Here is a 461,373-nt window from a genome sequence, read left to right as displayed (position 1 = left end):
CAGCGCTAGAACTTCTAGGAGGAAATGAAGAGAAAGCGAAACTGTTTAGCGATGGAGAATTCTGTACCATCTATCTCGCTCCAAAAGATTATCACCGGATCCATATGCCCTGCGAAGGTACTTTGACCGCAATGACGCACGTTCCAGGAAAGCTCTTTTCAGTTAACCCTTTGACCGCAGAAAATGTCCCCAACCTCTTTGCTCGAAATGAAAGGGTCGTCTGTTATTTTGACACGCCATTTGGAGAAATGGCATTAGTGGCAGTTGGTGCAACAATTGTGGGCAGTGTTGAAACCGTTTGGCATGGAACTGTTACCCCGCCTACCGTAAAGAAACCGAGTCATTGGGATTACCCGGAGAAGAAAGTTAGCTTACACAAAGGCAAAGAAATGGGGCGTTTTAAGTTAGGCTCTACAGTAATCTTGCTGCTTCAGAAAAACCAGTGGCAATGGAATGAAAAGCTCAAGCCTGCCTCTCCCATGGTATTGGGAGAAAAGATGTTGACTCGTCAAGAAAAAAGTTAAGTAAACAAACGGTCCTGAACATCAACAGCAAGGTGAAAAGCACCTATCAGGACCAACCACTCTTATCACTTTTACGCGATAGATCATTAAACATCTATGACACCTTATTGAATTCGATTGACCCGCCTTTGCCTTGGTGTATAATCGATCTTGCTTTCAAGTCGAGGCGACTCTTTGTCCAGTCTTCAGTGAAGTCAAATAATAAACATAATGTCTACTCTAATAGATCGTGATTATTGTTTTTCCTCCTGTGTTTTGTACAAAGATGCGAGCTTTCCGACTAGCTAGGCAATGATCGTTTTAAAGTTAGATACAGGATATTTTTATGTCTACAGTTACAGGAAAAGTTAAGTTTTTCAACGAAAAGAAGGGCTTTGGATTTATCGAGCAGGAGTCAGGACCAGACGTTTTTGTTCACTTTAGCGCTATTCAATCTGATGGTTTCAAAACTTTAGCCGAAGGGCAACAAGTTCAGTTTACTATCTCTCAAGGTCAAAAAGGGCCTCAAGCGGAAAACGTTACAGCCGTTTAATCGCTTAATCCTCTCCTGCATGAAACGCGTCCCCGGACGAGTTTCGTGCAAGAAAAAATTCTTTGACTATTTCTCTATTACTCGCTAGTAGAGCGCCCCCCTCTTGCCCTTGCAGTGATTATTTGCAAGCTATTATTCCATTTCTTTGAGCAATTTAATCTGCTTTCCTGTATAAAACTGAAGGCAGGATATTGTGAATATCATCTTCACGTTGCTTGATCATCATAAGCCTGTCGAAGCCAATTGCAACACCCGAGCACTCAGGCAACCCTCGTTTAAGTGCGGTAATCAATTCACTATCAACCGCTATTGGCGAGTTACCCTGTAGAGCTCTCTGACGGTTGTCTTCTTCGAAACGCTTCAACTGTTCTTCAGCATCAGTCAATTCCCAAAAACCGTTGGCCAATTCGAGTCCCCCGGCAAAGGCTTCAAATCGGCATGCGACGGAATTATCCGAACGAGTCTGGACCTTAGCTAAAGAAGCCTGCGAGGCAGGAAAATCATAAATAAAGGTGACTTTGTCCTTTTCAAAACCAGTCTCAACACATTCAGAGAACAAAAGTGAAAGATAATTATCTCTGAGCATATCTTCCGGTATGTCTCCGAGTCTGGAAGTAGCCAATACTTCTAACTCCCTGACCGTTGCCGTAAATGGATTTAAACCAAGGGCGGACTCAAAAGCCTGTTCATAGGTTAATTTGGTAAAACCATCAATACCCGTCACCAGCTGAATTACTTGCCGTACTTCTTCCATTAGCTGATGATGATCCCACCCCAACCGATACCACTCCAACATAGTAAACTCGGGAGAGTGATTTTTTCCGGACTCATCTGCCCGAAAAACTTTTCCCAGCTGGTAGATATCTCCACACCCTGTGCTCAAAAGCTTTTTCATTGCATATTCGGGGGACGTCTGCAAATAACCCTGTAGTCTGCCGTTGGCAGAAGTTGCCCTCATTGCAGACATATAAGGATCAGTTACCGAATATGGAGAGAGTAGTTCAGAATCAACTTCCATTACCTTTTCAGAAAAAAAATAATCGCGTACAGCCTTTAAAGCTTGCGCACGCTGCTGGAGAATATTCACTTTGATGTTGCACCTAAAAAGTTCAAAACTATCTTTTGGTATACGAATCGCGCCTGGTTTGCAAAAAAAAGGTCATGTCTGAACATAGTTCAACATGACCTCTTTTTTGCGGATCAGCAGGCTCTAAATCAAGCTGGAGCGAACCTGCAATTAGGCTCTTGATACATATTCGCTGGTACGTGTATCAACTTTGATCTTTTCTCCAATTTGGACAAATAAAGGAACACGAACAACAGCCCCGGACTCCAAAGTTGCGGGCTTGCCACCACTACCAGAAGTATCTCCCTTTAACCCGGGGTCGGTCTCAACAACTTCCTGAACAACAAAGTTTGGAGGCGTAATTGAAATTGGAGTACCATTGAAAAGAGTGACCATACAAGATTCCTGCTCTTTCAACCATTTAGCATTTTCACCAACAGCTTTGGCGTCAGCCGCAAACTGCTCGAATGATCCTGGATCCATAAAGTGCCAGAACTCTCCATCGGTATAGAGGTACTCCATATCGGTTTCCATAACGTCCGCTTGTTCAAAACTTTCGCCAGATTTAAACGTTTTTTCGACAATACGACCAGTAAGCAAAAAGTGTACTTTTGTTTTTGCGAAAGCTTGTCCTTTTCCTGGACGAACAAAGTTATTTTCGATGATAGCTACAGGCTCACCATCGAGCATAAATTTCATTCCAGGACGAAAATCATTCGTAGTATATGTCGCCATTGACTTCTCTCTTTGACTTATCTCTTTGACATTAATGTATGGCTTTCTTTCATCACCGGAACTATCGAGCACTTGCCGAATAATTACGGGTGATTCGACTCTCTGAATCGGGTTAAAATAGCCGGATGAAAAATACGTCGACAATAATACCCGTTTACCAGCCCGATTGTCAGGTAAATTCTTGGAAAAAACTGCTTAAAGAAGCGGTTTCCACTCCTGCCTCTTTACTTGAAGCTGTGGGCCTGGCTGAGCACCCTATTCGGTTACAACTAGCTGAGTTGTCCGAGTTTAAAACTCGAGTACCGCAACCGTATATAGACAAGATGACAAAGGGAAACCCTGACGATCCCCTGCTTCGACAGGTTTTGTCACATCAAAACGAAACAATCACTTTTTCCGGTTATAGTAAAAATCCGCTTAAAGAAGAGCACAATGCCATACCAGGTTTACTGCACAAATATAAAGGTAGAGTCCTACTCATTCTCGCGTCAGCCTGCGCGGTCAATTGTCGCTACTGTTTTCGCCGTCATTTCCCTTATCAGGATAGCCTGGCTAGCGGCGCACAACTCGAAAATGCGCTTTCCTATATTGCCAAATCACCATCAATCAGTGAAGTAATTTTAAGTGGCGGTGATCCTTTAATGGTCAGTGACAGCCGCCTATTTGAAGTTATTGCCAAACTGGAAGATATACCTCACCTCAAGAGGCTCCGTTTCCACACCCGCTTACCTGTAGTTATCCCTCAACGAATCACACAAGCTTTGGTGGATCGGCTAAATCACTCGCGCCTGAAAATAAGTCTGGTGCTACATATCAACCATGCGAATGAAATTGACTCTCTACTTTCCGAGTACCTTGCTTTATTTGCATCATCCAAAATCACTCTACTGAATCAAAGCGTACTACTAAAAGGCGTAAATGATAGCCTGGACTCACTACAGGAATTGAGCGAAAAGCTTTTTGAAAACAAAGTTTTACCCTATTATCTGCACCTACTTGACAAGGTTATCGGAGCAGCCCATTTCGAAGTCAACACTAATGTAGCTGTTAAATTGATAGAAGAGTTGCAAAAGCGGCTGCCCGGCTACCTGGTCCCAAAGTTAGCCAGAGAAGAACCTGGAAGAGCTTCCAAAACAGTCATTGCCTAGCAAGTTGTGCTGAATAACAATCTCAGATAGAGAAAGTTGGTTCGCTTGAAATTTCAAGAAAATCAGTAACTTTTAGGCGACCAGATGCTAAATAGGCTAATATTGAATATGACGAAATGTTAACTCGAGGGGTAAAACAGCAACTTTGTAAGACCCCTAGATAAGAATAATATCCATTTTGTCCGAGTGAACTAGCGGGCCTCAAGCCCGTCCAATATCGCAAAGACAAATAAAACGGATGATTTTTATGACGGTTTCATGTTAATTTGGATAATTAGATCGTGAGATGGTTTAGCATAAATAAAAGTTTTACACGGTTAGGGATCTCCAAATGAGGCAAGGACGAACAGGCTTAACCCTAAGAGAGTTTCAGGCCAATCAGCGAACTTTCGTTGAAATGACGCCAAGAAAGGTCTCTCACTGGTTACAAAATTTACCAGTAGCAAACTTGGGGGAAAGTTCGAAAAACATTTACCACCTTCTGGTTCAGACTAATCAGAGTTTGCTCGATCCTGATAAACGTCTACATATTCTTGAAAAGCTCTGTCCGGTAGCCGACCTGATTATCATTTCATTGGAAAAACAGTTTCTCAATAACCATATAGCCCTTAATGAAAAGCAAAAAAAGATAGCAGCACTGGTTCAAGCACTGCAGACAGAACTATGCATAGGGTTCCATTCAGTCATTGAGTCAATTGTAACCAGCGAAATCAAATGGAGTAACAAGAAACATCTCACCAGTGCACTTGCATTTGCCATTAAATACCATAGCTTCGTGATGTTGCGATGCTATCAATTATATGCCTCTGTCCCACGCCGAATTTGGCGAGAGCTATACATTCTTTATAAAATAGCTCGCGAAAACGAACTGGCAACTAACCATGTTGATATCGGAGATGAAGACTGTAGTTCCTGTTTTCAATTTTTTGCACGCATACTACTGTTGAGTATTGCCAATCCTTATCAACTGCGCCAGCCTGAAATTAAGATGCTTTGGGAAATGTTACCGGAGCTATCCGAGCATATATCTCTGAGTTCACACGCTTACAATAAACAGCACTTTGTCATTGCTGTAAACTCTGCCAGTCCGCCAGTACATAAATCGCTATTTTCGGACAGTATATCCAACAACCTGAAACTCACGGTAACACCGGTAGTCGAACATCTGAAGCTAAAGCTCAACACGCTTCAAGAAGACGGAGCGACTGGTGCTCGAAAAGTGATGTTGATCAAACACCTGATTCAGATTTGGAGTCACGGAACCCATAGAGCATTTGCCAGAACACCTTCAAATGAGCACCTCGAAATAAGTATTGGCCTGGGGGCAACCCACTATTTATTAACTCAGGATCCTAATATCGCGGCTCCCGGTGAGGCAGAAAATACACTAGAAGCCATGGAAGGAAGTTTGCGTGGAGCAACATTGCTTGAAGTTTCAGCACGTAGAAATGCTGACACCAAGTCAGATAGAGATTATTTAAGCTCCTCCGGAACTGTTAATGAAGATATATGGGCTAAGCTCTATCGTCCAGATCAAGCAGCCGAAGAGCTTAAACAGAAAAAACAGGAAGCAGAAACCCGCTCTCGAGAAAAAATAGTCAAAGACAGCTACCAGCTACAAACTGTCGACCTGATAAATATGAGCCCCGGCGGCTATTGTATTCAAATTGCAGCAGACCAACTTCCAAAACACGCACAAACCGGTGAAATATTAGGTTTTCTGGAACAGAATCATTGGAGCATCGGTGTTGTAAGGTGGGTGAGAAGGCAAGCAAAAGGTAGCCAGGTTCAGATGGGTGTCCAGTTGCTCGCTCCAGGCGCCAAGCCAGTCAGAGTTCAGCTGAAAACGACTAAAAAAGCAAATAATGAATTTCAACGAGCATTGCGCTTGCCGGCACTTACCGGAATAGGCCAGCCTGAAACACTGATTACTAATCCGTTAGCCTTCAACACTAAAAGTAAAGTGGCTATGAATGATACCGGTCAAATATTTGATATACGTCTAATTAAAGAACTGACCGCCACCAGCAGTTTTAAACAGTTTCAATACGAAGAAATTGGCGGCAGAAAGAAGTTAATTGAACCACGAAGGCGGCCCGATGAGCCCATTCACGACACACCTGATCTGGATGATGTCTGGGACTTAATTTAGCGTTACTGGATCTTTTAATCTGTATACTTTAAGTGTTTCAACCAATAAACAATAAATAATTGCCATTTATCTTAAAATGTTTGATCTTGTTCTCTTTCGGGAATCGCAGATGTCAGCTACAATTTAAGTTGTTAACCAATCAGTTATTGATACTAATTCGAAAATATTCAGCGTACCGGAATGAGCTCAAAAATAAAAACAATTCATCTTCTACTTGCAGAGCCTTCGTCTAACCACGCAGAGGCAATTATTAATGCACTGCGCAACCGCGGATATGCGGTCAGAGCAACTCAAGTACTCAATGCTGAAGAGCTAAACTCAGCTTTGGAAAAAGGAGTCTCCGATTTATTGTTATCAGACTCCGAATATAAGGACCTGCCACCGGCACAGGCAATTGAACAAATTGTCACCTATGGGCGTGATATTCCCTGTATCGTTATGCTACCCAAAAATGACGAAGAGCTTATTGTCAGTGCTATGAATTTTGGCGCCAAAGATGCAGTTTCTCGTGAAAATCTACAGCTGCTTTGCTTGAAAACAGAGCGCGAGCTACACAGTCTCGAAAGTCGTAGAAAGAAAAACCAGGCAGAACTAGCTCTCAAAGCAACGGAAAAAAGATGCACTTTGTTACTAGACAGTTCACAAGATGCAATCGCCTATGTTCATGATGGAATGCACGTCTATGCTAACAAGGCCTACATGGAGCTTTTTGGCTATGAAGATTACGACGAGCTAATGTGCGTTCCTGCGTTAGATATGATTGCCAAAGAAAGTCAGGATGAGTTTCGTCAATATCTAAAAGATATATCTTCGAGCAGCGAGCACCAGAGCTTTAGTTTTTCAGGAACAAAGTCTGACATGAGTCATTTTGAAGCAATCATGACATTATCTGCCGCCAACTACGATGATGAGGTCTGTACTCAACTTCTCATCCGTTCGGCAGCTGATAACGCCGAGCTAGAAGAAAAACTCAAAGAGTTGAGCGCTCTCGATAATCTGACTGATTTATATAATAAGAACTATTTCATGGAACAATTGCAGCACGCAGTTGAGAAGGCCGCAGAAAATGGTGAAACCTCGAATGTGGTCTACATTGAGTACGATCAACATGAACAATTACTAAGCGACTATGGTATTGCCGGGGTTGATCAGGTTACTAAAGACTGCGCAAGCTGGCTGTCTGAGCAGGTAGAAGAGGATTGTACTCTTGCTCGAATAGGCGATCATGCTTATGCCGTGCTGCTTCATGGTAACTCGAAACAGAAGGCTAAATCACTCGCAGCGAGCTTGTGTGAAAACATTCATTCTCATCTTTTCGATATAGAAGGTCACACCGTCAAGCTGACCTTTAGTATCGGAGTCAGTCCCGTTGGGGAAGATACGAATGATGCCAGCCAAATCATTTCTCAGGCCCATAGCGCGTCAAACCGGGTAGAAGATGGCAATGGCTATAAGATCTTCAACAAGGCTGTTCACGCGGCAGGCAACGAAGCTGATGCAGAAATGCTAAATAAAGTCCATGATGCTATCGAATCTGGTCGTATAAAATTAATGTTCCAGCCGATTGTCAAACTTCATGGCGACGAAAGGTGTATCTACCAGGTTTTACTCCAGCTGACCGACGAAGACGGAAATACACTAGACTCTTCAAAAGTATTTCCTGTTGCAAAAGCAGCAGGGCTTGCTGAAAAACTGGATTTATGGATTTTTACTCAATCACTGAAAAGCCTGAAAGCTCATAGCAATACAAAAACTCAGCTTATGGTGGCTTTGAGCGGCGCATCTCTCATTAACCCTAAACTGGTTACCATGATAGAGAAAGCTTTCAAAACCACTGGTCTTGATAAGAACCGAATAATTTTTCAAATTGAAGAAAGTGACGCTATCAACCATTTGAAAAGGGTTCTCGTATTGTGCGCAGAGCTAAAGGAAAAAGGCTTTGTTACCTGTCTGTCTGACTATGGTAACGATCCATCTCACCACACTTTGGTTGATCAACTAGACTCAGACTTTGTGAGAATCAGCGATGCCAAAGCACAGGAACTTCACAAAGATTCGGAAATCGCTGAAGAAGTACAGCATTTGCTGGACGAAATCCACACCAGAGATAAGCAAAGCATTATTCCTAAGGTTGAAGAAGCTGCAATGCTAGCCGCTTTGTGGCCGATGAACGTTCGTTACATCCAGGGTTACTACCTACAACGCCCCGGTCTGAAAATGGATTATGACTTCTCCGCCAGCGGCTTCTAATATTCTCAAGTGGACTCGAGTTTTATCGGGTCCACTTTTTTAATTTCTTTTTTTACAGCACAAATTTTAGGTTTACTGAGATAGCATTCTTCTTGTCAGATACCTAGCTCCAGCCAAATACGACAGGAAGCAGGCTAAAACTAGTATGCTCTATTCTGCCTTTTGCTTGCGCTTGAACGGTTGGTTTTGCATGATATGCGAGGTTAAAACCGGCTTCATTCATCATAAGCAAATCATTAGCTCCATCTCCAATGGCCATTACCTCACTGTTAGCCAGTTCCAGCTCTTCACACAATGAACTCAAAAACTCAGCTTTCGCTTTTGCATCAACAATTGACCCCAATACCTTTCCCGTAAGTTGGCCAGATTCAATCTCGAGAACATTGGCCTTAACTTTATATAAAGAAAGCTCCTTCTTAAGCTTTTCTACAAATGGGGTAAAGCCGCCGGAGACAATCGCAATATAACAATTATTTTTCGCAGCAGCTTCCACTAGTTGTGGAATCCCTGGAGACAAGGGCAATGATTGGGCAATATCGTCAATAGCAGCTTCATTTAAGCCTTGCAAACATGCAACTCTGGAAACAAGGCTTTCTGCAAAATCAAGCTTGCCTTGCATCGCGGCCTCGGTCACTTTTGCGACCTTTTCACCAACATTGTGGCGTGCAGCTAACTGATCGATCACTTCTATCTGAATAAAAGTCGAATCCATGTCAAACAGAATTAATTTTGGTGGTTTATCCACGCCCTGCGGCCAACAAATAAAATCAAACTCAGAATCTTTAGTCTTTTGACAAATATCATTCACATCTGAAGACTCGGAAAAGATTTCCCAGAAAAAGGTGTTATCTCTTTTAACTAACCGGAAAACTGGCGAGCTAACAAGAGATTTTTCCAACGAAGTAAATGCGGTTACTTGCCGGACTAACTCAAGCTCAGCAAATAAGGTAATTTTGACGCTATTTTGCGGAATCTCTGAAAGCAGGCTCCATTCATCAGAGTGGACTTGGTATAGCTGGTTAAATTGAACAAGTTGTTGCATGATTATTCGTTGCTCGGTTGATAGCATTTCAATAGACAATGCATTGTACCCAAAAGCGTCCCGTCTGTAACGGTCCTTTCGTTGTTCCTAAATGTCTTTTAGTGATATCTTCAAGCGCCTGCAGGTTAAACTGATATCTTGATATAAAAATCAGAATAGAATTAGCTAGAAAATTGGCTTTTTCTCTTATCAGTATCCGCATTGGTTGCTAGAATGAAGAAATGAAAGAAGAACAAAAAAGCTCAAAAAAGTTTCGTCCCCCAAAATTGCTTCGCGGGCTACTGACATCAATAGTCTCTTTTTGCATGATTGCGTTAGCGGCAAGCTGGACGATAACTAACTACCAAATAGAAAAACTGGTTGCAGCCAGAACAAGCGAATACGCCCATAGTATAACCAGAGTGGCAGCCGACTCTTCCGCCGAAGCATTGATGTCTGATGACAAGCTTTACCTTCAAATGCTAGTGGAAAATGTCGCTAAAGATCCTTATATAAGAAGTGCAACCGTATTTGCAGAAGACGGTCAGATAGTCGCTAACTATATATCTGAAGCGCCTCTTGAAAATTCCAGTCCGGAGCAGATCCTACAGCCTGATGGAAGTAGTAACAACGTAACCGTTAGCGAGCTAATGGAAGTTGATACAGTGGCCAACCAAGACAGTGGCTTACCTCAAGAAAACAACAATAGCGCTTCGAGTGAAAGTGAAAGCAAAACCATGCCCGCACAAACTCCCTCCTCTGAGGAAGGTCATGAATATCCTACATCCTCGACTAGTCAGCCAGCAAAGACATACCTGGAAATTCAAAAAGACATTCCTTTTGTAGAGAAAATAATTTACCAAAACGTTACTGCAGGCTGGTTTAAAATCACACTCAATAGAGTACTACTGGAAGAAAGTTTTCGACAATCTCTTAATCAGTCACAAAAAATAATTGCGATCATTTCCTCGCTGGCTTTGATTTCAATATTCTTTATCACCCGACGCTATAAAAAACGAATTACAAAACTGGTTGGCCATAATCATCGTTTAATTAAATTGAATGCTCAAACGCTCCCGGAAACGACAACCCAATGGCTTAATGCTATTGAAGAAATAGCAGAAACCCGGCTGCAGGAATTGAGAGAGTCACCACCTATACCGGCAAAAACACCTTCCTGGGCTCAAAGTAATCGGGTAGAAGGAGTTTTGTTTTGCTATTGCACTTTCTCAATGGCCGAACAGGATGATGAAAATACAGCAACCTGTCTGTCATTGGCTGAGCAATATCTAAAAGCATCGCTGCAAGCTTTCGGAGTGCAGTCTCAAGGGGATATTCTCTCTGGCTGTCTTATCCCATTTTTTGACTTTACTGACAAAGTTGAAGCCTTGGATGAGGCTGTCAGTCTTGTTCACTTGCTGAATGAGCTATTAGAGTCTCTGCCGCTTCCTATAAAGATGAAGACTTTTATTGGTTGTGGTTCAATACTCGTTTTAGAAAGTGAAAGAGGCGTCATTACAGGCATATCTCTGGCCAACAGACTTGGCGATAAAATCAATAAACTTTCTCCCAGGTTTAACTTTGGTCAGACTATCACTTTCGGGGTAGAACAGAGTCAAGTATTGCCGGTTGGAAAAATCATTTCGCTTGATGAAGCCGAACAGATTATTCATTCTCCTTGCTTTCTTATTCAAGATGTCAGGGAGTCGATCAAGCAAAGAGCACAAAGACAAATCAGCTATATTATTGAGTCACAAGATTAAACTGGTAATTTTAGTAATTATTGCTATGTTTTAATGAGAGATTCCCTGAACGATTAAATTGGTTAGTTGCGACTGCAAACCTGATCGCAAACCAAAAACAATAAGTAAAACGGACCCACTCGATAATATGGCAATCAATATCATTATCTGTGATGACTCCCGAATGGCGCGCAATCAACTCGCCAGGTGCCTTCCTGCTGATTGGGAAGTGGAAATCCACTTCGCGGAAGATGGCCAGCATTGCCTTGAAGTAATTGCTCAGGTTTCTCCTATTCTCGTATTTCTTGATCTGAATATGCCGATACTGGATGGCTACGAAACGCTTGAAGAAATTAATGCGAGAGATATTGAACTTGACGTCATTGTGGTATCAGGCGATATTCAACCTGATGCTCAGGCAAGGGTTACCGGACTAGGAGCCATCGACTTTGTTAAAAAGCCTATCAGCAAAGAAAAAATGGCGCAAACGCTTGAGAGACATGGTCTTTACACTCAGCATGAAGTAGTAGAAGAACCAGAGAATCAGGCCGAAAACAGCCTGCTTGAACTTAACAATAAAGATACTTTTCTAGATGCTTGTCAGGAAGTAGCCAATGTCGCAATGGGCCGAGCAGGCGACTCATTAGCAAGGTTGCTTGACGTCTTTGTTAAGCTTCCCGTTCCCAGAGTAAATCATATCGAATTAAGCGAACTTGCAATGGCCCTTCAGTTTAGTGAGCACCACGAAACTGTATCATCGATATGTCAGGGATTTATTGGCCCAGGAATATCAGGAGAGGCTTTGACTATTTTTAACGACTCTTCATTCGAAAATATCGCGAAGCTTATGAAATATGAAGGTCATATTGATGATCATGTTCAACTCGAATTACTGATGGATATATCCAATATTCTTGTTGGTGCCTGCTTACAAGGTTTTAGCGATCAATTGGATGTTAACTTAAGTCAGGGACACCCGGTAGTATTGGGTCAGCATGTGTCGATCCCGCAGATCATCCAGGGAAACAAGCGCTGGAAAAAAACCTTGAGTATTGAAATCAATTATAAAATAGAAAACTATGAAGGCGTTGACTGCGATCTTTTATTGTTATTTACCGATGATTGTCTGGAAGATCTAAAACAAAGAATTAGCTTCATCATGTAATGGGTACTTGTTTACAGCTATGACAACAGATATTGAAGAACTCACTGAATTTCACTGGATGATGGATATGTTGCAAAACATTGACGTCGGCCTTGTTGTTGTAAACCCGAAAATTGAGGTCAAACTCTGGAACTCTTTCATGGAGAATCATAGTGGATTGCTGGCGAGCAATACCAGAAATAAAGACCTTTTTTCATTGTTTCCAGAAATTCCGGTCGAGTGGTTTAAGCACAAAGCAGAATCAGTATTTCAGCTTCGAACACGCGCTTTCAGTATTTGGGAGCAAAGACCGTACGTGTTTAAGTTTAAAAACTACCGCCCAATTACTGGCGCAGCAGAATACATGTATCAAAACATATCACTGTTACCTTTGACATCTACAACAGGCGAGGTTTCTCATATTTGCATCATTGTTTACGATGTTACCGACATTGCAATGAGTCGTTTAAAACTGGAGGGAGCGAATAAACAACTCGAATATCTGAGTCGAACAGACAAGCTTACTTCGCTCAACAACCGCGGATATTGGCAGGAGTGCCAGGAGCGGGAGTTTTCTCGTTATAAACGACATGAAAACCCTACTTCTCTGGTAATTTTCGATATTGACCACTTTAAAAGTGTCAACGATACTTACGGACACCAGGCAGGTGACGAAGTAATCCGGACTTGCGCAAGAACACTGACTGCTTGCGCGCGTGAAATTGATATTTGTGGTAGGTATGGTGGTGAGGAGTTCGTGGTAATACTGCCCGATACGGATGCAAAAGGTGGTTATATATTTGCAGAACGATTACGCAAGCTAGTAGAAAAGCTGACAGTTAATCACGAAGACTTTTCCATTCAATTCACGATTAGTCTGGGAGTCTGCGAGCTCACTCCTAGTGTAGCTTCAGCTAAAAGCTGGCTCGAGCTCGCCGACCAGGCTTTATATCATTCCAAAGAAAATGGGCGCAATCGCAGTAGTGTTCAAAAGCCTGAATAACAACGATAGTCGGATTAAGATAACCAGCGAACTCTTATTCGACTATGCTCAACAAGTTAGTTTACAGATTAAAACTCCTTTCCTAAAGTATAGCGTACCGCATCTTCCAGATCTTCGAAGTCGTATTCGGATAAGCCGGTAAAATCCAGTACTTTCGGAGCCACTTTCTGCCACTCAAAATCAATATCAGACTGTGCCAGTTTCTCGGGAAGGTTCACCATATGCTCAGCCATTTTTAGCACGCATAGCAGAGTTTTTAAAGTCGGACTTTCGATCGACTGGTCATCCAGTACTCGATCAACCGAGTGATGATTCTTAACCGCCAGACAGATCACCTTGGGTAAATTCCAGACTCGCGAGATACGATAACCAGCAGCAGCGTGATGAACACCAAAGTTAGCGAACTCCTCACTCGCTATTCTTCCATCCTCTCGACTATAGGAAAACTCCATAACACTTTGATAGTTACTATAGCGAGCAGCCATCACCGGAATCCCACAGTTGTGAAACAGTCCCATGGTATAGGCTTCATCCGCCATCGCAAGATTCAACTGGCGACATATGGTCGATGCTACCGACGCGACTGATACTGAGCTCTGCCAGAAAAGATTCATGTCAATTCGGGTATCAATATGCGCCATAGACTTACGTAGTAGTAAAGTCTTTAGAATACCAATAACTCTTTCGACGCCCAGCATCACAACGGCCTGCGGAATAGAGCCTATACGCTGGGCCAAACCAAAAACAGGAGAATTAACGATTTTGATTACCGCGGCGCTCACACCCGGGTCAATAGAAATGACTTCGCCGATTTTTTCCAGATCAGCACCACAGCTTTTCACCTGCTCAATAATGCCCGGTTGCGGAGGAATATAAATCCCGCTCAGAACATCTCGGTCTTCAGAATTCGAAGTCAATGCTTTCCCCCAGGGCTGATTTGCGACGATTGCCGAAACAAGTCTAAAAGGACAAGAGTCCTGCCAGTAAAAGTACAGGACTCTGAATTAACTATAGAACAATTTCTCGCTTATGGGGGAAAACAGGTTGTTAAACAGTAGCTTATTCTTGCTCGACTTCCAGGTAGTCTACTTTCTGGAAACCGCGTGGTAGCTTATTGCCACGTCGCCCTCGTTCACCTCGATAGTGTTCAAGATCAGAAGGCTTCAGTCTCAAATAACGTTTACCACTGTAGACCAGCAGCGCCTGTTCGGGGGAGACTACAGCAATTGAAGCGACGAACTCTTCTCTGAGCTGCAACTTAGCCGCTGGAATACCAATAATTTTATTACCTTTTCCTTTGGACAGTTGTGGTAAGTCAGCAATAGGAAACACCAGCATTCGGCCCTCATTGGACACAGCAACACATAACTGGTTTTCGTAGTCATCTACCGCGCAAGGTGCTATGACTTTGGCACCGCTGGGCACCGTTAGCAAAGCCTTACCATTCTTATTTCGGGTAATCGTGTCTGTTAGCTTGGCGACGAACCCGTAACCGGCATCTGTTGCAAACAGGTAATTTTGCTCATCGGCTCCCATCAAAGTATCTACAAATGTCGCACCGGCGATAGGATTTAACCTTCCAGTCAACGGCTCACCCTGCCCTCTGGCTGAAGGTAAAGAGTGAGCAGGTACGGCATAGCTTCGCCCGGTGGAATCTATAAACACTGCCGACTGGTTGCTCTTACCTTTAGCCGAAGCCAGATATTTGTCGCCTGACTTATAGTTGAGACCGGCTGCATCAATATCATGGCCTTTAGCACACCTGACCCAGCCCATCTCTGAAAGAACAACGGTAATCGCTTCGCTTGGCATCAGGTCAGTCTCACTTAGCGCTTTTGCTTCAGTTCGTTCTACCAGAGGCGAGCGTCTATCATCACCAAACTCATCAGCAGCGGCTTTGATTTCTTTTTTCACCAGCGTTTTTAATCGAGTCTTGGAGCCCAGCACTTTCTCAAGCTCGGCTTTTTCCTTCGCCAGTTCGGCTTGCTCGCCTTTGATTTTCATCTCTTCCAGACGAGCCAGCTGACGTAATTTAGTCTCGAGGATATATTCAGCCTGAGCTTCGGTCAGGTCAAAACGTTTTATCAATGCTTTTTTGGGTTCATCTTCAGTACGGATGATATGAATCACTTCATCAATATTGAGAAATGCTATCAACAAGCCTTCAAGTAAATGTAAGCGCTTATTAACTTTTTCTAGCCGGAATTCGAGGCGTCTTCGAGTAGTATCGGTACGAAACACTAGCCATTCGTTCAAGAAAGTGAGCAAGCCTTTAACCTGAGGTTTGCCATCAATCCCGATAACATTCATATTGACTCGATAATTCTTCTCCAGGTCCGTTGTCGCAAATAAATGCTGCATCAAAGTATCAGTATCGACTCGATTTGATCGCGGAACTATGACAAAACGGGTTGGATTTTCATGATCAGACTCATCTCTGAGATCCGCCACCATCGGCAGCTTTTTCGCCTGCATCTGGGCGGCAATTTGTTCAAGCACCTTACTACCGGAAACCTGGTGGGGTAGCGCAGTAATGACAACTTCGCCATCTTCAATAATATATGCAGCACGCATTTTGACACCACCGCGACCACTTTTATAAATTTTTAAAATATCGTCTTTCGGCGTGATAATTTCTGCTTCGGTAGGAAAGTCCGGTCCGGGAACCAACTCATGAATCTCTTCCAGAGTCGCTTTAGGATTATCCAGCAGATGGATACAGGCATTAGCTACTTCTCGAATATTGTGCGGTGGGATATCGGTCGCCATACCGACAGCAATTCCGGTAGTCCCGTTTAAAAGCAGATTAGGTAACCTTGCCGGTAAAACTTTGGGCTCTTTTAAGGTGCCATCAAAGTTGGGCAACCAGTCAACGGTTCCCTGACCTAACTCAGAAAGTAATACCGCGGCATATTTCGATAATCGGGACTCTGTATAACGCATTGCCGCGAACGACTTTGGATCATCCGGAGCTCCCCAGTTCCCCTGACCATCCACCAGAGGGTAGCGATAGGAAAAAGGCTGAGCCATAAGTACCATTGCTTCATAGCAGGCACTGTCACCGTGTGGATGAAACTTACCTAGCACGTCACCAACAGTTCTCGCCGACTTTTTATATTTTGCAGTAGACTTCAGGCCCAGTTCGCTCATGGCATAAACGATACGACGCTGAACCGGCTTTAAGCCATCACCAATATGTGGCAAAGCACGGTCCATAATGACGTACATTGAATAATTCAAATAAGCTTTTTCGGTAAATTCAGAAAGCGTTTGCTGTTCTACACCGTCAAAATTTAATTCCATAGTAGTTAGTGATCTTGTTGTTTAATATTTTAAGAAAGCCATGAAGACGGCCCCGCTTTAACCAGAGCCAGTATCCTATTCAATTTCCGCAAGGTTACCATACTCTTCCAACCAGACTTTTCGGTCAGCGGAGCGCTTTTTCGCCAGTAACATATCCATTAACTCATTAGTCTTCTCATGCGAGTCGATAGTCAACTGAACCAGACGCCTGGTTTCTCTGGCCATTGTAGTCTCTCGCAGTTGTTTAGGATTCATTTCCCCCAGACCTTTAAAGCGCTGAACATTAATATTCCCCCGCTTCTTCTCGGCTTTGATACGATCCAGAATCCCCTGCTTTTCATCTTCATCCAGAGCATAATAAACATCTTTACCAATATCGATACGATAAAGTGGCGGCATTGCAACATAGACATGACCGGCCTCAACCAGATGAGTAAAATGTCTCACAAACAATGCACATAAGAGGGTCGCAATATGCAGTCCGTCGGAGTCGGCATCAGCCAGAATACAAATTTTGCCATAACGCAAATTCGATAAATCTTCTGCCCCAGGGTCTAGTCCAAGTGCTACCGATATATCATGGACCTCCGAAGAAGCAAGAATTTCACTTGAATCAACCTCCCAGGTATTCAGGATCTTTCCTCTGAGCGGCATGATCGCCTGAAACTCTTTATCTCTAGCCTGTTTGGCCGATCCTCCCGCAGAGTCCCCTTCCACCAAAAATAGCTCCGATGCCATCGGGTCCTGACCGACACAGTCCGACAACTTACCGGGAAGCGCAGGTCCACTGGTCACTTTTTTGCGCGCAACTTTTTTACGAGATCGCATTCGTTTATGCGCGTTGGCAATAGCTAGCTCAGCCAGCTTGTCACCATAAGTCGGATTTTTATTTAGCCACAAGGAAAACGCATCCTTGACTACTCCGGCAACAAAAGTCGCCGATTGACGCGACGATAGCCGCTCTTTGGTCTGCCCTGAAAACTGTGGGTCCTGCATTTTGATGGAAAGAACAAATGAGAGTCCACTCCATAGATCATCAGCTGTTAGCTTGACGCCTCGGGGCAAGGCATTGCGAAACTCACAGAATTCTTTCAGCGCATCAAGCAGGCCATTACGTAGCCCGTTAACATGAGTCCCTCCGAGAGGTGTCGGGATCAAGTTCACATAACTTTCATTTAATACTTCACCACCTTCCGGCAACCAGAAAAGAGCCCAGTCTACTGCTTCAGTATCACCTGCAAAGCTTCCGCAGAATGGTTCATCCGGAAGCTTCTCCAGATCAACCGCAGAATTTTTCAAGTAGTCTTTAAGGCCATCTTCATAGAACCACTCGCTTTTTTCATTGGTATTGTTGTCAATCAAAGTGACACTCAGACCGGGGCAAAGTACTGCCTTGGCTCTAAGTAGATGCTTTAACTTGGCAACAGAGTACTTGGCGGAATCAAAATATTGAGGGTCAGGCCAAAAAACGACTGTCGTTCCTGTATTTCGCTTGCCAACCTCACCAACGACCTCCAATGGAGACGCCAGTTCGCCATTAGCAAAGCTAATCTGATGTTTTTTACCATCTCGCTTTACATGAACTTCAACACGACTCGAGAGCGCATTAACAACAGAAATCCCGACACCATGTAAACCGCCTGAAAACTGGTAATTTTTATTGGAAAACTTACCACCGGCATGCAGTTTAGTGAGAATAAGCTCAACCCCGCTGATCCCTTCTTCAGGGTGAATATCGACAGGCATACCACGGCCATCATCCTGAACTTCAAGCGCACCATCTGTATGCAGGATTACCGTTAAGTTTTTACAATGCCCAGCCAGTGCTTCATCCACACTATTATCGATAACTTCCTGAGCAAGATGGTTAGGTCTGGCGGTATCGGTATACATGCCCGGCCTTTTCTTAACCGGGTCCAGACCACTGAGAACTTCTATTGAATCGGAATTATAGGTATTAGACATCGAATTCCTTCGTACTTCTGTTTTTATCTTATTTTCAATATTGTCGAATGACAGAATTCAGCGACTGGATATTGTTTTAATAGGCCTTTAGTAAATACAAGACTATCAATAACAACAATCCAAACTACAGCTCATGTTTTTATATCAGTAGAACCAGCACTTTAAAAATACAAGCGCGTTTTCAAGCTGAATTCAGCTAAATTATGGGCACTATAATCGCGTCAAACGCAGGATTTCGCAAGTAGAAAAAAGAAACCGGGTGAACTTTGCCACGGTTTAAACAGAATAAAGGATAAGAATTAACCAATATAGCCAGAATTAGGTGCCGACAGTATTTAGTAGCCCTTGATAGAATAGTCGACGGTAAATTCCATATTATCGATACGGTGTACAATTGACTCTATTCGTCCATCGGAAAACAGATTCAAATAACGGTATCCCGGAGCTTCCGTGCCGGCAGAAAAGTCCTCTGACCCTGGCTTGAACTGTACACAGCTTGACGGTGTCGCCAACCAATGAATACCATCTTTTACGCGATCAAACTCCTGGTGAATATGTCCCCATAGAACCCCTTTTACCTGAGGATATTGGGCAATGATCTGATTAAATTCATCCGCATTTTTTAAGCCGATTTGATCCAGCCAATGACTCCCGATATCGAGCGGCTGATGGTGAAGACAAACAAGTGCATGCTTATCCGGATAGCGCTTGAGAGCTCGTTCTAGAAAGTGCAATTGCTCATCATTCAGACTGCCATGCACTTTTCCTCTCACAGATGAATCGAGCAGGATAATCTGCCATTTTCCTATTAGTAACTGCTTTGCCTGCAAAACTCGATTATTGCTTAAATAGATATCCATTGTCTCCGGATTATCATGATTTCCGGGTAACCAAAAAGTCGGCAGGTCCATATCTTTAAAATAGTCAGCGAGATATTGATAGGACTCAGCAGAAGCATCCTGCGATAAATCGCCGGTAGCCAACAGCGCATCAGGACGCCATTCTTCGCGTTCAACTCGTTCACAAATAGCTTCAAAGCTGCTTCTGGTATTAAGGCCAAGCAGACATCCTTCTGGATCCGCAAAAATATGGCTATCAGTCACTTGTACCAATCTGACAACATCCAACCGTCCGGGTTGTATTTCGTATGGTATTTTCTCTACATTGGGTGTCATCTGCTTTTTTCTTCCTGAATACACTATTTCAAACAAGCTCTGAAGCATTCGCCAAGAAACTGATTGATCTGACGCTTCTCGTCAACGGGCTTTTTCTCAATATTGTTATGCTCATAAATTGCTTTCAAAGCACCAGGACCACTACCTTCCATTACTTCGAGCATTTTTACATCATGATATAATCGTACAATCAGCTTGATTTCTTTTATTGCAGCCTTCCCCGGAGACTCTATCTCCAGATTGATAGTTGTAGTGTACCTGGCGGCATCCGTTACATCAGCCGTTAACCTCACTGCTGGAGCATCACACTCCCAATTTGGTGATTTCTGAGTACCTTGTGACAATATATCCTGTTCAACACACTCCGGCCACAACCGACGAAATAGCCAGTAATTCAGCTCGCACTGAGACAGTAGCTCATCCAAATCAGGTTGATAAGGACGACTGCGCACCTTGCTCTTTAGGGTGGCGGTCGAAGTCATTGATTCTCCTACAACAAATACGATTATTTTAGCTCAAAATAACCTGATGGAACGGAATTAGACAAATATTCCCACATTTTGAGGTAATTTTCAGGAAGAAATGTGAACAAATGCAGCAAATTCCTACTCAAATAAGTCATTTTGAGACCAGTTTAGCTTTAGCCACTGCAATGAAATCAATGTCATTGCGTTAGTAAACTCGCCATTTTCCAGCATTTGGAAAGCCTTTTTCACCGGAATTTGATGCACTTTAATATCTTCATGTTCATGCTCGAGCCCGGCGTAATCGGATGCCTGGCGAGCGTCGACTTCAGCGAGAAAAAGCCAGATCCTCTCAGTAGAGCCGCCGGGACTTACCAAATACTCACAGATTTTTCGCATTCGCTTTATTTGACAGCCAGCTTCTTCTTCAGCTTCACGCTCAATGAGGTTTTTAGGAGATTCCCCTTTTTCAATCATCCCCGCAATAGGCTCAATAAGCCATGGAGATTTTTCGGTGGACATAGCTCCTGGTCGAAACTGCTCCACCATAACAAGTAGCTCTTGCTCTGGGTCCAACAGTAATGCGGCTGCAGCATTACCTCGCTCAAATATTTCCCTTTGAATGACTTCACTCCAACCGCCCTCAAATTTTTCGTATTTCAAGTGAAAACGTTCTAATTTGAAAAAGCCCTGGTAAAGAGTCTCTTTTTCTATTAATTCACTTTTTAAACCATTACCGGACATACGACGCCTCTTTCGATAAGTGACCAAGATCATTGGCAATATTAAACAGGGTAGGGCAAAATAACCAGCAATCTTAAGGTATACCCATTAACCTTATTTTAGTGCACAGGTAAAGCCTAAATATTTTAAATATCAGACCCAACATCCGATGAGCAGGGGTTAAACAAAAAATGAATATCGAAAAAGCCCGATTTAACATGATAGAGCAGCAAGTAAAACCGTGGAAAGTATTTGACGAAAAGCTACTGGGTGCCATGGCCACCATTCCCAGAGAAAAATTCGTTCCGGAAAGCTATCGTGGACTTGCATATGCTGATATTGCCATACCGCTAGGACATAATCAGACAATGTTAACGCCGAGAGAACTTGCCCGCATGATTCAGGCGATGGGACTGGAAGGCGATGAAAAAGTTCTAGAAATAGGATGTGGCAGCGGATACTCTGCCGCAGTGTTATCTCGATTATGCAAGAAGGTTTATTCTGTTGATATCATCGGCGACTTTGTTTCTTCCGCGCAACAGAAACTCAGACAACTTGCCTTTAACAATATTGATATTGAGGAAACAGATGCTTCTGACGGATGGCTGGCCAAAGCTCCTTACGATGCAGTACTGATCACCTCTGCGCTTCCCACACTTTCTGATTCATTCAAGCGATGTCTTAACAATAATGGTCGTGTAGTATCAATAATTGGTACCGAAGGACATTATGCAGCGAAGGTCTACACTCTTGTCGACGGCGAATGGCAAACTGAAACATTATTTCCAATGGATGCTGCTCCGATGATCAACGCGGAACAGCCAAATCAGTTTGTGTTTTAGATATTCAGGGTCCTACAAGCAAGTCGGAATATCAAAACGAGATATTCCGATGCTATTAATAGCCTTATATGCCAATTTCCCCTAAAAAAGGGCATTTGTTGAGTAAATAGTCCGCTCTCCACTGTTCTTATATTAAAAAATTTGTAAAATCCGTTTACAAATTCAGTAATTTACTAATAACTTTATGCTCATTCCAATGGCGAAGGTGAGTTACAATAGTAACACACCTGAAGTGGGTCAGATTGCTTTGTCTAGGCTAAAAGCTCCAAAAGTTGCTCTGGAAATATTTCAGCCAACTTAGACAGAAGTTGTAATAACGATGCAGAATCAGGGACTGAATTTAAGCAATGACCAAACTTGAAAATTTATAAACTAACGAATTGATGATTCACAAAGATAGGTAACCCAATGAAAAAACCGACCAAAATAGCCCTTAGCTTATTTGTAGTATTTGCTTCATCAAGTAGCTGGGCAGACAATCTGCTCGATGTTTACAATCTGGCAAAAGATAATGATCCTACCTATCTGGCAAGTGATGCTGGCAGAATGGCCACCAATGAACGCATTAACCAAAGTATGGCACAACTGTTACCTCAACTAAGTGCGACTTACAGTTATTCAAAAAGCGACAGAGAGTCTTCAGGAAATTCATCTGGTCTATACACTCCAGATGATCCAAGTGGAAGTCCTATCACTTTTAACGACCCCTCCGCCAGCGAAAGTGAAACAACCTCGGATGGTTACTCAATTAGTTTACGGCAAGAGATATACAATCACTCATCCTGGTTAAATTTACGACAGGCTGAAAAAAGAGCGCTGCAATCTAATGTTAACCATGAAGGTGCCAAGCATGATCTGATAATTCGCGTTGCAGAAGCCTATTTTAATGTTCTCGCGGCTATCGATAGTGTTGAATTTTCCAAAGCAGAAACTGAAGCAGTCTCTAAAGAACTTGCCCAAACTAAGCAACGATTTGAAGTGGGTCTAATCGCGATGACTGATGTTCATGAAGCGCAATCTCGCCACGACCGTGCTGTGGCCAACCAGATTAGCGCACAAAATGCATTAGATAATGCGCATGAAGCACTTCAACAAATCACAGGTCAATACCATTATGGTTTACTCGGACTAAAAGACACTATTCCGTTAAGAAATCCACAGCCAACGGATATAAAGTCCTGGGTAAAAGAAGCAGAAAATAACAATGTATCGATTAAAGCCTCACGAATTGGTCTGGACATCGCTAAAAAAAGCATCGATATATCATTTGCGGGGCACTACCCTACTCTTGACTTGTCTGCCCGATATTCTGACGACAGTAGCGAGATGGAATCTCCAAACCGGCGTATTACCAATAACCAGACCGGAGACACAGGCACTGTTTCAAATAGTCTTTCGACGGATGATGTTAAAAATACCTCTATTTCATTAGAGCTCAATATTCCGATTTATTCAGGTGGCCGTATCAACTCTCAGGTAAAGGAATCTCAAGCGCTTTATCAGCAAGCGGCTCACAATCTGGAAGCAGATCATCGCCGAGCAGTCAGCGAAACTCGTAGCTCCTATCTGGGTGTTGTCGCCGCAGTGAGTTCAGTGAATGCCCTAAAGCAAGCAGTTGTCTCTTCACAAAGCGCCCTGGAAGCAACTCAAGCAGGTTTCGAGGTAGGAACAAGAACAATAGTTGATGTGCTTTTACAAACGCAACAACTCTATTCTGCTAAACGAGATCATGCCAGAGCGCGCTATGACTATATATTAAACACGTTAAAACTAAAGCGTGCTGCTGGGTTATTGACAGAAGAAGACTTATCTCAAGTTAACGGCCTTCTTCGATAAAATGCTCCTTGATGAATGGTGTAACTAAAGTTACACCATTCAAATCTACAACAACTACAGACATCCTTCGTCAATTCCCCTATAATCTTCCCAAAATTTGTCTGACTGATTATTAGTAATTCAATGGCTGGAAAAAAGAAGAAAACGCCAGAAAATACCATCGCTCAAAATCGCAAAGCGAGACACGACTACTTTATCGAAGATACTTTTGAGGCTGGTTTAGAGCTTCAAGGGTGGGAAGTCAAAGCGATGCGCGAGAAAAAGGCGAATCTTACAGATGCTTATATCATTTTCCATAATGGAGAAGTTTATTTGCATGGTTGTCACGTAAGTCCGCTAATAACCACATCCACTCATATCAAAGCTGAGCCGACTCGCAACAGAAAACTACTCTTGCACGCGGCGGAAATTACCAAGCTGATAGAGGCGCAGGCAAAAGATGGCTATACCATAGTCCCGTTATCTCTTTACTGGGTGAGAAACAAGGTTAAGCTTAAGATTGGTACAGCTAAAGGTAAAAAGCTGCACGACAAACGCGCCACGGAAAAAGCCAAGGAATGGGATAGAGACAAGCAACGATTAATGAAAAATAACTTTAACTAATCGAGCACTTCAATGCCCATTCGTATAACGAAAACAGTTATCCTACTTCTCGGTATCTTGGCGGTTAGTTCCTGTGAGATGGCCCAGCGCTCATCGCAGAAAGCCAGTGTGACCGACTTAAGTATGCAGGCGACAACCAATCAGAATCAACAAATCAATCGAGCAATCGTTCTGCTGGAAAAAGGAAAGAATAAAGAAGCTGAAGCGCTAATCGATGAAGTTCTTATATTTAATCCCCATCATCCAGGCGCCAGCAAACTTAAGCAACAGCTCAAGCAAGATTTAAAGAATATCTTCGGAACAAATAAAACAACCAAATATCAGATTCAAGAGGGAGATAGTCTGGGACAAATTGCTCAGCACTGGCTCGGTGATTCAGTATATTTTGTTTCACTGGCTCGATTCAATAAAATATCAAATCCTTCAAAATTAAAAGTCGGAAGCTGGATTAAAATTCCTTTAGTCAAGCAGGGAAAATCTATTCTCAAACAGCGAAGTCGCTCGAGTGCCAACATCGGGCTCTTAAAGGATTACCGAAGCAAAAAGCAATTTGACCAAGGCCTTCAAAAAGCTAACTCGCTATTTGTTATTCCTGAAGATATGTCTCGCCTTTTAAGCGAACAAAAGTTGATACTGAAAGATTACGTTGCAAGTGTGGAATCGATTGACGAAATGGAAAATATGGCAGCAAAGGTTACAAAGATTGCAGAAACAAGCCGAAACAGGGCGCAACGTAACATTTACCAGCAGTTTATAAAGAACGTCAATATTCAGCTATTTACCAGGCAAGCGATTACCTACTTTGAGCGAAAATATTTTTTTCAATCTGCAGAAAAACTGGTTAGTGCAAAAAGGCTGGATAAGACGGTTGCGAGAGATACCAAAATATTCAGAATGCAATCACTTCTCATCAATAAGCTTCATGAAAAAGCTGTAATTCTTTATCGAAACCACGAGCTGGACGAAGCGCTTAATTATTGGGAGGTAATTCTTGAGCTAAACCCTGAACACGCTCTCGCCAAAAAATATCAGCAGCGCACTAACACGCTGCTCAAAAAACTCAATCAGTACTAGGTTTGGAGTTTAGCTTGGAATCGATTAAACGTAGTGCGCTTGTTCCTTTTTCTGCAGAGCAAATGTTTTCACTGGTAGACGACATAGAACGTTATCCGGAATTTGTTCCTCATTGCAAAGGGGCTACCATTATTTCTCGCTCTGAGAATAAAGTTTGTGCGCGACTCGACGTGGCCAAAAGTGGTATTGCCAAGTCTTTTGCGACCGAAAACATTTTGGTTCCATTCAGCCATATAGAAATGAAATTGCTTGACGGCCCTTTCCGTCATCTTTCCGGTCGATGGATCTTTACACCGTTGTCAGAAAATGCCTGCAAAATCGAACTTGATCTTCAATTTGAATTTTCAAATAAACTGGCGTCAATGGCGTTTTCCGGAATATTTAATCAACTAATTCAGTCTATGGTCGCTGCATTTACAACTCGCGCGGAGGAAGTATTTAATGTCTGATAACACAAATACGATAGCCGTAGAAATAATATACGCGCTTCCTGATGAACAAGAGCTAATCTCATTCAAGGTCAATGAAGGAGCGACTGTTATGGAAGCGATAGAGATGTCTGGAATACTGAACAAATATCCGGAAATAGACCTGAGTACCACTAAAGTAGGAATTTTTAGTAAAGTAACCAAATTAGATGAAGTACTTAGAGAGCAGGATAGAATTGAAATTTACCGCCCGTTAATTGCGGACCCCAAAGAAATGCGCCGTAAAAAAGCCCTCAAAAAGTAACAACCACATTGTTGCCAATGTCTTAAAACAGTTTGTCTAAAGCTGCCAGTTATTAGCTCCAGGTTTTCTCAAGTTTCGGCTCCTCTCCTCGATCATATTTTGTAAAACTTTCCGAATTGTAGCCTGAAGAGCGAGGTGTTATAGTTCAATACAACACCAATTCATCATAAATAGACAAGTTTCATGAGGTAGTTATGAAAGTTTTAACAAATGTAGCCCTTTCTGTTGTATTGGCAACATCTTTATCCGGCTGTGTAATTATTGACCGTCCCGGAGGTGAGCATGATGGTAACGACTGGCGACATGAGCAAAAGGAAAACCGTCAAATAATCAGTGAGTTACCACTCAACGCCTCACGTCAGGAGGTTCACAACAAGCTCGGAGCACCTGAATTTTCCGAGGCCTTCACTAAAGGCAATGATGAATACAGAGTTCTATATTACCGCACACAACATCGTCATTCAGACGGAGACACTACCAAGGATGAAACAACTCCGCTTGTATTTAAAAATGACAAATTGATTGGTTGGGGACAAGATACTCTTGCCAGAGCTAGATAAGTAAGAGAAACCAAAAAGAAAGCTGCGGCTGGCTTCAAGTCAGCTGCTTATCAACCAGACATAGAAATACAGCCATTAGTAAATTATAGCTTTTAGAGCTCCACGCTTTTTAAGTCTACCAGGCTATTTTCAAACTTTGACGCACTATTTGGAGCTCCAAGCCTCGATATTTGATAACGAGTTTCAAGGTCAAGCTTAGTATCATTTAGAAGCTCTGACGCATGCTCGATATTCTGCTCAATAGAGAACTCGGAAACATTCGAAGTAACGCTCCCGCCGACAGAAACACTAATGGCACCAGATACTTTAGAGCGCCTGTGTTGAATCCCCAGCTCTTCCACCGCAGCAGTGATTCTCTGGGCAACTCTTGCAGCACCATCTTCTGAAGTGTCAGTAAGCAGCACAATGAACTCACTCGCCCTATACCTGCCGACTAGATCTCCGGGTCTTTGTGATGATGAATGGATCGCATTGGCGACCTGCTGCATACAATCGTCGGCGGCTTGTTGTCCACAATAATCAACATAAGCACCGTAGTAGTCAATATCGATCAACAGCAAGCTAACAGTTAATTTTTGTCTCGCAGAAATTGCCCAATATGACTCTGCGTGTTCAAAAAAACTTGGCTCAGTATAAACATGGGTAAGCTCATCATATTGACTAGACTTTGCAGGTTGATTTTTTAACTCTTCAATTCTTTCCTGCATATCAATAAAGCGTTCCATCACTTTGATTTTCGCATGCAGCAATGACTTATGTACCGGCTTAACAAGATAGTCGTCAGCGCCAATACTTAAACCTTCGACACAATCTTCCACACTCTCTCGTCCAGTCATCATGATAATCGGTACCCAATGGTCTCCCAACAAATCACGAATAATTGGTACGGTTTCAAATCCAGACAGACCTGGCATTTCGACATCACAAATAATTAAGTCAGCACTGATTTGTTCAAGTATTTGAATAGCAGTTTCACCACTTTCGGCAACAATAACCTCATGGCCAAATCCTTCAATTAATTTGGTCAGTTGAAACTGTAATGTTTGACTATCTTCGATGAGTAGCACTTTCATCTATCAATCCCTTTCTAATAAGTCCTTTGAAATTAATAGAAAACCCTTTAAATTCATTAGCTTGCTTTATTTATCGTAACTTAATCAAGAAATTATCTGTGACTATAGGTTTTAAAATATCTCAAAACAAGTTACATATTCACACTCGATAATAATCACAATTTCCCTGTGTAACTGCTGCATAGAGAATATCAGCCATTAAAATCTACCGCATACAGAAGCCCGGCTCACCTGCTTGTAGCCCAGACTGTGAATAGATTCACTCTCTTTCAGATAGGAGGTATTTTTAACCGTCCGAGAGGCCGTTAACCCTGTCGGAGAAGAAATGACAAGCTAACACTAGTTTTGTCAAACAAAAAATTAAACTAGCAGGCTTTCTCTTTAAGCTTTGTTATTCTGTAGGTTGAGTTGCAGGTAAAGTAATAACGAATCTTGCGCCTCCCAACAAGCTATCATCAACTTCCACTTCGCCAAAATGCTTCTCTACTATTTTTTTAACGATAGCCAGTCCCAGGCCGACGCCTCCGGAATCTCTCGAGCGACTAGGATCTAGACGAGTAAAGGCTTCAAAGATTCTGTTTCGTTTTCCTGGGGGAACGCCAACGCCATCGTCATCAATTGCAATGCAAACTTTGCTCTCTTGGCTATAAAGAGAAACTCTCACTCGACTTTTGGCAAACCTAGCTGCATTTCTTAAAAGGTTCACCACGGCTCTTTCCAGCAGCCTGGGGTCAACCATGATTGAATTGTTCTCTAACTGACAATCTACTTCAAAAGATTCATGCGGATAAAGAGATTGAAGCCTTGCAGTTAAAGCTGTGATTAATGCAGACAGGTTGGTCGCTTCAAGGTTCAATGTCATTTTTCCATGAGACAGGCGAGAGTACCCTAAGATTTCCCGGATTAAAGACTCTAACTCATCGATAGAATCATGCATTTCTTTCAATAACTTTCGATTTTCCGGGGAAGCATCTTCCTCTTCAACCAGCTCGAGTGCAAAACTCATCCGGGCTATAGGACTTCGCAGCTCATGTGCCACTGCATGCATCAAGTCACGCTGGTCGTCTATAACTTGCATATTGGTTTCTTCAATCTCTTGTATGTACCTGTCTAGTGCTAAAATTTTTGCCGCAACCCTTCTCAAAAGGCCTTGCTCTCCCACAAACTCTGCAGAAACATGCTCTCTCTCTTGCACATTTTCTACTGCTACTTCAAGCTTTCTGACACTCTTTAATAAAGCTCTATAACTTATCGCTGCGATCACGAGGTTGCAAAGAATGGAGAGAAAAATAAATAGTGGCTGATAAGAAGTGGAGTCCATATAAAATGGATCCAGTGGACCTATTTCAACCACTTTTCCCTTGCTGATATTAAGGTATGAAATAGGGCCGACAGAGCTGTATATATCGATAATGTAGTCATCTTGTAAAAGCTCTTCCGCTAACTCGTTAGGAATAGTGAGTTCTGACTGGAGCATTATCTGCGACGGAATATTGTTTTGCATCGCGAATTCATTAATCACAGCTTCCTGATTATCTTCAGATTTAGATAGTTCAGCTCTTAACCCTAAAGTTAACTTTCGCAATTGATCGCGGCTGGATGTGACAAACTCGTTTTCTATAGACACCAGGTAGTAGTTGTCATAAAAAAAGAGCAATGCGTAGTTGCTGACTGCAAATAGAACGAATATTCTGAAAAAATAACTCATAATGTTATTCTGCTGGCAAATTACATACTTGCCAGAATATAGCCCTTACCTCTGATAGTTTTGATAAGCTCGGGATGCTTTGAGTCATCACCAAGTTTCTTCCTAAGTCTTGATATGCGAATATCAATATTTCGATCCATTCCGTCGTATTCCAGACGAAAGATTTTTAAGTGCAGAGTATCGCGATCGACAATTTCACCTTTTGATTCTGCCAGTAACCATAGTAAATCAAATTCTGCAGAAGTTAACTCAATTTCTTCATCTTTAAGAAAAACCTTTCGACTAGCGGCATCAATGGTCAGATCTCCAGTAACGACTCGATTATTAGTTTCATCAGCCAGGCTTTCGTTTTCTAGCAGAGAGTTACGCCTTAAATGTGCTCTTACATGGGCCAACAGAACACGTGGTTTTATTGGCTTGCCCAAATAACCATCAGCCCCCATTTCAAGTCCAGCGACCTCATCAATATCATCACTTAAAGCAGTCAGCATTATGATAACGCCAGCAAAAGACTCCCTCAACTTGCGACAAACACTCAAACCGTCAAGTCCCGGTAACATAATATCGAGAATAATCAGCTGAGGTTTAAGCTCTTCAACTCTTTGCAAAGCCTCAAGACCATCCGCAATATGAAAAACTTCCAGACCATTTTTAGCTAAAAAAGAGCAAATCATATCAGCCAGCTTAATATCGTCTTCAACCAGCAAAATTTTGTATTTGTCCAAAACACTTTCCTTATCTATACGCCAGCAGGCTATTCATCTTTATTACTCTAGTTATTTTTTTATTATTTTTCAAACAGTTAAAAAACTATCCCTGGGAACTTAGTACGCCGGCGGCAAATAAACTCTCAGTCATCAATTATCCTTCAAATGTAGACTGAAGTTCAGTTTATGATTTGTAGCAAAGTGTATCAATTGTAATAAGGTCACAATAGAGGAAAGCTCTACTCAAGAGAGTCGTCAAGAAAAAAGCCTCCCCTACTAACAATTAACAATTAACAATTAACAATTAACAGGGGCTACCAAATACCAGGAGACATTGGTAGAAAAAATACAAAACAATGGTAAATAGCTTGTGCTTCTAGCTCTTTCTTTTTTAGAAATTACGAGAACTAAAATATATATTTATTGCTGATATTTCAGTTACGATTTGTTGAGTTTTGTAACAGCTTAGAAACATTGAATATATAACAATGAAACAACCAGACAAACAACAGGCTAAAAACAATTGTACGGCAAGACAAAGTCGCTAGCGCTAAAACGCAAAAAAACTGATTAACTAATACCTCGCGATGGCAATATTCAATATAAACTATTTTATTAGCGCTAACGACAAGATTTTACTGCTTAACTGAAAATGAGAAAGAAGATTAACCATTGACTACTTGATGTTCGCCTTATGACTCTTATAACGAAGAATCTTCATCCGTTGAAGTTTCTTCCAATTCCTCAGAAACAACGGACTCGCTATTCTCAGGTGACTCAACTTTTACATCACCTTCGATAACGACTTGCTCACATTGCCATCCCCAGTCTTTTTGTTTTTCGATAAAATCTGCGGCTTTAGACTCGCAATAACCTGACTCTGCTTTAGCACTCCACAATACTTTTGTTTCACCTTTTTTTGTGTAATGAACTTCACAAGGAGTCTGTGTACCTTCAGGATAAACAATACTAATTTCACGGATGTTGTCGGCAGACTTGCACACTGTAGTCAGATTTTCAGCCGCCGATAAAGAAGAGCTTGCAATAATTGCAAGCCCCAAAATGTACTGTGACTTTTTCATTTTTCCCCCACAAATAATAGTTGGCCTGTTCAGTATGTCTTATACAACAAATAACATCAAATATTTGCGGGAAAGTTTCTCCGTATTTAATACGAGCATTCTTTGCCGAATTAATGATTAACAGCAACATTAATTGGGTTATTGCTCAGACGAACTTTATCGCCACTCTGGATGCTCTCTGCGCCTCGGACCACTACTCGTTTTGTCATGTCAATATCGCCATAAACACCAATCCATTCGGCGACACCATGGCCTATCTCAACCGGAATTTTCTGGGCAGTCAAATTGTCATCAACAGTAACAATATAGGCCTGTTTTTCTCTCAACAACAAGGCATCTCTTGGTACCAGTGTCGTAATTGAATTTTCTCCTTTTGGTAAAGAAACAGTTACACCCGCCCCACCCATAACAGGCAGACTGGTCGCATCGATGTTGATAGTAAAGGTTCTGGAACGCACATCACCAGTTGGCGACCAGTTTCTTATATTCGCATTGTGTAATTGTTCCCCGGCCTTAACCAGCACCCTGTCATTTTCCTTAATATAAGAAGCTAGTTCTATGGGAGCGGCTACACTAATATCAAGTTGCTTCGGGTTAACTAGCTCTACAAGAGGAGAGCCTAGAGAAACATACTCTCCGATCTGCGAAAATCTTCGATTAATTTGGCCTTCAAAAGGTGCACGAATAACTGTTTGTTCCTGATCCAGTGTCAGCCTTTTTAGTTGCAACTTAAGTGCATCCAGCTCCTGCCTGGCGATATTCAGATCTCTCTGGACTCTGTCTAACTCCATTGCGGAAGTATTATTCTTCTTCAATAATGAAAGCAATCGGGTGTGTTGCTTGTTTAAGTACTCAACCTGTGTTGATTGGCGTGAAATCTGTACCTTCTTTTCCTGTAGTAGTAAAATCAGTTCGCGACTATCGAGTTTAGCGACAGCATCGCCTTTCTTTACCGTATCGCCGACATCCAGAATCCAGCTAACCTTTCCACTTTGCTCGGAAGCGAGTTCTGCCGACAATCGATTGATAACATTTGCAGCCACCCAGATACTTGGTGCCACAGACTCTTGCTTAATTTGTTCCAGACTGACCAGTTTCGCATCACTTTTTTCATTCTCTGCAGCAAGCGCAGAACCAGTAACGGATAAAGTGACCACCATTCCGCATGACCTTAAAATCGAGTTTAAATATTTTCGACTTTGACTAAAAGCTTTCATTGACTTCTCCTTTTACGCGTTTTTACTAGCGCTAATTTCGCTGGTTAACGCTTTTGCAGACTGTTTTACATAACGGGAATTTTTCAATTCATTTGCATTAAAAGTATCGATTTGATCGGTTTTAAAATGCTTCCACTTAAATTGCAGAAGGCAAGGTAACAACACAATAGTAAACAGCGTACTCACCGCAAGGCCGCCGACTATTACGGCTGCCAGACCACGATAAATAACACTACCAGCACCGGGAATGAGTAATAAAGGTAGCATTCCAAAAAAGCTGGTGAGTGTGCTCATAAAAATAGGACGTAGTCGCAACTTCAGAGCAGATGTTACCGCCTCTGTGGTAGAAAGGCCTTCTCTTTCCGCGCTCCTGGTTTGATGCACCAGCAAAATGGCATTGTTGACAACAAGTCCCAGCAGAATCACAAAGCCAATCATGGTCAAAAGATCCAGAGGCTGGAAAACAAAAAGATTAAGAAGCCGTAGTGATAAAATTCCACCTACAGTAGCCAGAGGAATCGTTACCAGTACCAATAAACTATCTTTCATCGAGCGAAAAAGCGCGGCTAATAGCATAAACAAAATAGTTAGCGCAAACAGAAAGTTTTCAGCCATTACACCAATAGCCTTATTTAGCTGGCTGGCATTACCTCCATACTGAATGGCTCCATCAGCCGGCATTGCATTGCGCAATCGGGGTGTTACTTTTTCCTTTAGTGTTTCAATTGTTTCTTCCAGAGACCACCCCTGGGGCGGACTGATATTAAGGCGCACGGTCCTCTGGCCATTGACCCGGCTTAAACGCGATGGACCAACGGTTCGCTCAATTTCGACTAACTCTCCGAGCTGTGTTATTCCTCCGCTACCGGTTGCTACAGGCAGGCTGGCAAGACTTTCCGGGTCATCCCAGTTCTTGGCGCGTAGAATAATATCAAGTCGCTTATTGCCATCAAAGTGCTCACCAATATATAGTCCATCTCCAATCGCTCTCACCAGCGACCCCACTTCCCTGCGACTCCAGCCATTCTCCAGAATATTCTGATCCTTAGGAATCAACCTTAACTCGGGCTCGGCATTTTCTAATCTGGGATTGATATCAACGCTGGCACCGGGTATAGCTTCACTCACCCAACTTTCAGCATCTTCTGCAACTTTTGCAAGCGCATCGGTATCCGCCGATTGCAGCAAAATCTGGACTGAACGCGATCCGTTAAAGCCACCAAACAGATTTCCCTGGTAAGCGACGGCACTGGTATCCGGTAAATCGACTAGAATCTCTTTTCTTACAATTGCCAGTAGCTCATCGACTCTGGACTGATCTTTTGCTCTAACACCAAGGTTCCCCCCAAACGGACCAGTGAAAATATAGTAGTTCTTTAACGCAGGTTCTTTAACGCCATCCATATAGGGTTTTAAGCGCTCTACAATTGGCTTGACGATTTCTGTTTCAACTGTTTCGATACTTGCGCCCGGTGGAAACCTTAGATTGGCGTCAACCGCATCGCGTTTAACAGGGGGAAGATAATCCATTTTCGGAAATGCTAGCAAACTAATTACCACAGGTAAAATCATCAGACTCGCAGTAATAACTAGTCTTCTTTTATGCGAACGAGTTAGCCTGGTAACTTTTTGGGTAATGCTATTCCACAGAGCGGCATTAGGATCAATCACCTGCTTGTCTCGCAAATACATTTTGGCCAGCACCGGCAAAAGCAAAACGGCAACCAATAGACTGACAAATACAGCAATAGCGATAGTTAACGCCAGATCCCCGAACAATTGACCTTCAACATCTTTGATAAAATACACCGGTAAAAATATGGCCGCCGTAGTAGTTGTCGAAGCCAGTAGTGCAGGCCATACCTGACTAGCCCCCCGACTGGCACTTTGTTCTTCATCCAGTCCATTTTCTTTTTGCCTTAATATGTTTTCCAGAACAACAATTGCAGCATCCAGAACCATGCCTACTGCAAACGCCAGACCGGCGAGTGAAATAACATTGAGAGAACGCCCCAGAAGTTGCAAGGTAACAAAAGTGGTTAGTAACGAAATGGGAATCGCCGTCGCAATAATGAAAGTTGCGCGGGCACGACGAACAAAGTACCAGAGAATAGAAAGAGATAAGATAACACCTACAAATAGATTACTGGTGACCAGATTTATTGCCCGGTAAATAAACACTGAAGCATCAAAAGATTGAACCATAGTCAACTTTTTATCAGCGAGTAATTCCTGATTTATTTTTTCTACTTCAGCTTTCACCAAATTCAATGTTGCCAATGTATTGGCACCATTTGATTTATTAATTCGCATTGAAAAAGCAGGATTACCATTTTGAATAGCCATCGCATTAGCATCATTTCGAGCAATAGCAATGTCGGCAATATCACCTAGTTTGATATTTCGACCATTGCGACTCTCTAAAACCATTTCATTTAACTGCTCGGCTTCATATTGCCCTTTGAATCGTAAGGTATATTGGCGTCGCCCTACATCTACAAACCCTCCAGAGACATCTCTGGTACCACTAATGCTATTGATCAAGCGTGGAATTTGAATACCCAATTGCGCGGCACGCACTGGGTCAAAACGAATCTGTAGTTCTTCCCTGAAGTTTTGATTAAAGGTTTGTACGCTGGCCACCCCAGGTATCGATTCAATCCGGGGTACGACACTATTGTTTACAAAATCAACGTACTCTTCTACCGCTTTTTCATTACCGGGAAGCGCTTGCAAGAAAAAGAAAGTGAGAGCAGGAGCTCCACCACCAAAACCGCCAAGCATTATTTGTGGAGGAGTTGCATCTCGCGGAAGAGGCGGTAATCTTGTCATTCTGCTGATGACTTCAATCAGTGTTTGCTCCATATCGGTTTCGACATCAAATTCCAGGTTGATAAAAGCATTACCAGCATTGGCGAAAGCATTCATCTGAGTCATACCGGCCAAACCTCTTAGAACCTGTTCCTGAGGCTCTACAATTTCTGACTCAATTTCTTTTGGACTCGCAGCTCGCCACTGTGTTTGTATGGCAATTCTTGGGCGCTCAATATCAGGAAATAGCTGAACTGGTAGCTTAAAAATACTGAGTACACCCAGTAGAAGGATTAATGCCACAGCAACGGCGACTGAAGCGGGATTATTAAGCGCATGTGATATTAGTTTCATCGCAAACAGATTCAGTTAAAGTTTCATGCTTTAAGCCTAACAGGCTAAATTACATTGTTAACCAATTCGCGTTTAACTGAGTTTATTTTGAGTCGAAATGCAGCGCTGAAATACTTTGAAATATTTGATAGAAGGTGTACAGATTATCCGGTCTTTTACTCCGACAAAATCGCTAGTACACAATAGCTCAAAGAAAAAAATTATAGTCAAATTGTTTTATGACGATTAGATAATATGCTTAATCTTGTCTCGATAGCTGCGACTCATTTTTAGTCGAGCACCACCGCTGAGAATCAAATGATACTCCCCATTGATATGCGAACAAACTTTTTCTACTTTATTAAGGTTGACAATAGTGGAGCGGTGTATTCGTTGAAAACTACTCGGATTCAACTTATTTTCAAGGGCTTTCATAGTACTGCGCAGTACATGCACCTGTTCTTTTGCATGTATACACATATAGTCACCTGCAGCTTCTACCCAGTCGATATCAGAGGCGACAACAAGCGTCGTTTCCCCACCATCGTGAATAGCAATTTTTTCAGGATATTTGGGTGCTTCAAACTCGCCAGTCTCCAGCATTTGATCTATTTTCGCAGGAGTATGACCGGTAATATTGGTGATTAAGTCGATCAGTCGCTTTTTCTGATTATCAGAATCACTTTGTTTAAGGTGAGAGCGAACTCTTTCGATTGCTGTAGCCAAACGCTCATTTTCTATCGGCTTTAGAACATAATCAACAGCGTGAACTTCGAAAGCATCAATCGCATACTGGTCAAATGCGGTTACAAATACTACCAATGGCATATGATCCGCCTGCATTCGCTTAACCACCTCAAATCCATCGATCCCCGGCATTTGAATGTCGAGAAAAATCAGATCAGGACAAAGTGATTCGATGGACTCTAATGCTTCGCGACCGTTTTTACATTCAGCAATCAACTCAATATCAGGAAACTGCTCCAGACGAATATTCAACCCACGCCGGGCAAGAGATTCATCATCAACGATAATGGTTCGGATCTTTGACTTTGGTTCATTTGAGTTCATACCATTCCCCGGCTTTATCCTTGTACCTGAGTTCACGACAACACCTGAGCGGTGGCGTTACTTTCTTCAGCAACTTCATAAGGTATTCTAATATTAACCTGTAAACCGGAAGGCTCAAGATTTTGTAGTGTAAATGAATGTTTACTGTTATAGAGCTCTCGCAATCGCTCGCGAGTGTTCTTAACGCCTACTCCTCTTCCTTTTGGCAGCTCACCTTCGATAAGCTCGACACCGGGCCCGTTATCCTGCAGCTGCAGAAGAAGCTCACCGGCAAAAACTTTTGCCTCAATCTCAATCGTTCCACCTTTTTCAGACTTGGCGATAGCATACTTGATGGAATTTTCTACCAGAGGCTGTAAAATCAGACTGGGAATCAACGCTTTGGCCGCTTCCGGCTCCACATTAAACCGAGTTTCCAGACGCTCCTCAAATCTCACTTTTTCAATGTCCAGATAGAGTTGCAATGTAGTAATTTCCTGCTCAAGAGTGACTTTCTGCATTGGGTCATTATCCAATGAATATCGCAAAAAGTTGGAAAGCCGAGTAACCATTTGATTGGCTCTATCCCCTTCTTTTTCCAGAACCAGTGTCGAGATTGCATTTAACGTGTTAAAGAGAAAATGAGGGTTTAACTGATAGCGCAGCATTTTCAACTGGGCTTCGTGCGCCAGCGCGGTTGCTTTTAGCGCTCTGCGAGTCGCGTCCTGCATGCCTTCATAGAACTTGATGCCAAAGTAGAGACAACTCCAGGTGAGCATAATGTAAAACTTGTGAGATATACCACTGATATAGCCAAAATAGGATTTGGGACGATAGCCATGCTTATGCATATCCCAGAAAATAAGATTATCCGGAACCACCCACAAAGCGCTGAGTACATAGGATACCAGGATGACTGTGATGACTTTTCGCGTGGTGCTCGTATCCCAGATACGACGGTAGACAGGCCGAAAAGCAAAACTTAAGGTAAAACCAATCAAGGTGCCTATGATCAGAGTCCAATAGTAGTTGGCCGGCTTATCCCAATAAAAAAGCCCCACGTAGCCGATAACATAATAGCCAAGCCACCCCGAAAAATGGAGCAGATAAAACTGATAAGGCGCTTGTAAAAGACGGTTAAAAAACGACATAAGTATAAAATAATCAATTAGGAGTTATGGTTTAGCCTACCTGGTAACACAATAGAGCCATTTTTCACTTAGTATACGTGACAAGCAGCAAAGCCGAAACACGGGTTATCGCAAGAAGACTTCGGTTTAACGGATTCTTTGCAGGAATCAGTCTTTTAGTCGTACTGCAACCGACATACCATCGACGATCCAGTGCTGCTTTATTTCATTAAATACGACGCGTGATAGCAGGGAGTCTACTTTTCCATCCGAGTAAGTCACTATCATTCGACAAAAGTGGTTGTGTTGCTTAAGGAAGTCCTGAAAGGAGATAGATTTTATTTCTAACGACTGGTCCACTTTCCTTCGTTTGGACCAGGACTTTTTTATTACTTCATATTTCATAACGTTATTATATTGGAGTTTTCCGATCTTTGGCAAAAAATTTTAGACTAGCGATAAACAGCTACTCTTCAATTTTGCCAAAGCTGACAATAAACTCAGCGCCCGGCTCACGATTCTTAACCTGGATTTTAGCGTTCATCGCGGTAACCAATTCTCGAACCAAAGCAAGACCAATACCCGTTCCCTTGCACTCCCGGGTCATTTCACTACCCACGCGATAAAAAGGCTCAAATATTTTTTTCCTGTATCCTTTGGCAATTCCCGGCCCGAAGTCTCGCACGGAAAACTCGACATTTTTATCATTTTCTTTAACGGCAATAATAATGGTTTTACTGTCACTTTTCGCCGCATATTTAATGGCGTTATCGACCAGATTAATCATTACCTGAATAAAAGCGTCAGGCTCGACCAGCAATTTGATGGAGGTTGCCGAATCATCGACATTGAATTCAACGGTAAATTCGCTCTGCTCAACTTGTCGATCAATTTTCGAATGAATCAAACTGACTAACTCTGAAACTGTTACTGCTTTGACATCCAGATTAAGAGCATCGCGATTGACTTTGGATAGTTGAAGAATATTGGCAATCAAGCGTGATAATCTTTCCGATTCGTTGTATATATAGTCGTAATATTCCTGCTTCTTAGCTTCGTCCATCCAGCCCTGCTTTAAAATTTCACCGTACATTCGAATAGAGGTTAAAGGAGTTTTTAATTCGTGACTGACGGATGAAACAAAATCCTGCTGTTGTTGCGCAAGTTTTAGCTGTCGAATGGCTAAACGATAGAGTAAAAACGTACCAATCACCAGAACACTAATTAAACTAAATGCAACCATTGCAATAAAGCTTGCTCCTGCTCCGAGCGGCATATCTTTAATAGTGAATAGAAGTGAAACCTGATTGAAAGGTTCTTCCAGGTTTGCGAAAAAGAGCTGCTTTCCTTTTAGCGGGTTACGGCGGCTGGAAAAGTTTTCATAAACTTCCTGTTTGCCGATGTAATTCTTCATAATACTATCGGCATAACCAATATGAAGAGAGGACAATTTACTTAGTCCAGAGTTAGCCCACTGTTCAAATATAGCTCCCTTAAGAAAAGCCTCTGACTCAATTAGCGCCCCCTGAATGACTCTTTCTCCTTGCCTCCAAACCTGGCGATAGGCTACCAGGTGGCCGCTACGCAATAAGCTGAAGCGAAAAGCTTCTATCTCACTGCTAAACAGCCTGATCTGAGCTTGCTCTTCAGCACGCTCCATCTCTGCCGAGGCTGAAGTTTCAGTTGGCGCATAGTCAGCCAAAGTATCACCAATTGAACTCTGTAACGGTTGGGGAATATAGGTTTGCTCTACTCGTTTTTTCTGGCTTTGCTGTGTCTTCTCTTTTCTTTCTTCTTTTGCTTTTGCGACGACGGCTTTTTTTGCTTTGAGCTTGCTAAGCTGAATATTGGAAGTTAGGTCTTTCGATATTTTTGACTGTACTTCAGGCATTTGTAGCTGACTAAAAGCTTCCTGACTTTCATTAACCGATTTAGCACCCGAGTGATAATCAAAGTCAGAAGCAGAGTCAGAACTTGATTGAATATTTGATTCAGAACTCAACTGCGAACCAGAACTCGATTGACCTTCCCCTCTTTTAATTCGGCTTCCTGTTACCGTTAGTTTTTGCTGCTCAGTCATTTGCTCAATAGTCGAATCTGCGCCACTATCATAAGACTCGTTTAAATCAGTTTCTAGTTCATGGCGCTTTCGTTCTGTACCAGGAGATGGGCTCGCAGCAGTTGAAGCACTGCCATCATTCATACGTTGCCTGATATGAGCGTTAGTATTTTCTCCTCTGCTACTACTGTGCGTGCTCCTTTGACGATTAGGTTGCTTATATATAATTTCGTTTTCTTCCAGATTGGTCCTACTTGTCAGGGCAGCGTTCAGCGCGGGTTCTGTAACCAGTTGATTTTCCAGAAGCACACTTTTGATATGATGAGCCAGCTGTTTCCTGACTATTTGCTCGTCAGCTGTAAGTCTGAATTGAGAAACTTTTATTTCGTCATCAGGAAGCAAAGGTGTAGTAAAAGAACCATCAGCATTAACCTGAAAATAGCCGATAACCCCTGGGAGCTCTGATTCAACCGGATATTTGGAAAGTTCGGAGGGTAAAAAATACCCCCGCTTAGGATCACCGGACAATCTGAAAAAGCGATAGTCAGCGTCTGCTCGACTTTCTTCTTTTTCAATCGCAGCAGACAGGCGTTCATTGATTTGCTGAGTTAAGCTTGCTGCTTCCTGCTGATATTGAACCAAAGATTCCCAGCGTAATTGCTCAAAAGCTTTCCAGCTAAGAATAACCGACGGGATGGCGAGCGCTAAAAAAAATAGCAAAAAAAGCCATTTCAAGTTTCTTCGGCGGTTCACCAATAGTGGCATAAAACTTCTCTTCTCGTTCAACTACAATACAGAAAGCTCATCAACAGAAGCTAACGAACTTCACATACCAGCTTATATCCTGCACCTCTAATGGTCAGTAAAAAGCAGGCTTCTTTGGGATCAACTTCAATCTTTCGACGAATTTTGGCGATATGAATATCGACTGTTCGTGTTTCCAGCTCCAGTTCTTTGCTATATCCCCAGACTTTTTCCAGCAATTCTTCACGGGAGACGGGTCTTTGCCGGTTAACGAACAAATATTGAATAACTTCCGCTTCCCGTTTGGTCAGGGCGATATTTTCTTTTCCGGCAGTCACGCTCAGATTAGTTAAATCGACTTCTCTTTCTGCTGATAAGCGGATGTTTTGCACGGCCTCTTCGGTTTTGCCGGTTCTTCGTAATACGGCCTTGACCCTCAACACCAACTGAGCGACAGAAAAAGGCTTGGCGACGTAATCATCAGCGCCGAGAGAAAAGCCCTGAATGACATCTTCCTCTGCATTTTTCGCTGTGAGCATTATGATGGGCTGCGCTTTATCCTTTTCTCTGATTGCCTGGCAAATATCAAAGCCGTTCATTGAAGGCAACATCACATCAAGCAGAATTAAATCATATTGCCCTGCGAGCACCTTATCCAGCCCTTCCCGACCGTCAGCGCTCGAATCCACCTGATAACCATGATAGACAAATACATCGATCAATCCGCTTCGAATGGCTTCTTCGTCTTCCACGATTAAAATTTTATTTTGTTGGCTCATTTAGCATCCCAAATCAATTCCAGCCTGGGTAGCTCGCTACTCGCTACTCGCTACTCGCTACTCGCAATTTAAAACCTTTCTAGCCCCTCAACAAGAATAGGCCATTAAATTAATCATATCAGCATATTACACCAGCCACAGGTAAATTCTATGTAAACTTTTGTGCTTAAGAGTTTACCTATTGATGTCTTATTTCTTATCTGTGACTTTCTTAAACTGATAATTATCGAATCAGCAACGGGTTTTCTGGAGTCTCCGAATACCACTGATATCTGAAGCAGACTGGGACCCGGTTTCAACAATTACCAAGGAGAAAGAATATGGCACTGATTAAACGACTCACGCGATTAATTACCGCAGATATGCACTCGGTTCTCGATGCCGTTGAAGATCCAACGACACTCATCAAACAATCTATTCGCGAAATGGAAGAAGCAATAGCTAGTGAAAAGCAAAAACTGACCCACTTCAAAAGTTTGATCGAGCAAGCAAAAAAAAGTATCAAGGCGGCGGAAAAAACGATTAAACACTCAGAGGAAAGCTTGCAACTTTGTTTTGAAAAAAAGGACGAGCAGCTTGCCAAAAATATCCTCAAACAAAAGCTGATATCCGGAAAACAGCTGACAAGACTTAAAGAACGACAGGAAGCATTAGAAGAAGCCCACTCAAACAGCGAGCAAATGCTGGAAAATTTCGAGCAAAAACTTGAAGAAATTGAAACTGCCTACCATCAGCTGGTTGAAGCTCAGGCTCTTGATATTGCCAACAGCACCGAAGCAGAAATGGGTCAATCATTCGGAGTCACCCAGGATGAAGTGGAAGTCGCCTTTCTGCACGCGCAAAAGCAGTTTGGACAAGCAGGAGAAAAATCATGATCACCCAATCAATGCTATCAGCATCTTCTGCTGGTTCTCAGTCAATCAATCGCCTACTGCAACCGAAAAATTTTATTCGCTTTGTATTGCTCGGGCTGGGGCTTTCTATTGTTGCATTCGTTGCGTTTGAAGGGCTTAACCTGTTTTATATTCCGATAGAATCGCTAAAGGCGACAATCAGCCTGGTCACCATGTTTTATCTTGTTTCTGTCCTCAAAACCAGTCGCCTCAAAGTTGGAAAAGTTTCGCTGATTCTATTCCTGACGACTTCACAGCTGTTCTTGCTATTCTCAATCAGTTCATTGGATGTGATTATCGGCAGTAATTTAATCGCCATCTGGCTGGCGCGGACATTCTACATCCATCGCAATACCGTTGATGCGTTAGCCGATATCGCTTTTATCGCCCTTGGATTTGTCGCAGCCATGTGGGCGTTTACTGAATCACAAAGTTTGTTGCTCTCTTTCTGGAGTTTCTTTCTGGTTCAAGCTTTTCTGGTCTTCCTGCCTCAGGCAACAGCTGCGTTCAAAGTAAAGCAAGGAGCAAAGAACGGGATCTCAATGAAGGTCCCTGAGCGTGAGCCTCTAACGGCTGCAGGCGTAGAATTTAGCAACAGCCGCACGCAGTTTGAAAACGCCTATAACAAAGCTCAGAAATATCTGAAAGAAGCACAACATTTTTATAAAATTATCCCCGGAGAATTATCATGAAAACTTTTATCATTGCCACCTTGCTAGTGACTTCTACCCTATTGACTGTTCTTGCGGTTTCCGGTCAGGCAAAACTCTTACCTGAAAAAAACCAGCTGCCGTCGATCAAAATTGAAAAACCGAAAATGGTAAAACCCTTTAAACGCCCAGTGGTAGAGCTAGTTTTTGCGTTAGATACCACAGGTAGTATGAGTGGTCTGATTAACGCTTCAAAAGAAAAAATCTGGTCTATTGCTTCGACCATGGCGCAAGCGCAACCAGCACCTGAAATTCGTATTGGCCTCGTTGCTTATCGAGACAGAGGCGATGAGTATATTACCAAGGTGATTCCTCTATCGTCAGATCTGGATGCTGTTTATGCTGAACTTCTCGACTTCCGAGCTCAGGGTGGAGGAGATGGTCCTGAGTCAGTTAATGAAGCACTGTACAAAGCAGTTCATGCAATTCAGTGGAGCCAGGATCCTACAGCCTACAAAACAGTTTTTCTGGTAGGAGATGCCCCTGGTCACCACGACTATGCCGACGATATTCCTTATCATCAAAGCATAAAAGCAGCACAGCAAAAAGGTATTGTTATTAACACTATTCAGGCTGGTGGCGACAGACAAATGAAAAACGAATGGCAAAAAATCGCAGCACTGGGACAAGGAGACACATTTAAGGTCGATACTACGGGCGAAGCCTTTGCTGTTTCAACTCCTTTTGACGAACAAATTGCCGAGGCCTCACGACGCCTGGATGATACCAGACTTTATTACGGCAGTGCTGAAGAACAAGCAAAGGCAAAAATCAGAAAAAGACATTCCAAAAAGATTTATGCTGAAGCAGATGCATCGGTACAGGCGCGTAGAGCTAAATTCAATTTAAGTGATTCAGGAATGGCATCAGCCCCCGGAAAAGATTTGCTGCAAGCACTGGAAAACAACGAAATTGAACTCGATGAAATAGACGAGGACGAGTTGCCTGAAGCTATTCGAGTAACAGGAAACAGAATAATGCGGAAAGAAATGGTAGAAAAGAAACTCGCTGAACGCAAACAGGCTAAAGCAGAGCTGGAAGCCCTTTCAGAAAAGCGTCAGGCATATATTGCGGAGCAAAAGGCAAAGCAGGCCAAAGATGTGGTAAGTCTGGATGATAAGTTACTAAGTACTTTGAAGAAACAGGCTGAAAAGAAAGGACTGGAGTATGATGAGGAAAATGATTACTAAATAAGCTAGAAAGATTGAGACTTGGTCTTATAATTTCTTAGAACAAGTCTCATACTTTACACCTGTTCATAGGGCTCTATTTTCTCGCCTTCAAAGAATAACCGTCTTACTTTTTCACTTTGGAGAAGTTGATTTTCGCAATCAAAAACCACTTGTATATTGTAAATCAGGATGTTCGATTTAATTTGTAAAAATAGATTTTCCTAATTTCTATGAGCGGCTCAGTACAAAGTTACCATACTCAGGGTTGTCTGGATTAGCCCGAAATCCATTACCTATAAATGAACCAACATAAACCACTTTGCCAAATTCATCGATATCTATTTCCAAACCATGCTCCTCCTCCCAGTCACAACTACCACATGCCATTACGTAGCTCCTTGAGTGATGAGAAAAAATTTGCAGTTCACTTACTCTCACATACTTCCATATTTTATCTTGAGAATCGATAACTGGCTCGGTTTCACCACAACATAAAAGAGTTTCTTTGTAATATGAATATAGCATTGGTTCTAAATTACCAAAAAAACTGACATCCCATTCTTCGATAGAGGCGAGTAACTGCACCAGTTTTTCTGCAGATTCATCTTCATCAACTCTTAAATTGACTTCGATTTCGTAACCAAGAAATTCACTATACCAACTTTGTTTTTTTATTTTCATCGAATCTAATGCTTTCACCTGAAACACTTAGAACTGTCTGGGAGTATTATGATAATCAATTTATTTCAATAGATTACGACCTATTAGACCTATTATCAGACACCCTGATTTGACCTATTATCAGACACCCTGATTTAATCCATATCCTACATTAATTACCGGCCATTTCCCGACCTATTATCAGACACCCCGACTTAATCCATATCCTACATTAATTATCGGCCATTTCCTACAAGCGTCATTTACTGTGACTGATTGTCCTCATTAGTTTTTTAAGTAGACTAACATCAGGAAATCACTTCTCATGGATGAGAAAAAATATGCCTATACCTAGAAAGTATCTGGTCGACAAAGATTCAGCTGGATTTTATCACTGTATCTCCCGCTGTGTTCGGCGAGCATATTTATGTGGTGAAGATGCCGAAACGGGAAACAACTATGACCATCGAAAAGCTTGGCTGGAAAAACGGATGTTGGAGTTATCTAATATCTTTGCCGTTTCTCTCTACGCTTATGCCGTCATGGACAATCATTACCATCTGGTATTGAAGATTGACCCCAAGGCGTCTTTAGCATGGACGGACGAGCAAGTGGCTGAACGTTGGCTATTGGCTTATCCGGGGCGGCTGGATAAACCCGAGAACAACAAACTTCGAGAGTTGAAGAAGCAAGCCATCATTGCGGATAAAACTAAACTTACCAAATATCGAAAGCGACTCGGTAAGCTTTCCTGGTTTATGACAAGGCTGAACGAGCCTTTGGCCAAGCAGAGCAACTTGGAAGATTGTATCAAAGGTCGCTTCTGGGAATCCCGTTATCAATCCATTCCGTTACTCGATGAAACTTCGGTACTTGCCTGTATGGCTTATGTTGACCTTAATCCAATTCGAGCAGGGATAACTCAGGAACTTGAAGCCTCTCTCCATACTTCAATCAAAAAGCGAATTGATAAGCTAAGAACTTCCGTTATTCAAATGAATGAAGCGCTCACTCCTGTGAATCAATCAGCGGATGAATCGCTCTATTCGTTTAACCTGAATGATTATCTGGCTTTAGTGGAATGGACTGGTAGAGCAATTGTTCATCCCAATAAAGCAACAATTCCTCCACATGTAACTTCAACCTTTCATCGTTTAAATCTTCGACAAAGCAATTGGCTCGACCAAATTCAAAGGCTCAATCAGGGACAGCCGACGATGATGGGGTCTATTGAGAAGCTTAGAGAAAAAGCCAAGGCCATTAAGAAAAACTGGATTAAAGGAATGGGTCAGGCAAAGTTGCTCTATCAATCTTAGCTATTAAAAATAGTTTTCATTTATTATCAGTTAGTATCTATTTGGCAGGAATTTCGCTGTCTAATATCAACCAAACAAACAAATTAGGAACGTTCTTTATTTTCTCACCTTTATGGAATAGCGGCTTTACTTTTTATGTTCGAAAAGTTAATTTCAGGAATCAAAAATCACTTATATATTATAAACCAGGGTGTCTGATTTAATCTAGGAAGAAAAGCAGGTTGCCAAACTGGAATATAAACTTGCCCAGTCCAGCCAGAAACAAACCCCAAAAGCGCTTACTCTGAATAGCAGTGGTAAGCGGGAAAAAGTTTCGACATTGGATATCTTTTACTGCAAGGCTTCAGGAGATTACGTTGAGCTTTATTTAAAAGACAAACAAATGAAGCTCTTTAGCGGCAGTTTGAAAAAACTGGAAAGTGAACTACCGAGTACTTTTTTACGAGTTCATCGTTCCTATCTGGTTAATCTCGATCAAGTTCAATCATTAATCAGCGAAGCCGGTGGAGGTAATTTAATTATGAGTAATGATGAACAAGTACCGGTGAGTCGGCGGTTAATGCCGAGTGTTAGGTCGGCGGTTTCTTGAAAAGAAAATTAACAATAAATCAGAGGGGCTGATTTAATCTTTTCATCTTATTCATTTCTGATTTATTAGTGTAGTTAAACCGAGTCCCGTAAGTTCGGTACCTTTTACAGTTTGTTATTCAATAAAACTTTCTACTTTCCAACTATCTAAGTATTGCTCGTACTGTGACCTAAACTCTTGTAAAGTCTCGCCACTATATCGAACCTCATAACTAACAGATTTTGCCTGAGCATTTTTCCACTTTTGCTCAAAGTGCCAATCTCCTACATAATTGACTACATTTTCTTTAACGTAGAAACTAAAATCAGAACTAGAAATATCTAGAGATGCATATGAGTGGAAGCGATACCTACTTAATTTGTATTGACCAACGGGTAGCTTAAACAATTGCAACTTATTTCTATTTAAGTTTATGAGAGCGTCAGTAAGTACAATTTTTTCATTTGTACTTAAATTGACTACTTCCAACTGAGATGCTCTAAGGCCTGTAGGATCATTAACTCTTACTAATATTACTCCTTTATTGTCATATTTCTGCAACAGATTTCTATAACTAGAGTAATTTAAGCAAGAAGTAAGAAGTAAGAAGTAAGAAGTAAGAAGTAAGAAGTAAGAAGTAAGAAGTAAGAAAAAATATGGTTACGAATAAAAGTTTTTTCATATCCAGGTATTCACGCTATTGTATTTAATCATCAGACACCCCGACTTAATCTTCCGAGGCCTTTGTTTTCTAGCCGTTTTTCATTAACGCCAATTTAGAACCAAAGACAATAAATACAACACCCGTTACAGAATTCAACCAACGTTTAAACGAAGCGTTATTGGTGGCATTTTTAATACGTGACAGCATAAACACCATCAGGGAAAACCATACAAAATTAACGATAGAGTGAGCGGTAACCAACGCATAAGCATTTATTGCACTCTCATTAACTGATATGAAATGAGGGAAGGCCGCCAAATAAAACATGGATACTTTTGGATTGAGCACGTTTGTTAAAAATCCTTCCGCGAAAGCCGCTTTCATTGTAATGGGCTTAGTATTTCCAGGTGATTCCAGAGCACTGGAAACGTTACCTTTGACTGCGCTAATTAGTGCTTTTATTCCTATCCAGATTAAATAGGTTGCTCCCAACATTTTAAATATAAAGAACGCCTGAGCGGATTGAACGAGGAGTACTGAAATACCAAAGATGGACAATGTGCCATGCACATAAAACGCAGCGACAAAGCCCCAAATGTTAGCAAATCCCGCTTTTTGCCCGGACAAAGGGACAGTTTTAGTGATAAGAAAACCATTAGGACCGGGAGATATAACCAGTAAGGAGGCAACCGCAATAAAAGCCAAAATGTTGTTTATATCCATTTACTTCTCCTCTAGTAAATTCGGATTTATTTAAGGTCGGTCAAAGCCAAAATAAATTGAGCATATTTATTACTTCATTTTTCCATTACTTGTTAGGTGACTTTTTCGCCACATCATTAAGCTGATAATGCCACATATAACAAAAAGGCTCCAACTTAATATGAATGCGATTTTCATGCTCAAAACTCTTCAGACAATTAACGCTTATTTTTTGGTAAATCTCATTGATAACAATACTGACCTACTAGAAAATCGAAGTAGCTACTCAATAGTTCAATTTAAAGAAAGAACTACGACTAACTCTCAACTAAACTTTCTAACGCTTTAGAAGCTTTGGAAGGCACCACCTCAGTCACATCATAACTGGCAAGTTCTTCCCGATAAAAAGGATCCTGCGCCAAAATTTGATCTAGCTGCTCTCGAGAATCAGCGGTAACCAGAATAACCCCACCTGTCCGCGGCACCTTACGCCCGGACAATTGAAAATGTCCTAACCGGTACTGCTCATCTAAATATTCAATATGTTCAGCGATAAACTTATCCACTTGTTCAAGTGGCTTGATATAGGTTAACGATACGATAAACAAAGGATTTCCTTAATTTTATTTAGCGAAATTTGATTGGTTTTCAAGACGACTGTATTTGAACCGAATAGTCCTGAGCTTTTGTAAACCTAACTAAAAGTCAAAAACCGGTTCATTTTAATCGCTGTGTGCACTTTTGAATCACCGCCTTTATCAAAGAAAGTCAGCTCTCCACAAATCAGAACCTGAATCCCTTTTTTGAGTTTGCCTTCAGCCTCTTTTATCAAGCGCGGCTTGAAAATCGAAATATTAAAAAAGCAGGCTTTTCTTTCTTTACGATTCACTGCAACCGAAGTGCGCGCAAATTCAAAATCATTGCCTTTGATAATATGTTCCGGGTCATGGGTTAAGCGACCAATGACCTCTACATTCAATAAAGTTGATGAAGCAATTGGAATGGATTCGATCTGGTAAGCCCTAACCGATAACTCGGGCAATTTATGAGTGGAAAATTCCGGACTTCTGTCCACCAGCTCGCCTTTGACCTCAAACCAGCTGTCGGCCAAATCCATTCGGCTCACATCTTCCGCCAGCTCATCAAACAAAGTCACAACCAGGTAATGATGGTGCTCGGCTTTTCCCGGGACTTTAAACAAGGTTCGCAATGATGCGCGATTATCGGTGCTATAGCGCAGGCAGTCTTTTTCGACCATCTGAGCGAACAAGGTAACATCGGCACGGAAATAGGACATGAAGAACTCTATGAATGACTATAAAAAGAGATATCATATAATCTAACTCGGTTTTCGGCCCGAGTAAACCAATCCTTACCAGGATAGATAAGGTTTCACAAAATTTTTCCACTCTATTTAAATAAAAAAAGGAGCCTAAATAAAGGCTCCTGCAAAGATTGAGTAGACTAAATAAAATACTCAGTTTAGTTTTATTGTACTTCTCCACGGATTGTTAACCCTGAGTACGCATTATAAGCTCGTACGCTTACATACCAGGTTCCTTCCTGAGGGTTCGCCACATTACAGGTTTCTTCGTTACCCCATTTGTATGGACGACAATCGTAGCTACCTGTTGTTGGCTGAGAGCCAAAACGTACGTAAAGATCAGCATCACCACTACCACCAGTAATCACCGCATCCAGCGAAGTCGCTCCAGCAGCAACTTCTAGCGTGTAATGTTTCCACTCGCCTTTTGCTGCCGATACATTGGTGTCTTCAAAACTGTCTCCTGCAACTACATCACTATAGTTTGCTACCAAGGAAACACCAGAATAAGCACTGTAAGCACGGATCATTACATGATAGCGTCCAGCCTGCGGTGCGTTAAAAGTACAGTTTTCACTGTTACCATTTTTGTATGGGCGACAGTCGTAAGTACTGGTGGTTGGCTCAGCGCCATAGCGCACATAAAGATCGGCATCGCCACTTCCGCCACTAATATCAAATGTTAAGCCAGATGCATTGGCAGGCACATCAATCCAGAAATTAACCTCATCACCTTGAGAACCAGATAGTCCTGTAACAGGAACGCCTTTAGTTAACTCTCCTTGAGTCGCATCTGATACTTGAACAGTTTGCATCGTTGAGTCGGTATTACCATCATTATCAGTTACCGTCAAAGTAACATCATAGCTTCCCGCTGATGCGTAGGTATGAGTTGGATTGGTGGATGTCGAAGAAGAGCCATCACCAAAATTCCAGGAGCGGGCAGTAATGTTGCCGTCTGAGTCACTACTTTGATCGGTAAAACTGACAGTCAGTTCATTTGTACTATAGGAAAAACCAGCAGTAGGCTCACCCGTTGGAGGATTATTATCGCCGTCAGGAATTACGCCGCCAAAATAACTGGAAACCTGAGGCCAGATATTTTTAATTCGTACCCCCTGGTTAGTACAACCACCGAAGTGATGAAGTGCTATAACATTGTTAGAAGAAGCCGCCAAAACTGGTGAACCAGAGCTACCGCCGATAGTGTCACACATATAGCCAATATCAGTATTGGTTCCACGGCCGTTGGCAAGAACTTCATCGACTCGACAAACACCGCCGGTATTTTGATCGCTCTCGATAGAAAGCTCTTTTGGATTACCCGAACCATGCTGAGGAATGTAAATTCGCTCTTGATCAACTGCGTCTCTCACATCCAGACCAAAGTGACCGAAGCTTTGGATATTGGAAAAATTATTAACCGAGAAAAGCGTGTAATCGAGTGTATAGTCCGTGGCAAGTAAGGTTTCACCGGTAACAATTGTTGTCGGTTCATTGCTTCCGCCACCACAGGAAGTACGTTGGTAGTTAAACCAGACTTCGGTGTTGCTTAACTCAGATTGACTTTCTACACAGTGATTATTGGTAAACATGTGATTGTCGCTACCAACTCGCCACGCGGTACATAGACCCGATCCGTTAATTAATAAACGAGCAACCGGACGAGTCCGCTCAAACTCAGTTGGATGCGTGCTTGCCCAGCACTGTACATCACGTCTTTCATTAACACCGCAAGTGGAATGAGGATCAATATTGTCCCAGGTATTCGCTTGCATCATCAATTCGATTTCTTCTTCAGGGAAACCCTGCATGATGTGATCGATATCTATTCGGTACTGTTTATTGCCGCCTGGAGTAGTACCACTGGTGCCGGGAAAATACTCGATAATCGCGGTATCGCCGATAATGGATAATGCTGAAAAGCGATTAACCCCGTCATCGTTCGATTCTGCATTTTTTGTTCTCAATGCAGAATCACCGTTGCTATAGGTGTGAACCTGAGAACCATCAGCACTTCTTACTTCAACATAGCTTCCTTCAGGGATGTCAAATTTATTGAAATGGACTTTGATAAAGCTTGCACCATCTTTACGGATAACTTTTTTTCTCTTGTTGAGGAACTGTCCATTAAGCGAGCCTGAAGACTGGTTAGATAATGACGCAGACAAGCTGACTCGAGAAGCAACCGTAACTATCTGTGGCGTTAGCTGTTGCGAAGCGTCAAGCTTGGCTTTGTGTGAAATAGAAGAGACAAGCTGCGGTGTCATCTTTGCCAGTACATCTTCAGCTGATGACTGTGCGGGCTCCTGGGCATAAACCAATCCGCTCAGACCGAGAGCGAGTGTTGCCATTCCTCCGCACAACCATTTTTGTTGCCCATTTTTGTCGATTTTGTATCTAACTTTCGACCTTGTTATTGTTTTAATCATAAAGCCTCCTGGATTTATTGTTGGAATTATTTGAGCAATACTTTGATTGCTCAATCTCTCCATTGAAGTTAATGTGATTTTTCATTGTTATTTTTCGATGGAGATGATTTCACGCTAGCATAGGAGGTTTATTAGAAATTGGTAATATTCACATAGGCAATCGACAGCTGCCAATTCCAATTCTTGGACAATAAAATCAAGATGCTAAATATTTGAATAAAAAGAATATTTACTTAAGCTTTATAAAAACGATTGAAGCTTGAGATAATAACTTTTGGTAATTTATTGCGGACTGAAATAAAAATGTCACAATCAAACTAATGGTTTATTGCAGCGAACAAAAATTGTTCGATTGGTTGTACGCGAACAGATAATTTATCTGGATTATTCCAAAACATTGTTGCGCTTTTTAACAGGACGCCAGCTCTTTCGCCTGTTTGAAAAATTCAATGGCATCCTTTCGAGTTTGCTTTAAATCAACGATGGGCTGAGGGTATCGGCCTAACGCAGTTTTTTCAAAACTGTGGATAGTCCTGACATCATAGGGTGCTAGCTCAGGTAGCCACTGCTTGATAAACAAAGCTTGAGGGTCAAACTTTTTTTGCTGGCTTGCCGGATTGAAAACTCTAAAATAAGGGGCTGCATCGGTACCGACTGAAGCACACCACTGCCAGCCGCCGTTATTGCTGGCAAAATCATAGTCAAAAAGTTTTTCGGCAAAGTAAGCCTCACCCATTCGCCAGTCTACCCAAAGATTTTTTGTTAAAAATGAAGCAACTATCATGCGTAACCGATTGTGCATCCAACCCGTAGTATTAAGTTGACGCATAGCTGCATCGATAATCGGAATTCCTGTATTGCCGCTTTTCCATGCCTGAATTTGATGGACATCATTTTTCCATTGAAGCGCTTTGTCAACCGGGTTGAAGGCGCGCCCTTTGCTCACTCCGCTAAAGTGCCACATGACAGCTCGATAAAAATCTCGCCAAAGCAACTCATCTATCCATTTGCTCGCTGAATCACTAGATTCCTTTCCTGCCCGGTGATAGCACTGCAATGCAGAGATGGTTCCAAGCGCGAGTGCACAGGAAAGCTTCGAAGTCCCCTCGATAGACGGAAAATCTCTGTCTATCTGATATTGATTAATCTCATCCCGACAAAAATCTTCAAGCTTGCTGTTAACACTGGCTTCGCTAATATCAGGTAGAGGTAGCTTTTCCTCTGCAGCACTGCTCCCGATCACTTCTGTCAAACAGGTTGATACGTCTTCGATAAGAACACTGTTTGTTAGTTGTTCCGAGATACCATTTACAACCTTAAGGTTACCTGAAGGCATTGCTCTCGGACTGGGCAAGGGTTCACGCAAAAACTCACCAAGTTTGTTTTTAGCGCTGCGCGCAAAGGCTGAAAAAACTTTGTATCCCTTGCCTTCGCCATTTACCACTTCCCACGGGGCAACAATAGAATCAGCAACACTTCTGTGCACATTAAGATTGCTATCACGATTTTTCAGTCGCTCAACCAGCAGCTTGTCTCGCTGCCGTTCATTCCATGGATACTCGATATTAAAATAGAGGTGGCTGATTTTGAGCAAACTAACAATCGACTCCAGTTGCTTATTACTATTCTCAAAATTATCAGTACTCAGAAGAACCAGTGGAATATTGAGTCTGGTGAGCGATTCATTCAGATTAGCCAGAGCCTGCATCATTAATCTTTGCTGATTGTGACCAATACCGTGCTCTTCCCATTGTGAACGACAGATACAAAAACAGGCAATTACAGGTTCAGCATTTTTACTGGCATCCTCTATCGCACGAAATAAAGCAGGATTATCCTGGATTCTTAGATCGTTTCGAAACCATACCAGATGCATAAGGGTTATTCTCAGTTGCGCAGTTGTAATCGAATAGCAAAAACCTAGTGGGTATCGACTCGAATAGCCAGATCCTTAGGATAAGGCGCTAAAAATGACTGATTATCGATATACGGTTCCGGGAATTTCCTAAAATGATGTTTTAGTAACGTCAAAACCCCGAGAATGGGTTGTAATCCGTCTCGATAGTCATGGATACATTGAGTTAATTCCGCTTTATCTTCGGCGCTTAACTTATCTTTAAGATATCCCTGTAAATGCATAAGCACATTGGTATTATTTTTTCGGGTCGCCACCTTTTTCAGTCCCAACATAAGCAAGGTGATGTATTCCTCACTAATAGCATCAATATTCTGTTTGTTTACCGATGCCAATAAAGGTCCTACTTTACGATAAATTGGCTGATTATGTGCTAACAAAGTAAACTTGTGGCGCGCATGAAACTCGTGGAGTTTTCGAGTAGTCAGTCCTTGTCCATTTTTGCCACTTTCACTACCAATTTCACTATCGTCTCTCCCACTATCTTGCAATGATTTCCATTCATTATAGATAAAGACTCTTTTGATAAAGCTATCCCGAATGAGCGGATCATTTAAGCGTCCATCCTCTTCCAGAGGTAAATGTGGCAACAACGTCTGTAACCTGGCGGCAAAAATCCCCATTCCTTTTTTTTCTGCCTGGCCAGAGTCATTATACACTTTCACGCGCTCCATACCGCAGCTGGGTGAAGCCTTGCATAAAATATAGCCACTTAAACTTTCCAATGTTTTCTTGTGGCTTTCTGCGAATTGACGAAGCTCAGTAGTGAAATCTTCGTCACCACCATCAGATAATACGGCTCTGGGAGAATCCACATCGCCAACAAGGCGAATAGTTTTTCTAGGCGTAGGCAAGCCAATCCCCACTTCAGGACAAAGCGATACAAACTGAAAAAACTGACTCAAGGATTCCTTGCAAAAGCGGTTGTTTCGATGACCGCCGTCATACCGAACCGGGTTGCCCAGTAAACAACTGCTGATTCCAACTTTGATCATAGTGCGCTTATCGACCTTATTTGCAAACAATTTGTAGTTAAGTCTGGACTATTTTTCAGATGTTGCAAGCTCAATAGGTAGCCGCAATCAAGATGATTGATAAAGTTAAATATTCTGCTGCAACCAGGCTAGCACTTGCTCACGATTTCCGACAAACCTGGTTTGTTCCATAAACTGTCGATTATGTTTTTCATAAAGTGGATCATAGTAGTTTTCCAGCAAAACCCGAATCCACGCCTGATGTTTCAATCGGTCAACCGAATAGGGAGATGCCAACGCATCAGACATATACTTATACGCCAGAGAGAAGTTTGCCCCTCCCAGGCGTTTTTTAATTTGATCTAAAGAGTGAAACAAGCTTTCAGAAAATTTCAGAGTTCCGTTTTCCTCGCCATAATGGCTCTGATAACTGGCAAGCTGCTCTTCTACATATTCTCTGAAAATGCGTGCTATCCTGTTATCGAGCGAATCGACAAGACGAATACGAGGAGCATTTTTCATCTTGGCAAAAAAAGAATGAGGAATTGCTCTTCGTCCGATCATTCGACTTTCGGACTCCAGCACGAGTTGGCGCTGTTGTTTTTGCTTCCATTTTAATAGCTCTACTGCCAGTCTATTTTCGAAACTGATCTGACTGGGTTGATTGTCTATCTGTTTGCCAAAACTGGAACCTCGATGTCCTGCCAGCTGCTCAAGGTCAATACTGTTTTCTAATTGGCCAATAACTTCAGTCTTTCCGCTTCCTGTCATTCCGCTTAAGAGAATCATTGGTTTCACCGGAAAGCTCTCAAGTTGCTCGATTAAATATTGACGCATCCCCTTGTATCCGCCTTCGATATAGGGAACTGCCGCCCCGGCTTCTTTTAACCAGCCGTAGGTAACTCGTGAGCGTAATCCACCACGAAAACAATAGAATAAAACATCCGGATTCTTGTCGATAAACAGGAGCCAATCCTTTAATTTCTGTGCTCGATTTTCGCCGCTAACCAACTGGTGTCCAAGAGTAATAGCCGCTTGTTGACCATTTTGTTTATAACAGGTACCAACCTTTGCCCTTTCATCGTCGGACATCAAAGGCAGGCTGACACTGCGAGGAAATGCTCCTTTAACGAACTCGATTGGCGCTCTCAAATCAACCAGGGGACGATCTGAAAGAAAGATTTGAGCATAATCCTGGCGACTGATCATTGGCTGATTGCTATTTGCTACTATCATCAAAATGTAAACCGTACCACTAAACTAGCTCTATCCATTGCTCAGATTTATCTTTCATTTCTCCGATAAGATAAATTTCCTGGTTATTTTCTTTTGCTCTGTCAACAAGCGCCTGCTCTGCTTGAGCTGATACAGAAATTAACAGGCCGCCACTCGTTTGTGGATCACATAATAATTGAATCTGACTAGCGGTTAGTGACGGCAGGTGCTCTCCATAACTGTCATAATTTCTTCCGGTACCTCCGGGAACGCAATCTAGTGCCAGATAATGATCGACCCTATTAAGACGCGGGATACACTGGAACTCAATCGCAGCAGAAAGCTCTGCTCCTTGACACATTTCGAGTAAATGACCAGCCAGACCAAAACCGGTCACATCAGTCATTGCATTAACGCCAGAAATTCCAACAAGTTGTGCCCCAAAAGTATTCAACTGACACATGGCATTTACTGCGATATTTGAATCCTCAGGCAACAGCTTTTTCTTTTTCTGAGCGGTTGTCAAAACTCCGATACCCAGAGGTTTGGTTAGATAGAGCTTGTCTCCTTGCCTGGCAGTGTTGTTTTGCTTTAAGTCTGTGAGACTAACTCGCCCGGTAACAGCTAATCCAAAAATGGGTTCAGGGGCATCAATACTATGACCGCCAGCCAGCATGATTCCTGCATCCATACAAGCTTTGCGCCCTCCTTCAACAACCTGCTGCGCAACGTCAGGGGATAGCTTATCCAATGGCCACCCCAATATAGCAATCGCCATAATCGGTGTACCACCCATCGCGTAAATGTCACTGATAGCGTTTGTCGCAGCGATTCTTCCAAAAGTAAACGGGTCATCAACAATTGGCATAAAGAAGTCGGTAGTACTGATAACAGCAGTACTGTCATCTAGTTGATAAACGGCAGCGTCATCTCGGGTGGTATTTCCCACCAACAAGCGCTCATCCTCCATGACAGGAAGAGAAGATTGAAGAATTGTCGACAATACTTTTGGAGAAATCTTGCAGCCGCAACCGGCGCCGTGACTAAATTCGGTTAACTTTACGACTTGCTCATTCATATTTGAGAGGTTCCCTGTGGTAATTACGCCTATAGTAACGAGGTTAGGATAAAAGGAAAAGTCCCTAAACCTAAAATAGCAGAGAGATGATGATGGCTAACAGGAAGAACAGGCCGACCTTTTAATTGTCAGCCCGCGCTTTTTACCGTTATAAAAAGTTCAAGTTAAATCCGTTTGAAATCCTTGGCGCTAATTTCTTTGTTGTGCAAAAAATGAGGCACTATATCCGGTATCCGAGGAGTCAGACTCATCCAGTACTAAAAATTGTTCATTGGAGTTTTCGTCAAGCGTTAGAATTGAATAACTTAATATCAGATCAGTTGTATTATCTTTAGCAATAACATAAACATTGTACGAGTTATTCTTTAGATAGATATTTTTTTCACTCAAGCTCGATGCAGATAACTGATAATCTGCAGTTTCTATGTTTTCATTACTTTTAACAAAATACACTGAGACACTCGAAAAATCATCGATCAAGTTTACCACTTTGATTTGATGCTCGTAGATACTTTCACTGGTACTATTTTCGACCACTAAAGAGTTAAGTGTAACCTCATATTCGTCTACCACGCCGTCACCGTCCTCATCAACATCGCCATCACCATCATCATCCACTTCAGTTTCTAATGAATAAAGGAACACTGTTTTATCTGTATTAGGCTCCAGCGAGAGCAAGTGATTTTCTACCAACAAGGATTGACTGTCAGAATCAGATACTTTAACACTATAATCTCCAGAGCTTACTTCTAGCGGTAGACTGAAATTTTCAAAGGCAATGTTTTCAATTGTAAAAACATCTCCGACGCTCTGTAACGTCACATCTACCTGATCGCTATACTCGGGTATCTGTTCATGTTGAGTAACTGCATTGTAAACAGACAGACGACTGATAGAGTTTGTATCGGGATAATTCAAAGCATAATGGGAAAGCAAGTCGACTGTATAAGGCGACTCACCAATCCCATCATTTTCTCTAACTGCCAGAATAAATTGCCCAACATAGGCGAAATCGATTTCTTCAGACTGATATAAAATCTCAGAAGAACCTTCAGCTGTGATATAGAAAACATACTCATCTTGATCAATCTTTTGATTATCTGTTAAATCTTTATAATTAAGTTGCGCAACCATACCGGATTCATTAAAAGTTTCATCAGCTTTGGACATATAGATATCAATCGTTGATTGATTCGTGTTCAAATTAAGTAGTCGCAGATTGAATAACTCGTCATCCTCATCGTCATCGTCGCTAACAACGGGGATCGAATAGTGAATAAGGCTTGCTTCCTCTACATCTTCAGCAAAAACGATCAGTTCAATCGTATCATTCACAATTGTTGAGCTTGTCTGGGATAAGATTGTCATATCATCTAGCTCATCATCTTCCGGCCAGGCAACTTCAATGTCGTAACTTCCGGCATCCAACTCGATATGGCTGGAGACCTTGCCTTGATAAACCGCTCCAACTATTTCCTCGTCATCATCGTCATTATCATCGATAACAAGGTAGAGTCCAGGCGAATTTTGTGAAACATTATAAAGTTGAAGGTAGCCACTTGACGTTGAGTCACTATCGTCATTGCACCCGACCATCCCCAAAAGTAACGCAAGTGGAATAGTAATTTTGAGCCACGCACTCATCTCTGGATTAAATATTTTTAGCATAATATATTCCTATGGCAATTCTTTAAAAATCATTTTCATCAGAAAAAACCGTAGTTCTGATTAAAAATAAATTGACTCCCTGGCCAGGGCAATGTGTAGAGGAATAAATAGAAAATAGGTTCAACAGATATTCAATAAAATCAGTATTTTTTAAATTCTTTGCAAAGCTTTACTTAACTTTACAAAACTAATTCGCGGGTCAATTGTCACCAATTAATACAATAGAAGAGCATGCGTCATCCCAATCCATGGTATTGTATCTCCTCTAACTTTATTGCATTCGCGATATTTCACTTTCAAAGTTAAAAACTTAACTCATTGATTTTTTATCTCCAGACAAAATAAAACATTGAATTGGTATAAAAATGTAAATATGTCGCTTGAGACTATGTGCGCAAGCCGTAAACTTTGCGCCAGCCTGGATTAATTGAGTAATGGAGTAGTCGGTCATGCGGCGAACTAACCAAGTTTTATTACGATATTGTTTTTTGTTGTCTTTGCTTACAATAACAAGCTTTGCAACCAACGCAGAAAAAATCAGTGAAATCGAGCAAGAAGATAGTGAAGTCTGGATTAGTCTCGATAGTATTACCGCAAGTAAACTTTTGTCAGACCAGACAGAGCTACTTAAAGTTCAAGCCGCTAATGAACATAACTCTATTAGAAATCTAAATGAGTTATCCCAAAATATTTCCTTACTTAAGCTACCGGAATCGCAAATAACCAGTTTAAGTAAGTGGATGCATGACAATGAACAACGTTGTGGTGGTTTTTTCTATCATGAGAGCGAAGATGAGGCTAAAGCATTTATTGCAAACTCTTTGTTATCCTCGGCAAGTAATAAACGGCAATTTGCCTACTCTATTGATAACCAGTTCAGTGTTGATGCTTTGCTAACTAAAATTAGCGCAGACAATATGGCTTCCACGGTTTCTGATCTGAGCAATTTTTATAGTCGCTATTATGCCCGACAATCTGGATATGATTCAGCCATCTGGCTTCGCGATCACTGGCAAAGTCTCGCCTCCTCAAGGAACGATATTCAGGTCTCCCTGTTTGAACACAACAACTGGTTACAACCATCGGTTATAGCGACCATTGCAGGAACTAGCAAGCCAGATGAAATTATTGTCATTGGTGGTCACCTCGACTCAATTAATGGCTTTAATCCTTCAGCCAATGTAGCACCCGGCGCAGATGATAATGCCTCTGGTATTGCGGTGATAACAGAGACGTTAAGAGCCATTGTGGCGGCAGACTACCGACCTGCTCGCACGATACAAATAATCGGATACGCAGCAGAAGAGGTAGGTCTTCGAGGCTCGTCAGAAATAGCTAGTTCCTATAAAGAGCAGAACAAAAATGTTATCGGAGTGAGTCAGTTTGATATGACAGGCTATAACGGCAGCAACTCGACAAAAATTTTTTTTGTTAACGACTATACCGATAATGCACAAACCACCTTTATGACGCAATTACTTGAGCATTATTTTCCTGCCATCGAATTTAGTTTCACTCAATGCGGCTACGCTTGTTCCGATCACGCGTCATGGAACAGTCAGGGTTTTGCAGCATCATTCCCGTTTGAGGCGACTTTTAATCAGAGCAATGACTTGATACACACCAGTAACGATACTCACTTTGATAAAGAACATGCTACTAATTTTCTAAAACTTTCAATTGCCTATGTCGCTGAATTGGGAAAAGGTCAAATTGGCGAAAGTGAAGTCGCTTCGATTCAATTTGAAACCAATGCACTTGAGATCATCGAAGGTACTCAGGCAACGATAGAAGTTGAACGAATTGGAGATACTTCCGAGTCGGTCACTGTCAGCTATCATTCCCTTGATGGCAGTGCAATTGGAGGTCTCGATTATACCGCAATATCAGGAAGCCTTAGTTGGGAAGCCAATGATTCCAGTAACAAAGCAATTTCGTTACAGGTTGGTCAGGTCAATGAAGAGAAGCATTTTGTTGTCGAGCTTTCCAGTTCTTCTTCATCGACAAATACAGGAAGTTATCAACAATTAGTGGTAACTATCAAGCCACAACCAGAGTCAATTGATACTTTATCCCGCTCTAGTGGTGGCGGGCCGCTGACATTATGGTTATTCAGTACTTTGCTGGCATCAGGATTTATCAGAAGAAGTGATAACCGTTAATTGTAGAAATGACAAACAGGGAAAGCCTCCCTGTTTGTCTCAATTTCGAAGCGACGATACGGCTTCAAAAATTAGTTAAGTGCAAAGTTTAATTGGCTGGCACGTCTGCAGAACAACTATCAGTACCCGCTTCACAAACTCGAAAGGTCGAAGTCACATCACCCACTCGCCATTCAGACCAACTTCCAGAATTATTAACGGCTGTATATAAACTGCCATTTTCATAGATATCAACCTGACTTCCATTGGCCCCGCTCCATCCAAGGTTAACCTGAGTGAAAATCCAGACTTTACTGGTTGTCACATTCAGCTCAATGCTATTTATTGGTGAAGTAACAGTAATTTCCTGACTACTCGAATGGGAAGCACCATCATTGTCAGTCACAGTTAATACCACGGTGTAAGTTCCATCGGCCGCATATGTATGACTCGGATTTTGTTCATTCGACGAGCTGCCATCACCAAAATCCCAGCTCCAGCCAACAATAGTCCCATCGGGATCACTGCTTTGGTCAGAAAAGTCAACCTGAGTTGCATTAGCGGTAAAACTAAAACTTGAAGTTGGTGTCTGGTTATTGCCGTCATTAAGACTAACGGTCTGAGTAGCAGAGTCACTCGCTCCCTGATCGTCAGAAACAGTAAGAACTACGACATAGTTACCTGAGCTAGCATAAAGATGCGTCGGATTCTGTTCACTTGATGTATTCCCGTCACCAAAGTCCCAGCTCCAGCTGATCAGACTACCATCATTATCAGTACTGGCGTCAGTAAAGCTGACGTTTAGTCCGCTGGCAGTATAATTAAAGTTTGCTTCAGGCGCTTGATTCCCGCCATCAAGCGATTGAAGAGCAGCTGCCGCGTCTATGATGCCTGCGCCACAACCAGAGCAGCTGCCAGGAAAACTACGCGCAGTATCTTGCAAAGTTTGCGTCACTTGTGCAGGGGTAATATCCGGTTTGTAGCTGTATAAAAGAGCCGCCACTCCGGCAGTATGAGGAGAAGCCATACTGGTTCCCTGATAGAAGGCATAGCTGTCACTTTCAGGCGTTTTGGTTCCAGTATTTAAAGTTGATAACACTCCATTCGCCTGACTTCCGCTAGTTTCTCCTCCGGGCGCAGCCACTTCGACAACCGAACCATAATTGGAATAGCTCGAACGCTCGCCGCTTCGATTGGTAGAAGCGACAGTCACGACTTGATCGCAACTGGCAGGAGTAAACCCAGACGCATCGGCATTACTATTCCCTGCAGCAACAACCACACTGGTTCCCGCTGCAACAATTTGATCGACAACATCCTGCATCGCTGAATCACAGGCAGCCTGTCCACCAAGGCTTAAATTAATTACCTGTGCAGGGTTGGGGTTGTCAGGAATACCGGGCACAGAAATGCCCGCAGCCCAAAGCATTCCATCCTGAATATCAGACATGGTTCCACCGCATTTACCAAGTACTCTAACCGGCAGAATCTTCGCTTTGGTTGCAATCCCGGCAACACCCTCGCTATTGTTATTAACAGCGGCAATCGTTCCGGCAACATGAGTTCCGTGCCAACTGGAGTTCATCTGAAAAAAGAGAGCTCCGGGACACTCAAAAATGCCAAACCAGTCCCCTTCATCACTCGCGTCGTTATCTCGACCATCTCCATCTCGAGCGGTACCACTATCTGAAATAAAGTCATAGCCGGGAAGAATATTGTCAACCAAATCGACATGTGGCCGATACCCGGTATCAATCACCGCAACGACAGCACCATTACCTTCGTTGATATCCCAGGCGGCAGGCATATTGATACCACCGTTTTGTTCGTAGTAGTGCCACTGTTCGCTATAACGAGAATCGTTTGGCGTTGCCATGGCAAAAAGTCGTAAATTTGGCACTGCGTAGACAATATCGGCTCGACTAGCCATTAATTTTGCCAGACGATTTAGATTTGGAGCGTTAAGACTACCAGAATAAGTCACTAACTCTGCGCCAGATCCCAACGCCCGCAAATGTTTCAATTCAACATTAAGCGCCTGGCTGATATTTTCCAATCTCTGAGTTACCAGAGCCGTTGGTAATCGCTGCTCTCCACTCTCACTTTTGAATTTAACGATAAGCTCTTTTTCATAATAACTTTGAAATAAAGTTTGAGAGTCGCTCGCTCCAGCATGAGCCTGAATGGTTAACATCGCAACAAATAACACAAGTAAAGAACGCCACTTTTTTGCTGTTGGATATAACCTACAATTTATTATTTTCTGAATGCAATACATTCGGTTTCTCCTTTCGTAGGGTTTTGTTTTTGGTCCTGTTATAACTGGCACTAAACATCCGACCAGTTGTCCCAGTATGTAAAACAACAATGATTTTTGAAGAGAGAAAATGAGATATAAATGAAAGTATCTCGAAAACAGAAAAAACAAGCGCACTAGAATTTTTTTAAACTTGTTTAAGTTTTTAAATTGAGATTAAAAATTCAAATCGTTTTATTGTTCAATCACATTAAAATACTTTTAGCGACTATTGATTGTTTAAGCATACTGCTTCTTGAGTCAAGCAGAAGCGCCCCTCTAAAGAGGCGCTATAAGTGCTAATGATTACTCATCATCAAGAAACAGCAGATTTAGCAAACCTTCTTCGTGTGGAAAGTTAAGTTCATTTCCATCTGAATCAGGCTTGGTTGAATAAAATGCTGGAATGGTGGCATTATCAACTAACAGCTGTCTAACGTTTTGCATTGCTGAGAAATCCATTGCTTGTGGATATTTTTCAAGAACCAAAGCAGCAGCACCAGCGACAGCGGGAGCCGCCATAGATGTCCCACTCATTCTTGTTGTAGCATGAGTTCGGTTGAGAGAAAGGATTGATTCACCTGGGGCAGCAATTGTAATTACCCCGGACTCTCTATCACTCCAAGTATTTGAACCTACGCCATAGTTACTGAAATTAGTATAAACCGCTTCACCGGTTTCCGGGTCGTAGCTGGAATATGCGCTCACAGTTATGGTCGAGTCCAGACCTGCTGGCGAGTAGCCAGAGGCATCATCAGAGTCATTTCCTGCAGCTACTACGATAACCATCCCCTGATGAGCTGCATTACAATAAGACTCGGCAATGAAGTTATCACCAGCGTAACCATTTTCATCACAGACACCAGCGTCTTCATCCGTTGGTCCACCTAAACTCAGATTGGCAACAGAAGCGGTACCGCGACCTAACATGTCAAATACCGCCCAGTTAAGCCCCGCCAGGATTGTTGAACCGGGACAGCTACCCACATTAGAACAAACTTTTACAGCGTGCAAAGTCGCTTCAGGTGCCATACCAAGGGCATTTATGTCATTGTCGCTTGCCAGTATTGTTCCTGCTACATGAGTGCCGTGGCTATGATCATCCGAAAATGGCATAGGACATACTTTATTGTCTCCCGGCCAGTGACAGAATTCTGGCGCATAAGATAACCCCAGATTATCCTTAATATCATTTTGATTAACATCAACACCGGTATCCAGCACATATACATGCTGGCCATTCCCTCTATAACTTGAGATCATCGCTCCAGAATCAGCAGGTCCTTGAGGAACCACTTGTGGCCAGTCGATTAACTTACGCTTTCGCTTAGTTGTTTTTTGGGCCTTAGATTTTTTGCTCGCTTTTAGCTGTTCAGGCGCGTTTTTATTTAAACTCGCTCCATAAATGTTATATATCTTATCAGGATAAACGGCAGCCACATTAGGATCTTTCAAAAGAGAATCGATCTGATCCTGAGTCAAAGTCGCAGAAAAACCGGAGTATACATTGCTGTATACATGCTTAGGCTTGATCTGATTTTTCTGAATAAAAGATTTAACATTTGCTAGCCGTAGTTTGCCCTGCTTCTGGTGAAAAGCTTGTGGTGAAACATTAAGAGTATCCTTTTGGCTCGCGCTAATCGAAAAAGAGGCTGATGGATTCTTTAACTTTACAATCACATTTTGCTCATTGCTAGCTGACGCGATATGAGACATAGACGCGGCCGCCAAAACCAAACTGCTAACCAGCGTTTTCTTAAATATTTTTTTCATGATTATTTTCTCCTTATTATCGCGTCAATTAAAGCTGTCCAAGCTTTCGTAAAACCTTATGGTTAAAGCGAACACTTAAATCTTTTGGTAGTCCGACAACCATTCCATTTTCCAGATGAAGTTTGAGTTCAACTTTTTTTAGATCCTGGGTATTGTCCAGAATACTTTTAATGAGTTGAGCAGTCGCTGGTTGGTTAACGATTTTGAATTGATTGAAGCCACCGGTCTGAGTCGACACTTCAAACTGAAATCCGCCTGCGGGATACACAGCGCCATCAAGCTCGATATTCTTAATAGAGAAACTTAGATTATTCAGCTTGCCTTTATTAGATATCAAACTATTTAATAATTCGCCTGCACTCTTTACACTCGATTGCAAGTCCCAATCGACAGAGTCAACTTCCTGTTCCGGCGCATTGGCTACAAGAATAAGTCCTGGTTCAATCCAGTTTCCATCTTCATCAAGCGGATGAGTTTGGTCAAAATTTGCTAAGCCACCGTCAATATTTGCGTCTTGGTCGGTTGCTGTCCAATAGGGATAGTAAGTACCGCCAGCGAAACCTGTTGCACGATCAAACCCATCAGCATCAGGAAAAACATTTGGTCTATGAGGATAAGAACTACCGACCTTGTTACGATAGCTTTTAATCTCTACGTTAAACTGATAATTGCTTTTTTGCCAATTTCGGTTGTTATACTTGACCGAATAAACGTAGGTACCGTCGTACTCATCACCAAATCCAGAAATTACAGTACTCCAGGCTGGTACATAAGCTTCATTTTGAGTCTTATGTCCAGGGTGCCCTGGATAGTCAGAATAGCCGCATCCTGAGACTATTAAAATAGTCATCAGACTAGCAAATTTGATGACCTGTTTTCGCATAACTGTCATTTTATATCTCCTGTTATAAGATTAAAAAGTGCAAACATCTCGCTTGACTTATTTTGAATACGGCATATCCCATATGCCGCCAGAAGACGCTATCAGTTATTTTTACTACAAACCAACTATCAGCCTTCGACTTTCGAGATATTAGTGAAGTTGAAAATTTGCGATTCGAGATAGGTAAATATTAACAATGACAACCACAGAAAAAAGAGATACTAATGGATGGTTTAACCTTTACAAAAAAAAATCTATAATGAGCGATAATTTCATAAGCACCTGCTTTTTTTGTACCGCTTTACTATTTTTAGCTTCGCCATCAAACGCATACAGCGAAGAATTCATATGCCTTGACAAAAACAATGCTTTTGTGGACAAGCGTAACAAAAACTGCTTTCACAAAATACGCCTCATACAACGCCATAAAAAATTATTTAAACAGCAATTATCAGCTGACTCAGAATACATCGAATTTAAAAAAAACATCGACCTGACAAATTTAAAACACAATTTTCAACAACTAAAACTCACAAAAAAGGAAACCAAAAGAGCAATTCAAAATCTCACAAAAAATCTCAACATTGAATCTGTAAATAATTACTATAAATCACTAAAAAAAGATCAAAAATCCAGACTAAAAAAAATCAGATATGTTGCGCTGAACAATTCAGCAATATTTTTTTACACGTCCTCTGATAAAAAAAGAAAGTACAAACATGCGATAGATCACATCTATTCAGAAAACATAATCAGGGAATCAGCAAACAATTTTTCTGTGGTAGGCTTGCTCGACTCCGGGGTGTCAAACAAGCATGAGTCTTTTAAAAATATTGATGTATTGCAATACAACCCAGCAAATGATTCACATGACCTTATCGACAGCGGACTGGGACACGGTACCGGAATCATTTATCTAATAGACAAGTTGTATCAAGAGTCAAAAGCTTACAGACAATCCTATTACAACAAAAATAAAATCAAATATTTGTCCTGCAACGGACTTCCACAGGGAAGGTTCAACAAGCTAACGGTGATCCAATGCCTTGACTGGTTTTTCATGCAATCGAAAGTTGATGTTCTGGCTAACGCCTGGCTAGTTGACCAGCCGGGCTGCCATATCGAATGGCAATACCCTCTGGAACTACTCTGGCTTTCTGATATTGTTTCTGTTTTTGCTGCCGGAAACTATGGCATGGAGCCGGGGCAAAGCTATACCCCGGCGAATTTATTTTACAGCACAGACACGACACCACTAATTAGTGTCGGTGCAATCGACGATAAGAATCAGAAATTAGCAACAACTTCATCTGGCGAAAGCAGTTGTAAAACATCATCTCCTCACGTGTCTCTGGTTGCTCAAGGAAAAGACTGGTTAGTTGCTTCACCAATTGCTATCAACAGTTATCAGAAAGTTAGTGGAACCTCTTATGCAATAGCACCGGTAATAGTGTCTTTCCTGAAAGCAAAAATAGATTTTCCAGCTCTTAGTGTAAGCACTATCGTCCGCACTTTTCTGGATACAACATTAGATTTGGGAGAAACAGGGAAGGATTATGAATTTGGATATGGAAAGCTCAATATTGAAAGAGCTTATGAAACACTTTCTCAGCTAAATCAGTTATAGTTAAAATACTAATTTAAGAGCAGGTGGAAGGAAAAGCGATAACGCTGTATGGTATCATCTGTCGACTTCTAATCAGCCGCCTACTGCAGGATATTTATCCAATGACCGCTACTTTCCGTTACTTTGTCGAACGGGCTTTAATCGCACTGCTATTTATTTACACTGCAAGCCCATTACATTCAAAAGAAATAGCCCTGACCTTTGATGACTCGCCCAGATTCGCCACAGGCTATTTTAGTGGGTCAGAAAGAGCAAAAAAGCTGATAAGAACTCTCAAACAACACGAAGTTCAACAAGTAGCCTTTTTTTCGGTCAGCAAGCGCCTGGATGAGGAAGGTATTTCTCGCTTAAAAATGTATAGTGACGCCGGACATATCATCGCTAACCATACTCATACCCATTCTGACTTTAACCAACTAAGTCTCGAAGAATATTCGCAGGATTTCGAGCAAGCCGATTTACTTTTAAGACAATTCGATAACTATCGAAAGTGGTTTCGCTTCCCTTATTTGCGAGAAGGCGACACCTTAAAAAAGAGAGATGGTTTTCGACGACTATTGAAAGAGAATGGATTTCGAAATGCCTATATCACTCTCAACAACTATGACTGGTATATGGAAGGCCTGTTTCAAAAGGCCATTGTGCAGGGAGAAGAAATCAGTCTGGATAAAATGCGCGACTACTATATTGATGTGTTGATGCAAAGTATCGAACATTATGATCAACTGGCAGTAAAGCATCTCGGGCGTTCTCCTCGACATGTATTATTGCTGCATGAAATGGATATTTCTGCACTCTTTATTGGCAATCTAGTGGATGAGCTAAGAAGTAATGGTTGGAAGATCATTTCTCCGCAAGACGCTTATGAGGATCCTATTGCTCAATATCAAACAAGCAACATCTTCAAATTTAATCCCGGTCGAATAGGCGAAATAGCGAAAGATAAAGGACAAAAAAGGCAACTCTGGCATAGCAGTCTATCGGAAGAGTATCTGAAGGCAAAATTTGAAACTGAGGTTCTTTCAAAAGCAGATACACTTCCCTAAAAAGAGATTCTGCAGAAGAACACTACAAAGCTTAGTTAAACGACTAGCGTCCGCTGTTATAGAAATTCACCAACTCATATAATACCGCTTGCGGATTTTACGCGCTGCTGTAAGATGGTTGTTTAAGTAGTTATATCTCTAATTTTCGGAGCATCAATACCACTATCAATGAAATTTACTGCGTTAATTAAGCGTGATGTGAGCAAAGCAAGATAATCGTGATCAACGAGAAGGGTTATATAGCTAATCTAAAACAGCGACGATACCTATATCAGTGGTGCTTACATGAAATCGGAAAGCTGAGCGAAACTGACGCCAAAGAGCCGTCTGAGCAATTATATATCTGAAGCACAGTGAGAAGAAAATAGAGCTCTGGAGTTTCATGATGATGCATGGCACTGAGCAATGCTGAAGATTTTGGGTGCAAACTATTGGGTCGAGTATCTAGAAATTGAAGAATCAAAGCGCTGACTATGAATCAGAGTGTGTATTCTATAAGCGAAGCTGCACATAGCATCCTCACATAGCCATATGCGGCTAAATACTCAGATTGAATTACAATCTAGATTTTGAACCCGACATTAGATGACTAAAAAGATTTAGAAAAACCAGATTGTAAGAAGGTTACTGCTCTTGCTATGGTATCTGGTGTACTGGTAAATCTCCTACTACCTGACAAACTAGCACTTTGATTTAGCTTCTTTGTCGGATTGCTGAAACTTAGGTCCTTTTATTGAGTATTAGACGCAACTAATATGATGCACAAAATAAGATATATTCTTCTAGCAGTTACTACTGTTTTATTCTGTGTATCGGCTTGCGATGGAGACCCCTATCATGGCTTTGGTTGTATCGCCCCGGAGTCTCATCCTGCAGTTACTCGCGTCCGCTCGCTTACACCAAAGCAGCTAGAAACGGTATTCATTGAAGTGCAGAAACTAAACAAAATTCACTCTCAAGAGAACTATCAAATGCAGTTTTATAAAGCAGAAATCCCTGAGAGTTTAAGTTTCTTGAATGCGGAACTCATTCGTGTGTATCGTTCCAAAGGCCCATATATAATTCTCGCGAATTGCTTAGATGAAAGAATTGAACTCACGCTATCCGAAGCGGAAGAATCAGAACCTACCATAACACTGCACTGGGCAGAACCAACTAGTAAAGATCCTTACGCAAAAGGTAGTGAGGTTATTTGGCGCAATAATAGTCAGGAATAGCTATATAATTTTAACAATATAAAAATGCATTAACTGGGTTAGGAGTCTGATGCTTTATGCTCTTCTGTCGGCGTTAATCTGATACTGCCATTTACTCCTCTAAAAGATAAGTCTCGGTCCCCTTTAGTTGAAAGTCAGTGCAAGCGGAGATATAACAGAATGTGCGAACATGAAGCTTAACCTTTGTCAGGCTTAACTTCGCGATTTTGAAGAACTATTAGCAGCCCGCTCCATTCACACCAGTTTGACACTAAATTTCAATTATTTTGCCGTAATTCTCATACACAAGCTCAACCATAGGGTCAATAACTCTACGGTGTTATAACGACTGCTCAGGCTTATCAACTCAATTTATGGCTTAGTTCAAAAGACAAACTAACACCAGAGAATAATTAAAACACTCGATATCCAGGAGGCCACCAAAATGCAGATTAATAAAATGAAATTTGGCAAAATCAAGAAAGTATTACTCGGCGCAGGGCTGAGTTCGCTACTCGCAGCGTCTATGTCATCTCAAGCACACACACCAATGAATAAAGTTCCTAACTTTGACGAGTTTAGTGAGTGGGTTCATGACTGGGAAAAATTCGACACCTTATATGCCAATGAAGCTCTGGATGTTCTGGATATGCACCTCCACCCGGGTAGTTATGACAAGCTTGGTCCAAAAGGAAAGGAATTTGTTAAAAGCGTTTTCCCAATTGATCTGCCAGATTCTTTGAAGATCCCGCTTCTAAGATTTTTTTCTTCATTCCAGCTCAACCCTTACGGCGCCTTTATCGGAATCAAAAATGAGTGTCGCCGAGCCGCAGCAAATAACTGCATTCTATTTGCCACATACGCGCCTGAAACCTGGGGAATAGAGCCAAACGAAGACTTGCTAGGCTATCTTGACGATGATCGTAACACGTTTAATGACATGCCTTTTTTCTATGGACTGGCAAGTATCAATGTTGCAGACTGGGACCGGGATAAGGTATCGAATTTAAGCAATCTGGAAGCCGCTCTCTCCCACCCCAGAATTGTTGGTATCAAATTAGCTTTTGCGCATACTTTAACCCCTTTTGATGATCCGAGGTATTTTGATATTTATAAACTGGCTCAAAAATACAACAAGCCTGTGTATCACCATGTAGGAACAAGCCCTCTTCGCAAAGTCTCTGAATTTGAAGAAGACCAACTTCCGTTTGTAATGCGAACTTTCGATCCGATGTACCTCGAAGAAGCAGTTAAGCAGTTTCCACAAGTAAAATTTATTCTGGGACATGCGGGTAACGATGCCAATCATGAAGGCTATAGCAAGATAGAAGAGGTATTCTATCTTGCAGAGAAATATGAAAACGCCTATATCGAGATCTCTGCACTAGGCTCGGAAAGAAATGATCCGAATGGAGAAATTATGGATGGTGTTCTAAAGCGCGCCAAAAATTCGAATATTCTTAATAAAGTCATCTATGGCTCGGATGGTCCAGGAAGCCCTGGCAAAACGAAATCCTACAAAGAGCTAGTGTTGGAGAGCATGCAACGAGTTGATCTTAGCTTCGATGAAGCTCAACAGGTTATGGCAGGCAACGCTCGTAGAATATTTGGCATACCTGCACCGTCTCAAAACTAAATGTACTAACCACTTGTAATAACTTTCAATAAAGCAGTTTATTGTCCAGGGAAGGATGATTTAGCCTCGGTGAAGTCGAGAAGCTTGACCGAGGTATTTTTACTAAAAAAATTTCGATATGAATTAGCCATCCATCAAACTCTCTTCCTGATTTGATTCAGACGATCCATCCTGCTCATTATACCTCACATCGCCAAATCGAACTAAATGAACTTTAAGCTGCTTGTCATCTATAGCAGTAATATACCCGGTAGCATTCCACCAATCCTGCCTCGCCAGCTCTTTGTAGAGTTGAGCAAAACTTTCTTTAGATTGAAAGCGAAATACCATTTCGCAAGAAACGGAAAAGCAGTTTAATTTTTCAATCGATACGTCATTCTGTTGATAGGAATACTGGTAAATTTTGTCTTCATAATTGTAATCCGGAGAATCTGCTTCGCTCAGCTTCAAATGAGCTTCTCGCATTGACTGAAAGTCCTCATCGCTAACTTGAAACAAACTTTCATAAATATGATCTTTTTCTGTATCGAGTTTGATAATTGCCAACTCCTGTTCACCCAAGTTAGATACATCTTTCACGCCAACGTCTGCGTTTGTAAACACCTGTCCAGCGCTTTCAGTTCCCTCTGCACCATCTTTGTCAACAATAACGAGAGAAGTTCGCTTGAACTGTCGATTAGTTTTACCTGTTGATGAATCAAACTCAATTTTTAATGTTGAGCTTTCTTGATTAGCCCGGCCATTTAAATTTGGTGCTTCATTGTTTGACGCTAGAAAATAGCCAAATAAAATAAGCAAAATGGAGTAGCTGAATAAACCTAAAAGTTTAAGTTTCATAATAACCTCTATTTTTCTGTCCATGAAATGTAATAAGAGACTCACCATAGGCAAGCCTCTTTAATGAGCAAGTTATTTTCGCCATACACCAGCGTAATGGGTGTAGTTATATCCATCAATACCAGTAATCAACTTGGTCAAGTATCCGTAACCACTGTAGTAATTGAAGTAGCTTTGAAATCCCGATGCAGTTAGTCCATGCTTTGCTCCAACATAATTACTCTCAGGTTTACTCGCAAAGACAGCAGTATAATAAACCGTTCCATTGTGAACATAGGAGTTCAGGTATACAGGAAACTTGTTATTCGCTTTCATATCCGCAAACGTCGTGTTGTATTGTGAGGAAGTCATTTGCGAACGAATTGACCAGGAACCAATGTTTCGCTTTTGATAAAGCACGGTATATCGTCTTTCACCATTGACTGAAACCACAGATATACTGGTTGGACTCATTCCCAGATTTTTAGCCTGATTATAAGTGTTCATATGCTCGTTATAAGAAATATTATGTCGGGCTAAAAAACCTGTAGATTTCTTTTCGAAAATTGCCGAATAGCGAACACCATACGGAGTATTGTATGACTCGACATGTGTCGGCACATAACCGTCATCAACGGCTTTGTTAAATACGCTTTGATAACCAGAAGATGTTTTACGGCTATAGTGACGCCAGCCAATATTGACAGGCTTCCAGATCATGTTATATCGCGTTGTATTACCAACAGTAAATCCATCAAACCAGTCAATCTTAAATCCAGAATCAACCAGATGCTTAAACAAACCAGAATATCCATCCGAATTAAAACCATGTCTTACATATTGTGATCCTAGAGAGCGTGCAGGCCAAATAAGAGTCGCGGTACTATCAGTACCTGACCAACTGGTTTTTACCTCTTTGCCGGCAAAACTTACCCAGGAAGGGTGTTTCTTGCTGCTTTCATACTTGGCAGCGATACCACGACGAAATTTGATCGGGATACCTGTATTCCCGCCGACCTCTCCTTCGGCAACATGAACATGAAGATGTGGACCGGTTGAATTACCGCTATTGCCAACTTCACCAATCTTGTCGCCTTTGTTAACCGTTAATGTGTAAGAACGAGTCGGAGAGATCCCGGTGATATCTGGATAGTCACTACCAGGTATACTGCTCAGCCCCAACTCATCATAATTACTCTCGGTACGTGGACAAAACTTGTAAGGAATCGACCCTGGCACCATGTGAGCGTAGAGTGCATAGCTATTGTCAGCGTGTTTAATTAACAGGTGATTGCCAGCTTTGGGAATTGTACGGTTGGCGACATCTCGAAGCCGCGGGTGTATCCATAGTCTTTCTGGCGAGGAAATCTTGTTACCTTCATCATCCAGTATATACTCTCCCTGTTCGTCTTTAAGGTAGTCAGAACCATTTTTTACCCGAGGGTTTTCCGGTGCACTTCGCCAGCAACCCACTACAGTTCCGCTGCGCATAGCATAAATTGATTTTTCATAGATAACACGATTTTCATTTTTATCTTCATCAACATTTCCCTTAAGAGAAGTCCACTTTCCTGTACCAAAATTAAATCGCTTACCGGAAATATCAAAGCCATGTTTTTGTGAAGTAGAATCTGCATGTTTAAAGGTATAAAGTTTTTCATAATCAGAAAAATTCTGACCTTTAAACGGAAAATCATACAAATAATCAGCCTGGGCTGAGAATGCGGAAATAGCCAAAGCGGTTCCCGAAACCAGCTTTGCACAACACTTTAAAATCGAATAATTCATCATTAAGTTCCTTTTAGCTGCTCCCTTTCGGGATCAATCACCATGTTCATTCAGAGAACGCGACACAGTCTGAATCGCTTAACTCAACGCAGTTAAGCTACCGGAAGGAATCTTAATAAAATGAAAAATATGCATTTATCGAATTTTTGCCAAAAATTTATCAGTTTTTTATCAAAATGGTGACACTGTTTGCTAAGTACTTGAACTTTAATATGAAATCTTCGAATGCATTGGTTATAATGAAAGAAAACACTGTTGGATATGATGGATAATCTTCAATCAGTACTGCCATTTATCAGTTCATTTAGCAATAAACTTCTACAAACAGACGACTATTCTCTCATAGCCAACCTTCTGTGCGAGGTTATCTCTACTGCCGGACTGGATGATTGCGTTATATATCGAGCGGAATCAGCTAACAAGCAATTAACTCAGGTAGCAGCGATCGGTCAAAAACTTAATTCAAAGGGAAAAATCGACAATCCTATTCAGCTCAGATATGGTGAAGGAATTGTAGGGATGGTAGCACTCTTCAAAAAGAGTATTATCATTGACGATACTACTCTGACTCCCAACTATGTTATCGACGATGAACATCGTCTTTCTGAACTCACAGTACCTATTCTGTATAACAATGAGGTTATCGGAGTGATTGATTCGGAAAACGAACAAAAAGACTATTTTAACGACTTTCACCATGCACTTTTCGAAGTACTAGCAGCAACAGCAGCCCCTGTATTTCACCATGTCAGCGGAAACGCATCCCCGCTACCACAAAAGCCTCTGGAGAAAAGAAGTCCTTTTCCTGATGCGACTCTAAATGCAAGCAAAACAAACAATCAGCGAGATGCTTTCATTGCCAGCCTCAATGGACTGTCGGCCAAAGATTTTACAAAACTCATTACCGAGACATTAAAACACTACCACAAGCCAGTGGCTTTTAATCACCACCCAGTATTTGAAAATATTTTTAGTAACGCGGATGATAAATTTGCGCTCACCCTTTTTGACTGGCTCAAAAAGCAAATTAATGATGCTTGTGATGAGCTTTTTCTACCAACACCGAAAACTCAGAAACTTCACTTTATTATTGAGCATACTTATTTTAGTCCGCTTATTAATCATCAAGCGGTAGCGGATAAGCTTGGAATGTCCTACAGCACATTTACACGACATTTGGCAAAAGCAAAAAAAGAACTCAGTGACTATTTGTGGGTAAAGTTAACCCGGCCACAATACTCTCTGCGGGCTTCCTGAGGGGCAGCAGTGTCTAAAAATATCAATTAAAACTTATATTAACGAACATTAGAACCGATAAATCTGGTCGCCAGATGATATTTCACCTGACGACCAAGTACCCCATTAAAAAATCCAGAAGGATATAAAACAAACCATCTGGATAACTCCTATACAGAACAACTATTTAGAAAGGAAAAAGCGTTGACGCCTTATCATCAACATCCTGTTGCTCTTTATTATCACCATATTGATCCCATAATGTCATTCTGCAGCTACTGTTAACGGTCACCAGAGCATGTTCATGTTGTTTAAAGGTTTCCCCATCATTAAAGGTAACCGTTTCTACATAACGCATACTAACCTGATTATCACTAACCTGCGCAACGTGGTCAAAGTCAAGCTCGAAGTCGATAAACATAAATGCGCCTAGCCAAAAGAAATATCCCGGCTTATTAGTTTCTGTGTCGATGCGATTATGCAGTTTGGTAAAACCACTTGCGTAACCTGATGCTGCACACAGCGCATTTTCACTCTGTATGCAATTCATTATTCTCATTACTGAAGCCACAGGATCATCACAGGTACTGGCAGCGTTGTTGCTACTAGCTTGTGCTGCACCGATAACCAAGGATAGAGAAATTGCCGAAAGTATCTTTGATAATGGTTTCATCTTCGTCTCCTACCATAAAAAGTTGTTATTGATTTACGAGAAATTCCTGATTAAAGATATCTTCATTATTTTTGTTATACTCGCCGTCCCTGGCGAATGAGAGACTAACCACTCAGTGGGCTTCTCCTATCAGAGTCACACCAGAATAATTGCTGTAAGCTCTGATACTGATGTGCCAGATACCTGCTTGTGGGTTGCTGACAGTACAGTTTTCACTGTTACCATTTTTATAAGGGCGGCAGTCGTAACTTGAGGTTGTTGGCTGCGAACCATAGCGTAGATAAAGATCAGCGTCTCCGCTTCCTCCAGACATGGAAACATTAAGTTGAGACATACCCTTCGGGATTTCAAAAGTAAAATGTTTCCAGTTGCCCCGACTATCAGAAAGGTCACTCTCTTCAAAGCTAACGCCATCAACAGCTTCAAAATAGTCGGCCTCCAGAGATACTCCTGAAAAAGCGCTGTATGCTTTAAGCATCACATAATATCGTCCAGCCTGAGGGTTGCTGAAACGACAATTTTCAATATTCCCGCTTTTATAGGGACGGCAATCATATTCCTGAGACGTTGGCTTTTCCCCTAAGCTCACATAAAGATCGGCATCACCGGAACCACCACTAATATCAAAAGAAAGAGAATTGACGTCTTCAGGGACATCAAAGAAAAACTCTAGTTCATCGTCTCTTGGAGCAAATAAATTAGCAACCGGAACTCCCTTGCTTAATTCACCATCAATATCATTTGTTACCGAGACTACTTGCGTATTACTAGCACTATTGCCATCATTATCGGTAACTAATAAAGAGACAGAATAATCATTCGCAACAGAATAACTATGAACTGGATTTTTATCATTGCTTGTCTGACCGTCACCAAAGTCCCATAAATGACTTTCAATCGTTCCGTCGCTATCACTGCTAGTATCAGAGAAAGTAACTTCCAGTCCGGATGATTCAAAATTAAAGCTGGCAACAGGCTCGCCTGATGGTGTGCCATTGTCTCCGACCGGAATCTGGTTATCAAAGTGAGTAGCAACTTCAGGCCAGATTCGATTTATCAGAACCCCTTGATTTGGGCAACCACCAAAATGATGTAGCGCCAGAACATTATTACTACTTGCGGCGAGTACGGGCGATCCAGAACTTCCGCCAATAGTGTCACACATATAGCCCATATCAGTATTCGGCGCAGAACCATCCGCCAGAGTGACATCGACTCGACATAAACCGTCACTATTCTTATCACTCTCAATAGAAAGCTGTTTTGGCTGGCCACGTCCATGCTGAGGAATATAGATTCGCTCCTGTTCCACAGGATTTCTAACATCAAGGCCGTAATGGCCAAACTCTTGAATATCTTCAAACCTTTTTACAGTAAACAGGGTGTAATCCAGGTCACTACTGGTAGCAAGTAATTGATCTCCTGTGACAATAACCGTTCCCGAAGTCGATCCGCTTCCACATCCTGATTTTTGATAGTTAAACCATATCTCAGTTTTGGTCACACCGGACGCGGAAGATATACAGTGATTGTTAGTAAACATTCGATTACTTTCTCCAACTCGCCAGGCGCTACAAACCGCCGAACCATTTATCAGAATTTTTGCGACGGGGCGCGTTCTTTCAAACTCGGTCGGATTAGAGTCAGCCCAGCACTGCACGTCTCGTCTTTCATTAACACCGCAAGTAGACTGAGGCTCAATATCTAACATAGGAGAGCTATTGAGCGCTTCGTCAAACTCCAGTTCACTAAATCCTTGCATGATGGAATCGATTTCTACTCGGTAAGATCTGGATATTCCATCAGTAAAAATAACTTCTACAATGGCAGTGTCTCCAAAAATGGATAAGGCAGAAAAAGACCGCTCTCCATCATCACCTTCCATTAAAGTAAACAGTGAATTTTCTCCTTCGCCGTAGCGGTGAATCATTGTCCCTTGCGGATCTTTAACTTCAATCACCGCGCCAGATGGCAACTGTATATTGTTGAAATGAACTTTAATAAAACTGGCTTCTGGCTTGGAGATTACAATCTTGTGTGATTTAACCAGCTGAAAATCTTGCGTATTAGCACGTTTCATACTTATCTGATCAATAAGTAACGCTTCAACATTTACTTTTTTTGCTACTTGACTCGCCGACTGTTTTTGAGTTTTAAATAGACTGTTTGAGTTCAGTTGAACGGAGAGTTTTTCAATTTCTGAATTCTGTGGACTGGCAATCAGTTGAGAACTAGCGAAGACCAATGCTGTCAATGTTCCACTGACCTTTAATATAGATTTCATAATATTTCTCTTAATTTATTTTCAGCTTTATTAAAAATATTCCGATTAGTTCGAAAGATTTAAAATCTGAAACTTTATTATTAGTAGATGACAGGACAGAATCCTCTGTCCTGCCGTTCAGGCTAGTTCACTGTATGACTTGCGCTTAGGCTGACACCGGAAAAGCTGCTATAGGCTCTTACCATAACGTACCAGTCACCGGCAGTTGGTTCTGGAATGTTGACCGGCTCATAGTTGCCATTGCGATATGGACGGTAGTCGTACTCGCTTGTTGTTGGCTTTGCTCCATATCTTACATAGATATCTGCATCACCAGTGCCTCCTTCAATTAAAAATTGAAGCTCTACGGTAGCAGGCGGCACTCCTTTAAGGACATAATGAATCTCTTCGCCAGTTGAAGCTGACAAACCACTTATCGTTTCCCCATTGTGAATTTCATCGGGACCATCTGTTTCACTGACGGTTATAATCTGAGTCGTCTGGTTGCTTGCATTGTCATTATCGGTAACAGCCAAAGTAACATTGTAAGTACCAGCCTGTGCAAAAGTATGACTCGGGTTTGTATCTTGTGATTGACTGCCATCACCAAATGTCCACAATCTACCATCAATAGTTCCATCGACATCGGTACTAGCATCTGTAAAGTTAATTGTTAAGCCATTTGAGGTATAAGTGAACGCAGCATTGGGTGCCTGATTATCCTGGGTAGTAAATGAAACAGTCAGGGTAACACCAGAGAAACTACTGTAACCTCTTAGCATCAGGTACCAGACTCCGCCTTGTGGATTGGAAACCTCAACCGTTTCATTATTACCATTTTTATAAGGTCGATAATCATACTGACTGGTTGTTGGCGCGGCATTGTAGCGAACATAAAGGTCCGCATCACCTGAACCACTACTAATTGAAAAATTTAAATTACTAGCACCTTGAGGAACCTGAATTTTGTAGTGAAGCTCTTCACCTTGCGCGGCAGACAGATCGTTAATAACCTCCCCGTTATCCAGAAATCCATCGTCAATAGAAACACTAACCATCATAGAAGTTTCATCCGTTAAGCCATCATCGTCAGTGACTTTAAGAGTTACCTGATAATCTCCCGGTTGAGAGTAAAGATACACTGGATTCTGTGAGGAAGAAGTGGCGCCATCGCCAAAGCTCCATGCCCATGAAACTATTTCGCCATCGCTGTCGCTGCTAGAGTCGTTAAAGCTAGCCTCTAGTTGAGTTGAGGCATAGGTGAAGCTTGCAATCGGATTCTGAGGACCTGCGCTTACGGTAACATTTTTGCTAATTGTTCCGGTTTGTCCATTATTGTCTTCAACCAGAAGAGTGACAGTATAGGTTCCTGACTGTGCAAAGGTGTGAGAAGGATTTTGAACTGTCGACTCAGCTCCGTCACCGAACTGCCATTGATAGGAAACAATGCTTCCATCAGGGTCGTTGCTTTCATCAACAAAATTTACGCTAAGCTGTGAGACACCATAAGAAAAATCAGCAATAGGTGGATCGCCAATAATTTCTTTTATTAATACACCGTCATCCTCATCGAGAAGCTGGTTCAGACTATCTCCACCAGGATAATAAGAAGAAGATACGGTTCCACTGATCATATCTTTAATCCACGCAGTGGAGAATTCTTTGAGGTAGGCAACATTGTAATCTTTGGGAGTACCACACACCCAGGTAATTATTCCGCCGGTGCTACTGCCTTCAACATCTGTATGCTTGGAGTTATTAGTCAGCTTGATTCCTACAAAGGGTTCACTTAAATTCGTTAGAGGTTGTAATGCATTATTACTGGAGTTACATGAACTTGAATTTGCCAGTATAGACAGAACTTTACTTCCAGAATTGATTGCTGACTGAAGGTTAGCTTCCATTCCATCATCTTTATCTACCGGATCATACAACATCACCCCCTGTAGATTAGGAAAACTTCTTTCAACCAATCGACCACTCATATAACTTACAAACAGGCCACCTGCGGAATGACCGGCAAGCACCATTTTTTCAGGCAATGCTACTCCATTGGGTGGTGTAATGGAATTATCCACCAGATCATCAGCGAAATCTCTTGCCAGGCTAGCGTTCCCTCCAGTAACACTCGCGTTTACTGTTAATACTAGTAGTCCGTTATCCATCAGATGTGTCGCAAGATCATCGAGGTTGCTTTTATTACGCTGGAAACCGTGCTGTAACAACACCCACCCTTGCGCAGGGCCGTCAGGTAGATACCAGGTCGCTTGTCGACTTCCTCCTAAATCTATTGATTCATTAACTTTTTCTCCTGCTATTGAAAAATTTGCAGTAGAGAAAAGCAATAACATGGTGCTTAATAAGCGCGCCGCCTTTTTCATTTTTGCCTCCAAGATTGAATTTTTTTTGACTCTTAGTTCTTATTTTTTTCGATTTCATACAAGCGATAATCGAGACACTCGAATCTATCCAAAATCCAATTTTGAGGTTTGTTTTAAAGTTCCAAATTCTTGCTAAATATTCTCAGAGAGCAAATCAGCCGCCCCTTTTTATCTGATGACGCGATATTTTTTTAAATTATGAAACCCGTAGTAAAGAACTTAATAAATTAGGACATCAATAAATAAATCTGTTCATTAAATGCAAAAAGCGTTAAAAAAATCTGATTATTCTTAATTTTCCAGTAAAGCAATAACAATGATAGCTTTAGCTTTAAATTGGCTGAGAACACACTCCATCTCGTAAAAAGATAAAACGCATTTATAGATTTGACCTCTGACCACCTGGTAAAGCAGACTAGTTTTAGCAAGCCAGTACAACAATAAAAATGAGACTTGAGAAGTATAAAATGAATAACCCTAAAAGGTATCTTCACAACTTTTTAATTGGTCTTTTTCAGATCACCTTTGTGCTATCTATATATTCTCCCCTAAATATCAGGGCTAAAAGTTTTGATGATAATTATCCCGACAGGTTTAGCGAACCTCGTCAGTTAATTAAGAGTCTGGAAGAAGCAGCCACAAATGCCCGTCCTGTTTCGTTGGAAAGTCTTAAAACAGAAGTTCTACTCTTCAAGCTCTACCTAAAAACGGAACAACGCTCGAAAGCAGAAAAGCATTTAAACAAAGTCAAACAACGATACGCTGGCCTTCAAAGCGCGGAAACAGACATCGCTTTACTAAAATCACTTTTCATGCTGCATACGCAGAACATCGAAGATTTCGAAAATGCTATCGAACCACTTAAGATTCGAGCAACTTCAGAACAGGGAGAGGACTATCGAGCCTGGTACAACTATCTGATGGGAGCCTATCGCATTCAAAAGCATCAATTTGGCGAGTCACTTATACATCTGAATACAGCTCTGGAAAGTGCAGTCCAGGAGCATTCTAAAGAAATAGAAATGGGCACTAAAAACCAACTCGTTCTCCTCTTTTATTATACCCAGCAGTATGAAAGAGCCATCAAGATCAGTGACGAAATCCTGGCACTTGCCAACAATCTGGAAGATAATTTCGGACGAGTTGCTGCACTATCGAACAAAATGAACATCTACTATGCGATGGCAGTTAGTGAGTCTTTGGAGCTATCGATAGAGGAAGCAGGGAATAATAAGAAATATCAGGAACTAAAAAGCAAAGTCATTGAGCTGCAAAAAGAGATTAAAGAACGCGCAAGAGCTATTGGCGCTCTCAAACACCTATTAAGAGCTCTCATTATCGAACAAAATCTATCGATGAGCGAAAATGATTTTCCCACGGTTATCTCTACAGGGATGCAAATAATCCAGCTCGCAAAGAAAAGAAATCTTGCCTATGAAAGCGCTGTGGCTTCAAACAATATGGGTATTGCTTATCGCCACCTTGGAAATTATGTACAAAGTCTGGCCTCGATAAAGCAGGCTGAACAATATTATCGAGAGGTCAATAATCTTGAGTCCATTATATGGGCTTTGGAAGATTACGCAAAAACCTATGAGGCATCGGGAGATTTTGAAAATTCTCTGAAATATTATAAGAAATACCATCAGGCTGCGATCGATTTCGTCAACAAAGCAAAAGACCGTTCGCTTCAGGAAGTACAGGAAAAATATTCGGCAAATGAAAAAGCCCAAAAGATAATCCAGCTTACACAACAAAAAAAGCTTGTATCTAAACAATTGAAAATTGAAAAAATGAACCGCTGGTTATTAATCATCATTCTTTCAACAGTGGCGGCAATAGCCTTTTTACTATATTACAAACGTAAAAAGCTAAAAGCTCTCCTAAAAAATGAAGCCTTGCTCAACCAGCAGATAAAAGAAATCAGCAAAGCAAAGCAGCGCTTTTTCAATAATATTTCACATGAATTTAGAACAGCACTCACCCTTTCAATAGAACCGCTAAAACAGCTGATATCGAATACAACAACGCCGACTCAGGAGTTATCATCAGCCTACAACAATAACCTGCATATGCTGTCCCTACTCAACGAAGTGCTCGATATTGATAGAATCGAAGCAGGGGCAATGCCCTACCTTGCTTCTCGTCTGAGTCTCGACAAAGTTATCTTATCCTGCCTCGAGCGATTTGATTCTGCATTTAAAAGAAAATCTATTCAAGTTTCTAGCCAGAACTTGCAAAAGGTTAGTGACTTCTACTTTGACATCTCTCATATTGAGAAAATCATATCAAACTTGCTATCCAATGCAGAAAAATACTGTCCTGACGGTTCTGTAATAACGATAGAAAACTACGAGGAAGAGGGATATATTCATTTGATAGTAAAGGACAATGGCAACGGTATAGACCCGAACGAACTTCCCCATGTCTTAGAGCGATTTTATCAGGGCAAACAATCGAATGAAGCGGCTCGTCCGGGTACAGGAATAGGACTATCGCTTGTCAAAGATTTAATGGAGTTGCACTCAGGTAAGATTACCGTCACCAGTACTCTGGATGAAGGATTTACGGTAGACCTTGCATTTAGAAAAGGCTTTAAGCACTATCCTGAGTCAAGAGTTTGCCAAAAAGAAACTAAACGTTTAACCTCTGGTTTACTGCCCTTATCTACAGCGGATAATAACATAGAATATCCGACAATCGATTCCACTCTTTTAGTACCTTCTTCAATAGAAAAAAAATCAACCACATCCAGCACTCCACAGAATAAAAAGCTGATAATGATAGTTGATGATAATGCCAATCTCAGAACATTGGTTCGAAAATCTCTGCAACCTGAATATCAAATTGAGGAAGCTAGTAATGGTCAGGAGGCACTTAGAAAAGCAGAAAAGCTTCAGCCTGACCTTTTGATCATTGATGTAATGATGCCCCAAATGAACGGGTTCGAACTCACCCAGCAGTTAAGACAAAATAAAAAGCTCGCTCATTTGTCAATTCTTTTGCTCACAGCACTATCTAAAGTAGAACACCGTACTTATGGGCTAGACCTTGGTGCTGATGATTATATTACAAAGCCCTTTGATCTTAACGAGTTAAGTGCTCGAGTACGAAGTCACCTTGGGCAAAAGGAAAGGCTATCGAAAGCTCTTTATGAAAAGCACCGAATTAGCATCAAACACAAATCATCCAATGATACCCTGTTTGAAGGTAGAGATGCTAAACGCTTGCAAAGATTAGATAAGTTAATCGAAGAGAATTTGAGCCAATGGGATTTTGATTTGGAAACCATCTACTCTGCACTAAATATGACCAGAAGCTCTCTATATCGATTTACCCAGAAACACTATCAATGTACTCCGATCAATCTGGTCAAATCCAAAAGAATGGATGCAGCATTTCAAATGCTGCAAAAGCATAGTGGTAGTATTAGCGAAATTGCTTATGCCGTTGGTTATCAAAGCCTTTCCGCTTTCAGTCGGGCATTTAGTGAATACCATAAAGTAGCACCAACCAAAATCCGAAATAGTAATAATCCTCGACAGTCAGAAGATAAGGTTTCCTAGTCAAAAAAGCACCAGGAGTAAAATTCTATCTGCACTTCGATACTTCAGACTTCTGATTATCGGACATCAGATTTTTCTTCAACTATTCCTGATACAAAATGGTTACCGCGGTTCCCTCGGCAAGAATACTCCCCGATACTATCCGCCCATTACCAGCGCCAGGATCAGACTTTTCCATTGCCACTTTCCAGTTTCCGGAAGGAAGAGAATAGTTGTAATTATTGGCGCTATTGTAAATTACGAGAATATCTTTCCAGGAATCCCCAACAGCCCTGCCATTAATGCGGTTGACTACCACACCATATCTTGGTTGGCTGGATACCTGATAATCACTGATTTCCTGCCAACTACTCAAACGAAATGCAGGATGCGCTTTTCTTAGTGCAATAACATCTTTGTAATATTCCAGAATGTCAGAATTTCGAATCTTCCATTGCCAGTCAATCTGGTTAATCGCGTCAGAAGATTGATAACTATTATGGTCCTCCTTTTTGTCGCGCATCAATTCAACACCACCATGTAAAAATGGAATTCCCTGACTGGTTAAAATAATCCCATTAGCGAACATTTGAATTCGACGCAGGTAATCCGAATCACGAGGTATTCCATTATTATCAGCCCACTGTAGAATCTTATCTCGCAAACTTAAATTGTCATGTGCGGAAACGTAATTGATACTTTGTTCAGGATCCATGGCGAACATCGGATCCCAGGTGTCGATGCTGATACTGGCGTCATTACTTGCGCGAATGGCTCCGCGACTACCAACTTCAACTCGCCACAAGTCCGGGTTATTATTAAAGACAAAGCAGTCACCACTATTGCAACTACCACTGTCATTTTTCCCTTTTAATGCTTCACGATATTTCGGATTAAAAACGCCGACATGGGCTCCAGCAATACGGCCGATAGTACCCAGACGCACCCGTTCAAGTTCTCGAGGATCAGAGGCAAAACCATTCCAGGGTTCACCATAGATTAATAATTGACGATCAGGAAAAGTAACATTTAGATGATTCGCCCAGCGCTCGACTTCGTCATAATCAAAGATGCCGATAAGATCAAACCTGAAACCATCTATATTGTATTCTTTAACCCAGTATTCTAACGAATCCTGAATCATCCGTCCCACCATAGGAACGTTGGCATCAATCGAATTTCCAGTTCCAGAAAGATCTGTTGGCGTATAATACTGACTGCTAATAGGATTAAACACATCGTGAGAGTATGTATGGTTATACACAACATCCATAATGACCCTGATACCGGCTTTATGAAACTCATTTACCATTTGTTTAAATTCACGTATACGGTTTTCGTAGTCATAAGGAGTCAAAGAATAGCGCTCTTCCGGCACGTTAAAATTCCGCGGATCATAACCCCAACTGTAGCAGGTGTTGTCTGATAAATCGGAACAGGCATTGAAATCATAAGCGGGCATTATTTGTACATGAGTAATGCCCAACTCTTTAAGATGATCTATTCCCGTAGATTCACCATTTAATTGAGTTCCACTTTCAACCATCCCCAGAAATTTTCCTTTCTTATTACTGGTCACGCCTGAGTTTGCAGCAATTGTAAAATCTCTGACACTCATCTCATAAATGATTGCGTCTTCGCGATTAACGAGAGTCGGTATGGGCGCCCAATTTTCGAAGAGCGCTGTTTTTGACATATCCATAACAATATTATTGTTGGTATTCGGCTCTACCATTTTTCCGTAGGGATCACGAACTTCATTTCCATTGATAAGAAAATGATATTTTTTAAGGTGGTAATTTCCTTGTACAACAACCCGATAAACATCCGTATAACCATTAAAGTCGGAGACTTTATTCAAGTTATATATTTGACCATCCAGCCTTAATTGAACATTGGCTGAGTCGGGGGACCAGATAGAAAAGGTCGTACTGTCAACAGAATAAACTGCGCCCAGAGTTTCAGAGGCAGTGCAGTTTTGACAGCCATCGACAGACGTCAAGCTATAGGAAAAGTCACTATCATTTACCCGCAGTCGATAATTGCCAACAAGACTTGTATCAATATCTGAACCTGTTTTCTCTAAAATATTGTCATTATTATTGTCGCCATAATTAGTTGACCAATCACCATACACATCAAACTTAAATCGCTGATTCGACTGGCCGTCGAAATGAATGGTTACCTCCCATAGGTGGTCGGCCACCAGTTGCATTTCGCTAGTCCCCCATCCATTGGGCGTACCTCTAAAGAACAAAGATGGAAGGCTATGACTAAAACCTGTTTGTTCACAGCTTGCAACAACTTGAGTTGTGATATTTTTAGTCGAAGAATCGAAAGTAATTTCATAACTGGCATTACTATCAACCGCATAGTCTGCACTCGGATAGTTGTCGCTCCAATCTCCCCAATGGTCAATTTTAAAACGCGGACCACCGTTAGCATCTCCAGTGTTAAATAACTGACAAGTTTTGTAAGTAGAACCTGCGACCAACTCCAATTCGTTTGTTCCCCAACCATTAGGCGTGCCACGAAAAAACCAGTCCGCCGACGCATTAGATGATATTAAAAGTCCAAACCAAAGCAGGACTCCCGATGATATATATCGAGAAATCATTTTATCTAACTCCTGTATTAATTTTCTAAATATTGTTGCTGACAATATTCTGAATAAACAGGTGCTTCGATTGTCTTAAAATCGATAGCACCTTGTTAGTTCATCCTAATTGACTAGGATTGCTAAATTTTATTGAGCAATTAATTGATAGGTTCGTGTCGAGTCATTAACACGTAAAAGATATATTCCGGTAACATTGGTGTAAATATCTGCTCCGATTTGCTCGAGAATACCGTCACTATTGTTATCACCAAAGTTATAAGACCAATCACCATAAACGTCGACTTTATAGCGCTGGTTGGATTGACCATCAAAATTAACGACAACTTCCCAGGTATTATCTGCGACCAGAGTCATTTCGGTTGTGCCCCAGCCATTTGGCGTTCCTCTAAAATAGAGGCTGTCAAAGTTTTTATTAAAATCGGTTCCACAACCAATTTGGGTTAAGCTGTAAGCTTTTGTTTCATCATTAACGGTCACTTTGTACTGACCGGTTACACTGGTATAAATATCGCTTCCCGTCTGTTCCAGAATTCCGTCATTGTTATTGTCACCGAAGTTATAGGACCAGTCGCCGTTAACGTCAAACTTAAATCGCTGCTTCGACTGACCGTCAAAATTAATCGTAACCTCCCAGGTATTATCAGCGACCAATGACATTTGAGTCGTGCTCCAGCGGTTTGCTGTTCCACGGAAATACAATTGGTTAAAATTCTTTTGGTACTCGCTACAATCAGTGCAGCCGCCACAATCAGTACAATTATCATCGACCATCGCACCGCCATGAATCGCTGTGGCGGACATACCGGCAACATTAAAGTAAGCATAGCCACTTGCGTCGACCGAAATCACTTCTCCGCTACAAGCGTCATCACCAGCCAAAACATTGCAGTAGTTTCCTTCAGGCAAACCGGTAAAGAGTGACTGTGTCAAAGCACCCGCTTCATTGTTAATAACAACAAATCCTTTATCACCACGTCCGAATGCTATCTGATTGTTTCCGTTGTCCCACCAGTTATTTACGCTCCAGCTGTCAACCGTATAATTTCTAAACCCGACCATGTTAGCAATGTTGCTCCAGCGATGCTGACATACCCACTGGCTATTCGAACAGTTAGTTTCACCAACTGGCGGCCCAACATCGGTGTCGGTAAATTTATAGCCCGACATTACTTTAGGATATCCATATGGAAATGCGAGCATAAAAATATTCGCTAGATTATATTTTTCACCATCTTTATAGGAAAGTGTTCCGCCTCCGCCATGACCTCTTTCGCGGTCATGGTTATCAACAAAGATAAGCGCTTTGGCAGATGGTAGTAATCCCCAGGATTCTCCCAGAGTTTTCAGATTTTTAATTTGTCCGTTAAAATTTCCGGCAATGTCAGTCCCATATTTGAACTCGGTAACCTGACCAACATGGATATATTGATCGGGCTGAATTTCAGCAGCTTCACCGGCAGCCCCAATCACTTCAAGAAAACTCCAGGGATTACCCGCCTTATCTAGTATCGCCTGAATGTCCAACGGCGCCATATGTTTAGCTGCATCGACTCGAAAACCATCGACCCCGATACTTTTCAGATGATTGATATAGCCAGCTATTTGATCTTGCACGTAGGACGATCCCGTATTGAGATCGGGTAAACCGCTCAATTTTCCGTTCCATACATGGTTTGCATCACTGTAGGAACTGATATTGTAACGTGGCGAATGGTAGTCATTACTCGAATAAAGAGCCGGATGGTTTTCCAGCGACCATAGTGTTCCAGCCGTTCCGGTACCGCCGCTGTTCCAGGCAGCGGTGTGATTGATCACCAGGTCAGCATAAATTTTTACACCGACTGCATGACAACGTTGAATCATATCTTGAAGTTCAGCTTCACTTCCGCTTCGACTGTTTAACTGATAACTTACCGGCTGATAACGAGCCCACCAGGTAGAATGGTTGATATGCTCATTGGGTGGAGAAATTTGTACCGCATCAAAACCTTTCGGCCCCAAAAAAGTTTCACATTCGTTTGCGATATCAGTCCATCTCCATTCAAAAAGATGAACAAAGGCTGTTCCTGCCTGAGTTGATTTCGAAAGTAGCATTAACAAAAAACAAAATGCGGCTGAGTAAAATATTTTATAGTTTTTCATGACTCACCTATTTGAATCTATTGACAATTATCGATCGACAAATATTCATCGATATTTGAAAAGCACGACGGCGGGCTGCGCTCAATGGGCTTGTCAGAAATGCGTTCTGACAATCGTATCGGCTTTTAATTTTTATTATTTCACTGCAATCGAATGCATATTTATTTCTAAAAAATAACTCAGTAGAATTAAGAAGAATGCAGTTTTATAGCCATTGCTTTTAACATCTCTTTTGGTCGAGCAAAATTTATACTGCCGGAAGGCTGATAGATCAATGAGTGACAGGAATGAATACGTATGCATTCGCTAAGAAGGGAAATAAATCTCAAAAATCAGATAATTGTTCACGTACCTATAAGTGCATTGACTGATATTAGTAAAAAAATGACCATTATTACTCTCACCTAGGTTTTAAATTACCTGAAAGTAAATTAACTAATTAACCAAAAGAACAAGGACATTCTATTTTATCAAGCCATACCTCAACGACCAGACACAGCAGAAAGCCCCTTTTTTGCCTTCAAATAAAAAACTGACTGCTACATCAATCGTTAGTACTTAATGCGCTGATAATATGCCTGAACATACCCAGTTGCTTTCTAATCCTCAAACTAGAAACTCGCTATAATCATAGTTATTAATCTATAATCGCGAGTAGCAAAAACCTAAGTGAGATTTACCAAATCATTACTGCTATTTATGATTTAATGATGAAGGTTTCCTTAAAAATGGGTTTACCTTTCAAATCAAATAACTCAAGCGTTACTGAGTTCCCCCCTTCAAAATCATCAAACTTTCTAATAAGTTTCCACTCACCCTTGGGGGCTCCGTATAGAACTGTCGCGTTAGGATACTTCTTTGTTCCATCTTTCATGTTTTGGGTCCATCGAGCGGCTATCCCCACTTTATCTCGGTAAGAATTTATCCCAGGAATATCGACTTCAAAAATCATTCCATAGTAATAATTATCCTTTTCACTATGTTTAACTAAAGGACCATTACTGATAGTTTTATACTCATCTTTTACTCCATAGCCTACACCTTCAATAAACTCAAATGCACCGACTCTCTTTGAATCTATAGAAACATCCATTTCGTTTAACTCAAAAGCCATATTAAGAATTTTGTCAAACTTCTCCCTTTGCACTTCATTGAACTTAGTTTCAGACAAAATCCAGGGTGTTGCTGAACGCAATCCATTAATGGCTCTATTGAATTGTCTCTTGGATCGCCTTTCAAATCTGTCCAGGTTCATTGAAGCCAAACATCGTTTAATATTTCTCATCTTACCTGGAGCAGTACAGTCAAAACGAGCCAAACGAAAGTAATTTTCAGGAGTATCATCGAGGTTAAGGGCTTTCTCTAAATGTTCCTTCGCTTTTTCCCAGTTAACATCTAAATGCTCTCCTTCCATATACATTCTGCCCAACCTACTATGAGCCTTGGCATAATCGAGGTTTGCAGCCTTTCTATAATAGGTAATTGCTTTTGAAATATCTTTAGTTACTTGATCTCCGCTATGATAAAAGGCGCCGACATTGAACATTGCTCTTGGCTCTTCATACTCAGCCGCCTTTCGATAAAATTCGAGCGATTTATCTTTATCATTCTCAACATTGTCTTCAAACCAGAACTTGTCTGCAATTATCGCATAATCTGTTGCAATCGCTTTTCTTGCTGAAGCTGACAGGCTTTTCGGAGATGGTTCCGTTAGATTTAGCGTTCTCATCAAAAAATCATAAGTAATTGCTGCTTCGTGTCGATCTCCACTCCAAGAGTAGTGTCCATGCCCAGTATTTTCATAATACATAGTTTCAACCGGCTTTTTATTCTTTTTCAACATATACTCCAATCGATGAGTATGTTCGAATACCGCAGTCTGATCTTCGATACCAGCAATTAAAAGAATAGGGGCTTTCAATTTGCTTGCCAAATAAACAGGCGAAGTATCTTTTAAGTTTGGATCATACTTGCCGATAACGTTTTCAATTGGCTTTCTGTTCTTCTCTTGGGCAACATAATTATTATGATTAAAAGCCAATAGTAGATCATAGATCCCCATCGCTCCGACAACACAATCATATTTTTCCGGATGCTTAATTGCCAGCATAACAGAAGAATATCCACCATAACTAGCACCGACAGAACACATTTTATCAAATTTATACTTGCTTATGACCTGCTCGACAACCGTTGATATATCCCGTTCAATAAGTTTTCCAAATTCACCAACCCCTCTATTTTTAAATTTTTTACCAAATCCTCTCGAACCTCTAAAGTTGACTCGCAAAACAGAAAACCCTCGACTAACAAAGTACTGGACTTGAGAGTTATAACGATCGCTTTCCTTAATGCCAATAGGTCCGCCATGAGGCATAACCAACAAAGTTTTATGGTCTAACTCGTTATCTGCCAAAGTTAGAAACGCTTCTACCTCATCTTTATCAGACGTCATTACAGTGAAAGCTTTTGAAGAATATAGTTTCTCATTTTCCAACTGCGGATAAGCCAATAATAACGGTCTTAGTTGGGCCCGCTTAGCATCAAAAGTGAAGTAGTCACCGGGTAAAGTAGCACCCTGAACTTTTAGTACTGATTTTGAAAAGTCTTTACTATAGTCTACTAAGAAATATTCTTTTCCGGGAAAAAGTTGGGATAGTTGCTTTCCCATTTGTTTTCCTACAGGATTAAAGTACTCTCTCCTCATCAATCCGAGCTCTTCATAAACAACCGATAACAATTTTCCTTCTCGATTGTAGCTTGCCTCCTTCAAGTCATACTTTGGATGTTCGTAAATAACCTCTTCCAGTTTTTGCTTTTTAATATTGTATTTTTGAAGCGCTACTTTATCTGTTTCTTGATTGGTTAAAACAGTAACATATTCAGAACTTAAGATTGCCGCCAGACTAAACTCAATATCTTCGACATTTTTCTCCAATAGTAGCCGCCACTTACCGCCTGAAATAGGCAGTGATTTTATTGATAAAACTTTCGTTTCTTTATCATAAGTTTGAGTAATTATCCTTTGACTCCTTTGATCAAAAGAAAATCTTGAAATATTTTCTCCATTATGTAGTACTTCTGTAGCATCAGAAAAACTGTTATCTATGAATTCTTCAATGCTGACAACATAAATACGATAGTATTGACCACGGGTATTGCGTGCGAACAGTATCTTGTCAGGTTCATGCGAAAGTACATCAATCAGGTAGCCGCTAGCTTTTGAAGCCTTTAATTTGACTTTTTTCCCGCTAATTGTTGCAACCAGGTACATTCTCGTACTTTCGTATTGAGCTAGTAAAATCAACTGTTCATCATTCAACCAATGATAGGAAAGCAAACGAACATCAAGTCCAATATTCAACACCATTTCTATTAGATTACTTTCAGTATCAATAAAAAGTAATTCTCTCTTCTTATCGTCCTGTTTAATCGCAGATATAAGCCCTCCGTCAGGAGAAATTTTAAAGTCAAATGCTTCAGGATAAGTAAATAATTTCGAAGACTCTATCGGAGAAGAGAATGAATTCGTTGAAAAAGTAATTGTAAGGCATATGATAAACTTTAGAATTCTCATTATTTATCTCCTTTACCATTATCTATGTATGAATAAAAGGCATCCTCCCCCGGACCACCATAGATAAGCATTCTACTTCTCAGAATACTCGGAAATTTATCTTCCATAAATACTAAAGATTGTGAACTTCTGTTATCAAGTCTTAAATACGAAGTAGGATACCAGAATCCTCTAGTGACAATATTCAGGTGTCCAACATAGTTTATGGTGCCCGGTTTAACTACAAACCGAAAGTTGTCGTCGTTATCAAATTTGTAATACATATAATTACTAACATACAGACGATCGACGGAATATTCTCCCGCTTCTAACTGAGAAAGGATGTAACTTTCCCCCTCAGCCAAATCTGCAGAAGACAACTCTATCCGACGAGGTCCATCTAATAAGATTTTATAAAGATCTCTATTGGTATCAATACCAATAAGCACATAACCACTATCACCAGTAAGCTGAATATCTTTATCTTCAGATAACTTTTTTAATTTACTTGCACAGCTAGTTATTAAAACGATGGAAAAAATAAGAAAAATACGAACTAAAAAAACTTGCACTCTGTCACCTGACATCAAACCGATTTAAAAAATTGAGAACATGACTTAGGAAAGAAATTGATATCAATTCTATTTCGTTGATTTATAGTATTTTGAACTTTTCAATCTCTTTGGCCAAGCGCGCCCAATAGGAATTAAAAACTATAAATTAGAAAACTCAATACTCTATTCCCTACGAATATGAGGCTATCCTATATATTGAGATATACATTATCAATATATAATAATGAAGAAACATGTATTTCCTGGTTGTACCGTTCTAACGCCAAATTCGATGAGCCCACTTAGTTAACCCTGCGGCAACACTGCCATAATAGTCACCGTCCAGAATATCCACACCAGGAAGCACTTGATTGACCACTTTTCTAACCGTCGGTGATTTTGCGGAACCTCCGGTGATATAAATAACATCGGGCTTAGTCTGCGCCTGCTTAACCGCTTCGCTAATTAAGGACTGAATTTGCTGAGCGGGACGATTAATTGCCCTTTTAAAATCATCCTCTGAAATATTCAACTCCAGATCTGACTCAACATATTCCAGCTCAGTACGTACTTTCGGCTTGTCACTCAGCGCAATTTTTGTCAATTCGGCACTTCTTACCAGTCGATGATTGAGTTTATTCGCTTGAAGGTGAATTAATCGGTCCAGCAATTCGACGCGCTGCGCGTCTCGCCTCAAGGCTTTGAGCTCTCTGGCAAATGAGTCACTGGCAAACTTGGCCTGTTCACCCACATTGTTGATCGATACCGCACTCCAAAAAGGCGCAGCTGGCATTTCGATACCTTTGGTTTGCATACTCCCCAATCCAAAAAGAGGCATAAACTGATGATAGGCAGTGGCAATATCAAGATCGTTACCACCGGTCCGAGAACCAGTATGAGCGAGAAAGTCTTCTTCTCGAACGTCTTTTTTTACATAAGAGGGTCCCATTTTTACCATAGAGCAATCTGTGGTACCTCCACCGATATCTACCACGAGCACCAGCATGTCCTGGTTTAACCCTGTTTCAAAGTCAACACCTGCAGCCAGAGGCTCATACAGAAATTCAATCTCTTGATATCCACAGCGTTTCGCTGCCAAAGTCATGATATCGATTGCCTGCCGATTACTTTCGCTACTACTGACTCCCTGAAAGTTAACAGGTCGCCCTATCACGACCCTTGTAATCTTTTGTTGGGTATGAACTTCTGCATTTTGTTTGATATAAAGCAGCATCGCGGTAACCAGATCTTCAAAAAACGACAGCTGGCTTTGATTTAGGCCGGTTGAGCCGAGAAAAGATTTGGGAGACTTAATAAAAAGTCCCTCTTCGGGATATTCGATATATTCTTCAATGGCTCGCTGCCCGAAAAACTGTGCGACCTCGTCACTTTCCATATCAAATGAGCGGCGGAAAGCGGATGCTTTCAGTAATTGCTGCTTTCGCTGCCCAATATAATGGTCACGCGAATGCTCTGGCAGACTTTTCGCCAAATATTCACAAACAAAGCTACGATCCAGCGTATATAGTGTCGAGGGAAGAAAGGGCTCATGCGCTTGAATAGGGAGGAGTTTTGGAAGCTCTTCTTCAATTATCCCGATAGCCGAGCTAGAAGTACCATAATCCAGACCTGCGTACATAATCACCTCCAAATACTGCACAGAAAAAAGGGGGGCGGATTCTACGTGATCCTAAACTCGAATACTAGCGCCGAAGGCTTAGTTGGACTTCAACTAAACAAACAAACCTTTATTAAGTCGAAAAAGCAGCCTATCTATGTCGATAAAAATGGCTTCCTGTTTCCACAATAAAACGAACATTGGTTAATTAATAAACTATCTCAATTTGGTAATTGATCTCGAATTTAACCCCTCCTACTCTGGTAGGACCAGATAACAATAAAATAAAAGTGTACCCAGGAGCCCCCATGAAACTGAGACTAGTTACCGTCGCCTTTCTCTCTCTCCTATTGAACGCTTGTTACATCAAACAGGAAGTCGCTCGCCTGGCTGAAGCCGAGAATCTTTTCTTTACAGATGATGGAAGACTCTTCGTATCTTCTGGTGAAGGATTTTATGAACTTCTCAAAAACGCGGTTAATGAAGAATATCAATTAAAAGTCATTAGCGACTTTGAATGTGCATTTGCCGGCATCACCCAGCTTGCTGATACCTTATATACTGTTTGTAGTGAAATTAAGCTAGTTAACGCCAAGAAGCATTTGCTGGCTCTGGACTTAAATGCGCGTGACAGCAAACTTTTAAAAATAGCGGATATCAGTGAGCTCGACCTACCCAATGGCTTGACTGGTGATGGCGAGTCGACTCTCTATCTGGCCAACACAGCCTATCTTGGCAGTGGTTCAATTTCCAGGATCACGGTCAATCAGAAAGAAGTGAATTCAATCGAACATAACTGGGCCAACGGAAACCACAATGTATTTCATCCCAACGGTATTAAATTTGTAGAAAACAGTCTTTGGTTTAGCGACGGTGGTTCTATCAAAAATATGCTCATCGCTGAAGACGAAAATGCGACCTATGCCAACCAGTTTTTCAATCGCCTGACCATTTATGATGATATCACTCCATATTGTAATGGAGTTCTAGCTGCCGATTTTGTCGGAGGCCAGCTGGTATACATTTCCAGGGAGGGCGAAGTTAAATACAAGACAGGTTTTGCCAGCTATCAAGGTGCATCTTCATTATTAGTCGGGAAACCGCCTCTATTTAGCAGTTACCAAGTTGTCGCTACTGAACGCGGAATTTTGTTCGACAAACAAAGTCAGATCGGCAATCGGATTAGCACCGCTACTTTTAATTTTGACTTAGCTCAATGCCAATAAATAAAAACATTCAATCCTGCTTAAAATAATAACCTTAACAGAGGAACCTACTGATGCTTGAATCTTTTGGACGACTTCTCACTCGACTACTTTCTATGCTTGGCCTTTCTATACTCGTTGGATGGTCAGACGCGAGCTTGGCAGACACAATTGAAAACTTTAAAAATAGCTGGCAAGGACGAACGCTGGCCAAACAGCGTTTACTCGATATCTATTCCCCGATGGCGGACAACAATATTCCCGGCACTCACAACACTTATAACTCGGAGGCTTATACCAGCTGCAATTTCAGCGTTGGTTGTCGCTACCTTGACCCACAGCAAAAATATAGTATTTACGATCAACTTCGAATGGGCGCGCGATTCATCGAAATCGATGTTCATTGGACGGTAAAAATGGAAGGTATATTTTCCTATCCTAAACGACTGTTAATGTGCCATGGATTCTGTAGTATTAATGATAAATATCTGAAAGAAGGATTAGCAGAAATACGCAATTGGCTAAACAGTAGTGACAGTGACAATCAGGTAATCATTCTTTATTTTGAAGACCATATGGATGGTCATCATCAAGATGCCTACAACCAGGTAAACAGTTATTTTGGCGACTGGGTATACGCCAGTCAGGGATGCGGTAACATTTCCAGTCAACTAACCAAGGCAGATGTAATCGCCGCTGGAAAAAAAGTCGTGATTTGGGGAGACGGTGGGTGCAGTAGCAACTCCAGTTGGAAAAATATGGTTTTTACCGGATTAGGTGATATAGGCCGCATTTGGGAAGACAGAACTACCATCGGCGCCATCGGCGATATCTTTACCGGCGGCAGCGATGATTATATTGATGCACAGGATGTTACCAATTACTTTGCCCAGGGAGCGAACATCGTTAATCTGGACGATATGGTCACCGATGACGGCCGTCTGCAAGCAGGGATCTGGAGCTGGGATAACAACGAACCCAATAACTGGGGTGGTAACCAGGATTGTGCGTTGCAATGGGGTAACGGCCGTTGGGATGATCAAAACTGCGATAACATCTACGCCTTCGCTTGTGAAAACGCGAGCAACGGAGAATGGGCGGTTACACAGGATGTGGGAACCTGGCAACAAGGCGAATCCTACTGTCAGGCTCTCGGTAATAGCTATCACTTTAGCGTTCCAACCAATAGCTATCATAACCAGCAGCTAAAACAAGCAAAAGAGACTAAGGGCTTTTCTAATGTATGGTTAAACCACGATGATCGCAACAGTGAAGGTCAGTGGAATGTTCGCGGACAAAGTACACACTTTATAGAGCCACAATACGCAACAAGTTTATCTGCTAATAAAGGGCAACTAACGCTATTGACAGGTCAGGCAATTACTACTCACAACAGATATCTGGTAATGCAACATGACGGAAATCTGGTGCTTTATCGATTCAGCAATGGAAGAGTTGCGGAACCACTCTGGGCTACAGGTACCAACTGGGGTAGCCAGCACAGAGCGATATTTCAGGGCGATGGAAACCTGGTTGTATATGACCAGTACGGGAATGCATTGTGGGCTTCACATACCCATGGTTCAGGAAACCGTCTAATTCTTCAGGGGGACGGCAACCTGGTAATTTACAATGCTACCGGCGGAGCTGTTTGGGCTTCAAATACCCATCAATAGGAAACTCACTTCAAGGAAAGTAAAAAGGAAAGTCATTTGGCTTTCCTTTTATATTATCTAACTTGTCTGGATACCGCTAGCGAAAGCTGATCTTCAACGCCTTCAAAATTGAACCAGGTCACCGCAAAAAAACAAGTTTGTCTGACTCGCTGTCCATCAATAACCCAACCAAAGATTTGACTGTTATTATTTGTCGATTGTCCCAGTTTCTCTTCAAGTTGCCCGCTATTCATGACATATAGCCCAATATCCTGGTCATCATAATTAAATGCTCACCGATAAATATTAAAACTGCTCATCTCAATTCAAAAGTTACTTTTATGAAAATTTTCAGCAATTAGAAAAAATACAAATTAACAGCAATATGTGAGCGTATAAACTCATGGCGAGTTTAACTTCTTATCAATGGAGATATTATTGTCACCAATTTATGTAATAAAACTGTCAACAATCTCGCAGCTAAATTAAATTAAAAATATCTCGACAATTTTTCATTGCCTTTTTTTTCTTCTGCTATGTTCAATGAGTATCGGTTATTTGACTATCGATACTCATAATTCAATGAAATGGAAAGAGACATAAAGTCTTCTTTTAAAATTTATTAAATGCTTTAAGGAGAAAGAAAATGGCTACGCCTATTGAACTAAATAACACCGATGATAATGTTAGTATTACAGTCAATACTTGCGACAATCGAATCGAAATCGAATTAAGCCCGGATACAACTGATCGCTTTGGAAGTGGCACTGTTTTTATTGCTTCAGGTAACGGATTTCCTACTTCACCAAATGCAACGCTTCCACTCAATAACTACTTGAGAAGTTTGAAAAACCTCAACCCGAAAGCAAGCAGCGTAATTTTAACGGTCAATTGTAGCAACTATGCTGGTGGCGGTGAATTTTCCTATCAGATTTCTGGTTCAGGTGTATCTTTTGATCCGGTCAAACACAATCTGGCGACCTACTCCAGTCAGATGGATTCCTATAAAATAAATCTTTTCTAGAAGAAATAAAGAATTTCGGACGACTCTTATCCTTTAAGGGTCGTCAGTTCAGCTAAGCTGCTTTTTACGACAAAAAATCGCTTATCTCGGTTTGTATTTCATTTAAGAAATCTCAAACAAACCTTCACTAAGAATAGCCCCCTCAAACCACTTTATATGTAGGTCAATTTCGCAGCTAAGTTCATCAGCATCGGTAACCCTCAAAATTAAAGAGAGTTCACCTTCACTATTTGATGGTGGCGTTATATCTAAAGTAAGATGATGCGGATCAAATCGAATCCATCGGGGAAACGGAATATTTTCCGGGGTTAGCAGAAAATATCTGAAAGCATCACCAGGGTCGTTATCAACAAAAATATCTTCGCCAATGACGCCTCTCACAGTAATACCTGGAGGTATCGACAATTTCGGAATACCTCGGCTGGCAATAGGAGCACTACCTCTAACATCTCCAGCGGTCGATAAGCGATAATTTTTCATTAACATATAGGCGACAAAAAACATGATGACAGAGAGCAAAAGGTTTAGCCAGATAAAGTGAATGCTTCCCCATGCAAAATAGTTGATACTAATGGCTATTACAAGATATTGAAGCAAGTCTCCTAACCGCCAAAAAAAAGTATCAATTGTGGTTTTTCCCACGTACTTCTCTTCTCTTTCCAAAGGCAGGTACAGAATATTTTTCGCGGTATTCGCTATACTGTATGAACAACTATTCTCCATAATCATGGTCATTCGGGCGATAACAAAAACAGGAAATAGTGCAAGTAATCCATACCCCAAAATCATGACAATGGGAAGAACATAAAGGCTCCCTTTGAGCCCCAGCCAAACAAGCAACCTGGAAACGACAACAGCCTGTAAAACAAAACCGATAACACTCACCCAAGTATAGTAACTCGAGTAATAGGCAGAAATCAGCGAATCTTGCTCTAAAGATAAATCACTATTCGCCAGACGAATTGCCTCATCTTTCACATACGAAGCAAAGATAAACTCGCCAGTTGAGTTGATCCAGTTCATTAAAAGAACAAACAATGCCGTATACAACAAGTACCTTTTTTGAAAGACGAGCTTAAAACCTTCCCAGACAGGATAATTTTTTCGTTCATCCTCAATTTCAACAGAGTGATTACGGCTATGCTCTGGCAGTATGCGGCAGGCGTAGCGGGAAGTAAATGTTGCTAGTGCCAGGCAAGTGAGAGCAGTTAACATTACACTAAAAACGCCGGAAATAGAATAAACCATATCAGCAAGATACGAGCCGCTCCAGGCGCCTAGACTAGCTCCCACCATAATCGGGGGGAATAATCTTTGGCCAGACTTTTTATTCATAATATCGGCACAGAACGACCAAAAATGGGATACCACAAGTATCCCGTATATGCCCTGCCACACGTAAAAGATCATTGGACTTTCAATTCCAATAACCATTCCAACCATAAAAAGAACGATATTAACAAAGAAAAAGCCGTTAACTAACAGCGTAAGTAAGTCCTTGTCTTGTCTGTTTTTGTATTTACAATAAAACCACCCGTATACAGATACAATGAAAGTAATGATTAACGCTGTAATTGCATTCGCCAGACTTTTATCCAGAGCGGTACCATTACTTAAAATCAAAGTCTCGCGAATCACTTTGAGCAAATAGTGAGAAAAAAGAATAAGGTATGCATTTAGAATAAGTACGTAAGTTACTTTGCCTTCGCCGGGTCTTATTCTGGTAGCAATTGAAAGTATTCGCTCGCCAATAGAGAGTCTTTTGATATTTTTCACTGCGCTAATGCCTTTGACTCATGCTATTTCACTGAAACTTTGCGGCCTACTGCAAAATAGTTTCAAGCTAAGAGCTCTAAGATTGGTATTTTAATATCTATGTTAGCATTATTCGACACATCTTCAACGATCTTATTTCTATCATTTCATATTGTGTATTGAATAAGCGAGTTCCTCGAGAATTAATCCCAAAAAATGGATATCAATATATTTTATATAGTGGCATTCCCACTATCTCTTTTTCCGCAGGGCCAGTTTATTGGAAATTTAGTTGCTTGAATTTAAATAGTAGCAGGAATAGTCCAAATTAAAAAATAAACTGAATGCTCTCTTCCTATTGATTAAATCGTCGGCGCTATATGATAAAAATCCCCGAGACGGGGTAGGTTCAACTTGTCCCCCTGTTTTCTGTATGAGGTAGATTTTCCGCTATTGGTGCCCCTTTATACCGTGATTGGTCACAATCTATCGAGTATTTCGAAAAATCCTACTGATATTTGTTTTCTGGATAATCATATTCCGGTAAAGTCGGTGTTGAAGTCGTCCGGCGCGATGATAATGGTAAGCCAGCAGAAGCTTTAGTTCGCACTTCATTAAAAGAATTAATTGTGCAACTCGATGCAAACCAGTTGACTCAAGTGCATCGCTCTGTTTTGGTTAACTTAAAAGCAATTGTTTACGTAAAATTCGGCGACAATGAAACTGCACGATTTTATATTAGAAATAGAGGAGATGAACTAACTGTAAGGCGCTGTTATTTGCATTTATTTAGACAGACGTAAATATTCAAGAGTACAGTAGTTATCCACACAAAGGGATGATGTAAGCATCGATTGAAAATATGGTTTGGTCACTTCAAATGACTTGTTGAACATGTAAATCTTGTTCTTTTCAATATTCGTGTACATCTAATATTTAGCCGCAACAGGCATTCGTCTACCGACACCGAAACTCTTCTTCTGTATTCTGATAATCGGCGGAGCCTGTTTTCGTTTGAATTCAGCTCTGTTTACCATTTGATGAATTTTATTTAACTCTTCATTTGATGGACCAAATTCTTTAATCGTCAAATTACATTCGTTGACTTCAGATTCGCTTAACAGTCGACCTTCTATGTATAACTTTAAAACTGCATCCAATAACCGGTAGTCAGGCAGAAAATCGCTATCAAGCTGCTCTTCTGAAAGTTCTGCACTCGGAGCCTTATCAATAATGGCTTGAGGAATAACTTCTTTTCCAGCTTTCTGATTAAAGTATTTGGCCAACGCATAAACTTCCATCTTATAAAGGTCTCCTAGCGGATTTACTCCACCATTCATGTCTCCATAAAGCGTTGCGTAACCCACGCTCATTTCACTTTTATTTCCAGTTGAAACAACGAGTGCGCCAAATTGATTGCTATATTCCATCAACTTTCTGCCACGAATACGGGCCTGGATATTTTCCTTCGTCAATTTTGAAGGATGTTCTCCTGCCATTGCTTCAAACTGCTTCACGGCTAACTCGTACTCTTCTCCAATTGGTGCAGTCAATAGCCTGACACCCAAGTTTTCACAGAGAGCTATAGAATCATCGACACTTCCTTTTGAAGAAAATTTTGACGGCATAGTGATCGCGGTAACATTTGCACTACCAAGTGCTTCAGCACATATTGCCAGCGTAACCGCAGAATCAATTCCGCCAGAGCTTCCAATGACGACCTTATTAAATCCGCATTTCTGGATATAGTCTCTAATACCCAATATCGTTTGTCGGTATCTAATTTCATCATCACTGATTGGTTTGAATTGCGTTGGTTTTAACTCATTCAAATCGATAGTTTTTAGCTGCTCCTCAAAAGCAGGTAGGGCCGTAAGAACCTCACCAACTTCGTTTACTATTAAGCTAGCACCATCAAATACCAGTTCGTCATTTCCTCCAACCTGATTGACATAAACCAAAGGCGCATGAAGTCTTCGAGCTGTTGCGGCAATCACGCATAATCTGTCCTGCTGTTTTCCTAAATTACTTGGTGATGCGTTAATACTGATCAACACTTCAATATTCTCTTTTTCGAGCGCTTCAACCGGATCAAATGAATAGTTGAAAAAGCTGGTGCGAGCCCAGATATCTTCACAAATGGAAAAGCCAATTTTTTTACCCTTATACTCAAAAATGCCAGTTCCTTCTCCAGTATTAAAGTGCCGTGACTCATCAAATACATTGTAGGTGGGCAGTAGCTTTTTGTGGTATTCGAATATCTGTTCTCCATTGCTTAATACAGCCAATGCATTGAATAGCGGTTTACCCTCGTCCGAATGATTTTTCGCAATATAGCCAACAACTACTCCTGCAGCTTTTCCCTGAGTAAAAGTTTTCAACTTAGCTAGCGCTTCTAATTGTTTTTCTATAATGCCTTGCTGATAGACAAGATCTTGCGGATAGTAGCCGGTAAGCGCTAACTCAGAGCAAACCAATAACCCATCTTCATTTTCGACTAACCTGTAGGCATCAATAATCTTTTCGAGATTACCGTCAACATCTCCAACTGTAAAATTCAATTGGGCCATTGTGATTTTCACAACTTGCTCCTTCGATAGATGAGTTATTACTACTAAGTGTAGATTGTATTTTAACTTTGTTTTTTTCTCGGATAAAAGCAGCAGGCGGTTTTAGCTGGTTATTTTTGAACGGATAAGGAATTAGACTGTGAAACGAGAACTTAAACTAAAGCTAGAAAACGGATTAAAAATCAAGCCAAGAATATAATTGGCCTTAGTCAAAGTTTTATGATTTATGGAAGTGCGAATCTGAGTTTGACTCCCAGATTCGCTCAGAAAGCAAAAAATGCTCTTTTTTAATACTTACTATTTTTCTCTACCGCATAATTTTTTTCTTGCAGTGCTTATTGATAAGGGTACTCGTCTTACAAATAAAAGTACTAGCGCCCATAGCCAGTTCATTGCGCCACCACCGGAAGAAATACTTTCTTCCGATCGCGAAGCATCGAGTGGAAAAGCATCGTCGCTATCTGCTACACCATCACCGTCATCGTCAGTATCGGAATTATTTCCTATACCATCTCCGTCGGTATCAAGCGTTTCAGAATCGTCGAGTGGAAAAGCATCATCGCTATCTGCTACGCCATCACCGTCATCGTCAACATCGGAGTTATTTCCTGTACCATCTCCGTCGGTATCAAGCGTTTCAGAATCGTCGAGTGGAAAAGCATCATCGCTATCTGCTACACCATCACCGTCATCGTCAACATCGGAGTTATTTCCTATACCATCTCCGTCAGTATCAATCGTTTCAGAATCGTCAAGTGGAAAAGCATCATCGCTATCTGCTACACCATCATTATCATCATCGGTATCGGTGTTGTTACCTATACCGTCGCCATCGGTATCAAGCGTTTCTGAATCATCGAGAGGAAAAGCATCTTCAGGATCATTAATACCGTCCCCATCGAAGTCACCATCAGGGTTATACTCATAAGCACCGATATCAGCATATAATTCCTGAGGACGAATAGTGCCATTGAAATCCGTCTCGGGAGACTCACTATTGTCGCCAGCATTTACTGCGGAGCTTGAAGGGATCGGTCTAAGATCACCATTTTCCGGGTCAAAGAGTTCTGGATCGCCGATAAACATCGAACTACATGTTCCATCCTGAACCCAGTTAGTCACATTTTTACTTAGAGCACCGAAACAGTCATCGACAACTTCCACGTTGTTGTTGACGACTAAAACATTAGCCATATTGGTCGCTCCCCCCGCCTGGGTATAGATTTCATCACCAGAGGTAACCGCGCGATTTTCAAAAAAAGTCGAGTTTATTAACGTCGTTGTCGACATCTCTGAATTGCCAGTAAAAATTCCGCCACCAAATGCGGAGTTTGCACTATTTTTTTCAATAATGCTGTTGCGAACGGTTAGTAAGTTTTCGTTATAGATACCGCCGCCGTCATCGGCGCTATTATTGGTAATGCGTGATGCATCAATAATGAAAGTCACGCCGGCACCTTGAATATATACACCACCACCATTACCATCGGCGCCGCCGTCGACAATGCTTGTATCACTGAGTGAAATGGTGACCGGGTCTCCGACAGCAGCACCAACATAAATGGCTCCACCGTGAGCCAAAGTAGACTCCCCGGCACTGTATATCGCTTGATTGCCGGTAAAAGTTGTATCAGAGATTTGAATATTACCACTTCGGCCACTTCGGCCAATATACATGGCGCCACCATAATTGGTTGCCGAGTTATTATTAAACTGTGAACCGCTAACAGTCACGCCAGTTGAACGGTCAAGGGTAATAGCACCACCATGTGCTTCAGCAGCTGCGCCGGTTCCATACTCATTACTCGCAGCAGTCACGCTGTTATTTTCAAAAATACTATCTTCAATGACAACGCTACGAGAGGTACTCTGATAAATTGCGCCGCCATAATTTCGGGCTCTATTGTTGCGAAATGTCGAACCGCTGATGCTTAGCTCGGCACTGCCATACTCGCCGGAAAAACTAATCGCTCCACCACCGGAATAGCTAATATCCCCTTCTGCGAGGTTTCCGTCAAAAACACTATCGATAATTTCCAGTGACGAATCGAATGCATGGACACCACCGCCTCTCCGGTATGTTTTATTATCGCTAATTTCACTGTTTCTGATAGTTAGCGGTCCACCATATTCAGACCGGATCGCCGCACCATAAACATCGTACCCGTAAAAACCATGAATCTTTACATTATCGATTTCCAGACTGGAATCAGCTGCACTAACATTAATCGCTGAATGTGCGCGATTTACCACTTGCTGGCCATCAAGTTCAACGTTACTAAGTTTTAATGTGCCAGCTTCAGCAATATTGAAGAGCTCATAAGACGAGCTGGATTTCTGGATAATCACTCGCTCCGCTTGCGGGCCGGTGATCGTATAGTTGTTTCCGCCATATAGACCATAAGTATAATCGCCGTGAGAAATTATCTGTCCCGCTAAATTTTCAGCAAAAGTAATACTGATATCTTGCTCGCCGCAATCAGCGGTAGCCGCCATGGCTTCTTCAAAGGTAGTCAAATCACCTGTAGGATCGTCAATACTATTGACTACTAATGATGTTTCACAAGCGAAAGCCTGTTGCCCAATCGCCATGCTCACCGCGACAACCACGGGCTTTAATGTGCTAACCATGCTTTTATTCGTCTTCATTTTTACTCCTCTAAAACAAGCGGCGGATTATATCTCTATTTTGCAATATTGCTTAATATCTCGTAAAAATGTGCAGGGAATATGCAGAAAAGCGAAAAGTCTAATTTTTGAGCGTCTTAAGAAAATAAAGACCGGGTCGAGGTTTTATTCCTCAGAGGATATACTAGGCAAATAGTCAGAATTAAGAACCTAAATACACTATGTCAATCAAAGCCGAGAACCGCTCCCATTTCGGAGTACCGATATTTGAGTCCCTGATCCCCACCAGCCCGCGGGAACTGGAAGACATTAAAAACCAGCTATTGCGCTTAAGGGACAGTGATAAGGAAGGCATCTCTCGCTCCAATCAAAGGGGCTGGCATTCTGATGATAACCTCCATCAGTCTGACTCGCCGGTGTTACAGTGGCTGACTGAGCAGGTATTCCAGATTGGCTGTCAGATGATCCGTCACGCTGAACGCCTTCCGTCCGAAAGTCCTGTTTACCTCAGCTCTTTGTGGGCCAATATTAATGATTTCGGCGCCTGGAACGCACCACACGCCCACTTGCCATGCGAATGGAGCGGTTGTGTCTATATTGATGTCAACGAAACACCGCAAGAGAGGAATAACGGGATCGCGCCGGGAGACATTATGTTTTTTGACCCTATTCCGGTGGGCGCCCCTTACCGGCCAGCAGCGACGGTCAACTACACACCTAAAAATGGCACCATGTTTTTATTCCCCGGATATCTGTTGCACATGGTTGCGCCGCACTACGACGAAAAGCCCAGGATCAGCGTGGCCTTTAATTTTCGTTTGGGTGAGAATATTCAGCAAGTCGCGAGATGATAAGGAAAAATAGAGTCAGAAAAGGATAAAGACAATATATCTATTTGACTCAAGACAGCCTCCCGCACCAAAAAAGAAGCTGTCTCAATATTCGAAATAAAAATAGCCACACTAAATCCTAGTGAGCCTTAAGTCCACTATCTAATTTCTGCTTAAGCTCATTTAGGGTTGCCTGTGAGTTAGTAGGTCCATAAGATTCCACCTTAGACTCTAGCATTTTTTCGACAATGGAATATCTATTAGGCAAAAATAGTGTCTTCAAAGCTGAAGAAGTTCTAAAACATTGCGCACTGGAATCATGCTCACAACTGACAGTACGACGATCAACATGTGTAAAACGAAGAGATTTAGGCCAGATCAGGCCGAGCCCCATTTCAACATCATTACTGCGATCATGACATCCGCCGCAGCTCAATGCTTCAACCCTGGCGATTACATGTTTTGCACAAAAACCAATATTGCTACCGGATAAACACAACTCCTGATTATTAGAAGGGATAGCTGCCAAAGATGAATTATTGGTTTCAATAGCTGTTTGTAGCTGTTCCTTGAATAGTTCACTAGTACTATTCACATAGTCGCCAAACTCTCCTTCGCTATCTATGGCGCCAGCGTTAAATTTGTCAGGTATGGTTGCAAAGAAGGAATTTAAATTGTCACTTGCAAGGCTCCCGATTTGTGTAAGTAACTGTTCTCTGAATTCTTCGCCTTGCCAATATCCTGAGTTCTCATTGAAAAGAGCATCAAAAGGAGAATCTTTAACAGAGCGTGATTTAAAACAAGTTTGCATACTTTGCCCAATGCACTGGGTAACGTTAAACTCACGTAGTTGCCAATTGTTCTCTTCAAACCGAGTGTTTGTGCGAACTTGTCCTCTACCAGCAGAATAATGTTCTCGAGACACAACCGCAGGAAAACCATTCACTCCTTTAAAGAAAAATTGTGACAGGAGCCCTTTTCGTTCATGCACATCATCAATTTGACTCAAATCATTAAGAAACTCAGCAATGGGAATACATCCTGATATACCTTGAGATGAATTAACATTAGGTAACTGCGCTTCAAAAATAATGAAGGCTTGCTGAGTCTTGTCAACAGTATCCAAGCTGTAAATAATTCGATATTCTCCACAATGCGCCCCATTACTATCAGCCAGATCCAGGCGATTAAAAATACCTATAGGCTTGAAACCCAACATACCTTCTTCGGAGTCAATTTCAGCCATGCTTGGAATGCTCGCTTCTTGCCGTATACATTGAAATGGAAAGGTTTCAATCTTGTGGGTTTTAGAGCAATTATCTACAGCAAAGAACGACCATAAGTTTCTGTATAACGGATATTCAACATCATCATATGGAAGAACTAGTTTATTAAGAACTTTGCTCAATGCAAACTCGCTATCCAAAATAAGTTGATCTGTGATTGCCAGTGACTTTGTTATACTCAAGTCCAGTCTTTTAACATTGATGTTGACTGTTTTTTGATCAGACAGGCCACTGTTATCTGTCACTTTTAAGGTCACAGGAAAAATTCCTGTTTGGGAAAAACTATGAACAGGGTGTTGCGCATTGGAAATTTGACCATCTCCAAAAGACCATTGATATGTCTCAAGAGCTCCAATAGGATCAAATGAACCTGCACTAGAAAACTTCACTGGAGTATCAGTAAATACTGTATACCCTTCATTTGGCGACTCTATATTCGCGATCGGCTTTCCATTACCCAGGACGAGTATTTCAGCCTCTCGGCAAGCAGAAGATTCCTCATCGGTAACCACTGCTCTTACTTTATAAGTACCCATTTTCTTGTAAGCGTATGTTGGGTAGGGGAAATCATCTCCTGCACCACTTCCACCTTCTACATCGAAATTCCAGACAATACCAGGGTGCCCAAATCTGGCTACAATATCAGCGCTAAATTGAACATTGTTGTCAACAACCGCAAGCTCAGGTACATCGATAGTAAAGGAAAAGTTTAATCCTTTTCCATCACACACATCCAGATCATCAGCTTCAGAATTTGAACTAGCAAATAGTAGAAGCATTACAAAGGTAAAAGTTCTTACAAATCTGTTAAAAATCATATAGGGAATCTCCATAATACAAATCTATTGTGAGCGATTTTTCATAGTATTGAGCTGATATTGAAAATCTATAGCTAACAGTTAACATCACAAAAACATCACAGGATTTAACCAATGTTACTCATATTTTTATGCCAGTTTATTGAAGCTAATACCTGGTAAAGCTTGTATAAGGTTGTATTGGATCTGGTAGAGGAAAGTTACAGGCAGAATATTGAATACTGTATTAAAGCGCGAATCTATTGGTAGTACTTACTCGACGCTTTACAAAGCTGCCAACAAGTTCCCATGTAAACAATATCGTTGCCTCTGATTGTTTTCATTGAAAACTCTACAAGATTTGGTTCTCTGTCACCCCAAGCACTAGTTCTATTCTATAGTTAAGGGTTTATTGGAATTAAAGCCGTTTTTTCTAGGATTAAAACCGAACGATAATTCCGATTCAGTAAAATTCTTTCTTATTGAGATTACTAAAGCGACATTAAACACATAGGGCTAATTTACAGGTGAGTGCGATGATTTAGATAGCTAGGAAAGAAATTTGGTGGGCCAGCAGGGACTTGAACCCCGGACCAACGGATTATGAGTCCGCTGCTCTAACCAACTGAGCTACTGGCCCTCGGTATGAGGATTAGCCTTGTCACTAAATATCAGGCGATATCCCAAGGCGGACTGGGATTTTACGGAGTTTCCCCTTGCCAATCAATAGTTAATCCGCCTGTTGATGAAAAAACACGACATCTTTGTCGATGATCTCCAGTCGCCAGCCTAATTCTTGACCAATCCAGGCAAAAGTAGCCTCGGAATAGTAGCAAATGTGGGTTGGGTCATTTTTGTAATGCCAACCGGAAAATGCCTTTTGATCCGTTACTCGTTTGGTCATAATGGCAAGAATAGCTTCTGGCTTGAGCATAGCGTCTAGCTGTTTAAGAACCATCATTGGGCTGGCCAGGTGTTCTATAACCTCGGTCATAGTAATAAAGTCATACTGCTTCTGGAGTAACCCGGGCTCGCTGAAATAGTAAAGATCATAGTTATCCACTCTTAAATGCTCGCGCTCAGCCATAACACTGATTGCCGGACCCGGACCACAGCCGAAATCAAGTCCTCGTATTTTTGTCGAACCCACGCCTGCTTCCGAGCCGCAGTCGATTATTGAAATAGTCTCCGAACAACTCTCTTTTTCCTTCAGCTTGACTCGCTCAAACAGTGGAAACGTCACCCGAGACAGAAACCGCTGGTATCCCGGATCGTCGGGATTATTTTGATGTTTATCATATTCTGCTTTTTCATCAACCGCGCACAGATGATAACAGGCAGGTACAAAGACCAGCATGCAACGAGCACATTGATAGTAAGATCGCCGCTTATCCTGATGATATAGATCGCACTCTGCATTATTACCAGATTCGGAGGTTAACTTACTACACAGTGGACATTCGGGTGCAATTTGCTTCAACTTCGCTCTCAAATTGAAAAAACGGGGTGAAATAATAAGGTTTAATATAAAAAGTGCCAGATATCACTAACTTACAAATGTGACAAATGCCCCATTGCTGGTGCCAAATGGGCTTCTTTCACTCAAAAATAGATAATCTGAACTATAATTTTATCAATTACGACCTTTAAAATAACTACTATATTATGAGTCAGGCCAACGCTCAGATTGAAAAATGCTTGAACGAGTATAAGGCAAAGCCGTTGCTACCACTAGAGCTGGCATCCTTTAAAAGAATTCTGGATAAGCACGACACTTCGATTGAGTCCCTCAAGCCTTTATATACTCGCGATCCGGTGTTTTGCTGGACAGTACTTGAAGCTGCTTTCAAGCTAACCCGACAAAGACCAAGCCAGCCGTTTGCAGTCGATCATGCGCTCGCGACAATCGGTATTGGCGGGATTAATCGAGCATTGCAGCCCTATTATCGACTGGAAACACCTTTGCTGAGTGATGAAGTTAAACTATCACTCTCAAGTAGCCTTTTAGCCGCTGAACTGGCTAAACGGCTGGGAGACGAGTCTCTTGGTAAACCGCAAACTCAGTGGACAGCAATGTTCTACCAACTTCCAGAAACCATCCTCTGGTATATACAGCCTCGTGCAATGTGGCATATTTACTACCGACGATTAACGTTGCCCAAAAAGTTGTCTTTATTTGAAGAATCCAAGTTGGGATTTAATCTATATGACTGGAGAAAGGCCGTTGCTCAAGAGTTTCATATGAGCGAATACATTCAGGGACTTTACGAAAGAAAGCTGCCAGAAATCCCCAAAGAGCTACTACTATACTCTAAGAATGGCTATGGTGAAGAAACTCCTTCTCTAAAAGGCTGGGATAGAGACGAAGGTTGGCTGGTGGTTTTATGTAATCGCCTGGCACGAGCAATTTATACTCCCTGGCCGAAAAAGAGCTATCAGAATACTTTTAAACTGATTTCAAGACTCCTGATGATTGAGCACAAACCTCTGAAGTCGATTATTGATCAATCAGTTTTAGCAATCGCACGCACACTTAAATATTGTGACCTATTTAATCCGGGCGTTGCCCTGTTGATGATCCCGGACAAACCCATTTATCCCGACTGGCTCGTAGGCAATGAACACCTGAATAAAAATATCGAGCAAAGGAAACAACAAGTTAACAGTAATCAAATCAATAAAAAAACAAATGACTTAAACGAGGACTGTAAGAACCTGCTATCAAACGCACTGGAATTTAATAACTCCGCAGAGTTTATATCCAATGGAGTAAAACTGGCCATTACACGCCTTGGCTTTGATCGCGTCAGTTTTTTATCAGTGGACCAGAAGTCAAAAATAGTCGAAACTAAATTTTCATTGGCGAGTAAAGGAAATGAAAAAATCCGTCCAGATTTTAGCTTCAAGCAACCGACGCCATTAGCAAAATTTACTGAACAGCAAGCTTTCAAGCATTTGAATAAAAATGACAACGGCAAAATCTGGCCGAAACTACCTCAAGCAATCAGAAAACAGGAGGTGGAAAGCTTTGTACTATTTTCGGTCAAGCCTGGCAAACAAATTCGCGCCCTGATCTATCTTGACGCTAAGGACCCTGATGTATTCAGAGAAGATAACCTCAAACAAACAAAACAACTATTGATTGCCATTAATAAAGGACTCGCTTTGCGTAACCAGCAGAAAGTAAAAAGCCGCTAGCAAGTTAGCGGCTTTTTACTACTTATAAAAACGCAGTGAATTGCGTTTAAAACAATATCCTTTTAATCGATTAACCTAGAGCCGGACCTTGTTTCGGTTCTACACCAAACAGTCTTTTTACCCAGCAGATAAACCCATCGAGAATAACATACAGAGCAGGTATCAAGAATAATGTAATGACGGTCGCGAACATTACGCCAAAAGCCAGACTAATTGCCATTGGAATAATGATCTGTGCTTGCAAACTCGACTCAAACATTATTGGCAATAACCCAAAGAATGTAGTTAGCGAAGTCAGCATAATTGCTCTAAACCGTTGTACACCAGCAGTGGAAACAGCCTCTATAAGACTTAATCCCTCTCGCCTTGCCCGATTTACAAATTCCACCATTACCAGACTATCGTTGACCACAACACCTGCCATCGCGATTATCCCAAACCCTGACATCATGCTAAAACTTTTGCCAAAGATAAAATGTCCTCCAATTGCGCCAATCAGGCCAAAAGGAATAACCGACATTACCATCAAGGGTTGTAGGTAAGACTTAAGTGGAACCGCTAGAAGCACATAAATAAGCAGAAGCGCAACAAGCATTGAAGTCCCTAACTCAGACATCATATCGCCCATTTCTTTGCTTTGACCACTGAGCTCAGATTTAACGCCGGGGTACTTCTGCAAAATTTCTGGTAGCACTTCAAACCGGATCTCTCTGGTAACTTCCCCTGACTCAACTTTTTCAGGATCGATATCAGCCATAACACTTACAGCTCGTTTACGATCTTCTCGTTGAATACTCGAAACACCTTTACCCAGTTTAAATTCCGCGACTGAAGAAAATGGCACCCATTGTCCCTCAGCAGTACGAATTCGCATGGTTTCAAGGTTGGTGATCGAAGTTCGCTCACTTTTCGGGTACCTTACCATCACTTTGATTTCATCTTTGCCACGTTGAATACGCTGTGCTTCCTCGCCATAGAAAGCCTGACGAACCTGACGTCCCAGGTCAGCAAGCGTAATTCCCAAGGTTTCAGCACTGGGCTTTAATATAAGTTCTATTTCCTGATTGCCAGCGCTATTAGAAGAACGAATATCGTAAACACCTTCGTATTCAGCAAGCTTCTGCTGTAATTCCTCTGAAGCCTTTTCAAGATTTTCATAGTCAGTACCCACCAAACGGAAACTGACTGCAGAATCACCGCCAGCTCCCATATTGGACATAAAGCGTAGATCTTTTATTCCTGCAACCTCACCTACGGCGTCACGCCAGGCTTTTTCAAATGTAACAGAGTCAACTATTCGGGTCTCACCCTTGGTTAATTCCACCAGCATTCCGCCGCCATTATCTCCTTGCGTCCAGGATAGAATGTGCAAAGCAATGGGCTCACCATTATTCTTTTCTGTTAATTCAGTATCAACTTTATCAACCGCTGCTTCCATTCTCTTGATTAATGAATCCCGAGCACTAACCGGAGACCCCTCATTTAAAGTAAACCGAGCCTGAATCATGTCACCGGGTATTGTCGGGAACCATTCGGTTTTAACTGCTCCCGACGACAAGAATCCAATCGATACAATTAGAAACGCAAAGAAACTAACTAATACCAGACCCCGATATTCAATCGCTTTCTTAAGCAATGGTCCATATACATTCGTCGCAAATTTTTCCATACCTTCGCGTACGGCGTGCTGAACTTTTCCAAACTTGCTGACTTTTGTTTCATCATAAACTTCATATTTCATATGAGCTAAATGCGCTGGAAGAATCCATTTAGACTCAATTAATGAAAAGACCAGACACAAGATCACAACGGTTGCTATCGCTTCGAAAAAGGGCGCAAACATAAAGTCCAGGGTCAATAGCGGAGCAAATGCCGCAATAGTTGTCAGTACACCAAATGTTGCAGGAACAGCAACTTTCTTCGCGCCGATAACAACATTATCAACTGAGTGACCATTCTTTTTAATTTCTGAATAGACACTTTCTCCAATAATAATCGCATCATCAACGACTATTCCTAGCACCAGAATCAAACCAAAGAGACTGAGAAAGTTTATATTTGTCGCAATGGGACCAACTTTATCCATTAACAAGAAGGCACCAAAGAAACAAATTGGTATACCAACAAGAACCCAGATGGCGACTTTAAAACGTAAAAACAATGACAACAAAATAAAAACCAGCAAAGCGCCCATCCACATATTACTGAACATCATGTCCAGTCGCTGTTGCAAATAGGAAGCTCCGTCTCCCCAAAGTTCAATTTGCGCGCCTTCGGGTAATGTCTTATTTTTTTCCTTAATATAGCGATGAACAGCTTCAGAAATCTCCAAGTCATTCTGCTCACCAACCGATTGGACTTGAATCACTGTCGCTCGAGCCCCATTGAATCTTGCGTAACCATCAGTTTCAACAAACCCATCATTGATAGTGGCAATATCTCCAAGAAGTAAACGAGTTCCATCCGGATTGGTTCTCAAAACAAGGCTAGAAAACTCCACTTCATTGTATGCCTGGCCTATTGTTCTAAGGCGAATATCACCACCAACAGTTTTAATTTCACCGCCTGGCAAATCTATTGAGAACTGACGAATTTTATTCGCTATTTCACTCATGGTTAATCCATACTGACGAAGAGTAGCATCAGAAACTTCTATTGCTATTTCGTAAGGACGACTTCCCATTATTTGTGCGCTGTTGACTTCAGGCAACTTCATAATATCGTCACGTACATTTTGCGCAATCGACTGACGAGTTCTCTGATCCATTTCACCAAATACGCTTAACCAGACTACGCCTTGAGTAAATTCAACTTTCGAGATCACCGGTTTTTCTGTTTCACCAGGTAAAGTTGCAATAGAGTCAACTTTTATCTTAATTTCATTAAGTGCATCATCCAGATCAATGTCATTTTGTAACTCTACGGTCACAGAGCCGGAACCTTCTCTGGCGGTAGAGTTAACTCTCTTTACGCCCTTAACATCCTGTATTGCCTCTTCAATCTTGATAATCACTCCCTGCTCTACTTCTTGTGGAGCGGCACCAAGATAAGGTACGGTAATGCTTACCATGTTGGGCTGAATATCAGGTTGCATTCTCTTGGTCATCATTTTATAGGAAACCAATCCGCCTAAAATAATGAAAACCATCAGAAGATTTGCTGCAACAGGGTTCCGAGTAAACCAGGCAATGACACCTTTTTTGCCATCATATATTTCACTCATAAAATTATCTCGCTCACTCGATTAGTTTTTCTGTGCAATCGCTTTTTCAGAAGCAGTTTCATCTTCAGGCTTATTTAATTTCAGAGGTTCTTCACCTTCAATTCTTAAAGCCATACCTTGAACAGGGGATTCGATTGAAGTCGAAACGATCCGATCACCTTCTTCCAGACCCGCGTTAATATAGACATACTCAGCCTCAGCTCGAACAACATCTAACTCTCTGTAGTATAGTTTGTTAGAGCGATCGCTCACTAATACTCTTGTTAAATCTTTAAACAGGTCTCGCGGTAAGCGCACCAGATTTTCTTCATGTTTTCCTTCAATCTTAGCGGTCACAAACATACCGACTTTTAAAGGAGAGCTATGCCTATCTGCATACAACACACCATAAGGATCTGTCACTCGTGCAACGGCATAGTGAACCCGACTTTGTTCATTAACAACCCCTTCCATCCGAACCAGCTCACCCTGCCAGGATCGCTTTTCACCAGCATAGTTGCTCAATAAAGTTACCTTTGGATTTTTCACCTGCTGTGAGGCTGAGCTCCAGCCCGGTACATTAATGTAAGCTAAGTCCTGGTCGGTCAAGGGTAGCCTCACTTCCGCGTAATCGACAGAAAAAGTGATACCCAGTTGAGTTCCGGTGGCTACAAATTGCCCAACATCAGCCTTTTTCTCTTTCACCATCCCGTCGTACGGAGCTCGAATTATAGTTCGTGCTAATTTTTGTTCAGCTTTTTTAAGGTCAGCCTGTGCAGATTGCATATTAGCTTCAGCTTCAAGCATAAAAGGTTTTCTTAACGCCAGGATTGGAGCTTTTTCACGAGAACGCCCTGTTAAATCCCACTCTTTCTGAGCCTGTTCAGCTTTTGCCTTTTCCTGTAAATACTTGGCTTTTTCGCTGGCTAACCTTGCTTTTGCCTGTTCAATTCCCACCTGGTAGTCTGTTGGATCGATTTGTAACAGGACTTCACCTTTCCTGAAAAAGCCTCCTGCAACAAATTTTTCAGAGACAGACTGAATAACTCCGGAAACTTCCGATACCAAAGCCGTTTCAGTTCGCGGCTTCACCACGCCATGCGCAGTTATCTGAAAAGTTACCGGAGAGACCTGGGGTGAAACGACCTGAACTAATGGCGAAGTATTTTCAACAGGCTTTTTCGGCGGTGGCTTTTTTCCAGCCATCAAGGCCATAAAAATAACCACAGCAAGTAGCAATATAGCCAAGCCAATAAAAAAAGATTTGATACCACTCATAATGACTCCATTGAGAGTATGGAATTAAGTAAAATAAAATAGATTAAGCCAGTATTTCAGCAAAGTATTACAATTCTATTTGATTGCGGTATTTTGCCTAAAACCAGTCTTAATTGCTTGCCTTAAATTGTAAATAAGATTATTGAATGTAAAGAAATGTATAGAAATCTCCAAAACCGATAAAAAATCGCTCTTTTGCTAGGTTTCGAGTATTTTTCTATCGGTAATGAAATGTTTTTTTCCTTAAAATCAGTAAGCTAGATAGCTGTCAACTAAGTGCTTCTTTACAATAAACAACAATTGCATCAGCCAAATAATCAGCCAGTCCGCAAGCGAAGTCTTCAAAATACCGACTAAATCTCGGATCTTGCTGATACAGGTTGGCTAGTCCCAATAATCCTTGATTGTCGACATTCCAGTAAAAACGCTGATGCTCATGAAATTGCCGAATTAGTTCCTGTGTTCTTGCCGACTCTGGTGGTAGATGGATACATTCTGCAAGCTTCGCATAAATAGCCTTTCCCTCTTTTTGATGCTCGGCATAACCATCCTTGCCAAGAGACCTTATTCTAGTCTCACTTCGCTTAACACTTTTTGCGCCCCAGCGCTCAATGGCTTCTGCTCGAATACTTTCTGCTTCTTTCGCTTCAAACCCCTGATAGAGATCGGATACATTCATTTCATACTCCTTGGAGCGCCTGATACTGGCGATCGTATTGTCAATTGTTTCCAATAAACCTAGTGTTCGGTCTACTCGATTAGCTAACGCTTTGCGTTGAAACTCCAAAGACTGAAGCAGAGAAAATTCAGGTGCAGACAAGATCGTCTTGATTTCTTTAAGTGAAAACTCAAGCTCTCGATAAAACAATATTTGCTGAAGCCTGAGTATTTGTTCACCTTTATAAAAACGATAGCCACTACTACTGCGAAATGCAGGCTGTAAAAGACCTAATTTGTCATAATGGTGAAGAGTTTTGACTGTGACCCCGGCCATTTTAGCAAGCTGTTTTACACTGTATTCTTTCTCTAGAGTATTCATCGCACTTGCTAATTTAGAGGCTCCCCTTGGGTCAGGGTCAAGAGCTAATAATTTTGCGTCATTCGGTTAGTGCAAAACAGTTTCCGCAGTATGGGCAGGCGGCTTTTCCAGACTTGTCCAGCTCTAGATAAACCCGTGGGTGCTGGTTCCAATGAGCCAGTTCTTTTGGCGGACAACAAGCTGGTAGCTGGTCTCGGGCTATCTCGATTATCTTGTGGCTTTTACTGCTGGTTTGGGCTTTAACTTCGGTAGTCATGGATATAGTCCTATTGAGTCAGTATTTAGTCATTAAAATGTTCTAATTGGCGAGCATTGTGCTTGACTCTGATTCGAATCGTGCTCCGCGTCGGTAACAAGAATACTTACCTTAACCAGTTACAAGGTAGAGTTTACCCTACTTTAGTCCGCCAGAAAATTGCTTGACGGTGGATTTATTATCAGCGAAAGCACTAAAAGTGAGCGCGATATTTTTTTATGCACCATTTTTGATCATGACTTTGCACCAATAGTGTCTTGAAAGTTGATATTTTGGTGCATATAAACTGGCACGTTTATTGAAATCCCTTAATTCGTCACGGCGTAAAAAGCAGCGTTCAAATTAAAAATAAGAACTGACGCCTCATATCGATAAAGAACTAGTGGATCAAATATGGAAGCAATAAACCAAACCAGCTATTTGTTTAATACATTATTTTTACTTTTCTCAGGCGCGCTGGTTATGTGGATGGCAGCAGGTTTTGCCATGCTTGAAGCCGGCCTTGTACGTAGTAAAAATACTACCGAAATACTGTGTAAAAATATTCTGTTGTATGCAATTGCCTGTATAGCCTATCAAATTATTGGTTTTGACATAATGTATCAGGATGGTGAAATCGCTGGCTGGCTTCCAAGCTTTGGTATTGGAATCAACGAAACAGCGCCAGAAGCCACTCAATCGAGCAAAGTTGATTTCTTTTTCCAGGTAGTTTTTGTTGCGACAGCCATGTCAATAGTTTCGGGAGCTGTCGCGGAAAGAATGAAGCTAGCTGCTTTCTTGATTTTTTCCATTTTTATGACTGCATTTATCTATCCTGTCGAAGGTTTCTGGACATGGGGTCAAGGTTTTTTAGGCGCTTCGCCCGATGACGGTGGACTAGGATTTAGCGACTTTGCAGGCTCAGCTATTGTTCATATGGCTGGTGCCGCGGCAGCTCTTGCTGGTGTTATGTTATTAGGACCGAGAAAAGGACGCTATAGTGAAAAAGGTGCACGTCCTGTTCCTGGAGCAAACATGCCGCTAGTCGCCATTGGAACCTTTATTCTGTGGATGGGATGGCTTGGGTTTAATGGTGGTTCTCAGCTAAGTTTTACCGGAATAGCAGATGCCGACGCGGTCGCGAACGTTTTTGTCAATACTAATGCGGCAGCAGCGGCTGGTGCGATCATCGCCTACCTGTTAAGTTCATTTAAATATGGAAAAGCAGATCTGACTTTAATCGTCAATGGCGCCCTTGCTGGTCTGGTAACCATAACGGCAGCACCTGACTCTCCAACTTCTACGCAAGCAGCTATTTTCGGTGGTATTGGCTCTTGCATTGTATTCTTTTCGATACGCTTTTTTGACAAGATTCGTATTGATGATCCGGTTGGTGCAATTTCAGTCCACGGCGTAGGCGGGATCATCGGGGTTCTGCTCGTTCCGGTAACCAAGGAAGTTTCTATTGTTACTCAATTAACAGGATTACTGGTTATTGGCGGCTGGACATTCGCTGCCAGTTTTACTTTTTGGTTTTTATTGAAGAAAAGTATGGGAATAAGAATTAGTGAACAAGATGAATATCTCGGAGCAGATATATCAGAGTGTGGGCTGGAAGCATATCCTGAGTTTATCAGCGGTAGAACAAGCAATTCACTTTAATCTTTAATCTTTAATCTTTAATCTTTAATCTTTAATCTTTAATCTTTAATCTTTAATCTTTAAAGTATCATCATCTCACCGCTGAAAGCCTCAAGTACAGATCAGCTTGGGGGCATTCAGTGTGGCTGGTTGGCTGAAGATTAGATTTCGCAAGTATTGAAGCTTAATTATTCAAATAAGAATTTTGCAGCGCTGCGAAATCTTGTTGAACTAAATATTATCCTGGCTTTTGCCAAAAATTCCTTTCCAGATAGCCGCTATCTGTAGTGTCTTGTCCTCAAACTCTTCCCGCTCCACCAGTTTTTCCGACTTGGTAATAGCAAGTTCATTGAGATGATTTCGAAATTGACGGTAGGTTCTGATAAGCTGCAAAGCCTGATTTTTGTCGATAATTCCTTCATCTTTCGCCAACAACAAACAGTCGACAGTATTGTGCGGAACCGACAGTTGTCCACGATAACTTAGAGCAACATATTGCGCGATAAATTCGATATCGACCAATCCACCACGTGTCTGCTTGAGATCAATTTTGTCCTGTCTGGTAACTTCGAGCTCAGAGCGCATCTTGTCACGCATCTCGGTTACATCTTTTTTTAGAGTTACTGTATCTCGCTTTTTCTTTAACGTCTTATCTCTTACCTTTTCAAACAAGGGGGCCAGTTTCTCGTCTCCGGCAACAAAACGTGCACGAACTAAAGCCTGATGCTCCCAGGTCCAGGCAGATTCCATTTGGTAGTCTCGATAAGCATCGATATGACTAACCAGCAACCCGGAACTACCCGAAGGGCGCAACCGCATATCAACTTCATATAACAAACCAAGATTGGTTCGCGTCGAAAGCAGGTGAATTAATTTTTGCGCCAAACGCGTATAAAAACGGCTATTGTTAAGAGGTCGCTTTCCGATTGTATTTTCATCTACCGGCTGATTAAACAAAAAAACCAGATCCAGATCCGAACCAAAGCCCAGCTCCATTCCTCCAAGCTTACCGTAGCCGATTACTGCAAAGCCGTAATCGCCATCACTCAAACCCTCGGGCTTACCATGGCGCTGAGTCACCAGTTGCCAGCAAAGCCTGATCGCAGCATCTAACACAACTTGAGCTAGCTGGGTCAAGTATCGACTCACTTGAGAAATACTGAGCCTTTCCGCGAGCAAAGCGGCAGCCACTCTCAACTCGTTAGTTTGTTTGAAGACCCTGAGCACATCCAGCACTTCTTCTTCGTCAAGCGTATCTACCCGTAATAAACTCTGTCTTAGTTCTGATTCAAGATCAGCAGTCTGTAGAGGTTCGTACAGACTATTGGGATAGAGTAACTCGTCGAACAAAATTGGAAATGCCGAAAGTCGTTGAACTATCCACTCGCTCTTCCCCGCCAGATCAACCAGATGTTGTAAAATTGGAGGATTCTCGCTTAATAACTCAAGATAGGCAGTCCGCTTCAAAACTGACTGAATAATGGTCAATGTACGCTTTAACGTATCTTGAGGAAACTCACTGGCAAGACAAGTAGACAGAAGCGAAGGAAAAAATGTTTTAAGCCGGTCGGAACCTCGCGCGGACAAACTTTTTACTGAAGGCATCTGCAAAAAGGAATTAAGGTTTTTAATAAAAAGCTGTGATTGCTCAGTGTCCAATTGAGTAAACCCTTCCTCTTCAGCCTTTTTTACCAACTGCTCTGCATCGATATGCCCTTCGGCGAGAGATTGGAAAAACTCACTTTGCAGGTGCTCCTTTTGTCTTTCCTGGCCCAGAAGGTGTTCAAACTCCTGATGCACACTACTTTGCACCTTAAGTAATTTTGTTAAGAATTCAGACCAGCTTGCAAAGCCCATAACCTGGGCAATGTATTGCTGTTCTACAGACAATTGAGGCAACTGGTGCGTCTGCTTTTCATGTAGTTCCTGAATACAATGTTCGAGCCGTCTTAAAAAACGATAAGCTTGTGCCAGAAAATCAGCCGTTTCTTCTGGTAGCATCTTGGCTTCAACCAGAAAAGGCAAGACTTTCAATATCGAACGCTCTGTTAATCGCTTGTCGCGACCACCTTGAATCAGTTGAAGGGATTGGACAATAAACTCAACTTCTCTAATACCTCCTTCGCCCAGCTTTATATTATCTTTAAGTCCTTTTCTTCGACTCTCTCGCTGGATCATCGCCTTCATTTCACGAATTGAATCAATCACTCCATAATCGATGTAACGACGAAAACAAAACGGGTGAATTATACTCTCCAGCTTTTCTCGCTCTTTAAGGCTGCCAGTGATAACTTTTGCTCGTACCATGGCGTACCTTTCCCATTCTCGCCCTTGCTCCTGATAGTAGTCTTCTGCTTGCGCCAAAGTAATCACCAAAGCGCCTGAATCACCATAGGGGCGAAGCCTCATATCGACGCGAAAAACAAACCCCTCTTCATTGTTTTCGTCTAGCAGCCTGATCAATAACACAGCAAGCTTTTTAAAGTACTGACTGTTTTCGATACTGCGGGAGCCTTTTTGCGTTGTCCCTTCTTCGGTATAAAAAAAGATCAGGTCAATATCAGACGAAAAATTAAGCTCTCTACCGCCTAGCTTTCCCATAGCGAGCACTAGCAGATGCTGTTGATTTCCTTGACTATCAAAAGGAATACCGAATCTCGGTGCAAGTATCAATCTCGCTTTATCTGCGGCATTCTGAATCAATACTTCCGCCAGTAGGCTAATTCGCAAGCAGGAAGTATCGATAGCAAACTTCCCAGATAACTCCAGAAAGGCGAGCACCGCGCTATGGCACTTTCTGAAAATCCTCAAGGAGCACATAATCTCCTGTTCGGTTTCACTACCTTTTTTCTGTTCAAACTCTGTCAGTTCAATATTCAGTGCCTTTTCAAAATCGTCATCTTCAATAGACAAATGCCATAATAATAACTTGCAACAATATTCGGGAAATCGAGTAAAGACCTGACAGACAAATGTAGAAGCAGAACTAACCGAAACCCAGTTCTGGAATAAATCAGAGGGTAGGGACGTTTTAAAAAAGTCGTTGGCTAATTCTTGCGAATGATTAGGCTCAGAGATTTGTGTAAACATCTATGTCAGCTTTTTTGATTAATTCAAATGCTATAGTATATTAGAAGCATACTCTGGGATTAAGTTAAATAAAACAACAATTTGTGGATTGAGGATATGCGAATGCAAGTTTTTGAAATGGTCGCAATTATTACGGTAGTTGCAATTGTTGCAGGGGTCATCAAAGAATGGCTGAATAGGCAGAAAACGCCTGAAGTTGACTTTTCAGGCGTTGAGTCTCGACTGGACAAACTTGAACAACTTGAAGAGCGAGTAAAGGTGTTAGAGGCAATAGTTACTGATAAGGGCTATGATTTAAAATCGAAAATCGACAATTTGTAGACACCTCATGGTATTAACTATGCAATTCGATGATTAGCAGGCTGGTGATAGTTATACAAGGTCAACCTGGCAAGCGGCATAGAACAACTAAGTTAGTAAACCGTACAAACAACGTAGAGGAGCAATGATGGAACTCTGGATTACTCTCGGGCTAATGGTAGTTCTGATTTTTTTTCTGGTTGGCATCTATAACAAGCTGGTAGCTTACCGTAACGAGTACAAAAATGCGTTTGCACAAATTGATGTACAACTCACAAGGCGGTACGATCTGATTCCAAATCTTGTAGAAACCGCCAAAGGATACATGAAGCATGAAAGCGAAACTCTGGAGGCGGTAATCAAAGCCAGAAATGCGGCAGCTAGTGCAAGCCATAATGCCGCAACTCACCCAGGTGAAAAATCAAGCATGAAAGAGCTGGCAGCAGCGGAAACATTGTTGAGTGGTTCTCTTGGCAAATTTTTTGCGTTATCAGAAAGTTATCCCGATCTTAAAGCTAATGAGACAATGATAAACCTCATGGATGAGCTAACTAGCTCGGAAAATAAAATATCTTTTGCACGGCAGTCATTCAACGATAGTGTGATGAGATATAACACTTTACGAGAGCAATTTCCAAGTAACATGGTCGCCAACTTTTTCGCTTTCACCGCGGCAGAGCTTTTAGAGATCGAAGATCCTCAAGCCAGAAAACCGGTAAAAATTTCTTTTAGTTAGTAGGTATGACGGCTAATTCAAAAAGCAGAGTTAGCCGTTTATCTTCTTAAGACCAGCGCCTCTTTCGAGATAGAGCCTTTCAAACTCGTCAGCTGTCAGAGGCTTTGAAAACAGATAGCCCTGCCCCTGCTCACAGCCAAGCCTTTCTAACTCAAATAACTCATCTTGGCTTTCAATACCTTCAGCAATCGTTTTTAGCTTCATCTCTCTCGCCAGTGCAATAATTGTCTTGACGATTGCCAACTGACTCTCAGTACAGTGGATATTAGTGATAAAAGCCCTATCAATCTTTAGCTTTGATAGAGGAAGCTTTCTTAAATAGGATAATGACGAGTAACCGGTGCCAAAGTCATCAATAGCGATGGAAACCCCCAGCCCCCTTAATTCCTCCAATACTTCAATGCACAGATCGATATCCTCAACCATCACCTCTTCAGTTATTTCAACCTCAAGACACCCGGGTGCGAGCTGATATTTATCACACAGTTTTTTGATTTTCTCAAAATAACCATTCGACAATAACTGATTCGGCGAAACATTAACTGCAACCTGCAACTCTATATGATAGGTCTCCTGCCATTGCTTTATTTGACGAATAGCCGAGTCCATGATCCAGTCACCCATTGAAATTAACAAGCCACTTTCTTCGGCAACAGGAATGAAGTCTACAGGTGAAATAAGCCCCTTTTCAGGGTGGTTCCATCTGACTAACGCTTCGACACCTTCAAGTGCTTTTGACGTAATATTAACTTTTGGTTGAAAACACAAGAAAAGCTCTTCGTCGTAATTCGCTTGACGAAGATCGGTTTCCAACTGAAGCCATTTCTGTTCGCGAAAAGCAATTTCATGATTAAAGAGGTTAACACCAATGCTATTATTTTTCTGCGCATCATTGAGTGCAGCAGTTGAGTTCTTGAGTAACATGTTAGCACTGTAACCATGTTCCGGATAAGACACACAACCAAACTGTATATCAACAAAAAATTCTCCGAAGTTCGTTTTAATCGGATTTTTACTTGAACGTTTAATATTGATGTCTAGTTCATCAACCAGTTGTAAAAAGCCTTTCTCCATTTTTTGTCCTTCAACCAGGACTTCAAACTTGGCGCCGGTAAATCGATATATACGACATAACTTATAATTAAGTACCGCGGGAAAAAAGATATTTTGTATACGAATAACAATGGAGCGAATCAAGGCGTCGCTCACGGAGTGTCCGTGGGCAGTAGTAATCAGCTGCAGACGTTTTACACCAATAGAAAACAGGTAGAACGGATACTCTGAACCTTTTTCGATGAGCTCGGTAAGATCCATTTCCAGACGCTTAAGATTAGGAAGTCCGGTGAGAGGGTCGTGATAAGCAAAAAATTCAAGTTCTTTTCTGGCAAGCTCTCGTTCGGTAATGTTTTCCAAGTAAACAATAAACTGTTGCAACAAACTAGAGTGATGAATTGAGAGTTCCAGATAGTCCTTCTCGTCATTATAACTAATGACTGCGAAATCCTGTTCACCATCTTTCATATTGTTGATGGCCTGCTCTATCATTTTAAATAAATCACTGTTTTTCCTTCCTGCATAGTTGTTTTTCCATGCACTATTTTCAAAGACACAACGACCTTGATAGTCAATACAAATAACGGAATTGGGATTCTTCTCAATAAATAAAGCCAGTCGTTGTCTTTCTAGAAATTTTATTTTTTCTCGACGAATGTAGTAAGCGACAAATGCGCCAACCATTAAAAGTACAAAAGAAAATGCGCTAACCCAAATTGACATCTTATTTAGCTGATCATCGGTTTTTTGCTTGGCAATTTCTACCTGTTCTTTGATTTCATTGGCAAGAAGCTCCAGATCGGGTTTCAGTATTCGGTTAATTCTTGAGATCTCAGCCAGCTGAAGTCTTGCTTCATTCCAATCCCAGGTATCTGGAGGAAGCGCATCGTCCAATAACCTGGCATGCCGCTTGAGCTCCATGAAATCTTTTTCAAAATTAATAAGCGCGTTATGAGAAGGATAATGAGTTTCAAGCAACCGAATATTTTCATTTATCGACTGATTAATTGCAGCAAGTTTTCTATTGGTAGGAGTTCGATCATGTTCGTCAACACTGGTTGTTGCATAAAGTTCGTAAAGAACTCGCTCATACTCTACGACCTCATGTCTTAAGTTTGCAATGTAATTTAACGACGGTAGCTGTTGTAAAATAAGATCGTTGTTAACCTTACGAATCGAGTAGGAACTATCATAAACAGACCAGGAAACCCAACCCGAAGTCAGTATAATAAAAAAATAAATAGCGCCTATGTTTAGGCGGTTCTGCTTCCCGCCGTCATTACTCACCAAAACAGTCCTGGATAGTCAAGAATTTCAATAAGTATAGTTCAGGATATGCTAGAAGCGAGATTGTTTGTCTGACATTACAGGGTTGTGCATTTGCCAATGCGACAAAGCTTTAAACTTGTATTAAGGCCTATACAGGAAGAGTGTGACAGGATAAATCTAAGGGGGGAAGCAAATCCCGTCGCGAACCAAATCCCGTGGTAATAAATTCTTAATACGACCCTTTTTATTTAAGCCCATTCCCAGAGATTTATTGGCAAATTTCAAAATAGTTTCCCCGTCTTTTAAGCTCTGACAGTCCACGACAATATTCTGTCCCCGATAAAAATCAGACGCTTGCTCTGAATTTAAAGTAACCACCTGCTTTGATGCTTTATCGCCAAAACAGCAACAAAACTCATGAGATGCGCGTACTTTAATTCCCGATCTGGAAGGGTAAACCGTAGCCAGTTTCATCCCCGAACGGTTAACTTTTATGTAACGATCAAGCGACTCAATCATTGCTGGAAAGATCCAGACGTCTTTTTCTCGCTGCAATAGCTGATAACCTTCAGGCTCAATATTCACTCCAAAGTGACTCGAAAAATAGTCCAGAAGTCGCTTTTTTTCAGTCTTGCTAATAGGCTCAAAAGGGCCATTAAACTTGGCAACCGGCTGAGACTCGATAACTGCAGATTCAGGCTTTTCGAAACATGAAATAAAGAAGCCTTCACTATCAAATAGTTGAGGAAGAACCAGCAGGTATCCTTCCTCAGTTCTAGCCTGTTGTGCACCAGGAAACAAACTTCCCAACTCAATAACCTGAGCATTAGTTTCCGACACAAGATAGTTTGCCACTTGCTGGTTCTCTTCCGGGGACAGGGTACAAGTTGAGTAAACTAGCCGTCCTCCAGGTTTTAATGCTCGGTACGCGGATGCTATCAACTCTTTCTGCAGCACCGCCAGCTGCCTGACCCGTTCAATATCCCAGCTTTTCAGCGCGTCAAAATCTTTTCGAACAGTGCCTTCACCACCACAAGGTGCATCCAGTAAAAGGTAGTCAAATTGGCCCGGCATTAAGTCGCCAATAACTCGTCCATCTTGATGAGATAGACAAGTGTTGAGGATTCCGCAGCGTACCAGATTACTATGTAAGCCTTTTAGCCTGCTGGCTGACAATTCATTTGCCCAGATAATGCCCCTATTTTCCATCATAGACGCCATTTGCGTCGTTTTAGAGCCTGGTGCAGCGGCAATGTCGCCAACTAGTACGCTATCAGCGATGTCATCAGGAAGCAGAGCGACAGGAGGCAGCATTGAGCTGGCTTCCTGAATATAAAAAAGTCCTTGAATATGTTCAGGTAAATTCCCCAGACTTAAACTATGGTTCGCCTGAGACAGGTCAATCCAGAAGCCGTCCTCACACCAAGGAACAGGTGTGAGTATCCAACCATATTTGGATGCAATCGCCGAAAACTCATTCTGACTGGTTTTCAACCGGTTAAGGCGAATACTCTTTCTAAGAGGCTGTCCACACGAATGAATAAATGCGGCTTCATCTGCTTCAGACAGAAAAGTCGCTCTAGCATGAGCTAGATAATCAGCCGAAAGCTCTCCCCCGGATTTGAGAGGAATATTTTTATTTAAACTCATTTTTTTCTGGGTAATCTCGATAGCTGTATCTAATTCCAACCAGTATTTTTGCGTTTACCACCAAACTTGGAAAATAGCCATCCTAAGAACATCCCACCAAGCATTACCGCAGCGCCTGCGAAGAAAGTGTCTCGATCAAAGCCACTCTCATACAGTTGTGCTTTTTGACGCGATTGCTCAGCTTCTGTTTGAGCTTTTGCCAACTCTTGTTGCAAGTTACTATTAACCGATTTAAGCGGAGTCATTTGATTGATTTCGGCTTGTAACACTCGAACTTTTTCTTCATAACTACTTTTCAAGCGCACAATCTCTGCATTAGCTTCCTTTAACTTCTGATGAGCTGTCGGTTGAGAAGTCAGCAGCTTGGGATCGACCCAGGAATTGCGCCCCTGCTCATCTTTTACCTCTACAAAACCTGTTTCTGCGTCGCGCTGCACAACCTCCAGTTTCGCACCGGGCTCCAGACGATATCGAACCTTGTAGGCGTTTGATGGACCAGTTCTGGTCCAAATCAAAATTTTATCGTCGATATAAACAGTTTCAGCCAATACCACATTGGAAAACGTCGTCCAAAATATCAGGCTAAGAGATAAAAAATAAATTTTATTCGAAATGATTTTCATATAAAGAATCTACACCGGTTCATCCAATCTTTTTAAGGAGCGAAATCAAATGCTTTTTCGCCAGACTTTGTCACAATAGTAAGTAAACACTTACAAATATATTCTTTGTGCTTTTAAAAATATGCGGCCTATTGTACGGAATCTTTGGATAGCATCAAATTAAATTACCCAACAAAGAAGCTTTGGTTCACGTTTTTAAGTGCTAAGACCTTATTTTCAAGAGAAATTTCACTAAAAGTCTGACCGAAATCATTAGATCACCAAGCGCTTGATGACAAACGCGCTGTTGGATGGTTAAATATCCGCTGATATATGATTCAAGGGTTAGGCCTATGGCTAGCGAACTCGAGTTAAAACTCGCCGCAACACCAGAAAAACTAAAAAAAATCAAAGAGTTAGAATTTCCAGGCGCTCTATCTCAAACGCCATGGGAGCAGCGTCATCTTGTAAACACCTACTTTGATACGCAAAACTTTAAGCTGAAAGAAGTCGCAATTGGTATGCGCATTCGTGAAGTTGACGATAAATGGATTCAGACCGTTAAATCTTCAGGTAAAGCTATTGGCGGGCTTCACCAACGAAATGAAGATGAAATTGAGTTAACAGAAAACAAGCTCGATGTTGCGTTAATTTCCGATCCTTATCTACAAATTCTGGTTGAAGAGGCCTTTGAAGAAGATGGAGAGTTTTTACCCTGCTTCAATACCGACTTTGAGCGAACTTCCTGCATCCTCAACTTTTCAGATGGCACTAAAATAGAAGTTTCACTGGACGTTGGTGAAATCACGGCAGAAGAAAAGTCTCTCGAAATATGCGAGGTAGAGCTAGAACTACTGGAAGGAACTGCGGAGTATATTTTCGCAATTGGTCGATATCTGATTAAAGAGCTGGAGTTAACACTATATAACGCCAGCAAGGCTCGAAGAGGCTACAGTTTATGCGAGAGGCTGTCACCAGACTTCTACTCTTTACAGGTAATTGAACTGAGTAAAGGGGCTGAATCTGAAGTCGCTTTTGAGCGAATTTGCTTCGCTGGACTCAAGCATTGGCAATATTATGAGCTTTTTCTAAACGGTGACAATGCTCATACGGCGGTACTGGAAATGTATCGCGCTTTGATTTATCTACATCATATGTATATGGTTTTTGGTGGACTGATACCTCGAAAAGCAACTCACGACTTAAGAAATAACTGGGACTGGTTGGCAACAGCTATGCGCCCGATTGTTGATGCAGCTAAACATAAGCGCTATTTAAATCGCTATTTACAAAAAAAGGCCGACTGGGATCTTGTCGAGTCGCAACAGAAGAAAATCGATCAGGATGTGGTAGAAGCCATAGAAACCTTTAAGTCTTTATTAGCCACACAGCGTTATAACTTAATGATGCTCAATATGTCTGAATGGCTATATTTTCAAGAATGGCGAAACTTCATACCTGAAAAAGAACAAGAGGATCTAAGCGCTCCAATTATTGATTATGCCCGTAAACAACTTGAGCACATGCTAAAAGAGTTAAAGCGAGATCTAGGTCCAAAAGTTGAACTCGATGCAAAAGATTACTTTAAGCTGATTGCCAGAATACGACGCGCTCTTGATACCGGTTTGTTCTTTGGAGGGCTTTTCGACTCACAAAAAAGAAAGTCATATCGACAGTCCTGGATAGACATTCTTGACGGAATTCGCGAATTGCAAATGAATGAATATATATTTGAACTACAACTGGAAAATCATCAGCGAGAAGAAACAGAAGAATGGCTGAAAGAAATGAATGTACCAGTTCTTGAAGCTATTGAGCAAACTCGAAAAGCCGCTTTTAAAACAAGCCCATACTGGAATTAAGGCTTAACTACAAATATTAAATTTTAAATGCCACACAAACTAAGATTATTTTTTGCCGTTGACTTGGCCCCACAGGTTAAGTCAACACTCATAGACTTTCAGTCAAGTTTCAGTTTGCGTAATGCTAGAGCAGTTCCTCCGGAAAACTTTCATATAACCTTGAGTTTTCTAGGAGAAACTAGTGACAGAGATCTCGATCTGATTCTTTCATCATTAAGAGCTCCACATATTTCCCCTTTTGATATTTGCCTAAGTCATTCAATTTTTTGGCCGAAACCTAAAATTCTTGGTCTACAAGTTGAAGATCAAAACAAACGACTAGCTCAGTGCAAGCATGAGCTTGAAAGCCAACTCGCCGGCCTGGGTATTCGGCATTTCGATAAAAAGAAATATCATCCTCATGTTACCCTCTTTAGGAAAGTAGAAGTACCGCCAAAACAGATGTCTGAATTCAATACTGAGGTAAAAATAAGGGAAATCTGTTTGATGGAATCACGCAATCAGCGTCAGAATGTAGCCTACTATCCACTGGAAACCTGGTCATTAAAGCCTCCAGGCATAAAAGAGCAACTTTTAGGACGCTAGCTGTGGCCGCGTCGAAAAAATCGTATACTCAAGATACCTGCAACCAGCTGCGAGAGAAATGTATTGATTTTTCAATTCAACAATTTGTTCAACGTTCTTAAATTCTCTTTCTGTGCAATTTGTCTGCTGCTGTCCGCGTGCGCACAAAAACAGGCTTTCTGTCCGAAGCCGGAAAAGGCGGTCAAGAATTTCCATGCTCAAAAATCAATTGACCAACAGGCGCTGTTAACCGACCTGAAAAGATTATCCAGCAGAGAAATGGCCGGCAGAGCAACAGAAACAAGAGGCAACAAACTCGCAGCAAATTACATTGCGTCAAAATTTCAAGCACTTAATATTCAATCTTATACACCCGACTACCGTCACCCCTTTCTTTTCGGCTCTGCAAATAAAAGACAGGGGGTCAACCTGATCGGTTATATTCCAGGACAAAACACAGACAATCGGAAAACCATCGTAGTCACTGCACATTACGACCATCTTGGCACTCAGGGAAAACATATTTTTTATGGTGCGGACGATAATGCTTCAGGTGTTTCTGCGATGCTTGCTCTGGCACGTTACTGGCGGCAGTACCCTCCGCTAAACAATATTCTGTTTCTGGCAACTGATGCCGAAGAAGACGGACTCTATGGTTCAAAGCATTTTGTGAAAAATCCTCCCATAGCGTTGGAAGAAATAATGCTCAATATCAACCTGGATATGGTAGCGAGGGGCGGTGCAAAAAAGCGACTATATTTTGCTGGAACTCGCAAAAACAAGATGATTGGAGAGCTGCTAGCGCCGCACTTATCAACAGCCAGAGTGTGCGTTCGTGCAGGTCATGAAACTCGAAGCAGTTTGTTAATAGCGGGAAGACAAGGTCCTGACTGGAATAATGCCAGCGATCATGCGCCGTTCAGAAAAGAAGGAATTCCCTATATTTATTTTGGTGTTGATGTTCACGGAGATTATCACCAGACCAGCGATACTTTCGAAAACATCGATCCGGAATTTTTTGTCAACTCGGTTCAGACCATTGTCAATTTTTCTGTAGTACTCGATCAAAAACTTGAACAACTAAGCTCAATTGAAAATTAACTCGTTCTGCAGTAGCTGGCTAATCAAAAAAACGAGCCGAACTCGGTAAAAATTGATAGTGGGATTGAACAAATCCGCTATCAAATTTTCTCGATTGTAGCAGTTTCAGTTTATGATCCTTTTTAGTATCACCAAACAAACTGATTCCCTTGCCAATGAGTATGGGAATCTGAGTAATAATGATTTCATCCAGTAAGCCGGCATTGATAAATGACTGGATGGTAAAGCCTCCATCTACATAGACTTTGCGAACACCCAAGCTTTGCAGCTCTACGACAAGCTGCTCGACTTTACCATTAAAAAACTCAACTCTATCGTGCAAATGTGCCGGTGCCTGATTCATCTTTTTGCTTATAACAATCACTCGCTTTCCCTGATAGGGCCACTCGGGAAAAGAAGCGACTTTTTCAAAAGTACTACGCCCCATGACTAGACAATCAACCGTAGTCATGAAGTCATGATAGCCGTAGTCTTCTTTGCTATCCTTATCTGTCGAGTTATCCAGCCAGTCAAGCCCGCCGTTTGGGCGAGCGATGTATCCATCAAGGCTAGTGGCGATATAGGCTGAAAAAGTGATATTCATATTAAATCAGGCACTCATTACTTTTACTATTTTATATAAACCTACGCTTTTCGAATAAGGTTGAAGAACCAGTAGATTAGCATTCCAAAGCCAACAGCCCCGACGCTCATAGCCATTATGTCACTACCAGCCCACTCGGTTCCTATCCCTTCAGGTTTTCGACTTTGAATGAACGCTACCGCGGCAATTCCAACTCCCAGCAAACCTTCGCCACCAACAAAGCCGCTTCCAAGCAATACACCTCTTTCCCTCCTTTCTTCAAGTTGTTCTTTGTCTTTGGTTTTCTTTTCAAAGTAATGTCGAATCAGGCCGCCAATAAAGATAGGAGTCATTGTTGCCACAGGCAAATAAACCCCCACAGCAAAAGGTAAAGACGGTATTTTAACGAGCTCGCATAGTATTGCTATGCCGGCGCCGATAGCTACCAAAGCCCACGGCAGATTTTGGTCGAGCACACCGTCAATAACCAGTTTCATTAACGTCGCTTGGGGCGCGGGCAATTCCTTCGAGCCAAAACCAAAAGTTTCAGCGAGAAGCAATACCGCCAGACAAACAAAAGTTGCCGAAGTTAATACCCCGAGGAGCTCGGCCATTTGCTGCTTTTTAGGTGTCGCGCCCAGTAAAAAGCCGCTTTTTAAATCCTGAGAAGTATCACCTGAAATAGAGGCGGCTATTGCAACAACACAGCCAACGATCAAAGTCCCGGCTTTGCCCGCATTATCGTCCCATCCCATTAACAAAAAAATCGTCGCAGTGCCGAGAAGCGCAGCAATAGTCATACCACTGGTTGGATTGGAGGTAACCCCTACCAGACCGACGATTCTTGCAGCCACTGTAACAAAGAAAAAGGCAAAAAGAGCCACACAAAGCGCGGCGACTAAGCGGGTTTCAACTCCACCGATCGCTCCGAAAGCATTAGGCACGAAAGTTAAAACAATGATAATCGTTGCAACGCCAACAGAAACAACTTTCAAAGGAAGATCCTGACTGGTTCGCAAAATCGAACGTGCCCCTTCCCCCATGTGCTGAGCCCCAGCTTTAAAGCTCTCTACCATCACAGGAATACTTCGAATCAAGGTTATGATGCCCGCAGTTGCTACAGCACCGGCACCAATATAGCGAACATAGCGCGTCCAGATTTGGCCAGCCGACATATCTTTGATCAGGTTAACCGTTTCCGGGAACAGTGGAACAGTGCGCGCATCCCCCCAATAGGCGATAGCGGGAATAATGATCAATGCAGAAAGTAATCCGCCACCCACCATGATCGCTGCGACGCGCGGCCCCAAGATATAGCCGACCCCAAACAAAGCTGCAGACAAATCAATGCCGATGCTCGCCTTTTTTATAAAAGGAAGTTTTAGTGTAGCGTGATCCGGTATTACTTTAAGCCAGGAAGTCAGAGTTTTGAATAATGCAGCGACTCCCATACCAATAAAAATAAATTTTGCCTTGTTACCTCCGACCTCATTGGCAACGAGTACTTCTGCGCATGCAGTTCCCTCCGGATAAGGTAATTTACCATGCTCTTTTTCTATCAGATATTTTCTTAAGGGAATCATAAAAAGTATTCCCAGAAGCCCACCACTCATTGCCAGAATAGTCATCTGCAACAAATCCGGAGCCATTCCCCACATGAAAAGAGCAGGTAGTGTGAAAATAACGCCACTTGCTACTGAACTTGAAGCCGAACCTGTGGTTTGTGCAATATTTGTTTCCAGTATTGTGCTTTGTATCCCTCCTTTGGCGAGCAATCGAAAAACAGCAACCGCCATTACCGCAACGGGTATAGATGTACTGATTGTCAAACCAGCCCTTAGTCCAAGGTAAGCATTGGCTGCGCCAAAAATAATTCCAAATACAATCCCCAGCCCTACGGCTTTAAAAGTAAACTCAGCGACACTTTCACTGGCTGAAACATAGGGGGGATAACTATCACCGGACTCTATTTCTGTATAGGCTTTGGGATCCAGACCTTTGGACTGCGACAAGGTAATCTCCTTAAATATTGATATTATTTTAAATAATTGAAGGAAGCAGCGTACAACATAAGTGACCCACTTCGAATATCCTTATTAACCCACGGGTAAGATTAACTGTCAAATTTACCGATAGTCATGCTCACTGACTCTTCTTATTGCCCACTGTCAGGACCTTAAATCAGCAACTTTCGCTTGTTTTCCAACAGTGTTTAGCTGCCAGTTAGCAATTGCAAACTTAAGTATTTCTCCAGGCTTCCCTGTATCAAGGTCGTCGACAGTCTTTTGACCGAGGTGGTGTAAAGCCTTAACAAGTAGAACACTTGCTAGATGGGGCTCTATTGCCGGATAAAGCTTGCTTTTGCTAAATTTATAACCATCATTATCAATCACCAGTGGTAAATGAAAGTATCTTGGTGACTGTTTTTGAAAACAATGGTAAAGATAATTTTGACGAGGAGTCGAGTCGAGAATGTCTGCACCCCGCACTACATGATCAATCTGTTGCGCTATATCATCGACCACTACGGCTAACTGGTAGGCCCATAATCCATCCTTTCTTTTGATGACAAAATCCTGTTTATCTGCAGGACGAGCAAAGTGGCACTCTCCCAAAATTTGATCGGTAAATTGCTCGAAACCATCATCAAACTTTATCCTTACTGCAAAGTCTGTTTGCTCTGTTACAAGTCGTTCTCTGCAATAGCCGTCGTAAACACCATCACTGCGCTTATTTACCAATTGACGTGAACAGTCACAACGATAGGTGATTCCGAGTTTATCTAGCTGCATCAAGGCCTCTCGATAACGCTCGGAATTTTGACTTTGGAACTCTATCGGTCCATCCCATTCAAATCCGAAGACTTCCAGTGTTCTAATGATAGACTCGGCTGCTCCCGCTTGTTCTCGCGGTGGATCCAGGTCCTCGATTCTAACTAACCATCGTCCATTTTGATGTTTGGCAACCAGATAGCTGCCCAACGCTGCAACAAGAGAACCAAAGTGCAGAGGCCCTGAAGGAGTTGGAGCAAAACGACCGGTCCAGAGAGACATAAACGAATAGGGTTTTGTTGATATGACGTTACTTTAAAACTTAACTCAAACCTCTAAATCAAAACAAGCGCCATTTGGCGCTTGTCTGATAGAAATTTGACGAATATTAGCGATTTAGATGCTTCTCTTTGATTTCGTCCAGAGTTTTACAGTCAATACATAAAGTCGCTGTAGGTCTCGCTTCAAGACGGCGGATACCAATTTCAACACCGCATGACTCACAATAGCCATAATCTTCATCATCGATTGAGGCAATCGATTTACCAATTTTTTTAAGTAGCTTTCTCTCACGATCTCGTGTGCGAAGCTCCAAGCTAAATTCTTCTTCCTGGCTTGCACGATCAACCGGATCGGGGAAATTTGCGGCTTCGTCTTTCATATGGCTTACAGTGCGGTCTACTTCTTCCATTAATTGCTGCTTCCAGGCTTCAAGAATTTGCCTGAAATGCGCAATCTGGTTTTCATTCATGTATTCTTCGCCGCGCTTCTCCTTATAAGGAGCGATCCCTAAAGCGCCAAGGGTAGTTGCAGTTGCTGTATTAGCCGTACTTTTTTTTGGCATTTCATTCTCCGCCAGAAATTAAATACTTGATATAAAAGGAGTTTTCCGATGCTCCTAACATTCCACAATTAAAAGTTCGGGTTATTTTAATAGCCGACTTTTTATTCAGGCGCGGATATATATCATATACGCCCATCAAGAACAATGGAAAAGTGCCTTTTCTCTACTTTTGTTATATCTAACAAAATCCTAAGTTAGCACAAAATTAAGCATTAATTCGATGATATAACGCAGCAAACCTACGAAAAACTCAAGTAAATGATAATTTCGTACAAAAATCACCCAAAAAGTATAAAAATCAACCAGTTAATCACATGTCTCTATAGAGACGGGAATATGGTCTGAGAAAAAGGGCATCACCTCTTGCTGGCTACATGCGGTAAACAGAGATAATAATCCCCCTCTTTTTTCATACCCCATAGAAATTGCTTCCGGCATTTCCAGTACAATAGAAGGCTCTTTTAGCTGGGTAAATAAATCCTGCCAGACTCTGAGCGCCCCCGTAGCACCGGTTAGCCTGGTAGGTTTATTGTCATCTCTGCCTACCCAGGCAACAGCAAGCCGCCTGCCACCGAATCCTGCAAACCAGCTGTCTCTCAAATCGTTGGTCGTTCCGGTCTTGCCCGCATAGCTTTTATCCGGAAAGGTACTGCTCAAGCTTTTAGCTGTACCTCTTTGTGCAACTTGAGATAACAAGTATTTCAGAATAAAAGCGGTTTCTCTGTCGATTCTACTTTCAGCTTTACGCGGAAAGCGTTGCAAAAGTTCACCTGTGTGATTTTGTACTGCAATAATTCCATTTGCAGAAACACCAATACCGTCGTTCGCAATAGTCTGATATAACCTGAGCACTTCCAGGGGGGACATTTCCTTCGCTCCTAGTGCAATTGATGGAAATGCTTCCAGCTCACGCTTAAAACCGGCTTGCTCTATCGTTTCAACAACATTTTCAACCCCAACCTCTAGTGCGAGCCGAGCAGTTGTCAGATTGTAGGAATTGATCAATCCTTCCTTCAGGGTAATCTGACCATGTTCCTTGCCATCATAGTTTTTGGGTGTCCATAAACTACCGTCAGAGCCTTCCAGAGAAAACGCTCGATCTTCCATGGGCGTTATCAAGTTGAATCTTTCCGGTTGGGCTAGCGCAGTTAAATAGACAAATGGTTTGATGACTGAGCCGGTCTGTCGATAAGCGTGAACAGCACGATTAAACCCAACATAATCAGGGTGCCTGTCGCCCACCATAGCCAGAATATCACCACTTTTAATATCGCTGACTACTATAGCTCCTTGAAGCGAGTCTTTTTCTTCACTTGAATACTGCTCTATTTTCGCCAGGCGTGAGCTCAATGCATTTTCTGCTTTACGCTGAATAACAGGGTCAAGAGATGTAAAAAGTCTCAGGCCCTCTCGACTGAGCGTTTCCAATGAATAGTCATTTTTTAGCTCTTGTTTGATGTACCCCATAAAAGCCGGAACTCTACTTGTCCGTTTCGAAGGCTTGGTTACGACTTGCAGATTACGCGAAACAGCGTTTTCATAATCTTCGTCGGAAATGAGCCCTTGAGCAAGCATTTGCTTCAAAACCAGGTTTCGACGCTGTAGCGCTTTATCTGGATTTCTTCGAGGATTATAAAGTGAAGGTCCTTTAACCATACCTACTAACAGAGCGATTTGGTTCAGATTTAGTTTTTTTAATGGCCTGTCAAAATAAAACTCACTCGCACGAGCGAACCCGTGTATCGCGGTTGAATGGTCCTGCCCGAGGAACACCTCATTAATGTAAGCTTCTAAGATAGTGTCTTTGGTATAGTGAACTTCGGTTAACGTAGCCAGAATGGCTTCTTTAAATTTGCGCCAGAGACTTCTCTCTCGAGTGAGAAAATGACTCTTCATTAACTGTTGAGTTAAAGTGCTTCCCCCCTGTCTAAGCTCTCCTTCACTAAAGTTACTCCAGGCTGCACGTGCGATTCCTTTTAGCGAGATTCCCCAATGTTCGTAAAAGTCTCTGTCTTCTGTATTCAAAAGTGCACTGAGAAAGTGTTCTGGCAGGTCATTTAAAGTAACCAATATTCGGTCTTCAGCATGGCCTGTCTGAATGCTTCCCAAAACAAAAGGGTCCAGCCTCAAAAAGTTGACACTTTTTCGCGTTTCAAAGTCTTTGAGGGAAACAATTTTACCTTGTTCAATAGTTAACTCTAAAACTTGAGCAGGTTGCATTCCATCCCAAAATTTGAACCGACGAGTGTAAATGACCAAAGTATTTCCATAACGCTCGAACTCTCCCTGATTAACCGCTTTTACCTTTTGCCGGTACCCAAGAAGCTTAAGTTCAAGCAATAAACTGTCCAGACTTAAGTTTTCACCTTTTGCAAATGACAGAGGACGAGCAAAAACCTTTGCCGGAATAGACCACGCTTTTTGTTTAAATTCTTCCTTAACCATGGAGTCTAAATAAATAGTCAGGAAAAATATAAATGCCAAGAAGATAAGTCCCAAACGAAAAATCACTTTTCTGGCCTTACGCCAGATTACCGGAAGTGCCATCGACTAGCCCTTAGCCTTTGTGTGGAATCTTGACCATATATTGGTGAAACTCAACGACAATTTCTTTTTGTCCTATTTCTCTGAGTATCATTTGTGGTGCGATCACTTGATTAATTTTATAGAAAGAACCGTCAAGTATAACAAAGCTCTTTTCGGGATCATCGGCAACAACATAAGAGCCGATATTGATCTCGGGAAAACTGGCTTTTAGTTCTGGAGGAAGTTCTTCGCGAAAAACCTTTGGCCGACTAGCGGTACTTTGCTTAACGGGTAATTCAGAGCTAGTTCCCTTTGAAATTTGGTCTGCTTGTGTTTGATTTTTATTAACCTGGGTGGTCTTTGTTTCCACCTTGGATTGACGTTTCTGAGGTTTATAAACCTGCATCTTATCAGCTTGCTCGGCTGAATCAATGGCCACCAAATCTTTAACGTCTTCGCTCGGCTGACGTTCATTTGATTGACTCGCTTTATCTTCAGGCAACGCTTGTATATTTGACAGCGCTGATTCATTGGTCGACTTTTTCGCAACCAAGACTTCATTTTCTTTTGCTAGTTGCAGAGAGGAATCGTACGCCCCTTGATCATTGTGCTGCAACCATTGATAAGTAAAAAAACTCCAGCTTAAAATCAACAGAGCAATACAAGCAACAGCGACAAACTTCCATCGGTTAAGACGTGCAACCAACCAGTCATCTCCGAGCATGTCATCATCAAAATGTGTTGCCTGAAGTTGTGGCAACTCATCATGATCCTGGCGATTATTTTTATCCAGAGATTCGAGTAATATCGACATAAAAAAAACCTAGTTTATCTGAGACAACAAAGGGATACCTACCATGGTTTCCGCATTTAACTTCAAAATAGTTTGCATACCGGCAATACCGTCAGCATGAATGTTTTGCTTGCTTTGAAAATCAATCAAACGGTTTTGTAATCGCTTATCGAAAGTCTGCTGAGGCTGCTGCTCGCTGTCATCCAGCCAACTCAAACTTTGTGATAGCCAGAATACCGCATCCCCCTGGTCGCCTAACTTAATATCGCCCTGATAACCAATTGGCGCTTGCCATAAAAATTGATACTCCCCGGTCCAGATCATGGATAGCTCATCCAGTCGTACAGAAGTCTCGTTACCACCGACAACGATAACCGCCTGAGTTCCGTTCAACTCCTTTAAAAGTCCCCAGAACTCTCCTTGTAGCCCGGCCGAGAATCTTAACAATGCGGGTCGATTATAGTCTCTTAGCTGCTGCCAGTTTCCCTTTTCATAGCGACAATAGAGTCCGTAAGTTTCGGCAAATGCACAGGGTTCACCATTTTCAAGCGCAACATATTCCAGCTGCCAAAGTGACATAAGCAGCTCAAAAGCCCTGCGTCCACTATTATCCCAAACTTGATTTCCGACGATACGATCCACCAGATTAAATCGAACTTTTTGAGCTTTTTGTTCAAACTCATCATTATTGTTCTTGTCAACAGACAGAACGCTCTCATCTGAGTGATTAACAATATCTTTCTGCGCTTTGGAGGGCTCAATTATTTCAGTTGATAAACTCGTATCATTGCTATGGCTTCCCAACCAATAAGAGAATCCCAGCAATGCAACTATGGAAAAACTGGCGGCAACCGGTAACATCCACTTTAATTTTTCTTTTTTGTGGAGAGAAAACTGCTCTCCGTCCAAATCGCCCATAATCTCCTTGACTGCAATCAACATCAAGTTCCGTGAAACCTGATGCATTCCTCGAGTAGCCGCCGCTAACAAAGCTCGATCACAAATGGTGTTTATGAGCCTTGGTATTCCCTGAGTTTTTGCATGTAAATGCTCGATAGAGTCTCTTGAAAAAAGCGTTTTGCGAGCTCCGGCAATTCGAGTTCTATGCAGAATGTAGGCAATGGTTTCCTTCAAGTTTAACGGACGCAAGTGATAGCGTGCAGTAATGCGCTGAGCAAGTTGTCGTAACTCTCGTCGCGCTAGCTTTTCCTGTAATTCAGGCTGTCCCACCAAAATAATCTGTAATAGTTTCTTCTGATCGGTTTCAAGATTGGTTAACAGTCGAATTTGCTCTAACACTTCTGTTTCGAGATTTTGTGCCTCGTCAATCATCACAACAACGGTTAACCCTTTGCGGTAGCAGTCCACCAGATATTCGGTCAACTTATCCGTTAACGTTTTTAAGCTTTGACATCCTTCCGGGTATTCAACATCCAGCTCATCACATATAGTAGCGAGCAACTCAATACTGTCGAGTTTAGGGTTCAATACAAAAGCCAGACGAGTATTTTCGGGCAGCTGCTGCAATAAACATCGACACACGGTGGTTTTTCCTGTGCCAACTTCTCCCGTTAGGAGAACAAAGCCACCACCTTCTTTTACACCATAAGTCAAATGGGTCAAAGCTTCGCGATATCGATTGCTCATAAAGAGAAATCGCGGATCGGGCGAAATCGAAAATGGTCTTTCTTTAAGTGAAAAGTGTTCTAAATACATATTCATAGAGTCGCTCAAATTATTCTTTGCTCGACGTTCTTTGTTGTCTGGAGAATAAAACTCAAGCTTATTCGTTATCAGGTGTGTTTACTAACGTTAAAATTTACATTTAAGGTGCAATTCATTAATCTTTCTTAAGAATTAATGGCGTCTCCCCCCATATCAGCCACCAGTCCACCCCAAAAGGAGTTATGATGAGCGAGATTAACGGCTTAAGTCAAGAAGAAAGAAATTTTGCCATGTTCTGCCATTTTGCAGCATTTGCGGGCTTTATTTTTCCCGTATTAGGCAGTATCTTAGCTCCACTGATTCTCTGGCAGATGAAAAAAGAGGAATCCGGATTTATCGATCATCACGGAAAAGAAGCGGTTAACTTTCAAATTACCATGTTGATAGCATTTAGCATCGCAATTTTCTTGAGTTTCCTTCTTATCGGCATTCCCATGCTTTTCGGACTGGCCATTTTTGAAATTATCGCTATTATTCTTGCCGGAATTAAAGCGAATGAGGGCGAGTACTACCGCTATCCGTTATCGATTCGTTTTATTAATTAGGCGCGTTTTCAACATTATCGAGAGGTTACATGCAGGTTTATCTGGTTGGCGGCGCTGTTCGCGACAAATTGCTCAACTATCCGGTATATGAAGAAGACTGGGTAGTCGTCGGCGCCACACCACAAGAGCTGACAAAGCAGGGATACAAACAGGTTGGAAAAGACTTTCCAGTATTTCTTCACCCTGACACTGGTGATGAATATGCTCTAGCTCGCACCGAACGAAAGTCTGGGAAAGGATATTACGGCTTCGAAGTCTATGCCGAAAAAGATGTAACTCTGGAGCAAGACCTTATTCGTCGAGACCTTACCATCAATGCCATGGCTATGGACCAAAACGGTCAAGTAATCGATCCCTATAATGGTCAGAAAGACCTCAAGCAAAAAATTTTACGCCATGTTTCTCCTGCTTTTAAAGAGGATCCTTTGAGAGTATTAAGGGTCGCTCGCTTTGCAGCAAGATATCACCATCTGGGCTTTAAGGTAGCGGCGGAAACTCTAGAGCTTATGCATTCAATTGCAGGCACTGGTGAGCTTAATGCTTTGGCAGCAGAAAGAGTCTGGAAGGAAACCGTCAGAGCCCTTGGAGAAAGATCTCCGCAGGTATTTTTTGAAGTTCTCCGTCAATGTGGTGGTCTTGCTGACTGGTTTCCTGAAATAGATGTTCTTTGGGGAATACCCAACCCGGCTAAATGGCATCCGGAAGTAGATACGGGCATTCATACCATGATGGTTTTAGAGCAAGCGGCAATTCTCTCAGACCAGCCTGTTACCCGCTACGCAGCGCTATGCCATGATCTGGGAAAAGGCGCAACTCCACGAGAGAACCATCCAAGCCATCCAGGACATGAAAAATTAGGAGTTCCTTTAGTGGAAAAACTCAGCCGTCGCCTGAAAACTCCTACTGAGTTTGAGCGATTGGCAAAAATCGCGAGTGAATACCATTTGCACCTTCACCGTCTGGAAGAGTTAAAATCGAAAACCATTGTCAAAGTGCTGGAAAAAACCAATGCTTTTAAACAACCGCAAAGGTTTGAGCAGTTTTTACAAGTTTGTGAAGCAGACTTTAAGGGCAGGACAGGTTTTGAAAAACGCGATTACCCACAGGCAGCCCTTATGCGGAAAGCGCTTGAGCGATGCAATCAAATCAAAGCAGCAGAGGTAATAGCTCAGGGTTACCAAGGCAAGAAAATTGGAGAAGAAATCCACCGAGAAAGGGTCAGCGCAGTGAAAAAATTACTCAGTGAACAGAACCCGGAAGCTTCTATTCTGGAGTGATACAGGAGGAGTCGCCTGACTTTTGACAACTCGCATCCCGGTAACTCGAATACTTTCTAAAGCATTAAACCGATTAGAACGATACCTAAAGCTAATCGGTAAAAAATAAACGGTTTAAATCCAAGTTTATCCAGTAGAATTAGAAAGTAGTGAATACAGGTTAAAGCCGCAATACCTGAAATAACAGTTCCAAGCCCCAGCATGGCCCAGTCTACCGGCGTATCACCAGTTGCCAACTGAAAAGCTTCCAAACCACCAGACAGGATGATTGCCGGAATTGAAAGAAGAAATGAAAATCGTGCAGCAGCTGTTCGAGAAAGCCCCATCAACAGACCCGCGGTCATAGTAATACCCGAACGAGAAGTACCTGGAACGAGTGCTAGCGCCTGGGCACAACCAATGAAAATAATATCTTTTACCCGAATAGTGTGCTCATCTCTGGCTTCTTTAGCGATACTGTCAGCCCACCACAAAACCAATGCAAAAATGATTGTAGTGGCAGCGATAACTGAAGTTGAGCGTAGATAGTTATCGACGATATCAAGCAAAGCAAAAATAAGCCCGACCAGTCCTACAGGAAAAGTTCCCCAGATTACCGCCCACGCCAGACGACCATTGACACTCTTTTCGCCCTTAAGTACCCAGGCAAACCATGCGCTGGTCATTTCAGCAACTTCTTTTCGAAAATAGATTAGCACTGCGGCAAGAGAACCTACGTGAACCGCAACGTCAAATGCCAGCCCCTGCTCCGCCCAACCAAGTAGTTGCGAAGGCAGTATTAAATGAGCCGAGCTTGAAATCGGTAGAAATTCTGTAAGCCCCTGGAGAATGGCGAGTAAAACGGCTTGTATCCAATCCATGTCGTATTTTTTCCTTTAAACTATTTGCTTATGTAGTAAATCAGCGCCAGTAAGATAAGCTCGGCGAAAGTAATTATCCAAAAATACAATCCACTTAACAGCAGCTTTGCAGCCGTGCTTTCTGCCTTAGGATTACGAAACGCCATAAATACACCCGCCACCATTGCAATGGCCATTGCGCCCAATAAATAGCTTTTCCAGGCGACAGTTTCTGCAGCAAGTGCGGGAAAACTCACCATGCCTAAAATGACTATCCAGCTGAGTTGTGAAATCATTCGAAGTTTCATATAAAGCCTTTTGCTGACGAGTTGTTTGCCGGTTCAGAATTATGGTGAAAAACAAAGGCGCGTATTGTAATCCAGATTTGCAATTAGCCCAAATGCTAATCAGTCACCGTCAGAGCCGATGAAGCTGGTCTTGTAAATTGAAGCCGCACATTGTGGCTAAATCCTTTTTACTGAAGGCGATAACTTTCATAACTTCTCCCATTTGTCCTGGCGCCGTTAATTGCTGGATCTCGCGGCTCAGCTGATAACGGGCTTTATCGTCTAGTAACTCACTCATCGTTTCCGCCCTTTGCAAAATGCCGTTTTCCAGTAAAAAACCTGCCTGGCTGGTGAAACCAATAACCTCCAGTCCATTTGCCACCGCTATTCGGGCAAGCTGGGAAAAGTCCACATGCGCAGTGATGTCCTGTAATCCAACCAGTTCAAGCGGCTGGCTGTGGGAAAGGTGCCGGCTAAAGCAACGCAATGTTCCCTGATTACGCTGAGGATGATAATACTCGACTTGAGGGTAACCATAGTCAATAAGGAGCAAGACCCCTGACTCCATACTTTGTGCCAGTGACTTAATCCAGGGTTCCACCAGAGGACGAATTTCGCTCTCGTAACCATCAGCAATTGCTACTTCTGCTGTTAGCGCTGGCGGCAAATGTTCGCTAGAGAGCGACGCTCCAGCTTTCCAGCAAAGTCGCTTTTCTTCGATACCAACATGCTGAGCTATCCATCCATTTTCGCTTTTTCTTATTCGCTGACAAGGGATAGCGTCAACAACCTCATTGCCAAGTATGGTGCCTTTAAATTTGTTGGGCAGCTCACTGAGCCACTCGACACAAACGGGCACATCTGCCAGCACGCGAGAAATAACCTCTTTTTGCTGGCTTTGTAATTGACCACTCGGTTCGAGAATCAAATATTTTTTCGGAAGAGCTTTGAGTTCCTGTAAATGACCGAGCAAACTAACCGCCAGGGCACCAGTACCAGCTCCAAACTCAAGTATCTGTTCGCGAGCATCTGCAGGCAGGCTTGCTATTGAATTGGCCAGTCCATAGGCAAACAGATCACCCATTTCCGGTGCGGTAATAAAGTCTCCTGATTCACCAAACTTGGAAATGCTATTTTGATAATATCCAAGACCAGGCGTATATAGCGCCATCTGCATAAATTGCTGAAAGTCGATGCTGCCGCCAGATTCAGAAATAAAGCACTCGACGCGCTGCATAAGAGCTTCATTTATTTTTGCCGCTTCTTCTGAAAGCGTTATTTTTTGCGCTTGCATGAGTTACACTACTTTGAGTTCCGAATGACTCAACAACATGGTTTATTTAACCGACGGAAAGCCCGACGACCCTATGTCCATACCAACGGTAATTGTTACTGGCGCCGCCAAGCGCCTCGGCCGAACTATCGCGGAACAGTTCTTCACCCGCGGTTGTAATCTTGTGCTGCATTATAATCACTCAGCCCAAGAGGCTAAAGCCCTTGCAAACAAGTTTATCATGCAAAGAGAAAATTCCTGTGCTGTTGTTGGTTGCGACCTGGAACAAGATAATGTTGCTCAACAGATTATTGATATCGCGCTGGAAAAATTCGGACACATTGATTATTTGATCAACAACGCTTCAGTGTTCTACCCGACTCCCGTTGAAAAAGCCAGCAACGATATGATGAAGTCTATTCTAAAGATCAATTGGCGTCAGCCGGAAAAACTGGCTCTTGCCGCCAGGCCTTATCTTGCCGAGCAGCAGGGAGCAATTGTGAACCTTATTGATATTTACGCTGAAGCGGGTTTAAGCGAACATACCTTTTATGTTGCCGCAAAAGCGGCGCTGCTCGAAAGTAGTCGAATGATGGCGCGCGCTTTCGCTCCCAGAGTCAGAGTCAACTGCGTCTCGCCCGGAGCAATACTCTGGCCGGAACAGAAAGAAGATAATCCGAGCGATAAAAACGAGCCGGTCGACAAGATAAAACAAAAAATCCTCGATAACTCTGCGCTAAAGCGACTTGGCTCACCAGCAGACATTGCATCTACAGCAACTTTTCTTGCCATGGACGCAAGCTATATGACAGGTTGCAATATCCGGGTTGATGGTGGCCGAAGGCTTTATCTTTAACCCGACCGGTTCGCACTCTGGGAGGTGGCTTTTACTCGTCGATTTACTCGCTAGGGCAAAGGCCTGATTTGTTGCTGGCTCTTATCGAAAGCTTTCCACAATGCCGAGTATGAATCTTTGGTACCAGGATGTATAAGCTCAGGCGCTAGCTCTGCCATTGGCCATAACACATAGGCATTTTCGGTAATCTCATCTCTTGGCAACTGGATCGGAAGCTCACACACCATATCACCGTAGAGCAATACATCAATATCAATATGCCGAGAGGAAAACTTCGCGCCTTCTCGCAACCGTCCCAGACTATCTTCCATAGCCTTCAGTTGCTCAATCAGGGCATCCAGGGACATTGTTGTCTCAAGACGAGCAACGAGATTATGAAAATTATCTCCTTCAAACCCAACAGCTGCACTTTCGTAAACTCGCGAAAAGGTCACTTCATCAAATGCAGCGGTTAAAGCCTGCTTTGCTTTATTTATATTGAGTTCGGGCTGAATATTGCTCCCGATGCCTAAATAAACAATCATTGTACAACTAGTTCCTTTCACCGCGCTCAATTTGCACACCAACACTTTTGGCTATGCTTACCGCTCCTGGCTTATCCAGAGTGAGCTTTAGCCAGCGCACAGGAAATTGCTCAAGGATTAAGTCCGCGACTTTTTCTGCTACCGTTTCAACAAGTTGATAACTACTTTGCTCGACAAAATCATACACAGCGTGCGAAATAGCTTTATAATCGAGGGTGTCTTCAAGCTCATCCGTTTTTGCTGATGCGCTGATATCAGTTCCCAACTCAAGGTCAAAAACTAACCTTTGCTTAATTTCTCTTTCCCAGTCGAATACACCTATCACAGTATTAACTTCCAATTGACGAATAAAAACAATATCCATGCTAAAACCTGAATTTTTCTTTGTTAATTTCGCCAATTCTATTTCTATCGAGGATCATTTACAATCAAGCTCAAACTTTGACCCAAAGGAAACTTTGGCTTTGTCGAATAATAGCTATCATTCCCTGACCGGACTATCGCTCAAATAATGAACATGGATTTCTTATATTTCGCACTGCTGGGATTGGCCTATATTAGTGGCTCAATATCTTCAGCTGTACTGGTATGTAAGGTCTTCACTCTTCCCGACCCTCGAGTGGTGGGTTCCAATAACCCGGGCGCGACCAATGTATTGAGAATTGGCGGAAAGCGAGCGGCGCTGGCCACATTACTGGGTGATATCGCCAAAACTGCATTGCCCATCATAATGGGTATCTGGTTTGGCTATTCGACCGTTGAACTTCTATGGGTAGGTGCCAGTGCCCTATTCGGTCATTGTTTCCCGTTGTTTTTTGGTCTCAAAGGCGGTAAAGGCGTTGCCTGCCTGATGACACTGGTGATTCTTGCGGTTCCGGAATATGGCTTGTTAACGCTAGGCATCTGGCTATTGACAGCCTGGACTTTTAAGCGCTCATCTGTCGCTTCTCTAATGACAGCTATAACGCTGCCGGTATTTGCCTACCAGTTTCACCCCAGCTTTTTACTCCCTCTGGCTTGCGTTTCCGGCATAGTCCTCATTCGCCACCGCTCCAATATTGTCCAAATTATTTCAGGCAATGAGCCAATTATCGGTAACTAACGTCATCTGAAAATTATTTTTTAACCAGGTTGTAAGTTTTTGGGCTTAGCCAGGACTAACTATCATGTATGGCGCTTTTTAACTGCTTGAACTTCAGGCTGGCCAGTTAGCGGTCTAAATACACAAGCCAACTCACTTGCTTAAATAAGGAAATTATTTCTATGAAAAAACTGATTGCTTCTGCACTTCTTTTGTCCTGCTCCTTTAACACCATGGCTGAGACTTCGCTATGGAAGGCAACAAAAGGTGAATCAACAGTCTATCTCGGCGGTACTATACACATACTTCGACCGTCTGATTATCCGCTACCAGAAGCATTTGATGAAGCTTATGCCAATTCAGACAAAGTCGCTTTCGAAACCGATATTTTAGCGCTGCAATCGCCTGCTCTCGGGCAGAAAATGTTAAAAGAACTGAGTTACCAGGACGAACGAACAGTCAAAAGTGTACTCAAACCTGAAAACTACGAAGCATTAAAAAACAAACTAGAATCACTCGGAATGTCGCTCAATATGTTCCCAAAAGCCAAACCAGGGCTAATCATGTCATTACTGACCGTCGCCGAGCTCGCCAAAAAGGGAGTGAAGCAGGAAGGCATTGATATCTTCTTTGCCAAAAAAGCACGAAAAGACAGTAAGGAGCAGCTGCAGCTTGAAACACCTGAAGAACAGATTGCTTTTCTCGCCAGACTCGGAGACGGGAATGAAGATGTGTTTTACCAAAAAATGCTTAAGGATGTAGATAGTATTAATGAGCAATTTATCGACATGCTACGCGTTTGGCGAAGTGGAGACACAAAAGCATTGGACGACATGATCAATCAATCGATGCGTAAAGAATATCCGGCGATGTATGACAGCCTGCTGGTTGAAAGAAACAATAATTGGATGCCGAGTGTCGAAGCCTATTTCGATACACCAGAAACAGAACTGGTTCTGGTTGGCGCAGCTCATTTAATCGGTGAGGACGGTCTAATTGAACAGTTGAAGAAAAAAGGCTACCAGATCGAACAGATGAAATAGCCTCCCTCAGCTAATAGAGAACCATCACTTAACAATTATTCATCACATAACAATTAAGTCATCGGCCAAGTTGACTGGTCATAGCTTCTGAAAGAGGCCAGCGCGGATTCACTTGAATCTCCTGGCCTTTATCTTTATTCCCCGCAACAAACTGACAGTAACCGGCGTAGGCGATCATGGCGCCGTTATCGGTACAATACTCATGGCGAGGATAGAAAACTTCACCACCATGTTTGCTCATTAACTCAGCGAGCTTTTCGCGCAATGATAAGTTTGCGCTCACACCACCGGCAACAACCAGTCGATTGTGACCGGTCTGTTTAATCGCCCGCTTACATTTGATAACCAGTGTGTCCACCACAGCTTGCTGGAAAGCTTCGGCAATATTAGCCAATGATTGCTCAGACTTGTCGCTGGCATAAACCTTGTTGGCAGCAAAGGTCTTCAAACCACTAAAACTAAAATCCAGACCTGGACGATCAGTCATTGGGCGAGGAAATTTTTCCTCACTGCCGTCTCCTTTTTCCGCCAGCTTCGCCAAAAGCGGACCACCGGGATAATCCAGCCCCATAATTTTGGCAGTTTTATCGAAAGCTTCACCGGCAGCATCGTCGATTGACTCGCCTATAATTTCATAATCACCCAGGGCTTTGACATCCACCAGCATAGTATGTCCACCGGAAACAAGAAGCGCTAGAAACGGGTATTCAGGAGATTTTTCCTCTAACATGGGCGCCAACAAGTGCCCTTCCAGGTGATGAACGCCTATTGCCGGCTTATCCCATGCCATAGCCAAAGCTTTAGCTCCACAAGCTCCCACCAACAAAGCCCCGATTAATCCGGGTCCCTGAGTGTAGGCAACCGCGTCAATATGTTCAGGCGACATTTTAGCCTCATCCAAAGAAGTTTTGATCAGTGGCATTAGCTTGCGAACATGATCTCGAGAAGCTAGTTCAGGAACTACACCGCCATACTCCTGATGGACCTTGACCTGAGAATAAAGCTGATGAGCGATAATTCCTCGTTCAGAATGATAGATTGCAACACCGGTTTCATCACAGGAACTTTCTATCCCGAGAATTACGACTGTTTTTTGCTGATGGTCTTGCATGTTTGGATTACCCTGACTAATTGCCACAACTATTTACCGACGCCAAATTATCACCGCTTTTTTACTGTTCGGCCATAAAATCGCAAAAAGCTAATAAAAACAGCGTAATTATGACCAAAACAATGCCTTTGGCGACCAAATTTTGCCAGATCATACCGCTGAACAAGAAAACTGCCAAAAAGTTTTATCAGGACTTTGCATTCAGCTTGAAAAAGCAGTAGAATCTGCGCCCTCGTCGTAGATGACGAATTTTTAACCTTTAATTTGATTAATAGCTCATTTGAGCTCGAAAACCGGGATTATTTTAAATGCCAGCAGTTAAGTTGAAAGAAAACGAACCATTTGATATTGCTCTACGTCGCTTTAAGCGCGCTTGCGAAAAAGCAGGAATCTTATCTGAAGTCCGTCGTCGTGAGCACTACGAAAAGCCTACTTCGGTTCGTAAACGTAAAAAAGCAGCTGCAGTTAAGCGTGCTCTGAAGAAAGCTTCAAGAGACCAATTGCAACGCAAACGTTTATACTAATTTTTCGTTTTAAAAACGATAAATTAGCTTAATCATTTCAAAAGGTTAGACAAATATGTCAGCGTTACTCGTGCACATTAAAGACAGCATGAAAGAAGCAATGCGCGCCAAGCAGAAAGACCGCCTGGGCGCTATCCGCATGTTGCTTGCGCAGGTGAAACAGGTCGAAGTCGATCAAAAAATTGAAGTCACCGACGCTGACGTTTTGGCTATTCTTGATAAGATGATAAAGCAACGTAAAGACTCTATCTCTCAGTTTGAGTCTGCGGATCGTCACGATCTGGCGGATAAAGAGAAACTGGAGATGGAAGCGCTTCAGGAATTCCTTCCTCAAGCTCTTAACGATGATGAAGTTGCAGCAATGATTGACTCGGCAATTTCTGAATCTGGCGCAGAATCAATGCGCGATATGGGTAAAGTAATGGCAATCCTCAAGCCGCAAATGCAAGGTAGAGCGGATATGGGTGCTGTTAGCGGTTTGGTTAAATCGAAACTCAACTAATCTCAGGAATTATAATCGCCATGGCGTGCGCACTATAAGCGTCGTCCGCATGTTTGTCTATTCCCTGTATTCTTCTGTGTTAGCCTGCTACAGCGTGGCCTAATGAATCATAATATTTGAGATTGCTATCACAGAGCTATTATCCGCTCCAGAATAACAAGAGATCTTTCATCAAAAGATTTCTTTTTGCGTAACCATTAGGCAAAATGCCTGTAGGCATCATGTTATAAATATTCACCCAGATTTGTTGGATTAATGGCAGGACGAATACCGCAAACGTTTCTCAATGAACTATTGGCACGAACCGATCTGGTGGAAGTCATAGATCGTCGAGTACCGCTCAAGAAAGCAGGCCGTAACTATTCCGCGTGCTGCCCATTTCACAATGAAAAAACGCCCTCCTTTTCAGTTAATCCGGACAAACAGTTTTATTATTGCTTTGGTTGTGGTGCAAGTGGCAATGCACTGACTTTCTTGATGGAATACGAAGGACAGGACTTTGTTGCCGCGGTGGAAGATTTGGCCGGACAACAGAGCATGGATATTCCCAGGGAGTCGGGGCAAGATGATGCAGTTTACGCAGAGAACCAGCAACTCTTTGATTTAATGGAAAAAGTAGCCGATAGTTATCAGCAAAACTTGAAAAAACGCCCCCTGGGCATAAAGGCCGTCGAATACCTGAAACAAAGAGGCTTAAGCGGCGAAATAGCAAAACTTTACGGTATTGGATATGTGCCCGGAGAGTGGCAAAACCTGCAACACCTGGGTAAAGATCAGCTAAAGCTGCAAGAGCAATTAGTGAAAACAGGCATGATGATTCGCAAAGATAATGGTCATGCGTATGATCGATTCCGCGACCGCATTATGTTTCCAATTAGAAATCGCAGAGGCCAGGTACTAGGATTTGGTGGGCGAGTTATCGATCAAGGAGAGCCTAAGTACTTAAACTCTCCGGAAACAACGCTGTTTCATAAAGGCAAAGAGCTTTATGGCATCTTTGAAATGCGCCGTAAACTGAGAGATATCGAGCAAATAATCATTGTTGAGGGGTATATGGATGTTGTTGCCCTAGCTCAGTATGGCATTTACAACTCAGTAGCAACATTAGGTACTGCAACAACAAGCGAGCACTTGCAAACTTTATTTCGCATATGCCATACCCTGGTTTTTTGCTTTGATGGTGACCGCGCGGGTAGAGCGGCTGCATTAAGGGCATTAAACCATGCCCTTCCTCAGTTAAAAGACACACGTGAAGTTCGCCTGATGTTCCTTCCTGATGGTGAAGACCCCGACAGTATGGTTAGAGCAATCGGCATGAAAGCTTTCAATGAGCGAGTTGAGTCGGCATCTACCCTGTTTGATTATCTGATTGAACACCTGACCAGCCAGGTAGATATGAATACTTTTGAAGGCCCGGCTAAACTGGTACATCTGGCAAAACCCTTTGCCCAACAAATCACAGATCCCATACTTTTATCGCGCTTTACTCACAAAATTGCAGAACTATCAGGTCTGGCTGACAGACAACTCGAAGAGAGCTGGCGAGAAGATAGCAGCTCCGGCACAAAGGCTGTTGCGAACAGCACACAGACTCCTTCAAACTCCAATAACTTTGAGCCTGACAGGAAGTTTCAGCAAAACCAGTCAGCCTTCGGGTCCACTTCATATGAAGAACCCCCTCCTTCTCATATAAATCAGCAAACGGAATCTAGAAACAAAGCACCATTTCGCCGCGCCATAGCCTTGTTACTTCAACACCCAGAAGCTTTACCACCTGCCGATATGTCCTGGCTAGGCTCCATTGAAGAGCTCGGAGCTCGAATTTTGCTCAACCTGATAAAAATTATTGAGAAAAATGAAGAAGTTACAACTGCCATTCTTGTTGAAAACTGGCGTGGAACAGCAGAGCACCCTCACTTGATTAAACTGGCAAATCAGCCACTTTATGCAGAATCTGAGAATATTAATGCTGAACTCAGCGAAATATTTAAACGACTGGAAAAGAACTACTTACTCGATCAATGGGACTCACTTCTCGAGAAAGTTCGTAATGGCAGCGTCACCGCTGCAGAAAAAGAGGAAATGAAGCGCCTTCAGGCAGAGCTGAGTAAGCAAGGTTAGCTCCCGCTTTTCTGCCAATACCTCCGGCAAGAAAATTAAGGTAATTTTACCGAAAACAGGGTTCCTGATTTTATTTTTGTGATTTGCGGCCGATAACTTGAAAAATGTTGTCATTGTCTCCACTTAGCGATTAGTAATCTTGCTGATCGGGGTCTAGACTGTGTATAATTGGCGGTTTCGTGTTCAGCGAATTGGCCCCGCCAAAGAAATTGAATTACTGAAGTTTTTAAGTCTGATTTTAAGGTATTTTGAATGACAGATAACTCCCCTTCATCGAAGGTATCGCAGCAGTCTCAGCTGAAGCTTTTGATAACACGTGGTAAGGAACAAGGCTATCTAACCTACTCAGAAGTCAATGACCACCTACCACCAGATATCGTCGACCCGGATCAGGTTGAAGATATTATTAGTATGATCAATGACATGGGGATTCAGGTATTTGAATCTGCACCTGAAGCCGACGCTTTGTTGATGGCCGACTCTTCTGCTCCTGATGAAGATGCGGCAGAAGAAGCAGCCGCAGCCCTTGCCAGCGTCGATAGCGAGTTTGGCCGAACAACGGATCCTGTACGTATGTATATGCGGGAAATGGGAACCGTAGAGCTATTGACTCGAGAAGGCGAAATAGAAATCGCCCGCCGCATAGAAGATGGTATTCGACAAGTTTTAGCTTCCATTGCGGAATACCCAGAAACCATCTCAATGCTGTTGGATGAATATGACCGATTCCAGGCAGAAGAAATCCGTTTAACCGATATTATTACCGGATTTGCAGATACGGAAGAAGAAGCTGCGATGGCTGCAAGTCACGTTGGTAGTGAGGTGCCTGATGAAGAACTGGATGATGAAGATTCTGATCTGGAAACTGACGAAGATGATGAGGATGAGGCTGCCAATGGTCCAGACCCTGAAGTAGCAGCGGAATACTTTTCTGAGCTAAGAAGCCATTACGAAAAGTCTATTGCTGCTGTGGGCAAATATGGCAGACACCATAAAAATGCAGTTAAGCATATTGAGGAAATGAAAGAAACTTTCCTTAAGTTCCGCTTACTTCCCAAGATGTTTGATCGCTTGTCCGAGAAAATGCGTGATCGTATGGCAACGCTGCGTACCCAGGAACGTTTAATTATGCGTCTGGCGACTGAGTCGGCGAAAATGCCACGTAAAGAATTCATTAAGTCTTTCCCAGGCAATGAAACTAACGCTAAATGGATCGACTCTATTCTATCGAAAGACCCTGCTTACCGGGACGCGTTGGAAGAGGTTGCGGAAGACATTATTCGCGCACAAAACAAGATGGCGAAAGTTGAGCAGGACAGCAGCCTGACGATTGCTGAAGTCAAAGAAACCAATCGTCGCATGTCCATAGGTGAAGCTAAAGCTCGACGTGCTAAGAAAGAAATGGTCGAAGCTAACCTGCGTCTGGTTATTTCTATCGCTAAGAAATATACAAATCGCGGATTACAATTTCTGGATTTAATTCAGGAAGGTAATATTGGTTTGATGAAGGCGGTTGATAAGTTTGAATATCGTCGAGGGTATAAGTTTTCTACCTATGCAACCTGGTGGATCCGTCAGGCAATTACACGTTCCATTGCCGATCAAGCCAGAACTATTCGTATTCCGGTGCATATGATTGAAACCATCAATAAACTCAATCGTATTTCGCGTCAAATGTTGCAGGAGATGGGTCGCGAGCCTCAGCCTGAAGAGTTGGCAGAACGCATGGATATGCCGGAAGATAAGATCCGTAAGGTTCTTAAAATTGCTAAAGAGCCTATCTCAATGGAAACCCCGATTGGTGATGACGAAGATTCGCACTTGGGCGACTTTATTGAAGATGCCAATCAGGACTCCCCTATTGACTCTGCAACTTCAGAAAGCCTAAGAGAAGCGACCAAGTCAGTACTTTCTGGCCTGACAGCCAGAGAAGCAAAGGTCCTTCGCATGAGATTTGGAATTGATATGAATACAGACCATACTCTGGAAGAGGTTGGTAAACAGTTCGATGTAACTCGTGAGCGTATTCGACAAATCGAGGCTAAAGCTCTACGCAAACTGCGTCACCCAACTCGCTCAGATCGCTTAAGAAGCTTCCTGGACGAATAAGTAGCAGATAATTAATTGCCGAATGCCAAAAAGGTCCTATTTTCAGGACCTTTTTTGTTGCTGTTTGTTTATGCTCCTTCACAGCTCTAGTTAGTTCCTGAATGCGAACCTTGCTACTAATTTAGGCAAAGTAATGCATAGCTGACTATACTTTATTGGTAGCATTAGAATTTAATTATCCAGATAAAACAAGTACTTAAATATGGGATCTTCGCCCGACAATAAACTTTCAAACAATCAACTCAGCTTATTTGAAAAGCAGCGCGCTCTTGAAGCTTTGGTTGAATTTGTCGAAGAAGTAAACACGATAGAAACAATTAAGGATGCTGTCTGGCATGTCGCTCACCACACGATTAAGGCACTCAACTTCGAAGATTGTGTGATTTATCTATTTGATGAAGAAAAGGGATATCTGGTCCAGGTAGCAGCATTTGGCCCTAAAAATCCGGTGCGACAGGAAATACTCAATCCAATCACGATAAAACTTGGCGAGGGAGTTGTAGGCAAGTGCGCGCAATCAAAGACCAGTTCATTTATTAATGACACTTCTGAAGAGCCAGAGTACATAATTGACGATAGAGCTAGAGCTTCCGAGTTAGCGGTGCCGATCCTGTTTCGAGGAAAACTACTTGGTGTTATCGACTCTGAGCACAGCCTCAAAAATTTTTACACTCGCGACCACCTACGATATGTCAAAGTATTAGCATCAGTACTCGCCTCCAAGGTTGCCCTGGAAAAAAACATTCTTCAATTAGAAGAAACATTAAAGGAAAAGTCTGTCGCTCACAAGCTATCAGAAGCCTACTTTAACATTTCGGAAATAACTCACGACGCACAATCTCCGGAGGAATTTTATAGCCAACTCCACAACCTGATTCGCAAACAGATTAATACTGAGAGCTTTTGTATCGTGCTTTATGACAAAGAAAAAAATCTTTACTCCGCTCCTTTTCTCAATGATAGCGAACATGGAAGCCAACTCAATTTTGATTTAAACCTTTCAACCGAACAGATGCAACAAACTCTCGTAGCAGAAGTTATTCGCAAACAAAGCCCTTTAATAGCGGACAACAAGGAACTACAAAAACGATATCAGCTTGGACAAACCATTCGCTATGGAAAAATCCCCTATTGCTGGCTTGCGGTCCCTTTTGAAATTAATCCAGAATTAAGTGGTGCGATCGCACTGCAAAGCTATGATGAAAAAGTCACATTTAGTGAAAGCGACTTAAATTTTCTGTCTTTCCTAAGCAAGCATTTAAGTGTAGCAATTGATCGAAATACTAAAGATCAAAAGCTTCAGTATCAAGCTATTCATGACTCAATAACAGGTCTTGCTAATCGCTCGCTATTCGTCGATAGAATTGATCATGCCTATCTCAGGTGTCAAAGAAATAGCGCTCCAACAATTGCGGTATTGTTTATCGACTTTGATAACTTCAAGCAAATAAACGATTCCTATGGTCATGCTGCAGGAGATTTATTGCTGCGAGAAACGGCTCAGCGCATGAAGAAACAATTACGTACTTCTGATACGCTAGCTCGCATTGGCGGAGATGAGTTTGCAATCTTACTTGAAGATCTGGACAACACAAATTTCGCCATTACTATAGCCCAAAGAATTCTAACCTCGATGAATGAAACAGTTACTTTTGGAAAACAATCAATAGTTGCTTCACTATCTATAGGCGTCGCTTTTAACGATGAAAATTGCGAATCTCCACAGCAAATGATGAAAAATGCTGATCATGCTATGTATCATGCCAAGCGAAGTGGAAAAAATAAGATCGAAGTCTATGAATCTTCGTTGCACTATGCCGTTGTATATGAAAAGAAGTTAGTCACCGAGCTTGAACAGGCCATCAATAATAATGAGCTACTTTTTTATTATCAACCGATTGTAAACTTGAATGATTTTTCGGTGGCGGGGTTTGAAGCATTGATGAGATGGGATCATCCTGACAAAGGGATCATTGCTCCTGGAGAGTTTATCGGTATCGCAGAACAATATGATCTTATTCAAGCAATTGATCAAAAGCTTCTGGAAACAGCGGGGAATACATTAAAAAAGTGGCGCCAAGTCACCAGTACTCCCCCCTATTTAACGATCAACATATCAGCACAAAGATTTACAGATAACTCATTTGTCGGTGAAATAAATGACTTAATAAGAAAGTTCAGCATTCCTGCACAATCCCTGATTATTGAAGTTACCGAACACTTGCTAATGAAAAACATTGCAAAAGCGAGGTTGATATTTCACAAACTCAAATCTCTGGGTATCAAGCTTTCTCTTGATGATTTTGGGACCGGTTACTCTTCCCTGAGTTATCTTAATCAACTGCCATTTGATCTAATTAAGGTTGATCGAAGTTTTATTGCCAGCCTGAATGAAAAAGAAAGTATTTCTCCAATTATTAATGCAATCAAAGCGATGGCGACATCTATGGAACTGGAGTGGGTAGCCGAAGGTATTGAAACTAACTATCAACTCGACGCTCTATGTAAAATGAAATGCAACCTCGGTCAAGGCTTTTATCTAGCGAAACCAATGCCTGAAAAAGAAGCGCTTGCGCTTGTCAGAAAAGGAAAGATTGACATCTAATTACAACCTTTCAATTGCCGCTGATTACTGGCATGAGAATGGCGGAACAGCCGAAACGATTTCTAGTTCATCGCCTTTCTTTTGCATTAGATAACAATTGCCATCTTTTCCCAGTTGATAGAAACGATTTTGCTCATCATTAACTTCCGGCGTGACTTGTTTGCCCGGCTTTTTTACAGGATATCCGTTGGCTATAGCATCAGCCTCAGACTTTGGTTGTTGATGTGTCTCATCATGATGCTTGGCTTCAGATAGTGCATGACCGATAATTCCACCAACTATGAGCGCTCCCAAAACACCTGCTCCTCTTCCATGAGAGTGGCCATGAACTCCGACAGATACACCGTGATGTCGGTGCCCATGATAACCGCTATGAGCACTATAGTGAGTCGAACAAGCCGTAGTCAAAGTAAGGACGGGAAATATCAAAAGAGATGGTTTGAGTCGCATATTATTCCACCTTAATCATTACGTTCGGCAATTCTCGACTTTTAGAAAAGGCGAATCACCGAATCTCAAATGCCCACAAAAGGCAACCTAAGGATATTATAGCGGCGGGAAAATTAACTGAAACTGAACTAACAGCTTTCTTTATAATCTTCGCCCATTACTCTTCAAAACCTGGCTGTTTGCAATACTTCAACGATTCTTTCGCTGGCATGCCCATCACCATAGGGATTATGCGCTCTACTCATTTGTTGATAGGCCTCTGCGTTTTCAAATAGTTCGCATACAGCTTCAACTATCTTTACTGTGCTCGTTCCAACGAGTCTCACTGTGCCTGCATTGACAGCTTCTGGTCGTTCGGTCGTTTCTCGCATGACTAATACAGGTTTACCAATCGTTGGAGCTTCTTCCTGTATTCCGCCCGAATCAGTCAAGATCAGATAAGACTTATTCATCAGGTAAACGAAAGGGAGATATTCCTGAGGTTCTATTAGAAAAACATTGTCATGTCCAGCTAATATGCGTGTGACTGGCTCCTGCACATTTGGGTTTAGATGAACCGGATAAACGATCTGGCAATCATCATATTGCCTGGCTATTTGAGAAATCGCTTTACAGATGTTCTCAAAGCCCTCACCAAAGCTTTCGCGTCGATGGCCGGTTACCAGAACTAACCTCTTATCTTCTTCAAGAAATCTGAACTTGTCATTCAGCTCTCTACTCATCAAGTCGTCAGTTCCCACTTTTTGACTCACCTGTAATAGAGCATCAGTCACTGTATTTCCTGTTACAAATATGCTGCTTTCAGCTTTTCCTTCAGATAACAAATTACCTTTGGAGGTTTCTGTTGGTGCAAAATGGTAGTTTGCGATAACACCTGTTAGCGTACGGTTGGCCTCTTCTGGCCATGGAGAGAGTAAGTCACCGGTGCGTAACCCGGCTTCAACATGACCAACCATTATTTTTTGATAAAATGCAGCGAGGCTTGCAGCGAATGTGGTCGTTGTATCTCCATGAACTAGAACAATGTCAGGATGAAAGTCCTCCAATACTGGCTTAAGCCCGGTCAATATATTCGCGGTAATATCGTAAAGATTCTGGCCTGGCTTCATTATGTTTAAGTCATACTCAGGTGAGATCTCGAAAAGAGTAAGCACCTGATCAAGCATTTCCCGGTGCTGTGCTGTTACACAAATTCTGGAGTCAAATGCAGGATTGGATTCGAGGGCTTTAACTAAAGGAGCCATTTTAATGGCTTCAGGTCTTGTACCAAATATTGATAGAATCTTCTTCATTATTTCGCCGATAGTATTCCAGTATATATCCAGACGACCAGATATTTATTTTAATACAAATATTAAATACCAAACCTGCAACGGTTTATGCTCTACACTTTACCAAACGCAAACTTTTTTGAGCCTTCTTCGGCTTCCTTCCAAATAGCGGCGAGTTTTTCCTAGTCCCATTATCGAGTCGAAAACGGAGCCCAGATCCAGATAGGTATTATTGGGAAACTGCTTGCTCAACTGGTAAATAAGCATATTGCTTAAAACTCCCGCACAAAATAGAAAAACTTCATTTTCTACCCGACTATTTTCGATGTATTCAGTTAACTCTTTTAACAGTCGATCATAGTCATTTACCCATGCATTACCTGCAACTCTGAAATTTTGGTTAATCTCAAAAGGAAGCTGAGCAATATCTGCGTCCTGATGACATACAATATTGTTGGTGTTTAACTTAAGACACTCTACGGTTTCTTCCAGAAAAGCAGGATAGTTAGCGTTAACAAAAATATTTGCCCAGGTCAGTTGAGACTCATCCTGGCGGGATTGAACTCTAAGCTTTTCACAATGCTCATCACCAACACAACAACGACATGGAAGCCCAACAAAATACTGACTATTTTTGAAGAGCAAAGACTCTTCAAGAATTTTCCGATACTTTTCATCATCTTCGTTTTGCGGGGTGTACTTGTGTTCGCCATTACACTTCTTTGATAAATCAATGGCTTCTCCATTAATTACCATCATTTCCCCATCGCCAAAACGGACAAGAGAAAATTGCTGTTGGTCTTTCAGCATTTGATTAAATTTTTTTAACTCCTCAGGAAAGGATTTGCTACTTTGTTCTTCACTCCCCTCTAAAGTAGCCAATACTTGCCAGCCATCAGCTGCATACTTTTCAACAATTTCAGAGCGAATATTTCTGTGACCTGCGGTTTTAAAAGTTGCTACATTTTTTCGTCCGACTATTTTTCCAAAATCTGGACGACAACACCAAATAGACTGATCGTTTTCTGGATGTGGAGGAACATAGGTTTTAATTCCACCATGTTTTAGAGCCATGTAACTAAGATGAATATCTTCACCATTATCCCAGGTATAGGGTTCTTCTCGCCAAATATAATTCAAGTATGACTTACGCATAAACCATGCATGACCGACAAGATCGACCTGTGCGGTATTAGTCAAGTGACCACCATTCCAGCCGACTTTATTCTTGCTGGAATAACCTCCCTCTTTAGGCAATATCACTCCTGAGCCGCCCAAGATACCGTCAAACCCGCTACGAATTGTGTCGAGACAGTTTTCAAACCATTTAGGTTGTGGAAGAATGTCATCATCGAAAAATGCCACGTAACCTGTGCGCGCCATATTGGCTAGAGAAAAGCGTCCCCAGAAAAGCCAGTTTGTATTAGAAATTACTACACGATCGGCAATGTCAGAGACATCCAGTAATTCTTCAGGCGCCTTATTAGTCCAAACCCAGATTTCCTTTGGTTTTACCGTTTGCTCCCTCAAGGCTTTTATCTGCTCAGCCAAATACTCCGTTCTTCGATAAGCAGTTAATATGACGGTGATACCTTCAGGATCTACCTCTCCTAAGGGAGTCGCCTCTTTGGAAAACTCAAAATGCGTTTTTGGGCTGCTTGCAGTATTTTTAAATAGGCCTCCCAAGCGAACACGCCATAAACCAACAACTCGAGTATTCCACCACCACTTTAGACTTTGCTTGACGGTTCTTCTATGTTTTTTAACCATGAAATTTCTCTATAATTCTTTGAAACAAACATCTCTTCTCAAGAGGCTTAATCACTCTTGCATCCTTCTAATTTTGCTTCTCAATCGAGAAAAGAATGTTCCTTTTCGGTATCTACCTTTCACTATATGCCGGATTTGATAAACACTCTCAACATCAATGGGAATTCCTTTAGAGCTAATTAGCCACCGAAAAGCAGTATCTTCATAGGTCTTGCTCCAATGGGTAACCTGTGTCTGGAATGCTCTCATTCCGTCGCAGTAACCTATTGCTCTAGCCACATCGCCATGAACAATCTGAAATGCTCCTTTGGCTTTGTCTCTGGAATGCAAGCTAAATTCTTGAGCAGGGATATCAACGATTTGAGGTTGACGTCCCTCTCTGAGCATAGGATCGTCTGAAGCTAGCATTGGCGTTGTTCTTTCTTGACGAGGGTAATACAGCTTGCCATTTTGACCTTGCAGCTCAAGAGCCAAAGAATCAAGGCAGTGCTTATGAAAAATAATATCGCAATCAGTGTACCAAACCCAGTCAGCTTTAGTAGAGCGCGCAGCCATATTGCGCCCTATCCCCCTTCTAAAAAGCTTTTCTTTGGGTAGAGGAACCCAGTTCCACTCAACATTACTAACTTGGTGACTGGAAAAAAACTCCAGAGTTTCTTTCGTCGCATGATCGTCTTCTGAGTAAAATACCGTCATTCTAACTTTTAGCTTTTGTGGCGGATAATTTACCAGAGAGCTCAACTGATAAGTCAGCATGTTAGCGTATTGCCAGCAGTGACTGACAATTTCCAAACTTAGCTCGCCTTTCTTTTTGCTACGCTGTGACTCATCAGGTAAAGAATCACGAAACCAGCGAGGAGAAAGCAGACGTTTTACAAATATACGAAAAAACTGAATTAACAGTTTGCTATACCAAGCCGGTGGATATGAATTAGTTTGTTGCATTAAATTGTGAGTTCGGCCGAATGGAATGTAATTTTATGCGGTGATAATACCAGAATCACCAATTTCGGTCTAACCTGAGCAGACATAATACGAGCTGAATCACAACTATTCTAACAAACCCTGGGTCCGATAAACGAAATTCGAAGCATCCAAAAACGCTGATAGCTCAAGATTTTCCGGACGGGCTGCAGGATCTATTTTTAATGTTTTGAGCTCTTCTTCCGTTAATCGCTTTTTCCAGACATTACGAACCGTTTTTCTTCGCATATTAAAGGCTTCTGTTACCATAGCAGAAAAGGTAGCAAAATCTTCACATTGGAGAGGTTGAATCCTTGGCTTTAGTCGAATAATGGCAGAATCGACCTTAGGAGGAGGTTCAAAAGCTTCAGGGGGGACTATAAATAACATCTGAGCATCACAAAAAAACTGAGTCATCACGCTTAAACGCCCATAGGTTTTACTGCCAGGTTGGGCAACAATCCTTTCAACTACTTCTTTTTGCAACATAAAATGCATATCTTGAATAGCAGAAAGATGGTCAAATAAGTGAAATAAAATTGGCGTTGAAATGTTGTAGGGAAGATTTCCTATAACTCTGAGCGACTTATCTCGGGCAAAAGTTGAAAAATCGACCTTAAGCGCATCTTTTTCTACTATATTGAGCTCGCCTAACCCATCACAGTTGAATTTCAACTTGGGAATCACATCCCGATCAAGCTCAATCACCGTCATAGTCTTTGTTTTCGGGAGGACCTGGCGAGTTAAAGCGCCTAGACCCGGTCCTATTTCAAGCATATTATCGCCTTCTTTCGGCTGTATACCGGCGACAATTCGATCGATGATCGAGTAATCAGTTAAAAAGTTTTGGCCAAATCGCTTTTTGGCTTGATGCTGGTATGGATTAAAAATCTTCATTGAGGTAATTTTGCTGACAATAAGCTCAAGGCATAGTTTACCGCATATTCGAGACTTTCGCTTGATGCAATATTTTTTCCTGCAATATCCAAAGCAGTGCCATGGTCAACGGATGTCCGAATATAGGGCAACCCGAGGGTAACATTCGCACACTGTCCAAAACCAAACGCCTTAATTACAGGCAATCCCTGGTCATGGTACATTGCGAGGAAAACATCGTATTGTGCTCGTTTTTCCGGAGTGAAGAGAGTATCGGCTGGAAAAGGTCCGGACACGGCACTTCCGCGTTTTTGAAAAAATTGAACTACCGGTTCAATTGTTTGCTGCTCTTCTTTTCCGAGCAATCCTCCTTCTCCTGCATGAGGATTTAGACCGCATACAGCAACTTTGAGCTGGCTGATCCCCATTCTCTTGAAGTCATTTAAAATAATTTCAATGGTATCGATTAAGCTCTCTTTGGTAATAGTCTCGCTAACTTTTGCCAACGGTATATGGGTGCTCGCCAAGGTTACTCTTAGTTCGTTAGTCGCTAGCATCATTACAACTTTGCTGACATTTGCAAGTTCAGCGAAAAACTCTGTATGACCCAAAAAACCTGATGCGATCTGATTGATATTAGCCTTGTGTACCGGAGCAGTTACAACCGCCTTTACTTTGTTTTCCAAAGCAAGTTCACTAGCACGATTGAGTATTCGATAACAAAGCCTGGCGCTAGCTTTTGAAAGAACGCCACAGACAATGGGCTCTTCAGCAGAAATGTGATCGACCCACAAGCAGCCCGGCTGGTGTGTCTTGACGGGTGACTTCCAGTCAATATCCTTCAACACCAAAGGTAAGCCCAGATGTCTTGCCGTATCCGCCAGAATTTCTTTATCTGCTAACGCAATTAGCTGGGCTGAAAAAGGTTGTTGAGCAGCCTTGACTAACAACTCGGGGCCTACACCTGCAGGTTCGCCCATGGTCAAGGCTACTCGCTCAATCCGCATTTCAGAATCTGCCATACTCAATTCAAGTTTTATTTCGCTAGTCCAAACTCATTGTATTTCGGACTTTTATTCTTCTTCCAATAAAACCTTAATATAAGCCTGTTCCTTGATCTCTTGAATCCAAAGCTGAATTTCTTCTTCAAATTTACGGTTGTGCAAACTTCTATAAGCAGCTTCACGCTTTTTTTCTTCAGTTTGATCCTGATCGCGACGACCTAAAACTTCGATAATATGGTATCCATACTCAGTCTTGACCGGCTCGCTAATCTCACCAATTGCCAGTTTATCCATAGCGTTAGAAAAATCTGGAACAAAAGTTCCAGGGTCAGTCCACTTTAAGTCTCCGCCTAGAGAGCCACTGCCTTTGTCATCTGAAAACTCCATAGCCAGATCTTCAAACTTTTCGCCATTGACAATTCTTTGTCTTAACAGCGCCGCTTTTTCCCTTGCAGCTTGCTCATCCATTATTGCGTTTGGCGTGATCAGAATATGTCTAGCGTGGGTTTGGAGCACGCTATGGCGCTCGAAGCCACCTTTAACTTCACGTAATTTCAAAATATGCAGACCGCTTCCTGAGCGTAATGGCTCTGAAATATCACCAGTTTTCATATTCTTGATGCTAACGGCAAAAAGACTTGGTAATTCAGAAGGGTTACGCCATCCCAGATCTCCACCACTCAGAGCTTGTTGACCTTTCGAATAACTAATTGCGTATTCGGCAAAATCAGCACCGTTTCTAAGCTCTCTTATCAGCTTTTCAGCCAGATTTCTTACCTCAGCGATTTCTTCAGGAGACGAACCTTCAGCCAGGGGCAGGAAAATGTGGCCTATAGCATACTGGACTCTACTTTCGCCTTGCTTGTCGATCAAAGCAACTAAATTATCCACCTCTTTCTCACTAATCTTGATCCGTCTGGAAACCATACCGCTGGTCACTCGGTTGATCATAATATCTTTTCTCAAATCTTCGCGAAATACAGCCCAGGATATTCCATTCGACTCATTCTTCTTCCTCAAAATATCAGAAGTAATATTGTTTTGTTGTGCAACTCTATCTATCGCAGCATCCAGCTCGGCATCACTCACTCTAACACCGACCCTTTTTGCCATTTGCAGTTGAAGAGACTCGATAATCAGTCGCTCAAGTACCTGATCCCTCAAGGTAGCAAGAGGTGGCGTTTTCTGTTTTCTTTCCTTTAGCTGCTCAAGTACAGAATTGGTTCTGCGTACCAGCTCACTCCCCAACACTACATCCTCGTCAACCAGGGCAACAACCCTGTCAATTAACTCGGATTCAGCGCTCACTAGAGATGCCTGAATACTTACCAAAAATACAACACAAAGTTTTACCAATTTAGTCATTACTTAACCACTTAACTCATTCTTTATGACCAATACAAGGTCATTTTCCTACGATAGACAGGCCAAAAATCGACCAGCAACCTTTTAGTTCCCCCTATTTCTAAGGGAGTTTAACTTTATTAGTTTTTCAAACGATCTCTATAGCCCGCAATACTCGAAGAGAGTAAATTCCCGAGCCCTGATTTACCGGCACTCCCCAGCCCTTTGAAAACGAACTGTAGATGAACACCTTTGGTGTAATCCTCTTCTCCACTTACCAATGGTAAGCCGTTGCTACCTAGCTGAACATTTAAATACTCTTGAGCGACCAACCTTATGGCCCAGCAACATGATTCATATTCCACACCGAAGAGAGATTCAATAGGCCGATCTAGAGTCAAATCATTATACCACCTTCCAACAACTCGCCATTCAGAATTTATCGGCCATGCGAAGGAAAGATCGGTTTCTTCAACCACCCGACTACTAAATTCGCGATACCTGTGGCTTAAATTGACAATATGATTGGCTTTGGGTTCAATTTTCATGGATAAAGTTGATTGAATCCTGTTTGAAGTCTCTTCCTCCCACTCCATAAAACCAGCAAATGATATGCCCTTAGCTGGCTGCCATTTTGCTTGCGCTAACCATGGAGAGTTCTCAGTTTCTACAAGATAGTCTCCATTCAAGTGAGTTTCCTGATTATCAAAATAGAAACGACGTCCCAGATTAAACTCAAGCCAATTATGTCCACTATCCAGGTCACTGAACTGGTTTCCGATAGCCAAACTCGCCTGATTGGCATCGCCTATTCGATCAATACTGCTAAAACGATTTTCTTGCCACAATTGACTAAACCCAAATTGTGGCAATCGAGAGTCAAACAAATTGATTTCAGCCTGATTTTCCTGAGGAATGTAGACATAAAAAATTCTCGGGCTAATTTTATGAACCGTTTTCTTGCTGGAACCAATGACTTTTTCCAGGTGAATTCCTGTATCAAAGCTAAAAATAGGTAGTTTTCGCTCGATTACCTGTTTTTCGAAAGTGAGTTCCGACTCTTGTGAAAAGCGAGTCATTGCGTAACTCAATTTGGGTTTAACAAAGTAACCAGGCTCCTCCAATGGCAAGCTAATACTAGGGGCGAAGTGAAACCTGGAACCTGTAATTTTGCTAGCTAAAGGATGTTCAAATCTAGTCCAGTTAGATTTTACTTCCCAGCGCACACTTCCCCAGCTATCAGCTCCGTTAAGCTTCACTCTGGGTAGAACTCGATAATTGTCTTTACCAATCAAGCTTTGATCCGCTTGCGCAAAAGTAGAAAACTGCCATCGTTCTCCTTCATAGGCTAGCTCTGCCTGGTTTTTCAGTGATGTCTGAGTTGAAGACTCCAATCCACTACCAAAATCATTGAAATAATCACTGTCACTAACACGCTTAGAACTTATCGCCAGAGACCAATCGGCGCCGAAGCTAGCAGCATGTTTAAAATCACTATGCCAGCGCGATAAGTCCGAATTCATTAATGAAGTATCACTTCCAGACTCTCTAAGTGCCTCAACGACTTTATCATTTTCTAAAAACTCAGTGCTCCACTCACTATAAGTAGACTCAGTTAACCAGCGAAACTCATTACCCAATTGCAGCCCCCGCTTTTCCATCCAACGGGGAGTAATCGTTGCGTCAAAGTTAGAAGCTATATTCCAGTATACGGGTTGGCTGTAATCGAGACCATTCTTGTCATCGTTGGAAATTGACGGAAACAGCAGACCCGATTGGCGTCGATCGTCTGTCGGGAATGAGAGATATGGCCAATAAAATACAGGCACGCCTTTAACCCTGAGAGTCGTATGATGGGCAGAACCTCGGCCTACTTCATGATCAACTTTTAGCTCTGACATTGCTAACTGCCAATCTTCTTCCCCCTTTTTACAGGTACTGTAGGTCAGATCCTTCAGTTCTACCGACTCACCCGGAGAAACTTTTATTTTTTCTGCTCCCCCTTGAGCTCCGCTGGTAGCAAGCTGAAACTCTCCATTTTCCAGGGTAACTTCACCTGAAGCATCATTCTGTATCAGTGATTCAGCTTCAAATAGTGCGCTGTCCGAAACAACCGAGACCCCACCACTAGCTTCAACCCTCTCGCTTCGATGATCAATGACCAGTTCACCAGCTCGGAGTATAGAGCCGGCCTGCTGCAAAGTTACGTTCCCTTTGACCTCGGTTTTATCTTTTTCAGAAATTGATAATTCGTCAAATGTCAGTCGTCGGGTGCCTTCTTCTAGTGGAGCGGCTGGCAGGTGAGACAGCGACGGTGAAGGCACAAAGCAACGACTTGGCTGCATATCTGAGCTCTTATTTCCAGCCAGGTTTAACGAGTCTCTTTGTTCACCCTCTTTATTATCTGCACTGTGCTCTCCAGCAGTTTGAGTTTTGGGCAAGTCTGTGTCTGCCGCAATAGCATTCACGCTAGACAGCATCAGTAAACAGACTCCAAATTGAACGGGTTTAATCGGCTTTTTCAGAAGAAAATCCTGGGATTGCTTAACTCTAACAACCGCGTGGCGGACCAAATGTCGGCTAATCATACGCGAAAAACAGGCGCTCTGAAACAGGGAGCTCAAATTCCAGTATGACACCTTGTCCTCGACAACGAACACAGGCATTATTTATCCTTCACTTAGCGAGCTTGAAGACCAAGGATTTTAAAACTATGTCTCCCAGTAAAGACATGCCATTTGCTCAAAAACAGCTTTTAGAAAGAGAACAACAACTGGCCGTTTGGGCAGCTGCTCAACTAGCTGTAGGCGAAGTCAAGCTTACTCCGGTTTCAGGGGATGCTAGCTTTCGCCGCTATTTTAGAATCTTTCAGAATAATGGAAAAACTCTTATCGCTGTAGACTCTCCACCGCAACAGGAAGACAACCAGGCTTTCTTCCAAATTGCCATGCTGTTGAAGAAATATCATTTAAATGTTCCGGAATTTATACACTGTAATTTTGAAGATGGATTCCTGCTTATTTCAGATCTGGGTGATGAGCTTCTGCTACCAGCCCTCAATGAACACTCTGTCGACAATCTATACAGTCAGGCGATTGATGTTCTTATCCAGTTTCAGCAAATTCCAGCAATAGATTACGACAACTTACCGGCATACGATGCAACTTTACTTGAATTTGAAATGAGCCTTTTTCGCGACTGGTTTGTCGACAAGCACCTGAAACTTCAGCTGACGACAGAAGAAGAGCGAGTGATTGAATCGACGTTTGATTTGCTGACTATTAATGCTCTTGAGCAGCCACAATCCCTGGTCCATCGAGACTTTCACTCTCGTAACTTAATGATCTTAAAGGATAAGTCTCTAGCCATCATCGATTTTCAGGGTGCAGTTAATGGTCCTGTTAGTTATGATCTTGTTTCTCTGCTCAAAGACTGCTACATCCAATGGCCAGAACCCAAGGTTCGGGAATGGAGTCACGAGTATTGGCAACGAGCGATTGAGGCAGGTTTGCTTGAAATGCCATTTGAAGATTTTTACCAGTATTTCGAGTGGATGGGAATGCAACGACATATTAAAGTTCTGGGAATATTCTGTCGTCTTTTCTATCGAGATAAAAAAAGTAGCTACCTGAATGATCTGCCTCTCACTTTCCAATACCTGGAAGATGCGGCAAAGCGTTATCCGGAATTTAAGCGATTTACCCAATTGCTAACCAACAAAATAGCGCCAGCGCTCGCAATAAAATCAAGAGGTAAAAATTGAAAGCCATGATTCTTGCCGCTGGGCGAGGCGAACGAATGATGCCGTTGACAGCGAAGACGCCCAAACCTCTTTTACTGGTCAATGGTAAACCTCTGATACAATACCACCTTGAATCACTACGGCAAGCAAATATCAAAGACGTAGTGATCAACGTGAGTTATCTTGGTGAGCAAATAATGGACTATTTTGGAGATGGAAGCGCACTGAATATTAATATCCACTGGTCAATTGAAGAAACTCCTCTTGAAACAGCAGGTGGAATTATTAAAGCCAGGTCCATGCTCGGTGAGTCACCATTCTTATTGTTAAACGGCGATATCTGGTGTGATATCAACATTGAAAAGCTGGTAGCCAGTCCCCAAGTAGTGAACCTTGAACAGAATGAACGAGTAGCGCACCTTATACTGGTAAACAATCCAGTTCATAATCTGGAAGGTGATTTTGGAATTGAAGAAGGGTTGCTAACCAATGCAGGGTCAACAAAGTGGACTTATGCAGGAATTTCCCTTCTCAGCCATCGTTTATTTAGTCAGAATGAATTCTCAAATGCGCAACCTCTCCCCTTAGCACCACTATTGAGAGAGTTCGCAGACAAGAAAATGATAACGGCTGAACATTACAGTGGCGAGTGGCTCGATGTAGGCACTCCCGAAAGGCTCGAACAATTGCGCCAAATGCAATCACGCCTCAAATAGAATTAGAGAGTATTAAAAAACAAAAAATGCAAATCACTGGAAAAATTATCTGTGGACTCCTTGGCTTAGTTCTGGGTGGCCCCATTGGTCTAATACTGGGAATCTGGATTGGTCATTCTTTCGATAAAGGATTAAGTCAGAACTTCGAACCCTTTTCCGTAAAAGCAGATCCCTCCAATGCACAAGCTGTTTTCTTTGAGTCTACATTTTCGGTTATGGGACACCTGGCCAAAGCCGATGGTGTTGTAACCAAATATGAAATAGAAACTGCCGAACAGATCATGCGCAATCTGGGGATTAGCGGTGACAAACGACAACAAGCGATTGAGGCTTTTCAGCGTGGAAAATCGGAACATTTTTCATTGAGTCAGACACTCGAAGAGTTAAGACTTAATTGCGCACGAAGCCCTAGTCTGATCCAGATGTTTATCGAAATCCAGATACTGGCGGCCACCTCAGGAGGCAGTGTTTCTGCTCCAGAAATGACCATTCTTTACAAAATAGGCTCCGCTTTCAGAATTCCCAGGTTGCAAATAGAGCGACTGGTAGAAATGGTCATTGCTCAGCAATCATTCCACCGTGATCAAAATACGGGGCAATATACAGCCTCTCGAGGACCTTCCATTGAACAAGCTTACAAGGTACTGGGGATCGAATCGAGTGCAAGCAAACAGGAAGTAAAACGAGCTTACCGAAAACTTATGGCACAACATCATCCTGACAAGCTGGTTTCGAAAGGCATGCCAGAAGAAATGATCAAAGTGGCAACAGAAAAGTCACAGGAAATTCAATCAGCCTACGATATGATAAAAAAACAAAAAGGGTATTAGGGGAATCTGTATGCAGTTGAAAGGAGCACTTTCAGGTAAACGAGTAGCAATTATTATCTCTCTTTTTCTTAGTTTACTCTCATCAATGAGTCAGTCGGCGAACTTGATGTTAAGTGTTGGTAAAGGGATGAACGATACGCTAATCCAGTCGGAGAGCATCAGTGGAGCAAAGCAATTTTCATTGGGCTACGTTTGGGATTCAAATTACCAGTTTGAAAGTGAGTTCTTTGGCAATAGTAAATTGGAATATGAGCTATATGTGACCGAAATAAGCGATCAACAAAAACTCAAGGCAATAGTATTTCGTCCAGTGCTTAACTTTATGGGAGATACATCGCGGAGCTATAACTGGTATTGGCAATTTGGTTTAGGACTTAGTTATTTCGATAGTAGAATGCTTGGGCCGATTGAGTTTTCCAGCAAAGGACAGTTTGCCACCATGTTAGGCATAGGAGTCCCCCTCGACAATAAACAGAACCACCGGTTAACTTTGCGCTATAATCATTATTCAAACGCTTACTTATCTACTCCCAATCCAGGGCTTGATACACTGAGTCTGGATTGGCATATGAGACTTTAGTTACGGCAATCATAATTTAAACCAGTAGAACAACAATGATGAATTTATCAACCAAACAAAAACAACTAATAACCATGCTTGAACTGCAAGATGGGATGAACAGAAAAGTCCATTCGGACTGGTTAAATCAGGGCTTTGAGTGGTACCGGGCAATCTGGATAGAATGTGGAGAAATGCTGGATCACTACGGATGGAAATGGTGGAAACATCAAGAGCCGGATATGGAGCAGGTTAAACTGGAACTAGTCGATATTTTTCATTTTGGCCTGAGCTGCCGTTTAAGCGATAGCGATAATATTGAAAAGATAGCTGAGACTCTCGAATATGAGTTTAGCGACGTCAGAACCAGCGATGAGTTTCGCGCAACTCTGGAGGATTTGGCGCTTAGCACACTGGAAACAAAGTCTTTCAATGCTCAAATTTTCGCTGGCTGTATGCAGCAAATAGGTATGAGCTTTGATGAACTATTCTCTAGTTATGTTGGGAAAAATGTTCTCAACTTTTTCCGCCAGGATCACGGCTATAAAGATGGAAGCTATCATAAGCAGTGGCAAGGAAAAGAAGACAATGAACACCTTGTTGAAGTCGTTGCCTCTTTAGATAAGTCAGCCGACGACTTTGCCAAACAGGTTTATGCAGAGCTGGAAAAAAGATACCCTCAATAATAATCTTTGTTTCTTTCTATCAGCCTACGATAGCGCTTGCGCCAACAAGCGCTTCAGTTATACTTCGCCAACCTCGGCCAAGCTTGATCTTTCATGTTAAGAGACTACTCTCAATTCGCCAGAAGTAATTATCATTTTCTACTTTTTGGACTACTCACCGCATTTTTCGGCAACTTTGGGCAAACATTTTTTATTGCCTGGTATGGAGGTTCAATTCGAGAAGCTTTTGATTTATCTAGTCGAGATTACGGACTGATATATTCAATGGCGACCCTGACTAGCGGCTTTATTATTCTTTATGTGGGAGCCTTACTGGACAGAATATCCCTGAGAAAATTTACTTACTTTACCAGCGCAGGCCTGGCTTTAGGATGTATTTTGATGGGGCTCAGTCAGTCTTTGTGGATGTTGGTTGCAGGCCTCTTTCTCTTACGCTTTTGTGGCCAAGGCTTAATGTTTCACATATCGTTCACTTCGATGGCACGCTATTTTGATCAGAATCGAGGAAAGGCAATAGGAATTGTAGGGTTTGGTATGCCGCTAGGCGAAGCAGTTTTACCAACCATCGCCTTTGCTCTGATTGCCGGGATAGGCTGGCAACAGAGCTGGTTGGCGCTGGCAGCTCTCATCGCAATAGTCTACTGGCCTTTTATGCATTATCTGTTAGCCCGCTCCAAAGAAAGACTAACCAGAATTGAAGCAGAACAGCTACAGAGTAAATCCTCTGGGCAAACAGAGAAGAGCTGGACCAGAGCACAGGTGGTACGAGACATTAAGTTCTGGATGCTGCTTCCGGCGATCATGGCTCCCGCTTTCATTGTTACTGGTATTTTAATTCATCAGGATGTTTTGCTGAGTACAAAAAACTGGAGCGAAGAATGGTTCACCATTTGTTTTTATGCACTGGCTATTGCGCATTTAAAAGCTTCGCTTATCACCGGATCGCTGGTAGATCGTTATAGTGGAAAAAAGCTGGTGCGCATTTACCTTTTTCCTTTGCTGCTAGCAGTCGGGCTACTCGCCCTGCCATTGGATCATGCTGTTCTGGCCATGCTGGCCATGTTATTTCTTGGTTTATCAATTGGCGCTGGTGGTCCGGTTATCGGTTCTCTCTGGGTTGAAGTTTATGGTAGTGCCAATCTCGGAGCAATCCGTTCTCTGGTCACTTCGATTATGGTTTTCTCCACAGCTATCTCGCCAGTGCTATTTGGTTGGTTGTTTGATAGTAAGTTTGCCTACAGTAGTGTTATGGAGATGCTGATAATTTATATCCTGGCTTCGAGCACTCTTGTCTGGGTAGCTCTAAAAAAATGAAAACCTGACTAATCACGAAAGTAGCGTATGCGCGACATCCTTCCCCCTGCGCAGTAAAAGGATGCCAATTAAAGTACCTCTTCTATGGCCTGGAGTATTCAACTAGCTCTTCTACATACGAATAGTCAGCTTGAGATTGAGTCAGCTTAATAAAATTTTTTAATTCCGGGGCATACCAATATAACTCTTCCACTTCGGCACTATATCCATTCGAATTAGTAATTTTACCTTTGTATCTTATCGTGTAAGCCATATAGGTTCCGACTTCTACGGTTTGTTCTTTAAAAGATAAAATCTCAGCGTCTAAACTGGTCACTCCCAGTGTTCCGTCCTGACTTGTCCAGCTTTCTTCATACTTCCACTTTTTACCGACTTTTAGTGACCATAAGAAATTATGCTATTAAAAAGAATAGGATAGGAAGCAAGCCTATTTTTTCTGAGCAGTTACGATAATAACCATGCCTCCAATTTCAGCTGATCTTGGTAGCTATTTCACCGGTTAAATATTGGAGGGGAACATTCACCGGACCAATAACAAAGATGAAATCATTCAGTTAAATTTCGACTAACGCATTAAATATAAAAGCTCGAACAAATGCAGTATCTGCCGTTAGTTGATAGAGTTGCGAATGTTTTCGGCAATCCCTGCTATCAAAGTACGCTGAGCTTGCAAACTTCCCCAGGCGATATGGTGGGTCAAAGTAAGGTTAGGTACATCTACTTGTATCAGAGGATGATCTGACGAAGGCGGCTCTTGCTCAAGTACGTCGACAATTGCATGAGAAACTTTTCCACTTTTAAGCGCCTCTACCAGAGCCAAAGAATCAACGATTGGTCCGCGTGCTGTGTTGATAAATATCGCTCCAGTTTTCATCTGAGCAAAAACATCAGAATCAAACAACCTTAGAGTACTATCCGTTAGTGGACAATGTAAGGAAATAACGTCCGACTCTGCAAGCATGGTTTCAAAACTCACTCTTCCAGGCCTGACAACCTCGGAGTCAGCACGCTCAGCAATCAGTAATTGCATGCCAAACGCTTCGGCAACTTTGGCAATCGATTGCCCAAGATTGCCAAAGCCCAATATCCCCAGCTTCATTCCGAAGAGTTCATTCACCGGAAAATCAATCTGACAAAACTTACTGCTTTGTGACCACGGATTCTGTTTATCATTTTTTAGATAAGCAGGAACATTACTCACTACGCTGAGTAAATAGGAAAATACATGTTGAGTAACCGAATGATTAGAATATCCCTCAACATTTTTCACACAAACATTATGTTTTTCTGCAGCTTTCAGATCAATATTATTCATGCCTGTTGCTGCAACACAGATGAGTTTTAGTTTTGGCAGTTTTGCCAGCTCATTTTCGCCCAAAATCACTTTGTTAGTAACAATAATTTCAGCGCCTTGAGCTCGATCTAGTATTTGCTCTGTTGAGGTCAGGCTAAATTCAACTAACTCTCCTGCCGCCAATTTTATCGGCGACAGGTCTATAGAAGGATCAATGGTACTTCTGTCTAAAAAAACTGCCTTCATGCTTTTCACAATAGCCTTAACCGCTTTGTTAATAAACAACCAGTCGCTTAGGTGCGAGCATCAGATCGTCATTCACTTCGGCGACACCTAAAAAGCGATCGGTCTCATCATAAACACGAATGATATCGCCAAGCTCCAGATCCGGATAATTGAGTGCCTGTCCCTGAGAGAAGTAATGGGCACTGTCTTCATCCAGTACTGCATCTTCATAATCCATCAAAGGGCTATCCATCGGAAGCAGGTGGGAATCGAGACTTATTTCCTGTTCTCGCTCGGATTTCAGTTGTTCGATGGTTACCATCTGATCAGCAGGATAATCGGCGACCCAAGTACGTCGAAGTTCGACTACGTGCGCACCGCACCCGAGTGCTTGCCCCAGATCATCAACAATGTTTCTAATATAAGTTCCCTTGCTACACTCAACTTCCAGCTCAACCATATCATTATCGAAATTTAGAAGTTCTAGATGATATACGCTAATGTCGCGTGCTTCTCTTTCAATTTCAATTCCCTGGCGTGCTAGCTTATAGAGTGGCTGGCCGTTATGTTTTAATGCGGAAAACATCGAGGGAACCTGCTGGATATCTCCTCTGAAATCATCCAGCGCTTTTAGTAATTGCTTTTTGGAAACATTCACCTCTTTGGTTTCGGTAACTTCGCCAGTCGCATCACAGCTATCGGTTCTTACTCCAAGTTTGGCGATAACACGATAACCTTTATCCGAATTAAGCAAAAACTGAGAAAACTTGGTGGCTTCGCCAAAACAGACAGGTAACATCCCAGTGGCCAAAGGATCAAGCGCACCAGTGTGTCCGGCTTTAGCGGCAAAAAATAAGTGCTTAACTTCCTGCAGCGCCTTATTCGAACTTATCCCCTTAGGCTTATCCAGAAGCAGGATGCCATTAACTTTACGGCCTTTTGCTCGTCGTCTACCCATAATAGCCAGCCTTTACTCTGAGTCATCCTGGGTATCAGATTTATCTTCTGATAAATCTGCATCTTTCTCTCGAGCCTTGTTGATCAATGCCGATAGTTCACTTCCTCGGGCAATCGAACCATCAAATTCAAACTTAAGTTGCGGGATGACACGCAACTTCATTCGCTTGCCGATGAGTGAACGAATAAACCCTGATGCTTGATTAAGAACTTCCAATGCCTGCCTGATTGACTTCTCATCTTCATCAATTCCCAGAAAAGTCACATAAGCAGTCGAGTAGTAAAGATCACGAGAAATCTCTACCGCAGAAACAGTGACCATTCCCAGTCTCGGATCTTTTATTTCCATTTGAATAATTTGTGCTAACTCACGTTGCAATTGTTCAGCAACACGATCAGTACGATTAAATTCTCTAGCCATTATTTTTTACCAAAAAACAAATATTTTTAAACTAACCATCAACGCTTACTTTCACAAAAGCAGGCTAACGATTAACGACAAAGACAGGCAAAAGCCTGTCTTTGTTATTCTTATTAACTCATTTTAGTAGTCGGTAAGAAAACCGACTCAAAGCGAGTTTCACTATAAGGTTCTTGCTACTTCGATGATTTCGAAGACCTCAATTTGGTCTCCAACTTTTACATCGTTGTAGTTCTTAACCCCGATACCACACTCCATTCCATTACGAACTTCATTGGCGTCATCTTTAAAGCGACGCAGCGACTCAAGCTCTCCTTCATAAATAACCACGTTATCACGAAGAACACGAATAGGATTGTTACGTTTAACGATACCTTCAACAACCATACAACCGGCAATCGCGCCAAGTTTTGGAGATTTAAAGACATCTCGAACTTCTGCAAGGCCAATAATCTGCTGTTTTTTCTCTGGTGACAACATACCAGACATTGCTGCTTTCACTTCATCAATAACATCATAAATGACGCTGTAGTAACGAAGATCAACACCTTCTCGACTCACCGCTTTTCTTGCAGTAGCGTCAGCTCGAACATTAAAGCCGACAACAATCGCGTTGGATGCGGAAGCTAGAGTAATATCAGTTTCTGTAATTGCACCTACACCAGCGGAAATTACATTGACCTGGATTTCATCCGTGGCCAAATCAAGAAGCGAACTTTGTAATGCTTCAGTCGAACCCTGTACGTCAGCTTTAACAATAACATTTAATACTTGCTTCTCATCAGCGCCCATATTGGAGAACATATTTTCCAATTTGGCTTTTTGCTGTTTCGCCATTAATTGTTCTTTGTATTTACCCTGACGGAAGTTAGCAACTTCGCGCGCTTTTCTTTCATCGGCAACAACAGAGATTTCATCTCCTGCTTCAGGTACGCCAGAAAGTCCTAGTACTTCCACTGGTATAGAAGGTCCAGCAGACTTGGTCGGCTGTCCATTTTCATCATTAAGCGCTCTAACGCGTCCATAGTGGAAACCAGCCAATAGAATGTCACCAACCTTCAGCTCACCTGATTGAACGAGTACTGAAGCAACAACTCCACGCCCCTTATCAAGACGGGCTTCAATAACAATACCTTTTGCCGGTCCATTTGGAATAGCTTTAAGCTCTTGCATTTCAGCCAGAATAGAAATGTTTTCCAACAAATCTTCAACGCCTTCGCCTGTTTTTGCAGAAACATGAACGAAAGGAATATCACCGCCCCAATCTTCTGGAATGACATCGTGTTGTGACAGTTCATTTTTAACACGATCCGGGTCAGCTTCTTCTTTGTCGACTTTATTCACTGCAACAATAATTTGAACACCTGCAGCTTTCGAGTGCTGAATCGCTTCAATAGTTTGCGGCATTACACCATCATCCGCAGCAACAACCAAAATGACAATGTCAGTTGCATTGGCACCACGAGCACGCATTTGAGTAAAGGCAGCATGTCCAGGAGTGTCCAGGAATGTAATCATGCCTCGCTCAGTATTTACATGGTATGCACCTATATGCTGAGTAATGCCTCCGGCTTCACCGTCGGCTACACGACTTTCACGGATATAGTCGAGTAATGATGTTTTACCATGGTCAACGTGTCCCATAATGGTAACCACAGGAGCACGCGCAGTTTCCTCACCAACATTTTCACTGGCTTCTAATAATTCAATTTCAGCCGCATTTTCAGCAAGAAGCACCACTTCATATCCCAGCTCTTCCGCAACAAGCTGCGCAGTTTCCTGATCAATCGTTTGATTAATCGTTGCCATGCTGCCCAATCCCATCAGAGCCTTAATCACTTCTGTCGCTTTGATCGACATTTTCTGAGCCAGATCGCCCACAGTGATCGACTCAGGAATAGAAACAGGCTGTTTGGCGACATTTTGTGTTGGTTTCTTAAATTCGTGCTTCATAGATTTCGGTGCAACCATAGGTCTGCGCTCTTCTGCCAATTTCTTTTCATCTTTAAATTTACGATGTACCGGACGCTTAAAATCAGAAAGCATGTCCGCAGGAGATGATTCACTATCACGACCTTTTTTCTTGCGCTTACGCTTACGCTTTCTGTCGCGCTCATTTGCGGAATCATCCACAGGAGGTGCCACAGCATCTCTTCCAGCAAACTTCCTGGCTCCGGAATCTTCTTGCGATTTTCTGGCTTCTTGAATTACAGCTTCTTCGGCTTCACGCTTGGCTTTTTCAACTTCTGCCTGTGCGATTGCTTCTGCCTGAGCTCTCGCTTCAGCTTCCGCCGCAGCTCTCGCTTCAGCTTCAGCAGCCGCTAACGCATCAGCAGCGGCTTTTTTTGCCGCTTCTTCAGGAGAAAGTTCTACTTCTGCAGACTCAGGTGTTTCGTTAACACTAGTATCCTGAACTTCAGACTCGCTCGCAGGAGACTTAGCTTCTACAACTTCTGGAGTCACCGGTGTCTCGATAACTTCTGCTGGATCTTCAACTTTATCTTCTACCGTAACTGGTGCAGCTTCATCCGTTTCAGCGCGCTTTACATAAGTTCTTTTCTTGCGCACTTCAACATTAACTGTTTTCGACTTACCACCACTACTCGACATCTTAAGCGAACTTTTTGTCGTTCTCTTTAATGTGATCTTTTTAGGTCCTAGCGCACTATTTTCCGACTCACCGTGACTTTTTTTCAGGTGAGTGAGCAAAATTTGTTTCTGTTCATCGGACACTACATCCTGCGGTCCGGACAAAACAACGCCAGCATCCTTCATCTGTTCCAGCAGCTTTTCTATCGGCGTGCCGACAATTTTTGCAAGTTTTTCTACTGTCACGTCAGACATATATTCCCCCCAGTACTATGACTGTAATTCTGCTTTGACTTTATGAGCCCTGTATTTCCGAATAGCTTAATGCTTATTCCGCAAACCAGGGTGCACGAGCAGTCATAATTAACTCTGCTGCTCGTTTTTCGTCTAATTCTTCAATTTCAATCAATTCATCTACTGATTGCTCAGCCAGATCTTCCATAGTAACGACACCTCGACTTGCTAAAACAAAAGCCAAGTGTCGATCCATACCGTCCATATTCAACAGATCATCAGCAGGTTCAGCTCCTTCGAGCTTTTCTTCAGAAGCAATGGCTTTTGTCAAAAGTGCATCTTTAGCACGAGCTTTTAACGCATCAACCAGATCTTCATCAAAGCCTTCAATCTCTAACATCTCTGATTGAGGCACATAAGCGACTTCTTCTATTGTTGTAAAGCCTTCCTGAGCTAGAACTTCAGCAAGCTCTTCATCAACATCGAGCTCATTAATAAACAACTCAATCAGTTCTTTATTTTCTTCCTTACTCTTTTGCTCAGCATCCTCCAACGTCATCACGTTTAATGTCCAACCCGTCAATTGACTCGCTAAACGAACATTCTGCCCGCTCCGGCCAATCGCTTGCGCCAGTTGATCTTCTGCAACAGCAATGTCCATCGTTTGTTTATCTTCATCAACAATAATCGACGCTACTTCCGCTGGAGCCATAGCATTAATAACAAATTGAGCCGGGTTATCATCAAACAAAACAATATCGATACGCTCACCTGCCAGTTCACCAGATACCGCTTGTACACGTGAACCTCGCATTCCTACACAAGCACCGACAGGATCAATTCGCTTATCATTTGTCTTCACTGCGATCTTGGCGCGTGAGCCTGGATCTCTTGCTGCACCTTTAAGCTCAATCACTTCTTCAGCAATTTCAGGAACCTCAATACGAAAAAGTTCGATTAGCATATCTGCATTAGCTCGACTGACAAACAGTTGCGGACCTCTCACTTCGGGTTTAATCGCGTAGAGCAAACCTCGAATACGATCGCCGGCTCTAACGGCTTCTCGAGGCATCATTTCTTCCTTGGGTATTATAGCTTCAGCATTGTTACCCAAATCCAATATGATTGAGTCACGGTTAGCTTTTTTTACAACACCAGTAATAAGCTCTCCCACTCTGCTTTCAAAAGCTTCCAATACCTTTGCTCTTTCCGCTTCTCGTACTTTTTGAACAATTACCTGCTTCGCAGTCTGAGCTGCTATTCGGCCAAATGCAATTGATTCAATTTGCTCTTCAACATACTCGCCAGCCTTTGCATCCGGACTTTCAACCTGAGCAGCATCAAGCGTGATTTCAGCTAACGGATTTTCAAGCACATTTCCTTCTTCAGGTTGGACAATCAACCAACGACGGAAAGTATCATACTCACCTGTGTCTCGGTCGATAGAAACGCGAACATCAATATCAATGCCGTGCTTCTTTTTAGTCGCAGTAGCAATTGCAGCTTCCAAAGCTTCAAAAATGATGTCTGGATTAACATCTTTCTCATTAGAAACCGCATCTACAACCAATAAAATCTCTTTGTTACTCATAACTCTATTAGCCTCAAAACAAAAAAGTCTAATTCCTGAAACTATCAGGAAACAGTTCTGGCGTTAAATATCAGCGACCAGATTTGCTTTATCTACGTCGTTAAAATCGACGGTAAATTCTTGATTATCGACAGTTAATATTAACTGTTCACCATTAACGGCAGTTAACTCACCTTTAAACTTGCGTCGTCCATCTACACCTACGTGACAACGAACCTCAACCACTTTGCCGACAAACTGCTCAAAATGCGCCAGGGTAAAGAGTGGTCGATCAAGTCCAGGAGAAGATACTTCTAGCGTATACTGGCTTGATATAGGGTCTTCCACTTCTAAAATGCCACTTGCCTGATGACTTACGCTAGCACAATCATCAACATTGATGCCATTCTCATGGTCAATATAAATTCTTAATACCGAATGCTTTCCTTGAGAAATATATTCAATTCCCAAAAATTCATACCCCAACGCTTCTGCTGCCGGGCGTAACATTTCGGTCAACTGGTCGACTTTCGACATTCCAATCCTCAATATAAGCTGAAGAACTATTTATTAATGTATAGTCCGCTATTTAATCTTTATTTAGCCAACATATCGTTTCTGGAACCAATAATTGGCATTTTCCAGAAACAAAAAATGGGCTCATTAAGGCCCATTCCGCAATACATCTGGAGACTTACCCCTGCTCTGTCGACTTTCCTGCTATTAATATAGCTTAAGAAATCAGACTAAAACAGGTGAACGCACCTTACCTCTTTACCTTCATGAAAACTGCTCAACAATTGTACAGCATTTTTCATGATTTACTAAAAAGCCCCATATAGGGGCTTCTTAGAATCAAGAATTTGGTAGCGGGGGCCGGATTTGAACCAACGACCTTCGGGTTATGAGCCCGACGAGCTACCAGACTGCTCCACCCCGCATCAACGTGGACGGAATTCTAACGAAAGCTTGAGCCAATAACAAGTGCTAATCTTAATTCTATGACATTATTTTTTACTAGCTCCCCAAAATCGCACAATAATCGTTCAACCTGCGGATATTAGGGGGTATTTAGGGTATGCTTTACCCAATTTCATTCATAGTGTTCAAGATAAGAATACAGGTACACGTCTAATAGCTGGAACGCAGGAATATCAAATAGAAATGTTTAACCGCTTATTTTTTACTTATCTTGTGCTCTTCTGGGCATCTATCTTCTCTCTTGCAACACAAGCAAGTCGCTCAACAAGTATTATCAAGCAAACAGGGTTCAAACAATATTCAGTCGAACAAGGACTTAGCCAAAATACCATAAATCATCTATATCAGGACAAACAGAGATTTATGTGGGTAGCCACTAGTGCAGGACTAAATCGTCTAGATGGGAAGCAGGTTGACTTGATTAGCGGTCCTGAACAAGAGCTTTATGCAACAAACATTCTATTCTCCATGCAAGACAGCAATAGTCGAATCTGGACTGGTAACTATGATGCCTTATATCGACTATCTGAAGATTTGACCACTGGAGAAAAGTTTTCTTTACCCAGCTCTTCTCAAGTTGAATACGACAAAAACTTTGCTCTCGACTTAATTGAAGATGAGGATGGTTACTGGATAATCAGCTGGGAAGGATTATTTAAACTGGATCCCGAAGAAAAAGATATTCAATCCTTTAGTTCTATGCAGCACCTTCGGAAAAGCAAAGTCTACGTGCAGAAAGCCCTTTCGCTTGGGCAAACCATCTGGCTGGCGACAAGTAAGGGACTCTATCACTTCAATAAAGCCAATCTAAAGCTGACCAAGCTTGCGATTTCCGAACTAGTGGACGATAAGCCTATTCGCAGTATTTTAAAACTTGATGGAGGGCAACTACTGGTAACAGGCGAAGAAGGGCTGTTTATAATTGAAACAGGAAACTTAAATACTCCACCAAAGCTAGTCTTCGAAAGCTCAGCAGCAATAACAGATATGACTCGTTTCAATAGACAGGTATTTTTTTCTCAAGCAGATAAGCTACTTTCGTTTAATCTGGAAAGCCAGCAAACGACTCATTTGTTTTCCCTATCTGAAATACTTCCAAAATACACCAATTATCACATTAACAAACTCTTTCTGGATCAGAACAAAAAGCTTTGGATCGGAACCAACAGTCAAGGCGCTTTTGTCTGGGATCCCAATAGTCTTTATTTTCAATCTCTATCAGCAAAAACAATGAAACCGGAACTATTACAAGGGAACGGCTCAGTCTGGACCTTCGTAGAGGACACTAGAGGAAATTATTGGCTTGGAAGTGACGAAGGCCTCGACTATTTCGATCAGGAAAACAAAACAATAACTCGAGTTCTCGATGAGAACCACCCAGCACTATCTAGTTCTCAAGCCCGTATCTTTGGGATTAAACCCGCAGGTAACATCCTATGGCTCGCCAGCGGAGATGGATTGATTAGATACGATCATTTATCGAAACAGGTTTCTGTTTATCGTCCCAGCTTTCAACCTTCAAACTATGAACTCTTTGTTTATTCGATAACCATAGTTCCTGAAGGGAATATCTGGTTAGCTACAGATAGTGGCCCCCTGAAATTTAATCCGCATGAAAAAACTTTCAGTTATGAAAATAACCTAATCAGTCAGGAGAATCAGGAAATAGCCAGCCTTGTAAGATATTTTGAAGACCGTCTATGGGTTGGCTTTACTGATCGGCTGGTGATTTACGATTACAACAACAATACGATTGAAAAAGTAATTAGCGTTCAGCATAAAATGAAGAGTTCGGAACTTTATGTCAGCGACTTCTACAAAGATGGAAACAATATCTGGATTTCCTTTGGCGGCGAAGGAATTTATGTATACGATATTAGCAAGGAAACTCCAGCACTTGAAAACCATTTCAGTCCGAGAACAGGTTTTGTTGACGGAATAGTTTTTTCATTACTGCCCCACAAACATTTCCTTTGGGCTGGAACTCATAGCGGTTTAGTAAGAATCAACAGAAATACCGGACACTTTAAAGTATTCGACTATTATGACGGTTTACCAAGCAATGAATTTAATGAAGGCGCAGCATACATTAGCAGTAAAGGAGAAATGCTCTTCGGTGGAGCAAATGGCATTATATTTGTTAGTCCGGAAAAGCTAGAATCTAAATCTCAAGCGCCAAAACCATCGATATCAAAAATTCAAATTCAAGACCGTACGTTAATTGCTGCCTCCAAAGACTTAACGACTACGACTCTTCAACTATCTGAATCAGAAAAACTTATTCAGGTCGATATCACGACCCATGACTACCTAAAACCAAACCAATGGCAATACGAATACTGGCTTAGTGGTGCTACCGCAAAAGCAAAGATAAAGACCTGGGACGATGAAATAACGCTTGCCAATTTCAATACCGGCGAAACAACACTTCATATTCGTACCTATTTACCAGGAGAGGACATCTATTCTGAAGAAACTCAACTCCAATTCAATATGGCGTCACCAATCTGGCAATCTACCGAATTAAATCAGGTTCTTTATTTGATGGTTCCCTTACTTTTAGTGTTGCTGCTTTACCGACGAGTGAAAATTAAGAAGCTCCTTTTTTCCTTACAGCATCAATTAAAAAATAAAGAGGCACAACTCGATCTGGTCCTTCACGATCAACGACGGGGCATTTGGGAATGGAAGCTAATTGGCCAGGATATTATGCAGTCGGAAATCATAATTAGCTTTAGCCAAAATAATAAAGTCGCACTTTCACTGGAGAACTACATCACTATTGTCCATGAAAACGACATCGAGCATATTCGATTATCCTGGTTTGAATTTTTATCGGGCAGGAGACCTGAGTTTAGCGAGTCATATCGTATATTCTTTTTTGATAATTGGGTCTGGAGCAATATATATGGGAGCATCATTGAATATAACAGCAAAGGACTTCCGTCAAAAGCAATCGGTTCGTGGCAGGATATATCAGAGGAAAAAGTATACGAGGAAAACTTAAAGCTTTACAAGCGAGCAATACAAAGTACCCAGGACATAATAGTAATTGCCAATCATAAGCTGGATATTGTAAGTGTTAACAAAGCTTACTCTACAACTACCGGCTTTCCTGCACAGGAAATTCTCAATAAGAACCTTTTAAAAATCGGAAAGAAAAAGTTTTCCTATGAACTGGTTAAACGTCTGCATTACTACACGATTAAAAGCGGAAGCTGGCAAGGAGAATTAATGATACCTCGTCAGTCAGGGCTAAGTTATCCCGCCAATGTTTCAATAGATGTAGTAAAAAATGAGTCAAATCGAAAGAGCTATGTGATAGTAATTTCAGATATTTCGCAATCCACCTCACAAAAGAGTATTCAGGCTGAATCCCTTTATCTCGACAATCTAACGGGACTCCCTAATAGCGCTCTTGCAGATGACAGACTCACTCATGCCATTGACCATGCAAATCAGCAGGGGTCAAATGTTACCCTTGTTCTATTTGCATTGGATAGTTTCAACTTACTCGAACAAACATTTGATACCACAACCATCGATGGTTTAATTAGCGCTGTCAGCCAGTCAATTAGCTCTCACCTCTGTGAAGATGAAACTCTTGCAAGATATGCAAAAAATCGCTTTCTCTTAATCCTTGAAGAGAATGATGAATTTAATACAATTGTATTCAAAGTAGACAAACTGTTAAAAGGAGTTAATAGTCAAGTGTCTGCATTTGCACAAGGGACTGCGCTTTCCGTTAGCGCAGGAATATCTCGATTTCCAGATGATGCCAACAATTGCAAAGCACTTCTTAGATTAGCCAATAAGGCTCTCGATTTAGCGAAAGAAAGAGGTCTTCAACAATATCGCTATTACAATAAAGAGCAACAGCAAATTGCAAGCGATCAGGTAGCAATGAAGAATGCATTAATTAATGCACTGGATAATGAACAGTTCTTTCTAGTATTTCAACCCAAGCTAAGACTAGACACAGAACTTTGTGTCGGCTTTGAGGTTCTTATCCGCTGGCGAACAAACGATGGTAGTGTTCTCTATCCTTCTCAATTTTTGGAAATAGCGAAACGCTCTGGATTAATAAGACAGTTAACCGAATGGATGATAGCAGAATCTTCCAGAGTACTGAGTCAATGGAATCAAGCTGGCTTTAGTACCGCAATTTCGATAAATCTTACTCCACACGGAAGCTACGCAGATACAGGCATTGAGTTTTTACTAAACATGCTCGATGAATACGGATTGGACTCGTCATTAATTCATGTCGAAATAAATGAAGAAGATTTAGCGAAGCAACAGGAGGAAACTTTTGGATTGATCAGACAGCTTGCTAAACATGGAGTAAAAGTTACCGTGGATAACTTTGGTCAATGGTTGCTACCCATATCAAACTTTGGCCACCTTCCTATATATGCAGTAAAACTTGCCAGAAGCTATACCCGGGAAATAGTTGCAAGCTCTCAAGGAGAAGCTATCGCGCAAAGTATTACTCATCTATGTAATCAGTTTGATATTATCGCGACTGCAAAAAGTATTGAAACCAGTGAACAAAAAGACGCATTGATAAAAGTAGGATGTAAGTTTGGACAGGGCTATTTGTTCTCTGACCCTCTAACTGAAAAAGAAGCTTTGAGCTATCTGGAAATAAAAAGCGGTAACTAAAGTTACCGCTTAATTTTAGTTTTTTCAACTTATATTGCAAGTACCTTATTTAAATTGATAACTTGCTTGAGCGTAAAGGAAACGACCTTGGCCACTATGAACCGTGCTAACAAAGCCCATGAAGTCATGGTGACTGAATGGAGGCTCTTCATTAAACAGATTAGTTGCCCCAATACTGAAGGTCATATCTTCAAATCCAAGATAGTTATACACGGCATCAACAGTCATCATTGAGTCAACTGTTTTATCTCCAAAGCCTGTACCGGCATCTCCTTTGAATTCATCGATATAATTGATAGCAACATTTGCATTAGCGTTGTCACCACTCCAGCCAGTAGAGAAAGTCCAGCGCATTTCAGGCTGCTCAAAGTCACCAGCCTCCTTGTAAGGATCATCATTGCGTAACTCTTCATAGTCGAGTACGTAGTTCAATGTGAAACCAAAATCAATTTTACCCATTTCAATTTCCATATCATATCTTAGATCGATATCTAAGCCGGAAGTTTCCAGATCACCAACATTTCTGAAAGAGTCATAGATTTCAACCACTTCCCCTGGGTCGTTTGGATCAGCAGAGTTTAACCTTACGACAACACTAGGATCTCCAGAAAGGTTATCTAACGCCCACTGTGAATAGGAATCAATGATGTCTTCGATATCATAATTGTAATAATCAACAGAAAAGCTCATCTGCTCGTTGACCTGATAAAACCAACCAAAGTTATAGCTGGTAGATTCTTCAGGCTGAAGATCCGGATTACCTTCAAAAACAACAGTATATTCCCGAGGTGCACAGTCCTGTCCAACGGCCGCACAACGTACATTATCAACAAGGGTAGGTGATTCATTAGTCGTCCCTAGTCCAATTTGGTGCAATGACGGAGCTCTGAATGCAGTCCCGTATGAACCACGGAAGACCATATCTTCATTTGGTGCATAGCGGAAAGCTACTTTTGGATTCGTAGTATTACCAAAGTCACTATAATCTTCATAACGAACAGCCAGCTGTAACTCAAATGCTTCGGTGACAGGGATAGCCAACTCACCAAATACGGAGGTATTGTCTCGCTCACCATTCGCTTGAGTCGCTTCAGTACCAAAGACATTGCCACGTAAGTATTGATCATCGGGGTTATCACTAATCGACTCTTCTCGATACTCAGCTCCAACTGCAAGCATTAATTCTCCACTATCCATTTCCATTAACGGGCCGGAAAATGAAATATCGAAAGAACGGTTACTCGATTTACCAATTCTTGTTGTGGTAGTTTCGATATAGTCGAGCGCTTCTTGAGTGTTTGAAGAAGGCTCAAAGGGGTTCCACAATCCACTGTCGATAGCATCCTGAATACGTTCTGAATTAGGGAAGCCATCAACACCTCTTTCTACAGAGTGGCTTCGAATGTAACTAACTGCACTCTCCCAACTCCAGGTTCCCACTTCACCTTCGAGACCAAAAATAGAACGATTGTAATTCGTATCTGTAATTTTAAGACGATTACCGATATCAACAGTACGACGGCGCATTGTTAAATCTTGTTGATAGAAAGGATGCGCAGGATCGTCTGCAAATGGGTGATTTGGGTTATCTCCTGACATAAACAACTCATTAAAGCTTGGACTGCCTGCTCCACGAGTTTTAGTTTTTGCATTTTGAGTGTTTAATTCGATAAATGCATTCACATTTTCGTTAATCTCAAAGCTACCATTATAGATGATGCTGAATCGCTCAGTTTCTGGAACCATAGACATATATGGAGCATAATCATATCGACATAAATTGTTGTCTAAATCAATATCTTCTGGCGCACAAACATCACTACCGAAGGTATCTATTATTCTATTGCCTGGATCAGAGGCTAAAGCAATTGTTCCTGGAATACCTGAAGAGCTTCTGAAATCAACCGCATCAGGATCATTTGGTCTCAGAGCAGCTTGATTAGCTGATCTTGCATAGTCACGATCTGCATATAAAATCTCTTCTCTTTGGTAGTAATCCATAATAAATGTATGGCTTGAATCACGCCCGGAATTTCCCCAGATCATGCTGACATTCTTTTCGCTACCACCGCCATCTGAAGTGCCACCTACTTTGCCTGACAACTCGGCTCCTTCAAAATCATTTTTAAGCTCTATATTGATAACACCAGCGATCGCATCAGAGCCGTAAGTTGCAGATGCACCATCTTTAAGAATATCGATTCTTTTAATAGCGGAGAGAGGTATATTATTTATATCAACAAAAGCTGTCTGGATGTTTTTTGCGAAAGGAGACACAGACACTCGGCGGCCATTAATCAAAATCAGAGTGGAGTCAGCTCCTAGTCCGCGAAGCGATACACTAGAGCCACCATTTGCGGTATCATCGCTACTATTACCTTGAGTTGAGAAAGTACCTTGTCCTGATATAGGCAGCTTCTCAAACAAACCAATCATGTCAGTCACACCGGTTTTAATAATATCTTCAGCGCTCAGACTTGTTATCGGTGAAGGGCCTTCCATATCACTGCGTTTAATATGAGAGCCCACGATTGTCATTTTCTGTTCTTTATCTTCGTCACCTTCAGTTTCTTCAGCAAAGGCAAAATTCCCAGATAGAGATAAAGATAGCAAAACAGCTATGTTTATCGAGTTCCGTCTGAATAAGTTGTCGTTTTTCATTTTTCTTCTTCTCCCTTATTGGATGCCAGTTGTTTTTTAGTTGTAAATCTACGCACAGACTCAAGAACCTAGCACCTGTCTACCCCATACATCCTGCTAACTGTATTATCCAAGCATGCCGAGGTGTAGGCTCTTAAAAAGGCGTCATCGTGTTATAAATTGCCGAAATAAGAAAAGAAAGGTCTAAGTGAAAGTTTTTCCCAAAATATCTCATTCTACTATTTATTTTTTTACGATTAATCCGAACACTTACCTATTAATTCTGGCGCAGCTAGAACCTTAGCAAAAATACCGGTATAAGTTGATATTAAAACTTTTAAGAAATGTAACAGTGGGTAACACCATACCACCAAATGATTTAGCGGCTGGTCAAAAAGGTTTGCTTCAGGATAAATTCGAAAAAGATAACATTAAGACTAGTTTATTTAGAATTGGCCTAATCTACGACCATCACCGTTGATATAAATGAACATCGCGTTGAGGAAAAGGGATCTGAATATTATTTTCATTAAAAAGGTTATAAACATTTTCATTTAAAATATCTGTCACCTTTCCACGAAGAACGGGCTCAGCTACCCAGCACAGAAGCTCAAAGTTTAGCGCTGAGTCTCCAAAAGTTCTAAACCTGACCCTGGCCTCAGGAGACGCTTCAACACCATTGGTTTGCGCAGCAGCTTTTAACAAGGTCTGACGAACCAATGTGATATCCGAACCGTAAGCTACACCTATGGGAATTCTAATTCTGTATTTTGAGTGCGGCCCGGCTGTCTCATTAATGACTTTAGTATTACCCATTATTGCGTTAGGTATCGTGATTTCCACATCTGAGCGAGTCAAAATGCGAGTACTCCGAATACCTATATGGGTAACCATTCCCCGCTCTCCACTATCAAGAACAATATAGTCTCCAATTTTATAGGGAGAGTCAGCCATGATAAAAACGCCAGCAAACAAGTTGGCCAGTGTGTCCTTTGCCGCAAAACTTAGTGCTAACCCCAAAATACCCGCTGATGCGACCCAGGCTGAAACATCGATATCCCAGGCAACAAAGATGAAATAGATGCCTGCACCATAAAATATGATGATTGCCAGGTTGTCAAACAAGGGTAAGGTATGGCGTTGTACTATCTTAAATTTGGCGTCATCTCGACTTAAATGATGCAATAGAAATCTTGAAAATTTGACGACAAAGTGTACCCAGTAAAAAATGGCGATGGTCAGTAGAATTGATTCCAAAAGAGGAAGTTGCTGCGTGATAAGCTGAGAGCGAGCCACGGCCAGATAGGCCCCCAAAAGCAAAATAGTTAAGCTTACCGGCTTTCGAAGCAAGCCAAATAACTTATCGTCTATCAAATTTTGAGTGCGCCCGGCACCATGAGTATGAAGTCGGCTTAAAACTAATTTGGCGACAGCAGATAACAACGCTGCCACCAAAAATATCAACGCAGACTGTATCAGAAGATTATCCGAAATTAGCGGCAAGTAGGTTTTTATTAGTTCTTTTAACCAGTCCATGGCCAACAAATTACCCCATTAAATTAAAAGCGGTCAAACAATACTGGTAGATACTATCAGGAAGCAATCCTAAAAAGAGCAAGAGTAAACAATTGACACTAATTGCGATTTTTAACGAGCGACTAGAAGAAATTTCAGGGGCGTCAACCGCTTCTGCAAAGTACATTTCCTTAACCACTCGCAGGTAGTAGAAAAGACCAACCACTGAAAAAGCGATAGCAACAATCGCTTCAACAACATAGCCGTTAATTATCAAATTTCTGAAGATTTCCAATTTCGGCCAGAAACCTATAAATGGAGGAATTCCGGCCATTGAAATCATGACAATGGAAAAAAGTAAGGCATACCATGGATGGTAGCGGCCTAACCCTCTCAAGTCAGTTACTTTTTGATACTCCTTGTTTTCGGAGCTCATGAAAATTACGATCCCGAATCCGGCTAGTGTCATTAATGCGTAGACGATAATGTAGTACATGGCGGCAGAAAAGCTTTCCTGAGTTCCAGGCACGACACCAAGCAAGAAATAGCCAATGTGCGCAATGGCAGAGTACGCAAGTAGTCTCTTAAGATTATTTTGCGAAACAGCGATAACATTCCCCAGAATAACCGATAGCAAAGCGACAATAAGAATCATGCTCGCCCACTGACTGATAGACTGACCGAATGCTTCTGAAAGAAGACGCATGGTCATCCCAAATGCGGCAATTTTAGGAACGCTTGCGATGAAGGCAGTAATTGAACTAGGAGCGCCATGATAAATATCCGGTAGCCACATATGGAAAGGCACTGCACCAAACTTAAAAGATAGCCCGATAACAATAAAAACCAGTCCAAATTGCCCTACCAGACCGATAGAGTTTTCTGAAAAGTGCTTTGCTACATCAGCAATAAGTAAACTTCCTGTTGCGCCGTAAATAAGCGATACACCGTACAGGATAAATCCAGAGGCTAACCCTCCCATCACAAAATATTTCACCGCTGATTCCGAAGCGACGGAAGAGTCTCTTTGCAATGCAACTAATGCGTATAGAGATAAAGATAAAAGTTCCAGGCCTAAATAAACAACCAGAAAACTATTCGCAGAAACCATTATCATCATACCTAACACAGAAAAAAGTGTTAACAGGTAGTATTCGCCCCGCATCAAGTTGCGATGACTAATGAATGAACGAGCATAAAACAAAGCCAGAAATGTTATAGCGTAAATAGATAATTTCAGAACAGTCGCCAATTCATCAGTAACCCAGTGCCCGTCAAACGAAATAATTCTTTCCGCGCCCAAAGAATTGAAACCTAGAACAAACAAAACAATCAGGCTTGCCTGAGTCAAAGTAAAGGTCAGCACCCGTTCTTTATCTCTCTGGAACAAATCCACAATCATAATGACACAGAGAGCACATAACAGAAAAATCTCTGAAGTAATTAAGGAAAAATTCATTGATTCATTCATTAGGAACACATTCCTTCAGGAGACAGTTTGGATACAAGATTACAGTCAATTAAATGCTCTACGCTTGGCTGCATAATATCGAGTAGCGGAGCAGGATAAAGCCCAAATGCGAGTACCATTACGGCAAGGATAATCATTACTATTGTTTCGCGGGAAACCAGATCCTTGAGTGAAGCAACCTGCTCATTGGCTATTTCACCAAACATGACTCGTTTATACATCCAAAGCGAATAGGCTGCAGCCAAAATCAAAGTTAATCCGGCAAAAGCCGCAATCCAGAAGTTTACTTGCAAGCTGGCAATAATAACTAAAAACTCACCAACGAAACCAGATGTCCCCGGTAACCCGGAATTAGCCATAGAGAACAGCATAAAGAACATAGCAAAACGAGGCATAGTATTAACTACACCACCGTAGTCAGCAATTTCCCGACTATGCATTCTGTCGTATAAAACACCAATACAGAGAAAAAGAGCGCCGGAAATAAAACCGTGAGAAATCATTTGCACCAGTCCGCCCTGTATACCCATGATCGCCGCGTCAATGTGTTTTCCTGCAACCAGAGAAAAGCTGATAAAAAGGCCTAGAGTTACAAATCCCATATGAGCAATTGATGAATAGGCGACCAGCTTCTTCATGTCTTTTTGGGCAAGAGCTACCAGACCTATGTAACCAACAGCTATCAATGAAAGAACAATCATAAAGTCAGCCATAGCCATTGAAGCATCGGGAACTATAGGCAGCATAAACCGGATAAATCCGTAGGTTCCCATTTTAAGCATTATTGCGGCCAGAATTACCGAGCCACCAGTTGGGGCTTGCACATGTGCGTCAGGAAGCCAGGTATGAACAGGCCACATTGGTACCTTTACAGCAAAAGCAATCAGGAAAGCAAAGAAAATCAGCTTTTGGATATCCAGCTCAGGCATCACTAGCTGCTGCATAGCCAGGATATCAAAACTTCCTGCTTGCATCCCAAGATAGATAAGCGCAATCAACAGAAAAACCGAACCGAAAAAAGTATAAATAAAGAACTTCAAAGTTGCGTAAATTCGGTTTGGTCCCCCCCAGATACCAATAATCAAAAACATTGGAACCAGCATTGCTTCCCAGAATACATAAAACAAAATAGCATCGGTTGCGGCAAACACACCATTCATCAGGCCGCCCATAATTAAAAAACCGGCCAAGTAGTGAGATATTCTATTGGAAACATTATTCCAGCTAGAGATCACGACTATCAGGGTCATCAACGAAGTTAAAACAATTAATGGGTAGGAGAAACCGTCAACACCAAGAGAGTACCGAATATTTAGCGACTCAATCCACGGCTCATCTTCAACAAACTGCATCAGATAGCGGGTCGAATCGAACTCAAATAACGCCCAAATGCTTAGAAAAAAAGTAGCGCCAGCAGTTATTAGCGCTAACCATTGAGTAGCGCCTTTGTGCTTTTGACCCGAACCAAAAATTACCAGCAAGGCACCGATAATTGGCAGCCAAATAAGCAAACTGAGTATGGGTAGTTTATCGATCATTCTTTTACTTAAACCCTTAAATCGTTGTCACTATTAGATAGAAACCACTAATGATGAAGCTGTTGTGTAACTTGTTAACCCGCTAACGCGTGCCAATAAACCCAACCTAAAAATGCCAGCAACCCGACTACCATTACCAATACGTAATGATACAGATAACCACTTTGAATCTTTCGCACCTGACCAGAAATTGCGGCGACAGTTTTCGCGCTACCGTTAACTATCCAGCTATCTATCAATCCGGCATCAATCCACTGCCACAATTTCTTTCCAAGTCCGACACTTCCGGCGGAAAAGTAATCAATATACATTTTATCGAAGTAGTAATTATTTCTAAGTACACCATTAACCAGAGATAGTTTTTTATCAACTACAGAGCGCCAGCCAGGCTTAACGACTGTAAACCAGTAAGCCACAAATACCCCTGAAGCAGCTAACCAGAAAGGCAGAGTCTGGACTGCATGTAATCCAAGCCCCCAAACATTTTGATAACCTTCAACCATTGGAGACAAAACATCATGTTCCTTAGCCACAAATATCGCATCACCAAAGAAACTACCGGAAACGATCGGCGTTGCGATAAACCAGCTGACAATCACAGAAGGTATCGCCAACAATACTAATGGAAGCCACACCACAGCGGGCGATTCTCTCAAATGCGAGCGAGTATGTTTATCCATTCGCTCTTCCGTGTGGAACACAAGGAAAAACATACGGAATGAATAAAGTGCGGTAAAGAAAACGCCGATAAGTACGGCATAATAGGCATAGTCAGCGGCAGCTAAACGAGAATGATGAACTGCTTCAATAATCGCTTCCTTAGAATAAAAACCAGAGAAGAACGGAGTTCCAATAAGCGCCAATGATCCAATCAAACTGGTAATATAAGTAATCGGCATATACTTCCTCAGATTACCCATTTTTCGAATATCCTGCTCGTGATGCATGGCGATAATAACCGAACCTGCAGCCAGGAATAATAAAGCTTTAAAGAAAGCGTGAGTGGCCAGATGGAAAATTCCTACAGAGTAGGCGGAAGCGCCGAGAGCAACCACCATGTAGCCAAGTTGCGAGAGCGTAGAATATGCCACCACTCGTTTAATATCATTTTGAATCACGCCCAAAAAGCCCATAAAAAGAGCAGTTGTGGCACCAATCACTAAAATAACATTTAGCGCAACTTCCGAAAGTTCAAACAGAGGCGACATTCTAGCCACCATAAAGACGCCGGCGGTTACCATGGTTGCAGCATGAATCAGTGCAGAAATCGGAGTCGGGCCTTCCATCGAGTCAGGCAGCCACACATGCAGCGGAACCTGAGCGGATTTACCCATAGCACCAATAAAAAGTCCAATACAGGTAAAAGTAATTCCCGACCAAACCATAGTTTCGCTTACCGGAATGTCGATATCCTGAAAACCTTGTACCACCTGCTGGAAAACCGGGGCGTAATCCAGAGTTCCGAAGATCATGTAGACGCCAGCTATACCAAGCAGGAACCCAAAATCCCCTACGCGGTTAACCAGAAAGGCTTTTAGGTTGGCAAATATTGCTGTCGGCTTTTTATACCAGAATCCGATCAGAAGATAAGAAACCAGGCCAACTGCTTCCCATCCGAAAAATAGCTGGAGGAAATTATTCGACATGACCAAAGTCAGCATCGCGAAAGTAAATAGCGAAATATAGGAGAAGAAACGCTGGTAACCGGGATCATCTTTCATATAGCCAATGGTATAAACATGCACCATGAGCGAGACAAAAGTTACCACAGTCATCATAGTGACGGTCAAAGAGTCAATCAAGAGACCAACCTGCAGCTTTAATCCGCCGAGAGTAGCCCAGTTATAGAGAGTAATATTAGCAGCCTCCAGGCCACCAAAGGCAAACCCGAGCGCGATATTAATCGAGAGACCACAGGCAACTGCCACCGAAGCGATAGTGATTCGATGCGACCAGGCGCGTCCGATAAAATTGCCACCCAGACCTGCAACTACAGAGGCAGCTAAGGGAAGTAACATGATAGCGAGCAATTGATTCTGCATAGTTTTCGCCTTGGCTATCCTTTCAATTGGTTAAGTTGTTCAACGTCAATGGTGGCACGGTTTCTAAATAAAACGACAATGATTGCCAATCCGATTGCAGCTTCTGCGGCAGCAACAGTTAATATAAAGAAAACAAAAACCTGCCCAGCGGTATCTTCGAGATAGTGCGCGAAAGCGATGAAGTTGGTATTGACCGCAAGCAACATTAACTCGATACACATTAATAAGGTAATCACATTTTTTCGATTAATAATGATTCCTGCGATACTAATCGAGAATAATATAGCGCTTAGAATTAGATAATCGGTTAAACCTATCATGACTGTTTCTCGCTTTGATTGACTGCCAGTTCATCGGAAGTTTCATTAGCAGAAACCACAGGATCAACTTTCACTATTTTCAGGCGATTTTTCTTGTTAGCCGCTAATTGCTTGCTAATATTTTGACTCTTACGATTACGACGGCCACGGAAAGTCAATGAGATTGCAGCAATAATAGCAACAAGCAAAATAACAGCAGCGATTTCAAAGGCTATGAAATATTCCGTATAGATAACGCGCCCCAAAGCCTTAATATTCGAATAATCGGCAGCTTTCGCGGCGGGTTCAGCAAACTTTTCTGCAGAAAATTCGCCATGAGTTAAAAAACTGTAAAGTACTACAAAAAAAGCAATCGCGATTATAAGAGCAATGGGCAATTTTTTAACAAAACCTTGCCTGAGAGCAGCATAATCGACGTCAAGCATCATTACGACAAAGAGCAAGAGCACCATTACCGCGCCCACGTATACCACGATTAAACTAATCGCCAGAAACTCTGCCTCCAGTAGAAGCCAGATTGCAGAAGCGGAAGCAAAAGTCAGCACTAGAAACAGCGCAGCTTTAACTGAGTTTTTGCTACTTATAACCATTATGGCGGCAAATATAAGCCAGGCAGCAAAACTATAAAAAACGATGGCTTGAAAAGTCATTGAATGATCTCTAAATCTCTTTTCCAGTTATTTTCTATTAATCACTAATACGATAATTATTCAGGTATAGCTTTAGCTACCTGTACTTAGCATCGGCTTCACGATCAGCAGCAATCTGATCTTCATGAATACGCCCCATTTCCAACAACATATCTTTAGTCATAATGTGTAAGCCGCGTTCTTCAAAGTGGTAATCAAATACTCGAGTTTCCACTATAGAATCGACCGGGCATGATTCTTCACAAAAGCCACAAAAAATACATTTAAATAAATCAATTTCATATTTTGTCGTTCGACGCGTGCCGTCATCTTCACGCGGGCCAGCTTCGATTGTAATCGCAGCAGCAGGACAAACAGCTTCACAAAGTTTACATGCAATACAACGCTCTTCCCCATTAGGGTAAGTCCGTAACGCATGCAGCCCCCTGAACCTCGGCGACTGAGGAGTTTTCTCTTCCGGGTACTGCACGGTAATTTTTTTGCGGAACATATTCGCAAAGGTGACTTTCATCCCCTTGAGAAGCTCGATCAGCAGAAAACTATTAATAAACTGTTTAAATTGTTTCATCAGTTCTTCAAGTAATGCCTAATTAATTAAATGGCCAAACGCCAGCTTTTATCCACACAGCAAGCAACGGTAACCAAACTAAAGTCACAGGTATAAATATTTTCCATCCCAAACGCATAATCTGGTCATAACGAAAGCGAGGAAAAGTAGCTCTTATCCAAAGTAAGCAGAAAAGGAAAAAAGAGGCTTTCACCAACAACCAGATGGTTCCGGGAACCCACGCTGTAATATCTTCCAGAACTCCCATTCCTTGAAATGGAGATAACCAGCCACCACAGAACATAAGCGCGGTTAAAAATGAAATAAGAATCATGTTGGCATATTCTGCAAGGAAGAACAGAGAGAAAGCCATCCCTCCATACTCTACATGAAAACCTGCGACGATTTCCGATTCACCTTCAGCCATATCAAATGGGGCTCGATTCGTTTCTGCAACCCCTGAAATCCAATACACGATTAATAGCGGAAACAAAGGAATGAAAAACCAGTTTAAAACGCCACCAGACTGGGCTTCGACAATCTCTCCCAAATTCATGCTCTGAGCACACATCAGTACTCCAACTAAAGCAAACCCCATTGCCAGTTCGTATGAAACAATTTGCGCGGCACTTCGCATTGCGCCGAGAAATGCATATTTTGAGTTTGAAGCCCATCCCGCAATGATGACACCATATACTCCGATTGAGGTCATTGCCAGGACATACAATAGACCAGCATTAACATCAGCTAACACCATACCCGCATCAAAAGGCACTACCGCCCAGGCAGCAAAAGAGGGACCAATAAACAGCACGGGAGCAATAACAAAGAGAGTTTTGCTAGAACCTTTTGGCACTACTATTTCTTTCATGATCAGTTTTACGGTATCGGCGATCGGTTGCAGCCACCCTTTCGGACCAACCCGATTGGGTCCCAGACGCAACTGCATATAGCCGATAATTTTACGTTCGGCATATGTGGTGTAAGCCACCGCCAATATCAGCGGCAATAAAATCAAAACAATCTTGAAGACAATCCAGAAAGACGTTTCGATCCAGGCCCACCAATCTATTGTTGCTATTTCAGAACCATTCATCTTGTTTTAACCCGTGAAATACTAATCGGATGTGTTGATGCTTTCGGAGTTTTTTGCAACGCCCCGGCACGTCGCACCAATGGATCAACCATATAGAGCCCCAAACACTCTCTATTGGTTTCCTGCTCGTTCACCACCATCATTGGTGGTGGCACTTTTCTCGCCACCCGAACATCACCAACAGCGTCAAACTTTTCTCTAAGCTCATTAATCACCTGTAAAGATGACTCGTACTCAAATCCACTTAAGTCGAGCAAGTTCGCCAGTACACGTAAGACTTTCCAACCAGGTCTTGCTTCACCAGGCGCCTTAACCGCCGCGGCAAAACTCTGCCACTTGCCCTCAACATTAATGTAGGTTCCCGAAGTTTCATAACAACCAGCAATGGGTAACATCACATTGGCGTAATCAGGTACTCGTCCATCGGCAAATGAAGTCAATGCGACAACAAACTCGGCATCTTTCAGATTCTGCAACGCCTGTTCAGCCCATATGCTTTCCACATCAGGTTCACAGTTAACCAGCATGTAGCCTTTCAAACCTTCGGTCAGCATTTCTTTCGCAGTTTTACCTTGCTCGGACTTACCGCCCGCCGCTGATTGACACGGCACCGCACCGGCAATTTTATTTCCAGCGGCATTGCATCCCTGAGTCATATATCCCCAATCAGAGTCAGTCACTGAAGCTAATGTTTCAGCCAGCCAGTTTATCGTTTCCGCCTGAGGGTGTTCTTGCACGTAGACTCCCATCAAAATACAGGAAGCTTCTCCATCAATCAGGTTCTGAGCTATCTCTTTATGCTCGTCATTAAACTCAATGCCATCCAACCACTCCTTGGCTTCTGCATTCAAACTTTCAGGCCTTAATGCGTCGGCCGCGGCAAGCACACACGCAAACTCCTGCGCAAGCATATTGGACTTTGGTTGGAGTTCATTGCTTAGCCGAAAATTATATTCTCCGTCAAACGGATTAATCGCCATAGCCTTGCCATAACCGGTCGACTTACGCACTCTCAATGCGGTTAATGGTTGTTCATGTCTTAAATCAGCACCAATCAGTAAGGTGGCATCCATTGTATCGAGATTTTCCATCGGAAAATTCATACCGGATCGAACACTACCACGTCCATCGCCGGTGTAATCTCTTCGACGAGTTCTAAAGTCGATGTTATTACTACCTGCTTTTCTCAGCATTCGTTGAGCAAGATAACTTTCTTCGGTAGTGGCATTGTTACCCATTAAAATACCGAAATCATTTCCGTTACTCGCCCCAATGATCCGCTTCATTTCACTGGCGACTAAATTAAGAGCCGTTTGCCAGTCACAGTCTTCCCATTCGCCATTTCGTTTGATTCTGGGATTTAATAAACGAGCACCTTCAGTGAGTCCCTGATAGGAAAAACGATCCCTGTCAGAAAGCCAAACTTCATTAATACTTTCGTTTTCTCGTGGAACAACCCGAATGATTTCACCTCGTCGGTGATGCACGAAAATATTCGAGCCCAGGCAATCGTGAGCAGCAATAGAAGGAGCTTGTCTTAGTTCCCAAGCCCTGGCTTTAAATTGCGAAGGCTTAGCTGTTAACGCCCCTACCGGGCAAAGATCAATAATATTCGCGGAGACTTCTGACTCTACTGTCTCCTCGATATAAGTACCGATTTCCATATGCTCGCCGCGACCAGTCGCACCAAACTCTCGAATACCTACGATCTCCTGACCAAAACGAACACAACGAGTACAATGGATACAACGTGTCATATCGGTAGCGATTAAAGGACCAATATCTTTATCTTTAACTACCCGTTTCCCCTCTGTAAATCGACTGACATCATCACCATAACCAACTGACAAATCTTGTAATTCACATTCACCGCCCTGATCACACACAGGGCAATCCAGCGGATGGTTGATTAACAAAAACTCCATCACGGCTTTCTGCGCGTTGATCGCTTTTTGTGACCGGGTATCAATCACCATTCCTTCTGCAACAGGAGTAGCACAAGCAGGAACCGCTTTTGGCAAGTTCGCCACATCCACCATACACATTCGGCAGTTGGCTGCGACAGATAGTTTTTTGTGGTAACAAAAGCGCGGAATATAAATGTCAGCCTTGTCAGCGACCTCAATGATCATTGAGCCGACTTCGGCTTCCAGCTTTTGGCCATCTATTTCTATATGAACCTTACCCATAATTTATTCTGTTTACCTTATAAGCTTTTAACTTTTAGCTAGCCTTTAACCATGCTGCGCTTATGTTCGATCATGTATTCAAATTCGTGTCTGAAATGCTTGAGGAAACCTTGAACAGGCATCGCTGCAGCGTCACCTAATGCGCAAATAGTTCTTCCCATAATATTGCCAGCGACACGATCCAGGTTGTCCAGGTCTTCAGCTCGACCATCGCCTTTTAAAATGCGATGGATCACCCGCGACATCCAGCCGGTTCCTTCACGACAAGGAGAGCATTGTCCACAGGATTCCTCATAGTAGAAATGAGCGGTAATCGCAGCGACTTCCACCATGCAGGTATTCTCGTCGAGCACCATGACAGCACCTGAGCCAAGCATAGAGCCTGCTTTTCCAATAGAGTCATAGTCCATAGTGAGATCCATCATGATATCGGCGGGCAAAACCGGCGAAGAAGAACCTCCAGGAATAACAGCCTTAAGCTGCTTCCCACCCAGCACTCCACCGGCCAGCTCTAGTAAGTCTTTGAATGGAGTACCCATATTGATTTCAAAGTTGCCCGGATTATTTACATGCCCGGAAACTGAAAAGATTTTTGTTCCGCCGTTGTTTGGCTTGCCCAGCTTAAGAAACCATTGACCGCCGTGCTGTAAAATTGCAGGAACCGAGGCATAGCTTTCTGTATTGTTAACGTTGGTCGGTCTACCGAATACACCGTAGTTAGCCGGAAAAGGAGGCTTGAAACGAGGTTGTCCTTTTTTGCCTTCGATTGATTCAATTAAAGCGGTTTCTTCACCGCAAATGTAGGCACCTGCTCCGAGATGATTATGCAACTCAAAGTTGAAATCCATACCCAGTATATTGTCGCCCAGATAGTTTCTTTCTTTAGCCTCCGCTATTGCAGCTTCCATTCTGGCAAAGGGTTCGTAGAATTCACCACGCATGTAGTTGTAACCCACTGTCGCATTCATAACATAGCCGGCAATGATCATCCCTTCGATCAACTGGTGAGGGTTATATCGGAGAATATCTCTGTCTTTAAAGGTTCCCGGCTCTCCTTCATCAGAATTACATACCACATATTTCTGCCCCGGCATATTTCGTGGCATAAAACTCCATTTGAGGCCGGTAGGGAACCCTGCACCGCCACGACCTCTTAATGCTGATAGTTTTAATTCGTCAATAATAGTGTCATAACATAGCTCACCGGCAGCAATCTTTTTCAAAGAGCTATAACCACCAACACTTTCATAAGCATCAATCGACCAGGGAGTGTCTAGATGGAGGGTTCTGAAACAAACTTCGTTAGCCATAGACTAATCTTTCGCCTCCACGTTGCTCATCTCTTTCGAGTTAAGTTCCACTGCTGCAATATCAGACAAAATTTGATCGATTTTCTCTTCGGTCAGATTTTCATGGTATACCTTGTCAACCTCAAGCATAGGAGCGCCACCACAGGCAGCCATACACTCAACAGTCTTGATGGTGTAAACCCCATCATCAGTTGTTTCACCAACTTTGATATTTAAGCGATTTTGTAAGTGTTCGATTACTTTATCTGCACCACGCAAACTGCAGGAAATGTTGTTGCACACAGAAATAACGTGCTTACCCACTTCGTTCAAATGGAACATCGAGTAAAAAGTAGCAACTTCGTATACCGCTATGTGAGGTACATCCAGATACTCGGCTACCGCTTGCATTAACTCTTCAGTCAGATAATTTCCGTTATGCTCCTGAACAACTTTTAGTGCTGCGATGATTGGCGGACGTTTCCTCTCTGGTGGATATTTCTTAATCCAGCCATCAATTTCAGCGATAGCATCTGGCGAAAGCAAGTTCTTCAAATGAAGCGTCTGGTCATAGTTAAAATCGGTCATTAGCGATCGATCTCCCCGAATACAATATCCATGGTGCCGATTATGGCAACCACATCGGCCAGCATGTGGCCTTTAGCTAATTCGTCCATTGCGGAAATATGGGCAAAACCTGGAGCTCGAATCTTTAATCGATAGGGCTTGTTCGCTCCATCCGACATCAAGTAAATTCCGAATTCTCCTTTTGGATGTTCTACCGCTGCGTAGGTTTCGCCTTCCGGTACACAATAGCCCTCGGTGAACAACTTGAAATGATGGATCAAAGATTCCATATCATTTTTCATATCAGCTCTTTTAGGTGGCGCAATTTTGTGATCATCGATCATCACCGGACCCGGATTTTTTTGTAGCCACTCGATACATTGGCGAATAATACGATTTGATTGTCGCATTTCCTCTACCCTCACCAGATAGCGGTCATAGCAATCGCCGTTTCGTCCAACCGGCACATCAAAGTCCATCTCTGCATAGGCATCATAAGGCTGCATTTTTCTTAAATCCCAGGCGACTCCTGAACCACGAAGCATCGGCCCGGTTAAACCCAGCTGAAAGGCTCGCTCGGGGGACACTACACCGATTCCAACCAGACGCTGTTTCCAGATACGGTTTTCGGTTAGTAACGATTCATATTCATCAACCGACGAATCAAACTGCTCGGTAAAATCCCATAAAAAATCCAATAACGATCCCTGACGGTTGGCATTAAGCTCCTTTAGCTTTTTATCATTTCTCCAAGGAGACTTTTCATACTGTGGCATGGTATCGGGTAGATCTCGATAAACGCCGCCAGGTCGGTAGTAAGTAGCATGCATTCGCGTACCGGAAACAGCCTCATACGCATCCATTAATGGTTCACGATCGCGGAAACAGTAAAGGAACATAGTCATTGCACCAACATCCAGGCCATGAGCACCAAGCCACATCAGATGGTTCAATATTCTGGTGATTTCGGCAAACATGACGCGGATATACTGCGCACGTTTAGGTGCTTCGATGCCAAGCAATTTTTCTATTGCTAAAACGTAGGCATGTTCATTACACATCATGGATACGTAATCGAGACGATCCATATAGCCAATACTTTGATTGTAAGGTTTGATTTCGGCGAGTTTTTCAGTAGCCCTATGTAGCAGGCCAACATGCGGGTCTGCCCTTTCAATGGTCTCACCATCCATTTCCAGGATCATCCTCAGAACGCCGTGAGCTGCCGGATGCTGCGGACCAAAGTTTAAAGTGTAGTGTTCGATTTCTGCCATGAGTCAATCAACATCTTTTCGTAGAAATGGCGAGCTAGTCACCGATTTAATCTTTATTTATTTTTCTTTAAGCCGGAAATTTTCTTCAAGTTCTTTTTTGCTTAAAAGTTTTCGCGTTAACGAATAACTCGCGGAACTAAAATTCTTTCTTCAATTGTAACCGGCTCATAAACACATTGTTCCTGTTCTTCGTCGTAGCGCATCTCAAGTTCTCCCACCACAGGGAAATCTTTGCGAAACGGGTGTCCAATAAATCCGTAGTCAGTCAAAATACGACGTAGATCGGGATGTCCTTCAAACAAAATTCCAAAGAGGTCAAAGGCTTCTCGTTCAAACCAGTTAACACCATTCCAAATGTCTATTACACTGGGGACCATCATATCCTCGGAGTCGGCAAAAACCCTAACTCGGATCCGATGATTTAAAGTGACAGATAACAAGTGGTAAACAACAGCAAAGCGTCTTTCGGAATCTTCTTTTGCGCTATCAAAGTCCAAACTAGCTCGGCCTCGTTCAAAACCACTACCTGAGGCTTCATGAGTAGACCATTCATCTTGCCCATAAGTCAGGTAGTCAACCCCACATAAATCGATTAACTGCTCGAACTGAAAATCATCATTGTCTCTCAGGGTTTCGCAAACACTAAGTAAATCAGACTTATCAACTTCGATTGTCAGCTGACCACGATAAATTTTTTTATCGAGAACTTTGTCCGCAAAATGTTTATCGACCAGGTCCATTAATAGTTGTGACATGGTTACCCCTTATACTTTGCGAGCAATTGTATTTGTACGCTTAATCTTGTTTTGTAGCTGAACTACACCATAGATCAATGCTTCTGCGGTTGGCGGACATCCCGGCACGTAAATATCGACGGGAACAATTCGGTCACACCCTCTGACAACAGCGTAGGAATAGTGGTAGTATCCGCCACCATTAGCACAGGAGCCCATAGAAATGACCCATTTTGGCTCAGGCATCTGGTCATATACACGACGTAGCGCAGGAGCCATTTTATTGGTCAAGGTTCCAGCAACAATCATTACATCAGATTGACGCGGACTTGGTCTGAAAACGACACCGAAGCGGTCAAAATCATATCGACTTGCTCCCGCCTGCATCATTTCGACTGCGCAACATGCCAGGCCGAACGTCATTGGCCACATAGAGCCAGTTCTTGCCCAATTGACCAGAGTGTCAATACCCGTGACTAGATAGCCCTTGCCTGCCTCGACCGGCTCAGCTCCCGGCGCTTCGGTAGGAAGTTTTACTCCCATTCCAACGCTCCTTTTTTCCACTCATAAATGAAGCCAACTACGAGCAGCCCCAGAAAGACTCCCATAGCCCCAATTGCAAACCAGCTAAGCTCCTTAAAAACAACAGCCCAGGGAAAGAGGAAGGCGACTTCAAGATCAAAAATGATGAAAAGAATGGCGACCAGATAAAAACGAACATCAAATTTATGGCGTGCATCTTCAAAGGCATCAAAGCCACATTCAAATGGCAAAAGCTTATCTTCGACATCTTTTCTTGGCGCGGCAAAATAGCCTACAAGCTCAAGAAAAACCCCGAAACCGAGCCCGATCGCGACAAACACGAGTATAGGTAAGTAGTTCTCTAGCATTCCCAGTCCTACATTCTTTTATAGCAATGCCTTTTTAAAAGACTTTGTTTAAAATAGCAAGCGACAGACATGATTTACATCAAGAAACAATTTAATTCTTTCAAATACGCTTTGTATTGCTCAATAAAACAACAGAAGCATTTGATTTTGTTGCTTTTTTAATCAGTGTTTTAGCGGTCTGCCGCTAGGCGAGCTTTATATAATAGTAGAAGGTTCTGAGCAAATTTTTAGTTGTTTTTTTTAATCTTCTTTTTCGCTTTTATTGCAGTGCAACTCAAGCATACATTATTCAGATTTTGTACTTTTGGTTTCCATTTTACTGAAAAATGCGACAACTAAGATTAACAGACAAACAATAAGAGTTGCATAAAGCCCCCAAAATCCATATCGCTGGTATATTGTTGGCAAATTAGTTAACTCAACTTTGGCACGAAGTGAGCCAGCCTGATAACGCGGCAACTTTTTAAGCAATTTGCCACGCGAGTCCACCACAGCAGTAATTCCATCATTGGTAGACCTGATCAATGGAATTCCTAGCTCTTTAGCTCTCATCCTGGCCATTTGCATATGCTGATATGGACCAAATGAATCGCCAAACCAGGCCTCATTACTCACGGTGACTATCATCGCAGGCTGCTCTCCTGCCTGAATGGCGAGCCCTCTGACGATACCTGGATAGGCTATTTCATAACAGATTGCAGGTACTAATACATAGTCACTGACTCTCATCGGCGGTTGCTCATTACTCGCTTCACTGAATCCACTCATGGGCAGGTTAAGAAATTTAATCGCTCCTCTTAACCAGTCTTCCATCGGAACATATTCACCAAATGGTACCAGGACTTGCTTGTGATAACTTTGCAGGCTCTCTCCAAATGACTTGAGTGCAACATAACTTCGTCCATTAGACTTTTGATACTCGGGGATCCCCATTATCAAATGGGAGGAGTTATTTTTAGCCTTAATCTCCAAGTCTCGAGTAATATCCTGCACCTGATGGGCGTATGCAGGTATCGCACCTTCTGGCCAGACAATTAACTCAGCCTCCCAAACATCCTCTGTTTGTTGGTACATTGTTTGTACTATTTTGCCAAAATATCGTCGATCCCACTTTTCGTGTTGTAAAACATTCGGTTGAATCAGGGCAACATCAACCGGAGCATTTCGTTTCTTGTGGGGCTTTAAGGAAAAATATTGCCAGTTTATGCTAATAACAACCAGCACCAAAATCCCAGATACGGCCAAGTAGACTTTGATCTGTTTTGACAAAAGCATTAACGCAATCAGACAGGAAAAACACAAGGTAAACCAACTCACTCCGAAAACACCAACCCAGCTAGCAACAGCTCCTAAAGGTGAGTCAATTTGACTGTACCCGGTTAGTAGCCAAGGAAAACCATTCAGAAATGAAGCTTGAATCCATTCACTAAGCAGCCACGCCAAAGGCAGTGAAATCACAGCTAACATCTTTCCGGTGCGGACGATGAACCAGCCCGCCACCCAGGCAAAAATTGCTTTATAAAGTGATAAAATCACCACAAAAAGCAGCGTTAACGCGGCAGCACCTATCATTGGTACAAAGCCAAATTCATGAATACTGACATAAACCCAGCTGGCCCCAACACCAAACGCACCAAGCCCCCAATATAATCCGACTTTAAAATTGCTCAGAACCTTGTCGGAAAGAATGACAAGGCATAGAAAAATGATGGATAGAAAGGCGAGCAACCACCATCCAAATGGTTCAAAAGCGAGCGGATAAACGGCTCCAGAAATAAGTAAACTGGTACGAAGGCGCCAGTGATTAGCCGTACAATATTGGACAAATCGCTGAACAATTGATTGAAAGTCTTGAAATATCAAGAAGCACCCTTAAATAATTCGGCTTAAATCGCAGGAAAGATACCCTTTTGTTATCTTTAGCACTCTTGTTTTGCTTTTATTTGCTTTCCTGCAAACTGGTTAACTTAATGCTGTTCGGTCCGGCTCACCTTTAACAATTTAATTCGTCGAGTATCCGCGGACACTATTTCGAACTTAATATTGTCGATGACAATATTCTCTCCTCTTGATGGCATATGGCCGAACGCCTGCATCAGAATGCCACCGATGGTGTCATATTCATCGTTACTAAATGATGTGCCAAAACAGTTATTGAACTCAGCGATTTCTGTTCGCGCTTTCACATTAAAGCGGTTATCTGCTATTTGATGAATATTGTCATCTTCATCGTCAATATCAAACTCATCTTCAATTTCACCTACGATCTGTTCGAGCACATCTTCGATGGTTATCAACCCTGCAACCCCGCCATACTCATCTACGACAATCGCCATGTGATTACGGTTAGCGCGAAACTCTTTAAGGAGAGTATCAAGTCGTTTACTTTCGGGAATTATAACAGCTGGCCGTAAGTAGTCCTTGAGAGTGAAGCGCTGCTCAGAGTCTTCTTCCACCATGGAAGAATGATGAAGTAAATCCTTTGCCAGTAAAATGCCTTCAATATCATCGCGATTGTCGCCTATTACGGGAAAGCGAGAATGCCCGGACTCTACAACACGAGAAAGCATCGTCGGATAATCAAGGTTTTCATCGATCACGACCATTTCAGGACGGGGGATCATGATGTCTCGAGCCTGCATCTCTGAGATATGCATAACGCCAAGCATCATCGAAAGTAATTCTGGGTTAATGAGGGTGTTTTCTTCAGCTTCTTTGAGGACCTCAACCAGTTCGTCGCGGTCTTTGGGGGAGTCTTGGAAAATCTGTGTTATTTTCTCGAACCAGCTCCTCGAGGGAGGGATATCGTCGTTCATTCAGTCTGTTACTCTCTTTACTGTTAACCTGTTGATTGTAGCAAAGGTCTTTAGGCGTCTAAAGAAAAAATATCCTTCGCCAGACAAAAACCGGCGCATAAGCGCCGGCATCTGCTAAATCAAGCCAAATTTCCAACTAAAAACGATAGTTCGCTTTCAGATAAAGGAAACGACCATTAAAGCCCATTGGAGAAGTTGGTGGATATTTAGCCCCCACAACGTCTGCCGCATAGTTGCCTGCGCCAGGATCGTTTGGATCAAAGTACACAGTTTCCAAATCGATAGGGTATTCATCCAGCAAATTCTTTGCCCCAACTGCAAGCGTTAAATCATCGGAAACATCGTATGAAAACTCAGTATCTAAGGTAAACTCTGAGTCAGCATATATGGGCAAGGTACCATCGTCCAGATGAGCCTCAAAGAACTCTCCGTAGTAATTCAAACGAGTAAGTATGTTCCAGCTATCTTGCGAGTGTTTCCAAGTTAAGGTCGCCCTGTCATTCGGTACATTTTCTTCCAATTGTTTGATACGGGTATCACTGATAATTAGAGGATTCCAAGAATCAACATTTGTTTCCGTGTGGTTGAAAGCAAAGTTGAAGTCGTTATCGCCACCTAGCATTTCCGTTGAGTAGCTAATAACCAAGTCAAAACCTTTAGTGGACGTATCAAAGTCATTAGTGAAAAACTTAACACCGGTATAACTTGAAGCATCTGTTACACCTAAGTCAACCAAAGCATCAATATCCGCCTGAGTCAGCGCCAAAGTTGATGTTTGACTAATACGATCAGTGACTTCGATATTAAAATAATCAAAGGTAATAAACCAATCTTCATACTCATAAACCATACCAACAGTATAGCTTTCTGACTCCTCAGGAGTTAGAGGAGCACCACCTTTTTGAATCGAAATAGGATTGGTTGGCGGCAATGTCGCTTCGTCAGCTAAGACCCCATCAGTGAATGCGGTGGATACATTAATAACATTTGATTGGCCGACAGTAGGCGCTCTAAAACCAGTCGATACGGAACCTCGAATGGCAAAATAGTCTGTCGCCTGGAAGTGAGACGATAGCTTCCAATCTGTAGTCGAGCCAAAGTCACTGAAATCTTCATGGCGAAGAGCAAGGTCAACCATCCAGCTTTCGTTTATGTAAGTTTCCCAATCTACATAAAGCCCAAGATTTCTGCGAGTGAACACTCCTTGTGCTTCAGGCTTGAATCCAGGAAAACCATTGGAGCCAATGCCAAAGCCTTGAGATGTTCCTGTCACAGGATCATATCCTAAAGGACCAACTTCAAATGACTCTGGGTCGCCAGCTTTCACTTCGAAAGAATCTTCTCGCCATTCTAACCCGGCAGATAAAGTCATCAAATCAAAACTAGTTTCAAGCTCTTTAGATACATCAAAATTGAATGCCTTTTCTAGCTGAATATAGCTACCAGGATTAAACTCTGTTGGTGTGTTTGGTCCTAACGAAGCATTAACAGTGTTTCGAATTGCAAAGTCTACCGCGTTTCGTCCCAGGCTAATGCTAGTGTCATAACTCATGCCATTGGAGAACTCACCTCGAGTCCCCATGACTATCGAAGCATCAACGACTTCGCCACCAAATCTCGGAGTGAAGCCGCCCGGGAACATTGAGTAGAAGGAAAAACAGTTTGCAGCAGCCAAAGAGTTTAGGGCCACAGGATCTGGTATCCCATTATTTATTTCAACAAGAGGACAGTTAATTTGATCAGCGGAACCGGTTAAAGAGCCAACCAACAAAGTCGGAGTTGCATTGTCCCATGCAGCAGCTCCTACCGGATCAAGATCTTCATCTGGGCGAGCCATGACTGTACCGTTCACATCTCGATAAATTCCTCCGAAAACACCTGGACGATTTGTAGGATTTCGGAAGAAAAATCCTCCATCTACCTCTCTAGATGCATAGTTACCAAAAAGATAGGCTTCTTTATTATTGCCCAGATCCAGCCCCATATTTGTCCATATCTTAATGTCATCTTTGACCTCAGGAGAGCCCCATATTTGAGCAGGGTTAGCGACATTGCTATTTCCCGCATCGATTAAAGCCTGAGCATCATTTCGTTGAACCGAGCGACTGGTTGCATCGGCATTTTTAACTTCAAAAGCAAAATTGGCAAAACCGCGATCTGTAAGAGGTAACCCCATGTTACCTGCGACCACCATAGTGTCGCCGTCTCCTTCAGAGTACTCTCCCCAACGAGCTTCTATTTCCGCTCCTTCACTGTGATCTTTCAATACAAAGTTAATAACACCGGCGATCGCATCAGAGCCATACTGAGCAGATGCACCATCTCGCAATATCTCAACCTGCTTAATTGCAATCGATGGAATAACTGAAACATCCGGCCCCTGTGAACCATCAGAAATACCACCACCAAGGAAAGCGATTACCGCAGAGCGATGACGTCGCTTACCGTTAACCAAAATTAATGTGTTATCTGGTGGCAGTCCTCTTAAGTTAGCTGGTCGAACAATGGTAGCCGCATCACTAATTGGCTGCTCGTTAACATTGAATGATGGCGCCACGGCAGCCAACAGCGAAGTCATGTCGGTTGAACCATTTCGGGCCATTTCTTCGGATGTAATTACATCTACAGGTACTGGAGAATCACCGATGGAACGAGGAGCTGCACGCGAACCAACGATGACCATTGTTTGTGCGGGTTCTTCTTCCTCGGCGGCTTCTGATTGCTCGTCCTCAGCAGCGTATAGCGGAGTAGCGCTGAGCGCTAATCCCATTGCCAGGACCAGGCTCTTTTTCTGAAAGTAGTTAGCCATGTCTTTTTATCCTTTGATTGCTGAAAGTTGTTTTTATAGCACCGCTTTTTTGCGATTTTATTTTGGCACCGGATACAACACAGACTCGCGATGTCATTCGTTTATAAAACAGAAACTTAGCAATTGCAAGCAGTCTACTTATCGATAATTTTCAAAAAAAACGAGTAGTTTAGGATGCTGGATTTTGCAAGAAAAATATTTAAAAAAATATTGCAGACAGGGATTCTTAGGTCGTTGAGAATCTTTGGGTTTTGAGATTTTTTATTCTTGATAAGGATCTTCAAATTTTAATGACTGTAGAATTGTTGTTTCGAGGCACTCCATGGCTTCAGCTTCTTCATCGTCAATATGGTCATAGCCCAGTAAATGCAGGGTACCATGCACGATTAGGTGGGCCCAATGGCTTTGCTCAGCCTTTCCCTGCTCTTTTGCTTCAGCAACTAATATGGGCTGACAAATAACAAGATCACCTAACAGGCAGGTTTCGATTTCAAATGGTGCTTCAAACGGAAAAGAAAGAACATTGGTCGGTTTGTTTTTACCTCGATATTGTGAATTGAGCTGTTGACTTTCCGCTTCTCCAACAACCCTCACAGTGAGTTCTGCTTCATCAGACGAATAATCAGCATGCTGCAACGCACAACCAATCCACTCGTTGATTTTTGCACTCTCAGGAATATCAGTAAAATTTTCCGGGTTTTGAATCTCAACGAATAATTGCATTTCACTCTTCCGTATCAGATAGATGACTACTAGCGGAAGATTTACTTTTGGCGAGTTCTACCGCTTCATAAGCTCTGACAATTCTCTGTACAACAGGATGCCTAACGACATCCCCTGCTTGAAAAAAGCTGAACTTTACACCTTTAACACCATCAAGAATATCGATGGCCTGTCTCAAACCAGAAACTTTGCCTCGAGGTAAATCTACCTGCGTTATATCACCAGTAACAACCGCTCGAGAATTGAACCCAATGCGAGTTAAAAACATTTTCATTTGTTCTACTGTTGTATTCTGGCTCTCGTCCATAATAATAAATGCTTCATTCAATGTTCTTCCTCGCATATAAGCCAAGGGAGCAACTTCAATAACATTTCTTTCCATTAATTTAGCCACTCGCTCAAAGCCCAACATCTCATACAGTGCGTCATACAAAGGTCTTAGATAGGGGTCAACTTTCTGATTAAGATCTCCGGGTAAAAACCCCAGTTTTTCGCCAGCTTCTACCGCAGGACGAGTGAGTAGAATTCGACGAACCTCCTGTCTCTCCAGAGAGTCAACTGCCGCAGCGACGGCAAGATATGTCTTTCCTGTTCCCGCAGGGCCAATACCAAAAGTGACATCACTTGATAAAATATTCTCAACATACTTTTGCTGATTGAGTCCACGAGGCCTGATTTGTCCTCGTTTAGTTTTTATAACAACATCATGTTGCTTTTCGTGGGAAGACTGGGACAAAGCTTGTGCGCCAGACTGAATTATCAAATGCAATGTTTCTTTGGATAAACTTTGTGTTTGTTCAACTTCTTCAAATAATGCCAGAATAATGTGCCTGGCCATTGCTATGTGTTCTTCATCGCCAATAATTTTAAACACGTTGGCTCTATTATTAATTTCAACACCAAATCGTTTTTCAATCAGACGAAAATTTTCATCCAGATGCCCGCCTACCGTTGCCAGCACCTGATTATCAAAAGGTTCGATTAAGAATTCCTGAGTTGCCATTAAATTCGCCAAGTGAAAAGTCGATAAAGTCCATTGCCCGGAATACCGGACATTTCAAAATTAATAAATACTATTGTTTGTCAGTTTAGCTCTGAGCGAGTTAGGTAGAACTTCAGTAATCTCAACATCAACAAAGTGGCCGATCATATTAGGCTGCCCGTCAAAGTTTACAATTCGATTATTTTCAGTTCTTCCACTCAGCTGCATAGGGTCTTTTTTGGATGGACCTTCGACCAGAATTCGTTGCGTTGTTCCCATCATTCGGCGAGCATGAGCTAGCGACTGTTGATTCAACCTTTGTTGCAACAATGCCAACCGCTCCTTTTTTACTTCCAACGGAGTATCATCAACCATATCGGAAGCAGGCGTTCCTGGTCTGGCGCTATAGATAAAACTAAAGCTCATGTCATAATCAATATCAGCAATTAAATTCATTGTGTCTTCAAAATCTTTTTCCGTTTCCCCTGGAAAGCCGATGATGAAATCGGAAGACATACTGATACCCGGGCGAATTTTTTTCAGCTTTCGAATCTTTGATTTATATTCAAGCGCGGTATGCCCACGCTTCATCATATTCAAAATTCTGTCAGAACCACTTTGGACGGGGAGGTGCAAGTGACTTACTAACTCAGGAACTTTCTCATAGACATCGATCAAGCGCTGAGAAAATTCGACTGGATGGGAAGTGGTAAATCGAATTCTATCGATCCCTTCTATAGCAGCAATCAGCTCAATCAAAGCAGCAAGATCGGCCTCTCCTCCATCATGTGTTTTCCCTCTATAGGCGTTTACATTCTGACCGAGTAGATTGACTTCTCGGACGCCTTTTGCCGCAAGCTCAACAACGTCAGCAATTACATCGTCGAATGGACGACTAACTTCTTCCCCTCTGGTATAGGGAACAACACAAAATGAGCAGTACTTGCTGCACCCTTCCATGACAGAGACAAAAGCGGTAACCCCTTCTACTTGCTGTTCTGGAAGAGCATCAAATTTTTCAATTTCAGGAAATGAAATGTCAATTACTGGAGATTTCTGCGCACTCACTTCATTAATCATATTAGGTAAACGATGCAGGGTCTGCGGTCCAAATACCATATCGACATATGGGGCTCGCTGACGAATCATTTTTCCTTCCTGACTAGCAACACATCCTCCAACAGCAATTAGTAAGTCAGGCTTTTTCTGCTTATAGTTCTTCCATTGACCCAGTTGCGAAAAAACCTTTTCCTGCGCTTTTTCTCGAATTGAGCATGTGTTCAAAACCAGGACATCTGCTTCTTCTGGCTCATCAGTCATTTCGAGCTGATGTGTTTTATTCAGCAGGTCAGCCATTCTGGACGAATCATATTCGTTCATCTGGCATCCCCAGGTTTTGATATACAACTTTTTGTTTTTTGAAACGTCGATATTGTCGTTTTCGAGAGTCTGTGTCATTGCGGTAACTCAATCAATAATACAATTAATTAATACATCTCATTCACTTAACACTCACGCTCTATGGAGTAACAGTTGAGTCTTGAGTGCCAAATGCATTGCTAAATCAACACCTTTTAGCGCAAACTTGCAGCGTATGAGTAAATAAGTAAGAAATTTCAGGGCGCGGATTATATCATTGGTCAAAAGCTAAACACCAGAGATTCCGCGGGAAGAAGGTCTCGATTGACAGCTAATTCTGAGAGCGAAATGATCTAAAGGTTACTCAACAAACCTGAAGTATTACAAAAATATGTAGTCTAACGAATTGGGCGCAGCTTAGTTAATTCATCAGCTGTAGAGTCTTCTACTTTTCCAGATGACTTTTTCTTTTTGGTGTCTTCCTCGACAGCATCATCAAGGCTCCAACCTCTCATTTGGGAGCGAGTTTTAACCGCTGCATTTTCCATAGCCTGATTGTTAAGTCGCATAAAGCCAGCCATTAGTATCGTTAGCTGCCTTTTATCTCTGTCATCAGTATAGGGAACCTCATTAATCTGATTGAGTAATTCCTCTAGTTGTTCGGTAACCCACTTGGCCACGAGCAGTCCTCAAAATTGCTTGAAACATCCAGGATAAGTGTAGACCCTATAAGCGGCTTTTTCCTAAACTTAATGATTACTTATGCTTTCAGCCTCTAATAAGGCTCTTTTTAGGACAGGATCCTGTTTAAGCTGAATATCTGACTCGGTTCTCTTGATGGGAACCAAAGGTAAAATTAAGCGGTTATCCTGACTAGCCTGGTTTGGGTCGGAAAATATCAACTCCATGGTAGGTAAAGTTACTTTCAAATGACTATGCGGCAATTCTAATGTAACCGGGTAGGCAAATTGAACATCGACAAGGCTACCTACTCTTTCACCAAGCGTTATTGCACTTTTGTCGCGATTCACACTGGCAACGAAGAAACTACAAGCTGAGTAACAGTACCCATTTGTAAGTACCCACACTCCTTTAAGAGCCTTTTTCCTCAAAGACTCTATTGGCTCAAGACTCAAATCTAAGTATTCACCGTTATCAGCCCAGTATATTGAATGTTGCAACTTATTGGTCCACTCCACAGGCAACCATTGTAGCCCCCAGCTGTACTTTTCTTCTCGTCGATGACGAGTCTGGCTCCGATGATTTTGTTTAAGTTGCTCGCTGATTTTAATTTTTGCCTTCACCGCCCAGTGGGTTTCTTTGTCACTGATGAAAGCTAGAAGTGTTTTCAGGTTTTGTGATAGCCCACCACTATTGTACCTGATATCAATGATTAGATTACCGATATTGTGCCGCTCCATCAGCGCTAGTTTATCTTGCATAAACTGTTCAAAGACTTCCGGCTTTTCGTTAAAATCATTAAGCCAAAGCAGGGCAGTTTTATCAGAAAGAACAGAAAATCCATAGAAAGATTTTGGCTGCCCAGCCTTATCTCCTGTTGCAGGCGGAAGTATGCCATCGATTTCTGTCGTGATATTTTCACCATCAAAGGAATATTTGACTTGATATGCACCTCGAGCCAGACCCAGAGACGACAAAAGCCAGGCAAATTCCATTTGAATCTTACGGTCTTGTCCTTCTTGTGTTTCTTTGACTATTAACTGTCTCATTCGGCTTAGTAAATAACTGACCGGAGCACCGTTGATCTCCTCTATCTCTGCTCCCGAGGGTACCTTTGGCATTGATGATAAATCGGCGGCAGTTAGTAAGCGTTCACCATCAACAATGACCGCAAGAGGAAAAAGCATCTCTCCTCGTCGGCGAAACTCTCCACGACGATCTTTAGGCAGATGGACAAAACTGTGGGCATCTCTTAATGACGCTAGCAGAGGAGCAACTTTTAAGTAAAACTCTCCTCGAGTTTGCCCTATTTTTAATTGCGATAATGTTTTATCTAACAATTCATTGTAATTCTGTTCAGTGACACGTAGAAATGGATTAGGATGAACTTTTCGTAAATTATCATCAATAAATCTGAGATCTTCGATGAGGAGCTGAGGACTAATTTGAGTACTGGCCGTAGATTGAGTCAGTTGGTCAATCCCTGCATTTTCTTCAACCCTGCTGCGCTCGCGGACACTTACACACCCAACCATAGTCATAGTAAACAAGACAAAGAGTGTGCGCCAAAAAGCGACTATCAAAGGTGTCAAGCTTTCAGCCCCCCTTCCAGGTGGATACCAGTTCCCCCCCGATTTCGTCACCCCATTAATGAATTTATTATGAAAGCCAGCAACCATTAATGTAATTCCCTACAAATTTTCCACATTTTTCCCTTTGACATTGTACCTTTATGCCGAAAGCAATAGAATTCGCGCAGGATCGAATATCATTAGCTTTCTGCAAGCCTTCTAAAAGAGAGGCTTAATAGAACAACTGCCTGAATGATACCGATTGTAACGTATTAATCCCTTGAAATTTAAGCTAAAATGACATTTAGCCTGTTTTCAGGACCTTAAGCTCTGGCAAATTGAAGTTTTTATATGAAGCAAAACCCCATCGTTAGCGCCAAGTTACCCACTAAATGGGGTGACTTTACTATTCATGCCCTGGAGAAATCCTCAGACGGAAAAGAACATGTCGCCCTCGCCTTGGGTGATATAGCTTCTGATGAACCGCTACTCATAAGGGTTCACTCTGAGTGCTTAACCGGAGATGCTTTTTCCAGTTTAAGATGCGACTGCGGACCTCAGCTGGAAGCAGCAATGCAAAAAATTGCCGAAGAAGGCCGTGGAATGGTAGTGTATCTACGTCAGGAAGGCCGCGGCATAGGTCTGGTAAACAAGATTAAAGCTTACGCTCTGCAAGATCAGGGACAAGACACGGTCGAAGCCAACTTGAACCTCGGGTTTCAAGCCGATCAGAGAAATTTTTCGGTAGCCGCAGAAATACTCGATTCTCTCGGAGTTTCTCAGGTAAAGCTTATGACCAACAATCCACGCAAAGTGGCAGCACTAAAAGCAGCCAAAATAGATGTGGTAGAAAGGGTGCCGCTAAAATATGGACGTAACCCTCACAATGAAAGCTACCTCTCTACCAAACATGGGAAGCTGGGTCACTACCTTGATTAGACGAAGCATACACCAATTAGCAGGACTCTCTTCAAGATAATAAAAGTGCCAATAAATTAAATGTCAAACAACGGTTCTAACTATATGAGTCAAACATTCCAGATCCAGCTATCAACGGATAAAGCGCCAAAATGTTGGGGAGAGACCCAACTGACATATAATGAGAATGGTGCCTTTATTCATATTCAATCACTGGAAAACTGCAAGACTTCTCTGCAGCGAGTACAACTTGCCGCTCGAAAAATTGTTGCTCATAAAATCCCCCATATCTCTCTGGTCGGCGAGTGGCCTCTGGAATATCAGTGGCACTTTTGGCAAGGCTTATCCGATCCCTGCTATTTTCCAGAACTCGAACTTGCTCCGCTAGCTAAAGCTGAAGCTGAACAACTAAATGCAATGATTAAAACCTACAGCTGGGTAAAATCGTTAGTCAATCAGACTCCGGAAGATATTTTTCCACATAGCCTTTGTATGCAAGTGGGCGAGTACCTTACCCAATTAGCACCGAATGAAGTTAGTTATGAAATAATGACCGGTGAAGCATTAAAAGACGCGGGCTATACGGGAATTTATAACGTTGGTAGAGGGAGTAGACATGAGCCGGCGCTGTTAACTTTGGACTTTATTCCCAAAGGATCAAAGCTGAACTCTCCTGCTGCGGTGCTCGTAGGCAAAGGGATTACCTTTGACAGTGGTGGCTACAGCCTTAAACAAAGCCAGGGAATGTTACATATGAAAGCCGATATGGGTGGTGCGGCAACAGTTTCCGGAGCTTTAGCATTAGCTATTATCAATGGTCTCAAATCACCAGTCAGGCTAATTTTGTGTTGTGCCGAAAATATGGTCAGCGGTGAAGCTTATAAGCTATCGGAAATTCTGAAGTATCGCAACGGAGTATCGGTAGAGGTCGTTAATACTGACGCCGAGGGTCGCCTGGTTTTAGCTGATGGTCTCATTGATGCGTGTAACTCAAAAACCCCCCTTATTATTGACGCAGCAACTTTAACAGGTGCCGCAGTAACCGCCGTTGGGGAAGACTATAATGCAGTATTTTCCATGGACGATGAGTTGTGTACAGAATACCTTTCTATCGCCAGGAAAAATTATGACCAGGCATGGCGACTACCTTTAGATGAAAGTCATAAAAACAACTGTCCTTCTGCTTACGCTGACACGGCTAACAGCAAGCCGATACCGGGTGGAGGGCCTGGCGGAGCGAGTAATGCAGCCGGATTTTTATCCCGCTTCATCGAAACCCCAAACAAAGGCTGGCTACATATTGATCTGGCGGCTTGTTACCATGCTAATGCAAACGCATACTTCTCTGCCGGTGCCACAGGACGTGGCACTCGTAGCATCGCTTCGCTCCTGATGAACCTGTCGGACAAAGGCTAACTCTCAATATGCTGAAGAAGCTCTGGAACAGACTGTCTCCCAAATCATCCTCTGGTAAACGGCCGCAAAAGCGTGTTCTTGAACGCAGCCAGCACCAGGTTTCACGAAATAATATGAGTCCAAATGCACTAAAGGTCCTCTACAGGCTTAACAACGCTGGATACGAAGCCTATCTGGTGGGAGGCGGCGTTAGAGACATGATGTTGGGCTTAAAACCGAAAGACTTTGATATAGCAACAAGTGCAACTCCAGAGCAGGTAGCCAGACTATTTAAAAATTGCCGACTTATTGGAAGAAGATTCAGATTGGCCCACATCCTGTTTGGTCGAGAAGTCATAGAGGTAGCAACCTTCAGGGCTTCACATGATGAGAAAGAAAATCAGCATCAGTCAAAAGTGAGCGAACAAGGACTGCTAGTGCGTGATAACGTCTACGGTAGTCTTGAAGAAGATGCGGTACGTCGAGATTTCACGGTTAATGCACTCTACTACTGTGCAAAAGACTTTACCGTGGTTGACTTTACCGGCGGTATCGAAGACCTGGAAAAGCGTCAACTTAGACTTATAGGAGAGCCAGCAACTCGTTACACAGAAGACCCTGTCCGCATTTTGAGAGCGATTCGCCTTTCAGCCAAATTGGGCTTGTCTATAGAAGAAAAGACCGCCGCTCCAATTGAACAAATGTCAGAATTGCTGGAACATGTTTCTCCGGCCAGGCTGTGGGACGAGTGCAATAAACTATTTCTCGGCGGTCATGCCTTGGCAACCTGGCAATTGCTAATCAAGTCTCAGATAGCTCAGCACTTGTTTCAGCAAAGCTGCACCAGTCTCAAAAATGATAGCCATTTTGCCGCATTTTTAGAGCGAGCGCTTGAAAGTACTGATCGACGAATAGCTTACGACCAACCTGTAACGCCAGCTTTCTTATTTGCAGTGTTATTATGGCAACCCCTCCAGGAGCAAACAGAGCGATTTGCAGCTAGAGGGATGCCCAAATACGATGCTGGACAAAAAGCAGCTTCCAGAGTCTTAGATATTCAACGCAGAACAATAGCTATTCCAAAGCGATTTTCAATTACAATGCGTGAGATATGGAATCTTCAATTTCGTCTGTTTAATCGCAAGAAGAGAAATGTTGACACTTTAATTCAACATCCAAAATTTAGAGCTGCGTACGACTTTTTGTGTCTGAGAGCAAATGAAACGCCAGAATTAAAAGCTCTCGCTGACTGGTGGACTGAGTTTCAGGAAGCGGATCCTCGTGGTCGCATGGAAATACTAAAATCTGTGCATTCCAAAAAGCACACCGAAAATTCAGGCAATAAGCGTGACAAGGAAAAGTCAAACATTACCAAAAGTCGGCGTCGCCGAAGTAATAAACATCGAAAACCTAACCAGTATCGCCGCTCAGACAAGACGAATCATCAAGACTAATTGAGTTAAGGTTCAACAAGTGCAACAGACTGAAAATATGCAAATAGCTTATATCGGGTTGGGAGCTAATCTGAATGAGCCTCAAAAACAAATTGAGAAGGCCTTACTTGCAATTGGTTCGCTCGAAAAAATAGTGCTACAGGTATGTTCCAGCTTATATCGCAGTTCGCCAATGGGTCCTCAGGACCAGGATGACTACATTAATGCGGTCTGTCGTATTCATACAACATTGACTCCCGAAGAGTTACTAAATGAATTACAACAAATTGAGTTGTCGCAAGGAAGGGTAAGAAAGGATGAGCGCTGGGGACCAAGAACTCTTGATCTGGATATATTATTGTATGCTTCTGAACAAATAAATACCCCTAGACTAACTATCCCTCACTATGGCATAAAGCAAAGAAACTTTGTACTAATCCCGCTTTGTGAAATAGAGCCGGAGCTCATATTTCCCGATGGAAAACACATTCATGAACTTCTAGAGTCTGTAGGTCACCAAGGAATCGAAAAACTGTGATAGATACTAACACAAATAAGAAAAAGTCTTTTATCGCTATCGAAGGCCCTATCGGAGTAGGCAAAACAACTCTGGCCAGGAAGTTGGCTCAAACCTTTGAAGGCGAAATATTGCTTGAGGGCGCGGATGAAAATCCGTTTTTAGAGCGCTTTTATCAAGACCCAAAAACAGGTGCCCTGCCTGCTCAACTGTTCTTTCTTTTCCAGCGTACCCAGCAATTGAAAACATTAATTCAGGAAGATCTTTTTGTAAATTGCACTGTCGCAGATTTTTTAATCGATAAAGATAAGCTCTTTGCCAATGTGACGCTCGATCATGATGAGCTCAACCTTTATGATCAGGTGTATAGCAATCTCACCATCGATGCGCCGACCCCGGATCTTGTGATTTACCTCCAGGCACCAGTAGACATTCTGCTCAAAAGAATTCGTCAACGGGGTATCAAAATGGAATATTCAATTACAGATGAGTATTTGAAAAAAGTTGCTTCAGCTTACACAGATTTTTTCCACTATTATGACAGTTCTCCTTTATTAATTGTTAATGCATCCGGAATTGATCTGGTCAATAGCGACAAAGATTATCAACAACTTCTGGAAAGAATAGAGCTGACGACAAGTGGTCGCCATTATTTCAATCCTGCTTTTGCCTGAGCGGGCAGGAATCATTGAGACATTCATAATTCATTAGAGAAACATATGAAAAAACAAACGCTGCACACTATCCAGGCCTTAAAGCATAAAGGTGAACCCATTAGCGTTTTAACCGCCTATGATTCAACTTTTGCCAAACTAATATCCGAGACTGGAGTTGAAATTATTCTGATCGGCGATTCTCTGGGAAATGTTATACAAGGTCAGGACTCAACAGTTCCAGTCAGCATGAAAGATATGTGTTACCACACAACCTGTGTCGCTAGAGGGAATAAGGGTGCATTGCTTATTGCTGATATGCCCTACATGAGCTACGCAACAGAAAAACAAACACTGAAAAATGCGGCTAAATTGATGCAGTCAGGCGCAAATATGGTGAAACTGGAAGGTGGCGAATGGTTAACAGAAAGCATTCGAAAACTCACCGAAAGAGGCATTCCTGTGTGCGGACATCTCGGGCTAACCCCCCAATCTGTTGACGCATTAGGGGGATATAAAGTTCAAGGACGAGATAAGGCCGCTGCTGAAAAATTGGAAGCAGATGCAATGGCGCTACAAGATGCAGGAGTATCACTAATCGTTTTTGAATGTGTTCCTAAAGACCTGGCAACTCGGTTAACCCAAAAGCTTCAAGTTGCGACTATTGGCATTGGCGCCGGAAATCAAACTGACGGACAGGTTTTAGTATTACAGGATATGCTTGGTCTGAACGATGACTTTCAACCTAAGTTTGTTAGAAACTTCATGGCCGAGCCTGGAGTGCAATCGATAAAAGATGCCATAGAAGCATATGTAAAATCGGTTAAAGATCGTAGCTTTCCCTCTGAGTCCCACACTTTTGATTAGTAGAAAAGGAATTAAAATCAATGGAAATATTTAGTTCCCCTTTGCAACTACAATCTAAACTGCTTCAACTTAAAAGGTCGGGTAAGAAAATAGGTTTTGCTCCAACAATGGGAAACCTACACCAGGGTCACTTATCACTGATAACCGAAGCAAAGAAAAGAGCCGATATTGTAGTCAGTAGTATCTTTGTCAATCCAATGCAGTTTGGTCCAAATGAAGATTTTGATAGTTATCCCAGAACACTCGAACAAGATATCAGCAAGCTCGAATCCGTTGGTTGTGACTTCCTGTTAACCCCAACTATAGACGATATTTATCCTCTAGGTAAGGAAATTCACACTAGCGTAGAAGTAAACAGGCTAACGGATAAACTTTGTGGAGCAAGTCGGCCAGGCCACTTTCGCGGAGTCACAACAATCGTCAATATATTATTCAATATTGTCCAGCCTGATTTAGCTATCTTTGGTAAAAAAGATTACCAGCAATATCAAATCATCAAGACCATGGTAAAAGATTTGATAATGCCTATAGAAATAATCGGTGCAGAAATTGTACGCGAAAATAATGGTCTTGCGATGAGCTCGAGAAATGGATACTTGACAGAACAACAGAAAGAAGACGCAAGTCAACTTCGCAAAGTAATCCTATCTACAGCAGAAAGTATTGAGAGTGGAAAAAAAAGCATTACTGATGCGAGAACCGACGCTATAGAAGCATTGACGGATAAAGGCTTTAAAGTCGACTACTTTGAAGTCGTTAACCAGACAGATCTTGAGCAGGCAAAAAAGACTGACAAACATCTACTGATAGCTGCTGCGGCCTGGTTAGGACAACCAAGATTAATTGACAACTTTGAATTTGAAGTAAACTGATATTGCATGAATAGTTTGACTAAAGAAGAAAAACGTAAAGGTCGTGTAAGAAATCGACTAGGAAATATTTACGTTGACGAAACAGGTTTTGGCAAATGGTTTTTACGTACCCACACATGGAAACTCCATGTTCTTGAAAGAGCACTGAAGGACCTTGAGCAACTTATTCCGGATAAAAAGGCAAACTACGACACAGTAGTCGATGTTGGATGCGGTTATGGTCACTCACTTCCCAAACTGAAAGCCAGGTTTTCACCGCAAAGACTAATTGGCCTTGATATTAGTGAGGAAATGATTGAAGCAACCGAAAAGGTAAGTATTAAGAACTCTTTAAACGCTGAGCTTATTCTTTGTTCCAGCGAGAAGATTCCGCTTGAAGATAATAGTGTAGACCTGCTTTTTTGTCATCAGACGTTTCATCATATCATCGAGCAAGAAAAAGCAATTGATGAATTCTATCGAATATTAAAGCCGGGAGGCATCTTTTTGTTTGCAGAATCAACCAAACGCTACATCAATTCTTATCTAATTCGTTATCTTTTTCGGCATCCGATGAAAGTACAAAAAACAGCTCAAGAATATATTGAACTAATAAGATCGTCAGGATTTCGAGTGTCCGATGAAAGCATATCTTTACCGTTTCTCTGGTGGTCTAGGGAAGATCTGGGCATAAGAGAAACACTTCTGGGAATTGCTCCTCCACAAAAAAGAGAGGAAACACTTGTCAATTTAGTAGCCACAAAATAGTTATTTTATGGCTACTATTTTTAGAAATTGGATCTCAGTATTTAAACTTAACGACTTTGTCAGTATCGACACTTTCATCAAGTAAACGTTGAGTAAAAGTATCAGCATCTATCGCCCGAGAAAAAAAGAACCCTTGAGCTAAATCAACTTTTAAGTTAGTGAAGAAATCTAACTGATTGTGAGTCTCAACGCCCTCAACAACAACCCGCTTCTCCAAATTGAGAGCAATATCGATTAGCGCCTCTACAATCGCACAGACATTTCGATCTTCTGAAACCAGCTGAACGAGTTTCTTGTCTATTTTGAGAACATCAAAGGGAAAATCCTCAATAACCGACAAGGATGGCATATTAAGTCCAAAGTTATCCAGGGCAATTGAAACTCCTAAAGCCTGAAGTTTTCTTAAAGTCGCATAAAAATCTGTAGATGTCAGACTGACTAACTCTTCGGAAATTTCTAGCTGCAAATACTTTCCTGAAAGCTCTCTTTCATCCAATCCTTTCTTGATTTGATTGAAAAAACTTTCATCCTGCAACGTATGCACGAGAACATTAATAGAAACCACCGGAGGTTCACTCATCCTTTTTCGCCACATATCAAGCTGCATAAATACAGTTTCCAGTACCCAATTATCGAACTTGTTGATGAATCCAGACTCTTCCAGAAAGGGTACAAAATCCATTGGTGGAATAACACCAAAATCAGGATGTTTCCAACGAGCAAGAGCCTCTGCTGCAACGGTTTTTTCTGCTCCAATAGTTACTATTGGCTGGTACTCGAGAAAAAGCTGCTGATTTTTTAATGCTTTTTTAAACTCACGCTTCACTAGCAATTGAGCCCTGTCATGGGTCTGTATCTCTTCAGAATAAAACTTAATTTTTTCTTCTGACTGCTCATCGATACTTTCCATTGCTGCCTGTGCATTAATTAAAATTCGCTTTCCGGAAATGGTTAAATGCTTTTCATGACAAAGGCCGATTTTTACTCTGATATCAATTTTTTCAAATTGAGTTTGTAGTGGTAGCTCTAGTGTATTCTTGATTCGTCTGGCAACTAGTAATGCAGTCTTTTTATCTGCAACATGCTCAACTAAAACACAGAATTTATCTTCGCGAATCCAGCCAATCAAATCTATTGCTCGAATTGACACTTGCAACCTTTCTGCAAAGGACTCCAGGAATGATTTCTTTTTACTCGCTCCGCCTTTGGAAATAATTTGCTCATAATCCTCTACGCAAATTGCAACAACAGAAACTCGAAGTTGATAACGCCGAGCTCGAGCAAGTGCACGCTCGAGTTCATTGAGGAAGTAGTTGTATTCCACAATACCAGTATTGTGATTGACAATAATGTCTTTTAGCTCTTTATAATCATCGCTTGTCTGTGCAGTTGACTCAACACTTCGTATTTTGCTCAAGTCATAACGTCTTCTGGTAATAGCGAAAAGTATCGCTCTTTTTAAAACCTGAGCAGAGCATTCTGATTTGGTAATGAAATCTACAGCTCCTAAAGAGAGACTTTTAGACGCTAATTTAGGATCTTCATGCGCTGTAAGAATCAAAACAGGACACTCAAGCGGCTTATCTTTTTGAAACTCAACCAAAATTTCATTTGCGTCCATATCTGGAAGCTCATAGTCCAATAATATGCAGTCAAATTGATTATTCTGATATTGAGTCAGCGCTTCTTTACCAGTGGAGGTGCAAGTTATTGATTTGGCTATATTAGCCGCTTTTAGTAGCTCTTGAATCACCGTCATCATCGTAAGATTATCTTCTACGATAAGTATTGTGAACTGCTCGCTCGAAGTATAATTAATCATAGATCTACTTTTCGGTATATTTGAAAACGGTTTGAATGTCTTTCCTATCTTTCCATGCAAAAAGGTAGAAACACGCGAGCCGTAAATCAACTCGATATTTTGGAAATTTGCAGAACATAACTTATCTCATATTAAGATTTCCCAGCCAAACGAATCAATTGACTAAAACTCTTTATCTTCTGCACTATTTTTAGATTAGACGCTAATCCTGCACAGACACATTTCTTTTTGAGATATTTACGCATTTTTCAGTGTGCCTTTGAGTTCAAGACAACAAAGTCGCAATAAATCTGAGCTTGATTTGACAGATGGAAATTTGCGTTTTCGAGTTTATAAACCATACTAAATTAATCAACCTACATGCTCCTTTCTATGGTTAGAGAAATTCAATGGAAGCGAATACAATAAATAGCTTAAAAGCACAGTTAAGCGATCTGCGTCAGGAAAATCTAACACTGCAAAGAGAGTTGGCAGTTAAAAATGTTATTTCGGAAATATCACAATTTCAGGGAAGAGAAGACAAGCTTGAAAATATCTATAAACGAATATTCACTTTGCTTACTGAAATAATTCATATTGAAAATTTTTACATTTGCTTGAAAGTTGATGGTCTTCTGGATATTCCTTTTATTATCGATGAGTCCTCAGAATTTACAAAAGAGCAGCTGAATGAATCCACCAATCCAGACTTGAAGCATAGCCTTGTAGCATATGCGCTTAAACAAAAGCGCTCACTCATCCTGGCGAAAGAAGATGTCCTTGAATTAGTTCAGAATGAAAAGGTCAAATGTTTGGGGAATGTTCCCTGTCAATGGGTATTCCTTCCTTTTCATGCAGTTAATCTCCATGGAGGGATAGTTGCCCAACAATATGATAGAGAAGGCAGATTTTCCTACAGTGATATGTCGATGCTGGCCTATGTCACTATGCATGTTGGAAACTTTCTCTCAGCCTATCACTCAAAGGCAAAGATTAAACAACAATACGAAGAACTTAAATCAGCCCAAAGCCAACTTGTACATTCTGAAAAGATGGCGTCAATTGGGCAGCTAGCTGCCGGAGTTGCCCATGAAATTAATAATCCTCTGGGATATGTCAACAGTAACCTGAATACATTGAAAGACTATGTCATGGAATTGGGCCAGTTTATCGATGAGCTATTAAATCAGGTCGGAGATATCTGCAATAAACAGGAAAGTTGCTCACAAATACCGGAAGTCATCAGTAACCTCAAGAATGAATACGAAGTTGAATTTATTCTCTCTGACACCCAGGAACTGGTTTCTGAGAGCATTTTTGGAATGGAAAAAGTAAAGAAGATAATACAGAGCTTGAAGAACTTCACTCATGCTGGTGAAGAGCAAATGAAGAAAAGTGACATAAATGCCTGTATTGAAGAGACGGTGCGTATTGTCTGGAATGAATTGAAGTACCACTGCAAAGTTAAAAAAGAACTGGGTGAGCTGCCAGAAACTTACTGTCACCCTAGTCAGTTAAACCAGGTTTTTATGAATCTTCTTATCAATGCAGGGCACGCAATCAAAGAAAAAGGTGAGATATCCATTAAGACTTATAAAGTTGACGACTTTATCTGTATAAAAATTCAGGATAATGGTACTGGTATTGATGAAAAGCACTTGAACCAGCTATTCAATCCGTTTTTTACAACCAAACCTGTCGGCCAGGGTACCGGGCTTGGTCTCTCTATATCCTACGGCATCATCGAAAATCATAAGGGAAAAATAGTGGTCGAAAGTGAAGTGGGAGTCGGTACCTGCTTTACCATCCATCTGCCAATAGTGAGCTCTCTCGAAGAAGCTGAAGAGGAAGCAGACTTAAACTCGGGAGATTAGTGATGATAGCGAGTGACAATTCTGAACTGTTTTTTGATCTGGTTACCCTTGAAAAGAACTCTTTCCCCAAGAAATGCGTCACTTGCGGTGAAATCTACAATACAGTCGATGAGTTTATTTCCAGGACTGTCGATGTTCATGGAAAAAGTGGACTAAAATCATCAGAAGATGATGATGGAGAGGTCGTTCTGGAACTATTCCGTAACTGTGTGTGCGGCTCGACCCTTCTCGATTTTTTCGAAAATCGTCGCGATACATCTGAACAAGGATTAAAAAGGCGTAACGCTTTTGACAGGGTAATGCACGACTTAGTCAGTAAAGGCCTCGAGGAGGAGGTGGCCAGAAAAGAGCTTAAATACTATATGAAGCACGGAACAAGCAAGATACTTGAACAATTTGGAGTTTTTAAAAAACGGATAAAAAAGCGCTCTGAAAGCTAAATTAGAATTTCTCAGAATAATAACCTAGACTTTAGCGTGAACAGTGTAAAAGTGCCCTGGGTACAACTGGTGCGTCAAAACTTTAGACTTGGTAGTGAGACTCAGTAAATGAACGAAAAACTACAAGAACAACCCAATATTCTATGCGTTGATGATGAGCGCAATATTCTTGTTTCATTAAAACGACTTTTCCGAAAGGATGGCTACAACATACATCTTGCCGAAAGCGGACAAGAAGGTCTCAACATACTTGAAGAGACAAAAATTGACCTTATCATTTCCGATATGCGCATGCCCAATATGGATGGCGCAGAGTTTTTAAGCCATGCGAAAGAAAAGCACCCCAAAATTCCGAGCATCTTACTTACCGGTTTCTCCGACCAGCAATCAACAATCAGAGCGATCAATGACGGCAGGATTAGTGCCTACGTCAGCAAGCCCTGGGAAGATAACGATATCAAACTGAAAGTCAGCTCGTTACTTAAAATTAGCCATCTGGAAAAGGAAAAGGAACGATTACTTGTTCTGACACATCAGCAAAATAAGCAGTTAAGGGACTGGAACAAGAAGCTTGAAGAGAAGGTAGAAGCCAGAGTTCGTGAGTTAAGAGAGACCGAGTGCCTGCTTGATAATGCTTACAAAGAGCTATCTGAAAGCTATGATGCCGTTATTCACCTTTTATATCATGCAATTTGTGCTCGCGAGAACATTTTTAGCCGTAAGTATCCGGAATTGCCAAAGCTAGCAGAGCAACTGGCCGAAGCTGCGGAGCTTAGTGACTATATGGTTAAGCAGATATACTATTCAGCACTTCTATTTGAGCTTGGCAAATTGGCTCTGCCGGAAAAACTTCTCACTACTCCAGTCAAAATGATGAGCGTCGATGAATACAAACAATATATGAACTATCCGCAAATCGGGGCAACAGTATTGTCCGACATAAGCAGCTTTAATGACACTGCACGAATTATTGAGCATCACTGTGAATACTACAATGGTTCAGGAGAACCTGAAGGACAAAAGGGTACTGATATCTCTATTGGTAGCCGAATTATGGCGATAATCAAGGATTACTTCCTGCTAAGGGCAGGAAAATATGACGGTATTGATTACACCACTGAAGATGCCCGCTATTTTATTGAACAAAACAAAGGAAAACTTTATGACAAGAGCTTAGTAGAGCGATTTATAGAGCTTTCGAAAAAGCAACAGGAAGAAGAAGAAGTTTCAGAAGAACATATGCTCTCAGGTCATAGCCTTGAGGAAGGTATGGTACTTAGCAGAGATTGTACTAATAAGAATGGATTACTATTATTGAAAAAAGACACGCTCCTTAACGAGATGATGATCGATAAAATCCTTATGTTTGAAAAAATTTACAATTCACCGTTAAGGGTCTATGTAAAAAAGAGTGAGGAGTAGGACTTTTACAGCAAGACTCTTATCGAGACTTGGTGAAAAATCAGTTGTGGTTCACACTAATCAAGATCTTGTGCGCCTAACACACGTATTACTTCATCGACAGAAATAAGCCCCTCTGCGACTTTAAGTTTTGCATCTTCCAAAAGAGAAAGTAAACCATTTTCATGAGCCAGACTCGCGATCTCAATAATATTCTTCTGCTTGGAAATTGCCTGACGTATATCCTCACTAAAAATAAGCAACTCATAAATCCCTATTCTTCCTTTCAGACCGCTTCCCTGACAGTGCTCACATCCAGTTGCGTCGAAAATTTTATCCAAACCATCAAAAAAAGATTTGCCTAAAAGTTTGATTTGTTTTTTCTCTGGGCTCACTCGAATTTTGCACTTTTGGCAGAGTTTTCTTACTAATCTTTGCGCGACAATGGCTTCAATTGCCGAAGCAATGACATATGGACGCATATTAAAATCAAACAGTCTGGCTATTGTCGCTATTGCGGAATTTGTATGGAGCGTTGAATAAACAACATGTCCTGTCAACGCGGCCTGAAACGCAATATCAGCGGTTTCTGCATCTCTTATTTCGCCCAGTAAAATGGTGTCGGGATCTTGCCTTAAAACAGCTCGTAGTACCGAAGTGAAATTCAGATTAATCTTTTCCTTAACCATTACCTGAACAGCTCTATCCATATAGTACTCTACAGGATCCTCAATGGTGATATAGTTCTTCTCAGAATTTGCGTTACTTTGAAGCAATGAATACAGGGTAGTAGTTTTCCCGCTACCCGTTGGTCCGGTTGTTAATATAATTCCCTGAGGCTTTGTACTAATCAATTCCAGTTTATCAAGCTGTTCTTTTGTAAACCCGAGATCAGGCAGAGGTAACATACTGGAGTTTCTATCCAGTAGGCGCATTACAATTTTTTCACCATTGATCGTAGGAAGTGTAGATAGTCGCAGATCAACAATTTTTAGTGGAGACTTAACTGTAATCCTTCCATCCTGTGGCCTACGTCTTTCGGTTATATCAAGCTCCGCCATGATTTTTATACGGGAAACCAATGGCATATGTAAACTAAGAGGTACATGAATCTTATCAAACAAAACCCCATCAATTCTTAGACGAACAATCACATATTTTGATGTGGGCTGAATATGAATATCACTCGCATTTAATCGGATAGCTTCCATAATCAGCGCATTGGCTAACTTGATCGCGGGAGGTTCAGAAGTCCCTTCTAATAATTCAACAAGCTCAATATCTTCTTCTTCCTCAATAATAATTTCTATCGTATCCGAAGCTTCGTCCTGAGAAATCAAAGAATCATAATTTTCTAGCTGGCTTCCTTCGCTAAAGACTTCCTTGATTTTTTTTTCAATATCATCACAATTGGCCATCACTATATTGAAATCCAGTCCACTACTGAACTTTAGACTTTCAATAACACCATCATCTAGAGGATCAGCCATTACAAGCGTGACTACTTTTTTCTGTTGTTTAATAGGTAATATCAACTGTTTTCGACAAAATGATGCGGGAATCAAGCTGACTACCGCAGGATCTATTTTGAATTCGTTGAGAAGCACTTCATCAATAAAGAACTGTTGCTTGATAACTTGGCGAACTTTACTCTCTTTTACCCACCCCTTATCTAACAGGAGCTTTATAGGGATTTGACGAGTAGCAATTGAAAGTTTGACCAGCTGCTGAACTTGAACATCGGAAATAAGATTTTTTTTGTTCAATACAAATAATAATTGGGTTCGATTATTCGTCATCAATCGAGTTAATCGCGACAAATCCTTTTGATGTTTCTTATTATCAGCTTCAAGCTTCGCATTTTTTTTCTGCAGCTCATACTGTTCCAAAGCAAGAGCAACTGTCACCCTAAGATCATCATTATTACAGGGTTTTAGAATAAACTTGTAGACAGCACCATCTTTGATTGCAGCCATCACAGCAGAGGTATCTGCATGCCCAGTCAACATTATCCTTACCGTTTCTGGACTTATCCTTTTAACTTCTCTTAAAAAATCGGCACCATTCATTTTCGGCATTTTAAAATCAGAAATCACCAAATGAAACCTTTGGTTTTGTATTAGTTTTAACGCTTCTATAGGTTCTTCAGATAGAGTGATAGCATAATTTTCACGTCGAAAGCACCGCTGCAAAGATTTCAACATCGCCGGCTCATCATCAACCAGCAAAACACAATACTGTTCCGGTAAAAAATTTGCTTTATTGTCTTCTTTCTTTTCCTTTTTTTTGCCGGTAAAGAGGGAGTCGTAATTTTCCATTTTGTGAACACCTGATACTAAGACAAAGCTATTTATAGGCAATTGCACGGAAAGCGTAAAGTAACCAGTGTTCCCATCCCTGGTTTACTTTTGACTTCAATACTTCCATTGTGAGCAGTGACAATATCCTTACAGACAGTCAGTCCCAAACCAGTACCACCACCAACATCTCGAGTAGTGTAGAATGGTGTAAATATCTGCCTAATGACCTCTTCACTCATACCACAACCATTATCACTGATGGAAACTTCCAGCTGTTTTTCTTTCATTTTGCTTGAGATTTTAATTCTAGGTTCAGCAGCACTCCTTTCAGTCACAGAAAATGCTTGTGATGCATTTTGTAATAAGTTGAGCAATAACTGGTTAATATGAGCAGGTTTTCCAATTATCTTTTCAACTGGATGCAGGTCGGTCACCAACTCAATGGAACCTCCTATCGAAGTTTTAAATATTCTGGAGACCAACTGTATGGTCTCATTCAGATCTAACTTCTGCTCTTCGGCTTGCTCTACATTTGAAAACGCTTTTAAATCAGAAACGATTGATGCTATCCGTTTTGCTCCATTTTTCGACTCATTTAGCAAATCAAAAAAATCTTGTAAAACAAATTCCAAATCTTCGGCATCCTTTTGTTTAACATTATCGTAATTTTTAGAAAGCACTTTTTCTTTGATTTCATCGAGATAATCAAAAGCAGCGCTCAAATTACTCTGAATAAATCCTACTGGAGTATTGATCTCATGAGCCATTCCGGCAGCAAGATGTCCAACAGATGCAAACTTTTCTGCTTCATAAAGTTGTCTTTGTGATTCTTCAATAAGTTTGACCTGATCATTAACTCTCATTTCAAGATTTTCAGATAACTCTTTGTAACGAAGTTCTGACTCAGCTAGCTCTCGATTTTTCTGTTTTAACTCTTCGAAATCACTTTGTGAAACCTGTAAATGAAGACTAGATGCCATTTGGTAACGCCAGTTAATTTGTAATATTTCTACTATGAATTCAGCAGCACCTTTTGCCAGTATCTCTTTAGATCTATCAACGACAAGATGGCCAACAGGCTCCAACTCTACAACCAGCTCAATTTGAACAGAATCAAGCTCAGTTAAATCGCCCTGCCTCAGGATTTCCTCTTTGTTCAGGTTAACGACAGAAAAGCTTTCAAACCCCAAGCCTCTTAGCGCTGAACAGACCTTGTTTCGACTGTTCGCACCGAACAAACTATCAAGCGTATAATCCTGCTCAAAATCGTTGGCTAGCATTTAATGTTTCCAGATATAATATGCTCGACAAATTGCTCTTTGCCCAAACCATGTCGACTAAAACCCTGCGAGTCAGAGTCGATAAATTCGTATACCTTATGAAGTAGTAGTATCAAAGACTCGACGACTCCTTCCTGATTGAGGGCACTTGCATAAGTTAACGGCCAAGGACAGTTTTCCCAACGTTTTTCGAGTTCCTCTTTGGTAGTAATTTCATTTAGGTCTCGCTTGTTGAATTGTATTATCAGAGGAATTCTATCTATATCAATACCAACGAGCTTTGCATTTTGGATAAGATTATTGAAAGACTCTGCGTTATTTTCCGATTGTGTTATCTGTGAGTCTGCTACAAAAATAATCCCGTCACATCGAGATAAGACGGCTTTTCGAGTACTATTGTGTACGACTTGACCTGGCACTGTGTAGATTTTAAGTTTGATTAATGTCCCATCAGGGCTTCTGATCCCAAGAGGAAGCAAATCAAAAAATAGTGTTCTATCGTTTTTCGTTTCCAGTATCTGCATGTCCCCTTTTAGCTCTGGCTGAAGGAGGTCGTGTAACGACACTACATTAGTCGTTTTTCCGCTTAGAGCTGGACCGTAGTAAACCAGTTTTATCGTTAGTACTTTTTTATCACTGTTCCAATCGGCCATAATATTCTAGCACTCGCAACTATTTGGGATGATACCCATAACTTCTTGCTTATAGCAGATAGAAACTAAAGGCTGAAAGTAGTACTCACTAAGAGTCGACTACTCTTTCATTGTTATCATTGCTCCCATTCAAATAGCGTGTCTCAAATCCTTGCATTACTATTTTTGATATTTTCTCTCTGAGATTAAACAACAATCATCTTAATATCTTTACATGTTGAATAAAGTATAGTTTGATATTTTTGGATTTACAGGAAATTTAGCTGCTCAAAACGGATAGCTACTTTCAATGTGAAATATCCGAAACACCTTACCAGGGTTCTCAATTTGAAATATCAAGCTATAAACTATTCGGCTTAGCAACAAGGATAAAAGTAACTAAAAAACTGAAAAAATAGTCCATATTGGTTTAGGCTCTACAACAACAGGCAAAGTATCGACTGAGCAATTTGAAGTCGTTGCTGTAGATTTTTTGCATCGAAAGAAGAGCGTATAGAGAAAGTGCGAATTTCAATGGAGACCTGAAGATTCGCACTGATAAAGCGACCGCATCAATTTAGCGGCGAATATTTTACATTAGATACCATCGGCCGGATTTAGTGTACGTTCAGCCAAATCATTTGCTGATTTTTGCTTCCAAACAGTCAGATATTCTGCAAATTTATTAGCGACACTGACTTTATTCTTTTCGTACCATTGAAGTGATTTTTCGGAATTTTCGACCAGGTCAGTCCCGGTAAGCCATCCTTTGAAGTCTTTAGAGTTCAGATTATACTGTGATTCGTTGTCATTCCTGATAGGCCACATCGAGAATCGAGCTTTCCAAAAGCCCATACGTGGGGTAACAATACTATAGTAAGTTTTTCCCGCAGCCAGTTCTGCTTCCATAAAATCTGCCGCTTCGGAAACCACCATAAACCGATGTTTGCCAGGGCTCACTGAATAGGCAATCTTGGTATCATTCGCAATAATGCCAATAAATTTAATATCACCATTGGTTACATCGTATAAGGATGCATTGATCGCCCCTCCGACAAATGAAGATCTCATGAATACTACCTGAGCTTTCCCCAATTCAGCAATTTCAATCTTTTGTCCTTTTCTCACTAACATCGGGTTTGATGCACAACCGGTAAGCACAATTAAAAGCAGTACCGGCAAGAATTTTACAAATTTCATGAGTATTTCCTTTTTTGTTTACGTTTTTATTTATTTAATCCGTCACTTTTTTAAAAATCAATGAAGTGTTAATCCCACCAAATGCAAAATTGTTACTCATAACAAAATCGCAATTTATCTCTCGACCATTCCCAGTAATATAGTCAAGCGAACCACACTCTGGATCAACAGAGTGAAGGTTGGCTGTCGGTGAAAACCAGCCGTCATGCATCATCTCAATGCTGAGCCAGGCTTCAATTGCCCCGCATGCCCCCAAAGTATGACCAAAGTAGCTCTTTAATGAACTGATAGGTACTGCTCGATTGAACACGTCATAAGTTGCGCATGTTTCAGCTACATCTCCTCGATCTGTCGCAGTACCATGAGCACTAACGTAGCCTATTTCATCCCCCGATAAGTTGGCGTCATCTAAAGCCTGTCTCATAGCAATCGACATGGTTTCTTTTTGTGGCTGTGTGACATGAGCACCATCGGAATTACAACCAAACCCCACAACTTCTGCCAATATTTTAGCTCCACGTTGTTTGGCAAATTCGTAATCTTCAAGAATTAATGTTCCAGCCCCCTCTCCTATAACCAACCCATCTCGACCAATATCGAAGGGGCGCGGTGTCAGCTCTGGTGTATCATTTTTTGTGGATGTGGCGAATAAAGAATCAAATACGCCAGCTTGTGTAATACACAATTCTTCGGCTCCGCCTGCGATCATTATTTTTTGTCGCCCATATTTAATCGCTTCGTAGGCATAGCCAATTCCCTGGCTACCTGACGTGCAAGCACTACTCGTAGGAATAATCCGACCACGACAGCCAAAGAAAACCCCCATATTGACAGGTGCAGTATGACTCATCATTTCTACATATGAAGTAGAGGTGAATCCGGTCATACTGCCTGTTTGCATCATATTACTAAACACTTTTATTGGCGCGGTACTTCCGGAAGAAGAACCGTAAGCGATACCGGTGGTACCATCGGTTAAAAACTTGGACTCAAGCAAGCCAGATTGCAACAAAGCTTGTTGTGTAGAACAAGTTGCAAGTAATGAGACTCGTCCCATACTCCGTATTTTTTTACGCGGGAATTTGGGAAACTCATAATTTTCTACCGGAGCTGCCAAACGGGTTCGCAAATCATCACTGATATCCCATTCATTCATATACCTGACAGCATTGTTTCCCTTCTGAAGCAAAGATTTAATCGTCTGCCAGTCACTTCCAAATGCAGTAATCCCACTCATTCCAGTCACTACAACACGAGCGGTCATGCCATACCTCCATTGACAGAAATTACCTGACGAGTAATGTATCCCGCATTATCAGAAAATAGATAAGCAACAAGGCTGGCGACTTCTTCTACTTTTCCTACCCGCTTGGCAGGGATCATTTTCATCGCTTCTTTTAACACCATTTCATCAACCATTTCAGTATCAATCATTCCAGGCGCAACGCAATTCACAGTAATTTTTCGCTTCGCTAGTTCAACCGCTAGTGCTTTAGTCGCGCCGATTAATCCCGCCTTGGAAGCACTGTAATTCACCTGGCCACGGTTGCCTGCCACTCCTGAGACTGAAGACATAGCAACTATTCGCCCGCCTTTTCTCGCCTGAATCATCGGCATAACAAGCGGATGAACAACATTGTAGAAACCATCCAGATTGGTATGTAAAACGGTATCCCAGTCTTCACCACTGATCGATGGAAACGCATTATCTCGAGTTACCCCTGCATTACAAACGACACCATAGTATGCGCCGAAGGTTTCAATATCACTCTGAATAACTTGAGCAGCAGCCTTTCTGTCACTGATATCGAACTGAACCACTCGGGCTTCCTGGCCGAGCGACAGAATTTCCTGCATCACATTCTGTGCCAGGTCGAGTCCGCTTCGACAATGAACAACAATATTAAATCCATCTTTCGCCAACGCAAGCGCTACAGCCTTTCCAATCCCCCGGCTCGAACCGGTCACAAGAACCCATCTCCCCATTTATCTTACTCTCTTATTTTTTCTCATTTCGTTAACACGATTGATTATTCTTAACTTCACTCTGAACGTCTTATCTAAGCCTGGGTACAAACCATTTCTGTCAAGAAGATAAAGTTGCAAATGATATACTACAAAAAATATTAAAATCTGTTTAGCCTTATCCCATGGGACACTACATTATCCTGCCAATACCTGACTAACATCATCAGTTTCAAATACATTGAGTTTGGCATTGGCGTATTCGTTTATTCCATCAGCAACTTTACACTGAAAAGACGCCAGACCAGAGTCATCCATATAAAGTTGTTCTACCAGAATTTTGAAGGTTTTTTCCGACTCCAGCACAGGACGATTAATGCCAAACTTTCTGCTGCCCAATAGAAAGCCAAGTTTAACGCTCTCACCAAGTGCCAGCGCTTTACATCCTGCAAGCGCCGCTATCGCTTGAGCCATATACTCGATTGCTACCCAGGTCGGAACTCCACCACTCGCCTCATCCCAAAAGCGCACGTGCTGGTGAATATCAATTTCCGCAACTAAACTATCTGTCTCGATATTAACAATTCGATCAATTAAAACCATCGGTTGAGAGTGAGGAATCAAGTTCTCAATCGGGTGTTCTTGTACCACTCTCTCTAGATCTGCTTTAGTCGCACTTTTACTCATGACAACTTCCTAAGATAACACTGACATTATTTCCACCAAAAGCAAAGGAATTACTCATCACTTTAGATAGCATCTTCTTGCTTTCGCTTGATTCGCAAAGGGCAACAGGACTCAGTTCAGGATCATAGCAGCCATCGAAGATGTGTGGCGCAACCTTTTTGTCCTCTCGATGGGCTAGGAGAGTCCAGCAAATTGCAGCTTCAATCGCACCGGCAGCCCCTAATGCATGGCCGGTAAGCGGCTTGGTTGAACTTACCTGCAAACTTTCTCCAAACAGCAGGTGTACAGCACGACTTTCCATTTGATCATTCAACCTGGTTCCGGTTCCATGTAAATTTAGATAGTCAACTTCCTCAGCTTCCAGCCCTGAATCCTCCAGCGCCCTACGCATAGCCAAGCACGCACCTTTACCGTCAGGCTCAGGAGCAGACATATGATAGGCATCTGAAGATTCACCAACACCTAAAAGTTCAACAGGGCTTTGAGCCCGGCTCATGACAAAAAATGCCGCGCCTTCACCAATATTGATGCCGTTTCGATTTCGACTAAACGGAATAGTTCGCTCGCTGCTCGTAGCCTCCAGAGACTCAAAACCACTTAAAGTCAACTCACATATTGAATCAGCACCACCAACAATAACTGCGTCACAAAGCCCTCTTTCAATTAGTGTTCTAGCAGAAGCGAATACTTTTCCACTCGAAGAGCAAGCAGTAGAAACCACATATGATGGTCCAGTAGCTCCGGTAAACTCAGCGACAAATTCAGCTAGAGAACCCAACTCCTGCTTTTTATAATGATAACTTTCTGGAAATTTCTGTGACTGATTGTAAGCATTGAGCGCCTGTTCAGCTTCCGCTATCCCAGATGTACTCGTACCAACGACTACTCCTAGCCTATGCGCAGAATAACATTTTTTATGCTCGTCAATTTCAGTCTGAATTTGCGCAAGCGCAGCTGCAGCCAGTTGATTGTTACGACAATCAAGCTCAGATAAAGAGGAATCAATGGACGGCAGTTCAGAGCAAACCTGACCGACAAAAAAATGAGAATGCCGTAATGGGGATTTAATCACCCTCATCCCTTTTGACTGACCGTCAATCAGATTCTGATAGACTTCAGACTCATCACAGCCCAACGCACAGACAATACCGGGACGACTCAAATATACTTTCGGGCGTTTATTCATTGCTACTCTCGATGGATTCTTTCTCCAGGTTCTTAATCATCAGTCGATATTTTCGCTGATAATGTATGACTTCAAGTTTTTTCGAGACCTCCATTTTTTCCATAGGCTCTATTTTCTGGGCATCTCGCGTATCAGCCAAATAATTCACTGTAAACAAGTGTTTGTTATTCTGATAAAGTTCACGCGCACCACTTTTGCTATCGACACTAAATAAACAATTTTCCTTGCTAACACAAATTTGCTCATCAAAATGTTTAAGTAAAACCTTCGATGGCCACAAAGATATCTGGATATCGGCCAACAAATATTGTGGTTTTATTTTATCCAATATTGCAGCCAAGCCCTCACTTATTATTTTTGAGCCATCATATTCAATAGCGAAAAGACGAGTCCCGCTTAATGTCAATCCGGCAACCGTCATTTTTTCTGGGCTAATCTCTATTCTAAATAACAATTGCTCACCGCTATCCTTCTCATAATTAACCTTAGCCAATTGGGTTAAAGCAACAGAGTCACCGAAGGAATGAGGTGCTAATAGCGGAAAATTGATACCTTTGGCGATCTCAACGCGACGTTGCGTACTTAGCTGAGACGCACACGAGAGAAACAGTAAACTACAGCAAATAAGCGTCATTCTCGGTATAAAGTAAGTAAATAGTTTACTCATTTTGAAATATCACCTTTTACAGAAGATCCTTTTTCGCTTTGTAAAAAGCGAAAACTAATCGACGCCAAAATATAAGCACTACAAATACCAAACAGCATAGTCACCCCAAATCCTTGAATCGCGGGTGTTTCGCTTAAGGACAACAAGCCAAATGATAATAAGGTTGTCAAAGCAGCCAATAATACGGCTGTTGATGTTTCTTTATCCTCATCACCACTTTCCATAAGAAAAACACCGTAATCGACACCGACCCCCAAAACTAGAAATAACGCCAATACATTAAATAGGCTCACCGAATAACCGAATACAAGCAAAGTGGTTATAGCTATCGAAATAGCACAAACTGGCGAGGCGATGACGATAAGTGCATTTCGTAATCCTCTGCGAATACTTAAGGTAAATAATATCACGCCGATAGCAAGCAGGAGTAAAAGCAATGACTGCTTTTTGTATTCACTAAATATTCGAGAAACGCTATCGACCTTATCAACAAATAGAATATCCGCGTTTAAATCTTTCATCTCGGACAGATTGCTTATTGAAGACAAACTAACAATGGTGACAAATTCATCATCAATTTTTCCAAGCCACTGCTCACTGATTGCAGAAGCACCCAAATCCTGTAAGGAACTTTCAATATCAACCCTGCCTGGGATTTGCTGGATAAATGATTCTGTTAATGCCTTGCTCTCAATTCTTGTCATTAGCTCCATATCGACTACGACATTTAATGCATCACTATCCATCAATTGCGAATACAGCTCGATATTTCGTTGTTTTCTTTTTCGACTGGGAAGGTATTGTCCTAATGAAAGGTAACCGCCGATGATGCCTTCACTTTTCCATAGCTCAAGCTGTTGCTGAAGAATTTCAAGACTTTCCAGCAATAGCTCCTGACTCCTGCCTTTGACGATAAAAAACTGATTCACTTCACCTAAGGCAACTACATCCTTTATTTTATTCTGCTCACCTGCCAGCTCTTGATTTTTATTTTGAAACTGTCGAATATCCTCCACTTCAGGCATAGCTTTCCAAAGTGAGAAGCCTGCATAAATAGGAAATATAAGACAGCCGAAAAAAAGAAGTTTGGCTTTTTCGGCTCGAAAAACACTAGCCAGGGCATTTACTTGAGTTAACACCGTCGGCGTTAACCTGGCATTCATTGGTAAACAGGGAATTAATAATACGACGGTCACATAGGAAGCAATTAAGCCGGAAGTACAAAATACCGCCATCTGCTTTAATCCCGGAAAAGGAGCGGTCCCTAGTGCAAGATAGCCGATCACACTGGAAGCCAGTCCTAGTGTTATCGCAACGAATATTCGCTCTATTCTTTCTTTTCGATTTACGCTCGATGAGCATAGGTAGTGAAATGCATAGTCGACCGATACCCCGATTAAACTTGCCCCAAAAATAAGCGTAATCAAGTGAATTTCATTAAAAATAGTATGTACGACGGCAAAGCCACTGGCTACCCCTACACTGATGGTCAATAATATCGATATCAAAGGGGTTAAACTTCTGAAAGCCCAAAGAATCAATAAAAAGATTCCCGCTATCGAGCCAACGCCAATTGTTGAGACTTCTCTTTCACCACTTTCAAACCCGTGGGCAGCGAAAAACATTGCACCAGTACGATAGAGCTTAATCCTTGAACTGTCCCATTGTTTTTCAAAAGTACTAATCTCTTTAAGCAAAGCTTTTTGAACAGAACGAGAAAACGGGCTTTCCTTAAGCTTTGCTCTGACAACGTAATAACGATGTTCCTTATCCGCCAAAAAAATGAGCTCGTTGTCTTGCTGAAAATTTCGTTCGCTCAGCTTTAACTCTTTTGCATAGCGATAGCTGAATAGTAAGGGGTCTTTCGGTAATAAACGGATAACTTCTCCGCTAAAAGGAGAGTAAAGCTGCTGCTGAACTAAATCAGAAAAAGAATGATAGTCTCCGTTTTTAATCTTTGATGCATCACCTTCGGTCATCAAATAAAAACGATTATCAAATATAAACTTTGCAATAGAACGCCTTTCCTTTTCCGAAATTCCGGAATATGCCGATTCAACGTACTGATTTTTTTTTAGGATCTCAATTAACTCTTGCACGGCAAACGATACATTGTCGTCAGCTTGCGAAGTTTCAGTCTCGACGAGAAAGAAAAGTTGCTTACCTTTTTCTTCCGAGAACTGGGTAAAGGCTTTATCAACAATAGGATTGTATTGCTTCGACGGAAGCAATTTTAAAATATTACTTTCGATCCTTGGCCCATCCTGAATAATAAAAATCAGGGCGAGAACTAGTAAAGAAAATAGTCCAGTCCAGATATAAAGCCGTTTATCAAGCCCCATTCTAATTATCCAGGTATCTATCTAAAAGGCTAGAGGTACTACTTGAGAACTTTGTAAGATGAATAGTTGTCAGATCACCTCTTGCTTCTTCAATAACAACTGTTTCAACTGACAATTGTCCAGACACTTTGATATTTGAAAAAAGAGCTTTTAATTCACTATTCTTTGGAATGAGTTCAAGTGAATATTTACTAGCTTTGCACGAAACTGTTGAATGAAAATCAATTTTTAGTCGAGAAAAATCACCGGAAAGCAAAGATAAAAAAGTGTTGGATAAATTTTTAACAATTGAAGCGCCAGGCAAATCAACTGACTTATCCAGCGAATCAAACTGTTTGACTCTTTCCCGAGTAAGAACAAGAGTAGTTTTGATCGGTTTTTGCGTTTGCCAAACAAGTTCTCCTGTGTCTGTTTGTAACAACTCACCTTGAGAAATCAGTGGTTTCGACAAAAACTTGATTTGCTTCTCCTGAGTAAACTGAAAAAGGCTGGACTCTTTGGAATTCTGTATCATCAGATCTTCAATGTCGCATGAGTCAGCTGCCAAATAGTTCGACAGTAAAGATAAGAAGATAAATACCAGTAGGCTACGCACAGTTCACTCCTAATCTCTCTTTTAATACCGAAGGTGAAACCAACTGCATTTCCATTGTTTCCAAATCAACGGCCACTTGCATGGTATAGCCTTTAGTCAGGCGTTTTCCACTTTCAGGACAGTAAATGAGATACTCAATTTTTAATCGATTCTCAACTTCTGTGATGGTTGCACGACACTTTACAACCTGTCCAAAGCTAGCATAATTCACATATTTCAACCGCATATCTATAATTGGCCACATATATCCAGAATCCCTCATTTGCACATAGTCATAGTCGTACTTTTCTAATAGCGCGCAACGCGCTTTTTCAAAATATTTGACGTAGTTCCCATGCCATACCACATTCATGGGATCGAGATCATAAAATGGAACTTTAATTTCGATTTCTGTAGTTAAATGAGACAAGGCTTTTTTATCTATCTGCATAAGTCGTCCATTCTCTGGCTTGAATCTTGTCAACAAATTTTCTCAAATCATTGTCCAGTCTACGATCTTCAGTTAACAATTCAAAATTAGCGAAAACTTCGTCATAGGTCTTTGACACTTCATCTGACAAAGTTGTTCGGCACAATTCATTTTGCGACATTCTCAAGTGCAGTCCCTGAACACTAGCCATTAAACTGGCCGCTGCGACTTGTTCGGTCAACTCCAAGACTCTTAAACAATCACGTGCAGCAATAGTTCCCATACTAACTTTATCCTGGTTGTGGCACTCCGTTGAGCGTGAAAAAACGCTAGCAGGCATAGTCAGCTTTAACGCTTCAGCAGTCCATGCACTGACCCCGATTTGAACCGCTTTAAACCCATGGTTTAGAGGCTTACGTTCATTTATAGCTCCGGATAAATTGTTGGGTAATCCATTGTTAAATTTACTATCCATTAACAATGCCATCTGTCGATCCATCAAGTCAGCGAGATTGGCGACACAATTTTTCATAGAATCCATAACAAAAGCAATATGACCGCCATAAAAATGTCCACCGTGTAATACATGCTCGCCTAAACCATCAATAATCGGGTTATCATTGGCGCTATTGAGTTCGTTCTCAATCATTTCACGCATAAATGGCAAAGCATCTCTTAACACACCAATAATATGCGGTGCACAACGGATTGAGTAGCGATCCTGAAGTCTCGATGAATTCCGAGGATGATGTTCATGATGTAAATCATTTCTTATCCACTCGGCAACTTGATTTTGTCCTTTGTGCGGCTTAACGCTAAACAAAATATCATCAAAGTGATTGCTATTTCCTTTAAGCGCAAGTGAACAAAGCGCAGTGATTCTTGCACAGAGTCTCGATAGGTACTCTGCTCTCTGGAATGCAATACAGGCAAGCGCAGTCATGACGGCAGTGCCATTCATAATAGCCAATCCTTCTTTAGGCTTTAAAGTAATCGGTCGAACGCCTATTTTTGCTAAAGCCTCATTTGCGGGAATCATTTCATCTTTATAGTAAACTTCTCTCTCTCCGATCAAAGCTGCTGCGACATAGGATAAGGGCGTTAAATCGCCACTGGCACCAACCGAGCCTTCCTGCGGTATAACAGGAGAAACGCCACTGTTGATCAATATTTTAAGCTGCTCCAGCAACTCCCAACGAACGCCAGACATCCCTTTACTTAGCGAAGCGAGTCTCGCAGCCATAATTGCTCTAGATTGGGAAACACTAAAAAAATCTCCTAAACCACAGCCATGAAAGCGAGTTAAGTGAAGAGGTAGCTCTTCGACTATATCTAGAGGAACATTAACGGTACATGAATCGCCATATCCTGTAGTTACGCCATAAATGACGCCATCTTCCTTTAAAAGTTTTTCGAGGAACTCGGAACCCGCATCGACTTTATTGCGATACTCAGCGGAATCGTTTAACGCTACTTTCGCCTGATTTTCCGCGATCAAATTAACTTCTTCGATAGATAATTTATTGTCGCCAAATATAACATTACCGGACTTCATATTTGATTGAACTTCATTCATTGCATTTTACTCATTCGTATTCATCTTCGGTCTGATAACATTTTCGGGGTTATCAGCTTGCCAAAAATTAAAAAAATTAAACCATTGCTCTGGCGCCTTGATACAATAATGTTCAAGACGTTCTGCATATCGCTCAATTGTCTGTGCTAGCTTTTCGTCTCTAAAGCGCCTTGGAAACTTCAAACTATCGGCAAAATGCTCGAGATAGATATGATATTTACCGGATTGCTTTAGGCAAAACATCAAATACACAGGACAATCAAGCAACCCAGCAAGGATATAGGGACCTTCTGCAAACGGCGCCTTATGCCCCAAAAACCTGGCATATCTGACCCTTCCGTATGTTGAGGTAGACGTACGATCGCCAACGATAATAACAACCTCTCCTGCTGAAACTTTTTCTTCCAGCAATATAGCAGTTTCCGCCCCCATGGTCTGAGCCTGAATAATATTGACACTAACCTTTTCGTTAGCTTGATTTAAAACTGAATTAAACTTTGTTGCATGTTGATTAAATACTACTGCATTGATTTTAATTTCTTCAGCAGTTTCACCAATGGCTCTACAAACTTCGAGATTACCCAAATGAGAACCAATAAAAACAGCCCCCTTTCCTGAAGTTGCGATTTTTTCGATCAAGTATCTGCTTTCAAATTCGATAGAGTCTTGTTTTATATCGCCCAACCAGCAGGCTATTTTATCAATAGCCGCACAACCAAAAGCATAAACATGACGATATATAATTTTGATGCCTATTTTTTTATTGATGCCCTGGTACTGATAAAAATTATTCCAGAATTGTCTGGAAGCACCTCTGACTCTTGGCGATGTCAGAACAAAATAAGTAATGATTGGATGCAGTAACAAATAAAACGCTCGTTTCCCCAAAATCCTGTAAGTGTTGACCAAAAATTTAATTCCCCATACTGCGCCTTTTTCCGATTTTAAGGACCAATGTTGCTCAGCCTTAGTATTTTTCTCTAAAGACATTTTTTTGAAAAATTTTCTTTTAAGTAATTGCGGCAATCGCAACAGCATTCCAAAAAACAATCGAGTATGCATTTTGGTAATCAACCAGTTGTCGTTCAATAAATTGAAATGAGAGATACCATCTTCTGGATAAATGACACGCGTAGGTTTAAATACTATCGGAACCTGTCGCCAATAACTCCTAACCAGTATTTCAGTGTCGAAGTCCATTCTTTTACCGAGGTACTCAGATTCGATTAAGTCAAATGCAGGTTTTACCGGATAAAGGCGGAAGCCACACATTGAATCGATAATGCTAAAGCTCAATGTTTCCACCCAAACCCAAAAATGAGTAATATATCTTGGAATGAGTCTGCCCAATGGAACACTACTGTCATAGACAGGATGACCACATATTATTGCGTCAGGGTGAGCTCTCGAACATTCGACAAAAGATTCAATATCTTCAAGGTTATGCTGGCCATCTGCATCTACCTGAAACGCGTGTGAATATCCGCGGTGAAAAGCATGGCGGATACCTTCAGTCACAGCGCCGCCCTTTCCCTGATTTTCTTCAAGAGCCACTAAATCGACATTCTCTATTTCGCTAGCCAGTTGTTGAAGAATTCGGCTGTTTTCATCGTCGCTTCCGTCATTAACAACGATAATCGGCAGTCCGAGCGATTGCATTTTCTTTACGACAGAAGAAAACAATCGAGCGTGATTGTATACTGGCACTAGCAAACATGGATTAAACGAATTATCCACGGCTCACTCGCTTAATAATAATTTGCCAGATGAATGTTTTTTATCACCTGATGTAAAAGAAAAAACAAGCGTATCTCTGTGAAGCCGTAAAGAAAGATTTACCAGATCTCCAGGTACAATAACTTGTTGAAATTTTAAAGCTGATATACTATCAATAAGTTTTTCTTCAGAGACAATTTTATAAATTTTAGCATACGCCAAAGCCCAACCAATTTGAATAACGCCGGGTAAAATAGCCACCTCGTCAAAGTGCCCATCAAATGAATCTAAGTCACCATTTATCTCGAGTAACAGTTCGATACCATCATCAACTTCATTAATTTCGTCAACTCGCGCCAGTTGCATCTTTCTAATCCTGTACTAAAAAAAGCTCATGCAAGGAATCATAAATAACTTTTCCCTGTCTGTTTATTGGAAAAGTATCAACCTTTCTCCATTTTCTGGGAATTGTTACGGCCTCAAAGCGTTTACGCATATTTGATTTAAGCAATCTGCATAACTCTCGAAAATTGGTGCCCTCATATTTTTCTTCACCAACTTCACTTAGTTTTACAACACAACCAATAACTTTACGTTTTCCGCTAACAGGCAATGCGATACATCTTTCTATCCACTCGAATGATTCCAAAAATTCTTCTATCTCTGTCAAGCTAACGCGCTTTTCTTCTATCTTGATGACGCGATCTTTACGCCCTTCGAGAATAAAGCGGTTCGACTCTAACAAAGAGACTTTATCGTCCAGACATACCTTCTCGTTCAGGGTTAGATGTTTTGAAAAAAACCAAGTTTCTTCTTCGCTTGAAACTAGCTGACTATCATCAAAAAGTGTCCAGGGCTGAGATGGTGAAACCGCCTGGCGATAACCTATTCCACCTGTTTCGGTACTACCATAGACTTCTATTGGCAGACAACCAAACAACTGATTAGCCAACTGGGAGTCATTGAAGGCTAGCGGACCTCCTGAGGAAAAAATGCAAGCCAGAGAGTCTATTTTTATCTGCTTGTCGAGTCTTGCTAGAAATGCAGGACTGGAAATCAAGGACAACTGGCAAGGTTTGTCTAAACTATTAAGCTTATTACACATCTGTGCAATTTGTTCCTGATATTCCAGCGTCTCTTCTAACCATGAGCGTTCGCTGACAAAAGGCCATATCAGCTTGAATAGCAATCCATAGATATGACAGTGAGACACAGTTGATATAATGACTGTTTTGTCCAGTAGAGAGCCAAAACTTTCTTCAAGTTGCTCCACTTCATTAAGCAGACAAGCCAGCTTTTTGTCAATTGCTTTCGGCTTTCCGGTAGAACCCGATGTAAAAAAACGAATACTCTCTTCACCGGTCAAAGGCAAAAACTGCGAAGCGCTGTTTCCTACGCTATCTATATCAACGTTGGGTTGACTTGGCTTTACAGCTTTCTTCCCTTCAACAAAAAGACTAACATCCGAAATAACAGCATCAAAGGATTCGGCAACTTTCTCGAGCCAAAGTGGCGATATATTGGCACATATAACAACCTCTTTCCTCGCTAACAGCAATGCTAAAAATGAAAGGAGAAACTGATAGCTGGAATCACAATATAGTAACCAGCGTGTTTCATCTAGCTGGCTAAGCTTGTCTGCCAGGTTAAATACCTCACCTCTCATTATTTCGGTATTCTTTTGAGCTCGCAATCTATTGTCAACGCAAACGGTAAGATTATGGTCTGAAAAAAGTTGTCTATTCAATTGAGCCAGCATCATTTTCTTAGAACCCACTTACGATAAAACAACTCACCCAGAAACAGACTTCCCATAAGAATGTATGATAAAAAGCCATTATAGAAAGTCCAAACCTCCAAACTTTCGTAGAAAGCAGTCCACAGAGCAACAAGGCCATTGAGCAAAAAGAAAGTACACCATACGATAGTGACTTTTCTGGTATAGGCAACACCATCTTCGTCCAGATCGGGCTGTTGAATGCGAGCAACCTTTTCTATTATCGATGGTGGATAAAGCAAACTTCCAACAAACAAAAGCAAAAAAGAAAAATTCATTGCTGCAGGATACAATTTTAAACCAGTAGCGGCGTCGAAACTCATTGCTAACAAAACAATGACTAATACGGCTATGATTAGCCATTTTTGACTACTAAAAAATTTCTTGTTTTCACCAGATATAAGAATATATCTTCCTGCAAGAACAACTAACAAAACAAAGAACAAATACTTAATATCAAAGTACTTAATCCCGAAAAAAATTATTATGGGGTAGGCAAAAGCGATCCCCCCAATAATAATTTTAAAAAACAGTTTCATTATTCGCCGACTAGCTGCTCAATTGCATCCAAAACGTGCTCAACAGTTCTGACCGACTTGAAGGTTTCAGGCTCTATTTTTTTACCAATTAGTTCTTGTAATTTAATCACCAGATCAACTGTATCGATACTATCCAAATCCAGATCGGTATACAAATTTGCCTCAGGAGTAATATCAGACTCTTCAATTTCAAATTCTTCTACCAGAATATTTGTCAATTTGGCGCTTATTTCTTCTCTTGTTTTCATTGTAATTAATCTCTCTGTTCACTTACAAACGCTGCCAGGGTAGCAACTGAATAGAAATGTTTTTTCGAATCTTCAGAATTAGCTTCCAGCTTTATATCAAATTTCTTTTTGATAGCCAGACCTAGCTCCAACGCATCTATAGAATCTAATCCAAGACCGTCTCCAAATAAGGGAGCGTCCGTCTCAATATCGTCGACTTCAATATCTTCAAGTTCCAACGACTCGATAATTAACGATTTAATTTCTTGTTCTAAATCAGGCATAACCATTACTCTCTCTACTAATTCGTTTTTTAATTTCTTCAGTTAGCTTTCTTGCGGCTAAAGAAAGACCGCTATCACTTGCTAAAAATTGTGTCACTGAAATCAAGTTTTTAACCTTTATTGAAAACTCGGCTTTTTTATCAGGAATACTGTACCAAGGCTCATTTTTTGTTAAGGTAGTAGGAAAACAGTCTATCACCACGGGGACTAGATCTGCTTTGCATCTCAAAGCAATATTGGATGCACCTCTTTGCAATTTCAAAGGCATCCCTGGCTTAGTTCGTGTGCCTTCAGGAAATATAATCAGAGAAAATCCCTGATTTAGAGATTTTTGACAAGCAGCCAACAACTCTTCAGGATTTTCGTCATTTTTTATGTAATCAGCAGCTTTAACAACACCCTTTAAAAAGAAGTTTTGCCATAAATCCTTTTTAACAACGCAATCTGCATGTGGGATAATCGAAATTAGAACAACAACATCAATAAGCGAAGGGTGATTTGCAACAATAACCTTACCTTTTTGAACTGCCAAAAAATTTTCAGCTTCATTTAAGTCAAAATTAAAAATACCAACAAACTGCATTGTAGAAATGAAAAATTTAAACGAGCGAGATATTATTTTTCTTGCCTTTTTGACTCTAGTTTCTTTAGGAATGAAAAGATTAACTAAAGGAAATACAACTAAAGTTAGAATCAGCCCGCCTATACCAAATAGAAAAAAGCAGAGCCCCGTGGCAAATAAGCGCCACACATAATTAATGTTAAACACTATCTTTTCTCCATTCCCAGAGATAGCGTCTAGTTTGATACTGACTTATTACATTCTGCCCCAGGAAGAACTGCAGAAATGACTCAGCCATTGTCAGGCTTGCTGAAGACTCCCCTGCCTCATGGATGTCCCTTGGTGATACTCTAAATGAAGTAGTATTTTCTTCGGAATTTTTCAATAGCAGGGCGATACTCACTCGCCTATTTTGTTGGCGGGGCAGGTGAGCGAGCGGCTCTGGCAAAGAATCATCAAAATAAACAAAGAGCGTCGACTTCTGCGGATATCGATACAGGAGGTTTACAGACTCCATAAGACCAAATCCGAAAGAATCATCTCCTGCTGCCACAGAAGTAGCTGGAGCATGGTTTTTCGTTAGTATGGAATAAAGTCCCACGGCCGTATTATGTACCGACATGCTAAAGTCTGTAGGAGAAACCTCGCCACTTTGCGCAAGTGACTTCAAAATTTTGACAGTTCTTTGAAGCTCACCATGTTGAGATGCGAAAACCAGATTTAAATCTTTTTCAGAGCTCGACGCAGATTTAAGGGCCGAGTGAAAAGCCATTTTAGTCAAAAAGCTCATTCTTCTGCGCTTCATAGCGGGAATATCAGAGATTTCCAGCCCATGCTCCTGTGGCAAAAATTCCTCATGGCGCGCCCAAGCCGCCCACTCTGATGGCAGGCTACACGAGTCAGACCAAGCAGCCCATGAAGAGATAGAAAATTGCGAGAACTGGTTCATTTTCATTACATTTAGTAAAACCGCGTGATTTTTGCATAGTAACGCTTCTATTACAACCAGAAGTAACCATAAAAATAGATTTTTCCATTAATATTAGCGGCTACAAAATTACGACTAAAATCATGGCAATACAATATGAAATTATTAACTTTACATGTAAAAACACCTCAAATATCATTGCGTGTGGAAAATGCATACTATTAAGGATTGATTATTTATGAAACAAGTCGTTTATTTGATAACTTTGGTTGCAGTATTAACTCTTTCCGGGTGCAAGAAGACTATCCCTGTGAGAGACTTTAACTCAATGCCCATATCTGGAGCGCATTCGGAAAAATCAACGGTTAAGTCTGTCGAAACAGCTATTCTTCAAGCTTGTCTGTCTTTAGGCTGGAAAACAAGAGTGGTTAAACAAGGCGAAATCGAGGCCACCTTGAATATTCGTAAACACCAACTGGTTGTTTCGATTACTCACGACAACAAAGAGTATTCAATAAAATATAAAGACTCTGTTAACTTGCTATATGACGGGAAAAAGATCCATCGTCAATACGGAAACTGGACAAGGAATCTGATGAACTCAATTAGTGCTTTTAGCTTGAGTAACTAGTCAATATCAAGGGGGGCGACTAGGTCTCCCTTTTTCACAATAGAGAAAGAATATCTTTATCTCTTACGGAAAGTACAAACCCGCTAGACAGCCAACCTCAATATCGACTATGGTTTAGCTTAATTATTTGAACTCTAAAGAAATGAAAGGAACTCTGTCATGAGCGACGACATTATCCACCCAATACCAGACTCTTTCTCTAAACAAGCTTTAATAAATGCCGACACCTATTCTGGCGAATATCAAGCCTCAATTGAAGATCCCGATAGATTTTGGGCAGAACAGGCTGAAAAGTTTATTTCCTGGTATAAGCCCTGGGATAAGGTCAGCGATGTCGATTATCAAAAGGCGAAAATTAGCTGGTTTGAGGGAGCCGAACTAAACGTAAGTTATAACTGCATTGATCGTCATCTACCTGAAAAAGCTGATAAAACAGCAATTATCTTCGAAGGCGATGAACCTGGAAATTCCCGACATATCAGCTATCAGGAATTGCATGACGAAGTTTGTAAGTTCGCTAATATCTTAAAAAGTCGTGGTGTTAAGAAGGGAGATCGAGTGTGTATTTATATGCCGATGATTCCGGAAGTTGGATACGCCATGCTGGCCTGCGCTCGTATCGGAGCCATTCATTCAGTTGTTTTTGGCGGTTTTTCGCCAGAATCACTAAAAACCCGAATACTGGACTCTGACTGTCGAGTGGTGATTACCGCTGACGAAGGCGTACGAGGAGGCAAAGTAATACCACTCAAGCAAAACGCGGATGAAGCGGTTTCCGGCTGCCCGGATGTTCATACCATGCTGGTAATCAAGCATACCAACGCCCAGGTTGCTTGGAATGAAACTATTGATGTGGATTATCGTGCACTACACGCGGATGCAAGTAACCAGTGTGAACCAGAGGTTATGCAAGCGGAAGACCCGCTTTTTATTCTCTACACGTCAGGTTCAACTGGCAAACCCAAAGGTGTTTTGCACACGTCGGGCGGCTATATTCTATATGCAGCGATGACCCATAAATATGTTTTCGACTATCATGATAAGGATATTTACTGGTGTACTGCCGATGCAGGCTGGATCACCGGTCATTCCTACATTTTTTATGGACCACTAGCAAATGGTGCAACAACTCTGGTGTTTGAAGGCGTTCCAAATTATCCTGATGCCTCCCGTTTTTGGCAGGTCGTAGATCAACACAAAGTTTCAATTTTTTATACTGCACCTACGGCTATACGCGCACTAATGGCATTGGGAGACGAACCAGTCACAACAACCTCGCGAACGAGTCTAAGACTGCTGGGAACAGTAGGCGAACCCATCAATCCTGAAGCATGGGAGTGGTATTTTAAAATAGTCGGAGAATCGCGTTGCCCTATCGTTGATACCTGGTGGCAGACAGAAACAGGTGGGATATTAATCACTCCGCTCCCCGGAGCGCATGACCTTAAACCAGGCTCTGCAAGTAAACCGTTTTTTGGCATAAAACCAATGCTGCTCGATAATGAAGGCAATGAACAAACCGGGGAAGCCTCCGGAAGCTTAGTAATGGCTCAAAGCTGGCCAGGACAAATGCGTACCGTTTATGGCGATCACCAACGTTTTATTGACACTTATTTTTCCCAATTTCCAGGCTATTATTTTACCGGAGACGGCGCACGCCGGGATGCAGATGGTTACCTGTGGATCACTGGTCGAATGGACGATGTACTCAATGTATCAGGCCACCGACTGGGTACTGCAGAAATCGAAAGCGCTCTAGTACTCCACCCCAAAGTTGCTGAAGCAGCAGTAGTTGGCTTTCCCCATGAAATTAAAGGCGAAGCTATCTACGCTTACGTTACCTTAATGAAAGGTGTTGAAGAGTCAGACGATCTTAAGAAAGAGCTGGCTCAATTTGTGGCCAAGGAGATCGGACCGATAGCCAGACCAGAAGCGATACAATGGGCGCCAGGCTTGCCCAAAACGCGTTCAGGAAAAATCATGCGGCGCATTTTGCGAAAAGTGGCAGCACATGACCTTGAAAACCTCGGTGATACTTCAACTTTAGCCGACCCATCAGTTGTCGATCATTTAATTGATAACAGACAGCAATAGCTGGCAACGACCAAGAAACTACCCGCTGGCGCTTTTACATTCACCTGTAGAGCGCCCTGATTTTCCCCTTGTTTGTCCTTTTCTCTACAATAATATTATCGCTTTAACAGATTAACTTTTAATCAATTTTTTACCAATATTTGTTGTATCGCATCATAAGTTCGGGTTACACTCAATTGGTTAGCGAGTCAAATAATAAAAATTGCTAACCCGCACCAGGCGTTGATACAGGATATTACAAATTATAAATTCAATCTGATCAACAGGGACAATCTAAAACAAAAACAGGGTCTGTCAATATGTCTGAAATAAGAGTTATTAAGAAGTACCCAAACCGTCGTCTCTATGATACTCAAATCAGTAGTTATATAACTCTCAATGATATAAAAGACCTGGTCATGTCATACAGTGACTTCAAAGTCATTGATGCAAAAACCAATGAAGATCTCACACGCTGCACGTTAATGCAGATTATTTCAGAAGAAGAAACTAGCGGCCACCCAATTCTGACCTCCGAAATATTAAAAGAGTTTGTTCGTTTTTATGGTGACTCAATGCAAGCTATGATGAGCCGCTTTTTAGAACATTCTGTTAAGTTATTTATGGAAAAACGAGCCGGACTTAAAAGTCCTCTTAATACAATTCTTGGCGCGAATCCGGTATCTCTGATGCAAAATATTGCTGAGCAAAATATGGATTCGTGGAAAAAGTCAGCTAAAACCTCTGTTACTGAAGATAAAGAAACTTCTACTTCCTCAATTTCCATCGGGTAACCCTTTAGAAGGGATTTCTCATCTTCAATAGCAAATTAAAGCTTGCTAAGAAATATCGACATTACCTGAACAAAAAGGTTCAGGTAATCACTTAAGACAAAAATAGCAAATGTCATTAAAGTAACGACCCACCACAAAATCGGCTTGTAAAGCTTCTCAAATTTTTCTTGTTGATGATAATGCTTAATCCAATATTGACGGGTACTTTTGATGGCCCAAACCAGGCAAAATGAAATAATAGAAAGAATGCCGAGAAGTTGATAAGCAAGTTCTTTTTCCAGATGAAAAGCTGCACCGATTAAAATTCCAGGAATAAGATATAGTGGAGCCCAAAAAATACCAGAAACAAAATTTACCCACATAAATGTTGATTTTCTCATTTCCGCAATACCCGCAGCTAGAGGAAGTACCGCACGAGTTGGGCCAAAAAATCTTCCGACAAATACTCCCAAAGCTCCCCACCTTTCAAAAAACTCTTTTGTCTTTTCAATCAACTTCTGATGTTTAGCAACCCAGTTCCAGGCTAATATTTTCTCGTGATAATGGAAGCCAAAATAAAAACTAATATACTCTCCTATAACGGCTCCAAAATACGCTGAAATAACTATAGGATAAAACGAAAGTACGTCAGCACCTATAAGCGAACCCACGCCAACGAGAACCAGCCAACCAGGAACTAAAAGGCCAACAATAGCCATTGACTCGAGGAACGCAACTATGAAAATAATGATTCCGGCATATTCGCCATGCTGCTCAATAAATAGAAGAAGGTTTTCTATCATTTTAGTTTTCTATCTCGTATCAAGCGAAGTAGGCCGTTAGTAAAACAGTTGTAACAAATCCGGTTAACAGTAGCACAAAATAAACTAAAGACAACGCGACTCCCTTACTGATAGTCAAGGTCCAGTTCTGCTGGTATACGCGCTTCATAGAAAGGAAAATGTAGATAACTATCCAAAATCCGATAAGAAAGTTTACGAAATCAAGCGCTCCTGCAAGTTTTAAAAGCAAACTATTTTCTGAGTGACTTATGAAGCTTTCTATATTCAGGAGTAAAATCTGGATAATTAAAATAGTAAATACAAAGCAGTGATTATGAATAAGCAATATCAAGTGCTCAACGTAATACCTTTTTGAAAATAAATAAAATAATTTCAATATTAATGCGAAAAGAGGAAGTAGAACGAACATCATATATGGCAAAAGTTCATAAAACTCCTTAATGACTGGTTCGGGATTTTGTCGCCATGCTTTCCAATTGCCATTCACCTTATCTGCAAACTCTTTCATTATTCCGGGCTCTTCAAATATATCGCCTTTTATAACTTTTGAATCTCTTTGACCGACTTTTCTTAATCCATCCTCAGACAAGTTTGAGTGTTCTTCCTTATCTTCAATTGCTTTAATGGCATCTAAAATTTGAGGTTCTTCAATCTCTAGACTGACACCTTTTTCATTCAGCTTTTCTAGTTCGCTTTTCGCGCTATCAATAGCTAACCTATCCTGCTCATTCAATGTCGTCGAATCGCTAGTCGCTTCTGAAATAACAGATTTCGGATCAGTATTTATTTGAAGTAATAAAATCAAAATCAGACTGGTTAGTAAATACAGTCTGAGCGGAAGTACGTAATAGAAGCGCCGATCTCGAATATAATCGAGAGTAATTTGGCCAGGTTTAAGTAATAAAGGAATTATAGTGTGCTTAATTCTAGAGTCATAACCTAGAACATCTTCGGTTAGTTCTTTCACCAGAGACCCGAAAAACTTAATCATACTCCGGCTATGCTGACCACACAGATGACAATATGGACCAACTAAATTTTCTCCGCAGTTTGGACAGTGTACCTTTAATTCAGACTCAGCGGTCTCTCGACTTTCTTTTTGTAAGGGCAATGAGGAGTTTTTTGTATCTGGTGATTCGCTAGACACTGGAAGGCCTTCTATTTAAGCAGAGATAGATATTCTAAAGTCAGAATAATACGGCATTAAAATGAAAGACGCTACGGATAATGTCTCTGCGTCATGAGGACTACTGGTTAGTGAGCCTAAGGATCAATAAACACGCCAGGAGAGACATTGAACCTTTTTGATAACTCTCTGACATGACGTAGAGTTAATGAGCGTTTTCCATTTAACACTTCAGAAACAACTCCCTGGCTTCCAATTTCTTTCAACTCTGACTGTTTAATGCCATGAAGCTTTATCAAGTACTTTAAAGCTAAGAGAGCGCCACCCTGCTGAGCGGACATAAACTTGTTTTCGTATTCCTCTGCGGCCCTGGCCATCGCCTTAACTAGACCAGATAAGGGACTCTCAGGTCTATTTTCGACCAGTTCAATGGCGTCTTTTAAGTTTTGAATCAATACCTGGTAGTCTTCATTACACTTAGGAGTATCCACAACATTTGCCACGGCTCCCCAGTGTTGAACAGCTTTTTCCAAATTTTCTTGCATTATCGACTCTCCCTGCTAATGATTTCCTGGCTTTATATCTTCGATAAGCGCAACTTGCGCTTTAAAGTCTATCAGAGTGTGGACTAGTAAAGTGGTTTTGGGTATTGGAAATCTAAAAGCGACATTAAACCCTCTCATATCTCCAAAAGTCGCACGCAAGTCCTCTTCAGAGGAAAAGTCACCTCTACTCACAATCTGGTACCAGCCTTTAAGATAGTCTTGCGCAGCAGGATACTTGCTCTGCGCTTCGGTTAGCTTATTAATGGCAACTACTTTCAACTTTACACTCCCTGTTTAGTGCATTCCTGGAAACCTGGACATTCTATCAACCTTCTCGAAAGATCAAATGAATTTGTGTTTACATATAACAATTATGAATATTAAGATAGGATAACTATAAACGATAATCAATTAACTGCTTCTCAAATCCATAAGAAACTTCTTTAATTTCATTCTAGTCAGAGATCGGGCTCTTTAAAATGTTATTATTGCCGAAGCAGCTTTTACAATGGATAAGTGGTGTTATCGCTTTGTTCTCAAATAGAGAAGGTTGATGTTTCCTTATATTATTAATTCTAGTTCGATTACTATTGGCAGCTATGGCGTAATGCTCGCCATTGCATACCTCACCGGCAGATATCTATATATCAAACGCCTTAATATTAATAGCACCAAGACCATCAATACTGAACTTTTGATTATTCTTCTTCTGGTTTTTGGCGTTATAGGGGCAAAACTTATGTTTGTCCTTAAAAATCCTACTGAAATATCAACTCAGGACTTTTCAAATTTAATCAAAGGTAGTGGCTTTTCAAGTCAAGGCGCAATCATTGCCGCTATTCTGGTGACTATTGCGTTTGCCAACCTGACTAAAACAAAAGTTTCACTACTGCTTGATAATGCTGCCTTTCCAGCAATTGTGGCTTACGCGCTAGCTCGATTTGGCTGTTTCCTGGCTGGAGATAACTGTTACGGCATTGAAACAAGTTTGCCCTGGGGCATGTCTTTCCCAAATGGAATTGAGCCTACCCACGACAAAGTCCATCCAGTGCCTTTGTATGAAATAGCCTACTCAATCGGAATTGCGGTATTAATTCACCAATATCAGAAAAGGGATGTTGCTGATTTTTCTCCCTTCTTTTTACTGCTGCTTACCTGGGGAGCAGCCAGATTTTTGGTAGAGTTTGTTTCAATTAACCCTCCTAAAATCTTAGGCATGAGCGGCTCTCAGTTTGGCGCCTTATTAATGTTTATAAGTGGTTCTATTTTCTTTTTGCGGCTAAATACAAAAAAGAAAGCAACAACTAACGGATAAAAAAAAGCCGGGAAAGTCCCGGCTAAAAATTTGTTCGAACAGGACTAGTCCTTATTCTTCTGTTTCTTCGATCTCGTCTGCTTCTTCAATGATAGGACGATCTACCAGCTCAACGTATGCAACCGGCGCTTTGTCACCTGCACGGAAACCAGCTTTGATGATGCGCAGGTATCCGCCAGGACGTTCTTGATAACGAGGTCCCAACTCATCAAAAAGCTTCCCAACAGCCGCTTTGTTACGAGTGCGAGAGAAAGCTAGACGACGGTTAGCAACAGTGTCTTCTTTTGCCAAAGTGATTAAAGGCTCAACAACTCGGCGAAGTTCTTTTGCTTTAGCTACAGTAGTCTTGATCATTTCATGTTCAATCAAAGAGACTGACATGTTACGAAACATAGCCTGACGATGGCTTGAGTTTCTGTTTAATTGGCGACCGCTATGACGATGACGCATTTTCAATTACCTTTTATGTTACTACCAGCCTGCAATAGTACTGGTATTCTTTGGTTTGTGTTATTTGGTGCTTTATACACCGGTTATAACGATAAAACCCTATCCTTTACGGAATAGGGTTTTATCATATTCTTTAAAGCTTTTTAGACTTAAGCGTCGTCCAAAATGCTCGATGGTGGCCAGTTTTCCAAACGCATACCAAGAGACAGACCTCTAGACGCTAATACGTCTTTGATTTCTGTCAGAGACTTCTTACCCAGGTTAGGGGTTTTAAGAAGCTCAACTTCGGTTCGCTGAATAAGGTCACCAATATAGTGAATATTTTCAGTCTTCAGACAGTTAGCACTACGAACTGTTAACTCCAGATCATCCACTGGACGAAGAAGAATAGGATCAACCTCAGGCTCTTCTTTTTCTGGCTCAGCTTGTTTCTCATCTTTTAAATCAACGAAAGCTGCAAGCTGCTGCTGTAAAATTGTTGCACAACGACGAATCGCTTCCTCTGGCTCGATAGTGCCATTGGTTTCGAGGTCGATAATCAACTTATCCAGGTTAGTTCGCTGCTCAACACGCGCTGAGTCAACAACGTAAGAAACACGTCTAACAGGGCTAAATGAAGCATCAATTTGTAGACGACCGATACTCATATCTTCATCTTCATTGCTTTTACGCACTGCAGCAGGCTCATAGCCGCGGCCTTTTTTAACATACAGACGCATGCTTAAAGAACCTGCTTTGGTCAATGTCGCGATATGATGATCTGGATTAACAATCTCAACACCAGCTTGTTCTTGAATGTCAGCACCAGTCACAGGACCTTCGCCTTCTTTCTGAAGAACAAGAGTTGCTTCGTCTTTGTCTTCCAACTTAATTGCTAAACCTTTAATGTTTAGCAATATGTCGATGACGTCTTCTTGAACATTTTCTATAGTCGTATACTCATGAAGAACACCATCGATTTCCACTTCTACAACTGCACATCCAGGCATAGATGAAAGTAAGATTCTGCGAAGCGAGTTACCTAAAGTGTGTCCGAAACCTCTTTCGAAAGGTTCCAATACAACTTTAGCTCTTCGCTCGCCCAGATTTTCCACTTTTATCTGGCGTGGAGTCAGAAGCTCAGTGACATTGCCCATATATAGTCCTCTTCAAGTGTTACTTAGAGTATAATTCCACTATTAGATTTTCGTTGATATCTGATGGTAAATCAGAACGCTCAGGAACGTTCTTGAATGTCCCTTCCATCTTCTTCTCATCAACTTCAACCCAAACAGGTTTATCTTTTTGTGAGGCCAATTCTAAAGCAGCGACGATACGCGCTTGAGTCTTAGACTTCTCACGGATTGAAATCACATCTGAAGCAGACACTTTGTAAGAAGGTACATTAACAGTCTTACCATTTACCAAAATCGCTTTATGGCTAACTAACTGACGTGCTTCAGCACGAGTAGAGCCAAAGCCCATGCGGTAAACAACGTTATCTAAACGTGATTCCAATAGTTGAAGCAGGTTTTCACCTGTCGCCCCTTTTAAACGGGCTGCTTCTTTATAGTAGTTACGGAACTGCTTTTCAAGTACACCGTAAATACGACGAACTTTTTGCTTCTCACGAAGCTGCAAACCGTAGTCAGAAAGACGAGGACGTCGAGCTCCGTGGAAACCGGGCGCCTGGTCAATTTTACATTTATCTTCGATAGCACGAACACCGCTTTTCAGCATCAAATCGACGCCTTCGCGACGTGCTAACTTTAATTTAGGTCCAATATATCTTGCCATCTGTCAATTCTCCAGCTGTACCTAATCGTTACACGCGGCGCTTTTTAGGCGGGCGACATCCGTTATGCGGGATTGGAGTAACATCAGTGATGTTAGTAATCTTAAATCCAGCATTGTTTAAAGCACGAACAGCAGACTCACGGCCTGGTCCAGGGCCCTTGACGAATACTTCCATATTCTTCATGCCCATTTCTTTAACCATTTCAGCAACGCGGTCAGCAGCGACCTGTGCAGCAAATGGAGTGCTTTTACGTGAACCACGGAAACCAGAACCACCAGCAGTAGCCCAAGCCAACGCGTTTCCTTGACGATCAGTAACAGTCACGATGGTGTTGTTGAAAGACGCGTGAATGTGCGCCATTCCATCAACTACGTGCTTTTTGACCTTTTTACGAGAACGAGGTGATTTTGCCATAGCTGTTATCTCTTAATTGGTTTACGTGGGCCCTTACGGGTACGTGCGTTTGTTTTGGTACGCTGTCCACGGACAGGCAGGCTTCTTCTGTGACGAATGCCACGGAAACAACCAAGATCCATTAAGCGTTTGATATTCATAGAAACTTCACGACGCAAGTCACCTTCAACAGTGAATTTTGCAACTTCGCCACGAAGTGATTCAACTTCGGCTTCAGTCAGATCACGGATCTTGCGGCTAGCTTCAATACCAGCGGCTTCACAGATCTGCTGTGCGCGAGTTCGGCCAATTCCGTAGATCGATGTCAACGCAATTACCGAATGCTTATTAACTGGAATGTTAATACCAGCGATACGGGCCATTTACTTAACTCCCAAATTTCAGTTTCAAGTGCTAAGACGTCTTAAATAAGAAAAGACACCTTGCAAAAAGGCGCGACATAATAGCCTTGAAACGATTAAAAATCAACCTGTTAATATAATTTGTTAATCTCTCTTAAGAGATATGATGAGGAAGTATCCTTATTAACCCTGACGCTGTTTATGGCGCGGGTCAGAACAAATTACTCGAACACTGCCGTTTCTGCGAATAACTTTGCATTCACGACAGATTTTTTTAACAGAAGCTCGAACTTTCATTTTCGTACTCCAATTTCAATGAAACACCAAAATCCTATCGGATCCCGGTAGCCCCATAGTTTTTAAAGTTGGCCTTTTTCAACACTGACTCGTAGTCTCTGGAAATCAAGTGCGCTTGAACTTGCGACATAAAATCCATAATAACAACAACAATAATCAATAATGAGGTTCCACCGAAGTAGAAAGGCACTTGCCAGAATAAGATCATAAACTCAGGCAACAAGCAGACCGCTGTTATATACAGTGCACCTACTAGCGTTAAGCGAGTCATTACCTTATCAATATATTTGGAGGTTTGCTCACCAGGACGAATCCCGGGGATGAACGCTCCAGACTTTTTCAACTGATCGGCAGTATCACGAGGATTGTATACCAATGCAGTATAGAAGAAGCAGAAGAACATGATGCCTGCGCCATAAATCAAGATATATAGCGGGTTTCCTGGCTGCATTTGATTAGCCACGTTTTGTAACCACAACCAGTCTTCACCTTTGCTCGCACCCACCCACTGGGCAATAGTGCCAGGGAAAAGAATGATACTGGAAGCAAATATAGCAGGAATAACACCAGCCATATTCACTTTAAGTGGTAAATGCGAAGACTGTGCCTGATACATTCTGCGGCCTTGTTGTTTTTGTGCGTAGTTAACGACAATACGTCGTTGTCCGCGCTCCATAAATACAACAAATGCAGTAACCAGTAAAACCACAGCTAGAATCAACAACAAAGCAAGGATGTTCATTTCGCCCTGGCGCGCTTGCTCAAAAGTTTGACCAAGAGCAGTTGGTAACCCGGCAACGATACCGATAAAAATCAATACCGAAATACCATTACCAATACCGCGCTCGTTGATTTGTTCACCTAACCACATCAAAAACATAGTACCAGTCACCAAGCTGACAATAGCGCCGAAGTAGAAGCTAAAGCCAGGGTTTGGAACTAGTCCAGGCATCAAATTAGGGAAGTTAGTCGCTATTCCGATAGCCTGTAGACACGCTAAAGCAAAAGTTAGATAGCGCGTGTACTGATTAATCTTACGACGACCAGCTTCACCTTCTTTTTTAATTTCCTGAAGTTTAGGCTCAACGAAGCTCATCACCTGAATGATGATCGACGCAGTAATATAAGGCATGATACCGAGCGCAAAGACGCTCGCTCTTTCTAAAGCTCCACCGGAAAATACGTTGAACAACGCCAAAATAGTACCAGACTGTTGATCCATCAACTGCGCTAACACGCTTGAATCAATTCCCGGTACCGGCACAAAAGAGCCTAATCGGAAAATAATGATCGCTGTTAGCACAAACAGCAAGCGCTGTTTCAGCTCGGTTAAACCGCCGCCTGATTTTTTTTCTACTGGAGCTTTAGCCATTTCTTATCAAAACCCTAAAAAAGCCTAAATCAAGTACAAGCTTATGCTTGAACACTTCCGCCAGCAGCTTCAATAGCTGCTTGTGCGCCTTTAGTCACTCTTACACCATCGCCGATAGTTACTTTACGGTCGATAGAGCCAGAAAGCATGATTTTAACCTGCTCAATGTTCTTGGTGATCAGGCCAGCTGCACGCAAAGAAAGAAGATCGATAGTTTCGCCTTCAACTTTCTTTAACTCACTCAAACGAACTTCAGCAGAAACCAAAGACTTTCTTGAAGTAAAACCAAACTTTGGAAGACGCTGTTTCAAAGGCATTTGACCACCTTCAAAACCTGGCTTAACTTTACCACCAGAGCGTGACTTCAAACCTTTGTGACCACGGCCACAGGTTTTACCTAAAGTTGAACCGATACCACGGCCAACTCGCTTGGCATTTTTCTTTGAACCTTCAGCAGGACTTAGAGTATTTAATCTCATGATATTAGTCCTCCACACGAACCATGTAGTTGATAGTGTTGACCATACCGCGAGTTGAAGGTGTATCTTCAACTTCAACAGTGTGCCCAATGCGACGTAAACCTAATCCCATCAAGCAAGCCTTATGATTTTTCAAACGGCCATTTGATGATTTGGTTTGAGTAACTTTCATGAATTTTTTTGCAGCCATGATTTTTACTCCATAATCTCGGCAACAGACTTACCACGCTTAGAAGCAACAGACTCTGGAGAGAACATGTCACTTAAACCGCGGATAGTTGCGCGAACGATGTTGATTGGGTTTGTCGAACCGATGCTTTTAGCCAATACGTTTTCTACGCCAACAACTTCAAATACAGAACGCATTGCACCACCGGCGATGATACCAGTACCAGGTGAAGCAGGCTGCATGTAAACTTTAGATGCGCCGTGTCTTGCGTTGATTGGATGTTGTAACGTGTGTCCGTCTTTCAGTTCAACCTGAATCATATTGCGACGAGCCTGTTCCATTGCTTTTTGGATTGCAGCAGGTACTTCACGTGCCTTACCACGACCAAAACCAACTTTACCGTTGCCATCGCCAACAACCGTTAATGCTGTGAAAGAGAAAATTCGACCACCTTTAACCACTTTAGAAACACGGTTAACGTTGACCAACTTTTCTACCAGACCTTCGGTGTTATTTGCTTCTTGTCTAGCCATTTGTCATACCCTTAAAACTGAAGACCATTTTCGCGTGCAGAATCGGCTAACGCCTTTACACGACCATGGTATTTAAAACCAGAGCGGTCAAAAGCAACTTTTGAAACGCCCGCTTCAGTAGCACGCTTGGCAACCAATGCACCAACAGCTTTAGCTGTTTCAACATTACCTGTAGCGTGACCGCCTGCTTTAATGTCTTTTTCGACACTAGAAGCAGTCGCCAGGACTTTTCCACCATCGGCAGAGATAACCTGAGCGTAAATGTGGCGAGGTGTACGATTAACAACTAAACGAGTGGCACCTAGCTCTTTCATTTTCATACGACCTTTAGTCGCACGACGAATTCTAGCTTGTTTCTTATTCATGACGCTGCCCTACTTTTTCTTAGCTTCTTTACGACGGATGTGTTCATCCGCGTATTTCACACCTTTACCTTTATAAGGCTCTGGTGGACGATAAGCTCTGATGTTTGCTGCTACCTGACCGACCAATTGTTTGTCGACCCCTTTAACTACGATTTCAGTATTTGAAGGAGTTTCAATAGTAATCCCTTCAGGTACTTCGTAGACAACCGGGTGAGAGAAACCAAGGGTTAGGTCAAGGTTCTTACCTTGTGCTTTAGCACGGTAACCAACACCAACCAATTGCAGCTTCTTTTCAAAACCTTCAGATACGCCAGTAACCATATTGTTAACCAGTGAACGCATAGTACCTGAAAGCGCTTTCGCGCCTGGCATACCGTCACGGCCAGCAAAAGTGATTTGGCTATCTTCTACATTAACGTCAACTGAAGCATGAATATCTTGCTTCAATTCGCCTTTGCTACCCTTAACAGACAATGTTACACCTTTAAGGTCAACAGTTACGCCTGATGGGATAACAACTGGATTATTTGCTACTCTAGACATTTTCTGGTTCTCCCTTAAGACACGATGCAGAGAACTTCGCCGCCGTGGCCGGCTTTGCGTGCAGCGCGGTCAGTCATCACACCTTGATTGGTTGATACGATCGCGATGCCCAAGCCATCAAGAACACGAGGTAGCTCAGTAGACTTTTTATAAATACGCAGACCAGGACGACTAACACGCTTGATGTTATCGATAACAGGTGATCCCTGGTGGTATTTCAACTCAATAGACAACTCGGATTTACCGCTGTCTTCTTTTTTTGCAAAGTCAGTAATGTAACCTTCAGCCTTTAAAACTTCAGCGATAGAAGTCTTCAGCTTAGAAGAAGGCATGGAAACGACTTTTTTGCCTGCTGATTGCCCGTTACGGATGCGAGTCAGCATATCAGCAATAGGATCTTGCATGCTCATATTGATTCTCCCAACAAATTACCAGCTAGCTTTCACTAGGCCAGGAACATTACCTTTCATCGCTTGCTCTCGTAACTTATTACGGCATAAACCGAATTTACGAAGGTAAGCGTGCGGACGACCGGTCATACGACAGCGGTTACGTTGACGAACTGGGCTAGCGTCACGTGGTAGCTTTTGTAGTGCTACCTGAGCTTCCCAACGTTCTTCGTCGCTTTTGTTGAGGTCAGCAATAATCGCCTTAAGCTCGGCACGCTTTTGAGCGTACTTAGCTACTGTGCGAGCGCGTTTTGCTTCGCGCTGTACCATTGATACTTTAGCCATTGATTTACCCCTTAGCCTTTAAGCGGGAAGTTAAACGCGCCTAAAAGCTCGCGTCCTTCTTCGTCAGTGTTCGCAGTGGTAGTGATGGTAATATCCATACCACGGATCTTGTCGACTTTGTCGTAATCAATCTCAGGGAAAATGATTTGCTCTTTTACACCCATAGAGTAATTACCACGACCGTCGAACGACTTGGGATTCAAACCACGGAAGTCACGAATACGAGGGATCGCAATCGTGATTAAACGCTCCATGAATTCCCACATACGCTCACCGCGAAGTGTTACTTTAGCGCCAATAGGGTAGTCGTCACGAATTTTGAAGCCCGCAATAGATTTACGTGCTTTAGTAACAACAGGCTTTTGGCCCGAGATTGCTGCCAGGTCTCCGCAAGCGTTCTCTAGAACTTTTTTATCCCCTACAGCTTCACCCAGACCCATGTTTAATGTGATCTTGGTAATCTTAGGGACTTGCATGACAGACTTGTAGCCAAACTTTTCAATCAAAGCTTTAACTACACTTTCTTTATAGTGGTCTTGCAGTTTCGCCATTTCTTACACCAAATTGATAAAAAAACGATTAGCAGACGATTACCTCAGAGATTTTCCCCAAGGACTCGCCTGCATACCTTTACTTAATGTAAATTAGTCGATCAATTCGCCGTTCGATTTAAAAATTCGAACACGCTTACCGTCTTCTTCTACCTTAATTCCAACACGATCGGCTTTGCCGGTCGCTGGATTAAAGATTGCTACATTAGAGATATCCATAGAGGCTTCTTTCTCTACGATTCCGCCCTGGATACCTGCTTGTGGGTTAGGTCGAACATGCTTTTTAATCATGTTACAGCCTTCAACCACAACTCGGTTCTTGTCGGCAATGATTTTAGAAATCTTACCGCGTTGGCCGTTGCTTTTACCTGTAAGAACGATAACTTCGTCGCCAGTTTTCAACTTTCGCATGTCATCTCTCCTACAATACTTCTGGAGCCAAAGAAACGATTTTCATAAACTTGTCACCACGAAGTTCGCGAGTAACAGGTCCGAAAATACGAGTACCTATTGGCTGCAGGTTTGCATTCAAAAGAACCGCAGCGTTGCCATCAAAACGGATCAGAGAACCGTCTGGACGACGTACACCTTTACGGGTTCTTACAACAACCGCGTTTAAAACATCACCCTTTTTCGCTTTACCGCGAGGGATAGCTTCTTTAACGCTTACCTTGATCACGTCACCGATTCTTGCGTAACGGCGGTGTGATCCTCCAAGAACCTTAATACACTGAACTCGACGTGCACCGCTATTATCAGCCACGTCAAGCTGGGTTTGCATCTGGATCATTGGTTTTCTCCAAGAATTCCCGCTCTATATCCACGCAATCGCCTAAAAATCAAGCAGATTTAAGGCCATGCCGCGCAAAAGGAGCGGGAGTATACCATCATTCAATTGATTCAGCTACGGTAAAGATAAGGAATTTTCCAAATCTTTAGTTAGCTTTTTCAACAACCTCAACTAACTGCCAAGTCTTGTTCTTAGAAAGCGGTCTGCTTTCTACAACAGTGACAGTGTCGCCTACTCTGCACTCATTGGCTTCGTCATGCGCATGAACTTTAGTAGAACGCTTGATAAACTTTCCATATAAAGGATGCTTAACTTGACGCTCAACTTTAACAGTGATGGTTTTATCCATCTTGTCGCTGACGACTTTACCAGTCAGAGTACGCTTGATTACTTTCTGCTCACTCATTAGTTCTGCTCTCCGGTAGAAGCCTTCTGATTAAGTACAGTCTTAACTCGCGCAATGTCGCGACGTACGTTTTTCAACGTATGAGTCTGATTAGACTGTCCAGTTGCTTTCGCCATTCGCAGATTGAACTGCTCTTTGCGTAGCTCAAGTAGCTCGTTGTTGAGCTCCTCGACGCTTTTATCTTTCAACTCTGAAGCTTTCATTTACAGTACCGTCCGCTTAACAAAAGTTGTTTTAAAAGGAAGTTTAGCTGCTGCTAATGCAAAAGCATCACGCGCTAAACCTTCTGGCACACCTTCAACTTCGAACAACATACGTCCTGGCTGAATTTGTGCTACCCAATATTCCACACTACCTTTACCTTTACCCATACGAACTTCCAAAGGTTTTTTGGTAATCGGCTTGTCTGGGAAGACACGGATGTAGACTTTACCTTGACGACGCATATGACGAGTCATAGCACGACGAGCAGCCTCGATTTGACGAGCGGTCATACGTCCACGTGCAGCAGACTTAAGACCAAACTCACCAAAGCTTACCGTGTGGTTAACAACACCGCGATTGCGGCCGGTGTGTTGCTTACGAAATTTCGTTCTTTTTGGTTGTAACATGGTCTATTCCCCTACTGTTTCTTAGCTCGGGAAGGTTTCTTTTTCGGCTTCTCTTCGGCCACAACTTGTGGCTCATCACCGAATACCTCACCTTTGAAAATCCAGACCTTAACACCAATAATTCCGTAGGTGGTTGCAGCTTCAGCAGTTGCATAGTCGATGTCAGCACGCAATGTGTGCAATGGCACTCGACCTTCACGATACCACTCAGCACGAGCAATATCTGCGCCGCCTAAACGACCACTTACTTGAACCTTGATACCTTCAGCGCCTGCACGCATAGTGTTTTGAACGGCACGCTTCATAGCACGACGGAACATAACACGACGCTCTAACTGCTGAGCAATGCTATCAGCAACCAATTGCGCATCTAGTTCTGGCTTACGTACTTGCTCAATATTGATTTGAGTTTGTACGCCAGTCATTTGAGAAACTTTCTTACGTAGCTTTTCAATGTCTTCGCCTTTCTTACCAATCACAATACCTGGACGGGCAGTGTGGATAGTAACGCGAAGCGCTTTCGCTGGACGCTCGATATCGATTTTAGAAACCGAAGCGCGAGAAAGTTCGTTCATTAACCATTCGCGAATTTTGATATCGCTTTCCAAGAAATCCGCATATTCACCGCGTTCTGCATACCAAATAGAGCTATGCTTTTTAACGATGCCAAGACGGATACCATTTGGATGTACTTTTTGACCCATGGATCTATCTCCTAGTTATCCGAAACTTTAACGGTGATATGACAAGAACGCTTAAAAATGCGATCCGCTCTACCCTTCGCACGCGTTTTGATACGCTTTAGCGTTGGGCCTTCATCTACAAAAATTGTAGAAACTTTTAGTTCATCGATGTCTGCACCATCATTATGCTCAGCATTAGCGATGGCAGAATCTAAAACTTTTTTGATAATGTCTGCAGCTTTTTTATTGCTGAACTTCAGCATGTTCAAAGCTTTTTCTACCGGCAGACCTCTCACCTGATCAGCTACCAAACGAGCTTTTTGAGGAGAGATACGTGCGTGACGTAAAACAGCTTGAGTTTCCATCATCTATCTCCTATCGCTTCGCTTTCTTGTCTGCAACATGACCTTTATAAGTACGAGTTGGAGCAAATTCACCCAACTTGTGACCTACCATGTCTTCGTTGATCAGAACAGGTACGTGTTGACGTCCATTATGAACGGCAATCGTCAATCCAACCATCTCAGGATAGACAGTTGAACGTCGAGACCAGGTTTTAATCGGCTTTCTGTTATTTGAGGCCACTGCATCTTCAACTTTCTTAAGCAGATGAAGATCAATAAATGGGCCTTTCTTTAGTGAACGTGGCACGATTGATTCCTCTATGTTCTAGCTAACAGCTATTTACGGTTACGGCGACGGACAATTAACTTGTCTGTACGCTTGTTACTACGAGTCTTTTTGCCCTTAGTTGGTACACCCCATGGAGTTACAGGATGTCTACCACCTGAGGTACGTCCCTCACCACCACCATGTGGATGGTCGACTGGGTTCATAGCAACGCCTCGAACAGTAGGTCGTACACCACGCCATCTTGTTGCACCCGCTTTACCGAGTGAACGTAGCATATGTTCAGCGTTACCAACTTCCCCAACTGTTGCACGACATTCAGCAAGAACTTTACGCATTTCACCGCTTCTTAAACGAAGAGTTGCGTAAGCACCGTCACGAGCAACGAGTTGAACGTAAGTACCAGCACTACGTGCGATCTGAGCGCCTTTACCAGGCTTCATTTCAACACAGTGAACTGTTGTACCTACTGGAATATTTCTCATAGGTAAAGTGTTACCAACTTTGATTGGCGCATCTTCACCAGAAACGATTTTATCACCTGCTTTCAAACCTTTAGGCGCGATAATGTAGCGACGCTCACCATCGGCATAAAGTACTAGCGCGATATTTGCACTACGGTTTGGATCGTATTCGAGACGCTCAATTGTCGCTGGAATACCATCTTTGTTTCGTTTGAAATCGATGATTCTGTAATGTTGCTTATGGCCTCCACCAACGTGACGAACAGTAATTCGACCGTTGTTGTTACGACCACCGCTTTTAGACTTTTTGTCCAACAAAGGAGCATGTGGTGCACCTTTATGCAGATCTGGATTTACCACTTTGACGACAAAGCGACGACCTGGCGATGTTGGTTTAGCTTTCATTAGAGCCATTTTCTTACCCCTTCGCTTACTCGGCGCCTACAAAGTCGATGTCCTGACCTTCTTGCAGTGACACGTAGGCTTTTTTCCAATCAGAACGACGTCCGGAAACCTGACCAGTGCGCTTGGTTTTACCCTTGGCAACGGCAGTAGTTACTCGCTCAACTTTAACGTCGAACATAGCCTCTACAGCTTTTTTGATTTCCAATTTAGTCGCGTTTTTTGCAACTTTAAAAACAAACTCGCCTTTTTCAGCAGCAATGCTTGCTTTTTCAGATACGTGTGGAGCTAACAGGATGCTCATGATTCTTTCTTGGTTCATCCCCACATCTCCTCAAATTTTTTCACTGCGTCTACAGTCATGATTACTTTATCGAAAGCAATCAGGCTGACAGGATCACAAGCTTGAACGTCACGAACGTCAACTTTGTGCAAGTTGCGTGAAGCCAAGTACAAGTTCTCTTCAACGTCAGTAGTAACGATTAATGCGTCAGAAACACCAAACTCGCCTAACTTTTTAACAAGTTCTTTAGTTTTAGGAGCATCAATTGCGAAAGACTCTACAACTAAAAGACGATCTTGACGAATCAACTCAGACAAGATGCACTGCATAGCACCGCGATACATTTTGCGGTTAACTTTTTGTGAGTGATCTTGTGGACGAGCAGCGAAAGTTGTACCACCGGTGCGCCAGATTGGGCTACGGATTGTACCAGCACGAGCACGGCCAGTACCTTTTTGACGCCATGGCTTAGCGCCACCGCCACTTACTTCGCTACGAGTTTTTTGCTTACGAGTACCAGCACGAGCACCAGCCATATATGCAACAACTACCTGATGAACCAACGCTTCGTTGAATTCACGACCAAAAGTCGTTTCAGATACTTCTACTGCAGAGCCTTTTCCGCTACCAGCAACAGCTAAATTAATTTCCATTCTCTAATCCCCCTAAACCTTAACTGCTGGGCGAACGATAACGTCACCGCCAGTAGCCCCAGGTACGGCGCCTTTAATTAGAAGAATATTGCGCTCAGCGTCAACACGAACTACAGAAAGATTTTGTGTAGTTACTTGCTCAGCACCCATGTGGCCAGACATTTTCTTACCCTTGAAAACTTTACCGGGTGACTGGTTCTGACCGATAGAACCATTTGAACGGTGAGACAAAGAGTTACCGTGAGTCATATCTTGACTATGGAAGTTCCAACGCTTGATACCGCCCTGGAAACCCTTACCTTTCGATGTACCAGTAACATCAACAATTTGACCATCTTCGAAGATATCAACTTTGATCTCTCCGCCAGCTTCAAATCCTTCAAGAGAATCCGTACGGAACTCCCAAAGTCCACGGCCAGCTTCTACGCCAGCTTTTTTGAAGTGACCAGCTTCAGGCTTGGTTACACGATTTGCTTTACGCACACCGGTAGTTACCTGAATTGCCTGGTAGCCGTCGTTTTCTTGTGTTTTAACCTGAGTGATGCGATTCGGCTCAACTTCAATGACTGTCACAGGAGTTGAAACACCGTTTTCATCAAACACTCGGGTCATGCCGCATTTGCGACCAACAATTCCGATTGCCATTTTAAAAACCCTCTAAATATGTTGCAGAAGCCTACAACTGATATTTATTAACCTAAGGCGCTAAATTAGCGCGCAAAATCACTTACAAACGTATCAGTCTTATGAAAGGCTGATTTGAACGTCTACACCTGCAGCCAAGTCAAGCTTCATTAAAGCATCAACTGTTTTTTCTGTAGGCTCTTCGATATCTACCATTCGCTTGTGAGTTCTAATTTCATATTGATCTCGAGCGTCTTTGTTGACGTGTGGAGAGATCAGAACCGTATAACGCTCTTTGCGAGTCGGTAACGGGATAGGACCACGAACTTGTGCACCGGTGCGCTTTGCAGTATTAACAATCTCAACTGTTGATAAATCAATCAGCTTATGATCAAACGACTTTAAGCGTATTCGGATTCGCTGCTTAGCCATGCAAAGAATCTCCAAAGTTAAAAATTAAACGTTAAAAATCCGCCTCTCCCATTATCAAGGAGTGCGGTATAAATTCTTTTCAGCCAAAATCAGGCTGACTGTTCAGGGCTTAAGGTGTTCATTTCAGCCCGCTGAAAGCCTTAATTAATGCGGCTTTCATCAGTTTCCCGCTTGGATTCATCCAAATTGGGAGCGCGATTATATAGAAATAGATTCGGAATTACAACTCTATTTTGAGCATTTAGTGTCCAACGAGCTATGAAAAATAGTAGCTCGTGAGTCGGGCTATCGTTGAGTCGATTGTGGTATAAGGACGCGGGTCAGTATAGCCTGTTTCACTAAATTTAAGGTAGTGGCTACTGCAAAAGACCAGTATATTGATAGTAAGTGCCTCGAATAAAACCGAAGTGATATCTTAATAAGGCTTTGTTAAGGCACTTGGACTGTTGTCCATTAAGCGGTAACTCAGCAGACTCCTGGCGAATTATCACTTCACGATAGTTGCGCCCGCCGAGGTTAACAACCTGAGGCTTTCTCTTAAAACGTCCGGCTTTGTCGTGGGTAATAATGACTCTAGCCCTGATTCTTCTTTCCTTGGATTCTTCAATTACAACTCCTTTTTCGCCATTAGAGAGCTCTACCGCACTGCCTGCCGGATAAAGACCAACTGCTTGAATAAGTTCTTCAATCAAGTCTGCATCGAATAAGCGGTCTCGACACCAGTATACTCGACATAATGACTGACCGACTGTTCTTCTACGGTTTTGCCTGATGGGGTACATACAAAGATCAAAGGTTTCAGCCAGTCCAGCTATCTGTGAAAGATAGTGGATTGCCCTTCCTTGCTTCTGATGAGGAAAACCCGAGCCATCTAAACGCTCTGTCATATTGGCCAGAATTATCAGAACTTTCTTTTCTATTTTACTGTGTGCTAACTTCTTCAAAGCGATACTGGACCATTTGGCAAAATCGGGATGAATATCCGGATTATCGCAATGCTGCCAGTCTTTTTTGTCGAGATAAATTTTTCCTACCCCAGACAATAGTATTGCCTGATTCAATTGCTGCAATGCCGACTTGATAAGGCCCATCGAGCGCCCGACAAGGCTCGCCCAGATTGCGGTACGTAAACAATGGTCAAATACCGCACTACCACAAGTTTTAACTCTTGATAACCAGACTAGTGCATCCGGATGCCCGATAATTGAATCCACAATTCCCTTAGACACAGCCTCAAGTTCGCGTGTATTTTTAACACTTCTAATTTCCGGGTCCCTTCGTATAGCATTAATTACCTTGAAAAAGCGTTCAAAAAGGTAAGTTGCCCTGATCAGCTCTTTATTAAGTGGGCGCTGAATTTGATATTTTCGATTGCAATACTTTCTCCATGAACGCAATTTCTTACGTGACTCTTCCAGCCCGACAAATACACCAGTTTGATCGCTAATGTTTTCTAACAGGCTTGGTGTAGTGGACTGAAGACTTTTGGATTGATCAATGAAAAGAGAATTTCCATACTGGGTCAATTCTATTATATCTTCATTGTTTTCAACCAAAACGCCTTCTAGTGGAAATGGGGTCGCACTCCATGGAACCTGTAACTTGGTAACATACATGCCAATACGCAATTCGGTAATTGGAATTTCTGTCGTCTCTATATGTCTAGCCATAATCTACTGCTCACTGGCACATTGTTGTTTAGTGACATATCACTAAACCGGTTCAAACGGGTGTTCCTACACGACTAGGCTATTCCGATTAGCAGGCTTATGATTGGAGATTAGAAAAAGGCGGCAAGAAATATATACAACTACATTGGAAGCCCCTCGATCATAGTCTGAAATTCCAGACCTTAGACAGGTGGCTTTGCGTGCAACTGCTTTCGCTTGTGCTTGCCTTTGTCAAATATCACTTTCAGACTAGATCCAAACCATAAAAGTGTCTAGTAGCTCACATAAATTTCGGCATTTTCTTACATCTGATGAGATTTGAAGTATCGATAACCTTAGCGTTCTTATTAACTTTATGAGATATATTATGAGCAGATATGCTTTTTATAACCAGCAGCAAATCACTTCAAGAGATTTTCTATGGTGTAATAATCACTGATGATATACTGGAAAACACAGCTATCGCTTTATATGAGACATTAATAAATGAGTACTCAAGACACTTATACTGTCTTATTGTCAGGAAGTCTAAACGGAAAGTATCCTGCGAAAATTGCGCACGGTAAACTGGCTGCTTTGTTTAAGCTTTCGCAAGCAGAGATATCTTCTTTACTTGCTGGTGCTCCAAAAGAAGTGAAGTCAGGACTTAGCCATCAGCAAGCCTATAAATATCAACAAATGCTCAAGGCGACAGGTTTTGAGGCGAGCTTATTAAGAGTTCCGGCAATTGAAAAAAGCGCCGAATTTTCTCTGGTTCCCGAAGGCGAAGAAAATACACCCTACCGTGATCTCCTCAAAAAATATAACGATGGAGAAATTGTAGAATGCAAAAAATGTGGGGTTCGACAACCTTTGATGCCTTATTGCCAAAACTGCGGAAAACAACTAGTACCAGTAAAAGTTAATCATGAAGAAAAGCCTACAAACAAACCTCCTACTCTAATCTATGCCGTTCTACTTTTGACCCTCCTGCTGGGATTGCTTATTGCCTACTTGTGGCTCTACTAAGGTCGTATAAATAATCTTGAGAAGCACTTCATAAACGTTCAACTTTGTTCGCTCTGAACCGAGCTTAGCTCAATACGATTTCTCCCCCTATTCTTGGCAAGATATAATGCGTCATCAGCTCGCTTTACGATCGAATCAAGCGTTTCTTTTTGCTCCTTTTCTGCCACTCCCATGCTCACTGTGATTTTTTCATTGGCTAATTCCGCCAGCTCAATATTTTCAAGTCTGCTTTGTATTCTTTTAAATAACTGAACCAAATTCTGACTTTTGCTTCCAGGTAAAACGATTAACCACTCTTCTCCACCCCAACGACCTAAAGCATCACTGGCTCTCAGTGTTTCACTAATCGCTGTTGCTGTTACCTGCAAGACCTGATCACCTATATCGTGCCCATAGACATCGTTAAATCGTTTGAAATAGTCGATATCAAGCATCGCAAGAGAAAGAGGTTGATTTGAGAGCTCTGCTTCCTGAATCGCTCTTTCCGCGAAAACAGTTATGCTCCTACGGTTTCGAGTTTTTGTTAACTCATCAATCAGGGCAAGATCGCGGAATTTCTGTTTGGTCTGAATCTGGAGTTTTAAAATATAGAGCAAAGAGGCCAGAAACATTAACAGGACAAAACCAGCAATCATCATAATAATTTCTTTGTTTTCACTCGCAACCAGCTGCGCTTCTGCTAACTTCTTTTCAGCAAGTAATAACTTATTCACTGTCTCAGCTTCTTTAAGCTCGAACATCGCCTGGTAACGCCTTGTTGCCTGCTCCTGAGTTTCTTTTAGCTGCCTGTTATGTAGTTCTACCCAGCGCTGGTAAGCGTGCAATGCTAAATCCTTGTCTCCTATAAGCCTGTAGACTAAAGCTTCCGACTTCGCCAACGCAATCAGTCTTTTCAATGAGCCGACTTTTTCCACTAGCGGTCTGGCAATCGACAGGTCATGCTCCCATCCGGGTAAGCTCAATCTTGCTTTAAGTCTTGCTCTCAATAAGTGAGTAAGAATTATCATGCCGTTTATTTTGGCTTCATCAAAAACAGGCAGAATATCTTCAATTCGAGAAAGCGATGTGGAGTACATTCCCTCTTCCTCTTCAATTGCCGCCAACTCATAAAGGGCATAGGCACTACCAATAATATCATCGGCCCGTTGTGCGTAGCTCAAAGAAAGTTCTGCATACTTTTTACCTTCACTAAGCTTTCCCATATTTCGAAAAGTTAAGGCTACATTGTAGTAAGTTATCGATGCCTCAATGATATTGTCTTCTACATCAATTAACTCGAGTGATTTCAAATGGAAGTCTATTGCTTGCTGTGGCTGTCCGAGTTCATCATACATTAAAGCAATACTACCCATGGCTTCAGAACGATTTTTGTCGTCTCCTTTTTCAGTGAAAATATCGTTAGCTTCAACCATGACTCTAAGCGCATTTTCAATTGAACCTGACTCATAATGAACGTTGGCTTCAAGCATTAAAACTTCTCCGAGCAAGGTGGAATCGGGAAAGTGTTCGCGCGCGATCTGCGTACCTTTCATTGCATTTTGAGTAGCCTTTTCAAACTCTTGACTAGCGAGACTGGCGATCGCTAACATTCCGTAAAAACGAGCGATATAGTCATAGCTTTGAGTATTCTCAGCTAAAGAAAGCGCTTGCTGAGCAATAGACCGAATTTCGCTTCGTTGTGACAGAAAGTAATGCGCATTGCAGAGTAGATAGTAAACTTCTAGTTGTTTCTTGAAGTGTTTCGAAGATGGTTCACTTATCAGGTATGGCCCCAGCTCATCTACAACCCGCTGAGGCGCAGTCGACAACAACTCCTGATACTCGCTTAAGTTAAGTTCCTCCAGAGACTCGGAGCTTGCATAACAATAGGTTGATGTCAGCCAGATAATGACCAGGCATCGAGTCAGAACAATCAAGTTTACTCGCTGACCAAACATCTTTCTCCCTTGAACTAATCAGGATTAATTCCAGAACCAAGCTTCTTTAATCCATTATAGTCGATGGAAATTCAACTGCAGTAATCGAGAGTTTAGGCAATGCTCGGAAAGAATCGGAATACCACCACAAAGAAAATCGTTACTTCAGGACAAATAACCGGCTAGGTCCGTCATAACCGGGAAGCATAATTTCTTTGTCATAGCGCATCCCTATCTTTTCCAGCACACGAATAGAGCTAGCGTTTTCCAGACTGGTGATTCCGAGGATTTCGCTAAGCCCTAGCTCATTTCTGGCATATTCAAGTGTCGCTGCGGCTGCCTCTGAAGCCAGTCCAGCTCCCCAATACTCAGGCAACAATGCATAACCTATGTCGGGAAAATCCAGGTCTTCTCTTTTAACCAGTCCACACATTCCAATGGGTATCTTTTTTAGTTTCAGCTCAACCAGATACAATCCAAAACCATGCTCCTGGTAGCTTTTAACAGGACCTTCTCTCAGGTAGCGCTCAGCGTCCGCGATTGAGTGAACATTTCGATCTCCAATATTTTCGAGCCACGAAGGCTCATTTACAATGCCTTGAATAAAAGCGGCATCATCCAGAGTCAGTTCTCTTAACTTCAGCCTTTCGGTTTCAATCAGTACCATAACCTTGTAATTCCCTGTTTAACGAAACGCAAATAACAGCATAACAAAAATATCGTGCGATTGCTTCGGGCTGATTACAACAAGAAGTTATTAGACTATGTCCTTGATATTAAAGCAGCTTTACAAACCTAAAAATTCGGAAAAGAGACTCAAAAAATAGTTTGTTCAGCAACACTGATTTTGGCGAATGGTGGTGATATAATCCGCGCCTTTTCCAAAACCTCCTATACTAAAAGTATTTTCGGGTACCTGATTTTGTGTCCCTGAAAGGCTTTAGCGAAGACAAGATTTAAAAAGATGACAGAATTTGCCGTTGGCCAGCGCTGGCTGAGTGAAAATGAAACCGAACTAGGATTAGGAATGGTTCAAAGTGTCGACCACCGTCTGGTCACCATTTTTTATCCCGCAAACGAAGAACAACGAACCTACGCCAAAAACAACGCCCCCTTATCTCGCAAATCTTTTGAGGTGGGGGATTCGATTGAAACACTGCATGGAGAGCAGTTGATTGTTGAAAGCGTCGAGCCCCTAAATGATATTCTGGTCTATATGGCTAAAGATGAAGCGAGTGGTGACATTGTACCGGTACCGGAAACTCAACTCTCTTACCACCTTCAGCTCAACAAAGCTTCAGACAGATTGTTTTCTGGCCAAATTGACTCCAAGCGTTGGTTTGAACTACGCCATGCCGCAATGAAAGCCAAGGAGCGTCAGCAGAGAAGCGAAGTTACCGGACTACAAGGAGCGAGAGTCGATTTGATTGGTCATCAGCTCTACATTGCTTCGGAAGTCGGTAGTCGGTATGCGCCGAGAGTACTATTAGCTGACGAGGTCGGCCTCGGAAAGACAATTGAAGCAGGCTTGATCATACACCAGCAGCTGATTAACCATCGCGCCCACCGGGTGCTAATAGTTGTCCCTCAGCCTTTGGTCAATCAATGGTTTGTAGAAATGATTCGTCGCTTTAATCTGCACTTCAGTATCTTCGATCAGGAACGGATTGAATCACTGACAAGCATGGAAGATCTTGCTCTGGGAGAAGATGTCGACCTGGACCAACTCGAGTTAGAAAACCCGTACCTTTCGGAACAACTCGTTCTGTGCAGTAGTGAATTCCTGGCAGAATGTGACCTAAATCTGATCACTCAAGGTGAGTGGGATCTATTGGTAGTTGATGAAGCTCATCATCTCGAGTGGCACCCTGAGAATCCAGGAAAAGATTACTTGCGTGTTCAGGCTATATCTGAAAATACACCGGGTCTGCTCTTGCTTTCGGCAACGCCAGAGCAACTGGGTCAGGACAGCCACTTTGCCCGATTAAGGTTGCTCGATCCTGACAGGTTCCACAGTCTGGAAGCTTTTAAAGAAGAACAGAATTCCTATCAGCCAATCGCCGAACTGGCTAACCAGGTGATTGAGCAAGAAAGCTGGGATTCGGACTTAAAGAAAAGTTTAAAAAAATACATTGATGATATTGAAATCGACGAGTCAAACCGGGAGGACATAATCGGAGAGCTTATTGATCGAAATGGAACCGGGCGGGTACTTTACCGAAATACCAGAAAACACATCAAAGGATTTCCAAAAAGAAAAGTCATTCCTCATCCAGTAGCCCCTTGCGACAAATATTTTGACGACGTTGGCGAAAACCTGGAAGAAACTATCAATTACCTACTTCATCCGGAAACTCAATATACCGATGAATCCTGGTTGCAATTCGATCCTAGAATCGAATGGCTAAAAGACTTTCTCAAACAAAATCGTGATAAGAAAATACTTATTATTTGTGCACATAAAGATACCGCTATTGCACTTGATTTACATTGTCGCTTTAAGCTTGGAGTGAACTGTTGCACATTCCATGAAGATATGGACCTAATCAGCCGAGACCGAGCGGCAGCGCATTTTGCTGATTCAGAAGACGGTGCGCAAGCCATGTTTTGTTCTGAAATTGGTAGTGAAGGTCGTAATTTTCAATTCAGTCACCAATTAGTGCTAATGGACTTACCGGTAAACCCTGATCTTCTGGAGCAGAGAATTGGCCGTCTCGATAGAATTGGTCAAAAACATGATATTGAAATCCATGTGCCATTTATGCAGAAAAGTGCACAAGAGGTCATTTTCAACTGGTACCATCAAGGTATGAATGCATTTGAAAAAACGAATGCCGCAGGTGCAGCCATATACGCAAAAACCAAGGCATCCCTGTTTGAAGCACTGCTTGGCTATCAAAAAGTTGAAACTCAAAAAACATTGGTAGAAAACACTCAGCAGATTACTGCTGAAATAAATAAGTCAATGGAGTCAGGTCGTGACAGGCTATTGGAAATGGCCTCTTTTGATCAAACAGCAGCCGACGAACTCGTGGAACGTGTTGCGGAAAGAGACAGTCTTGCACCAAGAAGCTTTATGGAGTCGTGCTGGGATCGTTTTGGCGTTAATCTGGAAGAGCACTCAGAAAAATCTTATGTAGTGACTCCAGGTGACCACATGTTTATAGGCAGTTTTCCAGCGCTACCGGAAGATGGCGTTACCGTAACCTACGACAGACAAACCGCACTTTCCAGAGACGATATTCAATTTTTAAGCTGGGAACATCCGATGGTAAGTGGTGCTGTAGAAATGGTACTTTCCGAAGATAAGGGAAATGCTTGTGTTTGTATACTGAAAAACAAGGCAATTAAAGCAGGTACCCTATTGATGGAAGTTCTCTACCATGTGGAATGTGTTGCCCCTAAGTACTTACAGGCACAACGCTTCTTGCCTTTCACATCAATTCGAGTTCTGGTTGATGTCAATGGAAATGATCTGGCAGCAAAAGTTAGCCATGAAGGGCTAAGCAAGCAATGCAAAAAATTACAGAAAAATTCTGGTCGACAGGTATTAAAAAGCGAAGAAAGAACACTTAAGAAAATGCTGGAAAAAGCAGAGATAAAAGCCAAAGCACATTCTAAGGAAATTCTCGATGGTGTTCTTGGCAAAATGCAACACAAGCAGAAGGAAGAGCTCAACCGCTTGCTTTCTCTACAAAAAAAGAATCCAAATATTCGTGAAGAAGAAATCGATTTTGTTAAAAGTCAGACCGAGCTTCTTACCAGATATATCGGTAGCACGGATCTTCAACTGGATGCGGTAAGGGTAATAGTGGCGGTTTAATTGGCCGTCCTACAGCACGCGATAAGGACATAATTAGAGATAAAATACTTGCTTACCTCTTCTAACAATAGCAATGAAAAATAAAAAATCTGACTTGGCTGAAATAAAAGAAGCAAAGCTTTATTTATGGCCAATGCGAGCACTTACAATCGGTACTGTAAATGGCGACTTCTGCACTAATAACATCATGAATTCATTAGTCATCAGCGCTAATAGCCCTATTGTTATAGAAGGTACAAATTCACAGATATCTCGTTCCAAATATTTAGAGTCAAAAGCGGTTTTAATTGAACCAGCGAGTAAACTTAAGCTTAGTGTTAAAAACAGTCGCCTCTTCATTCTATCATTAACTCCCCTGACAGCAGATATAGAATTTCTTCTCGCAAACTACTCCTTAGAAGATAATGAAGCTTTCTCTCTCTTTAGGGAGTTTCCTCACTCGCTTATATCAGCGTTTCTAAAAATCGACTCTACTGGCCTTGATGCTTCAAAAGCAAGTGATTTAATCAGCAAGGCCCTCAACCCCAATAATCTGGATATTTCTTCCAAAGTGAGGGAATCTAGAATTAGACACTTGGCCCTATCAATGTTAAATAATCCAAATGAGATTTCAACAAGCGAAGAGCATGCCAAGCAAATAGGATTGAGCAAATACAGAATGCTTCATTTATTTAAGTCTGAGCTAGGAATGACTTGGGGAAACTTCAAAAAAATATGTAAACTCAAAGCATTTAACTATGCATTTGCCCAACACCAAAAATTAACCGATTCGGCTCACGAAGCAAACTTTACCGACTTAGCTCACTTCAGCAAAACTTTTAAGGGGATTACAGGAAGCAGTCCGAATCAATTTTATGGGAATAGCGAACAATTAAAGATCTATATCGACCAGTCGATTTAATTTCTAGAATACTTCGCCCCCCTTCTCCTTCATCCCCGTTCAAACAATCACTCAAAAAATAGAACAAATCTTTATTTAAGATTGAGGTAATATTTTAACATTCTTCCGATAAGAGCGACTAACCGAAAGTTTTTCTCCACCACACATAACTAAAGTAGCAGTTCCATCACCAGATGAAAGAACCTTCTCAATATATTGGATATTAACAATTGTTGAACGGTGGATTCGCCTAAACAACTTTGTTGGTAACTTATTTTCAAGAGATTTTAGAGTATTTCTTTTTGTATATTTTTTATTTCGTGCATGTATATCAACATAGTTTCCGTTCGACTTTATCCACAAAATTTCGCTGATATCAACTTCGTAGCTAATCGCCTGTTTCTGCGCCACTATATTCATTGCTCCACTGTCTTCTAGATTAGGGGTTGCACCAGAAATATTGGTATTATTTTGCTTCTTAGAAAAGTATCTCAATCGAGTGTAAAGAAAATAAAGTGTTGAAACTAAGTAAATAAATACAATACCAGTTAAAACTGTAAAAATACTATCAATTGACTGGTAATATAGTGTCGCAACAAGCAGAGTACTCAATCCTCCCCACCCCCATATAGAATACCATGTAGTACAGACTTTGAGTCGTGAACACCCTCTTTCGGGAGGGCTATAGATAATATTCCCTAGCTCGGGGGTCGCAAGTAATATTGGCAAGAAGAAATAGATTAACTCACCAACGACTGACTGGTTTTGGTTTGCCTGATCGAGAAATTGAAATAGTAAAACAACTAAAACACCCAAAACGTGAACAAATAATAGCCCAATGGTAATCTTATTCTTAGTAGAGATCTTTGGTCGAAAACTTTTTCTATCTGCAAACTTCTCTAGTCCATTGTATCTCCTTTTTAAATATACCTTAGGAATTGAGGAATTTTTTTGTTCAATATGAAATAGTGTCTTAATCACAACGCTAAAACCTACCTATTACTAAGACTAACAACAGTTTACCGCGTTGGTATCTAAGCTTCTTGTAAAAAGTTGCTATAAATCTGAATATTTCAAGTGTATCACCAGCGTCAATTTAATTACCCCTACCTGATTGCAACAATCATTCTCGAATATCTCCCTATCTAAAATTGAAAGAACTTAGCATAGAGATAAAGCTTTCCATCTTTAAAGCTATTTGAATCTAGGGGCGAAACATAGCCTATTGACAGGCTTGAATTCAATGAGTACACGGTGTCAAAGTAAGATGTCATTTGAATACCCCAATATTTATTGGAATCAAGATAAGAGGGTGAGTCAAAAGTTACAATATCAGTATACATTGCATATACTGATAGATCCGCTCGATTAAAAGTTAGAGGCCCAATTTTAGCACTTATCGAAAAAGGAGGAAAACGGTTTTCAATTAATAGCTTTTTGTATTTCTTGGCACCAACAGCAAGTTTTGTGTTTGCCAGGTAATGTTCAAGTTGATACCGTCGGCTCGTTCCTTCTTCGAAAAAACCAGAATCAGAATCACTGAAATAGAATATACCCGCATCTAATTTTTTTCCTGTATATTGACCATATGAGATTTGGCAATTTAAAATATTGTGCTGCAAAAAAATAGGATGCATATAATTCAGGTTTGCTGACCATCTTTCGCTGAATTCAATAAGCGCATTAGTATTAAAAATATGCTGGTAGTCTATTTCGACTTTGTACCCATGTTCGTAGCCGGAATAACCGATGGTTTTTCTCAAGCTTTTAAATTGAAGCTTTGTCCCTATATGAAAAGAGCTTTGTTTAACCGCACTATTATCTTGAGTTCTTTGCTGATTAAGACGACTATAAAATATCTGCGAAACTTCTGATGGCCGATCATATCTCCAATAATGTTTAAGTTCTAAACCAAGAGATGAACTTAGCTTTTCATTTGCTGATTCTTTGGAGTAATTATAGAAACTCATGGGCTTTTGTTGATAATTAACTAGTACCTTATGCTCAAACAAGTAATTTGCATCTATATGAAAGTTATTTTTCGACTTTCCTATTCCGAGCCGAAAACTGTGAGTTTCCAGAGGGTCGGCAAACTCAAAGTATCCACCGAAGACTGCTTTATTATCAAAATAGCCAAATACCGGTATGGAAGAAATTCGTTCCATCGAGAACAACCCTGAATAAACACTTACAGGTTCATCAAAATTAGTCGAGGTGGCATCTGAATTATTAATATTCCATTGTAATAATGGCGGGTGGTCCAGAACAAGTTGTTGCGCCTTAAAATTTATCGCATTAACTTGCTTATCAATTTGTTTCTCATCAGCTTTGTTCAAGTCAAACGTAACGGGGCTAAATCCCTGGCTATTAAACTCAAAGGCGAATACTTTTTTTTCGTCGAATTCGAGCGGAGAATAAAGTCCCGTCAAGGTATTGGTCTGAATATTAGTGTCGTCATTAATACCGTGCGAATAGATATTGGATACACCATTGACTGTCGCGTGCCAGTAAATTTTATCTTGGTTATAGGTTCCCCAACTTGGGTGTTCTGGATTACCTGAGTTTGAGATTACCTTATATAAGAATCTACTCTGAAGCTCTAACGCTTCTACATCGATCGAAACAATTGATTGCTCAATTTTATCCGACTTAAGGGTCGCAAGTAATCTGGTTCCATCTTTTTTAAAAGCCAGATCGGTTAATACGATATTTTTCGGCAGAGTATATACATGCTGGTACTTGGTGAATGGCGCTTCTAGCTTAATCAAAGCGAAATTCATGCCTGTTTTTTTTATTCCCCATAGTTCTCCACTGGTATTGTTGACAGCTAAATGGCTAAGTCGAGCATCTTTCCATATCCTTTTCTTATTTTTTCCGTCTATATTTATACTCCATAAATCTCGGTAACCTGAGTTATTGTGCGTGGTAAAAAAAACCGTTTCTTTCAATAAAGAAAGTTCGCTAACTCTAACTAGGCCTGGCGTTGGTATGTCCGCAATAATTCGCTCGGTTCCCTTTTCAACATTTAGAGCTATTAGTTTTGCTAACTCACCGGGCTCAAAGGAAGCATAAATAATCTCCTTATTTCGACTTATAGCAGGACGGCTAACCCAGCCATTTCTTAAAGAAAGCGGTTTTGTTAAAGTGACTGGAGATAAAGCCAGTCTTGAAAGATTTTTACGCTGAAAATCTGATTCTTCCTCAATAAAACAGGACCACTCAGCTTCAATAGTGACATTAAAAGCCTCCTTAAATTTTTTTTCAAAGCTGAAGGTGTTCGATTTTTTTGATACTTTAATCCAGGCGAGTAATTGTTCAACACCATACTTTTTTGATAGGTGCAGAATAAAGCGGCTGCCAAATAGATAGGCTTTAGCACCGACAATAAATTGGTCATGTGCAATATTCGCTTGATGCCATTGGTTTTCACTGCGCGCGACAGTTAACAATCCTTCTTTTTCCAACGTTCTAAAATACATTTCATCAAACGCAGAAAATAACCTGCCTTTACCGGTGTTTAGCCAGGTTTCAAAAAATACAGCAATCCCTTCATGGTACCAAGCAGGTGAATAAACTTCGGAGTTGGCTAGACTTGAATAAATGAGCGATAAAGGGGATGACCGTCTTGGCATGACTTTACCAAATAGTTTTCTCATCAATTCCTGTAGCGGGGTAGCTTGATCAGAAACCGCAATATGTACTAGCTCGTGGCTAACAAGCCAGGTTAGCGTATTGGAAACGAGTTTATATTCATAATCGGTGACCGTATAGGATGACAGGTTAATTGTTATTCGGTTAACAGGCAGCGAAGTTGCTCTACCACTGCCTTCATCACGATGGTCAACTAATTTGATATAAAGCTTTTTTGGAGGCTTATAGTCAAGAAGTGTGCCGATACGAGTTAATGACGACTCTGCAATTTTGATAACATCATTCAGGTAATTACTATGCTGAGACTTAAAGACAACAATAAAATTTTCAGATTCCTTTTTTAACCACTCATCATTTGCAAAGGCGTTCGGGGAGTAAATGTAAACGAGAAAAATAAAATACAAAAATGGATTACTCCGTTTTACATTTGGAAAGAACAGGTGCCTCACTTCATTTATTCCGCAACTACACAATACGACTTCGATACCTCATAAAGCACCTTTCAATAATAATCAAATATTGCCGATATTGCCGCCCAGCTCTTTCACCTCAGCATCAGAAATATTGCCGATATTACCGCCCAGCTCTTTCACCTCAGCATCAGAAATGTTACCGATATTGCCGCCCAACTCCTTCACCTCAGCATCAGAAATATTGCCGATATTACCACCTAGCTCTTTCACTTCAGCATCAGAAATGTTACCGATATTGCCGCCCAACTCTTTCACCTCAGCATCAGAAATATTACCAATGTTGCCGCCGAGTTCTTTCACTTCTGCATCGGAGATGTTTCTGATGTTACCTCCCAATTCTTTTACTTCAGCGTCGGAAACACTTTTTTCTAGCTCTACTAATTCAGAGGTAGTAATTGCGGCAGTACTTTTTCTCAATTCTTTGATGTCTAATTGTTTAATTGAAACTTTTTCCAGGTTATTCGCTGCAAATCTTTCGGCAGTTTGTACTTCTGCAAATGCAGAAGATATGGTTAGCGCACATGCAATAATAGAAAGTGAGTGAGTTTTAAGCGTTTTTTTGATCATGATTTACACCTTTTAAATAGTTACTTGATTTTTATTTATGCCGTAGGGGCGAATCAAAATTGCAGCAAAAAGAGGTGTATATCAATAATTATGTGATGAGTTGTTAGTTTGAGTGACAGTTAAATACTTTTTGTTTAGATTGGGTAGCATTACCTATCAGCTAAATTTGCTAATTTAGCTGATAGTCATTAATTGTCTAATAGAACACACCGGAGGAAGGTAAGTTATAAAACCGATAAATACTCCAGTCTTTGTCGTTACGATGTTGCAAATTGTGCTCTTTTCTAGCTTCAATGTATTCCATATTCGCATTTACTGTAGTGCTAACATCCTCCAGCATTTGCGGTAGCTGTGTTAAATCACCAATGGTACCACTAAATTTAAATCCTGATCCAACAGCTATACCAATAGCGTTTTTTGATTCATTATGAGCTAGCTTTATTTCTGTTGCTGGGCCAGTAACTCCAATATCCCAGCTTATTCCATTCTCATCAATATCTATTGTAAATGTAGCGCCGCCCAAAATGAAGCCTGTAGTTTGTTCAAATTTTCCACCTTCAAGAGGGTTATATATTGTAAAGTCGAGAGATAAATCAGGACCCACATGAAGCCCTTCAGAGTCTACTGTTGCTGAGAGTTTTGCTGTTCCTACAGAGTACATTGTCGGAGCATCGCTTGGATACGCAGACATAGGGTGAGGGTATTTTGTCTTAGGGATGATATGATACGTCTTTGGCGTATAAAGATGGAATGTAAGACCGCTCCCAGGAGAATAGTCAATGTTAGGGTTTAATGGTGGGCAATTTCCTTTCGTACAAGGTGGAGGAGAGTCTTGTTTTTTAGGTTTGGCATCATCTACTTCTCCAGAATTTTTAGCTCCTTCAGCTAATGAATGCCCAGTAGGATCATTAAACTTAACAGGATTATTCGCAACATAACTATATCGATTAACGCCTTGTATCCCAGCCCCAGGATCATAAAGACTATCCGCCTGAATAAACCGCCCAATGGCAGGATCATAGTAACGAGCACCATAATAATACAGCCCAGTACTATCCTGCTCTTTACCGGTATACTGATAACTAGTGGATTTTACTCCTGACTCATGAACAGTCGTACCAAAAGTGGAGTAAGCGCTAAATTGAATTTCGTCACCATCACTATCAAATATGGCGCTAGTGCTGCTTAAATGATCGCTATGATAAAAGCGTGGTGTTCCACCATATTTGAAATTTCTTTGTGCGATTTTTCGCCCCAATGCGTAATAATAAACAATGTCAGCATCGTCGCGTTTCTCGTGATATTTACTATAATAGTATGTGGAATTTCCGTTCTTGTTTTTTTTAACCCGGCGGCCAGTATAGTCATATAAGTAACTCTCGTCTCCCACACTTTCAACTTGATGAGCTTTATTATAAGTGACTGTCGTGCCGTTGTAGTTGGTGATATCACCATTGTCATTGTAACCGTAGGTACGGTTTCCAAACCGAGTTAGTCCGTGAGGATGAGCGTCACCTGCATCAGGATACTTGTAACTAATACTATTTTTAACAGTGATGTTACCAATTTCGTTGTATTGAAAGTTTTCAGTTCCTACGCCGTAGTAACTTCCATTGGTTTGTGCTTTTACACGATTCATTTCATCGTAAGTATATGCACGATTTAAGTTTGGCTGTCCGGTTCCAGCTTTGGTTGCAGTAATATTCAAAATATTCCCCACATTATCATAGGTATATTCGTAGCCATAAAGCGGAGAATTATCCGTCTTTTTGCTATCAATACGACGCAGACGATGATCATTTGTGTAACCATAATAGTCATAATTTTGATAACTACCTGGAAAGTGTATTTTGTCCAGATTACCGCGATTGTTATATTCAATATCGGTGACTACATCGCCAACCTGAATTAACTCGCCGCCTTGGTTATAACCAAAGTCGATCCAGTTTGAACTAAGAGTTGGGATCTGCATTCTTGTCAGTTCACCTGCTGAGTTATATCTGTATTGAGTTTGCTGACTTATTGAAATTCCATTAATTCTTTTTGATTCCCAGCGTTTATAGCCTAATGGGTCATAGCCGATATAGGTATCACCACTGAGATCTGAGACATGGTTAAGTCGACCTTTTTGGTTCTCCAGATCGATCACACCATCACCATTATAATCACCATCATAATAATATCTTATTTCACCACCATCATCGTAAGATTTGGTCACTACTCTGTTTAACACATCGTAGGACATTACCGTTGTATCACCTAGCGCATCAGTGACATGAGTTTGGTTGCCATTGTTGTCATATTGATAAAACCATTGACCACGATCCATATCATTGCTTCGTATTTTACGCCCAAGCCAGTCTTTAACTGATGTCGAGATATTTCCCATATGGTCAGTTAAAGTCACTTTGTTAAAAGTGGTGGTAATTGATGTAGATGAATAAACCTGGTGTGAAGGAAATTTACCTGTGTATTCCCTGTGATAAATTGTTAGCCCAACTTCATCAATAAAATTTTGTTTCACATGCTCGTTGGCATCAATATTGACTACCTCAAATATCCTGTCGATAGAGTAAGTTTCGTTGCCACTTGGAGAGGTAGTTTTGGTTATACGGCCTAAACCATAATCATCCTGACCATCAGAAAGAAAGAACTCTGTACGAGAACCAATATGAGGGCTTATTGTAGGACGTTTTGACATTGGAGTTGCGCCGCGGGAGAAACTAAAATTAGGCGAAGTGAATGTTGCACTGGATTCTTTCACATTTTTATTGTCATCAATATAGTTCCAGTAATTCACTGTTCGATACTCTGAACCTGAAATTTCTTTTTTCTCTTGAATCGTTTGACCAAAGCCATCGACATAAACTCGACTCTTATAGCCAGAGTGAGCACTGTCTTTAAAGCGAACTTCTTCCGTGTAGGCTGGACTACTAGCACTTGCATAATCAACGTAAGTATAACTATTTGACATCACATTTCTTGCGTTGGTTACAGTACTTAAACGACCAAATCCATCATAAGTGTAAGTTGTATTTCTGCTATTAAAATCACTATCAATATGCTTTCTTAAATAGTCATCATAACTGGTCGAAGTTGAGTGGCTAATATTGTCGTGGACGGATGGATAGTTCACGGAAGTAACCAGGTGCTTTTGTGTTGTATGACCATAGTTATAGGTAGTTATATGTCCATTACCATCAGTTTTAGAAGCTAAAAGCTGATTTTCACCTTCCCCTGTGTTATAGCTAAACTTTTCTTCTATGTAATCATCGGTTGCGCTACTAGCATAACTCCATACCTTAACTATATGAGTTCCTGGCGAGCTGAAACTGCCGTCGACATACCAGATTTTTTTAGCCGTTCTTTCCGTGTAGTAAGCGCCATTGCCATTCTTTTGCTTGATATCAATTTGATTAGGTTTCATTAACCATTGATAAGCATCTGTACCATTAACACTAATAACAAAGGAGGTAGTGGTGGTTACATCATCCATTCCCTTTTCAATCATAGGGTCTGCACTATTGACAAAACCATGGTCAGTTACAACAATTTCATTTCCGTAATTATCAAACTCATGAGTAACACGTTTAACACGGTAGTTGTTGCTATTACCTGCAGGTGCGTCAAGTATACCGTCTCCATTGCTGTCAATTTCAGAGTTTGTATTGCCGTTGATTAGATAATCAACTTCGTTTTCCAATAAGTAAGCAGTAGTATCTACCGACAAACTTGAAAAAGGATATAGGCGAGGTTGGCTGATCCCGTTAGCATAATTATCAGTATCGTTATGATAGCTGGTATATGTATATTTTTTATATCCATAAATAAGTCCATTTTGGCCGTTCCTGCGCGTAATGACTTTCCAGGGTCTTCCCTCTAAACCTTCTGTTTGTAAGTAGTGAGTTTCAGTGACATCACCTGTTGGTGCTGTCGTCATCATTTTTGCAAAGCCCTGGTGGCGACGAGATTCTCGGTCATACTTTGCGCCGAAAAATTTGTAGCGTGTTGTACGCTCAGCTTCTGAACGGCCACTATTGCCAACGCCATCATCGGTAACCTTATCTAAAACTACCCATTGTTTATTGCCAAAGTCACTATTGTTGCTTACAGGTCCCAAATCTAACGGTTGATACCGATAAGTAGTTTTTCCTCCGTTGGGGTTAGTAACCGTGTGTAGCATGGTCTCAGAAGGGTAAGCACTATTTAAATGGACAACAAAAACGCCTTCAGGGCTTTTACCTACTCGATCAATTAAGCTGTCGCCGTTCATATCATGAAAAGCATAAACAGAGTTGGAGCCATCATTAAAACGAAGCGCAGCGTCATCAATATTACTGCCATCGGATTTTGCTAACAAATGCTCGTCAGCATCAAAAGCATTACCTACCACACCATAACGCACCAGCATACTGCCTAAGGTATAGCCTGTATCCGTTTGATTAGATTTAAAAACACGATCCGGCAAACCATCACCGTTCATATCCATCAAATCTGCAATTGTTCGGTCATTTTCTGTACTACGGATATTGTATTTATCTAAAGCAACAGCAAACTCTTTTCCATCGGTAGATATTTCTTCGTTTTTGCCACCGAGCATAACGGGCGCTTCAAAGCCGCTGCCGTTGTTGTACCAAACATAAAACCCATGGGGATCACGCGTATCAGGATCATCATCTGCATAGCCTCGTGAAGAAGATAACACCCAGTCGGGTAATCCGTCCCCGTTCATATCAATTAGGTCAGTTATGGTTTCTTTGCCTTCTGTATGACGAAGGTTCTTTGAGGTACTTATCCAGCCTTTAGCATGAGCTTGTATATTCAGATCCCCCCAATCCATCGGATTGGTAAATCCATTTCCCGTATTAAGCGCAACGAATATGTTGGTATCTCTGGCATCTTTTTCATTTCCATCGTCACCTGTATCGTTATACTTTATATAATCTAACTCAAACATGTCTGAGTTTGTCGATGAGCCCATGTAAACCCTGTCAGGTAACCCGTCACCATTCATATCAACCATATCAACGATAGTGCCGGTATTGCTGGAACTTCTTAAACTGTATCCCTCTACAAATCCATGGGTTCCATCTCCTTGGTCAGGATCGTCCCATATCACGGGGTCTTGCTCAAAGCCTGAGCCATTACCAAAGTGGATATTAAAGTGCTGGCTTCTTCCCTCTCCATCTTCATGGTTTTTACGAACTCGATCTAAAATGCCGTCGCCATTCATATCGATAAGATCGGTATAAGAGAGTGTTCCGTATGAGCCCTCAAGTTCTCCTTCTCGAATACCATCATCGGCATATAAAACCTGATCCCAAGCCTGATACGAAGAAGCAAAGCTATTACCTTCATTGAGCCAAATCTTAAAGCTATCCTCAGAATCATTTTTACGCACTCTGTCGGGCAGTCCGTCACCGTTCATGTCGATTAATTCAGCTTTAGTCACTTGGTCAGAGTATTCAGTAGTCGCGTCATTGTTAGCAGAGTTGGGCTTTCCAAGATCATAAGGTTGCGTAAAGCCCTCATTAAGATCGTAGTAAGTAAATTTGTAAGGATTGCTTGCATCGCTATCAGTTGCACCATAAGTATTTATTTGTGTTATGCGGTGCTGCTTGGTTTTAGGAGATGTCTCCCAGTGTAGTCTAACTCTGGAGGTTCGATATCCCGTTGATTCTGAGCAGTCTACTTTATTAACAACCTCTCTCAGATATCGTTTATTTCCACTTAAATACCCATCTCGATAAGAAAATGATTGCGTTTGAGGCGGCATTTCCCAATAGAAAAAATCTGTACACGAAGCATTAAGACTGGAGGCAATATTTTTCGAAGTGACTCTGAGCAGTGTCACTTCATTACTGAATTCTTCCTGGTCATAATAATATTTTGTTTCTTGACCGTTAGCTGGATTGTAGGTGTAAGATAACATCCATTGACGAGGGGCTGGCGCAGTATCAGGCGTAGCGACACTGTTAACATGAGTGTTGGTGTTCACCCCATATTCACTAAAACTGCCATCTTTATTTCTGATTTTCCAGTAGCCGTTGCCACCATCGTCAATATATTCTATTTTTTGAAAAGACTCATTTTTTAAGTGGTACACCCCATCCTTACCACAATCTCCAGCTTTACACGCCATTTCCTGGCCGTTTAATGTAAAGATATCTGAATCGTTATATTTGGGTTGACCAAACTTCCCTGAACGCCCAATAACACCAGGAGCTGAACCTGCATGCCAGCCGCCACTAGACGAATAAGAAACGGATTGACCACCACCTAATGGAAGACTAAACGAAACAGCTCCACTACTGCCAACTTGCATATTGGACTTGGCAGTCCTTTGCTCTTGCGACATAGAGCCACCCGCCCCACCTTCGAGACCGGCGGGGAGTTGTGCTTGTAGCGTAAAACTAGTAATACCGGCTGCAATAGTTAGCAATAATCTTGAGTGTAATTTGTTACTAGGTGAGTTTATCCTCACCCTATCATCTTTATTACACCGCTTTTTATATCCAATCATAACATCAGATCCTTAAGTTGGTTTTAAGATAGACTGTTTAGCCTACAGACCTTCTCAAGAAACATTTAATGGCTACAAATGAATTGTGACGAAGCTGCATATTGAGGGATAAAAAAAACTATTCAAAATCCAAAATACTACTCATCACAATGATGTTTGATAAAAGAAAACTAAGATTTTTGACTTAGCCTTAGAGAACGGCTGCTACCGGAAGCTATCAGGGTGATAGTGGCGGTCTAAACAGCCGCCTCTAGTCTTCTGGAAAAGATAAAACCTGCAGTCTGTTTTTCTCCAGTCGCTGCTCAAATTCTGGAAGAGTAAAACCACTATCAATGTGGAGCTGACGCATTCTTACCAATGCAAATGGCTCTGCATTGGTGTCCGGCAACCAGCCTTGTTGCATCATTTCAGAGATCATGGAACGAGCTCTATCTTTCTGTCCACGAAATACAAGCCATTCAGCTGTGGCCATGGAGACAGGAAAACTCAGTTTTTCAACCACCAAATCAATCTGACTCGCCAGTTTCTCGGTACCTTTAACCATCTTGTTCGCCTGAACCAACTTGATAAAAAGCATCGCGTGGTAAAAATTTCTTTCAGAAATGGCTACCCCATTATCGTTAAATTCCGGGAACCAGTCCAAAAAGGTTTTAAGTGAATCGGGATACTTTCCAACAAAGGCTAAAGCTTGAACGTAAGGAACAAATACTCGCTCGTTTTCACCGGTTAACTCAAGTCGGTGCTCAAAAGTTTCAACCGCCTCGCCTAAATTTTCTCGTGCAATTTGTAAACTAGCCTTTACATACTGAGTAAACCCTGGATTTAAACGAGTTACTTCAAACTCTTGAATTATTTTTTCTGCTTTTTCCAACTCTCCAAGTGCAATCCATACTTGAGCCAGGTTTAACCGGTAAACCGAATTCCTTTCAAATACTTTTGAATTGCCCCTGGCCCAAACCAGAAAAGCTTTAGCGCTATCGACCGTTAATGGAAAGAAATCCAGATCACCAATCGGTCGATGGATATAATCAGGTTCTAAAGTTAAAGCTCGCTCGTAGTAATATTTTGCCTGTTTAAAGTCTCGTAAATTTAGAAGTGAATAGGCCAAACTGCGATTAATCACGGGAGACATTGGCGCCAATTCGAAAGCCTTCTTCGACATTGTTAATGCTTTTTTGTATTGTCCAAGCGAGCGCAATAGATTGCCGTACCACAAATACCCCAGAGCATAGTTAGGAGAAAGGGCGATCGCACGCTCAAAGTAGACCAGGGCTTGTGAATATTTCTGTGAGCTTGTAGACAGGAGACCTTTTGCTGCCAAAGCCTGCCCCAGATCTGGCTTCGAAGTTAACGCCATTTCCAGTAACGGCTGACACTCAGCACTAACTCTTGAAAAGTCCCAGTCAGAATAAATGTAAAGATAATGATAAGTTTCACATAAGGCTACCGCGGCCAACGGAAACAACTTATTTTTGGCCTTCAAGCCTTCCAGTATGCTTCTGGCTTGCAATAAAGCGTCCTCTGTTCGCTTTTCCCATAGATATCTGGCCATCAAATATTGTTCAAATACCTTAGCCGGAATCGTATTTTTTGAAAAAGTAACCTGCTGTCTTTTATCAAACAGGAGTTGCAAACTTTGCATAACTTCATCTTGCAACTCAAACAAGGTACTTTCTTTGCCAGTGAAGAGCTTTGCCCAGATAACCTGGCGACTGTTGCGATCTTCTAGTCGTAAATACACTCGAATATTGGAGCCTTCTTTAGCCAAACGTCCGGTCAGGTAGGCATCAACATTGATGTCATCGACAACCTCATCCAGACTGATAACCTTTAATTTCTCGATATAACCTAACTGGGTTAGCAATAAATCATTAAAAGCCGCCAAAGGACTGTATTCATCCGTTATAAATTGTAGCTCCAGGCGAATGAGCGCAACAGAGTCTATCTGTGCAATGACATTGTCTATTTTTTCTTTTATCTGCCCTGACTGTTGAACCTTTTCAGTATCACTCTTGAGGCTGGGACCCAATAACCCCTTTCCCCAAATTGCTGCCAACAGACCTAATGCGATGATTACGACTGAAACAGCAGTCAATTTGCCCAAACCTCGGTGATCGCTATTGGCTGATGGGAGTTGCCTGGAGCTGCTGGCAGTAAAGCTTCTCTCGCCAGGCTTTACTGGCATGACTAGACGATATCCCTTCCCCGATACTCTTTCGATATAGGTCTTCTGCTTTCCAGTGTCACCCAGCGCTTTTCTCAGCTGTGCGACCGCCTGATAGAGAGAGGCATCTGAAACAACTTGCCCGGGCCAAAGTTCAGCAAATAGCTTATCCTGACTCACTGGCCCAGGAGCATGCTCTACCAGGCAAAGTAGCAGTTGCATTACTCTGGGTACGAGAACCACTTCTTCACTGCCTCTGACTAGCAGGTTGAGTTCGGGGTTAACGATCCACTCACCAATTTTGACAGGATATGGTTTTGACAAATTAAAATCCACAGTTGTCTAACAATAAAAAGCCGATATCTGAATATTAACAAATCCCCGACAACAATTTTATCTATCTTATTGATTTTATAATGATTCAGAAAAATTTTAGATTTTTTTCAGACTCACAATAAGTCTTTTCACAGCACAACGAGTAAAAATAGACAGCTCTCAGGTTAAACCGAAGGTAACTTTAATGATTAAAACACTTGCCAAAACTATTCTGCTTCTCTCGATTATTATGTTTCACTGTATTCCCGCTCTCCAGGCCAAAGAGCTGCTAATAAAAAATATCACCCTGATTTCACCGGAACGTGCTGAACCGTTAATGAGTGCCTCAGTTCGGATCAGAGATGACACAATCATCGAACTGTCAAATTCGCCGCTAAAAGCATCGCCTGAAAGCACGATAATTGATGGTTCCGGAAAGTTTTTGATCCCCGGCCTGATGGATTCGCATGTTCATATATCTAATATGCCTGGTCTCGACTTTGCTCAAAAAGACAGTCCGAAAATGAAGCGTCTTCAAGCCAGGTTTGAAGAACGTCAACCCAGAAACTACCTGTACTTTGGTGTTACTCAGATAGTCGACCTGGCGCAATCAAGTGACGCTTACGCTAGATTTATGGATTTCAGGATCAGACCGGATATTTTTCGATGTCAGGCACTACCGATATTGCACGGCTATCCCACAATTTTTGTTGATAAAGATAAGCGAATAAATGAATTTAAAGAGTTCCTCTATCAACCAATTCAGGGAGAGCAAGCACCATTGGGTGTAGACCTTTCAAAACATACTCCTGAAGCACAGCTAAAGAAAATAGCTTCTAGCGATGCAGTTTGCGTCAAGGTATTTATCGAAAATGGTTTTGGCGCTGATAGTTCCTGGCCATCAATTAACCTCGATACTCTTAAAAGAGTTCGTGAGGCAGCGAATCAATATGATTTATTGATGGTAGCCCACGCCAATGCCATTGATATGCAACAGCTTGCGATAGAAGCAGGAGTAGATATTATTGCTCATGGAATGTGGAACTGGAATGAGCAGGATGGGGTCGATAGCCTTCCTGCACAAATCAAGAATATGGCGAAGGAAATTATCGACAAAGGTATCACCTACCAAGCAACCTTTGGCGTAATGGATGGGCTAAAAGGCGTAACAATACCGGCGGGACTTGAGCAACCTTTGATAAAAAAAGTAGTCGACAGGGAGACTTTGGAATGGTATGCCAGTGAGGAAGGGCAATGGTTTGCACGTGAAATGATTGAAGGTTTTGAGGGTTTATCGAAAGAAAAAATTCACCGAAGGCAGGATATTAATATCAAACAAGGAGAGGAGATAGTCCGCTACCTTGACAAGAAAGACCATCCTCTTGTGATTGCTAGTGATACTCCTTCTTCTCCAACTTTTGCCCAGCAACCAGGACTATCAACCTATCAGGAGATCCTGCATATGGCCAAATCCGGAGTCAGCCTGAAAAAAATTCTACAAGCTGCGACACTTAATAATGCAAAGGCTTTTGGTTTGGAAAAACGATATGGAACGGTTCTACCTGGAAAAAAGGCCAACCTCCTAATTCTTAATCAGAATCCGCTTGAAACAGTAGAGGCTTATAACTCGATAGACAGTGTCATTTTAGGAGGAGAAAATATTTCAAGAAGCGCATTGGCGATTAATCCACAATAGTCGGGGGCGTAGAACGAAGACCAGCTAGATTGAAGGCGCCGCACAGATAGAACACTGCGGCGTCCAATACCCGGCTCTATCCATCACAACGATTGAATTATTCTGTCGTTTTATCGTACTCGGTACAGAAGTGGCAAAATGCAATCAATAATCAAGCCTTGCCATACTTCTCATAACGAAATAACCTGTTATTTCTGGAATATAAAATTTTCAAACTAACAATCAGGCTAAAAACGAAAGTCTCACGTCAATCTTGCGATTGATAGCGAATACTTTTTGGGTGGATATAAAAAATAAAGTAAGAATAAAGGCCAGAATTCTGGCCCTTATTTAATGAACGTAACTAATTTTGAACTAACAGATACTCTAATTTAAAGTCATTTTTTTCTGGAACGACTTTTAAATCAGAATCGGAAAAAATTAAGCGACTTACCCACAACTGATAGTCATTACTCTTAAATGAAAAAGAAATTTTTGAGTGAGAACTTAATTCAACCAGCTCGCTTTCGATTTTAAGCCAAAGCTTCTTTTTTTCCTTTTCGAATAGCATATTAATTTTTACAGGCTTGCCATTTCTGAAACTAGTCAGCCAAGGTAAGTGAGCAGTTCCTTGAATCGCTCTGAATTTATCATTTTCAAATAAAAGCTTATTACTAACTGGCCCTGATGGATGAAACTCGGTTCTTGTTTCAATTCTACACGCTTCACAGCCAGGTACTTTATTCGAATCCCAACTCAATGGAACATTGTTAAGCTTGACCTCACCATTAATGATTTGCCATTGATTTACAGACTTCTGTTCCATTTGCATGTCTTCTTGCGGGCTATCAACACCAGGTTGACAGCCCGCTAAAGTCAACAAAACAAAACCAGTAATAAAAAGTGGTTTTATCATTTTACAGATTTACTCTTAATGGCTTCAAACAGGGAGGCAGGAGGTGATGTTTCCTCAATAACAGGCTGACTATCATTGTTCATCACATTGCTGGTTCTGTTTGACTGAGGAGTCTTATCATTCTCGCTTCCACTCACAGAGCCATTCCATTGCTTACTGAACTGTAGGTCAACCTGACTCCAATCATCAGAGTCCAGTAATGTATCAGTATCGATAGAGTTGCCATTTATATCCTGATTAACAAGCGTCTCATCAAGAACACCATTACAGTCAAAATCAACGGAGGTAGAACCACTACGTCTCAGGCCCAGATTTTCTGCGACTGAGTTTTCATTGATTGAACTACCTGAACCATCAGAATAGTCCATTGCGAAATTCTCTGGAGATCCCATAAACCCGTTGACCAGCTCATTCCCTTCTAAATTGCAGTTCAAATTATCGCGGAAGAAAACTCGATAGTATCTGTCGCCTTCTCGATTACCAATGGAAGGCAATCCATATAACTGATAAAGATAATTCATCACACTTAAATAGTTGGGCTTGTAGTTTGTATTTTCAAAACCACCGTGACGAAGACTTAAGTTATGGCCCAGCTCATGCATGATAGTTGAGGCCTGGAAGTTAATGGTCATATTGGTGTTGATCTCATCACCACGATTAAGTCCCCAGTTTCCAATCGAAATAATCAGATCATTACCATTAATTTCTGCCACCCCGGAAGAGCCTCCGGATCCATCTTCATTTTGGCTGTTTGCCATCAACATATAGTGAAAAACAGGCTTTCGACGTAGGTCTGAATTGACTATTTTGTGATCGAGTATACTTGGCGAGTTGGGTAATGATTGAAATGTTGTTTGCGCATAGTAAGTAATCTGATTACCTCCGCCCAGATCAAAATCATCATGAGAAATTCCCTCGGCGTTGTGGAATAAGTCTCCTGCATCAAAATGTACAGCAAAACCTTTAGCGGCAAAACTGTCTACAACCTTTTGCAATGCTTCACGCTGTGGACGAATACCTTCATCATTACTTTCCATATAATCGACTTCGATAAAAATATCTTTTACGCCCGCACGCGCGCCCCAATCATATAGAGGAAGTCCGGCAAAACTGCCACCTTCCTGCTCTGCGCAATCAGGAATTCCATCCTCATCAGCATCCACATCACAGAAGATATCATTGATTCCGGCAGGGGTAATAAAACTGGCAAGTCTCCAGTCAGCAGTGGAATTAGTATCATTATGGTAGAGGTCTCTGACAAGACTCTTACCTAACACCTGTTCGGAACTTATAGACGTCTCATCAACCACCCAGTGCTCAGCCGAAACAGGTATCTGGTTACTATCACCAAACCTGACAAAGTCGACTGTCTTATCCCCGGCTGCATTGAGTAGCTCCACAAAACCTGTAGCATACCATAGTGGTCGAATATTATTTTCTGTCGCCCCCACCAAGACTAGTTGATCAGATTGCTCAACTGAAGACTGCCAGTAGCCATTGCCAGTTCGGCCTTGTAATACAATAAATTGTCCTGGCTGAATCAGCTTTTCAGGTAAGCTAAAGTCAGCAATACCAGCTGCATTACAACATGCGTCCAGATCGATAGAGTCAGCTCGAATAACATAGTTAGCCAAATCAATTGCACTGGAGGTTCCATTAAAAACCTCAATCCAGCGATTATCATCAGCATAGTAAGAAGTAGACACTTCAGTAATTCTGAGATCAGAATATTCTGTTGTGAACGAAGAAACGATACTTTCTACCGCGCCTGTGCCATGGAAATTTTGAGCACCCGTTGATATTTTTACCTGATACTCTTTCTCATGCTCCAGCATTTCAGCAAAACTAATTTCAATGCTTCTTGAAGGCTCATCTGGCGTTACCAAAGCAACATATTCACATGTTGTAAAATTATCATGTGATACCTGGATCCCTCCAGAACATTCCGGCCCAACATTTTCAAAAGTACTCGGTTCAACGAAATCATCAAATGTCAGTGTCAAGCTAGTGTTTACAGAAACTCTTTCGCTCTCATTAACCGGAGAAACTGACTGCAAGACAGGTGCAGTCGTATCTACCATATCCAATGTAATGATTGCTGTAGAAGTTAATTCTCCATCACTGGCCTGGTATGATAACGACTCACTAACTATCGAGTCACTCTCCGGAGTAAATCGATAAGTATGAGTTGCTTCATTCAGCAACTCTAGCGTTCCAGATGCAGGAGCCTGGATAACATCGATGCTAACTTCATCACCATCGGGATCAGTGTTATCAAGAGAAAATTCAACGCTGGAATTAAACTCCACGGCAACAGTGCTATCAACTGCTGACGGTGTACGGTTAACATCAACAATCGTTGAAGTAACAGTCGTAGAAGCCGTAGCCCCCAGATTGTCGGTTACCGTAACCAGGAAACTAATTTCGGTATCTGCATTCACCTCTGGTGCGATAAATGTTAACTGTGATGTTGCGCCGTCAACAGACACATTGGGTCCCGATTGCTGCTCCCATTGATAGCTCGTAATAGAGCCATCAGAATCTGTAGCGCTCACAGATAGCGTCGCCTGGGTTCGTTCTTCTATAGAGTCTGGCGAGGTTGAAGAAACTGTTGGAGGCTGGTTAGATGAGCCGCCTCCACCACCACAGGCGACAATTGATGACAAACCTATCACCAGAGGCAAAGATAAAAAACGATTTCCATTAACTTTCATCGATTATTCCATTCCCATTTTAAATTAGTATAAAGTAGCAAAAAGCCGGAACTAATAATCAGCAATTCTCTTATTAATTTCAACTCGATAATGCTTGAATGTTAAATTAAAATATTGATTTTTTACTATATAAACTATCGACTATCGATAAAAAATACTTAAACCAAAGTTTCTACCGGTAGCCTGAGTAGCCAGATCGTCGGCAGAACTAAAGTATGCTTCGTCCAAAAGGTTTTCAATAACAAACTGTATTCGCCAGTCCGGGTTGATTCGATAACCGAGTTTAAAATCAATAATATCTGCTGCGTCTAAGGGAACCTCTCCGTCACCAGCCTTGGATTTTGCGGAGCGTTTGACATAGCTAAGCTGCGTTATCCAGTTGTCTGGTTGATATAGTAGTGATAAAGAGTTTCTTTCAGCCGGAATATCCGCTAGCCAGTTGCCATCGGCATCATGACCACTTATTCCCTGTCCAGCCAAAACCAATGAAATAGAGTTAGAGGCAATATATTCAGATTTATACTGCCAACCTGAAATTTTACCGTCAGTAATGTTTCTGAAAGTCCTGGTATCATCGTCAATGCTGATTCGTTCGATGAAGTTTTCAATATCGGTATTAAAACCGTGAGCTTCGAACTTTAATGATTCCCCTGCATAGCTGACACTAAGATCCAAAGATTCAGACTCTTCCGGTAATAAATCCGGATTTCCCAGGACTTGCCCTCGCGCAGTCGTTCCATTAAAAAGCCGCTCCGAAACTGTTGCAAATCTAAATCCTGTTCCGTAACTAACACCAAGTTCCCAGTCTCCCAACTGTTTCTTTAGCGTCGAGAAATAAGTTGTATAACTATCACTTAAACTTTCTGAAATGTCACTCTTTTGAGACAAGTAATTAATTCGGATACCACTATGAAAAGACCAGCTATTAAACTCCCGGTTAATCGTGGCGAATAATGCAGATTCATTTTCCTCACCGCTTTCAAGCGCCCAATAACTTTGGCTTGCTCGCGTAGCAATATCGATTTCTTCTTCAACACTATCCACACCTCGCCGTCCAAAGTATTCAACGCCATAAATTCCTTTCCAGTCTCCTTGCTGCCAACTGTCTTCCAGACTGAAACCTATATCAAGCGAGTTAGTTGTTACTCGATTAATTCTATTTTCAGGTCGAATATCCTGGGTGACTAAATCCTGATCATGAAAATAAAGTCGAGCAAACCAGCTTGCGTCACTACTGAGAGTCAACTGTGACAGTAAATGATTTTCTTCCGGATAGGAGGTAATTCTGCTTTCCGGAAAGCGCAGATTATCTTTACCAATATCTCTGCCCTGGCTTTCAATTACCTGCCAGTCAAGGTTGTAGTTACCCAACTCAAAATGACGAACAAAATTTAGTGAATGTTGTGAAAACTGGTTATTTTTCGGAGTACCTGTAACTGTTTCACCATTGTCTCTGGTTCGATAGGCCAGATTTATCGAATAGGTGTCGTCGCCAGTCCCCCCCGCAGTAACCCATTCATTCCCATCAGCATGATATCCGAGCATCATCCAGGGGCGATCTTCCTGACGAGTCTGAAGATGTATCGTACCCGCAATCGCCCCGCTCCCATAATAGGTTGATGCCGGTCCCTGGGTTACTTCTGCTCCGGACAACAAGGCCGGATCAACAAAAGAAGCGGCAATGCCTGCTCGACGCTCTGAAGTTATTCGCATTCCACTGATATAGGCTTGGACTCTTTGTCTGGCAAGTCCACGAATATTGATTGTTTGAAATAGGCCAGGCTGACCATTGGCCGCCAACCCTGGCTGATTATCCAAAAGCTTCACAACCGAGTTTGGTGCTTTGGCAACTTCATCAATGCTCACAAAATCATTGATCAGCGCATCATCTTTTTCATGTCTGGTACCGGTTACAACGACAACTGGAGCTGCCGAATCCGGCATAAGGTCAGATGTTGCCTGTTCAGCCCCGCTTTCTCCTTGAGCATGAACAGTAAAACTCAGAATCGTAGCTAGCAAGAAAACTACTTTCGAATGAATAACTGTTTTTTTACACATAGACTTCATAACTCATAGACAACTGAGAAAAACCAGCTCCGAGGCTAAAATACCATTGGGAGCACACATCAGATAAAGCGGGTCCTAAAATTACCTGATGGGAAATCAGAATAAAAGTATCAATTGGTAACATTGTGAGTTTTGTTAATATTCACTTATTTTTTGTAGAATATTCAGTAAATTCCATGGGTTAGCGGGAGCAAACGAGAATATCAACAGTGCTCAGCTCATACACCGTCGATCCACAGATATCGCGAGCAGGACGCAAATACTATAAAATATCCGACCTATTTTGTGAGAGGCCACTGTGCGTCACTCGTTTTTAATAACATCTATTTGAAAACTAAGAAAAAATGTCAATCAAACACTGTATTATCCATTCATTAAAGCGCACTGTTGAGTCTGGTGATGTCCAACTTACCATCCGGGACAATGAAAACACACCGGAAGGACCTATTGTTTCTCTCTTCACCCAGTTAAAACAAAGCTTTCAACGTAGCGCTACCCGACAATATGGTCTGTTTGATCCTGAACAAGGAGACAACCCGCTTCCTGGCTGGCTAAAACAGCTGGAGTCTGAGTCAATGGGATTTACAAGCGTAGCGCAAAAGCTCTCCGAACATCTTAAGTCCAAACTTGAAGAAATCAGTGAAGGATTCAGTGCACACATTCTTTATGTTGTTGAAGAACTTCTAGAAGAAAAACAGCTTTATATTTTCTGGGTCACACATAGCGAAGGACAATATATCGACTCAGAAATGGAGATTGACCATATCGAGTTTGTTGACAGTGGTAAGATGAACTATGTTCTGAAGCTTGACTTTAACCAGTGGCAGGTTGAAAACTGGCAACAGTATCTGTCGGTAATTACCAGTCGCGGAAGTAAAGAAATTGCGCAAGCTTTTTTACAGTTTTGTGGTTTTGTTTCCAGTGTCAATCTACAACAACAAACCAACGAATTTCTGGAAGTTGTTGAAGAGTACTCTAAATCACTTTCTCCTGAAGAGAGTAAGACCTACAAAAATAAGATTGTCGATTATTGTGTAGAACAGGATATGCAAGGCAGCCCCATCAATGTCAGGAATTTATCTGAAGAGCTAAATTCCGCCAACCCTGAGCATTTTTCTAACTTCGTTAGTCAGAAAATGGAAGATCCGAAGGAAGAAATTTATACCCATAGAAACAGCATCAAAAAATTTGTACGTTTTTACGGCAGAGAAAAAGATCTCAGTATCAGCTTCTCTTCAGATATGGTAGGAGAAAACGTTGTTTATAACCCTGATACTGGAGAGCTCATACTCAAAGAGGTACCAAAGTCACTAAGACAACAGCTAGCGAAGTATCTTGAAAAAGCTTAATAAAATTCTGAGAATTTAAACTTTTTTTTCAAATAGAAAGATTTTGAAGCTGATTTTGCATATGCAGCCCAAACTCGTTTACGCTTGATAACTTCGATTGAAAACAGCTGGCAACGACTCGGTTGAATTGTTTGAGCAACTCCTGGTGCATCAATTTAACCGACTCCATTTCTTCATAAGCAGATTTTAGCTCGCTTTCTTTAACATAAACTATCCAACGAACATAAACCTCACTCAGCAATCCAGATTGAATTAAAGTATTGGAAAGTGCCGAACCAAGAGCTACCGCTACTGACTCACCATTTTCTTTGACACTATAGCTATCAACAAAGCTTTTCAATTCTTCAAAGACAATCCCCAGTTCAGCTGATCGCACTTCTAATTTTTCGAGTAACTCCAACATTTTCGAATCATCAATAATTCTGACTACGGGCAATTGAACCAAGTACAACATATTTTGCACAGATTGAGCTACTTCTTCTGTATGGCTAAATGTGTTCATTGCAATGAATGGCTCTAGATTTCCAAAGTACTGTTGAATGCTGTCTTCTTCGGTTCGACACAACTCCTGGATATCATTACACATTGCCAACAGATGACCTAACAAACTGATTGCTCGTCCCTTTTTGCTGCGAGGATAACCGGTACCATCATTTCTCTCATGATGCTCCGTTACCGCAATTTTTATTGTTGATGGAATCTCTTTAACTTCGTCCAATATCAACTTTGCTACTAACGGATGACTTTTAATCGCTTTTTCTTCTTCAGGAGTAAAATTCCCATCTTTTACAGAAATCTCATGAGGCAAATGTAAAAACCCCATATCACGTATCAATGCTGCGACAAAAGCTTCTCGTTTATCAAGCTCGCTATTTTCAGAACATCGACATACCGCGAGCGCAAGCAAACTACAAATCAAAGAACGATAGTACAGTCGTGGGCACTGGGTCGACATAACGGTAATTTTCTGGACAATAATATTATAGCGAGAATAATACTCACAGCAGGCGAGTAATGTTTTTTTGAGCTGTAACTTTTCATAAATCAGACCAAGCTCATCATCATTTTCCAATAATTTTAATAACTCATCATATAGCTTGTCTGAATTGACCACTTTTTCCAGATTAATGTCATGTTCAATCGGCTTCTGCAATTTATGCTGCGCAATTGTGGTCGCTATCTTGGGAGTGATCTCGATTCCTTTAGCGACAAGAAGCACACCATTTTGATTGTAAATATTCCGTGTCGCCCTTACTTTATTTTTCCTATTAACTTCAGACAGGTGCTCGGAATAAACTCCGGCGTCGGTGAGAGAGTCTGCATCACTCTGGATTGACTCTTTTGAGCTACTGGTATCACTGAACATGGCGCGAAAATCACTTTAACTTTTACAAATACTACTCGCTCAAGTATAGAACACACTATCACAACAAATCTTGCGAAAGCACAAAACATCTCCTTTCGAAATAGGACGATAGAAATAAACAGTCCTTGTCGGAATAAATTCCCAAACAAGTTAGAGTAACCAGTAAATTATTTTATATTTTTGCGTACAAAATATTGTATTTTGAGTTCATAGATCATATATTAATCAATATCACGGATTTGATATATTTTGAAAATGGATCTTGGGAGGGGTAATTTAACTATAAAAAACAAATAGATAGCCTTGAATTACCATCGTATTCAAAAAACCTCTGGGGTAGGAGGACACTCAATGCTAAAAGCTAAAACACTGATCACTTCACTCATCCTTGTGAGTCTTGGTAACGGAATTTCTGAACTGAGCGCCAAAGGAAGACCAACAGAAGAAAGCGTGCTGCCTTTAACTCATACTTGTAGCAATACGCTTAAATTCCGTGCGCAAGACATGACTTATCAACAGTTTGTCGATTCTTGTAACAAGGTTGGTTCTGAAGAAACTTACTTTCACAGCAAACTTGAAACCAATAACTTGCCAGTTTACGGCGACCAAAATGACGACTTGAAAATGGTAATATTCGACGATTACAACCAATATAACCGCTACGGTAGCCGCATCTATGGTATTTCTACTAATAATGGCGGTATCTACATTGAAGGCAACGCAGAAGATCCTAACAATCAGGCTGCTTTCTATGCGCATGAAGCCGACTGGCTTCGGCCGGAATTTGTTATCTGGAACCTGGAACATGAATACGTTCATTATCTCGATGGTCGTTTTGACCTGAAGGGTAATTTCAGTGATTACCCCAGTAATACTGTGTGGTGGGCCGAAGGGCTTGCAGAATACATTTCCAAACAAGATAGCAATAGCGACGCAGTTTCACTAATCAATAGCAACGGAAGTAACAGAACTCTCTCTCAGGTATTCGCAACTACCTACAACAACACAGTGGAAGAAATATACGACTGGGGTTATCTTGGAAACCGGTTTATGTTTGAAAACCATATGCAGGATATCCGCGATTTACGGTCGGCTACGCGCAACGGAGACTGGTCAACCTACCAAAACCTTCTGAGCGCCTGGGGAAGTGCTTATGAACAAGAGTGGCAAGACTGGCTAGTAGCGCTTGCTGGAGGAGACTCCGGCGGTGGAGGCAATGGCGGCGGTACAGGTGGTGACACCACGCTGTTAGAAACGATAGCCTCTGGAGCGCAAGGTAGCTGGAATTATTACAGTGTTGACGCAGTAGCCGGTACCTTAACCGTTCAAATCAGCGGTGGAAGTGGCGATGCTGATTTATACGTCAAAGCCGGCAGTCAACCTTCCTCTGGTGATTGGGACTGTCGTCCTTATAAGAATGGTAATGAAGAGTCCTGTTCGCTAACAGTATCTGCCGATGGTACTTACCATATAGGCCTGTATGGTTATAGTAGTTTCAGTAATGTCAGCCTAACTGCTGTCAATACGAGTAATTAGTCAAATAGTCAATGTATTTCCTCCGCACACTCAAGCAGTCATGTGCGGAGGAAAGCTCACACCTCCTGATTGCATTTTGCATAGTGAGCAAAAGAGCAACTTTTCAGAGCAGGAAAGTATCGACGTTTAAAGTCAAAAAGAGTAAATAGTATGCGAACAACTAAGCTATCAATTTTTACCAAATTTATTGCCTTTGTAACGATATGTATTAGCGCTAAGCTGTGCGAGGCGAGAGATACGACCGAGCTGAGTAAAGTGCAGGAGACATTGGATACACTTCAATATCAATTATTACAACAAGAAAATCAAACACAAGAGAAAAATATTGATAAAAGCTTTTCCGAATCAAACAAAACTATTCAAATCAACTATTTATTCAAGCAAGGAATTTTGATCACGATAAACTACTCACCCAGTGAAAAACAGCGAGAAAAGCAATCAAATACAGGTTCTGTCCGAGAAGAGCAGAAAGTCATGCCACAGCCAGAGTTAGCTCACTCCAATAGCATATCATCCAGTACTACAGCACCCAATACTACAGCACCCAATAGCAGGTTAAATAGAGCACAGCTTGATCTTAAAGCTCGAGAAATATCGCATGCAGCTTACCAGGTACGGGAACAAAGTCGTCAATTAGAAAAAATTCGAAAAAATGCCACCAAAGAAGAGCAAAAAACAATCGATGAAGAGTTGAGAGTTTTGCGTGAAAAAGCAAAGGAATTTGAGTTCCTGCGTCTTGAAAATAAAAAGAGGATAGCGCAGCTTGAAAGTCACGCAAGCAACCCCGGCGAGCAAGAAATACCTGACACTCGTTCTAATCAGGTTGAGAAAATTCTACAAACAGCTTGTCAATTTTCAGATCTTTTCAATGAGTTTTCCAGTAAAGAAAAATTAACCATCCTGGAGATCCATACGAGCAAGGCAGGTGAAAAATCAACTACGGGTTCCAGTGTTTCAATTCAGGAACTTCAGTCCTGCCTGGTGCAACCCCATTTGCAGACCTTCAGTTCTCTGGAAAAGTTTGAATATTAGAGTGATACCTTGGGGCTATCCTACTTGGTCCCATTATGAATAGTATCAACATATATCCTTGACTCTTCTTTACCATTTAAGTGCATAACTAATGCATTTTCTTTTTATTTACACATTTGGTTCAAAATTCACCCAATATTATAAATTAACCTAGCTTTCTCTTGCAGAATTTTTTTCGAGGTAAGCTATGAGTTTAAAGAGTGCATTTCAACTGCCGTGTTCAATAGTTCTATTAGCAGGTATATACGGATGTGGTTCTTCGAGCGACGATACAACTGAATCAACAGCGACAACTTCCGATTCAAACCTGGTCATCAATGAAATAGTCGCTAGTCCTTCGGCAGATGACACTGACTGGATAGAGCTATATGTCACTGAGGGAAGCGTCGATCTATCGGAGTATTCCATTGTTGATGACAATAGTGAGCATGAAGCACAAAGCCTGCCATCAGTTACCCTGAGTGCAGGTGAATATCTGGTAATACAGGCAATTGGAGAAGATGAATCAGCCCCGACAGATAACTACTACGTTACTTTCAAATTAGGATCAGATGATGCCGTTTTCCTGTATAAAAACGCTACTCTGGTCGACCAGCTTGACTGGTCTGAAGGCGAAGCAGAGGAAGGATTTAGCTTTGGTCGACTACCGGACGGGACAGGAACCCCACAAGTTTTGACACCAACGCCAGGCACAACCAATATGGCCGCCGCTGAAGTACAAGTTCTTGATACTATTATCAATGATAATGCTGAAATAAGGATTAATGAGATCGTCGCCAAGGATTCTAATGGTGGCTATGACTGGATAGAGTTATTCGTCACTGGCGGCAATAATGTTTATCTGGGTGATTATTCGCTATCGGATGAAAATAATGTTCTCTATACTCTTCCATCTGTTACATTGGCTCCGGGCGAATACTATCGAATATATGCGACTACTGAAGAAGTCAACGATATAGAAAAGGTTAACTTCAATCTTGGTCTGAACGATGAAGTAAAGTTGTTTCTAGGTGACGATCTGATTGATCAACTGGACTGGAAAAAAGGCGAGGCATTAATAAACTACAGCTATGGACGATATCCAGATGGAAGTGACTCCACCTCTACTCTTTTGCCTACCATAAACTCTTCAAACAAGCTCGCTGAACACGGTCCATTGGTACTCAATGAAGTACTAGCCAACGATTCATCTGGAGGAAATGACTGGTTCGAAATATTCAACAATAGCGACTCGGCAATATATCTTGGAGACTACCAGGTTATAGATGAAAGTGACGATATAGAGCCTCAAAGCTTGCCAAACATTAATCTAGGCGCAGGCGAATACATAGTTATTTATGCCACGGACCAAGATCCTGGTGAATACTTTGTTCCTTTCAAACTCGGAAACAACGATGAGCTTAGCCTGATTCTGAATGGCGAAACTGTTGATTACATTGTTTGGGACGAAAGTGACGTTATCAGTGGCTATAGCTATGGATTGTCTCCTGACGGAAGCTGGGTCAAAGACACCCTTAACCCTACACCGGGAGAAGCAAATCAATCGACTACCGTATTTAGCAAAACTTCGGTTAGGTCCATTTCAATAGAAATAGACGAGGCTGATTGGCAGGATATGATGGATAATGCTCTCGATGAAGAGTATCACTCAGCAAATATAAGTTTTAATGGCATAACACTTGACAACATTGCAATCAGAACAAAAGGGAATTCTAGTTTAAGTCACGTAGCTCAAACAGGCAGCGAACGATTTAGCTTTAAAGTCGACATTAATGAATATGTCGACGGTCAAAAATTCTTCGGCCTGAAAAAATTCACTCTCAACAACTTCTTTAACGATCCTGCGTATATGCGCGAAGTGATTGCTTATGAGCTGCTTGATGAAATGGGTGTTCCTAGTCCACAGCATGCCTATGTCAATCTATATGTTAATGGTCAGCTTCATGGCTTGTATTTGATGGTCGAAGCAATCGATGGAGAGTTTCTTGAAAATCACTTTGCCAATGCCAATGGCGACCTATATAAGCCCGATGGAACCGGGAGTGATCTTTTGTGGATTGACGATAACTTTAACAGCTATTCAGGTGTAGATCTGAAAACCAATGAAGACACTTCAGATAACGGCGCCTTTATTAACCTCGTATACCAGATGCAGTTTGGCGACGGTGAATCAGTCATTGATGCCGAGAGCGTGTTGCGCTACATGTCTGTTAGCGTAGCTTTGTCGAATCTTGACTCTTATCACGGACCACTCTCTCACAACTATTATATTTATGAGCAGGATGGCATATTTTCATTTATACCCTGGGATTTGAATGAAGCCTTTGGATCCTTTCAAATGGGCTGTGAAGATCAAGATGTGCGCGATCTCTACATTGATGAGCCAACTGTAGGTCCTCTCAGTGATAAGCCCTTAATTGCGACCCTGTTTGCCAACTCTGAGTACCTGAACAACTATCACAACTATCTTTGGGAACTAATAGAAGGACCATTAGAGAGTAGTAACTTTTCGAGCAGGGTAGCACAACATGCAGAGCTGATCGCAAGTTATGTTGCCCAAGATCCGACCGCATTTTATTCCTATGACGACTTTGAGCTGAATTTGAATACCAGCGTAGATCGTTTCTATGGACTTACAGAGTTCATGGAGTACCGAGTTGAAAATATTCGTCTACAGCTTCTAGGAGAAATCCCTGCTTCAGGCGACGGAAGCGGCTTCTGTGATGGTAGAACGCCACCGCCATTTTGATACAGAACGAAGAATAATTCACATACCCTTCTCTGGGATCCTTACTAAATGAAAGGCCCCCAGAGAAAAAATCTAACTCCAATAACCTAGGCTAATTAACAGGAGCTTGAAGTTGATCCTCGATCCCCTACGATATCCAACCTATGATCAAGCAGCAGCAATTGACATAGAAACAGGTTTATCAACTACCACAAATGAAATCTACTCTGATACTGTCATAGAAAACCGGCTACAGCAGTTTAAAAAACATCGCCTGGACGAACTTAAAAACACCACGTTAATGAATAGAGTAGATACTAAGTTCTTATTACCTCGAACTTACTTAAGAGAACTATTAGATAAGCTTCAGCCTTTCTATAGTTGTCTCGAGATCGATAGTGAAAACATATTTACCTATCGCAATCAATATTTTGATACCGCTAATCTTTTATTTTACACACAGCATCATAACGGGAAGACCAACCGTTACAAAGTGAGACAGCGTCATTACATCGATACTAACAGTCGTTTTATCGAAGTAAAACACAAGAACAATAAAAAAAGAACGATAAAAAGCCGTGTTAGACTTTCCGGTTTAAATACTGGAAAAGCAGAACAACTGGTCCAGCAAAAAGTAGGCTTTAGCTTGAGCGACCTGCATGTAACCCAGGTTGGCGGATATCAGCGTATTGCACTGGCCAATAAAGAATACAGAGAAAGACTTACACTGGATATCAACTTATGGTATCAGTCTCCTGAAAACGGTTCTTTGGTCGAACTACCCGACATTTTTATTGCTGAGTTAAAACAGCACAAGATAAATAAACACTCCCCATTTTTCCAGATAATGAGCAGCTCTCATTTTCATCCTTTGCGCTTCAGTAAGTACTGCATTGGTTGCGCCCTGTTATTTGGTCAAACTTTAAAAACCAACCGTTTCAAACCTGTTTTAAAAAGCATTCAGCCAATGCTTAATTGAGGATAGATATGAATACCTTGACCCATGATTTTTTATTACGCTTTGCAATCAACCTGATATTCAGCTTTATTCTGAGTTTCTTTTGCTACTACAGAACTTCAAGAAATCGACAGATTGCTTCTTCCCTGGTTCTATTCGGAATTGGCATATTTATAATCACCAACCTTCTTCATCGAGCGGATATTTCGATGGGTTTTGCCTTTGGACTATTCGCAATTTTCACGATGCTTAGATATCGAACCGAGCCAATATCAATTAAAGAAATGACTTATCTTTTTATCATTATCTCAATAGCTCTTCTTACTGCAGTTGGCCAGGCCACGATAGCTGAGATAGCTCTCGTAAATAGCTTGCTTTGTCTGGCAGCGTTCCTGCTGGACTCTAAAATCATTCAAGGTAGCGCAAAAAAACAGTCTATAAAATATGAAAAAATAGAAAACATACGACCGGATCGAAGGTCATTTCTATTTGCAGATCTTCAGGCGAGAACGGGACTGGAAATTAAGGAAGTAAAAATAGAGCAAATCGATTTTTTAAGGGACACAGCGCTTTTAACCATTGAATACCTGCCTCGATCGCAAAAAATAAACAAGAATTCGACATCACTTTCTGAAGAAAAGGAGGTTCTCTCATGAATTTCTATCGACAGCTTATAATACTTTTTATGGTTTCGTCCTGTGCCCCTTTCATAACCTATGCTAGCGAGAAAAGGCAACCTGACTTTGACATTAATGGATACGCGATGCTTGATTATGATCAGTTCGATCCTGCATTTCTAGAAGATAGCTATAACGAGAGTGATGAAGCTGAGCTAAGACGGTTAAGAATAGCGACAAAATATAAATTTTCTAAAAACTGGGAGAGTAAAATCCAATTAAGTTACGATGATAAGAAGTTTGACTTTAAAGACGTTTACTTAAAGTATTCAGGTTGGAATTTGGCAACAGTCACTGTTGGTCAACAAAAAGAACCTTTCGGACTGGAAAAGTTAATAAGCTCTCGAAATCTTCTTATGATTGAACGCAGCTTGTCCACTGAAGCATTTTCTCCTGGACGAACCCCGGGAATCAGCTTTTCGGGCGACACTCAAAACTGGGACTGGAAATTAGGTTACTATATTGAAGACAATGAAGCGAATGCGATAACAGGACGAGCCAGCTGGTCACCTTTGAAGAAAGAAGATACACTTCTCCACCTCGGTTTTGCTTTTAGTAAAAGAAACTCCAACTCGACCGAATATCGTATTAATGAAAAACTTGAAATTCATACATCAGACAGTTTACTTGAGGGAGATACAATCATTGCTGACTCAAAATCTCTAACTGGGTTTGAAACCCTATTTATGAAAAATAGTTTTCTATTAATGACTGAGTGGCAACGTTCAGAGGTAGTGGATATTGCGTCACAAAAATTTACTTATGATGGTGGATACCTTCAACTTGGATATCTATTTGGTGGTACCTCTCGAAAGTACAAAAACGGAGTGCTAAAAGGTCTGGATGAATCTAATCAGAATGGAAACTGGGAAGTAGCTCTTCGAGCCAGTGAATTGCGATTACTTGAAGAGTCTAAGTCAGCACAAACTCTTTCCTTTGGAATTAACTATTATTGGAACAAAGATATCAAATTCATGTTCAACTATATTAAGGCGAGTCACTACGAAGACGATTTCGAGCAGGATTCAGGAAAAGCTATATCGCTTAGAGCGCAATATAGCTTTTGATCGAAGCTTGCTGCAAGATTATTTAGATTTTCATATTTGAACAGGTAGTTTACAATTTGATTAGAAACAGTTCATTGATAATCTAGAGTCTTTTTATGAAATCTGACGACTATTACTTATCACTTGCAGTTGAAATTGCTGCGAAATATTCTTACTCCGGTGAAAATGGTCCTTTTGGCGCTGTAATAGTAAAGGATAATAAAATAATAGCCGAAGGCTGGAATGAAGTGGTTAAATCTCACGATCCAACTGCTCACGCAGAAATAGTTGCAATTCGCAAGGCTTGCAAAACGCTGGATAGCTTTTCACTGACAGGATGCACTATTTACTCTTCCTGCGAACCTTGCCCAATGTGTTTAAGCGCAATCATCTGGGCAAGAATCGACAGAGTTGTTTATGCCGAGGGGAGAGAAGCTGCGGCCAATGCAGGGTTTGATGATCAAAAAATATATCATGCTATTGAAGAAAGACAGTTGCAAGAAATTGTCCAAATGGAACGAATCAAAGTCGACTCTTCAATTGCTCCCTTTAAAGCCTGGCTTTCAAATCCATTAAGAAAAAAATACTAATTTAGTCGATATTCTCAATTTTAAGCTGAAAAAGCGGCTGGCCACTTGCGTGATATTTTTTCTCGAATAAAGTAAAGGGATCTTTAATCTCTAGCTCTTTAACAAGAACATCTTCGCCACAAAGGATTCTCCAGGCTACGGCAAACTCCTCTAGATAGAGTTTCCAGTTACTTCTTAACTCCAGACTCGTTGAAAGTTGTTTCAGTTTAGGAAAAACAGGGTGTCCATGCCAGCGTCGCTTCAAGTGTACTGACTTGGGCCAGGGATTAGGATAAAAAATTGTGTGCTGTTCAAATCGAATATCGTTATCTGCACAAAGTCGCCAAATGTCTTCACAATTGGCGCGAAGCAAAATACAGTTTTCTGGAGTGTCTTCCGCTACGCCGTACTTGTTTAGTCGGTGATAAGATTGATCCAGTCCGATAATCAACGCATCTGGATTGAGTCTAGCCAGATTGATACTACTCATTCCGGTACCACAGCAGGAGTCTAAAATCAAAGGGTGTCCGTCAAACTTTTTTAGCGCAGACTGCAGAGTAGAAAAAGCTTCCTCATTATGTTTTTGAATTGGCTTTTGAAACGAGTGCCGTATATGACGTTGGACGTAATCTTCCAAACGCTCGTGCACACCTTCCTGATTCGTCTGCACACTTCTCGAAAGCTGCTGTGACATACTCGCTAAATCCTCAAGGATTATCTACTGTGGCTTCGACTTATATTGAATCCTGACTTCGCCATTCACTCCATCATTACCATGCCAGGAATTTTCCAACCGGTATTCATTTCCGCTAACGTGATGATAAATCCAAAGTTCATTTGGTAAATTCCAATAAAGAGTAGGCGCTACCAACGAAGCTCTTCCATCCAAAATAAGAATATTGCCGGCATCAGTCGGAAAAGGATCATTAGCTTTTAGTAAATAAACTTGCGTACTATAGCGCTCGTTGCCACCACACTGCCGCTCAAATACCAATGCCTTGTAAACATTTCCTGGAGATCGATACTCCTGATGAATTCTATTATGACAATCGCCACTATCAAAATTGAAAATCATGAAGACCAGGACCAGAACAACCAGTATCAGAGCCGCGGCGGCGGCGATAAAAAGTTTTGTCCATTGACTCACATTTTTCTCCGGTATGTTTTAATTACAACCTTTAAGCAAGCTTTCGACTCTGCCAGCTTACTTATAACGCAAAATATTGCGATTCAGGGTTAATCCAAGCTTACACTTTTTAAGCGCAAATTAATCTCTGGGCCGAGCGTTGTTTTGCGGCTTGATCTTTCCAATAAGTATCAATATTGTACCAACCACTATATTGGTAAATATCGCCAAACTAACCTTGCTACCTGTCCAATATGCGTAACCAAGCCAGAGCAGTGATAGAAGAATGAGTGCCCCACCCAACAAAACAAATACTCTCATTTTATCGTTGCCTTTCATTCTTTCTCTCCGGCACAAAAAGTTGGTGGCAATATAACGCTTTTATCTTTTGGAGTCTAATGCAGAAAATAGCCAGATGGCTCCGTTCTTAACAAAGACGGTTTTCACCAGTATTTATCTATTTCTCAAAATTCTACGGTCAATGTCCTGTATGCGGCTAACTCCTGTCAACGCCATTGCAACCTTTATTTCGTCTTTTAAAATCTTAATTACCTGGGCTACCCCTTTTTCGCCCGCAGCTGCAAGGGCGTAAGCCCACGCCCTTCCTACCATGCAACCATCGGCTCCCAATGCGATCGCCTTCACAATGTCAAGACCACTCCGTACGCCGCTATCTAGAAAAACTTTACACTCCCCTTTGATTACATCGACAATTTCAGGAAGTACACTAAGAGATGCCGGAGCCCCATCGAGCTGGCGTCCTCCATGGTTTGAGACAACTATTCCGTCGGCTCCCGCTTCAACCGCCTTTCTAGCATCCTCAGAGTCAAGTATGCCTTTGATAACGAAATTGCCTGACCAGTTTTCTCTAATCCAGTGCAGATCTTTCCAGGTCATACTGGCATCAAACTGACTGTCGACCCACCTTTTAAAATCAGACAAAGAGTTGGCATTAGGAACCGCCTGTTGCAGATTTCCAAAAGTGAATGGTCGCCCCCTTATCGCCACATTCCAAATCCACGCAGGATGTCGTGCGAAATCCACAGCTCTTTTAAATGACCCCAACCAATTAGTGCCACCACTCAATCCATTTCGTTTGTCTCTGTACCTCTCTCCCAATACCGGGAGATCGACGGTAAATACCAAGGTATCGCACCCTGCAGCTCTTGCTCGTTGCATCAGATCAAGCGCGTATTTTCTATCACGAATTACATATAGCTGGAACCAGAACGATGTCGGATCAGAGCGATGTAATTCTTCAATAGAACAAATACCAACAGTGGAAAGAGTAAAAGGTATGTTAGCTTTAGCCGCAGCCAGAAATGCCTGAACCTCTCCCCGTCTGGCGTAACAGCCAGCCAGACCTACTGGTGCAAGAACAAGAGGAAGATCGAAATTTCTATTAAAAATCCTAGTACTTGTATCTATATGGGAAACGTCCCTTAGTACTCGCTGGCGCAGCTCTATCTGAGCAAAACTATTGATGTTTTGACGAAGGGTAGTTTCAGAATAAGAGCCGCCGTCTATATAATCGAAAAACTGGCGCGGTAACTTTTTACGAGCAATATGCCTGAAATCTTCTGTCGAAATAGCAGAAATTCCCAATCCTCTATGCGTCATAATCGCCCCCTCCACAGGGTTAGCGAACCGGCTTTGATCAAAATTAATCCAAAAGCTACCTGAATCACCGGACAAAAACAAGCCAGCGCTTTATCTTCTGAACACTGAATTATGAACTACAATTAAATAAGTCTGTTTTGTACTAATCCTCCCGATTCTCGCTAAAGAAAAGGCTTATTAAACAGGATAAGAGGAATGGCCCAGCTAAAAATTGCTGTTATTGATGATGCAACCATGATCCGTGATCTGGTTAAAAAGTTTATACGCCAAAATTTCGTAGACGCTAAGGTTTTTGAAGCTGACAATGGCCAAAATGCAATGAAATTGCTCAAACGTCAACCGGTAGACCTCATTCTTTGCGACTGGGAAATGCCGGAAATGAATGGAGAAGAACTACTACGCTGGGCTAGAACTCAGGAGCATCTCAAAAACAAACCCTTCATCATGGTAACCAGCAGAGGAGATAAAGAATATGTACAAAAAGCCATCGCAGCACAAGTCAGCGATTATCTGGTAAAGCCCTTTAATACCAAGCAGTTTCTGGAAAAAATTTATAAGTCGTTTAAACGCCATGGCGTCAACATTGCCAGAAGCGCCTTTATCAATGCTCCTCAATACATACAGAATACTTCGCAAACCTCTCCTAAAAAGCCCCCTACAGGTATGGGCGGGGATTCTCTGGCTGTATTAACGGCAGGACGAACGACTCAGGCTGCACCCAACAGCAAGAAACCGCAAAAGCCGATGGCCAAAGGAATCGCTTTATTGCGCACACCGGAGGGAGAAGTTCGATGTGCGCTTAAGCAACTGGACCTAAACCATATGGTGGGAGTATTTAAAGCCGAAGAACATTTGCCAAGGCTACTGGATCAGGTATCTATGGATCTTGAATTTCATCATAACAACGACAAAAAGGTTGTCAGAATCAACGGCTTTATTCTATCGATGAAAGCACTTGAGCCCAGACCAGACTGTGAACGACTTCAGGTAACGGTACGTTTCGTCGATGAAGACCCTCAAAAGCGCGCCCTGATTTCTGAATATGTCGGCTTGTTTTCGTAAATGATTTTAACTAAATGTATCAGGCACAATTCATATACTGAGCAATTGAAACATGTTGATTATTATCGCTCGACTCTTTCGAGAAAAGCTTAATATCATCAACGGTATCCATAATTTTCTGTGCTTTATCCAATACAACGTTGCCCGCTTCGGTAACACCCACTAAAGCCTTGCCATTGCGAGAAAAAATCTCAATCCCTAACTCTTCTTCGAGTAAACGCAACTGTTTACTTACTCCCGGTTGTGAAGTATACAAACGTTGCGATGCCTGGGTAATATTCAAACCGCACTCTTTGATCGCCAAAATAAACCGAAGTTGTTGTAATTTCATTTTTCCCCCTTATAAAACATCTAGAAACTGATGCTCGAATTGTTTTAAAACATGCCACAAAAATAAATACCAATGCACAAGAATACGTATGCAGATTCATACTCGAGTATGAAAATTCTAAGCTGCGAACTCATGTACACCGCTAACAGAACGACCTGAAGGGTCGGCGTTTTCAGTAAAAGCTTTATCCCATGCGAGAGCTTCTTTGGTACTGCATGCAACCGACTTGCCACCAGGAACAGTCGCTGCGGCAGCGTTTGATGGAAATTTCTCTGCGAATATTTTTCTATACAATAAGCCTTCTTTGGTATCAGGAGTATTTATCGGATAATCGATAATCGCGCGTTCCATTTCCAGATCAGTAATTTGCTCTTCCGCAAACGCTTTTAGCGAGTCGATCCATGAATAGCCGACACCATCAGAAAACTGCTCTTTTTGACGCCATAGAATTTCTTCGGGCAGATAGCCTTCAAATGCCTCCCGCAAAATGTGCTTTTCTACTTTCCCACCACCACACATCTTAGCTTCCGGACTAATAGTCATCGCTATATCAAGAAACTTTCGATCCAGAAAAGGTACTCTCGCCTCCACTCCCCAGGCAGCCATCGATTTATTCGCTCGCAGACAGTCAAACTGGTAAAGCCTTTCCAACTTCCTGACCGTTTCTTCATGAAACTCTTTTGCGTTCGGCGCTTTATGAAAATAAAGATAACCGCCGAAAACTTCATCAGCCCCTTCCCCAGAAAGGACCATTTTAATTCCCATGGATTTAATTTTTCTTGCCATAAGAAACATCGGAGTAGATGCTCTCACAGTAGTTACGTCATAGGTTTCCAGGTGATAAATAACATCGGCTAAAGCATCAATTCCTTGCTGTATAGTGAAATTGATTTCGTGATGAATGGTTCCAATTTTATCCGCGACTTTTTGTGCCGCTAACAAATCAGGAGAACCTTTCAAACCAACTGCAAATGAATGAAGTTGTGGCCACCAGGCCGGTGACTTTTGATCGTCCTCTACCCGTTTAGTTGCATTAAGTTGAGCAATAGCGGAAATAATTGATGAGTCAAGACCGCCAGAAAGCAACACGCCATAAGGAACATCAGACATCATGTGTTTTTTGACTGACTCAATTAGAGCCTCACTAATTGACTTAGGATCAGCGACTTGATTTTTTACAATATCATAATCTTTCCATGCGGGAGCATAGTAAGGCTTTATTGCTCCTTGCTGGCTATCCCAATAATGCCCGGGAGGGAAGCTATGAACTTCGATACACACCTCATTCAACGACTTCATTTCAGATGCGACATACAATCTCCGTTCTTGATCAAAACCGTAATATAGGGGAATAATGCCCACCGGATCCCTTGCTATCAGATATCGCTTTTCAGAATCATCATAAAGAATAAAAGCAAACATACCCTCAAGCTGATTCAGGCGAAACTCTATCTGAGCTTCAGTAACCATACCCTCACGGCGGTCGTCTGCATATAGACCCAGAATGACTTCACAATCTGACTGAGTCTGAAATTGATAGTCAGACACTTCTTGGGCAGCCAATGTTTTGTAATTGTAAATTTCGCCATTTACCAGTAGCGCAAGATATCCCTGCTCATTTAGCAAGGGTTGTTCACCACTATTTATATCTACAATAGCAAGGCGTTCATGGACCAATATTGCTTCCTCACCAGTCCATATCCCGGACCAATCAGGTCCTCGATGTCTCTGTTTCTTGGACTGCGCCAAAGCCAGATTTCGCAATGATTGAAAATCTTGCTGAGTTTGACCCTTAATATCCAAAATACCGAAAATCGAACACATTTCTTCATCTGCCTGCTTACTGACTCACTCTATATTTCAAGGAGTCTGATTAATTTATTCGCTAAATCTCGCCTTTAATCGTATGTTCCCTAAACGAGATAGTGATATTTAACGAGCTACGCAATCGAATCATTAAACAAAACACGACAAAAATAAACAGATCAAAACAAAAACAAGCAAGAAGGTGAATATTATTTAATTTTAAGCTAATATTTAACCAAATCATTAATAATTTGCCGTAAATATCATGAAAAAACATCAGATCGTCAAATCACCAGTAAAAGAAGAGTTGATGCAACTCGATGATTTAGATAGAAAAATTCTCAACGAATTGATTGAAGATGCAAGAATTCCCTATGCAGAGCTGGCAAAGCGCCACAAAGTAAGCCCTGCAACTATCCATGTTCGAATCGAAAAAATGAAAGTTGCCGGTATCATCACTGGAACCCAGCTAAAAGTTCAGCCCAAGAAGCTGGGTTACGACGTGTGCTGCTATATCGGCATCAACCTGAATAGCGCGGGCGACTATCCTGAGGTCATCGATCGATTAAAAGAAATTGATGAAGTTGTCGAAGCCCACTATACCACTGGAAAATTTAGCATATTTATAAAAGTCAGATGTCACTCGATTGATGACTTACAGTGGGTCCTTATCGGAAAGATTCAATCGATAGAAAAAATCAGTGCTACTGAAACTCTGGTATCTCTACAAAACCCGATTGAAAGAACTATAAAAGTATAGAAAAATTCAAATTTTAGAAACCATATATAACTGACTCAACATACATCAGCTCACATGCACCACTTCCAGTATCATCTCTTCTTAGGGAACTTATCCAGCGCCAGCCATCGTCCGCATCAACTCGAATAAGCTTCCCGCTTAACTCTACAACCTCACCCACTGGAATTGCGTTTAATTGGCTTTCAATATCTGCATCCATGGGTACCATGTGCATATTAGCGCTACTTAAGGATACTTCTGCCAAGGGAATAGGGCTGCTATTATTCCTGGTTTGCCAGCGATACCATCGACCTGACTGTGAAATCTTGAAATGCTCAATAACGCTTTCATCAGACATCTTTCCCCACCCAAGCGCCAGATCTACGGGAGACAAATCCGCTTCTCTTCCCAAATAATAATTTTCCTTTGACAAAACTTTGGCTTTGATTTTGAAGTTTGCCAAGGGGGTTAAAATATAGCCATTGAACCTAAAAGGCGCAGCACCTTTAATATTCTCCTGTTCAGGCATATCGGGAGCAGAAACGCCAGGTCCATAAGTTATCTCCGGTTTATTGAGTATAACGATTTTAATAAACAGTAGAGTTACGACGACGGCGATAACAGACTTTTTCATTTTATGGTATTCTAAATTTATTGCAGTAATCTAATTATAATCCAATAATTACCCCTTCTGCTTAAAGATACAGGCTCAACTTTTATGTGCGGCGCTATTGGAAGAGTTATTGATAATCCATTTGTTAAAGCATTGATGGATCTGCTAAATATCAAGTTCCAAACCGAAACGGATTATAATATTAGACCCAATGCCAGAATTCCAATAGCAATAGGAAAGCAAGGAAAACCGGTCGGAGTCGAAGCCAGTTGGTGGTTATTTCAAACAATGACTGAAAACGGCTTTTCTTATGATAAGCGCTATAGATCTTTTAATACTCGTAAGGAAAAACTTTTTACCAATCGCAAATATGAGTTTGCCCATCAGCGCTGCGTCATACCTGCCAGCTTTTTTTATGAATGGAATGGGAAACGTTTTAAAATTGAACCTACTGATAGCGCAATCGCATTTGGCGGTATCTATAGAATGTGGCCAGTTAAAAATGAATCCAAACACTACTCCTGTTCAATTATCACCCTCCCCGCTCACCGAAAGTTTATCCACATCCATGATAACTCATTTCCTTTGATGTTGTTGCCAGAAGAAATTACCCCATGGCTAGATGATGGCTTTCACGATATAAATTACTGGCAAGACACCTTAAAAACAAAAATAAGATTTGATTTAAAAGTCACTCCAGTCGACAAAAAAAATCCAATATTTGCGGTGGGAAAAAGTCAGATAATTTATGCTGATTAACCGTCTTAATTTTTTAATTTATCAGCTTTTCAGGTGCTTTAATTCAACTTTTTCAAACTTTAGAAAAGCAAAGCCGAGCATGCCAACAAGCAAAGGATTAGTAATATCAGCCTGACCAAAAGAGAAAACAAGTTGCGATATTTCCTGTATTAAGACTATGACGACTAGTATCAGTATGTTTTTTATTTTCTCCGGAAAAATAAGATTTAGCCAGAATAACAGACTACCGTAAACAAAGAATAACTTAAGAACGAGCTGCGTATTGACCCAAAGAGAACCATTAAGAAATGAGCCTAGAGGTAACCAGTTAAAACTGGAGATAAACATTTTTGTATGGAAAGGATAAAACTCCATAATAATAAGAGCAAAAAGAAGTAATAGAATATTAATTTTTGCCAGCTCAACCTTTTCAAATTTTCTGGTGAGAACAATACCAAATAGAAGACCGGCCATCATTCCCAGTAGCCAGGTAAAACTAATATCCACGTGAGGTATTAGTATTTTTAAGATTATAAATCCAACTCCAACCAGCCCTAAAACAATAGCACTTTTTCTAACTAAAAAGTAATCCTGTAGCAATCGATAAAATGTAAACCAGAAAATTGACTGAATGAAAAACTGAGAAAAAGAAAATCGCTCCAGATCGATAAGCTGAACAAGATGATTTTCCAGAGTAACCAGATCAGTAGCTAAAAAGAAGGGAAAAAGCTGCACTAGCCCCCAAACCGACACTAAAAAGGCTGGAATCGCATATTGAGAAAACCAATATTTTCCACCATTTCCTTTTTTTGATAAAAAGTACTCTAGCCAGATTGCAACAAGCAGACCAACAATAACTCCCCAACAATTATATAGTACATCGGCTGCAGTCGGTACGCGTCTCGGCGTAAAAAATTGAACTATTTGTAAAAGATAGGCAAATGAGCATGCAGCCAATAACACCCAAAGTGCTCGAGTCAGAATGACGATCTGAGAGTTGTATTTTTTTGCGGGCCTGGGGCAAAGCAATAAGCCGATAAATCCAATCGGAATAAAGGTGAGGAGATTGCTCAGTCTGTCACCATTAGTCGTCCTCTGCGAAACCTGAGTTCCCCAGTCTAACCACTCTATTTGTTCAAGATTTGGCCACACAAACTGAAATGGATACAAAGTGCCATAAATAATGGTAGCCATTAAAACTAACAAGATAGAACGCATAATATCCTTTAGCGAAATCCGTCATGTTTGCTATGAGTCTTATCTACTTATCTGACGTAGCTTCGTCAGCTGTACTTTACTAACTCAATTTTAAATTTGAATCATACTAGAGCAATTATCTGGTTGAAACAATGGTAATCATTACCTTAGGCTAATTCCTCGTAATGCCCTCCCATCAAAAAGCGTCAACTTCTATTTTGATGATGCTATGAAAGCCAACAGCAAGGGACGACAAAAAACGAATAAATTTATGCTCAGATGCCGTATACAACATAACTTTCAAATATATTCCTTTGTTCAACCGAAAAATTATGAAACAAATAAAAGATCGTCCTATACTCAGTTCTGATTTATCCTCGGAAACAATGAGATGCATGTCTCTGATAATAAATTAGATCTCCAACCTGTTTTTATACCTTCTTTCCAATATTAATAATATGAAAATTACAGCTTTAACGACAATCCTTGGACTTGCGACGACATTAGCAGGAGGGATAGGCACAGCCATTGCCTCACCCAAACAGACGTATAAACTTCCCCACATTGCGCCCGAATCAGGAAAGACAATCAAGATTGATGGTTCTATCAATGAGTCAAGTTGGGAAAACGCCTTAAAAGTTGAACTCAATTTTGAGACCAGCCCCGGTGAAAACGTAACGCCACCGGTAAGAACACTCGTATATTTAATGGAAGATGGTCAAAATCTCTACGTAGCTTTCAACGCTGAAGACCCTGAACCAGAAAAAATAAGGAATTATCTGAGTGATCGGGACAGTATTTGGGAAAGTGACTTTGTTGGCGTAAAGTTTGATACATTTGGAGAATCCAAGAAAGCATTTCAGTTTTTTGTTAATGCGGCAGGAGTACAAGCTGACGCAACTCAGGAAGATTTTGTTGGAGATGACTCCAGCTGGGATGCAATCTGGGACAGTGCCGGTCAGGTCAACGACTCAGGCTATCAGGTTGAAATGGCAATTCCATTCCGTGCGCTGCGCTTCCCCGAAACTAATGATGCTCAATCATGGCCAATGGAACTCCTGCGATTTTATCCTAGAGAGCACCGCCACCGCATAGCCAACACTCCGGTTGACAGAGATATAGCTTGCCAGATTTGCCAGTTTGATCAATTGGTAGGAATGAAAAATATTAAGCCATCCAAAAACCTGGTGCTTGCGCCTACATTGGTTGCGCTAAGAGCAGATAGCAGAGAGCCATTTGCCAATTGGAAAAGTGGTGATGTTGAAAGTGAAGCAAGTCTGGATATTCGCTGGGGCATTACTCAGGATACCGTTCTCAATGCAACGATTAATCCTGACTTCTCTCAAGTTGAAGCTGATGCAGCACAAATCGATGTGAATAATCCTTTTACCTTATTTCTGAGTGAAAAACGACCTTTCTTTTTAGACGGAGCAGACTATTTTAATTCGATGGAAAATCTTGTATACACAAGAAATATTATACAACCCGATTTTGGCGCCAAAGTGAGCGGACAAATCGATGGACATAGCTTTGGATTTATTTCGGTCGACGACCAATTTACCAACATCATCTTACCCGGCAGACTAAGCTCAGACATTGCTCAAATACGCAACTCGGCGGACTCCCCAAAAGTAGACTCGCATAATTTAATTGCTCGATACTCTTACGATCTTGGAAACAAAAACTACCTGGGCTTTGTAAATACTGACAGACGTGCAGACGGCTACTCAAACCAGGTTAATGCTTTCGATGGAAAATACTGGTTTGATCAATACCACTCCATAAACGCTCAATACATTTCTACCGATACCGAAAATCCTCGGCAACTGATTGAAGATTTCAATCTGGCTGAACAGCAGAGCGGCGATGCGCTTGTTGTAAGGTTCCGACATGACTCTCGCAATTGGTGGGGTTATATTAACTACATGGAATATGATAAAGACTTTCGAGCTGATCTGGGATTTATTAGTCAGGTGGGATATGACAAAAAAATCTTAGGCCTGCATCATCGTTGGTACCCGTCAGAGAAAGACAGCTGGTGGACACAAATTGAGTTTGGTGGAGACTGGGATGAGACTTTTGACTACAACGGAAAAATGCTCGAACAGGAAACTGAGGGTAGACTAAGCATATCGGGTAAACATCAATCCCAATTCGTTGCAGGATTTGTTGTAAGGGACAAACTTTGGGAGCCAGAAATTGCAACTGAAGAGGGAATTTTGTTCGACGAATCTTTTTATTTTTTCGGCGCATCACTTAAACCTTTAAGTGGATTAACTTTAGTTCTGGACCATGATAGAGGCGACTTTATCGACTATGAAAACGGTGAGCTTGGCAAACGGGTGGGATACTACCCAAGTATCGACTGGCAATTAAATCAGCATTTAAACTTTCGTCTAGATTATCAACACGTCGATTTTGACAATAGCAGTGGTAATCTTTTCGTTGCCAAAGTTTCTAACTTTAGAACCACTTATCAAATGAATATTCGCAGCTATTTACGTTTAACGATTCAATCTTTTGAGTTAGATTCCAATAACCCGAGAAAAGATAAAAGTAGCCAGTTACTTTATTCCTATAAGCTCAATCCTCAGACTTTATTTTTTGCCGGATATTCAGATGCTGGATTCAGAGACGAGATGAGTAGTCGTCTATTCAAGACAAACCGTTCGGTGTTTATGAAGTTTTCTTACGCGCTGCAGCTCTAGGAAATTTATTACTTATTAATTTAGCCTTTACTCTGATCGATTAACTCAATACCAAACCATTCCATTGCTTGCTCAAATGTTGAGAATGTTCTGGTTTGCCAGGAGGTGTCTTCAAGAAGTATGTCGTAAAGAGTTGCTCTTGCCGTTCCTGACTCATAATCAGATACAATACTGGCATTCATTCTACCGGGAAAACTGATTGCCAATGCTCGTATGTAGGCAGCCAGTTCCTTAACATCATCTGCATTGATTTCTGCAGAATCAATTTGTGACCAGTCACCGATGACATAGCGAACGTTCTCGAACCGGCGATCTTCCCCCACACGCTGCGCTTCTTCGATAAGTTCCTGTCCAGAAACGTCTCCGGAATAGCATGTATGCAATAGCCTGGAGGTTCGCCAGTTATGCTTTATTGTCATGTCTCAATTCACTCCAGAAACTTACTCTTTTGATTCAAATAAGCGTCTAATTCGGTTTTTCAAATAGGGTATCACTTCACGTTCAAACCAGGGATTTTTCTTCAACCAGATGTTATTTCGCGGACTCGGGTGCGGCAGTGGCAAAATCTCTGGTAAATAGCTTTCCCAGGCCTTGACTGTTTCGGTAAGAGTCTTCTTTCGCCGATCTGCTAGATAATAAGTGTGGGCATACTGTCCAATAGCCAGTATCAGCTCAACTTTAGGAATCAGGGGCAGCAATCTGGGGTGCCAATAAGTGGAACACTCTTTTCTCGGTGGCAAATCTCCTCTCGTACCTCTTCCTGGATAACAAAATGCCATAGGAATAATCGCAATTTTAGACTCATTGTAAAAAAGCTCAGAATCAACTCCCATCCACTGCCGCAATCGCTCACCGCTGGGGTCATTAAAGGGGATCGAAGTCTTATGAACCCTGATACCGGGAGCCTGACCGGCAACAATCAATCTGGCGCTCTGCTGTGCTCTAACAACCGGATTTGCTCCCAGAGGCAGACTGGCCTCACACAAGCGGCAACCTTCAATCCGCTTTATCAGCTCACTTAATAAATCGACGGGTTGACTCATAGAAAGTTATAGATGCCATCAAGAAAGGTTAATTTTGTTAACTTATTGTTTAAAAAATGTGCGTAACTATAGTAGCATGAATCAATGCATGGTCTATAAATAGAGGTTGTTATGTCTCTCAATCGAACGCTAACCGTATCTGTTATTGTAGTAACTGCATTATTGAGCTTCTCGGGCTGTGGCGGTGGTGGAGGCTTGAATGACACTCCTGACCCGAGCACTTCAACCTCATGGACCCAGGGCGTTTTTGCCGATGAATCACAGTTTAAAAACCTGTGCCAGTCTCCCCGAAGCGGCACCGACTTAAATGGAGACGCATTTCCTGATATTCAGGGTACGACAGCCCATGAAAATCACTTTTTGCGCTCCTGGAGTAACAATACTTACCTCTGGTACAGCGAAATACCGGATTTAAACCCTAACTTATACGACTCACCAACAGACTATTTTGCGCTGTTGAAAACTTCTGCGACGACTCAATCTGGCTCGGCCAAGGATAATTTTCATTTTTATATGGATACCGCTGAGTACCAACAACTAACCCAGTCAGGGGTTTCGGTAAGCTATGGTATCGAATGGGAGCTCGTCAGCTCTACTCCACCCAGAGAGCTCTATATTCGCTATATAGAGCCAGGCTCACCGGCTGATGCAATTGCGCTAGGACTTTCACGCGGAGCTCAAATTACCCACATCGACGGTGTTGATGTAGAAAATGCAAATACACAGGCGGGAGTCAATACATTAAATGCGGGTCTTTTCCCTTCTGAAAGCGGTGAATCGCATACATTTACAGTGCTTGATGTCGGCTCCGTTCAACCACGCGATGTAGTAATTCAAGCCAGTGAAGTAACCTATGATCCCGTTCCAATAGTCAATACTTTTGCCAGTGGCCAGGTTGGATATATCTTTTTCAATGACCACAATTTTGTTTCGGAAGATCGACTATATGAAGAAATGACAGCCATGTCGGAGGCAGGAGTTACCGATCTGATTCTGGATTTACGCTATAACGGAGGCGGACTCTTGTATATAGCCAGTCAGCTTGCCTACATGGTCGCGGGAGATACAGCAACCTCTGGAAAGACATTTGAAGAAATTCGCTTCAACGATAAATACCCGACGGTCAACCCTGTAACAGGACAGGCCCTTCAACCAACACCATTTTATAGCACTATCAGCCAGTACAGTGATAATTATACCCAGGGAACAGCGCTGCCAACCCTTAACCTGAGCCGAGTATTTATTCTCTCCACAGACAGTACCTGCAGCGCCAGTGAAGCGATAATCAATGGCTTAAGAGGGATCGATATTGAAGTCATCCTGGTCGGCACCACAACCTGCGGAAAGCCATACGGCTTCTACCCCACTGATAATTGTGGAACAACCTATTTCACCATCCAGTTCGATGGAATTAACGATAAAGGTGAAGGCGGCTATTCTGACGGTTTTTCACCGATCAATACCGTGGCCACCCCTGGAGTACTTATTACCGGATGCAGTGTTAATGATGATTTAACCTCAACCCTTGGAGAAATCAGTGATCCTCTGGTGTCAGCCGCGTTAAGCTACAGGACTAATGGTTCCTGCCCTGTAGCAGCAACTTCACCAAAGCGAACATATTCACCAACTTTAAAGAACAAGGCAGAAGCCGAAGGCTTAATCCTTGATTTACCGCTGAGACTCAATCAAAAAATTTATCTGGATCCAAACCGATAGTGGCTTTGTTGAGGCATTTCATCAACTTAATTGTGATGAACAGATTAGTTCTTTTACTCTTTTGTTGCGGCTCTTTGGCAAGCTGTAAAATCAGCTTGCCGGCCAATGCCAGACCAGCGCTAGTGGTTAACCTGAATGAACAGTCGCAACATGAACTGAAACAAGTCATCAGTAAAGCATTGAATGAAAGAAATGTTACCTTGGCGAAACAAGTATTCGTTGATAGCCATCGTCTGCTTATTCAGCGCAAAACAATAATGGGACCGGATGGACTACCGATACAAACAAGAGTGGACGAAGAACCCATTATTTTCGAGTTGTACAAGGCTGGCGATAGCTGCTATATCAAACGGGTAGATAATCAGTCGAATGAAGTCTATCTAATTCAATCTATTGAGTGTCGCCCCCGTTAGGAGAGACAAAAACCGATTAAGATTCAGCAGCATCTGGTGTTCTTAAGTATTTTTAATTCCAGCATTGTTTCCTTCCAGTGCTCTTTCTGCACGATAGCTTGATCGCACAAAAGGACCCGAAACAACTTCTTTAAATCCCAGCTCCAGTCCCCATTGTCGATAACGATCAAACTCTTCCGGAGTCACATAACGTTCAATCGGCAGATGGTTTTCCGTTGGGCGTAGGTACTGCCCAAAAGTCACTATATCGAGGTTAATTTCACGCAAATCCCGCATGGTTTGCATAATTTCCTCATCGGTTTCGCCTAAACCCAGCATCAGACTGGTTTTGGTCAGAATATCCGGGCGATACTTCTTCGAATGAGCCAATAGATTCATAGTGGTTTCATAGCTAGCCCGAGGATCACGAACGGGATGGGTTAGCCTTTTTACTGTTTCCAGGTTCTGTGCAAATACTTTGATACCTGAATCGAGAACCTTTTCCAGGTCATTCAAGTTGCCCTTAAAATCGGGCGTTAAGGTCTCGACATTAATGGTAGGACTAGCCTTGATGATGGCACGTACACAATCGGCATAATGTTGAGCGCCACCATCTTCGAGGTCATCGCGATCGACCGAGGTCAATACAACATATTTCAATCCAGTAGCAGCAACCGAATCTGCTGCATTTTGTGGCTCGTCTTTATCAAGCCAGCCTTTGGGGTTTCCGGTATCTACCGCGCAAAACTTACAAGCTCGAGTACAAACAGAGCCCATTAACATGATAGTTGCGGTGCCATGACTCCAGCATTCTCCCATATTGGGGCACATTGACTCTTCACAGACAGTCGCGAGGCGATTAGTTCGAACATTAGCTTTCATTTGCTGATACTTGCCGCCATTGGGTAGCTGTACTTTGAGCCACGATGGCTTTCTCCCCATAGGTCGGGAAGACGAATTTGCGGTAGCTTTTATGCCATTCTTTATCGCTCGAAAACCCTGCTCTGTTTCGAACTTGCTTCCCGATTTTATTGCTTTACCCTCAGGCTTGAATACTATGGGAATACGCTTATTGTCTTCCAAATTTCACCTCTAAATCTATTCAACCCGGCCCACTGCACATCACCGCCATTGCCGGTCGGCGCCAATTATCCACATTTGGAGGCTATCTGCCTAGTCAAAAAGGTTATTTTCTAACCACCTGGGGTGAGAATACTGCAACTGCCGACAAATTGCGGTAACTAGCGGATTTTCTATTTCCGCCAGACTTTCCGGTCCTCCGAGCGCAGCAAGCTGAGTGACTTCCATTCCGGCATAGCCGCAAGGGTTGATTCTCTTAAAGGGCTCCAGATCCATATTAACATTTAGTGCCAGGCCATGAAATGAAGAGCCCTTACGGATACGAAGACCGAGTGAACAGACTTTTTTGTCCTCAACATAAACTCCGGGTGCATCGGCTCGAGGAGCACTGTTAATGCCAAATCCAGCCAAAGTATCAACAACAGCCTGTTCTATCGCCGTAACCAGCTGCCTCACTCCTAGCTTTTTACGACGTAAGTCAATTAAAAAATAGGCGACTTGCTGGCCCGGACCGTGATAGGTCACCTGACCTCCGCGATCAACCTGAACGACAGGAATATTACCGGGCATTAAAATATGCTCTGCTTTCCCTGCCTGACCTTGGGTAAACACGGCATCATGCTCCACTAACCAAAGTTCGTCCGCGGTCATTTTGTCTCGTGAGTCAGCAAATCGCTGCATTGCTTGCCAAACAGGAACATAGGGCTGCCTGCTTAGCTGACGAATAAACAGCTGCTCGGTCAATATGTTTTCGTCAAAATCAATGTAAGCACTCACTATAAACAAAACCCTTATTTTTTAACACTTATAAACAAAACTTAACATGCTCTATCGCGTTTACAGCGATGTAAATTTCATCTAACAGCTCTTTCGAGGAGGCGGTAAAACTAACACTCACAGAAACATAGTTACCATTTTTGCTCTGGTTCACCTTGGGAGAATAATCTCCTGGGACAAATCTCTGGATGACGGTGACAATTTCTTCGTCAACGCCAGGCTTATTGTGAGCCATAGCTTTGAAAAGAAACTGGCAGGGGAACTCCCACAGAGCTTCGCTACTCTGCTCATCAGCTCGCTTATCATCACTCATAAATAATCTCTCACTCTATTTCTACTCAACTTCAAACACCCCAACTTCAGTTACCGCAACTTCAGTCACCGAAACCAAGGTGGATTCCTTAAAATCGCTTACTACAAATAACAACGCAGGCATTAGCCTGCGTCCTTGGTACTATCGACATAGACATAGTCAGGCTTTCTCTTGACCTGACAATCTAATGAATAATCACTTTGTCAGTCAAATAACGAATCGAACCATCGACTAACTGAATCGGCAGTTCTGCCAAAAAAGCCCGCCTCTTCAATAGCTTCCAGAGCAACTAGCGGATATTCTGCAACCGTCTCATCACCTAGAACAAAGAATACTTTTCCAGCCCGTTGTCCCCTGTTAATGGGGGCACTTAAATCTTCTTCAACTACAAAGTGTGCTTTTAGCTCACCATTATTATTGGGAATGGTTACATAGATATCTTCGGCAATTCCCAAGGAAACTTGATCTTTTTCTCCCATCCAGATTCTGGGACGAGTAAGCTCTTTGCCCGCCTGGAGTGGTTTAACCGTTTTATAGAAGCGAAATCCATGAGAAAGTATTTTCTTACTTTCTGTTTTTCTCGAGTTTTTACTATCGGTCCCCATTACCACCGAAATTAAACGCATATTGCCTTTCATTGCGGAAGATACAAGACAATATCCAGCTTCTTCAGTATGACCAGTCTTAATACCGTCAACCATCATTGTCGGGTCAGAAAGTAACGGATGTCGATTTGGAGTTTCAATACCATTGTATTTATAGGAACGCTCCTTGTAGAGCTTATACTCTTCCGGAAAGTCCCTGATTAATGCCTGTCCTAACAATGCCATATCGCGAGCCGTTGTTTTATGTGATGTTGCCGACAAACCGTGAGCATTTTCAAACTGAGTATTGACCAGACCCAGCTTCGCAGCATGATGATTCATCAACTCGGTAAATGCACTTTCACTTCCCGCTATATGCTCCGCCAGGGCAACAGCTGCATCATTACCAGATGAAACAATCAACCCTTTAATCAGCTCTTCAACTTTAACTCTCTTCCCAACCTCAAGCCACATCAAAGAACTGCCTTTAAATACCGGGTTTTGGGCATAGGCATTTGCACTGATAAGGACTTCATCATCCAACGAAATTCGACCAGCTTCCAACTCAGCTGAAACGACGTATCCGGTCATCATTTTGGTTAAGCTTGCTGGCGCAACTTGCATATCAGGGTTGTGTTCAGCAATTATTTTACCGCTGTGGAAATCCATCAAAACATAAGATTTTGCGGCCAAACCAGGAGCCTTAGGAACAATCGCCTGAAGACTATAGGTGAAGATCGATAAGATTATTAGTAAGAAATATTTAAAGAAATTTTTTGAACTTCTTAGCATGATTTATCCAGAAAACTTTTTGGTTAAAAGGAGACCAAACGAATTGAGCGCGATTATATCACTCTGACAGGCGTATCGATAGTTATCACCGGGATTTGTGACATCTTTCTATACAATGAAACTATGATGGGATAACTCACCGTTTGCCCAAACAACTCAATTAGAAACACTATTCGTAGACAATTTTTGGTTTACCAAGTTCATCGATGCTCAATGTTGAAACCAACTCTTGAGCAAGCGGTTGAGTCGGTACAGGACCAATTCGGACCCGATAAAGCTTTTTTCCGCCACTTCTGACCGAAGTAATTTTAACTGGTAGACGAATTTCGCGATCAAGAACTTTCGCAAGCTTTTGCGCAGTTTTATGGTTAGAGTAAGCCCCAACCTGAACGTAGCGGACCTTGCCTTCTGGCTCTTCTAATTGCACGAAGGGTGTATTTTGCTTGAAATTAATAGCTTCAATTTGAACATTAGCCGTTCCTTTTTGTGCCATTTCAAGCTTGTGAGCAGCGGCATAGGAGAGGTCAATTATTCTATTCTTGGCAAAAGGGCCACGGTCATTTATTTTGACAATAATTTGCTTGCCATTATCCAGATTAGTAACCCTGGCATAGGTTGGCAATGGCAAAGTTTTATGAGCCGCGGTCATTTTAAACATGTCATAGGACTCACCACTGGAAGTTCGTCGACCATGAAACTTGGTGCCATACCAGCTGGCGACACCCCGCTGGGTAAAGCCATCAGCGGATGCCAGAACATGATAGGTTCTCCCATCCTGCTCATACGAAGCAGGATTACCATAGCGACTTCTAGGCTCATCTTTAGGTGTTACCGCTTTCACTTTTGCCCAATCAAACTTTCCCGGTGGAGCTGCATCTTTCTCTTCCAACCCGATAGTGGCGCAGGCTGATAGAATAATTCCGGCAAAAACGACAAAAGAGCTTCGTAACAAAGTGTGCAAACCAGCTAACATTCGCGGCTCACTTCGTTTGTTTTCATAAGAGTAATGACTGCACTTCAAAATTTAAATCCTGCCTAAAAACACTCTTTATAAATCACGACTTTCTCTTTTCGCTTTAATCAATTGACTAAGCTGATACGCAGCCAAAGCATATAGAGAGCTACGATTATAGCGGGTAATGGTGTAAAAATTGTCTCCGACCAACCAGTATTCTTCGCGCTTGTTATCCGCATCAAAAGCAAAAACCCCTAGATGCTCACTTTGTTTTTCCCAGTCGCTATCAATCAATTTTTTCGACTTTAAACTTGCAACACTATGGCTAAGCTTTAACTCCTGTTGTTTTATTGAAGTTAAAGGGTGAGAGTCTTCAATTTTTTGAGCAACAAAGCCGCCTCTAACCCACCCATGTCGTTTAAAGTAATTGGCCACACTAGCTATCATATCTTCTTTGTCATCGAACAAATTCACATGGCCATCATTATTATAGTCAACACCAAAATTAGTATAGCTACTAGAAATGAACTGCCCCATGCCCATAGCCCCTGCATATGAGCCCTTGATATCCAAAAGCTCCCAGTCTTGCGCTCTGGCGAGTATAAGATATTGCTCTAACTCCTTCAGAAAAAAGCCTGCTCTCTTAGGGTAGTAAAAACCAAGGGTGTGCAATGCTGAAAATACAGAAAAGTCACCTTGTATTCTTCCATAAAAAGTTTCCACTCCAATGATGCCAACGATAATTTCTGGATCAACAGCAAACTGTTTTGCCACTTTGTCTAGCGTATCAGCATTATCGTTCCAAAACTGGACACCTTGTTCGATGCGTTTATCAGTTATAAATATTTTTCGATAGCGGTACCAGGGTAAAGACTCTGCTGGACGAGTTATTCGAGCAATTATTCCCCTATCAGGCTTTAATGAAGATAACTTACTAAATAACTGTTGCTCATCAAATCCGTGCTTTTTCGCCATTTGCTTGCTAAATTTTGCAATCGCCTTTTGTGCGTCATCATTTGAAACAGCTAACGTTATCGCTCGCTCTCCATCTTTGGCGGCAAGCTCATTTGACCATAAATACGCGAAGATACCTAAAACCAGTAATCCCCTGAAAAGTAAGCGCGCTGTTGCAATCATTTATTATCCTTAAGTTTTGTTTTAACCCGGAAGTAGCTTTTTGTGAGTTTGAATTCCCATCAATATTCCAAAAGAAGCCATCAAGGTTACCATTGAGGTTCCTCCATAGCTAACCAGAGGTAAAGGTAACCCAACTACAGGTAAAATTCCGGTAACCATACTAATATTGACAAAAACATAAACAAAAAACGTCAGAGTAATTGCGCCGGCGAGTAGCCTGGTGTAAGTATCCTGTGCTTTTACCGCGATAAAAAAGCCTCGTGCGATAATTCCCAGATATATCGTCAGCAATATAATAATGCCGTAAAAACCGAACTCCTCGCCTAAAACCGCAAATATAAAATCTGTATTTCTTTCTGGCAAAAACTCCAATTGAGACTGAGTACCTTCCAGCCAACCTTTGCCTTTCAGTCCACCTGAACCAATGGCTATTTGAGACTGGATAATATGGTAGCCGCTTCCAAGCGGATCTTTGTCGGGATCTAAAAAAGTAAGTACACGCTGTTTCTGATAGGCCTGCATCACAAAAAACCAGTGTATCGGCGCATAACTAACTATAAGAAAAACAAAGCTGGCTATGATGCGCCAACTCATTCCGGCAAGAAATACAACAAACAGTCCGGAACTGGCGATAAGTATTGACGTTCCCAAATCAGGCTGAATCATGATTAACAAAGTCGGCATTCCAATTAAAAAAGCCGCGCTCAGAAGCTCGGAAAATCTGGGCGGTAGTGAACGTTCCGAGAAGTACCAGGCCAACATCATGGGGACTGCCAGTTTCATTATCTCCGAAGGCTGAAACCTGAAAAAACCGAAGTCAAGCCAGCGCTGAGCACCTTTCCCCTTATCTCCAAACAAAATCACTCCGATTAATAAAAGCACACCAAAGGCGTAAATAAAAGGTGTCCACTTCTGATAAATTCGTGGAGGGATCCAGGCCAGAAAAAACATTGCACCAAAAGCCAGAGTCAGCCGAACAACCTGGCGATTAAGCTGCGCCTGACTTTCTCCTGAAGCACTATAAAGTACCAGCAGTCCAAAACCGATTAGAACAAGTAGACCTGCTATTAAGGGCATATCCACATGCAGCTGCTGAGCGAGACTCTTTCCTCGCCTGTCAGAATTATCCATATCAATCAGCGCCACTAGTTACGTCCCTCAGCAACTTTTCTTTCCAGATTAATGTCAGCTACCTGATTCTTAAAATATTCATCAAATACCGCTCGCGCAATTGGCGCAGCTTCACTTCCACCATGACCCGCATTTTCAACGACCACCGCAATCGCTATTTCTGGAGAGTCAAAAGGTGCATAACCTACATATACTGCATTGTCCCTGAAGCGCTTCTCAATTTTTGACTCGTCGTACTTTTCTTCACCCATAGCTCTCAACTGAACAGTTCCGGTTTTTCCACCCGAAGTAAAAGGAGCTTCTCTAAATGCCTCAAACGCGGTACCTCCCCACTGGGTAACTTTATGCATTGCTTTTTGGACAGCCTTTAGATTGTCTTTATTTGAGAAATCAGCCTGAGTCGAAGCAACTTTTGCAGGTACCCTTAACCAATCTCCATTTGACTGAGTCGCGGTAACCAGGTGCAATTGATAACGGAGGCTGCCCATTCCCAGCTGCCCTATTGCATTGGCTAGCTGTAATGGAGTTGCGACCCAGTAACCTTGCCCAATTCCGGTAATTACCGTTTCACCGGGGAACCAGGGTATTTTTCTTGCACTTCTTTTCCATTCGCGGGATGGCATTATTCCCGGCACCTCTTCCCCCATATCTATTCCGGTGTAATCACCAAAACCGAACTTCTTCATATTGGCCGAAAGTGTGTCGATCCCCATTTTATATGCCAGGTCATAAAAGTAAGGATCACAGGACTTAACGATGGCTGTCAGCAATGCCACCTTTTCACCATGCCCCCCTCTTTTCCAGTCTCGATAAACTCTTTTTTCTTCATTTGGTATTACCCAATAACCGGGATCTGGCACCGTTGTTTTAGTTGTTACCAACTTTTGCTCTAGTCCAATCCAGCCCATATGCGGTTTAATGGTTGAGCCTGGCGAATATAGACCACGCAAAGCGCGATTGAACATAGGTCTATCTTTTGATTCCATCAGAGCCCTGAAGCTGGCAGATGATATGCCGGTAACAAACTCATTCGGGTCGTAACCGGGGTTGCTCACCAGAGCAAGGACTTCTCCATTGCGAGGATCAATCGCAATTACTGAGCCCCGCTCTTCTCCCATTGCTTTTGCGGCAATTTGCTGCAAGCGAATGTCTAGAGACAAACGAATATTCTTACCCGGTATTGGCGGTTTCTCAAATAAAGGTTCACCGATTACTCTTCCCTGAACATCTGTCTCCACTCTGCGAAATCCGATGGTTCCATGAAGCAAGTCCTCGTAATGTTTCTCCAGACCGACTTTACCAATATGGCGGGTCGCCTTATAGTTGGCCTGGTCAATTCGAGCCAATTCTCGATCATTGATACGTCCTACATACCCTAAAGCATGGACAAGTACCTCTCCAAAAGGATAATAGCGAACCAGTCTAGCTTCGACGCTGACCCCGGGATATTGGTAACGAACAACAGAAAAGCGCGCGACTTCTTTTTCGGTTAAGCGGTTTTTAACAGTAATACTCTTAAAGCGTCGCTGTCCTCTTAAATCCTTTAAAAACTTTTCCTGGTGCTTTTCCTCTATAAAACCAGCCCCAAGCAAACGTTCAAGAACCTGGTCAATATCACCTGCTTTCTCAGGAATAATTTCAAGCGAATAGATAGAGCGGTTTTCCGCGAGCAACACCCCGTTGCGATCAAAAATGAGTCCCCGTTTGGGCGCTATGGGTTGAACGCTGATACGGTTATCATTAGACCGGGTCTGAAAATCTTGATGTTTGACTACTTGCAAATACCAGGCTCTGACCACCAATGCGAGCATCATGACAATAACGAATACGAAAGCAACTATACTTCGATTTATCAATAGCTTTCTTTCTTTAAAATGATCCTTGAATGATCGCTTATTTCTAATGTGAGAGCCCGATTTGATCATTGAATTACCACAAGTTACTCTCTGTGATAAGGGTGATTCACCGTTACCGACCAGGCGCGGTAAATCGTTTCTGCCAATATGACTCTCACCAAAGGGTGAGGCAAGGTTAGAGCAGAGAGCGACCATTTCGCGTTGGCGCGGGCGAGACACTCCTCAGATAATCCATCAGGACCACCTACCAAGAGGGCGATATTTGAACCGCCAAGTTGCCATTGTTTGATATTGTCCGCCAACTGTTGGGTGCTCCAGTTTTTACCCTTTACATCCAGAGCGACAACGAAATCAGAAGTCTCAAGCGATCTGAGAATCGCTTGCCCCTCCTTTTCCATCCATTGTGCCGAATTTTGATTCTTGGAACGTTTGGCTGCAGGAATCTCAATAAGTTCCAATGAACAGTCTCGGGGCATCCGTTGAGCGTAGTTGATAAACCCTTTTTCCACCCAGTCGGGCATTTTAGTTCCGACGGCAACCAGTTTTATCTTCATAGCCGCCCCTAAATTATCCGTGTTGATGACAAAGGAGTTGTGGAGAGGTTAAAGCTCAAGCAACTAACTCCAGAGCTTTTCCAGTTGATAGTAATCTCGTGTTTGCGGAAGCATGATGTGGACGATTACGTCGCCTGAGTCGACCAGAATCCACTCAGCCGCATCTTCTCCTTCCACGCCGATTGGAGGTAACTCTTTATCCTTTAGTTCCTTTACCAGTAAGGTAGCAATAGATTTGACATGACGAGTAGAAGTACCGCTACAAATAACCATATAATCAGCGATACTCGACTTTTTGGAAATTTCCAGGATTTTGATATCCTGAGCTTTGATTTCCTCTAGTTGTTCAACGATAAAATCTTTAAGTTGTTCACCTTGCATTTAAAATTCTTCACTCATATAAATGTTTTTGACGGATATATTCTATAACACTCTGCGTCAGCATTGAATCCAGAGGCTTGCCATTTGCAATAGAACACCTGATTTTTGTGGATGATTCCGGAAAATCTTGCATCTTGACGATAAATGCAGCCCCTCTCCGAGTTCTTTCTAGTTGTGAAAACTTATCAACAACATCAAATCCAGCCTTGGCAACCGAACTTTCTGCTTCTTCGGAGCTAAATTCCGGGCGGTTGACCACAATAAGATGACAGAGTGACGCTAATTTGTGCCATTGGTGCCATTGGCACAAACTCTTCGCGCTGTCAGCTCCCATAACAAAAATTCTTGAAACCTTTGGCTCCTCAAGTTGCAGCTCAGCCAAAGTATCCACACTGTAAGAAGGCCCGGGACGTTCACTTTCTCGCTCATCAATCAGCCAGTTTCCACAATCAGTCAGAGCCAGACGCAGCATCGCTACTCTATCAGCAAAAGTAGCACCAGCAGCCGACTTTAATGCAGGAGTTGAGCAGGGAATAATGCGCACAGGGTACTCAGACTTGAGACTTTTGAGTGCTTTGATTATAGCCAGATGTCCACGATGAACCGGATCAAAGGTTCCCCCGAATACAAACTCAGTCAAACCGGTCCTTTTGGTTTCAGCTTTCTGCTTGCTTGACGGGCTCATTCACAACTCTTCTGCAATGACTGATTAGGCATCATATTAATCATCGGACATTGCGTCCGACAGCTCGCGCCCCCTGGCTTGCCTGTTGTCCCCAGATTTTAGTACCACTTAAAATCCATAGACACTGTTCAAGTTCTTGCCAAATATCGCCTTTTTCCTGCCCCTTAACCATTCGGTCCAGATAGGCGCAGCGAACAAGCAAACGTTGCCATATAATTAAAGGCAGTCGCTGCGCTGCGTTGACAATAAGGCGCTTTTTACTATCCCATAGAAAACTTTTCGCCAAAGCCTGCATCGGAGAGCTCCCTCGCTCAGTCGCAACAGCAACCAGATTACATAGCTCAATTTCTCTGGTTAAGTTCACCAAAACAGAGATAGGTACCACCCCCTCCTGCTCGAACTTTCGTAACATCCTTACAGCCCTTTGTCCCTTCCCGGCTAAAGCCTCATCAAGACAGAGGAAGACAGAATATTTCGCATTGTCGGAGACCATTTCTGCCAGCTGTTCGGTTTCAACGGGCTGCTCACCATATAAGAGCTGGAGCTTTTCAAGCATCTGCTTTGCAGCTAGAAGATTGCCTTCAGTTTGTTCCGCTAACATCTGGCTAGCCGCAGGAGAAAGCTTGACCTGCAATTGGGCGGCCCGCTGTCTGACCCACTCAGGAAATTCATATGGCTTGGGCGGCCACAGTTCCTGCACCCGAGCATCCTTTGACAGAGCTTTAAACCACTTAGTGGACTTTTGCCGCTTATCCAGTTTAGGAAGTCTCACCAACAACAAGCTTTCTTGGTTGGCACTCATAGCTAGTTCGACGAGCGCTCCCTGAGCTTCCTTATTCGGAACTTTAATAAATCGAATATCGGTTAACTTTATTTCCGAAAACAATCCCATACTGGAACTCGAAGCCAGTAAATCAGTCCAGTTATATTTGTCCACTACATCGACTATTTCCCGCTGCTCAACACCTATGGATTTAGCCTGGGCAATCAAGCGATCACAAGCCTCCTGCAGCAAGAGCGGATCTTCACTGATGACAATATTGACTGGACAAATATTTCTCGAATTGATTGTGCTCATCCCTATAAAAGATTTAGCTGTGCCAGCAGAGATTCGGCCAGTTGATCGTATAGCCACTCCTGAGCATCCTGATGAGCGACTCGCTTGCTGACCGGATCTCGATAGTCGAATGTATAGGTGGTTGACGCGGAAAGTGACCTGAGCGTGCTATTTTCGATACTTTCTGAAGCAGCCAGCCAATAGTAGCTCAACTCAACAGAGAGAGCGGCCTCGCTAGCGCGCCCGGTCTCATCACGACTTACGCCCCGTTCAAAAAACTCCAATGAGATTACCTGAAGTTGTCGATTAGCCTGGTCACTGGAGCCAACCAGTTGACTACCGTAACTACCGAACTTTTTTTCTAGCAATCGTTTAAATGCAGGATGAACAACATCCGCCTGCACAAAGATCGACTGGTCTTTTAGCTTGGTGCTGCTCCCGCGAAGCTGATAACCGCAACCGAGCAACATACCGGACAAAGCAAACCAGAGAAATAGTCTTAATAGGTTAGGCATCGTCCGGACCCTAGTTAGCAACGATATTGACCAATCGACCAGGAACAACTATGACCTTACGAATAGTCTTGCCTTCAGTAAATCGCGCTACGTTTTCATCCTTCATAGCAATAGCTTCTATATCATCTTTCGATGCATCGGCTGCCACACTGATCTTGCTCCGCACCTTGCCGTTAACCTGCAGAACCACTACAATCTCATCTTTTACTAAAGCAGCTTTGTCTACCTGTGGCCAGGCTTCATCTACAATCAGCTTTTCCTTACCCGCTAATTGCCAAAGTGCCTGCGCCATATGAGGGGTTACTGGCGATAATAAAATAACGGCATGGTCGAGAGCATGTTTAATCACCGCCTGATCTTGCTCGTCTTTTACGGCAAATTTGGTGATGGCGTTGGTCAATTCCATAATTGCGGCAATCGCAGTATTGAAAGAATGTCGGCGTCCATAGTCGTCACTAACTTTCTGAATAGTTTCGTGCGTCTTTCCGTAAAGTGCCTTCTGTTCTTTGTTCAAACTGCTCAATTCGATATTTGCATCGTCACAAAGCGCATGATCAACATAAAGCTTCCAAAGACGCTTTATAAATTTACTTGCGCCATTGACGCCATCTTCACGCCATTCAAGTGACTGTTCCGGTGGCGCGGCGAACATAGTGTAAAGTCTGGCGGTATCTGCACCATACTGGTCAATCAATGCCTGAGGATCGACCCCATTCATTTTTGACTTGGACATCTTTTCCATACCCGCCAGAATAACTTCTTCGCCCGTACTTTTGAGTGTCGCCCGAATAGCTTTACCTTTGCTGTCCTTTTCGACATCCACTTCTTCAATGGTGTGATAGTTCTTGCCGCCTTTGTCGTCTTTAGTAACAAAAGTTTCAGACAACACCATACCTTGAGTCAAAAGCTTTCTAGCTGGCTCGTCAGAGTCAACCAGTCCGGCATCACGCATCAGCTTATGGAAAAAACGGAAATACAGTAAGTGCATTGTTGCATGTTCGATACCTCCGATATATTGATCAACCGGTAACCAGTAATTGGCTTCATCGCTATCGAGCATAGCGTCGTCTGACTCAGGACAGGTATAGCGCGCGTAATACCAGCTCGACTCCATAAAGGTATCAAAGGTATCGGTCTCTCGCTTGCCCTTGACCCCGTCAATAACGACATTCTGAAACTCCGGGTTATCCACTAGTGGAGAATTAGCCCCTTCAAGTTTCAGGTGAGTTGGTAACTCCACAGGAAACTCTTTCGCGGTAATCATCTCGCCGGTTTCCAGCTTAATCATCGGAATAGGTGCTCCCCAGAAGCGCTGACGGGAAACCCCCCAGTCACGCATACGGTAGTTTACCTGCTTTTGGCCCAGCCCTTTACTCTCTAACCAGCTGGCAATACGTTCGAAAGCTTCACTTGAAGTTAACCCGTCAAACTCTCCGGAATTAACCAGTAGCCCCTTTTCGGTAAAAGCTTCTTTACTCAAGTCACACACTACATCACAGTCTTTGGCTGGTTCGATGACTTGTTTAATCTCGATACCATACTTGTGCGCAAACTCCCAATCACGCTGGTCGTGTCCGGGAACGGCCATAACGGCACCTGAACCGTAATCCATCAAAACAAAATTGGCTACCCAGACATCAACCTCATCCCCGGTTACCGGGTGCAATGCTTTAACGCCTGTGGCCATACCTTTCTTTTCCATAGTGGCAATATCAGCTTCTGCAGTTGTCGACTGGTTACATTCCTTGATGAATGCTGCCAGCTCCGGATTATTTTCTGCTGCTTTTTCTGCCACAGGATGTCTCGCCGCCACAGCGACATAGGTGACCCCCATAAGCGTATCAGGGCGGGTGGTATAAATAGATACTGACTCATCGCAGTCCTTTAGCTTAAAAGTCATTTCCAGACCTTCACTGCGTCCAATCCAGTTCCGTTGCTGGGTTTTAACACTATCGGGCCACCCCTCAAGGTCATCAATGCAGTTAAGCAGCTCTTCAGCATAAGCAGTGATACGAATGAACCACTGGTCGATTTCTTTCTTTTCCACCGGGGTATCACAGCGCCAGCAAAGCCCGTCATGCACCTGCTCGTTGGCTAGCACCGTTTCATCATTCGGACACCAGTTGACCGCTGATGTCTTCTTATAAGCTAAATCTTTTTCAACCAGCTTGGTGAAAAACCACTGTTCCCACTTATAGTATTCTGGCTTACAGGTAGTAACTTCACGTTCCCAATCGTAGGCAAACCCCAGACTTTTCAGCTGATTTTTCATATAAGCGATGTTTTCTTCGGTCCAGGCACTCGGCTGTGCCTTGTTTTTGATCGCTGCATTTTCGGCAGGCAAACCAAAAGCATCCCACCCCATCGGTTGCAGCACATTCTTTCCGAGCATTCTCTGGTGGCGAGAAATCACATCCCCGATGGTGTAGTTACGCACATGTCCCATGTGCAGTCGACCACTTGGATAAGGGAGCATTGACAAGCAATAGAACTTTTCTTTGCTGGTATCTTTTATCGCTTTGAAAACCTTGTTTTCATCCCAGATAGACTGAACGCTACTTTCAACTTCCGACGGATTATATTCGTGCTGCATGAATCTATAGATCTCTAAAATGACAAGCCTGCCTCTTTTATATAGGCAGGCAGGTAATTATTGACAAATACTCTCCACAAACTCTCTAGCCAAGCAGGTTGAGGTCGTGGCAATTATTGGCGCAATTTTAACGACTTTCGGGGGTATATTGGAAGGAAAACCTTGAATTAGGGTCATCCGGACTAGTATTTTCCGGCCAAGAGATGACTTTGAACCAGTTAGGGGAGCACAAGTCCTCACTTTTCAACAAACCACTGAACCGCTTCCCCGGTCAAGGTCCAGAAATATTACTTGCTTTAAAGCCTACTGCCGTTGTGATTTGCCTGAATGAAGTATGTCTTAAGATTAGGCCGCTTCAGCAAACCGAAAGTTCCGGGTAAGGGCTACCCGACCGATAACGGCCGGGTTGACGAAAAGGTAAAAAATAGCTACCACTGAATCAGCTTCAGTTGGTTCTCACCTTCGGCAAGGTTCATTTTAATAATCTTGCCATCTTTCGCTACCGTAATCAGGCGAGGGATTCCTGCTGCGGCAAACTTTTTGTATATACTCCGATCCGGATCTGCCGCCAACGGAACTTTAATCCCATTTTTATCACGCCAGGCTTTAACCACCTCTTCTTTTTCTTCACGAGCGATAGCCACTAGCTCAATTGAGTCATCATTCAAAATTGCCGACTGATTCAATGCTTTAAGTGCTCGATTTGAGTCTGAACACCAGGTAGCAAATAAAACCACGAGCTTTTTCTTTTCTGGATTTGCCAGATCGACTTTTTCTCCGTCAATAGTGATCACTGACTCAATTGGCAATGCTTCCCCACTTTTAACAAACTCTTCGTATTTAGGCTTTTGAGATTCCAGTGATATCTTCCCGGATTGAGACGTCACACAGGCATTGAGCAACAAGGACGCAAAAAAAAGCACATAGGGTAAAGTTCTTGAAGGTTTCATCTTGATTCCATCTGTTTGGTTTAAGCGCAATCTTATAAACATCTCGCGCGACAAAGTAAAGTGTCCTGTATAAAAAAACAAATCAAGTTACATATTTAGAGTAATGAATTAAATTCTGCTGAAGTATAGTGCATGCAGTCTAGTCTTCAATATCAATAAATTTAGCAAGCTTTCGGTTATATTGCTTTCCGAAGCGAATAATGGCTTGTATCCGGCGATCTTCCCTGAGCTCTCGGTGAAAAACAAACCAGAGAGAATTATCATTACTTTCTTTGATACAAGGTACCTGAACAAGATTGTCTTTGTGGCAGGCTTTCTCTTCATCCACGGGCCCAATGCCAAACCCATTTTCAATTGCCAGTTGTACATCAAAGAAGCTGTTGCTTTGATACCGAATGGAGTGAGGATTTAGTTGCCGAATTAATCTTTTTACGAAGGACAGATTCCGTTTTTTGCCACTAGGCATCACCCATTGATGCAAGTCGAACTCCTGACGCTTTGCTGGCATCCCAAAGCGCGTCAGATAATCTTTTGACATATAGTATTTAAACTTGATTTCACTAATTTTTATCGCTATCAGGTCTGGCTGATCAGGCTGTTTGCCGGCTCTGATAGAGATATGTGCCTGACCACTTTCCAAGGGAATTATCTCATCACTCACATCGACACTTACTTTTAAGTCGGGAAACGACTCTTGCGTTTTTCTAAGTATTGGGTGAAGAAAAGATGAATATTCCGGCAAAGTTGTAATTCTGACCATTCCGGCAACGGCGGTTGCTTCTGAAACGATTCGAGACTGTAGAGCGTCAAGCTTTTGCTCAATAGCCGGCATATCAACCAGTAAGTGCTTACCACTATCCGTAAGCTTGTATCCACGCTGGTGACGAATAAATAACTTGATACCAAGACTTCGTTCCAGTCGGTCTATTCTTCGCAACAACGTTGAGTAATTGACTCCGATATCTGTTGCTGCCAGTGCTATGGAACCATGAGCAGCGATTCGATATGCCGCTTTGAGATCATCCCAGTTTACATCTTTCATGCCCCCTCCATTTTCGATCTATCAAATATGCACTTATGCATATCTATTATGCATATTTAAGCATTATCTGACTAACAAGTAAAAGTTAGGATCGCCCTTTATATAGCATGGACGCAGAGGGCTCAGTGTTTAGGTCATGAACATCAATCCTGCGACCATAGTACGAATGTATTTATCACATTTCTAAAGAGCACAAACGTTTTTGTGGAAATTAGCCGAGGAAAAACTATGAGACCAAGCATTGCAATTATTGGCGGCGGTATTGCCGGATTAGCATTTGCAATCCATTACAAAAAGCTTGGAGGTCGCGTCGATATATACGAACGCAGTCCGCTATCAGGTCGTGAAGGTTTAGGTTTTATTATGTTGGAAAATGGTATGCGTGCCCTTTCCAAACTGTCGCTTGACCAAGAAGCATCCAAAATAGGTTATTCTCTGGATGCCTGCCATATTATTGATAACACAAATAACTTGCTTACGGATGAGCCTCTTCAAGGAAGTTACGGAGTAACCCGTAAGGCTTTTATCGACTTACTGCTTGCTCAGATACCAGCTGACTGGTTGCATTTTGATCATCAGTTTTCACACTTTGAGTGGTCTGATAATAATAGCGCCAGTTATGCATGCTTTAGCAACGGTAATAAAGTCTCGGCAGATTTCTTCCTGGGTTGTGACGGTGGCCGCTCTGCCGTGAGAAATCAGATATTTCCCAACGCTAAGCGCTCTGAAGTTCGTGTAAAAGAACTCGTCTCAATCGTAGAGAGCGAAGCGCTGGTTAATAGCCTCGGCAGAAGATTCATTAAATTCAAGCAACTTGAGGGTGGACTGGCGGTTGGGATGGTTCCTGCTGACGATAAGCGTGTGATCTGGTTTGTACAATATGATTGCCAACGATTCGATATTGAAAACCTGAGTTTTGAAGGAAAAAAAGCGTTTGCTGAAAAGCTTGTTAATCACTGGCCAGCACCTATCAGTTCACTTATCGAAAATACAAATTTCGATCTGTCTCATATATGGCAAACTTGCTATCTACTGCCACTAGAAAAATTCCACAAAAACAATGTCGTTCTTCTGGGCGATGCTGCTCATGCTCTCTTACCCTTTACCAGTCAGGGTGTGAACTCGGCAATTGAAGATGCGATAGAGCTTTGCCGAGTTTTTGACAAAGCACAAGAAGGTTACACCGCTATCGGTCTTGAACATTATTCCGCTATGCGTCGAAGTATTGTGAATCAGTATCTGGATCAGGGGATCGCATTGCAGGAAGAGTTTCTTCAGGCCCATCATGCAGAACAGAAAATTCCTTTTGCTTTTTAAACAAAGGTCGACCTCAAATTTGAATTATGACGGATAGAAAAATGTCGAACTCTCTATTTAGTAACGAGCAGGTTCCTCTGGAACTATTGAAACAAAGAGCATTCAATTTTCGCTGGGCGGAAACGGAAAAAGAAATTATCCCTTTGACAGCAGCCGATCCTGATTTTGCGGTGGCTACAGAAATCAGAGACGCTATCAGTAATTATGCTCAAAGTGGTGTCTATTCGTATGGTCCTCATCAAGGGCTACCGCAGTTTAAACAAACCCTTTCAGATGCTTTTGCACTACGCAAAGACTATCGAATTGATCCGCAAAATATTCTGCCAATTGATAGCGCTGCGAGCGGAATGTATTCGATCGCGCGGGCTATTTTATCTCCTGGCGACGAAGCGATTATTTTTGATCCGGTAGATTTTTTGTTTGAGCAATCTGTCTCAGCGGCAGGAGCAAAAGTCGTTCGCTGTCCTTATGACAAGGCAACAGGCGAATTTCGTCTCGACCTGCTTCCTAATCTGGTTTCAGAGAAAACGAAATTGATCGGTGTCTGTAACCCTCATAATCCTCTTGGACGTTTAATTAGCAGAAACGAGTTGGAAACCATCGCCCATTTTGCTAACGAGAATGACCTCTGGATAATGAATGATGAGATTTGGTCCGACATTGTCTTTCCGGAAAAGCCATTTCAAAGCTTCCATCATCTACCTCCGGAGCTTACTAAAAATGTAATCACCGTTTACGGTTTCTCTAAAGCATTTGGGCTTGCAGGATTAAGAGTAGGTGCTGTAATAGCACCGAATAATGAGGTTTATCAAAAAATAGTCGATGCCGCCTATGTTATGACTACGGCTGGTGGAGTATCCACGCTTTCGCAAATCGCAGCTATTTGTGCGTTGGAAAAGTGCTGGTACTGGGTCGATGAATTTAAAAATCACCTGACAAGATTGCGAGACTACGCAGTTGAGCGACTCAATCAGTTTCCAGGTGTCACTTGTTCTGTACCTGAGGCGACCTATTTGCTTTTCCCCAACATCGAAGCAACTGGACTGGATGCGGAAGCAGTAGTAGAGAAACTACTCGAAAACAAAGTCGCCGTTGTTCCGGGAAATGAACGCTTCTTTGGTCCAGGCGCGAAAGGCCATATCCGCATTTGCTTTGCGACCAGTTTTGAAATTTTGGCCGCTGGTCTGGATCGAATGGAACAGGCTTTCAAGGAAATTGATAATAACTCAAAATCAGGCGCGGAGTGATTTATATGGAAAGCTGCGATCAACAAAACGGCTGCGCGATTCCATCAATAAATAGCTCGACAGATGGATTCAGGATAGATGGACTTGAGACAGATGCTACCCAGCCCCGGAAAATAAATGTAATTTTTGTCACCGACCCGATTTGTTCTCATTGTTGGGCCATAGAACCGGTCTGGCGTCGATTAACATTAAACTATGAAATTAATGTTCGATATATCCATGGAGGCTTACTACCGGGCTGGAAAAACTTCGGTGATCCCGGCAATGGCATAAGCAAACCTGAAGATGTTATTCCTCACTGGCAACAAGTGGCGGCTCATTATGGTCAGCCAATAGATCCATCGGTTTGGATAAATGATCCGATTGATAACTCTTATGTTCTCTGTCAGGCAGCGATTACCGTCAGACAGTTGCGTCCCGAACTGGAATCGGTTTTTGTCAGGCTTATGCGCGAACAAATATTTTTATTTGGAAAAAACCCGTCAAAAATCGAACTACTGACTCGATTAGTGAGTGATCTGGGGCTAAATACAGAATTATTTTTCGAGACTCTTGATAGCCAGAACTTAAAACACACTTTTTCTCTTGAGCAAGCTGAAATGGTTCGCCTTGGCGCCAAAGGCTTTCCTTCTTTGCTATTTCTTGGCGACTCAATTAGTTCTTTGTCCGGGTCTCGTAGCTATTTGCAGTTAGAAGCAGCAATTGCTTCAATGGGAAGCAGGAAGCCAGCCAGAAAAAATCTAAGTAACATCGAAAAGCTAGCCGCGTTCAATAGTTGGACCAGTCAGGAAGCTAGTGAAGTTTTTCAACTCAGTATATCGGAAGTAGAGTCTTTTTTAGCGACCCAAGGGCTCGAGCCTGTGAAAGTCAATGGCGGTGTGAATAGTGGAAACACAGTCTGGTTCGAACATAATAAAAGTGTAAAAACATAAGCCTATACTGTCTCAAGAAAATTAAGAATTGGGTTCGTTGCCCGACTTGAAGCTACCTCCTGCCTCCTAACGGTGGTAGCTTCTTTTTTATGTTTGATGTAAAACAACCTGATTAACCGGACAGTTTCTACCCTTGGCTCGACTAGCAGCGGCCTAGACGAGAACCGGTAGAGCGAGATGATTTGCAAGTTCTGCGCCTCTTTGATAAATCTTCCTGTACATTCTTTGATTCTGACTCAGATTTTGATTCTGACTCAGATTGCACAGCAACTTTGGTTTGTTCAACCGGGCTTGAAGCGCATGCGGACAGTAAAATCCCACTAAATATCCCAATAAAGATAATTTTCAATTTCATAATGTTTCCCCTTAAATTGTTTTACTAATTTTTCTAAAGAGAAGACGATATACGAAAACAATCGTACAACACAATAGTAAATATGTACACTTTGTCCAGCAGTCATGAAATGAAAATTATTTGGCTATGATTTTTACTTCTCTTTGCGGGAAAGGAATATCTATCTGTTCCGCTTTCAGCGCATCCCAAATTGATTTGTTCAGGGAAAAGCGGGCTGCATTTAGCTGGTTGGATGCGACCCATACTCTGACTTCAAAATTGACGCTACTATCGCCAAAACTGCTTATTCCAACTTGAGGATCATTTTTGCAATCAAAGAAAGAATTATCCTGAATTGCGCCAAGTAATATCTGAGTGACTTTGTCCATATTGCTCGCATAAGACACTCCCACTTCGAGTTCAATCAGCGAGTTTTCCTGAGAGTTATGAATAATTTCACCGATGATGTGCTTATTGGGAATAGTTATTTCGACATCGTCTTCTGTCACGATAATAGTATGAGCCAGAAGAATATCCTTAACAATGCCACTCACTCCCTGCACACTAATCGTATCCCCGACGATAAATGGTCGTGTAAGTACAATATTTAAACCTGCGCCATAATTTGAAAGAAGCCCCTGAACGGCAAGTCCTGCTCCGAGGGAAATTGCGCCTATAGCAGCGATTAGGGGCGTAATGCTTATCCCGAGCTTATTCAAGCAGATAATCGCAACCATCACCACAATTGTTATTTTGACAATATTACTGATAAAGCGAGAGAGAGTTACGTCGATACCTTTTTTAATACATAATTTGTTCACTCCGTTTGAAACCTTTTTGGCAATAAGCATCCCGATAATTAGTATCAGCAAAGCGCCTATCAACTGAAAACTGTAGTTAACAAAAAAATTAGCGATGGTATCGTAGATAACCTGTAACTGAGCGATTTCCTGTTTGATTTCTTTTTCCATTTTTCTCTGGCCTGTTAAGTCGTTTGGCACAATAATAGCCCAGCTTTTATGTGCCGACCAGTATAAGGATTGGATCAAGAGGCAGGTTAACTACATTCTACCTGGTGATGGTAACAAAGTTGATACTGCAATCAGGATCGAATAAGGGGTAATTTTAAAATTGCAACTAACTAAGATGAGTGAATAAAAATATCAGTAAATAATTAACTGGGCATGTATAGGATGCATCACCGGTTAACTAATGGTAATGCATCCTAAAATTTCTCTTTATAACGCGGGATTAGTTTTCGGCATTTTCAAAAACAATGTATCCCACTTGTTCTGTTGTATGATTTCGCTCGCTATCCTTCATACGATCTTCATCAATTCCCAAAGTCAGTCTGTCAGCATTAATCTCACCAAGTAAAACAGCCCAGCCGCCATTTCCGCCATCCATAGCCGCTTGTGAGCAAACCGCTGACTTGGGATTTGTCAAACCAGACAGTGAATAATTGTATAGACCATTTTGTACTCCTCGAATAGTGTCGCCACCAAGCCTGGCAATGTAATTCAAGCCATTAACACTACCAGCTCCTTGCTCGAAAACAACATAGCCTATGGTTTCATCCTGGCGTTGAATATCAGGATCTTCACCGACATGTTTACCAACATTTAAGAAAGAAGCGTTAGCCGCTGCTCCCCGGCTAGCGCCGTAAGACCAGAAAACAGAAAATGCGGGATCATTTGCGGTCATAACCTGCCCCAGTACCACAGGTGCCTGATAATTATTTTGGTAACTCCTCGCTTCACCACTCCAAAAAGATTTAGAGTCGGTAACAGAAGAAGTAAATTTGACCGCCTCCATTTTTAGACCATCATTCTCTACCGTATAAACGCCTTCTTCGACCACGAAATAATGAACGTCGCCAAACACTTCTGCACTCAAGCCATCGGTCCGATCTAATTTAATTTCGAACTGATTGCCTTCTGAATTTCGAATTCTAACAACCATGGGTACAGAATTCTGATCATACTGAGGCGTAGCCACAACCACCATAGACTGATAATGATGAGGCAGTGTAACTGTTGTCCACTCGCTACTGCTTACATTGGAGAGAAAATCAGTTGTCAATTTTGGGCCTTTTACTTCTTTTGGCATATCCGTTTTAGACAAGAAATTCTGATGTCCAGCGTAAATAGTTCCTCCAAGATAATAAGGTCTTAGCGCATACTGAACAAATTGTCCGTCATCAGAAACATCCAACCCTATACCACGACCATAAGAAAACGATTCAGCCGCTTGCTCTGTTTTTGAAATGACTTTAACCTGGCCCGACTGCATATCTTTAAGATAAATTCCATCCCCAGAATTACTCGCTCCACGCAACAACTCATAAGCGACAAATCGACCGCTTTCAGAAAGTGATGGTGTCACACATTTGATGTTACTCTCACCCGCACTCACCAGAATATTATTCCCTGACTGCAAGTCTCTGATATAACAATCGAACCCGTTATTACTATCCGCGTTATCAATATCAGCCGTTGTAGAAAATGCTATAAATCGGCCATCACCAGAGAGCGAGCCCCCATAGGTGTATTCAGTAGGAAATTCAGTTCCATCGTTGTTTAGATTAACCCGGGCAGTCTTACCTTCAACACGATCATGTACAAACAAATCATTTTTAGAAAGAGTCGGACTATTATTGTCGTCTATCACCAAGTTATCTGATTTTGATAGAAATGAAACATAACGTCCGTCCGAAGAAATATCAGCGCCTTCGCTATTGCCATTTCCCTGCACTCCCTGTGAATTTTTACTGATAAGCTCAGTTACTCCTGTGTCAAGATCATGCAAAAAGATATCACTGTTGTAGGAGTTATTGTCAGCGCCAGGTAATAGCTCAGTGGCGCTTGAGCGAAATACTATTTTACGTCCATCATTCGAAATCCTTGGACTCCAGCTGCTACCGCTAGCCTGTACGCCATCGCTGGTTACACTCACTAAACTTGTTTTTCCTGTTTGCGTATCATGAAGATATATGTCGCTGCTCCCACCATTTAAGTCCGAGGGTATTATATTGCTGGCTCCGGACTGGAAAACCACATATCGACCGTCTGCAGAGATATCAATACCGATGCCGTTAACAATACGACCGCTCCAACCATTAGCATCACCGCCATCCCAGGCATTACTGATTTTTCTCACTTCTCCGGTTAGCGTGTCGTGCCAGAATACATCGATAAAGTTATTGTTATCATTTGAAACCAGTCCACTGCGCTCTGATACAAAGACGGCAAAGCGACCATCGGCTGACAAGGCGGCGCCGGAACTTTCTCCGGTTCCACTGTTTAACTCTTGTAAAGGATCCAGAGGTAAAACAGAGCCAAACTGAAAACCATCAATAATACCGTCAGAGTCTGAGTCCCTGTTTAGTTGGTTGGTACCAAACTCACTGGCTTCATTATCAGAAAGACCATCATTGTCGGTATCATAATCCAGCGCACTGGTACCATTCATTTCTTCATCGCCATCAAGAATCGAATCATCATCTGTGTCCGGGTCTTGCGGAAATGACCCCAATAAATATTCTTCTAAATTATTGAGCCCATCAAAATCAGCATCTAGCGAAGCGTCACTCGCATCAGCTGGATTCAAACTATTAAAATATTCCCAGCCATCAGGTAGTTGGTCACCATCACTATCGGGTTTTGTCGGATCAATATTAAGACTGACTTCCATACCATCATCGAGCTCATCACTGTCACTATCAAAGTTGTTCGGATCCGTTCCCAAGCCATACTCAGTTAAGTTGCTCAAGGTATCCCAATCCAGATCAGTACTGGCATCGGAAGGGTCCATAGGATTAAGGCCGTTGACTAGCTCCCACTCATCCGGCATACCATCATTGTCTTGATCGCCTTCAATCGCCATAACATTCGTGGTAGTTAATATTATTGAACTACAAAATAGCGCCTTATAAATTGCCCTGCGTATGCGCGTTGTTTTTCCATTACGAACCTTTAAAACCATGTAGGAACTCCTTCTTCTCATTCCACTAAATATAATTTTTTGTATCGGCAAGATACTCATGTTGAATGCAAAAAGCCTTTAACAGTGACTCACTATATTAAATACTTACAAAAACTGAGCGACCATTTTTTTTATTACACCGAAATAAAATCTAAATTCAATCTATTGCAGTCCCTATAACAAAACTAAAATAAGAAAGACTAGATATTAATAAGAGCTTCAATGCCCATCGGGATATCTTACAAAAAGAGCAGGAACAATTTGGGACAATCTTATGAAGAAATACGACATCTTTATGAAAAAACACGAATTTGAATATTATTTATACTAAATATAGAGAGTTTAGGTCCTTCCTGTTACTGAACCTCTGATGTAATGCAAGAAGGCTTGAGAGTAGAAGCCACCATAAAGCCACTGCAATGAATTAGCGAGCTTTATGATGGCAGACATTCAAGTGGACAACTAGTCAACTAACATGATTAATTATTTCCCTGTTCATCACTACTCCAGAAGTTGTTCCACGCACTGCTAACAGAGTCTCCAACATGATCAGCGATAATCGAAGCGTTATTCATAATTCCCGGGACAGCCTCGATCCCGTTTCCAAGCGCATGCCGGGCACTATCGATTGGTTGATAACCAGTATTACTTTCCTGTAGAGCGTCGACAATCATTTGTCCTCCGCCATCAACAGAGAGTATTGCTGTCCCCATAGCCATGGTATCGATGAATCCAGCAGTTGTCTCTCCTGTATGCTGAGCAAGAAAGTTTTGCGCACCAGCTTCTGACACAGATATCATCATGGAAACACCGAGTCCAAGGGGAGTTGTTTCGGCCGCAGCCATTGCACCACCCATTCCGACTTTAGCTGCATAGTAATTGCCTTTTGTAGTACTCCCATTGTAATAAGAAGAGGCAGCATTATATGCATCAGGCGCCAGTGAAATAACAGTTAAGCCCACACCAACTCTTCCAGCAGCTTTAGCATATCTGCCCGCCATCTTGCTTCCTTTGCTCATGGTTTTTGAAGCAGAATTTGCAATATCCGCTTTAACTGCTGCACCTGTTCCCGACAAACGCGTAAAAGGATTTACACTGCGACCCCGAACAACAGCTTTGGCACTGTTAACTACGGCAGAACGAGCGTATTTCTCAGACGCTTTTGCCAAACTGTTGGTCGCGCTTTCCGCTACAGCCTGAACAGCAAAGGCTACCGAACCAGTCACCTGAAGAACACCGTCTCGGGCATTACCGCTATTGTAGTTGTTGATCCCGGAATAGGTATCTTTAATTGCTTTCAACCATGCGATTGGATCTCCTGCGCTATTGCCTGACGGATCATTAAACTTAATCGGGTTATTTGCTGAGTAGGCGTAGAGGTTTAGTCCTTCTGGCCCCGAAGCTCCATCATATAATGTATCCGCTTGAATGAACTTGCCGATACCAGGGTCATAATAACGAGCACCAAAATAGTTTAGCCCTGAGCTATCCTCTTCTTTACCAGTGTATTTATAGTCCGGAGACTCCCCTGAGCCAACATTTCGCTTCACTTCACCGAAACTGTTATAAAGAAGCTCCCGAGTTTTTACTCCAGAAATATCTGTTATGATACTGCTTCCTTGTAAATGGTCATTGTGTATAAAGCTATATTCCTTCCTTTTGTGTCTGGCGATCTTTACCCCATTCAGATAATAGAACTTGATTGGTTTGTCATTACGAATTTCATAATATTTATTGGGGTAGTAAATAGTATCCTCACTCGTCCACTTTTTCACTCGACGTCCAGCGTAGTCATACAGGTAGCTTTCGTCCTTGTACTGAACCATCTGACGATCAAAATCATAATCAATCAGATCACCATTTCGATCGAACATATCACCATTGTCATTGTATTGATAAGCTTTGCTGCCAACGCTTGTTACGGCATGAGGACGAGCTTTTCCTTTTTCCGGATATACATACTTGACACCATTACGTTCGGTAATGTTGCCAATTTCATCGTAGCTAAATAGTTCGCTGCCACCAAAATAATCGACATTAGACTGAGTTTTTAGCCGGCTCAAGTCATCATAGGTAAATGTGCGGGAATACTGCGGTGTTAGCACCGAATCAAGATAACCATCAATTTTTTCAATGTTGCCGACAGCATCATAATCGTATTCATACCGGATAAGCTCGCTGGTGTCTTGAGTTTTCAGGCTGTAGTTAGACTTGAGACGATAATCTCGGCTTTCATCCCAGTATTCGAAATGCTGACTACTTCCATTAAAGAAAATATCTTTGACTTGGCCCTGCTCACTATAATTGACCTGGCTTATTACTTGATCCATACCGTCAGCAGTAATTGACAGCATTGCGCCGCCTCGGTCATAACCTATTACCGTATAATTATCATCAGCAGGATATTTGATCCCTGAAATTCTATCCATCGAATCATATCGGAAGTAGATATTTCTGGTACTAAGTCCATTTATTTTCTTTTGCTCTCTGGTAATCCGATAGCGCTCGTCATACCAAAAGCGAGTATAGCCACTAAAATCGCTAACCTTGGCTAACTGCCCAAGAATATGTCTGCGGCCTGAGTCAATTTCACCATCCCGGTCCTCGTCCCCATCGTAATAGTATTCAATGGTGCTGCCATCCGGATAAGTTTTGCTCTGAATTCTGTCCAGCACATCATAATCAAATACAATGAGTACATTTTTTGCGTCAGTTTGTGTTTTCAGGTTACCGTTTTTGTCGTAAGAATATTGCCAGATGCCTCTGTCCATATCTTCTTCCCTAACAGTTTGACCCAGAAAATTTTTATGCTTCACAGTAGTGTTACCATGATGATCAAAAATTTGCTGTTTGTGGAAATAGTCATGTATTTCAGTTCTCGCATAAAAACTATTGGCAGGAAATACTCCGGTATACTGATAGATGCTACGTTTAAGACTTTCCGGTTGTTTCACCGTCGAAGTGAAATGAAAACTGGCATCGAGATTATAAGTTGTGAAATGAAAATCTCGCTGATAAGTAGGCCTTTCTGAAGCCGACGTTGTTTTAATCACCGTTCCCAGATAGTCACTCGAAATACTGGAATCAGCATTAAGATAGGTTTCACTTCGACTCTCCTTTTTATCGGGCGTCAGATTACGGCTATATTCAGCACCGGTTGTAAAATAAGGAATAGATGTTTGCCTGACCTTCTTGTTACCCTCAACAAACTGCCAGCTATCAACAGTTCTGTACCTGATCTGGCCATTATCACCATAAGCGGGAGCCTCGGTCTTTGTTTCTATAACTTGTCCAAAACCATCATAGTAGGTTCGGCTGATAATACTGGCAGCAGCTTCATCTTTGACTTGCTTTTGCACATAGGAAGGCGTGTTCTTGACTGGCTCCCAATCGGTATAGAAATAACGAATAGTCGGATAGGCTAATTCATCTAATGGTTTAACAATATAGGAAACGCGACCAAATGAATCATAGCCATAGCTCGTAGTATTTTCGTTACCATCAACAGTGGAAGTCAAACGCATCAGGCTGTCATAATGACTTGTGGTTATGTTGGCTTTATCAACCGGCGACGGCAATTCGACACTTTGCTGATACCGTTTATAACGAGGTTCAAAAGTATAGATTGTCCAGAAGCCTCTTCCATTTTGCTCTCTTTCCAGATTGCCATCAGTGTCATAGCGATAGTTAATGTCGTAAGAATTACTTTCATCCTGAAAGATTCTTTTGGTTGTTAACCAGCCATTCTCACCGACACCGGACTCACTATCATCATAGATAAATTGTGTTTTGGCGGAAAGTTGATAGCTTTGGGTATCGACATTCCATTCCAGGCTCTCTTTAAGAATAGGCTTCATTATCCACTTGGATAAGTAATATCCCCAACGGGTATCATTGGTTACTTTATCAATGCCTACGTCAGTGTGTTCTTGAGAGTCAACCAGACCATAGTTAATTTCACTTTTTACATTGCCAAAAGAATCATACTCATATGTTTGCTTGGTTCGCTTGAAACCTAACCCTGAGTACTCCGGCATACCGCCTAAATCAACTGAGGTAGAGCCACTAACAATAAAGTTGTGAACCGTATGAATTTTGGGTGAGTAAACTTCTGCGTCTGGTCCTGGATTAGGTCGAGCCTGCTGAATTCCATAAGAATAATCATTCGGATCTTCAGCGCGATCTTCATAGTAATCGTAGCGATACTCATGGATCGGCCCGTCAATAGCGCCTTGGCGAAGTAAGCTTTTCTTGACCACACCGGATAGATTTATGAGTTGATAAAAATGCGTTTCTCTGACATCCCCTGTTGGCTCAATTTGAAACATTTTTTCAAACCCTAAATCTTGTCTGTGATTTTTATCGTAAACGCCTCCATGAAACTCATAAGTAGTCGTTCTCTTTTCTTCGCCGGTCCCGTTGTCACCAAAGCCATCTGAAATAATTTTTTTAGAGACAACCCAACGCTTTTGACCATAGTCAGGATTGTAGCCTGTCGGGCTGAGATCGAGCGGCTGGTAAACGTAGGAAGTCTGTCCACCCAAATGGTTGGTCACTTTTTTCAGCAGCATTTCACCGGGCTTTGCTAAATTTAAACGCACACTAAAGTCAGTTTGTGCACAACTGGTGTCGCATTTGATTACACGGTCAGGTAAGCGATCACCGTTCATATCAATTAGAGCGAAACTACTTTCGTTCGATTCCACTTTACGTAAAAATTGATTATCAGGACTGCCCCAATTAGTCTCGACAGTACTGAAGCCTCTCCCGGTATTAAGATAAACTTTAAGGTCGGCTAACCCGCTAGAAGGTGAATCCTGACGCTTGTAAACTCTATCTGGCAACCCGTCACCATTCATATCAACCAGATCTCTGACAGTGTAATTAGTTTCACCGGATTTAACGGTTTGTCGTAAAGCGTGACCGTCTGTAGAATTTTCCCAAATGAGATGTTCATTCTCAAAACCACTGCCAGTATTCAGCCAGACATAGAGAGGCTCTGATGCTCTTTTCAGCAGGCGGTCAGGCAGACCATCTCCATTGATATCCATTAATTCAAGCTGGGTTATGGTTTTCGACCCCATATGTCTGATGTTACCTGGTTCACCAAACAGGGAATCTTCCGGACTCCCCCAGTCTTGGACCAAATTGCGATCGAAGCCGCAGCCATCATTTAACCAGACTTTGAAATGATAGTTGTCGTAGTTATGTTCGCCATCGTTATCCGGTGAACCTTTGTAAACTCGGTCAGGATAGCCATCACCATTCATATCCACCAGATCAATAATGGTTCCCCAGGGGTCAGATTCATGTGTATTAATACCATTAACGCTCACTCGAATATCAAGATTTGCCGAATAACGTCCTTCTGGATTTCCCCAGGTGCAGCCGTCGGGCTCAGAGAATCCGTTACCCTTGTTTCTGCGTACAACCATATCTTCATTATTGTTTTTTCGAACTCGATCCAGTTTACCATCGGCATCCATATCAATTAGATCCGCTTTGGTATCGTCTCCTTCTCTTATCGCATCCGAAGCAGGATTGCCCCAGTTCAAAGCATTGTTGGCAAATCCGTCCCCATTATTTAGCCAGATACGAAAATTTTCTTCTTCATCTTTTCTCACACGATCAGGTAGCGCATCGCCGTTCATATCCAGAAGTTCAGCCTTGGTGCGACTGTTCGAGTACTCCTGTATCGCATCAGTAAACCCGAAGTCTCCTTCCGGATTTCCCCAGTTTTCCGCTTCGCCAAACCCGGGGGCCAATTCGTAATATTCGAATAAAGTGTCGGGTTTGGCAACATCACCCGAGCCGTAACTCCGTATTGCAGAAATTCGTTGTAATTCACCAAAAGGCGCGCTTTCCCACAAAAGCTGGTTACGGCTGGTTTGCATACCGCCGCTACCTGATAGCTCACAACCTATCTTGTTATAAACGTTGATCACATGAAACTGCTCTTCTACATAGCTTCCATCCTGATAGCTTACTTTGCGATTGTTAGCAGGTAACCACTCATACTCCAGCTCGGCGCAGCTATATCCATTAATTGCAGCATTAACTTTGCCGCTGATTACAAAGTGAAGATAGTAGTTTCCTGCTTCCGGGATCTCTGAATAAAGGTATTTGGTCAATTCAGTATTGGCTGCATCCTTTTTGTCCGTGATAGCCCAAACTCTCGGATGTGCAGCTTCAATATCAACCGCTTCAATTCGAGAATCGTCGCTGGCACCGTAGCGCGTTACCCCACCATTTTTATCGGTGACTTGCCAGTAAGAGTCTTCACTATCAATGTTAATAAACTCAATCTTCTGATAGTTTTCATTGCTTAAGTGATAAATTCTATCGCCTGACACTGCTTCGCAGTTGGTTGCACACACCAGCTCCTGGCCGTTTAGGGTGAAAATATCGTTTTCATTATATTTGGGCAGTCCGAACCTGGTGGAACGAGAAATATGGCTGACCTGGCCAACAGACCATCCGCCGTTGGAAGAGTAGCTAGCGCTCACATGCTGACCCAGCGGAAAGGAATAGTTAACCGCACCACTGTTGCCAACCTGCTGGTTAGACTTGGCGAGGTGCTGATCGGCACTAACTGAACCACCGGCTCCGTTAGTAAGCTCTCCAGGTATATTGGCCTGGCTTAGCGTAGTTATTGCACTCAACCCGAAGAGAGGAATAACCACCTTGTATATTGGTGTTTTAAGCTTCATTTCATAGGTCCTCTATGATTTTCCTTGTGTAAATTAAACTGGATTGTTCCTTATTAGAAAGGGCATAAAAATCGACTGGCTCCTAAGTGATTTTTAGGCCCAACAAAGTTATCACCGAGTAACAAAAGCTTAAGGATATATATGGGACATTTTATATGGAGATATGAGACATTAAAAAAATCAGCTTAAATAACAAGAAGTTAAAAACGCATTGTATAAAGGAGTCTCGGCAAGAGAGGAGTATAGTAAAGCCACATCTCTTGCCAATTAAGAAAGGAACGTATCGAGTTTTCTAGTTAGTTTGCTCTGGAGTATTCACTTGGAGGAACCCCCATAAATAGTTTGAACTCTTTGCTGAAGTAGGCCGGGTCTTCAAATCCGCACCGATAGGCTACCTCTGAAACATTGCCTACTTTTGCCTTTAAGAGATCCGCCGCCGTATGCAGTCGCCTCTCCTTGATAAGCTCACTCGGGCTCTTGTTCGTAAGAGCCTTAATTTTGCGCAAAAGCTGTCTTCTACCCAGTCCGATCTGTAAAGCCAATGTTTCGACAGTAAAATCAGAACTATCGAGCGATAAGTCAATCACCTCTAACACTCGCTTCATGAAGACATCGTTCGCCGACCGAAGCGGTAAGTCAACGGTCTTGATTCCCAGAGTCTGGTTATATCGAGCATGTAATTGCTGCCGCGTGTTCACCAGGTTAGCCAACTTAAGCTCTAGGGAGTGGGGTTCGAAAGGCTTGACCAGATAATCATCAGCACCAGACTCCAATCCGCTCACAATTTGTTCCTGAGAAGTTTGTGCCGTTAGTAATATCACGGCAATATGGCTGGTTAGTGGATCGGACTTAATCGCCTGACAAAGTTGTTTTCCATCCATCTGTGGCATGGCAATGTCACTTAAAATAATATCGGGAAGTGAGCTTTGCGCGATAGCTAGCGCTTCCTTTCCATTGTCTGCACCAGAGACCTGATAATCCAGCCCCAACCTTTCCACCAGATAGTTCTGAAGTTCTCTGTTATCTTCAACTACCAGGATATGGAACTTTTCGCGTCTTCCATCTTTCACACGAATTATATCTTCTTTATCTGTGCGGCCAGTTTTATCGGAATGATTTAAATTATCAGAATGACTTAAATTATCGATATGACATAATGTATCGTAATCCTGAGGCTCACCTACTTTTTGAGCTGAACCATATCGTTCTTGCTTTGCCAGTTCTTCGGAAAAATGCTCTGTACCTTTCTGGAATAGCAGCGAGAAATGACTCCCACTTCCAACCTCACTTTCGACATTAACCTGACCATGATGCTGCTTCATAATTTCCTGTACAAAATTTAAGCCAACGCCAATTCCTTTTTTCTTCGAAATTCCGGAAGCGCCAACTTGAAAGTAACGATCAAATATTTTCGACAATCTTTCATTGTCAATACCGATGCCCGTATCAATGACCTCCACAAAAATACTGTCGCTAGAATTTTTCACTTTTAAATGAACGGCCCCACCCTTGTCAGTAAATTTGAAGGCATTGTTGAGTAAGTTATCCAGAGCATGAATAAACATTTGCCGATCAATCAATATTTCTACCGGCGTCTCGGGAATTTCTACGGTAAAGCTAACTTCCTTTCTTTTAGACAGGGCATAAAATGCATCATAACGAGACCGGACTATTGGTAATAGATTAACGAGCTCAACCTTAAGCTCATAGTGAAGGCTGTCTTCTCTTGTCATATCCAAAAGTTGGTTGATGTAATTTAATAAATGTCTGGAGTTTTTCTGGACGAGCGTAAGCCTTTCATAAATTTCTGATGAAACCTGCCCCAGTTTTCCTTCGAGGATATCTGCAACCGGTGCAATCGACAAACTAAGGGGCGTTCGTAATTCGTGAGAAATGTTTGTATAGAACCTTGATTTATAGTTACTCATTTCCACAAGCTGTATATTCTGCATTTCCAGCTGATGCTTTTGCAGCTGAATTTCCGTAGTTTTTTCGCCGATTCTCTTTTCCAGCAGACGATTTTTTCTCTGAATGCTTTGAGACTTCCATCGAGTCCAAAGCTGTGCAAGCATCAAAAATATCACCCCATAGACAATATAAGCCCACCAGCTTCGATACCAGGGAGCGAGAATAACAAATCGAAATTCTGCTGCTTCAGACTGATGGTAAAGGTCCTTTGCTCGAACGCTAAAAACATAGCTACCTTCATCAAGATTGGTAAATTCACGATACGTTTCCGATGACCAATCAGACCAACTATCATTAAAGCCTTCCAGTCTGTACTGGTACAAAGTTTTATCTGGCGCATCAAAACTTGTTAAGGCAAATTCAAAACGAAGGGAATTTTGCATGTACTCAATTTCTGGAATTAGCGTTTGTTTTCCTCCGCCAAAAAGTTCCGTCTGTCGATAAATATCGACAGTTTTACTAATCATTAACTTTGAAGTCTTTTCATGATTCTGGCTCATCAGATCAAGCTTTAATAAACCGTTAAGGCCGCCAGCCCAAACCGCATTATTCTCTGCGTAAATAATGTTTGTATAAAAATCTGCGCGCCTGTCGAAGTGAGTTGAATCGATCATATACACACCATTAGTTAACTTCATCCCACCCAGTAACTTCAGCCCAGAACCGGTAAACCATAGTTTTCCATTTTCAGACTGATGAAAAGTTTCAAGGAGATAGCCATTTTCGTTAATAAATTGGACAAAACGCGGATCGCGACTCAACATTTTTTTATTTTTAATATTTCCTTCTTCAATCTCAAGCACACCATCATTTGTACCAAACAGTATTTTACCATCTACAAGCATAAGGAAAGGATAGCCTGAAGGTAGTCCCTGTTCGGCAGTCACAATTTGAGTTGTCACGCTTTTCGATTCGTAGTCAAAATTTGCGCGATAAATACCCTCATAAAAAGTATTCATCCAGATAATATTATTATCATCTTGCTTTATTTCTCTAAATGGTGGAGTTGAGTCAAGCAAGCGTCCTTTATAATGCCATTGATTTTGAACACGCTGTAAATAGGCGAGACCATTTGAAAGTCCAATCAGGATAATATCAGGATGTTTTTTCAATTGCTGTAATGCATAAACTTTAAGATCCTTTTCAATATCAAGCAAATTGATACTATCGCCAACAATTTGATAAACACGATCTTCGCAACCCGCCAAAATTCCGTTATCTGTTGCGATCAAACTAAAGCATTGAGCTTTAACCCTGTTCATTCGGTGGAATGCAGGAGAGATACCTTTATTTAAATAAAAGACTCCTTCACTCGTCGCGACATAGAGCTGTCCATCAAATCGAACAATACGATGAACAACACCAACCAATCCTGTTTTAACATCAAAAGTAGTTAACGGTGAAAAAGCTTCTATTCGCAAGACACCGTTATTACTTCCCAACCACAAGGTATTGTTGGCATCAATAAAACTAGTCAATATGTCATCGGAACTTAGTCCACTGGCCTTGCTATGCTTTTGAATCAAACGACCTTCGTTATCCAGAATCGCTACCCCTGATTTCTTTTCGAAGCCTAAAACCAAAGCGCCATCCAGTGAAAGTACACCATGCATCAATCCAAAATTTTTATTTTTTTCAAGATATTGGCTTTCTAATTTTGAAACTGAATTATTTTGGACGACATATATTCCATTTTCCTTGCTACCAACAAGAAGCCGCAAGTCATTGTCATTTAGCATAAAGACAACTGGGCTGGACTCAAACTCTATCTCATCAATAATCAGTTGTAGTCCAGTATCCGAGATTCGCTCTAATCCTTTTTTGTTGTCATATACAAAAAGCTCTCCCTTAAATATGGCAAAAGAAGAAAGTTCATTTCCTTGAAATACAGCCAATTCTCCATCAGCTTGCCAGCGATAGATATGTGATGGAGAAAGAAAATAGTATTTATCTTCAAAAAAGACGACATCCAATATTTCTGTTATTTGCTGGGAAGAACTGATAAGCCCTGCATCTACAAAGTCATCTTTTAAAGAACGAAAAATTTTCTTTCCGTTTTCAGCAGTAGAAACAAGTCCAAAGTCACCTGCAGCGCCGACGAGTATCGAGTCATCAGGATCAACGTCTAGCGATATGACCAACAGTCGGTTAGTATTCTCAATGTTCTTCCACTGATGACTATCAAAGGAGAATACTCCACCGTTATTTGCTGCGTATATCACGCCCTGAGAATCCTGGGTAAAATTCCAGATTTGATATCCACCTCCATATATCTCCGGAGGATACTCAGAAAAAAAAGAACGACCTCGCTCACTATCAGCAAAGAGGTTAAAGCTTGTCAAAAACAACACCAGGCCTAATAAAAAATTTCGTTGACTACTCTTAACTTGCATTAGCTAAATTCCGTTTCATTTTTCAGTAGTGTAGATTGAAGAGAACAGGGCAAACATTGACTTTCGACAGGTAGCAGATAATTGGTAATTATTTAATCCATTAATATCTCAACTAGCACAAAAATTAAAAGATAGCGTAAGGATTAAGGCCGCAACCAACATCCTTACACACTAAAAAACTCACTCCTGATAGTAGTCATCTTCCTCAATCGATTCGTTCAGTTTATAAATTCCGGAATAGATTACGTTGGTACCATTATTCTTGTTACATAGCGTATCCCAGACAGGAGCGGTTGGCTCAATATATGAGTTGCTAGTTGTACTTTGCCAGATAGTCCAGCGCAACTCGCCTGCGCGAAAGAAGTTTTGGTGAGCATTATTGTGCTCGCTTGCTTTATCATATCCCCAGACGTAAGTAATATTTTCACAGCCCACATTCCAACCATTACCATTTGTAGATTCGATATAATTGTACATAGTGTATCGCTGATGGACAGTCATCACATTGGGAGCCAATTTACAAATTTTATTCGCCGTTACCGCTTTGTTCTTATGCTCAGAATACTTACTGGAACCTATTGGAAACTCCGCATCACACTTATTATTTCTTATCGGAGTTCCAGGTATTCCCCAGTCGCTTACTCGACCATTTTCTTCCGCAGTAATATAGATATATCCTGGCGAAACAATTTCACCCTTGTTGTTTCTGATATAACTGCCGTTGGCATGTTTATTCATGCATTTATTCTGCTCTTTCGAATAGACGTAAACACTCGACATTGCGGTGGGATTCAGTTCGCTGCCAGGCCAGGAAGCGCTTTCGCTAAAAAACAACGTCGGCCAGGCAACGCCTCTATCCTGGCAATTGGAATCATTATGTCTGGTGAAGCGCGCTACCTTGGCTTTTAAGTGAGTATCAACGGTATCATCATTTACAAATGCATCCTTTTTATGGGTTGCGTGAGCAAAACCGAGTCTATGCTGCAGATTTCGATTATCTTTTGCATTGTCATCGTAGTAGTCATTTTCATACATCCCGGTCCATCTGTGATCAAAATTTTTCACGGCATCCAATGACCAACGCTCTTCCGCTTTAGTCGCAATGTTACCGTCATTGACCGCCTGGTCATAGGCTCCGCCAGATGTTTCGTTGTCAAGATTGTCCTTCCAGTAGCCGTAAGTGACATAGCGATGATTGGCATCTCCACCACCGTCAACGGTATAAGTTTCCGGCCCGCTCCACCCCCAATAAACTTTATTCTGGTATTTTCCGGCGCCATCAAACACATTCCATTTTTTACCAACGTATTCAATTTTTTTTCCACTATTGTCGAGGTACCAATTACCGGCACTGTCTTTCAACCCGAATAAGCTAGGGTGTGAATTCATCAATCCCAACTCATACTCCCATAAAACCACACTGCCGGTTGCGTTTACAAAAGAAGAAGCAGTAAGTAATCCTGCCGACAATAGAATTTTCTTTAACATTTTTAAAACTCCGTTATTTTAGTTACTTTCCATGCACAGACTGTTAAGCGACAATTATCGATAAGCGTTGTGGACTTATTCTCTTCGCGCTTTTAAGAGTCGGTAAAGACAATAAAAGTTGGATATATATCAATAGCCACTAGGTCACCGTATTATTTCAAAGTTATTCGAACTAAAAACCCGAAATGGTATAGCCTGAAAACTTTGATGGTCTTTAATACAAAGTGGCGTTTATTTTTTAGACAGAAGGTAAGTTGCTTTTCTAGGGAATAGAGAAAGGTAATAGCGTCATGGTTTTATCCTTCAAACCAGTGAGTGGTTACACTATGATAGATTATTTTTACGTGGAGAATAAACGGTAAAAGTCTTAAGTCATTGTAAGAAATAGCTTACATTGATGTTTAGATTCTATACTTTTGTTTAATTTTTATTCGTTGTTTTAAAGAATCTCTACAAAAACTGTCGGAATGCGGGATTGCTGGTTTCTTCTTTATTCGCTTCTCTGGCTAAATATTCATTCAATCCTCGCATAAACCAGGAGATGTCCATTAATCGATTTCGCCATTCTTCAATGATATCTTGCGCTACTTCTGCAATGCCATCTGCCTGTGGATTTTTTTGATACTGTTTAACAACTTCGGGGATTTTATAGAGTCTTTTCCAGCGTCGAATAATGTTGGCTTCACTCCAACTGCGTGCCTTTTCAACATCCACTCTGAGTACCCGAAAGTACCGGGGACCACAAAGTACCAAAAGTACCGGCAAAGTACCGGCAAAGTACCGGGACAAGTACCGGGACGACAAGTACCGCCAAGTACCGGCGCCAAGTACCCAAGTACCGGGACAGCCAACTTAATGATAACTTCATACTAACAAAAATAATCAGCGCCGACGAGTCCTGGATTTTGAGTTATCCATAGTGTCTTTAAGAATGAGACAACGAGATGGAAGCAAATTTATTGTTTGGTCAGTTTTGGAGCGAGACAAGTTCTCACCAGTGATGATGATTAGCTTTCAGAAGTGATTTTTAGCAGATTAGGTGAAAACTTTTTGTGCTATGGATTTTCCTCTAACTCGCCGATAGCCCAGTTTTTCAAAGTAATGCGTCAAAACGCCAGGTGAGCCGATGGCTGTTAATCCGGATAAATCGTCTTTTCTTTTCATTAGATTGATAAATTCATCGCTTTGCAAGTTAAGCCGGTTCAAAATGGGTGGGATAGCCTCTTCGATAAAACCGCGTTTACTTGGCAGTATTGCTCTACCCAACCAGTCAACTAGTTGTAGGTAATCGACCTGGGCAAAGTGAATGGCGTTTTTATGCTTTTGTTCCGATTGTGTGAGTTCAATGAGTGGAACTGGCAAGGTATGGTTTGAATTTAACGATTGTTTGATTCGCTGTTGAATGGATGTGTAGTTCGATTGCTCAGGAGTCTTCGCCATTTTTGCACGAATGGGGTTAAGGTCAACGTAACTCATAGCAGTTAATACAGCAGCCTCATCAAGCAGCGGCTGGGATTTAAATCGTCCTTCCCAGAACCTCCCCTTACAGTTATCTTCTTTATTCGCTTCTCTGGCTAAATATTCATTCAATCCTCGCATAAACCAGGAAATATCCATTAGGCGATTTCGCCATTCTTCGATAATGTCTTGAGCGACTTCTGCAATGCCATTTGCCTGTGGATTCTTTTGATACTGTTTAACAACTTCGGGGATTTTATAGAGTCTTTTCCAGCGTCGAATAATGTTGGCTTCACTCCAACTGTGTGCCTTTTCAACATCCACTCTGAGTACCAGATGATAATGATTGGACATCACCGCATAGCTTGCGACTTCTATAGCAAACGATACAACCTGATAGGCAATGCGTTCAACTATCCAGTCACGGCGATGTTCATAATTTTTACCGGAAAAGTGGTCTTCACCACAAAGAAAGGCTCGTCTCACACAACGAGATATACAGTGGTAATAAGGCGTCGATTCCAAATCGATAATGCTTTCACGAGCGCGAGTCATGATTGAAATTCCTTTTCAAGCAGCACATAAAACAAGACTACTTATATAAGTAGCCCCAGTCAAATCGATTTTGAGATATAAAATTAGTTTATTGTGGGTGTCCCCTTAATTTTGATCGATGCAGAGCTAAGATTGACACATTGATCCCCATTGAAAAGTTTCATAGAATTACTCTTGGATGATACAGAGGCTTGAATAAAGCATCGTCCCGCTACCATCTCTGATGGTCTAGGCTGTGCCGGTAAAGGCGATTCTGGATACCAGATTTTATCTGGCGAAAGCCCCCTCAATGGGGCTTTTGTTATTCCTCTCTCCTCTAATTAAATACTAGAAAAGAACTTAGGCAGTACCTCCAAGTACACAAAACGAAGAATAACCTCGATTTTCAATCGAGGCTTCCTTGCCGGCAACAACTGATCATTTCTGCTGCAAATCGCTGCGTAGCCTGCAGGTCAAATAAACCAATAGCCGTTTGGATGGGTGTCCTGCATCTTATAATCTCACAACTGATCATTTCTGCTGCAAATCGCTGCGTAGCCTGCTGGTCAAATAAACCAATAGCCGTTTGGATGGGTGTCCTGCATCTTAAGTCAAATCGAATTTGAGATATATTTGTATTTTCGAGTGGGTGTCCTTGATCTTTTTATTTAAACCAGTAACAGGCAAGATTGGTAAACAAGATGCTCATCGACACATCAACGGCCAAATCAACATTCAATACCTAACTGACCGTAACTGGACTCGATGTACTCATACTGGCGATAAGGATTACATGGCGTCGATAATCTCAGCGTTGCCTGAAGCGTTTGATAGTAATCGCTATCTACTGGCTCGTAACAACTATGTTGCTGCACCTGAGGATAAGCTTTGCACCACCCTTAGCATCAAGTCTTTAGGTATGAATTGTTACTCGCATATCGACAACATTGCTTACTTAGCGGCTACCAACCCTGACACACAGTTTATCAATGCTCTTAAGGCTCGCTACGGATTTACGAACAAGGATATCTTTGAGACTTTCGTATTACCTGATGCCTATCAAGTTGTGTGTCGAACTTCATTGAGAAAACCTCAGGTCAAAGCCACAAGAAATATCATTGTCGGTTCAAGGGTATTAGCTGAAGCGCTTCACGAGCTATTCCCTCAGTCGACCTTAAGTCAACTTGTAGGCTTCGAGAAGCAGGACAAGCGAGAAGTTGCTATCCCGCTCTCCTGCAAAGACAGAAAAAAGAAAAGTCGAATCATGAAAGCGGTTGAAAGTGGTAAGCAACTATCAGCCAAGCTACGTAGAAATGCTATTGAACTCGCTGAGACTTACCCTCAGTGCCAACACCTATTGCAGCTTGTCGATAATCAGCAAGCAGCCTAACGAACAACCTAAGGAAACCCAATGCCTCACAACGAATGCACCAACTGTAAGTCCCTCGAAGCTCAACTCAACGTCCTCGATAAGCTCTCTACAATCAACTACATAATTCTAACTATGGTCTGCTCAGGTCTATCTGGAGCTCTTCTAGCGTTAGCTATCTTGTAGATTAAACGAACTACAGCTCTTCACGGATGCGTGTCTCTGGCACCATCTGTTTTTATCAAGTAGACAAAGAAAAGCCCGAGGGGGGGAACCTCAGGCTGGACTTAAGGTGGAACTGGCGGTTACTCAGGGTTAGCCGCCTGTGGTCATCTGTTTTTATTTGGATGGGTGTCCCGGTAACTTGCTTTGGGTTAGCCGCCTGTGGTCATCTGTTTTTATTTGGATGGGTGTCCCGGTAACTTGCTTTGGGTTAGCCGCCTGTGTTCATCTGTTTTTTTAGTTGTTTTCTTTTAATATCCTTGCTGCTAACTGAGAGACATAATCACATTCATCATGCTGAAGTATTATTGCCGCATCCAAACAGTCACTATTATAGTCTTCATATAAAAACTCTAACGCTAACTCTCTAATTTCTGAATAATCGCTAATAATTAAAGTATAAGCAATATTAATAGCAGCTGAGCTTCCTACTTTGGTATCCAAAATATCAAGTATAGCTCCAGCGACTTCTTCCTCATTAGTAATTGATGCAAGTTTAACCAGAATTCCTATTTGCAGCGGAGTTAGTTTTTCTTGGCTTCTCCACCCTTCTAGCACACCAGATTTGTCTGCCAAGTCAGCCCACTCTCTCGGCACAGGGTCATCTTTTACTAACAACGAAACATTACCGACCAACAACCCTATATCTTTTAACAGCCTGTCATCTATCATGGCATATGTGACCTCTTTAGAATGAATCTTTGATGACCCGTAGCAGTTCCTGCTCTCCGAGCCCTAATCGCACTTCTGTATTCTCTAGTGGAAACCCATCGGTGAGCTCCGAAAACATTATACATTTCTTCGCCATTACCTCTATTGATTTGGTTTTTAGAAGTACCTCTTGTTACACGCCACGAGTGAGCTGGCCCCCATTCGCCCGTGCGCCCGTGCCATCTTGCAATATAAACCAAGTTATCAGAGCCTACCCAAGTGTATTGAACTTGAGTATATCCACTTTTGGGCTGCATCCTACCCGTAGTATTGCCTATTTGTATTGGCGCTCTACCAGCAAGTGCATTAATAGAGTTTTGTAGAACAACTCTCAAATTTGAAAGCGTCTGCTGAGTAACTAGCGGAGAATTGTAACTACTAGCATTTGGAGGAGGCCTGTAATGAGGGTTAATTAATTGAATTTGAGATACCAGCATCTCGTACTGATGAATATTAAAAATTTCTTGAGTTTCTTGGGATTGAGGTCTAACTCTTCGAGGCTTACCGCCTCGTTTTCCCGATAGCCCATACTGTCCCGGAGTAAATTTGCATCCATCACAGTCAAAATCAAATGACTCTTCTTCTGTCCCGCCCGAATAAGCAGCAACTAAGTCAGCCTCAGTCGCAGTATCACTGATAATTGTAATACTGATTACATCTTCCGTTTTTATATCGCCAATGTTCTCTGGGGCCTTACCTTTGTGTTTTACAACTACAGTTGCATTAGTTGTATCGGAACCGTTGTTACCAGCTACATATACAGTTTTCCATCCAAAGCCTTTACCACGTCGATGGTCTCGCTTTTTCCGCTTAGGTTTTTCTTTTGGTTTATCACAGCTATCATCGCCAGCGTCACAGGCCGTGTAACCACTAGGATCAGTCCCAGCCAACGGATTATTCATAATGTAGCTGTAAGGATTCATCGACTGCGAATTCCCCGGCTCCTGAATAAACGGGTCAACCGACAAGAATCTCCCTAGGTTATAATCGTAAACCCGTCCATTCATATGAATGAGCTCAGCATCATCCAGATGCTCATGATCAGTAAACCCACGACGTGTATGCAGTTCCGTAGACTCTTTGGTCGGAATATAATTTTCCATCCAGGCAATCTGATCAAGTCTAGCCGGACTAGCCAGGTCGACTTTTTCCATACTTGCTTTGCGCGGCTTACCGAACGGATCATAGCTTTTGTTATCGACTATTCTGCCGTTCTCATCAGTAATGGTCACCACCGAATTCAAACGATCACGATGAACAAAGCCAATTTTGAAATCCAAATTGTTATTCCGTTCAGTCTCGGTGAGGATGGTATCCCCCATATAAGACTTTTTGATGATCTCGCCATTGTAATGAATTTCTTCATAAGCCTTGCCGACATAATAAGTCGTTTCTGTGCCGCCGGCTTTCCCGGTTTTCACCTGCTTGAAGCGCATCTGATCGGAGCCGTAATAGAAATTACTGGTTATACCGCTTTTGGTAATTTTCGTTGGCTTGTTAAACGCATTGTAGGTCAGCGTTTTTTCACCATCAGATAGCAAATTCCCGTTGGCATCATAACTATAAGTAACTGTACCACCACCGGCTTTAGTCACCTGTCTTACCGCATTGGGTCCGGCGTTATTGTAAGTTCTCGCGATATCACCGTAGAGATAATTACTGGCAAAATCATCTTTGTACAAAAGGTTACCGACTTTGTCGTAATCGTATCCAGTTGATACACCATTTAAAGTCGACTCAACCAATCGGTGAAGATCATCGTAACGATAAGTTTCGGTTAAACTGCTAACAACGCCGTTTGTATCAATTGACTCTACATCCTGGGATCTCAAATTGCCAAAACCGTTATCATATGTGTAAACAATACGGTGACGCTGATCGAGCACAGTGTTGGAATAAGTGTAAACTTCCAGCATCTGACCGGAAACATCATCAAAAACTCGTTTTTCCGTTAAATTACCATTGGCTTTCAGAGCTCTCAGCACCTGTCCTCTAGCATCAGCTGCAGTTACTTCATGGTAAACATAATCGTTGGCCGCGTTCACCTGATGAGTCAGATAACCATCGCTGTTATACCAGTTTTCAAGTGTGGTACCGGTTGGATAAGTAACACCTTTCACCCGCCCATAGTTGGTATCGTAGTGGGTAGTTTGTACGAAACTCCTGCCATCAATGCTGGTAGTTGTTTGCAGCGGACGACATAGACTATCGTAAGCATAGCTTCGAGCAAAATTATTGCCATTCTTTGACAGTTCACTTTCAGGCAGACCTTTACATTTTGCTCCGGTCGTTCCCTGGTTTGCGCTATCAAACAGGAAGCGCGCTTCGAGATCGCCATAGTCCCAACCGTTTAAATAACGATGCGTTAATCGTCCTTGCGTATCATATTTGTAACGGTAGCTATTGCCGTTAGCATCGGTCTCTGTTTTTACTTCACCAAACCCGGTGTAGGTAAAATCTTTGCGCCCCATGTTGGGATCAATCACATATTTTTTCTGACCCAGTCCATTGTAGGAGGCTGTAATCGGACTGCCGTTAGCATCTTGCAAGACAATCGGATTACCCATTGCATCGTATGCGTATTGGGTCACACCGCTTTCTGCATCCACAGTTTTCATCAGCTGACCGTTACCGGAATAAGTGCGGTGCATTATCAGCCCGGACGCTTTAATGGTCGTATCATGGCCGGCGTAGATATAGCTCACCGCCATCTCCTGATTGTCAGCCTGATCAACCCGCTTTTCTGTTAAACGGCCAATTTCATCATATTTGTCAAAGTGGACGCCCTTTGCAAAAGATGCATCATGCGATGGATTGGTTTCTCTTACCTTGCGACCCAGCGCGTCATACACTGCGGTAGTGTACACATAGTTACTACCATCAAAAGCTTTTGTAGCACTGGCAACGACCCGGTTGAATTGATCTTTATAAACAATACTTTCCGGAGTACCTGCCGAATAGCTGGTCTGCTTGTAAACCATGCGCGAAGCAACATCCGTTGGGAAACCACGACCGTCACAATCATTTTCACACCAGGCAAAGCGCGTATAAACCGGCTGACCGCTGCCGTTAGGAGGCGTTACCTGTTCAGCGCGACCGAATGCATCGTATTTATAGTTGGTTTCGAGACTATTAATATCTTTTGTACGCTCCGGTTGACCATGAATGGGATCAGCGTAACTATAGGCTCGTCCTAATCCGCTGTTTACCCACTCGACAAAGTAGCCATCACTCGAGTAACCAGTGTTAACTTCACGCGACTCGCCATCGGCGGTTGTCGTCACCTTTGTTGGTAAACCAGTGTTGTTATAAATGCTATTTACTGTAACCGATTTAGCATCAATCGCAGTCGTAGTAATACTAGCCGGATGACGGCTACCTAACGGGTCATAACTGTTGATCGTCGTTTTGGTCCACTTAACCGGATCAAGTGTCGCGTCGTAAACAGCATTTTTGCTCCCGGAAAGCGTTTGAGAGGTAACTTTGGTCCACTCCAGTTTATTTATCCACCAGCCTTCTATATTTTCAGGATAATAACTATTTTCGGTAACCGTCTGACGTTGACTATAACCGTCGTCAATCACTTGGGTCGTTTTTAAGATATTACCAAAAGCAGCATCAACATCTTGTAATGGATCCAGAGTGACCTTTTTATTTAACAAAGGTAAAACACTGTCACGATCGTTAAAGTCATACGATAACTCTGTGGACTCCGTCGGTACAACCCACCAGTAATTATTGTAGCTTGCCCTTAATGTGTCATCGTCACCGCTTGGACATTCGTCCCCTTCCAGATCACCTTCCGGACAGATTCTGGTGCGTCCGGAAAAGCCTGAAGTCGGTTCAGAATATTTTTTCTTGAATACAAAGTATTCGAAAGCGTTTTTACTCAATGGAGAGTTGTTACACTCCACATTCACGTTAGAATTGTCTTCGCTTTGATGACCGTAATTATCGTCGTTCGCCATACAGGTACGAACTTCTTCAATCTTCCCGGCAAGAGGAAAAACCTGGTGGAAATCGGTCACCGCACGTGTTCCATCCGGGTTATCGACAATGATGGTTCGAAATCCCTGAAATCCACGTCCTTCCCGGTTGTAAATCGCTTCTCGATAAGAGTAGGCAGTTTTGTTAAATTCACCAATCCCGTTACTTTGTTCGAAGTCACTGACCACATACATGCTGGAAGCGAAGTACAGATAATCTTCGGAGTAATTAAATCCATTCCTCATCACGTAACGATCAGTAGGAATTTCATAAAATTTGGGATCTTGCGCTGAACGTCCGCCATCAGAAACGAGTGGCGCGTAGTTCCAACGACTATGCACGCCTAGTCCATTTTCAACTTCCTGCAGTAAATCTGGTGATGCTTTTTCTCCCTGGTGGTAATAAAGCGCCGCTGTATCACTGAAGGATGAAGAAACTTCAATACGCGTTTCAGTCTTCCAGCTATCGCCTTTGTCGATATTGTCACAGTTTAAATCCAGCGAATCCACACAGAAATATTTAGCCTGTTTATAACTGATGTCGGTATAACCATCCGAGTTTACATCCCCAATTTCTAAGCCACCCTGAACGCTATAGGGTAATGGCGCTTTCAGATAATTTGAGATCACTCGATTGCTACCGGAGCGAATATCGACGACCGAATAGTTGTAAGGACGAATATCGTAAGCGCTATAGGTTGAATGAAAAGCATAGGGCTCGACTGACTTATCGCCAAAACGATGCAAGCCAGTACCTGTTCTGCGAATGTTCATCGAGTTATAGTGACTGCTTTGATATGTCACTGAACCAATCGGGAACTCTGCAACCAGAAGCTCATCATCGCCATCCTGATCGATATCCATTACCATCAAACCGCCATTAACTGCCTGTACACGATGTTTGAAAATATCATCGTTTAAGGGGTCATCATCGTAGGTTTGAGTGTGAATACCGGTGGCAATTCCGGTATTTACGCTATTGGCAAAAGTCCCGTTGCCATTGTTATAGCGGACCATCCAGCGATACTGACCTGAGATCACCTCTGCAGAAGCATAGTCAGCTAAACCATCACCATTTATATCTGCAAATACCCCCTGATTAAATGCAATGTTATAGGGTAAACCTAGCTGTTCACCAGGAACTCGCGCATCGTAACTGACTCCCCCACTGCCATTAGGCCTTGCAAAAACTATCTCGTGGTAAATTCGTTCCGGTACAGCAGTTTTTTGAACCAGGCCATCAGGATAAAATTCACTTTTCTCGTAGTTGAAGGTAACTTCTTTGTTTTTCTCTCGAGTAAAAATAAGGTCAACCAGTCCATCACCATTAATATCACTCGTCCCCATGCTCTCCTGTTCCAGAACAGGGCCGAAAGGCACTACTGGTGGTGGTGGTGCGCCAAAAGCAAAAAGTGATGACATATCAATGTTCATTACTGAGAGGTAAGCATGCCCCCGCACGTTGGGGTTAACATGTGTCATCACTTGCGGCGCACTAAACGAAATACTCGCTACCCCACCGGTCATTTTAGAGGTATTGAAATGTGCGAAATAATTCGTTCCATCAGTGGTTATAAGATCCTCTTTTCCATCACCGTTTAGGTCGATAACGTTTTTAACCGGTCCGGTAATAAGCGTTACAACCTCACCACTATAGGTCCACTTTTCTTTACCCCCGACGATGCTTTTCTTAAACGAGCGAGCTTTGGTTTGGTCACTACTATAATCGTAATAAATGAAATCTTTATAGCCATCTAAATTGAAATCAGCACCCACAGTGTTGAAATTGGTTGTACCCAAGTCAATGGGATTATCGTAGTACTTTTCAGTATCGAGTTCTCCCGCCGCATTAAGCAATCGGACAGTAACTTTTCTTTCCCAGGTAGTAGAGTTAGGATTAAGGTGATCATAGATAACGGCATCTTTGATCCCATCGCCATTTACATCCGTCAGGTTTAGCGCATCTCTTCCAAATAGCGCGAGATTATAGTCCCCGGTGTAGGTATTGAACTGTTTCTTCGCTCCCATGGAAGGCGCAACATCTTCCCAGGTGAAATTGGTTGCCGGTAAGCACTGGTTTTGTGAACACTCCACAATGTTTCGCACCAGACTACGTCGAGATACCTCACTTACCGTTTTAGTGGTATTTTGATAATTAATGGCATAGTCCCGGATTAGCAAATTGCCGTTATTCAGGTAGGTCTTAATATGAGATAGCCGCTTAGTCGACTCAGTTTTGCCACCCGCCAGCATTTTAAAATCTTTATCAGGGCGATTTTCATAGACAAACTCTACCTGACGGTCACCGTAAGAGTCGTTTTCGCCGGTATATTTGATTTGCCTGAGCAAGTGTTCACCTTGCCCGTAAGTCTCATAGTAATAACGAATATTATTGCGTAACGGAGTGCGGTCTTCTTTCTGTTTTATCGCCCAGCTGAGTGTTTCTGAAATTCCACCTGCAGAGTGTCTTGAATCACTTGAGTTACCGTAATAGGCAAGGGTTCCATTTTTATATTCAACTTTAAAATTGGTAGAGCCACTATTCATGCTTCCGTCAAGTTGGGTTACTCGAAGGAACTGATCCAACTCTGTATGATATTGAGCACCAGGTTCGCCATAAGCCGCACTATTAGCAAGTATTAACCTTTGACCATCCAGACATAATTTGTCCATGGTTGCATTGTAAGTCACACCCACATTTTGCCCATCAACTGCTCGGCTAGGTCCGCAACGATGAATACTCGAACCAACACCTAAACTCCAGCCGACACCGACTATGCCATTGCCTGAACGCGACGAATAATTAAGAGAAACGTTTGGCTGCATCCCGGCACGCCCCGGAGGAATAGCTATCGGTACACTATAGGTTGCAGCACCACCGGACACACCAGCCTGACCTTCCAGCGCACCAACATTTTGTTGTGCCGGAATATTACCTAGTGGGCTAAAAATAGCATCAGCAACCGGCTGGAGTGTGACTTCGCCGTAGGTTGGCGGTAAAACAAGTGTTATCGTCTTGGTATTGCTGTAAGCCGAGCAGGACAACTCGTTACACGCTTTAACACGGAAGTTATAAGTTCCGCTTGCGGATTTGGAAATTTCATAGGTGGTAGCCGCCAGATTATTGGCTAATACATCCCATGCCCCCGACCCTGTTAACTCTTCTACTACGTAGTAGGTAGCTTCTGCATCCGCACCCCATTTTATCGGGAACTGGGCATACTTAACGATATTTCCCGTAGGTTGAGTAATTGATGGCTTACCAGGTGTTAACCTCACCATGACATTGTTCGATATCACAGAATAACTGGAACAGGCCCAGTCGTAAGTATTACAGGCTCGAACACGATATTGGTAGTCTCCACTACTCAAACCAGACACGGCTTTGGTGGTCGACGTTGTGTTATTGGCAATCGTCGCCCAGCCTCCATTATCTTTGCGTTGTTGTAAATCATACTTGGTGGTGGTGCCAGTCGGCGCCGTCCAATTGATGGAGTAACTACCTGTTATCGATTGAGTGACCGATGTCGTTGGTGCTGCCGGGGTTCCCGGTTTGAATCGGACAGTGGCAGAAATGGTCGGACCGAAACTTGAACAAGCCCAGTCTTCACCATTACACGCTTTAACCTGATATTCCCAGTAGGTGTTGTTATTATTGGTAAAAGTTTGGCTGGTAGCAGATGTTTTATTTAGCGGTCCCCAGGTGCTGCCTACCGCTCTCTCTTGAACATAATAGTAGGTTGCCCTGGCTGCAGCAGTCCACTCGACACTATAACTGGAAGTATTCGAATAAACATTATCCTGCTTGCCAGGTATCTCGGCAGGAATACGAACCTTTGCAACAGCAGTGGGACTAAAAGAAGAACAGGCCCAGTCAAATGAATTACATGCTTTTACCTGATACTCCCAGGTCGAACCATCAGAATGAGTTCTGGGGTAACTGGCAGCGGTTAACTTCACTTCAGGACTCCAGCTTCCCCCTAAAGTTCTTTCGCGGATGTAGTAGTAATCCGCAGTGCCTGACGGCTTACTCCAGGCAACAGAAAAGATGGTCGAAGTCGAATTAATGTCTGTCGGCTTGGCAGGTGCTTCAGGTTTGACCTCAACTCTTACCAGATTGACAGGAGAAAAATCGGAACAGGCCCAGTCATAACTGTTACAGGCTGCTACCTTGTACTCGTAATTGGTATTGTTAGCTCTACCACTGAATGAAAGCGAAGTAGTCGTATTATTCGAGGAAACCGTCGACCAACTTCCACCGGCCACTCTTTCCTGAACCTTATAAAAGTTTACCGACCCGGAAGGCTTGGTCCAACTTATAGAAAAAGAAGAAGAAGCCGAGTTTACATTGAGTGGTGCAGTCGGCACGGACGGCTTTAACTCAACCCTGACCGTATTGGCACTACTGTAGGAAGAGCATGCCCAGTTGTAGCCATTACACGCACGAACTCGATAGTTCCATGCCTGATTATTTAACTTACCCGACAGGTCTATATAGGTTGCTGTATGCTTACTGGATATGGTGGCCCAGTTACCACTAACCAACTTTTCCTGAACCTGATAGTAAGATACCGTTCCGGATGGTTTTGTCCATGAAACCCGATAACTGGTAGCAGTAGAGTTAACGTTTACCGGAGTCGCAGGCTTTGCCGGCTTAGGCCTGACTAAAATAGTGCCTCCTGTTCGATAACCAGAACACAAGCCATCTTTACAGGCGCGTACACGATAACGGTAATCTCCATATCCTCGTCCGGTTAAACTATAGGAGGTGGTGGTCGCCGCGATTGTTGCGATTTCAGTATACCCACCACCGTTTTTCGACTGCTCAAGATGATACTTGGCAATAACCCCGGTAAATCCTTCAGATGCGCCCCAACTAACGGTAAAGCTTCCTGAAGTTGAGGTTGATGGATAGGAGATACTGCTTGGCGTATTCGGGGTTGAACCTCCGGTACAGCCACCTCCTGGCCCGGTAAAAGCCAGGGTAGATGATGACTCTGAAGTGCTACTATCTGAGGGATTAGCTCCAGAATTACCATTTCCCGAAGCGTTAGCATTTCCTGCAGAGTTACCGTTTTCTTGCAACTCTGAATCTGTTAACAGTGGATCACTGCCGGTTGATAAAGCCAGCGGTTCTGTACAGACGGCCTTTACAACAGTGGAAAAACCTCCCGCCAGTGACATTACAATACATAGAACAAGCGACTTAAACTGCACTTTACTAGTCCCCAAAATAATCTTAATTTTTTATTCAAACAGCGAGCACTCTGGAATACGGAGCATTAATAACTGTTCAGTTATTTGTTTGTTTAACAATCAAACAGGTTGTTTAAACCCACAATAGGAAGGTGCGAGGAAAGGACAAACCGTAATAAGCAAACTCCCTTTGCGTTTCTGAAGCGCGATTTTAAGTCACTGTTAAAATATCTTCAATCTCAAATATTGATTAATGTCATATAATGTAAATATTTACTAGAGACTCTGTAATGTTTACTAAAAGTTCAATGGAAAATAGCTAAATTAATTGTCGTCTCACATAAATCATCTCGCAGTATTCGTTTTTGCGTGTTCTTTATTTAGCGTTTTACGGGTCATTTGGTAAGTGTTGTTAATTGTTTTCTATAAAAACTGTCGGAATGCGGGATTGCTGGTTTCTTCCTTAAAGCTATACCCCAATGCTTTTAAATGTCTGAAAAAATCCAGCTGTTCGGTTTCCGGCACATCAAATCCGGCGAGAACCTGTCCAATAGCACTCCCATGATTGCGGTAATGAAATAGCGTTATATTCCAGTCTTCACCCAGTGTTTCCAGAAATTTTTCAAGCGCTCCCGGATATTCGGGAAATTCAAATTGGAATACTCTCTCACTGAGTTCAACCGGACTTTGACCTCCAACCATATAGCGAACATGAAGTTTCGCCAATTCATTATCGGTAAAATCTGACACCGGATAATGTTTTTTTAAGTTGGAAGTTAGCTCTTCTAGCTCCGCTTCTCCATCATTTAACTTCACACCAACGAAAATATTAGCTTTTTCATTGTGACTAAAACGGTAATTAAATTCTGTAATGACTTTACCGCCGATTATCTGGCAAAACTTTTTAAAGCTTCCTTTTTCTTCAGGGATTGTGACAGAGAGAACGGCTTCTTTTTTCTCTGCAAGCTCGCACCTCTCGGAAACATAACGAAGTGTGTGAAAGTTCATATTAGCACCACTTAGAATCGCTGCTAACTTTTGATTTCCATTACTGGTTTGGGTATATCGAATACATCCTGCCAATGACAAAGCACCTGCAGGCTCGGCAATCACACGGGTATGCTCGAAGATCTCTTTAATCGCACCGCATATTTCATCATTGCTAACGGTGATCACCTGATCGCAAAAAGCACGTATCAACGGAAATGTTTCTTCGCCGATTCGTTTAACCGCGACGCCATCAGCAAAAAGTCCTACTTGTGGTAAGTCTACCGGTTTTCCTTCAGCAAGCGCCGCAGTCAAACAGGCTGAATCTTCTGCTTCAACGCCAACGATTTTAATTGTGGGTTTCAGTTGCTTCAGATAGGTAGCTACTCCGGCAAGCAATCCACCACCACCAACAGGTACAAATACCACATCCATATCGGGCAGCTGCTGCAATAATTCCTTTCCTAAAGTTCCCTGTCCGGCGATAACATCTTTGTCATCAAATGGAGGAATAAAAACGGCACCACTCTGCTTTGCCATTTCGATAGCTGCAGTGTTTGCTTCGTTAAAACTTTTTCCTACTAATTTGACTTCAGCTCCCAAACGACTAACGCTCTGGGCTTTAATATCGGGGGTAGTGATGGGCATGACAATCGTTGCCTTTATACCCAGTTTTTGTGCGGAAAGCGCAACTCCCTGTGCATGATTACCGGCTGAAGCCGCAACAACACCACGTGCTTTCCTTTCTGAGTTCAGACTTGCAAGTCGATTATAAGCTCCTCGTAATTTAAAAGAGTGAACCGGCTGCTGATCTTCTCGCTTCAAGTAGATTTGATTGCCGTGCTCTTTGGACAAACGAGAAAGAAAATTCAAATCTGTTTCTTTCGCAACATCATAAATGGGAGCCAGCAAAATTCTTCGCAAATAATCCATTCCGATATCGAGCTGTTTTGCAGTTGCGTTTTGCACGGTTAATCTCCTACTTATTTTCTGAGAATTTATTTATTTTGTACTTGCTTGAATTAAAGCTTACTCAAATCTCTGACAGCACCCTGATCCGCACTGGTCGCTAACATAGCATACGCTTTAAGGGCTGCAGAAACATTGCGTGAGCGAATTTCTTGAGGCTTCCACCCAAGTCGATTTCTTTGTTCACGCCTCTGTACTAATTCCTGCTCGGATACTTTCAGGCTGATTTCTCGCGAAGGAATATCAATCGAGATGAGATCACCTTCTTCGATCAACCCGATAGTTCCCTGATTGGCGGCCTCTGGAGAAACATGGCCGATAGATAAACCGGATGTTCCACCTGAGAAGCGACCATCTGTAATCAGCGCGCACTTTTCTCCGAGCCCTTTTCCTTTCAGGTAACTGGTAGGATAAAGCATTTCCTGCATTCCGGGTCCACCTTTGGGTCCTTCATATCGAATGACAACTACATCGCCTTCATTAATTTGATCATTGATGATGGCATCGACCGCACTATCCTGACTTTCAAAAACTCTTGCCGGACCGGCAAAGGTTAGACAGCTATCAGCAACTCCCGCAGTTTTAACAATACAACCTTTTTCAGCCAGGTTTCCTTTCAGCACCGCGAGCCCACCATCTTTACGATAAGCGTTTTCCAAAGTTCGAATGCATCCTTTTTCCCGGTCATCATCCAGAGAATCATAACGGCAGGACTGACTCATCGCTCTGGTCGTTCGAATACCAGCTGGACCAGCTTTAAAAAATTCTTTTACCGACTCATCCTGCGTCACTTTGATATCCCACTTAGCAAGTGTTGCTTGCAGAGAACCATCAGAAACGTTCAAGCAGTCTGTATGTAACAAGTTTGCTCTGGCAAGTTCTCCGAGAATACCTACAACACCTCCGGCTCTATGCACATCTTCCATGTGATATTGATTACCAGACGGAGCGACTTTGCACAGATGTGGAACTTCACGCGATAAACGATCGATATCTGTCATATCAAAATTGACTTCTGCTTCCTGAGCAGCAGCCAACAGGTGAAGCACGGTATTAGTTGAACCGCCCATAGCTATATCCAGTACCATGGCATTTTCAAAGGCCGCCTTGTTCGCTATTGAGCGCGGCAAAACCGACTCATCGTCTTTTTGATAATACTGATTGCAAAGCTCGACAATTTTTTGACCGGCGGATTCAAATAGCTTTTTACGATCAGCATGAGTTGCCAGCATACTGCCATTGCCAGGTAGAGCTAAGCCAAGAGCTTCGGTCAGGCAGTTCATAGAATTAGCGGTAAACATACCTGAGCAAGAGCCACAGGTGGGGCAAGCAGACTCCTCGACTTTTTTAACTTGCTCATCACTGGTATTGGTATTGACTGCTTCAACCATTGCATCAACCAGATCAAGTTTAATCAACTGATCCGAAAGTTTGGTTTTACCGGCCTCCATAGGCCCACCGGAAACAAAAATCACCGGAATGTTAAGACGCAGAGCAGCCATCAGCATACCCGGCGTGATCTTGTCACAGTTAGAAATACATACCATCGCATCAGCGCAATGCGCATTGACCATATATTCAACCGAATCGGCAATAAGGTCTCGTGACGGCAAGCTGTAGAGCATACCGTCATGCCCCATAGCGATGCCGTCGTCGATCGCTATGGTGTTGAACTCTCTGGGTACACCGCCGGCTTTTTCGATTTGTTCCGCTACCAGTTCACCAATCGGTGCAAGATGTACATGTCCCGGTACAAATTGGGTGTAGGAATTAACCACCGCGATGATCGGTTTGCCGAAATCGCTTTCTTTCATTCCAGTGGCACGCCAGAGCGCTCTTGCTCCGGCCATTCTTCGACCCTGTGTGCTGGTGGCTGAACGTAACTTAGGCATTAGCGACCTCAGCACTTTTAGCGCCAGTTACTAAAGGGGTAACTTCTGCAGACTCATAAACAGACTCTAACCATCCCCACTCGTCTTTGGTTGTACCATCGAACAAACCAAAGAAAGCTTTTTGTAGTTTCTCAGTGATAGGACCACGCGCTCCATTGCCAACCTGAATCTGATCAACACTTCTTACCGGTACGACTTCGGCAGCAGTTCCTGTCATAAAAATTTCATCAGCCAGATACAAAGATTCGCGAGCAATATTTTCTTCACGAACTTCATAACCATGTGCTTTGGCAAAAGTAATCAAAGTATCTCTGGTAAGTCCTGGCAAAATACACCCTGAAAGAGGTGGAGTGAAAATTACTCCGTTTCGAATAACAAACAGATTCTCTCCAGCACCTTCACTTATCATGCCGTTAACATCCATTGCTATCCCTTCATGGTAACCATGTCGCTTTGCTTCCATTGAAATCAACTGTGAGCACAAGTAATTTCCACCGGCTTTTGCGCCGGTTGGCATTGTATTAGGCGCTAGCCGGTTCCACGACGTAACACACACATCAACACCATTAGCTAATCCGTCTTCTCCTAAATAAGCTCCCCATTCAAAAGCAGCAACGGCAACTTCAACCGGAACACGCGGCGGGGTTAATCCCAGACCTACGTTGCCATAAAAAGCAATTGGACGAAGATAAGCACTTTTCAGATTATTGTCGGCTACAGCTGATTTACAGGCGCTATTAATATCATCTTGAGAAAAAGGAATATCCATGCGATAGATTTTAGCCGAGTCGAATAACCGCTGAGTGTGATCTTTCAATCGAAAAACCTGCGGTCCGTCAGGCGTATCATAAACTCGTACCCCTTCAAATACTGATGAACCATAATGAATTGCATGAGTCAGAACATGCACCTGTGCATCTTGCCAGGGGATCATGTTTCCGTTAAACCAAATTTTTTCAGGGGTGTTTGTCGCCATTACTTCATCCTCAAATGATAAACTTAAAAACTAAAAATTTTATTTTGTTACTGTACGCTGGCTTGTGCAGCTGTCGCTTGTTCTACAAATACCTGATTAACATCAACCAGTTTCTTTAATTGATTTTCCAATAAATGTATTGGACGTAAACTCTTTACACTTACCTGTACATCCATCACATGCTCTTGCGGTAGAATACTCATAGAAATTTTATCCACTTTAAATCCTCTAAAACGAACTACGCGGAGTAATTGCTCCATGGTCGCAGGTTCATTATTTGCTCTGATTTTGAGTAAATGACATTTCATTTTCTATCCCTCCAGCATCGCTTGATTGGCTGTATTAGGTGGCACTAAAGGCCACACGCTATGGTCTTGATTTATTCTTACATGAAGTAAATAGGCGTTTGTCGAATTCAGCATTCTCTCAAGCGCCCCCGAAACTTCCGCCGGCTGATTTATGGATTCTGCTTCGATCTCAAAAGCTTGGGCCAATTGAATAAAGTCTGGGTTATCTGATAGATCAGTTTCACTAAACCTCTCATCAAAAAACAGCCGCTGCCATTGGCGAACCATGCCCAACTTGGTATTGTCTATTAGCAAAATTTTTACCGGTAATTTAAAACGTTTTATTGTACCCAGCTCCTGCACATTCATCATAAAAGAACCATCACCGCTGATGGCAATGACTACATCTTCAGGTCTCGACATTTGTGCGCCAATAGCAGCAGGTAAACCGAATCCCATTGTGCCTAAAGCTCCACTGGTAAGCAGATTCCTCGGTTCAGCAAATCGCATATGCTGAGCAACCCACATTTGGTGCTGGCCAACATCTGTAGTTATAACGGTTGAGTTATTCATCTGACGACTTAACTCATTAAGCATTGAAGTTGGATCGATAAATCCGGTTGCGTTCTCGTTGTTTGGCAAATAACGAAACTGAGTTTGTATTGAAAGCTGAATACATTTTTCTCTCCAGTTTTCAATTGATAACTCGACTGCAAGCTTCGGTAGGCTTTGCTTAAAATCTCCCAAAACAGTAACATCTGCGGGGCGTAGCTTGCTTACTTCGGCCTGATCAATATCCAGGTGAATTACTTTAGCTTCCGGAGCAAATTCATTCAGTTTGCCGGTCACCCGGTCATCAAAGCGCGCACCAACAGCAATTAATAAATCACAATCCTGCACCGCCAGATTCGCCGCCTTGGTACCATGCATTCCGATCATTCCCAGATAGGCAGCATCTTCAGGATCGATCGAGCCAAGGCCTTTTAGCGTTGAAACACTAGGCATTCCTGTTTGTTGAGCAAAGTAACGTAACTCTTCAACCGCGTTCCCCAGACTGACCCCTCCACCGACATAAAGCATCGGCTTTCTGGACTGATGCATCAAGGCTCTTGCTTGCGCTAACGAATCTTCATCGGCTACAGGAAGGCTTTGTGTATTCAACAGAACAGGCTTTGAGTAAATCTCCGAAAGTTGAAGATCTTTTGGAATATCCACGATGACTGCACCGGGACGACCCGCCGTCGCGATTTCAAAAGCTTTATGTAAAGTTGCTTCCAGCTCATTAATATCAGTTACCTGAAATGAGTGCTTGGTCACTGCCAAAGAAAGACCAATTACATCAATTTCCTGAAAAGCGTCAGTTCCCATTAAGGGAGAAGCAACCTGCCCAGTAATCGCTACAACAGGGACTGAGTCAGCCGTTGCATCAGCAAGTCCAGTGATTAAATTAGTTACTCCTGGTCCAGAGGTTGCAAAACAAACTCCGACTTTTCCACTCGCTTTGGCATAGCCCAATGCAGAAAATGCAGCGCCTTGTTCATGGCGACAAAGATAGTGTTCAACTTCACTGTCATAGAGAGCATCATAAAGCGGCATAATTGCACCACCAGGATATCCAAACACTGTGTTGACACCATAACGCCTTAATACTTCCAGAGTTAATTTTGCGCCATTCATCTGGTAGCAGCCCTACTATTTTTAATTTGATTTTTCAATTTCTTGTCCCGATTAACTTTCTTAAACCCTGATTAGTAAAAAACCCCCGGTTCTTTCGAAGCGGGGGTTTTTCCAGCGTTTGTTTTATTTAAACAATAGCCGTCCCCCGCGGAGAAATAATAATCACCACGACGAGGACAATAATGTTATGAAATTTTGAAATAAGTTTGTTCATAAAAACGGATTTCTATTTAGCTATTGGTCTATTTAATTCGTTTTTCAATTGCACAGGAATTTTCCCAGTACAATCAACTGATGTGCATATAAGTATCATAGAGTTTGAAATTAATACAAATAACTTTTTGAGAGCTACTCCCAAATAGCCGGTTTAATACTAAAACTGACACGCACCAGTTCTCTAAAACTATACACTCAAAATTTTCATAAAACGAATACAAAACAAAGAGATAGTGAATATCTGCAAGTAAAGGTACGAGTAAAAAACCGAGCCAAACTGCCCCCATACTAACTTTTAGTTATATAGCAGAAAACCCAGTTTTACGCTACGGAAATAAAGGCTTTCAAGTCTTACGTTTACGTAATGGTAATAGCAGTTTCAGTCACTCGAGTAATACCAAAACAGTGCTACTTTTAATTAGAACTCACAAAGTCCGGAGCAATAAGCTTGACCCGATTCAAAAAGCAGACGCAAAAATTTTCAGTAATTTATGGTCAAAACGTTAAGTCTTGACCACATTTCTTTCTGGTGCTTCTTCATATGGAATGTGTCCAAAAAGCTGTCGCAGCATAAAGTTAACAACCGGAACTCGATGTCTTGCCCACACATAGGCTTCGACTGGTTTTGCTCCCAGGCTAGCCTTTGGTTCAAGCGCGGTCCTACCAAAAGAAATCGTTTTAATACCTCGTTCGACGGCGCACTCGATAACCAGCTGAAGCAGGCGAAAATAAATCGGGATTTCTTTATTGACTTCGTAATCAACACCAACATAATAAGCCAGTGCTTTTTGCCCATCGATAATAATAGAAATAAACCCAGCGATTTTTTCCTCATTGTGGATAACATAGCAAACAAATTTATCGCCTAACGCACTGGCTAATCCTGCAAAATACCCCTCCGGCAAAGTAGCGAGTCGAGTTGATGATTTGTTTTCAACATTAAGATACAAAGGGTGTAGCAGCTTATCCAGAGCGTAACCGACTTCAACCTGCTCGCATTTGTATCCAGCTTTCTCCACAGTATTTGCAATTTTTTTAACCTTGCTACGATATTTGGAAGTTAATATACCCAGGTAGTCTTCAAATGACTGAACCGACTCATCCAGATTCAAAACCATATCAGGATCGGTTTTGATTTTTCGATAGCTATACCTTTCAACAACGCTTGAAGAGCTCAGCTGTTCTCCCTTGATATCCTTTATCATGGCAAAATCAACAGCACCATTTAAATGCTCTGCTTTACGAATACGATAAGTAATCTCAGCAACCAACCGCCATGCGGTTTCCATGTCAATCGACTCATCGAAAGCAACGCCATGTAAGCCACTGGAAACCAGATTGCCGCAAACAATTAGCCTTTCCTTGACGTTTGCCGCTACTTTTTCTTTTAAGTCATTACATGGATGAATAAAATTTAGTCCACTGATTTCGGCTATCTGACATGCCACTATAACCTGTGGTTGATTTTCTCTATAGGCAATGGCGTAGCGTTGTTCAGTATTAGCAGGAGAGAACCTTTCGATTGTCGATAGATAGGCCTTACTTAGAAACACGCTTCCCTGTTCAGCGACCTTTTCCCAGTCACCTTCATTCACAAAATTAATACTGTCAGAAAGAACCAGTTTAAATCCAAGCGGCGTATTTCTTTCCTTGTGTCGTTTCACTTTATCTTTTAGTCGATTGATCACCTTCATGTAATTTTTCTACTCTTTAATCAAGATTTTGCATTCTTTTGGTGTCACGATATTAACCAAAGCCACTGATTTAAAGAATTAAAATGTAAGAAAGCTTATATATTGCAACTTTAAGTAGCAAATTCGTATAAGGTAATTGTTTGAAACTCTGTTGTCACAATAATGTCTATAATTAAAGGAGCAGTAGTAGAAGGTAGAAAATGTTAGATAAACAACAAGCTCAAAATATTTCATCACGATCCACAATTAATGCCTCGGTCACCCCAAAAGGTAGTCTGGAAATACTCTCTCAACTTGAAGTTGAGATGCTCAAGGAAGTTGGCGAAAATGGCCTATACGCCCTGTTCAGACAGTGTGCACTGGCAATACTGAATACCGGTTCTGATAGTGATAACGCAAAAACAATTATGGAAGCTTACCCGGACTTTCATATTGAAATTGTACAACAGGAACGCGGAATTCGGCTTAACCTGTTTAATGCGCCAGCGAATGCTTTCGTCGATGGAGAAATGATTGCTTCAAGTCGAGAGATGCTTTTCAGTGCGATGCGAGACATCGTTTATTCGGAAGCGGAAAGACTCAGAAAACAGAGCGACCTATCAGTTGGCGTCGGCATAACAGATTATGTTTTTCATTTACTGAGGAATGCCAATATATTTCGCAGTGGTGAACATCCAAATATGGTAGTTTGCTGGGGAGGTCACTCAATTTCTGATATCGAATATAAGTACACTAAAGATGTTGGCCACTCTCTCGGATTGAGAGGACTCGATATCTGCACTGGCTGCGGACCAGGAGCAATGAAGGGCCCAATGAAAGGAGCAACCATTGCCCATGCTAAACAAAAAATATCTGAATCAAGGTTTCTCGGTTTAACTGAACCTGGCATCATTGCAGCGGAAGCTCCAAATCCGATCGTCAATGAACTTGTTATCATGCCTGATATTGAAAAACGACTCGAATCTTTTGTGCGCGTCGCACATGGTATTGTCATTTTTCCGGGCGGTGCAGGAACAGCAGAAGAGTTACTTTATCTACTGGGTATTTTGCTGGACCCAGAGAATAGAGAAATCCCTTTTCCATTAGTATTAACTGGTCCCAAGTCGAGCGAAGCTTACTTTCAACAGCTACATAATTTTATCAATAAAACTTTAGGGTTCGAGGCACAGCAAAAATATAAAATAATAATTGACGACCCAGAGGAAGTAGCAAGAACAATGATTCAAGGCACAAAGGATATTCTCAACTTTAGACAGAAAGCAAATGATGCCTTTTATTTTAACTGGAGCCTAAAGATACAGGAGGACTTTCAGAGGCCCTTCGAGCCGACCCATAAAAATATGGCGAGCCTGGAGCTCAGTAGAAGTCTTCCTACACATAAACTGGCGGCTAATTTGAGAAGAATTTTTTCAGGAATTGTCGCTGGCAATGTGAAAGATAGTGGGATAAGAGCTATTGAGAAGTTCGGCGTCTACAAAATAGATGGAGAAAAAGAAATAATGCAACCTCTTGATAACTTACTAAATGCTTTCGTCGACCAGCAACGTATGAAATTGCCTGGCGAAACTTACATCCCCTGCTATGAGCTGAAAAATAATTAAAAAAAACGCGGCAGTTGCCGCGTTTTTTTACCTTTGCTCTTAACTGTAAGATTACTCTTCAGCTGGTTGCTCTGGAGCACTTTCTTCTTGTACTTCTTCCTCTTTTGGCGCCGGAGGATCAAGCAATACTTTACGACTCAGACGAATACGTCCCTGACGGTCAACCTCGAGAACCTTCACTTCGATTTCTTGACCAACTTCAAGATAATCTGAAACTTTGTTGACTCTTTCATGAGCAATTTGCGAGATATGAACCAGACCGGTTTTGTTACCCATGAAATCAACAAAAGCACCAAAGTCGGCTATTTTAGCTACAGTACCTTTATATACTTTGCCTTCTTCAACCTCTTCAGTCAGCTCTTTAATTCGCTGTATAGCAAGATCTGACGCAGTCTTTTCAACCGCAGCAATTTTAACTGTGCCATCTTCTTCAATTTCAATGGTCGCGCCCGTTTCTTCAGTAAGACCGCGAATAGTCGCACCACCTTTACCGATAACGTCACCTATTTTCTGAGGGTCAATTTTGATAGTTGAAATTCTTGGAGCATACTGAGAAATATCTTCACGTGCAGTACCAATCGCTTCATTCATTACTTTAAGAATATGTAAACGACCACCTTTTGCCTGGTGAAGCGCTTTTTCCATAATCTCCTGATTGATACCTTCAATTTTGATATCCATTTGCAACGCAGTGATACCGTTTTCACTACCTGCAACTTTAAAGTCCATATCACCAAGATGATCTTCATCACCCAGAATATCGGAAAGAACAACGTAGCTCTCACCTTCCTTAACAAGTCCCATTGCAATGCCAGCAACCGGAGCTTTTACCGGAACACCTGCATCCATCAATGCTAAGCTGGTACCACAAACAGAAGCCATAGAGCTCGATCCGTTTGACTCCGTAATTTCAGAAACAACACGGATTGTGTACGGGAAATCAGCCTGACTTGGAATCATGGCCTGAACACCACGCTTTGCCAACTTTCCATGACCAATTTCACGACGCTTTGGCGCCCCCATGAAACCAGCTTCGCCCACACTATATGGAGGGAAGTTATAGTGCAACATGAATGTTTCTTTGCTTTCGCCAAGAATACCGTCTTGAATCTGAGCGTCTTTTTCAGTACCCAAAGTCGCAACAACCAATGCCTGAGTTTCACCACGAGTGAAAAGAGCAGAACCATGAGTTCTTGGTAGAACACCCGTACGAACATATAGTGCACGAACCATATCATGCTCACGACCATCAATACGTGGCTCTCCGGCAATAACGCGACTACGAACAACAGACTTCTCAGTTTTAGAAAATGCTGCTCGGATATCGGCTTCAGCAGGAGCATTTTCTTCATCAGTCGCTAACTCAGCTACCAATGCTTCTCGGATTTCACCTAATTTATTCTGACGTTCAATTTTATCGGCAATGGTGTAAGCTTGAGTGATCGAATCTTTTGCTTTTGACTCTACCAGTTCAATCACTGCAGTATTTTCTTCAGGTGCAGTCCAGTCCCATGCTTCTACTCCAACAGTTTCAGCAAATTCACTGATAGCTTTAATCGCAACCTGCATTTCAGCGTGACCAAACATGACTGCTCCCAGCATGATTGACTCGGATAATTCTTTGGCTTCCGACTCAACCATCAATACCGCATTTTCAGTACCAGCAACAGTTAGATCCAGCTCAGAAGATTCCATTTCAGAAATCGAACCATTTAAGATGTACTCACCATTTTTATAACCAACACGAGCTGCACCGACTGGTCCGTTAAATGGAATACCTGATACAGAAATTGCTGCCGATGCGCCGAGTAAAGCAACTAACTGCGGATCAACTTCTGGATTGACCGAGATTACAGTACAGATCACCTGCACTTCATTTTTAAAACCTTTTGGGAACAACGGGCGAAGCGGACGATCAATCAATCGTGCCGTTAAAGTTTCAGCGTCAGATGGACGATTTTCACGCTTAATAAATCCACTAGGGATCTTACCAGCAGCATAACGCTTTTCCATATAGTTAACAGTTAGCGGAAAGAAGTCCTGACCTTCTTTAACTTCTTTTTTACCAACTACAGTTGTTAGTATAGTTGTTCCTTCGACATCAATAATGACAGAACCTGAAGCTTGGCGAGCTACTTCACCATTTTCTAGAGTGACCGTACGGCCACCAAATTGGAATGATTTTTTAATCGGATTCACAAAGTTTTCCTTATTAAATTTTCAGACACCTGCATAAATGCATGGGTAGTCTGGCGTTAGTGTTTGCCTAGACTATTCAACTGAGTTCTTTAAAGAATTGAGAATGACAGGTCGAGTAAAACTTAAACAAAACCTGATTTTGAAACATTTATCTATAGTTTCCCAAATTAAGTTTCTAATCTAAATCAAGATACTCGTCTAACTCTCTTCCTATTCAAGTACAATGCTTAAAAGCTCAATTGAATAACCTAGGCTCTTTATAGTCTTCGACAGCGCAAACACAATACTAGTTTGTCCGCCAAAGAATGCATTAATATTTTATAGCAAAAGGTCTTTATTTTGCAGGGAAAAGCTTGCGAGTAACAATCTAAGTTTTATCTCTACAAGCGAACCCAGAAAGACAAAAAGGGGCGCTAGGCCCCTTTTTAAAGATTCATCGCTTATCGACGTAATCCTAATCGACCGATGAGAGAAGTGTAACGATCTGCATCCTTACCTTTCAAATAGTCGAGAAGCTTACGACGTTGGCTTACCATTCTTAGCAGACCACGACGAGAGTGATGGTCGTGAATATGCTCTTTAAAATGGCTTTGCAAGTGGTTAATTTGGTGGCTCAATAAAGCAACCTGAACTTCAGGAGACCCTGTATCGCCTTCTCCACGTGCATATTCTGCAATAATCTTAGCTTTTGCTTCAGCAGTTAGTGACATTTCTTACTCCAATAAAGTAACTGATATATCCAACGATTAATACCAGTGTTGATACAACAACATAGCCGATCACTAATTCAGCCATGTCAGGACGGGCGAATTGTACACAAGCCGTGGGATACAGGCAAGTTTTGCAGAATAAATTTCGTCCCTAGAAGCGAGTTTCCAGCTGTAAATAATATTCTCGGCCAACAGCACTGTAATAGCCTCCGGCATTATTAAACCACGGCCAATTGGTTAGTGTTGGATCTGTCGGCGGCTCTTCATTAGTTAAGTTATTGATTCCAAATCGTATTCTGGTGAAATCAGAATAATTATAACGTCCACTTAAACTGAAAATCGTCCAAGAATCGATATACTCATCTTTGCCACATTCGAAACAATAGGCACCAGCCATCTCATCCACAAAATTCATTCTTAGTGTTGCTCCCCAACTACCTTGAGCCCAATCCAGGGTTAGGTTGGTTCGAAACTCAGGTAGCGCACCAAGACCAATTTCTTCAACTTTTTCAGAATCTTGAGTAAATCGGGTTTCAAATGTTTTGACCCAGGTAATATTGGCCTGACTCGACCATGATCCCCAACTATTCTGCCAGTCGTAGTTCATTGTAAAATCATACCCGTCCGTGTCCTGCTCTGCGAAATTAACCGCATAGGTGGCAACAAACGCATCCCCGCCACTAAGCGAACCTAGCTCATCACGGCTGACAAAATCGCAGAGATAACCATAGTAAGTACATACATTAATTACCCATTGAACTGAAGGTGCCGCTACAACCTCTTCCAGTTCAATTCTGAAATAGTCGACGCTGACAGAAAAATCATGTGAAGGCTCCCATACCACTCCCAGATTGAAGTTGTCACCCTCCTCCTCAGCTAAATCAATATTGGACAAGGTATAGGTATTTACAGACTGGACTAGCAGGGGCTGACAGTCAGGGTCAGTGCTTGAGCCAGGACATAAATTACCGTCACTATCGATCAAAAACTCGGGGTCAAGAATATCGGAAAAGCCTTTGGTTGGCCCACCGAAGAGCCTTTGCATATCAGGCGCTCGGAAGCTTTGTCCCCATGAAAAGCGGGTAAGAATGGATTCTGTCGGACGATAAGCCATTGCCAGGCGTGGGCTGAAAGCACTGTCAGTAGAAGATTCATCATCATAATCGTCCCAGCGCAAGGCCAAATCCAGTTCAAAATTGTCTGAAAATGGAAAGCTTAGCTCTCCGCCAATTCCAGTATGTTCTCTTTTTCCAGCACCAGAACTGCTGCCATCAAAAGCATCTTCCAGTAGAACCCGTTTATCAGGCCTATCTTCGTACTCTTCGCTAACATGTTCTAAAGCCAATGCGAACTTAATCGGGCCAGCATTCAGGTTAAAACCGGTATCTCCAGTTATGGAAAAATCAATAACGCGATTAATCGATTGTGCTTCCTTAATTGCAGTGAAGGAAAGCGCGTCCACCATATAGTCGGGAATAGGTTGGAAAAGGTCTAGCCCTAGATCTACCGATTGATTTAACGCGCTAAGTAAAATGTTATTTGCCGTAATATCTAAATTAGTACGATTGTAGGAAACGCCTAGCTCCCAATCATATTGGCCATTAAACATGGTTCCTTCCAATCCGAGTAATAGATTGTAAGCATTACTGTCTATATCACTCTTTCTTGGTCCGAACTCAACCAGTCTCCGAACAAAAACCCCGCTTTCCTCATATGCCGTTCCGGTTGTTGGATTATTTGCGGCACCGGCAGGTAGCATTGCTCCCCAGTTAGGTACAGAAAAACCATACCCATTAAATAAAGCCCCACCATAAAAATTAGGCTCCATTTCAGGTTTGGTCTGAGAAGTAGAAAAACCGACTCGTCCAAAAACAGTAAGATCGGGGCTCACTTCGTAGGAAAGTCGACTCATTACCGACGCTCGACTTTGCGGCGCAATTAACTGACGATAAGCTGATCGATCAAATCCACACCAGATCTCTCCGGGGTTGAAGAAAGTCACCTCAACATCTGGAATACCAAGCCCACCAAGGGGGTCATTCGGCGTTCCGCAATCAGGGTGCTGATATACGTTGCCCGAATCCAGGCCGTAAAAGCTTGCCCCTCCGCCACTGTATGTTGCATTAGGATTAGCCAGGTCACTCGCCGCATAATCTCTCTGTGAGGCCCACACCGGATTTTGATCCCAAAGATCAATAATTAAATCTACCTGAGTGTCTCCGCTTCGAGCTCCGGTAAAAAGATTTAGCCTTTTATTGGAATAACCTCCATCAGAGGAATCACCCATACGATAATTTAATGAAATACCTTCTATATCTTTACGAGTGATTACGTTAATCACTCCGGACACGGCATCAGAGCCATAAACAGCAGATGCCCCATCGGTAAGTACATCGATTCTTTCAACAAAGGCCATCGGGATTGATGACAGATCGACAAAGTTACTGGTGCCGCCAATTCCCACTGGATAAATTGGCAAGCGACGGCCATCGATTAATATCAGAGTATGTCCAAACCCTATTCCTCTGAGATTTACCGAAGATGCTCCTGGTGTAAAACCGAATGTCGCCGAATTATCGAGGGTACCACCGGTGTTTTGAGTCAGGCTATCTACCAGATCTTTTACTGTTGCAAAGCCCTGTTTATCCATGTCTTCGCGACTGATAGATAGAATTGGAGAAAGATTGTTGATATCAACTTTCTTGATACGAGTACCGGTAACAACCATTTTTTCTTCATCTTTATCAGCCTGCGTGTCACTCTGCAGAGCCCACGAAGGAGATGAAGAAATAGTGATTACCGAAGCTACCCCTAGTAAAAATGCCTTTTTTGTCATACCTGTTGTTCGCCGAATAACCGTGATGGCCATTTAGAATTCTTATATTGAGATAGTCTAATACATCTATTAAGACTTTGCGCTAACGATATCAAATTTTGTCAAGGAATGCAGTGAAACTTCACACAATGGTAATATTGATGGGTTTTTGAGATGCCGATTACGGTTCAAATGGTCATCTTACCTATCCCTGTAGATTGTCACTTTTTATGCGTTAAAGATGACATCGCAAACTGAGAATAGTGTTGCCATCGATTAATTGAACTAGTATAGATTGGCTCTCGCACCTGCCATAGGCTTGCGGTATTAATCCTTGCTTTATCGGGCTCTCTATCCGGTGTATGTGGCGAGTAGTTGGTATTCTTGTTTTTCCCCAGAAATTCCAGACAGTTCTCAATTGTCGATGATGTTTGAAGAATCAGCGTTTCGTAGTCTACGACCATTATATCTTTGGGGAATAATTCTAGCCAAAATGTCAGGAGCTCTTCAAAAACAGAGTAGTAGTGCAGACAATCCCTCAAATCGTTAGCGTAAGGAAATAGTGCCGACAACTGCTGAAAGTAAATCGAAAGAGCATTATCATACCGGTTCCTTCTAGTTACAATAATCTTTGCTTCGGGAAATACCCTTTTAATAAACCCGATAAATAAAAAATTGTCTGGTCTTTTGTCCGTTAAATGTTTGACGTCCGGAAAACGCTTCTGACAAAAAGACAAGTATTCTTCGGCATAATTCTCTAACAAATTTTTGCCTGTTTTACAGAATAGTTTGTTCGCTAACTGACCATTAGATTTTACCAGTAAAGATGGAAAATAGCTTAATTCTCCACCAGGCATAATTGCTCCGGTACGGCCTAAAATGCTTTCCAGTAAGGTAGAGCCAGATCGAAACATGCCACAAATAAAGGTCGGAGACTCTGTTCGGTCACTTGTATCTCGGATTATACTTGTAGAGTATGCTCGTCGAATAGATGTTGAAATATTTTCTGTCAACTCGCTAGAGTATGTTCCGACACGAACTTTACTAAAACTATTCGCTTTTAGATAGCACTCGAAAGACAAATGATATTTTCTCATGTCATCGTATACTTTGCCGAGAGCATAATAAAGACCTTCTCTTTCTGCATCTGTTAAGGAACTTTTTCTCAATGCCCGATTTAACTTTCTTAAAGTTGTATCATTTTCTTGGTTATGCTTTTCAAGATAGGCAATTCTGATTAGCGCATCATAATAGGTAGGGGTTTGTCCAAGTATTTTATTGTAGTTAGCTAGAGCCAGCTCCTTTCTTCCCTGTTGCTCCAGTAAACTAGCATAATTAAGCCTGACCATATTCGAGTTTGGATTGAACTCAAGCGCTTTTAGATAGCAATTTTCTGCTTGCTCAATTTTGCCTAGCTCTACGTAGGCGATAGCCATGCTATTCAAAACTTCAGCCTGTGAGTTAACGCTGGATTCAAGCGCTGACTCAAAAGCATTAATTGCATCTTCTAGCTTTCCACTTTTTTTTAAAACTAAACCGAGATTAAAACGGACATCTGCATCTTCGCTTTTGCTATCTAAATACTTCCTATAACAGCAGATAGCATCTTCAAACTTATTTTGTGAAACATACAGTTCCGCTAACCGAACTACGTAGTCGGAATTGTCAGAAGAATTATCTATCAATCGAATTAAAGAGAGCTCTATTTCTTTGGCGTTTTTAGAAAATTGCGCCAATTCGAGATCGAGAAGAAGTAACTCCTCTTTGGAACATTCATCTAGCCCAATATCCCTGACAAGCTTTTCAACACTTTGAACGAAGCCCAAAGACAGAAGTCTCTTTGCTCGGGTTAAATAATGCATAATAGATACAGCAAGAAATGAACGTTTTATAGAATGAAGGTTGGCACACGCCAACCTTCTCATAAATGTACTAACTATAAGCTGTACTTAATACCCGCAAAGACGTAACGTCCCAAGGTATCATATGAACCAGGGAATGTATTACCATTACCCACTCCAGAAGGGGCATTGGGAACAATTGGTGGCTCATCGTCTAGCAAGTTTTTGATACCAAAGCGAAGTTGGGTATTGCTTGCAACATCCCAGGTAGCTCCAATATCAAAATAAGTTTGCGCATCCAGATCAGTTGGACCATTGTTCAACTCATCAACATCACCAAAGTATCGAACGGTTCCGGTTATCGTCATATCCCATGGAGTATTCCAGGTAGTAGCCAGATTCCATCTCCATTCTGGACGAGGATTCAGACAGGACGTTCGGTCCCAATAGCCGACACATTCAATGACTTCAGATACCGGCGTAGGCTGGTTATCAAATTTCATCAAATAGGTTCCAAGCAGCTTGAACGTTAATTTGCCCTGTTCGGCCATTTCAAATTGATAGGACACGTCAAAGTCCACACCTTCGGTCTCCAGGAATCCAATATTCAAATTGGTTTGCAGGATATTATCCTGACCAATCCACAAAGTCTCTGTAGGGCCGCGACTAATCATGTCACAAAAAGATTGCACATTGTCTATAGCGCACTTTTCCAGAATAAAGTCCGCCGGAATCGTACTGATCGCTTTTTTCACATCAATATTGAAGTAGTCCAATGCGATATCAAAATCTTCCATTGGAGAGAACACAACACCGAAGGATGTAGTGTCGGACTCTTCCGGATCAAGATCTGGATTACCTCCCAACAAGCCATTATATTGACCAGCAGGACTATCTGCGATAGTGCCATAACGTCCTGCAGATACACCCGTACGCTGACACTGCTCAAGCGTATAGGTTGGATCGGAGCCGGCGCATGGATCTTCATCCATATTAAATAGTCCTATAACCTGTGGAACAAAAAGTTCGCGAATATTAGCGTGACGAGTCGCACTTTGCAGGCTGGCTCTAAATTTCAGGTCATCATTTACTTGCCAATCCAAAGCGACTTTGTAGGTATCCGTTGTTTTATCTGTAGAATAATCAGAATAGCGATATCCCAGATCCAACGTCAGAGAATCAGCAATAGAACCATCTTCGATAAGCGGAATACTGAATTCGCCAAAAAACTCGGAAACATCAAGTGAGCCAGAAACTGATGACGTTGGTCCGCCTTGGCCCGCACCATCGCCGGAGCGGAATCCATTGTCCGGATTATATACAAGATTATCTTCTCTGAACTCATAACCCAAAACCATGCTCAGGCCGTTTTCAGCGCCAGGCATTACCCAACCTGCATCCGTCATATCACCAGAAACAAAACCAACGATCTGAGTTGATTCAGTTTCACCATCGGCAAAGAGCGGTAGAACCAGGTAGTTAACCATGTCTTGTGTTACCGCCCCGGTCTCGAAAACATTCCACGGGACACAGTTAGGATCGCTGCCATCAATCACCGACTGACATACAATGTTGCCTTCACCATCTCTTGTTGCATTCAGTGCACGCTGAATTTTAGTTGTTGACAAGTCATTGTTGTATACTTCGCTCATGATAACCGTAGAGTAGTTAGCGAATAGGTCATAACTCCAGTTTTCATTGAAGTCGCCTCGAAGACCTATGACACCACGATAAGAGGTATGGCGCAGATCATTATTTCGAGGTCCGCCTTCTACATTACGTCGACCGATATAGGCGGTTTGAATATCATCCGCAGTCAAACCAAATTGGCCACAAAGCTGGTCAAATTGTTGAGTAGATAAAAAGGGATTACTACACGGAATAGAGTTGGTTACAAAGAAAGCGCCCGACGGAGCGATTTGTGCGTTACTTCGGTCATCCATGAAATTAAATTCTCCATAGATTTCCATATCGTTAGTCATTTCATAATGGGCAAATGCGCCGGCAGTTCTTCTTTGATCGGGTCGTTGGAAGTGATTTAGAGGACCATAGTTATAGAGAGAATTAAAAGGTACAAAATCGGTACCATCTACTTGAAAATCAAACCCTCCGGCAAAATCCGTAACTCGCGTATTTGGAATTGTGCTTGAACCCGCGCAAACCAAATCAGTACCGTCTAAATCAAGAGCGCAACTACTATAGTCTCGTGAATCCTGGGTAATCGAATCAATATCCCTTATGGTCGCATATGCGGTGACATTTCCTTTACCATTCGCACTATTCGCTCCAAGCAGAATAGAGAAATCGTTAGTATGACCATCAGTAATACTTCCACTCGCGGTTTCAAATCCTGACGAAGTTACAATATTTTGAATGTCAGAGTTGTCATTATCATGATTATAGAAGCTGTGCTGGTAATCAAGTTCCACACCTTCAAAATCTTTTTTCATGATAAAATTAACGACCCCTGAAATAGCATCAGAGCCGTAAGTCGCAGATGAACCGCCAGTGAGTAATTCAACCCTTTCAATTAGTCCCGCAGGGATTTGATTGATATCAGCCCCTGCACCACCAGCCTTTGGAGAACCGACAGGAAGGCGACGCCCGTCAATCAAAGTTAGAGTTCTTTGAGGTCCCAAAAATCGCAAATCTATGGTTGCGGTCCCAACCGCTCCATTTGCCGTACCAGATACTTGTCCAGGAAAGACCTGGGGTAACTCGTTAAGCAAGTCTTCAACTTTTGTTATACCTCTGATTTGAAAATCTTCTGCACCTACTGTTGTAACTGGAGAAGCCGTCATCAAGTTAGTTCGCTTAATTCTTGAACCAGTAATAACTATTCGCTCTTCTTCTACTTCTGCTTCATCTTCTTCTGCCGAAAAGCTGTATTGAGCCATTGGTAGCGTGGAGATAGTTCCACAAATAAGGGCCATCTTAATTGCTTTAGATAGCTTGCTATGTTTGTTGTTCAGTAACATAGTCTAACTCCCGATATTAGTCGTTGTTTTATTGAGTTTCCTAAAAACATGCATTTCTAATTATTAATTTTGAAAACTACTGCATGACTTCCATTGCAAAAAGTTTTTATTTGGATAGGTCCTTATTCCTTTTTGCAACTACCAATAGAACAAGATACTTGGCTACTAAACAAGCAGTTAAAGATTGAAAAAAACTTGAATTAATATTCAATAATTTGTCTTTATTAATTAGCAAACAATCTCCTTAATGAGATTTGGGATGTGCAAATTTCACACTATTTTACAAATATAACTCTTGCTATTTATCCATATGCGGTGTTAAATACGACTATCTTCGTACGATTTCAGGTGGAGATGCTAAAATGGAGGTATTGACTACAATGATTTTACCAAAGCAAGATACAGAAGAGACATATAAGACAATTCGGTTTAATGATTGCATCCTTGACTCTGAGACACAGATTCTTCATACAGAAAAAGGTAAAGTGCGTCTAAGAAATAAGCTATGGCTTTTAATGCATACTCTCCTGAATCATTCAAATAAAGTTGTAACAAGAAATTTTTTAGTGAAACATATTTGGAACGGCAATAGTTATACTGGAGAGCAGGGTCTTACTCATGCGATATGCCATTTGCGTAGAGTATTAAAGCGATATGATATTCCGGCGAAGATAATTACATTGCCAAAGAAAGGTTATATCTTGGAACGTGAAGAACAAGCATCTTCATCTTTCGAGTCAAACATAGATTTTTCGCAAAGCGTTGACATATTCAACCCTCCGGCATCTAGATACATCAATACCCAGTTTGGGCATCATAATATTTTTAAATAGTATCCAACTGCAACTCTCCCACCTTGTAAGCCGACACCATATGTCGGCTATTTTTTATCTATATCTGCACAAATTTTCATCCATATCTACACAAAAAATTTTGTCTATATCCAGATCAAACATTTTGTCAAAACCCAGATCAGAAAATCTGTTCAAGTATCTAAAGTAACTTTTATTTTGAACAAAAAAAAACCCTCCGATCGGCAGATCAATGAGGGTTACAACCAGGGATGTAGCTAATCGCTACAATTAAATAATCTTATTTTTGACAAAATTAAACAACCCCGAAGTGATTGAATAATACTTGAAAATAGATTGAAAAATTGAAACAAGAAAAATGCACTACAAAAAAACTATCACAAAGTTTCGAGCAAACAAAAATTCAACATTAATTCAACAATAGTTCAAGCTTGTTTTATTGTCCTTTAATTTCTTTTTTGGTTTGATTAATCCATGAGATTTTTTTGTTAATACTAAATTTCAAACCACATAAAAAAGTGGCAAAAAAATTTCTAAACAAAACAAGTCAACAACTACAGGGTTTTCCTATGAAGAATGAGTTATTTAAAATTAAACCAGTTTCGATGGCGTTAAAAACAGCGCTATTTGCAGCTGCTGGTTTGGTTGCATTTAATACTGCTTCCATTCAAGCAGCGGAAGAAGAAAGTGCCGAAGACAATAGAATTGTTGTCACCGGAAGCCGTATTAAGCGTATTGACACTCAAGGTGTTTCACCAATGGTAGTCATTACACGAGAGGAGATGGATAAACAGGGCTATGCGACTTTGCAAGATGCGCTTGATTCACTAACTCAAAACACTGGAGGCTCAGTTGATCAAAGCTTTACCTTTGGCTTTACACCTGGTGCATCATCCGTAAATTTAAGAGGCTTTGGTAATGGTCGCTCATTAACCTTAATTGATGGTAAACGTCTGCCAATTTACCCTGTTGCTAACTCGGGTACATCGAACTTTGTTGATTTGTCGGCAGTTCCTTCAACCATGATCGAGCGTGTGGAAATATTGACTGATGGCGCATCTGCTATCTATGGTTCAGATGCTGTATCAGGCGTTATCAATATTATTACCCGCAAAGACTTTGAAGGTACCGAATTATCTGTAAGATTGGGTGACACTTCTGATGGCGGCTACAAAAACTCTCGAGTATCTTTCGTATCAGGTGTTGTCAACGGTAAAACAGCTATTAATGTTATGGCAGAATACCAACACAATGACACCTTGTGGGCGAGCCAAAGAGACTATGCAGCTTCAGATGTCGCGAACCCAAGAGGCGTGTACAGTTCAGGCGGCGCCAGCTTTGAAGCATTCAATGCCGATGGAACTATTGCGGTTATTCCATATGAAAATTGTGGCGATCCAAATGATCCTTTAGGTAGTCAGTTAATTGACACCGGCATTGAAGGAGACTACTGCCGCTACAACAGAACTGCACATAGACAGCTTTTTCCAGAAAACGACCGCAAAGCAATTTCGGTAAGAATCGATCAAGAGTTTACTCCTGATATTAGTGGTTATGCGCGCGCGGGCTTTTCTGTGTACGAAACCAACACCAATCTCGAACCTAATTACTACAATGGTTGGTTCGGAGGTCAACAACCAGCAGACAACAATACGACTGTCGCTCCATCCAGCGCCCCATTTTACTGGTACTTGGCTGATGGTGTAACTCCTGACTATCTATGGGGATATGTTCCAGTAGGAGCAGATAATAACCCTACAACAGGCACTGCTGATGAGCGAGATGGCTTCTTTAGACGCCGACTGTTTGAGTTTGGTGATAGAACCGGTAAATTAAGAAACGATGGAGTCAACGTTTTAGTTGGCCTTGAGGGTACATTTGGTCAATCGATGTATGATTGGGAAGTTTCGCTTGGTTACAATCAAACTCGATTTACCAACAAACGTCGAAACATTATCAGCTCTGCATTCAACAATTTGGTATCAGATGGTTTAGATTTATTCCAGATTATTCCTCAATCAGTAGTTAACAGTGTAAGTTTCGATTCACTACGTGAAGGTGAGTCGGAAAATGTTAACCTGGACTTCCAAATCTCTGGTGAACTAGATTGGGAACTTGGTGGTGGAAACGCACAATTCGCAATTTTCGGAGATCACGAAAAGCAGTCATTCTATAACACGGCAGATCCAATTAGTTTAGCTGGTGACGCTTTTGATGGTAGTTCTGCTGGTGCAGGCGAGCGTAAGCATTCCGGTATCGGTTTTGAAATTGCAATGCCATTTACTGATGAATTAGAGCTTGATGTTGCTGTAAGAAGAGATAGCTATGATGATGACTCAGACACAGGTAGCGCAGTTAGTCCTCGTATAGCTTTAACATACCGCCCAACTGATGAACTTTTGGTGCGCATGACCGCGGGTGAGAGTTTCCGAGCTCCCGATCTACAGCGTTTGTTTGGTGCAGTTACTTCAGCTTTCCAAACGGTTAACGATCCAAACTTCTGTCAAGACGCAAATAATCCAGCACAACCGGTTTCCTCAAGCGATGCCTTCTGTGCACAAGATGCTAATGGGAACTACACCAACCCTAATGCTGGCGTATGGCAACAACAATCAGTGCCAATTAGAACTGGTGCAAACATCGCGTTGGAAGAAGAAGAAGGTAAAAACTTCAACCTTGGAATCGTTTGGCAAGCAACAGATGGACTTGATCTCAGCTTAGACATGTACCGCATTCGACTTGAGAATATCGTTTCTACTGCGGGCGCACAATTTATGATCAATAGCTGTGATACGCTTGGTACCTATTGTGAGAACATTCAGCGAAATGCACAAGGCTTGCTGTCACAAATTTCTGCTACGGCACAAAACTTGTCGATGCAAGAAATCACAGGGGCAGATTTAGCGGCTAACTACAAGCTCATTACTGATGGTGTTGGTGAATTCAACTTCAAAGCGGACCTGGCTTACGTTGACTCATTTAAAACTCAATTTGACGCTAACTCAGCAGTTGTTGAAAACACCGGTATCGCTACACAACCGGATTACCGATTCAACCTGACAACTGATTGGGCTATGGATGAATGGGGAGCGACTCTACGTTACGTCTGGATTGATGAAATGTGTGGTGTCTTCTCTGCAAATTGTGAAAAGCAAGACTTCATCGAAGCTTATGACCTGGTTAACATGAGTGTCCGTTATGATTTCGGTCAGTACGGTCGAGTAAACCTTGGGATCAATAACTTGCTTAACACAGATCCAGCGGAAGACCCAACCAGCAACAACTGGCCTTGGTTCTTCAACAACGGCGGCTATTCAAATCCGATTGGAAGAGAGTATGCCCTTACTTACACAGTAAACTTTTAAATAGTTGCTATTAAAGCCCCACATACTGTGGGGCTTTTTTCACTCCCGTCACCATTGCCTTCTCTCTTTTATAGATTTATCATATTCAAAACTTCATTTCCAAGAAAATAGCTATGACCCTGAATGAACTGAAATATGTCGTCGCCGTGGCTCAAACGCAGCACTTCAGCAAAGCAGCAGAAGCCTGTCACGTCAGTCAACCCAGCTTGAGCATTGCAATCCGTAAACTCGAAGAAGAACTGGGTATAACCATCTTCCAAAGGGGTAAACGCCAAGTTGAAATAACCCCGGAAGGCGAGGCGGTAGTTCAGCAAGCACAAAAAGTTATCGAAGAAGCTGAAAAACTCACTTACCTGAAAACACTGCAAAAAAACCCTCTACAGGGTGTCCTCAAGTTAGGCGCTATTTTTACCATCGGCCCCTACCTGTATCCCTCACTAATACCTTATATGCGTGAACATTATCCAGAAATGCCTTTGCATATCGACGAGGACTACACTGAAAATCTTCGTAAAAAACTGCTTAAGGCAGAAATTGATATCGCAGTATTGGCCCTGCCTTTCTCTGACCCGGCCATCGACACGCTAGAGATCTATGATGAAGACTTTATGCCGCTTTTTTACGAAGGACACCCGTTTACTGAAATGTCTGAAGTTAAGGTAGAAGATATTCCCAATAAAGATTTGCTCATGCTGGGAAAGGGCAACTGTTTCCGCGATCAAGTTATTGCCGCTTGTCCAAACTGCCATTCTCCTAGTAGTAGTGAAGATAACTGGGTAGTTGGCAGCTCATTGGAAACCATTCGCCACATGGTGGCCATGAAACTTGGAATCACAGTCATGCCGGTAACTGCGTTAGCAAAACAAACCGATTATCCCGGCCTGGATTCACGTCCTTTTGCTGAACCGGCTCCGAAAAGAAGAATTATTCTAGCCTGGCGTTCCAGTTTTCCCAGAAAAGAAGCGGTAGAAGTTGTCGCCAGAAGTTTGCAACAGGCTCTGGCTGGTCAGGTTGATCTTTTACCTATCGAATAAGGAATCACCTTGCAAACGAGATTGGCAGGAATTGGTGTCGATTCGCTGAAAGGAGTTGGTCCCAAAGTAGCTCAAAAGCTCGAGCAGCTGGGTATTAAAAATCTGGAAGATTTACTGTTCCACTTACCCTATAAATATCAGGACAGAAGTCGCGTTTGTCCGATAGGCGAGTTGAGGCAGGGGGAAAGTGCATTAGTTTTTGGTCAGATCGAAGCTGCAGACATTACATTTGGTAAAAGGCGCTCTCTGGTTTGTCGAATATCTGACGGCTCAGGTTTGATGGATATCAGACTTTTCTATTTCTCGATGGCGCAAAAAAAGCAGTTTATAAGAGGACAGTACATCCAATGCTATGGTCAGGCGACGCTAGTCGGAAGACGCTATAGCATGATCCACCCAGAACTAACATACCTTCGAGAGCAGGACTCCCCCGTACTGGAACAAGGATTAAAGGCAATTTACCCAAGTACTGACGGACTGCAACAAAGAATAATATCTTCTCTGATGGAGCAAGCGCTTACTCAACTTAAGCGAGCAAGGGTGAGGGAGCTACTACCAGAGAAATGGCTGACATCTTTGAAATTTCCACCACTTGTTGATGCGCTAACAACATTACATAAACCACCGCTAGATTTGTCTTTAAGCGCACTTCAAAGTGGTAACCACCCACTGATTCAACGGCTCGCATTTGAAGAACTGGTAGCTCAACATATTGCAATGCTAAAGATAAAGCATCGGGGGCAGCAACGATTAGCCGCTTCTATCCCCGAGAAATCAAACTATGCCGCCAAGCTGATTTCCGACCTTCCCTTCACCCTGACAACAGCTCAACAAAGAGTCATTGGTGAAATCGAGAAAGATATGGCCCGGAAATATCCTATGATGCGGCTGGTACAAGGGGACGTAGGCTCAGGAAAAACGCTGGTTGCGGCCTGTGTCATGCTCAATGTAGTTTCAAACACTCATCAGGCAGCTTTGATGGCCCCCACAGAAATATTGGCGGAACAACATTTTAAGGCGTTTGCGAACTGGTGTAAGCCTCTGGGAATAAAGGCAGTGCTACTTATCAGTAAAATGTCAGCTGGAGAAAAGCGCGATGCGCTGGCTGCCATAGAATCCGGGCAGGCCGAAATAGTCATTGGTACCCATGCGCTATTTCAAAATCAGGTCATTTTTAAAGATTTAGCTCTGGTCGTCATTGATGAGCAGCACCGATTTGGTGTCGAGCAGCGAAAAGCGCTGTTAGAAAAAGGATGGGGCGACAATCAGAAGCAGTTACATCCTCATCAACTGGTTATGACCGCCACCCCCATTCCCAGAACTCTTGCCCAAACAGCGTATGCAGATCTGGACCTTTCAGTTATCGATGAACTACCACCGGGGAGAAAACCAATTCAGACCGTTGTAATGTCTGATAGCAAAAGGGATGCGGTCATCGAGCGGGTTCGACAAGCCTGTCTTAATGACAAGCGACAAGTTTACTGGGTTTGTACTCTGATTGAAGATTCTGAAGAACTTCAGTGCCAGGCGGCAGAAGCAACCTATGAGCAACTGCAAACGGTCTTATCAAGTCTACGAGTTGGATTAATTCATGGTCGTATGAAACCTGCTGAAAAACAAAGAGTGATGCAGGCTTTCAAAGATGCGGAAATTGACTTGCTGGTTGCAACCACTGTCATTGAGGTTGGTGTCGACGTACCTAACGCCAGCCTGATGATTATAGAAAACCCCGAGCGCCTTGGCCTGTCCCAACTTCATCAGTTACGTGGACGCGTCGGCCGTGGTGATAAAGAAAGCCACTGTTTGTTAATGTACCACGGACAGCTTTCCAAAAACGCCCAGCAGCGGTTGGAAGTTATGCGTAGTTCGAATGATGGCTTTGTCATCGCAGAAAAAGATCTCGAATTACGTGGCCCGGGAGAAGTGTTAGGTACAAGACAAACTGGTGCTCTTGAATATCGCTTCGCAGATCTGGTTAGAGATAGCCACCTGTTAACCGATGTCTATCTCTGTGCTGATGAAATTTTGTCTGCCCAGGATGTGGTTGCCGAGGCGCTATGCAATCGCTGGGTGCGTCACGCTGATAGTTTAAGTCAGGTTTAATGATCAGAAATTTAAGTTATTCGTCTGACATTAAATAATCCGAATACTTTTTATTGACCATTAATTTAGCCTGGGTCCCCTTTAAGGAAAATTCATAGCCACAGAGCTTAAACTGGCTGAGCTTAGCTATGGCTTCTATCAATTCTTTCGAATCAACTGGAGAAAAATCAGCGTAATAATCACCGCCATTTTTAACTGATACCTGAAGTGCTCTAAAGCGAACTTGACGACTAAAGATAATTTCTACACAAGAGTTATCGCCTTCTGCAGTTAACGCTGACCAGAGAAAGCCATCATCTTTTAATTCACCTTGCCAGGCAATGGTAAGCGCATCATATTGGTCATGCATCACCCAGAAATTATCCGGCATTTCAACTTTGTTCAACCTTTCTCTGGCGACAGGAAGAGGCTTGCTTTGCGTTCCTTTATCCAGATTTTTTTCTGTGTCTTCAGGTAGAAGGGAAAAACCAATAATCCCAACAATAATAATAGAGAGAATACTTAGCGCGACCAGAGCAATTCGACGATTTTCCTGTAGCCACTTCTGTAGCGCAGCTTCCCAACCACTTCCTTTATGAGACCGAGAGTAACCCCGGTGGCTCTCTCGTTCAAACTGTTTTTGGGGTGAATGAGGACGCTCTGCAGCGAGCGGAGTTTCACTCTCGACAGACTGAAACAAGTCAGCAACTGGCGCACGCTCTTCTGTTTTTGCATTATTTTCAATTTGAGCTTTATCCTGAACATCTTCATGGTGGTGCCCCGCCAGCGTGGGCTCTATACGTTCAAAATTTTGTGGTGCTACAGACTCAGATGACTGAATCGCTATCGGACCAGAATATCCCATAACATATTGAGACGGTCCTCGCTGTCGTGGATCTTTTAAAAGTGCCAGTCCAAGAGTAACTAGCAAGGACACTATCAACAACAGCCAAATAGCCCCATGCTCGACATAAGTGATCGCGAACACGGCTAGCCAGTATACCATAAGGGGAATACCTGCTAATGGCGTGGCTAGCCCTGCATCGTGAATACGGCGCATGGAAGATGCCAAAATCACCGGACTCGCGATCACCAGCAAAAGAATCAGTAATACAGGAGCCTTGGCCAGGACCGAACTTAACATCAGAAATAATAAATAGCAGGCAAGACTAATTGCCAAATATCGACGTCCGTTGTCATACCCTTTGATACAGAATAACGACTTAACTAACGGCACCCCTTCCCCCGGTTATCTGATAAATGATTTTATTTTGCTGTATGGTATCCGATTTTTAAAAGTAAAATCTATCGAAGTGGTGCTCAAATATGGCAGAAAGTTGTTCAAATCTAGCAATTGATCCTTCCAGTCTCGAACAGATGGTATGGTTAACCAAAATCATCGATAACAATCTGAGTATTTGGCACACCAGCAGCAAGTAAAACAGACCTCACAGCCTGGTTCATAGCTGATGGTCCGCAAACATAAAACTCGCAATTTAGCATATTCTCCTGTTCAGCCAGAAATGCTCTTTCCACCAATTGATGAATATAACCCCTCTCTCCTTGCCAGTCACTTTCCTCCGGTTCATCCGAAAGCGCGAGATGCCAGCTAAAGTTACCATATTCTGTCGACAACTCATCAAACAGTGATTGATAGAAAATTTCCTGCTGGTTTCTCGCTCCGAACCAGAAAGAGATTTTTCGTTGGCTATGTAAGGTTTTAAGTTGGTGAAGAATATGTGCGCGAATAGGAGCCATGCCCGCGCCGCCGCCAATAAAAACCATCTCCCGATCAGAATCGATAACATGAAATTGGCCAAATGGTCCGCTCAACTTTAGTTCATCTCCGACTTTTGCTGCAAAAAGAAAAGCGGATGCCTTACCAGCTAAATGGATATCAAAACCAGAATCCGCTTCACCGGCTTTTTTAGAAATGGCCAGACGAACGTTAAGCAATATCCTGTCATTTTCGACTGGCGGATTTGCCATGGAATAGGCTCGCTGAATATTATCCGTCCGCACAGATTGAACTTTTCTGAGATTAAGTGCTGACCAGCTTTGTTCAAATTGTTCAGGAACTTCAATCGCTGCCAGGTCTGTTTTTCCTTCGGGAATATGCAACATTACATACTCTCCGGATTCGAATTCTAAAGTCTTTCCATCGACAAAAGACAGGCAAATTTCCTTGATAAGCGGGGTTACCAGACGAGTCGACTCAACTCGACAAGTCAGCAGCTGACCAGCTAGTACCTGCGAAGGAAGCTCTATAGAAAGTCCAGTTTCAGGCTTCAATTGACACGACAAACGATAGCCTTCGGCAAGTCTTTCGGGCGAAATCATTATTTTGTCAGCGCTAGTCAATGGCGCATCTCCTTCAACCCTGACGGAGCAAAGACCACAACTGCCTCCGCCACCACAATTGGAAGGTATATTGAACCCACTTTTACTTAGCGACTCAAAAATCGATCGACATGAAAGTGCAAAAACTTCACCAGAGTAACCATTCTTAGCCTTCAGTAGTACTGGAAAGCGACGGTGATGAGCCCAAAATTTGAAATCCTGCCATCGAAAAACAGAAAAAATCAGCCAAATCCCGGTCAATGCAATAAACAAGGTTGAGCCAGCCGCAAAAATTACCAATGCATTGTTCATATTGTCACGTTCGGAATAGTCCATGATATGCAACATCCAAAATAGATCGAACAATCGCCAGGTATCCGTTTTTGCTCCTAACAGGGTGCCCTTTTCTGCACTGATATAAACCGCGGCGTTCTCTTCTCCGTTATAGCTTGCCTTCCAGACTGGCAAAGCATACTTGCGGTTTTCTGTTGTCCTCTGTGTCTCCAAAATTAATGACTTCAATTGGCCATCACCTTGATAGCGAGTTTCTAATAGTTTAAGAACCCTGACTTCGTTGATCCGAACGGGTTGCAAAGAATGCGCATCAACCAGCAGCGACTTATCTGCCTGAGTAACTATAAATACAGGTTTCGATAAAAACATTCCGGTTTCAACCAGCGTTGCCTGAGGGTAGTTATTCAACAGATTTGAAATATTGGACAATTGTTGATAATCCTCAACTTGCCATCGTTCTTCACTCGATTTAGTGAGAAGGTATCTCCCGCTGACTTTTTGTGGAGAAAGCAGATTAAACATTAGTCCGCTGAGCATCCACAAACCAAGCTGAATACCCAAAAATACTGCTACCCACTTGTGAATCTTCTTAATGCCATTTAAAAGTCCCTTCTTCTGTGCAGACTGATTTTTAAAACTATAAAACAACAAACCTAGTCCAGTAACAGCCAACAATAGTCCTAAAGAAGCGGCAAACATTAGCAATCGGTTGTGGGGATTTTCCCTTTCCTGATAATCCATAATATGGAGCATCCAGAGAAAGTCGAACCAACGCCACAAATCAGTTCTTTTACTTCTCAGTTCACCGGTATCTTCAGTGAAGTACAAAGTTGAGTTGAGCCAGTCATCATAGCTAACTTGCCAAATGGGCTTCTCTCTTCCTCCGAGCTCTCGAGGAAAGCTTTGCAGCCGCTTTACGGTATGTATTTTGGCTTTTCCGGCATAAAGCGCTTGCGCAGCTTGTCGAATTTCAGACTCAGAAACTTCAGGTAACATTTCTAATGATGTTGCATCAAGGCGAAAGAGCTGTTTTGCAGTCTTCAGATGGTATTCACTCCCTCGCTCTCCGGACTTTAGGCTTATTGTTTGAACTTCAGGAAATGACGACAAAAACTCTTCAGATAACGGCTGAATACTGCTGCTTATCACTTGCTTGCTTCGGTGCTTAACCAGATGATCGCCGTGAATCATATCGATATGAACGGAAACCATATACAAGCCGCTGACACACCACACAAGAGCTTGTACACCAACGATTAAAGCCAACCATTTATGATATTTACGCAAAAAGAAAGCAAACTTCAAAAAATTCCCCCTAAGCCTCTATTAAATAGTAGTTTTGTAGCATTTTGCCAATACCCGACGAGATACAGCTTTATGTTGATAGCACGACCGGCTTCCCCTACAATGAATGTAGTCTATTCTTCCGCACGAAAAGAATTCCGAAAGGAAAGAAAAGCAAAATCCAGAATGAAATAAGGTTTATAGCAATGTTCGAGTCAATCACTCAGTGGTTTCATTCATTAGATGAGAATAGCCACCTGTTTAATCATAGCGACGATCAAGCCATCCATATTGCGTTAGCATCTGTGCTTTATCATATCATTAATGAAGATCATAAAGTCACTAGTAAAGAAGTCCATGACTTTAAAAAAATATTGATGGAAGAATTCGACCTCAAGGATGCACAGGCAGAATTCCTGAAAAGTGCAGCAGAATCGGCAAGCAGTAGCTATGAAAAAGATCTGGAAACTGTTAATCACTATCTGAAAGACAATCCAGTAGTCAAAATGCACTTTATGGAAAAACTTATCCACTTGATTAGCATTGATGGCGTATTGGAAGATGAGATGAGCGATTTCTATAAAGCTTTACACGTTATTTTCCCTGAAATCAGGGTGGGATAAGAGCAAGTAGTACAACCTGTATTTGCGATAATAATTATTTAAATTGAACAAGGACCTACCTTCCGGTAGATCCTTGATGACTCATTAATCGATTAATGCTCGTCGTGGACAATATCATCATGCCCTTCAGCTAAAGTGACATGATGGATCCATGTTGATCCATTTGCCCCCGGCTCTACCCAAATTTGGTGACGGCCACGTTGGAATACCTTCACACCCAGATTACCTGACTGCTTGCCACACTTCTTAGGACCACCTTTACAGCCTCCGCTATCTCCTGGAATTGCAGTATCGTAACCATCAACATGATTATAAATGTCTGATAGCATTTGATAATCATGAGCGTTTGGCCATTGGCTGTTTACATCATTCGAATAATCCATACAGGTTTTTTGGCTTGAACCATCTTCACTGGTGTGGCCTAGACCAAATACATGACCAATTTCCTGACACATTACATGATTACGACTAGCATCGCTATCACCTGCCATATAGCTATCGTTCATTTTTGCCGTACCCTGAGTAATATGCCCATTAGAATCAAGGTTGATTGACGCCAATCCGGCCCAGCCGTTGTATCCATAGCTTGCATTACAAACTCGCATTTTACCGGTAACCGCATTACAGCGTTTACGAGTACGAGCGCCATCGTCGGCTGACTCAATGTTCTGATTAATCGCGTTGGATTGATTCCATTTCGAAATAGAGGTCTCGAACGACTGTTGCCAATCAGATGAAACGCTGTCAATCACTGGTAAGTTGACTACTCCAGTAGATGTTGCCCAGTGGTAATCTCCCCAGGCATGATTTGCGATAGCGCTAGTAGATGCAAGAGAAACGGCCGAAGCCAAAAGTAGTGTCTTTATTTTCATTTCCTAGTCCTCATTATATTTATCGTTATGCCACGACTGAAAATTCAGACTGCTTCCGTGACTACTATTAAAACTGGCATAGAATTCAAAAAAACGTTAGTCAATATCCGACAATTATTGTTAGAGATACGACCAAATTTTTAATAGCTATGAGCAAATCACAGGTTGAATTTAGCTCTACCACACAAATAAATGAAAGTTGTTCACTTTAGGTTTTAACAGAGAAAAATCGAACCTTTGTGTAACTCACAAGTATGGTGCACAAAACTCAAACACTTGATTCAACTTGAAAGAGTTATGTACGAAGATAAACAGACTTTTGAAGATAACCTCTCTGGAAAAATATTTTACGTTTAAAAGGTAATAACTAAAGATTTGTCTACTGAGAGAAAATTTGGAAAACAGTAAAATTGTTACACAGTAGCAACCCTATGCAAGGGAGAACAATCGACTTGAAAAAAACACGAGTTCAGGAAAAGGGGGATTCCTGTTTTCAGATCTTGAAAAGTAAGTAAAAGCTTGCCTTTTCATTTATTTTTCTACAATGAGTGTTCCGCGATACATCTGCATTTGACAGTGAAATTCATACTCTCCCTTTTCAAGCGCGGGCAATTCTAGCGGCGTGATTTTACCAAGAGTAAGCTCCTGACTAATTTCCAGCGCGGGAATTAAAAGCATCGCAGCACAGGGTGACTCATCTATCCGTTTAAAGTTCAGCGTAAATGGCTGCCCTGTGCGAAATGTTATTCTCGACGGCTGATAGATTCCGTTTTCAACCAGAATCAGAACACTATTTTCGCTGACCTGAGTGTCTTTCTCCCGATAGATCCAAAACCAGTAAACAATGAGAGCTATCAACAGAAGGCCCAGAATATTAACCATTATCATCATATTCGCTCCTCAGTTTTTCGCCGGCTTAAACAGCCTGAGTCGATTAGCATTAGTGACAACCGTCAACGAAGAAAAAGCCATCGCAGCGCCGGCGATAACCGGACTCAGCAGGAGACCGAAAAAGGGATACAAGATACCGGCAGCAAATGGAATACCGGCAACGTTATAGATAAAAGCACCGAATAAATTTTGTTTGATATTTCTCAAGGTCGCCTTGCTAACAGCAATGGCATCGGCAAGTCCATGCAAAGAACCTCGCATTAAAGTCACATCGGCGCTTTCTATCGCCACGTCGGTGCCCGTGCCAATGGCAAAGCCGACATTTGCCATGGCTAGTGCCGGCGCGTCATTGATTCCATCACCGGTCATACCGACGATTTCATTTTCCATTTGCAATTGTTTGACCTTTTCCACTTTATCTTCGGGTAAAACATCCGCGAACACTTCACTTATCCCTACTTTGTTTGCTACTGCCTGCGCCGTCGCCAGATTGTCGCCGGTTAGCATCACCACTCGAATACCGTTATTTTGCAGTCGCTTAATGGCGGCATCAGAATCTTCCTTGATGGGATCTGCCACCGCGATCAGTGCGGTCAGTTTTCCGTTCACCGCAAAATACATCGGCGTTTTCGCCTCATTAGCCAAATCTTGAGCCTCTATCTCGAAGGGCTCAATTTCGACTTCATTCTGCCGCATCAACTTGGGATTACCAAAAAGCAGAGTCAATCCTGAACAATTTGCTTTGACACCATGTCCGGCAATCGCTTCGAACCTTTCAACCTTGAGAATTTCAAGTCCCCGCTCCTTAGCCGAATCGACAATCGCGAGTGCAAGCGGATGCTCTGAACCCGCTTCCAGGCTTGCCGCCAGTTGCAGCACTTCTGCCTCTTCAACCCCCTCTATGGTGATCACATCGGTCACTTTGGGCGCTCCCAGAGTAATGGTTCCTGTTTTATCCAAAATCATGGCGGTAATTTTCGAAGCCGTTTGTAATGCTTCTCCATTGCGAATTAACACGCCGGCTTCGGCCGCTTTTCCAACCCCAACCATGACCGACATGGGCGTTGCCAGTCCGAGGGCACAGGGACAGGCAATAATTAATACGGTAGTCGCAGAAACAACCGCAAAGGCGACCGCCGGTTGCGGCCCAAAATTGAGCCATATTAATGCGCTCACCACAGAAATAATCATGACACTTGGTACAAAATAAGCGGCGATTACATCGGCCAGTCGACCAATAGGCGGCTTGGAATTTTGCGCCCGTTTTACCATATTGATGATTTGCGCTAATGCGGTATCCTTGCCGACTCTTGTCGCTTTGAACAGGATCGAACCCGATTTGTTGATCGTACCCGCGACGACTTCATCGCCAACCTTTTTTTCAACCGGCATCGGCTCACCGGTAAGCATAGACTCGTCAATCGCGGTATGGCCTTCGCAGACGATTCCATCGACAGGCACTTTTTCACCGGGCTTGACCCTGACAATATCCTCCAATAAAACCTGCTCGATTTTAATTTCGATACTCTTACCATCGCGGATCACTTCAGCCGTTTTCGGTTGCAACCCGATAAGGCGCTTGATCGCTTCGGAAGTCTTTCCCCTGGCTTTCACCTCCAGCGCAAGTCCAAGATTAATTAAACCAATGATCATTGCGGTCGCTTCAAAATACACGTGTCGCGCCATGTCGGGCACCACATGTGGTACAAAAACAACGACCATGGAATAGAGCCAGGCTGTCGCCGTCCCCAGTGCGATCAAAGTATCCATATTGGCAGAATGATTTTTGAAGGACTTCCAGGCTCCGATATAAAAATGTCTTCCCGAAAAATACATCACCGCAAAAGTTAAAACCCCGACAATCAACCAACCCAGTCGCTCAAGATTTGTGTTTACCGTCATTTCGCCGATAAACATGCCATAAATCATCAATGGAATACCGAGCGACAAAGCGATGGTCATTTCTCGCATCATCTTGCGGTAATATTTCCCGTCGGCTTTTTCTTTTTCATCCAACCGTTCAGACTCTGCATTCAGCTGAATTACTTTTGCGTTATAACCGGCGATTTCCACTGCTGAAATAAGTTGTTCAGTGCTAGCGGTCCCTTCAACAGTCACAATACGCTCAGCAAAATTCATAGTAGCAGACTCAACATCTTCGAGACTATTCAGCGCATTTTCAATTTTTCCAACACAGCTTGCACAACCCGCGCCTTCAATGAGCAGTTCAGTGGTTAGCGACAAAGTGTTATGTTCGCAAACTTCTTCAGAGTTATTCATCCCAAAGCTCCTTACCGTGGAAAAACGAAAAGCCTTCAATTAGGTGACAAACCATTTCGCTAGATGGTTCTTGTTCAGGTTTATCTTTCCAGTCTTCTATCGCCTTTTGCATGCGTCCCCTCAAAGCTTGCGCTTCTTTAAATTGTAGCTCAGTTTCTTTCAATTTCTCCTCAATAAGCTTTCTTACTAGTGGACAACTGTTTTTATTTTGGTCTGACTCTTGCAATATCCTTTTAATATCTTTAACGGTAAAACCCAAGTGCCTGGCACTTAAAATAAAGCGAAGACGACCTTGCTCTTTTCTATCGTAATGTTTGTAACCGTTCGTTTCGTCAATAACCGGTTTAATTAATCCAATCCGGGTATAGAACCTAACGGTATCTGGCGCAACTTCTAATTTCTTTGCGAGTTCACTAACTTTCATATTGACTCCTTAAAATTATTCTTTCGCACCTGCACGGAGCTTGCTTAAAAGTGTGCGATTTAAAACTCTTCTCTGAAGGATGGAAATTAACTTTCCTTCAGAGTGTTTATGACATAAAACTATGTGCTATATTTTCAACTGCGAGAATCTCAACCTGAAGTCCTTCGTTGTTAGAAATATTTATGTCGATTGCCCTCGGCCATTCTTCAACTGGATAACAGAGAAATAGTTCGAATAATGGTTATTTAGTTTTTTGAATATTAGCTAAAGACTGAAAACAAAATCTTGTTTTGAGATAATATTATTCAACAGGCGTAACTATGCCAAAGAGCTATTTTCCGGTTTTGGTGGGTGGTCGATAGGAGAAGGGGATAAAGAATGGTAAATCACATTAAAAAGAGAAATTCGACCCTCAAAGAAAAAATCAGGAGAAACGTTTAGAGGTAGTGCTAATGTCGCAAAGGTGCTGAGCGCGCAATCGGCGCAGCAACCGGTACAGCGGCAATACTCGCAGCATTCGCATTCATGAGATGAGTCCTCTTCAGAAACTCGAGTTTGATTATGTTCCTTCTCAGATGAAACAACAGAGACATAATGGATAGTGGAATTAGTAACCGGAATATAAACATACCAATAGCTTCCATCATCCTGGCGATACTCTGTATGTTGCTCATAGGATGCATCATCGTCAGATAAACAGGCAAGCAAATTGCCGCTGAACATTAGTCCAACTAACACTACCAGATTGAGTAATAGCGCTTTCAATTTTCTTCCCATTATCTATTATCGCGAGAAAGCGAAACCTCCGAGAATTTCGATTTGTCAGCTTGCTTAATAATCACAATTTTTCAAGGCTAATGTCAAGAAAATAGATTAAATCAACAGCTCTAACACCTGGAAAGAATTTGACTGAATGTTTTCGTGAGACCGGTAGAATATTAAGACAGGTGCTACCATTCCTGGCCCGCTCCACCTGTAACCTGGCTATACCTTCCACCCGGTTAATACCTTCCGTTATCCCTACTATTCAGCTATGCTCATTTTGCTCGGTTAGTTCGACCAATGAATATGAATAATTTTCCAACCCTTAGTAGTCTTTTTCAAAACCATGGTTTCCATACCGCTGGAATTAATGCTTCGTTCTTTATATTCTCCCTTTCTATGACTACGAGAAGTCGAAATTGCAGTATCTCCAAGAACTTTGACCTGATGCTCCAGGGTTTTAGATGGTACCGCAGCAGAAAACGCCATATCTGACTGCATGTGATGATGTGCATATTCATTTGAAGAACGTTCAACACGCCCTCCTTCATAAATAAGAACATCTTCGCTTAACAAGCTTAATACAGTTTCTCTGTCTTTATTGACTAATGCCTGATGAAATTTTTTAACAACCTTGGCAACGTCAGAGTCCATTCCTATGAATTGCGATTTAGCAATATCTGAGTGCTGTTTGTTTTCAGATAAAGCAGGCATCGACAGCAAAAGCACAAATATGGCCTGACCAAAAATTTTAAGTTTGAAAATATTCACTAAAAGCTCCTTAAGTTTATTTTTATTCGTGTTCTATTTATTGACAATCTATCGATCACATTCAATATTCTTAGAATAACACAGAGAATTCGATGGAAATACTAAGCAGTATATTAATCGATATTCTGACTCTATGGACTGACGACTAAAGTCAATAACGCAGTAAACAATAAAATCATCATAGCAAGTAAAATTTCTCTTGAAATCGATTTTTCCAACTTTAAAGCTGCCCCAGACTCTTCTTTTAAAGATGGTACCAGCTTAAGCTTGTGGTATAGCGCGACCATTAGCATACCAGCTACAAGTGTCAATTTTGCAAGTAACAACCAACCATAAACCTGATAGAATATATCTAGTTTGAAATCAGCAATCACGATAACTAAAGTCACACCACAGATAACCAGTATCGCAACAATATAACTGGCAATTTTTCCAAATATTTCCATAAGCTGAAAAATAGAGTCGACATTTAAAAATCGACAAGCGCTTTTTAGTGGAAATAATGTACCAATCCACCAAGCTACAACTAGCAAGTGCATGCTCAAAATAATACGAGCCATAAATCCATGCTCAAGGGTATGCCCTACCATACTGAAAGAGAGTGCAAGTAAAGTTAAGCCTGTCAAAAAAAGTACCGCAGATACGTATCGACTATTGAAACTTAGTCCTTGACTAACAGAAATTTGTCCAACACTTTGACTCACGCCAATAACCAGAAAGCCTGACAACTGGAATAACATCATGTCTCCAACAGCGCTTTGCCAAAGCATTACAGCTAAATCCGCGTTGAACATACCACTTACGCCTTGTTCCGCGAACGCTCCAACTTGAACATAAAAATTAAAAACTGAAAAAGTTGCACCCAGAAAAATTAACCTTCCGTAATATCGGGAAATTGAGTATTCGAGCTGACGCTCTTTATCGAGCGCTTGAGTTAGCACTAAATATCGAATAAAAGGAGCGCCAATTGCAACACAGGCACATAAATAAATTCCAAGCTTTAGCAATACCGACATCAACACCCAAGCAGAAATATCCATTAAGCCATTCTCACTTTTGTAACAACTGATTTAGGCTGCTTTTTATTGAGCCGTATCTGAGCTAGTTTTGATTTCAAATGAAAACTCTCCATTCATTTTGTGTGAATCTTTTCCCATGGCAACCCAGCTCACCCGATACTTTTTGGCTAATAGCCTGGGCAACGGGATCTCAAAATTCTCACTCGCTATAGGTGAAAGCATAAAAGCCATTTCGACATTTTCACCTTCCATATCTTTCATCTCTACTTTTATCAGGCGCACTTTGCTACTAAAAGTAAGCTTTAATTTTTCCGGAGACGCATCAGCCACACTTCCATCCGCTGGTTCACTAGCGATTAATTTGCTATGAGCATTGACTGCCATCGAAAACAACAACAGGAAACCAACAACTAACGATATTGTGAGATTAGTAATTTTCATATTTAGTCCTCATTAGATTTTTAGAATTTTCCGGTAGAGGCTACTCATTTACCAGCTTTTTTGAGCGCCATAAAAAATAAACTACAGGAACAACGATTAGGGTGAGAAAAACCGAACTCAACATACCGCCAACCATAGGTGCCGCAATTCTGCTCATTACTTCGGAACCAGTCCCGGTTCCATACAAGATTGGTAACAATCCAACAATAATTGCTGCTGCAGTCATCATGACCGGTCGAACACGCATTCCTGCGCCATCAATTATCGCATCTTTCAATTGTGTTACCGTCAGCATTCCATGGCTCGAATCAACTAATTTTTGGTAGGATTGGTTAAGATATACCAGCATTATGACCCCTATTTCGACAGCTACACCAGCTAGCGCAATAAAGCCCACGCCAACCGCAACAGAGAAGTTATAACCTTGTAAATACATAAGCCAGATACTACCTATCATCGCGAAAGGCAAAGTTCCCATGATGATGGCTACTTCTACAAAGTTTCGGAAATTGGCGTAAAGCAAGATGATAATGATTGCCAGAGTAAGTGGTACTACATAGGTTAGCTTTGCCTTGGCTCTAAGCATATACTCATATTGCCCTGACCAGTTGAGCGAATAACCCGGCGGCAGTTCGATTTTATCCGCCACCACCTGCTGCGCTTTCACCACGTAGCTACCGATATCGACATCTTCAATATCGACAAAAGTCCAACCGTTTAACCGCGCATTTTCGCTCTTGATCCCGGGCGGTCCATCTTCGATGAAAACCCTGGCAACATCACCCAGCGAAATACGTTGACCACTCGGCGTTACCACAGGTAATAATGACAACTGTTCCGGCGAATCCCGATAATCTTGTGGATAGCGAATATTCACCGGATAACGCTCCAATCCTTCGACAGTATTGGTCACATTCATACCGCCGATTGCGGTTGCAACCACTTGCTGCACATCGGCAATATTCAAGCCGTAACGAGCCGCTTTTTCGCGCATAATATCCACTTTGATATAGCGACCACCGGCCACCCTTTCTGAATAGACTGATGCGGTGCCTTTCACATCTTTTAGTACCGTTTCCAGTTGCTGTCCTATCTTCTGGATTTGCGCGAGGTCTGGCCCGGCGACTTTGATCCCCACAGGCGTTTTGATCCCGGTTGCCAGCATATCGATTCGGGTTTTAATCGGCATCACCCAGGCGTTGGTCAGCCCGGGAAATTTCACCAACTTATCTAACTCCTTAATGATATCTTTGCTGGTCATTCCTTCGCGCCATTCGCTCTGAGGTTTAAGCTGGATAAAGGTTTCGATCATGGTCAGCGGCGCCGGGTCGGTCGCGGTTTCCGCGCGTCCGACTTTACCGAAAACATTTTTTACTTCCGGTAGGGTACGGATCAACTTATCGGTTTGTTGTAATAACTCGCGTGCTTTACCGATCGAAATGCCGGGGTAAGTCGTCGGCATATACATCAGGTCGCCTTCATCCAGCGGCGGAATAAACTCACTACCGATCTTGTCCAATGGCCATAGACCAATCGCAAGTACCAGCGAAGCGGCGGCCAATAAGGTTTTAGGATAGTCTAGAACTTTTTTCAAAACAGGCAGATAGGCCGCGGTCAATAATCGATTCAAAGGATTTTTATGTTCCGATAAAACCTTACCGCGGATAAAGTAACCCATTAGCACCGGTACCAAAGTGATCGCTAAAGCAGCCGACGCAGCCATTGCATAAGTCTTGGTAAAGGCCAGCGGCGAGAACATTCGTCCTTCTTGCGCTTCCAGAGTAAACACCGGCAAAAAGCTCACGGTAATAATTAGCAGACTAAAAAATAGTGCGGGCCCCACTTCGGAGGCAGACTCGGCGACGACCTGCCAACGGTTTTCTTTGGTCAGCGCCGTTTTTTCCATATGCTTGTGCATGTTTTCGATCATCACAATCGCCCCATCGATCATGGCACCGATGGCGATTGCGATCCCACCCAGCGACATAATATTGGCGTTTAAGCCTTGCCAGTGCATCACGATAAATGCGGCAAGAATACCCACCGGCAATGAAAAAATCGCCACCAGTGACGAACGAACATGAAACAGAAAAATCACGCACACCAGCGCGACCACGGCAAATTCTTCCAGTAGTTTAAACCAGAGGTTTTCCACCGCCCTTTCAATCAGAGCACTGCGGTCATACACAGGTACCACTTCGACGCCTTCGGGCAAGCCGGCTTTAAGTTCTTCCAGTTTTGCTTTAACACCATCGATGGTTTTTTGCGCATTTTCACCATAGCGCATCACCACAATACCACCGACCACTTCGCCTTCGCCATTAAGCTCGGCGACACCACGGCGCATTTGCGGGCCCGCGGAAATATCAGCCACATCCTTAAGCAATAAAGGTGTACCTTGAGCGTTAACACCTAAAGGTACGTTGCCCAGATCAACTTCACTTTGCAGATAACCGGTGGCGCGCACCATATATTCGGCTTCGGCCATTTCCACCACCGACGCACCGATTTCCTGATTAGCGCGCTTGATCGCCATTTGAATATGTGAAAGAGGAATAGAAAAAGCGCGCAGCTTATCCGGGTTCACCTGCACCTGATACTGTTTTACCATGCCGCCCAATGCGGTAACTTCGGAAACACCAGGTACCGTTTGTAATTCATATTTCAGAAACCAGTCCTGAATGCTTCGAAGCTGACTAAGGTCGTGTCTACCGGTCGGATCAGACAAGGCATAAAGATATACCCATCCAACACCGGTAGCATCCGGTCCGAGCTGCGGTTTAGCTGCCGCAGGTAAACTGGGTGCCACCTGACTCAAGTATTCCAGCACCCGACTTCGCGCCCAGTAGAGGTCGGTTTTTTCGTCGAAGATGACGTACACGTAGGAGTCGCCAAAAAATGAATAGCCACGCACGGTAACCGCACCTGGTACCGATAACATAGCCGTAGTTAGCGGGTAGGTCACTTGATCTTCCACCACTTGCGGCGCCTGTCCGGGATAGGTGGTTTTGATAATTACCTGTACGTCAGAAAGATCCGGGATCGCATCGACCGGCGTATTCTTCAGCGAGTAAGCACCGACGCCGATTAAAATTAAGGTGGCCAGCAATACGAAAAAACGATTTTTAACCGACCAACGAATCGTATTTTCGATCATTGATGGTCTCCCTGGTGCGTCGCCGGCTCGATATTATTCTGTTGCTTCTCACCAAGAATTTTGACGATAACAAAATCCTCAAGGATCTCAAATTTAAAATAAATTTTTTGGCCAACCGACAGACTGTCGATATCGATAGAGTCGGCCAAAATAAAATCCAACGTCGCCGCCGGTCGATTCCATTTTTCAATCGGACCGCGACTGATGTTGAGCATACGTTGTTCTCGGTTGATACGATTGATAACCCCTTCGACCTCTGCTGAAGATACTGTCGCTTCACTCTCCTTGTCCGAATGAGAATCCATTATGTGAACATTGGTAACCACATATTGACCCTCCGGGTTTTTACTAATTTCAATATGTAATGACATACCCTCACTCAACTGTGCCATATCCACCGATTCGGCAACGCCAAAATCCATGGTCATTTCAGGCCAGTCCCATTCGCTAATGGCTTCATGAGTGGCGTTAATCATGCGATGTCCTGGCATCAGCGAATTGATAGTCGCACTAACCCACACAGAATCAGGCACACCTGTTTCAGTATCATCCATCGACTGCATCCGCTTGAAGTCGGAAGTTTTGCTCGATTCTGAATCGATCAAGAACTGGGCGGAAGTCACAATTTTTTCACCTTCGCTCAAACCATGCAGAATTTCCACTCTAGATTCATCCTGCATACCCACTTTTACCGCAACGGACTTAAAACGCCCGTCCTCTAATGCTAGAACAACGCGATCCTGTGCACCGGTTCTGATCAAGGCTTCTTTCGGGATCACCAGTCGTTGCTGCTCACTGGCGGCATGGATCGTTACCTGGGTAAACATATTCGGCTTTAACAGATTATCTCGATTATTAAAGCGTAAGCGAACTTTGACTGTACGAGTTTTCGGGTCCAGCGCAGGATAGATATAGTCCACCTTACCTTCCCATATTTCACCGGGCAGGTAATCCAGACTGATATTCACCGGCATTCCCACTTTAACCCAGGGCACCTGCCGCTCGAAGATTTCCGCTTCCACCCAAACCTGAGCGAGCGAACCGATTGACATTAAAGTGGTTCCCGGTTTGACAAAAAATCCCTGTCGAATATTCAGATTATCAACCACGCCATCTTGTGGCGAATAAAAGCGGATGGTCTGTTTGACTTTTTTACTACGCTGGATCTCGGCGACGATATTGCTGGAGATCTGCAGCGCCGCCAATCTTTCTTCAGCTGCTCTGATCAGGCGTTGGTTCTTTCGCTCCAGCGCCAGCAATAATTCTTCCTGGGCGTTAACCAGCGCTGGTGAATAGAGCTCGTAAACCGCCTGCCCTTTTTTTACCGGGTCGCCTTCGGCCTTGATAAATAGCTTATCAATCCAGCCTTCCACCCGTGGGTGAAGGTGAACCAGCAAGTCTTCGTTGTATTGCACATAGCCAACAGTTTTTATATCCCGCTGCAAGGGTTTACGCTCGACTTTGGCGGTGCGCACTCCAAGATTGTTAACTACTTCCGGAGAAATTTTGATGGCACCAGGTCCGGCGTCACGACCTCCTGAATCTTCGGCATAAACCGGGATCAGATCCATCCCCATCGGTGATTTTCCAGGTTTATCTCTGCGATAGTTAGCGTCCATCGGCGCTACCCAGTAAAGCGGCTCTTTGTTTGAGCCTTCGCTATTTTCAGGAGACTGTTCATTTCCCTTTGGCGCAGGGTACAGCCCTGTGTAAATGAGCGCGCTAAAGCTAACGGCGGTAATAACCGCACCGGCAATAGCGCCGGTCAATATTGAACGATTGTTTTTCTGATTAGTCATTTAGATTCTCCACCTTACCGAGCATTCGCATCTCTGGTTGCGCCTCGTCGGCATCGATAAAAAAGTAGTTTAACTGCAACAACAGTGTCTGCTGTTCGACTGCGATCTTTAGCACGTCTATCTTGGCATTGAGCTCGGCAATTCTTGCGCGTACAACTTCGGCAAAATCACCATCGTCGTTGGTGTAAGCGTTTAGCGCCGCTTCGGCCAATTCCTGCATTTGCGGCAACAAGGTCTTAGCGTAAAGCTGGCGCCGCTGCTCGACTCGATTTAAGCGCGCAGCGTGGCTGCTAAAATCAGCGAGCATCATTCTCAAGGTTTGCCACTTATCCATTTTCACCGCTTCGCTTTTTGCTATTGCCGCGGCGACGCTTTTATCCTGACGATTTTCGGTAAACAGTGGCAGTTCAAAGGAAACGCCTATAGATAAAAAGTCTGAGCGCTCGTTACCTAAAGGGTCGTTGTCGCGGTAAGAATAGGCGGCGCTAATCCCCCAGTTAGGGCGATAAGACTGTTTACTCAATTCAACTCTAGTTTGTTCTGAGGCGATACTTTGTTCCAGACTTTTAACAGCCGGGTGACGCCGCAAAATATCCTGCATGGTTTGACGCGGGATTTGCCAAAGCTTTTCTGCCCCCTGGTAAGCCGAGGGGATCCGCTGGATCTTGTTGGCGACTGTGGTTTCAGCGTTAGCCAAAACGCTTTCCCAATGATAGTCAGTCTCCTTTTCAAGATAGCCTTCAGCAAAATCGGCACCAATGAAACGGGAAAGTTGCTGCTTTATCGTTTCTCGCTTTTGATGCAACTGCGTCAAGCGATCTTCCAGTCGAGTGATTTCCAGCTGTGCACGCACAATATCTTGCTGCCGCGTTTTCGCCAGAGCAGAGGAATAACTCGCCTGTGCGACTTTAGCCAGATGCTCGAACAAAAAACGATTATCATTGATTAACCGAATACTTTGCTCCGTCTGATAAAGCTGCAACCAGAGCTTACCCACCTCCACTGTTAACTGTGCTTTTCTCACCTGTCGTAGCAAAGGATAACTGTCGGCCATCTGGGTTAAACTTTTTTGCTTAAGTTCAAGACGATCACCACCTGGAATCATCTGGCTATAACCAACTTTAAACTGTGTCATCGGCTCCTGATTAAAATCAAAACTATCGGTTGGCAAATTGGCCAGGTTCAGAGAAAGTGTAGGGTCGGGCAGGCTCGACTCGGCAACGCTTCTATCACGCAGTGCCGATTCCAGATGACGGCTTTTTACCAATAAGGGATCGTTATTAATTGCCCGCTCCACCGCCATGTACAAGGTCAGCGGTTGGATTTGCGAGTTATGTTTTTTAGTTTCTGCTGTAGCGAAAGGGAGCGCCATGGCTAAACAGACAAAAGAAAGCCGCCGCCCCCAGACTTTGAAGCTTTCGATAAAAAAGGCTCGTCTAAATATATTACCTGGTAGACTCATCAAAATTGCTCCTTATAGGTTTTCACACTGGCATAGACGCTATAGCTGCCATCTCGCTGGATTAAATAAATGGTATAGGGCATAAACATATCACCAAACTCCATTCCCGGACTCCCAGTGGGCATCGCCGGTACTGCCAGCCCTATCGCGTCTACAGGCTTTTCCTCAAGAAACTGACGGATAAATTTTGCCGGGATATGCCCTTCAAAGAGATAGCCTTTCTGGCTAACGCTGGTGTGACATGAGCGCAGTTTTGCCGGGATCCCAAATTTATCTTTAATCGAGTCAAAGTCACTCACATTTTCTTGTAAGGCGGAATAACCTGCCTTTTCAATATGGGTGATCCAGTCATTACAGCAACCACACTGTTCGCGTTTGTATACGGTAAAATCACTGAGGGGGCTGGCACTTTGTTGGAGATTACCCTTGGGAGACTGATCACACGCTGCAAGTACACCAACCAGAACAAGTGGTAACAAGCGAGACAAGTGACGACTAATCGCCAAGTCATTCAGAACCGCAAAACGGAAAAACATCTTTAACATAACCTTTTACCTAAACCTGATTTAAAATATAACTTTTCAAAAACAGAAGCAGGATAGAGAGATGGTATGTTGCCGTGAGGGCCGCTAAGGTTCTGATTCCAATCGCGACTAACGTCTAAAAGACAGACTTACACTAAATAAGACAAGCACACTTTGTCCGGAGAAAGGACAGATCTATCCTGTCTAGGCAAAAATAGGAGGACGATAAAGAGAAGAAAATTCCTGACCTGAGTCGAGCAACATTTCAAATGATATTATGGATGAAGGTAAAACAAGGTTTAGCGACTGTAAACTTTGACTCAGCCCCATTGTGACGCAACTACTCATTTTACAACCACTATCGTCATCACAACAGTCGGTCATTTGAGTCAAAGCTTGTAGCTCCAAGTTATCGGAAGGCATATTTATAGCGGCCCCCATCGAATGACCTGAGTGATTGACTGCGGCTTCAGGCACGTCGTCATTCACTACAGAGCCCAACTGGCAGGACAACGCGTTAGCGGCAGTTATCTGGCCCAGTAGCGCCATGACTGCGATAATTACTAACCAAAATTGACCTTTTGTTGGTCCCATCGTTGACCTTGCCTGTTGTTCAAGTTTGTCAGCTATTTTGAGTATACCGACTGTAAGATAGCGCGAGCCAGTAGACTCGATGCCTGATAAGAATACACCAGTTAATTAAAATGAACAAAATCAAATTCATATTTTGATTGTTACAGACTATTGCTGTGCCAAAGCTAGCACATAACACAGATCAATATCTGTTCAATATAAGCCCCATACAGGGTAGGTATCTACGAGGTCTTTATGCTAAAATCGCGGCCAAATTATGCGTTTGATTGCGCTTTTATCCGGATTTACTATTCATTCATCAAAAATTGAGGATATTTAAGATGAAACAACCTGTACGAGTTGCCGTAACTGGTGCTGCTGGCCAAATCGGCTATGCCCTACTTTTCCGAATCGCTTCTGGCGCTATGCTTGGACCAGACCAACCAGTTATCCTTCAATTAATCGACATCACTCCTGCTATGGATGCATTGCAGGGCGTTAAGATGGAACTGGATGACTGTGCATTCCCACTATTACAAGATGTAGTTTGCACTGATGATCCGAATGTTGGTTTTAAAGATGCTGACTATGCTCTCCTGGTTGGTGCTCGTCCTCGTGGTCCGGGAATGGAGCGCAAAGATTTGCTCGAAGCCAACGCTGCAATCTTCTCGGTTCAAGGCAAAGCAATGAACGATCACGCCAGCCGAGACATTAAAGTACTTGTTGTTGGTAACCCTGCGAATACCAACGCACTAATCGCGCAGCGTAACGCACCAGACCTTAATCCTCGCAACTTCACAGCGATGACTCGTCTTGACCAAAACCGCGCAATGACTCAAATCGCTCAGAAGACTGGTAAAACTGTAAATGACGTTAAAGGTATGACAATTTGGGGTAATCACTCTTCAACTCAATTTCCTGATCTTTTCCACGCAAAAGTTGATGGCGAATTGGCCATCGATAAAGTTGATCAAGAATGGTACGAAGCCGACTTTATCCCGACAGTACAACAGCGTGGCGCAGCAATTATCAAAGCTCGCGGTGCTTCTTCAGCTGCTTCTGCAGCAAACGCTGCTATCGACCATATGCGTGACTGGGCACTGGGTACCGAAGAAGGTAATCCGGTAAGCATGGGCGTGTACTCAGATGGTTCTTACGGCATTCAGGAAGGATTGATTTACTCTTTCCCATGCGTTTGTAAAGACGGTGACTGGACAATCGTTCAAGGCCTTGACATCAATGAGTTCAGTCAGGCGAAGTTGAAAGACACTGAAACTGAACTTGCTGAAGAGCGTGACGCTGTTAGCCATCTGTTACCTTAAACAGAAATGACTATAGTTGATTAGAAAAGCGGGGGGCACCCCGCTTTTTTATTGACTAGCCGAGGGAGAAATTAAAACTAGATTTTTAGCCGACTAGTTTTTTGACTGCCCCAACAATGGCCGCACCATTAAAAGGCTTTACAATCCATCCTTTAACTCCGGCAGCCTTACCACGCTCTTTCATTCTCGGATCACTTTCTGTGGTTAACATTATAATGTTGACTGTTTGATTACCAAGCTCGCTTCTAATTTTCTCAGCCATAGTTAAACCATCCATATTCGGCATATTCACATCCGAAATAATGAGCTTTAACCCTGAATCGCTTCGAGTCTTGTCTAATCCTTCCTTACCATCATTGGCAGTTTCCACAGTAAAACCATTACTAGACAAAAATCCAGCTACTTCATTTCTGACTGTCGCCGAGTCATCGACTACTAAAATTTGGGCCATGCTTTTCTCCTACACTAGATAATTAAATAGATTTCAATTTCAAAACAATAGAACGTTGATTTTAGAAAAATTCAAGCTCTCCAGACTCTACCAACTCTTCGGTAACCGAATCGCAATTAAGAAAATTATCTGGATACCAGCTTAAATTAAAAATAAATTTTTGATACAGTTCAATTGACGGTAACCCTTCCTTTTTAGGCTTAACTTTATAATGAAAACATAATTGGGGCTCTTCTGTCCCAAAAGAAATATATTTATGGTGATGATTGACGGAAATAGGTACCTGAGTCTTCGGAGCTTGCTCATCGGTTGAATCATCATCATAGTTTGCAAATCGATTTTTTATTCCGCCCCATATCAAGTTAGTGATTTCATTTAGCACTGAATTAACGAAGCGAAAGTCAGTATCATTAATATCCAGCGGTGTCAGGCCATTTTCTATGGCTTGAATAATCTCACTTTCAGTTGTCTGGATCATCATATAACCTCGATACCAGGTGCTTTCCATAGGTATCAAGCTCATAAGCTCACCGAAAATTAAACGATCTTTTACTAAATAAGGTGAATCGACTTCAATCTCACAATCTCTGATGTTACTTCTGATAGCTTCAAGAGAGACTTCTTGCATGCCTCGAATTAAAGCCATTGGATAATAAGTTGTAAACAAATGACTATCGATATCGGCCTTAAGTTTATCCAGATTTTCCATACAAAACTCACCAGCTATCAATCGCTTAAAAGTTTCCGACAGTGGAGATTCTTCAAGAGAAGATTTTTCGCAACGATAAAAAATTGGAAGCTCAGGTCTTTTGTAATGAATTGCCTTTACAAGCTCTTCCCCTTGCATTTCATTCGAAGCAACGGTACTGGACATAATAATTCCACCGAGATCCGTATTGCCATCTAAAATATCAAATAAAGACGCCGTCTTTGCTTTCAATCCAATAACCGAATTAACCTCACAAAAATTGCTGATTGCTTCTTCAGCCAAAGTATTGTCATCCAAAATAATGACTTTACTTTTAATATCACTCTCGGTTGTCATTTGTCATTCCTGCTCTACATTAACAGTCTCTTGATATTAAAAAAGCTCTAACTCTCCACTATCAGCGATTTCTTCCTGGATAAGCTCAATTTCAATATCGTTGTTATCGTTGGGTAAAAAATGATAGCTCACACACATAATAGGTTTATCATGATATTCCACTTGTTTGAACTCACTATCAAAAATTTCAAATTCTTTTAGAAGTTCTATGCTGCTTCTCGACAGCATATTAGGCGTCGACATCCCCAAGGCCGGAACAAACTTGCCCAGTTCTCGTTTTAAAACACCACACAAATTATTTCCAAACTCTAGCAAATAGTCTGTAACCGCGGCACTATCATCTTGCTCTTTTTGACTACCGGAGGTAATCGCGTAAAATTCTTTTTCCTGCTCCTTTGAAAAATGAACTATCACAAAAACTCGAAATTGATGACTGCTGATTGTTAAAAAAATTGCATCGGAAGTATCAACTGAACCAAGCCCGTCTATAGGGACGACTTTTATATCGTCATCAGCAAAAATATCATTAAGCGAAACAGTCAAACTCTGAGCAAACATCCGTCTAAGCGCCAAGGACAACTTTTCGCCGTTCATGACTGCTTATCCACTTCTTCGATAGATTGGACAACTTGATTTCTAACTGTAGAAAGCTCGGTGAGAATCATTTTTCCTACAGCCTGGATATCTTGAAATGTCGATGTAGTTAGCAAATCATTTTTGTCCAGACTTTCACGATAACTAGTACTGAGCTCCTGACTACGCAAAGCAAGAGCCCTTACTTCATCGGCAACAACCGCAAATCCTCTTCCTTGTTCTCCTGCTCTGGCGGCTTCAATCGCTGCATTAAGGGCTAGAATAATAATCTGCTTAACAATATTAAAAAACTGGCTATTCTGGTCACTCATTGCCTGATTATGATTCATCAACTCCTGCAGCGAATCATGCCATCTTTCAAAAGTCATCATAACTTCAGACATTTCTGCTAGATGTTGTTCCAGTTTTTGCATCCGCAGCTTCATGTCTGCGACAAACATGGCTTTACTATCATTAACTTGCTCAAGTTGAGATCTTGTTGATTGCTGAACATTATTAAGTTCAGTATTAAGCTCTTCTATCTGATTATCATATGAGTCGCTTAATTCCTGTAATGAACGGTGATGTTCTTCATTTCTACTGTCTAGTTCCAGCCGAACTTTATCTAGCTCCGCCATATCCACCATTTTTTCAATTTTATTGTTCTTTTGTTGTAACAGCTCGTTTATTTGCTCGATTTCTTTCTTAAGCTTATACCATATAGTCCCACCACCTAACAGGACTCCGACTACCAGGGATAGAATAATGTAAATCATTTCAGCCATATGTTTTAACTCACACTTTTGTACTTGACCATCAATGCAACTTGAGTCCTGACACCAGATACTTTCGATCAATGGTAATTATAGTTTCAAACGCTCGATAATCGTCGCCTTCACTTCCTTCAGTCAACTTAACTTCCACATCACCACCAGCCTCATTTAAGAACTGTTTTACTGCATCCATACCTACACCACGACCAGAAATTTCTGAAACATTTTCAGCTGTCGAAAATCCTGAGGAAAATATCAGTTGCGCAATCTCATTATCTGAGGGGCGAGGAGCTTTATCTGAATAGATTTCTTTCTCAACCGCAGATTGATATATCTTGTTTAGCGCCATGCCTCGACCATCATCTTTTACAATAAACTCAATTTTGTCCTGGTCAGCACTTATTTTAATATCGATGTTGCCAGATTCAGGCTTTGAATTTTTCTTTCTTTCTTCGATAGACTCAATGCCGTGATCAATCGCATTTCTGAGCACATGCATAAAGACATTGGCAAGACGATTATGTATTTCATTACGAATGGCGATCCCGCCGGTATCAATATTAACTTTTGGTTCCGGCTTGCCTAACTCTGCAGCAAGAGAACTAATTGATGAAATAACCTCTGACAACATTTTATCAGCAGTTACTCCCTGAGTTTGAGACAAGCATTGATAGCAATCATTTATCCATTGATTTACATCACTATCAGATTTTGATAGATCTAGTGACGATGCACTTTTTAATAACAAATTAATATTCTCGACATCAATTTTCACTCCACCGGACGATCCCGAACCAGATAGCTTTTCACGGGCTATTTGTTCATATTTATTAATATCTTTTTCAGCTAAATCAAGCTCTTCTAACAGGAATTCTTGCTCCCAGCTTTTGTCTTCGATTTTCCTCAGTTCATCATAGGTATGTTCGACCGTATGAACAGAATCGGTAATGTAATTAAATCCATAGGTCCTCGCATTTCCTTTAACCGTATGCATATTTCTAAATAGAGTCGCAATCACAGATAAGTCTTTGTCTTTTGTCGACTTTATAAGCTCTCTGCAATCAGAGATAAAAGCATATGAACCAGCTATAAATTCATCAAACTTATCTCTATCAACACTCAGAATTTGCCCGACTATTTCTAACTCTTTTTTCTGCTCTTCAGCAGCACTCTGCAACGCTCGCAACTCGGTAACATCCCGCACCGTCACCAGTATTTTTTCTATTTCATCATTCTGATTAACAATAGGAACCCAGTCCAATTCAACGAGCTTTTCGCCATTCTCGTTGTTGCCAAGTGTCACCTCGTTGACTAGGAGATGACTATTAAAATCAAACATCATTGCATCCATCCCTAGCAATGAATCGATAGCGGTTGAAATCTGATCTTTAACATCAACACCTAAGCTAGTTTGAGCAAAAATAACATCCATAAAATTTCTATTTGCTATTTGTTTTGTCTCGACAATATCTTCGAGATGAGAAGAATATTCAGAGTGAATCACCCCCCCATCCATAATGGTAAAAATCCCCTGCTGTAAATTAGCCATCATGGTTGCAATATCATTATTCTTTTTTTGTAACTCTGCAGTGCGCTCTTTCACTTTAGCTTCCAGGTTTCTATTTTGCTCTTCAATGACCTCTCGCATTCGAATATTTTTAATAGTTGTTACAAGCAGGCGAGCAATCGAGGATGCAAATTCGTAGTCACTATCCTCAAAAGAAACCTGGTTGACCTCACCAGAAAAATTCATTGCACCGATTAACACATCTTTATCTATCAAAGGTACACAGAGCAGCGACTTGGGTGCAACATTGTCTCCAGAAACAAAGTCGGGCTCATTAGCAGTATTACGAACGAATTTGATACGTTTACTTTTAGCAACTTTTCCGAGAATTCCTTCTCCAAGAGAGAACTGCACCGGCTTAATTGACGGATCAGTTTGCTTGGGGGGGAAGGATGCTTTAACTTCAAGTTTGTCTTCATTATTCATCAAGAAAACAGAACCAAAAGAAACACCGGTTTGCTCGTGCATCGCAGCCAGAACTTCCTCAAGCGCTTTATTCTGATCGAGTAAGGACGCTAAAATTTCACCTGTTGAATTAAGCTTAGCCAAATCTGCCATTTTTTTCTTAATTGACTTACGCATTGAATTGAAATTCTGTGAAGCAAGCAAAATGAGAATAATCCAGGCAATAATCGCGGTTTGGCTACTCAGAGAAACTGTCTCTATTACACCTGTCTGACTTGCGTTAAAAAGCTCATCCGCAGCAACTAGTAAAGAGTCGAATTCGGTAACAACTTTTTGTAGAAAGTCATTCGACTCATCTAGTTTTTCACGACTTAGAGAGGTTTGTTTTACCTGTAACAGTTTTGCCTGAATGATAGAGTTTTCGCTAGTAGCTTTTTCTTGAATACTTTCCAAGGTTGACTTGTAATCTATCCAGTTTTGAATTTCCTTTAGGTCAGGCAGGTTGTTTTCAGCGCTTTCATTTCTAACCCGAATGCCATTGACAGATTCTTCAATTGAAACTGTTGCGTTTTCCAGATACGCTAAGTCGCTACTCCTGTTGATTTCATCAATAATATTATTCAATCCAAAAATCAGTCCATCGATTCTGCCGGAAATGCCTTCCATTAACTCCCTTTTATTATCATCTTCTTCATAATCCACATAGACTACATCCAACATAAAAGCTCCGGCGTCGTCTGTTAGCCGTAAAAGCTCCTTTTGCTCATTTTCAGCCAGCTTCACTGCATCAATGACTTGCTTTTTAGCGGACAACATCGACTCAACCGAAACAACATAGGCATCGTAGTTCTCTCTGGCTTTTGCAAGTTTGTCTGCCATTTCTTTACTGTCACTGACCGTATCAACCAGCGTATGATAAAGTTTTTCAAAATTTTCAGTCCCCTGTCGAAAACTCATCTCAACTTCCTGAATTTTAAGTTCATCACTGGCATTAAAAGCTTGTGAACTTAAATTGCCAAGTTTGAGGAGATTAATCTGGATTTGATTACTTTGTTTTAGGACAGGAACAGCACTTTCATTAACTTGATTGGTAGACTCTCGTATGTCATTTAAATTGTAAATGGCAAGCAAACTAGAAAGGGAAAGCAACAACACAATAATTGCGAAGCCCAACCAGATTTTTTGCGAAAAATCTAACCTTAATATTCTCATTTATTCAATTTCTTGGAAGACACCTCCTCTAAGTATGGTTCAAAATCTGGATTCCTCAACTTTATATACATAAGATATTGAATTTTTAGGTGAAAAATTCATTTCTATAGAAATCAGATAGTTACTGATGTTTTTTAATCTACAAGCTAACTAAAGTCTATTATTATTGCGTCTCAGCGAGTCTTTGAAGCACTTCTAAAGCATGCTCAGCTTTTTTAGCCGGTACAAAAATATGGTCATGGTAAAATGCTGCAATAACGTTCGCACTGATATTTTCTTTGGCCAGAGCGCCGGAAACAGCGGCGGTTAACCCTACCGCATTTAAACTGGAGTGAACTTTAAGAGTGATTTTTCGGAAGGTTGAACTAAACTCCAGGTTCATGTTGCCGGCTTGCTTTTTATCAATCACAAACGTTATTCCTTCTTGTTCACGAAAAGTCGCCAGCGGTGTTAACTGTTTTATCAAACACTCATTTGTCGCTTTGATACTACAGAAAACATACTCTTCCCGAGCAAGGGCTGGAGACATCGAGCGTAGAAGTTGTTTGATATTCTCAATAGCAGCCATCTGTTACCTCTGTATATAAAGACTCTGAGATTGTTAAAACCGGTAAATGATTCTGTGCCATATTGTACTGTTAATTTGTCCATATCAACCAGTCGATGACCATTCTAACTTGCAAAGCTATCAAACAAAAAAGAGGCCTTTAAGGCCTCTTTTTACCATCGAAGATATTATTGGTGGGTAATTCTTAAGCTGGTTTTCCCGTGCTCTGGATTAGCCATAACACTAATATAGATCCAGCCTTGAGGAGGATTAGTCATCAACATTGCCTCTTCATTGCCACCTTGAACAGAGCTGAACTGATATGCCGTATCAGACGCCCAGGTATCATAGTTCCCATAAAGATCTGCATTACCAGTGCCTCCGCTCATTTCCACCAGAATTGCGCTGGTGCCGGCTGGAACGTAGGTATAGAAAGATGACTTACCGTTACTCGCATCGACACAAACAGGTTGGTCGACCTCAATGTTGCCATAATTAACCGGACTATTAGTCGAGCATGCGTCAAAACCTCCACTAGCAGCTGTGTAATCTGCAACAAGGGTTACACCGCTAAAAGCCTGATAGGCTTTCACTCGGACATACCAACGTCCTGCCTGTGGTGTTGCTTCATTACAGGTCTCGCTATTGCCACCGACATAAGGACGGCAGTCATACACAGTATCGGTTGGTTCGCTGCCATGACGGACATAGATATCCGCGTCGCCCGTTCCGCCTGAAATCTGAATATTCAGATCGGAAGCACCTGCTGGCAGGTCGATAAAAAACATCAGCTCGTCGCCTGGCTGAGCCGTACTTAACCCTGACTGCGCGACACCTTTAGTCAATTCAACCGCACCATTGTTTACATTGTCAAAGCTAGCGCTTAAGGTTACACCAGAATACGCACTATAAGCCTTGAGGCGAACAAACCAGCGACCATTTGTCGGTGCGCTCACGTCGCAGGATTCACTATTACCGCTACGATATGGACGACAGTCATAGCTGGAATCAGTCGGCACATCTCCCTGTTTCACGTATAGATCGGCATCACCACTTCCACCTGAAATTTTCACCGACAGATTAGTTGCCCCGTCAGGTAAGTCGATGTAAAAAATTAGATCCTCGCCGTTTGCTGCAGCACTCAAACCACTGACCGCCACTCCATTGGTTAATTCAGTTTGCCCCGGCGTACCATCTCCTGGAGGCGTAGGACCGACATCCGTACTTTGAACGTTGTCTAACCAGCTGTTCCATTCAGCATCGTAGCTTGTTCCAATGGTATTGATGCGATTGAGATAAGCGTCGTAGTCTCCAGCTCTGAAATAATCCAGTAACTGAACAACATCGTTATGGTGTTTTTCAAACATAAAGCGCACCGCCAGATAACCCCAGCGATAGACTCTATCCTGGCCACTGTTGTAGTTATTGGAAAAAATTTCGCTCAACGAAAACTGCTTGGTTCGAGCCAGATTGATCGCATCATCATTTCGGTTTTGCTTAGAAATATATTCAGCCAGCCCTTCAATCCACCACACCGTTTTGTGTGTACCTGTCTTAGCTGCACCGAAATCGCCGTAGAGATTAAAACGACCATCGAGATAATGAACATACTCATGAGTCAGGTTCCAGATATGAAACTCAGGTAACATCCATTCTGCCTCATAGGCAATAAAACGTGCCTGATTATTTGCGTTTGTCGGATCCCCCTCCAGATACATACCGCCGTTATCGGTGCTGATTCCGAAGAACAAACCAGCATGAGCTTTATAGCTGCTGGAGTTATTAAAAATGACCATCTCCAGATCGGCGTTTAGATCATCAGCCACAGGATTCTGACCGGTTTGCAGCATGGCATGAAAAAAAGTCTCCTGAGTCGACAGTTTGTCACAAGAGTCGGCAAATTGCGCCGATGTCATATCCTCCGCTCGCATTTTTAAAGTTGCGGAACAGGTATGATTTAACGAAAGTACCTGTGCTTCCAGCTCGGATTTAAATCCGCAGATTCCGAACTCGGCACATTGACCGAAACCATCGACCACATCAGCAACTCGGAGCCACACCGATTTGCCGGTTCCGTTCATGTCATAGCGATTCAGGACCGCCTGGACTTCTGCTTTAACGGTAGGATAGATGGGAGCGTTACTATATTGTAAAAATCGAGCTAACTCACCAGCTGCGTTTTCCTGCAAATACAAGGCATCACTGGATAGCATCCAGTCACTACGTGCAAAAGCTCCCAGTTGCTGAATAAGCAGTGTATCGTTGGCAGTGGCGTTTTGAAAATCCGTTTGGTAGTGACCGCGAAATAACACGGTGAAAATTCCATTTACCGAAGCTCGAATATACCAGCTAGAAGCGTACGTCTGATCCCAGCGGGACAGCCACTGTTTAACCACCGGCAAATACCGACTATTTTCTCCGGCACTGTCAATCAGAACGATAGCATCCTGAATGTTCTTACCATGTTGATCTGACGAATTATAAAAGTCAGCGTTGTTAACAAAATTATCAAGTGCTGCGCGAATGGCATTTTGTACATCGCTACCATAGGGACCTACCTGGTCCGAAGAATAGTATTCGTGGTAGTAACCTGTTCGTAAAAAGTAATACAGGTTATTGATGTTATTCGGCCCGTTTGCAGCACTATATCCAGACGCCATATTAGCTGCGGCATTGGCAACAGTAATCATTTTAATGGAACTGAAAGCCGCAAAGCTGGTGGCATTAGCATCGTAAAGATCGTTGATACAACTGCCATCGGAATTAAGAATGTGATCTACCAGCGCCTGACCGGACTTGCTGGCGTATCCGTTGGTATCGCAGGCTGCTGCAGCTTGAACTGCGATCATATTGAGAGACTGCGAAATCTTGTAAGGCTGCTTAGATTGCTTGTCTTGATGCGCGTGTTTAGGCTCGACAGGCGCCTCAACTCGAATGTGTGCCGGATTCAGTTGAACCATTGCACTTTGTGGCGAATTATTAACGCCCTTTTCAGCGGTAGCAGTCTGTCCCAACGCTGAAAGACATAGCACCGCCACGCCTTTTATGGCCTGCTTGCTTAAGTTTTTCATGGTGAAATACCTTTGTTTTTCATATTTATTGGTAACTCCCACAAGCCCCTCCTACAACGCCTATGGAAGTCATTGTTTTACCGATACAGCAAGACCCGGTACTTTATAGGTATAACATTACGAAGTTATTGCATACAATATAATATTTGATTGTGTGCAATATTTACACTAATAGTGATAAAGGCAACACAATTTTAAAGCGATGAATTTGTCATTGGAGATATAACCACCGTGATTAGCCCTGTTCCGTGGGCAAAGAAAAACTTGCAGAGTTTAATATTTGAAACAACTCCACTCTTTACCTTAAACCTCGCTTTCTATAGGCTTGCATGTGCAATATTAAAATGATCTATTGGGAGAAACGAATGAAGCTGCTTACTAGCTGTCTCTCAGCTGCGATAACCAGCGTTTTGCTATCTACTTCAAGTGTTTACGCAGAAGAAGTAACCAAAAATGCAAAACCAGAAGCCAAAGCTGAAAGTAAAGCCGAAAAAAAAGAAGAAAAATGGGATGTAAATAATCCTCCCGGCGAAAAGAAAACCATACAAATAAAAACCCAAAGCTCCACCTGGAGTAACCTTGATGTCAGCCCCGATGGAACAACTATCGTTTTCGACATGTTGGGAGATATCTACACCATGCCTATTGATGGTGGTAAAGCTAAAGCCATAGCAACCGGAATGGCCTGGGAAATGCAGCCACGATTTAGCCCGAATGGTAAACAGATTGCATTTATTTCTGATCGTGAAGGTGGCGACAACCTGTGGATTATGGATGCTGACGGTACCAATATGAAAGCCGTTAGCAAAAACAAACGCTCTCTGGTTCACTCTCCTAACTGGACCCCTGACGGTCAATACATCGCTGTAAACCGTGGTTTTGTGGGTGCACGTTCAATTCCAGGCGGAGAAATATGGCTTTATCACAAAGCAGGGGGTAGTGGTTATCAGTTGATTGAAAGAATTGGTGGAGAACAGGCACAGAAAACTATCAGCGAACCAGCTTTTTCTCCAGATGGACGCTATGTCTATTATTCAAAAGACTCAACGCCGGGAACTGTCTGGCAATACAACAAAAACCCAACGTCTCAAATATTCACTATTCAGCGACTCGATCGTAAAACCGGTGAAGATATTACCTTTGTCGGCGGCTCTGGTGGGGCGATTGCGGCGACACCATCGGGTGACGGCAAATATCTCGCTTATATACGCAGGGTAGATACACAGACAGTCCTTTTTGTAAAAGATCTCAAAACAGGCATCGATAAACCGCTTTATCAACAGATGGACCGCGACCTGCAAGAAACCAATGGCATGCATGGAAATACGCCACAGTTTGACTGGACACCGGACAACAAAGCTCTGGTTTTCTGGGCTGGTGGAAAAATTCACAAAGTTTCAGTCAAAGATGCCGAGGTTGCTCAAATTCCATTTGAAGTAGAAACAGAAATGCAGATCACTCCTGCACTTCGTTTTGCGATTGATGTTGCACCCAACGAATTTGATGTTCGTATGATTCGCTGGGCGCAAATGTCTCCCAAAGGTGATAAAGCAGTTTATCAGGCTCTTGGAAAAATCTATGTTTATGACGTTAAAAGTGGCAAACGCAAGCGCTTAACAAAACAAAATGATCACTTTGAGTTCTACCCTACCTTCTCTCCAGACGGACGAAAAATAGCTTATGTGACCTGGGATGATCAAAAGCTTGGTAGTGTTCGAATTGTGTCTAGCCGCGGCGGTAGTGGTGATAAAATAACAAATGAACCTGGACATTATGTAGAGCCTGCATTTTCCAACAACGGAAAGAAAGTCGTGTTTAGACGATTTAGTGGAGGCTACCTGACCTCTCCTGAGTATTCTATGGAGCCAGGTCTATATATCGCAGATATTAATGACGAAAGTATGTACCGAGTTCATGAATCCGGAGTCAACCCGCAATTCTCTGCTGACGACCAACGAATTATTTTCTCTTCTTTTGGCTGGGGAGCCAAAGCCACACTGTCAAGCGTCGATCTACAGGGCAATGATTTACGTGAACATCTCAACGGCATGGACATTACTGAGTTTCAGGTCTCCCCTGATGGCAACTGGGTCGCTTTCACTCAGCAATACAATGCTTATGTCGCACCTTTTGTCGCGACCGGAAAATCTGAAAGTTTGAATAGTTCCAGTCAGTCAGTACCGGTGAAACAAATTTCAAAACGCAGTGGTGAATATTTAAGTTGGGCAACCGACAGCAAATCTCTTAGCTGGTCTTTAGGTTCGACTTTATATGAACGCGATTTAAAAGATGCCTTCTCACATCTGGCTGGCAGCCCGGAAGAATTACCTGAACCAGTATCAGAAGGGATAGATCTTTCTTTTAAGACTAAAGCAGATATTCCGAGCGGCACAATTGCGCTAGTAGGCGGAGACATTGTGACAATGCGGAATGCCAAAAATGAGCAGGAAGTTATCAAGGCTGGAGTGGTACTGGTTGAAGGCAATCGTATCAAAGCGGTTGGCAAAAAAGGTGAGGTTACAATTCCGAAATCAGCCAAAGTGATCGACATAACAGGAAAAGTTGTTGCTCCTGGTATGGTTGATGTACACGCACACGGTAGTCAGGCCAGCAATGAGATTACTCCTGAACAAAACTGGTCAAGCTTTTCATCATTGGCTTTCGGCGTCACAACCATTCATGATCCATCAAATGACACTTCAGAAATTTTCTCTGCCAGTGAAATGCAACGCGCCGGAATTAATGTATCACCACGAATATTCTCTACTGGAACGATTCTCTACGGCGCAAAAGCACCAGGGTATACGGCCAACATTGATAGCCTGGAAGATGCAAAATTCCATTTACAGCGCTTGAAGGATGTCGGTGCAATTTCGGTGAAAAGCTATCAACAACCACGTCGTGACCAAAAGCAACAAGTTATTGCCGCAGGTAAAGAACTCGGAATTATGGTGGTTCCCGAAGGCGGAGCCAAGTTCTACCATAATATGGCAATGATTGTTGACGGTCATACCGGTATTGAACACGCACTACCACTGGCCAATGTCTATGACGATGTAAAGCAGCTTTGGTCTCAAACAGCTGTCGGTTACTCACCAACTTTTGGTGTTGCTTACGGAGGTCTGTCCGGTGAAACCTACTGGTACGATCGCACTCAGGTATGGAAAAACAAGAAGTTGATGCAATGGACACCTCGCTATCTGGTTGAGCCTAGTTCAATCCGTCGAACTACAGCACCTGACTCACACTACAACCACTTTAATGTTGCCAAGACAGCAAAGAAACTCAATAGTGCCGGGGTTCCGGTAGTGATTGGTGCTCATGGCCAAAGAGAAGGTCTGGCGGCACACTGGGAAATCTGGATGATGAATCAGGGTGGATTTACCCCGTGGGAAGCGCTACGCGGCGCGACTATTGATGGTGCGGCTTATCTTGGTATGGATAAAGATATCGGCAGCATTGAAGCGGGCAAGTTAGCCGATATGATGATCATTGACGGCGATGTATTGAATGATATCCGTCAATCTCAAAATGTCGCTTACACTATGATCAATGGACGACTATTTGATGCCAACACCATGAATGAAGTCGGCCGTAAGAAAGGCTTTAAACGCGAGCCTTTCTTCTTTGAGAGACTGGACATGCAATCTCTTCCAGACGCCACAGCGAAAGCACTGGAAATGAAGCAACGACAGTATCACTGGCGTCATTAACGCAATAGATGTTTTAAACAACGCTTTCCGAGCCCTGTTTCCACAGGGCTTTTTTATACTTTTCAATATCCGTACTCATACTAGATGCAATAGAAGCATCTTTATCTGACCCTGTATCGATACCTGCAAGATAGATTTTGCAAAAGCAGCAAACTTCGAAAAAGGTCTGACCACAATTAAAATATCTCGTTTTATTAATTATTTTAACGGCGAATTCAATATTAATTTCCTACGCTTTTAGTGAACACTAAAACACAAGGAGTAAAATAATGAGAAAAATCGTAAGGAGTGCGGTAGTTCTAGCACTGTTATCTTCACCTGCAATTGCAGATCACTCATGGGGCGATTATCATTGGGCCCGAAACTCATCCTCTTTTGATCTTCAGTTAATTAACAGCACAACAAGTGATTGGGATAGCTACGTCAGCAAAGCTGCCAACGACTGGTCGAGCTCGAACGTGATGAACTTCGTCGAAGACACCAATGGCGACACTAGCTCGCGAACTCGAAGAAAATGTAACGCACCGGAAGGGATGGTCAGGATTTGTAATCTCGCGTATGGCCAAAACGGCTGGCTTGGTATTGCCGGTATTTCATTAGATTCCAACGGCCATATCAGCAAAGGTTATACCAAACTAAACGATACCTACTTCAGCATGGATTATTACAATAGCGATGATTGGAAGCAAAGCGTCACCTGTCAGGAGCTAGGGCATGATCTGGGCCTTGATCATCAGGATGAAGATTTTAACAATACTTCACTAAAAACCTGTATGGATTATCAAGATCCACCCTGGCCAGATCCAAATCAGCACGACTACGAACAGCTCAGTACAATGTACGCGCATACTGATTCTTACAACTCCTACGCTGGCGGCGGCGATGGCGGCGGCAGTGGCTGTAATGCGCCTCCCGGCAAGGGCTGTAATAAAGGCGCGACTCCAGACAGTGCACGGGAAACCGGCTGGGGAATGTCGTTGGGGCGTCGTGGAAACTCGGAAGTATTTTTAAGAGTTGACCCTGATGGCACACGCCATTTAACCCATGTGCTCTGGGCTGTAGGACATGATCAGGAACATGCTCACTAATACGATGAGTATTTTAAAAGCCGCCCCGTCAAAATAGGGCGGCTTTTAGTTCCTCATGAAGTCAACAATTGATTTTAGATATTATTTTATTCTTAACACTCAAGTTTTTCCGCTTCTGCCGAGCGGCAAAAAATTCTTATATTTCATAGACTTTTAATACGTTATAAGTAACACCTTCAAGACTTGCAAAGCACCAACGTGAAATCTCAGTTCAACATTTAACGCAAAAATTATATTAAACTTAGTTATCAGGGACGCGTAGTTTGGAGGTGTACTATGAAATTGAGATCAGGCTTTATATTCAGGATCACGGCAATAACCATTTTCTATTTTACCGCGTTCTCTGCAATAGCAAATCATGCCTGGGGAAGCTACCACTGGGCAAGAACTACCACTTCGTTTGACCTAAGACTGGTCGATAGTACAACTAGCGACTGGAGCTCTTATGTCACTCAAGCCGTTGTCGACTGGTCGAATTCATCAGTTTTAAATATAGTCGAAGAAACGGGTGACACCAGCACGCGAACCCGGCGCAAATGCAATGCACAATCAGGAACCATACGAATTTGTAATCTGGCCTACGGTCAAAACGGCTGGCTGGGAATCGCCGGCATTTCGGTTGATAGCAACGGGCATATCGTTAAGGGCTATACCAAGCTAAACGATACCTATTTTGCCTGGGATTATTACAATAATCCGCTATGGAAGCAGAGCGTTACCTGTCAGGAACTGGGTCATGATATCGGGCTCGGTCATCAAGACGAAGACTTCAACAACCAACCGCTATTTAGTTGTATGGATTATCAGGATCCACCTTATCCTGAGCCCAATCAACACGACTATAATCAGCTTGAAGCTATTTATGGCCACACCGACAGCTACGACTCTTTCGATACCGGCGGCGGTGGTGGCGACAGCGGTTGCAATTCTCCTCCCGGCAAAGGATGCAATAAGTCCTCACTTCCCGATAGCGCCAAGGAAACCGGTTGGGGTATGTCGCTGGGACGAAGAGGAAACTCTGAAACTTTTATAAGGATCGATCCCGATGGTACTCGTCACCTTACTCATGTGCGATGGGTTGGTCATCAGGAACATGAATAAAACCGATTCAAAATAAAAGAGCCACCTCACGGTGGCTTTTTTTACGAGAAATAGTTTTTGCTGAATTGTTTGCTGTATAAAAATCCTTTTAACGAAAACAAAATACTTTATATCGTCTTGAAATACATAAAGTCATCCCCACTATTTAAACTTTCTGTATCACACAAATTTTTACTTCCCCATGCGTTATTGGATTGCTTCTATTCTTACGGTTATTACAGGGCTTTTAGCTTTGCCAGTATTAACACAAGCTACACTGTGGGATTCGGTAAAAGTAGAGATTACCGAGCTTTCCGAAATCGAATCGACAGATAGGTTAGCGTTCAATCTAAATTCAGATTCTCAAATCTCAGATACTCAAAATTCAGCCGTTCAAAGCTCAAAAAAAAGCAAGTCAGATCTCCCGGATTTATTGCAAACAGTTAAACAATTGAAGAAAATTCATTTCTTTAATGTTGAATACCCTGAGACAGCTTTTTCTTACCAACATGACTTTTCCTTTTTAGCCCTATCGGATAGCAAAGAGCAACTCGTAAACGCTATCACCTCACTTTCATCGACATTTTCAACGACCGATTTTGTCAACTCAATAATCCAGTTTACTGCTCCTTAATACACCTTGACAAATTTTTAGAAGATTACCTTTTACTATTCACAAACAGCGGCACTACACGCTGTCGAATGTATTTCTAAATATTTATATTTTTAAGGAATAAAATGGAACTCCTAAAATCCCTCCTCTTGCCGGGACAAAAATTGTCTTGCGAGCAAATTGAAATGCTCGAATCCATTATTTTGCTGTATATTCCCTGGTTGCTCTTCTTTTTTCTCATACGGCTTTTTATGTGGATAAACAACAAAGCGAGAAAGCGGAAAACCGGTGCAATTGTTTTCGCACTTCTGACTCAAATTTTTTTGCCAGATCCCAAAGTGGAGCATACAATCAAAACGGTGGTCATTCAGAAGCAAAAAGAAGCGAAGAAAAATCAGCAGAATAATTCGGATATGAAAGCAGATGAAAATAATTGATATCGACCAGTGGCAAGCAATGGGGAGCGAATTTCGATTTAACAACCATCGCATTTTCTATATTGACACCAAAGCGCCAAACAAAGCCGCGTTATTACTGCTCCACGGCTTCCCGACGTCCAGCTGGGACTGGCATCAACTCTGGCCCAAGTTAAGTACCCGCTATCGTCTAATCACTCTCGACCTGCTCGGTTATGGATTTTCCAGCAAACCGGTAAAGTATGACTATTCATTTTTTGAGCAGGCAGATATAGTCGAATCTCTTCTTGAGCACTGTGATATCGATGAAGTACAACTGTTGGCTCATGACTATGGCGATACAGTGGCTCAGGAGTTGCTGGCGCGGGACATTGCCGATAAAAAAATCAGATATACTTCAAATATTTTGTTAAACGGCGGCATCATTTTTGATGCGATTCAACTTTCAACGATTCAAAAATTACTGCTTTCTCCGTTTGGTCCACTTGTTGCGAAATTGATGAGTTACTCAAAATTTAAGAAACAGTTTTCGCAAATTTGCTATGTCCCTCGTCCCGAGCAAGAACTTGAATTCTACTGGCAACAAATCAACCTCAACAATGGAAGAGCGGTTATTCCGAAACTCGTCAATTATATTCAGGAAAGAAGGCAGTACCAGCGGCGCTGGGTGAGCGCAATGGAAAAACATCCGTCACCTTTACTTTTTATTAATGGCATTGAAGATCCGATTTCAGGAAAGAAAATGGTCGACAGTTTTTCCAGTCGAGTTCCTTCGAAAAAGGTCGTTGAATTAAAGGAAGTCGGTCACTATCCACAAGTTGAAGCGCCTTCTCAGGTATTAAGTATCATGGAAAATTTCTGGAATGGCCAGAATTAACTCTGGCATAGTCGTTAATCCAGCCTTTTTCTTTGATTTAGCCAACGCTCACCAAAATGATAAAGGAGCAAACCGGATAGAACGAGCGTCGCACCGATGAAGAGATGAAGAGTAAAACTCTCTCCATTGAGAAATACACCAAGCAATATTGCCAATACCGGAGTCATTAGTGTCAACAGGGCAACAGTAGTCGCCGATAGTTGCTGCAAAATATAGTAGTAGGCAACAAACCCTATAAAGGAGCCCATCACACCGAGATAAGTAATGGCGTAAATAGCGCGAGACGACCAGGATTCGTAATCTAATGTACCATCCATGAATATCCAAGCCAACAAGAAGCAAGGCCAACTCAGTAGCAATGCTCCGACAGTAGTTGCAACAGGGCTAATTAGAATACTAACACTTTTTACTAGCACACCACTCAGACAAAAGAAAAACACTGAAAACAAAATAAAAAGATAACCCGGCCAATCAGAAAAGTTGACACCCAAATTTTTCGAAAAGACAACACCCAGTCCTAGTACAGCGACCAACAATGCTAATTTTCTTATCCAGCTAAAAGGACTGTCGCCCAAAATTTTTACCGCCAGCAGTCCGGATAAAATAGGAGCAAGACCGAAAATTAATGATATGGTGCCCGATGCTATATAGCGAGCGGCCAGATAAACCAGAATCATTCCACCGAAAATCCCCATAGCAGAATAGGCGTACAACAAAATCGCCTTGCGATGCCATGGGAAGGCGATTCGTTTTAACCAGATCACCAGGAGCCCAAGAATAATTGCGATTGTCATGCGCAACAAAACCGCCATCGACGGAGGCACAGAATCTGTACTCCACACGATTGCCAGTGGCGTAGTTGACCAGATCAATACAACACTGATATATGAAAGCAATACTTTATTGTTCATCGATATTTACAATATTTATAACATCTAAATTTGCAAGCAGCTCTTTAAGATTGCGCACTTTGCTAACGCGCAAAAAAATGAGAGTTAACTTGGAGAAACAGGCTCAATCAATTGGAAGACACAATATATAAATGTCTGTTCACTCTGCCAGGGCGTTGTGTGAATTTCACGGTAATGTTCAACTAGCTGAAATCCATTTTTCACCGTTTCGCTTAATTTTTTTACGCTATAGCGGGTAACCGCTAGTCCGCTACACTGCACAGGTCCGTCTTCGGCAAAAGTCGAAATAACCAGTTTACCATTTGGCTTCAAGGCCTTTTTCGCCTGAGCAAGATATAACTCTCGCTCTTTGTCACAATTAAAGAAATGAAATACAGCTCTGTCGTGCCAGATATCATAGCTACTCTCAGCAAAAGGGTAACTCAGGATATCATCCTGAAGCCAATCAACCGACGACGCTCTTTCTTTCAACCTTTCTCGGACAGCTTCCATTGCTGAGTTTGACAGGTCAATCACAGTCAAATTTTGGTAACCTGATGCCAAAAGCTCGTCAACCAGAACCGAAGCACCGCCGCCAACATCAATAATCGCGACACTCTTCGAGCGAGCGACTTTGCAGATCAGTTTCAGCGACAAACCAGAGGATACCTGAAACCAGCTAACCTCTGATACTGCTTTTTTGGTATATACTTTTTCCCAATGTTCTTTTGAAGTCATAACAATATACAAACGAGACAACAATGCAGGGGTTATCCTCAAAAGAAAATAACCAATACACCAACACCGATAACCAGAGTTCTCCTGCGCAATGGCGGAGTATAATAAAAAACGACTAAAACCGTCTAAATAATTTCATGTTCGGAAAGTATTTTCTTTAATGGCGAAAGATAGGACTCGTAATTTTCCCATTGTGCTTTCGCATTTTTGTATATTGGCATACGCACCTGTTGCGCACTCGCGGTTCTAACACAGCGCCGGGTTTGAAAAAAATTCAGACACGAATCCTCGAAAGACAGGCCAATAAAACCTAACAATCGGTTAATCTGACTTTCCAGATCGTCGACCGTTTCCTCATAATTAACTCTAAGAATTCTTTCTGGAAAACGTTGATTCCAGTAATCCATCAATCTGGTATATTGCACATAGTAATCGGCTATCGATTCCTGGCTATAACTGAACTCCTGACCATCCGCGAATAATTGCTTGAAACAACTAAAACAACAGGCCATAGGACTACGTCTGGCATCAATAATTTTGGCATGCGGTAATATAGAGAGAATCAGCCCGACATGTAAAAAATTATTTGGCATTTTATCGATAAAGTAAGGTAAATCACTACGATGAATTTTAGTGTCATTCAAATATGTTTTACCTAGCTCACTTAACTCATGAATCGAGAGTTCACTAAGAATTTGTGGATAGCCTACAACCCGTCCCTTTGCTAAAGATACCTTGCGAGACAGCTGGCATGCCATGGCAATAATATTAGAAAGCTCCATAGTGCCTTCGATTTTTGAATGAGACGAAAGAATTTGCTCAATCAAAGTAGAGCCAGCTCGAGGAAGTCCAACGATAAAAATAGGTGTCACTAAGTCAGCTTCTCCTCTCTCACAAAGAGTGCTCTCCTTAATAGCGCTAAACACACTAATTTGTCGCTCGACCTTTTTTCGGGTGTTTTCTATTTGATATCCAATAGAATTTTGTTTGAGCTGATTGCCTTTTTCGTAAAAAGCAAAGGAGTTTTTATAGTCAGCATTATCTTCGAAAGCTTTACCCAGAGCAAAATAGAGGTGATATCTGTCAGCATCTAAAATCGATTTTTTTTCTGCGATAGTCTTCATTGTTTCTATTTCATTATCTGTAAATCGATACGTTTTAAGATTCGCCAGACTCCAATAGGCATCACCGAAATCAGCACGAATTTCACAGGCAATATGATAACTCCGCACCGCGTTATCAAAACATCCCTTCATTTTGTAAGCATGCCCCAACATCAACCAAAGTACTTCATTGTTTTTCAGTACTTTGCTTGCTTTTTGGTAGCATTCAATACCTTCATCAACTCGATTAAGAGCGCACAACTGATCTCCGAGTAGAAATTCATATGCCGCATTATTAGGTTCAGCAGAAACTAGTTGCTTCGCTTCATGGTAAGCCTGAGAATATTTTTGTCGTTTGTGCAAAACATTAACATAGTCTACTTGTGCCAGTCGATTTCCAGGTTCAAATTCTAGACAGCTTTCCAAAATAAACTCTGCTTCATGCAAAACTCCCAACTGCTTTCCAATGTTCGCCAGAAGACGCATGGCCTCGCCATCTTGAGGATTTTTTTGTAAATAAAAACGGCATAGTCTTTCAGCTTTTTCCAAGTTTCCCTCATTTATCATACTAGCAACACTTAGTAATTCTCTGGGTAGCACTTGCAGATAGCTGATTACGCTTTTTGCCTGCTCATATATAGTTCTTTCAGATTTACTTAGCTTTTCTATCGCGCGCCAACTCGCAAGCAAAGTAGAATTAAATTTAACCGCCAATAGATAGTTGTTAAGTGCGAGTTTCAAATGATTCAATGCGGATAGAGTATGAGCAAGTTCCTGATAGGCTCGCCCGTAACAGGGCGCCAGTGTCAACAAAAACTCTGCACTTTTCTTAGCCTCATCCAGTTTGTTAAGATAACGCAAAGATACTGTTCGCAAATAGTTCAGAGAAATACTATCCGGAAAAGACTTTAACCTGTCTGCAGCCAGGCACTCGGCGCCTTTGAAATTACCTGAATCGATCATAGACTTAATTGATTTTTCGATTTCAATCAAAGTTACGTCTGAAATTTCACTTGAATAGAAAAGTTGTGACATTTATCGTTTGCTGCCGCTCGGTTATGTTGGTAGCTGTAAAATTTATATCTCACAACTAATAGTAGTAGCTTAGCATTAAGCCAATAGTTCGTGGGCGATTAGTAGTAATTCTTCGAATATCATCCTGTGTGTTGATAAAAAGCTGCGCTCGTTTATCGGCAAGGTTATCTACAAAAAGCTTCATTTGCCAGTCTTCCTTCTCCATTGTGAAAGAGAGGTTAATTAAGGAATAACTTTCCTGTTTCTCTCTCTCCTCAGCGACTATCGAGCTCCAGGAAGAGCTGGCAAGTTGCCATCCTATTTGCCAGCTTGCCTGGTATTTACCCAGTTCCCATTCATAACGCGCACGCAAATTCCCTTGTGATTTTGGTGTCATTGGTAGTTCACTTCCTAATTCAGCCAGCTCAATCGCCTGCGCATTCAGGTTAACCAACTTAGTATCATTAATAGAAAATGAACCATATAAGGTTAAATTTTCAGTAGTAGCCCAGGTTAGATCGCCTTCTAACCCGGTTATTTCCGAATCCGCAGCATTCTCAATAAAGGTAAGTATTGAAACGTTAACCGGGTCAAATCTTGAGACCTGCATATCACTCCACTTTATTAAATAGAAACAGCCGTTAAAACGTAGCTCTCGCTCTAACCAGTCAGTTTTCCAACCCAATTCGTAATTAACAACATTGTCAGTTTGATAGGTGACAGCGACATCAGGAAATTCAGGATTTGCCGACTCGATCCCGCCCCCTCGATTGAATCCTCCTGGACGAAAGCCTTGCGAATAGGTCAGGTAGTATAATTGGTCTTCCGATGCTTTATAACCCAAACTGAGTTTAGGGATCACATCATCAATTTTAAGCGGCGTGTTACTATGACCGCCACTTAGATCATAATCTCGACCGGCATCTCCATCGATATTTTTTTCAGCAAAATTCGAAGACCCAGTAAAATCTGATTCAATAGAATATTTTCGTAATCCCAATATCAGAAAGTAATCATCGTTAATATCATATTCAATCTCACCGAATAAAGCCCACTGATTTTCGCTTCGGGTAATGTCGTTGAAAAAAGTTACTGATTCTGCTCTTGCATCTGGATTAATACTATTTGCACTGGAAAGCGGTGCATTAGGAACAAAGCCCAGAGCAGGAGCAGCTAGATATAAATAGTTATCCAGCGTTTTAATGGTAAAATCATCTACGAAAATACCTGCAGTAGCACGCCACTCTTTTTCAGGATCGGTAGAAAAGCGCAATTCCTGAGTAAATCTTTCGTGAAACTGCTGACCAATGAAACCCTTAGTTGGATCAAGACACTCTCTGACTGCGTCATAAGTACAGGTATACCATGGAATAAATGCACCAGAATTATTGTAACCAGTATAATCAATTGACTGGTTGACTTCCCTATCCAGAAAAGCCCCGGCGTAAACAATTTCCAAGGTGAGCATTCGCCCTTTAAGGGTCCAACTTGTCTGGTCAAATTCATCGCGTAAGTAATCAGGGAAAAATCGAGATACTTCCAAGTCGCCAATTTCTGGATCATAATCAAATACGCCGTCAGCGCCGAGTTCTTGCTGAGCCTGCTGTACTAAAAGCTCCCAATCATTGTCAAACAAATAACTAGCGCTCAGTCGATAACCGCTATAGTAGCTGTCGTTAAAATCTTCTTTGATGAGCGACGTGTTATTTATACTTTGATAAATAGTATTAGCCGGAAGTATTCTTATGCTTTCTGCGACATTTGGATTAATTGACGGATCAAGAGAATACTCACCTTGAACATTATCGATGTATCCTGAGTGACGCGTGTTATAAAATGCGGTACGAATAGCAAACTTTTCGTTCACCGGAATATTGATATAACCTTCTACCGAGTTATTATTACCTCCCCTATAGGTTGAGGAAATAGTGGTAGAAATTCCAGCTTCGAAATCATACAGATTAGGTTTGCGGGTTATATAGCGAATTGTGCCTGCCTGCGAACTGGCACCAAACAATGTCCCTTGGGGTCCAGGTAAAACTTCAATACGTTCCAGGTCGACGGCATAGACGTCAAGATTTCTGCCAGGAGCAGTAACGGGCTGTTCGTCAATATATAACGCCACATTTGGCATAGTCCCCTGTGCGCCCGAGAGCATCACCGCAATCGGTTGAACAGCCATGCCTCGAATAAAAATATCAGATTGCCCAGGTCCTCTTCCACCAATAGCAACATTTGGAACGTAACGGACAAATTCATCAAAATTTCCAATATTTTGTTGTTTAAGCTCTTCCATTGAAATTGCCTGAACTGCAATGGGAGAATCCTGCGTACTTTGCAATCTCTTGCTCGCTGTCACCAATATCACTGGAATCTTTGACTCATCTTCTTCCTTATCTTCTTGTGCGGCCAGAGAAGGAAAAACAGTATGGGTAGTCAAGGCGCAAAGCACAGCACTCGTTACCTTGTCCAGTTTATCCACTCATCGGCTCCTTCAATAGATAATACAGATTAAGTATCTTTATAATTGAGTTTTTACTATCTTTAATATTTTAGTCGAAAAAATTAAAGATGCCGATGAAAACGGTAGTTAAAAAAGCGTTATCAGAATAGTCGAACGTCGGTTGTTAGAAATTTTAATTTCGGGGGATTTAAAAAAGGCCTTCCTGTTGGAAGGCCTTTTCTGAAATCAATGTTAAGACATACAGAATACTATTCTTTATCTTCCTTTAACTTTGACTTATGGTCCAACTCATAAGGCGGTAGAGTTTTACCTTTATTTTTGCCTTTTAAATAGTAGTTCATCCAGCGCATTAGTCGCATGCTATAGTCCATTTGTGCCGCGGCTTTACGATTACCATGAGGCTCACCTGGATATAGCACGAGTCTTGCAGGAGTATCAGTGCGTGTTTTTATATACCGGTATAATTCCATTGACTGACTTGGGTGAACACGAGTGTCATTCTCTCCATGCATAATTAGGATAGGAGTTTTGGCTTTGTCAGTATGATAAATTGGACTTCGTTCAAGCATCCATTGCCATTTATCCCAGGGATAATTACGTGCATGCACATTATACATTTCTTTGGGGATATCAGTGGTACCAAATTTAGAAAGTTGATTTGAAATCCCGACAAACATAACACTCGCTGCAAAATGTTCACTCAATGCAGTGGCCGCCCAGGCAGAAGCGTAACCGCCATATGACCCGCCAGTAATTCCTACTTTTTTCTTATCGATAAGGCCTGTTTCAGACAGGTGCTCGATAGCATCTACCAGATCATTAAATTCTGCACCAGCATAATCAGCCTGACCCAATTTTGAGAAATCGACACCACGACCAGTACTTCCACGATAATTTGGAAGAAAAACAGCAAAACCCTGGCCTGCAGCATGCTTTATCGGATAAGAATAGCGATCAAGCCAGCCATCACTGATATGACTTTCAGGACCACCGTGCACCATCATAATCAGCGGATACTTTTTGTTTTTCTTATAATTCAACGGATAAATAAGAACTCCTTCAAGTTCCATTCCATCTCTGGCTTTATAGGTAATAGTTTCCTGTTTCGGCATTAGAATGTCTTCTAACCACGGGTTGGAAACAGTCATTCTTTTAGTTTGATTCTGAAAGAAATAAAATACTTCACTTGGCGTGCTATCAGAGCTCGCTGTGCCAGCCAATAACTTACCTTCGTGATCTGCTGAAAGAGATGTTAATACTAGATCACCGGCAGCAACTCTTGTTGTTACTTTGTTATTATCGACATTAAGAATTGAAACCTGACTCTTTGTTCCGACATGCCCCAAAAAAGCGAGTTGGTATTCAGATAGCCACTGTATTGACCTCACATGTCCTTGATAGTTTTTTACTGGCTCAGACAACTTTCCACTCGTAACTTCCCCCACGAATAATCGGCCTGCGGCAGGGTCGTGTTTTCCAGCAGCTCCGATAATTGCAATCAGTTTTCCATCTTTTGACCAGCTCGCATTACCTAATTTTCCTTCAGTTTCAAATCGCGTTTTTACTTTGCCGGAAAAATCAACAACCTGATATTGTGAAGCGACATAGTTATCATCAATCAATGCTGTAGGAGAAACACGTATCAGCAACTCATCTTTCTTCGGATGACTCTTCACTGAATGCACATGACCCCGAATATCAAGCTTTTCATGTTCATTTTTCAGGTTTTCCAGGTCCACCAGATAAGCGCTCGCCAGTTCAATAGACTCTTCGTAGACCTTGGCTTTAAATCCCTTATCTTTTAATTTTTTTTCGTTCTTGTCTTTACCTGGCTTGGCCAGATAAACAAGCTTTCGACCGTCAAAGTTAATGCTAAAATTACTTATGTCATTTTTGGTTGAAATGATTTTTTCAGATTCGCCACCATCAACTGCAATTCGATAAATACTTTTGTACTTGTCGTCATTTCTTTTGGCCAAATAATAAATATACTGACTATCAGGACTCCAGGCGATGGAGCTAACCGCAACTTTACCAGTAATAAATCGTCGACTATTCCCTTTTGAATCTATCAAGTGCAACTCCAAATAGCTGGCACCATCTTTTTCAGCGTAAACATCGCGAGGTACGCTTAACGTATATGCGGTAGACAAACCATTGGGTGATACAGAAACACTCCTCACCGACCTAGCTTCTACGGTTTGTTCTAATGTCATTACCTGCTTTTTAGCTTCAACATTAAATGCAAAAACTAGTGCAATTAATAAACACGAAAATTTTGTGAGTTTGAAATGCATTGTCTCTCTCTTTACTTTTGTTTATTGTTTATTATGGTATTTCCTTCGGCGCTCAAATTATTGAGTGCTAACTTACTACTTCGAAATTTAATCTATTTTGCCACTCAAACGACGAATCCCCAAAAGCTATAAAATAAGGATTGATTAGACTTTCTTTTGTGTTATAAAGCAGAGGTTTCATATGAAGGTCAACAAGTCTACCACCTGCTTGTTCCAGAATAACCTGGGCGGCAGCAGTGTCCCATTCACAGGTTGGGCCTAATTTAGGATAGAGATCGGCAACCCCTTCTGCAATAAGACACATTTTTAGAGCACTCCCACACATCTTTATTTCATATTCATCTAACTGGCGACAAATATTTTCAATTACCTTTTGTGAACTTCGTCTACTCATTAGCACTGTACACTGAGCGCCTCTTTTACTCTGTTCTAATTGCCGCGCTCTAATGGGTAAACTCTCTTGCTCAGGCGAACGTTTGAATGCTCCGACATCTTCAGCAGCAAAATAGAGAACATCTTTTACGGGTGCGTAGATCACTCCAAGAATCGGCTTATTTTTCTTGACCAATGCAATGTTGACAGAGAACTCTCCATTTTTATCTATGAACTCTTTGGTTCCATCCAGAGGGTCAATAATAAAACAATACGGCCAGTCTTTTCTGTGCTTAATTTGAATTTCTTTCCCTTCCTCAGACAAACATGGAATTGAAGGATAAAGTTTATTGAGTTGTTCAATAATAATATGGTGAGAAGCAAGATCGGCTCTGGTTAAAGGTGTATTATCTTGTTTGCTTTCAACTTCAAAATTATCGCTTTGATATATCGGCAAGATCACCTTACCGGCATTAATTGCAACCTCACAAACTTGCTGAAGAATTTTGGTTAAATCGCTACTCAAAACGTTAATATTGTTCTCCTTTCACTCCCTGTCTAAGTCGAACAACCAGTAACAGCGCAGCAATCGAGCGGGCTTCGGTAAAATGCTCATTTTCCAGTAGTTGGTCAACATTTTCGAGTGGCCACCTTACAACTTCCAATGGCTCCGGCTCATCACCTTCTAACTTTCTAATATAGAGAGACTCTGCCAGGAACAAATCCATGCGATGCGTAAAATATCCCGGCGCTAAAGTCATGTTTTTTAAGTGCGTTATCTTGCCTGCGCCAAGACCTACTTCTTCCATAAGCTCTCTGTTTGCAGCTTCCTCCAGTGTTTCTCCTTCATCTCGCAATCCTTTAGGAAAAGCAAGCTGGTAATCATTGGTTCCCGCTGAGTACTCACGAATCAAAATCAGTTCTTCATCTTCACTTATTGCAACAACCATCACTGCCCCGCTACCGCCAGAAACCATTCGCTCGTATGTTCGCTCGGCACCATTAGAGAACTTCAGCGCCAACTCTTCAACGCAAAAAATTCGAGTTTTTGCTGTGATTTTACGCGATAGTATTTGAGGTTTTTTGAAGACCTTATTCATTGTTAATAAACCGCAGGAAGTTATTTATTCTTTCAAATCGAGAATGCTCAATTGGAGGTCGAGTGGAGTCGGGCTGCAAAATGCCAAGCACTCTTTTAATACCATAATTCTGGGCAGACTCTAAGATACTCTCGCTATCATCAATAAACAATGTCCGATGCTTGTCGAAACCGTACCTGGACTCAAGAGCTAGCCAATAGGCTTGCTCTTCTTTTGGAAATCCAAACTCGTGAGAGCTTGATAAATCATTAAAATACTGATGAAAATCTGCGTTAAGCATTTTAATTTCCAGACTTTTAGGGTGGGCATTAGTGACCAGATAAACCTTTTTATTCATCTTATTAAGAAAAGACAAAAATTCTACCGCTCCGGTTCTAAAGGAAACTCGCTCGCCTACCGATTGCTTAAGCTCTGGAATATCTAATTGAAGTCGATCACTCCAGAAGTCGAGACAGTACCATTGTAGTTTTCCCTCAATTGCACCATAGCTATTCGCCAAATATAATTTGCTTTCCTCTAAAGAAAGAGCATTTTTCTTGGCATAAACTGTTGGCATAAACTCGAGCCAAAAATAATTATCGAAAGCCAAATCGAGTATAGTGCCATCCATATCAAGCAGAACAGTATCAATTAAACTCCAATCGACCAAGGGCTCACTAGACACAATATATTTCCATCAAGTTATTAGTAACTACTTAAACAGCTTTTGCTTGAATTTTATAGGAATTCGACCATTAGCTTCATTTCCATTCTTGTACATAGATACCGCCATTAACAATCCTTTGTCAATTTGGCTAGAAGCACTTCCTATAAACTCCAACTCTCCCGACTTGGCCAAAGTAACTTCACCTTGCAGATCAAGTATGTTTTTCCCTTTTTCCAGCCTTCCTTTAATATCACCATTTTTTTCATTGGTCATAAAGCGAACCGAAAAATCTCCTAATGACAAGTTTTGACCCGCAAAGTTTACCGATGCATTTCGCCAACGAGTAACGCCTTCAAGAAATGATGGCTTTCCTTTATCAATGGTTATATCTAGTTCTGATGTTGAAACATTTCCGCCAATTTTTGCACCCATTGTATTAACGAAATTTTCCAACAGTTTTGCATCGAAGCGAATATTCGCATTATTTACAGAGTGACTTATCTGGAAATTTTGATCTGCACTAAAAGTTAGACTGCCTTTAATGTCACCTTTACTAATATCCAGATCAACAGAGAACATTGCCCAGAAGAGAGGTAAAACTTTAATGTCATATTTAACATCTTCCAAGCTTAGCTTGCGAGCAGAAACAGATGCAATTTCCCCAGACCACAAAGTTCCAGAAAAGCCTCTCAACAATACCAGCTCTTGCTTTGATGATAAGTTTTTGATTAGCGATGCCGGTGCTAATATGATAATAAACACGACAAATAGTAACAAACCGATGAGTATTTTTTTCTTCATTATTTTCCCATTTGATCCGTAGCTTGCGCTAGCCTTTTCTAAGTTTTACATCGATGCTAATAAGACCGTTTCTGTCTTTACTCCGAATATTGACACTGGCAACCGAAACTTTGTATCGATTTCCAAGCTCTCCAATCCAGTTCATAAAATCATTAAATGGAACGTTATCGAACCAGACTTGAAGCTCTCCACTATTTTTTTCCTGGACTCTGGATACACGCAAATTAAATTGTCTGGTGGATGCTGTTACTACAGAGCTAAGCGATTGACTACTTGTCGCTCCGCTTCCTCTTCCACCACTCGCCAAAATCTTTGGAATAGAGTCAGACCATTGAGCGATTATTCTTTCCTGACCTTTAACTTTTGATTCAAGTTTTCCCACCTGGTCATTGATAGGTTTAACCAAAGCGAAAAATATCATAACCAACAAAATAAACACCGATAAGACAAGCACCAGTTTTTGTTCTTTTTCATCCAGGGATTCAAACCATTGTTTTAATTGTTCCATAATTTTCCCCTGTTATTTTTTAACAATAAAACGCGAGGAATAGCCTTCGCCACGTTGTGAAGCAGAGTTCATATCTACCTGAAATCCTGCCTGAATCAGTTGATCTCTATAATTATTCAAGGTAGCGTACTCTTTACCAATCAAATCCAGTCTTAATTCATTTCTTGCTGCATCATAACTAACATTTGTCGGATAGAGTTCACTAAAGCTCTTTATTTGAGATGTCACCGAGTCCAACATTTGGACAAAAGCATTATCACCCTGCCCACCAGCTAATTCACGCATTTTTGCTCTGATCTGTTTGTCAGCAGTTTTGGGCATTTTCCTACCAGGAAAAACCTGCTTCCACATAACCTCTTTTTGCCTTTCCAGCTGTTCTGACTTAGCCGACAAACTAAACCATTGAGAACCGGCCCAAACAATTTGCGCACACAAAACAACTGCAGCCACTGAGGAAATTTTTATTAAGAATTTTTTAAGGGGCGTATTTTCTTTTTTGGGCTCAAACTCTCCCTGTAAAAGATTAATACTCTTATGTTGTTGCTCACTCAGAAACTGCTTTACACTTTCCACCAGATTTAAGTTTGGAGCGAATCGACCGGCAGGTAATACCTGTTCAAACAACATATAATCATCTTCATTTTCACAAATGACTTCCAAAGGAATAGCCACAGGCATTTCCTCTTCACTCTCCAAAGCTTGCAATTGTTTTTGCACTATCCAGCTAAAATCAGAAGCAGTACAACGCCAACGCTCTCCGCTTTGCGCAACAACCAAAACATCTTCATTCAATAATACTGCCTGCATGCAGTCTTCAGAGGCTGGCAGTGTATCCAGATCGATAATGATACGACTAATCGAAATTTCTGCGTTCTTGAACCGTTTAATGAGCGAAGCAAAATAGGCAGAGTTGATTGCTCTGACTTCAATTTGATCCTTTGAGTTTTTTCCACCTAAAGCGATAAAGAGGTCATCAACAGCTTCTGCAACCTGCTCTTCTAACAAGTAAGGTACCGCTTTGCGTAGGTGTCTTTGTGCCTTTCCAGGAATCGAAACAGCATTATAATGGACATCATTACTGGAAATAATCAAGCTTACTTGAGCGCCTTCTGCCATTTCAGCAAGACAGTTGAGATCATCTTTTAAGATCTCATGACTCTCAAGCTGTGAAATAGCGCCACCACTATTAGACTCCCCTTCAGAAAGCCAGTAAAAGCTGTCGCTATTTTTATCACCCCAAAAAATCGTTAATTTTTTCATTACTCTCTACCAAAATAGCGAGACACAACCTTAAAGTTATTGTCGTCTTCTTTTTTAAATAAAGTTTTCATTTCAACTCGAGTTTTACCTATTTCCGCCTTGGCAGTCATTTGAAAATAATGACTGGTAACATCGAGATAGTCAGTGCTTGCAGCTTTTCCACTACTTCCCATAGCCTGAATGAAATCCTGTACATTCTCATATCCATCTTCGGGTCTATCAGATATAGCTTTACTAACGTCGCTAAGGCTATAACTATTGCTATTTTGAGTTGACGAGCTCGCGATGCTCAATACGGCATATACCAAAGCGGCACTTTCACCGGTTATCGTATTCACATTGATCTGATTAACTTGACTATCTGGCAATACACAAACATAAGGCCTTAACTGTTGATAGAGCTTTTGATCATACCCTTTTATTGTCATCAACTCACTTTCGTGTGCTATTAAACTATTTGCAGCCAGATACGGGAGCTCCAGACCTTGATAATAAGAATCTTCAGCATCTGATGCGCCAGAAGGCTCGCTATCTTCATCAACCCAGTCTTTTAACGCTTCAGCTAAATCCTTACCAATGCTATCAGAATCCTCTTTTACCTTCTCTATCAACTCTTCCAGTATTTTTTGCCCTGGGGTAGCGGCACCCTGACCACCGCTATTCAGATTATTACTATTGCTATTTTTACTGTTGTTTTGGTTTTTAGTTGACGCTTCCTCAGCAATGGTATTTAAATTAAAACAGCTCTGCATATCTTTAATCGACGCAGTCATAGCGCCACCATCAATGGGAAAGGTAATATCATCCTGCGCCCAGAGTTGTCCCAGGTGAACAGTATCGCCTTTTTCCGCTTCAAAAGCTTTTTTCAAATAAATTTTGGCCAACTCTTCCATACCAATCAAATAAGAATATGCCTGATCACGATTAATCAAGTTGGTACTTAATTGCTTTTGAAATCGAACCGTTTTAACCGATTCGACTACCATCACTATTACAACCGCGGCTATCAATACTACGGTCACCAGAGCTGTACCCTTTTGCCGAGCGGGGTTGCTTATTGTCCGTTTCGTAAATCTCACAGACCTTATCCTCGATCAGACTTTTCAATGCGATCGGATAAAGCAAAAACCCTTTCCAATTTACCGTAATCCGTTAACTCTAATTCAAACTTTACCCCGACAGGCAACGCTTGCGGATTGGCATCTTCACTCCCTTCATCTATTGGCCAATAATCATACCACTCCTCACCATCATAAAACTGAACTTTCATGGCTTCGACGTTTTCCAATAGCGGCCTTTTCAAAGCATTTTCTGCAACCATTCCATCAACATAAGGATAGCTAATTCGATAGAGCTGCTTACCTTCTATCGTATAGATTAAATGCTCCAAATTGGAACGAGGCAATAGGGCCGGGTTTCGCCGCCCCAACCGTGTCACACGCAGGTACGGAGCAGATGACTGCAGATCACTCTTCATCGCAGGTAAACGATCACCGAATTCGTCTCTTACCAGACGTGAAGTTAGCTGCTGCATATCTTGTGATATCAACAAAAATGCTCGCTGAACATCGTTTAATCTTTTGCCATCAACCTTGATCTTGTTACTGGTAGTAGTGGCGGTATTTAATATACTCAAAGCGCCGACGCCTATGACAGCCATTATTGCCATAGCGACCAGTATTTCGATCAAGGTAAACCCGTCTGATCGCATATTTTTTATTTGGTTGGCATTAGCGAGTTTCACTTTTCAACACCCGCTTCTTTCTTAGCAATAAAGCCAACAAAACGCGTTGCTGGCAGCTCGTCTGATTCTTCGTAACGTACTTCGATTTCGATCTGACGCAAATCTTTTTCCGTTGTTTTGCTCACCGTCTGTAACCAATACCAGGTTCTACCACGCATTTCAGCTTCGCCACGAGTTACCCCTGTATTCGGCCAGGTTCCAGCCATACGCACATTCGCCATTTGATTCAATGCTACCCAATGAGCAACAGTTCGAATTCCAATATCTACATGGGTGCGCGTTTGATCATTCAGATTTCTTAAAAGTAGAGTTACCGTTGTGCCAAATATCACCATAGCAATAAGCACTTCAAGCAAAGTAAAGCCCAATCTCTTGCTTTTCATTCCGCGCTGATAACCACTTTGCTTTCTATTCATTGGCAACCTGAATTCCACACTATTTTCCAGCGAGCGGTTCCTGTTCAAGGTAGTCGCTGTAATCCTCATTGATTTGATTAAACAAATCTCCCGGTAACGGCCCCTGATATTGCAGCTCCCCGGTGAGTGAACCTTTTACCCGAAAAAATACAGGTTCATCATCTTTACTTTGATAGGTCTCAACAGAAGCAAACGCAATCACAAACTCGTTTTGTTCGCCAGTTGATAAAAAATAAATCTGTGGCGGATCGACTTTTTCCTGCTCGTCTTCTTCTTCAAAAATATTGACGTCTTCTTCAAATATTTCAACATCGTCGTCTTGTGATGCAAAAACATTGTCGCCGTCAATTGCTACATTTACTTCAACAGTTTCAGGAAATTCATGCGAAGCCAGCTGCGGGTGGTCCGAGAGCAACTCCCACTGTGGAGGACGCGTATCATCTTCATCATTAAGATAGAGAAACTGATACTTTTCCTCATCAATATTCAGGCCATACTCTTTGCTTTCAATAATCGCCAGATCTCTGGCCATTTCAACTGCAGCGAGAAGACGTTGTGCTTCTTTTTTGGCAAACTTATTGCTGTCTCCACCTAAGTAGGGAATAGCAATTCCAGCAAGTAATGCTATCAGTGCCATGGCGATCAGAATTTCAAGCAAACTGAAGCCCGAAGGCCTTATCAATGTCTGTTTAAAATTCTTCTCCATAATTACGACTAACCTTAATTCGATTTAATCTGAAGCACACTTATCTGAAGCACACTTAAATGGTCAGAGATCAATCTTGCTGCTTTAATGCTTTGATCGCTTCGTCGACATTCCAGTTACCTATATCGGCAGCCATACCTTCGCCACCTTCTTCACCATCAGCGCCCAAAGAATAAATATCATACTCACCGTATTCTCCCGGATAAGCATATTGATATGGGTTCCCCCAAGGGTCATCTTTTAATTCAGGTAGATAGCCTCTGCGAGAATAGTTTTTTGGCTCCGGTGAAATTTCCGGCTTGGTAACCAGCGCCTCCAGTCCCTGCTCGGTAGTAGGCAATAAAAAATTATCTGCATGATATTGAATCAATGCCGAATTAATGACTTCAATATCACCTTTTAGTTTTTGAAAGTTCGCTTCTTCAGTTTTTCCCATAAACTGGCCAACCATGATTCCACCCAAAATTGCCATAATCGCCATGGCAACAAGAATTTCGAGTAACGAAAATCCAGACTGTTTTTGCATTTCTAATGAACCTCTTAAAAAATAAAAATAACTTACCTAACTTGCCTGTTATTGCTGAGGCAAAATTTCGCTAAGCGAGAGTGTCGCTCAACTGGAATACCGGTAACATGATGGCCAGCACGATTGTAAATACAAATCCCCCCATCACCAGGATCATCACCGGACCAATCATATTCATCATGGTGCTAACCAGGTTATCAAATTGTCTTTCCTGATTATCCGCTGCCTTATCAAGCATTTGTTCCAGCTCACCGGAGCTTTCTCCGCTGGCGATCATGTGCAGCATCATCGGAGGGAAATAACCACTTTGTTGTAAAGAAACTTTTAACCCTGCGCCTTCCCTGACTCTTACTGTTGCTTCCTTAACTGCACGCTTTAATTCTTCATTCGTCATAACGCTGCCGGCAATTTGCATTCCTTCTAGCAGCGGAACACTACTTTGATTGAGGATAGCGAGCGTTCGAGCAAATCGGGCGGAATTCATTCCTCTAACAACTTTACCAATGCCAAAGGCTCCCAGCTTCCACTTATCCCATTTAAGCCTCATTTTGGGATTACGCAGCGCGTATCGAAAGCCGATCACTAAACTAATAATGCCCCCAAGAGTCATCACTCCCCAGGCTTTAACAAACTCACTCATATCCAGGAGCACCTGAGTAATCCACGGAAGCTCTTGGCCCGACTTAGTAAAACTGCCGGTGATTTCCGGAACGACATATCCCAATAAGAACCCAACAATGGCGACACTGACAACGGTAAGAATTATCGGATAAACCAGAGCACCAGAAATTTTCGATTGAATTTCCTGACGAGATTCGGTGTAGTCTGCGAGTCTTTCCAGCACCAGATCGAGATGACCTGACTTTTCTCCCGCTGCAACCATAGCGCGAAATAATGGAGAGAATACTCCCGGATACTCACTTAGCGCATCCGCCATGGTATGCCCTTCAACGATCCGTGCGCGAATTCCAAGCAGCATACTGCGCTGTTTGGGCTTTTCACTTTGATCGGCAACAGCCTTAATGGTTTCTTCCACCGGAATGGCAGCACGAACTAAAGTCGCAACCTGTCTGGTTAAAAGAGCAAGATCAGAAGCGCTAATTTTCGTTTGAAAAAAACCGCCTGAGCCTGATTTACTTTTAGATTTTTTAGACTGAGTAACACTTTCCACTTCCAGTGGAATCATGTGTTTGTCTCGTAACAGTTGGCGAATTTGCCTTGGTGTATCGCCTTCCAGGATCCCTTTTTTCTGTTTGCCGGACTGGTCAAGTGCAATGTATTCAAATGCAGCCATAATCATTCAGCTCCATTAGTCTTCACGCGTAACGCGCAAAACTTCT

367 protein-coding genes, 2 tRNA genes, 1 pseudogene and 1 riboswitch (2 of these 371 running past the window's edge) are annotated in these 461,373 nt (G+C 42.1%); of the genes and pseudogenes, 106 read left to right on the top strand and 264 right to left on the bottom strand.

The window, feature by feature from the left end; genetic code table 11:
• Together asd and IYN84_RS12900 are read left to right on the top strand one after the other, a co-directional pair.
• Positions 1–524, top strand: the 3' portion of a protein-coding gene (gene asd / locus IYN84_RS12905; protein WP_196139615.1) for an archaetidylserine decarboxylase. The gene continues 343 nt to the left of window position 1, outside the view; only the last 524 of its 867 coding nucleotides appear in the window; the start codon falls outside the window, past its left edge; its stop codon occupies positions 522–524.
• A gap of 325 nt (positions 525–849) precedes the next feature.
• On the top strand, positions 850–1,056 hold the full coding sequence (locus tag IYN84_RS12900) for a cold-shock protein (protein ID WP_196139614.1): 207 nt from the start codon (positions 850–852) through the stop codon (positions 1,054–1,056).
• A 154-nt stretch (positions 1,057–1,210) separates the two neighbouring features.
• Here IYN84_RS12900 and epmA read toward each other — a convergent pair whose 3' ends face one another.
• The gene (epmA, locus tag IYN84_RS12895) at positions 1,211–2,143 is read right to left on the bottom strand and encodes an EF-P lysine aminoacylase EpmA (protein ID WP_371734878.1); all 933 of its coding nucleotides are present in this window, start codon (positions 2,141–2,143) and stop codon (positions 1,211–1,213) included.
• Between the two features lie 150 nt (positions 2,144–2,293).
• Positions 2,294–2,857 (bottom strand): elongation factor P, encoded by a 564-nt coding sequence (gene efp, locus IYN84_RS12890; RefSeq protein WP_196139676.1) that lies wholly within the window; start codon positions 2,855–2,857, stop codon positions 2,294–2,296.
• Positions 2,858–2,982: 125 nt separating this feature from the next.
• Between efp and epmB the strand changes: the two genes are divergently transcribed.
• The 3 genes from epmB (at position 2,983) to IYN84_RS12875 (ending at position 8,407) form a co-directional block, all read left to right on the top strand.
• Positions 2,983–4,005, top strand: a complete 1,023-nt coding sequence (epmB, locus tag IYN84_RS12885) for an EF-P beta-lysylation protein EpmB (protein WP_196139613.1) — start codon at positions 2,983–2,985, stop codon at positions 4,003–4,005.
• A 331-nt stretch (positions 4,006–4,336) separates the two neighbouring features.
• On the top strand, positions 4,337–6,157 hold the full coding sequence (locus IYN84_RS12880; protein ID WP_196139612.1) for a hypothetical protein: 1,821 nt from the start codon (positions 4,337–4,339) through the stop codon (positions 6,155–6,157).
• 180 nt (positions 6,158–6,337) lie between these two features.
• Positions 6,338–8,407 carry an EAL domain-containing protein gene (locus tag IYN84_RS12875; protein WP_196139611.1) on the top strand — a complete coding sequence of 690 codons (2,070 nt, stop codon included), beginning with the start codon at positions 6,338–6,340 and terminating at the stop codon, positions 8,405–8,407.
• 103 nt (positions 8,408–8,510) lie between these two features.
• On the opposite strand, the gene serB is transcribed toward IYN84_RS12875, so the two are convergent.
• Positions 8,511–9,488, bottom strand: a complete 978-nt coding sequence (gene serB, locus IYN84_RS12870; RefSeq protein WP_196139610.1) for a phosphoserine phosphatase SerB — start codon at positions 9,486–9,488, stop codon at positions 8,511–8,513.
• Between the two features lie 182 nt (positions 9,489–9,670).
• Between serB and IYN84_RS12865 the strand changes: the two genes are divergently transcribed.
• The 3 genes from IYN84_RS12865 (at position 9,671) to IYN84_RS12855 (ending at position 13,317) form a co-directional block, all read left to right on the top strand.
• Positions 9,671–11,191, top strand: coding sequence for a hypothetical protein (locus tag IYN84_RS12865; RefSeq protein WP_196139609.1), 1,521 nt, complete (start codon positions 9,671–9,673; stop codon positions 11,189–11,191).
• 127 nt (positions 11,192–11,318) lie between these two features.
• The gene (locus IYN84_RS12860) at positions 11,319–12,335 is read left to right on the top strand and encodes a response regulator (RefSeq protein ID WP_196139608.1); all 1,017 of its coding nucleotides are present in this window, start codon (positions 11,319–11,321) and stop codon (positions 12,333–12,335) included.
• A 19-nt stretch (positions 12,336–12,354) separates the two neighbouring features.
• A complete protein-coding gene (locus tag IYN84_RS12855; protein WP_196139607.1) occupies positions 12,355–13,317 on the top strand; it encodes a GGDEF domain-containing protein in 963 nt (320 codons plus the stop codon).
• A gap of 68 nt (positions 13,318–13,385) precedes the next feature.
• Here the strand turns inward: IYN84_RS12855 and IYN84_RS12850 are convergent, their stop codons facing one another.
• The 6 genes from IYN84_RS12850 to IYN84_RS12825 all read right to left on the bottom strand — a co-directional run bounded on the left by IYN84_RS12850 (position 13,386) and on the right by IYN84_RS12825 (position 20,968).
• On the bottom strand, positions 13,386–14,234 hold the full coding sequence (locus tag IYN84_RS12850; RefSeq protein ID WP_196139606.1) for an HDOD domain-containing protein: 849 nt from the start codon (positions 14,232–14,234) through the stop codon (positions 13,386–13,388).
• Positions 14,235–14,376: 142 nt separating this feature from the next.
• Positions 14,377–16,620: a DNA topoisomerase IV subunit A gene (parC, locus tag IYN84_RS12845; protein WP_196139605.1), complete on the bottom strand. Its 2,244-nt coding sequence runs from the start codon at positions 16,618–16,620 to the stop codon at positions 14,377–14,379.
• Between the two features lie 75 nt (positions 16,621–16,695).
• Complete coding sequence (parE, locus tag IYN84_RS12840; protein ID WP_196139604.1) at positions 16,696–18,585, bottom strand: DNA topoisomerase IV subunit B; 1,890 nt, start codon at positions 18,583–18,585, stop codon at positions 16,696–16,698.
• 335 nt (positions 18,586–18,920) lie between these two features.
• Entirely contained in the window at positions 18,921–19,760 is an 840-nt protein-coding gene (cpdA, locus tag IYN84_RS12835) for a 3',5'-cyclic-AMP phosphodiesterase (RefSeq protein ID WP_196139603.1), read from the bottom strand.
• A 23-nt stretch (positions 19,761–19,783) separates the two neighbouring features.
• A complete protein-coding gene (locus IYN84_RS12830; protein ID WP_196139602.1) occupies positions 19,784–20,242 on the bottom strand; it encodes a DUF1249 domain-containing protein in 459 nt (152 codons plus the stop codon).
• A 123-nt stretch (positions 20,243–20,365) separates the two neighbouring features.
• Entirely contained in the window at positions 20,366–20,968 is a 603-nt protein-coding gene (locus tag IYN84_RS12825) for an NUDIX domain-containing protein (protein WP_196139601.1), read from the bottom strand.
• 170 nt (positions 20,969–21,138) lie between these two features.
• On the opposite strand from IYN84_RS12825, the gene IYN84_RS12820 reads away from it, so the two are divergent.
• The 7 genes from IYN84_RS12820 to IYN84_RS12790 all read left to right on the top strand — a co-directional run bounded on the left by IYN84_RS12820 (position 21,139) and on the right by IYN84_RS12790 (position 26,594).
• A complete protein-coding gene (locus IYN84_RS12820; RefSeq protein ID WP_196139600.1) occupies positions 21,139–21,789 on the top strand; it encodes a protein-L-isoaspartate O-methyltransferase in 651 nt (216 codons plus the stop codon).
• Positions 21,790–22,197: 408 nt separating this feature from the next.
• Positions 22,198–23,625, top strand: coding sequence for a TolC family outer membrane protein (locus tag IYN84_RS12815; protein WP_196139599.1), 1,428 nt, complete (start codon positions 22,198–22,200; stop codon positions 23,623–23,625).
• A 123-nt stretch (positions 23,626–23,748) separates the two neighbouring features.
• Entirely contained in the window at positions 23,749–24,228 is a 480-nt protein-coding gene (gene smpB / locus IYN84_RS12810; protein ID WP_196139598.1) for an SsrA-binding protein SmpB, read from the top strand.
• Between the two features lie 12 nt (positions 24,229–24,240).
• Entirely contained in the window at positions 24,241–25,302 is a 1,062-nt protein-coding gene (locus IYN84_RS12805) for a LysM peptidoglycan-binding domain-containing protein (protein ID WP_196139597.1), read from the top strand.
• A 14-nt stretch (positions 25,303–25,316) separates the two neighbouring features.
• Complete coding sequence (locus IYN84_RS12800) at positions 25,317–25,751, top strand: type II toxin-antitoxin system RatA family toxin (protein ID WP_196139596.1); 435 nt, start codon at positions 25,317–25,319, stop codon at positions 25,749–25,751.
• Complete coding sequence (locus IYN84_RS12795) at positions 25,744–26,034, top strand: RnfH family protein (protein ID WP_196139595.1); 291 nt, start codon at positions 25,744–25,746, stop codon at positions 26,032–26,034. Before IYN84_RS12800 ends, IYN84_RS12795 begins: the two co-directional genes overlap by 8 nt.
• A 194-nt stretch (positions 26,035–26,228) precedes the next feature.
• A complete protein-coding gene (locus IYN84_RS12790) occupies positions 26,229–26,594 on the top strand; it encodes a DUF3192 domain-containing protein (protein WP_196139594.1) in 366 nt (121 codons plus the stop codon).
• Positions 26,595–26,686: 92 nt separating this feature from the next.
• Here the strand turns inward: IYN84_RS12790 and IYN84_RS12785 are convergent, their stop codons facing one another.
• From IYN84_RS12785 to IYN84_RS12735, 11 genes are all read right to left on the bottom strand, one after another.
• Positions 26,687–27,667, bottom strand: a complete 981-nt coding sequence (locus IYN84_RS12785) for a diguanylate cyclase domain-containing protein (protein ID WP_196139593.1) — start codon at positions 27,665–27,667, stop codon at positions 26,687–26,689.
• A gap of 391 nt (positions 27,668–28,058) precedes the next feature.
• Positions 28,059–29,375 carry a cell wall metabolism sensor histidine kinase WalK gene (locus IYN84_RS12780; protein ID WP_196139592.1) on the bottom strand — a complete coding sequence of 439 codons (1,317 nt, stop codon included), beginning with the start codon at positions 29,373–29,375 and terminating at the stop codon, positions 28,059–28,061.
• Between the two features lie 20 nt (positions 29,376–29,395).
• Positions 29,396–30,100, bottom strand: a complete 705-nt coding sequence (locus tag IYN84_RS12775; protein ID WP_256435609.1) for a response regulator — start codon at positions 30,098–30,100, stop codon at positions 29,396–29,398.
• Between the two features lie 683 nt (positions 30,101–30,783).
• On the bottom strand, positions 30,784–31,164 hold the full coding sequence (locus IYN84_RS12770; RefSeq protein ID WP_196139591.1) for a hypothetical protein: 381 nt from the start codon (positions 31,162–31,164) through the stop codon (positions 30,784–30,786).
• A 110-nt stretch (positions 31,165–31,274) separates the two neighbouring features.
• Complete coding sequence (locus IYN84_RS12765; RefSeq protein ID WP_196139590.1) at positions 31,275–32,381, bottom strand: efflux RND transporter periplasmic adaptor subunit; 1,107 nt, start codon at positions 32,379–32,381, stop codon at positions 31,275–31,277.
• Between the two features lie 12 nt (positions 32,382–32,393).
• Complete coding sequence (locus IYN84_RS12760) at positions 32,394–35,546, bottom strand: efflux RND transporter permease subunit (RefSeq protein WP_196139589.1); 3,153 nt, start codon at positions 35,544–35,546, stop codon at positions 32,394–32,396.
• 225 nt (positions 35,547–35,771) lie between these two features.
• The gene (locus IYN84_RS12755; protein WP_196139588.1) at positions 35,772–36,596 is read right to left on the bottom strand and encodes a LytTR family DNA-binding domain-containing protein; all 825 of its coding nucleotides are present in this window, start codon (positions 36,594–36,596) and stop codon (positions 35,772–35,774) included.
• Between the two features lie 32 nt (positions 36,597–36,628).
• Positions 36,629–37,726: a sensor histidine kinase gene (locus IYN84_RS12750; RefSeq protein ID WP_196139587.1), complete on the bottom strand. Its 1,098-nt coding sequence runs from the start codon at positions 37,724–37,726 to the stop codon at positions 36,629–36,631.
• A 147-nt stretch (positions 37,727–37,873) separates the two neighbouring features.
• Entirely contained in the window at positions 37,874–38,110 is a 237-nt protein-coding gene (locus IYN84_RS12745; protein ID WP_196139586.1) for a hypothetical protein, read from the bottom strand.
• 61 nt (positions 38,111–38,171) lie between these two features.
• Positions 38,172–40,529, bottom strand: coding sequence for a cell wall metabolism sensor histidine kinase WalK (locus tag IYN84_RS12740; protein WP_196139585.1), 2,358 nt, complete (start codon positions 40,527–40,529; stop codon positions 38,172–38,174).
• A 50-nt stretch (positions 40,530–40,579) separates the two neighbouring features.
• Positions 40,580–41,287 (bottom strand): response regulator transcription factor, encoded by a 708-nt coding sequence (locus IYN84_RS12735; RefSeq protein WP_196139584.1) that lies wholly within the window; start codon positions 41,285–41,287, stop codon positions 40,580–40,582.
• Between the two features lie 320 nt (positions 41,288–41,607).
• On the opposite strand from IYN84_RS12735, the gene IYN84_RS12730 reads away from it, so the two are divergent.
• Genes IYN84_RS12730 through IYN84_RS12720 form a run of 3 tightly spaced genes read left to right on the top strand, consistent with a single transcriptional unit; the run spans position 41,608 to position 44,080 of the window.
• Positions 41,608–42,162 carry a PspA/IM30 family protein gene (locus tag IYN84_RS12730; protein ID WP_196139583.1) on the top strand — a complete coding sequence of 185 codons (555 nt, stop codon included), beginning with the start codon at positions 41,608–41,610 and terminating at the stop codon, positions 42,160–42,162.
• Complete coding sequence (locus IYN84_RS12725; RefSeq protein ID WP_196139582.1) at positions 42,159–42,872, top strand: hypothetical protein; 714 nt, start codon at positions 42,159–42,161, stop codon at positions 42,870–42,872. Before IYN84_RS12730 ends, IYN84_RS12725 begins: the two co-directional genes overlap by 4 nt.
• Entirely contained in the window at positions 42,869–44,080 is a 1,212-nt protein-coding gene (locus IYN84_RS12720; protein ID WP_196139581.1) for a VWA domain-containing protein, read from the top strand. The genes IYN84_RS12725 and IYN84_RS12720 overlap by 4 nt, the downstream gene beginning before the upstream one ends.
• Positions 44,081–44,290: 210 nt before the next feature.
• Here IYN84_RS12720 and IYN84_RS12715 read toward each other — a convergent pair whose 3' ends face one another.
• The gene (locus IYN84_RS12715; RefSeq protein WP_196139580.1) at positions 44,291–44,743 is read right to left on the bottom strand and encodes a hypothetical protein; all 453 of its coding nucleotides are present in this window, start codon (positions 44,741–44,743) and stop codon (positions 44,291–44,293) included.
• A gap of 320 nt (positions 44,744–45,063) precedes the next feature.
• On the opposite strand from IYN84_RS12715, the gene IYN84_RS12710 reads away from it, so the two are divergent.
• Both IYN84_RS12710 and IYN84_RS12705 read left to right on the top strand, forming a co-directional pair.
• Positions 45,064–46,038 carry a transposase gene (locus tag IYN84_RS12710; protein WP_196139579.1) on the top strand — a complete coding sequence of 325 codons (975 nt, stop codon included), beginning with the start codon at positions 45,064–45,066 and terminating at the stop codon, positions 46,036–46,038.
• Positions 46,039–46,267: 229 nt separating this feature from the next.
• Positions 46,268–46,627, top strand: a complete 360-nt coding sequence (locus IYN84_RS12705) for a LytR/AlgR family response regulator transcription factor (protein WP_371734881.1) — start codon at positions 46,268–46,270, stop codon at positions 46,625–46,627.
• 114 nt (positions 46,628–46,741) lie between these two features.
• Here IYN84_RS12705 and IYN84_RS12700 read toward each other — a convergent pair whose 3' ends face one another.
• The 10 genes from IYN84_RS12700 to IYN84_RS12655 all read right to left on the bottom strand — a co-directional run bounded on the left by IYN84_RS12700 (position 46,742) and on the right by IYN84_RS12655 (position 58,578).
• Complete coding sequence (locus tag IYN84_RS12700; RefSeq protein ID WP_196139577.1) at positions 46,742–47,167, bottom strand: hypothetical protein; 426 nt, start codon at positions 47,165–47,167, stop codon at positions 46,742–46,744.
• Positions 47,168–47,357: 190 nt separating this feature from the next.
• The gene (locus IYN84_RS12695; RefSeq protein ID WP_196139576.1) at positions 47,358–47,993 is read right to left on the bottom strand and encodes a LysE family translocator; all 636 of its coding nucleotides are present in this window, start codon (positions 47,991–47,993) and stop codon (positions 47,358–47,360) included.
• Positions 47,994–48,289: 296 nt separating this feature from the next.
• Complete coding sequence (locus IYN84_RS12690) at positions 48,290–48,580, bottom strand: YciI family protein (RefSeq protein ID WP_196139575.1); 291 nt, start codon at positions 48,578–48,580, stop codon at positions 48,290–48,292.
• Between the two features lie 86 nt (positions 48,581–48,666).
• Complete coding sequence (locus tag IYN84_RS12685) at positions 48,667–49,269, bottom strand: single-stranded DNA-binding protein (RefSeq protein ID WP_196139574.1); 603 nt, start codon at positions 49,267–49,269, stop codon at positions 48,667–48,669.
• A gap of 191 nt (positions 49,270–49,460) precedes the next feature.
• Positions 49,461–51,728 (bottom strand): pre-peptidase C-terminal domain-containing protein, encoded by a 2,268-nt coding sequence (locus IYN84_RS12680; protein ID WP_246722874.1) that lies wholly within the window; start codon positions 51,726–51,728, stop codon positions 49,461–49,463.
• 409 nt (positions 51,729–52,137) lie between these two features.
• On the bottom strand, positions 52,138–53,604 hold the full coding sequence (locus IYN84_RS12675; protein ID WP_196139573.1) for a deoxyribodipyrimidine photo-lyase: 1,467 nt from the start codon (positions 53,602–53,604) through the stop codon (positions 52,138–52,140).
• A gap of 44 nt (positions 53,605–53,648) precedes the next feature.
• Complete coding sequence (locus tag IYN84_RS12670; RefSeq protein ID WP_196139572.1) at positions 53,649–54,638, bottom strand: DUF523 and DUF1722 domain-containing protein; 990 nt, start codon at positions 54,636–54,638, stop codon at positions 53,649–53,651.
• Positions 54,639–54,743: 105 nt separating this feature from the next.
• Positions 54,744–55,853, bottom strand: coding sequence for a tRNA 2-selenouridine(34) synthase MnmH (gene mnmH / locus IYN84_RS12665; protein ID WP_196139571.1), 1,110 nt, complete (start codon positions 55,851–55,853; stop codon positions 54,744–54,746).
• 19 nt (positions 55,854–55,872) lie between these two features.
• Positions 55,873–56,910: a selenide, water dikinase SelD gene (selD, locus tag IYN84_RS12660; protein WP_196139570.1), complete on the bottom strand. Its 1,038-nt coding sequence runs from the start codon at positions 56,908–56,910 to the stop codon at positions 55,873–55,875.
• Between the two features lie 189 nt (positions 56,911–57,099).
• A complete protein-coding gene (locus IYN84_RS12655) occupies positions 57,100–58,578 on the bottom strand; it encodes a DUF4397 domain-containing protein (protein ID WP_196139569.1) in 1,479 nt (492 codons plus the stop codon).
• Positions 58,579–59,027: 449 nt separating this feature from the next.
• Between IYN84_RS12655 and IYN84_RS12650 the strand changes: the two genes are divergently transcribed.
• Positions 59,028–60,740, top strand: coding sequence for a M20/M25/M40 family metallo-hydrolase (locus IYN84_RS12650; protein WP_196139568.1), 1,713 nt, complete (start codon positions 59,028–59,030; stop codon positions 60,738–60,740).
• A gap of 88 nt (positions 60,741–60,828) precedes the next feature.
• On the opposite strand, the gene IYN84_RS12645 is transcribed toward IYN84_RS12650, so the two are convergent.
• From IYN84_RS12645 to IYN84_RS12635, 3 genes are all read right to left on the bottom strand, one after another.
• Positions 60,829–62,997 carry a S8 family serine peptidase gene (locus IYN84_RS12645; protein WP_196139567.1) on the bottom strand — a complete coding sequence of 723 codons (2,169 nt, stop codon included), beginning with the start codon at positions 62,995–62,997 and terminating at the stop codon, positions 60,829–60,831.
• Between the two features lie 324 nt (positions 62,998–63,321).
• Entirely contained in the window at positions 63,322–64,788 is a 1,467-nt protein-coding gene (locus IYN84_RS12640) for a S8 family serine peptidase (protein WP_196139566.1), read from the bottom strand.
• Between the two features lie 28 nt (positions 64,789–64,816).
• Complete coding sequence (locus tag IYN84_RS12635; RefSeq protein WP_196139565.1) at positions 64,817–65,680, bottom strand: hypothetical protein; 864 nt, start codon at positions 65,678–65,680, stop codon at positions 64,817–64,819.
• A 187-nt stretch (positions 65,681–65,867) separates the two neighbouring features.
• Here IYN84_RS12635 and IYN84_RS21260 point away from each other — a divergent pair, with 187 nt between their 5' ends.
• The 4 genes from IYN84_RS21260 (at position 65,868) to IYN84_RS12615 (ending at position 71,176) form a co-directional block, all read left to right on the top strand.
• A complete protein-coding gene (locus IYN84_RS21260; protein ID WP_371734877.1) occupies positions 65,868–67,298 on the top strand; it encodes a S8 family serine peptidase in 1,431 nt (476 codons plus the stop codon).
• A gap of 101 nt (positions 67,299–67,399) precedes the next feature.
• The gene (locus IYN84_RS12625; protein WP_196139563.1) at positions 67,400–68,344 is read left to right on the top strand and encodes a polysaccharide deacetylase family protein; all 945 of its coding nucleotides are present in this window, start codon (positions 67,400–67,402) and stop codon (positions 68,342–68,344) included.
• A gap of 755 nt (positions 68,345–69,099) precedes the next feature.
• Positions 69,100–69,561: a hypothetical protein gene (locus IYN84_RS12620; RefSeq protein WP_196139562.1), complete on the top strand. Its 462-nt coding sequence runs from the start codon at positions 69,100–69,102 to the stop codon at positions 69,559–69,561.
• Between the two features lie 424 nt (positions 69,562–69,985).
• Complete coding sequence (locus IYN84_RS12615; RefSeq protein WP_196139561.1) at positions 69,986–71,176, top strand: amidohydrolase family protein; 1,191 nt, start codon at positions 69,986–69,988, stop codon at positions 71,174–71,176.
• A 123-nt stretch (positions 71,177–71,299) separates the two neighbouring features.
• On the opposite strand, the gene IYN84_RS12610 is transcribed toward IYN84_RS12615, so the two are convergent.
• Together IYN84_RS12610 and IYN84_RS12605 are read right to left on the bottom strand one after the other, a co-directional pair.
• Complete coding sequence (locus IYN84_RS12610; protein ID WP_196139560.1) at positions 71,300–72,013, bottom strand: hypothetical protein; 714 nt, start codon at positions 72,011–72,013, stop codon at positions 71,300–71,302.
• Positions 72,014–72,085: 72 nt separating this feature from the next.
• The gene (locus tag IYN84_RS12605; protein WP_210330442.1) at positions 72,086–73,783 is read right to left on the bottom strand and encodes a hypothetical protein; all 1,698 of its coding nucleotides are present in this window, start codon (positions 73,781–73,783) and stop codon (positions 72,086–72,088) included.
• 258 nt (positions 73,784–74,041) lie between these two features.
• Between IYN84_RS12605 and IYN84_RS12600 the strand changes: the two genes are divergently transcribed.
• Positions 74,042–75,037, top strand: a complete 996-nt coding sequence (locus IYN84_RS12600; protein WP_196139558.1) for a GAF domain-containing protein — start codon at positions 74,042–74,044, stop codon at positions 75,035–75,037.
• A 166-nt stretch (positions 75,038–75,203) separates the two neighbouring features.
• Here IYN84_RS12600 and IYN84_RS12595 read toward each other — a convergent pair whose 3' ends face one another.
• The 3 genes from IYN84_RS12595 to IYN84_RS12585 all read right to left on the bottom strand — a co-directional run bounded on the left by IYN84_RS12595 (position 75,204) and on the right by IYN84_RS12585 (position 80,333).
• Entirely contained in the window at positions 75,204–75,689 is a 486-nt protein-coding gene (locus IYN84_RS12595) for a hypothetical protein (protein WP_196139557.1), read from the bottom strand.
• 112 nt (positions 75,690–75,801) lie between these two features.
• Positions 75,802–77,973: a pre-peptidase C-terminal domain-containing protein gene (locus tag IYN84_RS21575; protein ID WP_196139556.1), complete on the bottom strand. Its 2,172-nt coding sequence runs from the start codon at positions 77,971–77,973 to the stop codon at positions 75,802–75,804.
• 122 nt (positions 77,974–78,095) lie between these two features.
• Positions 78,096–80,333, bottom strand: coding sequence for a PKD domain-containing protein (locus IYN84_RS12585; RefSeq protein WP_196139555.1), 2,238 nt, complete (start codon positions 80,331–80,333; stop codon positions 78,096–78,098).
• A 467-nt stretch (positions 80,334–80,800) separates the two neighbouring features.
• Between IYN84_RS12585 and IYN84_RS12580 the strand changes: the two genes are divergently transcribed.
• A complete protein-coding gene (locus IYN84_RS12580; protein ID WP_196139554.1) occupies positions 80,801–83,899 on the top strand; it encodes a response regulator in 3,099 nt (1,032 codons plus the stop codon).
• Positions 83,900–83,981: 82 nt separating this feature from the next.
• Here IYN84_RS12580 and pulA read toward each other — a convergent pair whose 3' ends face one another.
• From pulA to yegD, 5 genes are all read right to left on the bottom strand, one after another.
• Positions 83,982–86,495 carry a type I pullulanase gene (pulA, locus tag IYN84_RS12575; RefSeq protein WP_196139553.1) on the bottom strand — a complete coding sequence of 838 codons (2,514 nt, stop codon included), beginning with the start codon at positions 86,493–86,495 and terminating at the stop codon, positions 83,982–83,984.
• A gap of 129 nt (positions 86,496–86,624) precedes the next feature.
• Positions 86,625–88,640 carry an alpha amylase C-terminal domain-containing protein gene (locus IYN84_RS12570; RefSeq protein WP_196139552.1) on the bottom strand — a complete coding sequence of 672 codons (2,016 nt, stop codon included), beginning with the start codon at positions 88,638–88,640 and terminating at the stop codon, positions 86,625–86,627.
• Positions 88,641–89,337: 697 nt separating this feature from the next.
• A complete protein-coding gene (locus IYN84_RS12565) occupies positions 89,338–92,217 on the bottom strand; it encodes a prolyl oligopeptidase family serine peptidase (RefSeq protein ID WP_196139551.1) in 2,880 nt (959 codons plus the stop codon).
• On the bottom strand, positions 92,217–92,768 hold the full coding sequence (locus tag IYN84_RS12560) for a hypothetical protein (protein WP_196139550.1): 552 nt from the start codon (positions 92,766–92,768) through the stop codon (positions 92,217–92,219). Before IYN84_RS12560 ends, IYN84_RS12565 begins: the two co-directional genes overlap by 1 nt.
• Positions 92,769–93,027: 259 nt before the next feature.
• Positions 93,028–94,389, bottom strand: a complete 1,362-nt coding sequence (gene yegD, locus IYN84_RS12555; RefSeq protein ID WP_196139549.1) for a molecular chaperone — start codon at positions 94,387–94,389, stop codon at positions 93,028–93,030.
• A 287-nt stretch (positions 94,390–94,676) separates the two neighbouring features.
• On the opposite strand from yegD, the gene IYN84_RS12550 reads away from it, so the two are divergent.
• Together IYN84_RS12550 and IYN84_RS12545 are read left to right on the top strand one after the other, a co-directional pair.
• On the top strand, positions 94,677–95,594 hold the full coding sequence (locus IYN84_RS12550; RefSeq protein WP_196139548.1) for a hypothetical protein: 918 nt from the start codon (positions 94,677–94,679) through the stop codon (positions 95,592–95,594).
• 53 nt (positions 95,595–95,647) lie between these two features.
• Positions 95,648–97,249, top strand: a complete 1,602-nt coding sequence (locus tag IYN84_RS12545) for a phosphatidylinositol-specific phospholipase C domain-containing protein (protein ID WP_196139547.1) — start codon at positions 95,648–95,650, stop codon at positions 97,247–97,249.
• A 53-nt stretch (positions 97,250–97,302) separates the two neighbouring features.
• Here the strand turns inward: IYN84_RS12545 and IYN84_RS12540 are convergent, their stop codons facing one another.
• The gene (locus IYN84_RS12540) at positions 97,303–97,482 is read right to left on the bottom strand and encodes a hypothetical protein (RefSeq protein WP_196139546.1); all 180 of its coding nucleotides are present in this window, start codon (positions 97,480–97,482) and stop codon (positions 97,303–97,305) included.
• A 392-nt stretch (positions 97,483–97,874) separates the two neighbouring features.
• Between IYN84_RS12540 and IYN84_RS12535 the strand changes: the two genes are divergently transcribed.
• On the top strand, positions 97,875–98,252 hold the full coding sequence (locus IYN84_RS12535) for a hypothetical protein (protein WP_196139545.1): 378 nt from the start codon (positions 97,875–97,877) through the stop codon (positions 98,250–98,252).
• Positions 98,253–98,354: 102 nt separating this feature from the next.
• Here the strand turns inward: IYN84_RS12535 and IYN84_RS12530 are convergent, their stop codons facing one another.
• Positions 98,355–100,028 (bottom strand): Npt1/Npt2 family nucleotide transporter, encoded by a 1,674-nt coding sequence (locus IYN84_RS12530; protein ID WP_196139544.1) that lies wholly within the window; start codon positions 100,026–100,028, stop codon positions 98,355–98,357.
• A gap of 584 nt (positions 100,029–100,612) precedes the next feature.
• Here IYN84_RS12530 and IYN84_RS21705 point away from each other — a divergent pair.
• Positions 100,613–100,810, top strand: a pseudogene (locus tag IYN84_RS21705) (LytTR family DNA-binding domain-containing protein); the annotation flags it as partial.
• A gap of 126 nt (positions 100,811–100,936) precedes the next feature.
• Here the strand turns inward: IYN84_RS21705 and IYN84_RS12520 are convergent.
• Entirely contained in the window at positions 100,937–102,589 is a 1,653-nt protein-coding gene (locus IYN84_RS12520) for an NAD+ synthase (protein ID WP_210330440.1), read from the bottom strand.
• A 285-nt stretch (positions 102,590–102,874) separates the two neighbouring features.
• Positions 102,875–105,226: a thrombospondin type 3 repeat-containing protein gene (locus IYN84_RS20965; RefSeq protein ID WP_210330438.1), complete on the bottom strand. Its 2,352-nt coding sequence runs from the start codon at positions 105,224–105,226 to the stop codon at positions 102,875–102,877.
• A gap of 200 nt (positions 105,227–105,426) precedes the next feature.
• Between IYN84_RS20965 and IYN84_RS12510 the strand changes: the two genes are divergently transcribed.
• A complete protein-coding gene (locus tag IYN84_RS12510; RefSeq protein ID WP_196139543.1) occupies positions 105,427–106,056 on the top strand; it encodes a TIGR02466 family protein in 630 nt (209 codons plus the stop codon).
• 118 nt (positions 106,057–106,174) lie between these two features.
• Here IYN84_RS12510 and IYN84_RS12505 read toward each other — a convergent pair whose 3' ends face one another.
• The 3 genes from IYN84_RS12505 to IYN84_RS12495 form a co-directional block, all read right to left on the bottom strand.
• Entirely contained in the window at positions 106,175–108,139 is a 1,965-nt protein-coding gene (locus IYN84_RS12505) for a PKD domain-containing protein (RefSeq protein WP_196139542.1), read from the bottom strand.
• A 542-nt stretch (positions 108,140–108,681) separates the two neighbouring features.
• A tRNA-Ile gene (locus tag IYN84_RS12500) sits at positions 108,682–108,758 on the bottom strand.
• A 90-nt stretch (positions 108,759–108,848) separates the two neighbouring features.
• Entirely contained in the window at positions 108,849–109,598 is a 750-nt protein-coding gene (locus tag IYN84_RS12495; RefSeq protein WP_246722870.1) for a class I SAM-dependent methyltransferase, read from the bottom strand.
• A gap of 185 nt (positions 109,599–109,783) precedes the next feature.
• On the opposite strand from IYN84_RS12495, the gene IYN84_RS12490 reads away from it, so the two are divergent.
• Positions 109,784–111,316: a hypothetical protein gene (locus tag IYN84_RS12490; RefSeq protein ID WP_196139541.1), complete on the top strand. Its 1,533-nt coding sequence runs from the start codon at positions 109,784–109,786 to the stop codon at positions 111,314–111,316.
• A 70-nt stretch (positions 111,317–111,386) separates the two neighbouring features.
• Here the strand turns inward: IYN84_RS12490 and IYN84_RS12485 are convergent, their stop codons facing one another.
• The 4 genes from IYN84_RS12485 to IYN84_RS12470 form a co-directional block, all read right to left on the bottom strand.
• A complete protein-coding gene (locus IYN84_RS12485) occupies positions 111,387–114,539 on the bottom strand; it encodes an efflux RND transporter permease subunit (RefSeq protein ID WP_196139540.1) in 3,153 nt (1,050 codons plus the stop codon).
• Between the two features lie 21 nt (positions 114,540–114,560).
• On the bottom strand, positions 114,561–115,796 hold the full coding sequence (locus IYN84_RS12480) for an efflux RND transporter periplasmic adaptor subunit (protein WP_196139539.1): 1,236 nt from the start codon (positions 115,794–115,796) through the stop codon (positions 114,561–114,563).
• Between the two features lie 268 nt (positions 115,797–116,064).
• Positions 116,065–116,835: a MerR family transcriptional regulator gene (locus IYN84_RS12475; RefSeq protein WP_196139538.1), complete on the bottom strand. Its 771-nt coding sequence runs from the start codon at positions 116,833–116,835 to the stop codon at positions 116,065–116,067.
• 58 nt (positions 116,836–116,893) lie between these two features.
• Positions 116,894–117,091, bottom strand: a complete 198-nt coding sequence (locus tag IYN84_RS12470) for a zinc-finger domain-containing protein (RefSeq protein ID WP_196139537.1) — start codon at positions 117,089–117,091, stop codon at positions 116,894–116,896.
• A gap of 393 nt (positions 117,092–117,484) precedes the next feature.
• On the opposite strand from IYN84_RS12470, the gene IYN84_RS12465 reads away from it, so the two are divergent.
• Positions 117,485–118,732, top strand: coding sequence for an ammonium transporter (locus tag IYN84_RS12465; RefSeq protein ID WP_196139536.1), 1,248 nt, complete (start codon positions 117,485–117,487; stop codon positions 118,730–118,732).
• A gap of 210 nt (positions 118,733–118,942) precedes the next feature.
• Here the strand turns inward: IYN84_RS12465 and glnE are convergent, their stop codons facing one another.
• Complete coding sequence (gene glnE, locus IYN84_RS12460) at positions 118,943–121,801, bottom strand: bifunctional [glutamate--ammonia ligase]-adenylyl-L-tyrosine phosphorylase/[glutamate--ammonia-ligase] adenylyltransferase (protein ID WP_196139535.1); 2,859 nt, start codon at positions 121,799–121,801, stop codon at positions 118,943–118,945.
• Positions 121,802–121,903: 102 nt separating this feature from the next.
• On the opposite strand from glnE, the gene IYN84_RS12455 reads away from it, so the two are divergent.
• A complete protein-coding gene (locus IYN84_RS12455) occupies positions 121,904–122,122 on the top strand; it encodes a hypothetical protein (protein ID WP_196139534.1) in 219 nt (72 codons plus the stop codon).
• A 124-nt stretch (positions 122,123–122,246) separates the two neighbouring features.
• Positions 122,247–122,837 (top strand): LemA family protein, encoded by a 591-nt coding sequence (locus IYN84_RS12450; RefSeq protein WP_371734876.1) that lies wholly within the window; start codon positions 122,247–122,249, stop codon positions 122,835–122,837.
• Positions 122,838–122,867: 30 nt separating this feature from the next.
• Here IYN84_RS12450 and IYN84_RS21700 read toward each other — a convergent pair whose 3' ends face one another.
• The 3 genes from IYN84_RS21700 to IYN84_RS12435 all read right to left on the bottom strand — a co-directional run bounded on the left by IYN84_RS21700 (position 122,868) and on the right by IYN84_RS12435 (position 127,432).
• Positions 122,868–125,177: a GGDEF domain-containing phosphodiesterase gene (locus tag IYN84_RS21700; protein WP_196139533.1), complete on the bottom strand. Its 2,310-nt coding sequence runs from the start codon at positions 125,175–125,177 to the stop codon at positions 122,868–122,870.
• Positions 125,178–125,336: 159 nt separating this feature from the next.
• On the bottom strand, positions 125,337–126,809 hold the full coding sequence (locus IYN84_RS12440; protein ID WP_196139532.1) for an NOL1/NOP2/sun family putative RNA methylase: 1,473 nt from the start codon (positions 126,807–126,809) through the stop codon (positions 125,337–125,339).
• Positions 126,810–126,838: 29 nt separating this feature from the next.
• Positions 126,839–127,432 (bottom strand): TIGR04211 family SH3 domain-containing protein, encoded by a 594-nt coding sequence (locus IYN84_RS12435; RefSeq protein ID WP_196139531.1) that lies wholly within the window; start codon positions 127,430–127,432, stop codon positions 126,839–126,841.
• A 332-nt stretch (positions 127,433–127,764) separates the two neighbouring features.
• Here IYN84_RS12435 and IYN84_RS12430 point away from each other — a divergent pair, with 332 nt between their 5' ends.
• The 3 genes from IYN84_RS12430 (at position 127,765) to IYN84_RS12420 (ending at position 130,938) form a co-directional block, all read left to right on the top strand.
• Positions 127,765–129,273 (top strand): CYTH and CHAD domain-containing protein, encoded by a 1,509-nt coding sequence (locus tag IYN84_RS12430; protein WP_196139530.1) that lies wholly within the window; start codon positions 127,765–127,767, stop codon positions 129,271–129,273.
• A gap of 27 nt (positions 129,274–129,300) precedes the next feature.
• The gene (thpR, locus tag IYN84_RS12425) at positions 129,301–129,858 is read left to right on the top strand and encodes an RNA 2',3'-cyclic phosphodiesterase (protein WP_196139529.1); all 558 of its coding nucleotides are present in this window, start codon (positions 129,301–129,303) and stop codon (positions 129,856–129,858) included.
• A 63-nt stretch (positions 129,859–129,921) separates the two neighbouring features.
• Entirely contained in the window at positions 129,922–130,938 is a 1,017-nt protein-coding gene (locus IYN84_RS12420; protein ID WP_196139528.1) for a M28 family peptidase, read from the top strand.
• Positions 130,939–130,957: 19 nt separating this feature from the next.
• Here IYN84_RS12420 and IYN84_RS12415 read toward each other — a convergent pair whose 3' ends face one another.
• From IYN84_RS12415 to IYN84_RS12385, 7 genes are all read right to left on the bottom strand, one after another.
• Positions 130,958–131,521: a dihydrofolate reductase family protein gene (locus IYN84_RS12415; RefSeq protein WP_210330436.1), complete on the bottom strand. Its 564-nt coding sequence runs from the start codon at positions 131,519–131,521 to the stop codon at positions 130,958–130,960.
• 41 nt (positions 131,522–131,562) lie between these two features.
• Complete coding sequence (locus tag IYN84_RS12410) at positions 131,563–133,512, bottom strand: OPT family oligopeptide transporter (RefSeq protein ID WP_196139527.1); 1,950 nt, start codon at positions 133,510–133,512, stop codon at positions 131,563–131,565.
• Between the two features lie 156 nt (positions 133,513–133,668).
• On the bottom strand, positions 133,669–134,553 hold the full coding sequence (gene gluQRS, locus IYN84_RS12405) for a tRNA glutamyl-Q(34) synthetase GluQRS (RefSeq protein WP_196139526.1): 885 nt from the start codon (positions 134,551–134,553) through the stop codon (positions 133,669–133,671).
• Positions 134,554–134,659: 106 nt separating this feature from the next.
• Complete coding sequence (gene dksA, locus IYN84_RS12400) at positions 134,660–135,115, bottom strand: RNA polymerase-binding protein DksA (RefSeq protein WP_196139525.1); 456 nt, start codon at positions 135,113–135,115, stop codon at positions 134,660–134,662.
• 306 nt (positions 135,116–135,421) lie between these two features.
• On the bottom strand, positions 135,422–137,662 hold the full coding sequence (mrcB, locus tag IYN84_RS12395) for a penicillin-binding protein 1B (protein ID WP_196139524.1): 2,241 nt from the start codon (positions 137,660–137,662) through the stop codon (positions 135,422–135,424).
• Positions 137,663–137,672: 10 nt separating this feature from the next.
• Complete coding sequence (locus IYN84_RS12390; RefSeq protein ID WP_196139523.1) at positions 137,673–138,455, bottom strand: general secretion pathway protein GspB; 783 nt, start codon at positions 138,453–138,455, stop codon at positions 137,673–137,675.
• Between the two features lie 9 nt (positions 138,456–138,464).
• Positions 138,465–140,156 carry an ExeA family protein gene (locus IYN84_RS12385; protein ID WP_196139522.1) on the bottom strand — a complete coding sequence of 564 codons (1,692 nt, stop codon included), beginning with the start codon at positions 140,154–140,156 and terminating at the stop codon, positions 138,465–138,467.
• Between the two features lie 188 nt (positions 140,157–140,344).
• On the opposite strand from IYN84_RS12385, the gene IYN84_RS12380 reads away from it, so the two are divergent.
• Positions 140,345–140,704, top strand: coding sequence for a DUF4870 domain-containing protein (locus IYN84_RS12380; protein WP_210330434.1), 360 nt, complete (start codon positions 140,345–140,347; stop codon positions 140,702–140,704).
• 29 nt (positions 140,705–140,733) lie between these two features.
• The gene (locus IYN84_RS12375; RefSeq protein WP_196139520.1) at positions 140,734–141,981 is read left to right on the top strand and encodes a multifunctional CCA addition/repair protein; all 1,248 of its coding nucleotides are present in this window, start codon (positions 140,734–140,736) and stop codon (positions 141,979–141,981) included.
• 56 nt (positions 141,982–142,037) lie between these two features.
• Here IYN84_RS12375 and IYN84_RS12370 read toward each other — a convergent pair whose 3' ends face one another.
• From IYN84_RS12370 to IYN84_RS12360, 3 genes are all read right to left on the bottom strand, one after another.
• Entirely contained in the window at positions 142,038–142,841 is an 804-nt protein-coding gene (locus IYN84_RS12370) for an undecaprenyl-diphosphate phosphatase (protein WP_196139519.1), read from the bottom strand.
• Positions 142,842–142,861: 20 nt separating this feature from the next.
• Positions 142,862–143,128, bottom strand: a complete 267-nt coding sequence (locus IYN84_RS12365) for a hypothetical protein (protein ID WP_210330432.1) — start codon at positions 143,126–143,128, stop codon at positions 142,862–142,864.
• Between the two features lie 109 nt (positions 143,129–143,237).
• The gene (locus tag IYN84_RS12360; RefSeq protein WP_196139517.1) at positions 143,238–144,401 is read right to left on the bottom strand and encodes a class I SAM-dependent methyltransferase; all 1,164 of its coding nucleotides are present in this window, start codon (positions 144,399–144,401) and stop codon (positions 143,238–143,240) included.
• A 37-nt stretch (positions 144,402–144,438) separates the two neighbouring features.
• Here IYN84_RS12360 and IYN84_RS12355 point away from each other — a divergent pair, with 37 nt between their 5' ends.
• Positions 144,439–145,236, top strand: coding sequence for an SDR family oxidoreductase (locus tag IYN84_RS12355; RefSeq protein WP_196139516.1), 798 nt, complete (start codon positions 144,439–144,441; stop codon positions 145,234–145,236).
• 50 nt (positions 145,237–145,286) lie between these two features.
• Here the strand turns inward: IYN84_RS12355 and folK (IYN84_RS12350) are convergent, their stop codons facing one another.
• Positions 145,287–145,760 (bottom strand): 2-amino-4-hydroxy-6-hydroxymethyldihydropteridine diphosphokinase, encoded by a 474-nt coding sequence (gene folK / locus IYN84_RS12350; RefSeq protein WP_196139515.1) that lies wholly within the window; start codon positions 145,758–145,760, stop codon positions 145,287–145,289.
• A 7-nt stretch (positions 145,761–145,767) separates the two neighbouring features.
• Positions 145,768–146,160 (bottom strand): dihydroneopterin aldolase, encoded by a 393-nt coding sequence (folB, locus tag IYN84_RS12345; protein WP_371734874.1) that lies wholly within the window; start codon positions 146,158–146,160, stop codon positions 145,768–145,770.
• Positions 146,161–146,271: 111 nt separating this feature from the next.
• On the opposite strand from folB, the gene plsY reads away from it, so the two are divergent.
• Positions 146,272–146,862, top strand: a complete 591-nt coding sequence (gene plsY / locus IYN84_RS12340; RefSeq protein WP_196139514.1) for a glycerol-3-phosphate 1-O-acyltransferase PlsY — start codon at positions 146,272–146,274, stop codon at positions 146,860–146,862.
• A 161-nt stretch (positions 146,863–147,023) separates the two neighbouring features.
• A complete protein-coding gene (locus tag IYN84_RS12335; RefSeq protein ID WP_196139513.1) occupies positions 147,024–147,884 on the top strand; it encodes a TraB/GumN family protein in 861 nt (286 codons plus the stop codon).
• A 58-nt stretch (positions 147,885–147,942) separates the two neighbouring features.
• Here the strand turns inward: IYN84_RS12335 and tsaD are convergent, their stop codons facing one another.
• On the bottom strand, positions 147,943–148,995 hold the full coding sequence (gene tsaD / locus IYN84_RS12330; RefSeq protein WP_196139667.1) for a tRNA (adenosine(37)-N6)-threonylcarbamoyltransferase complex transferase subunit TsaD: 1,053 nt from the start codon (positions 148,993–148,995) through the stop codon (positions 147,943–147,945).
• 308 nt (positions 148,996–149,303) lie between these two features.
• Here tsaD and rpsU point away from each other — a divergent pair, with 308 nt between their 5' ends.
• From rpsU to IYN84_RS12305, 5 genes are all read left to right on the top strand, one after another.
• Positions 149,304–149,519, top strand: a complete 216-nt coding sequence (gene rpsU / locus IYN84_RS12325) for a 30S ribosomal protein S21 (protein WP_196139512.1) — start codon at positions 149,304–149,306, stop codon at positions 149,517–149,519.
• Between the two features lie 55 nt (positions 149,520–149,574).
• The gene (locus IYN84_RS12320; RefSeq protein WP_196139511.1) at positions 149,575–150,021 is read left to right on the top strand and encodes a GatB/YqeY domain-containing protein; all 447 of its coding nucleotides are present in this window, start codon (positions 149,575–149,577) and stop codon (positions 150,019–150,021) included.
• Between the two features lie 255 nt (positions 150,022–150,276).
• Positions 150,277–152,142, top strand: a complete 1,866-nt coding sequence (dnaG, locus tag IYN84_RS12315) for a DNA primase (RefSeq protein WP_196139510.1) — start codon at positions 150,277–150,279, stop codon at positions 152,140–152,142.
• Positions 152,143–152,394: 252 nt separating this feature from the next.
• On the top strand, positions 152,395–154,251 hold the full coding sequence (rpoD, locus tag IYN84_RS12310; protein ID WP_196139509.1) for an RNA polymerase sigma factor RpoD: 1,857 nt from the start codon (positions 152,395–152,397) through the stop codon (positions 154,249–154,251).
• Between the two features lie 202 nt (positions 154,252–154,453).
• A complete protein-coding gene (locus tag IYN84_RS12305) occupies positions 154,454–156,856 on the top strand; it encodes a GGDEF domain-containing protein (RefSeq protein ID WP_196139508.1) in 2,403 nt (800 codons plus the stop codon).
• 24 nt (positions 156,857–156,880) lie between these two features.
• Here IYN84_RS12305 and IYN84_RS12300 read toward each other — a convergent pair whose 3' ends face one another.
• From IYN84_RS12300 to IYN84_RS12265, 8 genes are all read right to left on the bottom strand, one after another.
• Positions 156,881–157,306, bottom strand: coding sequence for a hypothetical protein (locus IYN84_RS12300; protein ID WP_196139507.1), 426 nt, complete (start codon positions 157,304–157,306; stop codon positions 156,881–156,883).
• 164 nt (positions 157,307–157,470) lie between these two features.
• Entirely contained in the window at positions 157,471–158,598 is a 1,128-nt protein-coding gene (gene wecB / locus IYN84_RS12295; protein ID WP_196139506.1) for a non-hydrolyzing UDP-N-acetylglucosamine 2-epimerase, read from the bottom strand.
• Positions 158,599–158,697: 99 nt separating this feature from the next.
• On the bottom strand, positions 158,698–160,347 hold the full coding sequence (locus IYN84_RS12290; RefSeq protein WP_196139505.1) for a glycosyltransferase: 1,650 nt from the start codon (positions 160,345–160,347) through the stop codon (positions 158,698–158,700).
• A 51-nt stretch (positions 160,348–160,398) separates the two neighbouring features.
• Positions 160,399–161,292: a glycosyltransferase family A protein gene (locus IYN84_RS12285; protein ID WP_196139504.1), complete on the bottom strand. Its 894-nt coding sequence runs from the start codon at positions 161,290–161,292 to the stop codon at positions 160,399–160,401.
• Between the two features lie 105 nt (positions 161,293–161,397).
• Entirely contained in the window at positions 161,398–162,207 is an 810-nt protein-coding gene (rsmA, locus tag IYN84_RS12280; protein ID WP_196139503.1) for a 16S rRNA (adenine(1518)-N(6)/adenine(1519)-N(6))-dimethyltransferase RsmA, read from the bottom strand.
• The gene (gene pdxA, locus IYN84_RS12275; protein ID WP_196139502.1) at positions 162,204–163,208 is read right to left on the bottom strand and encodes a 4-hydroxythreonine-4-phosphate dehydrogenase PdxA; all 1,005 of its coding nucleotides are present in this window, start codon (positions 163,206–163,208) and stop codon (positions 162,204–162,206) included. Before pdxA ends, rsmA begins: the two co-directional genes overlap by 4 nt.
• Positions 163,209–163,259: 51 nt before the next feature.
• Positions 163,260–164,555 carry a peptidylprolyl isomerase SurA gene (surA, locus tag IYN84_RS12270; protein WP_196139501.1) on the bottom strand — a complete coding sequence of 432 codons (1,296 nt, stop codon included), beginning with the start codon at positions 164,553–164,555 and terminating at the stop codon, positions 163,260–163,262.
• A gap of 119 nt (positions 164,556–164,674) precedes the next feature.
• Positions 164,675–167,200: an LPS-assembly protein LptD gene (locus IYN84_RS12265; protein ID WP_196139500.1), complete on the bottom strand. Its 2,526-nt coding sequence runs from the start codon at positions 167,198–167,200 to the stop codon at positions 164,675–164,677.
• A gap of 47 nt (positions 167,201–167,247) precedes the next feature.
• On the opposite strand from IYN84_RS12265, the gene IYN84_RS12260 reads away from it, so the two are divergent.
• The 6 genes from IYN84_RS12260 to IYN84_RS12235 all read left to right on the top strand — a co-directional run bounded on the left by IYN84_RS12260 (position 167,248) and on the right by IYN84_RS12235 (position 172,381).
• Positions 167,248–168,297 (top strand): aminoglycoside phosphotransferase family protein, encoded by a 1,050-nt coding sequence (locus IYN84_RS12260; protein ID WP_210330430.1) that lies wholly within the window; start codon positions 167,248–167,250, stop codon positions 168,295–168,297.
• Positions 168,298–168,302: 5 nt separating this feature from the next.
• On the top strand, positions 168,303–168,992 hold the full coding sequence (gene murU, locus IYN84_RS12255; protein WP_371734880.1) for an N-acetylmuramate alpha-1-phosphate uridylyltransferase MurU: 690 nt from the start codon (positions 168,303–168,305) through the stop codon (positions 168,990–168,992).
• 26 nt (positions 168,993–169,018) lie between these two features.
• Positions 169,019–169,822, top strand: a complete 804-nt coding sequence (gene djlA, locus IYN84_RS12250; RefSeq protein ID WP_196139498.1) for a co-chaperone DjlA — start codon at positions 169,019–169,021, stop codon at positions 169,820–169,822.
• A gap of 10 nt (positions 169,823–169,832) precedes the next feature.
• Complete coding sequence (locus IYN84_RS12245) at positions 169,833–170,402, top strand: acyloxyacyl hydrolase (RefSeq protein ID WP_196139497.1); 570 nt, start codon at positions 169,833–169,835, stop codon at positions 170,400–170,402.
• Positions 170,403–170,437: 35 nt separating this feature from the next.
• Positions 170,438–171,067 carry a dUTP diphosphatase gene (locus tag IYN84_RS12240; protein ID WP_210330428.1) on the top strand — a complete coding sequence of 210 codons (630 nt, stop codon included), beginning with the start codon at positions 170,438–170,440 and terminating at the stop codon, positions 171,065–171,067.
• 93 nt (positions 171,068–171,160) lie between these two features.
• Positions 171,161–172,381 carry an MFS transporter gene (locus IYN84_RS12235; protein ID WP_196139496.1) on the top strand — a complete coding sequence of 407 codons (1,221 nt, stop codon included), beginning with the start codon at positions 171,161–171,163 and terminating at the stop codon, positions 172,379–172,381.
• An 82-nt stretch (positions 172,382–172,463) separates the two neighbouring features.
• On the opposite strand, the gene IYN84_RS12230 is transcribed toward IYN84_RS12235, so the two are convergent.
• The 8 genes from IYN84_RS12230 to IYN84_RS12195 form a co-directional block, all read right to left on the bottom strand.
• Positions 172,464–172,697 (bottom strand): hypothetical protein, encoded by a 234-nt coding sequence (locus IYN84_RS12230; RefSeq protein ID WP_196139495.1) that lies wholly within the window; start codon positions 172,695–172,697, stop codon positions 172,464–172,466.
• Positions 172,698–172,991: 294 nt separating this feature from the next.
• Positions 172,992–173,921, bottom strand: coding sequence for a D-2-hydroxyacid dehydrogenase (locus tag IYN84_RS12225; protein ID WP_196139494.1), 930 nt, complete (start codon positions 173,919–173,921; stop codon positions 172,992–172,994).
• A gap of 28 nt (positions 173,922–173,949) precedes the next feature.
• Positions 173,950–174,858: a tRNA pseudouridine(55) synthase TruB gene (gene truB / locus IYN84_RS12220; RefSeq protein ID WP_196139493.1), complete on the bottom strand. Its 909-nt coding sequence runs from the start codon at positions 174,856–174,858 to the stop codon at positions 173,950–173,952.
• Between the two features lie 12 nt (positions 174,859–174,870).
• Entirely contained in the window at positions 174,871–175,278 is a 408-nt protein-coding gene (rbfA, locus tag IYN84_RS12215) for a 30S ribosome-binding factor RbfA (protein WP_196139492.1), read from the bottom strand.
• 162 nt (positions 175,279–175,440) lie between these two features.
• A complete protein-coding gene (infB, locus tag IYN84_RS12210; RefSeq protein ID WP_196139491.1) occupies positions 175,441–178,122 on the bottom strand; it encodes a translation initiation factor IF-2 in 2,682 nt (893 codons plus the stop codon).
• Positions 178,123–178,195: 73 nt separating this feature from the next.
• Positions 178,196–179,692, bottom strand: coding sequence for a transcription termination factor NusA (gene nusA / locus IYN84_RS12205; protein ID WP_196139490.1), 1,497 nt, complete (start codon positions 179,690–179,692; stop codon positions 178,196–178,198).
• Between the two features lie 63 nt (positions 179,693–179,755).
• Positions 179,756–180,208 (bottom strand): ribosome maturation factor RimP, encoded by a 453-nt coding sequence (gene rimP, locus IYN84_RS12200; RefSeq protein WP_196139489.1) that lies wholly within the window; start codon positions 180,206–180,208, stop codon positions 179,756–179,758.
• A gap of 327 nt (positions 180,209–180,535) precedes the next feature.
• Positions 180,536–180,612, bottom strand: a tRNA-Met gene (locus tag IYN84_RS12195).
• A gap of 223 nt (positions 180,613–180,835) precedes the next feature.
• Here IYN84_RS12195 and IYN84_RS12190 point away from each other — a divergent pair.
• On the top strand, positions 180,836–185,317 hold the full coding sequence (locus IYN84_RS12190) for an EAL domain-containing protein (RefSeq protein ID WP_196139488.1): 4,482 nt from the start codon (positions 180,836–180,838) through the stop codon (positions 185,315–185,317).
• A 45-nt stretch (positions 185,318–185,362) separates the two neighbouring features.
• Here the strand turns inward: IYN84_RS12190 and IYN84_RS12185 are convergent, their stop codons facing one another.
• The 24 genes from IYN84_RS12185 to IYN84_RS12070 form a co-directional block, all read right to left on the bottom strand.
• Complete coding sequence (locus IYN84_RS12185; RefSeq protein ID WP_196139487.1) at positions 185,363–187,978, bottom strand: TonB-dependent siderophore receptor; 2,616 nt, start codon at positions 187,976–187,978, stop codon at positions 185,363–185,365.
• A gap of 450 nt (positions 187,979–188,428) precedes the next feature.
• Positions 188,429–189,493 (bottom strand): mechanosensitive ion channel family protein, encoded by a 1,065-nt coding sequence (locus IYN84_RS12180; RefSeq protein ID WP_196139486.1) that lies wholly within the window; start codon positions 189,491–189,493, stop codon positions 188,429–188,431.
• A 10-nt stretch (positions 189,494–189,503) separates the two neighbouring features.
• Entirely contained in the window at positions 189,504–190,943 is a 1,440-nt protein-coding gene (gene nuoN / locus IYN84_RS12175; RefSeq protein WP_196139485.1) for an NADH-quinone oxidoreductase subunit NuoN, read from the bottom strand.
• A complete protein-coding gene (locus IYN84_RS12170) occupies positions 190,943–192,481 on the bottom strand; it encodes an NADH-quinone oxidoreductase subunit M (protein WP_196139484.1) in 1,539 nt (512 codons plus the stop codon). Before IYN84_RS12170 ends, nuoN begins: the two co-directional genes overlap by 1 nt.
• A gap of 74 nt (positions 192,482–192,555) precedes the next feature.
• Positions 192,556–194,523, bottom strand: a complete 1,968-nt coding sequence (nuoL, locus tag IYN84_RS12165) for an NADH-quinone oxidoreductase subunit L (protein WP_196139483.1) — start codon at positions 194,521–194,523, stop codon at positions 192,556–192,558.
• Positions 194,524–194,537: 14 nt separating this feature from the next.
• Positions 194,538–194,843, bottom strand: a complete 306-nt coding sequence (gene nuoK, locus IYN84_RS12160) for an NADH-quinone oxidoreductase subunit NuoK (RefSeq protein ID WP_196139482.1) — start codon at positions 194,841–194,843, stop codon at positions 194,538–194,540.
• Positions 194,840–195,493, bottom strand: coding sequence for an NADH-quinone oxidoreductase subunit J (locus IYN84_RS12155; RefSeq protein ID WP_196139481.1), 654 nt, complete (start codon positions 195,491–195,493; stop codon positions 194,840–194,842). The genes nuoK and IYN84_RS12155 overlap by 4 nt, the downstream gene beginning before the upstream one ends.
• 76 nt (positions 195,494–195,569) lie before the next feature.
• A complete protein-coding gene (gene nuoI, locus IYN84_RS12150; RefSeq protein ID WP_196139480.1) occupies positions 195,570–196,061 on the bottom strand; it encodes an NADH-quinone oxidoreductase subunit NuoI in 492 nt (163 codons plus the stop codon).
• Between the two features lie 22 nt (positions 196,062–196,083).
• Entirely contained in the window at positions 196,084–197,136 is a 1,053-nt protein-coding gene (gene nuoH / locus IYN84_RS12145; protein WP_196139479.1) for an NADH-quinone oxidoreductase subunit NuoH, read from the bottom strand.
• Entirely contained in the window at positions 197,133–199,325 is a 2,193-nt protein-coding gene (nuoG, locus tag IYN84_RS12140; protein WP_196139478.1) for an NADH-quinone oxidoreductase subunit NuoG, read from the bottom strand. Before nuoG ends, nuoH begins: the two co-directional genes overlap by 4 nt.
• A 38-nt stretch (positions 199,326–199,363) precedes the next feature.
• On the bottom strand, positions 199,364–200,635 hold the full coding sequence (gene nuoF, locus IYN84_RS12135) for an NADH-quinone oxidoreductase subunit NuoF (protein WP_196139477.1): 1,272 nt from the start codon (positions 200,633–200,635) through the stop codon (positions 199,364–199,366).
• Between the two features lie 3 nt (positions 200,636–200,638).
• Complete coding sequence (gene nuoE / locus IYN84_RS12130; RefSeq protein WP_196139476.1) at positions 200,639–201,202, bottom strand: NAD(P)H-dependent oxidoreductase subunit E; 564 nt, start codon at positions 201,200–201,202, stop codon at positions 200,639–200,641.
• On the bottom strand, positions 201,202–202,455 hold the full coding sequence (locus IYN84_RS12125; RefSeq protein ID WP_196139475.1) for an NADH-quinone oxidoreductase subunit D: 1,254 nt from the start codon (positions 202,453–202,455) through the stop codon (positions 201,202–201,204). The genes nuoE and IYN84_RS12125 overlap by 1 nt, the downstream gene beginning before the upstream one ends.
• Positions 202,456–202,571: 116 nt before the next feature.
• A complete protein-coding gene (locus IYN84_RS12120; protein WP_196139474.1) occupies positions 202,572–203,210 on the bottom strand; it encodes an NADH-quinone oxidoreductase subunit C in 639 nt (212 codons plus the stop codon).
• A 9-nt stretch (positions 203,211–203,219) separates the two neighbouring features.
• Positions 203,220–203,732, bottom strand: a complete 513-nt coding sequence (locus IYN84_RS12115; RefSeq protein WP_196139473.1) for an NADH-quinone oxidoreductase subunit B family protein — start codon at positions 203,730–203,732, stop codon at positions 203,220–203,222.
• On the bottom strand, positions 203,723–204,079 hold the full coding sequence (gene ndhC, locus IYN84_RS12110) for an NADH-quinone oxidoreductase subunit A (RefSeq protein WP_196139472.1): 357 nt from the start codon (positions 204,077–204,079) through the stop codon (positions 203,723–203,725). The genes IYN84_RS12115 and ndhC overlap by 10 nt, the downstream gene beginning before the upstream one ends.
• A 285-nt stretch (positions 204,080–204,364) precedes the next feature.
• Complete coding sequence (lnt, locus tag IYN84_RS12105; protein ID WP_196139471.1) at positions 204,365–205,942, bottom strand: apolipoprotein N-acyltransferase; 1,578 nt, start codon at positions 205,940–205,942, stop codon at positions 204,365–204,367.
• Between the two features lie 104 nt (positions 205,943–206,046).
• Complete coding sequence (locus tag IYN84_RS12100) at positions 206,047–206,895, bottom strand: HlyC/CorC family transporter (RefSeq protein ID WP_196139470.1); 849 nt, start codon at positions 206,893–206,895, stop codon at positions 206,047–206,049.
• Positions 206,896–207,031: 136 nt separating this feature from the next.
• Positions 207,032–209,704, bottom strand: coding sequence for a TonB-dependent siderophore receptor (locus tag IYN84_RS12095; protein WP_196139469.1), 2,673 nt, complete (start codon positions 209,702–209,704; stop codon positions 207,032–207,034).
• 261 nt (positions 209,705–209,965) lie between these two features.
• Positions 209,966–210,427: an rRNA maturation RNase YbeY gene (ybeY, locus tag IYN84_RS12090; RefSeq protein WP_196139468.1), complete on the bottom strand. Its 462-nt coding sequence runs from the start codon at positions 210,425–210,427 to the stop codon at positions 209,966–209,968.
• 1 nt (position 210,428) lies between these two features.
• Positions 210,429–211,430: a PhoH family protein gene (locus tag IYN84_RS12085; RefSeq protein WP_196139467.1), complete on the bottom strand. Its 1,002-nt coding sequence runs from the start codon at positions 211,428–211,430 to the stop codon at positions 210,429–210,431.
• A 60-nt stretch (positions 211,431–211,490) separates the two neighbouring features.
• Positions 211,491–212,867, bottom strand: coding sequence for a tRNA (N6-isopentenyl adenosine(37)-C2)-methylthiotransferase MiaB (gene miaB, locus IYN84_RS12080; RefSeq protein ID WP_196139466.1), 1,377 nt, complete (start codon positions 212,865–212,867; stop codon positions 211,491–211,493).
• 299 nt (positions 212,868–213,166) lie between these two features.
• Positions 213,167–213,448 (bottom strand): hypothetical protein, encoded by a 282-nt coding sequence (locus tag IYN84_RS12075; protein WP_196139465.1) that lies wholly within the window; start codon positions 213,446–213,448, stop codon positions 213,167–213,169.
• 69 nt (positions 213,449–213,517) lie between these two features.
• Positions 213,518–215,128 (bottom strand): S41 family peptidase, encoded by a 1,611-nt coding sequence (locus IYN84_RS12070; RefSeq protein ID WP_196139464.1) that lies wholly within the window; start codon positions 215,126–215,128, stop codon positions 213,518–213,520.
• 243 nt (positions 215,129–215,371) lie between these two features.
• On the opposite strand from IYN84_RS12070, the gene ribA reads away from it, so the two are divergent.
• The 8 genes from ribA to IYN84_RS12030 are packed head-to-tail and all read left to right on the top strand — an operon-like array spanning position 215,372 to position 222,422.
• Positions 215,372–215,959, top strand: coding sequence for a GTP cyclohydrolase II (gene ribA, locus IYN84_RS12065; protein WP_196139463.1), 588 nt, complete (start codon positions 215,372–215,374; stop codon positions 215,957–215,959).
• Positions 215,960–216,019: 60 nt separating this feature from the next.
• Positions 216,020–217,354 (top strand): aminopeptidase PepB, encoded by a 1,335-nt coding sequence (gene pepB / locus IYN84_RS12060; RefSeq protein ID WP_246722867.1) that lies wholly within the window; start codon positions 216,020–216,022, stop codon positions 217,352–217,354.
• 8 nt (positions 217,355–217,362) lie between these two features.
• Positions 217,363–218,787, top strand: a complete 1,425-nt coding sequence (gene pcnB / locus IYN84_RS12055) for a polynucleotide adenylyltransferase PcnB (RefSeq protein WP_196139461.1) — start codon at positions 217,363–217,365, stop codon at positions 218,785–218,787.
• A gap of 19 nt (positions 218,788–218,806) precedes the next feature.
• Positions 218,807–219,304, top strand: coding sequence for a 2-amino-4-hydroxy-6-hydroxymethyldihydropteridine diphosphokinase (folK, locus tag IYN84_RS12050; RefSeq protein WP_371734869.1), 498 nt, complete (start codon positions 218,807–218,809; stop codon positions 219,302–219,304).
• On the top strand, positions 219,301–219,957 hold the full coding sequence (locus IYN84_RS12045) for a deoxynucleoside kinase (protein WP_371734867.1): 657 nt from the start codon (positions 219,301–219,303) through the stop codon (positions 219,955–219,957). The genes folK (IYN84_RS12050) and IYN84_RS12045 overlap by 4 nt, the downstream gene beginning before the upstream one ends.
• A 45-nt stretch (positions 219,958–220,002) precedes the next feature.
• The gene (gene panB, locus IYN84_RS12040; protein WP_196139460.1) at positions 220,003–220,803 is read left to right on the top strand and encodes a 3-methyl-2-oxobutanoate hydroxymethyltransferase; all 801 of its coding nucleotides are present in this window, start codon (positions 220,003–220,005) and stop codon (positions 220,801–220,803) included.
• A 20-nt stretch (positions 220,804–220,823) separates the two neighbouring features.
• Positions 220,824–221,675, top strand: coding sequence for a pantoate--beta-alanine ligase (gene panC / locus IYN84_RS12035; RefSeq protein WP_196139459.1), 852 nt, complete (start codon positions 220,824–220,826; stop codon positions 221,673–221,675).
• Positions 221,676–221,681: 6 nt separating this feature from the next.
• Positions 221,682–222,422, top strand: coding sequence for a class I SAM-dependent methyltransferase (locus IYN84_RS12030; RefSeq protein WP_196139458.1), 741 nt, complete (start codon positions 221,682–221,684; stop codon positions 222,420–222,422).
• 34 nt (positions 222,423–222,456) lie between these two features.
• Here the strand turns inward: IYN84_RS12030 and IYN84_RS12025 are convergent, their stop codons facing one another.
• Positions 222,457–224,244 carry an EAL domain-containing protein gene (locus tag IYN84_RS12025; RefSeq protein ID WP_196139457.1) on the bottom strand — a complete coding sequence of 596 codons (1,788 nt, stop codon included), beginning with the start codon at positions 224,242–224,244 and terminating at the stop codon, positions 222,457–222,459.
• A gap of 389 nt (positions 224,245–224,633) precedes the next feature.
• On the opposite strand from IYN84_RS12025, the gene IYN84_RS21570 reads away from it, so the two are divergent.
• The 3 genes from IYN84_RS21570 to IYN84_RS12010 all read left to right on the top strand — a co-directional run bounded on the left by IYN84_RS21570 (position 224,634) and on the right by IYN84_RS12010 (position 227,959).
• Positions 224,634–226,097 carry a sensor histidine kinase gene (locus IYN84_RS21570; RefSeq protein WP_196139456.1) on the top strand — a complete coding sequence of 488 codons (1,464 nt, stop codon included), beginning with the start codon at positions 224,634–224,636 and terminating at the stop codon, positions 226,095–226,097.
• 2 nt (positions 226,098–226,099) lie between these two features.
• On the top strand, positions 226,100–226,537 hold the full coding sequence (locus tag IYN84_RS12015; RefSeq protein WP_196139455.1) for an oxidoreductase: 438 nt from the start codon (positions 226,100–226,102) through the stop codon (positions 226,535–226,537).
• A gap of 108 nt (positions 226,538–226,645) precedes the next feature.
• Positions 226,646–227,959, top strand: a complete 1,314-nt coding sequence (locus IYN84_RS12010; protein WP_196139454.1) for an HD domain-containing phosphohydrolase — start codon at positions 226,646–226,648, stop codon at positions 227,957–227,959.
• 56 nt (positions 227,960–228,015) lie between these two features.
• Here IYN84_RS12010 and IYN84_RS12005 read toward each other — a convergent pair whose 3' ends face one another.
• From IYN84_RS12005 to IYN84_RS11905, 21 genes are all read right to left on the bottom strand, one after another.
• Positions 228,016–230,256: an ATPase, T2SS/T4P/T4SS family gene (locus IYN84_RS12005; RefSeq protein WP_196139453.1), complete on the bottom strand. Its 2,241-nt coding sequence runs from the start codon at positions 230,254–230,256 to the stop codon at positions 228,016–228,018.
• 32 nt (positions 230,257–230,288) lie between these two features.
• A complete protein-coding gene (locus tag IYN84_RS12000; protein ID WP_196139452.1) occupies positions 230,289–231,518 on the bottom strand; it encodes a sensor histidine kinase in 1,230 nt (409 codons plus the stop codon).
• Positions 231,512–232,171: an ATP/GTP-binding protein gene (locus tag IYN84_RS11995; protein ID WP_196139451.1), complete on the bottom strand. Its 660-nt coding sequence runs from the start codon at positions 232,169–232,171 to the stop codon at positions 231,512–231,514. Before IYN84_RS11995 ends, IYN84_RS12000 begins: the two co-directional genes overlap by 7 nt.
• Before the next feature lie 576 nt (positions 232,172–232,747).
• Entirely contained in the window at positions 232,748–233,350 is a 603-nt protein-coding gene (locus tag IYN84_RS11990) for a hypothetical protein (RefSeq protein ID WP_196139450.1), read from the bottom strand.
• Between the two features lie 34 nt (positions 233,351–233,384).
• Positions 233,385–234,614: a beta-ketoacyl-ACP synthase gene (locus IYN84_RS11985; protein WP_196139449.1), complete on the bottom strand. Its 1,230-nt coding sequence runs from the start codon at positions 234,612–234,614 to the stop codon at positions 233,385–233,387.
• Positions 234,611–235,336: a 3-ketoacyl-ACP reductase FabG2 gene (locus IYN84_RS11980; RefSeq protein WP_196139448.1), complete on the bottom strand. Its 726-nt coding sequence runs from the start codon at positions 235,334–235,336 to the stop codon at positions 234,611–234,613. The genes IYN84_RS11985 and IYN84_RS11980 overlap by 4 nt, the downstream gene beginning before the upstream one ends.
• 177 nt (positions 235,337–235,513) lie before the next feature.
• Entirely contained in the window at positions 235,514–236,002 is a 489-nt protein-coding gene (locus IYN84_RS11975) for a 3-hydroxyacyl-ACP dehydratase (RefSeq protein WP_196139447.1), read from the bottom strand.
• A complete protein-coding gene (locus IYN84_RS11970) occupies positions 235,995–237,188 on the bottom strand; it encodes a beta-ketoacyl-ACP synthase (RefSeq protein WP_196139446.1) in 1,194 nt (397 codons plus the stop codon). The genes IYN84_RS11975 and IYN84_RS11970 overlap by 8 nt, the downstream gene beginning before the upstream one ends.
• Positions 237,181–237,855, bottom strand: coding sequence for a DUF3261 domain-containing protein (locus IYN84_RS11965; RefSeq protein ID WP_196139445.1), 675 nt, complete (start codon positions 237,853–237,855; stop codon positions 237,181–237,183). Before IYN84_RS11965 ends, IYN84_RS11970 begins: the two co-directional genes overlap by 8 nt.
• Positions 237,852–240,197, bottom strand: a complete 2,346-nt coding sequence (locus IYN84_RS11960) for an MMPL family transporter (protein WP_196139444.1) — start codon at positions 240,195–240,197, stop codon at positions 237,852–237,854. Before IYN84_RS11960 ends, IYN84_RS11965 begins: the two co-directional genes overlap by 4 nt.
• A 1-nt stretch (position 240,198) precedes the next feature.
• Complete coding sequence (locus IYN84_RS11955; RefSeq protein WP_196139443.1) at positions 240,199–240,792, bottom strand: outer membrane lipoprotein carrier protein LolA; 594 nt, start codon at positions 240,790–240,792, stop codon at positions 240,199–240,201.
• Positions 240,785–241,222 (bottom strand): thioesterase family protein, encoded by a 438-nt coding sequence (locus IYN84_RS11950; RefSeq protein WP_196139662.1) that lies wholly within the window; start codon positions 241,220–241,222, stop codon positions 240,785–240,787. The genes IYN84_RS11955 and IYN84_RS11950 overlap by 8 nt, the downstream gene beginning before the upstream one ends.
• Positions 241,209–242,777 (bottom strand): histidine ammonia-lyase, encoded by a 1,569-nt coding sequence (hutH, locus tag IYN84_RS11945; protein ID WP_196139442.1) that lies wholly within the window; start codon positions 242,775–242,777, stop codon positions 241,209–241,211. Before hutH ends, IYN84_RS11950 begins: the two co-directional genes overlap by 14 nt.
• 6 nt (positions 242,778–242,783) lie before the next feature.
• Positions 242,784–244,484 (bottom strand): glycosyltransferase, encoded by a 1,701-nt coding sequence (locus IYN84_RS11940; protein ID WP_371734879.1) that lies wholly within the window; start codon positions 244,482–244,484, stop codon positions 242,784–242,786.
• A gap of 33 nt (positions 244,485–244,517) precedes the next feature.
• A complete protein-coding gene (locus tag IYN84_RS11935) occupies positions 244,518–244,859 on the bottom strand; it encodes a thioester dehydrase (protein ID WP_196139440.1) in 342 nt (113 codons plus the stop codon).
• A gap of 4 nt (positions 244,860–244,863) precedes the next feature.
• On the bottom strand, positions 244,864–246,159 hold the full coding sequence (locus IYN84_RS11930) for an AMP-binding protein (protein ID WP_196139439.1): 1,296 nt from the start codon (positions 246,157–246,159) through the stop codon (positions 244,864–244,866).
• 92 nt (positions 246,160–246,251) lie between these two features.
• The gene (locus IYN84_RS11925) at positions 246,252–246,809 is read right to left on the bottom strand and encodes a hypothetical protein (RefSeq protein ID WP_196139438.1); all 558 of its coding nucleotides are present in this window, start codon (positions 246,807–246,809) and stop codon (positions 246,252–246,254) included.
• Positions 246,809–247,057, bottom strand: coding sequence for an acyl carrier protein (locus IYN84_RS11920; RefSeq protein WP_196139437.1), 249 nt, complete (start codon positions 247,055–247,057; stop codon positions 246,809–246,811). Before IYN84_RS11920 ends, IYN84_RS11925 begins: the two co-directional genes overlap by 1 nt.
• A 5-nt stretch (positions 247,058–247,062) precedes the next feature.
• Complete coding sequence (locus IYN84_RS11915) at positions 247,063–247,320, bottom strand: phosphopantetheine-binding protein (RefSeq protein WP_196139436.1); 258 nt, start codon at positions 247,318–247,320, stop codon at positions 247,063–247,065.
• A complete protein-coding gene (locus tag IYN84_RS11910; RefSeq protein ID WP_196139435.1) occupies positions 247,313–248,089 on the bottom strand; it encodes a lysophospholipid acyltransferase family protein in 777 nt (258 codons plus the stop codon). Before IYN84_RS11910 ends, IYN84_RS11915 begins: the two co-directional genes overlap by 8 nt.
• Positions 248,082–248,831, bottom strand: coding sequence for a beta-ketoacyl synthase chain length factor (locus IYN84_RS11905; protein ID WP_196139434.1), 750 nt, complete (start codon positions 248,829–248,831; stop codon positions 248,082–248,084). Before IYN84_RS11905 ends, IYN84_RS11910 begins: the two co-directional genes overlap by 8 nt.
• Positions 248,832–249,048: 217 nt before the next feature.
• On the opposite strand from IYN84_RS11905, the gene IYN84_RS11900 reads away from it, so the two are divergent.
• The 3 genes from IYN84_RS11900 (at position 249,049) to phaR (ending at position 252,308) form a co-directional block, all read left to right on the top strand.
• The gene (locus IYN84_RS11900; RefSeq protein ID WP_196139433.1) at positions 249,049–249,441 is read left to right on the top strand and encodes a hypothetical protein; all 393 of its coding nucleotides are present in this window, start codon (positions 249,049–249,051) and stop codon (positions 249,439–249,441) included.
• 159 nt (positions 249,442–249,600) lie between these two features.
• Positions 249,601–251,535 (top strand): acetate--CoA ligase, encoded by a 1,935-nt coding sequence (gene acs, locus IYN84_RS11895; protein WP_196139432.1) that lies wholly within the window; start codon positions 249,601–249,603, stop codon positions 251,533–251,535.
• A 299-nt stretch (positions 251,536–251,834) separates the two neighbouring features.
• Complete coding sequence (gene phaR, locus IYN84_RS11890) at positions 251,835–252,308, top strand: polyhydroxyalkanoate synthesis repressor PhaR (protein ID WP_196139431.1); 474 nt, start codon at positions 251,835–251,837, stop codon at positions 252,306–252,308.
• 35 nt (positions 252,309–252,343) lie between these two features.
• On the opposite strand, the gene IYN84_RS11885 is transcribed toward phaR, so the two are convergent.
• The 4 genes from IYN84_RS11885 to IYN84_RS11870 form a co-directional block, all read right to left on the bottom strand.
• A complete protein-coding gene (locus tag IYN84_RS11885; protein ID WP_196139430.1) occupies positions 252,344–253,090 on the bottom strand; it encodes a DedA family protein in 747 nt (248 codons plus the stop codon).
• A 19-nt stretch (positions 253,091–253,109) separates the two neighbouring features.
• Positions 253,110–254,237: a DUF3667 domain-containing protein gene (locus IYN84_RS11880; RefSeq protein ID WP_196139429.1), complete on the bottom strand. Its 1,128-nt coding sequence runs from the start codon at positions 254,235–254,237 to the stop codon at positions 253,110–253,112.
• A gap of 116 nt (positions 254,238–254,353) precedes the next feature.
• A complete protein-coding gene (locus IYN84_RS11875; RefSeq protein ID WP_196139428.1) occupies positions 254,354–254,761 on the bottom strand; it encodes a type II toxin-antitoxin system HigA family antitoxin in 408 nt (135 codons plus the stop codon).
• Between the two features lie 15 nt (positions 254,762–254,776).
• Complete coding sequence (locus tag IYN84_RS11870; protein ID WP_196139427.1) at positions 254,777–255,040, bottom strand: type II toxin-antitoxin system HigB family toxin; 264 nt, start codon at positions 255,038–255,040, stop codon at positions 254,777–254,779.
• 274 nt (positions 255,041–255,314) lie between these two features.
• On the opposite strand from IYN84_RS11870, the gene IYN84_RS11865 reads away from it, so the two are divergent.
• The gene (locus IYN84_RS11865; RefSeq protein WP_196139426.1) at positions 255,315–256,076 is read left to right on the top strand and encodes a prolipoprotein diacylglyceryl transferase; all 762 of its coding nucleotides are present in this window, start codon (positions 255,315–255,317) and stop codon (positions 256,074–256,076) included.
• A gap of 51 nt (positions 256,077–256,127) precedes the next feature.
• Here IYN84_RS11865 and rplQ read toward each other — a convergent pair whose 3' ends face one another.
• The 29 genes from rplQ to IYN84_RS11720 form a co-directional block, all read right to left on the bottom strand.
• A complete protein-coding gene (rplQ, locus tag IYN84_RS11860; RefSeq protein ID WP_196139425.1) occupies positions 256,128–256,526 on the bottom strand; it encodes a 50S ribosomal protein L17 in 399 nt (132 codons plus the stop codon).
• Between the two features lie 149 nt (positions 256,527–256,675).
• Positions 256,676–257,662 (bottom strand): DNA-directed RNA polymerase subunit alpha, encoded by a 987-nt coding sequence (gene rpoA, locus IYN84_RS11855; protein WP_196139424.1) that lies wholly within the window; start codon positions 257,660–257,662, stop codon positions 256,676–256,678.
• Positions 257,663–257,681: 19 nt separating this feature from the next.
• On the bottom strand, positions 257,682–258,302 hold the full coding sequence (rpsD, locus tag IYN84_RS11850) for a 30S ribosomal protein S4 (protein ID WP_196139423.1): 621 nt from the start codon (positions 258,300–258,302) through the stop codon (positions 257,682–257,684).
• A gap of 28 nt (positions 258,303–258,330) precedes the next feature.
• Complete coding sequence (rpsK, locus tag IYN84_RS11845) at positions 258,331–258,717, bottom strand: 30S ribosomal protein S11 (RefSeq protein WP_142893540.1); 387 nt, start codon at positions 258,715–258,717, stop codon at positions 258,331–258,333.
• Positions 258,718–258,722: 5 nt separating this feature from the next.
• Positions 258,723–259,079, bottom strand: a complete 357-nt coding sequence (gene rpsM / locus IYN84_RS11840; protein WP_196139422.1) for a 30S ribosomal protein S13 — start codon at positions 259,077–259,079, stop codon at positions 258,723–258,725.
• A gap of 162 nt (positions 259,080–259,241) precedes the next feature.
• Positions 259,242–259,355 carry a 50S ribosomal protein L36 gene (gene rpmJ, locus IYN84_RS11835; RefSeq protein ID WP_196139421.1) on the bottom strand — a complete coding sequence of 38 codons (114 nt, stop codon included), beginning with the start codon at positions 259,353–259,355 and terminating at the stop codon, positions 259,242–259,244.
• Positions 259,356–259,389: 34 nt separating this feature from the next.
• Complete coding sequence (secY, locus tag IYN84_RS11830; RefSeq protein ID WP_196139420.1) at positions 259,390–260,727, bottom strand: preprotein translocase subunit SecY; 1,338 nt, start codon at positions 260,725–260,727, stop codon at positions 259,390–259,392.
• A 41-nt stretch (positions 260,728–260,768) separates the two neighbouring features.
• Positions 260,769–261,206, bottom strand: coding sequence for a 50S ribosomal protein L15 (rplO, locus tag IYN84_RS11825; protein ID WP_196139419.1), 438 nt, complete (start codon positions 261,204–261,206; stop codon positions 260,769–260,771).
• A 4-nt stretch (positions 261,207–261,210) separates the two neighbouring features.
• Complete coding sequence (gene rpmD, locus IYN84_RS11820; protein ID WP_196139418.1) at positions 261,211–261,396, bottom strand: 50S ribosomal protein L30; 186 nt, start codon at positions 261,394–261,396, stop codon at positions 261,211–261,213.
• Positions 261,397–261,401: 5 nt separating this feature from the next.
• Entirely contained in the window at positions 261,402–261,908 is a 507-nt protein-coding gene (rpsE, locus tag IYN84_RS11815) for a 30S ribosomal protein S5 (RefSeq protein WP_196139417.1), read from the bottom strand.
• Between the two features lie 11 nt (positions 261,909–261,919).
• The gene (gene rplR, locus IYN84_RS11810) at positions 261,920–262,273 is read right to left on the bottom strand and encodes a 50S ribosomal protein L18 (RefSeq protein ID WP_196139416.1); all 354 of its coding nucleotides are present in this window, start codon (positions 262,271–262,273) and stop codon (positions 261,920–261,922) included.
• A 9-nt stretch (positions 262,274–262,282) separates the two neighbouring features.
• A complete protein-coding gene (rplF, locus tag IYN84_RS11805; protein WP_196139415.1) occupies positions 262,283–262,816 on the bottom strand; it encodes a 50S ribosomal protein L6 in 534 nt (177 codons plus the stop codon).
• Between the two features lie 14 nt (positions 262,817–262,830).
• Positions 262,831–263,226, bottom strand: a complete 396-nt coding sequence (gene rpsH, locus IYN84_RS11800; protein WP_196139414.1) for a 30S ribosomal protein S8 — start codon at positions 263,224–263,226, stop codon at positions 262,831–262,833.
• Positions 263,227–263,244: 18 nt separating this feature from the next.
• Complete coding sequence (gene rpsN, locus IYN84_RS11795) at positions 263,245–263,550, bottom strand: 30S ribosomal protein S14 (protein ID WP_196139413.1); 306 nt, start codon at positions 263,548–263,550, stop codon at positions 263,245–263,247.
• 11 nt (positions 263,551–263,561) lie between these two features.
• On the bottom strand, positions 263,562–264,101 hold the full coding sequence (gene rplE, locus IYN84_RS11790) for a 50S ribosomal protein L5 (RefSeq protein ID WP_196139412.1): 540 nt from the start codon (positions 264,099–264,101) through the stop codon (positions 263,562–263,564).
• A 93-nt stretch (positions 264,102–264,194) separates the two neighbouring features.
• Positions 264,195–264,512, bottom strand: coding sequence for a 50S ribosomal protein L24 (gene rplX, locus IYN84_RS11785; RefSeq protein ID WP_196139411.1), 318 nt, complete (start codon positions 264,510–264,512; stop codon positions 264,195–264,197).
• Between the two features lie 10 nt (positions 264,513–264,522).
• Positions 264,523–264,891: a 50S ribosomal protein L14 gene (rplN, locus tag IYN84_RS11780; RefSeq protein WP_196139410.1), complete on the bottom strand. Its 369-nt coding sequence runs from the start codon at positions 264,889–264,891 to the stop codon at positions 264,523–264,525.
• Between the two features lie 145 nt (positions 264,892–265,036).
• A complete protein-coding gene (gene rpsQ / locus IYN84_RS11775) occupies positions 265,037–265,297 on the bottom strand; it encodes a 30S ribosomal protein S17 (protein ID WP_196139409.1) in 261 nt (86 codons plus the stop codon).
• Complete coding sequence (gene rpmC / locus IYN84_RS11770) at positions 265,297–265,500, bottom strand: 50S ribosomal protein L29 (protein WP_196139408.1); 204 nt, start codon at positions 265,498–265,500, stop codon at positions 265,297–265,299. The genes rpsQ and rpmC overlap by 1 nt, the downstream gene beginning before the upstream one ends.
• Entirely contained in the window at positions 265,501–265,908 is a 408-nt protein-coding gene (rplP, locus tag IYN84_RS11765) for a 50S ribosomal protein L16 (protein ID WP_196139407.1), read from the bottom strand.
• An 11-nt stretch (positions 265,909–265,919) separates the two neighbouring features.
• On the bottom strand, positions 265,920–266,612 hold the full coding sequence (gene rpsC, locus IYN84_RS11760; RefSeq protein ID WP_196139406.1) for a 30S ribosomal protein S3: 693 nt from the start codon (positions 266,610–266,612) through the stop codon (positions 265,920–265,922).
• Positions 266,613–266,623: 11 nt separating this feature from the next.
• Positions 266,624–266,956, bottom strand: coding sequence for a 50S ribosomal protein L22 (rplV, locus tag IYN84_RS11755; protein ID WP_196139661.1), 333 nt, complete (start codon positions 266,954–266,956; stop codon positions 266,624–266,626).
• Between the two features lie 10 nt (positions 266,957–266,966).
• Positions 266,967–267,242 carry a 30S ribosomal protein S19 gene (gene rpsS / locus IYN84_RS11750; RefSeq protein WP_196139405.1) on the bottom strand — a complete coding sequence of 92 codons (276 nt, stop codon included), beginning with the start codon at positions 267,240–267,242 and terminating at the stop codon, positions 266,967–266,969.
• Positions 267,243–267,271: 29 nt separating this feature from the next.
• Positions 267,272–268,099, bottom strand: coding sequence for a 50S ribosomal protein L2 (gene rplB, locus IYN84_RS11745; RefSeq protein ID WP_196139404.1), 828 nt, complete (start codon positions 268,097–268,099; stop codon positions 267,272–267,274).
• Between the two features lie 16 nt (positions 268,100–268,115).
• Positions 268,116–268,409 (bottom strand): 50S ribosomal protein L23, encoded by a 294-nt coding sequence (gene rplW, locus IYN84_RS11740; protein ID WP_196139403.1) that lies wholly within the window; start codon positions 268,407–268,409, stop codon positions 268,116–268,118.
• A complete protein-coding gene (gene rplD / locus IYN84_RS11735; RefSeq protein ID WP_196139402.1) occupies positions 268,406–269,023 on the bottom strand; it encodes a 50S ribosomal protein L4 in 618 nt (205 codons plus the stop codon). The genes rplW and rplD overlap by 4 nt, the downstream gene beginning before the upstream one ends.
• Before the next feature lie 12 nt (positions 269,024–269,035).
• Positions 269,036–269,668 (bottom strand): 50S ribosomal protein L3, encoded by a 633-nt coding sequence (rplC, locus tag IYN84_RS11730; protein ID WP_196139401.1) that lies wholly within the window; start codon positions 269,666–269,668, stop codon positions 269,036–269,038.
• A 99-nt stretch (positions 269,669–269,767) separates the two neighbouring features.
• The gene (rpsJ, locus tag IYN84_RS11725) at positions 269,768–270,079 is read right to left on the bottom strand and encodes a 30S ribosomal protein S10 (protein WP_196139400.1); all 312 of its coding nucleotides are present in this window, start codon (positions 270,077–270,079) and stop codon (positions 269,768–269,770) included.
• Positions 270,080–270,435: 356 nt separating this feature from the next.
• A complete protein-coding gene (locus IYN84_RS11720; RefSeq protein WP_196139399.1) occupies positions 270,436–271,749 on the bottom strand; it encodes a DUF3391 domain-containing protein in 1,314 nt (437 codons plus the stop codon).
• A gap of 144 nt (positions 271,750–271,893) precedes the next feature.
• Positions 271,894–271,986: riboswitch (cyclic di-GMP riboswitch) on the bottom strand.
• A gap of 249 nt (positions 271,987–272,235) precedes the next feature.
• Between IYN84_RS11720 and IYN84_RS11715 the strand changes: the two genes are divergently transcribed.
• A complete protein-coding gene (locus IYN84_RS11715; RefSeq protein WP_196139398.1) occupies positions 272,236–272,757 on the top strand; it encodes a hypothetical protein in 522 nt (173 codons plus the stop codon).
• Between the two features lie 38 nt (positions 272,758–272,795).
• Here IYN84_RS11715 and IYN84_RS11710 read toward each other — a convergent pair whose 3' ends face one another.
• Entirely contained in the window at positions 272,796–274,694 is a 1,899-nt protein-coding gene (locus tag IYN84_RS11710; RefSeq protein WP_196139397.1) for a GGDEF domain-containing protein, read from the bottom strand.
• Between the two features lie 139 nt (positions 274,695–274,833).
• On the bottom strand, positions 274,834–275,340 hold the full coding sequence (locus IYN84_RS11705; RefSeq protein ID WP_196139396.1) for a GNAT family N-acetyltransferase: 507 nt from the start codon (positions 275,338–275,340) through the stop codon (positions 274,834–274,836).
• 297 nt (positions 275,341–275,637) lie between these two features.
• Here IYN84_RS11705 and rapA point away from each other — a divergent pair, with 297 nt between their 5' ends.
• Positions 275,638–278,496, top strand: a complete 2,859-nt coding sequence (rapA, locus tag IYN84_RS11700) for an RNA polymerase-associated protein RapA (RefSeq protein WP_196139395.1) — start codon at positions 275,638–275,640, stop codon at positions 278,494–278,496.
• Positions 278,497–278,569: 73 nt separating this feature from the next.
• Positions 278,570–279,397: an AraC family transcriptional regulator gene (locus IYN84_RS11695; RefSeq protein WP_196139394.1), complete on the top strand. Its 828-nt coding sequence runs from the start codon at positions 278,570–278,572 to the stop codon at positions 279,395–279,397.
• Positions 279,398–279,472: 75 nt separating this feature from the next.
• Here IYN84_RS11695 and IYN84_RS21695 read toward each other — a convergent pair whose 3' ends face one another.
• The 5 genes from IYN84_RS21695 to IYN84_RS11670 all read right to left on the bottom strand — a co-directional run bounded on the left by IYN84_RS21695 (position 279,473) and on the right by IYN84_RS11670 (position 293,078).
• The gene (locus tag IYN84_RS21695; protein ID WP_196139393.1) at positions 279,473–280,357 is read right to left on the bottom strand and encodes a LytTR family DNA-binding domain-containing protein; all 885 of its coding nucleotides are present in this window, start codon (positions 280,355–280,357) and stop codon (positions 279,473–279,475) included.
• Positions 280,358–280,521: 164 nt separating this feature from the next.
• Entirely contained in the window at positions 280,522–283,476 is a 2,955-nt protein-coding gene (locus IYN84_RS11685) for a hypothetical protein (protein ID WP_196139392.1), read from the bottom strand.
• A gap of 63 nt (positions 283,477–283,539) precedes the next feature.
• Positions 283,540–284,067 (bottom strand): hypothetical protein, encoded by a 528-nt coding sequence (locus IYN84_RS11680; protein WP_196139391.1) that lies wholly within the window; start codon positions 284,065–284,067, stop codon positions 283,540–283,542.
• A gap of 196 nt (positions 284,068–284,263) precedes the next feature.
• On the bottom strand, positions 284,264–290,590 hold the full coding sequence (locus IYN84_RS11675) for an RHS repeat-associated core domain-containing protein (protein WP_196139390.1): 6,327 nt from the start codon (positions 290,588–290,590) through the stop codon (positions 284,264–284,266).
• A gap of 250 nt (positions 290,591–290,840) precedes the next feature.
• Positions 290,841–293,078 (bottom strand): winged helix-turn-helix domain-containing protein, encoded by a 2,238-nt coding sequence (locus IYN84_RS11670; RefSeq protein WP_196139389.1) that lies wholly within the window; start codon positions 293,076–293,078, stop codon positions 290,841–290,843.
• Positions 293,079–293,274: 196 nt separating this feature from the next.
• Here IYN84_RS11670 and IYN84_RS11665 point away from each other — a divergent pair, with 196 nt between their 5' ends.
• Positions 293,275–294,765 (top strand): amidohydrolase family protein, encoded by a 1,491-nt coding sequence (locus IYN84_RS11665; RefSeq protein WP_196139388.1) that lies wholly within the window; start codon positions 293,275–293,277, stop codon positions 294,763–294,765.
• A gap of 343 nt (positions 294,766–295,108) precedes the next feature.
• On the opposite strand, the gene IYN84_RS11660 is transcribed toward IYN84_RS11665, so the two are convergent.
• The 3 genes from IYN84_RS11660 to IYN84_RS11650 all read right to left on the bottom strand — a co-directional run bounded on the left by IYN84_RS11660 (position 295,109) and on the right by IYN84_RS11650 (position 300,432).
• Complete coding sequence (locus tag IYN84_RS11660) at positions 295,109–295,660, bottom strand: hypothetical protein (RefSeq protein WP_196139387.1); 552 nt, start codon at positions 295,658–295,660, stop codon at positions 295,109–295,111.
• On the bottom strand, positions 295,657–298,374 hold the full coding sequence (locus IYN84_RS11655) for an Ig-like domain-containing protein (protein ID WP_196139386.1): 2,718 nt from the start codon (positions 298,372–298,374) through the stop codon (positions 295,657–295,659). Before IYN84_RS11655 ends, IYN84_RS11660 begins: the two co-directional genes overlap by 4 nt.
• 141 nt (positions 298,375–298,515) lie before the next feature.
• A complete protein-coding gene (locus tag IYN84_RS11650; protein ID WP_196139385.1) occupies positions 298,516–300,432 on the bottom strand; it encodes a TonB-dependent receptor in 1,917 nt (638 codons plus the stop codon).
• 353 nt (positions 300,433–300,785) lie between these two features.
• Between IYN84_RS11650 and IYN84_RS11645 the strand changes: the two genes are divergently transcribed.
• On the top strand, positions 300,786–301,790 hold the full coding sequence (locus IYN84_RS11645; protein WP_196139384.1) for a nucleoid-associated protein: 1,005 nt from the start codon (positions 300,786–300,788) through the stop codon (positions 301,788–301,790).
• 28 nt (positions 301,791–301,818) lie between these two features.
• Here the strand turns inward: IYN84_RS11645 and IYN84_RS11640 are convergent, their stop codons facing one another.
• The gene (locus tag IYN84_RS11640; RefSeq protein WP_196139383.1) at positions 301,819–303,156 is read right to left on the bottom strand and encodes an HD-GYP domain-containing protein; all 1,338 of its coding nucleotides are present in this window, start codon (positions 303,154–303,156) and stop codon (positions 301,819–301,821) included.
• A 351-nt stretch (positions 303,157–303,507) separates the two neighbouring features.
• Here IYN84_RS11640 and IYN84_RS21230 point away from each other — a divergent pair, with 351 nt between their 5' ends.
• From IYN84_RS21230 to IYN84_RS11605, 7 genes are all read left to right on the top strand, one after another.
• Positions 303,508–304,692: a collagenase gene (locus IYN84_RS21230; protein WP_305852099.1), complete on the top strand. Its 1,185-nt coding sequence runs from the start codon at positions 303,508–303,510 to the stop codon at positions 304,690–304,692.
• Between the two features lie 150 nt (positions 304,693–304,842).
• The gene (locus IYN84_RS11630) at positions 304,843–305,724 is read left to right on the top strand and encodes a hypothetical protein (RefSeq protein ID WP_196139382.1); all 882 of its coding nucleotides are present in this window, start codon (positions 304,843–304,845) and stop codon (positions 305,722–305,724) included.
• 187 nt (positions 305,725–305,911) lie between these two features.
• Complete coding sequence (locus IYN84_RS11625; RefSeq protein ID WP_196139381.1) at positions 305,912–308,473, top strand: CotH kinase family protein; 2,562 nt, start codon at positions 305,912–305,914, stop codon at positions 308,471–308,473.
• Between the two features lie 112 nt (positions 308,474–308,585).
• The gene (locus tag IYN84_RS11620) at positions 308,586–309,431 is read left to right on the top strand and encodes a polyphosphate polymerase domain-containing protein (protein ID WP_196139380.1); all 846 of its coding nucleotides are present in this window, start codon (positions 308,586–308,588) and stop codon (positions 309,429–309,431) included.
• Positions 309,432–309,439: 8 nt separating this feature from the next.
• A complete protein-coding gene (locus tag IYN84_RS11615) occupies positions 309,440–310,066 on the top strand; it encodes a DUF4956 domain-containing protein (RefSeq protein WP_196139379.1) in 627 nt (208 codons plus the stop codon).
• Positions 310,063–311,154, top strand: a complete 1,092-nt coding sequence (locus tag IYN84_RS11610; RefSeq protein ID WP_210330426.1) for an OprO/OprP family phosphate-selective porin — start codon at positions 310,063–310,065, stop codon at positions 311,152–311,154. The genes IYN84_RS11615 and IYN84_RS11610 overlap by 4 nt, the downstream gene beginning before the upstream one ends.
• Positions 311,155–311,249: 95 nt before the next feature.
• Complete coding sequence (locus IYN84_RS11605; protein ID WP_196139378.1) at positions 311,250–311,723, top strand: nucleoside deaminase; 474 nt, start codon at positions 311,250–311,252, stop codon at positions 311,721–311,723.
• Position 311,724: 1 nt separating this feature from the next.
• On the opposite strand, the gene IYN84_RS11600 is transcribed toward IYN84_RS11605, so the two are convergent.
• The 4 genes from IYN84_RS11600 to IYN84_RS11585 form a co-directional block, all read right to left on the bottom strand.
• Positions 311,725–312,396 carry a tRNA (guanosine(46)-N(7))-methyltransferase TrmB gene (locus IYN84_RS11600; RefSeq protein WP_196139377.1) on the bottom strand — a complete coding sequence of 224 codons (672 nt, stop codon included), beginning with the start codon at positions 312,394–312,396 and terminating at the stop codon, positions 311,725–311,727.
• Positions 312,397–312,420: 24 nt separating this feature from the next.
• Positions 312,421–312,849 (bottom strand): hypothetical protein, encoded by a 429-nt coding sequence (locus IYN84_RS11595; protein ID WP_196139376.1) that lies wholly within the window; start codon positions 312,847–312,849, stop codon positions 312,421–312,423.
• A gap of 120 nt (positions 312,850–312,969) precedes the next feature.
• Positions 312,970–313,167, bottom strand: a complete 198-nt coding sequence (locus IYN84_RS11590) for a hypothetical protein (protein WP_196139375.1) — start codon at positions 313,165–313,167, stop codon at positions 312,970–312,972.
• A gap of 114 nt (positions 313,168–313,281) precedes the next feature.
• Positions 313,282–314,448 (bottom strand): L-lactate dehydrogenase, encoded by a 1,167-nt coding sequence (locus tag IYN84_RS11585; RefSeq protein ID WP_246722863.1) that lies wholly within the window; start codon positions 314,446–314,448, stop codon positions 313,282–313,284.
• A gap of 195 nt (positions 314,449–314,643) precedes the next feature.
• Here IYN84_RS11585 and IYN84_RS11580 point away from each other — a divergent pair, with 195 nt between their 5' ends.
• On the top strand, positions 314,644–315,510 hold the full coding sequence (locus IYN84_RS11580; RefSeq protein ID WP_196139374.1) for a response regulator: 867 nt from the start codon (positions 314,644–314,646) through the stop codon (positions 315,508–315,510).
• 19 nt (positions 315,511–315,529) lie between these two features.
• On the opposite strand, the gene IYN84_RS11575 is transcribed toward IYN84_RS11580, so the two are convergent.
• Together IYN84_RS11575 and asnB are read right to left on the bottom strand one after the other, a co-directional pair.
• Positions 315,530–315,841, bottom strand: a complete 312-nt coding sequence (locus tag IYN84_RS11575) for a LysR family transcriptional regulator (protein WP_196139373.1) — start codon at positions 315,839–315,841, stop codon at positions 315,530–315,532.
• Between the two features lie 117 nt (positions 315,842–315,958).
• Positions 315,959–317,665 carry an asparagine synthase B gene (asnB, locus tag IYN84_RS11570; protein ID WP_196139372.1) on the bottom strand — a complete coding sequence of 569 codons (1,707 nt, stop codon included), beginning with the start codon at positions 317,663–317,665 and terminating at the stop codon, positions 315,959–315,961.
• A gap of 247 nt (positions 317,666–317,912) precedes the next feature.
• On the opposite strand from asnB, the gene asnC reads away from it, so the two are divergent.
• On the top strand, positions 317,913–318,407 hold the full coding sequence (gene asnC, locus IYN84_RS11565; RefSeq protein ID WP_196139371.1) for a transcriptional regulator AsnC: 495 nt from the start codon (positions 317,913–317,915) through the stop codon (positions 318,405–318,407).
• A gap of 13 nt (positions 318,408–318,420) precedes the next feature.
• Here the strand turns inward: asnC and IYN84_RS11560 are convergent, their stop codons facing one another.
• Positions 318,421–319,020, bottom strand: a complete 600-nt coding sequence (locus IYN84_RS11560) for a hypothetical protein (RefSeq protein WP_196139370.1) — start codon at positions 319,018–319,020, stop codon at positions 318,421–318,423.
• A gap of 84 nt (positions 319,021–319,104) precedes the next feature.
• Here IYN84_RS11560 and IYN84_RS11555 point away from each other — a divergent pair, with 84 nt between their 5' ends.
• Positions 319,105–319,758 (top strand): SOS response-associated peptidase family protein, encoded by a 654-nt coding sequence (locus IYN84_RS11555; protein ID WP_196139369.1) that lies wholly within the window; start codon positions 319,105–319,107, stop codon positions 319,756–319,758.
• 21 nt (positions 319,759–319,779) lie between these two features.
• Here IYN84_RS11555 and IYN84_RS11550 read toward each other — a convergent pair whose 3' ends face one another.
• The gene (locus tag IYN84_RS11550) at positions 319,780–320,931 is read right to left on the bottom strand and encodes a VanZ family protein (protein WP_196139368.1); all 1,152 of its coding nucleotides are present in this window, start codon (positions 320,929–320,931) and stop codon (positions 319,780–319,782) included.
• A gap of 461 nt (positions 320,932–321,392) precedes the next feature.
• On the opposite strand from IYN84_RS11550, the gene IYN84_RS11545 reads away from it, so the two are divergent.
• A complete protein-coding gene (locus tag IYN84_RS11545; RefSeq protein WP_196139367.1) occupies positions 321,393–323,642 on the top strand; it encodes a carbohydrate binding family 9 domain-containing protein in 2,250 nt (749 codons plus the stop codon).
• 20 nt (positions 323,643–323,662) lie between these two features.
• Here IYN84_RS11545 and IYN84_RS11540 read toward each other — a convergent pair whose 3' ends face one another.
• The gene (locus IYN84_RS11540; RefSeq protein ID WP_196139366.1) at positions 323,663–324,061 is read right to left on the bottom strand and encodes a hypothetical protein; all 399 of its coding nucleotides are present in this window, start codon (positions 324,059–324,061) and stop codon (positions 323,663–323,665) included.
• A gap of 21 nt (positions 324,062–324,082) precedes the next feature.
• Positions 324,083–324,685 (bottom strand): uracil-DNA glycosylase family protein, encoded by a 603-nt coding sequence (locus IYN84_RS11535; RefSeq protein WP_196139365.1) that lies wholly within the window; start codon positions 324,683–324,685, stop codon positions 324,083–324,085.
• A gap of 111 nt (positions 324,686–324,796) precedes the next feature.
• Here IYN84_RS11535 and IYN84_RS11530 point away from each other — a divergent pair, with 111 nt between their 5' ends.
• Positions 324,797–326,401 (top strand): S41 family peptidase, encoded by a 1,605-nt coding sequence (locus IYN84_RS11530; protein ID WP_196139364.1) that lies wholly within the window; start codon positions 324,797–324,799, stop codon positions 326,399–326,401.
• A gap of 35 nt (positions 326,402–326,436) precedes the next feature.
• Complete coding sequence (locus IYN84_RS11525; RefSeq protein WP_196139363.1) at positions 326,437–326,814, top strand: hypothetical protein; 378 nt, start codon at positions 326,437–326,439, stop codon at positions 326,812–326,814.
• 42 nt (positions 326,815–326,856) lie between these two features.
• Here IYN84_RS11525 and lipA read toward each other — a convergent pair whose 3' ends face one another.
• From lipA to IYN84_RS11445, 16 genes are all read right to left on the bottom strand, one after another.
• Positions 326,857–327,876, bottom strand: a complete 1,020-nt coding sequence (lipA, locus tag IYN84_RS11520; protein ID WP_210330424.1) for a lipoyl synthase — start codon at positions 327,874–327,876, stop codon at positions 326,857–326,859.
• 90 nt (positions 327,877–327,966) lie between these two features.
• Positions 327,967–328,554, bottom strand: a complete 588-nt coding sequence (gene lipB / locus IYN84_RS11515; protein WP_246722912.1) for a lipoyl(octanoyl) transferase LipB — start codon at positions 328,552–328,554, stop codon at positions 327,967–327,969.
• 124 nt (positions 328,555–328,678) lie between these two features.
• Positions 328,679–328,963 carry a YbeD family protein gene (locus tag IYN84_RS11510; RefSeq protein WP_196139362.1) on the bottom strand — a complete coding sequence of 95 codons (285 nt, stop codon included), beginning with the start codon at positions 328,961–328,963 and terminating at the stop codon, positions 328,679–328,681.
• 203 nt (positions 328,964–329,166) lie between these two features.
• Positions 329,167–330,339, bottom strand: a complete 1,173-nt coding sequence (locus tag IYN84_RS11505; protein WP_196139361.1) for a D-alanyl-D-alanine carboxypeptidase family protein — start codon at positions 330,337–330,339, stop codon at positions 329,167–329,169.
• Between the two features lie 169 nt (positions 330,340–330,508).
• Positions 330,509–331,360, bottom strand: a complete 852-nt coding sequence (locus IYN84_RS21565) for a septal ring lytic transglycosylase RlpA family protein (protein ID WP_196139360.1) — start codon at positions 331,358–331,360, stop codon at positions 330,509–330,511.
• Positions 331,361–331,387: 27 nt separating this feature from the next.
• Positions 331,388–332,431, bottom strand: coding sequence for a lytic murein transglycosylase B (mltB, locus tag IYN84_RS11495; protein ID WP_196139359.1), 1,044 nt, complete (start codon positions 332,429–332,431; stop codon positions 331,388–331,390).
• A gap of 21 nt (positions 332,432–332,452) precedes the next feature.
• Complete coding sequence (gene rodA / locus IYN84_RS11490) at positions 332,453–333,577, bottom strand: rod shape-determining protein RodA (protein ID WP_371734860.1); 1,125 nt, start codon at positions 333,575–333,577, stop codon at positions 332,453–332,455.
• The gene (gene mrdA / locus IYN84_RS11485; RefSeq protein WP_210330422.1) at positions 333,577–335,418 is read right to left on the bottom strand and encodes a penicillin-binding protein 2; all 1,842 of its coding nucleotides are present in this window, start codon (positions 335,416–335,418) and stop codon (positions 333,577–333,579) included. The genes rodA and mrdA overlap by 1 nt, the downstream gene beginning before the upstream one ends.
• Before the next feature lie 83 nt (positions 335,419–335,501).
• Entirely contained in the window at positions 335,502–335,972 is a 471-nt protein-coding gene (gene rlmH / locus IYN84_RS11480) for a 23S rRNA (pseudouridine(1915)-N(3))-methyltransferase RlmH (protein ID WP_196139357.1), read from the bottom strand.
• A gap of 63 nt (positions 335,973–336,035) precedes the next feature.
• The gene (gene rsfS, locus IYN84_RS11475) at positions 336,036–336,353 is read right to left on the bottom strand and encodes a ribosome silencing factor (RefSeq protein ID WP_196139356.1); all 318 of its coding nucleotides are present in this window, start codon (positions 336,351–336,353) and stop codon (positions 336,036–336,038) included.
• 10 nt (positions 336,354–336,363) lie between these two features.
• Positions 336,364–337,038, bottom strand: a complete 675-nt coding sequence (gene nadD, locus IYN84_RS11470; RefSeq protein WP_196139355.1) for a nicotinate (nicotinamide) nucleotide adenylyltransferase — start codon at positions 337,036–337,038, stop codon at positions 336,364–336,366.
• A 40-nt stretch (positions 337,039–337,078) separates the two neighbouring features.
• Positions 337,079–338,173, bottom strand: coding sequence for a DNA polymerase III subunit delta (holA, locus tag IYN84_RS11465; RefSeq protein ID WP_196139354.1), 1,095 nt, complete (start codon positions 338,171–338,173; stop codon positions 337,079–337,081).
• A complete protein-coding gene (locus tag IYN84_RS11460) occupies positions 338,119–338,610 on the bottom strand; it encodes a hypothetical protein (protein WP_196139353.1) in 492 nt (163 codons plus the stop codon). The genes holA and IYN84_RS11460 overlap by 55 nt, the downstream gene beginning before the upstream one ends.
• A gap of 10 nt (positions 338,611–338,620) precedes the next feature.
• On the bottom strand, positions 338,621–341,203 hold the full coding sequence (gene leuS, locus IYN84_RS11455) for a leucine--tRNA ligase (protein ID WP_196139352.1): 2,583 nt from the start codon (positions 341,201–341,203) through the stop codon (positions 338,621–338,623).
• A gap of 428 nt (positions 341,204–341,631) precedes the next feature.
• Positions 341,632–342,153, bottom strand: coding sequence for a TlpA disulfide reductase family protein (locus IYN84_RS11450; protein ID WP_196139351.1), 522 nt, complete (start codon positions 342,151–342,153; stop codon positions 341,632–341,634).
• Positions 342,154–342,292: 139 nt separating this feature from the next.
• Positions 342,293–343,195: a LysR family transcriptional regulator gene (locus IYN84_RS11445; protein WP_196139350.1), complete on the bottom strand. Its 903-nt coding sequence runs from the start codon at positions 343,193–343,195 to the stop codon at positions 342,293–342,295.
• A gap of 228 nt (positions 343,196–343,423) precedes the next feature.
• Between IYN84_RS11445 and IYN84_RS11440 the strand changes: the two genes are divergently transcribed.
• From IYN84_RS11440 to IYN84_RS11430, 3 genes are read left to right on the top strand one after another with little or no spacing between them, the layout of a single operon-like run.
• The gene (locus IYN84_RS11440) at positions 343,424–344,512 is read left to right on the top strand and encodes an NAD(P)/FAD-dependent oxidoreductase (RefSeq protein ID WP_196139349.1); all 1,089 of its coding nucleotides are present in this window, start codon (positions 343,424–343,426) and stop codon (positions 344,510–344,512) included.
• A 41-nt stretch (positions 344,513–344,553) separates the two neighbouring features.
• The gene (locus IYN84_RS11435) at positions 344,554–345,759 is read left to right on the top strand and encodes a pyridoxal phosphate-dependent aminotransferase (protein ID WP_196139348.1); all 1,206 of its coding nucleotides are present in this window, start codon (positions 344,554–344,556) and stop codon (positions 345,757–345,759) included.
• Positions 345,760–345,764: 5 nt separating this feature from the next.
• Positions 345,765–346,691 carry a DsbA family protein gene (locus tag IYN84_RS11430; RefSeq protein ID WP_196139347.1) on the top strand — a complete coding sequence of 309 codons (927 nt, stop codon included), beginning with the start codon at positions 345,765–345,767 and terminating at the stop codon, positions 346,689–346,691.
• Positions 346,692–347,162: 471 nt separating this feature from the next.
• On the opposite strand, the gene IYN84_RS11420 is transcribed toward IYN84_RS11430, so the two are convergent.
• From IYN84_RS11420 to IYN84_RS11390, 7 genes are all read right to left on the bottom strand, one after another.
• Positions 347,163–347,996 (bottom strand): mechanosensitive ion channel family protein, encoded by an 834-nt coding sequence (locus IYN84_RS11420; RefSeq protein WP_196139654.1) that lies wholly within the window; start codon positions 347,994–347,996, stop codon positions 347,163–347,165.
• A gap of 280 nt (positions 347,997–348,276) precedes the next feature.
• Entirely contained in the window at positions 348,277–351,009 is a 2,733-nt protein-coding gene (locus tag IYN84_RS11415; protein WP_196139345.1) for a PD40 domain-containing protein, read from the bottom strand.
• Between the two features lie 479 nt (positions 351,010–351,488).
• Positions 351,489–357,719, bottom strand: coding sequence for an RHS repeat-associated core domain-containing protein (locus IYN84_RS11410; RefSeq protein ID WP_196139344.1), 6,231 nt, complete (start codon positions 357,717–357,719; stop codon positions 351,489–351,491).
• Positions 357,720–358,015: 296 nt separating this feature from the next.
• Positions 358,016–362,080 carry a response regulator gene (locus IYN84_RS11405; RefSeq protein WP_196139343.1) on the bottom strand — a complete coding sequence of 1,355 codons (4,065 nt, stop codon included), beginning with the start codon at positions 362,078–362,080 and terminating at the stop codon, positions 358,016–358,018.
• 180 nt (positions 362,081–362,260) lie between these two features.
• On the bottom strand, positions 362,261–363,568 hold the full coding sequence (locus IYN84_RS11400; protein WP_196139342.1) for a hypothetical protein: 1,308 nt from the start codon (positions 363,566–363,568) through the stop codon (positions 362,261–362,263).
• A gap of 450 nt (positions 363,569–364,018) precedes the next feature.
• A complete protein-coding gene (locus tag IYN84_RS11395) occupies positions 364,019–364,282 on the bottom strand; it encodes a hypothetical protein (RefSeq protein ID WP_196139341.1) in 264 nt (87 codons plus the stop codon).
• Positions 364,283–364,603: 321 nt separating this feature from the next.
• Positions 364,604–365,581, bottom strand: a complete 978-nt coding sequence (locus IYN84_RS11390) for a transposase (protein ID WP_196139340.1) — start codon at positions 365,579–365,581, stop codon at positions 364,604–364,606.
• Positions 365,582–366,215: 634 nt separating this feature from the next.
• On the opposite strand from IYN84_RS11390, the gene IYN84_RS11385 reads away from it, so the two are divergent.
• Positions 366,216–366,950 (top strand): hypothetical protein, encoded by a 735-nt coding sequence (locus tag IYN84_RS11385; RefSeq protein WP_196139339.1) that lies wholly within the window; start codon positions 366,216–366,218, stop codon positions 366,948–366,950.
• Positions 366,951–367,388: 438 nt separating this feature from the next.
• On the opposite strand, the gene IYN84_RS11380 is transcribed toward IYN84_RS11385, so the two are convergent.
• The 8 genes from IYN84_RS11380 to IYN84_RS11345 all read right to left on the bottom strand — a co-directional run bounded on the left by IYN84_RS11380 (position 367,389) and on the right by IYN84_RS11345 (position 385,742).
• Positions 367,389–367,823 carry a hypothetical protein gene (locus IYN84_RS11380; RefSeq protein ID WP_196139338.1) on the bottom strand — a complete coding sequence of 145 codons (435 nt, stop codon included), beginning with the start codon at positions 367,821–367,823 and terminating at the stop codon, positions 367,389–367,391.
• A complete protein-coding gene (locus IYN84_RS11375; protein WP_196139337.1) occupies positions 367,820–377,065 on the bottom strand; it encodes a fibronectin type III domain-containing protein in 9,246 nt (3,081 codons plus the stop codon). The genes IYN84_RS11380 and IYN84_RS11375 overlap by 4 nt, the downstream gene beginning before the upstream one ends.
• Before the next feature lie 402 nt (positions 377,066–377,467).
• On the bottom strand, positions 377,468–379,000 hold the full coding sequence (ilvA, locus tag IYN84_RS11370) for a threonine ammonia-lyase, biosynthetic (protein WP_371734859.1): 1,533 nt from the start codon (positions 378,998–379,000) through the stop codon (positions 377,468–377,470).
• A gap of 53 nt (positions 379,001–379,053) precedes the next feature.
• Positions 379,054–380,892, bottom strand: coding sequence for a dihydroxy-acid dehydratase (gene ilvD / locus IYN84_RS11365; RefSeq protein WP_196139336.1), 1,839 nt, complete (start codon positions 380,890–380,892; stop codon positions 379,054–379,056).
• A complete protein-coding gene (locus tag IYN84_RS11360) occupies positions 380,885–381,868 on the bottom strand; it encodes a branched-chain amino acid transaminase (RefSeq protein WP_196139335.1) in 984 nt (327 codons plus the stop codon). Before IYN84_RS11360 ends, ilvD begins: the two co-directional genes overlap by 8 nt.
• Positions 381,869–381,915: 47 nt before the next feature.
• Positions 381,916–382,176, bottom strand: coding sequence for an acetolactate synthase 2 small subunit (gene ilvM / locus IYN84_RS11355; protein ID WP_196139334.1), 261 nt, complete (start codon positions 382,174–382,176; stop codon positions 381,916–381,918).
• Positions 382,177–382,179: 3 nt separating this feature from the next.
• Entirely contained in the window at positions 382,180–383,832 is a 1,653-nt protein-coding gene (ilvG, locus tag IYN84_RS11350; protein WP_196139333.1) for an acetolactate synthase 2 catalytic subunit, read from the bottom strand.
• A gap of 719 nt (positions 383,833–384,551) precedes the next feature.
• Complete coding sequence (locus tag IYN84_RS11345; RefSeq protein ID WP_196139332.1) at positions 384,552–385,742, bottom strand: GNAT family N-acetyltransferase; 1,191 nt, start codon at positions 385,740–385,742, stop codon at positions 384,552–384,554.
• 200 nt (positions 385,743–385,942) lie between these two features.
• Here IYN84_RS11345 and ppnN point away from each other — a divergent pair, with 200 nt between their 5' ends.
• Entirely contained in the window at positions 385,943–387,343 is a 1,401-nt protein-coding gene (gene ppnN / locus IYN84_RS11340) for a nucleotide 5'-monophosphate nucleosidase PpnN (RefSeq protein WP_210330419.1), read from the top strand.
• Positions 387,344–387,394: 51 nt separating this feature from the next.
• Here the strand turns inward: ppnN and pnp are convergent, their stop codons facing one another.
• From pnp to IYN84_RS11315, 5 genes are all read right to left on the bottom strand, one after another.
• Positions 387,395–389,542 (bottom strand): polyribonucleotide nucleotidyltransferase, encoded by a 2,148-nt coding sequence (gene pnp / locus IYN84_RS11335; RefSeq protein ID WP_196139331.1) that lies wholly within the window; start codon positions 389,540–389,542, stop codon positions 387,395–387,397.
• A gap of 440 nt (positions 389,543–389,982) precedes the next feature.
• The gene (rpsO, locus tag IYN84_RS11330) at positions 389,983–390,252 is read right to left on the bottom strand and encodes a 30S ribosomal protein S15 (RefSeq protein WP_196139330.1); all 270 of its coding nucleotides are present in this window, start codon (positions 390,250–390,252) and stop codon (positions 389,983–389,985) included.
• Between the two features lie 151 nt (positions 390,253–390,403).
• On the bottom strand, positions 390,404–393,121 hold the full coding sequence (locus IYN84_RS11325) for a TonB-dependent receptor (protein ID WP_196139329.1): 2,718 nt from the start codon (positions 393,119–393,121) through the stop codon (positions 390,404–390,406).
• Positions 393,122–393,288: 167 nt separating this feature from the next.
• The gene (locus tag IYN84_RS11320; protein ID WP_196139328.1) at positions 393,289–394,929 is read right to left on the bottom strand and encodes a sulfotransferase; all 1,641 of its coding nucleotides are present in this window, start codon (positions 394,927–394,929) and stop codon (positions 393,289–393,291) included.
• A gap of 74 nt (positions 394,930–395,003) precedes the next feature.
• The gene (locus IYN84_RS11315) at positions 395,004–397,886 is read right to left on the bottom strand and encodes a TonB-dependent siderophore receptor (protein ID WP_196139327.1); all 2,883 of its coding nucleotides are present in this window, start codon (positions 397,884–397,886) and stop codon (positions 395,004–395,006) included.
• Positions 397,887–398,248: 362 nt separating this feature from the next.
• On the opposite strand from IYN84_RS11315, the gene IYN84_RS11310 reads away from it, so the two are divergent.
• The 4 genes from IYN84_RS11310 to recG all read left to right on the top strand — a co-directional run bounded on the left by IYN84_RS11310 (position 398,249) and on the right by recG (position 405,200).
• The gene (locus tag IYN84_RS11310; protein ID WP_210330417.1) at positions 398,249–398,719 is read left to right on the top strand and encodes a winged helix-turn-helix domain-containing protein; all 471 of its coding nucleotides are present in this window, start codon (positions 398,249–398,251) and stop codon (positions 398,717–398,719) included.
• Between the two features lie 548 nt (positions 398,720–399,267).
• Complete coding sequence (locus IYN84_RS11305) at positions 399,268–402,063, top strand: TonB-dependent receptor domain-containing protein (protein ID WP_196139326.1); 2,796 nt, start codon at positions 399,268–399,270, stop codon at positions 402,061–402,063.
• 113 nt (positions 402,064–402,176) lie between these two features.
• On the top strand, positions 402,177–403,097 hold the full coding sequence (locus IYN84_RS11300; protein ID WP_196139325.1) for a hydrogen peroxide-inducible genes activator: 921 nt from the start codon (positions 402,177–402,179) through the stop codon (positions 403,095–403,097).
• A 9-nt stretch (positions 403,098–403,106) separates the two neighbouring features.
• Positions 403,107–405,200, top strand: a complete 2,094-nt coding sequence (gene recG, locus IYN84_RS11295) for an ATP-dependent DNA helicase RecG (protein WP_196139324.1) — start codon at positions 403,107–403,109, stop codon at positions 405,198–405,200.
• A gap of 16 nt (positions 405,201–405,216) precedes the next feature.
• Here the strand turns inward: recG and IYN84_RS11290 are convergent, their stop codons facing one another.
• Complete coding sequence (locus IYN84_RS11290) at positions 405,217–406,416, bottom strand: hypothetical protein (protein ID WP_196139323.1); 1,200 nt, start codon at positions 406,414–406,416, stop codon at positions 405,217–405,219.
• A gap of 149 nt (positions 406,417–406,565) precedes the next feature.
• Positions 406,566–409,118: an NADH:ubiquinone reductase (Na(+)-transporting) subunit F gene (nqrF, locus tag IYN84_RS11285; RefSeq protein WP_196139322.1), complete on the bottom strand. Its 2,553-nt coding sequence runs from the start codon at positions 409,116–409,118 to the stop codon at positions 406,566–406,568.
• A gap of 185 nt (positions 409,119–409,303) precedes the next feature.
• On the opposite strand from nqrF, the gene IYN84_RS11280 reads away from it, so the two are divergent.
• Positions 409,304–409,720, top strand: a complete 417-nt coding sequence (locus IYN84_RS11280) for a TerB family tellurite resistance protein (RefSeq protein WP_196139321.1) — start codon at positions 409,304–409,306, stop codon at positions 409,718–409,720.
• 92 nt (positions 409,721–409,812) lie between these two features.
• On the opposite strand, the gene IYN84_RS11275 is transcribed toward IYN84_RS11280, so the two are convergent.
• The 13 genes from IYN84_RS11275 to IYN84_RS11215 form a co-directional block, all read right to left on the bottom strand.
• Positions 409,813–410,592 (bottom strand): hypothetical protein, encoded by a 780-nt coding sequence (locus IYN84_RS11275; RefSeq protein WP_196139320.1) that lies wholly within the window; start codon positions 410,590–410,592, stop codon positions 409,813–409,815.
• Between the two features lie 531 nt (positions 410,593–411,123).
• Positions 411,124–411,483, bottom strand: a complete 360-nt coding sequence (locus tag IYN84_RS11270) for a cupredoxin domain-containing protein (RefSeq protein WP_246722860.1) — start codon at positions 411,481–411,483, stop codon at positions 411,124–411,126.
• A 9-nt stretch (positions 411,484–411,492) separates the two neighbouring features.
• Positions 411,493–413,763 carry a heavy metal translocating P-type ATPase gene (locus tag IYN84_RS11265; RefSeq protein WP_196139319.1) on the bottom strand — a complete coding sequence of 757 codons (2,271 nt, stop codon included), beginning with the start codon at positions 413,761–413,763 and terminating at the stop codon, positions 411,493–411,495.
• Positions 413,756–414,187 (bottom strand): MerR family transcriptional regulator, encoded by a 432-nt coding sequence (locus IYN84_RS11260; protein ID WP_196139318.1) that lies wholly within the window; start codon positions 414,185–414,187, stop codon positions 413,756–413,758. Before IYN84_RS11260 ends, IYN84_RS11265 begins: the two co-directional genes overlap by 8 nt.
• A gap of 318 nt (positions 414,188–414,505) precedes the next feature.
• The gene (locus IYN84_RS11255) at positions 414,506–414,964 is read right to left on the bottom strand and encodes a hypothetical protein (RefSeq protein ID WP_196139317.1); all 459 of its coding nucleotides are present in this window, start codon (positions 414,962–414,964) and stop codon (positions 414,506–414,508) included.
• 273 nt (positions 414,965–415,237) lie between these two features.
• Positions 415,238–415,720 (bottom strand): DUF4440 domain-containing protein, encoded by a 483-nt coding sequence (locus IYN84_RS11250; RefSeq protein ID WP_371734858.1) that lies wholly within the window; start codon positions 415,718–415,720, stop codon positions 415,238–415,240.
• A gap of 131 nt (positions 415,721–415,851) precedes the next feature.
• The gene (locus IYN84_RS11245; RefSeq protein WP_196139316.1) at positions 415,852–416,760 is read right to left on the bottom strand and encodes a copper resistance D family protein; all 909 of its coding nucleotides are present in this window, start codon (positions 416,758–416,760) and stop codon (positions 415,852–415,854) included.
• Positions 416,761–416,802: 42 nt separating this feature from the next.
• Positions 416,803–417,180 carry a copper resistance CopC family protein gene (locus tag IYN84_RS11240; protein ID WP_196139315.1) on the bottom strand — a complete coding sequence of 126 codons (378 nt, stop codon included), beginning with the start codon at positions 417,178–417,180 and terminating at the stop codon, positions 416,803–416,805.
• A gap of 40 nt (positions 417,181–417,220) precedes the next feature.
• The gene (locus IYN84_RS11235; RefSeq protein ID WP_196139314.1) at positions 417,221–420,337 is read right to left on the bottom strand and encodes an efflux RND transporter permease subunit; all 3,117 of its coding nucleotides are present in this window, start codon (positions 420,335–420,337) and stop codon (positions 417,221–417,223) included.
• Complete coding sequence (locus IYN84_RS11230) at positions 420,334–422,136, bottom strand: efflux RND transporter periplasmic adaptor subunit (protein WP_196139313.1); 1,803 nt, start codon at positions 422,134–422,136, stop codon at positions 420,334–420,336. The genes IYN84_RS11235 and IYN84_RS11230 overlap by 4 nt, the downstream gene beginning before the upstream one ends.
• Entirely contained in the window at positions 422,129–423,598 is a 1,470-nt protein-coding gene (locus IYN84_RS11225) for a TolC family protein (protein WP_196139312.1), read from the bottom strand. The genes IYN84_RS11230 and IYN84_RS11225 overlap by 8 nt, the downstream gene beginning before the upstream one ends.
• The gene (locus IYN84_RS11220) at positions 423,598–424,143 is read right to left on the bottom strand and encodes a DUF411 domain-containing protein (protein ID WP_246722857.1); all 546 of its coding nucleotides are present in this window, start codon (positions 424,141–424,143) and stop codon (positions 423,598–423,600) included. Before IYN84_RS11220 ends, IYN84_RS11225 begins: the two co-directional genes overlap by 1 nt.
• A gap of 183 nt (positions 424,144–424,326) precedes the next feature.
• Positions 424,327–424,716, bottom strand: a complete 390-nt coding sequence (locus tag IYN84_RS11215) for a hypothetical protein (protein WP_196139311.1) — start codon at positions 424,714–424,716, stop codon at positions 424,327–424,329.
• 320 nt (positions 424,717–425,036) lie between these two features.
• Here IYN84_RS11215 and IYN84_RS11210 point away from each other — a divergent pair, with 320 nt between their 5' ends.
• Positions 425,037–426,017: a malate dehydrogenase gene (locus IYN84_RS11210; RefSeq protein ID WP_196139310.1), complete on the top strand. Its 981-nt coding sequence runs from the start codon at positions 425,037–425,039 to the stop codon at positions 426,015–426,017.
• Positions 426,018–426,102: 85 nt separating this feature from the next.
• Here IYN84_RS11210 and IYN84_RS11205 read toward each other — a convergent pair whose 3' ends face one another.
• The 7 genes from IYN84_RS11205 to IYN84_RS21555 all read right to left on the bottom strand — a co-directional run bounded on the left by IYN84_RS11205 (position 426,103) and on the right by IYN84_RS21555 (position 435,661).
• Entirely contained in the window at positions 426,103–426,468 is a 366-nt protein-coding gene (locus tag IYN84_RS11205) for a response regulator (protein WP_196139309.1), read from the bottom strand.
• A gap of 61 nt (positions 426,469–426,529) precedes the next feature.
• Positions 426,530–427,513, bottom strand: coding sequence for a chemotaxis protein CheX (locus IYN84_RS11200; protein WP_196139308.1), 984 nt, complete (start codon positions 427,511–427,513; stop codon positions 426,530–426,532).
• Between the two features lie 36 nt (positions 427,514–427,549).
• Complete coding sequence (locus tag IYN84_RS11195; RefSeq protein WP_196139307.1) at positions 427,550–428,107, bottom strand: hypothetical protein; 558 nt, start codon at positions 428,105–428,107, stop codon at positions 427,550–427,552.
• Positions 428,104–428,475: a methyl-accepting chemotaxis protein gene (locus tag IYN84_RS21690; protein ID WP_256435613.1), complete on the bottom strand. Its 372-nt coding sequence runs from the start codon at positions 428,473–428,475 to the stop codon at positions 428,104–428,106. Before IYN84_RS21690 ends, IYN84_RS11195 begins: the two co-directional genes overlap by 4 nt.
• A 427-nt stretch (positions 428,476–428,902) precedes the next feature.
• Positions 428,903–432,043, bottom strand: coding sequence for an ATP-binding protein (locus tag IYN84_RS11185; protein WP_196139306.1), 3,141 nt, complete (start codon positions 432,041–432,043; stop codon positions 428,903–428,905).
• 163 nt (positions 432,044–432,206) lie between these two features.
• A complete protein-coding gene (locus tag IYN84_RS11180) occupies positions 432,207–432,611 on the bottom strand; it encodes an ACT domain-containing protein (RefSeq protein ID WP_196139305.1) in 405 nt (134 codons plus the stop codon).
• Between the two features lie 167 nt (positions 432,612–432,778).
• On the bottom strand, positions 432,779–435,661 hold the full coding sequence (locus IYN84_RS21555) for a M9 family metallopeptidase (RefSeq protein WP_196139304.1): 2,883 nt from the start codon (positions 435,659–435,661) through the stop codon (positions 432,779–432,781).
• A 365-nt stretch (positions 435,662–436,026) separates the two neighbouring features.
• On the opposite strand from IYN84_RS21555, the gene IYN84_RS11170 reads away from it, so the two are divergent.
• The 6 genes from IYN84_RS11170 (at position 436,027) to IYN84_RS11145 (ending at position 443,448) form a co-directional block, all read left to right on the top strand.
• Positions 436,027–439,374 carry an amidohydrolase family protein gene (locus IYN84_RS11170; RefSeq protein ID WP_210330415.1) on the top strand — a complete coding sequence of 1,116 codons (3,348 nt, stop codon included), beginning with the start codon at positions 436,027–436,029 and terminating at the stop codon, positions 439,372–439,374.
• 269 nt (positions 439,375–439,643) lie between these two features.
• Positions 439,644–440,462 (top strand): hypothetical protein, encoded by an 819-nt coding sequence (locus IYN84_RS11165; protein ID WP_196139303.1) that lies wholly within the window; start codon positions 439,644–439,646, stop codon positions 440,460–440,462.
• 276 nt (positions 440,463–440,738) lie between these two features.
• Complete coding sequence (locus tag IYN84_RS11160; RefSeq protein ID WP_210330413.1) at positions 440,739–441,563, top strand: hypothetical protein; 825 nt, start codon at positions 440,739–440,741, stop codon at positions 441,561–441,563.
• A gap of 181 nt (positions 441,564–441,744) precedes the next feature.
• Complete coding sequence (locus IYN84_RS11155) at positions 441,745–442,176, top strand: hypothetical protein (protein ID WP_196139302.1); 432 nt, start codon at positions 441,745–441,747, stop codon at positions 442,174–442,176.
• A gap of 104 nt (positions 442,177–442,280) precedes the next feature.
• Positions 442,281–442,592, top strand: a complete 312-nt coding sequence (locus IYN84_RS11150) for a hypothetical protein (protein ID WP_196139301.1) — start codon at positions 442,281–442,283, stop codon at positions 442,590–442,592.
• Positions 442,579–443,448: an alpha/beta fold hydrolase gene (locus tag IYN84_RS11145; protein WP_196139300.1), complete on the top strand. Its 870-nt coding sequence runs from the start codon at positions 442,579–442,581 to the stop codon at positions 443,446–443,448. The genes IYN84_RS11150 and IYN84_RS11145 overlap by 14 nt, the downstream gene beginning before the upstream one ends.
• A 14-nt stretch (positions 443,449–443,462) precedes the next feature.
• Here IYN84_RS11145 and IYN84_RS11140 read toward each other — a convergent pair whose 3' ends face one another.
• The 18 genes from IYN84_RS11140 to gspE form a co-directional block, all read right to left on the bottom strand.
• Entirely contained in the window at positions 443,463–444,359 is an 897-nt protein-coding gene (locus IYN84_RS11140; RefSeq protein WP_196139299.1) for a DMT family transporter, read from the bottom strand.
• 84 nt (positions 444,360–444,443) lie between these two features.
• On the bottom strand, positions 444,444–445,076 hold the full coding sequence (locus tag IYN84_RS11135; RefSeq protein WP_196139298.1) for a class I SAM-dependent methyltransferase: 633 nt from the start codon (positions 445,074–445,076) through the stop codon (positions 444,444–444,446).
• 125 nt (positions 445,077–445,201) lie between these two features.
• A complete protein-coding gene (locus IYN84_RS11130) occupies positions 445,202–447,214 on the bottom strand; it encodes a sulfotransferase (protein WP_196139297.1) in 2,013 nt (670 codons plus the stop codon).
• Positions 447,215–447,269: 55 nt separating this feature from the next.
• Positions 447,270–449,675, bottom strand: coding sequence for a TonB-dependent receptor (locus IYN84_RS11125; protein ID WP_210330411.1), 2,406 nt, complete (start codon positions 449,673–449,675; stop codon positions 447,270–447,272).
• A gap of 230 nt (positions 449,676–449,905) precedes the next feature.
• Positions 449,906–451,954, bottom strand: coding sequence for a S9 family peptidase (locus tag IYN84_RS11120; protein WP_196139296.1), 2,049 nt, complete (start codon positions 451,952–451,954; stop codon positions 449,906–449,908).
• Positions 451,955–452,021: 67 nt separating this feature from the next.
• Positions 452,022–452,852, bottom strand: coding sequence for a 3'(2'),5'-bisphosphate nucleotidase CysQ (gene cysQ / locus IYN84_RS11115; protein WP_196139295.1), 831 nt, complete (start codon positions 452,850–452,852; stop codon positions 452,022–452,024).
• 4 nt (positions 452,853–452,856) lie between these two features.
• Positions 452,857–453,426, bottom strand: a complete 570-nt coding sequence (nudE, locus tag IYN84_RS11110) for an ADP compounds hydrolase NudE (protein WP_196139294.1) — start codon at positions 453,424–453,426, stop codon at positions 452,857–452,859.
• Complete coding sequence (yrfG, locus tag IYN84_RS11105; protein ID WP_196139293.1) at positions 453,419–454,090, bottom strand: GMP/IMP nucleotidase; 672 nt, start codon at positions 454,088–454,090, stop codon at positions 453,419–453,421. The genes nudE and yrfG overlap by 8 nt, the downstream gene beginning before the upstream one ends.
• 27 nt (positions 454,091–454,117) lie before the next feature.
• Entirely contained in the window at positions 454,118–454,873 is a 756-nt protein-coding gene (gene gspN / locus IYN84_RS11100; RefSeq protein WP_196139292.1) for a type II secretion system protein N, read from the bottom strand.
• Between the two features lie 28 nt (positions 454,874–454,901).
• On the bottom strand, positions 454,902–455,381 hold the full coding sequence (locus IYN84_RS11095; RefSeq protein ID WP_196139291.1) for a type II secretion system protein M: 480 nt from the start codon (positions 455,379–455,381) through the stop codon (positions 454,902–454,904).
• A gap of 12 nt (positions 455,382–455,393) precedes the next feature.
• Entirely contained in the window at positions 455,394–456,641 is a 1,248-nt protein-coding gene (gene gspL, locus IYN84_RS11090; RefSeq protein ID WP_196139290.1) for a type II secretion system protein GspL, read from the bottom strand.
• Positions 456,641–457,720, bottom strand: a complete 1,080-nt coding sequence (gspK, locus tag IYN84_RS11085) for a type II secretion system minor pseudopilin GspK (protein ID WP_196139289.1) — start codon at positions 457,718–457,720, stop codon at positions 456,641–456,643. The genes gspL and gspK overlap by 1 nt, the downstream gene beginning before the upstream one ends.
• Positions 457,721–457,725: 5 nt before the next feature.
• Positions 457,726–458,385, bottom strand: a complete 660-nt coding sequence (gene gspJ / locus IYN84_RS11080; protein WP_196139288.1) for a type II secretion system minor pseudopilin GspJ — start codon at positions 458,383–458,385, stop codon at positions 457,726–457,728.
• Positions 458,382–458,801 carry a type II secretion system minor pseudopilin GspI gene (gene gspI / locus IYN84_RS11075; RefSeq protein WP_196139287.1) on the bottom strand — a complete coding sequence of 140 codons (420 nt, stop codon included), beginning with the start codon at positions 458,799–458,801 and terminating at the stop codon, positions 458,382–458,384. Before gspI ends, gspJ begins: the two co-directional genes overlap by 4 nt.
• Positions 458,802–458,820: 19 nt before the next feature.
• The gene (locus IYN84_RS11070; protein ID WP_196139286.1) at positions 458,821–459,507 is read right to left on the bottom strand and encodes a Tfp pilus assembly protein FimT/FimU; all 687 of its coding nucleotides are present in this window, start codon (positions 459,505–459,507) and stop codon (positions 458,821–458,823) included.
• A gap of 70 nt (positions 459,508–459,577) precedes the next feature.
• Positions 459,578–460,033 carry a type II secretion system major pseudopilin GspG gene (gene gspG, locus IYN84_RS11065; protein WP_196139285.1) on the bottom strand — a complete coding sequence of 152 codons (456 nt, stop codon included), beginning with the start codon at positions 460,031–460,033 and terminating at the stop codon, positions 459,578–459,580.
• Positions 460,034–460,103: 70 nt separating this feature from the next.
• Positions 460,104–461,327, bottom strand: coding sequence for a type II secretion system inner membrane protein GspF (gspF, locus tag IYN84_RS11060; RefSeq protein WP_196139284.1), 1,224 nt, complete (start codon positions 461,325–461,327; stop codon positions 460,104–460,106).
• Between the two features lie 15 nt (positions 461,328–461,342).
• Positions 461,343–461,373: the 3' end of a type II secretion system ATPase GspE gene (gene gspE, locus IYN84_RS11055; RefSeq protein WP_246722855.1), read on the bottom strand. The gene runs 1,595 nt beyond the window's last position; 31 of the gene's 1,626 nt are visible here — the last part of the coding sequence; its start codon lies off the right edge, out of view — the gene reads right to left on this strand; its stop codon occupies positions 461,343–461,345.

This window comes from Aliikangiella sp. G2MR2-5 (assembly GCF_015687155.1).
GTDB lineage: Bacteria > Pseudomonadota > Gammaproteobacteria > Enterobacterales > Kangiellaceae > Aliikangiella.
Note: the sequence above shows the minus strand (reverse complement) of the source record. Positions and strands in the feature narration are given on the sequence as shown.

Coding starts and splice junctions, on each gene's coding strand:
- IYN84_RS12735 (WP_196139584.1), bottom strand. CDS start 41,287: ATGAGCCAACAAAATAAAATTTTAATCGTGGAAGACGAAGAAGCCATT.
- pepB (WP_246722867.1), top strand. CDS start 216,020: ATGTCAAACAACGGTTCTAACTATATGAGTCAAACATTCCAGATCCAG.
- nuoG (WP_196139478.1), bottom strand. CDS start 199,325: ATGGGTAAGGTTCATATAGAAATAGATGGCCAAAAGCTGGAAGCCGAA.
- IYN84_RS11155 (WP_196139302.1), top strand. CDS start 441,745: ATGCGTTATTGGATTGCTTCTATTCTTACGGTTATTACAGGGCTTTTA.
- rpsC (WP_196139406.1), bottom strand. CDS start 266,612: ATGGGTCAAAAAGTACATCCAAATGGTATCCGTCTTGGCATCGTTAAA.
- thpR (WP_196139529.1), top strand. CDS start 129,301: ATGCCACACAAACTAAGATTATTTTTTGCCGTTGACTTGGCCCCACAG.
- IYN84_RS11270 (WP_246722860.1), bottom strand. CDS start 411,483: ATGATGATAATGGTTAATATTCTGGGCCTTCTGTTGATAGCTCTCATT.
- hutH (WP_196139442.1), bottom strand. CDS start 242,777: ATGAATGAAGTTCAATCAAATATGAAGTCCGGTAATGTTATATTTGGC.
- IYN84_RS11925 (WP_196139438.1), bottom strand. CDS start 246,809: ATGAAACTGTTTTTTAAAATTATTATTGGGGGGATCGCTTTTGCCTAC.
- rplQ (WP_196139425.1), bottom strand. CDS start 256,526: ATGCGTCATCGTCATAGCGGTCGCCAATTAAACAGAAACTCAAGCCAT.
- IYN84_RS11655 (WP_196139386.1), bottom strand. CDS start 298,374: ATGAAAGTTAATGGAAATCGTTTTTTATCTTTGCCTCTGGTGATAGGT.
- IYN84_RS11875 (WP_196139428.1), bottom strand. CDS start 254,761: ATGCAAGAAAATTTGGAAAAAGCTGTTCAACACTGGGGAGCCGTGGCA.
- IYN84_RS12570 (WP_196139552.1), bottom strand. CDS start 88,640: ATGAAAAACTATAAAATATTTTACTCAGCCGCATTTTGTTTTTTGTTA.
- IYN84_RS12645 (WP_196139567.1), bottom strand. CDS start 62,997: ATGTATTGCATTCAGAAAATAATAAATTGTAGGTTATATCCAACAGCA.
- IYN84_RS11390 (WP_196139340.1), bottom strand. CDS start 365,581: ATGACTCGCGCTCGTGAAAGCATTATCGATTTGGAATCGACGCCTTAT.
- IYN84_RS11625 (WP_196139381.1), top strand. CDS start 305,912: ATGAGTTTAAAGAGTGCATTTCAACTGCCGTGTTCAATAGTTCTATTA.
- rpsN (WP_196139413.1), bottom strand. CDS start 263,550: ATGGCTAAAGTATCAATGGTACAGCGCGAAGCAAAACGCGCTCGCACA.
- rpoA (WP_196139424.1), bottom strand. CDS start 257,662: ATGGGCAATGTCACTGAGCTTCTGACTCCACGCCAGATAAAAGTGGAA.
- IYN84_RS12685 (WP_196139574.1), bottom strand. CDS start 49,269: ATGTCCTATTTCCGTGCCGATGTTACCTTGTTCGCTCAGATGGTCGAA.
- infB (WP_196139491.1), bottom strand. CDS start 178,122: ATGTCTGACGTGACAGTAGAAAAACTTGCAAAAATTGTCGGCACGCCG.
- IYN84_RS12550 (WP_196139548.1), top strand. CDS start 94,677: ATGAAACTGAGACTAGTTACCGTCGCCTTTCTCTCTCTCCTATTGAAC.
- IYN84_RS11195 (WP_196139307.1), bottom strand. CDS start 428,107: ATGAACGGCGAAAAGTTGTCCTTGGCGCTTAGACGGATGTTTGCTCAG.
- IYN84_RS11410 (WP_196139344.1), bottom strand. CDS start 357,719: ATGAAGCTTAAAACACCAATATACAAGGTGGTTATTCCTCTCTTCGGG.
- IYN84_RS12465 (WP_196139536.1), top strand. CDS start 117,485: ATGGAAGCAATAAACCAAACCAGCTATTTGTTTAATACATTATTTTTA.
- IYN84_RS12320 (WP_196139511.1), top strand. CDS start 149,575: ATGTCAGCGTTACTCGTGCACATTAAAGACAGCATGAAAGAAGCAATG.
- IYN84_RS11445 (WP_196139350.1), bottom strand. CDS start 343,195: ATGAAAGATGTAAACTGGGATGATCTCAAAGCGGCATATCGAATCGCT.
- IYN84_RS21575 (WP_196139556.1), bottom strand. CDS start 77,973: ATGAAATCTATATTAAAGGTCAGTGGAACATTGACAGCATTGGTCTTC.
- IYN84_RS11555 (WP_196139369.1), top strand. CDS start 319,105: ATGTGCGGCGCTATTGGAAGAGTTATTGATAATCCATTTGTTAAAGCA.
- IYN84_RS12670 (WP_196139572.1), bottom strand. CDS start 54,638: ATGATCAAAGTTGGAATCAGCAGTTGTTTACTGGGCAACCCGGTTCGG.
- IYN84_RS12755 (WP_196139588.1), bottom strand. CDS start 36,596: ATGAACTCAAATGAACCAAAGTCAAAGATCCGAACCATTATCGTTGAT.
- IYN84_RS12600 (WP_196139558.1), top strand. CDS start 74,042: ATGATGGATAATCTTCAATCAGTACTGCCATTTATCAGTTCATTTAGC.
- IYN84_RS12815 (WP_196139599.1), top strand. CDS start 22,198: ATGAAAAAACCGACCAAAATAGCCCTTAGCTTATTTGTAGTATTTGCT.
- folK (WP_196139515.1), bottom strand. CDS start 145,760: ATGATTGTTTATTTAGGCATCGGGAGCAATATTCAGCCCGAACTCAAT.
- rpmD (WP_196139418.1), bottom strand. CDS start 261,396: ATGGCTGCAAAAAAATTCATGAAAGTTACTCAAACCAAATCATCAAAT.
- acs (WP_196139432.1), top strand. CDS start 249,601: ATGAGCGACGACATTATCCACCCAATACCAGACTCTTTCTCTAAACAA.
- IYN84_RS12300 (WP_196139507.1), bottom strand. CDS start 157,306: ATGCGACTCAAACCATCTCTTTTGATATTTCCCGTCCTTACTTTGACT.
- IYN84_RS12750 (WP_196139587.1), bottom strand. CDS start 37,726: ATGTCGTTTTTTAACCGTCTTTTACAAGCGCCTTATCAGTTTTATCTG.
- secY (WP_196139420.1), bottom strand. CDS start 260,727: ATGGCTAAAGCTCCAGTAGAAAAAAAATCAGGCGGCGGTTTAACCGAG.
- IYN84_RS11305 (WP_196139326.1), top strand. CDS start 399,268: ATGAAGAATGAGTTATTTAAAATTAAACCAGTTTCGATGGCGTTAAAA.
- IYN84_RS12450 (WP_371734876.1), top strand. CDS start 122,247: ATGATGGAACTCTGGATTACTCTCGGGCTAATGGTAGTTCTGATTTTT.
- IYN84_RS12595 (WP_196139557.1), bottom strand. CDS start 75,689: ATGAAACCATTATCAAAGATACTTTCGGCAATTTCTCTATCCTTGGTT.
- IYN84_RS12260 (WP_210330430.1), top strand. CDS start 167,248: ATGTCTCCCAGTAAAGACATGCCATTTGCTCAAAAACAGCTTTTAGAA.
- IYN84_RS12650 (WP_196139568.1), top strand. CDS start 59,028: ATGCGGCGAACTAACCAAGTTTTATTACGATATTGTTTTTTGTTGTCT.
- IYN84_RS21555 (WP_196139304.1), bottom strand. CDS start 435,661: ATGAAAAACTTAAGCAAGCAGGCCATAAAAGGCGTGGCGGTGCTATGT.
- phaR (WP_196139431.1), top strand. CDS start 251,835: ATGTCTGAAATAAGAGTTATTAAGAAGTACCCAAACCGTCGTCTCTAT.
- IYN84_RS11920 (WP_196139437.1), bottom strand. CDS start 247,057: ATGAAAACAAGAGAAGAAATAAGCGCCAAATTGACAAATATTCTGGTA.
- rplV (WP_196139661.1), bottom strand. CDS start 266,956: ATGGAAACTCAAGCTGTTTTACGTCACGCACGTATCTCTCCTCAAAAA.
- IYN84_RS12485 (WP_196139540.1), bottom strand. CDS start 114,539: ATGAGTGAAATATATGATGGCAAAAAAGGTGTCATTGCCTGGTTTACT.
- IYN84_RS12005 (WP_196139453.1), bottom strand. CDS start 230,256: ATGGAAAATTACGACTCCCTCTTTACCGGCAAAAAAAAGGAAAAGAAA.
- rpsM (WP_196139422.1), bottom strand. CDS start 259,079: ATGGCCCGTATCGCTGGTATTAACATTCCAGTTAATAAGCATTCGGTA.
- IYN84_RS11460 (WP_196139353.1), bottom strand. CDS start 338,610: ATGCCTAACCTATTAAGACTATTTCTCTGGTTTGCTTTGTCCGGTATG.
- asnC (WP_196139371.1), top strand. CDS start 317,913: ATGAAAAAACATCAGATCGTCAAATCACCAGTAAAAGAAGAGTTGATG.
- IYN84_RS11245 (WP_196139316.1), bottom strand. CDS start 416,760: ATGGATATTTCTGCTTGGGTGTTGATGTCGGTATTGCTAAAGCTTGGA.
- IYN84_RS11675 (WP_196139390.1), bottom strand. CDS start 290,590: ATGATTGGATATAAAAAGCGGTGTAATAAAGATGATAGGGTGAGGATA.
- IYN84_RS11560 (WP_196139370.1), bottom strand. CDS start 319,020: ATGAAAAAGTCTGTTATCGCCGTCGTCGTAACTCTACTGTTTATTAAA.
- IYN84_RS12490 (WP_196139541.1), top strand. CDS start 109,784: ATGAGTCAGGCCAACGCTCAGATTGAAAAATGCTTGAACGAGTATAAG.
- rplE (WP_196139412.1), bottom strand. CDS start 264,101: ATGGCGAAACTGCAAGACCACTATAAAGAAAGTGTAGTTAAAGCTTTG.
- IYN84_RS11185 (WP_196139306.1), bottom strand. CDS start 432,043: ATGAGAATATTAAGGTTAGATTTTTCGCAAAAAATCTGGTTGGGCTTC.
- IYN84_RS12355 (WP_196139516.1), top strand. CDS start 144,439: ATGGTTTATTTAACCGACGGAAAGCCCGACGACCCTATGTCCATACCA.
- IYN84_RS12305 (WP_196139508.1), top strand. CDS start 154,454: ATGGGATCTTCGCCCGACAATAAACTTTCAAACAATCAACTCAGCTTA.
- IYN84_RS12900 (WP_196139614.1), top strand. CDS start 850: ATGTCTACAGTTACAGGAAAAGTTAAGTTTTTCAACGAAAAGAAGGGC.
- gspN (WP_196139292.1), bottom strand. CDS start 454,873: ATGAAGAAAAAAATACTCATCGGTTTGTTACTATTTGTCGTGTTTATT.
- IYN84_RS12240 (WP_210330428.1), top strand. CDS start 170,438: ATGATGAATTTATCAACCAAACAAAAACAACTAATAACCATGCTTGAA.
- rplW (WP_196139403.1), bottom strand. CDS start 268,409: ATGAACCAAGAAAGAATCATGAGCATCCTGTTAGCTCCACACGTATCT.
- IYN84_RS12435 (WP_196139531.1), bottom strand. CDS start 127,432: ATGAAAATCATTTCGAATAAAATTTATTTTTTATCTCTTAGCCTGATA.
- IYN84_RS21260 (WP_371734877.1), top strand. CDS start 65,868: ATGACAACCACAGAAAAAAGAGATACTAATGGATGGTTTAACCTTTAC.
- IYN84_RS12635 (WP_196139565.1), bottom strand. CDS start 65,680: ATGACAGTTATGCGAAAACAGGTCATCAAATTTGCTAGTCTGATGACT.
- IYN84_RS11950 (WP_196139662.1), bottom strand. CDS start 241,222: ATGCAGATAGATAAAAAAGCCTTGTCTCATTTAACTACAGAAATCGAA.
- IYN84_RS11980 (WP_196139448.1), bottom strand. CDS start 235,336: ATGGGGAGATGGGTTCTTGTGACCGGTTCGAGCCGGGGGATTGGAAAG.
- IYN84_RS12580 (WP_196139554.1), top strand. CDS start 80,801: ATGAATAACCCTAAAAGGTATCTTCACAACTTTTTAATTGGTCTTTTT.
- rpsD (WP_196139423.1), bottom strand. CDS start 258,302: ATGGCAAGATATATTGGACCTAAATTAAAGTTAGCACGTCGCGAAGGC.
- rpsE (WP_196139417.1), bottom strand. CDS start 261,908: ATGGCTAGACAAGAAGCAAATAACACCGAAGGTCTGGTAGAAAAGTTG.
- IYN84_RS12760 (WP_196139589.1), bottom strand. CDS start 35,546: ATGAAACTAATATCACATGCGCTTAATAATCCCGCTTCAGTCGCCGTT.
- IYN84_RS12430 (WP_196139530.1), top strand. CDS start 127,765: ATGGCTAGCGAACTCGAGTTAAAACTCGCCGCAACACCAGAAAAACTA.
- IYN84_RS12715 (WP_196139580.1), bottom strand. CDS start 44,743: ATGAAAATAAAAAAACAAAGTTGGTATAGTGAATTTCTTGGTTACGAA.
- nuoL (WP_196139483.1), bottom strand. CDS start 194,523: ATGCAGAATCAATTGCTCGCTATCATGTTACTTCCCTTAGCTGCCTCT.
- IYN84_RS11640 (WP_196139383.1), bottom strand. CDS start 303,156: ATGTTCAGTGATACCAGTAGCTCAAAAGAGTCAATCCAGAGTGATGCA.
- IYN84_RS12620 (WP_196139562.1), top strand. CDS start 69,100: ATGATGCACAAAATAAGATATATTCTTCTAGCAGTTACTACTGTTTTA.
- IYN84_RS11545 (WP_196139367.1), top strand. CDS start 321,393: ATGAAAATTACAGCTTTAACGACAATCCTTGGACTTGCGACGACATTA.
- IYN84_RS11210 (WP_196139310.1), top strand. CDS start 425,037: ATGAAACAACCTGTACGAGTTGCCGTAACTGGTGCTGCTGGCCAAATC.
- nudE (WP_196139294.1), bottom strand. CDS start 453,426: ATGAATAAGGTCTTCAAAAAACCTCAAATACTATCGCGTAAAATCACA.
- IYN84_RS11510 (WP_196139362.1), bottom strand. CDS start 328,963: ATGAGTGATGATAAGCGAGCTGATGAGCAGAGTAGCGAAGCTCTGTGG.
- IYN84_RS11265 (WP_196139319.1), bottom strand. CDS start 413,763: ATGAATAACTCTGAAGAAGTTTGCGAACATAACACTTTGTCGCTAACC.
- IYN84_RS11205 (WP_196139309.1), bottom strand. CDS start 426,468: ATGGCCCAAATTTTAGTAGTCGATGACTCGGCGACAGTCAGAAATGAA.
- mltB (WP_196139359.1), bottom strand. CDS start 332,431: ATGATTGCAACAGCGCGCTTACTTTTCAGGGGATTACTGGTTTTAGGT.
- IYN84_RS12335 (WP_196139513.1), top strand. CDS start 147,024: ATGAAAAAACTGATTGCTTCTGCACTTCTTTTGTCCTGCTCCTTTAAC.
- IYN84_RS11255 (WP_196139317.1), bottom strand. CDS start 414,964: ATGGGAAGAAAATTGAAAGCGCTATTACTCAATCTGGTAGTGTTAGTT.
- IYN84_RS11710 (WP_196139397.1), bottom strand. CDS start 274,694: ATGTTTGGTCAGCGAGTAAACTTGATTGTTCTGACTCGATGCCTGGTC.
- rbfA (WP_196139492.1), bottom strand. CDS start 175,278: ATGGCTAGAGAATTTAATCGTACTGATCGTGTTGCTGAACAATTGCAA.
- IYN84_RS11380 (WP_196139338.1), bottom strand. CDS start 367,823: ATGATAGATGACAGGCTGTTAAAAGATATAGGGTTGTTGGTCGGTAAT.
- epmB (WP_196139613.1), top strand. CDS start 2,983: ATGAAAAATACGTCGACAATAATACCCGTTTACCAGCCCGATTGTCAG.
- ndhC (WP_196139472.1), bottom strand. CDS start 204,079: ATGCTAGAGAACTACTTACCTATACTCGTGTTTGTCGCGATCGGGCTC.
- IYN84_RS11970 (WP_196139446.1), bottom strand. CDS start 237,188: ATGAATAAACGCCCGAAAGTATATTTGAGTCGTCCCGGTATTGTCTGT.
- selD (WP_196139570.1), bottom strand. CDS start 56,910: ATGAATGAGCAAGTCGTAAAGTTAACCGAATTTAGTCACGGCGCCGGT.
- nuoI (WP_196139480.1), bottom strand. CDS start 196,061: ATGAAACAATTTAAACAGTTTATTAATAGTTTTCTGCTGATCGAGCTT.
- rpsJ (WP_196139400.1), bottom strand. CDS start 270,079: ATGGCTAAGCAGCGAATCCGAATACGCTTAAAGTCGTTTGATCATAAG.
- IYN84_RS11300 (WP_196139325.1), top strand. CDS start 402,177: ATGACCCTGAATGAACTGAAATATGTCGTCGCCGTGGCTCAAACGCAG.
- IYN84_RS12010 (WP_196139454.1), top strand. CDS start 226,646: ATGAACGAAAAACTACAAGAACAACCCAATATTCTATGCGTTGATGAT.
- IYN84_RS12790 (WP_196139594.1), top strand. CDS start 26,229: ATGAAAGTTTTAACAAATGTAGCCCTTTCTGTTGTATTGGCAACATCT.
- smpB (WP_196139598.1), top strand. CDS start 23,749: ATGGCTGGAAAAAAGAAGAAAACGCCAGAAAATACCATCGCTCAAAAT.
- tsaD (WP_196139667.1), bottom strand. CDS start 148,995: ATGCAAGACCATCAGCAAAAAACAGTCGTAATTCTCGGGATAGAAAGT.
- IYN84_RS11960 (WP_196139444.1), bottom strand. CDS start 240,197: ATGGGGCTTGATAAACGGCTTTATATCTGGACTGGACTATTTTCTTTA.
- rplC (WP_196139401.1), bottom strand. CDS start 269,668: ATGGCAATCGGAATTGTTGGTCGCAAATGCGGCATGACCCGAGTGTTT.
- IYN84_RS11275 (WP_196139320.1), bottom strand. CDS start 410,592: ATGAAAATAAAGACACTACTTTTGGCTTCGGCCGTTTCTCTTGCATCT.
- IYN84_RS12510 (WP_196139543.1), top strand. CDS start 105,427: ATGTCAATCAAAGCCGAGAACCGCTCCCATTTCGGAGTACCGATATTT.
- IYN84_RS12390 (WP_196139523.1), bottom strand. CDS start 138,455: ATGTCGATATTACTCGAATCTCTGGATAAAAATAATCGCCAGGATCAT.
- surA (WP_196139501.1), bottom strand. CDS start 164,555: ATGACTAAATTGGTAAAACTTTGTGTTGTATTTTTGGTAAGTATTCAG.
- IYN84_RS12725 (WP_196139582.1), top strand. CDS start 42,159: ATGATCACCCAATCAATGCTATCAGCATCTTCTGCTGGTTCTCAGTCA.
- nuoE (WP_196139476.1), bottom strand. CDS start 201,202: ATGACCGATTTTAACTATGACCAGACGCTTCATTTGAAGAACTTGCTT.
- IYN84_RS12625 (WP_196139563.1), top strand. CDS start 67,400: ATGACCGCTACTTTCCGTTACTTTGTCGAACGGGCTTTAATCGCACTG.
- djlA (WP_196139498.1), top strand. CDS start 169,019: ATGCAAATCACTGGAAAAATTATCTGTGGACTCCTTGGCTTAGTTCTG.
- IYN84_RS11180 (WP_196139305.1), bottom strand. CDS start 432,611: ATGGCTGCTATTGAGAATATCAAACAACTTCTACGCTCGATGTCTCCA.
- rsmA (WP_196139503.1), bottom strand. CDS start 162,207: ATGAAGATTTTTAATCCATACCAGCATCAAGCCAAAAAGCGATTTGGC.
- nuoK (WP_196139482.1), bottom strand. CDS start 194,843: ATGATAGGTTTAACCGATTATCTAATTCTAAGCGCTATATTATTCTCG.
- IYN84_RS12155 (WP_196139481.1), bottom strand. CDS start 195,493: ATGACTTTTCAAGCCATCGTTTTTTATAGTTTTGCTGCCTGGCTTATA.
- IYN84_RS12720 (WP_196139581.1), top strand. CDS start 42,869: ATGAAAACTTTTATCATTGCCACCTTGCTAGTGACTTCTACCCTATTG.
- rpmJ (WP_196139421.1), bottom strand. CDS start 259,355: ATGAAAGTTCGAGCTTCTGTTAAAAAAATCTGTCGTGAATGCAAAGTT.
- IYN84_RS12615 (WP_196139561.1), top strand. CDS start 69,986: ATGCAGATTAATAAAATGAAATTTGGCAAAATCAAGAAAGTATTACTC.
- IYN84_RS11580 (WP_196139374.1), top strand. CDS start 314,644: ATGGCCCAGCTAAAAATTGCTGTTATTGATGATGCAACCATGATCCGT.
- IYN84_RS12655 (WP_196139569.1), bottom strand. CDS start 58,578: ATGCTAAAAATATTTAATCCAGAGATGAGTGCGTGGCTCAAAATTACT.
- rplO (WP_196139419.1), bottom strand. CDS start 261,206: ATGAGATTAAATACTCTAAGTCCTGCTGAAGGTTCAAAGAAAAATGCC.
- IYN84_RS12875 (WP_196139611.1), top strand. CDS start 6,338: ATGAGCTCAAAAATAAAAACAATTCATCTTCTACTTGCAGAGCCTTCG.
- panC (WP_196139459.1), top strand. CDS start 220,824: ATGGAAATATTTAGTTCCCCTTTGCAACTACAATCTAAACTGCTTCAA.
- IYN84_RS11165 (WP_196139303.1), top strand. CDS start 439,644: ATGAGAAAAATCGTAAGGAGTGCGGTAGTTCTAGCACTGTTATCTTCA.
- IYN84_RS12740 (WP_196139585.1), bottom strand. CDS start 40,529: ATGCCACTATTGGTGAACCGCCGAAGAAACTTGAAATGGCTTTTTTTG.
- IYN84_RS12785 (WP_196139593.1), bottom strand. CDS start 27,667: ATGAAAGTGCTACTCATCGAAGATAGTCAAACATTACAGTTTCAACTG.
- IYN84_RS12285 (WP_196139504.1), bottom strand. CDS start 161,292: ATGCAACAAACTAATTCATATCCACCGGCTTGGTATAGCAAACTGTTA.
- IYN84_RS12185 (WP_196139487.1), bottom strand. CDS start 187,978: ATGAAAAACGACAACTTATTCAGACGGAACTCGATAAACATAGCTGTT.
- IYN84_RS11905 (WP_196139434.1), bottom strand. CDS start 248,831: ATGAACCAGTTCTCGCAATTTTCTATCTCTTCATGGGCTGCTTGGTCT.
- IYN84_RS11715 (WP_196139398.1), top strand. CDS start 272,236: ATGAGTACTCAAGACACTTATACTGTCTTATTGTCAGGAAGTCTAAAC.
- IYN84_RS11575 (WP_196139373.1), bottom strand. CDS start 315,841: ATGAAATTACAACAACTTCGGTTTATTTTGGCGATCAAAGAGTGCGGT.
- nusA (WP_196139490.1), bottom strand. CDS start 179,692: ATGAGTAACAAAGAGATTTTATTGGTTGTAGATGCGGTTTCTAATGAG.
- ppnN (WP_210330419.1), top strand. CDS start 385,943: ATGTTAGATAAACAACAAGCTCAAAATATTTCATCACGATCCACAATT.
- IYN84_RS11320 (WP_196139328.1), bottom strand. CDS start 394,929: ATGCATTATTTAACCCGAGCAAAGAGACTTCTGTCTTTGGGCTTCGTT.
- wecB (WP_196139506.1), bottom strand. CDS start 158,598: ATGAAGAAGATTCTATCAATATTTGGTACAAGACCTGAAGCCATTAAA.
- IYN84_RS11150 (WP_196139301.1), top strand. CDS start 442,281: ATGGAACTCCTAAAATCCCTCCTCTTGCCGGGACAAAAATTGTCTTGC.
- IYN84_RS11420 (WP_196139654.1), bottom strand. CDS start 347,996: ATGGAAAAAGAAATCAAACAGGAAATCGCTCAGTTACAGGTTATCTAC.
- gspF (WP_196139284.1), bottom strand. CDS start 461,327: ATGGCTGCATTTGAATACATTGCACTTGACCAGTCCGGCAAACAGAAA.
- rpoD (WP_196139509.1), top strand. CDS start 152,395: ATGACAGATAACTCCCCTTCATCGAAGGTATCGCAGCAGTCTCAGCTG.
- IYN84_RS11530 (WP_196139364.1), top strand. CDS start 324,797: ATGTCTCTCAATCGAACGCTAACCGTATCTGTTATTGTAGTAACTGCA.
- IYN84_RS11435 (WP_196139348.1), top strand. CDS start 344,554: ATGTCGAACTCTCTATTTAGTAACGAGCAGGTTCCTCTGGAACTATTG.
- IYN84_RS12375 (WP_196139520.1), top strand. CDS start 140,734: ATGCAGGTTTATCTGGTTGGCGGCGCTGTTCGCGACAAATTGCTCAAC.
- rplP (WP_196139407.1), bottom strand. CDS start 265,908: ATGTTACAACCAAAAAGAACGAAATTTCGTAAGCAACACACCGGCCGC.
- IYN84_RS11680 (WP_196139391.1), bottom strand. CDS start 284,067: ATGATCAAAAAAACGCTTAAAACTCACTCACTTTCTATTATTGCATGT.
- IYN84_RS12610 (WP_196139560.1), bottom strand. CDS start 72,013: ATGAAACTTAAACTTTTAGGTTTATTCAGCTACTCCATTTTGCTTATT.
- IYN84_RS11130 (WP_196139297.1), bottom strand. CDS start 447,214: ATGTCACAACTTTTCTATTCAAGTGAAATTTCAGACGTAACTTTGATT.
- IYN84_RS11650 (WP_196139385.1), bottom strand. CDS start 300,432: ATGTGTAAAAAAACAGTTATTCATTCGAAAGTAGTTTTCTTGCTAGCT.
- rpsO (WP_196139330.1), bottom strand. CDS start 390,252: ATGTCACTAACTGCTGAAGCAAAAGCTAAGATTATTGCAGAATATGCA.
- ybeY (WP_196139468.1), bottom strand. CDS start 210,427: ATGCAATTATTCGTTGAGATTCAAAACCCGGAAAATTTTACTGATATT.
- IYN84_RS11630 (WP_196139382.1), top strand. CDS start 304,843: ATGCGAACAACTAAGCTATCAATTTTTACCAAATTTATTGCCTTTGTA.
- truB (WP_196139493.1), bottom strand. CDS start 174,858: ATGGGTAGACGACGAGCAAAAGGCCGTAAAGTTAATGGCATCCTGCTT.
- IYN84_RS12540 (WP_196139546.1), bottom strand. CDS start 97,482: ATGAATAGCGGGCAACTTGAAGAGAAACTGGGACAATCGACAAATAAT.
- IYN84_RS12085 (WP_196139467.1), bottom strand. CDS start 211,430: ATGGCAACTCAGGAATTCTTAATCGAACCTTTTGATAATCAGGTGCTG.
- IYN84_RS12455 (WP_196139534.1), top strand. CDS start 121,904: ATGCAAGTTTTTGAAATGGTCGCAATTATTACGGTAGTTGCAATTGTT.
- IYN84_RS11915 (WP_196139436.1), bottom strand. CDS start 247,320: ATGCCTGATTTAGAACAAGAAATTAAATCGTTAATTATCGAGTCGTTG.
- IYN84_RS11865 (WP_196139426.1), top strand. CDS start 255,315: ATGTTTCCTTATATTATTAATTCTAGTTCGATTACTATTGGCAGCTAT.
- IYN84_RS12695 (WP_196139576.1), bottom strand. CDS start 47,993: ATGGATATAAACAACATTTTGGCTTTTATTGCGGTTGCCTCCTTACTG.
- IYN84_RS12385 (WP_196139522.1), bottom strand. CDS start 140,156: ATGAATATGTATTTAGAACACTTTTCACTTAAAGAAAGACCATTTTCG.
- rsfS (WP_196139356.1), bottom strand. CDS start 336,353: ATGCAAGGTGAACAACTTAAAGATTTTATCGTTGAACAACTAGAGGAA.
- IYN84_RS12480 (WP_196139539.1), bottom strand. CDS start 115,796: ATGAGTGGTATCAAATCTTTTTTTATTGGCTTGGCTATATTGCTACTT.
- IYN84_RS12470 (WP_196139537.1), bottom strand. CDS start 117,091: ATGACTACCGAAGTTAAAGCCCAAACCAGCAGTAAAAGCCACAAGATA.
- IYN84_RS11345 (WP_196139332.1), bottom strand. CDS start 385,742: ATGAAGGTGATCAATCGACTAAAAGATAAAGTGAAACGACACAAGGAA.
- IYN84_RS11605 (WP_196139378.1), top strand. CDS start 311,250: ATGAAATCTGACGACTATTACTTATCACTTGCAGTTGAAATTGCTGCG.
- IYN84_RS11535 (WP_196139365.1), bottom strand. CDS start 324,685: ATGAGTCAACCCGTCGATTTATTAAGTGAGCTGATAAAGCGGATTGAA.
- IYN84_RS12170 (WP_196139484.1), bottom strand. CDS start 192,481: ATGATCGATAAACTACCCATACTCAGTTTGCTTATTTGGCTGCCAATT.
- IYN84_RS11405 (WP_196139343.1), bottom strand. CDS start 362,080: ATGCAAGTTAAGAGTAGTCAACGAAATTTTTTATTAGGCCTGGTGTTG.
- IYN84_RS12115 (WP_196139473.1), bottom strand. CDS start 203,732: ATGGGAGTAAAACTTCCTACCGAAGCGCCGGGAGCTGAGCCGGTCGAG.
- IYN84_RS12190 (WP_196139488.1), top strand. CDS start 180,836: ATGTTTAACCGCTTATTTTTTACTTATCTTGTGCTCTTCTGGGCATCT.
- IYN84_RS12245 (WP_196139497.1), top strand. CDS start 169,833: ATGCAGTTGAAAGGAGCACTTTCAGGTAAACGAGTAGCAATTATTATC.
- IYN84_RS11415 (WP_196139345.1), bottom strand. CDS start 351,009: ATGGTTTTAAAGGTTCGTAATGGAAAAACAACGCGCATACGCAGGGCA.
- IYN84_RS12605 (WP_210330442.1), bottom strand. CDS start 73,783: ATGATGAATTATTCGATTTTAAAGTGTTGTGCAAAGCTGGTTTCGGGA.
- IYN84_RS12860 (WP_196139608.1), top strand. CDS start 11,319: ATGGCAATCAATATCATTATCTGTGATGACTCCCGAATGGCGCGCAAT.
- pcnB (WP_196139461.1), top strand. CDS start 217,363: ATGCTGAAGAAGCTCTGGAACAGACTGTCTCCCAAATCATCCTCTGGT.
- IYN84_RS11930 (WP_196139439.1), bottom strand. CDS start 246,159: ATGAGAGGTGAGGTATTTAACCTGGCAGACAAGCTTAGCCAGCTAGAT.
- IYN84_RS11140 (WP_196139299.1), bottom strand. CDS start 444,359: ATGAACAATAAAGTATTGCTTTCATATATCAGTGTTGTATTGATCTGG.
- pdxA (WP_196139502.1), bottom strand. CDS start 163,208: ATGGCAGATTCTGAAATGCGGATTGAGCGAGTAGCCTTGACCATGGGC.
- IYN84_RS11400 (WP_196139342.1), bottom strand. CDS start 363,568: ATGTTAAAGAAAATTCTATTGTCGGCAGGATTACTTACTGCTTCTTCT.
- rlmH (WP_196139357.1), bottom strand. CDS start 335,972: ATGAAGATAAAACTGGTTGCCGTCGGAACTAAAATGCCCGACTGGGTG.
- IYN84_RS11315 (WP_196139327.1), bottom strand. CDS start 397,886: ATGTTACTGAACAACAAACATAGCAAGCTATCTAAAGCAATTAAGATG.
- rpsK (WP_142893540.1), bottom strand. CDS start 258,717: ATGGCAAAATCACCTCGTTCTCGTAAAAAGGTCAAAAAGCACGTAGTT.
- plsY (WP_196139514.1), top strand. CDS start 146,272: ATGAACATGGATTTCTTATATTTCGCACTGCTGGGATTGGCCTATATT.
- IYN84_RS12015 (WP_196139455.1), top strand. CDS start 226,100: ATGATAGCGAGTGACAATTCTGAACTGTTTTTTGATCTGGTTACCCTT.
- IYN84_RS11240 (WP_196139315.1), bottom strand. CDS start 417,180: ATGAAAATTACTAATCTCACAATATCGTTAGTTGTTGGTTTCCTGTTG.
- IYN84_RS11235 (WP_196139314.1), bottom strand. CDS start 420,337: ATGATCGAAAATACGATTCGTTGGTCGGTTAAAAATCGTTTTTTCGTA.
- murU (WP_371734880.1), top strand. CDS start 168,303: ATGATTCTTGCCGCTGGGCGAGGCGAACGAATGATGCCGTTGACAGCG.
- IYN84_RS11325 (WP_196139329.1), bottom strand. CDS start 393,121: ATGGCCATCACGGTTATTCGGCGAACAACAGGTATGACAAAAAAGGCA.
- IYN84_RS12830 (WP_196139602.1), bottom strand. CDS start 20,242: ATGACTTCGACCGCCACCCTAAAGAGCAAGGTGCGCAGTCGTCCTTAT.
- IYN84_RS12100 (WP_196139470.1), bottom strand. CDS start 206,895: ATGAACGACGATATCCCTCCCTCGAGGAGCTGGTTCGAGAAAATAACA.
- miaB (WP_196139466.1), bottom strand. CDS start 212,867: ATGACACAGACTCTCGAAAACGACAATATCGACGTTTCAAAAAACAAA.
- IYN84_RS11450 (WP_196139351.1), bottom strand. CDS start 342,153: ATGAAACCTTCAAGAACTTTACCCTATGTGCTTTTTTTTGCGTCCTTG.
- IYN84_RS12765 (WP_196139590.1), bottom strand. CDS start 32,381: ATGAAAGCTTTTAGTCAAAGTCGAAAATATTTAAACTCGATTTTAAGG.
- IYN84_RS11590 (WP_196139375.1), bottom strand. CDS start 313,167: ATGAAAGGCAACGATAAAATGAGAGTATTTGTTTTGTTGGGTGGGGCA.
- IYN84_RS11705 (WP_196139396.1), bottom strand. CDS start 275,340: ATGGTACTGATTGAAACCGAAAGGCTGAAGTTAAGAGAACTGACTCTG.
- IYN84_RS12225 (WP_196139494.1), bottom strand. CDS start 173,921: ATGAAGGCAGTTTTTTTAGACAGAAGTACCATTGATCCTTCTATAGAC.
- IYN84_RS12585 (WP_196139555.1), bottom strand. CDS start 80,333: ATGAAAAAGGCGGCGCGCTTATTAAGCACCATGTTATTGCTTTTCTCT.
- efp (WP_196139676.1), bottom strand. CDS start 2,857: ATGGCGACATATACTACGAATGATTTTCGTCCTGGAATGAAATTTATG.
- IYN84_RS11095 (WP_196139291.1), bottom strand. CDS start 455,381: ATGGAACAATTAAAACAATGGTTTGAATCCCTGGATGAAAAAGAACAA.
- rplN (WP_196139410.1), bottom strand. CDS start 264,891: ATGATCCAGATGCAAACCCAGCTTGACGTGGCTGATAATAGCGGTGCA.
- IYN84_RS12125 (WP_196139475.1), bottom strand. CDS start 202,455: ATGGCAGAAATCGAACACTACACTTTAAACTTTGGTCCGCAGCATCCG.
- rplR (WP_196139416.1), bottom strand. CDS start 262,273: ATGAATAAGAAACAAGCTAGAATTCGTCGTGCGACTAAAGGTCGTATG.
- IYN84_RS12730 (WP_196139583.1), top strand. CDS start 41,608: ATGGCACTGATTAAACGACTCACGCGATTAATTACCGCAGATATGCAC.
- IYN84_RS11540 (WP_196139366.1), bottom strand. CDS start 324,061: ATGACAATAAAGCATAACTGGCGAACCTCCAGGCTATTGCATACATGC.
- mrcB (WP_196139524.1), bottom strand. CDS start 137,662: ATGGCACTTCCGGTAATCTGGCGTAAGGCCAGAAAAGTGATTTTTCGT.
- IYN84_RS11990 (WP_196139450.1), bottom strand. CDS start 233,350: ATGAAATTTGTAAAATTCTTGCCGGTACTGCTTTTAATTGTGCTTACC.
- IYN84_RS11160 (WP_210330413.1), top strand. CDS start 440,739: ATGAAATTGAGATCAGGCTTTATATTCAGGATCACGGCAATAACCATT.
- IYN84_RS12535 (WP_196139545.1), top strand. CDS start 97,875: ATGGCTACGCCTATTGAACTAAATAACACCGATGATAATGTTAGTATT.
- lipB (WP_246722912.1), bottom strand. CDS start 328,554: ATGCAGCGATTTGCTGACTCACGAGACAAAATGACCGCGGACGAACTT.
- rapA (WP_196139395.1), top strand. CDS start 275,638: ATGACAGAATTTGCCGTTGGCCAGCGCTGGCTGAGTGAAAATGAAACC.
- rplF (WP_196139415.1), bottom strand. CDS start 262,816: ATGTCTAGAGTAGCAAATAATCCAGTTGTTATCCCATCAGGCGTAACT.
- IYN84_RS12070 (WP_196139464.1), bottom strand. CDS start 215,128: ATGGTTGCTGGCTTTCATAATAAATTCATTAATGGGGTGACGAAATCG.
- IYN84_RS20965 (WP_210330438.1), bottom strand. CDS start 105,226: ATGAAGACGAATAAAAGCATGGTTAGCACATTAAAGCCCGTGGTTGTC.
- IYN84_RS11230 (WP_196139313.1), bottom strand. CDS start 422,136: ATGACTAATCAGAAAAACAATCGTTCAATATTGACCGGCGCTATTGCC.
- ribA (WP_196139463.1), top strand. CDS start 215,372: ATGAAGCAAAACCCCATCGTTAGCGCCAAGTTACCCACTAAATGGGGT.
- IYN84_RS11440 (WP_196139349.1), top strand. CDS start 343,424: ATGAGACCAAGCATTGCAATTATTGGCGGCGGTATTGCCGGATTAGCA.
- IYN84_RS11965 (WP_196139445.1), bottom strand. CDS start 237,855: ATGAGTAAACTATTTACTTACTTTATACCGAGAATGACGCTTATTTGC.
- dnaG (WP_196139510.1), top strand. CDS start 150,277: ATGGCAGGACGAATACCGCAAACGTTTCTCAATGAACTATTGGCACGA.
- IYN84_RS12680 (WP_246722874.1), bottom strand. CDS start 51,728: ATGATTAAAACAATAACAAGGTCGAAAGTTAGATACAAAATCGACAAA.
- IYN84_RS12795 (WP_196139595.1), top strand. CDS start 25,744: ATGTCTGATAACACAAATACGATAGCCGTAGAAATAATATACGCGCTT.
- rimP (WP_196139489.1), bottom strand. CDS start 180,208: ATGTCGAAAGTCGACCAGTTGACCGAAATGTTACGCCCGGCAGCAGAA.
- nuoN (WP_196139485.1), bottom strand. CDS start 190,943: ATGAATGAATCAATGAATTTTTCCTTAATTACTTCAGAGATTTTTCTG.
- IYN84_RS12365 (WP_210330432.1), bottom strand. CDS start 143,128: ATGAAACTTCGAATGATTTCACAACTCAGCTGGATAGTCATTTTAGGC.
- IYN84_RS11885 (WP_196139430.1), bottom strand. CDS start 253,090: ATGATAGAAAACCTTCTTCTATTTATTGAGCAGCATGGCGAATATGCC.
- IYN84_RS11135 (WP_196139298.1), bottom strand. CDS start 445,076: ATGACTTCAAAAGAACATTGGGAAAAAGTATATACCAAAAAAGCAGTA.
- IYN84_RS12290 (WP_196139505.1), bottom strand. CDS start 160,347: ATGGTTAAAAAACATAGAAGAACCGTCAAGCAAAGTCTAAAGTGGTGG.
- IYN84_RS11360 (WP_196139335.1), bottom strand. CDS start 381,868: ATGGCGACAAACACCCCTGAAAAAATTTGGTTTAACGGAAACATGATC.
- IYN84_RS12855 (WP_196139607.1), top strand. CDS start 12,355: ATGACAACAGATATTGAAGAACTCACTGAATTTCACTGGATGATGGAT.
- asnB (WP_196139372.1), bottom strand. CDS start 317,665: ATGTGTTCGATTTTCGGTATTTTGGATATTAAGGGTCAAACTCAGCAA.
- nadD (WP_196139355.1), bottom strand. CDS start 337,038: ATGAGCCCGTCAAGCAAGCAGAAAGCTGAAACCAAAAGGACCGGTTTG.
- IYN84_RS12180 (WP_196139486.1), bottom strand. CDS start 189,493: ATGGACTGGTTAAAAGAACTAATAAAAACCTACTTGCCGCTAATTTCG.
- gluQRS (WP_196139526.1), bottom strand. CDS start 134,553: ATGTCTCTCTGGACCGGTCGTTTTGCTCCAACTCCTTCAGGGCCTCTG.
- rpsH (WP_196139414.1), bottom strand. CDS start 263,226: ATGAGCATGCAAGATCCTATTGCTGATATGCTGACTCGCATCCGTAAC.
- IYN84_RS21570 (WP_196139456.1), top strand. CDS start 224,634: ATGGAAGCGAATACAATAAATAGCTTAAAAGCACAGTTAAGCGATCTG.
- IYN84_RS12475 (WP_196139538.1), bottom strand. CDS start 116,835: ATGAATACTCTAGAGAAAGAATACAGTGTAAAACAGCTTGCTAAAATG.
- gspL (WP_196139290.1), bottom strand. CDS start 456,641: ATGAAAAAATTAACGATTTTTTGGGGTGATAAAAATAGCGACAGCTTT.
- IYN84_RS12710 (WP_196139579.1), top strand. CDS start 45,064: ATGCCTATACCTAGAAAGTATCTGGTCGACAAAGATTCAGCTGGATTT.
- IYN84_RS12545 (WP_196139547.1), top strand. CDS start 95,648: ATGCTTGAATCTTTTGGACGACTTCTCACTCGACTACTTTCTATGCTT.
- IYN84_RS12880 (WP_196139612.1), top strand. CDS start 4,337: ATGAGGCAAGGACGAACAGGCTTAACCCTAAGAGAGTTTCAGGCCAAT.
- IYN84_RS12360 (WP_196139517.1), bottom strand. CDS start 144,401: ATGCAAGCGCAAAAAATAACGCTTTCAGAAGAAGCGGCAAAAATAAAT.
- IYN84_RS11280 (WP_196139321.1), top strand. CDS start 409,304: ATGTTCGAGTCAATCACTCAGTGGTTTCATTCATTAGATGAGAATAGC.
- IYN84_RS11995 (WP_196139451.1), bottom strand. CDS start 232,171: ATGGCCGATTGGAACAGTGATAAAAAAGTACTAACGATAAAACTGGTT.
- IYN84_RS12825 (WP_196139601.1), bottom strand. CDS start 20,968: ATGTCCGGTAATGGTTTAAAAAGTGAATTAATAGAAAAAGAGACTCTT.
- IYN84_RS12030 (WP_196139458.1), top strand. CDS start 221,682: ATGAATAGTTTGACTAAAGAAGAAAAACGTAAAGGTCGTGTAAGAAAT.
- nuoH (WP_196139479.1), bottom strand. CDS start 197,136: ATGAATGGTTCTGAAATAGCAACAATAGATTGGTGGGCCTGGATCGAA.
- IYN84_RS12780 (WP_196139592.1), bottom strand. CDS start 29,375: ATGAGTTATTTTTTCAGAATATTCGTTCTATTTGCAGTCAGCAACTAC.
- IYN84_RS12415 (WP_210330436.1), bottom strand. CDS start 131,521: ATGAATATCACTTTTTCAGCCTATATCGCCACTAGCCTTGATGGATAC.
- IYN84_RS21690 (WP_256435613.1), bottom strand. CDS start 428,475: ATGACTTTTGAAAGATGGCATGATTCGCTGCAGGAGTTGATGAATCAT.
- IYN84_RS12820 (WP_196139600.1), top strand. CDS start 21,139: ATGAATATCGAAAAAGCCCGATTTAACATGATAGAGCAGCAAGTAAAA.
- IYN84_RS11975 (WP_196139447.1), bottom strand. CDS start 236,002: ATGAGTAAAAGTGCGACTAAAGCAGATCTAGAGAGAGTGGTACAAGAA.
- IYN84_RS12095 (WP_196139469.1), bottom strand. CDS start 209,704: ATGGCTAACTACTTTCAGAAAAAGAGCCTGGTCCTGGCAATGGGATTA.
- IYN84_RS11505 (WP_196139361.1), bottom strand. CDS start 330,339: ATGCTAAGAAGTTCAAAAAATTTCTTTAAATATTTCTTACTAATAATC.
- pulA (WP_196139553.1), bottom strand. CDS start 86,495: ATGATTTCTCGATATATATCATCGGGAGTCCTGCTTTGGTTTGGACTT.
- glnE (WP_196139535.1), bottom strand. CDS start 121,801: ATGTTTACACAAATCTCTGAGCCTAATCATTCGCAAGAATTAGCCAAC.
- rpsQ (WP_196139409.1), bottom strand. CDS start 265,297: ATGAGTGAGCAGAAAGTAATCAAGCGTACTCTGACTGGTAAAGTCGTC.
- IYN84_RS11430 (WP_196139347.1), top strand. CDS start 345,765: ATGGAAAGCTGCGATCAACAAAACGGCTGCGCGATTCCATCAATAAAT.
- ilvG (WP_196139333.1), bottom strand. CDS start 383,832: ATGAATGGCGCAAAATTAACTCTGGAAGTATTAAGGCGTTATGGTGTC.
- IYN84_RS11310 (WP_210330417.1), top strand. CDS start 398,249: ATGGAGGTATTGACTACAATGATTTTACCAAAGCAAGATACAGAAGAG.
- IYN84_RS11585 (WP_246722863.1), bottom strand. CDS start 314,448: ATGACGCATAGAGGATTGGGAATTTCTGCTATTTCGACAGAAGATTTC.
- IYN84_RS11985 (WP_196139449.1), bottom strand. CDS start 234,614: ATGACCGCTCGTGTTGTAGTGACTGGAATGAGTGGGATTACTGCATTT.
- IYN84_RS11645 (WP_196139384.1), top strand. CDS start 300,786: ATGTCAATCAAACACTGTATTATCCATTCATTAAAGCGCACTGTTGAG.
- IYN84_RS11610 (WP_210330426.1), top strand. CDS start 310,063: ATGAATTTCTATCGACAGCTTATAATACTTTTTATGGTTTCGTCCTGT.
- rplD (WP_196139402.1), bottom strand. CDS start 269,023: ATGGAAATTAATTTAGCTGTTGCTGGTAGCGGAAAAGGCTCTGCAGTA.
- IYN84_RS12370 (WP_196139519.1), bottom strand. CDS start 142,841: ATGGATTGGATACAAGCCGTTTTACTCGCCATTCTCCAGGGGCTTACA.
- IYN84_RS12380 (WP_210330434.1), top strand. CDS start 140,345: ATGAGCGAGATTAACGGCTTAAGTCAAGAAGAAAGAAATTTTGCCATG.
- IYN84_RS12505 (WP_196139542.1), bottom strand. CDS start 108,139: ATGATTTTTAACAGATTTGTAAGAACTTTTACCTTTGTAATGCTTCTA.
- IYN84_RS11550 (WP_196139368.1), bottom strand. CDS start 320,931: ATGGCTACCATTATTTATGGCACTTTGTATCCATTTCAGTTTGTGTGG.
- IYN84_RS11220 (WP_246722857.1), bottom strand. CDS start 424,143: ATGTTAAAGATGTTTTTCCGTTTTGCGGTTCTGAATGACTTGGCGATT.
- IYN84_RS11600 (WP_196139377.1), bottom strand. CDS start 312,396: ATGTCACAGCAGCTTTCGAGAAGTGTGCAGACGAATCAGGAAGGTGTG.
- rplB (WP_196139404.1), bottom strand. CDS start 268,099: ATGGCTCTAATGAAAGCTAAACCAACATCGCCAGGTCGTCGCTTTGTC.
- rpmC (WP_196139408.1), bottom strand. CDS start 265,500: ATGAAAGCTTCAGAGTTGAAAGATAAAAGCGTCGAGGAGCTCAACAAC.
- IYN84_RS12745 (WP_196139586.1), bottom strand. CDS start 38,110: ATGAAATATGAAGTAATAAAAAAGTCCTGGTCCAAACGAAGGAAAGTG.
- IYN84_RS12000 (WP_196139452.1), bottom strand. CDS start 231,518: ATGCTAGCCAACGATTTTGAGCAGGATTATACGCTTGATAGTTTGTTC.
- IYN84_RS11170 (WP_210330415.1), top strand. CDS start 436,027: ATGAAGCTGCTTACTAGCTGTCTCTCAGCTGCGATAACCAGCGTTTTG.
- IYN84_RS12025 (WP_196139457.1), bottom strand. CDS start 224,244: ATGATTAATTATACTTCGAGCGAGCAGTTCACAATACTTATCGTAGAA.
- nuoF (WP_196139477.1), bottom strand. CDS start 200,635: ATGGCTAACGAAGTTTGTTTCAGAACCCTCCATCTAGACACTCCCTGG.
- IYN84_RS12235 (WP_196139496.1), top strand. CDS start 171,161: ATGTTAAGAGACTACTCTCAATTCGCCAGAAGTAATTATCATTTTCTA.
- IYN84_RS11720 (WP_196139399.1), bottom strand. CDS start 271,749: ATGGCTAGACATATAGAGACGACAGAAATTCCAATTACCGAATTGCGT.
- dksA (WP_196139525.1), bottom strand. CDS start 135,115: ATGCCAAAAAAAAGTACGGCTAATACAGCAACTGCAACTACCCTTGGC.
- IYN84_RS11200 (WP_196139308.1), bottom strand. CDS start 427,513: ATGACAACCGAGAGTGATATTAAAAGTAAAGTCATTATTTTGGATGAC.
- IYN84_RS12675 (WP_196139573.1), bottom strand. CDS start 53,604: ATGCATCTGGTATGGTTTCGAAACGATCTAAGAATCCAGGATAATCCT.
- IYN84_RS12770 (WP_196139591.1), bottom strand. CDS start 31,164: ATGAAAAAGTCACAGTACATTTTGGGGCTTGCAATTATTGCAAGCTCT.
- IYN84_RS12120 (WP_196139474.1), bottom strand. CDS start 203,210: ATGTCACAACTATTAATGGACCTGGTCGATAAACATTTTGCGGACAAA.
- IYN84_RS11660 (WP_196139387.1), bottom strand. CDS start 295,660: ATGATAAAACCACTTTTTATTACTGGTTTTGTTTTGTTGACTTTAGCG.
- IYN84_RS11145 (WP_196139300.1), top strand. CDS start 442,579: ATGAAAATAATTGATATCGACCAGTGGCAAGCAATGGGGAGCGAATTT.
- IYN84_RS11615 (WP_196139379.1), top strand. CDS start 309,440: ATGAATACCTTGACCCATGATTTTTTATTACGCTTTGCAATCAACCTG.
- yegD (WP_196139549.1), bottom strand. CDS start 94,389: ATGTACGCAGGTCTGGATTATGGTACTTCTAGCTCGGCTATCGGGATA.
- rplX (WP_196139411.1), bottom strand. CDS start 264,512: ATGCGAAAGTTGAAAACTGGCGACGAAGTTATCGTTCTTACAGGTAAA.
- IYN84_RS11225 (WP_196139312.1), bottom strand. CDS start 423,598: ATGAGTCTACCAGGTAATATATTTAGACGAGCCTTTTTTATCGAAAGC.
- panB (WP_196139460.1), top strand. CDS start 220,003: ATGAAAAAACAAACGCTGCACACTATCCAGGCCTTAAAGCATAAAGGT.
- IYN84_RS12565 (WP_196139551.1), bottom strand. CDS start 92,217: ATGAGAATTCTAAAGTTTATCATATGCCTTACAATTACTTTTTCAACG.
- IYN84_RS11665 (WP_196139388.1), top strand. CDS start 293,275: ATGATTAAAACACTTGCCAAAACTATTCTGCTTCTCTCGATTATTATG.
- IYN84_RS11070 (WP_196139286.1), bottom strand. CDS start 459,507: ATGGAGAAGAATTTTAAACAGACATTGATAAGGCCTTCGGGCTTCAGT.
- parE (WP_196139604.1), bottom strand. CDS start 18,585: ATGTCTAATACCTATAATTCCGATTCAATAGAAGTTCTCAGTGGTCTG.
- ilvD (WP_196139336.1), bottom strand. CDS start 380,892: ATGCCTAAGTTACGTTCAGCCACCAGCACACAGGGTCGAAGAATGGCC.
- ilvM (WP_196139334.1), bottom strand. CDS start 382,176: ATGAAATGTCATTTACTCAAAATCAGAGCAAATAATGAACCTGCGACC.
- IYN84_RS11695 (WP_196139394.1), top strand. CDS start 278,570: ATGAAAAATAAAAAATCTGACTTGGCTGAAATAAAAGAAGCAAAGCTT.
- gspG (WP_196139285.1), bottom strand. CDS start 460,033: ATGCAAAAACAGTCTGGATTTTCGTTACTCGAAATTCTTGTTGCCATG.
- IYN84_RS12805 (WP_196139597.1), top strand. CDS start 24,241: ATGCCCATTCGTATAACGAAAACAGTTATCCTACTTCTCGGTATCTTG.
- rpsU (WP_196139512.1), top strand. CDS start 149,304: ATGCCAGCAGTTAAGTTGAAAGAAAACGAACCATTTGATATTGCTCTA.
- leuS (WP_196139352.1), bottom strand. CDS start 341,203: ATGCAGCACGAATATAATCCGTCGGAAGTTGAAAGTAGCGTTCAGTCT.
- IYN84_RS11900 (WP_196139433.1), top strand. CDS start 249,049: ATGAAACAAGTCGTTTATTTGATAACTTTGGTTGCAGTATTAACTCTT.
- IYN84_RS11120 (WP_196139296.1), bottom strand. CDS start 451,954: ATGCATTTCAAACTCACAAAATTTTCGTGTTTATTAATTGCACTAGTT.
- mnmH (WP_196139571.1), bottom strand. CDS start 55,853: ATGATAGTAGCAAATAGCAATCAGCCAATGATCAGTCGCCAGGATTAT.
- parC (WP_196139605.1), bottom strand. CDS start 16,620: ATGGAATTAAATTTTGACGGTGTAGAACAGCAAACGCTTTCTGAATTT.
- IYN84_RS11215 (WP_196139311.1), bottom strand. CDS start 424,716: ATGGGACCAACAAAAGGTCAATTTTGGTTAGTAATTATCGCAGTCATG.
- gspI (WP_196139287.1), bottom strand. CDS start 458,801: ATGAATAGAAAGCAAAGTGGTTATCAGCGCGGAATGAAAAGCAAGAGA.
- cpdA (WP_196139603.1), bottom strand. CDS start 19,760: ATGACACCCAATGTAGAGAAAATACCATACGAAATACAACCCGGACGG.
- IYN84_RS11935 (WP_196139440.1), bottom strand. CDS start 244,859: ATGCAACTGGCGCGAGTTGACGAAATTAATGAAGTTGATGATGGTATC.
- IYN84_RS21230 (WP_305852099.1), top strand. CDS start 303,508: ATGCTAAAAGCTAAAACACTGATCACTTCACTCATCCTTGTGAGTCTT.
- IYN84_RS12440 (WP_196139532.1), bottom strand. CDS start 126,809: ATGAGTTTAAATAAAAATATTCCTCTCAAATCCGGGGGAGAGCTTTCG.
- IYN84_RS12865 (WP_196139609.1), top strand. CDS start 9,671: ATGAAAGAAGAACAAAAAAGCTCAAAAAAGTTTCGTCCCCCAAAATTG.
- IYN84_RS12265 (WP_196139500.1), bottom strand. CDS start 167,200: ATGCCTGTGTTCGTTGTCGAGGACAAGGTGTCATACTGGAATTTGAGC.
- IYN84_RS12640 (WP_196139566.1), bottom strand. CDS start 64,788: ATGAAAAAAATATTTAAGAAAACGCTGGTTAGCAGTTTGGTTTTGGCG.
- IYN84_RS11525 (WP_196139363.1), top strand. CDS start 326,437: ATGAACAGATTAGTTCTTTTACTCTTTTGTTGCGGCTCTTTGGCAAGC.
- IYN84_RS11260 (WP_196139318.1), bottom strand. CDS start 414,187: ATGAAAGTTAGTGAACTCGCAAAGAAATTAGAAGTTGCGCCAGATACC.